Source organism: Pseudomonas sp. LF-5, from assembly GCF_037626295.1.
Lineage (GTDB): Bacteria > Pseudomonadota > Gammaproteobacteria > Pseudomonadales > Pseudomonadaceae > Aquipseudomonas > Aquipseudomonas monsensis.
Map to the genome: position 1 here is coordinate 1 of NZ_JARKMT010000006.1, position 342370 is coordinate 342370.

Annotated in this window: 261 protein-coding genes, 2 tRNA genes, 7 pseudogenes and 1 riboswitch; of the genes and pseudogenes, 119 read left to right on the forward strand and 151 right to left on the reverse strand. The window is 61.2% G+C overall.

Features of this window, described 5'->3' with window-relative positions:
* Nucleotides 1-369: 369 nt before the first annotated feature.
* Together PseuLF5_RS18140 and PseuLF5_RS18145 are read right to left on the reverse strand one after the other, a co-directional pair.
* Nucleotides 370-1863, reverse strand: coding sequence for a CoA-acylating methylmalonate-semialdehyde dehydrogenase (locus tag PseuLF5_RS18140; RefSeq protein ID WP_128614579.1), 1494 nt, complete (start codon nucleotides 1861-1863; stop codon nucleotides 370-372).
* Nucleotides 1864-2007: 144 nt separating this feature from the next.
* Complete coding sequence (locus PseuLF5_RS18145; protein WP_123471149.1) at nucleotides 2008-3357, reverse strand: aspartate aminotransferase family protein; 1350 nt, start codon at nucleotides 3355-3357, stop codon at nucleotides 2008-2010.
* A gap of 138 nt (nucleotides 3358-3495) precedes the next feature.
* On the opposite strand from PseuLF5_RS18145, the gene PseuLF5_RS18150 reads away from it, so the two are divergent.
* The 7 genes from PseuLF5_RS18150 to PseuLF5_RS18180 all read left to right on the forward strand — a co-directional run bounded on the left by PseuLF5_RS18150 (nucleotide 3496) and on the right by PseuLF5_RS18180 (nucleotide 11433).
* Nucleotides 3496-4416, forward strand: a complete 921-nt coding sequence (locus PseuLF5_RS18150) for a LysR family transcriptional regulator (protein WP_123471147.1) — start codon at nucleotides 3496-3498, stop codon at nucleotides 4414-4416.
* A gap of 164 nt (nucleotides 4417-4580) precedes the next feature.
* A complete protein-coding gene (locus PseuLF5_RS18155) occupies nucleotides 4581-5969 on the forward strand; it encodes a uracil-xanthine permease family protein (protein ID WP_340134219.1) in 1389 nt (462 codons plus the stop codon).
* Nucleotides 5970-6057: 88 nt separating this feature from the next.
* Nucleotides 6058-6708, forward strand: coding sequence for a TetR/AcrR family transcriptional regulator (locus PseuLF5_RS18160; protein ID WP_123471143.1), 651 nt, complete (start codon nucleotides 6058-6060; stop codon nucleotides 6706-6708).
* An 8-nt stretch (nucleotides 6709-6716) separates the two neighbouring features.
* Complete coding sequence (locus tag PseuLF5_RS18165; RefSeq protein WP_340134221.1) at nucleotides 6717-7298, forward strand: IMPACT family protein; 582 nt, start codon at nucleotides 6717-6719, stop codon at nucleotides 7296-7298.
* Between the two features lie 541 nt (nucleotides 7299-7839).
* A complete protein-coding gene (locus PseuLF5_RS18170) occupies nucleotides 7840-9387 on the forward strand; it encodes an ABC transporter ATP-binding protein (RefSeq protein ID WP_340134223.1) in 1548 nt (515 codons plus the stop codon).
* Nucleotides 9388-9400: 13 nt separating this feature from the next.
* Entirely contained in the window at nucleotides 9401-10507 is a 1107-nt protein-coding gene (locus PseuLF5_RS18175; RefSeq protein WP_340134225.1) for an ABC transporter permease, read from the forward strand.
* Entirely contained in the window at nucleotides 10507-11433 is a 927-nt protein-coding gene (locus PseuLF5_RS18180; protein ID WP_123471136.1) for an ABC transporter permease, read from the forward strand. Before PseuLF5_RS18175 ends, PseuLF5_RS18180 begins: the two co-directional genes overlap by 1 nt.
* Before the next feature lie 59 nt (nucleotides 11434-11492).
* Here the strand turns inward: PseuLF5_RS18180 and PseuLF5_RS18185 are convergent, their stop codons facing one another.
* Entirely contained in the window at nucleotides 11493-11939 is a 447-nt protein-coding gene (locus PseuLF5_RS18185) for a hypothetical protein (RefSeq protein WP_340134379.1), read from the reverse strand.
* A gap of 83 nt (nucleotides 11940-12022) precedes the next feature.
* Here PseuLF5_RS18185 and PseuLF5_RS18190 point away from each other — a divergent pair, with 83 nt between their 5' ends.
* The 3 genes from PseuLF5_RS18190 to PseuLF5_RS18200 all read left to right on the forward strand — a co-directional run bounded on the left by PseuLF5_RS18190 (nucleotide 12023) and on the right by PseuLF5_RS18200 (nucleotide 14709).
* Nucleotides 12023-12373: a MerR family transcriptional regulator gene (locus PseuLF5_RS18190; protein WP_186748581.1), complete on the forward strand. Its 351-nt coding sequence runs from the start codon at nucleotides 12023-12025 to the stop codon at nucleotides 12371-12373.
* A gap of 27 nt (nucleotides 12374-12400) precedes the next feature.
* Complete coding sequence (locus tag PseuLF5_RS18195) at nucleotides 12401-13096, forward strand: SDR family oxidoreductase (RefSeq protein ID WP_340134228.1); 696 nt, start codon at nucleotides 12401-12403, stop codon at nucleotides 13094-13096.
* Nucleotides 13097-13350: 254 nt separating this feature from the next.
* Entirely contained in the window at nucleotides 13351-14709 is a 1359-nt protein-coding gene (locus PseuLF5_RS18200) for an 8-oxoguanine deaminase (protein WP_003221377.1), read from the forward strand.
* A 125-nt stretch (nucleotides 14710-14834) separates the two neighbouring features.
* On the opposite strand, the gene PseuLF5_RS18205 is transcribed toward PseuLF5_RS18200, so the two are convergent.
* Entirely contained in the window at nucleotides 14835-15926 is a 1092-nt protein-coding gene (locus PseuLF5_RS18205) for a calcium:proton antiporter (RefSeq protein WP_340134230.1), read from the reverse strand.
* 285 nt (nucleotides 15927-16211) lie between these two features.
* Here PseuLF5_RS18205 and PseuLF5_RS18210 point away from each other — a divergent pair, with 285 nt between their 5' ends.
* The 3 genes from PseuLF5_RS18210 (at nucleotide 16212) to PseuLF5_RS18220 (ending at nucleotide 19427) form a co-directional block, all read left to right on the forward strand.
* Nucleotides 16212-17285 carry a BMP family ABC transporter substrate-binding protein gene (locus PseuLF5_RS18210; RefSeq protein WP_123471126.1) on the forward strand — a complete coding sequence of 358 codons (1074 nt, stop codon included), beginning with the start codon at nucleotides 16212-16214 and terminating at the stop codon, nucleotides 17283-17285.
* A gap of 142 nt (nucleotides 17286-17427) precedes the next feature.
* Nucleotides 17428-18393: a 2-oxoglutarate and iron-dependent oxygenase domain-containing protein gene (locus PseuLF5_RS18215; protein WP_340134232.1), complete on the forward strand. Its 966-nt coding sequence runs from the start codon at nucleotides 17428-17430 to the stop codon at nucleotides 18391-18393.
* An 80-nt stretch (nucleotides 18394-18473) separates the two neighbouring features.
* Nucleotides 18474-19427 carry an adenosine deaminase gene (locus PseuLF5_RS18220; RefSeq protein WP_123471122.1) on the forward strand — a complete coding sequence of 318 codons (954 nt, stop codon included), beginning with the start codon at nucleotides 18474-18476 and terminating at the stop codon, nucleotides 19425-19427.
* Between the two features lie 121 nt (nucleotides 19428-19548).
* Here PseuLF5_RS18220 and PseuLF5_RS18225 read toward each other — a convergent pair whose 3' ends face one another.
* From PseuLF5_RS18225 to PseuLF5_RS18235, 3 genes are all read right to left on the reverse strand, one after another.
* Nucleotides 19549-20931 (reverse strand): MFS transporter, encoded by a 1383-nt coding sequence (locus PseuLF5_RS18225; RefSeq protein ID WP_340134233.1) that lies wholly within the window; start codon nucleotides 20929-20931, stop codon nucleotides 19549-19551.
* A gap of 131 nt (nucleotides 20932-21062) precedes the next feature.
* Complete coding sequence (locus PseuLF5_RS18230; RefSeq protein ID WP_123471118.1) at nucleotides 21063-21794, reverse strand: ArsR/SmtB family transcription factor; 732 nt, start codon at nucleotides 21792-21794, stop codon at nucleotides 21063-21065.
* Nucleotides 21795-22111: 317 nt separating this feature from the next.
* A complete protein-coding gene (locus PseuLF5_RS18235; protein WP_123471116.1) occupies nucleotides 22112-23041 on the reverse strand; it encodes a LysR family transcriptional regulator in 930 nt (309 codons plus the stop codon).
* Nucleotides 23042-23158: 117 nt separating this feature from the next.
* Between PseuLF5_RS18235 and PseuLF5_RS18240 the strand changes: the two genes are divergently transcribed.
* A complete protein-coding gene (locus tag PseuLF5_RS18240; RefSeq protein WP_123471114.1) occupies nucleotides 23159-24172 on the forward strand; it encodes a zinc-binding alcohol dehydrogenase family protein in 1014 nt (337 codons plus the stop codon).
* A gap of 150 nt (nucleotides 24173-24322) precedes the next feature.
* Nucleotides 24323-24496 (forward strand): hypothetical protein, encoded by a 174-nt coding sequence (locus tag PseuLF5_RS18245; RefSeq protein ID WP_007914687.1) that lies wholly within the window; start codon nucleotides 24323-24325, stop codon nucleotides 24494-24496.
* Nucleotides 24497-24503: 7 nt separating this feature from the next.
* Here the strand turns inward: PseuLF5_RS18245 and PseuLF5_RS18250 are convergent, their stop codons facing one another.
* Together PseuLF5_RS18250 and PseuLF5_RS18255 are read right to left on the reverse strand one after the other, a co-directional pair.
* Nucleotides 24504-25706 (reverse strand): multidrug effflux MFS transporter, encoded by a 1203-nt coding sequence (locus tag PseuLF5_RS18250; protein WP_340134236.1) that lies wholly within the window; start codon nucleotides 25704-25706, stop codon nucleotides 24504-24506.
* Nucleotides 25707-25855: 149 nt separating this feature from the next.
* Nucleotides 25856-26053 carry a heavy-metal-associated domain-containing protein gene (locus tag PseuLF5_RS18255; RefSeq protein WP_123471110.1) on the reverse strand — a complete coding sequence of 66 codons (198 nt, stop codon included), beginning with the start codon at nucleotides 26051-26053 and terminating at the stop codon, nucleotides 25856-25858.
* Nucleotides 26054-26201: 148 nt separating this feature from the next.
* On the opposite strand from PseuLF5_RS18255, the gene PseuLF5_RS18260 reads away from it, so the two are divergent.
* The 3 genes from PseuLF5_RS18260 to cueR all read left to right on the forward strand — a co-directional run bounded on the left by PseuLF5_RS18260 (nucleotide 26202) and on the right by cueR (nucleotide 29516).
* Nucleotides 26202-26585 carry a hypothetical protein gene (locus PseuLF5_RS18260; RefSeq protein ID WP_123471108.1) on the forward strand — a complete coding sequence of 128 codons (384 nt, stop codon included), beginning with the start codon at nucleotides 26202-26204 and terminating at the stop codon, nucleotides 26583-26585.
* A 127-nt stretch (nucleotides 26586-26712) separates the two neighbouring features.
* On the forward strand, nucleotides 26713-29106 hold the full coding sequence (locus tag PseuLF5_RS18265; RefSeq protein WP_340134237.1) for a heavy metal translocating P-type ATPase: 2394 nt from the start codon (nucleotides 26713-26715) through the stop codon (nucleotides 29104-29106).
* The gene (gene cueR, locus PseuLF5_RS18270) at nucleotides 29103-29516 is read left to right on the forward strand and encodes a Cu(I)-responsive transcriptional regulator (RefSeq protein ID WP_025111722.1); all 414 of its coding nucleotides are present in this window, start codon (nucleotides 29103-29105) and stop codon (nucleotides 29514-29516) included. The genes PseuLF5_RS18265 and cueR overlap by 4 nt, the downstream gene beginning before the upstream one ends.
* Here cueR and PseuLF5_RS18275 read toward each other — a convergent pair.
* Nucleotides 29470-30684: an MFS transporter gene (locus tag PseuLF5_RS18275; protein WP_340134240.1), complete on the reverse strand. Its 1215-nt coding sequence runs from the start codon at nucleotides 30682-30684 to the stop codon at nucleotides 29470-29472. The genes cueR and PseuLF5_RS18275 overlap by 47 nt on opposite strands.
* Nucleotides 30685-31005: 321 nt before the next feature.
* A complete protein-coding gene (locus PseuLF5_RS18280) occupies nucleotides 31006-31902 on the reverse strand; it encodes a PA4780 family RIO1-like protein kinase (protein WP_336347908.1) in 897 nt (298 codons plus the stop codon).
* Nucleotides 31903-32427: 525 nt separating this feature from the next.
* On the opposite strand from PseuLF5_RS18280, the pseudogene PseuLF5_RS28235 reads away from it, so the two are divergent.
* Both PseuLF5_RS28235 and PseuLF5_RS28240 read left to right on the forward strand, forming a co-directional pair.
* Nucleotides 32428-33435: pseudogene (locus PseuLF5_RS28235) on the forward strand (cache domain-containing protein); the annotation flags it as partial.
* Between the two features lie 129 nt (nucleotides 33436-33564).
* Nucleotides 33565-34293 (forward strand): methyl-accepting chemotaxis protein, encoded by a 729-nt coding sequence (locus PseuLF5_RS28240; protein ID WP_445262422.1) that lies wholly within the window; start codon nucleotides 33565-33567, stop codon nucleotides 34291-34293.
* Nucleotides 34294-34511: 218 nt separating this feature from the next.
* Here PseuLF5_RS28240 and PseuLF5_RS18290 read toward each other — a convergent pair whose 3' ends face one another.
* On the reverse strand, nucleotides 34512-35789 hold the full coding sequence (locus PseuLF5_RS18290) for an acetyl-CoA C-acetyltransferase (protein WP_340134242.1): 1278 nt from the start codon (nucleotides 35787-35789) through the stop codon (nucleotides 34512-34514).
* A 239-nt stretch (nucleotides 35790-36028) separates the two neighbouring features.
* Between PseuLF5_RS18290 and PseuLF5_RS18295 the strand changes: the two genes are divergently transcribed.
* The 4 genes from PseuLF5_RS18295 (at nucleotide 36029) to PseuLF5_RS18310 (ending at nucleotide 41898) form a co-directional block, all read left to right on the forward strand.
* Nucleotides 36029-37381, forward strand: coding sequence for a 3-oxoacyl-ACP reductase (locus PseuLF5_RS18295; protein ID WP_340134243.1), 1353 nt, complete (start codon nucleotides 36029-36031; stop codon nucleotides 37379-37381).
* A gap of 2 nt (nucleotides 37382-37383) precedes the next feature.
* Complete coding sequence (locus PseuLF5_RS18300) at nucleotides 37384-38238, forward strand: MaoC family dehydratase (RefSeq protein WP_340134245.1); 855 nt, start codon at nucleotides 37384-37386, stop codon at nucleotides 38236-38238.
* A gap of 299 nt (nucleotides 38239-38537) precedes the next feature.
* A complete protein-coding gene (locus tag PseuLF5_RS18305; protein WP_340134246.1) occupies nucleotides 38538-40094 on the forward strand; it encodes a collagen-like triple helix repeat-containing protein in 1557 nt (518 codons plus the stop codon).
* A gap of 133 nt (nucleotides 40095-40227) precedes the next feature.
* Nucleotides 40228-41898, forward strand: coding sequence for a ShlB/FhaC/HecB family hemolysin secretion/activation protein (locus tag PseuLF5_RS18310; RefSeq protein WP_340134247.1), 1671 nt, complete (start codon nucleotides 40228-40230; stop codon nucleotides 41896-41898).
* A 107-nt stretch (nucleotides 41899-42005) separates the two neighbouring features.
* On the opposite strand, the gene PseuLF5_RS18315 is transcribed toward PseuLF5_RS18310, so the two are convergent.
* Genes PseuLF5_RS18315 through cpaB form a run of 8 tightly spaced genes read right to left on the reverse strand, consistent with a single transcriptional unit; the run spans nucleotide 42006 to nucleotide 49485 of the window.
* The gene (locus PseuLF5_RS18315) at nucleotides 42006-42287 is read right to left on the reverse strand and encodes a DUF3613 domain-containing protein (protein ID WP_222833734.1); all 282 of its coding nucleotides are present in this window, start codon (nucleotides 42285-42287) and stop codon (nucleotides 42006-42008) included.
* 11 nt (nucleotides 42288-42298) lie between these two features.
* Nucleotides 42299-42994 carry a hypothetical protein gene (locus PseuLF5_RS18320; RefSeq protein WP_340134249.1) on the reverse strand — a complete coding sequence of 232 codons (696 nt, stop codon included), beginning with the start codon at nucleotides 42992-42994 and terminating at the stop codon, nucleotides 42299-42301.
* 10 nt (nucleotides 42995-43004) lie between these two features.
* Complete coding sequence (locus PseuLF5_RS18325; RefSeq protein WP_123471086.1) at nucleotides 43005-43895, reverse strand: type II secretion system F family protein; 891 nt, start codon at nucleotides 43893-43895, stop codon at nucleotides 43005-43007.
* Nucleotides 43892-44776, reverse strand: coding sequence for a type II secretion system F family protein (locus PseuLF5_RS18330; protein WP_186747427.1), 885 nt, complete (start codon nucleotides 44774-44776; stop codon nucleotides 43892-43894). The genes PseuLF5_RS18325 and PseuLF5_RS18330 overlap by 4 nt, the downstream gene beginning before the upstream one ends.
* 10 nt (nucleotides 44777-44786) lie before the next feature.
* Nucleotides 44787-46058 carry a CpaF family protein gene (locus PseuLF5_RS18335; protein ID WP_340134251.1) on the reverse strand — a complete coding sequence of 424 codons (1272 nt, stop codon included), beginning with the start codon at nucleotides 46056-46058 and terminating at the stop codon, nucleotides 44787-44789.
* Nucleotides 46055-47245 carry a pilus assembly protein gene (locus PseuLF5_RS18340; RefSeq protein ID WP_123471080.1) on the reverse strand — a complete coding sequence of 397 codons (1191 nt, stop codon included), beginning with the start codon at nucleotides 47243-47245 and terminating at the stop codon, nucleotides 46055-46057. The genes PseuLF5_RS18335 and PseuLF5_RS18340 overlap by 4 nt, the downstream gene beginning before the upstream one ends.
* On the reverse strand, nucleotides 47242-48513 hold the full coding sequence (locus PseuLF5_RS18345; RefSeq protein ID WP_186747431.1) for a type II and III secretion system protein family protein: 1272 nt from the start codon (nucleotides 48511-48513) through the stop codon (nucleotides 47242-47244). Before PseuLF5_RS18345 ends, PseuLF5_RS18340 begins: the two co-directional genes overlap by 4 nt.
* Before the next feature lie 21 nt (nucleotides 48514-48534).
* Nucleotides 48535-49485 (reverse strand): Flp pilus assembly protein CpaB, encoded by a 951-nt coding sequence (cpaB, locus tag PseuLF5_RS18350; protein WP_340134253.1) that lies wholly within the window; start codon nucleotides 49483-49485, stop codon nucleotides 48535-48537.
* Nucleotides 49486-49822: 337 nt separating this feature from the next.
* On the opposite strand from cpaB, the gene PseuLF5_RS18355 reads away from it, so the two are divergent.
* Both PseuLF5_RS18355 and PseuLF5_RS18360 read left to right on the forward strand, forming a co-directional pair.
* Nucleotides 49823-50026, forward strand: coding sequence for a Flp family type IVb pilin (locus tag PseuLF5_RS18355; protein WP_123471076.1), 204 nt, complete (start codon nucleotides 49823-49825; stop codon nucleotides 50024-50026).
* A 59-nt stretch (nucleotides 50027-50085) separates the two neighbouring features.
* Complete coding sequence (locus PseuLF5_RS18360) at nucleotides 50086-50493, forward strand: response regulator (RefSeq protein WP_123471074.1); 408 nt, start codon at nucleotides 50086-50088, stop codon at nucleotides 50491-50493.
* 43 nt (nucleotides 50494-50536) lie between these two features.
* Here the strand turns inward: PseuLF5_RS18360 and PseuLF5_RS18365 are convergent, their stop codons facing one another.
* Both PseuLF5_RS18365 and PseuLF5_RS18370 read right to left on the reverse strand, forming a co-directional pair.
* Nucleotides 50537-51316, reverse strand: coding sequence for a response regulator transcription factor (locus PseuLF5_RS18365; protein ID WP_315985724.1), 780 nt, complete (start codon nucleotides 51314-51316; stop codon nucleotides 50537-50539).
* 126 nt (nucleotides 51317-51442) lie between these two features.
* Complete coding sequence (locus PseuLF5_RS18370) at nucleotides 51443-51913, reverse strand: prepilin peptidase (protein ID WP_340134254.1); 471 nt, start codon at nucleotides 51911-51913, stop codon at nucleotides 51443-51445.
* 75 nt (nucleotides 51914-51988) lie between these two features.
* On the opposite strand from PseuLF5_RS18370, the gene PseuLF5_RS18375 reads away from it, so the two are divergent.
* Nucleotides 51989-52429, forward strand: coding sequence for a TadE/TadG family type IV pilus assembly protein (locus tag PseuLF5_RS18375; protein ID WP_123471071.1), 441 nt, complete (start codon nucleotides 51989-51991; stop codon nucleotides 52427-52429).
* A complete protein-coding gene (locus tag PseuLF5_RS18380; RefSeq protein WP_340134256.1) occupies nucleotides 52426-55155 on the forward strand; it encodes a PAS domain-containing sensor histidine kinase in 2730 nt (909 codons plus the stop codon). The genes PseuLF5_RS18375 and PseuLF5_RS18380 overlap by 4 nt, the downstream gene beginning before the upstream one ends.
* Here the strand turns inward: PseuLF5_RS18380 and PseuLF5_RS18385 are convergent.
* From PseuLF5_RS18385 to PseuLF5_RS18405, 5 genes are all read right to left on the reverse strand, one after another.
* Nucleotides 55152-57140: a pilus assembly protein TadG-related protein gene (locus PseuLF5_RS18385; protein WP_340134257.1), complete on the reverse strand. Its 1989-nt coding sequence runs from the start codon at nucleotides 57138-57140 to the stop codon at nucleotides 55152-55154. The two genes, PseuLF5_RS18380 and PseuLF5_RS18385, sit on opposite strands and share 4 nt — an antisense overlap.
* A gap of 214 nt (nucleotides 57141-57354) precedes the next feature.
* On the reverse strand, nucleotides 57355-57912 hold the full coding sequence (locus tag PseuLF5_RS18390; RefSeq protein WP_123471066.1) for a DUF4136 domain-containing protein: 558 nt from the start codon (nucleotides 57910-57912) through the stop codon (nucleotides 57355-57357).
* Between the two features lie 51 nt (nucleotides 57913-57963).
* Entirely contained in the window at nucleotides 57964-58578 is a 615-nt protein-coding gene (locus PseuLF5_RS18395; RefSeq protein ID WP_123471065.1) for a DUF4136 domain-containing protein, read from the reverse strand.
* A gap of 12 nt (nucleotides 58579-58590) precedes the next feature.
* Nucleotides 58591-59340 (reverse strand): methyltransferase, encoded by a 750-nt coding sequence (locus tag PseuLF5_RS18400; protein WP_340134259.1) that lies wholly within the window; start codon nucleotides 59338-59340, stop codon nucleotides 58591-58593.
* Nucleotides 59340-59642 carry a MazG-like family protein gene (locus PseuLF5_RS18405; RefSeq protein ID WP_123471061.1) on the reverse strand — a complete coding sequence of 101 codons (303 nt, stop codon included), beginning with the start codon at nucleotides 59640-59642 and terminating at the stop codon, nucleotides 59340-59342. Before PseuLF5_RS18405 ends, PseuLF5_RS18400 begins: the two co-directional genes overlap by 1 nt.
* A gap of 165 nt (nucleotides 59643-59807) precedes the next feature.
* Here PseuLF5_RS18405 and PseuLF5_RS18410 point away from each other — a divergent pair, with 165 nt between their 5' ends.
* Both PseuLF5_RS18410 and PseuLF5_RS18415 read left to right on the forward strand, forming a co-directional pair.
* Complete coding sequence (locus tag PseuLF5_RS18410; RefSeq protein ID WP_115985475.1) at nucleotides 59808-60101, forward strand: hypothetical protein; 294 nt, start codon at nucleotides 59808-59810, stop codon at nucleotides 60099-60101.
* 817 nt (nucleotides 60102-60918) lie between these two features.
* Nucleotides 60919-62268, forward strand: coding sequence for an MATE family efflux transporter (locus PseuLF5_RS18415; RefSeq protein ID WP_340134261.1), 1350 nt, complete (start codon nucleotides 60919-60921; stop codon nucleotides 62266-62268).
* Here PseuLF5_RS18415 and PseuLF5_RS18420 read toward each other — a convergent pair.
* From PseuLF5_RS18420 to PseuLF5_RS18450, 7 genes are all read right to left on the reverse strand, one after another.
* Nucleotides 62262-63137, reverse strand: coding sequence for an alpha/beta hydrolase (locus PseuLF5_RS18420; protein ID WP_340134263.1), 876 nt, complete (start codon nucleotides 63135-63137; stop codon nucleotides 62262-62264). The genes PseuLF5_RS18415 and PseuLF5_RS18420 overlap by 7 nt on opposite strands.
* A gap of 12 nt (nucleotides 63138-63149) precedes the next feature.
* On the reverse strand, nucleotides 63150-63944 hold the full coding sequence (locus PseuLF5_RS18425) for a DUF4123 domain-containing protein (protein ID WP_340134265.1): 795 nt from the start codon (nucleotides 63942-63944) through the stop codon (nucleotides 63150-63152).
* Nucleotides 63941-65278: a type VI secretion system Vgr family protein gene (locus PseuLF5_RS18430; protein WP_340134266.1), complete on the reverse strand. Its 1338-nt coding sequence runs from the start codon at nucleotides 65276-65278 to the stop codon at nucleotides 63941-63943. The genes PseuLF5_RS18425 and PseuLF5_RS18430 overlap by 4 nt, the downstream gene beginning before the upstream one ends.
* A gap of 233 nt (nucleotides 65279-65511) precedes the next feature.
* A complete protein-coding gene (gene speA / locus PseuLF5_RS18435; protein WP_003221289.1) occupies nucleotides 65512-67425 on the reverse strand; it encodes an arginine decarboxylase in 1914 nt (637 codons plus the stop codon).
* 217 nt (nucleotides 67426-67642) lie between these two features.
* The gene (locus tag PseuLF5_RS18440; protein ID WP_041068080.1) at nucleotides 67643-68014 is read right to left on the reverse strand and encodes a translation initiation factor Sui1; all 372 of its coding nucleotides are present in this window, start codon (nucleotides 68012-68014) and stop codon (nucleotides 67643-67645) included.
* A 308-nt stretch (nucleotides 68015-68322) separates the two neighbouring features.
* Entirely contained in the window at nucleotides 68323-68856 is a 534-nt protein-coding gene (locus PseuLF5_RS18445) for an NUDIX hydrolase (protein WP_340134267.1), read from the reverse strand.
* Between the two features lie 3 nt (nucleotides 68857-68859).
* Nucleotides 68860-69927 (reverse strand): DUF2333 family protein, encoded by a 1068-nt coding sequence (locus PseuLF5_RS18450; protein WP_123471051.1) that lies wholly within the window; start codon nucleotides 69925-69927, stop codon nucleotides 68860-68862.
* A 435-nt stretch (nucleotides 69928-70362) separates the two neighbouring features.
* Here PseuLF5_RS18450 and gcbA point away from each other — a divergent pair, with 435 nt between their 5' ends.
* The 13 genes from gcbA (at nucleotide 70363) to PseuLF5_RS18515 (ending at nucleotide 87323) form a co-directional block, all read left to right on the forward strand.
* Complete coding sequence (gene gcbA / locus PseuLF5_RS18455; protein ID WP_123471050.1) at nucleotides 70363-72033, forward strand: diguanylate cyclase GcbA; 1671 nt, start codon at nucleotides 70363-70365, stop codon at nucleotides 72031-72033.
* A 953-nt stretch (nucleotides 72034-72986) separates the two neighbouring features.
* Entirely contained in the window at nucleotides 72987-74030 is a 1044-nt protein-coding gene (locus tag PseuLF5_RS28245; protein ID WP_429541752.1) for a methyl-accepting chemotaxis protein, read from the forward strand.
* 241 nt (nucleotides 74031-74271) lie between these two features.
* Nucleotides 74272-74724 carry a type II 3-dehydroquinate dehydratase gene (gene aroQ / locus PseuLF5_RS18465; RefSeq protein WP_123471047.1) on the forward strand — a complete coding sequence of 151 codons (453 nt, stop codon included), beginning with the start codon at nucleotides 74272-74274 and terminating at the stop codon, nucleotides 74722-74724.
* 48 nt (nucleotides 74725-74772) lie between these two features.
* A complete protein-coding gene (gene accB / locus PseuLF5_RS18470) occupies nucleotides 74773-75237 on the forward strand; it encodes an acetyl-CoA carboxylase biotin carboxyl carrier protein (RefSeq protein WP_103306135.1) in 465 nt (154 codons plus the stop codon).
* A gap of 17 nt (nucleotides 75238-75254) precedes the next feature.
* Nucleotides 75255-76613, forward strand: a complete 1359-nt coding sequence (gene accC / locus PseuLF5_RS18475) for an acetyl-CoA carboxylase biotin carboxylase subunit (protein ID WP_045122275.1) — start codon at nucleotides 75255-75257, stop codon at nucleotides 76611-76613.
* A gap of 195 nt (nucleotides 76614-76808) precedes the next feature.
* The gene (prmA, locus tag PseuLF5_RS18480; RefSeq protein WP_123471045.1) at nucleotides 76809-77687 is read left to right on the forward strand and encodes a 50S ribosomal protein L11 methyltransferase; all 879 of its coding nucleotides are present in this window, start codon (nucleotides 76809-76811) and stop codon (nucleotides 77685-77687) included.
* Between the two features lie 30 nt (nucleotides 77688-77717).
* On the forward strand, nucleotides 77718-79004 hold the full coding sequence (locus PseuLF5_RS18485; RefSeq protein ID WP_340134270.1) for a DUF3426 domain-containing protein: 1287 nt from the start codon (nucleotides 77718-77720) through the stop codon (nucleotides 79002-79004).
* A gap of 185 nt (nucleotides 79005-79189) precedes the next feature.
* On the forward strand, nucleotides 79190-80200 hold the full coding sequence (dusB, locus tag PseuLF5_RS18490) for a tRNA dihydrouridine synthase DusB (RefSeq protein ID WP_123471041.1): 1011 nt from the start codon (nucleotides 79190-79192) through the stop codon (nucleotides 80198-80200).
* Nucleotides 80197-80517, forward strand: coding sequence for a DNA-binding transcriptional regulator Fis (fis, locus tag PseuLF5_RS18495; RefSeq protein WP_002555375.1), 321 nt, complete (start codon nucleotides 80197-80199; stop codon nucleotides 80515-80517). The genes dusB and fis overlap by 4 nt, the downstream gene beginning before the upstream one ends.
* 82 nt (nucleotides 80518-80599) lie before the next feature.
* Nucleotides 80600-82207: a bifunctional phosphoribosylaminoimidazolecarboxamide formyltransferase/IMP cyclohydrolase gene (gene purH, locus PseuLF5_RS18500; protein ID WP_340134271.1), complete on the forward strand. Its 1608-nt coding sequence runs from the start codon at nucleotides 80600-80602 to the stop codon at nucleotides 82205-82207.
* A 190-nt stretch (nucleotides 82208-82397) separates the two neighbouring features.
* A complete protein-coding gene (purD, locus tag PseuLF5_RS18505; protein WP_123471037.1) occupies nucleotides 82398-83693 on the forward strand; it encodes a phosphoribosylamine--glycine ligase in 1296 nt (431 codons plus the stop codon).
* A 99-nt stretch (nucleotides 83694-83792) separates the two neighbouring features.
* Nucleotides 83793-86567 carry a hybrid sensor histidine kinase/response regulator gene (locus PseuLF5_RS18510; RefSeq protein ID WP_340134272.1) on the forward strand — a complete coding sequence of 925 codons (2775 nt, stop codon included), beginning with the start codon at nucleotides 83793-83795 and terminating at the stop codon, nucleotides 86565-86567.
* Nucleotides 86568-86726: 159 nt separating this feature from the next.
* The gene (locus tag PseuLF5_RS18515) at nucleotides 86727-87323 is read left to right on the forward strand and encodes a MarC family protein (protein ID WP_064117315.1); all 597 of its coding nucleotides are present in this window, start codon (nucleotides 86727-86729) and stop codon (nucleotides 87321-87323) included.
* A gap of 79 nt (nucleotides 87324-87402) precedes the next feature.
* Here PseuLF5_RS18515 and PseuLF5_RS18520 read toward each other — a convergent pair whose 3' ends face one another.
* The 6 genes from PseuLF5_RS18520 to cobG all read right to left on the reverse strand — a co-directional run bounded on the left by PseuLF5_RS18520 (nucleotide 87403) and on the right by cobG (nucleotide 106573).
* Nucleotides 87403-94470, reverse strand: coding sequence for a TcdA/TcdB pore-forming domain-containing protein (locus PseuLF5_RS18520; protein ID WP_340134273.1), 7068 nt, complete (start codon nucleotides 94468-94470; stop codon nucleotides 87403-87405).
* Nucleotides 94471-94735: 265 nt separating this feature from the next.
* Nucleotides 94736-101920 carry a TcdA/TcdB pore-forming domain-containing protein gene (locus PseuLF5_RS18525; RefSeq protein WP_340134274.1) on the reverse strand — a complete coding sequence of 2395 codons (7185 nt, stop codon included), beginning with the start codon at nucleotides 101918-101920 and terminating at the stop codon, nucleotides 94736-94738.
* 304 nt (nucleotides 101921-102224) lie between these two features.
* A complete protein-coding gene (gene cobJ, locus PseuLF5_RS18530; protein WP_322375054.1) occupies nucleotides 102225-103925 on the reverse strand; it encodes a precorrin-3B C(17)-methyltransferase in 1701 nt (566 codons plus the stop codon).
* Nucleotides 103925-104659 (reverse strand): precorrin-2 C(20)-methyltransferase, encoded by a 735-nt coding sequence (locus PseuLF5_RS18535; protein ID WP_371921307.1) that lies wholly within the window; start codon nucleotides 104657-104659, stop codon nucleotides 103925-103927. The genes cobJ and PseuLF5_RS18535 overlap by 1 nt, the downstream gene beginning before the upstream one ends.
* Complete coding sequence (locus tag PseuLF5_RS18540) at nucleotides 104656-105282, reverse strand: precorrin-8X methylmutase (RefSeq protein WP_115985456.1); 627 nt, start codon at nucleotides 105280-105282, stop codon at nucleotides 104656-104658. Before PseuLF5_RS18540 ends, PseuLF5_RS18535 begins: the two co-directional genes overlap by 4 nt.
* Nucleotides 105275-106573 (reverse strand): precorrin-3B synthase, encoded by a 1299-nt coding sequence (gene cobG, locus PseuLF5_RS18545; RefSeq protein WP_340134275.1) that lies wholly within the window; start codon nucleotides 106571-106573, stop codon nucleotides 105275-105277. Before cobG ends, PseuLF5_RS18540 begins: the two co-directional genes overlap by 8 nt.
* A 132-nt stretch (nucleotides 106574-106705) precedes the next feature.
* Between cobG and cbiE the strand changes: the two genes are divergently transcribed.
* The 10 genes and pseudogenes from cbiE to PseuLF5_RS18595 all read left to right on the forward strand — a co-directional run bounded on the left by cbiE (nucleotide 106706) and on the right by PseuLF5_RS18595 (nucleotide 115715).
* Nucleotides 106706-107917, forward strand: a complete 1212-nt coding sequence (cbiE, locus tag PseuLF5_RS18550) for a precorrin-6y C5,15-methyltransferase (decarboxylating) subunit CbiE (protein ID WP_340134276.1) — start codon at nucleotides 106706-106708, stop codon at nucleotides 107915-107917.
* Nucleotides 107910-109007, forward strand: coding sequence for a cobalt-precorrin-5B (C(1))-methyltransferase (locus PseuLF5_RS18555; RefSeq protein WP_186747482.1), 1098 nt, complete (start codon nucleotides 107910-107912; stop codon nucleotides 109005-109007). The genes cbiE and PseuLF5_RS18555 overlap by 8 nt, the downstream gene beginning before the upstream one ends.
* On the forward strand, nucleotides 109004-109732 hold the full coding sequence (locus tag PseuLF5_RS18560; RefSeq protein WP_340134277.1) for a cobalt-precorrin-6A reductase: 729 nt from the start codon (nucleotides 109004-109006) through the stop codon (nucleotides 109730-109732). Before PseuLF5_RS18555 ends, PseuLF5_RS18560 begins: the two co-directional genes overlap by 4 nt.
* A gap of 169 nt (nucleotides 109733-109901) precedes the next feature.
* Nucleotides 109902-110192 (forward strand): annotated as a pseudogene (locus tag PseuLF5_RS18565) (type II toxin-antitoxin system RelE/ParE family toxin); the annotation flags it as partial.
* A 3-nt stretch (nucleotides 110193-110195) separates the two neighbouring features.
* Nucleotides 110196-110486, forward strand: a complete 291-nt coding sequence (locus PseuLF5_RS18570; RefSeq protein ID WP_003221244.1) for an addiction module antidote protein — start codon at nucleotides 110196-110198, stop codon at nucleotides 110484-110486.
* A 98-nt stretch (nucleotides 110487-110584) separates the two neighbouring features.
* Nucleotides 110585-110983 (forward strand): DUF2946 domain-containing protein, encoded by a 399-nt coding sequence (locus PseuLF5_RS18575; RefSeq protein WP_340134278.1) that lies wholly within the window; start codon nucleotides 110585-110587, stop codon nucleotides 110981-110983.
* A gap of 48 nt (nucleotides 110984-111031) precedes the next feature.
* On the forward strand, nucleotides 111032-111508 hold the full coding sequence (locus PseuLF5_RS18580; protein WP_123471016.1) for a copper chaperone PCu(A)C: 477 nt from the start codon (nucleotides 111032-111034) through the stop codon (nucleotides 111506-111508).
* 21 nt (nucleotides 111509-111529) lie between these two features.
* Nucleotides 111530-111982: a DUF2946 domain-containing protein gene (locus PseuLF5_RS18585; protein ID WP_186747489.1), complete on the forward strand. Its 453-nt coding sequence runs from the start codon at nucleotides 111530-111532 to the stop codon at nucleotides 111980-111982.
* An 85-nt stretch (nucleotides 111983-112067) separates the two neighbouring features.
* On the forward strand, nucleotides 112068-114188 hold the full coding sequence (locus tag PseuLF5_RS18590; RefSeq protein ID WP_340134281.1) for a TonB-dependent copper receptor: 2121 nt from the start codon (nucleotides 112068-112070) through the stop codon (nucleotides 114186-114188).
* Between the two features lie 153 nt (nucleotides 114189-114341).
* Complete coding sequence (locus PseuLF5_RS18595; RefSeq protein ID WP_186747493.1) at nucleotides 114342-115715, forward strand: PepSY-associated TM helix domain-containing protein; 1374 nt, start codon at nucleotides 114342-114344, stop codon at nucleotides 115713-115715.
* A 54-nt stretch (nucleotides 115716-115769) separates the two neighbouring features.
* Here PseuLF5_RS18595 and PseuLF5_RS18600 read toward each other — a convergent pair whose 3' ends face one another.
* Complete coding sequence (locus PseuLF5_RS18600) at nucleotides 115770-120602, reverse strand: DUF4329 domain-containing protein (protein WP_340134283.1); 4833 nt, start codon at nucleotides 120600-120602, stop codon at nucleotides 115770-115772.
* Nucleotides 120603-120910: 308 nt separating this feature from the next.
* On the opposite strand from PseuLF5_RS18600, the gene urtA reads away from it, so the two are divergent.
* The 11 genes from urtA to ureC all read left to right on the forward strand — a co-directional run bounded on the left by urtA (nucleotide 120911) and on the right by ureC (nucleotide 131428).
* Nucleotides 120911-122176 (forward strand): urea ABC transporter substrate-binding protein, encoded by a 1266-nt coding sequence (urtA, locus tag PseuLF5_RS18605; protein WP_123471008.1) that lies wholly within the window; start codon nucleotides 120911-120913, stop codon nucleotides 122174-122176.
* Between the two features lie 220 nt (nucleotides 122177-122396).
* Entirely contained in the window at nucleotides 122397-123899 is a 1503-nt protein-coding gene (urtB, locus tag PseuLF5_RS18610) for an urea ABC transporter permease subunit UrtB (protein ID WP_123471006.1), read from the forward strand.
* Complete coding sequence (gene urtC, locus PseuLF5_RS18615; protein ID WP_123471004.1) at nucleotides 123899-124978, forward strand: urea ABC transporter permease subunit UrtC; 1080 nt, start codon at nucleotides 123899-123901, stop codon at nucleotides 124976-124978. Before urtB ends, urtC begins: the two co-directional genes overlap by 1 nt.
* Nucleotides 124975-125844: an urea ABC transporter ATP-binding protein UrtD gene (gene urtD, locus PseuLF5_RS18620; RefSeq protein ID WP_123471002.1), complete on the forward strand. Its 870-nt coding sequence runs from the start codon at nucleotides 124975-124977 to the stop codon at nucleotides 125842-125844. The genes urtC and urtD overlap by 4 nt, the downstream gene beginning before the upstream one ends.
* Nucleotides 125845-125983: 139 nt before the next feature.
* Nucleotides 125984-126682 carry an urea ABC transporter ATP-binding subunit UrtE gene (urtE, locus tag PseuLF5_RS18625; protein ID WP_123471001.1) on the forward strand — a complete coding sequence of 233 codons (699 nt, stop codon included), beginning with the start codon at nucleotides 125984-125986 and terminating at the stop codon, nucleotides 126680-126682.
* A 43-nt stretch (nucleotides 126683-126725) separates the two neighbouring features.
* Nucleotides 126726-127565: an urease accessory protein UreD gene (locus tag PseuLF5_RS18630; protein WP_267797334.1), complete on the forward strand. Its 840-nt coding sequence runs from the start codon at nucleotides 126726-126728 to the stop codon at nucleotides 127563-127565.
* A gap of 223 nt (nucleotides 127566-127788) precedes the next feature.
* Nucleotides 127789-128091: an urease subunit gamma gene (gene ureA / locus PseuLF5_RS18635; protein WP_003221215.1), complete on the forward strand. Its 303-nt coding sequence runs from the start codon at nucleotides 127789-127791 to the stop codon at nucleotides 128089-128091.
* Nucleotides 128092-128100: 9 nt separating this feature from the next.
* Complete coding sequence (locus tag PseuLF5_RS18640; RefSeq protein ID WP_123470997.1) at nucleotides 128101-128634, forward strand: GNAT family N-acetyltransferase; 534 nt, start codon at nucleotides 128101-128103, stop codon at nucleotides 128632-128634.
* Between the two features lie 5 nt (nucleotides 128635-128639).
* Nucleotides 128640-129176: a GNAT family N-acetyltransferase gene (locus PseuLF5_RS18645; protein WP_123470995.1), complete on the forward strand. Its 537-nt coding sequence runs from the start codon at nucleotides 128640-128642 to the stop codon at nucleotides 129174-129176.
* Nucleotides 129173-129478 (forward strand): urease subunit beta, encoded by a 306-nt coding sequence (locus PseuLF5_RS18650; protein WP_123470994.1) that lies wholly within the window; start codon nucleotides 129173-129175, stop codon nucleotides 129476-129478. The genes PseuLF5_RS18645 and PseuLF5_RS18650 overlap by 4 nt, the downstream gene beginning before the upstream one ends.
* A 249-nt stretch (nucleotides 129479-129727) precedes the next feature.
* Entirely contained in the window at nucleotides 129728-131428 is a 1701-nt protein-coding gene (ureC, locus tag PseuLF5_RS18655; protein WP_123470992.1) for an urease subunit alpha, read from the forward strand.
* A gap of 188 nt (nucleotides 131429-131616) precedes the next feature.
* Here the strand turns inward: ureC and PseuLF5_RS18660 are convergent, their stop codons facing one another.
* Together PseuLF5_RS18660 and PseuLF5_RS18665 are read right to left on the reverse strand one after the other, a co-directional pair.
* Entirely contained in the window at nucleotides 131617-131922 is a 306-nt protein-coding gene (locus PseuLF5_RS18660; protein WP_123470991.1) for a chaperone modulator CbpM, read from the reverse strand.
* A gap of 22 nt (nucleotides 131923-131944) precedes the next feature.
* A complete protein-coding gene (locus tag PseuLF5_RS18665) occupies nucleotides 131945-132895 on the reverse strand; it encodes a DnaJ C-terminal domain-containing protein (protein WP_123470989.1) in 951 nt (316 codons plus the stop codon).
* 292 nt (nucleotides 132896-133187) lie between these two features.
* Here PseuLF5_RS18665 and PseuLF5_RS18670 point away from each other — a divergent pair, with 292 nt between their 5' ends.
* Nucleotides 133188-134462 carry an Hsp70 family protein gene (locus PseuLF5_RS18670; protein ID WP_340134287.1) on the forward strand — a complete coding sequence of 425 codons (1275 nt, stop codon included), beginning with the start codon at nucleotides 133188-133190 and terminating at the stop codon, nucleotides 134460-134462.
* A 153-nt stretch (nucleotides 134463-134615) separates the two neighbouring features.
* Here PseuLF5_RS18670 and PseuLF5_RS18675 read toward each other — a convergent pair whose 3' ends face one another.
* From PseuLF5_RS18675 to PseuLF5_RS18685, 3 genes are all read right to left on the reverse strand, one after another.
* Entirely contained in the window at nucleotides 134616-135629 is a 1014-nt protein-coding gene (locus PseuLF5_RS18675) for an AI-2E family transporter (protein WP_222833766.1), read from the reverse strand.
* A 590-nt stretch (nucleotides 135630-136219) separates the two neighbouring features.
* Nucleotides 136220-136525, reverse strand: coding sequence for a PsiF family protein (locus PseuLF5_RS18680; protein ID WP_007950613.1), 306 nt, complete (start codon nucleotides 136523-136525; stop codon nucleotides 136220-136222).
* A 63-nt stretch (nucleotides 136526-136588) separates the two neighbouring features.
* Complete coding sequence (locus PseuLF5_RS18685) at nucleotides 136589-137383, reverse strand: AraC family transcriptional regulator (RefSeq protein WP_123470983.1); 795 nt, start codon at nucleotides 137381-137383, stop codon at nucleotides 136589-136591.
* Nucleotides 137384-137479: 96 nt separating this feature from the next.
* Between PseuLF5_RS18685 and PseuLF5_RS18690 the strand changes: the two genes are divergently transcribed.
* Nucleotides 137480-138367 (forward strand): DMT family transporter, encoded by an 888-nt coding sequence (locus PseuLF5_RS18690; RefSeq protein ID WP_340134289.1) that lies wholly within the window; start codon nucleotides 137480-137482, stop codon nucleotides 138365-138367.
* Between the two features lie 122 nt (nucleotides 138368-138489).
* Here the strand turns inward: PseuLF5_RS18690 and PseuLF5_RS18695 are convergent, their stop codons facing one another.
* From PseuLF5_RS18695 to PseuLF5_RS18705, 3 genes are all read right to left on the reverse strand, one after another.
* Nucleotides 138490-139368 (reverse strand): esterase/lipase family protein, encoded by an 879-nt coding sequence (locus PseuLF5_RS18695; RefSeq protein WP_123470979.1) that lies wholly within the window; start codon nucleotides 139366-139368, stop codon nucleotides 138490-138492.
* Between the two features lie 91 nt (nucleotides 139369-139459).
* Complete coding sequence (locus PseuLF5_RS18700) at nucleotides 139460-139765, reverse strand: DMT family transporter (RefSeq protein WP_123470977.1); 306 nt, start codon at nucleotides 139763-139765, stop codon at nucleotides 139460-139462.
* Nucleotides 139766-140404, reverse strand: coding sequence for an FMN-dependent NADH-azoreductase (locus tag PseuLF5_RS18705; RefSeq protein ID WP_128614212.1), 639 nt, complete (start codon nucleotides 140402-140404; stop codon nucleotides 139766-139768).
* A 109-nt stretch (nucleotides 140405-140513) separates the two neighbouring features.
* Here PseuLF5_RS18705 and PseuLF5_RS18710 point away from each other — a divergent pair, with 109 nt between their 5' ends.
* Both PseuLF5_RS18710 and PseuLF5_RS18715 read left to right on the forward strand, forming a co-directional pair.
* On the forward strand, nucleotides 140514-141473 hold the full coding sequence (locus PseuLF5_RS18710) for a LysR substrate-binding domain-containing protein (protein ID WP_225931056.1): 960 nt from the start codon (nucleotides 140514-140516) through the stop codon (nucleotides 141471-141473).
* A gap of 91 nt (nucleotides 141474-141564) precedes the next feature.
* Nucleotides 141565-142098: a ferritin-like domain-containing protein gene (locus PseuLF5_RS18715; protein ID WP_128615924.1), complete on the forward strand. Its 534-nt coding sequence runs from the start codon at nucleotides 141565-141567 to the stop codon at nucleotides 142096-142098.
* A 92-nt stretch (nucleotides 142099-142190) separates the two neighbouring features.
* On the opposite strand, the gene PseuLF5_RS18720 is transcribed toward PseuLF5_RS18715, so the two are convergent.
* On the reverse strand, nucleotides 142191-144266 hold the full coding sequence (locus tag PseuLF5_RS18720; protein WP_340134291.1) for an AsmA family protein: 2076 nt from the start codon (nucleotides 144264-144266) through the stop codon (nucleotides 142191-142193).
* Nucleotides 144267-144650: 384 nt separating this feature from the next.
* Between PseuLF5_RS18720 and PseuLF5_RS18725 the strand changes: the two genes are divergently transcribed.
* The 7 genes from PseuLF5_RS18725 (at nucleotide 144651) to PseuLF5_RS18755 (ending at nucleotide 149908) form a co-directional block, all read left to right on the forward strand.
* Entirely contained in the window at nucleotides 144651-145199 is a 549-nt protein-coding gene (locus tag PseuLF5_RS18725) for a hypothetical protein (protein WP_340134293.1), read from the forward strand.
* Between the two features lie 156 nt (nucleotides 145200-145355).
* Complete coding sequence (locus tag PseuLF5_RS18730) at nucleotides 145356-145988, forward strand: TetR family transcriptional regulator (protein WP_103520995.1); 633 nt, start codon at nucleotides 145356-145358, stop codon at nucleotides 145986-145988.
* A gap of 207 nt (nucleotides 145989-146195) precedes the next feature.
* Nucleotides 146196-146696: an urease accessory protein UreE gene (gene ureE / locus PseuLF5_RS18735; RefSeq protein ID WP_123470967.1), complete on the forward strand. Its 501-nt coding sequence runs from the start codon at nucleotides 146196-146198 to the stop codon at nucleotides 146694-146696.
* Nucleotides 146693-147367 (forward strand): urease accessory protein UreF, encoded by a 675-nt coding sequence (locus PseuLF5_RS18740; RefSeq protein WP_123470965.1) that lies wholly within the window; start codon nucleotides 146693-146695, stop codon nucleotides 147365-147367. The genes ureE and PseuLF5_RS18740 overlap by 4 nt, the downstream gene beginning before the upstream one ends.
* A 12-nt stretch (nucleotides 147368-147379) precedes the next feature.
* The gene (ureG, locus tag PseuLF5_RS18745; RefSeq protein WP_123470963.1) at nucleotides 147380-147994 is read left to right on the forward strand and encodes an urease accessory protein UreG; all 615 of its coding nucleotides are present in this window, start codon (nucleotides 147380-147382) and stop codon (nucleotides 147992-147994) included.
* A gap of 26 nt (nucleotides 147995-148020) precedes the next feature.
* Complete coding sequence (locus PseuLF5_RS18750) at nucleotides 148021-148593, forward strand: HupE/UreJ family protein (protein ID WP_123470961.1); 573 nt, start codon at nucleotides 148021-148023, stop codon at nucleotides 148591-148593.
* 181 nt (nucleotides 148594-148774) lie between these two features.
* A complete protein-coding gene (locus PseuLF5_RS18755; protein ID WP_340134296.1) occupies nucleotides 148775-149908 on the forward strand; it encodes an AGE family epimerase/isomerase in 1134 nt (377 codons plus the stop codon).
* A gap of 93 nt (nucleotides 149909-150001) precedes the next feature.
* Here PseuLF5_RS18755 and PseuLF5_RS18760 read toward each other — a convergent pair whose 3' ends face one another.
* From PseuLF5_RS18760 to amaB, 8 genes are all read right to left on the reverse strand, one after another.
* Nucleotides 150002-150766, reverse strand: a complete 765-nt coding sequence (locus tag PseuLF5_RS18760) for an SDR family oxidoreductase (RefSeq protein ID WP_123470958.1) — start codon at nucleotides 150764-150766, stop codon at nucleotides 150002-150004.
* Nucleotides 150767-151606: 840 nt separating this feature from the next.
* Nucleotides 151607-152323: an ABC transporter ATP-binding protein gene (locus tag PseuLF5_RS18765; protein WP_340134298.1), complete on the reverse strand. Its 717-nt coding sequence runs from the start codon at nucleotides 152321-152323 to the stop codon at nucleotides 151607-151609.
* Entirely contained in the window at nucleotides 152320-153192 is an 873-nt protein-coding gene (locus tag PseuLF5_RS18770; protein WP_128615917.1) for an ABC transporter ATP-binding protein, read from the reverse strand. Before PseuLF5_RS18770 ends, PseuLF5_RS18765 begins: the two co-directional genes overlap by 4 nt.
* Nucleotides 153189-154490 (reverse strand): high-affinity branched-chain amino acid ABC transporter permease LivM, encoded by a 1302-nt coding sequence (gene livM / locus PseuLF5_RS18775; protein WP_123470953.1) that lies wholly within the window; start codon nucleotides 154488-154490, stop codon nucleotides 153189-153191. The genes PseuLF5_RS18770 and livM overlap by 4 nt, the downstream gene beginning before the upstream one ends.
* A gap of 3 nt (nucleotides 154491-154493) precedes the next feature.
* A complete protein-coding gene (locus PseuLF5_RS18780) occupies nucleotides 154494-155408 on the reverse strand; it encodes an ABC transporter permease subunit (RefSeq protein WP_034151619.1) in 915 nt (304 codons plus the stop codon).
* A gap of 241 nt (nucleotides 155409-155649) precedes the next feature.
* A complete protein-coding gene (locus PseuLF5_RS18785; protein WP_123470951.1) occupies nucleotides 155650-156783 on the reverse strand; it encodes an ABC transporter substrate-binding protein in 1134 nt (377 codons plus the stop codon).
* Between the two features lie 368 nt (nucleotides 156784-157151).
* Entirely contained in the window at nucleotides 157152-158435 is a 1284-nt protein-coding gene (gene amaA / locus PseuLF5_RS18790; RefSeq protein ID WP_128615915.1) for an L-pipecolate oxidase, read from the reverse strand.
* Between the two features lie 90 nt (nucleotides 158436-158525).
* A complete protein-coding gene (amaB, locus tag PseuLF5_RS18795) occupies nucleotides 158526-160016 on the reverse strand; it encodes an L-piperidine-6-carboxylate dehydrogenase (protein WP_123470948.1) in 1491 nt (496 codons plus the stop codon).
* A 163-nt stretch (nucleotides 160017-160179) separates the two neighbouring features.
* Here amaB and PseuLF5_RS18800 point away from each other — a divergent pair, with 163 nt between their 5' ends.
* The 3 genes from PseuLF5_RS18800 (at nucleotide 160180) to nadE (ending at nucleotide 163303) form a co-directional block, all read left to right on the forward strand.
* On the forward strand, nucleotides 160180-161082 hold the full coding sequence (locus PseuLF5_RS18800; protein WP_123470947.1) for a LysR family transcriptional regulator: 903 nt from the start codon (nucleotides 160180-160182) through the stop codon (nucleotides 161080-161082).
* 165 nt (nucleotides 161083-161247) lie between these two features.
* Nucleotides 161248-162471: a nicotinate phosphoribosyltransferase gene (pncB, locus tag PseuLF5_RS18805; RefSeq protein WP_123470945.1), complete on the forward strand. Its 1224-nt coding sequence runs from the start codon at nucleotides 161248-161250 to the stop codon at nucleotides 162469-162471.
* Between the two features lie 4 nt (nucleotides 162472-162475).
* A complete protein-coding gene (nadE, locus tag PseuLF5_RS18810) occupies nucleotides 162476-163303 on the forward strand; it encodes an ammonia-dependent NAD(+) synthetase (RefSeq protein ID WP_123470944.1) in 828 nt (275 codons plus the stop codon).
* Nucleotides 163304-163501: 198 nt separating this feature from the next.
* Here nadE and azu read toward each other — a convergent pair whose 3' ends face one another.
* A complete protein-coding gene (gene azu / locus PseuLF5_RS18815) occupies nucleotides 163502-163948 on the reverse strand; it encodes an azurin (protein WP_123470942.1) in 447 nt (148 codons plus the stop codon).
* 339 nt (nucleotides 163949-164287) lie between these two features.
* Between azu and PseuLF5_RS18820 the strand changes: the two genes are divergently transcribed.
* A complete protein-coding gene (locus PseuLF5_RS18820; RefSeq protein WP_123470940.1) occupies nucleotides 164288-164875 on the forward strand; it encodes an LOG family protein in 588 nt (195 codons plus the stop codon).
* A 68-nt stretch (nucleotides 164876-164943) separates the two neighbouring features.
* A complete protein-coding gene (locus tag PseuLF5_RS18825) occupies nucleotides 164944-165129 on the forward strand; it encodes a hypothetical protein (RefSeq protein ID WP_123470938.1) in 186 nt (61 codons plus the stop codon).
* Nucleotides 165130-165310: 181 nt separating this feature from the next.
* Here PseuLF5_RS18825 and PseuLF5_RS18830 read toward each other — a convergent pair whose 3' ends face one another.
* From PseuLF5_RS18830 to PseuLF5_RS18845, 4 genes are all read right to left on the reverse strand, one after another.
* On the reverse strand, nucleotides 165311-166201 hold the full coding sequence (locus tag PseuLF5_RS18830; protein ID WP_128615696.1) for a transglutaminase family protein: 891 nt from the start codon (nucleotides 166199-166201) through the stop codon (nucleotides 165311-165313).
* Nucleotides 166201-168687: a circularly permuted type 2 ATP-grasp protein gene (locus PseuLF5_RS18835; protein ID WP_340134302.1), complete on the reverse strand. Its 2487-nt coding sequence runs from the start codon at nucleotides 168685-168687 to the stop codon at nucleotides 166201-166203. Before PseuLF5_RS18835 ends, PseuLF5_RS18830 begins: the two co-directional genes overlap by 1 nt.
* 88 nt (nucleotides 168688-168775) lie before the next feature.
* Nucleotides 168776-172051, reverse strand: coding sequence for a transglutaminase family protein (locus tag PseuLF5_RS18840; protein WP_340134303.1), 3276 nt, complete (start codon nucleotides 172049-172051; stop codon nucleotides 168776-168778).
* A gap of 610 nt (nucleotides 172052-172661) precedes the next feature.
* Nucleotides 172662-174974 (reverse strand): YgiQ family radical SAM protein, encoded by a 2313-nt coding sequence (locus PseuLF5_RS18845; RefSeq protein ID WP_186748303.1) that lies wholly within the window; start codon nucleotides 174972-174974, stop codon nucleotides 172662-172664.
* 208 nt (nucleotides 174975-175182) lie between these two features.
* Here PseuLF5_RS18845 and PseuLF5_RS18850 point away from each other — a divergent pair, with 208 nt between their 5' ends.
* The 3 genes from PseuLF5_RS18850 to PseuLF5_RS18860 all read left to right on the forward strand — a co-directional run bounded on the left by PseuLF5_RS18850 (nucleotide 175183) and on the right by PseuLF5_RS18860 (nucleotide 184179).
* The gene (locus PseuLF5_RS18850; RefSeq protein WP_340134304.1) at nucleotides 175183-177750 is read left to right on the forward strand and encodes a hypothetical protein; all 2568 of its coding nucleotides are present in this window, start codon (nucleotides 175183-175185) and stop codon (nucleotides 177748-177750) included.
* Nucleotides 177751-177783: 33 nt separating this feature from the next.
* Entirely contained in the window at nucleotides 177784-180357 is a 2574-nt protein-coding gene (locus PseuLF5_RS18855) for a hypothetical protein (RefSeq protein WP_340134306.1), read from the forward strand.
* A 90-nt stretch (nucleotides 180358-180447) separates the two neighbouring features.
* On the forward strand, nucleotides 180448-184179 hold the full coding sequence (locus PseuLF5_RS18860; RefSeq protein WP_340134307.1) for an NEL-type E3 ubiquitin ligase domain-containing protein: 3732 nt from the start codon (nucleotides 180448-180450) through the stop codon (nucleotides 184177-184179).
* A 40-nt stretch (nucleotides 184180-184219) separates the two neighbouring features.
* Here the strand turns inward: PseuLF5_RS18860 and dnaB are convergent, their stop codons facing one another.
* The 7 genes from dnaB to rnr form a co-directional block, all read right to left on the reverse strand.
* Nucleotides 184220-185617 (reverse strand): replicative DNA helicase, encoded by a 1398-nt coding sequence (gene dnaB / locus PseuLF5_RS18865; protein WP_053277211.1) that lies wholly within the window; start codon nucleotides 185615-185617, stop codon nucleotides 184220-184222.
* Nucleotides 185618-185738: 121 nt separating this feature from the next.
* Nucleotides 185739-186185, reverse strand: a complete 447-nt coding sequence (rplI, locus tag PseuLF5_RS18870) for a 50S ribosomal protein L9 (RefSeq protein WP_003221136.1) — start codon at nucleotides 186183-186185, stop codon at nucleotides 185739-185741.
* A 19-nt stretch (nucleotides 186186-186204) separates the two neighbouring features.
* Entirely contained in the window at nucleotides 186205-187098 is an 894-nt protein-coding gene (locus tag PseuLF5_RS18875; RefSeq protein WP_123470927.1) for a hypothetical protein, read from the reverse strand.
* A 36-nt stretch (nucleotides 187099-187134) separates the two neighbouring features.
* Nucleotides 187135-187365 carry a 30S ribosomal protein S18 gene (rpsR, locus tag PseuLF5_RS18880; protein WP_002551829.1) on the reverse strand — a complete coding sequence of 77 codons (231 nt, stop codon included), beginning with the start codon at nucleotides 187363-187365 and terminating at the stop codon, nucleotides 187135-187137.
* Nucleotides 187366-187393: 28 nt separating this feature from the next.
* On the reverse strand, nucleotides 187394-187816 hold the full coding sequence (rpsF, locus tag PseuLF5_RS18885) for a 30S ribosomal protein S6 (protein ID WP_123470926.1): 423 nt from the start codon (nucleotides 187814-187816) through the stop codon (nucleotides 187394-187396).
* A 239-nt stretch (nucleotides 187817-188055) separates the two neighbouring features.
* Nucleotides 188056-188826 (reverse strand): 23S rRNA (guanosine(2251)-2'-O)-methyltransferase RlmB, encoded by a 771-nt coding sequence (gene rlmB / locus PseuLF5_RS18890; RefSeq protein WP_128614582.1) that lies wholly within the window; start codon nucleotides 188824-188826, stop codon nucleotides 188056-188058.
* A complete protein-coding gene (rnr, locus tag PseuLF5_RS18895) occupies nucleotides 188823-191453 on the reverse strand; it encodes a ribonuclease R (protein ID WP_222833780.1) in 2631 nt (876 codons plus the stop codon). Before rnr ends, rlmB begins: the two co-directional genes overlap by 4 nt.
* 226 nt (nucleotides 191454-191679) lie before the next feature.
* On the opposite strand from rnr, the gene PseuLF5_RS18900 reads away from it, so the two are divergent.
* The 4 genes from PseuLF5_RS18900 (at nucleotide 191680) to PseuLF5_RS18915 (ending at nucleotide 194801) form a co-directional block, all read left to right on the forward strand.
* Nucleotides 191680-191766, forward strand: a tRNA-Leu gene (locus PseuLF5_RS18900).
* 180 nt (nucleotides 191767-191946) lie between these two features.
* Nucleotides 191947-192033 (forward strand) — tRNA-Leu (locus PseuLF5_RS18905).
* A gap of 192 nt (nucleotides 192034-192225) precedes the next feature.
* A complete protein-coding gene (locus tag PseuLF5_RS18910) occupies nucleotides 192226-193236 on the forward strand; it encodes an extracellular solute-binding protein (protein WP_340134308.1) in 1011 nt (336 codons plus the stop codon).
* Complete coding sequence (locus PseuLF5_RS18915; protein ID WP_340134309.1) at nucleotides 193236-194801, forward strand: ABC transporter permease; 1566 nt, start codon at nucleotides 193236-193238, stop codon at nucleotides 194799-194801. The genes PseuLF5_RS18910 and PseuLF5_RS18915 overlap by 1 nt, the downstream gene beginning before the upstream one ends.
* Nucleotides 194802-194892: 91 nt before the next feature.
* On the opposite strand, the gene PseuLF5_RS18920 is transcribed toward PseuLF5_RS18915, so the two are convergent.
* The 12 genes from PseuLF5_RS18920 to PseuLF5_RS18975 all read right to left on the reverse strand — a co-directional run bounded on the left by PseuLF5_RS18920 (nucleotide 194893) and on the right by PseuLF5_RS18975 (nucleotide 209889).
* Nucleotides 194893-196827: a methyl-accepting chemotaxis protein gene (locus PseuLF5_RS18920; protein ID WP_123471170.1), complete on the reverse strand. Its 1935-nt coding sequence runs from the start codon at nucleotides 196825-196827 to the stop codon at nucleotides 194893-194895.
* 140 nt (nucleotides 196828-196967) lie between these two features.
* On the reverse strand, nucleotides 196968-198257 hold the full coding sequence (locus PseuLF5_RS18925) for an adenylosuccinate synthase (RefSeq protein WP_123470917.1): 1290 nt from the start codon (nucleotides 198255-198257) through the stop codon (nucleotides 196968-196970).
* Between the two features lie 54 nt (nucleotides 198258-198311).
* On the reverse strand, nucleotides 198312-199499 hold the full coding sequence (locus PseuLF5_RS18930; protein ID WP_123470915.1) for an ATP phosphoribosyltransferase regulatory subunit: 1188 nt from the start codon (nucleotides 199497-199499) through the stop codon (nucleotides 198312-198314).
* 313 nt (nucleotides 199500-199812) lie between these two features.
* The gene (hflC, locus tag PseuLF5_RS18935) at nucleotides 199813-200682 is read right to left on the reverse strand and encodes a protease modulator HflC (RefSeq protein WP_123470914.1); all 870 of its coding nucleotides are present in this window, start codon (nucleotides 200680-200682) and stop codon (nucleotides 199813-199815) included.
* The gene (hflK, locus tag PseuLF5_RS18940; RefSeq protein ID WP_123470912.1) at nucleotides 200682-201857 is read right to left on the reverse strand and encodes an FtsH protease activity modulator HflK; all 1176 of its coding nucleotides are present in this window, start codon (nucleotides 201855-201857) and stop codon (nucleotides 200682-200684) included. Before hflK ends, hflC begins: the two co-directional genes overlap by 1 nt.
* 96 nt (nucleotides 201858-201953) lie before the next feature.
* On the reverse strand, nucleotides 201954-203255 hold the full coding sequence (gene hflX / locus PseuLF5_RS18945; protein WP_123470910.1) for a ribosome rescue GTPase HflX: 1302 nt from the start codon (nucleotides 203253-203255) through the stop codon (nucleotides 201954-201956).
* A 12-nt stretch (nucleotides 203256-203267) separates the two neighbouring features.
* Nucleotides 203268-203528: an RNA chaperone Hfq gene (gene hfq, locus PseuLF5_RS18950; RefSeq protein WP_007902656.1), complete on the reverse strand. Its 261-nt coding sequence runs from the start codon at nucleotides 203526-203528 to the stop codon at nucleotides 203268-203270.
* A 94-nt stretch (nucleotides 203529-203622) separates the two neighbouring features.
* Nucleotides 203623-204594, reverse strand: a complete 972-nt coding sequence (gene miaA / locus PseuLF5_RS18955; protein WP_186748569.1) for a tRNA (adenosine(37)-N6)-dimethylallyltransferase MiaA — start codon at nucleotides 204592-204594, stop codon at nucleotides 203623-203625.
* Entirely contained in the window at nucleotides 204594-206504 is a 1911-nt protein-coding gene (gene mutL, locus PseuLF5_RS18960; protein WP_123470906.1) for a DNA mismatch repair endonuclease MutL, read from the reverse strand. The genes miaA and mutL overlap by 1 nt, the downstream gene beginning before the upstream one ends.
* Complete coding sequence (locus tag PseuLF5_RS18965) at nucleotides 206501-207931, reverse strand: N-acetylmuramoyl-L-alanine amidase (RefSeq protein ID WP_123470904.1); 1431 nt, start codon at nucleotides 207929-207931, stop codon at nucleotides 206501-206503. The genes mutL and PseuLF5_RS18965 overlap by 4 nt, the downstream gene beginning before the upstream one ends.
* On the reverse strand, nucleotides 207932-208402 hold the full coding sequence (gene tsaE, locus PseuLF5_RS18970; RefSeq protein ID WP_007967425.1) for a tRNA (adenosine(37)-N6)-threonylcarbamoyltransferase complex ATPase subunit type 1 TsaE: 471 nt from the start codon (nucleotides 208400-208402) through the stop codon (nucleotides 207932-207934).
* Nucleotides 208390-209889, reverse strand: coding sequence for an NAD(P)H-hydrate dehydratase (locus PseuLF5_RS18975; protein ID WP_340134312.1), 1500 nt, complete (start codon nucleotides 209887-209889; stop codon nucleotides 208390-208392). Before PseuLF5_RS18975 ends, tsaE begins: the two co-directional genes overlap by 13 nt.
* A 63-nt stretch (nucleotides 209890-209952) precedes the next feature.
* Here PseuLF5_RS18975 and queG point away from each other — a divergent pair, with 63 nt between their 5' ends.
* Entirely contained in the window at nucleotides 209953-211017 is a 1065-nt protein-coding gene (queG, locus tag PseuLF5_RS18980; protein WP_123470900.1) for a tRNA epoxyqueuosine(34) reductase QueG, read from the forward strand.
* A gap of 102 nt (nucleotides 211018-211119) precedes the next feature.
* On the opposite strand, the gene PseuLF5_RS18985 is transcribed toward queG, so the two are convergent.
* Together PseuLF5_RS18985 and orn are read right to left on the reverse strand one after the other, a co-directional pair.
* Nucleotides 211120-211731: a trimeric intracellular cation channel family protein gene (locus PseuLF5_RS18985; protein ID WP_123470899.1), complete on the reverse strand. Its 612-nt coding sequence runs from the start codon at nucleotides 211729-211731 to the stop codon at nucleotides 211120-211122.
* 246 nt (nucleotides 211732-211977) lie between these two features.
* On the reverse strand, nucleotides 211978-212520 hold the full coding sequence (gene orn / locus PseuLF5_RS18990; RefSeq protein WP_003221098.1) for an oligoribonuclease: 543 nt from the start codon (nucleotides 212518-212520) through the stop codon (nucleotides 211978-211980).
* 107 nt (nucleotides 212521-212627) lie between these two features.
* On the opposite strand from orn, the gene rsgA reads away from it, so the two are divergent.
* The 4 genes from rsgA to PseuLF5_RS19010 all read left to right on the forward strand — a co-directional run bounded on the left by rsgA (nucleotide 212628) and on the right by PseuLF5_RS19010 (nucleotide 215732).
* Entirely contained in the window at nucleotides 212628-213659 is a 1032-nt protein-coding gene (gene rsgA, locus PseuLF5_RS18995) for a small ribosomal subunit biogenesis GTPase RsgA (RefSeq protein WP_123470897.1), read from the forward strand.
* Between the two features lie 212 nt (nucleotides 213660-213871).
* Nucleotides 213872-214279 carry a TIR domain-containing protein gene (locus PseuLF5_RS19000; RefSeq protein ID WP_340134313.1) on the forward strand — a complete coding sequence of 136 codons (408 nt, stop codon included), beginning with the start codon at nucleotides 213872-213874 and terminating at the stop codon, nucleotides 214277-214279.
* Between the two features lie 2 nt (nucleotides 214280-214281).
* Entirely contained in the window at nucleotides 214282-215241 is a 960-nt protein-coding gene (locus PseuLF5_RS19005) for a caspase family protein (RefSeq protein WP_322375030.1), read from the forward strand.
* Nucleotides 215241-215732 carry a toll/interleukin-1 receptor domain-containing protein gene (locus tag PseuLF5_RS19010; RefSeq protein WP_222833785.1) on the forward strand — a complete coding sequence of 164 codons (492 nt, stop codon included), beginning with the start codon at nucleotides 215241-215243 and terminating at the stop codon, nucleotides 215730-215732. The genes PseuLF5_RS19005 and PseuLF5_RS19010 overlap by 1 nt, the downstream gene beginning before the upstream one ends.
* A 55-nt stretch (nucleotides 215733-215787) precedes the next feature.
* Here PseuLF5_RS19010 and PseuLF5_RS19015 read toward each other — a convergent pair whose 3' ends face one another.
* The 3 genes from PseuLF5_RS19015 to motA all read right to left on the reverse strand — a co-directional run bounded on the left by PseuLF5_RS19015 (nucleotide 215788) and on the right by motA (nucleotide 218943).
* Nucleotides 215788-216921, reverse strand: a complete 1134-nt coding sequence (locus tag PseuLF5_RS19015; RefSeq protein WP_123470892.1) for a sterol desaturase family protein — start codon at nucleotides 216919-216921, stop codon at nucleotides 215788-215790.
* Nucleotides 216922-217011: 90 nt separating this feature from the next.
* Nucleotides 217012-218088 carry a flagellar motor protein MotB gene (gene motB, locus PseuLF5_RS19020; RefSeq protein WP_128616217.1) on the reverse strand — a complete coding sequence of 359 codons (1077 nt, stop codon included), beginning with the start codon at nucleotides 218086-218088 and terminating at the stop codon, nucleotides 217012-217014.
* Nucleotides 218089-218091: 3 nt separating this feature from the next.
* Nucleotides 218092-218943, reverse strand: coding sequence for a flagellar motor stator protein MotA (gene motA / locus PseuLF5_RS19025; RefSeq protein WP_123470887.1), 852 nt, complete (start codon nucleotides 218941-218943; stop codon nucleotides 218092-218094).
* Between the two features lie 166 nt (nucleotides 218944-219109).
* Between motA and PseuLF5_RS19030 the strand changes: the two genes are divergently transcribed.
* The 4 genes from PseuLF5_RS19030 (at nucleotide 219110) to PseuLF5_RS19045 (ending at nucleotide 224229) form a co-directional block, all read left to right on the forward strand.
* A complete protein-coding gene (locus tag PseuLF5_RS19030) occupies nucleotides 219110-220648 on the forward strand; it encodes an HDOD domain-containing protein (protein ID WP_222833787.1) in 1539 nt (512 codons plus the stop codon).
* 42 nt (nucleotides 220649-220690) lie between these two features.
* Nucleotides 220691-221515 carry a thiosulfate sulfurtransferase gene (gene rhdA, locus PseuLF5_RS19035; protein WP_222833788.1) on the forward strand — a complete coding sequence of 275 codons (825 nt, stop codon included), beginning with the start codon at nucleotides 220691-220693 and terminating at the stop codon, nucleotides 221513-221515.
* A 9-nt stretch (nucleotides 221516-221524) separates the two neighbouring features.
* Complete coding sequence (gene asd / locus PseuLF5_RS19040) at nucleotides 221525-222385, forward strand: archaetidylserine decarboxylase (protein WP_340134314.1); 861 nt, start codon at nucleotides 221525-221527, stop codon at nucleotides 222383-222385.
* Between the two features lie 92 nt (nucleotides 222386-222477).
* A complete protein-coding gene (locus PseuLF5_RS19045) occupies nucleotides 222478-224229 on the forward strand; it encodes a molecular chaperone (RefSeq protein ID WP_340134315.1) in 1752 nt (583 codons plus the stop codon).
* A gap of 60 nt (nucleotides 224230-224289) precedes the next feature.
* On the opposite strand, the gene serB is transcribed toward PseuLF5_RS19045, so the two are convergent.
* The gene (gene serB / locus PseuLF5_RS19050) at nucleotides 224290-225504 is read right to left on the reverse strand and encodes a phosphoserine phosphatase SerB (protein ID WP_123470877.1); all 1215 of its coding nucleotides are present in this window, start codon (nucleotides 225502-225504) and stop codon (nucleotides 224290-224292) included.
* 134 nt (nucleotides 225505-225638) lie between these two features.
* Here serB and PseuLF5_RS19055 point away from each other — a divergent pair, with 134 nt between their 5' ends.
* Nucleotides 225639-227147 (forward strand): AhpA/YtjB family protein, encoded by a 1509-nt coding sequence (locus PseuLF5_RS19055; protein WP_128616221.1) that lies wholly within the window; start codon nucleotides 225639-225641, stop codon nucleotides 227145-227147.
* Between the two features lie 915 nt (nucleotides 227148-228062).
* Here the strand turns inward: PseuLF5_RS19055 and PseuLF5_RS19060 are convergent.
* The 9 genes from PseuLF5_RS19060 to PseuLF5_RS19100 form a co-directional block, all read right to left on the reverse strand.
* Nucleotides 228063-228773, reverse strand: a complete 711-nt coding sequence (locus tag PseuLF5_RS19060; RefSeq protein ID WP_123470874.1) for a PqiC family protein — start codon at nucleotides 228771-228773, stop codon at nucleotides 228063-228065.
* Nucleotides 228774-228959: 186 nt separating this feature from the next.
* Nucleotides 228960-231224: a DNA topoisomerase IV subunit A gene (gene parC, locus PseuLF5_RS19065; protein ID WP_003221074.1), complete on the reverse strand. Its 2265-nt coding sequence runs from the start codon at nucleotides 231222-231224 to the stop codon at nucleotides 228960-228962.
* A 7-nt stretch (nucleotides 231225-231231) separates the two neighbouring features.
* Nucleotides 231232-231756 carry a retropepsin-like aspartic protease family protein gene (locus PseuLF5_RS19070; RefSeq protein WP_123470873.1) on the reverse strand — a complete coding sequence of 175 codons (525 nt, stop codon included), beginning with the start codon at nucleotides 231754-231756 and terminating at the stop codon, nucleotides 231232-231234.
* Nucleotides 231753-232742 (reverse strand): esterase-like activity of phytase family protein, encoded by a 990-nt coding sequence (locus PseuLF5_RS19075; protein ID WP_340134318.1) that lies wholly within the window; start codon nucleotides 232740-232742, stop codon nucleotides 231753-231755. The genes PseuLF5_RS19070 and PseuLF5_RS19075 overlap by 4 nt, the downstream gene beginning before the upstream one ends.
* A complete protein-coding gene (gene parE, locus PseuLF5_RS19080) occupies nucleotides 232742-234649 on the reverse strand; it encodes a DNA topoisomerase IV subunit B (RefSeq protein ID WP_003221068.1) in 1908 nt (635 codons plus the stop codon). The genes PseuLF5_RS19075 and parE overlap by 1 nt, the downstream gene beginning before the upstream one ends.
* 42 nt (nucleotides 234650-234691) lie before the next feature.
* Nucleotides 234692-235300, reverse strand: coding sequence for a YqiA/YcfP family alpha/beta fold hydrolase (locus PseuLF5_RS19085; protein WP_123470869.1), 609 nt, complete (start codon nucleotides 235298-235300; stop codon nucleotides 234692-234694).
* A 281-nt stretch (nucleotides 235301-235581) separates the two neighbouring features.
* On the reverse strand, nucleotides 235582-236397 hold the full coding sequence (gene cpdA, locus PseuLF5_RS19090) for a 3',5'-cyclic-AMP phosphodiesterase (RefSeq protein ID WP_340134319.1): 816 nt from the start codon (nucleotides 236395-236397) through the stop codon (nucleotides 235582-235584).
* A gap of 99 nt (nucleotides 236398-236496) precedes the next feature.
* The gene (locus tag PseuLF5_RS19095) at nucleotides 236497-236949 is read right to left on the reverse strand and encodes a DUF1249 domain-containing protein (protein WP_007967395.1); all 453 of its coding nucleotides are present in this window, start codon (nucleotides 236947-236949) and stop codon (nucleotides 236497-236499) included.
* Nucleotides 236940-237557, reverse strand: a complete 618-nt coding sequence (locus PseuLF5_RS19100) for an NUDIX domain-containing protein (RefSeq protein ID WP_128613697.1) — start codon at nucleotides 237555-237557, stop codon at nucleotides 236940-236942. The genes PseuLF5_RS19095 and PseuLF5_RS19100 overlap by 10 nt, the downstream gene beginning before the upstream one ends.
* A 228-nt stretch (nucleotides 237558-237785) precedes the next feature.
* Between PseuLF5_RS19100 and PseuLF5_RS19105 the strand changes: the two genes are divergently transcribed.
* Nucleotides 237786-238532 carry an RsiV family protein gene (locus tag PseuLF5_RS19105; RefSeq protein WP_123470864.1) on the forward strand — a complete coding sequence of 249 codons (747 nt, stop codon included), beginning with the start codon at nucleotides 237786-237788 and terminating at the stop codon, nucleotides 238530-238532.
* Here the strand turns inward: PseuLF5_RS19105 and cytX are convergent.
* A complete protein-coding gene (gene cytX / locus PseuLF5_RS19110; RefSeq protein WP_123470862.1) occupies nucleotides 238501-239793 on the reverse strand; it encodes a putative hydroxymethylpyrimidine transporter CytX in 1293 nt (430 codons plus the stop codon). The genes PseuLF5_RS19105 and cytX overlap by 32 nt on opposite strands.
* Nucleotides 239794-239960: 167 nt before the next feature.
* Nucleotides 239961-241850, reverse strand: coding sequence for a phosphomethylpyrimidine synthase ThiC (gene thiC / locus PseuLF5_RS19115; protein ID WP_095138094.1), 1890 nt, complete (start codon nucleotides 241848-241850; stop codon nucleotides 239961-239963).
* 146 nt (nucleotides 241851-241996) lie between these two features.
* Nucleotides 241997-242102: riboswitch (TPP riboswitch) on the reverse strand.
* Nucleotides 242103-242308: 206 nt separating this feature from the next.
* Between thiC and PseuLF5_RS19120 the strand changes: the two genes are divergently transcribed.
* On the forward strand, nucleotides 242309-243742 hold the full coding sequence (locus tag PseuLF5_RS19120) for a TolC family outer membrane protein (protein WP_123470860.1): 1434 nt from the start codon (nucleotides 242309-242311) through the stop codon (nucleotides 243740-243742).
* Nucleotides 243743-243780: 38 nt separating this feature from the next.
* Here the strand turns inward: PseuLF5_RS19120 and PseuLF5_RS19125 are convergent, their stop codons facing one another.
* The 8 genes from PseuLF5_RS19125 to PseuLF5_RS19160 form a co-directional block, all read right to left on the reverse strand.
* The gene (locus tag PseuLF5_RS19125) at nucleotides 243781-244737 is read right to left on the reverse strand and encodes a hypothetical protein (RefSeq protein WP_322375023.1); all 957 of its coding nucleotides are present in this window, start codon (nucleotides 244735-244737) and stop codon (nucleotides 243781-243783) included.
* 4 nt (nucleotides 244738-244741) lie between these two features.
* Nucleotides 244742-245659: a DUF6708 domain-containing protein gene (locus tag PseuLF5_RS19130; protein WP_340134324.1), complete on the reverse strand. Its 918-nt coding sequence runs from the start codon at nucleotides 245657-245659 to the stop codon at nucleotides 244742-244744.
* The gene (locus PseuLF5_RS19135; protein WP_340134325.1) at nucleotides 245656-246579 is read right to left on the reverse strand and encodes a DUF6708 domain-containing protein; all 924 of its coding nucleotides are present in this window, start codon (nucleotides 246577-246579) and stop codon (nucleotides 245656-245658) included. Before PseuLF5_RS19135 ends, PseuLF5_RS19130 begins: the two co-directional genes overlap by 4 nt.
* Entirely contained in the window at nucleotides 246576-249848 is a 3273-nt protein-coding gene (locus PseuLF5_RS19140) for a toxin VasX (RefSeq protein ID WP_340134326.1), read from the reverse strand. Before PseuLF5_RS19140 ends, PseuLF5_RS19135 begins: the two co-directional genes overlap by 4 nt.
* Entirely contained in the window at nucleotides 249845-250678 is an 834-nt protein-coding gene (locus PseuLF5_RS19145) for a DUF4123 domain-containing protein (RefSeq protein WP_340134327.1), read from the reverse strand. The genes PseuLF5_RS19140 and PseuLF5_RS19145 overlap by 4 nt, the downstream gene beginning before the upstream one ends.
* Complete coding sequence (locus PseuLF5_RS19150) at nucleotides 250675-252696, reverse strand: type VI secretion system Vgr family protein (protein ID WP_340134328.1); 2022 nt, start codon at nucleotides 252694-252696, stop codon at nucleotides 250675-250677. The genes PseuLF5_RS19145 and PseuLF5_RS19150 overlap by 4 nt, the downstream gene beginning before the upstream one ends.
* Before the next feature lie 204 nt (nucleotides 252697-252900).
* A complete protein-coding gene (gene waaA, locus PseuLF5_RS19155; RefSeq protein WP_123470847.1) occupies nucleotides 252901-254175 on the reverse strand; it encodes a lipid IV(A) 3-deoxy-D-manno-octulosonic acid transferase in 1275 nt (424 codons plus the stop codon).
* Between the two features lie 11 nt (nucleotides 254176-254186).
* Nucleotides 254187-255083 carry a LysR family transcriptional regulator gene (locus tag PseuLF5_RS19160; RefSeq protein ID WP_123470846.1) on the reverse strand — a complete coding sequence of 299 codons (897 nt, stop codon included), beginning with the start codon at nucleotides 255081-255083 and terminating at the stop codon, nucleotides 254187-254189.
* A 108-nt stretch (nucleotides 255084-255191) separates the two neighbouring features.
* Here PseuLF5_RS19160 and PseuLF5_RS19165 point away from each other — a divergent pair, with 108 nt between their 5' ends.
* The 4 genes from PseuLF5_RS19165 (at nucleotide 255192) to PseuLF5_RS19180 (ending at nucleotide 258646) form a co-directional block, all read left to right on the forward strand.
* Nucleotides 255192-255524 carry a DMT family transporter gene (locus tag PseuLF5_RS19165; protein ID WP_123470844.1) on the forward strand — a complete coding sequence of 111 codons (333 nt, stop codon included), beginning with the start codon at nucleotides 255192-255194 and terminating at the stop codon, nucleotides 255522-255524.
* Nucleotides 255525-255664: 140 nt separating this feature from the next.
* Nucleotides 255665-256840: an NAD(P)/FAD-dependent oxidoreductase gene (locus PseuLF5_RS19170; protein WP_322375017.1), complete on the forward strand. Its 1176-nt coding sequence runs from the start codon at nucleotides 255665-255667 to the stop codon at nucleotides 256838-256840.
* Complete coding sequence (locus PseuLF5_RS19175; RefSeq protein ID WP_340134329.1) at nucleotides 256837-257649, forward strand: aldo/keto reductase; 813 nt, start codon at nucleotides 256837-256839, stop codon at nucleotides 257647-257649. Before PseuLF5_RS19170 ends, PseuLF5_RS19175 begins: the two co-directional genes overlap by 4 nt.
* A gap of 31 nt (nucleotides 257650-257680) precedes the next feature.
* Nucleotides 257681-258646 carry a metal ABC transporter ATPase gene (locus PseuLF5_RS19180; RefSeq protein ID WP_123470839.1) on the forward strand — a complete coding sequence of 322 codons (966 nt, stop codon included), beginning with the start codon at nucleotides 257681-257683 and terminating at the stop codon, nucleotides 258644-258646.
* A gap of 3 nt (nucleotides 258647-258649) precedes the next feature.
* Here the strand turns inward: PseuLF5_RS19180 and PseuLF5_RS19185 are convergent, their stop codons facing one another.
* From PseuLF5_RS19185 to msbA, 7 genes are all read right to left on the reverse strand, one after another.
* Nucleotides 258650-259450: a hypothetical protein gene (locus PseuLF5_RS19185; RefSeq protein ID WP_123470837.1), complete on the reverse strand. Its 801-nt coding sequence runs from the start codon at nucleotides 259448-259450 to the stop codon at nucleotides 258650-258652.
* 51 nt (nucleotides 259451-259501) lie between these two features.
* Nucleotides 259502-260188, reverse strand: coding sequence for a hypothetical protein (locus tag PseuLF5_RS19190; protein WP_128616032.1), 687 nt, complete (start codon nucleotides 260186-260188; stop codon nucleotides 259502-259504).
* Nucleotides 260189-261163 carry a glycosyltransferase gene (locus PseuLF5_RS19195; protein WP_123470833.1) on the reverse strand — a complete coding sequence of 325 codons (975 nt, stop codon included), beginning with the start codon at nucleotides 261161-261163 and terminating at the stop codon, nucleotides 260189-260191.
* A 131-nt stretch (nucleotides 261164-261294) separates the two neighbouring features.
* Entirely contained in the window at nucleotides 261295-262716 is a 1422-nt protein-coding gene (hldE, locus tag PseuLF5_RS19200) for a bifunctional D-glycero-beta-D-manno-heptose-7-phosphate kinase/D-glycero-beta-D-manno-heptose 1-phosphate adenylyltransferase HldE (RefSeq protein ID WP_123471167.1), read from the reverse strand.
* Between the two features lie 64 nt (nucleotides 262717-262780).
* Nucleotides 262781-264181: a PIG-L deacetylase family protein gene (locus tag PseuLF5_RS19205; RefSeq protein ID WP_340134331.1), complete on the reverse strand. Its 1401-nt coding sequence runs from the start codon at nucleotides 264179-264181 to the stop codon at nucleotides 262781-262783.
* A gap of 4 nt (nucleotides 264182-264185) precedes the next feature.
* A complete protein-coding gene (locus PseuLF5_RS19210; RefSeq protein ID WP_336347846.1) occupies nucleotides 264186-265082 on the reverse strand; it encodes a GNAT family N-acetyltransferase in 897 nt (298 codons plus the stop codon).
* Nucleotides 265076-266896: a lipid A export permease/ATP-binding protein MsbA gene (msbA, locus tag PseuLF5_RS19215; protein WP_336347845.1), complete on the reverse strand. Its 1821-nt coding sequence runs from the start codon at nucleotides 266894-266896 to the stop codon at nucleotides 265076-265078. Before msbA ends, PseuLF5_RS19210 begins: the two co-directional genes overlap by 7 nt.
* Nucleotides 266897-267021: 125 nt before the next feature.
* Between msbA and PseuLF5_RS19220 the strand changes: the two genes are divergently transcribed.
* On the forward strand, nucleotides 267022-267675 hold the full coding sequence (locus tag PseuLF5_RS19220; RefSeq protein ID WP_123470826.1) for a toluene tolerance protein: 654 nt from the start codon (nucleotides 267022-267024) through the stop codon (nucleotides 267673-267675).
* Nucleotides 267676-267679: 4 nt separating this feature from the next.
* On the opposite strand, the gene PseuLF5_RS19225 is transcribed toward PseuLF5_RS19220, so the two are convergent.
* From PseuLF5_RS19225 to PseuLF5_RS19285, 13 genes are all read right to left on the reverse strand, one after another.
* Complete coding sequence (locus PseuLF5_RS19225) at nucleotides 267680-269119, reverse strand: hypothetical protein (protein WP_340134333.1); 1440 nt, start codon at nucleotides 269117-269119, stop codon at nucleotides 267680-267682.
* A gap of 77 nt (nucleotides 269120-269196) precedes the next feature.
* Nucleotides 269197-270105 (reverse strand): glycosyltransferase family 2 protein, encoded by a 909-nt coding sequence (locus PseuLF5_RS19230; protein WP_340134335.1) that lies wholly within the window; start codon nucleotides 270103-270105, stop codon nucleotides 269197-269199.
* Nucleotides 270098-271852, reverse strand: coding sequence for a carbamoyltransferase family protein (locus PseuLF5_RS19235; RefSeq protein ID WP_123470822.1), 1755 nt, complete (start codon nucleotides 271850-271852; stop codon nucleotides 270098-270100). Before PseuLF5_RS19235 ends, PseuLF5_RS19230 begins: the two co-directional genes overlap by 8 nt.
* 173 nt (nucleotides 271853-272025) lie before the next feature.
* The gene (locus tag PseuLF5_RS19240) at nucleotides 272026-272361 is read right to left on the reverse strand and encodes a YceK/YidQ family lipoprotein (RefSeq protein ID WP_123470820.1); all 336 of its coding nucleotides are present in this window, start codon (nucleotides 272359-272361) and stop codon (nucleotides 272026-272028) included.
* Nucleotides 272362-272502: 141 nt separating this feature from the next.
* Nucleotides 272503-273954 (reverse strand): lipopolysaccharide kinase InaA family protein, encoded by a 1452-nt coding sequence (locus tag PseuLF5_RS19245; protein WP_123470818.1) that lies wholly within the window; start codon nucleotides 273952-273954, stop codon nucleotides 272503-272505.
* Nucleotides 273954-274706: a lipopolysaccharide kinase InaA family protein gene (locus PseuLF5_RS19250; RefSeq protein WP_123470816.1), complete on the reverse strand. Its 753-nt coding sequence runs from the start codon at nucleotides 274704-274706 to the stop codon at nucleotides 273954-273956. The genes PseuLF5_RS19245 and PseuLF5_RS19250 overlap by 1 nt, the downstream gene beginning before the upstream one ends.
* Nucleotides 274703-275437, reverse strand: a complete 735-nt coding sequence (locus tag PseuLF5_RS19255) for a lipopolysaccharide kinase InaA family protein (RefSeq protein WP_123470815.1) — start codon at nucleotides 275435-275437, stop codon at nucleotides 274703-274705. Before PseuLF5_RS19255 ends, PseuLF5_RS19250 begins: the two co-directional genes overlap by 4 nt.
* Nucleotides 275437-276243, reverse strand: a complete 807-nt coding sequence (gene rfaP, locus PseuLF5_RS19260) for a lipopolysaccharide core heptose(I) kinase RfaP (protein WP_186746179.1) — start codon at nucleotides 276241-276243, stop codon at nucleotides 275437-275439. The genes PseuLF5_RS19255 and rfaP overlap by 1 nt, the downstream gene beginning before the upstream one ends.
* Complete coding sequence (locus tag PseuLF5_RS19265) at nucleotides 276244-277365, reverse strand: glycosyltransferase family 4 protein (protein ID WP_222833809.1); 1122 nt, start codon at nucleotides 277363-277365, stop codon at nucleotides 276244-276246. It lies immediately after the preceding gene.
* Nucleotides 277365-278426, reverse strand: coding sequence for a lipopolysaccharide heptosyltransferase I (gene waaC / locus PseuLF5_RS19270; RefSeq protein ID WP_123470809.1), 1062 nt, complete (start codon nucleotides 278424-278426; stop codon nucleotides 277365-277367). The genes PseuLF5_RS19265 and waaC overlap by 1 nt, the downstream gene beginning before the upstream one ends.
* 1 nt (nucleotide 278427) lies before the next feature.
* Nucleotides 278428-279462 carry a lipopolysaccharide heptosyltransferase II gene (gene waaF / locus PseuLF5_RS19275; RefSeq protein ID WP_340134338.1) on the reverse strand — a complete coding sequence of 345 codons (1035 nt, stop codon included), beginning with the start codon at nucleotides 279460-279462 and terminating at the stop codon, nucleotides 278428-278430.
* Nucleotides 279463-279769: 307 nt separating this feature from the next.
* On the reverse strand, nucleotides 279770-282709 hold the full coding sequence (gene glnE, locus PseuLF5_RS19280; protein WP_340134340.1) for a bifunctional [glutamate--ammonia ligase]-adenylyl-L-tyrosine phosphorylase/[glutamate--ammonia-ligase] adenylyltransferase: 2940 nt from the start codon (nucleotides 282707-282709) through the stop codon (nucleotides 279770-279772).
* Nucleotides 282706-282831 (reverse strand): hypothetical protein, encoded by a 126-nt coding sequence (locus PseuLF5_RS19285; RefSeq protein WP_256198919.1) that lies wholly within the window; start codon nucleotides 282829-282831, stop codon nucleotides 282706-282708. Before PseuLF5_RS19285 ends, glnE begins: the two co-directional genes overlap by 4 nt.
* A 262-nt stretch (nucleotides 282832-283093) precedes the next feature.
* Here PseuLF5_RS19285 and aceE point away from each other — a divergent pair, with 262 nt between their 5' ends.
* The 5 genes from aceE to msrA all read left to right on the forward strand — a co-directional run bounded on the left by aceE (nucleotide 283094) and on the right by msrA (nucleotide 293191).
* Nucleotides 283094-285739 (forward strand): pyruvate dehydrogenase (acetyl-transferring), homodimeric type, encoded by a 2646-nt coding sequence (gene aceE / locus PseuLF5_RS19290; protein WP_123470804.1) that lies wholly within the window; start codon nucleotides 283094-283096, stop codon nucleotides 285737-285739.
* Between the two features lie 11 nt (nucleotides 285740-285750).
* Nucleotides 285751-287694 (forward strand): dihydrolipoyllysine-residue acetyltransferase, encoded by a 1944-nt coding sequence (aceF, locus tag PseuLF5_RS19295; protein WP_336347840.1) that lies wholly within the window; start codon nucleotides 285751-285753, stop codon nucleotides 287692-287694.
* A gap of 277 nt (nucleotides 287695-287971) precedes the next feature.
* Complete coding sequence (locus PseuLF5_RS19300) at nucleotides 287972-289369, forward strand: alkaline phosphatase D family protein (protein WP_340134382.1); 1398 nt, start codon at nucleotides 287972-287974, stop codon at nucleotides 289367-289369.
* Nucleotides 289370-289623: 254 nt separating this feature from the next.
* Nucleotides 289624-292320, forward strand: coding sequence for a putative bifunctional diguanylate cyclase/phosphodiesterase (locus PseuLF5_RS19305; protein WP_123470799.1), 2697 nt, complete (start codon nucleotides 289624-289626; stop codon nucleotides 292318-292320).
* Between the two features lie 205 nt (nucleotides 292321-292525).
* The gene (msrA, locus tag PseuLF5_RS19310) at nucleotides 292526-293191 is read left to right on the forward strand and encodes a peptide-methionine (S)-S-oxide reductase MsrA (protein ID WP_123448336.1); all 666 of its coding nucleotides are present in this window, start codon (nucleotides 292526-292528) and stop codon (nucleotides 293189-293191) included.
* A gap of 125 nt (nucleotides 293192-293316) precedes the next feature.
* Here the strand turns inward: msrA and PseuLF5_RS19315 are convergent, their stop codons facing one another.
* The 5 genes from PseuLF5_RS19315 to putP all read right to left on the reverse strand — a co-directional run bounded on the left by PseuLF5_RS19315 (nucleotide 293317) and on the right by putP (nucleotide 299892).
* Nucleotides 293317-294156: a 23S rRNA (adenine(2030)-N(6))-methyltransferase RlmJ gene (locus PseuLF5_RS19315; RefSeq protein ID WP_007915674.1), complete on the reverse strand. Its 840-nt coding sequence runs from the start codon at nucleotides 294154-294156 to the stop codon at nucleotides 293317-293319.
* A gap of 528 nt (nucleotides 294157-294684) precedes the next feature.
* Nucleotides 294685-295002, reverse strand: coding sequence for a hypothetical protein (locus PseuLF5_RS19320; protein WP_340134343.1), 318 nt, complete (start codon nucleotides 295000-295002; stop codon nucleotides 294685-294687).
* A 334-nt stretch (nucleotides 295003-295336) separates the two neighbouring features.
* The gene (locus tag PseuLF5_RS19325; RefSeq protein WP_340134345.1) at nucleotides 295337-296050 is read right to left on the reverse strand and encodes a DUF4123 domain-containing protein; all 714 of its coding nucleotides are present in this window, start codon (nucleotides 296048-296050) and stop codon (nucleotides 295337-295339) included.
* Complete coding sequence (locus PseuLF5_RS19330; protein WP_340134347.1) at nucleotides 296040-298055, reverse strand: type VI secretion system Vgr family protein; 2016 nt, start codon at nucleotides 298053-298055, stop codon at nucleotides 296040-296042. Before PseuLF5_RS19330 ends, PseuLF5_RS19325 begins: the two co-directional genes overlap by 11 nt.
* A gap of 352 nt (nucleotides 298056-298407) precedes the next feature.
* Nucleotides 298408-299892, reverse strand: a complete 1485-nt coding sequence (putP, locus tag PseuLF5_RS19335; protein WP_340134349.1) for a sodium/proline symporter PutP — start codon at nucleotides 299890-299892, stop codon at nucleotides 298408-298410.
* A 458-nt stretch (nucleotides 299893-300350) separates the two neighbouring features.
* Between putP and putA the strand changes: the two genes are divergently transcribed.
* Both putA and PseuLF5_RS19345 read left to right on the forward strand, forming a co-directional pair.
* Nucleotides 300351-304304 (forward strand): trifunctional transcriptional regulator/proline dehydrogenase/L-glutamate gamma-semialdehyde dehydrogenase, encoded by a 3954-nt coding sequence (gene putA, locus PseuLF5_RS19340; protein ID WP_123470790.1) that lies wholly within the window; start codon nucleotides 300351-300353, stop codon nucleotides 304302-304304.
* A 260-nt stretch (nucleotides 304305-304564) separates the two neighbouring features.
* Nucleotides 304565-306367 (forward strand): acyl-CoA dehydrogenase, encoded by a 1803-nt coding sequence (locus PseuLF5_RS19345; RefSeq protein ID WP_340134352.1) that lies wholly within the window; start codon nucleotides 304565-304567, stop codon nucleotides 306365-306367.
* A gap of 592 nt (nucleotides 306368-306959) precedes the next feature.
* On the opposite strand, the gene PseuLF5_RS28250 is transcribed toward PseuLF5_RS19345, so the two are convergent.
* From PseuLF5_RS28250 to PseuLF5_RS19360, 4 genes and pseudogenes are all read right to left on the reverse strand, one after another.
* On the reverse strand, nucleotides 306960-307805 hold the full coding sequence (locus PseuLF5_RS28250) for a methyl-accepting chemotaxis protein (protein ID WP_411353407.1): 846 nt from the start codon (nucleotides 307803-307805) through the stop codon (nucleotides 306960-306962).
* A 21-nt stretch (nucleotides 307806-307826) separates the two neighbouring features.
* Nucleotides 307827-308897, reverse strand: a pseudogene (locus PseuLF5_RS28255) (HAMP domain-containing protein); the annotation flags it as partial.
* Between the two features lie 99 nt (nucleotides 308898-308996).
* Nucleotides 308997-309299: a cell division protein ZapA gene (locus PseuLF5_RS19355; protein ID WP_123470784.1), complete on the reverse strand. Its 303-nt coding sequence runs from the start codon at nucleotides 309297-309299 to the stop codon at nucleotides 308997-308999.
* Complete coding sequence (locus PseuLF5_RS19360; protein WP_123471165.1) at nucleotides 309296-309526, reverse strand: hypothetical protein; 231 nt, start codon at nucleotides 309524-309526, stop codon at nucleotides 309296-309298. The genes PseuLF5_RS19355 and PseuLF5_RS19360 overlap by 4 nt, the downstream gene beginning before the upstream one ends.
* A gap of 345 nt (nucleotides 309527-309871) precedes the next feature.
* On the opposite strand from PseuLF5_RS19360, the pseudogene PseuLF5_RS28260 reads away from it, so the two are divergent.
* From PseuLF5_RS28260 to selO, 5 genes and pseudogenes are all read left to right on the forward strand, one after another.
* Nucleotides 309872-310528: pseudogene (locus PseuLF5_RS28260) on the forward strand (MCP four helix bundle domain-containing protein); the annotation flags it as partial.
* A 303-nt stretch (nucleotides 310529-310831) separates the two neighbouring features.
* Nucleotides 310832-311431: pseudogene (locus tag PseuLF5_RS28265) on the forward strand (methyl-accepting chemotaxis protein); the annotation flags it as partial.
* A gap of 316 nt (nucleotides 311432-311747) precedes the next feature.
* On the forward strand, nucleotides 311748-313490 hold the full coding sequence (locus PseuLF5_RS19370) for a potassium/proton antiporter (RefSeq protein WP_123470781.1): 1743 nt from the start codon (nucleotides 311748-311750) through the stop codon (nucleotides 313488-313490).
* A 34-nt stretch (nucleotides 313491-313524) separates the two neighbouring features.
* On the forward strand, nucleotides 313525-316878 hold the full coding sequence (gene mscK / locus PseuLF5_RS19375) for a mechanosensitive channel MscK (RefSeq protein WP_340134357.1): 3354 nt from the start codon (nucleotides 313525-313527) through the stop codon (nucleotides 316876-316878).
* 48 nt (nucleotides 316879-316926) lie between these two features.
* Nucleotides 316927-318390: a protein adenylyltransferase SelO gene (gene selO, locus PseuLF5_RS19380; protein ID WP_340134359.1), complete on the forward strand. Its 1464-nt coding sequence runs from the start codon at nucleotides 316927-316929 to the stop codon at nucleotides 318388-318390.
* Between the two features lie 6 nt (nucleotides 318391-318396).
* On the opposite strand, the pseudogene PseuLF5_RS19385 reads toward selO, so the two are convergent.
* A pseudogene (locus PseuLF5_RS19385) lies at nucleotides 318397-318717 on the reverse strand (helix-turn-helix domain-containing protein); the annotation flags it as partial.
* A 126-nt stretch (nucleotides 318718-318843) separates the two neighbouring features.
* On the opposite strand from PseuLF5_RS19385, the gene trxC reads away from it, so the two are divergent.
* A complete protein-coding gene (gene trxC, locus PseuLF5_RS19390) occupies nucleotides 318844-319278 on the forward strand; it encodes a thioredoxin TrxC (protein WP_340134361.1) in 435 nt (144 codons plus the stop codon).
* 130 nt (nucleotides 319279-319408) lie between these two features.
* On the opposite strand, the gene PseuLF5_RS19395 is transcribed toward trxC, so the two are convergent.
* Nucleotides 319409-320179 carry a ParA family protein gene (locus PseuLF5_RS19395; protein WP_123470774.1) on the reverse strand — a complete coding sequence of 257 codons (771 nt, stop codon included), beginning with the start codon at nucleotides 320177-320179 and terminating at the stop codon, nucleotides 319409-319411.
* Nucleotides 320180-320455: 276 nt separating this feature from the next.
* Complete coding sequence (locus PseuLF5_RS19400) at nucleotides 320456-321358, reverse strand: LysR family transcriptional regulator (RefSeq protein ID WP_123470769.1); 903 nt, start codon at nucleotides 321356-321358, stop codon at nucleotides 320456-320458.
* Nucleotides 321359-321476: 118 nt separating this feature from the next.
* Here PseuLF5_RS19400 and PseuLF5_RS19405 point away from each other — a divergent pair, with 118 nt between their 5' ends.
* Entirely contained in the window at nucleotides 321477-322751 is a 1275-nt protein-coding gene (locus tag PseuLF5_RS19405) for an MFS transporter (protein WP_322375628.1), read from the forward strand.
* 177 nt (nucleotides 322752-322928) lie between these two features.
* Here the strand turns inward: PseuLF5_RS19405 and hemE are convergent, their stop codons facing one another.
* The 11 genes from hemE to PseuLF5_RS19460 form a co-directional block, all read right to left on the reverse strand.
* On the reverse strand, nucleotides 322929-323996 hold the full coding sequence (gene hemE, locus PseuLF5_RS19410) for a uroporphyrinogen decarboxylase (protein ID WP_083367241.1): 1068 nt from the start codon (nucleotides 323994-323996) through the stop codon (nucleotides 322929-322931).
* 249 nt (nucleotides 323997-324245) lie between these two features.
* Nucleotides 324246-325664 carry an FAD-dependent oxidoreductase gene (locus tag PseuLF5_RS19415; protein ID WP_007909438.1) on the reverse strand — a complete coding sequence of 473 codons (1419 nt, stop codon included), beginning with the start codon at nucleotides 325662-325664 and terminating at the stop codon, nucleotides 324246-324248.
* 33 nt (nucleotides 325665-325697) lie between these two features.
* Nucleotides 325698-330143, reverse strand: a complete 4446-nt coding sequence (gltB, locus tag PseuLF5_RS19420; RefSeq protein ID WP_222833823.1) for a glutamate synthase large subunit — start codon at nucleotides 330141-330143, stop codon at nucleotides 325698-325700.
* Between the two features lie 349 nt (nucleotides 330144-330492).
* The gene (locus PseuLF5_RS19425) at nucleotides 330493-332082 is read right to left on the reverse strand and encodes an AAA family ATPase (RefSeq protein WP_340134368.1); all 1590 of its coding nucleotides are present in this window, start codon (nucleotides 332080-332082) and stop codon (nucleotides 330493-330495) included.
* A 10-nt stretch (nucleotides 332083-332092) separates the two neighbouring features.
* Nucleotides 332093-333193, reverse strand: a complete 1101-nt coding sequence (gene aroB / locus PseuLF5_RS19430) for a 3-dehydroquinate synthase (RefSeq protein WP_123470762.1) — start codon at nucleotides 333191-333193, stop codon at nucleotides 332093-332095.
* Nucleotides 333194-333345: 152 nt separating this feature from the next.
* Nucleotides 333346-333864, reverse strand: coding sequence for a shikimate kinase AroK (aroK, locus tag PseuLF5_RS19435; RefSeq protein ID WP_045122260.1), 519 nt, complete (start codon nucleotides 333862-333864; stop codon nucleotides 333346-333348).
* Nucleotides 333865-333868: 4 nt separating this feature from the next.
* Nucleotides 333869-335950 (reverse strand): type IV pilus secretin PilQ, encoded by a 2082-nt coding sequence (gene pilQ / locus PseuLF5_RS19440; protein ID WP_222833824.1) that lies wholly within the window; start codon nucleotides 335948-335950, stop codon nucleotides 333869-333871.
* 13 nt (nucleotides 335951-335963) lie between these two features.
* Nucleotides 335964-336491 carry a pilus assembly protein PilP gene (locus tag PseuLF5_RS19445; RefSeq protein ID WP_123470758.1) on the reverse strand — a complete coding sequence of 176 codons (528 nt, stop codon included), beginning with the start codon at nucleotides 336489-336491 and terminating at the stop codon, nucleotides 335964-335966.
* Nucleotides 336488-337111, reverse strand: a complete 624-nt coding sequence (gene pilO / locus PseuLF5_RS19450; protein ID WP_340134372.1) for a type 4a pilus biogenesis protein PilO — start codon at nucleotides 337109-337111, stop codon at nucleotides 336488-336490. Before pilO ends, PseuLF5_RS19445 begins: the two co-directional genes overlap by 4 nt.
* Entirely contained in the window at nucleotides 337108-337674 is a 567-nt protein-coding gene (locus PseuLF5_RS19455) for a PilN domain-containing protein (protein WP_340134374.1), read from the reverse strand. The genes pilO and PseuLF5_RS19455 overlap by 4 nt, the downstream gene beginning before the upstream one ends.
* Entirely contained in the window at nucleotides 337674-338738 is a 1065-nt protein-coding gene (locus PseuLF5_RS19460; RefSeq protein WP_340134376.1) for a pilus assembly protein PilM, read from the reverse strand. The genes PseuLF5_RS19455 and PseuLF5_RS19460 overlap by 1 nt, the downstream gene beginning before the upstream one ends.
* Nucleotides 338739-338957: 219 nt before the next feature.
* Here PseuLF5_RS19460 and PseuLF5_RS19465 point away from each other — a divergent pair, with 219 nt between their 5' ends.
* Nucleotides 338958-341402 carry a penicillin-binding protein 1A gene (locus PseuLF5_RS19465; protein ID WP_429541753.1) on the forward strand — a complete coding sequence of 815 codons (2445 nt, stop codon included), beginning with the start codon at nucleotides 338958-338960 and terminating at the stop codon, nucleotides 341400-341402.
* A gap of 826 nt (nucleotides 341403-342228) precedes the next feature.
* Here PseuLF5_RS19465 and PseuLF5_RS28270 read toward each other — a convergent pair.
* Nucleotides 342229-342370 (reverse strand): annotated as a pseudogene (locus PseuLF5_RS28270) (IS481 family transposase); the annotation flags it as partial.

Here is a 342370-nt window from a genome sequence, read left to right on the forward strand (position 1 = left end):
ACAACTTCAACCACTTGCGCTTCCGATCTCTCGTTAGCGGGAGGCGAATTCTACAGCGTTACTCGCTGTTGTCAACACCTCTTTTTCTCCGCTTTCGACCGAGAAGATCGAACCGTTGAAAGCACCAGATCAACCGGCATTTCCAACTCCTTCCAGGCTTCGATGATCTGAAGCAAGCCGCTGTCGAAAACTGCGTAACTCATTGAATCTCAAGGAGTTTTCCGTTTCGACTGCGCCGGAAGTGGGGCGAATTATAGACTTCCAGAATTCGCCGTCAACCCCTATTTTCATAATTTTGTCATATCGGTCAAAAAAGCCCGAAAACACCAAGGCCGACCTTTAAAGGTCGGCCTTGGTCATCCCTTCCAGTTACAAGCTGGGGAACGCGAACTGTGAAGCTTCGTGGCTCGCACGCTGTGGCCAACGCTGGGTAATAGCCTTGCGACGCGTATAGAAGCGCACACCATCCGGACCATAAGCATGCAAGTCGCCGAACAGCGAACGCTTCCAGCCGCCAAAGCTGTGGTAAGCCACCGGCACCGGCAACGGTACGTTGACGCCGACCATGCCGACTTCGATTTCGTCGCAGAACAGACGCGCCGCTTCACCGTCACGGGTGAAAATGCAGGTGCCGTTACCGTATTCGTGATCGTTGATCAGTTGCATCGCCTCTTCCAGGCTGTTTACCCGAACGACGCACAGTACCGGACCGAAGATCTCTTCTTTATAGATGCGCATTTGCGGGGTGACGTTGTCGAACAGGCAGCCACCGAGGAAGAAGCCTTCCTCATGACCCGCCACGCTCAGACCACGACCGTCGACCACCAGGGTCGCGCCTGCGGCTACGCCGTCATCGACATAACCGCTGACTTTGTCGCGCGCCTGACCGGTGACCAGCGGGCCCATGTCCAGACCGCACGAAGTGCCGGCACCGATTTTAAGTGCCTTGATCTGTGGAACCAGTTTCGCCACCAGCGCATCGGCCACCTGGTCGCCCACACACACCGCTACCGAGATCGCCATGCAGCGCTCGCCGCAGGAACCATAGGCCGCGCCCATCAGTGCGCTGACGGCGTTGTCCAGATCGGCATCCGGCATCAGCACCGCGTGGTTCTTCGCGCCGCCGAGAGCCTGAACGCGCTTGCCGCGCTTGGTGCCTTCGGCATAGATGTACTCGGCAATCGGCGTCGAACCGACGAAGCTCAGCGCCTTGACTTCCGGCGCTTCGATCAACGCGTCAACGGCAGTCTTGTCACCATGCACCACGCTCATCACGCCTTTCGGCAGGCCGGCTTCCAGCAGCAGTTGAGCGATCAGCAGGGTCGAACTTGGATCGCGTTCGGATGGCTTGAGAATGAAGCAGTTGCCGCAGACGATCGCCAGCGGGTACATCCACAGTGGCACCATCGCCGGGAAGTTGAACGGGGTGATACCGGCAACAATGCCCAATGGCTGAAAGTCCGACCAGGCGTCGATGTTCGGGCCGACGTTGCGGCTGTACTCACCCTTGAGAATTTCCGGGGCGGCGCAGGCGAACTCGACGTTCTCGATACCGCGTTTCAATTCACCGGCAGCGTCTTCCAGGGTCTTGCCATGTTCCTCGCTGATCAATTGCGAGATGCGCGCTTCGTTCTGCTCCAGCAGTTGCTTGAAGCGGAACATCACCTGGGCGCGCTTGGCCGGTGGCGTGTTGCGCCACGCCGGGAACGCAGCCTTGGCGGCATCAATGGCTTTCTGGATGGTTGCCTGGCTGGCCAGTGGCAGCTTGTGGATCGCCTGACCGGTAGACGGGTTGAACACATCAACCGCGCGACCGTTCTCGGTCACCAGTTCGCCATTGATCAAATGCGGGATAACGCTCATCGGGGGACTCCTGAATTTTGTACGCTGGGCGCCCGCCAGGGAGCGCCTTCTATATATAGGTAGCTTTGGGTCGGAACCGAACTGCATCGGCGCGCTTCAGTGCACCTTCGCAAGCAAGCTCGGCTCCTACAGGTCATGCGTAAATCAGTCGAGCTTGTTCAGCACTTCGCCAACCGCGTCGAACAGACGATCGAGGTCTTGCGGCTTGCTGTTGAAGGTTGGGCCGAACTGCAGGGTGTCGCCGCCGAAGCGCACGTAGAACCCGGCTTTCCACAGGGCCATGCCGGCTTCGAACGGACGCACGATGGCGTCGCCATCACGATGGGCAATCTGGATCGCACCAGCCAGGCCATAGTTACGGATGTCGATGACGTTCTTCGAACCTTTCAGGCCGTGCAACGCGTTCTCGAAATGCGGTGCAACCTCGGCCACGCTCTGCACCAGGTTTTCCTTTTGCAGCAGATCGAGTGCCGCCAGGCCAGCGGCGCACGCCACCGGGTGCGCCGAGTAGGTGTAGCCGTGCGGGAATTCCACGGCGTATTCCGGGGTCGGCTGATTCATGAAGGTCTGGTAGATCTCGGAGCTGGCAATCACCGCGCCCATCGGGATCGCGCCGTTGGTGACCTGCTTGGCGATGCACATCAGGTCCGGGGTCACGCCAAAGCTTTCAGCGCCGAACATCGAACCGGTGCGGCCAAAACCGGTGATCACTTCGTCGAACACCAGCAGGATGTTGTGCTGATCGCAGATTTCGCGCAGACGCTTCAGATAACCCTGTGGCGGCACCAATACGCCAGCGGAACCGGCCATTGGCTCTACGAATACCGCCGCGATGTTCGAGGCGTCGTGCAGTTCGATCAACTTCAACAGTTCATCGGCCAGGGCGATACCGCCCTGCTCCGGCATGCCACGGGAGAACGCGTTGCTGGCCAGCAAGGTGTGGGGCAGGTGATCGACGTCCATCATCGCCTGACCGAACAGCTTGCGGTTGCCATTGACGCCGCCGAGGCTGGTGCCGGCGATGTTCACACCGTGGTAACCACGAGCACGGCCGATCATTTTGGTCTTGGTCGCCTGACCTTTCAGGCGCCAGTACGCACGGACCATTTTCACCGCGGTGTCGGCGCACTCGGAACCGGAGTCGGTGAAGAACACGTGGTTCAGATTGCCCGGGGTCAGGTCAGTGATTTTCTCGGCCAACTGGAACGACAGCGGATGGCCGTACTGGAAGCCCGGCGAGTAATCGAGAGTGCCCAGTTGTTTGGCGACAGCTTCCTGGATTTCCTTGCGGGTATGACCAGCACCGCAGGTCCACAGACCGGACAGCGAATCGTAGATCTTGCGGCCCTTGTCATCGAACAGCCAGCTGCCTTCGGCACCGACGATCAGACGCGGATCGCGCTGGAAGTTGCGGTTGGCGGTGTACGGCATCCAGTGCGCGTCCAGCTTCAGTTGGCTGGCCAGTGGCGACGGCGCGTTTTCAGGCATGTTCATCGGGCAAAACCTCGCAGGGCATAAGCGTCAGGGAGATAGAAAGCGTTGTTGCAGCTAAATTGCCACGGCGATAAAGTCGGTGAAATCCAACTTTTCTAACCTTCAGTTAGATCCCTGCTAAACAATGAGCGCAACTTTATGAGCAGCCGTCGCCCCGATCCACTGGCTCAGGTCAGTGACTTTGATATTCGCCTGCTACGGATTTTCCGCAGTGTGGTGGAGTGCGGCGGCTTTTCGGCAGCGGAAACCGTGCTCGGCATCGGCCGCTCGGCGATCAGCCAGCAGATGAGCGATCTGGAGCAGCGCCTCGGCCTGCGTCTATGCCAGCGCGGACGCGCCGGGTTCTCGCTGACCGAAGAAGGGCGTGAGGTTTATCAGTCGGCGCTGCAACTGTTAAGTGCACTGGAGAGTTTCCGCACCGAGGTCAATGGTCTGCATCAGCACCTGCGCGGCGAGTTGATCATCGGCCTGACCGACAACCTCGTCACCCTGCCCCACATGCGCATCACCCACGCTCTGGCGCAATTGAAAGAACGCGGGCCGGACGTGCAGATCCAGATCCGCATGATTGCCCCCAATGAAGTCGAACAAGGCGTGCTCGACGGCCGCCTGCATGTCGGCGTGGTACCCCAGGCCAGTGCGTTGTCGGGGCTGGAGTATCAGCCGTTGTACAGCGAGCGCTCGCTGCTGTACTGCGCGGTGGGTCATCCGTTGTTTTATGTCGATGACAAGCAACTGGAAGACCAGCGCCTTAATGACCAGGACGCGATTGCCCCGACGTTTCGTTTGCCGGCGGAGATTCAGGCGCATTACCAGGCGCTCAACTGCACCGCCAGTGCGTCTGACCGTGAGGGTATGGCGTTTCTGATTTTGACCGGGCGTTATATCGGTTATCTGCCGGATCATTACGCCAGCCTGTGGGTTCAACAAGGGCGCTTGCGTGCGCTGAAATCGACGACGCGGTTCTACGACCTGAGCCTCGCATCGGTCACGCGCAAGGGCAGGCGCCCTCATTTGGTGCTGGAAAGCTTTCTCGAGAGCCTGGCGGCAACGCGTTGAAAATATAAACCCAGGATCAACCGCTTCGGCCTCGAACAGCAAAATCAAAGGATCGCAGCCTTCGGCAACTCCTGCATTGGAAGGTGTACAACCATAAAGCTGAGCAAGTGGACAGGTTTTTGCAGTGGAGGGTGAACTCGATCCCTGAACAAGAAACCAAAACCATGCAGCCAGATTCTGAACCATCCAGCGAACTGATCTACGGCCTCGACGATCGCCCCACTCCCCTGGCCGCCATTCTTGCCGCGCTACAGCACGTACTCGCCAGTTTCGTCGGCATCATCACCCCGCCGCTGGTGATCGGCTCTGCGCTTGGCTTGACCGCGTATCTGCCTTACCTGATCAGCATGGCGCTGATGGTGTCCGGGGTCGGCACTTTTATTCAGGCGCGCCGCCCGTTCGGGATCGGCGCCGGGATGATCTGTTTGCAGGGCACCAGTTTTGCGTTTCTTGGCGCGGTGCTCTCTGCCGGGTTTCTGGTCAAGCAACGCGGCGGCAGCCCGGAAGACATTCTGGCGATGGTTTTCGGCGTGTGCTTTTTCGGCGCCGTGGTGCAGATCGTCCTCAGCCGTTTCATTGGCCAATTGCGCCGGGTCGTGACACCGCTGGTGACCGGGATTGTCATCACCCTGATCGGCATCAGCCTGATCAAGGTCGGCATCACAGACCTGGGCGGTGGTTTCAATGCACCTGACTTTGGTGCACCGGGCAATCTGGCACTGGGGGTGTTCGTGCTGCTGACGATCATCCTGCTCAACCGCTCGAACACGCCGTGGGTAAGACTCTCGGCGATCATCATCGGTTTGGTGCTGGGCAGTCTGGCCGCGTGGTTCAGTGGGAAACTGGTGCCGCAGCCATTGCCTGACTTGCCACTGGTCAGCCTTCCTACGCCATTCAAGTTCGGTTTCAGTTTCGACTGGACGGCTTTCCTGCCCGTCGCGCTGATTTATCTGATCAGCACCATCGAAACCGTCGGCGACCTCACAGCCAACTGCATGCTCGCCCGCCAGCCCATCAGCGGCCCTTCTTATATAAGCCGTTTGCGCGGCGGTGTATTGGGCGACGGCGTGAGTTGCTTGATCGCTGCCACCTTCAGTGCCTTCCCCAATACGACGTTCGCGCAGAACAACGGCGTGATCCAGTTGACCGGCGTGGCCAGCCGTTACGTCGGGCTGTACATCGGCGCGATTCTGTTCTGTCTCGGCCTGTTCCCCATGATCGGCGCGGTGCTGCAACAGATTCCGAAACCGGTGCTCGGCGGCGCAACACTGGTGATGTTCGGTGCGGTTGCGGCGGCCGGCGTGCGTATCCTCGCGCAGTCGCCGCTGGATCGACGCAGCATGTTGATTATTGCCACGTCGTTCGGGGTCGGCCTGGGCATCGCAGCGCAACCGAACCTGCTGCACTTGCTGCCAAAACTGGTACAGAACCTGTTCGACTCGGCGATCACCAGCGGTGGCCTGACGGCAATCAGCCTCTGCCTGTTGCTGCCAGAGTCCACATCGACGACCAGACAAGTGCCGGCGCCACTGAACAAGATCGAACAGGCGTAACGGTTTTATTGCATCAGGACTTGTCGGATCCCTGTGGGTGCGCTATCAACGCAACTGGTTGCACCCACAGACAAACCCGGAAGTGCCTATGACCTTTGAAGTCCCAGCCCACGGCGGCAAACCCGCCAGCCGCATTCGTCAGAAGAACGAAGAGACCATCCTCAAAGCCGCCGAAGACGAGTTCGCCCGTCACGGGTACAAAGGCACCAGCATGAACACCATTGCCCAGAATGCCGGGTTGCCCAAGGCGAACCTGCATTACTACTTCACCAACAAGTTGGGGTTGTACGTGGCGGTGCTGAGCAACATCATCGAGCTGTGGGACAGCACCTTCAACACCCTCACCGCCGAGGACGATCCGGCCGAAGCGCTGACTCGCTACATTCGCGCGAAGATGGAGTTCTCCCGTCGCCAGCCACAGGCTTCGCGGATTTTCGCGATGGAGGTGATCAGCGGCGGTGAATGCCTGAGCGAATATTTCAACCAGGATTACCGCGCCTGGTTCAACGGTCGGGCCGCCGTGTTTCAGGCGTGGATAGATGCAGGCAAAATGGACCCGGTCGATCCGGTGCACCTGATCTTCCTGCTGTGGGGCAGCACGCAGCATTACGCTGACTTCGCCACGCAGATCTGTCGGGTCAGCGGACGCAGCAAGCTGACCAAACAGGACATGGAAGACGCCGGCAACAACCTGATCCGCATCATTCTCAAAGGCTGCGGCCTCACTCCTTCTGTATAAGACGTTTTATGCCTTTCACCCTCAGCGGCTTGTGCGAGTACCGCGAAGAGATTCGCAAAAGCCGCTTTATCACCTTCGCCGCACCGATCAGCAGCCCTGCCGACGCGCAGGCGTTCTTCGAGCAACATAGCGACTTGAACGCTTCGCATAACTGCTGGGCGTGGAAGCTCGGCGACCAGTACCGCAGCAACGACGATGGCGAACCCGGTGGCACCGCCGGGCGGCCGATTCTGGCGGCGATCGAGGCGCAGGATTGCGATCAGGTCGCGGTGCTGGTGATCCGCTGGTACGGCGGCATTCAACTGGGCACTGGCGGATTGGCCCGAGCCTACGGCGGCGGCGCGAACAAGTGCCTGCAAAACGCGGAAAAAACCGAGTTGATCAGCCGCGTGCCGCTGCGCTGTGCCTGCGGCTTTGCCGAGTTGCCGCTGGTGAAGCTGCGGGTGGCGGATCTGGGCGGACTGGTGGTGGAAGAAAAGTTCACCGCCAATGGTGTTGAATTGCAGCTGGCGGTGGGTGAGGCGCAGATTCAGTTGCTGCAAACGCAGTTGGCGGATTTGAGTCGGGGGCGGATTCTGCTGCAGCGTTAACAGCACGGCTGCGATCTTTTGGGGCGACCCCGAAATGCCTTATTCCCCAGAGTTGCCCACATCCGCTGTGCACCCAACTGTGGATAACCTGAGCACATACCGCTGTAACCCTTCTGTCACGTGGCTTTGCGCGGTTTGTTCACTTTTCGTTCAATCCTCGCAATGAAACGGAAATTTCACGCAGAAACAATCAGTTAGCCGTGTTTATCGCCATTGGAAGAAAGCACCACCGTGCTTATGCCTCGGCGGGAAGCTTGCGCACAAATACTGTGGAGCAACCTGTGGATAACCCGTTCATGGCTGGCGCAGTCGCAGGTTCTGCATAGCTCCCACGCAATTGTTCGTTTTTTGATCAGTTGCCAGCGGGCAAAACTGGAGCCGGATCAACGGCTTTGCTCTGCATTGGTGCCAGGCAACCCTGCGATTTGCCGGCGAATGCTCTACCCAAGGTGCCTTAATGCAGCGGCACCGGCGGTTCCTGACTCAATGGCCAGGAAATTGCTTTATCCACAGGCACAACTCCAAGCCAGTCGAGCCTGTCATGCCTATCGCGCCTCCCCTCCCGCGCCTGCAACTGCGCCATATCAGCAAACGCTACCCCGGTTGTCTGGCCAACGACGCCCTTGATCTCACGATCGCCCCCGGAGAAATCCATGCGCTGCTCGGTGAAAACGGCGCCGGTAAGAGCACGTTGATGAAGATCATCTACGGCGTCACCCAGGCCGACGCCGGCGAGATGCACTGGCACGGTCAGCGCGTGACCGTGCGCAACCCGGCGCAAGCGCGGCAACTGGGGATCGGCATGGTGTTCCAGCATTTCTCGTTGTTCGAAACCCTCAGCGTGGCGCAAAACATTGCCCTGGCAATGGGCGCGAAGGCCGGCACGCCGAAACAGCTGGAGCCGAAGATCCGTGAAGTCTCACGGCGCTACGGCATGGCGCTGGAGCCGGAGCGACTTGTCCACAGCCTGTCGATCGGCGAGCGACAACGGGTGGAGATTGTGCGCTGCCTGATGCAAGACATTCGTCTGTTGATCCTCGACGAACCGACCTCGGTGCTGACACCGCAAGAAGCCGACGACCTGTTTGTCACTCTGCGCCGCCTTGCGGCCGAGGGCTGCAGCATTCTGTTTATCAGCCACAAACTCGCGGAAGTGCGCGCCTTGTGCCACAGCGCCACAGTGTTGCGCGGTGGCCGCGTGGCCGGGCATTGCGTACCGGCCGAATGCTCGGATCAACAGTTGGCGCAACTGATGGTGGGCGAGGCGGCAGCGTTGATCGGCGACTACCCGAAAGTCAGTGGCGGCGCGGCGTTTTTACAGGTGGCGGGCTTGAACTGGCACAACCCGGACCCGTTCGGCTGCTCACTCAGCGATATCGACGTGCAAGTGCGCAGCGGTGAAATTGTCGGCATCGCCGGGGTGGCGGGCAATGGGCAGGATGAACTGCTGGCCCTGCTCAGCGGTGAGCACACCCTGCCCCGCGCCGAGGCCGCGACGATTCGGTTTGGCGCACACGCGGTCGCCGATTTACGCCCGGATGCACGACGCAAACTCGGTCTGGCATTCGTCCCCGCCGACCGTCTCGGGCATGGCGCGGTGCCGGAACTGAATCTGGCGGACAACGCCCTGCTGACGGCGTTTCAACAAGGGCTGGTCAGCAACGGCTTGATCGCGCGCGGCAAAGTCGAAGCCCTTGCTCAGCAGATCATTCAGCGTTTCGGCGTGAAAACCCCGGATACACAAACCGCTGCGCGCAGCCTGTCCGGCGGTAATCTGCAGAAATTCATCATCGGCCGGGAAATCCTCCAGCAACCGAAGCTGCTGATTGCCGCGCACCCGACCTGGGGCGTGGATGTCGGCGCGGCCGCGACGATCCACCGTGCGCTGATCGCGTTGCGCGATGCCGGTGCGGCGATTCTGGTGATCTCCGAAGACCTCGACGAACTGTTCCAGATCAGCGACCGCCTCGGTGCATTGTGCGGGGGACGCCTGTCAGCCCTGCACAACACGGCGGACACTTTATTGAGCGATGTCGGCGGCTGGATGGCCGGCCAGTTCGACAATCCCCCTTCATCCGCCACGGCTTAACGGAGTTATTCACATGCTGCTTTCCCTCGAACCCCGTGGCCAGCAATCGCGCCTGATGCTGTGGTGCTCGCCGCTGTTGGCGGCGCTACTGACACTGGGCTGCGGTTCGCTGCTGTTTATGGCCCTCGGTCATGATCCGCTGCACACCTTGCACACCCTGTTGATTGCACCGATCAGCGACCTGTATGGCGTCTCCGAATTGCTGGTCAAGGCGTTGCCGATTCTGCTCTGCGCACTCGGGCTGGCCGTGGCTTATCAGGCGCGCATCTGGAACATCGGTGCCGAAGGTCAACTGTTGCTTGGCGCACTCGCCGGCAGTGCGTTGGCGGTAAACATCATCGACATGCAAAGCCGCTGGGCGCTGGTGCTGATCCTGCTCACCGGCACCCTCGCCGGTGCCGCGTGGGCCGGGCTGACGGCGTGGTTGCGCACGCGCTTCAACGCCAATGAAATCCTCACCAGCATCATGCTCAATTACATCGCGCTGAACCTGTTGCTGTTCTGTGTGCACGGGCCGCTGAAGGACCCGGCCGGGTTCAACTTTCCCGAGTCGGCGATGTTCGGTGACGCCAGTCGTCTGCCGTTGCTGATGGAGGATGGCCGTGTACATGCCGGGGTGTATTTCGCCCTGCTCGCGTTGGTCGCGGTGTGGGTGCTGTTGAAGAAAAGCTTTGTCGGCTTCCAGATCAAAGTGCTTGGGCTGGACAAGCGTGCAGCGGGGTTTGTCGGTTTTCGCGAGAAACGGCTGATCTGGCTGGCGCTGTTGATCAGCGGCGGTTTGGCCGGGCTGGCCGGAGTCTGCGAAGTGACCGGGCCGATCGGTCAACTGGTGCCACAGGTGTCGCCGGGGTATGGCTACGCGGCGATTACCGTGGCGTTTCTCGGGCGCCTGAATCCAATCGGCATTCTGTTCTCCAGCCTGCTGATGGCGCTGCTGTACATCGGTGGCGAAAATGCGCAGATGACCCTCAACCTGCCGCAAGCGATCACCCAGTTGTTCCAAGGCATGATGCTGTTTTTCCTGCTCGCCTGTGACGTGCTGATTCTCTATCGGCCACGCCTGAAACAGCGCTGGGCACGGCGCACCTCGACCACTGCCGTAACCGCCGGAGCGCTGTGATGGACATTGATCTGCTGAGCAATATTTTCTACGCCATGGTGCGTTGCGGCACCCCCCTGTTGTTGGTGGCGCTGGGTGAACTGATCTGCGAGAAGAGCGGCGTGCTCAACCTCGGCCAGGAAGGGATGATGCTGTTTGGCGCTGTCATCGGTTTTATCGTGGCGCTGAACAGCGGCAACCTGTGGTTGGGTGTGTTGCTGGCGATGCTCGCCGGCATGCTGTTGTCGTCGCTGTTTGCCCTGGTGGCGCTGGTGTTCAACGCCAATCAGGTAGCGACCGGCCTGGCCCTGACGATTTTTGGTGTGGGACTGTCGACGTTTGTTGGTGCCGCATGGGTCGGTAAACCACTGGCCGGCTTCGAGCCGTTGGCGATTCCGTACTTGAGTGAAATTCCGCTGATCGGGCGGATGCTGTTTGCCCAGGATCTGCTGGTGTACCTGTCGTTCGCCCTGTTTGCGCTGGTGGCCTGGGTGCTCATCAAGAGTCGTGTCGGGTTGATCATTCAGGCAGTCGGCGAAAACCCGGATGCCGCCAGTGCGATGGGGTTGCCAGTACTGACCGTGCGCACCCTGGCGGTGCTGTTCGGCGGGGCGATGGCCGGGTTGGCCGGGGCGTATCTGTCGCTGGCATACACGCCGATGTGGGCCGAGAACATGACCGCCGGGCGCGGCTGGATCGCCCTGGCACTGGTCGTGTTTGCCAGTTGGCGGGTGTGGCGCCTGTTGCTCGGGGCTTACCTGTTCGGCCTCGCCAGCATCCTGCACCTGGTGGCGCAGGGGCTGGGGCTGGCGATTCCGTCGAGTCTGCTGGCGATGCTGCCGTATGTGGCGACGATTGTAGTGTTGGTACTGTTGTCGCGCGATGCGGTGCGGACTCGGTTGTATGCGCCGGTATCACTGGGGCAGCCGTGGCAGGCGGGGCATTGATTAGTGTGTGGGCGGGCCTCTTCGCGAGCAGGCCCGCTCCCACATTTTCCGCGCCCGACTCAGGAATGTGAGGTGATACCCATCTCCTGTGGGAGCGAGCCTGCTCGCGAAGACTTACTCACAGGCAACACCTGAGCAATACCCCACGCCAGTTCAAGGACCAGAAAACCTACCACCAACGAACTGGCGCCGTGGGCAAAGGCATACGCCAGCCACGCGGCGAACAGAAATCGCGTCACCGCGTCATAGCGCCCATAAATCTGCCGCGGATCACGAATCCGCAGCACCGCCCACATGCACACCACCGAACCGAACAAATTAGCCATCAACCGATGCACAGGTTCGAACGGCGGCAGCTCGCCGGGCAGATCCAGCGCCTGACTCAGCGCCGTCAATAACCCATGCAACACAACAAAACTCCACGGTGTGACAAACGCCGCCGTCACGATCAAGTCATACCAGGCACTGCCGCGCACCAACTGCCGATACTGCGTTGAAGTCCACATCATCCTTGCTCCGAAAATTCAGGGAGCAACCACGCTAAAGCCTGGAGTATGCTCCAGGGTCAAACACTTTCGAGATCTGCAAGATGCGCATCGGTGAGTTAGCCCAGGCCTGCGATGTCAGTCGTGACACGTTGCGTTTTTACGAAGAGCGCGGATTGATCGCGGCACGACGCAGCGCCAACGGTTATCGCGACTATCCGCCGGAGATGGTGCAACTGGTGCTCTACATCAAAACGGCGCAGCGCCTGGGCTTTACCCTCGGCGAGATCGGCAGCAGCGTTGGCGCGTTGTGGCAATCGCCAAACCCCGATACTACTGTCACGCAACTGCTGCAAGACAAGCTCAAGTTGGTCGAAACCCGCATGGCCGAGCTCGGCGAGCTGCGCCACGAATTGCAGCATCGGCTCGGTCAACGCTGTCCATTGAACCCGTGATCTTTCAACTTTCAAGGAACGCCCATCATGTCCGCACTTAATCCTGCCAAGCACGCACTGATCATCGGCGCCTCCCGGGGCCTCGGCCTGGGCCTGGTGAAAACCCTGCTGGCCGACGGTTGGCAAGTCACCGCCACGGTTCGCAATCCTGCGAACGCCGAGGCGCTGAAAGCACTGGGCAACGTTCAGATCGAAAAGCTCGACATGGATGATCAGCAAGCCGTGATTGCCCTGAGCCAACAGCTCAAGGGCGAAACCTTCGACCTGCTGTTCGTCAACGCCGGGGTCAAGGGCCCGGAAGTGCAAACGCCCGGCGGCGCGACACTGGCCGAAGTCGGCCAGTTGTTCTTCACCAACGCGGTGGCGCCGATCAATCTGGCGCAACGCTTCGTCGGGCAGATCCGCGACGGCAGCGGTGTACTGGCGTTCATGAGTTCCGGTCTGGGCAGCGTCACCGTACCCGACGCGCCGGAACTGGCGCTGTACAAAGCGAGCAAGGCCGCGCTGAACTCGATGACCAACAGTTTCGTCACGCAATTGGGCGAGCAGAAACTCACGGTGCTGTCGCTGCACCCGGGCTGGGTGAAGACCGACATGGGCGGTGAAGGTGCCGACCTTGACGTGGACACCAGCACGCGTGGGCTGATTGATCAGGTGAATGCGTACACCGGCAAGGGTGGGCATCACTTCATCAACTACAAGGGTGAAACCATTCCCTGGTGAGCAAAGCAAATCCTGTGGGAGCCGGGCTTGCCCGCGATGACGGCGTGTCAGTCTCCGCATGAGGTGGCTGATCCGCCGCCATCGCTGGCAAGCCAGCTCCCACAGGGATGTGAGTTGTCCTGTCGGGTTGGGCTTGCCCGATGCCGCGATTTGTTTGAAACTGCGCGCCTCGTCCTTCGCGGCGACCCTGGATCAGCAGACAGGGCAACACTGAGCTGGCAACCCTGAACCCCACTTTCAGAGGAGCCGGCAACATGCCCGCGACCCGTACCTGGTTAAAAAATCCCCTCGCCATTTTCACGGCCAATGCGCTCGATGCCCGTGGCGGTCTGGTGCTGCAAGACGGCGTGATCGTCGAAGTGCTGGCAGCCGGTCAACAACCGTCCGCGCCGTGCAATGAAGTGTTCGATGCCCGCGAGCATGTGATCCTGCCGGGCCTGATCAACACCCACCATCATTTCTATCAAACCCTGACGCGCGCCTGGGCGCCGGTGGTCAATCAGCCGCTGTTCCCGTGGCTGAAAACCCTGTACCCGGTGTGGGCGCGGCTGACCCCGGAAAAACTCGCCCTCGCGACGAAAGTGGCGTTGGCCGAGCTGTTGCTGTCGGGTTGCACCACCGCCGCCGACCACCACTACCTGTTCCCGGACGGTCTGGAAAACGCCATCGACGTGCAAGTCGAAACCGTGCGTGAACTGGGCATGCGCGCCATGCTCACCCGTGGCTCGATGAGCCTCGGCGAGAAGGACGGCGGCCTGCCACCGCAGCAAACCGTGCAGGAAGGCCAGGTGATTCTCGACGACAGTCAGCGCCTGATTCACGAGTACCACGAGCGTGGCGACGGTGCGCAAATCCAGATCGCTCTGGCGCCGTGCTCGCCGTTCTCGGTAACCCCGGAAATCATGTCGGCCAGCGCCGAACTGGCGAACAAGCTCGACGTGCGCCTGCACACACACCTGGCGGAAACCCTCGACGAAGAAGACTTCTGCCTGCAGCGCTTCGGTCTGCGCACCGTGGATTATCTGGACAGCGTCGGCTGGCTCGGCCCGCGCACCTGGCTGGCCCACGGCATCCACTTCAACCCCGACGAAATCGCCCGCCTCGGCCAGGCCGGCACCGGCATCTGCCATTGCCCGAGCTCGAACATGCGCCTGGCGTCCGGCATCTGCCCGAGTATCGACTTGACCGATGCCGGTGCGCTGTTTGGTCTGGGCGTGGACGGCTCGGCCTCCAACGATGCGTCGAACATGATCCTCGAAGCGCGGCAGGCGCTGTACATCCAGCGTCTGCGCTACGGTGCGGAAAAAATCACCCCGGAACGCGTGCTGGGCTGGGCAACCAAAGGCTCGGCAAGCCTCTTGGGGCGTACCGACATTGGTGAACTGGCGGTGGGCAAGCAAGCGGATCTGGCATTGTTCAAGCTCGATGAGCTGCGTTTCTCCGGCAGCCATGATCCGATCTCGGCACTGTTGTTGTGCGGTGCGGACCGCGCAGATCGGGTGATGATCGGTGGCAAGTGGCGCGTGGTGGATGGTCAGGTCGAAGGGCTGGACCTCAAAGGCCTGATCGCTGATCACAGCCAGGCGGCTCGGCAGTTGATCGCCGGGACCTGATCCCAAGCGGGTTAAACCCTGCAGGGGTGAGCCTGCTCGCATTTGCGGTGTATGAGGTATGAATATCTCGACTGACACTCAGCTATCGCGAGCAGGCTCACTCCTGCAATTGTTTTGTGGTGGGTCTAGAGGCCCAGCAGCGACAACATGATAAACGTCGCAAACAACACAAAATGGGTCATGCCTTCGATGGCATTGGTCTCGCCGTCATTCAGGTTGATCGCGCTGACGATCAGCGTGATGAAGATCATCACCGTCTGCACCGGGGTCATCGCCATTTGAAATGGCTGGCCGGTGTATAGCGCCATCGCTTCCATCACCGGCACAGTCAGGATCACCGTCGACAGTGACGCCCCCATCGCAATGTTCACCACCGATTGCATGCGGTTGGCCAACGCCGCACGCAACGCAGTCAAAATCTCCGGCGCCGCCGAAATCGCCGCCACCAGAATCGCCGTGATCACCGGCGGTGCGCCTGTGCCTTCCAGGCCCAGATCGAGGGTCTTGGACATCACTTCGGCCAGCGCGCCGATCACCACCACCCCGAACACCAGAATGCCGATCGACCACGCCAGGCTCAGCGGTTTCTGCGCCTCCTCCACCGGCTCTTTCTTGCGGCGCTTGTCCGGGTAGCTGTAGCTGAAAAAGTAACTGTGCGGGCCCACCTGCATACGCAGGAACAACGCGTAAAGCACCACCATCGCGCCGATGGTGAACGCCGAATAAATCTTCCAGTTGGCCGCCGGAATAAACTCCGGCACCACCATCGAAACGCCCATGGCGGTGAGGATCATCACGCTGTAGCTGCGCGCCGAATCGTCGTTGTACGACTGCTCGCCGTGCTTGAGTCCGCCCATCAACGCGGCGAGGCCGAGGATGCCGTTGATGTCGAGCATCACCGCCGAATAGATCGTGTCGCGCACCAGTGTGGCCGACGCCTCGTTGCTCATCATGATCGCCAGAATCACCACTTCCACCAGCACTGCGGCGAGGGTCAGGATCATCGTGCCGTAGGGGTCGCCGACTTTTTCCGCGAGCAGTTCGGCATGATGGGCGACGCGCATCGAGGCGGCGACGATGAAGGCGATCAATACCAGGCCAGACATCAGCGCGACGATCTGGCCGCTGTGCAGCATCCAGTGTTCCAGCGGGTAGGCGATGCACGCGGCAATCACCGCCAGCAGCAGAAAGCTTTCTTGCTTGAGAATCGAGAGCATGGCGGGCCTTTTTGCCGAGAGGTTCGAATGAGCTACTGACTGCGGCGCGGCGCTAACGTTTCGTTACACCTTAGCGCACCAACTGATAGCGGTACTTTGGCAGGTGCACTTTTATTGGCCTTGCAGGCCCTGTCGCGAGCAGGCTCACGCCTACAGAGGAATGCGGTCCCCTGTAGGCGTGAGCCTGCTCGCGATGGCCTTCATACGGATTCGAGCCGTTTGTTGTCCTGTTGGTCAGCAATTTGCATTGCCCTCGACCACACACAACAAAAGGAGCTCCAATTCATGCAAATACGTCCGCTGCACAAACTGCTGTGCGCCGCCATCGGTCTGGGGATCAGCCTGAGCGCCAGCGCTGCCGATCCGCTGAAGGTCGGTTTCGTCTACATCGGCCCGATCGGCGACCACGGCTGGACGTATCAGCATGAACAGGGGCGCAAGGCCCTCGCCGAAAAACTCGGCGGACAAATCACCACCAATTACGTGGAAAACGTCGCCGAGGGGGCCGACGCCGAGCGGGTGATCCGCAACATGGCCAAGGACAACTACGACCTGATCTTCACCACCTCGTTCGGCTACATGAACCCGACGCTGAAAGTCGCCAAACAGTTTCCCAAGGTGACCTTCGAACACGCCACCGGCTACAAGCAGGACAAGAACCTCGGCACCTACCTCGCGCGTACTTATGAAGGCCGTTATGTCGGTGGCTTCCTCGCCGCGAAGATGACCAAGACCAAGAAGATCGGCTACGTCGCCTCGTTCCCGATTCCCGAAGTGATCCGCGACATCAACGCCATCCAGTTGGCCCTGAACAAATACAACCCCGGCACCGAAATCAAGGTGGTGTGGGTCAACTCGTGGTTCGACCCGGGCAAGGAAGCCGATGCCGCCAACGCGCTGATCGATCAGGGCGTGGACGTGGTGTTTCAGCACACCGACAGCCCGGCGCCGATCCAGGCCGCCGAGCGGCGCGGCGTATACGCCGTGGGCTACGCCTCGGACATGGCGCACTTCGGCCCGAAAGCGGTGCTGACCTCGATCGTCAACGACTGGGCGCCGCACTACATTCAGGCCACGCAAAGCGTGATCGACCACACGTGGAAGTCGCAGGATTACTGGGGTGGACTGAAGGAAGGCACGGTTGAACTGCCGATCAGCGATCTGGTGCCGGCCCCGGTGAAGGCCGAGGCCGAGCAGATCATCGCCGACATCAAGAGCGGTGCATTGCAGCCGTTCACCGGGCCGATCAAGGATCAGGCCGGCGTGGAGAAAATCCCGGCGGGCGTGAGTGCGACCAATGCCGAACTGGCGTCGATGAACTACTACGTTGAAGGGATGAAGGCCGAGATGCCGAAGTAACTTTTACTAACGACACGGACCCTGTGGGAGCTGGCTTGCCAGCGATGAGGCCATCACATTCGACATCATTGTTGCCTGTCAGACCGCTATCGCTGGCAAGCCAGCTCCCACATTTGAGCTTCAGCGTATTCAAGGATTGCGTATGGATCAGCTTCCGATCATCGACATCAGCCCGCTCTACTCCAACGACGAAAACGCCTGGCCCGCCGTGGCCGGGCATATCGACCAGGCCTGCCGCGAATGGGGCTTCTTCTACATCAAGGGCCATCCGATTTCCACGCAACGCATCGCTGCCCTGCTCGATCACGCGCAACGCTTTTTCGCACAACCGGCCGAAGAAAAACTCAGGATCGACATCACCCAGACCCGCCATCATCGCGGCTACGGCGCTATCGCCACCGAGCAGCTCGACCCGAACAAACCCAGCGACCTCAAAGAAACCTTCGACATGGGCCTGCACCTGCCGGCCGATCATCCAGACGTGCTCGCGGAAAAACCGCTGCGCGGGCCCAATCGCCATCCGGCGCAAGCAGGCTGGGAAGCCTTGATGGAGCAGCATTACCTCGACATGCAGGCGCTGGCGCAAACCCTGTTGCGGGCGATGACCATTGCGCTGGGCATCGAACGCGATTTCTTCGACTCGCGCTTCAATGAACCGGTCAGCGTGCTGCGCATGATCCACTACCCGCCGCGCCACACCGCCAGCAGCGCCGAGCAGCAAGGCGCCGGGGCACACACCGATTATGGCTGCATCACCCTGCTCTATCAGGACAGCGCCGGCGGCCTGCAGGTGAAAAACGTCAATGGCGACTGGATTGATGCGCCGCCCATCGAAGGCACCTTCGTGGTCAACCTCGGCGACATGATGGCGCGCTGGAGCAACGACCGTTATCGCTCGACACCGCACCGGGTGATCAGCCCGCTGGGGGTGGATCGCTACTCAATGCCGTTCTTCGCCGAGCCGCACCCGGACACCCGCATCGAATGCCTGCCCGGTTGCCAGGACTCACAACACCCGGCGAAATATCCGACCACCACCTGCGCCGAATTCCTGCTGTCGCGCTTTGCCGACACCTACGCCTATCGTCGCGAGCAGGAAGCGGTCTGATGGATCGCTTGGTCAGGTTTTGCCAATTGTTTCGGCGAGCATCTGTAGAATGCCGTCATTGCACCTGATGAGAAAAGCATATGTACGACTGGCTCAACGCCTTGCCCAAGGCTGAACTGCACCTGCACCTGGAAGGCTCGCTGGAGCCCGAGCTGCTGTTCGCCCTGGCCGAACGCAACAAGATCGCCCTGCCGTGGAGCGACGTCGAAACCCTGCGCAAGGCTTACGCCTTCAACAACCTGCAGGAATTCCTCGACCTGTATTACCAGGGCGCCGACGTGCTGCGCACCTCCCAGGATTTCTACGACCTGACTTGGGCCTACCTGTTGCGCTGCAAGGCGCAGAACGTGATTCACACCGAGCCGTTCTTCGACCCGCAGACCCACACCGACCGGGGCATCCCGTTCGAAGTGGTGCTCAACGGTATCGCCGCGGCGCTGAAGGATGGCGAGCAGCAACTGGGCATCACCAGCGGTTTGATCCTCAGTTTCCTGCGCCACCTGAGCGAAGACGAAGCACAGAAAACCCTCGATCAGGCGCTGCCGTTCCGTGACGCCTTCGTTGCCGTCGGCCTCGACAGTTCCGAGATGGGCCACCCGCCAAGCAAATTCCAGCGGGTGTTCGACCGTGCTCGCCACGAAGGTTTCCTGACCGTCGCCCACGCCGGTGAAGAAGGTCCGCCGGAGTACATCTGGGAAGCGATCGACCTGCTGAAAATCCAGCGCATCGACCATGGCGTGCGCGCCATCGAGGACGAGCGCCTGATGCAGCGGATCATCGACGAGCAGATCCCGCTGACCGTGTGCCCGCTGTCGAACACCAAGCTTTGCGTGTTCGATCATATGTCGCAGCACAACATCCTCGACATGCTCGAGCGTGGGGTGAAGGTCACGGTGAACTCCGATGACCCGGCGTACTTCGGCGGTTATGTCACCGAGAACTTCCATGCGTTGTACGAACACCTGGGCATGACCCAGGATCAGGCCAAGCGCCTGGCGCAAAACAGCCTGGATGCGCGTCTGGTAAAACCGTAAGCCTCAGCGCATAACCCTTTGCAGGAGTGAGCCTGCTCGCGATTGCGTCGTGTCAGTCGAAACATCTGTATCTGACACACCGCCATCGCGAGCAGGCTCACTCCGACAATTGGATTTGTGTTCAGCCTGCGACTTGGGTTTCAGTCAGCTCCTCCAGCGTCTTGCCCCGCGTCTCCATCCCGAACAGCCACACTACCCCCGCCGCGATCGCAAAACACAACGCCCCCAGCGCAAACACCCCGCCCTGCCCGGTTATCGGAAACACCAGCCCGGTCACCAACGGCCCGAGCAATGAGCCGACCCGGCCAATCGCCGAGGCAAACCCCGAACCGGTCGCCCGCGCCGAGGTTGGATATAACTCGGGCGTGTAGGTGTAGAGCACCGCCCACATGCCGAACAGGAAAAACTGCATCAGCAGCCCCGTACCGATCAGCAGTGCCACGTTGCCGCCGAACACCGCGCTCTGGCCATAGAAAAACGCCATCACCCCACCGCCGAGCAAGGTGACGATGCACACCGGTTTGCGCCCCCAGCGCTCGACCAGCCACGCCGCCATCAGAAACCCGGGAATCCCGCCGAGCGAGATCAGCACCGTGTAATACACCGACTGGGTCACGGCGAAACCCGACTGTTGCAGCAATGCACTGAGCCACGACGTCAGGCCGTAAAAACCCAACAGCGCGAAAAACCACAAGCTCCAGATCATCGTCGTGCGGCGGCGGTATTGCGCCGACCAGATTTGCTTGAGGGCCGAGAAAAAGCTGCCCGGTGGCGTCACCGTCCGCGGCAAACTCACCGGTTCGGGCAACGTGGTGACACCGAGCGATGCGCGCACGCGCTGTTCGATCGCGGCCAAGACCTTGTCTGCCGCCTCATGCCGCCCGGCCTGTTCCAGCCAGCGTGGCGATTCGGGGATAAAGAAACGGATCGCCAGGACAAACACCGCCGGCACCGCCAGCACCAGAAAGATGTCGCGCCAGCCAATCACTGGCAGCAGGAAATACGACAGCACCCCGGCCGCAACAAACCCCAACGGCCAGAAACCATCCATCAGGGCAATGTAGCGTCCGCGTCGTTGCGCCGGAATCAGCTCCGACAACATCGACTGAGCGATGGGAAACTCCATGCCCATGCCGATTCCCAACAGGATGCGGAACAGCGTGAGCATCTCGACGGTTTGCGCCGTCGAGCACAAGTAACTGGCGACGCCCCACAACACGATGCTCCACTGGAACACCGGCTTGCGGCCGAAACGGTCGGCGAGCAGGCCCGACAGCGACGCCCCCAGCACCATGCCGAAAAAACTCGAACTGGCGAGCAGGCCGGCTTGCGCGCTGCTCAGGCCGAATTCGCTTTTGATCGAGCCGAGCAGGAACGTCATCATCGCCAGGTCCATGGAGTCGAAGAAGAACGCCAAAGCAATAATGATGAAAATGATGCGGTGATACCCGCTCAGTGGCAGACGTTCCAGGCGTTCTGCCGCGCTAAAGCGTTGAGTGTCCATATCGTGCTCCCCCATCCGGAAATTCCCCGGATCGAGTGTGCGCGATGGTAATTCAGAGGTCGTACTGAATGCGACCTGCTCGCAGTCGTAGGCGACGCCGGGACGGCCTGACGTCGATCACGAATGCTCTATCACGCCATTTCCAGCTCGGTTTCCCGGGCAAACCGCTGCAATTCACGCTGGCCTGTGGCCGTCAATTGCAGGGCTCTGGAGTCATTGGGCAAGGTCAGCCATCCCGACTGCATGAACAACTGCAGCAGCGCCGCGCCGAGAGAGCCGCCCAGGTGTGGGCGTCGCTCGCTCCAGTCCGGACAGGCGCAGGCCACCTGCACATTGCGGTGTGCCAGTGCCTGGATGAAAACCCCGCGACCGGCCAGCTGTTTCGCGCCCTTGTGGGTGACCACTACGCGTTGCTCAAACTGTTCGATCCAGCCGACGTCGAGCAGTCGCTGATACAGGTCAGCGGCCAGCGTGCCGCCCAGGTGGTCATCGCAAAAGCGTGCGCGCAACAGCGAAGAAGGTGCCGCCTGGGATTTGGCCATCGGTGTGGTGCGTTTGAAAATCTCGGGAATGTCCCGTGGTGCGCTGGCGATGGTGGCGCTGGCCAGCGCTTCGATGGCGGCGCCGACCTCGGGTGCCGAGAGACGGAAAAAGCGTTTGCGACCACGGACTTCGACCTTCAACAGACCGCCAGTGGACAGACGCGCCAGATGCGCGCTCGCCGAGGATGGTGACAACCCTGCCAGCAACGCCAGCTCCTCGGATTGGCGGGCCGAGCCATCCATCAGCGCCCACATCATCGCGCTGCGCTTGGGATCGGCCAGCAGCGTGGCGATCTGGCTGATGCAAGGTGCATGTTCCATGTATTCACTCCCTGTGGAATCGTATCGTCTACTGCTCGGAGACATCTTGACCAGTAATGGGGCATCGGCCAAGGCGCGCGCATCACCCTGAACCGGGGCAAGGCAGGCCATTGGCTCAGCAGCCTGCGGCACTGATCTCGCCGCGGTGGCGCTGGCAGACATTAAACAGCGCCCGGTCGGCCGGACGGTGTCCGGGCCGGGGTTTGCGTACTGGCTTGAGGCGGACGCTAGTATAAGCGGGATGGGCGCCGCGTCCTGTAACGGGGCCTGCACGGGTGGTGATTGTTCCTGAGAGAAATTTCTCTATTTACCTGCGACTAATGATCAACTCTCGGGAAAGCGGGAAATTGACTACTCAAATCGGCGCATCGACTGGCGAGCATTTCCCTCAGCAGGTTCACCGGCTTACTCAATTGGGCGCGATGGGCGCACAACAAATTCAGCGGAGCGCGCTCGCACAACAACTCCGGCAACAGCACTTTGAGGCGCCCCGCCAGCACGTCGGCGCCCACGTCCAGCCAGGATTTGTAGGCAATGCCCGCCCCCGCCACGGCCCATAAGCGCACCACGTCCGCGTCATCGCTGAAGCGGTCGCCGCTGACCGTCAGGCCGACTTCACGTTTGCCGTCGTGGAAACTCCAATGGTCGTGGACGCGGCTGCCAAGCATGTACAACAGGCAATTGTGCTGGGCCAGTTGTTCGAGCTGGCGCGGTTCACCATACCGCGCCAGATAGGCCGGGGAGGCACAGAGCACGCGACGGTTATGCGCAGCGATGGGCAAGGCGATCAGGCTGGAATCTTCCGGTTCGCCATAACGCAAGGCGATGTCCACCGGCTGACGGAACAGGTCGGCGATGCGGTCCCCCAATAACAGGCGTACCGTCAGTTTCGGATGTGCGCGCTGGAAATCATCGAGCCAGGGCAGCAACAGATTGCGCCCGAAATCCGACGGCGCCGACAGCTGCAGAATCCCGCTGACCTGATCCTGCCCACTGGCCAGCAGACGCCGGCCCTCGTCGAGATTGCTCAGCGCCGCCCGGGCGTATTCGAGAAAGCCCTCGCCCTCGGCCGTCAGGCGCAGGCTGCGCGTCGAACGAGCCAGCAGGCGTGCGCCCAGCTGCTGTTCGATTCGCTTCAACGCCGCACTGGCGACCGCCGCCGACATGTCCATCACCCGCGCCGCCGCCGACAGACTGCCCAGATCCGCCGCGCGAACAAACAACTGCAAGTCATCGAAACGCAGCATCCTCAGCCCCGATTATCAAAAAAATATTGAAAGAGACTGCTGTTTTAGCCGGTTTTATCTTGCAGAGAAATAGCCAATCATCTGTCCCATCGTTGTCCCCACTTCTGGAGTCCACCCATGAAAGCCATTGCCTACTACGCCTCCCTGCCGATCAGCGACGAAAAAGCCCTGCAAGACATCGAACTGCCAGAACCGGTCGCCGGCCCGCGCGACGTGCTGGTGGAAGTCAAAGCCATTTCGGTCAACCCGGTCGATACCAAAGTGCGGCAGAACGTGGCCCCTGAAAACGGCGCGGCAAAAGTGCTCGGCTGGGACGTGGCCGGTGTGGTCAAGGCCGTCGGCAGCGAAGTGACGCTGTTCAAGGCCGGCGACAAGGTCTTTTATGCCGGCTCCATCGCCCGCGCCGGCGGCAACAGTGAACTGCACGTGGTCGATGAGCGGATCGTCGGCCATATGCCCAAGTCGCTGGGTTTTGCCGAAGCCGCGGCCCTGCCGCTGACGGCGATTACCGCGTGGGAATTGCTGTTCGAGCGCCTGCAGATTCGCGAAGGCAACACCGATGAAGGCCAGAGCCTGCTGATCGTCGGCGCAGCCGGTGGCGTCGGCTCGATCCTGACGCAACTGGCCAGTCAACTGACCGGGCTCAATGTAATCGGCACCGCTTCCCGTGCGCAGACCCGCGACTGGGTCAGCCAGTTGGGCGCCGATCTGGTGATCGATCACAGTCAGCCGCTGAGTGAAGAACTGAAGCGCGCCGGCATTGACAGCGTGACCCACGTCGCCAGCCTGACCCAGACCGATCAACACTTGGATCAACTGGTCGAAGCCCTGGCACCGCAGGGCAAGCTGGCACTGATCGACGATCCGAAATCCCTGGACGTGACCAAGCTCAAGCGCAAGAGCCTGTCGCTGCACTGGGAGTTCATGTACACCCGTTCGCTGTTCGAAACCGCCGACATGATCGAGCAGCACAATTTGCTCAATCGTGTGGCCGAGCTGATTGACGCCGGGACATTGAAGACAACCGTGGGCGAGCACTTCGGCACGATCAACGCGGCCAACCTGCGTCGGGCCCATGCGTTGCTGGAAAGTGGCAAGGCCAAGGGGAAAATTGTTTTAGAAAGTTTCTAAAGGCAAAGGATCGCAGCCCTCGGCAGCTCCTACGGGCTTCGAGGGCTTTTTGCCGTCAGTCTGACAGTTGACCCTTGTCACAATTGCGATCGTATTCAGGTCTACAATCGAAAACTCTGCGATACATCTTTTACGCAAGGGAGGTCAGCAATGAAGATCCTGATAAAAGAAGTGGCAAAGTCTCAATGGCAGGTTCGTCTGGACCAACACGCCGTCACTTTCCGCAGTGAAGCCGAAGCACTGGCCTTTACCCGCACCCTCGAAGCGCGACTCTGCGCGCCCCATCAGATTCCCGACCGCAGCCAACAGCGCGCTGCTGGCTGACGACTCTTCAGGCCTGCGCCTGGGCTTGTGCCAACGCTCGGGCATTCTGCAGACGCCGGGTGAGCATCGCGACGCTCACCACCAGCACGCCGCACAGGCTGATGACCATGGACATCGGCACGGCGGTGCCGTCGTGCAGCACGCCCACCAGCGCCGATGCCCCGGCGGCGACACTGAACTGCATGCAACCGAGCAACGCCGACGCGCTGCCGGCACGGCCGCCCTGCCCGTTCATCGCGCAAGCGGCAGCGTTGGGACTGATGCAGCCCAGGCTGGATACACAGATGAACAATGGAATCAGCAATGGCCACAAGGCCGCGGTATGCAAGGTGCTGACGGCCAGCAGCGTCAGCCCGGCCGCCAGATAAACCCAGACCGCGCGCGCCAGCAGGAACGCCGGGCCACGCTTGGCCAATAACCGCGCATTGACCTGTGCGACGAGAATGAAGCCCGCCGCGTTGGTACCGAACAGCCAGCCGAAATGCTCGGCCGGTACGCCATACAGCTTGATGAAGATGAATGGTGAACCGGCGATGTAGGCAAACATCCCGGCAATGGCGATACCGCCGGTCAGCGCATGGCCGAGGTAAACCGGATCCTTCAGCAGGCGCCCGTACTGGCTCAGGGCACCGGACAACGGTTGGCGCGGCATGTGCGCCGGCATACTTTCCGGCAGGCCAAGAGCGACCGCCAGTCCGGCCAGCGCACTGAACACCGTCAGTGCCAGGAAGATCGACTGCCAGCCCGTGGTGTTGACCAGCAGACCGCCAAGCATCGGCGCCAGAATCGGCGCCAGGCCCATCACCAGCATCAACTGCGAGAAGACTTTTGCCGAACCGACTGCGTCGCATTTGTCGCTGACCACCGCCCGGGCAATCACCATGCCTGCGCAACCGCCCAACGCCTGCACGAAACGCGCACCGATCAGCCAATCCAGATTCGGTGCATAAGCGCAGGCCAGCGAGGCGAGGGTGAACAGCGTCAGGCCCACGAGCAACGGAATCCGTCGGCCGAAGCGATCCGCCACCGGACCGTACGCCAGTTGACCGATCGACAACCCGGCGAAATACGCCGCCAGCGTCATCTGCACGTGTTTCTCGTCGGTGCCGAAGGCCAGCGCCATCGCGGGAAAGGCGGGCAAATAGAAGTCGATGGCCAAAGGACCGAAAGCGGTCAAGGCTCCGAGAATCAGAATGGTACGGAAGTTCATCAGGCACCCAGGTTGGCAAGTCGGCAGCCCGACAGTCTAGCCGCGCGTGGACGCCTTGAACATTCCGATAGCTCGCTAACAATTAAATAACCTGGAAGCCGGGCGCAAATCTGTGGCGAGGGAGCAAGCTCCCTCGCCACTGGGGTCAATCAGGCCAGTTTCACGGCGTAGCCTTCCTCGCTGATGACCTCGATCACCTGTTCGGCACTCAGCGAACTTTCCACGCCGACCTCTTTCGCCGCCAGATCGACCCGCACGCTGGCCGCCGGATCCTTGGCCTGCACCGCCCGGGTGATGGCGTTGACACAGTGACCGCAGGACATGCCTTGAACGTTGAACACTTGCATGCGATGACTCCTTTGAGTGAGGTTGCCGGCAGTCTCGAGCTTGCCACGATGGCAAGGTCAAGTTCTGAAAGAAACTGCCGGGCTGGCAATCGGCGCCGCGCTCGGCCAAGCTGCGTACATCAATGACTTCTATTCAGGAGATTCAGCCATGCGCTGGTCAGCTTACAGCCTGTTTGGCTTCCTCAGCCTTTTTGCCGCATTGCCCCAGGCCAACGCGACCGGCGAGGACTACGCCGTTCTGATCATCTCTCGCGAGCGCCTGGAAGTGCCGACCTCCTGCGAGATTGGCGTGTACATCCAGGATCAGTTTGCCGGGCGCTTGCTGCAGGAACAGTCCACCTCGTTCAACCTGCAACATGGCACGTTTTCCATCCGCCTGAAGCTGGAGCCGAGCCAGGTCCCGGGCTGCAAGCCGGGCATGCTGGCACCGCCGGCGCAGGAGATCACGCTCAAGGCCGGTGACGTGGTCAAGTACCGGATTGCAGCATCCGCCAAAGGCTTGTACCTGCGACCTGCCGCTCTCGAATACTGAGCAAAGGCAGACTGTGGGAGCAGGCTCGCTCCCACAGGTGTTTTGTGACGCGCCAGAGATTGGCGCTTGACCTTGCCCGCATGGCAAGGTTGATCCTTGTAGGCATCTACTACAGGGGGTACGACCGATGTCCGATTCCATCACTTTCGACCTGCCGATTGCCGGCATGACCTGCGCCAGTTGCGCCGGACGGGTCGAGCGGGCGTTGAGCAACGTCAGCGGCGCCAGTGCGGTCAGCGTCAACCTCGCCACCGAACAGGCCCGCGTGCAGGCACCCGGCGGCAGTCTGCCGGCGCTGATGGAGGCGGTGACGCGTGCCGGTTACAGCGTGCCGCAACAGACCCTCGAATTGAGCATCGACGGCATGACCTGCGCTTCCTGCGTCGGTCGCGTCGAGCGTGCCCTGAACAAAGTCCCGGGGGTGAAAAGCGTCAGCGTCAATCTGGCCAACGAACGCGCCCACCTCGAACTGCTCGGCAAAGTCGACGCGCAAACCCTGCTCGACGCGGTGAGCAAGGCCGGTTATTCGGCCAGCGTCTGGCAAGCCGAACACCCACAAACCGATGACCAACAGCCGCGTCTGCAACATGAGCGCTGGGCGCTGATCTGCGCAATCGCCCTCGCCTTGCCGCTGGTGCTGCCGATGGTGCTGCAACCGTTCGGCATTCACTGGATGCTCCCGGCCTGGGCGCAATTCGCCCTCGCCACCCCGGTGCAATTCATTTTCGGAGCACGGTTTTATGTCGCCGCGTGGAAAGCCGTGCGCGCCGGCGCTGGCAACATGGACTTGCTGGTCGCCCTTGGCACCAGCGCCGGCTATGGCTTGAGCCTGTACGAGTGGGCCACCGCCGCCGGGCGCATGCCACACCTGTATTTCGAAGCGTCAGCGGTGGTGATCGCCCTGGTGCTGCTCGGCAAATACCTCGAAAGCCGCGCCAAGCGCCAGACTGCCAGCGCCATCCGCGCCCTCGAAGCCTTGCGCCCGGAGCGGGCGACGCAAATGATCGACGGCCGCGAGCAAGACGTCGCCATCAGCGCACTGCGCCTGAACGATCAGGTTTTGGTCAAACCTGGCGAACGCTTCCCGGTGGACGGCGAGGTGCTGGAAGGTCAGAGCCACGCGGACGAAGCCTTGATCAGCGGCGAAAGCCTGCCCGTGCCGAAACAACCGGGGGACAAGGTCACCGGTGGCGCGATCAACGGGGAAGGCCGGCTGCTGGTACGCACCACCGCCCTCGGCGCGGAAAGCGTGCTGGCGCGGATCATCCGTCTGGTCGAAGACGCCCAGGCAGCCAAAGCGCCAATTCAGAAACTGGTGGATAAAGTCAGCCAGGTGTTCGTGCCGACGGTATTGGTACTGGCCCTGGCAACGTTGATCGGCTGGTGGCTGTACGGCGCGCCCATGGAAACCGCGTTGATCAACGCCGTCGCCGTGCTGGTGATCGCCTGTCCGTGTGCCCTCGGCCTCGCCACCCCGACAGCGATCATGGCCGGCACCGGTGTAGCGGCGCGGCACGGCATTCTGATCAAGGACGCCGAAGCGCTGGAGCGTGCCCATGAAGTCAGCAGTGTGGTGTTCGACAAGACCGGCACCCTGACTTCCGGCACGCCACGCATCGCCCATTTCAGTGCCGTCGACGGTGACGAAGACGCCCTGCTGCAAATGGCCGGCGCCCTGCAACGCGGCAGTGAACACCCACTGGCCAAAGCCGTGCTGGACGCGGCTGCCGAGCGTGATCTGAGCGTGCCCGATGTCAGCGACAGCCAATCTCTGACCGGGCGTGGCATCGCCGGCAACCTTGGCGGGCGGCGCCTGGCACTGGGCAACCGGCGCTTGCTGGAAGAAAGCGGGTTGAGCACCGGCAGCCTCGCCGAATCGGCCACGGCCTGGGAAGGCGAAGGCAGGACCTTGTCGTGGCTGATCGAACAAAGCCCCGAGCCGCGTGTGCTTGGTTTGTTCGCCTTCGGTGACACGCTCAAGCCCGGCGCACTGGAAGCGGTGCAACAACTGGCCGCTCGCGGTATCCACAGCCACTTGCTGACCGGCGACAACCGCGGCAGCGCTCGCGTGGTCGCCGAGGCGTTGGGCATTGCCAACGTTCACGCCGAAGTACTCCCGGCCGACAAAGCCGCCACGGTCGCCGAACTGAAAAAAACCGGCGTGGTGGCGATGGTCGGCGATGGCATCAACGACGCGCCGGCACTTGCCGCAGCCGACATCGGCATCGCCATGGGCGGCGGCACCGACGTGGCCATGCACGCCGCCGGCATTACCCTGATGCGCGGTGATCCACGACTGGTGCCGGCGGCGCTGGAGATCAGCCGCAAGACCTACGCGAAGATCCGCCAGAACCTGTTCTGGGCCTTCGTCTACAACCTGATCGGCATTCCGCTGGCGGCGTTCGGCTTCCTCAACCCGGTGCTGGCCGGCGCGGCGATGGCGCTGTCGAGCGTCAGCGTGGTGAGCAATGCGCTACTGTTGAAAACCTGGAAACCCAAGGATCTGGAGGAGCACCGATGAACATCGGCCAAGCGGCCCGGCACAGTGGTCTGAGCGCGAAAATGATCCGCTATTACGAGTCGATCGGCCTGCTCAAGGCGGCTCATCGCACCGACAGCGGTTATCGGGTCTACGGCGATGATGACCTGCACACCCTGGCATTCATCAAGCGTTCGCGGGACCTGGGGTTTTCCCTGGAGGAAGTCGGCAAGCTGCTGACCCTGTGGCAGGATCGCCAGCGCGCCAGTGCCGACGTGAAGGCTCTGGCGCGCCAGCACATCGACGAGTTGAATCAGAAGATCCGCGAACTCGGCGAATTGCGCGACACCCTGCAGGATCTGGTCGAGCACTGTAATGGCGACCATCGCCCCGATTGCCCGATCCTCAAGGAACTGGCGTCGGGCTGCTGCGCGCAACCCGCTCGCGCTTGAGTGCGAGGACTTTCACCGTCACCAACGTACCGAGCGGGATGCCGTGGAACAGCAGCACCACGGCACCCGGCGTCCACCAGCCATAGAACGGCGCGGCAATCAGCATGCCGACGCCGAACCCGGTCATTTGCAGCAAGGTCAGGAAGCTGAAGATCGGCAGGCGCAAATGCTCCGGTTCGCGTTGCAGGCGCGACATCAGGCCCACTTCGGAAACGCCGTCGCCCAACCCTGCCGGCAGGGAAAACAGCAAGAGACCATAGAGGTTGTGCTGCTGGAACATCAGGATGAAGCCGCAGGACATCAGCGCCACGCCGAAGAAAAACCGGCGTTCGAGGTGGCTGTTGTCCGAGCCCTTGAGGCGGCTGGCGATGCGCGCGCCCAGCAGTTTGCCGCTGGCCCATACCGCGAGCATCAGGCCCAGCGTGGTACTCGCCGACTCTGGCGTGAGCAGTTTGGAGATGATCGGAAAACCAACGTTGTGCGCGGCGCTGCCCAAGGTGTCGGCCATGGTCACGGCGAGCATCGCCGCAATCACCGGTGCGCTGCGCAGGCCCTGCTTGAGGACTGACCATTCGCCGCGTTCGCAGGTTGATTGTTCGCTGACGTCTGAAGCGGCGAAGCGCAATGGTGCAATCAACAGCGCCGCCAGCACATAGGTCAGTGCGTTGAGCGCGAATACCGTTTCAAAACCGAACGCTGCCACCAGCAAACCGGAGACCAGACTGCCGCCGACCATCGCTGCGGATGACGCCGAGGTGATCCAGGCATTGGTTTTCAGCAGCTGCGCCGGCTCGATCAGCCTCGGCAACTGGCTGTTGAGGCCGATGGCGAACATCGAGTTGCCAAAGCCCAGGCCAAAAGCGATCACCGGCAACAGCAACGCCTGCTGGCTCACCGGCAGGATCAACAACAGGCCAAGCAGCGCCGCGCGTAGCAGATCGGAGGCAATCAGCGGCACCCGACCATTCCAGCGGCGGTAGAAACGAGTACCGATCAGACTGGCAAAAATCCCCCCGCCTACACGGCTGGCGAGAAAGATCCCGACGCTCATGGCGCTGTTGCTCAGCAGGTAGACGTAAGTCGCCAGCGCAACCATGTTGAGGAAAGCGCCGAAGTCGGAGATCAGCCGGGCGGCGATGATCAGATGGGTGTTGCGGGGGGTGGTCACATTCAGTCCTTGAGTGTGGTCGGAGCGATGGACAGTAGACGTGAATTTGCAGGGATCCGAAAGAGGCCCCTGACCCTAACCCTCTCCCGGAGGGAGAGGGGACTGATTGGGGGATGCTTCAGAGCTGCGCCGACGTGAAAGTGCCTTGCCGAATCCACAATCGGCGGTGTTTCACTCAGATGTTTAACCCACTCCATAATCGACGAGGTCCTTCAGGTCGATGGATAACGCCAGACACCTCGGTCAGGGAGAGGGCTGGGGTGAGGGGCTTTTCTGAGTGGCACAAAAAACCCGGCCGAGGCCGGGTTTCTGGTCAAGCGATCACTGCATCCACGGGGGTGGCGGTGGCTCGTCGGACTTGCCTTTCGGCTCGTCGTCCGCTGCACGGATTGCCTGCTTGCGCTCCTCGTCGAGGCGCGCCGCTTCGATCTCGCGCAATACCCCGCCAACGTCGGCCAGGTCTTCCGGATCATCGAACTCACCGGTCAGCACACTGTTCGGGTGCAAGGTGCCAGCTTCGTACAACGCCCACATTTCCTTGGCGTACCTGGTCTTCTTCAACTCCGGGGCAAAGCGGCCGAAGTACGAAGCCATGTTGCCGACATCGCGTTCCAGCATGCTGAAGGCGTGGTTGTTACCGGCAGCGTCGACGGCTTGCGGCAGGTCGATGATCACCGGGCCGGTCGGCGTCAACAGCACGTTGAACTCCGAGAGGTCACCGTGCACCAGACCGGTACACAACATCAGCACGATCTGCGAAATCAGGAACGCGTGATATTCACGCGCCTGATCCGGCTCCAGCACCACGTCGTTCAGACGCGGCGCGGCATCGCCGAATTCGTCGGCCACCAGTTCCATCAACAGCACGCCGTCGAGGAAGTCGTAGGGTTTGGGCACCCGCACGCCGGCACCGGCCAGACGGAACAGCGCCGCCACTTCGGCGTTCTGCCAGGCATCTTCGGTCTCTTTGCGACCGAACTTGGAGCCCTTCGCCATCGCCCGAGCCTGTCGACTGTTGCGAACCTTGCGGCCTTCCTGATACTCGGCCGCCTGGCGGAAACTGCGTTTGTTCGCCTCCTTGTAGACCTTTGCGCAACGTAACTGATTGCCGCAGCGCACCACATAAACAGCTGCTTCTTTACCACTCATCAGTGGGCGCAGCACTTCGTCGACCAGACCGTCCTCGATCAGGGGTTCAATGCGTTTTGGAGTCTTCATCAGCTTTTATTGTGGGTCCTTTATTACCAAACACGCGAATGTCACTCGTTATACGGCAATCCTCGCATCACGGGGAGGGGTTGCCGACCTGTGAACCTTGAGAATGCACACACTGTGCCGGATTGAACGGCGCCAACGCTACGCGTACATGACCGTTGCGAATCATAGCCGAGCCCACCGAACTTGTAGGCGCCCGTGTTCAAGGGCATTTGCGACAGAATCTGACAGTTGCCTTCACACCCGTCGCAAGATTTTTCCGCAGTGCCCTCAATTTCCCCGTTTTGCAGCCGAAGTCCTCAATGACAGAGGGATTTGTCCGACAATCGTTCCACAAAAATCAGCGATGTCGCACTCAGGGAAACGGGTGATCCACACCGTTTTCGGCTGCCAATAAACCACAAGTCATCTGCACTGCGTGGGCCTACAAGAAAATCTGGAGCGCGGATGAACATCAAACAGAAATTGACGTGGGCGTTTGCAATCATCGCCTGCTTGCCAGTGGTGCTGGTCGCGACCCTGGTGGTGATGAACCTGCGCAGCGATGCCCGGGACAGTTTTGTCGACAGTAGCGGTCGCGAGATTCGTCAGGTCAGCAATGCCATGCAGCTGTTTTTTGATGGCATCAGCCAGAACGTCGATTACCTGGCGTCGCAACCGCTGATCAAAAACACCGACGACAGCCTCAAGACCTACATGAGCGCCAACGCCGAATCCATCCCCCAGGGTGAGATGGATAAAAAGGTCTTCGCGTTCCTGCAGGATCTGGGCAACGCTCACCCGGCGTACGCCTATGCCATCGTCGGCACCGCCGCCGGCGGCTACGTGTCGTGGCCGGATGATCCCAAACTCAACAACTACGACCCGCGTCAGCGGCCGTGGTACAAGGCTGCCCAGGCCAAACCGGGCAAACCGTTCCGGACCGCCGCTTACTACTGGGCGCAGGACGATGCGACCTACGTGAGCACCGTGCGCACCATCGACAACAAACTCGGCAGCAACGGCGGCGTGGTCAGCATCGACGTGACGCTCAAGCAGCTCACCGAGATCGTCAAGCAGATCAAGCTGGGCGAAACCGGCTACCTGATGCTCCTGGAAAACAGCGGCACGGTGCTGGTCGACCCGAAACAGCCGGAACACAATTTCAAGCCGCTGGACAGCCTCGGCGAAGGTTATGCGCAGCTGGCCAAGGCCGGCAAAGGCCTGGTCGAAGTCGAGCTTAACGGTGAGCGCTACATGGCCAACGTCTGGCCGTCGGAGCAATTGGGCTGGACCTTCGTCGGCCTGATCAAGCAGAGCGATGTGATGAGCTCGGCCACGCAACTGACCTGGCTGATCGCGATCATCGCCGCCGTACTGGCCGTGCTGTTCGCCGTGGTCGGGGCCAGTTTTGCCAGCCTGATCGTGCGTCCGATCCGCAGCGTCGCCAGTGGTCTGGAGGGCATCGCGCAGGGCGAAGGCGACCTGACCAAAAACCTCGACATTCGAGGCAACGACGAAACCGCGCAACTGGCCAACTGGTTCAATCAGTTCCTCACCGCGATCCGCAGCCTGATTCAGCACATCGGCGGCGCCGCCGGGAAAATCCTCGCGACCTCGCAGAGTTCGACCCGCGTCTCAAGCGACATGGCCGAAGCCGCCGGGCGTCAGCGTGAAGCCGTCGACATGGTCTCGACCGCGTTCCACGAAATGGTCGCCACCGCCAACGAAGTCGCACGCTCGTGCAGTCAAGCGGCGGACTCCGCCGACAGCGGCCAGCGTCAGGCTCGCCAAGGCCAGCAGCAGATTGATGCGGCGGTGCACAGCGTCGATCAACTGAGCCAGGAGCTGGAACAATCGGCGCAGTCGATGCAGCAACTGGAGCGCGACAGCAACGATATCCAGTCGATCCTCGGCACCATCCGCTCCATCGCCGAGCAGACCAACCTGCTGGCGCTCAACGCCGCCATCGAAGCGGCGCGCGCCGGTGAGCAGGGCCGCGGTTTTGCCGTGGTCGCCGATGAGGTGCGTGCGCTGGCCAAGCGCACGGCGGACTCGACGGCGGAAATCGACGGCTTGCTCGGCAATCTGGCCAAGCGCACCAGCGAGGTCACGCAACAGATGCACGCCAGCCTGCAAGTCTCGCAGGAGTCGGTGACGCGCATCGGCGAAGCGCGCGAGAGCTTCGGTCAGATCCGTGAGTCGGTCGACGTGATTCGTGACATGAACACGCAAATCGCCACCGCCGCCGAAGAGCAGCATCAGGTGGCTGAAGACATCAATCGGCACATCAGCCAGATTCATGGCGATGCGCAACTGGTGGCGGAACTGGCGAACTCGGCACAGCAGGATTCGCAGAGTCTGGCGGGGCTGTCGAATGAGCTGGACGGGTTGGTACGTCGTTTTCGTACCTGAACCTCGGTCAGCCCCCTCTCCCGGAGAGAGAGCGGGCTGACCGAGGTGTCTGGCGTTATACATCGACGTGAAATACCGCGTCGAATTTGGACTGGCAAAATTCTCCAGACGGAGTCGATTCTGGATTCAGCGTTGTTCTCTCACGTCAGCGTAGGTCTGCAATTTCCCGCGATCAGTCCCCTCTCCCTCTGGGAGAGGGCTAGGGTGAGGGGCCTTTTCTAGCGTTCGATAATGGCGGTGACGCCCTGCCCGCCCGCCGCGCAGATCGAAATCAGGCCGCGGCCCTTGCCCGCTGCGTCCAGCAACTTGGCCAGGTTGGCCACGATGCGCCCGCCGGTGGCGGCAAACGGATGCCCGGCCGCCAGCGAACTGCCCTTCACATTGAGCCGGCCGCGATTGATCGAGCCCAGCGGCGCGTCGAGGCCCAGACGGGTTGTGCAATATTCGGGATCTTCCCAGGCCTTCAGCGTGCACAGCACCTGCGCCGCGAACGCCTCATGAATTTCGTAATAGTCGAAGTCCTGCAAGGTCAGGCCATTGCGCGCCAGCAAACGCGGCACCGCGTACACCGGAGCCATCAGCAGACCTTCGGCGCCATTGACGAAATCCACCGCGGCCGCCTCACCGTCACGCAGATAAGCGAGGATCGGCAGCCCGCGCGCTTTCGCCCATTCCTCGCTGCCCAACAGCACCACTGAAGCGCCATCAGTCAGCGGCGTGGAGTTGCCCGCCGTCAACGTGCCCTTGGCGCTTTTCTCGAAGGCTGGCTTCAGCGTGGCGAGTTTTTCCAGGGTCAGGTCCGGGCGCAGATTGTTGTCGCGGGTCAGGCCGAGGAACGGCGTCATCAAATCGTTGTGCCAGCCCTCGCTGTAGGACGCAGCGAGTTTGTGATGGCTTTCGAGGGCCAGTTGATCCTGTTCTTCGCGCGGGATGTTCCAGGTCTGCGCCATCAACTCGCAGTGTTGGCCCATCGACAGCCCCGTACGCGGCTCGCCATTGCGCGGAAACTCCGGAATCAGGTGTTGCGGCCGCAGTTGCAGGAAGGTCTTCAGTTTGTCGCCGGTGGTCTTCGCGCGGTTGGCTTGCAAGAGGATTTTGCGCAGGCCTTCGCTGACGCTGATTGGCGCGTCCGAGGTGGTGTCGACGCCGCCGGCAATGCCGCAATCAATCTGGCCAAGGGCAATTTTATTGGCCACCAGCAATGCTGCTTCCAGGCCGGTGCCGCAGGCTTGCTGGATGTCATAGGCCGGTGTGGTCGGGGACAGGCGTGAGCCCAGCACGCATTCGCGGGTCAGGTTCATATCCCGTGACAATTTCAATACTGCGCCCGCCACCACTTCGCCAATGCGCTGGCCGTGCAGGTTGTAGCGTTCGATCAGGCCTTCCAGAGCGGCGGTGAGCATTGCCTGATTGCTGGCGGTGGCGTAAGGCCCGTTCGAGCGGGCAAAGGGAATACGGTTACCGCCGATGATCGCGACGCGGCGCAGCTGACTCATGAATAACTCCTTGTTGAATATCCGGGTTCATAGAGAACCCTGTGGGAGCTGGCTTGCCAGCGATGGGGCCGGCACATCCAACCTTTTCAGTGGCTGACACTCCGCTATCGCTGGCAAGCCAGCTCCCACAGGGTCGGTGGTCTACTCTGCTGTTCTAGCGTAGGCCTTATTGCGTGGATCGAACGATTGATTGCCGTGGGTAGTCCACACTTTGAACCCCAACTTTTGGAGAGCGTTCCATGTCTGACCGCTATATCGACTTCGCCAACTCGTCCATCGGCCACCGTTTGGTCGGGGCTTTGGGCCTGCCGTCGCCGGTGCGACTGGAACGCTGGCAGGCCGGGCGCCTGCGGCCGGTGGACGGTGCGCTGCTGCTCGGTGGCGGGCCGCTGGCAGAGCGGGTCAATGCCTTTGCCAACCGCCTGACCGATGCGATCTACAGCTACGGCACCGAACCTTCGATGGCCGCCGCGTGGATTCCCGGCCACGGCCCGAAACTCAAGGCCGTGGTGTTCGACGCCAGCGACCTGCAGCACACCGATCAGCTCAAGCAACTGCGCGAATTTTTCCAGCCGTTGATGAAGAACCTTGAGCACAGCGCCCATCTGGTGATTCTTGGCCGTGCGCCGGAAACCCTGCGCGATCCCTTTGCGGCCAGCGCGCAACGGGCGCTGGAAGGTTTCTCGCGCTCGCTGGCCAAGGAGCTGCGCAGCGGCGGCACCCTGCAACTGATTTATGTCGGCGAAGGCGCCGAAGATCAGCTGGAAGGCCCGCTGCGGTTTTTCCTCTCGCCGAAAAGTGCGTTTGTTTCCGGGCAAGTGATTCGGCTGACGGCATGCACTACGCCAGTGACCGACTGGACCCGCCCCCTGGCCAGGCGCAAGGCGCTGGTCACCGGTGCCGCGCGGGGCATTGGAGCGTCCATCGCCGAAACGCTGGCCCGTGATGGCGCCGAGGTGATTCTGCTCGACGTGCCGCCGGCGAAGACCGATCTGGACGCCCTTGCCGCTCGCCTCGGCGGCCGCGCGATTACCCTGGATATCTGCGCCGCCGACGCCGCCACGCAACTGATCGAACAACTGCCTGACGGCCTAGATATTCTGGTGCACAACGCCGGTATCACCCGCGACAAAACCCTGGCCAACATGACCCCGGAATTCTGGGATGCCGTGCTGGCGGTCAACCTCAACGCGCCGCAAGTGCTGACCCAGGCACTGCTCGACAGTGGCACGCTGCACGACAACGCGCGGGTGATTCTGCTGGCCTCGATCAGCGGCATTGCCGGTAACCGCGGGCAAACCAACTACGCCGCGAGCAAGGCCGGGTTGATCGGGCTGGCGCAGGCCTGGGCGCCCATGCTGCTGGAGCGCGGTATCAGCATCAACGCCGTCGCGCCCGGTTTTATCGAGACGCAGATGACTGCACACATTCCGTTCGGCCTGCGCGAGGCTGGCCGGCGCATGAGTTCGCTCGGTCAGGGCGGCTTGCCGCAAGACGTCGCCGAAGCCGTTGCATGGCTCGCGCAACCGGGCACCGGCGCATTCACCGGGCAGGCGCTGCGGGTCTGTGGACAAAGTGTTCTGGGGGCTTAGGCATGAGCATCGAATGGCATACGCTGGATCGCGAACCGAGTCTGCCCGGGCTGTACGCACGGGCGGCGACGCGACGCAAAATCACCGGCACGCAATTGCCTGACAGCGGTTTGCGCTGTTGGGTCGATGTCGATGGCCAACGCCTGGCGGCCTATCGCAAGGTCTGCGGATTTGTCGATGACGGTCTGCTGCCACCGACGTATCCGCACATCCTCGCCTTCGCCCTGCAGATGCAATTGCTCACCGCCAAAGCATTTCCGTTCCCACTGTTGGGGCTGATTCATCTGAGCAACCGCATTCGCGTGTTACGCCCAATGGGCGGGATCGCCCGGGCGCAGGTGAGCGTACGCGTGACCAATCTGCAAGCGCATCCCAAAGGTGCGACGTTCGATCTGCTGACCACCCTGGATGATCAGCTCGGGCCGTTGTGGGAAGCCGAAAGCCAGATGCTCTGTCGCGGCGTGAAGCTTGAGGGTGAGCCAGTCGAGCGTACCTGGGAACCATCACAGTCATTGGAGGACGTGGCGCGCTGGAAAGCCCCGGCCGATATCGGTCGGCAATACGCCAAAGTGTCCGGAGACTACAACCCGATTCACCTGAGCGCCGCCAGCGCCAAGCTGTTCGGTTTTCCAACGGCCATTGCCCATGGGTTGTGGAACAAGGCGCGGACACTCGCAACCCTGAGCGATCATTTGCCCAAGGCCAACCTCGAGATCGCCGTGCACTTTCGCAAACCGGTACGCCTGCCCAGTGAGGTGACGTTGCTGGCGAGCGCGGCAGGCTCGAGTGGTGAGCTGCGACTGACCGGTGCGCAAGACCTGGAACATATGGTCGGGCAGTGGCAACCCATTGCCTGAGCACTTGGGACATCGTTAATTGTGTGTATATAACTTAAGTTTTCGCCGTCCTTGCTCCTTCCGCCGAAAAAACCAGGGCCTTGATTATCAAGGCCTTTTTTTGTGCGGCTATATCCTGGGTATTAGTCCTTAGGCGCTGAACTTCACCTTATATATAAAGGCGTTAATACCAACTTGAGAATGGTGCGAAACCTGCCCCCGGACTGAGATTGAGCACAACGGGCGAAGGCATCACCGACAACAGATCGGCGAGCCATCGAAGACAACGAACGTTGTTACAGGTGCAAGGAATCTCAATCATGAAAACTCAAGGCATGTGGTGCAAATCGGCAATCGCTCTGGCATTGATTCTCTCCCTTGGCCTCACCGGCTGCAGCAGCGGTGGTGGCGGTCATAAAAGCAGTTCCGGCAGTTCTTCGGCGGACGGTACTGCTGGCACTGGCGGCACTTCGGGTACTGGTGGTACCGGTGGCAGCGGTGATACTGCGGGCACCGGCGGAACTGGCGGAACCGGTGGTACAGGTGGCACCGATCCGACCAATCCAACCAACCCGACAGATCCAACGGATCCTACCAATCCGACCAATCCAACCCCTACTCCCTTGGTGACCACCACGCTGGTGCAGGATGTCGGTAAGACCGTCGCGGGTGTCGGCGATGGCGTTGGCCAGATCGGCGACTCGCTGAGCACCGTACCTGTGGTCGGTGGCGTAGTGCAGAGTGCGGCCAACACCGCCGGCAATGTTGTCAGCACCTTGGGTGACGGAGTGGCCAATGGCATTGGCAAACTGGCCACCGACCCTAACGGCCTGACTACCACCGTTGCTTCGGTCGGCGGTGTAGTAACTGATGTCGGCAACGGCGTGTCCGACCTCAGCGCCAAGCTGTCCACTGCGACGGGCAGCGTGCCGGTAGTAGGCGGTGTGGTGACCAAAGTCGCGCCACTGCTCGACGGCGTCGGCGAGAAAGTCACCATGCTCGGCAATACCCTCGACACCACGCTGACCAGCGGACCGACCAGCCAACTGACGAACAAACTCGGCGGTAGTCTGGTGCCGGTGATTGCGATGGTTGAAAGCACCACTGACAAAGTTGGCGATGCGACCGGTCTGGGCTCCCCGCTCAAAGGCGTGGTTGCGCAAGTCGGCGGCGCGGTGAACACCCTGGGCGGCAAGGTCACCGATGCGGGTAACGGCAATGCCCTGACCAACACACTCGGCGGCGCGTTGAGCGATACCGGCACCACGGTCGGCAAGGCCGGTGGTCTGGTGTCCAACGGCACTGGTTCGGGTACTGGTGGAGTGGGTGGTGGTTTGGGCGGTGGCCTCGGCGGCACCGGTTTGCTGCAAACCGTTGGCGGCGCGGTGGTCAACGTCGGCGCAGGCCTGAATGCCGGTAATACCAATGGCGTGGTCAGCGCAGGCGGCGTGACCGCTGTCGGCCTGGGTAATACCGTTGCTTCGCTCAACACCGTGCTTGGCGGATCGGGCACCCCGATCACTGCGACAACCTCACCTCTGGCCACGGTTGGCGGAGCATTGGGTGCAGGTCTGAACCCGGTCACCAGTGGCGTCACCAACGTGACTCAGCAACTTGGCGCAGCGACCGGTGTCGGCTCACCCGTTGCAGGTCTCACTGGCCAGGTCGGCGGTGCGGTTAGCAGTATCGGCGGCAGCATTGCTGCGACCAACAACCCGGTCACCACTGCGGTCGGTGGTCTGGTCAGCAACGTCGGCGGCACCGTCGCTGCCGTCGGTGGACTGGTCAACGGCGGTACCAGCGGGGGTACCACCGGTGGCGGTCTGGGCGGTGTACTCGGCGGCCTGACCGGCACCCTGGGAGGCAACAAACGCTAAATTGCACCTGGCCGATTCGACGGCCTCACCTACAGCGCCTACGCTTGGTTGAGGGCGGAAGACTCCGACGAGTCTTCCGCTTTTTTCTTAGGAAAAAACAGCCCTGTGCTGCGACCTGACCACGGAGTGTCCTATGCGCGTAATGGCATCCCTGCTGTTCCTCAGTCTCAGTTCCGCCGCTTTCGCCGACACCCTGCCCAGTTTCCTCAACAGCAACGAAACCATCCGCAACCTGCCCGTACCGAACCTGCCCGCCGATGCCTATCGGCCGGCCGCCACCCCGGTGCTCGTGCCGGAACCCGGAGCGGCCACTGCGCAGCCGCTGATGCTGGAAACCCGAATCAACCTGAAAACGGTGCAGATTGAAGGCGGTACGATCTACCCGCTCAACGAGTTGGCCGAGATCTACAAACCCCTGATCGGTCACCCGACCAGCCTCGCCGATCTGATCGAAGCCACCCGCAACATCACCCGCCGCTATCAACAGGACGGCTATCTGCTGTCCTACGCGTTTTTGCCCCAACAGAAGTTCGACGACGGCGTGGCGCGGGTGGTGTTGGTTGAGGGTTATGTCCGGGATATCCAGATGCAGGGCGATGTCGGGCGGGTCAAAGGCCTGCTCGACGAACTGGCGGCGAAAATCCAGGCCGAACGGCCGCTGACCCGCAAGACTTTCGAGCGCTACACCACGCTGATGACCCGCATTCCCGGGGTGACGGTACAGGCCCGGGTGCCACCGCCGGGCACCACCGACGGCGCCACCACCCTGGTCGCCCAGGCCAGCCGCAAACCCTTCACCAGCACCCTGAGCACCACCGAAGACAATCGCAATGGCACCCAGGCATTGCTGGGTGTCAGCAGCAACTCACAGACGTCGATGGGTGAGCAACTGACCCTCAGCGGCCTGTTTCCGCCGGGGGACGATCACGAGCATTACTACCGCCTGGACTACAACCAGTTCCTCAACAGTGAAGGCACGCAGTTGAGCCTGTTTGCCTCGCGCTACCGAGCCGACCCGGGTACCAATCTGGTCACCAGCGACGGCTTCGAACTCAAGCCGCACAAGGAAGACGACCGTTACTCGATCGGTGTCAGCCACCCGTTCATCGCGGCGTCCAACGAACTGCTCAATGCCGGCGCGCGGCTGTATGCGGTCGATAGCAGCACCCGCTACAACGTGATCGGCTTCCCCCTGAGCATCGAGGAACGGACCGACGTCCGCGCCCTCGCTTTCGAAAGCGACTGGCGCAAGGCCGATGCCCGCCGGTTGCGGATTCTCAGTGGCGGTGTGTATCAGGGCTTCGACAGCATGGGCGCCCATAGCAACAACCCGGCGCTGGACCTGAACTTCCTGCGCCTGCGCCTTTCCGGCGTGCAGAGCGACAAATTCCTCGACAACTGGCAAGGCGTGCTCTCGGCGGCGGGGTACTGGAGCGATGACACCCTGCCCGACAGCGAGCGCGCAGTGTTTGGCGGGCAGAACTTCGGTCGGGGCTACCCGGACGACCAGGCCTCCGGCGACAAAGGCTGGGGCGCGGCGTACGAGGTCAACTACAGCTTCAATCGTGATGGCAGCTGGGTGCGCATCCTGCAGCCGTACGTGGTACTGGATCGCGCGAAAACCTGGTTCAACCAACTGGCGGTGCAGAGCAGCGACCTGTCATCGGCGGCCATCGGCCTGCGGTTTGGCGACGCCAAGTACTACAACATCGCGCTGGAGGCAGCGAAAGCGATGTCCGATGAAGCGCTGGACACCCACAACCGGCGAATGAGGTACAGCATCAGCTTCAGCTATCAGTTGTAGGGCAAGCCCTGCGAGTCTGACCGAGTGCCCTCGCTGGCAGGCCGGCTCCCACAGGGGGACTACATCCCCCAGTGAGGCCCGCCCGCTGGCGATCAACAACGCCCGGCCTAAGGTGTCCCGCCCCCAGATCCACTGTCGACCTTGCCACCCTGCTGCTGATCGTAGAACTGCGGAATATCGTGCTGGTAACTTTTCAACCAGCGCTGCATGGCCAGCTCGCGCTCGGTCGGGGTGACGGTTTGCAGGGTCGGCGAGGGCACCTTGTTGCGCGCCTGCAACTGCAACCAGCCTTCGGTTTCCTGTTGCTCGGCCGAAGCCGGGCCCGCGTCGATGGCATGACTGACCAGGGGCAAGGCCAGCAGACTGAAGCAGACAATCGCAGCTCTCATCACAGTTCTCCTTATTTGAGCATGGCCGTGACAGCGGCCGGGGCCGGGACTTTCGCCGGTACCTTGAGCTGTTCCGCGCGCCTCTGCGCTTCGCTGAATTGCTCGGGGCTCAGGCCGAGGCGACTGACCAGTTCACCGGCACGGTTCCATTCATCCTGATACAGCAACAGCGTGACCAGATTCAGCGCGGCCAGTTGATCGCTTTGCTTGAGCTCCATGGCCGTCAGGAATTCGAAGCGCGCGTCTTCAATGCGCAGTTGGTTGAGGTAGACCACGCCGAGGTCATTGCGGATTTTTTCGTCGGTCGGCGCCAACCGTGCGGCACGTTGCAGATGCGCTTGAGCCTGACCGTAATCGGCCTTGGCCGCCGCCAGTTGACCCAGACCGTGCTCGGCCTCGGCCGCCAGGCAACTGCCGAGCAGGCCCCGATAAAGCGGCTCGGCCTCACTGCGGCCGAGCAAGCGGTAAACCCGGGCCTTGCGCAGGCGCACGTCGGCGAGGTTGTCCGGCAGGCTCTGCAGGTTGGCGAGGCTGGCGTGCAGCTTGCCGTCCTTGACCATATCGTCGGCGAGGTTCAGCGACAGTTGTTGCTCGGAACTCAATTGGCCGCAGCTGGCGTTGCTGCTCAGCGCCGCCCAAGGGGTCTGGCCGGTATTGGCACAGCCCCCGAGCAACAGAAGACAGGTACCTGCAATCATTGCTTTCATTTCGATCCCTCTAGGCTCCCAGGGCCTTGGCCAGGGCGGTGAAGCCCGGACCGGCCAGGACGATCAATAACGCCGGGAAGAGAAACAGCATCATCACGACGGACATTTTGGCGGACATTTTCGAGATGTATTCCTGCAACCGGGTCAGGCGGCGGTCGTCGAGCAATTGCTTGAGTGACAGCAACGATTTCATCGCGCCGCCGCCCTGATGCAGCAATTGCTGGAGGATCACGCAGGTGTCAGTGAACTCGTCCACCGCCAGCAGTTGCGTGGCCTTGTTCAGTTCTTCACCCAGCTCAAGGCCCGAGTCGACCCGCGCCAGCACCAGGCGCAACTCTTGCGTCAAGACCGGCAGCAACGCCTGGGCCTCGTGGCTCAAGACCCGCAACGCCTGCTCCACGGCCATGCCCGACTCGAAAAGAATGCGCAGCAGCGGCAGGAACGTAGCGATCTCGCTCGCCAGGCGTTTCTGCCGACGCGCCACCGCCATTACCAGCAGGCGCTTGGGCAGCAGGTAGCCAACGCCGAGGGCGAACAATGGCGCGATCCATTGTTTCTCTACAGACGTAAAGAACACCCCTTGCAGCAACACCACCACCGCGAGCATCAACAGCGGCGCGCCGATCTGGCAGGCAGCGAACAGCGAGCGCTGGCGCGCACTGCGCCAGCCCAGGCGGCTGAGCAGGGTCTGGGTTTCATTGTCGAGCTTGACGCTGTGCTGGCCCACCCGGCTCTCGCCGAGCACTTGCAGCAGGTTGCCAAAACGGTTCTCGCGGCTCAGCTCGCCGTCGAGCCGGCGGCTGATCTGGCGGCTGCGCCGACGCTGCTCCAGCAGGTTGGCAATCAGCAGCACTGCGGCACCGAGCAAGCATAAAGCGCTGATCATCAGGGGCGTGGTCATAGGCTGCGCAACATCCGCCAGAGCAACAGACTGCCGATCACCTGCATGCCGAACGCCGAGGCGAGCATGCGCTGCCCGGACGGGTCGTGCCACATGGCAACCAGGTACACCGGATTGGACATCAGGAAATAACCGGCCATGGCGATCGGCAATAGTCCCAGCACCCACGCGGTCAGGCGGGTTTCGCCGGTCATCGCGCGCAACTGGCGCGAGGCCTGGTCACGTTCGCGGATCATCTTGATCAGGTTTTCCAGCAACTCGCTGGCGTTGCCGCCGTAGCGGTGATTGACCTTGAGGCCGAGGGCGAACAGACGAAACTCATCCTTCTCGTACAACTCGGCCAGATCCGCCACGGCGTCCGGCAGGCTCACGCCCAACTGCACATTGCGCTGAACCCGGCCCATGGCATTTTTCAGCGGATCTTCACTGGCTTCGATGCCGCCAAGCACGGCATCGGCCAGCGTGCGCCCGGACTTGAGACTGCGCACGGTGTGGTCGAGCAGTTGTGGCAGTTGTTCGATCATCCGCCGCAATCGACGCTGGTAACGCCAACTGACATACAGGCGCAAAACCACCGGCGGCAACGTCAGCAACACCAGCAAGCCAATCCATCCGGCGATGGCAAAGCCGATCAGTGTCGCAAACGCCCACAACAGCAGCCACACGCCGAGTCGATCCGTCGGACGCCCCAGACCCGCGCGTAGAAATGTCCGGTCCAGACCGGCCCAGCGCGGAACTTCGCCAGCCCGTTGCGGCTGCCCCTGACTCAGCCGGTCGAGCACGCGCTCCGCGCCACTCTGGCGCCAGCTGTTATAGAACAGGCGCAGCGACAGACCGAGCAACGCCAGGCAAATCACGATCAGCAACAGCGGTTTGAGCATGCCGTGCCCCTCAATGCGAAGGCGCCGGCTCGCGGCGCAATTTGTCACCGGCCGGGTTGACCGCTTCGCGCAGAAAGCCGAAACCGGTGCGACGGTCGAGGCGGAACAAGGTGTTGGTGACATAGATGTCGTCGCGCACGCCAACCACTTCCACCACTTCGCTGACGCAGCGGCGACCGTCAGGCATGCGGGTCAACTGAATGATCACGTCGAGGGCTGCGCAGATCATCTGGCGCAACGTACGTTCGGCGATGGAACGCCCGGTGAGCCCCACCAGTGTCTCCAGCCGGAGCAAGGCATCCTGGGCGTTGTTGGCGTGTACGGTGCTCATCGAGCCGTCATGGCCGGTGTTCATGGCGGTCAGCACATCGACCACTTCGACCCCGCGAATCTCGCCGAGGATGATCCGGTCCGGGCGCATCCGCAGGGCGTTGCGGATCAGGTCGCTGGGCTTGACCTCACCGTGGCCCTCGGCATTCGGTGGTCGGGTTTCCAGGCGCACGACGTGCGGGTGGCCCAGCTGCAATTCGGCGACGTCTTCGATGGTCACCAGCCGTTCATGGGGATTGATCAACTGGCTGAGAATATTCAGCAGCGTGGTTTTTCCGGTGCCGGTACCGCCGCTGATGAGGATATTGCAGCGTTTGCCGACGGCTTCCTCGATAAAGTCGAAAATCGCCTGATCGATGGTTTGCATCGCCATCAGGTCGGTGCTTTTGAGCATGTCCTTGCGAAACTTACGGATCGACAGGCAGGGGCCGTCGAGGGCAATCGGCGGGATGATGGCGTTGACCCGGCTGCCATCGGGCAGCCGCGCGTCGACCATCGGCGACGACTCGTCGAGGCGACGCCCGAGCGGGGCGAGGATGCGTTGCATCACCCGTTCGACGTGATGCGCATCAATAAACCGCAGATCGCTCAGGTGCAACACGCCGTCGCGTTCGATGAACACCCGGTGCGGGCCGTTGACCAGAATCTCGGTCACCGCACTGTCGCGCAGCAGCACTTCCAGCGGACCGAAACCGGTCAGCTCGTCGACGATTTCTTCAGCCAGCCGCTCCATTTCATAACGCGAAATCGCCAGGTGCAGCCGTGCGATGTAATCGGCCACCTTGTCGATGACAAACTGCGAAAGCACCTGCCGCGAACCTTCCAGCAGGTTTTTCCCGGACTCTTCGATAGCGTCGATGATGTAGCGGTGCAGCACCAGTTTCAGGCCGTCGTGATCGGTGTTGCCGGCGGCTTGGCGCTGCTGCCCGCCGAACAGTTGCTCGCCGTTCATGAGGTGCCTCGCAGGCGGTTGAGCCAGTTGACCTTGGGTTTGACCAGGCCTTCGGAACGTTTGGCCAGACGTTCGCCGAGGGTGCGCAGGCTTTGACTGAGGGCTTCGCGCGGCGCCAGCTCAAACAGGGTGACACCCTGGTTTTTTGCGTTCAGGCGCAGCTCCGGACTGCAAGCGAGCACGGCGATCACTTCCAGGCCAAAGGTCTTGCCGAGGGTGTCGGAGTCGGGCGCGACGTTGCGCAGATAACGGTCGACCAACAAGCGGCCGTGCTCGAGTTTCATGCCTTTTTCGCGCCACAGGTTGAGCACCGCGAGGTTGCGCCGACAATCGAGGACATTCTGGTCGGTGTACCACAACAGCTTGTCGCAATGGCTGACGAAGGTGCGCAGGGCTTCGCTGTCCGGCTGGCCGGTGAGGTTGACCACAATGTGCTGGAAGTGCTGCCGCAAGGCGCTGAGCAGCATGTACAGCTCAGCGGCACTGGTGCGCTCGAGCGGCTCGTCGCCACTGGCGTACGCGAGGATGCGCAGGCCAGCCTCGGCAGTGGTGAAGGCGCTGTCGATCAGGGTCGCGTCAAGGCGCCGCAAGTGGCGCAAGGCATCGCCGAAATGGAACGAGCTCTCCAGCCCCAGCAGCGCCAGACTGTCGCCACGCGGCAGGCCCAGATCGAGTAACAGGGTTTGCTGGCCGCTCTTCTGCACCACCAGCGCCATGTGGTTGGCGAGCAATGCGCCGTCGGCATTGCTTTGCACGCCGTACAGCACGGTCAGGCCGCCGAGCTGGGCATTCGGCGTCACCGCCGGCAGGCGTTTGCTCAGGCGTCGCACCAGCCCGGCGACCTCGCTGGAACGCGAGCCATAGGCGACGAAATCCCGCGCCCCGGCGCGCATCGCATTAAGCACCAGCTGATTGTCCATACCATCGCCAAGGGCAACGATGGCGAGCATCGGTTTGGCTTCCAGCACGCCTTCGATCAATGCACTCTGCGCCACCAGATGGTCGCGATCGAGACCGACGAAGACCAGGCTGGCGAAGGTCACATCGACCAGCGCCAGCAATTCATCAAGACTGCCGCCACCGGCACTGACCACTTGGCCCAGCGGCGCCAAAGCGCCCTGCAACCATTCAAGGTCGGTGTCGTTGCGGGTGATGGCGAGGAAGGTCTGGCTGAGGCTCTGGCTCATTGCGATAGCCCGCTGCGTTTGTCGAAGTTGCCGTTTTCCAGGAAGTACAGGCGATACCAGTTCGGATCGTAGTTGCGCAGTTTTTCCCCGGGCAGCGACGGTAATGGCGCATTCGCGGCCAGTGGCTGCACCAGGTGCGGGGTGACGATCATCAGCAGTTCGCGCTCCTGGCGGTTGACCGACGAGTTGCGGAAAAACGCACCGAGCACCGGGATGTCGCCCAGCCCGGGAAACTTGTTCACTTCCGAAGCGTTGTTGGTGCTGATCAGCCCGCTGATGACAAAACTCTCGCCATCGGCCAGCGAGATGCTGGTATCGGTGCGGCGAATAGTGAACGCCGGCACCTTGGTGCCGCCGATGGTCACGCCGTTGTTGTAGTCCAGCTCACTGACCTCCGGAGCGACCTTGAGGGCAATCCGGTCGCGACCGATCACGGTCGGGGTCAGTGTCAGGCGAATGCCGAATTCCTTGTACTCGATGGAGTAGCTGTTGCTGTTGGCACTGGGGACCGGGATCGGGATTTCGCCCCCCGCAAGGAAACTTGCACTCTGCCCGCTCAGCGCCACCAGGCTCGGCCGCGCCAGGGTATAAGCGAAGCCGCTGCCCTCCAGCGCGTTGACGATGCCAAGGAATTTACTGCTGCCGCCACCCCAGACAATGTTGAACATATCGTTGGCCAGCGGGATGCTCGGCACCGCGATGCGCGGATCGAGATTGCGCAACGGCACCACGCCCGGCGTGACCGAGGTGTTGGGCACTGTGCCCGGCGCGCCGAACAGGAAGTTGTTCGAGCCCTTGCCGAAAATCTGCGTGCCGGCTTCCTTCAGTTTGGTGCGACTGACTTCGACGAAGCGGATGTCGGTCTGCACTTGCGACGGCAGGGTCGGATCATCGCTGGCCGGCAATGCCACGGCGGTCATCGCTGCACTGGCCTTGCCCTGGACGAACACCATGCTTTGGCGCGGAGCGCTGGCGCAGGCGCTCCAGATCATCAGTGTGGTTGCACCGGGAGCGACGCCGGTCAGCAATACCCCTTGATCGCCGGTCACGCGCACGTCGGCGATTTTCGGGTCGCCCACCGCAACCCGGGTGATCGCCACCGGTGATTGCAGCGCCTGCTGCATGCCCTCGCCGACTTCCAGCGCCGCCGGCAACGGGGCCAGTGCCGCGCAATTGCCACTCGCGGCAGCGGCACTGCCGCTGGCGGCAACGCCCAGCAGCGGGGCCAATAGCAAGCCGATGAACAGGGGCGTAAAACGTCTGCGCATGTAAAGGCGTCCTTGCTCGATTCAGGGGGTGGGTTGTGCGGTTTCGGCACCGCGGATCACTTCCACGGATGCTTTGCGTGGGGCCGGTGCGCCAGCCACTGCCATGGGTTTGGGTGGCGCAGCCAGTGACAGCTGACTGAACTCCAGAAGTTCGCGACGCGGCGTGTCGAGTCGCGTCGCGACATCGTTTTCACCCTTCCAGTATTTCGCCAGTTGCTGTTCATCGGCACTGCGCACGGCCAGGCGCAGCACACCGGCGCCGGACGCCAGCATCAAGCGACTGAGTAACGGCTCCGGCACCGCCAGCACCACACTGCGCGCGGCCATGCGTTGCTGTTCCTGCTTGAGGCGTTCATCGTCGCTGCGTGCCGCACCGGTGGGCTGGCCGTCGTTGGTCAGGCCGGTCTGGCTGCCGACCACCAGCACCCGTACCGCCGGGATCACCAGCTGTGCCGAAGGTTGTGGATTCACTTCGTCCTTGCGCAGAAACAACAGCACGTCCACGTAATCGCCGGGCGCCAGTTGCCCGCCGACGTTGATCACTTCATCGACGGCCACGGCCAGTGCGCGCTCACCGGGACGAATCATCCGCGACAGTTGGCTGCCGGGTTCGAAGCTTTCTTCACTGAGCCAGCTGCCAGCGCTCAACGGCCGCCACGGCGTGCGCCCAATGACTTGATCGACGTTGCCCAGACTACCGGCCGGTGCGGTGCGCAGCTTCTCCACGGCCACGTCGGCGGCGGTGATTTTCACGAACGGAGCGATGTCGCGCAGCAGCACGACAACCGGTTGGCGGCTCGGGTCCTCCACCGCAGCAGGGGTGGCCGGCGCTGACGCGACAGCTGCGGTCGCGGGCGCCGCGACCGGTTCAGCAATGGCAGGTTGCCGGCTCAACGTGAGTCCCCAATACCCGGCGATGATGGCCCCCAGCAGGAACAATCCGGCCAGACCCAACGTGATGCGACTGTTCATGACGGCTCTCCCTTTCCCGCTGCGCGCTCTTCTTACTGCAATGACCCGTACTTCCAACGAGATAACTTCGCAATCAGGCAGCTATGAACAAGTAACTATTTCGCTATTTGACGGTAGCGCAGGAAGAACAAAACGCCATTACGAAGGCGGAAATATCCAACGAAAGTAGCGGGCGGATACGCCAAAAGTGGTTTTGCATGGTCTAACGGCGCCTTACTACTTTGGAGTTAATCCGTTCTTACAGTTGCTGGGGTGGAAAATGCCGACAATGCTGATGCTGGCACAGGGAAATCATGTTGCGAATGCGCAACACCTGGTGTGCTCAAGGAGAACTCTCATGTCGTATTCCCGGGTAGCCCGCAAAATCAAAGCTCAAATGGCGTTTTTCAAAAGGCTGGCCAAAGACACCGAAGGTGCATCAGCCATCGAATATGCATTGGTCGTGGGTCTGGTGGCGCTGGTGATTGCTGCCTTCGGTAACGGCATCGGCCTTCGCGTCACCGCGATCCTGACTTCGATCCAGACCGCGCTGGGCGGATAACTTGTCAATGCGCCCATTGGGTTCTACCGTCAGAACTCAGTCCATTGCAGGTGTCGCCCATGAACGCTTCCGTACCTTCTCGCCAGCAGTTGCTTCTCGTCGACGATGAAGAGGATGCACTGCTTGAGTTGGCGGAATTGCTGGAAGGCGAAGGCTTCATCTGTCATACCGCGACGTCGGTGAAGCTTGCGCTGCACCATCTGACCCGCCACCCCGATATCGCATTGGTGATCACCGATCTGCGCATGCCGGAAGAAAGCGGCATGTCGCTGATCAAGCGCCTGCGCGAGCACACGTCGCGCCAGCATCTGCCGGTGATCGTCACCTCGGGCCATGCGGACATGGAGGATGTCAGCGACATGCTGCGCCTGCAGGTCCTGGACCTGTTTCGCAAGCCGATCTATCACGTGCGCCTGCTGGAAACCCTGGACAACCTGTTTCCCAAGGTCAGGACCCATCTCGGTTGAGATCAAACGGTTTGACCCCGGCGAATGCCGGGGTCATCAGCGGTCAGTGCGCCGTCACTCGCAGGCGTGATCCCGAAGTGCCTGGCGACAACGCCAGGGCCAACTGGGTGCGGTTATGCATGTGGGTCAGGCGCAACACCTGCGAGACATACAGCTTGACCGTGTTCTCGGTAATCCCCAGCTCACAGGCAATCTGATAGTTGGTCTGGCCTTTGCCGACCAGCCGTGCGACGTCGAGCTGACGCGGTGACAACTGATTGAAGATCGCCGGGATTTCCACCTCGTGCTGCCCGTCCGCCGACGGCTCGGCGCTGCTCGGCACTGGTGCGCGGCGCACCTTGTCGAGGTCCTGATACAGGTCGTCGATCGACTCGGAGAGGTACTGCAGCTTCTCGTTCAGGTGACCCAATTGCAGGGTTTTCTGCCGTTCCTGCAGGGCGGCCTCCTGACGTTGCAAGCCCTCCAGCAACTCGTCCAGATCAATCGGCTTCTGGTAGTAATCGGCGATCCCGGCACGCAAGGCCTTGATCACGTCCTGCTTGTCGGCACGCCCGGTAAGCATGATGGCCTCGAACACCCGGTGTTTGCCCGACAGGCGTTGCAGTTCCTGCACCAGCTGGATGCCGTCCATGTCCGGCATGTGCAGATCGCACAACACCAGGCCGATGGCAGGGTTTTCGACAAATTGCTCGATGGCCTGCCGGCTCGATTGGCAAGGCACGCAACGGTAGCCACTGCTTTCGAGAAACTCGCAGAGCTCCTCGACGATCAGCGGCTGATCGTCGACCACCAGTACCTTCACAACAGACGTAAGCTTGTTCACTTGCAACTCCATGCCCGGGCCAAAAGGCTGACCGTTCCTGTACTCACAGCGTGTGGTTGTATAACCGTTGATTTGAAAGTAGACCCACTTTCCTACTATGTACATAGCAGTAGTGGCAGGTGGCGACTAATGGATCCAAACCAGCGTCAGAGCGCTTCCCGCGAGCACGAACGGTGCAAATGGCAGCTTTTTTGACTTTGATGGCGCCATGTATCGCAGACGTCGCCTAAGTCCTTGACTCATATGCAGCCAGAGTTTTGGCGCAAACAACAGCCAGAGCACACTGGCGAGTGCGGCGCCGATGAACGTACCGAGCAGCAGTTGACCGTCCGTCGCAAGGCCCAAGGCTGTCATTAGTTTCACATCGCCGGCACCCAACCGACGCCATCGGTAACCGGGCAACGTCAACGCCAGCGCGAGCACTGCGGCCCAGCCGCCCTGAACCGCTTCAGCCCCCAGCCAGGTGGTGCCGGTGCTCAGCAGATAGGCCATCGCCAAGGCACCCACACCCAGCGTGAGCGCATTGGCGATATGCCGCTGGCGGGCATCCTGCGCCGCGCACAGGGTCAGCCAGATCAGTAGGACAATGCTCTGCATGCGGTAAAAAACGTCCGTTTTGGCCGATTGATTCTATGCTGACATTACGTAGTGATTGTCAGGGTAGACGCACTCATGAAAACCAACCTCCCCCGCAAGCAAAAAGGCGCCGTGGCCATCGAGTTCGCCCTGGTGTTCGTGGTGTTCTTCGCGGTGTTTTATGGCCTGGTGAGTTACAGCTTGCCGCTGCTGCTGATGCAGTCGTTCAACGAGTCCACCGCCGAAACGGTGCGCCGCAGCGTGGCGCTGGACCCGGCTACCGCCAACTACCCCACCGCGCTGACCACCCTCGCCCGCACCGAACTGACCCGGCAACTGGGCTGGCTGCCCGGGGCTCTGAACTTCAATGCCGCCACCGACAGCAGCATCACCTATGTCGGCGGATTGCTGACGGTGAGCATCAATTACCCCACCTCCAAGTTGAATCAGGCGCTGCCGTTTCTGGTACTGCCGGGAATCGGTACGGTGCCACGTCTGCCGGCGACGTTACGCGCCTCCTCGAGCCTGCAGTTTTGAGTCCCGGGGACACCTTGTTCGGGCGCCTGCTCAATCGACCGCCGGGAACGCCCGAGGCTACGGATCTGCCGCTCGTGCCGGGCGTCGGCCTGCAGGTGTATCTGGACGGTGAGGGCCACGTCGAACACCTGGGCGGCCCCGTGCGCCATGCCCTGCTGCGGTTGACGGCGCGTTCGGTCACGCACCTGACAGACTACCTGCTGCCCCACAGCGGCCTGGTGGTAGAAGGTCGGCCGCAGGACTGGCAAGGGCAAACTCTCGATCTGGATTTTTTCAGCCAGACCGGGCCGCCCCTGCATTTACGCGGCTGGGTTCAGCCTCAGGGTGATGGCTGGTTGCTGCACTTGCTCGACATCGGTGACCTGCTCGGCGAGCGGCGTCAGGCGCGCAGTCGCGAACAATGCCAGTGGCTCGCGGGGCAGATCCGCGAGCAACTGCGCCTGTGCAGTTTCACGCGCCTGGTGCAGGTGCTGGGCGAACAATTGCAACGCGTCAGTCAGTACTTGCACATCCCGTGTCTGGCGCTGGCGGTACTCGATGATCAGGAACAAGGCTGGCAGATCCATCAGCACTACTGCGCGCCCGGGGCGCCGCAGCTGTGGAGCCCGGCGCAAGGACTGGGGACCGCGCTGGACAGTCTGAACAGTGCGGCCCCGCAAGCCCTGCAGGCCAGCGTGCAGCCGCGCCTGAGCAGCGTGTTTGGCCCCAATCCGGGCTTTGCGGTGCCCTACTGTGATGCTCAAGGAGTCGCGGCCTGGCTGCTTTGCGCCAACTATGACGCCGGGCAACAGGCGCCAGACCTTGGCGATCGTGACTGGCTGGCACTGGCCACCGCCATCGCCGCGCCACTGCTGGAAAGTTTGCGCGAGCACCGCCATCAGCAACAACTGGAACGCCTGGAAGCGCTTCAGGCACTGCTCGGCACCGGATGGTGGGAAGTGTTCGACAGCGCCGAAGTGCAACTGGCCAGGTCGCTGGCCGACAGCCTGGGCCTGCCGGCAACTCGCCTGTCGCTGCAGGACTGGTTCGCCCGGGTGCACCCCGCCGATCGCGATGAACTGCGCAGTCAGCTGCAAGCCTTGCAGGATGAGGGCACACCGCTGGAGTTATGCGTGCGCCTGCAACCCTGCGAACAGGCGCAATTGCTGTGGTATCGGGTGCAGGGCCAGGCGCTGGGCATCGGTGCCGGACGCCGGCTCGTGGGGTTCATGCTCGACATCAGCGACATCAAGAATCAGCAGCAACAGGCCGCCGCCGCCCATGCGCGGCTGGACAACCTGATCGCCAGCTCACCGGCGGTGATTTATGTGCAGCGCTATGTCGAAGGCGCGCTGCAACCGACATTTTTCAGCGCCAGTCTGCAACCGCTGCTGGGCTGGAGTCTGGCCGACTGCAGCGATGGCGCACTGGTCGAACACGTGCATCCTGACGACCGCGCGGAGTATTTCCAGCGCACGCGACAATTGCTGCGCGAGGGCACGGTGAGCACGCGCTATCGGGTCCTCGACCGGCAAGGCCATGCACACTGGTTGCTCGATGAAGCCAAGCTGCTGCGCGACGACCTCGGCTTGCCGGTGGAGGCCGTGGGCCTGTGGCTGGATATCACCGAGGCGACGCTTGCCGCCGAGCAGGTACGGGCGAGCGAAGAACGCTACCGGATTCTGGTCGAGGATTCGCCGGCGATGATCTGTCGCTACCGTCCGGACCTGACCCTGATCTTCGGCAATCGGCCCCTGGCGACGTATCTGGAGTGCGCGCCGGAGCAGTTGCCCGGGGTCAACCTCGGCAGCTGGATGTCGGACGAACAGCGCGCAGCGTTCACCCAGCGTCTGGCGCAACTGACCCCGCAGGTGCCGGTGAGCACAGCCGAAGTCAATCTGCGCCTGCCAGGGCGTGAACATGCGTGGTGGGTCTGGTCGGATCGCGGCGTGTTCGACGAGCAGGGGCGCCTGCTCGAAGTGCAAGCGGTGGGCCGCGACAACACCGAGGTCCGCCGCTCGCAACAGCAACTCACGCAGAGCGCGAAAATGGCCACCCTCGGCGAAATGGCCACCGGTCTGGCGCACGAAATCAATCAACCGCTCAACGTGATGCGCATGGCCATCGTCAACGTGCTCAAACGCTTGGGCAACGGCGATGTGCAGGTCGATTACCTGACCGACAAACTCAACCGCATCGACGCCCAGGTCCAGCGCGCCGCGCGGGTGGTCGATCACATGCGGGTATTCGGACGCCGCTCGGAAATCGAACAACATCCGTTCAACCCACTCGAGGCCATCGACGGCACCTTGTCGCTGCTCTCGGAGGGCTTGCGCGGCAAAGGCGTGGAACTGCGGCTCAAGGAGTCGGACTTGCAGGTGCAGGTGCGCGGTTATGTCGATCAACTGGAACAGGTGCTGATCAACCTGATGGTCAACGCCCGGGATGCGCTGCTGAGCAAGCGCGAAGCCGATCGCGACTTCCAGCCGTGGATCGCGGTGTCCGCCGAGAGCGACGAGCATGTGGTGCGATTGTGGGTGGAGGACAACGGCGGCGGCATCGACCAACGCCTGCTGGAGCGGATTTTCGAGCCTTTTTTCACCACCAAACCGGTGGGCGTCGGCACCGGCCTGGGGCTGTCGGTGAGCTACGGCATCGTCGAAAACATGGGCGGACGCCTGAGCGTGCGCAATGGCGATGAAGGCGCACGCTTCTGCATTGAACTGCCGCTTGCCGTGGTCGACTAGATCGCCAGCATCGGTTGTCCGGGCGGCTTGCAACTGAGGTTGGCGCCGACGTCAACCTTGTTCAGGGTGATGCCGAGGTTGGCGAGCAAGCCGTCAAGAATCGGATCGAGCACCGGACTGAGCAGGTTGTCGATCACCACCCCCAGCGTGTTGTTCACCCCCGCCAGCACATCGGCGGTGGTGGTGAGCAAACCGCCCAACAGGCTGGAGCCGGTCGGTTTGTATGCCTGCACCTGAACCCCGGCCAACGTGCCCCGAAGGCTGTCGACCACGCCCTGGGTAGCAAAACTGTAGTACTGCGGCGGGGTTTTGATTTCCGGTGGCTGATTGTAGATGTGCGTGCTTTGGGTGGCGGCCACCGAGGTATCGACCTTCACCCCCAGACCACCGCCGTAGAACGGTTTGCGACTGTTCGGGTCACAGGTCGCCGAGCCGAGCCCCAGCAGCGGAATGGTACAGGTGACGACGCCGACGTCGATCAGCGCCAGCGGCTGCACAGTGATGTCTGCCGAGGACGAAAAGGCATTGGCGGTGTCGATCCTGCCGACCTTGAGCTTGACCAGCGACGAGTTGGTCTGGGTGGTCAGGGTCTTGGTCGCATCGCTGACGCAGGTGTAATCGGTGACATGGCTGTCGGCGGCCGCCACATCCAGTGCGATGTCGATGGTCGAGGTCGGGAGGATTTTCAGGTCGGTCCGCTGGCAGGTGCCTCCCAGTGTGCAGAACAACGAGTTCAAGGTGCCGGCGATGTTCAGGTGCAACAGGTTGTTCAGGGTATCGGTCAGCCCGCCCACCAGCGGCGTGCTGACAATCGCATTGGCCAGGCCGGTGACGCCGGTCAGCAATGGCAGGTTCAACGAAATCACTGTGCGGACTTGCGCGGTTCGCACGTAGATCCGGTTGGCGCCCATCGGGTCGGCCTTGGCCAGCGCCGGGTTACCGAACGCCGACAGTTGCGGCGGCTCGATGACCTTGACCTTGACCGAACCATTGACCAGCCCCGGAATGTTCAGCGGCACGCTCGCCACCAACGCATTCTGACTGTTGGCCAGTTGCACGAAGGCTTCCACCAACTGGAACACTTGAAGATTGGCATTGAGCGCCGAAGACGTGGCGCCGGTCTGCAATTGCAGCAGTTGCCCGAGCACCACCGAGGTATTGCCGACCACCGCTCGCAGCCCGACCAGACCGTCGACGGCCACACTGGCCGTGTTGCCGCCCTGGGTCAGCACGTTGATGGCGGTGTCGATCAGTTGCGTCAGCTGGATGTTCTGGCCGAGCAGTTGCGTGTAATTGCCGGCTTGAACGTTGACGTCCAGTGCCAGCTGATTGAGGTAGCTCAGCACATTGATATTGGTGTTCACCAACCCCTGCCAGCCCGCCACACTCAGGTTGAGATTACCGCCGAGCATCTGCCCGATCAGTGCATTGAGGGCTGCCGATTTGCTGGCGTCGATGGTCAGCGCCGTGGTGCCGAGGGTCAGTTGTGCGATCGGTGGCAACACCGCATAAGTACCGACGGCGGTGGCCGTAAGGCGTGTGGTCGGGGACACCGAACCCGGTGTGAACAGGGCGTAGAGGGCGGCGGCGACGCTGGTTGGCACCACGCGGGTGGCAACCACGCTGATGGCTTGCTTTTGCGCAGCGTTCGCGGTGAACGTCCGCAGGTTGTTCGCTCCGGTCTGCACGGTGCCGCAGGTCACAGTCAGGGTTGTCTCCGAGCCCACCGTGAAGTCGTTGCGCGCAGCACTCGCGGTGGCGTAAGTGGCAGCCGTTGTGCCCGCCAGGCAATCGCCCTGGCGCGATACCGCTTCCAGGGCCGCCACATCCACCACGCGCTGCAGGCGACGCTGTTCCATGTACAAGCGGCCGCTGTCGACCACCAGCACCATGCACACCAGGGCCAGTCCGAGTGTCAGCGCGGCCATCAGACCGATCGCCCCGCGTTGCCGGGTGCGGCCTTTGAAACGAGAACGGGGCGACATGGCGCACTCCTTTGCCGGCCCACTGCCGGGCGCTGCCTCCATGGGTGCAATTGAGTGTAGTAGCCACTACTGGCAACGCGCCATTCCATACACCGCAAAACCCTGTAGGAGTACGCCTGCTCGCGACAACGGCGGCACATTCAACAACAAAGTGCCAGACAGACCGCCATCGCCAGCAGGCTCGCGCCTACAGGGGAGTTGTTTTTATGCCGTCTTAGCGCGGTGGATAGTTGGCGAGGATCCGCCCGACCGTTTCGCGAATCGCCTTGCTGCGCTCCTGCGGATTCGGCGAGCTGCTGAGCATTTGCTCGTCACTGCCACGCCAGACCAGTTTGCCGTCCTTGCCGTCGAGCAGATCAATCTGGATGGTCGCGACCTTATAAGTGATGTTGCGCGTTTCGTTGTACATCGGCGCGCCCCAGTAACCGTTCCACGGGCCACCCCAACCACCGCCGTAGTTGGTCGTCACTTGCTGCTGACGATCTTCGACGATCAGGTAGGCCTGCACATTCAAATCGCCCCTGGCACCCGCGGCGGCCGGACGCAAGCCACGTTGATCGAGCTGATCGGCAACCGACTGGCGGATACGCTGCTCGGTCAGGTCGCTCTTGATTCGCGGATCATCGGGACGATATTGCAGGGCGGGCTCTTTCCAGCCCCAGCTGCGGTAGGCAGCGAAATCGCGGCTGGCATCAAAATCATGGTTGACCTGGTTGGCGGCGCAGGCGCTGAGCAGCGCGGCCATGGCCAGTAAAGCGAGACGGCGGAACATGGCATTTCTCCGGTGGAAGACATGACCCTGCGAAAAAGGCTGACTTGAAGATTAGCTCGGTGGATACGTCGACATGGCTTTTTCCAACGCCTCGCGAATGGCATCGGTGCGCACGAGCTGGCTGCCCTGGTTGGCGGTTTCGGCACTGGCGCTCCACACCGGTTGACCGGTGCCGGCGTCGAACAGATTGACCTGCACCACCACGACCTGCTCCTGATACGTGCGCACAATCGGTACCGTGTTGTACATGCCGTAGCCGCGGCCATAACGATCGTAGCCGCCGTAGCCACTGCCGTAATAACCATAGTCGTCCTGCACCTGACGCAAACGGGTTTCCAGGCGCAGATTGGCGCTCACCAGCAGATCGGCCGGACGCTTGTCGTGCAACGGGCGCAAGCCGCGCTGATCCAGCGCATTGCTCACTGCTTCGGCCACTTGTGCCGAGTCAGCCCACGCCGTGCCCGGCGGCAGTTGGCCGTTGAGCCAGGCCCAACTGCGGTAGCGCCCGTAATCCCGTGGCGGTGCCGGGTACGCGCTGCGATCAAAGGTGTTGGCCGCTTGCGCTGGCGCGGGGGGCAAGGGCCGCGACTGCGCCACGTAAGGGTTGCTGCCCTGGCAGGCAGCCAATCCCAGACACATCAGCAATAATCCGGATTGAGCTTTCATGTCGCGCTCCGATCAGATCGGCCGGCAGATCCAGTGCAAGTAACGCCCAAGCCCGGCGAAGCTTGGGTGACGACGGTGGGCGAGCTCCATTTCCAGCAAGTCCACCAGTTCGGCGCGGGCCTGGAATTCCAAAGGCATGTAGTCGTGGAAAACCCGGATCCCGCTTTGCGTTTCGACCTGCCACAAGCCGGCGAGTTGCGTGGCCAGTTCCCGCGGATCCAGCGGCTGCTGAGGCGTCAGGCTCTGCTTTTCGCCGGCCAGGCTGTTCTTGCGCATTTTCTTGAAATGGCCTTTGAGCAGGTTGCGATAGATCAAGGCATCGCGGTTGTAGAACGCCAGCGACAACCAGCCGCCGGGCCTGGTCAGTTGATGCAGCACCGGCAGAATCGCATGGGGTTCGGCCAGCCATTCGAGTACGGCGTGGCAGATTACCAGATCATACGGTTCGGTGAGTTGACCGAGCAGTGCCTGCCACGGTGCCTGGATGAATGTCGCGGTCTGCCCGGCCTCGGCGAAACGCTGGCGGGCGCCTTCGAGCATCGGCTCGGCAGGTTCCGTGAAGGTCACGTCATGCCCGCGTTCGGCCAGCCACAATGACATGTGGCCGAGGCCGCCACCGATATCGAGCACCCGCAGCGGCCGATCCGGCAGCGCTTCAGCGAGGTCGGCCTGCAACACCGCGAGGCGAATCGCGCCTTTGGCGCCGCCGTAGATTTTCTCGGCGAACCGCGTCGCCAACTGATCGAAATGCCGGTCGCTCATCAGCTGAACCGCCGTTCGCTGTCGGCGAGCTTGGCGCGCACCACTTCGTTCATGTCCAGGCCCAGTTCACTGCACAGCAATAACAAATACAGGACGATATCGCCGACTTCCTGCCCGGCATGCGCCAGTGTGTCCGCCGGCAACTGGCGCGACTGGTCTTCGCTCAGCCACTGGAAAATCTCCACCAATTCGGACATCTCGACGCTGGCGGCCATGGCGAGGTTTTTCGGGCTGTGAAATGGTCGCCAGTCATTACGGTCGCGAATGGCGTGCAGGCGTTCGGTCAATTCAACAAGGTTCATCGGGCTCTCCTGAAGGCGTATAGCTTCGGGGGGATACGTCCCGAAGGCAAGCGGCGCGCTGCGCTTTTGGTGGGAGCGGGCTTTAGGCAAACCCTCTATAGTTGCAGGGAACTCGGCCACCTCCGCTGCGGCCCAAGGCTCAGCTCTTTTCATCAGGATGCACACATGCAGGTAGAAAGCTTTTTCGAATGGCTCGGCCAGGCACTCGGCTCGATCATCCGCTTCATCGTCGATGGGCTCAGCGGCTTGTTCAACATTCTGAGCAACGCCGGCGGCAATTTCGTCGATGGGCTGGCCAGGACGCTGGGCATGGACACCTCGATCATCAGCATCCTCGCGCTGATTGTCGGCTTGATGCTGTTGTGGTCAGCGATCCGTGCGTTCATGAATGCGTCGATCATTGCCGGGATCATCTGGTTGCTGCTGGGGTTGTGGTTACTGAGCTGGATTATCCATTAACGCCTTCAAAAGCCCCTCACCCTAACCCTCTCCCGGAGGGAGAGGGGACTGACCGGAGTGTTTTCGAGAAGTACACCGACTTGCAATACCGCGTCGAACTCCGGTTTTGAAAACGCCAGAGGTCGGCTCACTCTCCCACCGGGAGAGGGGACTGACCGGGGTGTTTTCAAGAAGTACACCGACTTGCAATGCCGCGTCGAACTGCGGTTCTGAAAACGCCAGAGATCGGCGCCCTCTCCGACCGGGAGAGAGGACTGACCGGAGTGTTTTCGAGAAGTACACCGACTTGCGATACCGCGTCGAACTCCGGTTTTGAAAACGCCAGAGATCGGCTCCCTCTCGCAACGGGAGAGGGGACTGACCGAAGTGTTTTCGAGAAGTACACCGACTTGCAATACCGCGTCGAACTCCGGTTTTGAAAACGCCAGAGATCGGCTCCCTCTCGCAGCGGGAGAGGGGACTGACCGAAGTGTTTTCGAGAAGTACACCGACTTGCAATGCCGCGTCGAACTCCGGTTTTGAAAACGCCAGAGATCGGCTCCCTCTCCCTCCGGGAGAGAGGACTGACCGGAGTGTTTTCGAGAAGTACACCGACTTGCGATACCGCGTCGAACTCCGGTTTTGAAAACGCCCTCACCCCAGCCCTCTCCGACCGGGAGAGAGGACTGACCGGAGTGTTTTCGAGAAATACACCGACTTGCAATGCCGCGTCGAACTCCGGTTTTGAAAACGCCAGAGGTCGACTCCCTCTCCCTCCGGGAGAGGGCTGGGGTGAGGGTCGCTTCTACCGCTACAATGCAGCTCCCAAGGAGCCCGCATGTCCAACCTGATTGCCGACTGGCGCGACCGCCCGACTCACCGCAAGGTCTGGGCGCTTGCCGCGCCGATGATTCTTTCCAATATTTCCGTGCCACTGGTGGCGCTGGTCGACAGCACTGTCATCGGTCACTTGCCCCATGCCCATCAATTGGGGGCGGTGGCGGTCGGCGCCAGCCTGTACACCTTTCTGGCCTGGGCCATGGGGTTTCTGCGCATGGGCACCACCGGGTTTGCCGCACAGGCTGCCGGGCGCAGCGATGGCGCGGCGTTGCGGCAGATTCTGTTGCAGGGCTTGTTGCTGGCGATGGGCCTGGCGCTGGTGCTCGGCACCCTCGGCGTGCCATTGAGCGAGGTCGCGTTGCACTTCATGCAGCCGTCGGCCGAACTCGATCAACTGACCCGCGACTTCTTTCACACCCGGTTGTTCGGCCTGCCGGCCGCGCTGGCCAGTTATGCGCTGGTCGGCTGGTTCCTCGGCACCCAGAACGCCCGCGCACCACTGGCGATTCTGCTGAGCACCAACCTGATCAACATCGCCCTCAACCTGTGGTTCGTCATTGGCCTGGAATGGGGCGTGGTCGGTTCGGCTCGGGCTTCGGTGATCGCCGAATGGAGCGGCGCCCTGCTCGGCCTGTGGTTGACCCGTGGCGCCTTGCGCGCCTATCCCGGGTACATCGCCTGGGCCGCGTTGAAGCTGTGGCACAGCTGGCGCCCGCTGCTGGCGGTCAATCGCGACATTTTCATCCGCAGCCTGGCCCTGCAATCGGTGTTTTTCATCATCACCGTGCAAGGCGCGCGGCTGGGCGATGCGACCGTCGCCGCCAATGCGCTGCTGCTCAACGGCCTGCTGCTGACCGCCCATGCGCTGGATGGTCTGGCCCATGCGGTCGAAGCCTTGTGCGGCCACGCCATCGGTGCTCGTGATCGCCTCGCGCTGCGCCGTTCGCTGGTGGTGGCCGGTGGCTGGTCACTGATCGCCAGCCTGGGGTTTGCCGCATTGTTTCTGTTGGCCGGGCACTTGTTCATCGAAATGCAGACCAACATCCAGAACGTACGCGACACGGCGTTCATCTACCTGCCGTATCTCGCCGTGCTGCCGTTGATTGCGGTCTGGAGCTACCTGCTCGACGGCCTGTTCATCGGCGCCACCCGCGCCCGGGAAATGCGCAACGGCATGCTGCTGACCATCGCCCTGCTGTTGCCGTTTGCCTGGGCGTTGCAAGGGCTGGGCAATCACGGGCTGTGGATCTCTTTCCTGCTGTTCATGGTCCTGCGCAGCCTGACCCTCGGTGGCATCGCCCTGTGGCTGCGACGTCACGACGGCTGGTTCAGCGGCGGTGTTCACTGAGCCGGCGTGTGCTTGACGAATGACACCACCTGGTCGAGCACCGGCGCCAGACGCCGAAGCGGTCGTGACAGGGTTGCCACCAGCGTCACATGACTGGGCCGCGAGTAGTACAGGTCCTGAACCGGCACGCCCGCCTCGCGCAGTTTGCGTGCCAGGCCTGCGGTGTTGCGCGTCGGGTTGACCAGAGTGTCCCGGGTCGCGGCGATCAGCAGCGCCGGGGGTTCGCCCCGCCTGACATGGTTGATCGGTTGCGATTGCGGCGGTGAGTCCGGCCAGAAAAACACCGGGCGCACGTCGGCATTCTTGATTGGCAGAAAATCATAAGGGCCGGCCAGGCCGATCCAGCCGCTGAGGTCTTTCGACGACATGCCCACCGCCCCCAGCAGGCTTGGGTCAAGCGCCAGCATCGCCGCGTTGTAGGCCCCGGAACTGTGGCCCATCAGGTACAGGCGCTGCGGGTTGCCGGAGAACGCGCGTATGTGTGCCCGGGTCCAGGCCACCGCCTGCGCCGAGTCCTCGAGAAACAGCGGATAACGCACTTGCGGGTACAGTCGATAATCCGCCAGCACCGCGACGATTCCCCGCGACGCCAGGGCCTCGCCGACAAAGGCGTAATCGCCGCGATCGCCGCTGTTCCAGCTGCCGCCGTAGAAAAACACCACCACCGGCGCCCCTTCCAGTGGCTGGCGTGGCATGTACACGTCGAGTTTCTGCCGTGGATCGGCGCCATAGGCAATGCCGGCGGTTCGGTGGAAGGTGTCGTTGGGGGTCAGCGCATTCAGCAGCCTGACCGGTGAACACCCTGTCAGCACCATCAGCAGGAGCCCGCCGAGGACTGTGCCGAACCACTGCCGCGAAGGATTTGCCATGGACGCCTTACCTCACGTTTGATCTTTCTGCCAGTACCGCCGCACGTGGTCGAGCCGCTCCTGCGCGGTCAGCGCGCGCGGAAAGTCTGGCAGTTCCGCCCGGGGATGCTGCAAGCGTAACCACAACCAGGCATCCAGCACCGTCCGCTCGCTGAAACCCAGGGCCAGACCTTGCTGAACATGGGAGGCCATGCACACGTAATCGGTTCCCATCGCTCGGCTCCAGCGCCAGATGTGCTGTTCCAGCAGGCACGTCTGCAACCGCTCGCGCTGACGATACGTGAGGCTTTGTTCGATCCCCAAGGGTTCGACCGGCCACTGCGGATTGCGCAATTGCTGCCAGCCTTGACTGCCGATCGCCCGATCGGGCCAGGTGCCGCCGAACCAGCGCAACCGGCGGATCGGCCCCAGCCAGCGACTCAGCTCGGCGGCATCGCAGGCGTCGAAGAAATAGCTCGCGGTCTGGCGGTTGTAATAGCCGAGCAAGGCCCGGTGATTGCGGCCGAACGAAACCGTCAGCATGCGCCGCAGGTGACTCAACAGCAGTTGCTCCGAGGCATCTGAGTCGAGCAGCAGCCCGCGCCAGGTAAACGGATCGTGGTGACACAACGCTGCCAACGCGCTTTGAGCCTGTAAGTCGACCAACACCGGGCCCACGTCGCTGACCGGTTGAAACTCGGTGCCCTCGAATAATTGCCAGCGGCGCACCGCGACGAAGCTCTGGCGCAATACCGCCAGGGCACGGGGCGCGTCGGGACCGTCGAGCAGCAACCACCGCGCAGGTGGCTCAAGCGCCGCGCCGCTCATGGTGCGCCGCTCTGGTCCAGCGAAGCGAGCAACCGACAGCTGCACACCGACGCCGGACAATGCTGGTAACTGCCACCACCGGGCACCAGACACAACAGCAACATCGGTTCCGCCGACTTCAGCCATTGCGCAAACCCGGCACTGGGCAGTTCGTCAGCAAAAACCGGCTCGTCTTCTTCGTTGTCGTCGGCAAGTGCCGGTTCCAGCAATACCCCGCTGATCACGGGTTGATCCGGGTCGCCCTCAAGAAAACTCACCACCACCTCGACACCTTCACGCAGGGTCGCCAGCGAGGTCGCGTTCAGCGACGGGGCGAGCGGCAGCCAGCAATGGCTCGCGGCGGCACCTTCGCCTTGATAGAGCCAGTCGAACTGCACCGCCACCGGTCGCGAATGATCCGGGCGCGGCTCGTCAACCGACACCACCCAGGCCCGTTGCAGACTGTGCATCGGCGGCCTGAGCCGGGCGGTAGCGGCAGGCGCCAGCATTTGCGCGACGCCCGCGATGCGATTGCTGTAGGGCGGTTCAGCGCCAGTATCGGCGCGATGTTCGATCCGGCTCAGCAGCCAGTGCCGGTTGCACTCGGCAAAGGGATGGCCGTGCAGCGACAGCCACTGCCCGCTGCGCAGGGCCGACAGATCCGATTGCCCCTCAGCCGTGCGCAACGCCGGGGCAGTCTCGCCGCCGGCTCGTGTGCCCGCCTGCAGTTGCCAGCGACGTACTGCCGGCGATTTGCCGAGGTGATCGAAGGACGCCGCGCCAGCTCCGGGCAATTGCCTGGGGTCATCGCCGAAGACCAGGCAATGCCCGTCACGCCCATGCTCGAAGTAGTAGTGGATGTGCGCCTGCGCGCACAGACGCTGGACAAATTGCAGATCAGACTCGCGGTACTGAGTGCAAAAGGCGCGTGGCGGATAGTCGCCATGCAGGTCAAACCGGCATTGTGCACCGACAATTCCATGCTCCTTGAGGACCTGCATCAAAATCTGCGGCACCGAACGGCCGCTGAAAATCCGCTGACTGAAACGCAGCGCCAGACAACTCAGCTTCGGCCCCAGCGAAACACGACATAACCGCAACCCCTCGCCGTGCTCGTACTGGACCACACGCAGCAACTGACCATTCAGGCCTGCGCGCAATGGGCCGAACTGCAGGAAGGCGCAGCGGTACAACAGACCGGCAAGGTCCAGGTGCGGGTCAGCGATCAACAGGTCGATGTCAAAGGCAAAGGGCTCGCTGATGCCCTCACTTCCGGTAAAGGCCAGAACTTCGAAGGGGTCGGACAGACCCGCTACATCGAGACGAAAGGACGGCTCGTTGACTGGATCGAACATAGGCGGATCTCTACAGGAGGGGCGGTCGGGGATTCTCGCCGAGAGCCATGGCCGAGTAGAGTGCCGAAGTTCAACTTAGGAAATGACCTACGCGAAAAGCAGACCAGATGACTTTGCTGGCTGAGGTAGCCAGGTTTTTCGCGCGGATTTGGAGAAATGTCCCACCGGATCATCTGAAGTTTCCGCTGTAAGCGGAAAAACTTCAGACAACCCGGTGAGCAGGCAACCTGGCCTCAGGAAGACAGGTAGGAGGAGCGGGTCAGGCCCAGGCGCAAGGCATCGAGGAACTGCGTGCGTTCGCTGGCACTGATGCGGGCACTGGCGCACTTGTCGCGGTAGTGAGTCATCAGTTCTTCCGGCGACAAGTGCACGTAACGCAGCATGTCTTCGATGGTGTCGTGGGTTTCGATACCGGCGTGGTACACGCTGCCATCGGCGTTCTGATAGATGTTCACCGAATCGGTGTCACCGAACAGGTTGTGCATGTCGCCGAGGATTTCCTGATAGGCGCCGACCAGGAACACGCCCAGCAGGTAATCTTCACCTTCATTCAAACCGTGCACCGGCAGGCTGGTCTCGATGCTCTGCTCGTCGACGTACTGGTTGATCTTGCCGTCGGAGTCGCACGTCAGGTCCTGCAGGACCGCACGACGCAGCGGCTCTTCATCCAGACGATGCAGCGGGATGATCGGCAGGACCTGGTCGATCGCCCAGGTGTCCGGCAGGCTCTGGAACACCGAGAAGTTGCAGATGTACTTGTCGGCCAGCTTGTCATTGAGTTCGTCGAGCACCTGACGGTGCGAACGCTGACGCGCCTTCAGCGAGTTGTGCAGACGGCGGCACACGGCGAAGTAGCATTGCTCGGCCAGGGCTTTTTCGGCCAGGGTCAGCTTGCCGTCGGCGTACTGCGACGCCACGTCGCTCATGTAGTGGGTGGCGCGCCAGTAGGTTTCGGTGACCATTTCGATGTCGGTCGGGCCGAGCAGGTCGACCAGCCACTGCACGGTTTCCGGCAGGTTTTCCTTGTTTTCGATCAGCGGGATTTCGTCGTTGTGTTTCTCGACGTCGGTCACCTGCACCACCAGCATCGCGTGGTGCGCGGTCAGCGAGCGGCCGCTTTCGGAGAAGATGTGCGGATGCGGCAGGCTCTGCGCGTCGCAGAATTCCTTGAGCATGCCGACCACGACACCGGCGTAGTCGTCCATGTCGTAGTTGATCGAACTGGCATTGCGCGAGTGGGTACCGTCGTAGTCGACCCCCAGACCGCCGCCGACGTCGATGTGATCGACCGGCAGGCCAAGGTTGCGCAACTCGCCGTAGTAACGGATCGCTTCCTTGAAACCGTGCTGGTAGTCAGCCAGGTTGGCGATCTGCGAGCCCATGTGGAAGTGCAGCAGGCGAATGCCCTGATCCAGGCCAGCCGCGCGGAAACGCTCAACCACCGACAGCAGTTGTGCTGCCGACAGACCGAACTTGGACTTCTCGCCACCGGTGTCTGCCCACTTCGACGAGGCCAGCGACGACAGGCGCACGCGCAGGCCGACCTGTGGCTTGACCTTCAGCGAAGCGGCTTCTTCGATCACCAGGCCGACTTCGGATTCTTTCTCGATCACGATGAACACGTTGTGGCCGAGCTTTTGGCCCATCAGCGCCAGACGGATGAACTCGCGGTCCTTGTAACCGTTGCAGACGATGGTGCCGCCCTTCGGCGCCAGTGCCAGCACCGCCAGCAGCTCTGGCTTGGAGCCGGCTTCCAGACCGATGGAAACGTTCTGGGTGGCGATGATGTTCTCGATTACCGCTTCTTGCTGGTTGACCTTGATCGGGTACAACGCGGTGTACTTGCTCTGGTACTCCAGGCGCTCGATGTTCGAGTCGAAGGCACCGGTCAACTGACGGACGCGGTCTTGCAGGATGTCGGGGAAACGAACCAGCAACGGCAAGGACAAACCGCTCTTGCGCAGTTGATCGACTTGTTCGAACAGGTCGATAGGCGAGCTGCTCGGGCCGTTCGGACGAACTTCGACGCGACCGGCGTCATTGATCGCGAAATACCCGGCCCCCCAATGGCGAATCCCGTAAACACTGCGGCTGTCCGCAACTGTCCATTGGCTGCCATCGTCTTTACGTGTGCGTCGTACGGACATCGAAGTCCCCTATAAAGAAGTCATAGTGCGTCGCCTGATCGCAGGCCGGCGCAGTCTAAAGAATGAAAATGACGATTCGTCAGCGCGGCGGTAGACCGCACTGACCGCGTGTAGTTTAGAAACCGGTATGAACAGGCTCTGTGAAAACCATGGAGACGACGCCGGCGCTGAACATTGCAGAACCGGATCAAGCCGCAGGTGGTTTTCACAGAGGCTGCTAGCCGCCGGACTTCTTCGCCTTGAAACCGTGCTTGATCAACTCGGCCAAGAGTAGCTCGACATGATCGCCCTGGATTTCGATGACCCCGTCCTTCAACGCCCCGCCGGTGCCACAACGTTTTTTCAACGTTGTCGCCAGCTCTTTGAGCGCGTCTTCGGCCAGTGGCACGCCGGTGATGGTGGTCACCGTCTTGCCGCCACGGCCCTTGCTCTCGCGACGCACGCGGGCAATGCCGTCCCCGGCCGGGATCACGGTTTGTTTGCAGATACAGGCGTCCACCGGCTTACTGCATTCCGGGCAATGACGACCTGCGTCGGTGGAAAATACCAGACCGCCCAGGGCGGCGAAGGATGCGGCTTTTTTGGCCACCGGCAATCCTCTTCGGAGGACAAAGACTGATCGCAACCTTGGGCAAGGTTATCGACCGCGAAGCCCCACTCAGGCAGGGGCAGCGCTACTGCATCGGTAAAACGCCAGATGTCGGAGCTGTCGAGTGAAACGAGGCTGCGATCTTTTGATTTCGACGCCAAAACAAAAAATCAAAAGATCGCAGCCTGCGGCAGCTCCTACAAAAAGCAATCGCGGTGCAGCTTGAAAAGGTCGCGCAGTGTAACGGCAAAATTCCCGATTGCTAAGTGCCAATCGGCGCCAATTTATGAGTTCTTTGCGACGTCGCTTTACTGCGCTTTCAAATAGCGTCGCAAAGCCGCCAGAGAGTCCGGGCAGTAAGGTTTCTGCTCGATTTCGCGCATCACCTGTTCGACCGGAATGAAGCGCGCTTCCAGCACTTCTTCCGGCTGAAGCTTCAGCGGGCCATCCCACACGGCGGAAAATGCCGAACACCAGAGACGGTTGTCGGTGTCCTCGAAGAAGAAATGGTCATGGGCGGTGAGTTCAACCCCGCTCACGCCCAGCTCCTCTTCCAGCTCGCGGGCCGCCGATTCGGCGTAGCTCTCGTCCGCCTGCACCATACCGCCCGCCGCCACGTCCCAGTAACCGGGATAGATGGCTTTGCTCAACGTGCGACGGTGCACGCAAAGGTCGCCGGCGGAATTGAACAACATGATGTAGGTGCCCCGGCCGATCAGCCCGCGCTCGCGCAAGTCGGCCCGCACCAGGGCGCCGAGCAGGTTGTCCTGTTCGTCGACCCAGGCGATCTGTTCGGCATCCGAGGCGGCGCGATGGGCCGCCTCTTTGGCGTTCTGACTCATGAATCAGCCCTGATTGAGCAATTGACGCAGGTCGATGACGGCAGCGTTGGCCCGGGAAATATAGTTGGCCATGACCAGCGAGTGGTTGGCCAGCACGCCGAAGCCGCTGCCATTGAGAATCATAGGACTCCAGACCGGTTCCTGCGAGGCTTCCAGCTCACGGATGATCTGGCGCACGCTGACCGTGGCGTTCTTCTTCGCCAGGACGTCGGCGAAGTCGACTTCGATCGCACGCAGCAGGTGCGACAGGGCCCAGGCCTGACCGCGCGCCTCGTAGAACACGTTGTCGATCTGCATCCACGGAGTCTCGACGACCTCCTCGTCAACCTGCGGCACTTCACCGATGGCCGGGACTTCGGTTTTCAGCGCAGTGTTGAGTTTGACCCGGCCGACGCTGGCCGACAGGCGTTGCGACAGCGACCCCAGGCGGGTGCCGACATCGCCGAGCCAGTTGTTCAGGTTGTCGGCGCGGGCATAGAACAGCGCGTTTTTCTGGGTTGGATCGGACAGGCGAGCCTGATAGCGGCTCAGGGAATTGATACCTTCCTGATACTCCGACTCACTCGACGGCAGGATCCAGCTCTTGTTGTCGAAGTTGAAACGCGGCTCGGCCTTGGCCAGATCGGCATCTTCAGCCGACTGCGACTGCGAACGGGCAAAGTCTTTGCGCAGGGCACGGGTCAGGTCGCGCACCTGCACCAGCACGCCATATTCCCAGCTCGGCGTGTTGTCCATCCACAGGCCCGGCGGGAAGCGGTCGTTGGAAATGTAGCCGCCCGGCTTGTTGAGCAAGGTGCCGGCAACGGTCTTCAGGGTTTCGACGGTGGTGTAGCCGATCACCATCTGCTTGCCTTCTTTCTCGGCCGCTACCTGAGCATTTTGCGCCACAGGAAACAGTGCCGGCTCCTGACTCCAGTACCAGCCCAGGCCAATGGTCACCAACAGATAAATGCCGACCAGAGTGGCCAGCGCACGGCTGAACAACAGCCCGCCGACGTAGCTGCGGGTGGCCGACTTGGGCTCGGCGGCACGTTCAGGCGCGCTGCCCGCGCGGTTTTTCCAGTCCAGCATGGCGATATCCTTTCAATTACTTGGGTTCAACAGTTCGACCACAACCATACAACAACGTGCCGGGGCCGGGCACCCGCGAGTATAGATAAGCCGCAAATTGCGTGAGCGGATGTCGCCTCTGTCAGATATAGGGGAATCCCTGAGGGCAGTTCCCCTACCCACACAGCCCAGGGCACTGAAAACACCGGCAAGGCACATTCATCGTGCGGCTGTGCGCCACCCGGAACCGCCGTCCGAATCGCCGCCAACCGCAGAGCAAGCGCCCTGCCGGCAGGGGCCTGAACGACGTGCAGGTCGAAAATAAAACCAATCGGTCAGAAACTGAATGGCGTCCCATTGCAGATTATTGACGTGCGACACGCGTCTAAGGGAAAAGAGGTGCTAGCATAGAGCCACCAGTCGATCTCAGCATGCAGCCTAACTAGTAGTCAGGATATGACCGAGCCAGAAGACCCCAGCCGTGAGCGTCTCAAGCACCACTTTGCCCAGCGGGTAATTCATCAGGCACGTCAGATTCTTGAGATATGGCAGCGCCTGCAACGCAGCGAATGGTCCACCGTCGACCTCGCCGAGCTGAGCGAGGCCAACCTGCGCCTGCTGCGTTTTGCCGAGCGTTTCGAGCAGCCTGAACATACCCAGCTCGCGCACCACATCAGCCAGTCGCTGGAAGCGGTGGATGCCAATCGCGGGCGCCTGAGCAGCGGCCTGATCACCGACCTCAATCGCCTGATGCAGCGTCTGTCGCGCACGGGCCTGCGCCACGGCGATCAACTCGACCAGACCTTTCTGCCGCCGCTGCGCAAACCGATCTACGTGATGCTGCAAGACCACGACCGCGCCGAGCGGCTGGCCAAGCAACTGGAGTTTTTCGGTCTGAGCGCGCAGGCGCTGGACAGTGTTGCGGCGTTTCGCTCTTCGATGGTCGAGCGTTTGCCAGCGGCAATTGTGATGGACGTGGACTTCAGCGGCGCCGGCGTCGGCCTGAAACTCGCCGCCGAAGCTCAGGTCGGTCTGGAGCAACCGCTGCCTTTATTGTTCTTCAGCCTGCACGAAACCGATACGCCGACCCGCCTTGCCGCCGTGCGCGCCGGTGGCCAGGAATTCCTCACTGGCACCCTCGAAGCGTCGAGCCTGCTGGAAAAGATCGAGGTGTTGACCTGCGTCGCCCAGTACGAACCTTATAAGGTGCTGATCATCGACGACTCGCGCGCTCAGGCCTTGCACACCGAGCGCCTGCTCAACAGTGCCGGGATCGTCACGCGCACCCTGATCGAACCGATTCAGGCGATGGCCGAACTGGCGGATTTTCAGCCGGATCTGATCATCCTCGACATGTACATGCCGGCCTGCACCGGCACCGAGCTGGCCAAAGTGATTCGTCACAACGATCGCTATGTCAGCGTGCCGATCATTTACCTGTCGGCCGAAGACGACCTGGACAAGCAACTCGACGCCATGAGCGAGGGCGGCGACGACTTCCTGACCAAACCGATCAAGCCGCGACACCTGATCACCACCGTGCGCAACCGCGCCGCCCGCGCCCGCAATCTGAAAGCACGGATGGTCCGCGACAGCCTCACCGGCCTGTACAACCACACGCATATTCTGCAGTTGCTCGAAGACTGCTCGTTCCGCGCCCGCCGCGAGAACAAGCCTTTGAGCTTTGCCATGCTCGACATTGACCACTTCAAACGGGTCAACGACAGCCACGGCCACCCGATGGGCGACCGGGTGATCAAAAGCCTGGCACTGTTCCTCAAGCAGCGGTTACGCAAGACCGACTTCATTGGCCGTTACGGCGGCGAAGAGTTCGCCATCGTAATGCCCGACACCGACATCGAAGCTGCGCACAAAGTGCTCGACGAAATCCGCCAGCGTTTTGCCGAAATCCACTACCCGGCCCAGCCGCAGGATTTGTGGTGCACCTTCAGCGCCGGTGTGGTGGAGATGAGTGATGACTCCGACAGCCTGATGATGGCCAGCCAGGCCGACGAGGCGCTGTACCGCGCCAAGGATGGCGGACGCAATCGGGTGCAGACCGCGCGGGAGTCAAAGCAAAGTGCCACTTTTTCATCGGAATCCACTGATTCGGTCATAACCCTGTAACAGAAACGCAATAAATTCAGGCGCTTACCATTCTGCCGTTGGTAGCCGTCATGCGCCTGAAGTTGCTCACCAATCTCAATACTCTGCTGCTGGTCGCCGTGTGCGTGGCCCTGGGTGCCACGTTGTGGTGGTCGCAAAAAGCCCTGGAGCGCCCGTATCTGTTGATGGAGCGCTACCTGGGGCTGTCGCAGCAATTTCAGAATGACGTGGCGCGCAACGTCGAGGATTACCTGGCCAGCGGTGATGCCCTGCGCCTGAGCAGCGCCAGTCAGGCCATCGAAGGTTTGCAGAAAGAACTCGGCGAACTGCCGCCGGCGCTGGCCGACACCTTGCGCCCGAGCCTGTCGAGCCTGGAAGAATTCAGCAAAACCGACCTGCTCGCCGCCGGCAAACTGGCCGGTGATCCGCAGGCCCTGCTGTTGCAGGCCGAGCGCGAGTTGAGCGCCAGCCTCGACCAGTTCAACACTTATGCCAACGGCAACGCGACTTATCTGACGCCCCTGCTGGCCGCGTCGCAGCACTTGGGCAAACTGTCACTGGCGCGGGACAAACTGGTCAGCAGCGGGCGCAGTGAGCTGGCCGCCGATGTCGAGCGTGAAGTCAGCAATATCCGCACCCAGGCCCAGGCCCTTGATGCCCTGCCCCTGCTGGGCGTGGTCGCCAAAAACGAATCCGGCAGCGATGACTTCGCCGCGATGATGGGTATCGAAAGCACAGAAAAAGCCGTCGCCGAAGACGCCGGCGTCGGCCTCAAACGCGAACTCAACAGCCTGCTCGGCCGCTATCCGGCGGAGCTTGCGCGCACCCGCGAGCAGATCCAGAAGCGCACCGACCTGAGCACCGCGACCCATCTGAAAATCGCCGCAGTACAGCAAGCCATTGCCGGGCTGGAGCCGGTGGTACGTGCTCAGCACGGGCATATCCAGGGCGAAGTGCGCCTGATGCAAGGCGTGATGATCGGTCTGATTCTGCTGATCGCGCTGTTGATCGACACGCTGCAGCGACGCCTTTCGCGCACCCTGACCAACCTCGCCCCGGCCCTGTCGACCTGGGCCGAAGGCGATTTCAGTCGCGACATTCGTCTGGGCAAGACCAACCGCGAACTGCACGACATCGAAGCGTCGCTCAATCGGCTGCGCGCCTATCTGGTGGACCTGGTCGGGACGATTCGCGGCAACGCCGAACAAGTCGCCGGCAGTAGCCGCACCCTCGCCGAACTGAGCAACGACTTGCACAGCGGCGCCGAGCATCAGGCCGGTGACACCGCGCTGATCCGCGACTCCCTCAGTGAGCTCGAAGCGACCATTCAACAAGTCGCTGGCGATGCACGCCAGGCTGCGGATGCCAGCCGCCATGCCGGGATTGCCGTCGAGCACGGCCAGACGGTTATCGGGCAAAGCCTGACCGGATTGCACGCGTTGGTAGGTGAAGTCCAGGGTAACGCGCAAATGATCGAGCACCTGGCCGAAGAGTCGGCAACCATCGGTGGTGTGCTGACGGTGATCCGCTCGATTGCCGACCAGACCAACCTGCTGGCGCTGAACGCGGCGATTGAAGCGGCCCGTGCCGGGGAAATGGGTCGCGGGTTTGCCGTGGTGGCCGAGGAGGTCCGTTCGCTGGCGCAGCGTACCGCCGGGGCAACAGCGGAAATTCAAACGCTGATCGCCGGCCTGCAAGCCGCCGCCCGGCAATCGGTCGAAGGTATGCGCGCGCAGGTCGAACACGCCGAGGCCACGGCCAATCAGGCGCAAGCGGCGGATGGTGCGCTGGATAAAATCGTCGGGGCGATCCAGACCATTTCCGACACCGCGATCCGCATCGCCGATGTCACCGCCCAGCAGAGCGGCGCGGTCAGCGAGATTCGCGATCACAGCGAGCGGATTCATCAGTTGGGTGGGGATAATCTGGTGCGTATCGGCCGCGGGCGTGAGCAGGGTGAGAATCTGTTGGTGTTGGGTGGGCAATTGCATACGGCCGTACAGGCGTTTCGCGTCTGACAAATTGCCTTCGCGAGCAAGCTCGCTCCCACATTGGAATGCATACCCCTGTGGGAGCGAGCTTGCTCGCGAAGGTGTCAGTCCAGACACCACAAGTGACCGGATCAAATCACTTGGTCACATATTTCGCGCAAACATCGGCCATCGTGCTGGCTATTGCATAGAACTGGACAGTCATAAAGTCTTTGCGGCATAGTCGCCGGGTTCTGACGACTGCTCATTCATAACAAGGACAACGCAGATGGCAACCTTACTGGTCCTGCACGGCCCCAACCTGAACCTGCTCGGCACCCGCGAACCCGGCACCTACGGTTCCACGACGCTGGCGCAGATCAATCAGGATCTGGAACGCCGCGCCCGTGAAGCCGGCCATCATCTGCAATATCTGCAAAGCAATGCCGAGTACGAATTGATCGACCGCATCCACGCCGCACGCGGCGAAGGCGTCGATTTCATTCTGATCAATCCAGCAGCTTTTACACATACAAGTGTTGCATTACGTGACGCGCTGCTGGGAGTGAGCATCCCATTCATCGAAGTGCATTTGTCCAACGTGCACAAACGCGAACCTTTCCGCCATCACTCTTACTTCTCCGATGTAGCGGTGGGAGTGATCTGCGGCCTTGGCGCCAGCGGTTACCGACTGGCCCTGGAGGCTGCGCTAGAACAGCTTGAAACACAGGCAACGGCTTGAACTACAAGCGTTAAACGCCCCTGACCGACCCTTGGGAGTTGATGATTCATGGATATCCGTAAAGTTAAGAAATTGATCGAATTGCTGGAAGAGTCCGGCATCGACGAGCTCGAGATCAAGGAAGGCGAAGAGTCCGTACGCATCAGCCGTCACAGCAAGACCCCGGCTCAGCAGTACTACGCGCCGGCTCCGATGCAAGCGCCGGCCGCTGCACCTGCCGCCGCTGCTGCTCCGGTTGCTGCCGCAGCCCCGGCTGCCGCTGCTGCGCCAGCGCTGAACGGCACTGTTGCCCGTTCGCCGATGGTCGGCACCTTCTATCGCAAATCTTCGCCAACCTCGCCGTCCTTCGTTGAAGTCGGCCAGACCGTGAAGAAAGGCGACACCCTGTGCATCGTCGAAGCCATGAAGATGATGAACCACATCGAAGCTGAAACCAGCGGTGTGATCGAATCCATCCTCGTCGAAGACGGCCAGCCGGTTGAGTACGACCAACCGCTGTTCACCATCGTTTGAACTGCGGAGAGCCTTTGATGACTGCGAAGTTGGAAAAAGTTCTGATCGCTAACCGCGGTGAGATCGCCCTGCGGATTCTGCGTGCCTGCAAAGAGATGGGCATCAAGACCGTCGCCGTTTACTCCAAGGCCGACAAAGAGCTGATGCACCTGGGTCTGGCAGACGAATCCGTCTGCATCGGCCCGGCGTCTGCCGCTCAGTCCTACCTGCACATCCCGGCCATCATCGCTGCTGCTGAAGTGACTGGCGCTACCGCCATTCACCCAGGCTACGGTTTCCTCGCGGAAAACGCCGATTTTGCCGAGCAGGTCGAGAACTCCGGCTTCGCCTTCATCGGCCCGAAAGCCGACACCATTCGCCTGATGGGCGACAAGGTATCGGCCAAGCACGCGATGATCGAAGCTGGCGTACCGACCGTTCCAGGTTCCGACGGCCCGCTGCCGGAAGACGAAGAAACGGCATTGCGCATCGGTCGTGAAGTCGGCTACCCGGTGATCATCAAGGCCGCTGGCGGCGGCGGTGGTCGCGGCATGCGCGTGGTGCACAAGGAAGAAGACCTGATCGCCTCGGCCAAACTGACCCGCTCCGAAGCTGGCGCGGCGTTCGGCAACCCGATGGTCTATCTGGAAAAATTCCTCACCAATCCACGTCACGTCGAAGTGCAGGTACTGTCCGACGGCCAGGGCCACGCCATCCATCTGGGCGACCGTGACTGCTCGCTGCAGCGTCGTCACCAGAAGGTTCTCGAAGAAGCGCCGGCACCGGGCATCGACGAGCAGGCGCGCCAGGAAGTACTGGCTCGTTGCGTCAAGGCGTGCATCGACATCGGTTACCGTGGCGCCGGCACCTTCGAGTTCCTCTACGAGAACGGTCGTTTCTACTTCATCGAAATGAACACCCGTGTTCAGGTGGAGCACCCGGTTTCGGAGATGGTCACCGGTATCGACATCGTCAAGGAGATGCTCAGCATCGCCGCTGGCAACAAGCTGTCGTTCACCCAGGATGACGTGGTTATCCGCGGTCACTCGCTGGAGTGCCGGATCAACGCTGAAGACCCGAAAACCTTCATGCCGAGCCCGGGCACGGTCAAGCATTTCCACGCCCCGGGTGGCAACGGCGTTCGCGTCGATTCGCACCTGTACAGTGGCTATGCCGTTCCGCCGAACTACGACTCGCTGATCGGCAAGCTGATCACTTACGGCGCCACCCGCGACGAAGCCATGGCACGCATGCGCAATGCCCTGGACGAAATCGTGGTTGACGGGATCAAGACCAACATCCCGCTGCACCGCGATCTGACCCGCGACGAAGGCTTCTGCAAAGGGGGCGTGAACATTCACTACCTCGAGCACAAGCTGGCTGGCGAGAAGCACTAAGCTTCAGCCCGCACCAGACAAAGCCGCCTTCGGGCGGCTTTGTTGTTTCTGCAGATTACATACCCCCCTGCAGGCTCACGCCGACAAGGGAATGGCGTTTCAAGTCTCTCCCACAAACGGCGCGCGCTCGCGTAAACTTGCGCGCTTCTCGCTGGCCGCTAGGCTGCAATCAATATTTTTTCAAAGGTGCCCGCCATGCCTTGGCTGCAAGTACGCCTCGCCATCAGCCCGGAACAAGCCGAAACCTACGAAGACGCTTTCCTTGAAGTGGGCGCCGTGTCGGTGACCTTCATGGACGCCGAAGATCAGCCGATCTTCGAGCCGGAACTCAACACCACCCCGCTGTGGGCGCACACGCACCTGCTGGCGCTGTTCGAAGGCGGCACCGAGCCTGAACCGGTACTGGCGCACCTGGAACTGCTGACCGGCAGCCCGCTGCCCGAGCACCACAGCGAAGTCATCGAAGATCAGGACTGGGAACGCAGCTGGATGGACGGTTTCCAGCCGATGCGTTTCGGCCAGCGCCTGTGGATCGTGCCGAGCTGGCACGCGGCGCCGGAACCTGACGCGGTCAATCTGCTATTGGACCCGGGCCTGGCGTTCGGCACGGGCACACACCCGACCACCGCGCTGTGCCTGGAATGGCTCGACGGCCAGGACCTGAAAGACTGCAACGTGCTCGACTTCGGTTGCGGTTCGGGAATTCTGGCGATTGCCGCCCTGCTGCTTGGCGCCAAAGAAGCCGTCGGCACCGACATCGACGTACAGGCGCTGGAAGCCTCGCGCGACAACGCCGGGCGCAACAATATTGCCGACGAACTGTTCCCGCTGTACCTGCCGCAAGACCTGCCGCAGGTCAAAGCCGATGTGCTGGTCGCCAACATTCTCGCCGGCCCGCTGGTTTCGCTGGCGCCGCAGCTGTCCGGGCTGGTCAAGTCCGGTGGACGTCTGGCGCTGTCGGGCATCCTCGCCGAACAAGGTGATGAAGTGGCCGCCGCTTATGCACAGGACTTTGATCTCGACCCGATCGCCAATCGCGATGGCTGGGTGCGCATCACCGGCCGTCGGCGCTAATATGTCCGCCTGCATAATCCGGATCGCCGCATGACCGACAGTTTCGTCACCCAATGCCCGCATTGCCAAACCAGCTTCCGTGTCAGCCATGCTCAATTGAGCGTGGCCCGCGGGGTGGTTCGCTGCGGCTCCTGCCTGCAAGTGTTCAACGCCGCCAAACAGCTGCTTGAGCAACACGCCGGCAAGGACGCGGTGACACCGGTCGCGCCCCCCTCGGGCGAACCGGCGCCGAGCCCGGCACCAACGCCTGCGGCAGAACCTCCGTCCGTCGCCGAAACACCCGCACCACGCGCCATCAGCCAAAAGCAATGGAGCGCCTCGGACCTGGACCTCGACAGCCTCGATCTGGACGAAGAACTCGCCCGCCTCGAGCAACGTGAAATCCAGCCGACCACGGAATTCGGTCGCCCGCGGGAAGACGCCTTGAGCGCCCGCCGTGACAACCACGAAACCGATGAACCGGTATGGCGCGACAGCCTGTTCAGCGCTCGCGACGACGAGCATTTGCCCGAACATGAGCCCGAGCTCGCTGCCGAACCCGAGATTGTCGAGCCAGAACCACTCAAGCCTGCGCGCACCGAACCTTCGCTGTCGCTGGAACCGGTGGACCTGGACGACGAACCGGCGATCCCGCAACTGCGCCTGCACGATCCGATTGATCCACATGCCCGCCGCGAACGTTTGTCCGCCAGCGACGACAGCGATGAGGACGATCTGCCAGCGGTCGAGCCTTTGCGCAAACAGCGTGAACGCGCCGAACCGGGCGTGCGCGCTGAAGTCCTGCAGGACCTGACCGACGATCCGCTACAACTGGACTGGCAAAAGCGCCGCTCGCCCTGGGGCCGACGCTTGCTCTGGCTGCTGTTGGTGCTGCTGGCGGCCGGCGGCCTTGCCGGCCAATACATTGCCTATCATTTCGATGAGCTGGCGCGGCAGGATCAGTACCGCCCCTGGTTTCAGCAGGTCTGCCCGCAGATTGGCTGCACGGTGCCATCCAAAGTCGACATCGCCAGAATCAAGAGCAGCAACCTGGTGGTGCGCAGCCACCCGGAGTTCAGCGGCGCACTGGTGGTCGATGCGATCATCTATAACCGGGCGACGTTCTCCCAGCCGTTTCCGCTGCTGGAGCTGCGCTTTGCCGACCTCAATGGCCATCTGATAGCCAGTCGTCGCTTCAAGCCCGGCGAATACCTCAGTGGCGATCTCGAAGGGCTGGCGGAAATGCCACCACAAACACCGATCCACATCGCGCTGGATATTCTCGACCCAGGCCCGAAAGCGGTGAATTACAGCCTGAGTTTTCACTCCCCGGAGTGAACCGCTTCACCGCTTCTGCATTGACGGCGGTTTTCTGACTGCGCCGCGGCCAACCAAACCGCTGGCGATAACAGAATAACTGTTCAGATTTTGTTCAATTCAGCCTTTATCCAGTCATCGAGAGCGGGTATCATGCCAACCCTTTTTCGAACTCTCATGATCCGGCCCCACTTCAGGGAAGTCCTATGTCGGCGGTACGCATCGGCCCATACACATTGCAGAACGGCTTGATTCTCGCCCCGATGGCGGGGGTCACCGACCAGCCCTTTCGTCAGCTGTGCAAGCGTTTGGGCGCAGGGCTTGTAGTCTCGGAAATGGTCACCAGTGACATGAGCCTGTGGAACACCCGCAAGTCGCGCATGCGCATGATCCACGAAGGCGATCCCGAGCCACGCTCGGTACAGATTGCCGGTGGCGACGCGCAGATGCTGGCGGAGGCGGCCCGGGCCAACGTCGAGCTGGGCGCACAGATTATTGATATCAACATGGGTTGCCCGGCAAAGAAGGTCTGCAACAAGGCCGCCGGCTCCGCGTTACTGAAAGATGAAGCACTGGTGACCGAGATCCTGCAGGCCGTGGTGGCTGCGGTCGATGTGCCGGTCACCCTGAAGATCCGCACCGGATGGGATCGCGACAACAAGAACGGCTTGACCGTGGCGAAGATCGCCGAGCAGGCCGGGATCACCGCGCTCGCAGTGCATGGCCGCACTCGCGCCGATCTGTATACCGGTGAAGCCGAGTACGACACGATTGCCGCGATCAAGCAGGCCGTGTCGATTCCGGTGTTTGCCAATGGCGACATCGTTTCGCCGGAAAAGGCCCGTTACGTGCTCGACGCGACCGGTGCCGATGGCCTGTTGATAGGCCGTGCCGCCCAGGGGCGGCCATGGATTTTTCGTGAGATCGACCACTTCCTGCGTACCGGCGAGAAATTGCCGGCACCGGAGCTGATCGAAGTGGAACGCATCCTGCTGGAGCATCTGGCCGCACTTCACGCCTTCTATGGGGATGTGATGGGCGTCCGTATTGCCCGCAAGCATGTGGGCTGGTATCTCGCAACCTTGCCGGGCGCCAAGGAGTTTCGCGCCCACTTCAATCGTTTGGATGGTACGGAAACACAATGCGCCAACGTTCGGGAGTTTTTCGCCGAGCGTTACAAGAGCCTGACAGGGGACGAAGAAGGGGTGGCCGCATGACGATGATGACCGAGACTTTAGTGAGTGGAACAACACCCGTGAGCGACAACGTGAATTTGAAACAGCACCTCAATACCCCGAGCGAAGAAGGCCAGACCCTTCGCGGGAGTGTCGAGAAGGCGCTGCACAATTATTTCGCCCACCTTGAGGGCGCGTCCGTCACGGATGTGTACAACCTGGTGCTCTCCGAAGTCGAGGCTCCCCTGCTCGAAAGCGTGATGAACTACGTCAAGGGCAACCAGACCAAGGCCAGTGAGCTGCTCGGACTCAACCGCGGCACGCTGCGCAAGAAACTCAAGCAGTACGATCTGCTGTAAGCATTCAATCAAACCAGAAAGGCGCCCGCGTAAAACCGGTCGCCTTTTTTGCTGACTTCCTTTGCTTTTGATGGAAATTGAGATGACCGACCAGACTACCCGCCTGCCGATCCGCCGCGCCTTGATCAGCGTTTCCGACAAGACCGGGATCCTCGAATTCGCCAGGGAGCTCGAAGCTCTGGGCGTCGAGATCCTCTCCACCGGCGGGACGTTCAAGCTGCTGCGCGACAACGGCGTTGCCGCAGTGGAAGTCGCGGATTACACCGGTTTCGCAGAGATGATGGACGGTCGGGTGAAAACCCTGCACCCGAAAATCCATGGCGGGATCCTCGGTCGTCGCGGGATCGACGACGCGATCATGAACGAGCACGGTATCAAGCCGATCGACCTGGTTGCCGTTAACCTCTACCCGTTCGAAGCCACCATCAACAAACCAGGCTGCGACCTGCCGACCGCGATCGAGAACATCGACATCGGCGGCCCGACCATGGTTCGTTCGGCAGCGAAAAACCATAAAGACGTGGCGATCGTGGTGAATGCCAGCGATTACGCCAACGTTCTGCAAAACCTCAAGGCCGGCGGCCTGACCTACGCGCAGCGTTTCGACCTGATGCTCAAGGCATTCGAACACACCGCCGCCTACGACGGCATGATCGCCAACTACATGGGCACCGTGAATCAGGCTGCCGACGTGCTGAGCACCGAAGGTCGCAGCGAATTCCCGCGCACCTTCAACAGCCAGTTCATCAAGGCTCAGGAAATGCGCTACGGCGAGAACCCGCACCAGAGCGCGGCGTTCTACGTGGAAGCCAAGCCGGCAGAAGTCGGTATTGCCACCGCGACCCAACTGCAGGGCAAAGAGCTGTCGTACAACAACGTGGCCGACACCGACGCCGCGCTGGAATGCGTGAAGAGCTTCGTCAAACCGGCCTGCGTGATCGTCAAGCACGCCAACCCGTGTGGCGTGGCCGTAAGCCCGGACGCCGAGGGCGGCATCCGTCAGGCCTACGAACTGGCCTACGCCACCGACACCGAATCAGCCTTCGGCGGCATCATCGCCTTCAACCGTGAGCTGGATGCCGAGACCGCCAAGGCCATCGTCGAGCGTCAGTTCGTGGAAGTGATCATCGCCCCAAGCGTGAGCGAAGAAGCCCGCGCCATCGTCGCCGCCAAAGCCAACGTGCGCCTGCTGGCCTGCGGCGAGTGGTCGGCTGACCGCGCTGCTGCCTGGGACTACAAGCGCGTTAACGGCGGTCTGCTGGTGCAGAGCCGTGACATCGGCATGATCAGCGCCGATGACCTGAAAGTCGTGACCAAACGCGCCCCGACCGAACAGGAAATCCACGACCTTATCTTCGCCTGGAAAGTCGCCAAGTACGTTAAGTCCAACGCCATCGTCTACGCCAAGAACCGTCAGACCATCGGCGTCGGCGCCGGCCAGATGAGCCGCGTCAACTCGGCACGTATCGCCGCGATCAAGGCTGAACACGCCGGTCTGCAAGTCGCCGGCTCGGTGATGGCATCGGACGCGTTCTTCCCGTTCCGCGACGGTCTGGACAACGCGGCCAAGGTCGGTATCACGGCGGTGATCCAGCCGGGCGGCTCGATGCGTGATGCTGAAGTGATTGCTGCGGCCGACGAAGCCGGCATCGCCATGGTGTTCACCGGCATGCGCCACTTCCGTCACTAACCAGTCGACGGCCGCACTGAAGCCGGCATCTGCTGCGTTGGAGCCGACCTCGATGATGCTCATTGCCAAAAGGCAACTCCGCTCACCGAGGTCGACTCCGCCTTGCATCTACCGACTTCATTGCGACCTCCTACAGCGTGAAGCGCTTTAGGCTCTAAAAACAGAATTAGCGTCATCCGAGGTTTTTGAAATGAATGTTTTGATCATTGGCAGCGGTGGCCGTGAACACGCCCTGGCCTGGAAAGTGGCTCAGGATCCGCGTGTGCAGAAGGTTTTTGTCGCGCCGGGCAACGCCGGTACCGCGATTGAAGCCAAGTGCGAAAACGTCGCCATCGACGTACTGGCCCTTGAGCAACTGGCCGACTTCGCCGAGAAAAACGTTTCCCTGACCATCGTTGGTCCGGAAGTGCCACTGGTGGCGGGTGTGGTCGATCTGTTCCGCTCCCGTGGCCTGGACTGCTTCGGTCCGACCGCCGGCGCTGCACAGCTGGAAGGTTCGAAAGCCTTCACCAAGGACTTCCTCGCCCGTCACAAGATCCCGACGGCCGACTACCAGAACTTCACCGAGATCGAGCCGGCCCTGGCCTATCTGCGGGAGAAAGGCGCACCGATCGTGATCAAGGCCGATGGCCTGGCCGCCGGTAAAGGCGTGATCGTTGCCATGACCCTGGCCGAAGCCGAAGACGCTGTGCGTGACATGCTCGCCGGCAACGCGTTCGGCGACGCCGGTTCCCGCGTAGTCATCGAAGAATTCCTCGACGGCGAAGAAGCCTCGTTCATCGTCATGGTCGACGGCAAGAACGTCCTGCCGATGGCCACCAGCCAGGACCACAAACGTGTCGGCGACGGCGACAGCGGCCCGAACACCGGCGGCATGGGTGCCTACTCCCCTGCACCGGTGGTCACCGCTGACGTGCACCAGCGCGTGATGGATCTGGTGATCTGGCCGACCGTGCGCGGCATGGCTGAGGAAGGCAACGTCTACACCGGTTTCCTGTATGCCGGTCTGATGATCGACAAGGCCGGCAATCCGAAGGTCATCGAGTTCAACTGCCGCTTCGGCGATCCGGAAACCCAACCGGTGATGCTGCGTCTGCAGTCGAGCCTGGTGCTGCTGGTCGAAGCCGCTCTGGCGCAAGCGCTGGACAAGGTTGAAGCACAGTGGGACCCACGTCCGAGCGTCGGCATCGTCCTGGCCGCTGGCGGCTACCCGGGCGACTACGCCAAGGGCGCAGCGATCAACGGTCTGGACACCGCCGCCAGCCTGGAAGGCAAAGTCTTCCATGCCGGCACCGCGCTGAAAGACGGCAACGTGGTCACCGCCGGTGGTCGCGTACTCTGCGCCACCGCCATGGGCGCCAGCGTGAGCGACGCCCAGCAGCAGGCCTACAAACTGGCGGCGGCGATCGACTGGGAAGGTTGCTTCTACCGCAAGGACATTGGCTACCGCGCCATTGCCCGTGAACGTGGCGAAACCCAAGAATAAGCTGCACATCACGCCCGGCGGGGAATGCCGTTCCTTGCCGGGCTGTTCCGCCGTCGCGCATCGTTATATTCTGGCATCAACCTACGAAGGGATTTCGCCGTGCGCTGGCTCAGGATTGCCATAAGTTTCACCGTCACGTTGCTGACCTTGCTCTGCATGCTCCCGGCCCAGGCCGCGCAAGGCAGTGGCTGGTCGGTATTGCTCGACGACCAGGGCAATCTGCAACTGAGCGACATTCGCTCGGCTCGCTACACCAATCAATTCAGCCCCATCGAACTGGACCGCCTCACGGCCGCCGAGCCCGATGGCGCACTGTGGCTGCGTTTCAAACTGGCGCCGGGCAAACACGAACAGGTGCTGCGCATCTTTGCCCCGGACCTGTCGCACCTCAATCTCTATGTGCTGGAAGGCGACCAGCTGATCGAGCAACGCGACACCGGCACCCGCCAGCCCCAGGCTGAACGGCCATTGCCGAGCAGCGACTTCATGCTGCCGCTGCCCCAGAGCAACAAGCCTCTCGATATCTACCTGCGGATGGTGTCCGACCACCAGTTACGCCCGCATATCACGCTGCAATCAGCCGTGATGAGCGCGGCCAACCATAACCAGACATTGATTTTCGGCCTGTTGTTCGGCTGCCTCGGCATGTTGTTGCTGCACAACCTGGTGCGCTACGCCTATTCCCGTTCGCGCAGCAGCCTGTGGCTGGCCATTTGCGAAGCTCTGCTGGCGCTCAGCCTGTTGTTGCTGCTCAACCTCGCCGGTCCCTGGTTGCCGAACTGGCATGCGATCCAGACCCCGGGCGCCTACCTCGCGCTGTTGCTGACCGCCCCGGCCGGGCTGATGTTCGCCTTGCGCTTCTTCGCCCCGCTCGGTCCGCACCCGCTGAACAAACTGCTGCTGGGCGACATTCTGTTCATCGTGACCTGCAGCCTGTTGCTGTTGTTCGTCAACACCCTGCCACTGAACATCATCACCTATGCGCTGGTGGCCCTGGCCGGCCTGAGCATGCTGTTCGTGGCGGTCTATCACTGGCAGAAGGGCTATCGTCCGGCGCGGCTGTTTGTCGCGGCAATGGTGGTGTTCAACATCGGCACGCTGATCATTCTGCCAGCGCTGCTCGGGTTGACCCTGGTTGCACCGCAAGGCTTGATCATGACGCTGATGGCGTTCATTTGCGTCAGCGGCCTGTTGATGAGCATTGCCTTGGGCGAGCGTCAGCGCAGCATCACCGAAAGCCGTTTCAGCATCAGCCGCGACCTCGCCGCGAGCAATGCCGAGATCAACGCCAAGGCCGAATTCCTCGCCAAGATCAGCCACGAAATCCGCACCCCGATGAACGGCGTACTGGGCATGACCGAGCTGCTGCTGGGCACCCCGCTGTCGGTCAAACAACGCGATTACGTGCAGACCATCCACAGCGCCGGCAACGAACTGCTGACGCTGATCAACGAGATTCTCGACATCTCCAAGCTCGAATCCGGGCAGATCGAACTGGACGACGTGCAGTTCGACCTCAACGCCCTGATCGACGATTGCCTGAGCATCTACCGCGCCAAGGCCGAACAGCAGAACGTCGAGCTGATCAGCTTCATTCAGCCGCAGGTGCCGCGCGTGATCAGCGGTGACCCGACCCGCTTGCGCCAGACACTGCTGAGCCTGCTGGAAAACGCCCTGAAGAAAACCGACGAAGGCGAAGTGCTGATCGTCGTCGCCCTCGACGAGCGCAGTGTCAAACCGCGCCTGCGCATCGCCGTGCAGGACAGCGGCCAGCCGATGGAGCCGGAGGAACGCGAAGCGCTGATGCACGCCGAACTGCACAGCAAGCATTTCCTCTCGGCCAACCGCCTGGGCGGCAACCTCGGACTGGTGATCGCGCGGCAACTGATCCGCCTGATGCACGGCGAATTCGGCATCAAGAGCGGCGCCAGTCAGGGCAGCACGTTGTGGCTGACCTTGCCGCTCGATCCAGATCGCCTCGAACACCCGACTTCCGATCTCGACAGCCCGTTGCAAGGCGCCCGCGTGCTGGTGGTCGACGACAACGACACCTGCCGCAAAGTGCTGGTGCAGCAATGCAGCGCCTGGGGCCTGAACGTCAGTGCCGTGCCGTCGGGCAAGGAAGCGCTGGCGCTGCTGCGGACCAAGGCGCACCTGCGCGACTATTTCGATGTGGTGCTGCTCGATCAGAACATGCCCGGCATGACCGGCATGCAACTGGCCGCGAAGATCAAGGAAGACCCGAGCCTGAACCACGACATCCTGCTGATCATGCTCACCGGCATCAGCAACGCGCCGAGCAAGATCATCGCGCGCAACTCCGGGATCAAGCGCATTCTCGCCAAACCGGTGGCCGGCTATACGCTCAAGACCACGCTCGCCGACGAGTTGAACCAGCGCAACAAGGGCCAGGTGGTGTTCCAGCCGCAAGTGGTGACGCCGTCTACGGCAGCCAAGGTGCCGAGCGATTTCCGCATCCTTGTCGCCGAAGACAACACCATCTCGACCAAAGTGATTCGCGGCATGCTCGGCAAACTCAACCTGCAACCGGACACCGCCAGCAACGGCGAAGAAGCCCTGCAGGCGATGAAAGCCCAACGTTACGATCTGGTGTTGATGGACTGCGAAATGCCGATTCTCGATGGTTTCTCCGCGACCCAGCAACTGCGCGCCTGGGAGGTCAGCAACCAGCGCATCCGCACACCGATCGTCGCGCTGACGGCGCACATCCTCGCCGAACACAAAGAACGCGCACGTCAGGCCGGCATGGATGGGCACATGTCCAAACCCGTCGAGTTATCGCAGTTGCGCGAGTTGATCGAGCATTGGGTTGCCCAGCGTGATCAGCAGAACCGAACGGCGTCGACCTTCTGAATCGCCCGTTGGCGGGATGCAATCGACGCTCGAGTTCACCCGGTGAGCTGGGCGAGACGGACACCACCGCGGCCTGTGCTGCCATGAGTTCTGTCACGCCTCAATCGCTGCTCGACTGATAGACTCCATCCCCACACTCTCCTGCCGCGAGCCGACACCATGCTCCATGTGCTGTTCAGCGTTTACCTGAAGATGCTGGTGCTCTACAGCCCGTTCTTCGTATTGTCCTGTTTCATCAGCCTGACCCGTGGTTATTCGCGCAAGGAACAACGGCGCCTGGCCTGGAAGGTGGCGTTGGCGACGCTGGTCTCCAGCGTGTTGCTGTATCTGTTCGGGCGGGTGATTTTCGATGTGTTCGGCATCACCGTGGATGCTTTTCGCATAGGTGCCGGCAGTGTGCTGTTCATTTCGGCATTGGGCATGGCCCAGGGAAAACCGGCGGTGCAGGCCGATAACGTGCAGCAGGACGTGACCATCGTGCCGCTGACCATTCCGTTGACGGTCGGCCCCGGCACCATCGGTGCTTTGTTGGTCATGGGCGTCAGCCAGCCACACTGGGACGACAAACTCACCGCGATCATGAGCATCGCACTGGCCAGCTTCACCGTGGGCGTGGTGCTCTACCTGTCGAACCGCATCGAGCGGATCCTCGGCGATCAGGGTTTGCAGATTGTCAGTCGGCTGATGGGCTTGTTTGTCTGTGCCTTGGCGGCACAGATTATCTTCACCGGTATAAAGGGTTATCTGGTGCCCTGACGGCCGGGATCGCGGATAACGGGTGCACAACAAAACGCCGCGAACGACAGGGTTCGCGGCGTTTTGCTGTCGGACGACCTTACGCGGCGATCGCCGGTACCGCCGTCAGATCCTGCAGCGTCATGCTTTTCGAACGCCCTTCACCAGCCTGCAAACGTTGCACCCACGTCGATACCGCATGGGAATGCTGGTGATTGAACGCGAGGAAAACCTCGCCGCGCAACGCCTCGTCAGCAGAACAGACATCACGCAAGATCAGGCAATGCTCACTGTCCGGATCAATGATCAGCAGATGTTCCCGGACGATTTCGAAGAGCAGTTTTTCCGGCGCATCGAACTCCCAGATCAACTTGCCAGGCACCGCTGGCACTTCACCCGACGCGTGCCGGCAATCAATGATCAGCGAATCAAGCCTGCGCCAGGCGGCCCGCGATAGCCTGCAGGTCACATGCCCCTGCCCCAGCCGCAGAACCATCAAAGAGACGTCATCGGGAATCAGCGGCAACAGATCATCCACACGGTCCTGCGCCTCTATGGTCACCACCTGAGCGTTGCGCTGGAAGTAGTTGAATCGCCCAAGGCCGTGCATGCCCGGATAGGTCTGCACCGTGCCCGCGGCAGGCTCGTGGAGCAATACCGTGGTTGCCCCCTCGCGGGATGGCTGATGCTGTGTACCGAGCAGAACAACATCCAAAGGCAGCGCTTTGCCGACAACGCGCACCAGCCTGGCACCCTGCACGTCATACCATTGCAGACTGTCCGGACCAGACTCGACGAAAACGAACTCTTCGTGATCGACGTCGTTCAACAAGGTTTGCAGGCGTTCGAGCAGCGGACCGCCCTGCGCAGTGACCCAATGTCGATTGACCCCACTGATGACTTCAGACTCCTGATAGCGAAGGTTCAGCAATACGCCTTCCACCGTAGTGCCCGCTAACCCCGAGCCGTCGACGCGCACCTCGGCAAATCGCCAGTCAGCCCATTCCGGCACAGGTGCAGGCAGAGCGTCGGCGTGCAACAACTGCGCACCTGCGCCAAAAGCCCGCTCAAGATTCTGCGGATCCATGAGTGGCTGGCTCCAGATCGCTCCGCTCGAGAGGTCAAACACCCAGCACGCCTGGTTATCGGGTGTGACGCCGAGCAAACGTACTTCCTTGTCGCGCCCCATATCGCACAGCAGCAAGCGGTTGTTCACAAACCAGGCCGACAGGTTGCCGTCACCGGCGACGTTGCGTAACCCGACAATCGCAAAACCGTTCGCCGCATAACGTTTGGCGATTGATTCCAGCGCCAGCCACCATTGCGCTCGATCCTGCAGCCATCGCTCATCGAGGCCAGCCAGCAGCACATCGCCTTGCGCGGTCAGATTGAAGAAACGCCCCTCGTCATCGAGTAGCAGATACCCCCCGTCAACAGCCACCACCTGCGTCAGTCCTGCCGGCTCGATCCAGCGTTTCGACCATTGCGCCTGGCCCTGCCTCACGGTTCGCTCCTGCCGGCAAAGCGTCTGGTCGATGCGGTTGTAGATGAAGAACACATCGGCGGTGTCCGTCATCGGCATCAGCATCAAGTCGCCGAGGTGCTTGATCGAGTCTTTCCAACCGCGGGCATGACGAGGCAGCGGCTGGGGATGAATCAGCAGTCGATCGGCGCTGCGGATCCAGACCATATCGCGCTTGCCCGGATCGAATGCCCAACACACGGAAACATAGGCCGCCGGTTGCCACTCCACCGTAGTCACACCATCTTTTTCGGGATGGGAACGGGCGATCAGGTAATTGCCCAGCACCGAGGGCCAATCGACCAGCGTATCGCTGGCAAACACGGTGGCTTGCAACTCGCGATGCTGACCGTAAGTCACCGAACCGAGCAATAACTGTCCGTCGTGGATCAGGTAAGCGAATTCACGCGGGGCATGGGCAGCGCTGACCGTTTGCACAAAATGAATCACGCCGTGGGCATCGACCTGGAATTTGTCGAGCAGACTGTCCCCCTCCAGCAATACACGGAAGCGATGTTTGATCAGTCCGCTGAGCGTATCGACCTGCCAGATGTCGTAGCTGTCCGCCACGTAAAAGTACGCATAACCGTTGACCACCAGCGCCAGCTGGGCCTCATCGGTTTCCCCGGCGCCTTCGTTGCGAATATAGAGAAAGCGCTCTTCGTGCGCGTCATACCACCCTGTGACGTACCGGGGTTGTTGCGGTGATTCGAACGGGATTGGCCACTGATGAATCGGCGTGTAGGGCAGCAGCAAACGATGCTCGTTGGCCAACATCTTGTAGTGCGTCAGCAACGCCTGCTCATCCAGCCCGGCAGGCGCACTCTGTTCGATGATCGCCAACTGACGCCTGACCTGATCAACCTGGAACAATTGCTGATCGGCTATACGCAAGCGCAGCGTATGTCGACCACGGCCGGACAGCTTCAGGTGCACATTGCCGATGTACAACTCGCCGAGTTCGACGCGGATATCCGTCACACGCGCCCATCCGGCCTCCAGCACCCAGCTGCATCGGGTGCCGCTCGGCGCTTGCAATTCGATGTCATAACCGCGGCTCAGCGCCAATGTGCATGAAGCGTCGGCTCCGCAAATACGGTAGGACACCTTGCCCTCCCAGATACTCGGCAGCGACGGCGCCACCAGGACCCGTTCGACGGCATCCAGCTGCACCTCGATGACAGTCTGGCGATAGTCGGCATACAACCGATGCAGGATGTATTCGCAAGGAAAGGAATAAAACGAAAAACGAAACAGCCAATTGCCGTTCTTGTTCTTTTTTTCCAGACGTCGCGCCGTATCGAAACCGCGGTCGTCGCGCAGGTTGCCAAATGGCAGGGCCTTGTATTCATAGCCATAGCAAGTCTGCGGTGTACATGGCAAGACGATGGTCTGTTTGGCTGGAGGGGTAAACACGATCTCGCCCGGCAGTTTTAACTGCTGACGGATATCAATCGCCCGGTCGTAGTCGAGGTCGTAGTCCGTCACGCCGATGTGATCACGCAAAGGGTAGAGTTTGGGACTGTCGAGGCGCAGTTTGCCATTGGCCAGATCAATGCTTTTGACCAGCAGCGCAGGCTGCACAGTCCAGGCGCCCAGGCGAGCGTCGAAGTGATAGCCGATCCCGCGATACGCATGTTCCATGTCCGCGAAGAAGTTACCGACGGCCTCCGCATCACGTGCAATGCCGGTAAAGCCCTGGGCGAGCGCAGCGAACCCGACCGCCAGACCGCCGAGGATGACCCCCGCGCCCCCGAGCACCGCCGCAGCGGTTGAGGCGCCGGCCAGCGCCGCTCCGATCCCCCCCGCCGTCAAGGCCAGGCTGGCTGAGTCAAAGGCCAGTTGGGTGCCGAACTGTGCCTTCTCGACCTCATCTTCGGCGGTCGCCAACTGGTAGACATCAAAACCAACGTTGGCCAGCCCCAGCACTGCGCCGACACCTTCATTGGCAGCGTGACCCAGCGCTTCGCTGACCACCGGCCCAACGGTGCGGGCAATGACCTTTTGCTCATTCAGCGCCGTGCGCACCAGGCGAATCAGCCCCACGACATCCACCACGTTGCCATGCACCAACTGTGCATAGTTGACGTAGCCATGCAGACGCACAGCCGTGGTCAGTGTGCGCGCCTCCCCTTCCCGTCCGCGCAATGTGTTCATCAAGGCCTGAAGAGTGAAGCCGGCGTTAAGGGTATGCACACTGCCGGCTTCGGTGGGATCCACCCCATGAGCGGTCCGCTGCGGTTTGCGCGCCAAGGTTGAGAACTGCCCGGACAACCAGGTTTTGATGCGCAACAGACGGTGATCCTCACTGAGCACCTCGACCACCTGCGCAGGATTTGACGGATTGATGAGACTCAGTCGGTATGAGCCTTCAGGCGTCACTTGCAGCGTTTCGAACAACGGCACCAAAGGCGTCGCCCCAGCGTGCAGTTTTTGCAAGGCCGCTGTGGCGGCGGCGATCTCCTGGCCCCACCAATGGCTGTCCAGTCCGAGCAGGCTCGCGCCCAGGTGGGCGTTTTCGATCAGCGATCGGCCGTGCGCGCTATTAAGACGCTGGCGAAGGCTGCCTTCCGGTTGTTCCGGCAACGGTTCATTACTCAACAATGTGCCCGCCGTTATCGCGCCGGACAATGGCCAGGATGAGATCCGCTCGGCGTGCAGCTCTGCCAGATTGAACTGTGGCCGCGTTTCGTCACCGTAAGCTGCGTAATAACCGGCCATCTTCTGACGCACGAAAAAATGCTCGAGCGCTTGCTGGAACTGGATGGCGTCGCTGAACCCGAACAGGCCAAAGTTGGGATCATAGAAGTGATAAGTGGTCACCCCTCCCGCCACGGTTTTAGCCGCGAGCATCGAATGGTTGTCCGAGTTGAGCATCAACATCCGGGGGCCGCTGCGACTCTCCAGAGCGGCGCTGATTTGCGTGAGGTCGGCATGGCCCAGCGGCGTACCGACGTCACTCAGTGCGATACCGCGCAGTTCCTCCACCGCGTGCTTGAAAGCGATCGAATCGTTCTTCCCTGGCTCGATCACCGCCAGAAAAAAGCGTTCGCGTAATCGCTGGAGGGCTGGGCTGCCCTCGGTAAGGGCCGCGCTCATCAGCAACGCCAATGGGTAACACCGCCCGCCAATGGCCTCGCCGCGACCACCGAGCAAGAAATCCTGAGGCACCGCTGCGAAACTGCCGAAGTCGAACGAACCGAGCAGGCGATCGGTTTGCTCGTTGATCTGCATGCGATGTTCAAGTGTGGCAACGTGTTGGATCTGCCCGACCTGCCGCCCCCACTGGCGCTGGGTGTGCGCATCCTTCAAGGCGCTTTTCTTCAGCGCCAGTGCCCCCACGGCGCTGGTTGGCAACAGGTCAGCCGCCAGACCGTTCAGGAACGCCCGATCCTGTCGCTGATACAGATGTCGCTCGATGACCGCGTAACGATTGGAAACCCCCAGATCACGAACCTGGTTGGCGAGGTTGTCCAGCTCCCCCGTGAGCGCCAGGAACGCCTGACCGTGCAGCGAATCGGCTCCAATCAGTGCGCCGAGGGCCAGTCGTTGCAACGGGGTAATCTCGTCAAGACTGAGCTCACCACGGCCCATCCCGACCAGCACTTCATCCAGCCCCAGCGTTTGCGTATTGGCGACACTGAGAAACGGCGGAGGCAGCGCACTGGCTGGCTGTTGCCTGATCAGTTGGCGTTCGGCGTAACTCAACGGCAATGGATGCTCAAAGTTGACAGGGCCATCATGACCAAGGCGCATCGCCCTGATAAACGGCTCGCCAAGGGTATCGACCAGGTGCTGCAAGACGTCCGTCAGCAATACGGTGCGGCCTTCGATTTTTGGCCATCCCTGTTCAAACACCAGGGTCGAGCCCTTGAGCAACTGCCCGATATCACCCGCATAACGGGTTTTATATTCGCCGCTACTCCAGCGCTGGCGCTCTGTCTTGAGCCATTGCTCAGGATCGGTTTCGTTGTCTTTCCAGGAGTGGTCCTGCTCCTCTTCGGTATCGCGATTGATTGTCCCAAGGGCAGAGATCGGCGTATCCGCACGAAACACCTGCGCATCCACAGGGGTAAAGTGAGTTCTTTCGTAATCGCCCATGCTGTCGCGCATGGCACCGGGTCCGGTCAGGTAGATGGTCAGTTCGCTTTGCAGGCGAATGCCGTCACTGAAGTGACAGGCTGCTGCACGGGCCAGATACGCTGCAAAAATTTCCTGCTCTGCGGGCAGTTCGCCCAGAGGGCCATAGAATTTCTCTAACGCCTCATTTGCCAGCTCTGACATACGCTCCCTGTCACTCAACGCAACTCTTCGCTGCACCGCTAAACGGGCCGTGGCATCAATCAAGTCATAGCTCAAGCGCAATCGCTTGATCAGCGATTGCAACATCGCTGCGCCGGGGTGAGCCATCAAAAATGCATTGCTCATCGACCCCCCTTCAGCAACAGCCCTCAGCGCAAAAGGTCGGACCAGCCGATCTGCCGGAGGCTGAAACACCTCACCCATGGCGGGATGGCTTTTGGCGAAGGTTTCGATTGTCGAACGGTGCTCGAGAGGGATCTGTTCCAGATAATGCGTATAGCGCTGACGCAGCGCCTGACGTCCGGGCATCCAGTGCGGATTGTGATCGAGCATCAGTTGCAAGACGCCGGCGCGGGCCGGCGGTTGAAGGCTGCCCATGTCAACACCGGCGAGATGCTTTCGCAGCGGTGGCAGGTTATCCACATCGGCGTAACTGCCACCTTCGCGGTACAGGACCTCGGCACGCACCACATCGGACGCCGCCGCCAGATTGCCGCGCAAACGGGTCTCGCGTTCGTAGATGTCTTGCAATTGCAGCGGTTCTTCGCCGACATCAAGATCGCGCAACTGCAGGTCGGCTCCCGCGAGTGCCTGCACGCTGTCACGATTGCGCTCCCTGAGCACTTGCAACGTTGCGCGGTCCTGGCCGTAGGCCTCGACCAACAACGCGATGCGTGCTTCATCAGCCGACTCGCCGCCTTCAACGGCAGCATTGATGTGGGCGTACATTTGCTGCTTCAAGACGATCGCGCGCTCTTCGTAGAGAGTGGCCAACGCACTTTCATCAATGACTTTTTCACCAACCTGTGCGAGCGCATCGGCCTTGGCCGCCTCGACAATCAGCTTGTTCGTCTGGTGGGCCAGCAGTGCATCACTGTCATACCAGAGATTGAGTGCATAACCTTGTCCGGCAAGCACCTGTCGCCAGACGTAGAGGTAATCGCGCTGTATGTCACCGACACCACCACCGAGCCAGACAAAGTGCAGCGTTTTCGCAACAGGCGTTGCCGCGGTTTTGAGCAGCGCAGCACTCGACTGAACACGGGACTCGAAGTGTTCGACCTGATGGTAGATATTCGTTAGCCGGTCATTCGTGACAGGCTGTTCCGTACCGCGCTTTACTCGCCCCGGCGCCAGCAGCAGGGCCAGGGTCTGACGCAGCAGGGCCAGCGGTTCAAGTATTCGTGCGGAGTTTTGGGGGTCGACACAAGCGCTGTAAAAACGCAGTACGGCATCACTCAGTTGGTTGTCGGCTTGCAGTTCAAGAGCCTTTTTAAGGTCGGCCAGTTCAAACAGACTGGCAAAATCGAACTCTTTATCCTCGGATGTTTTATTACTCTTCATAAACCGGGTCTCAACGAGATAATTGAGCCAACACGCTAACTACCATCAACTTCAGGCTCAAACCGGATTACATTCAAATATTATCGTGCGTCGCCAATTGCAAGCACCCATGTCAGCAGACACATGGACATTTATAGACCGTCTGTTACGCACAACCGACAACCCCAACAAACAATAACTATTGCCTGACAACCGATAACTTTAAAAACAAAAGAGCCGCCAATAATCTGTTGGCGGCCCTGCCATTTAAATTTTGATTTATAAATCAGATTATTTCTTTGATCACCGCGCCCAGCGTAACAATGGCTTCATCGCCCTGTGCCCGTGAGTAAGCCTGCAGCCACTGTTCAATGCTCAACGTGCACTGTTTGCCTTCAATGGTGACGGCCAGGGCCATGGGCATTGGCGACTCGCCATCCTGCGGATCGACGCCCCGCACTATCAAGCTGTGGGCATTGTCCGGGTCACTGAGTACCAGATGCCCGGCGACCCGGGACATCAGCAGATGTCCGGCTTCAGGTAAATCCAGAGTCAATAAGTCTGCTCGCGGCATCTCGAGCCCGGAGCTACGCCGTGGATTGACCACAATACAATCGAGGCGCTGCCAGACGGGTTCCGATAGCCGATAACGGGCGGCCTGCGCGCCGAAAGTCAGAATCAACTTGTCGACCCCATCAGGCAACATTGGCAGCCAATCCGTTACTTCGTCGTTCACTTCAAGCGACAACACGTCACCTTCACGATGGGCGTAACTGCCTGGCAGCCAGAGATCCTCCGCGGATCCGCGACTGAAGATCAACCCGTCCACCGGATCGAAAAGCATCGGCACCGTCTCGTTGAGGGTTCCCAGAAACTGCGGGGACTGCCCATCGGCTCGCCCCGCGATCTCGAAAACGCGATCCAGTGCCGGCACGTAATACTTGTAGCGATCCGGAACACTGCCCAAGGGCAAAAACGCGGCGTGGGGCTGCTCGTGCACCAGCGCTCTCAAGCGAGCCCGCAATGCCTCGGGTGATTCGCTATACACGTACGACCAGGCATTCTCGACACCGACGATGCGCGCGGGCTGATGATCGCGCAGTTGCAGATTCACCCCTTCGCGAGTGCGGCCCACCAAACCTTCGCCATCGGCCGACACCTGGCTGAATGTCCATTGCGGCCAGACTTTTTCCGCGTTTGGCAATAAGTCGGGATGCAGCAGCCGCTGACCGTCACCAAACACCTTGCGCAGTGCATCGAGCGGCATCAGCGGCTGGCGCAGGATTTGCCCTGCGGCAACGTCCAGCAGCCAAACGGCCTGCTCATCCGGAGTCCGCCCCAGCAAGGCGAACTCCTTGCGCTCGCTGCCACGGGCCAGCACAACCTTCTCCCCCATGCACCACACCGCCAGCAACGCATCGCCGGATGCACCGGTCAGGCCGAGGATCGGAAACGGTTCCGATTTATAGGCCTTGGCCAACGCCGGTAGGGCGCTCAGCCAATCAGGATTGCGTTGCAGCCAGTGCTGCCCCAAACCAAAGAACCTCAACACGTGCTCGTCGATTTCGGACTGCCAGTTATTGGCTTTGGCGCTCAAGTCGATCTCGAAAAGCCGGCCATCGGCGCGGGTGGCAATATAGCGATCCCCTGCCCGGGTGACCTCGACGATGTCCTTCGCGATGACCTGATTGAAGAAGTAATCGGTTCTGAGTTCGATGCCATGACTGAGCGTCTGAGTGTCTTTACTGTAAAAAATCAGCGCGGCTTCCGGATCCGTTACCTTGGGCATGAGCATGACCATGTCAGGCGCACTGCCGTGTTGCGCGCGAAAGTATCGCTCATGGCCGGTGGCAATCCAGGCGCGCTCCAGCAACACGTCAAAAGAGTAAGCGTGCGCGTGAACAAAGGGAGTGTATGACCAAATGCTGATCGCCGATGCCATGCCTGGCGTTCCGTCCGCGAAAGGGCGAGCCTTTTTCAGACGGTGCCGCAGAAAAGAGATTCTGCTTCCGTCTTCGGGCTTGAGGCTGGAGCCCTCAAGGCCGGGCGACCACATTTTGATATCCAGCAACGTCACATTCAGTCCGCTGATCTGGAACGTCAGTGTGGTCTCGACCTTGCTCGCGGATGCCTGCTCACGCAACTGCTGCGCGATATGCAGACTGCCGTCCGCCTGTTGGGTGAAACTCGTAATCCTGGTGCCCAGGTCAAGGCTGAGCAGACGATAGCGACGCACGACGGTGCCGGTCAGCGCATCAACCTGCCATATCGTCCCGTGATCGGGGTGATAGAACCACGCATGAGTGGCGGTCGCCGCGCCCAACACCAGGCCGCGATTGACCTCGACAGGCAGATTGCGGGCAAACAGCAAGCGCTCCTGCCGCGTGTCGTAATAAGCCGTAGTGAGCACCGGCGAGCGGGCTGGATTGTAGGGCACTTCGAATCCGTTCAGGGTCACATAGCCCTGCGCCAGACGCCTCTCGCCAGCGCGTTTGCGCAGATGAACCAGAACCTTTTGCAGGGTGTTTTGCCCGTCCTGCAGCGTGACCGAAACCAGGCGCAAACGGCGCGCCTGCCAGTCGACCTGGAACAGCTCGCCGTCAGCCAGTTCGATCAAGCCGTCGAAACCTATAACCAGCATACCGTCGACACTCAGTGTGCGAGCATCGTGGCCTGCCGATAAACGCTCGCCCGCCTGCGGTGGCGAAGCGTTGAACACAACGCGTTCGATATTGACCCATGGCGCACGGACCACCCATTTGGCACTGCCTTGAAACCTCACGGCGACCAATCCGGGGGTGAGTTGCATCTGGTATTGACCGGCGACAGCAACGATTTCGTAGTAGATTTTTGCGTGCCACTCTTTAGGCAGCTCTGGAACCACCAACTGACGAACCTGATCGTCGAGTCGCACGCTGATTTTCGTTGTTTTACAGAAGGGATGCAGCTTGTAGAGGATGTGCTTGAACGATGGCGTGCTGTGCAGATACACCTGACGGTTGCCTTGCCTGTCATATTCAAGCTTGTCTGCCACTGCGTTGCGCAACTGCGGATATCGGGTATGGATGCCGTTGTTCGAACGGTTGGCCCACACTGCTCCCAGCACCTTCGGCAGCGACGTCAATGCCCACCAGTTCGGCCCGCGTATCTCACTCGCGAGACGTGGCGTCACCCGCTCTCCAGGCAATGGCACATAGTCATAGCCCGAACCTCCCAACTGGTATTCGTAACCGAAGTAACAGATCGGTGTGCACGGCAACACCACGGTATGACGACCACCGGCATTGCCCAGCCTGATCACCTCAGGCAGCTCCAGTGCCTGACGAATGTCGACGGCCCGGTGCAGCTGTTTCGGGTCATCGTTGTACTGCGGCAACTCGAGCGCACCGCCCTTCCAGGGGTAAAACTTCTGGCTGTCGAATCGCGCTTCATCGGCTTTCAGGTCGAGGCGCGTGATGACCGCCTCGGGCGGGAACTGCAAGACCCCGTGTTCGAGTGTGTAGGCGCCGTGCTGGTAAGCATTGTAGATGGCGCGCAAATGGTTACCGACGGCGGTCGCCTTGTCGCTGATCTGTCCCAGGTTGCTGGCAATGGCCGATACACCGATCCCGACACCGAGCAGCGGCACAGACAGAATCGCCGCCGCAGCGCCGGCCGTTCCGCCCACAGTCAGCGCGACCACGTCCAGCCCCAGCGCGGCGATATCGAACGTCAGTTGCGCAGACAACCGCGAGCGCTGCTCATGATTCTCGGCCACCGTCAGCCCATAAACATCGAAGCCGATATTGACGATGGAAAAGCCGACACCGGCCGCCGTGGCGGTACGGCCCAGCAACCGTCCGGACAGCGACGACTGGCGCACGGCCAGCGCCTGCTCACTGGCCGCGACCTGACGCACCAGATTGATGATCTGCGCGGTATCGGTCAGCACGCCAAAACCCAACTGCGCATAGCTGACATAAACCTGCACTTGCAGCGCAATCGACAACGCCGGTATCTCGCCACCTGCCGCCTGATATTCGCGCAAGCGCATTTCGTTGATTAACGTCTGAATCACAAAAGCGAAACTCAACCGGCTGCCACCGTCGGCTTCGGCCGGAGCGCTCGCGCTGCCTGCAAAGGTCTTCACCAGACGTTGCAGGTGCTGTCTGACCCGGCTCAGACGCGCATCGCTGGTACTGACCGTGCGGCTGTTTTGCGGTTTTTTGACGTCCACCATCGTCACCGAAAAACCAGCCTCCGGGGTCGCCCGCACCGTCTCCAGCAATGGCAGATAGTTACCGCTCAGTTTGTGTTCATCGCGGATACGCCGGGTGGCTTCATCGAGTTCCTGCGCCCAGTAACGAGCGTCCATTTGCGCCAGGCTGGCTCCCACTCGGGCATTTTCGTTCAGGGAACGGGCACGGCCGAGCGCTTGTTTGGCCCAGACTGACGACGTTTGAGAAGCCGGGTCCTTTGTCTGTAAAAAACTGTCCACACGCAGGCTGGATGAAAGCTGCCGTTCGGCGATCGCGGCGGTGTCCAGCTCGATGACGTTGAAGTGCGCTGCGTCGACATCACCCAAACCGTAAAGCGTGGCCAATGCGTGCTGGCTGTCATTCAGGTAATGCTCCACGCCGAGTTTTAAATCGGCGTGTCCGGCAAAGGTATAGAGCGCAAAGTTAGGGTCATAAAAACGATAGAACGTTTGCTCGCCCACCTGCACGTTGGCGACCAGCAGCGCATGATTACCGGTGTCGAGCAGCAGGACGGTCGGCGCGGTTTTCGCCGCCAGCGTCTGCATCACGCTGTCGAGGCGCTGTAAGCCTCGAGACTCTCCAAAGGCCTTGCCGGACACGTCCTGAAGCTCACCCAATGCGTTCAACAACGCCTGCGACTCAACGTCCTGCGGATGTTGCGCAGCATGACCGACACGCGCGACCAGTGCACGTTCGGCCGGCTCACCGGCCGCCATGGCTGCGCCCATCAACAGCGCCAGCGGATAGCAGCGCCGCCCCGGGTCACCCGTGCCGAGCATCAACAGATCCTGGGGCACCTGCCTGCTGGAAAGCGCTCCGGCCTGGAAAAACCCTTCGCGCACCCGTGCGCTGCGCTTGAGGATCCGGGTGGTGTATTCACGCTGCGCGGTACGATGGATGTGTCCGATGCGCTCGCCCCATTGCTTCAGTGTCAGCGCGTCATTCATCGCCAGCACCTTGAGCACGCGCGACGTGTGCGTGCCGTTCGCCACGCCCCGCGCCAGTGCGGCCTCGAAGGCCGGCGACTGGCGCTCGACCAATACCTTTTCAATCGCGTTATAACGGGCGAACAAGCCTTCATCGGAGGTATCCCGGGCAATGCTCATGACGTTCTGCCAGGCGCCGGCGAACCCGCTGGCATCCAGGCTCGTCGCGCCAAACAGGCCACCGAGCATGACGCGCTGCAAAGGACTCAACTGCTCAGCCAACAGAGAGCCGTGGGCCACGTGCGAAAACAGTTCGTTGAGGTTGCTGGTGGGTTCAGCCCCCAGAGAAACGGGAATCTCACCTGCCGGTTGTGTGCGTATTTGCTCACGACTGTCGAAGTCGATGGAAAACGCTATCGGGAAGTTAATGTCACCACTCAACTTGTCTCTCATTGCGCGAGTGAACGGTTCACCGAGGTCATCAATCAGTTGCTGCAGTACCGAGGTCAACAGCACCGGTTTGCCTTCAATGACCGGCCAGCCTTGTTTGAAGGTCAGCGTATGCTGCCTGAGCAACCCGGCCAACTGACCCACGTAACGTGACTTGAGTTTGCCCGTGCGCCATTTCTCCTGCTCGTTCCTGAGCCATTCATGTTCATCGCCATTCACCGTCCAGCCGGAGATCCGTTCCTCTTCAGTGGAAACGTTATAGCCCTCGACCAGTTTCAGGCGACTACGGATCTCATTGATCTGATCGGGTTGCAGATGCTGTTCGATATACCGGGTAAGCCCTGCGGCAGCCGCCCCCGGTCCGGTAAGGGTGATGGTGCCTCGCGCATCGACGCGTATCCCGTCCTGATAATAGGTCCGGATGGCGTCAATCAATTTGGATGCTGAAAAATGAATCTTGGAATCAGGCAACTTGCCCAGCGCCTGCATTTCATTCACGACGTTTTGAATGACGTCCAGCAAACGCCCCTCATCGGCGAAGTCGATACCGGCGACGATTGATCGACGCTCGACTTCCTGCAGGCAGTCATAATTCAGGCGGATCATCTGCATGTAGGCCATGACCATGACACTGCCTGGATGGGCGATGAAGTGCGCATTCATTTCCCCGGTGACCGCACTTCCATGAGCCGTTCCCAAGCGCATGGCATCTTGCGGTGCCGCGTGCTCCTTCGGTGCAACGAAGATCTCATGGACACCCGGCTTACTGTGCGCGAACGCCGTCAGCGCCGCGTCGGCCGCAGTGGGAATTTCACCGGTTATCTCCAGGTAACGCAGTGGATCGCGCCCCGGCATCAAAGCCTCGTTGTGATCCAGTAGCAGTTTCAGAATCCCGAGTCGCTGGTTGCCGTTAAAGTCACTGATATCGACAGCGCCCAACTTCTCGGCCAGCGGCGGCAAGTAGTCCATGTCGCTGTAGCGACCACCCTCCAGGTACTCGGCCTGTAACCGCACGACATCGCTCGCTGCCGCGAAGTTGCCACGCATGGCAATTTCACGCTGGTAGACATCGTGTAAAAAGTGCCCGGCAAACTCTTGGCGAACGTCACGTAACTGCAAGTCCGTTGCGACCATTGCCCGATGCGTTTCCAGGCATTGCTGGCGAAAGTTTTCCAATGTCGCCCGATCCTTGCCGTAGGCGCGCACCATCAAGTCAATGCGCGCCTGGTCGGCGTTACCTCGCCACTGGGGTTGTTCCAGGAACGCGAACATCTGCTGTTTCAGCACCCGCGCGCGATCTTCGATCATTTGTGACAACACAGCGGGTTTGCTCAGCGTGTCGCCTCCCGCCTCCATCGCATCCACTCTGGCGGCGTCGAGAATCACCCGGTTCATTTCAAAGGCCAGCAACGCATCGCTGTCGTACCAGAGGTTGAACCGGTAACCCTGTGGTTCGAGGATCTGGCGCCAGATGTTCATGTAATCACGCTGGTTGACGCCGACTTCACTGCCACCGACCCAGACAAAGTGCATGATTTTCGGCACGGGCCGGCCTTCATCCTTGAGCAGGGTCAGCGTGTCCGCCATGCGCGCGATGGACTTGTTCAGTTGCGATCTGATCTGTTTGACGTCCCCTAACACGGGCGTTGTCTTACGCTTGATCAGTAACTCCAGCAATTCCTTGAAGAGCTTCACCGACAGCAGTCTTTCGTTGTGATCGGTTGTTTGAATAGCCCTGTTGTAATGCTCTGACAACGCCGTGTGTTCAGCGCTACCGGTAAACTCACCAAGTGTTTGTTGCATCTGCGAGTAATCTTCAGCGGAAATGAACTCGCGCAACTTATCGTTAGTTTCCATTATTACCTTCCTTGACTAAATAGAATTACCGGAAGGAAATCTATTCTGCAAAAACGGCATATTCAAACCTCAATAAGCTCAAACAATATCCAGCGAAACAACGAATAACACTTATCCCGCCCGCGCGAATGACCCGGCAATATATTTAACTTTCCATTTATCCTGCCACCGCACGCAAAAAGCCGCCAATCAATATGATTGGCGGCTTTTTCATTCAAACTAATTATTCAACTCAAAAGATTAACTGCATGTCACGCCAAGGGAAGTTACTTACAACTTGGCTCGGCCTTTACCGCCACTATTATCAACCAACAGGCTTTTCACCATACCAACGAGGCGTGTAAACCCATGTCTTTCCATCGGCGCGCGCGAACGTGCAAGTGGTCGAAGACCCGATCAGCACCATGGTGCGCATGTCCACTTGGTCCGGCGTCAATTCGCCCAGGGTCGTTGTGCGCAACGTCTGCCCCGGACGCCCGATATCGCGCCCCAGCACCACCGGGGTTTGCGGCACGCGATGGCGGGCGACGATCTCCAGTGCGCGTCCCAGCTGCCACGGGCGGGCACGCGAGATCGGATTATAGAAGGCCAGTGCCAGGTCCGCTTCTGCGGCCAGATCCAGACGCTTCTCGATGATCGACCACGGTTTGAGGTTGTCCGACAGCGACATCACGCAAAAGTCATGACCCAGCGGCGCGCCGGCCTGCGCGGCGGTTGCGAGAGACGCTGAAACACCCGGCAGGATTTCCAGATCGACGCTGTGCCAGGCCGGATCGTTCGATTCATGCAGCGCTTCGAGCACCGCCGCCGCCATGGCGAACACCCCCGGATCGCCGGACGACACGACGATCACCGAACGGCCGGCAGCGGCCAGGCGGAAGGCGTGGCGGGCACGTTGCATCTCTTCGCGGTTGTCGGTGCAGTGTTGCACCTGATCGTCGCGAAACGGGCCGGCCATGCGCACGTAGGTTTCATAACCGAGTACGTCGGTGGCGCGGGCCAATTCAGCCTTGACCGCCGGCACCATCAGTTCGGCAGCGCCGGGGCCGAGGCCGATCACCGCCAGACGCCCGCGCGGGCGACCGATGCTCGACACCTGCAACGGCTGCTCGGCAACCGCGATGGCCAAGCCGTTGGCGGTAACCACGGCAGTCCCGGGCACGGCGGCGCGCACAAGGGCTTCGATGTCCGGTTGCGCCGCTACAAAGCGTAGCGGCACACCCAGTTCGAGCGCCGCTTCACGCAGGTTCGCAGAGGCGATTTCGCTATCGGCTGCGACCAGACAGGCCAGCGATTGCAGCGCAACTTTCGCCTGCTGCAAGCTGGCGCGTACAGCATTTGCCACATCGTCAACGGCGGCGCTGACCGCCACCGCGACACTGCGTGGATAGATCAATAACTCATCCGCCCTCGCCGCGCGTACGCCGCTGCCAACATGAATGGCACGCTGCGCCTGCGGGTCTTGCGGCAACTGCGCCTGATCCAGCCACGGCGCCGCACCTTCGATGCGCACGCTGTGCCCGGCGAGCAAATCGGAGACGAAACGCTTGCCCGCCTCCAGATCAGCCAACGCGTAGCCACTGGGTGGATTGAGCAGGCAGGTACCAAACCGCAATTCGCCACTGGTGGTAATGGCCGCCGTCACCTGTAATCCGGCAGCAATGTCACGCGCCATGACGTTCACCCCGCCCAATCCGCCAAGCAGCGGCACGACGGCGCTGCCGTCTTCGGCCACCGCAAGCACGGCAGGTTCGGCGCCCTTTTCCAGCAGCAGCGGCGCCAGTGTGCGGATGACAATCCCGGCGGCGCACAAGGCAATGATCGGCGTGTCCTGTTGATACAACTCGCGCAGGGTCTCGCCGAACGCCTGATACACCAGGTCGGCGCCCTCGACACGGCCAGCCAGGCCATGGATCTGCGCTGCCGGATACACCTGCTGGATGCGCCGGGCGGTGGCCAGGCTGGCCTGACCGAGAATGACAATAGCGGGGGTGGATTGAGTCATCAGCCTTGCCACCGTTCGCCCGGCACAATGATCAGCGAGAAGTACGGCGAGGACATCGGCTCGACCTGATCCATCGGCACGATCTTCTGGTTCGCCATGGTCGCGCGTTCGACGTACAGCGCGCGCTCGGCCAGGCCCAGCTCTTCGAGCACCTGACGTACTTTGGGGAAGTTGCGCCCCAGCTTCATGATCACTGCCGCGTCGGCATCGGCCAGACGTCGCTTCAATTCTTCGTGAGGCAACACGCCGGAAAGCACCGACAGGCTTTGATTGCGATACACCAGCGGCGCACCCAGCACCGAGGCACCGCCGAGCATCGAGCACACACCCGGCACCACCTGCGCTTCGTAACGCGTGGCCAGCCGGTCATGCAGGTACATGTAGGAGCCGTAGAAGAACGGATCGCCCTCACAGATCACCGCCACATCACGGCCGGCATCCAGATGCGCCGCGACGGTTTCGGCAGCTTCATCGTAAAAATCGCTGATCACTTGTTCGTAGGACAATGGCGCCGGCAGCGCTTCGGTGGTCACCGGGTACACCAGCGGCAGCAGATTCTGCGCCGCTTGCAGGTGCGCTTCGATGATGCCGAATGCGTTGCCTTTTTTGCCTTTGGCCACGAAGTACGCCACCACCGGCGATTCGCGCAGCAGGCGCAGGGCCTTGACGGTAATCAGCTCCGGATCACCGGGGCCGACGCCCAAGCCAATCAAACGTCCTTTGGCCTGCATCATTCGATCTCCGTGGCGAGGGCATTGACGGCGGCGGCCGCCATGGCGCTGCCACCGAGGCGGCCCTGCATGATCACGAACGGTACGCCACGGCTGTCGGCGGCCAGTGCGGCTTTCGATTCGGCGGCGCCGACGAAGCCCACCGGGAAGCCGAGGATCAGCGCCGGTTTTGGTGCGCCGGCGTCGAGCATTTCCAGCAAATAGAACAGTGCGGTCGGTGCATTGCCGATCACCACCACACTGCCTTCCAGGTGCGGACGCCACAGTTCCAGCGCCGCAGCGGAACGGGTGTTGCCCAGCTCACGGGCCAGCTCCGGCACGCTGTCGTCGCGCAAGGTGCAGATCACTTCGTTGTTGGCCGGCAGGCGCGCGCGGGTCACGCCTTCGGAGACCATCCGCGCATCACAGAGGATCGGCGCACCGGCGGCCAGCGCATCACGCCCGGCCTTGCCGGCACCTTCGGAAAATTGCAGACCGTCGACGGCCTCGACCATGCCGCAGGCGTGGATCACCCGCACCGCGAGTTTTTCCAGATCGGCCGGGATGCGCGCCAGATTGGCCTCGCTGCGAATGATCGCGAAGGAGTTGCGATAGATCTCCTGACCGTCGCGGATGTAATCAAGCATCAAGGGGGCTCCGGGAGCGGGCGTCGAGCAGGGTCGCGGCCGCTTCAATAGTAAGGTTGCGTGCGTGCAGCGTGCCGAAACCCGGCAGCGTTGCATCGCGAAAATAGAGGTCGTAATGACCGGGGCTGACCGCCAGCAAGGTGGCCGGTGCACGGTGCGCGGCGGCGCAGGAGCGCGGACAGCCGGTGAGGTGCACATCCAGTGCTTGCGGCAACAACCTCGCCAGCCGCCGGGCATCCTGCTTGGTGTCGGCCAGTCCTTTGCCGCAGCCGTTGGAGCCGGTGCAGGCAATCAGGTGTGCCAGCGGCTCGCGGGATCGGGTCAGCAGGTTCAGTTGCTCAAACGCCGCCAGGACGGCAGCCGCGTCGGTTGCCTGCACATTCGGTAGCAGCAGACTTTGCCAAGGGGTGAAGCGCAGGCTGCCATCGCCAAACTGGCGGGCCAGGTGTGCGACACCGCGCAGCATCGCTGGATCGAGGCGCCCCAGCGGCGGAACGGCACCGATGTAAACCAGACCCGCGGTGTTTTGCGGATGAACGCCAATGTGCAGATTGTCCGCTGACAGGGGGCGCTGCCAATGGCGGATAGCGGTGATTGGCAGGCGTGATCTCAGTTGTTCGAGAAACGCCAGCAGCGGCAGTTCGTCGAGCAAATGGCGCATACGCGTCTGCTCGGGTCGGGCCAACTCAAGGAACAACTCCAGCACCGCCACCACCAAGGCATGGCCGTTTTCCAGCGACACGGCAGCGATCGCGGGATCCGTCGGACATCCGGCCAGACCGAACGCCAGCAACGTTTCACCGTCGCGTTCGAACGCCGACAACCACAGATCATGGGGATGTTCGAGCATCGCCAGCGCTTCGCCGCCGTCCAGTTGCACGGCGAACTTGGCGCTCAACGCATGGAAACGTGGATGGCTTTGCAGCGTGTCGAGAATCTGTCCGGCCAGTGCACGGGTGTCGAGACGCATCTGCCGGTCGATGCCGGCAGCTGGGCTGAGCATCAGGTTGCGCACATCGTCGCCGGCAGCAGTGTGTGGCCCGAGATCCGCAGCCAGCAGGGTGTCGATCAGTGCCGCGCTCTGCTGACCGATCCCGCGAATCTGCAGATTGGCGCGATTGGTCGCCTCGATCACCCCGCCGGCGAACTGTGCGCCAGCATCGGCCACTGCATCGGCCTGCTCAGCGCTGATCGCACCGCCATTGAGCTTGATCCGGCAGATGCCGCCGTCCAGCGCCTGGACAATGCGCAACAACCCCGGGCAGGCCGAGGGGCGTAAGGCGGTGGACATCGGGCGTTCGTTCAAGGGGCTGACCGGCTGCGTGGGAAAGGCGCTTCGCGGGCGAAGGCGCGGTATTATGCCTGCTTTGTCCGGCGGCATGAAAAGTCTGCCCGTCGGAACGGCGTGTTTAGAGGAATATAGATGTCACCCTGGCTGACGGTTGTGGGAATCGGTGAAGACGGCTTCAAGGGCCTGGGCAAAAATGCCCGGCGTGCCCTGATGGGCGCCTCGCGGATCGTCGGCGGCCAGCGGCAGCTGGATTTGCTCCCGGTGTGCATCCGCGCCGAGCGGCAGTTGTGGCCGAGCCCGTTCGCCCTCGCCCCGGTGCTGGAGCGGCGTGGGGAGGCGATCTGCGTGCTGGCCAGCGGTGACCCGATGTTTTATGGCGTCGGCGCCAGCCTCGCGCGGCAACTGCCGAGCGACGAGATGCTGATTCTGCCGGCGCCGTCCTCCTGCGCACTGGCCGCCGCGCGACTTGGCTGGCCATTGCAGGACGTGGTGACGCTGTCGCTGGTGGCCCGGCCGCTGGCGGCGCTGAATGCGCCGTTGTCCAGTGGCGTGCGGTTGTTGTTGCTGAGCAACGACGGGCAGAGCCCCGCGGCGGTCGCGCAGCTGTTGCGCGAGCGCGGTTTCGGCGCGAGCCGGATGTGGGTGCTGGAACATCTGGGCGGCGACGCCGAGCGGCGCATCGCGGGCAACGCCCATGACTGGGCCAACCCGCCGATTGCCGATCTGAACGTGATCGCCATCGAATGCCGCGCCGACGCACACGCCCCGCACCTGTCGCGGCTGGCCGGGCTGCCGGACTCGGCGTTTCAGCACGACGGTCAACTGACCAAACGCGATGTCCGGGCCATCACCCTCGCCCGCCTCGCGCCAATCCCCGGTGAACTGCTGTGGGACGTGGGCGGCGGGTGCGGCTCGATCGGCATCGAATGGATGCGCGCGCACCCGAGTTGCCGCGCCATCGCCATCGAGGCGGATGAGGGCCGGCAGACACTGATCGAACACAACCGCGATGCACTGGGCGTGCCCGGCCTGCAACTGATTCGCGGCAAGGCACCGCATGCCCTCGCCGGGCTGGAGCGTCCGGACGCCGTCTTCATCGGCGGTGGTGTGACCCGCGAAGGCGTGTTCGAGACTTGCTGGGAGCAGCTCAAACCCGGCGGGCGACTGGTCGCCAACGCGGTGACCCTGCAAAGCGAAATCACCCTGATGCACTGGCGGGAACGCCACGGCGGCGAGCTGACGCGCATTCACGTGGCCCAGGCGCAGCCGCTTGGCGAGTTCGACACCTGGCGCCAGGCGCTGCCGATCACGCTGCTCGACCTGGTCAAACCCCGCGATGCGTGACGAGACCGGCGAACAACCCGCCCCCCTGCGCAGCGGGCTGACCACCGGCAGCTGCGCCACCGCCACCAGTCTCGCGGCGGCACGCCTGCTGCTGGGCGGCGTCGCGGCAGATGCCGTGCAAATCGTCTTGCCCAAAGGCAAACAGGTGCAGATGCGTCTGGAGTTCTGCCGATTGACCGCCGACGGCGCCGAGGCCGGGACGATCAAGGATGCCGGCGATGATCCCGACGTGACCCACGGTGCGTTGCTCTATACGCAAGTGCGGCTGATGGCGGAACCGGGCATTCGCTTCAATGCCGGCCTGGGGGTCGGCACGGTGACCCGGCCAGGGCTGGTGCTGGCCGTGGGCGAACCGGCCATCAACCCGGTGCCGCGCAAGATGATCAGCGATCACCTGACCCTGCTCGCTGAAGAAACCGGTTATGCCGGCGGTTTCGAGGTCACGGTCAACGTCGAGGGCGGCGAAGCGCTGGCGCTGAAAACCATGAATCCGCGCCTGGGTATTCTCGGTGGCCTGTCGATTCTGGGTACCAGCGGCATCGTCCGGCCGTTCTCCTGCGCGGCGTACATCGCCTCGATCCACCAGGGCATCGACGTCGCCCGGACTAACGGCTATCTGCACATCGCCGCCTGCACCGGCAACGCCAGCGAAGACACCATGCGCCGGGTCTACGACCTGCCGGAAATCGCCCTAATCGAAATGGGCGACTTCGTCGGCGCAGTGCTCAAGCATCTGCGCAAAGTGCCTGTGGATAAACTCAGCCTGTGCGGCGGCTTCGGCAAGATCAGCAAACTGGCAGCGGGGCACATGGATCTGCACTCGCGGCATTCCAGTATCGACCTGCCGCAACTGGCGGAATGGGCGGCGGCGATTGGCGCCGATGAGGCGTTGCAGCAAGGCATTCGTGAGGCCAATACCAGTCAGCAAGCCTTGGCGATGGCCAGTGCGGCGGGGATTGCGCTCGGTGATGAGGTCTGCCGCCATGCGCTGAATTTCGCCCGCAGCGTGGTGCCGGCGCAGGTGCAGGTCGAGGTGTTTGCGATTGATCGTCAGGGCGGCATTGTCGGCCACGCCGGAGGTTTTGCATGAAGCGGATGCTGTTGCTCGGCGGCGTCACCGAAGCGCTGGCCATCGCCCGCACGCTGGGGCCAGAACACATTTACAGCCTGGCCGGCGTGGGCCGGGTGCCGACCGACCTGGCCTGCCAGGTGCGTGTCGGCGGCTACGGCGGCGCCGAAGGGCTGGCGCAGTTCATTCGCGCGGAAGGCATCGACCTGCTATTCGATGCCACCCACCCCTACGCCGCGCAAATCAGCCATAACGCCGCCCGCGCCGCGCAACGGGCCGGCATCCCCTGCTGGGCCCTGCGCCGCCCCGCGTGGCAGCCACAAGCGGGTGACGACTGGCGCGAGGTCAGCGACTGGGCCGAACTGACCGAAGCCCTCAAACCGTTCCGCCGCCCGTTGTTCACCCTCGGCCGCGAGCCACTGCAACACCTCGACGAAATCCCCAGCGAGCAGTTCTGGACCCTGCGCGCCCTCGACGTCTACCCCGGCAACGAACGCTGCGAAGTCATCGGCGCCCGTGGGCCGTTTCTGCTGGAAGACGAGCGTGCGCTGTTTGAGCGCCGGCAAATTGATGTGCTGATCAGCAAGAACAGCGGCAGCACCGCGACCGAGCCGAAGCTGGAAGTGGCGCGGGAGTTGGGAGTGCCGGTGCTGGTGTTGAAGCGGCCGGTGTTGCCGGGGGTTGATCGGGAGTTTCTGACGACGTCTGAAGTCCTTAATGCACTGCTCACGTCAGACTTTTCCTGATTTCAAATTTATCTGCGAATTAACCGGCTTGTTTTGAGGAAGCACCCGACTGGTCTTCGCTTCCCCTCGCCCAATACTTCGGTTCCTTTAATCCATACAGGCAGACAACCGCAGAAAAGCGGCTTGCCAGACTGTATCCCAAGGAATACAACCCTGACATGATCGACTTGAACGATCCCATGTATTTTCCGAATGGCTCGACTCGTTGAAAGACATCATCGGCAAAGGCCGAATCATCTCCAGACTTCGAGCAGCCGAACATGGCAACTTTGGCGATTACGGTTTTGTCGGTGACACCGTTTACGAAATGCGTGTTCACTACGGTCCTGGTTACAGGATGTCCTTCACTCGTCGAGACGACGTGATTTATCTGCTTTTGATCGGGGGCGATAAATCGACACAACGGCGTGATATCAAGCGCGCCGTACAAATGGCACATAGCATCGGTAATGAGGAGTAAGTCATGACCGAAAAATTCACCCGTTTCGACGCCGCCGAATACCTCAAAACTCCCGAGGATATGGCGGCGTATCTGGACGCTTGCTTTGATGATGATGAAGGCGATGGCGTACTCATCCGTGCAGCACTGAATGACATAGCCCGAGCTCAGGGCATGACACAGGTGGCACGTGATGCCGGCCTGGGTCGTGAAAGTCTCTATAAAGCGCTGAGCAGCACTGGTAACCCCGAATTCGCAACTATCATGAAGGTCATGAAGGCTTTGGGTTTGAGATTGCACGCCGTCGCGGTTTGATTGATCTGCGACACCAAACCGCACGACGCCTTTTTACTTATCGGCCCTGATCAGGCTAAATAGCCCGCGCCTGATCGCCCACCCAACGGATCTGTCCCATGAACCGACACCGGCTCGCATTTGCCTGGATCGCCTGCTTCGCAGTGCTGTTCAACATGCTCGCCATGCCGATGACCGGGGCGATGGCGCAGACGGCCAGTTCACCGGCCGAACAATTGCTGTGGAGCAGTTTCTGCACCGGCAGCGGGACGAAGATGGTGGCGATCGACATCGGCGCCACCGATCAGAAGGCCCCGAACAACGACACTCATTCGAACATGCAGCATTGCTGGTGCTGCTCGGGCTCGGCGCCATTGGTGGCGTTGCCGGGTCATACACCGCAGTTGTATTTCGCCCGCTACGAAAGCAATCGCAGCGTGGCGCCACCCTCGTTGCAAACACCGACACCGCGCCAGCAATGGCCGAGCCTCAACCCCCGCGCCTCGCCTCTGGTTTGATTTGTTCTCGCAATTGACCTGCGTATCAAATCGTTCTGGAGAACTGCCATGTTGAACAAACTCTTCGTCATCGCTGCGCTGTTGCTGCCTGCGTGCTTCGCCCATGCCCACGAATACAAGGCCGGCGAGCTGGAAATCGCTCACCCGTGGTCGCAGGAGCTGCCGCCCAATGCGCCGACCGTTGCCGCTTATTTTGTGATCAGCAATCCCGGCAAGACCGACGACCGCCTGCTCAGCGTCGATTCGCCGATCACTGACCAAGCGCAGCTGCATGAGCATGTAATGCAGGGCGATCTGATGAAAATGCAGCAGGTGCCCAACGTGGTGATCCCTGCCGGCGGCAAGGTGACGTTCGCGCCGATGGCCTATCACGTGATGCTGCTCAACCCCAAAGACCGCAGCCTGCTCAGCGATGGCAAACGCTTCCCGCTGACCCTGCATTTCGAGAAGGCCGGTAACGTGACCGTCGAGGTTGCCGTGCAGAAGAAGCCAGCGGAAACCAAGACGCACGATCACGCCCAGTAACCGATCCGGTTGACCACGCCCGTGCGCCCGCAACGCGCCGGGGCGTCCAGCAGGCATCGCCAGAGCCAGACTCTGACCCGCGGTAGCTGGATCGCCCTGTTCGCCATGATGATGATCTTCATCGGCCCGCTGATTTCTCAGTCGATGCCGATGGATCAACACGCCTCGACGTCCATGCCGATGAGCATGGACATGTCGATGAGCATGGACATGCCCGGCATGGATCACGGTGGTCAAGACGCGCAGCCCGGCGCCGAACATTGCCCGCCGCAATCCTCGCACCACGTTCTGTGGGAAAAATGCGGTTATTGCAGCCTGCTGTTCAATTGCCCGGCGCTGACCGGTGGTGGCAGTTTCACCACGTTCAGCATCGCCCACGTCAACACTTTCACCCCGCCCTCCCCGCGCCTGGGTCATGCCCGGCGAACCTTCTTCCCTGGCGCCCGCACCCGCGCCCCGCCCGTCGCCGCGTAAACACCGCACCTTTGATTGCACACGGTTGAAAAGACAGCTCCAGGCTGCCGTCCGTGTCGTTTACGACTGTTTGATGGAAATTGTCATGTCCAGGTTTTCCGCTGTTCCACGTTTGAGCGCAGCTCAGGCGTCCTTCGCGCTGAACGCATCGCGTATTCGTTTCTCGCACGCTACCGCCGTCCTTTGCGGCGTCCTGCTGTCCCCGCTGGTGCTGGCCGATGATCACGCCGGTCACAACGAAGAACTCAGTCCAACGGTGATCACCGCCCTCGCCCCGAGCTCGCCGCTGACCATCGTCACCAATCCCAAGGACCCGCGCCAACCGGTGCCGGCCAGTGATGGCGGTGATTACCTGAAAACCATTCCCGGTTTCGCCCTGGTGCGCAATGGCGGCACCAACGGTGATCCGGTGCTGCGCGGCATGTTCGGTTCGCGCCTGAACATTCTCACCAACGGCAGCATGATGCTCGGCGCCTGCCCGGGCCGGATGGACGCGCCTACCTCGTACATCTCGCCGGAAACCTACGACAAACTCACGGTGATCAAAGGCCCGCAAACCGTGCTGTACGGCCCCGGCGCATCGGCCGGCACCGTCCTTTTCGACCGTGAGCCGGAGAGTTTCGGTGAACTCGGTACGCGAGTGAATGCAAGCATCCTCGCCGGTTCCCACGGCCGCTTCGACAAAGTCGTCGACGCTGCGGCCGGGGGGCCGTTGGGTTACGTGCGGGTGATCGGCAATACCGCGCACTCCGATGACTACCGCGACGGCAACAACGACATCGTCGCCTCGCGCTACGACAAGTGGAACGGTGACATCGCCGTCGGCTGGACCCCGGACGCCGACACCCTGATCGAACTCACCGCCGGCAAGGGCGACGGCGAGGCGCGCTACGCCGGACGCGGCATGGACGGTTCGCAGTTCCTGCGCGAAAGCCTCGGCCTGCGCTTCGAAAAGTCCAACATCACGGATGTGCTGGAAAAACTCGAAGCGCAGGTCTACTACAACTACGCCGACCACGTGATGGACAACTACACCCTGCGCACGCCGTCCGGCACCGGGATGATGGCCGGGCCCATGGCGTCCAACGTCGACCGGCGCACCCTCGGCGCGCGGATCAAGGCGACCTGGCGCTGGGCCGACATCCAGTTGATCACCGGCCTCGACGCACAGACCAACGAACATCGCCAACGCAGCGCGATGGGCATCGACACCTACAAGGACCTGCCGTACACCAAGGACGCCGATTTCCATAACTACGGCGTGTTCAGCGAAATGACCTGGTACGCCGCCGACCGTGATCGCCTGATCACCGGCGTGCGGGTCGACCGCGCTTCGGCCAAGGATTATCGGCAGACCACCGGTTCCGGAATGATGAGCCGGCCGAACCCGACCGCCGACGACACGCGTGCCGACACCCTGCCCAGCGGATTTGTCCGTTACGAGCACGACCTGGCTGACAGCCCGACCACCCTCTACGCCGGTCTCGGCCACGCGCAACGTTTCCCGGATTACTGGGAACTGTTTTCACCGAAGTCCGGCCCGGCCGGTTCGGTGAATGCGTTCGACTCGATCAAACCGGAGAAAACCACCCAGCTCGACTTCGGCGTGAACTACAAAAATGCCGACCTTGAAGCCTGGGCTTCGGGCTACATCGGCGTGGTGCGCGACTACATCCTGTTCGACTACACGCCGACGATGATGGGCATGAGCAGCTCGCGCGCGGAGAACATCGACGCGCGAATCATGGGCGGCGAACTCGGTGCGGCGTACAAGCTCACCGATCACTGGAAAGCCGACGCGACCCTGGCCTACGCCTGGGGCAAAAACAGCAGCGATGGCAAAGCCCTGCCGCAAATGCCGCCGCTGGATGCGCGTTTCGGCCTCACCTACAGCGAAGACAACTGGAGCGCCGGGGCGCTGTGGCGGGTGGTCGCGGCGCAACACCGCATCGACCAGAACAAGGGCAACGTCGTCGGCAAGGACTACGACAAGAGCGGCGGCTTTGGCGTCTTCTCGCTCAACGGCGCCTATCGGATCAACAAAAACTGGAAGGTCAGCAGCGGCGTCGACAACCTGTTCGGCAAGGCTTACGCCGAACACCTGAACCTGGCGGGTAACGCCGGATTCGGCTACCCGGCCAACGACCCGCAAGCGATCAATGAACCGGGGCGTACGCTCTGGACCAAGGTCGACATGAGCTTCTAACAGTCAAATCCCACCCTGTGGGAGCGAGCTTGCTCGCGAAGGGAACGGCACATCCAACATAGATGCAGCCTGATACGACACCTTCGCGAGCAAGCTCGCTCCCACAAGGGTTGCAGAACAACTAAAAGATCCAAGCCAAGCGGAGCACACGTGATGAAACAGCCCAAACCGAATTTCTACAACCTGGCCTGGCGTTGGCATTTTTACGCCGGTCTGTTCGTCGCCCCGTTCATGGTGATGCTGGCCCTGACCGGCATCATCTATCTGTTCAAACCGCAACTCGATTCACTGATGTACAGCAGCCTGCTCAACGTCCCGGTCGGTCACCACAGCGTGCCCGCCGATGACTTGCTGCAACGGGTGAAAAGCGCCTATCCACAGGGCCAGATCACCCAGTACCTGCCGCCGGCCAACGCCGGACGCAGCGCGCAGTTCGTGGTCAAGAACGCTGAACACGAACTCAACGTATTCATCGACCCCTACCATGGCGACATCCTTGGCGAACAGGATGCCAAGCGGAATCTGCAAGCCATCGCCCGTGCCATTCACGGCGAGTTGATGATCGGCACGGTCGGTGATCGCCTGATCGAAATGGCCGCCGGTTGGGGCGTGGTGCTGGTGGTGTCGGGGGTATTCCTGTGGTGGCCGCGCGGTCAGGCAGCGGGCATTTTGTGGCCACGCCTGAACAGCCGCGGGCGCGTGTTGTGGCGTGACCTGCACGCGGTCACCGGTTTCTGGGGCGCGGCATTGCTGCTGGTGATGCTGCTCAGCGGCATGACCTGGACCGGGTTCTGGGGCAAGCAGTACGCCCAGGTCTGGAACGTGTTCCCCGCCGCCATGTGGAACAACGTGCCGACCTCCGACGTCGAGGCCGGCAGCCTCAACAACGCCGCGCGCCAGACGGTGCCGTGGGCGATGGAAAACACGCCGATGCCGATGTCCGGCGACCACGCCGAGCACATGGCCCACGGCGGCATGCAACACGGCCCCGCTGCGCCGGCCATCAGCCTGCAAGACGTGCAGAACATCGCGATTGAACGCAAGGTCGAGCCGGGCTACAGCATCACCCTGCCGAAGACCGCCACCGGGGTATTCACCATTGCCGTGTTCGCCGATGACCCGCGCAACGACGCCACCCTGCACGTCGATCAATACACCGGCAAGGTGCTGGCCGATGTGCGATTCGAACAGTACGGCGCGGTGGCCCGCGCCACGGAAATCGGCGTGATGCTCCACGAAGGCAAAATGTTCGGCACCTTCAACCAGATCGTCGTGCTGCTGATCTGCCTGATGATTCTGCTCAGTGCCGTCAGTGGCGTGGTGATCTGGTGGAAGCGCCGACCACAGGGCAAATTCGGCGTACCACCGCTGCGCCATGACTTGCCGAAATGGAAAACCGGCGTGGTGATCATGCTCGCGCTGGCGGTGGTGTTTCCGTTGGTGGGGGCTTCGCTGGTGGTGGTGTGGTTGCTGGACCGGTTTTTGCTGGCGCGACTCGGTCAGCAAACGGCAGATCTGCCCGGTTGACCCCTTGCACGCGGGTGACACCTGTCACCCGCGTCAAGCGGCCTTGATCGGCGCCTACAACTCATCCCTGCGGCGAACAATGCCCGGGCTGGGCGTTTGCTGACGGCCAATCGGCCAGGTGGCACCCTGTCGCCCGGTCTGGCGCCAGTAGTGGCCGGCGACCAGTACTGACAATTCGCCCAGCGCCCCAAGCCTGGAAATGAACTCGCCGGGGCTCAGCCGTGTGACCCATCGGCCCTTTTCATACGCCACCTGCCGGGTCGACAGCAACTTCCTCTCGGCGGCTGTATAGACCGGGATGTACTTGAGCAAAACGCCGTGGGGCGTTGAAAAGTAGTAGGTCTGGATCGCGAAACCCTGATCCTTGAGCTGATGGGTATGCGCCTGTAGCTGAGCCGGCGAGGCGAAGTTGGCCTGCACGTGCTCCGAATCGACACCAAGCGAGGTGTTCCCGGACAGGTGCAGTTGATGACTGGCAACCAGGGAAAAGCCCTCAGGGTATCGCGGGGCGGGGTCGCGCCAACCGGTCGACGGATCCGTGGAGGCGCGGAATATCCGTGCCAGCGGGCGGCTTTGACGCGCCGAAACGGCAACCGGTTCGAGCGGGACAAAGCGATTGCTCGTGCTGTGCGCCAGTATCGCCCCTTCGTACCCTCGGTCGATGACCGGTTCGCCGGTTCGACTGCCGGCATGGCGGGCGGCATCGTCAGCGTGATGGAACACCGGCCCCAACGCCGGCTCCGGATGGTTGCGCCATCTTTCATCGTCGGCAGTCTCGCCCTCGACAGGTTCTCTTTCCTCGCGAATCCAGCCCAGGCGCGACCAATACTCGCTGGTTTGCAGCACGTCGAGCTTGCCCGCCCGGGCCATTCGACGCACGTAATCGGCAAGCACGAACGTGCCTTTGGCCATGTCACGCTCATCGTTCGCCGCCTGCGCGGGCGAATCGAACGTGTTGGGGCGCAGTTCGATCTGCCCGTGCCTGTCGTAGAACTCACCGGGTTCGAAGGCATGCAGTTGCAATCTCAACAGTGCCCCGTCGGCGCAGGAAATGTAGATGGGTAAATAGCCCTGGGGCGTGTTGGCCCGTCGGCAGGCTTGCAAGACATCGGTCGGTGAAAGAAACACACTGCGCACGTCATTGTGCCGCGCGCCCAACGGCGGAAAGGATGCACGCAGATAAATAGCCTCCAGCCCATGACCGTAGTTTATCCGCCCCTGCTCGAAGACCCGGTCCAGCGCCAACCGCGAACCCTGCGCCGCAATCGGCAGGCTGGCAATGAACGCATTGCTCTCGGAGCGCAGGATAAAACCGAAGGTCAGCGTATCGCGGCTAACGACCGCCTCATGAACATACGTGGCGGCGGCATCGGCCTGAATGAACAATGGACTGCAGACCGGTGCATGGGTGGCTTTGTGGTAATCGGCAATGGGCAGCAAATCCGCAGCGAAGGGCACCCAGCGAGTGACATGACGGGGCGCGCCCCAAATATCGCTGCCGACCACCACGTGCAAATAGCCGGACTCGGCCAGCGAGCCGACCCATTTATCCATCTTCAATGCGCCGCTGCGGATGCGCTGCCTGACGGTCTCGGCATCAAGCGAAGGAGGTACATGGCCGGTGTCGGTCAGGGATTGTGACAGGTCGGCGAGCACGCGGTCCCAAAGGCCTGCCTGATAGCGAATCAACGAACCGTCGGGCGCGAACAGGTATTCGTCCCACGTCCCCGGCATCGTGCGGTTGAATGCCGAGTAGACGGTGTCGACCGACAGCATATTCAGGTAAAGCTGCTTGTCGGGTCCGGAAAAAATCACCGACAGTTCTCGCCGGACTCTCGAGCGGTAACGTGCAACGATGTAGCAGTCTGCCGGAGCCAGTCCGGCGTTGATACTTTCGTACGGGAACACCTCGGTGACATCGAAATTTTCCCGGGACACCTTGATCGGCAGCGTGGCAACGAACAGGCCTTCGGCGGTTTTCAGAATCACTCCGCCATAAGGACCGTCGGCGGAGGCCGGCACTTGCAGACGGGCATGTACCGCCGCATCGTCAGCACTCTGGAACACCGGGCCGAGCCAGCGACGCTCGAGGTTCGCGAAGGGTTTCCAGGCACTGCTTACCCGTCCGACCCGGTCCCAACACAGGCTCGTGCGCAGGACAGACAGTTCACCGCTGCCGGCAACCTCATGGACGAAGTCCACTGGCTGCCACTGACCTGATGCCAGGTCTTGCTTGATGGTTTCAAGTCTCCGGCTGGAGAGATCGTCATGGAACAGCTTGCTCGCGCTACTTCTTACGTACTTCAGCAGGGCACCGTCCTGAGTACTGATATACAACGCGGCGGGCAGACCAGAGGGGCGCACCGGACGACTGGGCGAGTAGTACATCGCCACCGTCAGGTTATCCGGTGAAATGAAATGCCGTGCCAGCCACGCGCTTGTCCCGCTGGCGAGACCGTTCACCTCATGGTGCACGTAAAAGTTGCCGTACAGACTGAAGCCGTCCGGGTAGAGGTAGCCGGGCTCTGAAAGCCCTATGCCAAACAACATCCCCAGTTGAAACAGATTGTCGCCACGGCCGTTGACGGGCACCCCTTCAGTGGCGACGTACTCCTCCCGTTCGCGATGCTTGAGGATAAATCCGAACAACGCTCGGGTTTCGTCCTGCAAATGCGCAGCACGCGCCGATTGATCCTGCGCCGCCTCATCCGCCGAAGGAAAAACCGCTCCGCAGGCGACCCTGTCAGGGCGTTTCCAGGCAAGCGTCGATGTCGACAGAAATTCGCCACGGGAGAAAATCGGCGATAGGTCCAATGGCCTGTTCGGATGCATGGCGGGGGGGGCCGGCAGTTGATCGGGCAGTGCAGGGTCCGGTGTGGTCGGCACGGATGTTCCTGCCAACGGCACCGCCATCATGGTCCAGTTTGCAGGTACATCACCGCGATATCCCCACAGGGGGTTGTCGAGCAGCACCGTCAACCGGCCGGCCGCTGCCTGCTGGCGGACAAAGTCCTGTGGTCGCAGTTCACCACTGGCAAGTTTCAACGCCAGCGAACCGGGATTTTCACGTGTCCCCAAACGGGCGGCAAGCTCTCGGCCACTGGCGCCCTCGGACAGTTCATACCTGAGCAGACTGTTCGCCGCCCCTGAGACATAAAGCGCAGTTTTGTCGAGCCACGCCTGCCGGACCTCATCGACATTCAACATCTGCAGGCTCAGGGCTGCTTCTTCGTGCGTCCACTTGAAACTGTCAATCACCACCGGTTCGAGCTGCGACAGCGCCCCGTGCGACACATATCGACCGCGCAGCACATGGTCATCGGGAAAAATGGTCTGCCCATGATGGTCCCGCGGATAAAGACCGCCCGAGGCAAGCGTCTCAATGTCACCCGCGAGGGGTTCGGTGACCACGAAGCGCTCGTCGGCGCGGCGCTGAAAGACGTAACCGACAAATGTACGATCACGCCGATTGCCGACTTGTTCGTGTGCATATCGAACGGCATCCTCGGCCGAGAGGAAGTCATCACTCAGACCTGGCCAGGGGAAATTCGCAAAGGGCTGCCATTGCAGATCTACGCGCCCCAGCCGCGGCCACAGCGCACTGCCTCGCAGAACGTCCAGCCGACCACTGATCACCAGGATCGACACGAACTCACGCGGTCGCAGTGTCCCGGCCAGCAACCTCGATTGCAGTCCCGGATCGGTGACGCTGCCATCGGCTTGCTCGATGCTCATTGCGGTTTCGACCGGATCGCCGCTGAAGGTGTACTTCAACATCGCGGCATCACGGGTCTGCAGGTACAACGCCAACGGCCTGTCGGGCGCCGCCAGATGCCGGGCGCGGCCACGACTTGCAATGGCCAGTGCCATTTCCTGCGGTGTGAAGAAGTTCTCGTACAGCCACGCCTGCGCAGGGGATGTGCGCACAGGATCCGGCCGGGAGGCGCAGTAAAAACCCTCGAGCGCATAGCCTGTGAGGAGTTTCAATTTCCCGTCACGGCCCACCGGAAAGATTTTCTGCGGGTCCCATGCGGACAGCCCGGCCGCACGCGCATGGGTCGCGACATACTCTTCGCCAGTGAGTTTTTTCAGTACCAGCCCGGCGGTCTGCGCACCTCTGGATTTCAACGCAGCGAGCACAGCCCGATCGGCGCTGACGCAAACGCGCGTCATCAGCGGCAACTCAGTCACCCTACCCGTGGAAAATCCCTGCCCGCGTTGCCAGTCAGGCGGTACGACGCCCACCGAGTACCCCCAGTCGGCATTCGACACAAGGACTTTCAGCTCACCGAGCATGGCCAGTTTATTGATGATGCTCAACGCGTCACGCGTCCATGGCTCACGGCCCGGCCGCGCGCCTGCTTCATGCCAACGGTAATACTCACGCTCCGCCTCTGAACCACTGGCAGTGTACTTGAGCAATGTCCCGTCAGGCCCGGACAGATAGGCGCTGCGAAACCAGGCCCGGCCGTCGACATCGCCCATAAAGTCGACGTCGGAAAAGAAATTGACGAACAACCGCAGCCCCATCTCATCCAGCTCTGGATAAGCCTCGCCAACCTCTGCGTGTAACGCGACATGGCTGTGGACGTTTGCGGCAAAGCGATAGCCTGCTGGCGGCTGGAGATCGCCGGAGGCATCGAAGTCGACGAGGACGCTCATATCGAAGGTGGTTGCGTCTCCGGGCACAGGTGAACTGGCGACGAACTTTCCATCCGGTCGCAGCAGAATCAAGCTGCCGTATTCCTTTTTCGCCTTTAGCGGAATCCTCGTATGTACCCAGTACGCAGCATCCTCTTGCGTGAGAAATCCCGGACTGAGTGGCGGCAGTCTGGTTCTGCCGGAGGGGGTTGCGGCGCGTTCGGTGCGTCCTGACACATCGTTCATGATAAAGATCCTGCTGAAAGAATTCGGGATGACTGGCGAACGAGTGTGTCGCCTCGCTGCCCGGACCATGCGATGCAGGGTTATCGTTTCTGTGTCCAATTCTGTAGCCGCCCACTCGCCCCAATCTGGCGCATACAAGCGCACCACGGCCTTCAGCGTGTCCGTTGCTGGTGCGCGAGCGGCGTCGCCCAACCGCTCTGCGACGGCATTTTCATGTTGGATCCCGACCGGGCACAGCCCTTGCAAACCTCCCTTCAGTCGTCCGCATCTGCCAACCAGAAAAATTAAATGTTCATGGAGATCGCACAATGAAGCGTCGCAGTTTGATCAAGGCTTTCACACTCTCGGCATCCATTGCCGCGATGGGCATGACCTGGACTGTCCAGGCCGCCGAGACCATCAAGGTCGGGATTCTGCATTCGTTGTCCGGCACCATGGCGATCTCCGAAACCTCACTCAAAGACATGGCGTTGATGACCATCGACGAGATCAACGCCAAGGGCGGCGTCAACGGCAAGATGCTCGAACCGGTGGTGGTCGACCCTGCATCCAACTGGCCACTGTTCGCCGAAAAGGGCCGGCAGTTGCTGACCCAGGACAAGGTCGCGGTGGTGTTCGGCTGCTGGACTTCGGTGTCACGTAAATCGGTGTTGCCGGTGTTTGAAGAGCTGAACGGCCTGCTGTTCTACCCGGTGCAATACGAAGGCGAAGAGATGTCGCCGAACGTCTTCTACACCGGCGCCGCGCCCAACCAGCAAGCGATCCCGGCGGTGGAATACCTGATGAGCGAAGAAGGCGGCAGCGCCAAGCGCTTCTTCCTGCTCGGCACCGACTACGTCTACCCGCGCACCACCAACAAGATCCTGCGCTCGTTCCTGCATTCCAAAGGCGTCGCCGACAAGGACATCGAAGAGGTCTACACCCCGTTCGGTCACAGCGACTATCAAACCATCGTCGCCAACATCAAGAAGTTCTCCGCTGGTGGCAAGACTGCGGTCATCTCCACCGTCAACGGCGACTCCAACGTGCCCTTCTACAAAGAACTGGCCAACCAGGGGCTGAAGGCCACCGACGTACCGGTGGTGGCGTTTTCGGTGGGTGAAGAAGAACTGCGCGGCATCGACACCAAGCCGCTGGTGGGCAACCTCGCGGCGTGGAACTACTTCGAGTCCGTCGAGAACCCGGTGAACAAGAAGTTCGTCGCGGACTGGAAGGCCTATGCGAAGAAACACAACCTGCCGGGCGCCGACAAAGCGGTGACCAACGACCCGATGGAAGCCACTTACGTCGGCATCCATATGTGGGCGCAGGCAGCGGAGAAAGCCAAGTCCACCGACGTCGACAAGGTCCGCGAAGCGCTGGCCGGCCAGACTTTCGCCGCGCCGTCGGGCTACACCCTGACCATGGACAAGACCAACCACCACCTGCACAAACCGGTGATGATCGGCGAGATCCAGAGCGACGGTCAGTTCAATGTGGTGTGGCAGACCGAAGGGCCGATCCGCGCGCAACCGTGGAGCCCGTTCATTCAGGGCAACGACAAGAAGCCGGATTATGCGGTGAAGAGCAACTGAGTCCGACTTGGGTTTTGAGGTGGGGCGGAGATCCTTTCCCCCTCACCCCAACCCTCTCCCCCAAGGGTCGAGGGGGAAAGGGAGCCGATCTTTATGCTTTTCAAAGCCTGAGTTCGGCTCGAATTTGCAGGTCACAGTACATCGTCCAGACACCTCGGTCAGTCCCCTCTCCCTCCGGGAGAGGGTTAGGGTGAGGGGGCGGTTGAACAGGACACCACTAATGCCCACTGCCATATACCGCTTGTTTCTGATCATCGCACTGCTGTTGCCGATGACTGCCTTTGCCGGCGACGCCGAAGACTTCGTCGCCGCCAACCCCGTGCAACAAGCCAAACTGCTGGAAGCCTGGGCCGCGCAGCCCGAGCCGGCGCGTGTCGAGCTGATCAATGCCCTGCAACAAGGCGAACTGACGATCGACGGCCAGCCAAAAACCCTGCGCCTGAACAACCGCCTGCGGGGTCTGATCGACACCGCGCTGGCCAGCCACCAATTGCTCGCCGCCGACGCCAAAATCCGTCTGGCCGCCGCGCAGCAATTGCAGAAAAGCGCGAAACCCGCACAGCTGAAATTCCTCGACCAGCAACTGGCTGGCGAAAAAGACCCCGGCGTGCACGATGCCCTGAGCCTGGCCCTGGCCAATCTGCAACTGGTGGATACCGACCCGGCAGTGCGTCTGGCCGCCGTGCGCCTGCTCGGGGAAACCGGCGACCCACTGGCCCGCACCCGCCTCGAAGGCTTGCTCGAACCCGGCGTCGAAAGCGATGGCGGTGTGCGCACGGCCGCCGAAACCAGCCTCGCCCAAGTCAAACGCAAACTGTTGATTGGCGAAGTGTTGGGGCAGGCGTTCAGCGGCATGTCCCTCGGCTCGATCCTGCTGCTCGCCGCGCTCGGTCTGGCGATCACCTTCGGCCTGCTCGGGGTGATCAATATGGCCCACGGCGAGATGCTGATGCTCGGCGCCTACTCGACCTACGTCGTGCAGTTGATGTTCCAGCGCTATGCCCCGCAAGCCATCGAGTTCTATCCGCTGATCGCGCTGCCGGTGGCGTTCTTTGTCACGGCGGCGATCGGCATGGCACTGGAACGCACGGTGATTCGTCACCTCTATGGCCGGCCGCTGGAAACCCTGCTAGCTACCTGGGGCATCAGCCTGATGCTGATCCAGTTGGTGCGCCTGCTGTTCGGCGCGCAGAACGTCGAAGTGGCAAACCCGGCGTGGCTGTCCGGCGGCATTCAAGTGCTGCCTAATCTGGTGCTGCCGTACAACCGCATCGTGATCATCGCCTTCGCCCTGTTCGTGGTGGTACTGACCTGGCTGCTGCTGAACAAAACCCGTCTGGGTCTCAACGTCCGCGCCGTCACCCAAAACCGCAACATGGCCGCCTGCTGCGGCGTGCCCACCGGGCGCGTGGACATGCTCGCCTTCGGCCTCGGCTCGGGCATCGCCGGCCTCGGTGGTGTGGCGCTGAGCCAGATCGGCAACGTCGGTCCGGACCTCGGCCAGAGCTACATCATCGACTCGTTCCTGGTGGTGGTGCTCGGCGGTGTCGGGCAACTGGCCGGCAGCGTGCTGGCCGCGTTCGGCCTGGGTATCGCCAACAAGATTCTTGAACCGCAGATCGGTGCGGTGCTCGGCAAAATCCTGATCCTCGCGCTGATCATTCTGTTTATCCAGAAACGTCCGCAAGGCCTCTTCGCACTGAAAGGACGGGTGATCGACTGATGAATCAGCCTCTGTTAGTCACGGCCACACAAAAGGCCGGACCGAAAGTCACGATGGCGGTCGGCGCGGTGATTCTCGCGCTGCTGATCGCCCTGCCGTTGCTGTCGTTGTTGGCGCCGGACAATGCGCTGCACGTCTCGGCCTACACGCTGACGCTGGTCGGCAAAATCCTCTGCTACGCCATCGTCGCCCTGGCGCTGGATCTGGTCTGGGGTTACGCCGGTTTGCTGTCGCTGGGCCATGGCCTGTTCTTCGCCCTCGGCGGTTACGCGATGGGCATGTACCTGATGCGTCAGGCGGCCGGCGATGGCTTGCCGGCGTTCATGACTTTTCTGTCGTGGACAGAACTACCGTGGTACTGGAGCGGCACCAGCAGCTTTGTCTGGTCGATGTGCCTGGTGGTGTTGGCACCGGGTCTGCTGGCGCTGGTGTTCGGTTTCTTTGCCTTCCGTTCGCGGATCAAGGGTGTGTATTTCTCGATCATGACCCAGGCCCTGACCTTCGCCGGCATGCTTCTGTTTTTCCGCAACGAGACCGGGTTTGGCGGCAACAACGGCTTCACCAACTTCCGCACGATCCTCGGTTTCGGCATCACCGAGCCAGGCACCCGCGCGGTGTTGTTTCTGGCCACGGTGCTGTTGCTGGTCGCCAGTCTGTTCATCGGCTGGCGCCTGGCGCAGAGCAAGTTCGGCCGAGTGCTGACCGCGCTGCGCGATGCAGAAAACCGCTTGATGTTCTGCGGCTACGACCCGCGCGGTTTCAAGCTGTTTGTCTGGGTGTTGAGCGCGGTGTTGTGCGGACTGGCCGGTGCGTTGTACGTGCCGCAGGTCGGCATCATCAACCCCAGCGAAATGTCGCCGACCAACTCGATTGAAGCGGCGGTGTGGGTGGCCCTCGGCGGCCGTGGCACGCTGATCGGCCCGCTGCTCGGCGCCGGCGTGGTCAACGGCATGAAGAGCTGGTTCACCGTGGCCTTCCCCGAATACTGGCTGTTCTTCCTCGGCGCGCTGTTCATCGTCGTGACGTTGTACCTGCCCAAAGGCGTGATCGGTCTGCTGAAGAAACGAGGTGAATCATGAGAGTGACAGCCACTGCCGAATTCATGCTGGAACCGGCGTTTTTTCCGGTGGAGCCGAACAAGGACGAGGGCACCAGCCGCGACTCGATCGGCCTCGGCCAACGCGTCGGCCCGGGCCTCGACACCCGGCACGGCACGATCCTGACCCTGGAAGACATCAGCGTCAGCTTCGACGGCTTCCGCGCCCTGAACAATCTCAACCTGTACATCGGCGTCGGTGAGCTGCGTTGCATCATCGGCCCCAACGGCGCGGGCAAGACCACGCTGATGGACGTGATCACCGGCAAGACCCGGCCCAGTCACGGCAAGGCCTGGTTCGGTGAAACCCTGGACCTGACGCAAATGAGCGAAGTGCAGATCGCCCAGGCTGGCATTGGCCGCAAGTTCCAGAAGCCGACGGTGTTCGAAGCCCTCAGCGTGTTTGAAAACCTCGAGCTGGCGCAGAAGACCGACAAGTCGGTGTGGGCCAGTTTGCGTGCGCGGTTGAGCGGCGAGCAGCGTGATCGCATCAGCGAAGTGCTGGAGACCATTCGCCTGACCACCTCGGTCAATCGCCCGGCGGGTTTGCTGTCCCACGGCCAGAAGCAGTTCCTGGAGATCGGCATGCTGCTGATGCAGGACCCGCAACTGCTGCTGCTCGACGAACCGGTGGCGGGCATGACCGACGCCGAAACCGAGTTCACCGCCGAGCTGTTCAAATCGCTGGCGGGCAAGCATTCGCTGATGGTGGTTGAACATGACATGGGCTTTGTCGGCTCGATTGCCGACCACGTCACCGTGTTGCACCAGGGCAGCGTGCTGGCTGAAGGCTCGCTTGAGCAGGTGCAGGAAAACGAGCGGGTGATCGAGGTCTATCTCGGCCGCTAAGGTTTGCGAATACAAAACCTGTGGGAGCTGGCTTGCCAGCGATCGCGGTGGATCAGTCGACATCATTGCTGAATATGCGGCCTCATCGCTGGCAAGCCAGCTCCCACAAGGTTCTGTGTGCAACAGAAGGAATTCGAACATGCTGCAAGTCGACAAGCTGCACCAGTACTACGGCGGTAGCCACATCCTCCGGGGCCTCAGTTTTGATGTGAAGGTCGGCGAAGTCACCTGCCTGCTCGGACGCAACGGCGTGGGCAAGACCACCCTGCTCAAATGCCTGATGGGCCTGTTGCCGGCCAAGGAAGGCGCGGTGAATTGGGAGGGCAAACCGATCACCACGTTCAAGCCGCATCAGCGCGTTCACGCCGGTATTGCTTACGTGCCGCAAGGTCGGGAAATCTTCGGACGGCTGACCGTGGAAGAAAACCTGTTGATGGGTTTGTCACGGTTTCCCGGCAGCGAAGCCAAAGAAGTGCCAAGTTTCATCTACGAACTGTTCCCGGTGCTGCTACAAATGAAGCAGCGTCGCGGCGGTGACTTGTCCGGCGGGCAGCAACAGCAACTGGCAATCGGTCGCGCACTGGCCAGCCGTCCGCGCTTGCTGATCCTCGACGAACCCACCGAAGGCATCCAGCCGTCAGTGATCAAGGAAATCGGCGCGGTGATCAAGACACTCGCAGCCCGTGGCGACATGGCGATTTTGCTGGTCGAGCAATTCTACGATTTCGCCGCCGAGCTGGCCGATCAGTACCTGGTGATGTCCCGGGGCGAGATCGTCCAGCAAGGTCGCGGTGAAAATATGGAGGCCGAGGGTGTACGCGGACTGGTCACGATCTAAGGCAACGTTCTAATCTGTAGCTTCCTAACGATAATCACACACCATGAATTCGACTGTTTCACCTGCCCTGTTTACCCCGAGCTGGCATGCCGAGCTGGAGCTGGCCTACGCCCGCTTCGGCGACTGCACGCGCCCGGTTCAGCGTCGGCACATCGGTCCGCTGCGGGTGCAAAAGCATCTGTACGCCGAAGGACCTGAAGTCTGCCAACACATCATCGTCCACCCGCCGGGCGGGATTGCCGGCGGCGACCGACTGGACATCAGCGCCCGCGTCGAAGCGCACGCCTGGGCGCAGATCACCAGCCCCGGCGCGGCGAAGTGGTATCGCGCGGGTGGGCCGGCTTATCAGAAGCTCGACTTGCAAGTCGCGGCCGGGGCGACGCTGGAATGGCTGCCGCAGGAAACCATCGTCTACAGCGCGGCGCAGGCTGAGCTGAGCACTTCGATTGAACTGGAAGGCGATGCCCGGCTGTTCTACTGGGATGTGGTGGCGCTGGGTCGCCCGGCCAGCGGCGAACGTTTCGACCGCGGGCACTTTCAGGCGCATCTGGATATTCGCCGTGATGGTCGATTGCTCTGGCACGAGCGCCAGCGCGTTGTTGGCGGTGACGGCTTGCTTGATTCACCGATCGGGCTGGACGGTAATCCGGTGTTTGCGACGTTGTTGGTCACCGGTGAGATTGAGGCTGAATTGCTTGAGCGCTGCCGCTCGCTGGGCCACGAAGTGCGAGGGGATCTTACGCAATTGCCGGGGCTGTTGGTGGCCCGTTGTCTGGCCAGTGAGGCATTGCTCGCCCGCGCCTGGCTCATCGACTTATGGCGTTTGCTGCGGCCGGTGCTTCTGGATCGCGAGGCGGTGTCACCGAGAATATGGAGCACCTGAAAGCCCCCCTCACCCCCCGCCCTCTCCCGGGGGGAGAGGGAGCCTGACCGAGTCGTTTGAAATGAATTTAACTGCCTGAACGAATACTGCTGACTGAACCGGCCATTGAAAACAACCGAGATCAGTCCCCTCTCCCTCGGGAGAGGGCTAGGGTGAGGGGCTGCTCCAACTGGCACCCCGCACCCACAAGAACCTCAAAAATCTGCCCTGATGGAACGACACAATGGACCTGACCCCACGCGAGAAAGACAAGCTGCTGATCTTCACCGCCGGCCTCGTCGCCGAGCGGCGACTGGCCCGCGGCGTGAAACTCAATTACCCGGAGGCCATGGCCTACATCTCCGCCGCGCTGCTCGAAGGCGCGCGTGATGGCCAGACCGTGGCCGAGCTGATGCACTACGGCACCACCCTGCTGAGCCGCGAGCAAGTGATGGAAGGCATCCCGGAAATGATCCCCGAGATCCAGGTCGAAGCGACGTTCCCCGATGGCACCAAACTGGTCACCGTCCACCAACCGATCGTCTGAGGCCGCGCCATGACTTACACGATTCGCGACGCCCTCCACGCCGACCTGCCGGCGATCCGTGACATCTACAACGATGCGGTGCTCAACACCACGGCGATCTGGAACGAGTCGGCGGTCGACCTCGGCAACCGTCAGGCCTGGTTCAGTGCGCGTCAGGCCCAGGCGTATCCGATTCTGGTGATCGTCGGCGGCGACAACGCAGTGCTCGGCTACGCTTCATTCGGTGACTGGCGGCCGTTCGACGGCTTTCGCCATACCGTCGAGCACTCGGTCTATGTGCGCAGCGATCAACGCGGCAATGGCCTTGGCCCGCAATTGATGGGCGCCCTGATCGAACGGGCAAGGGCCTGCGGCAAACATGTCATGGTCGCCGCCATCGAAAGTGGCAACGCCGCCTCCATTCGTCTCCATGAGCGCGCCGGTTTCAGCATCACCGGCCAGATGCCGCAGGTCGGCACCAAGTTCGGTCGCTGGCTCGACCTGACGTTCATGCAACTGACCCTCAACCCCGGCGCGGAGCCGCCTGACGCCAACAAGGAGTGATACCGATGAACGCTGCCCAACTGCGCCGCGTCAACGCTGAAAGTTTTGCGCACTATCGTCAGGGCCTGATCGACCTGCTGCTCGATGCGGTGGGCTATGGCGCCAGCGTCGGCTTCATGGCCGACCTCGATGCCGCCCAGGCCCGCGCCTATTTCGATGAGGTCCAGGACAACGTGAACAAGGGCAGCGTGTTGCTCTGGGTGGTGGTCAAGGACGAACAGGTGCAGGCCAGCGTGCAACTGAGCCTGTGCCAGAAGGCCAACGGTCTCAATCGCGCCGAAGTGCAGAAACTGCTGGTGCGCGAACACGCCCGCCGACGCGGCCTCGGCCAGCAATTGATGAGCGCGTTGGAACTCGAAGCGGCCAAGCACAAGCGCGGCATGCTCTACCTCGACACCGAGGCCGGTTCCCCCGCCGAAGATTTCTACAAGGCCCTGGGTTACAGCCGCGCCGGTGAAATTCCCGACTACGCCTGCGACCCGCACGGCACCTATCGCCCGACCGCCCTCTATTACAAGATCCTGCAAGGAGCCCGGCCATGATTCCCGGCCAGTACCAGATCCAGCCCGGCGACATCGAACTCAACGTCGGCCGCCGCACCCTCAGCCTGAAAGTCGCCAACAGTGGCGACCGGCCGATCCAGGTCGGTTCGCACTATCACTTTTTCGAGACCAACGACGCCCTGACCTTTGACCGCGCCGCCAGCCGTGGCATGCGCCTGAATATCCCGGCCGGCACCGCCGTGCGCTTCGAGCCGGGGCAAAGCCGCGAGGTGGAGCTGGTGGATTACGCCGGGCACCGGCGGGTGTTCGGGTTTGCCGGGCGGGTCATGGGTGATCTCTGACATCTTCGTGCTCCGCTACCCCTCACCCCAGCCCTCTCCCGAGGGAGAGGGAGCCGATCACCGATAGCTGACCCACCGTGAACAGTCGCCTCTGCGGAGCTGATCACCGATAGCCGGCCCACCGCGAACAGTCCCCTCTGCGGAGCTGATCGCCGATAGCCGCCCCACCGCGAACAGTCCCCTCTCCCTCTGGGAGAGGGCCAGGGTGAGGGGGCGATGGCTCACCACTATTTTCTTGAAGGACGCAGCATGAAGATTTCCCGTCAAGCCTACGCCGACATGTTCGGCCCCACCGTCGGCGACAAGGTGCGCCTGGCCGATACCGAGTTGTGGATCGAAGTCGAAAAGGACTTCACCACCTACGGCGAAGAAGTGAAATTCGGCGGCGGCAAAGTGATCCGCGACGGCCAGGGCCAGAGCCAGTTGCTCGCGGCCGAAGTGGTCGACACCTTGATCACCAACGCGCTGATCATCGACCACTGGGGCATCGTCAAGGCCGACGTCGGCCTCAAGGACGGGCGCATCGCCGCGATCGGCAAGGCCGGCAACCCGGACGTACAGCCCGACGTGACCATCGCCATCGGCGCCAGCACCGAAGTGATCGCCGGTGAAGGCATGATCCTCACCGCCGGCGGCATCGACACCCATATTCACTTCATCTGCCCGCAGCAGATCGAAGAAGCGCTGATGAGCGGCGTCACCACCATGATCGGCGGCGGCACCGGGCCTGCCACCGGCACCAACGCCACCACCTGCACCTCCGGCCCGTGGCACCTGGCGCGCATGCTCCAGGCCGCCGACGCGTTCCCGATGAACATCGGCCTCACCGGCAAGGGCAACGCCAGCCTGCCGGAGCCGTTGATCGAGCAGGTCAAGGCCGGTGCCATCGGCCTCAAGCTGCACGAAGACTGGGGCACCACCCCGGCGAGCATCGACAATTGCCTGAACGTCGCCGACCAGTACGACGTGCAGGTGGCGATCCACACCGACACCCTCAACGAATCCGGCTTCGTCGAAACCACCCTCGGCGCGTTCAAGGGCCGCACCATCCACACCTACCACACCGAGGGTGCCGGTGGCGGCCATGCGCCGGACATCATCAAGGCCTGCGGTTTCCCGAACGTGCTGCCGAGTTCCACCAACCCGACCCGGCCGTTCACCCGCAACACCATCGACGAACACCTCGACATGCTGATGGTCTGCCATCACCTGGACCCGAGCATCGCCGAAGACGTCGCATTTGCCGAAAGCCGCATCCGCCGCGAAACAATTGCCGCCGAAGACATCCTCCACGACCTCGGCGCGTTCTCGATGATCAGCTCCGACAGCCAGGCCATGGGCCGTGTCGGCGAAGTCATCACGCGCACCTGGCAGACCGCCGACAAGATGAAGAAGCAGCGCGGCCCGCTGCCGCAGGACGGCGCAGGCAACGACAACTTCCGCGCCAAGCGCTACATCGCCAAGTACACCATCAACCCGGCGATCACCCACGGCATCAGCCACGAAGTCGGCTCGGTGGAAGTCGGCAAATGGGCGGATCTGGTGCTCTGGCGCCCGGCATTTTTTGGCGTGAAACCGACGCTGATCCTCAAGGGCGGCGCGATTGCCGCCAGCCTGATGGGCGATGCCAACGCGTCGATCCCGACCCCGCAACCGGTGCACTACCGCCCGATGTTCGCCAGTTACGGCGGTTCGCTACATGCCACCAGCCTGACCTTTATCAGTCAGGCGGCGCAGGAAGCCGGGTTGCCTGAAGCGTTGGGATTGAAGAAGAAAATCGGCGTGGTCAAAGGCTGCCGTGACGTGCAGAAAACCGACCTGATCCACAACGATTATCTGCCGAACATTGATGTCGACCCGCAGACGTATCAGGTCAAGGCGGACGGTGTGTTGCTCTGGTGTGAACCGGCGGAAACGTTGCCGATGGCACAGCGGTACTTTTTGTTTTGAGCACAAAAAAGGCCCTTCGGGGCCTTTTTCAATGGTGAATCAGAATGACCGTGTAATCGTTCTTCGCTGGCAAGCCAGCTCTCACAGGTTCTGCGTCGAACTGAAATCCCTAACTCAACCCAAAACCCTGTGGGAGCTGGCTTGCCAGCGATGAGGCCAAATCAACCGACACAAAGTTTTCAGGCTATCTACTCAACCACCAACCGCCCCAAGCGCTGGCGCAACATGCGGTTCTCGGCGCGCAACTCGCGCACTTCTTCCAGCAGATCCAGCGCCAGGGCGACGCCTTCCCACTCCAGTTCCAGTTCGCGGCGCAATTTCGCCGCACGTTTGGCCAAGGCCAGTTCGTAATCGGTGAAGCGCCATTCCCGGGGCTGTGCACCCTGAGGTTCGAGGATGCCGTGTTCGACGATTTCGATCACGTAGGCATCCGACAAATCGGCCGCCTCACAGAATTCTGCCAAGTCCAGTTGAACGATCAGGGGGCTGCTCATGATGGGCTACTCCGTCGTCGAATCAGAAGTTCTCTCGCGGATTGAAGGCGGCTTTCTTCGCCAGTTCCTGCCACAGCGCCTTGACCTCATCGTCCGAGGCTTTCGGCATCACGGCTTTGAGCTGCACGAACAGATAACCGCGCTCGCCGGCCTTGTTTTTCAAACCATGACCCTTGGCGCGCATGCGCTGGCCGTTCTGGCTGCCCGCCGGCACCTTGAGGTTGATCTTGCCGGTCAGGGTCGGCACGGCCACTTCAGCGCCCAGCGCCAGTTCCCACGGCGCCAGCGGCAGGGTGATGATCAGGTTTTCGCCTTCGACATCGAATTTCGGGTGCGGCGCAAAGCGAATGGTCAGGTACAGATCGCCATTGGCCCCGCCACCGATCCCCGGTGCACCCTGGCCCTTGAGGCGGATGCGCTCGCCGTCGGTCACGCCCGCCGGGATCTTCACGTTCAGGCTCTTGCTGGTGTTGCTGACGTGCTGGCCGTTGGCGTTGTATTGCGGCACCTGGAAGGTGACCTTCTTCGACTCGTTCGCCAGCGTCTCCTCAAGGAAGATCGGCAGTTCCATTTCCACGTCTTGTCCCCGGCGCCCGGTACTGCGTTGTTGCCGACCTTCGCCGCCACCGAAACCGGGGCCGCGATTGCCGAAGATCGAACTGAAGAAGTCCGAGAAGTCGCCGGTGTCGCCACCGCCGCCGCCAAAGCCGCCACGGCTCTGCCAGCCCGGTGGGCCCTGGAACGGCTGACCGTGCTGGCCATAGCGGCGCAGCTCGTCGTATTCGGCGCGCTTGTCGGCGCTTTTCAGCGCTTCATAGGCTTCCGAGGCATCCTTGAACTTGGCCTCGGCGTCTTTTTCCTTGCTGACATCCGGGTGGTATTTGCGCGCCAGCTTGCGATAGGCCGCCTTGATCGCCTTGTCGTCCGCCGTCGGCTCCACGCCGAGTATCTTGTAATAGTCTTTGAAGTCCATCGAAGGAATCACCGTCCGTTATCGATTTCGCGCCGAGCCCAGCATGCGCTCATTCGCGCGTGCCGGGTTGACCGATCTCAAGTTTGTGACCGGGTGGCGCTGCAGAAGTTTATCGGCAGTGGGCGACGGTTCTTGTGACCGCCGGTGTGTCTGCCGGCCCATGCCAGCAAGTTTGGGGCAAAGTCTGGGCTTTCAAGGCAGTTTAGTCGTGAAATAGCAGATGACCGGCCTTCGAATCTGTCGCGCACTGACATACACTGCGCGGCCGTTTTTTAGACCGGAACCGAAAGACATGAAAGACGCCTCTCCAGCCCGTGCCTGCGGCATCGACTTCGGCACGTCCAACTCCACCGTCGGCTGGCTGCGCCCCGGCATGGACACGATGATCGCGCTGGAAGACGACAAGATCACCCTGCCGTCGGTGGTCTTCTTCAACATCGAGGAACGCCGCCCGGTGTACGGTCGCCTGGCGCTGCACGAGTACCTGGAAGGCTACGAAGGCCGGCTGATGCGCTCGCTCAAGAGTCTGCTGGGCTCCAAGCTGATCAAACACGACACCAGCGTCCTCGGCACCGCGATGCCGTTCAAGGACCTGCTCGGCCTGTTCATCGGCCAACTGAAGAGCCGCGCCGAAACCGCCGCCGGTCGGGAATTCGAGCAAGTGGTCCTCGGTCGCCCGGTGTTCTTCGTCGATGACGATCCGCTGGCCGACCAGGAAGCCGAAGACACCCTGGTCGAAGTGGCGCGCAAGCTCGGCTTCAAGGACGTGTCGTTTCAGTACGAACCGATCGCTGCGGCCTTCGACTACGAGTCGACCATCGAAAAAGAAGAGCTGGTGCTGATTGTCGACATCGGCGGTGGTACCTCGGACTTCTCGCTGGTGCGCCTGTCGCCCGAGCGTCGCGGCATGGACAACCGCCACGATGACATCCTCGCCACCGGCGGCGTGCACATCGGCGGTACCGATTTCGATAAACAGCTGAGCCTGCAAGGTTTGATGCCGCTGTTCGGCTACGGCAGCCGCATGAAGAGCGGCGCCTACATGCCGACCAGCCACCACATGAACCTGGCGACCTGGCACACCATCAACTCGGTCTACTCGCAGAAATCCACCCTGGCGCTGGGCAGCATGCGTTACGACATCGAAGACACCGGCGGCATCGACCGCCTGTTCAAGCTGATCGAACAGCGCGCCGGCCACTGGCTGGCGATGGAAGTCGAAGAAACCAAGATCCAGCTGACCCACACCGACAGCCGCCATGTGCCGCTGGACCGGATCGAGCCCGGCCTGAGCGTTGAGCTGAGCCGCGCCCTGTTCGAATCGTCCATCGACGCACTGCTTGAGCGCGTGCGCGGCAGCGTCACGCAGCTGTTGAACGATGCCAACGTGTCGGTGAGTCAGGTCGATACGGTGTTCTTCACCGGCGGTTCGAGCGGCATTCCGGCGCTGCGCAACAGTGTTTCGGCGATGTTGCCGAACGCACGGCATGTTGAAGGGAATATCTTCGGCAGCATTGGTAGCGGTCTGGCGATTGAGGCGATGAAGCGTTACGGCGCAATGGCCTGATCACAATCGCTGTGGCGAAGAGCATTTGTGGCGAGGGGATTTATCCCCGTTGGGTCGCGAAGCGGCCCCGACTTTTGAAAGCAGGGGCCTGCTGCGCAGGCCAGCGGGGATAAATCCCCTCGCCACAGATGCATTCGCTACAGATGCCTGGCCTTAGACCATCCCACCCAGCTTCAACTCACTCTTCAGGTACGCGTAATAAATCGGCCCCGCCACCACTCCCGGCAGGCCGAACGCGGCTTCGAACACCAGCATCGCCAGCAGCAACTCCCACGACTTGGCACTGATCTGCCCGCCGACGATGCGCGCGTTGAGGAAGTATTCGAGCTTGTGGATAAAGATCAGATAGCCCAGCGCCGCCACCGCCACCCAGATCGACAGCGACAGACCGACGATGGTGATCAGCGTGTTCGACATCAGGTTGCCGATCACCGGCAACAGGCCGAGCAGGAAGGTCAGGACGATCAGGGTCTTGGTCAGCGGCAGCTTGATGCCGAACATCGGCAGGATCGCCGCGAGGAAGATCCCGGTGAAGATCGTGTTGAGCAGGGAAATCTTGATCTGTGCGAAGACGATGTTGCGAAAGGCCTGGACCAGCAGGTGCAGGCGATCGAACAGGGCGGCGGCCAGCGGCTTGCGCTTGGTCACGTCCGGTATCCGCTGCAGAGCGATGATCGCGCCGAGGACCATGCCGATCAGCAGGGTGACAAACATGTGCGCCGCGTCCTTGCCCACCAATTGCAGCTCGGACAGATGCTTGCTCGCCCATTGACCGATGGCGACACGGAACTCGGCGGCGCTGGCAGGCAGGTAGGCATCGAGAAACGGCGGCAGTTGCCCGCGCGCACGATCGACCACGCCCATGAATTTATCGAGAGAAGCGCCCGGATTTTCTGCTTCGTGCAGCAGGAAACTGATAGCGCCGGCGAAGATCAGCGCCAGCACACTGACCACCAGCGTGCCCAGCAACGCCACCGCCAACCAGCGCGCGCGCCGGCCTTCGATCAGCCGTTGCAGTTGCGGGGTGAGCATGTTGACCAGCTCATAGACCAGCAGACCGGCCAACAGGCTGGGCAACAAACGCAGCGGCAGCACCAGCAGCAAACCGCCAAAAATAATGATGCAACTGACCCAGAACACAACATGACGCTCAGAAAACGTTGGCATACAGCCTCAAAACGAACGGCGTAAAAGGATTGGCAGTCTGCCAGCGATCCAGAGAGAGCACTAGGGATATGCGGTGCTTCAGGTCCCCTCACCCTAGCCCTCTCCCAAAGGGAGAGGAAACCGATTGGGGGATGCTCTGCGTATCCTGTGACCTGAAACAGCGACATGGAATCCAAAATCGACCGATTTTTTCAGGTCGACGAGTTTCTTGAGATTTGCCCTCACCCTAACCCTCTCCCTCCGGGAGAGGGAACCGATTGGGGATGCTCTGCATATCCAGTGACCTGAAACAGCGACATGGAATCCATAATCGACCGGTTTTTTCAGGTCAACAAGTCTCTTGAGATTTGCCCTCTCCCTCTCCCTCTCCCTCTCCCTCTCCCTCTCCCTCCGGGAGAGGGAACCGATTGGGGATGCTCTGCATATCCAGTGACCTGAAACAGCGACATGGAATCCATAATCGACCGGTTTCTTTCAAGTCGACGAGTTTCTTGAGACGCTGCGGTCAGTCCCCTCTCCCTCCGGGAGAGGGTTAGGGTGAGGGCAAATCTCAAGCGGACGCGTCGACCCTGACACGCCACAGAAGCGGGTTATTTTTTCTTCAAGCAGTCACTCATGAAGGTCTTGCGCGCATCACCGGTCAGGGCTTTGGTTTTCGCATCGGCGTTGCAGGTTTTCATTTTTTCCTGCTGCGGGGTCAGGGCCTTGGCATCGTTGGCCGCCGGCGCAGCCTTGAGGCAGGTGCTCATGAAAGTCTTACGCTCATCGCCCTTGAGGCTCTTGGCGGTCGCATCGGCATTGCAGGTGGTCATTTTGTTCTGCTGCGCGGTGGCGGCGAAACCCTGGGAGCACAGCAGCAGACCGATCATCAACAAAGGGACACGCAACATCTTCATGGAGTTTTCTCCTTGTCGCCGCACCGATGGATGCGGCCTCTGCTGAAGTGTAGCCAAATCTTGTTACACCTTCCCGCCTTCCAGGTGGCTTCGCCGATACTGCTCCGGCGTGCATCCGGCCTGACGGGCAAACATGGCGATGAAGGCCGAGCCACCGCTGTAACCCAGATCGAAGGCGATCTCCTGCACGCTCTTCGAACTTTCCAGCGCCTCGATCGCTGCCAGATAGCGCAGACGCTGACGCCATTCGCCGAAACTCATCCCCAGCTCACGCACGAACTGCCGGGCCAGCGTGCGCTCGCTGACGTGTACCTGCGCCGCCCAGTGCGCCAGCGGTTGGTTACTGCCCGGATCGGCCTGCAATGCATCGAGAATCGCCAGCAACCCGGGATTACTCGCATACGGCAGATAACATTCATGCACCGGCGCCTGTTGCAGTTGATCAACCAGCACCTGGGCCAGTCGCCGGTCGGCTTCGAGTTCGGGGATTTTCACATCGCGTGCGGCGAAGTCCTTGAGAATCGCCTTGAGGATGTCGCTGATTGCCAGCGTGCAGGCCCGTGCCGGCAGTTCGGCGCAGACCTTGGGGTCGAGGCACACCGCACGATAGTTGACTGGTTGGTGGCTGTAGAAACTGTGCTCGACCTGCGGCGGTACCCACACCGCGTACTGCGGCGGCGACATGAAGCGGTTGCCATCGACGTCCATGTGCAGCACGCCGTGCGCCGCGTACTCCAGCGTGCCCCACGGATGCCGGTGCGGCGCGGCGTATTCATGGGCGTTGAAGTCGGCGTAGCGGAAGTACACCGCTGACGGCAGTTCGCTGAAATCCAGCAGATCGATGTGTTTACTGTTCATGCTGTCCGGTTGCAGAGGCAGGTTGTCCGGTTCGCAGTATAGGGCTGCATCCAGACAGGGGATAATCACCGTTCATCAACGTTCTGGTTTTAACCCATGCAATACGCGTTTCCCCTGCTGGCGATTTTCATCTGGGCCGGCAACACCGTGATCAACAAACTGGCGGTCGGGGCGATCTTCCCGGCCGAGATCGGTTTCTACCGCTGGCTGCTTGCCGGCCTGCTGTTCACCCCGTTCATGCTCAAAGCGGTCATCGCGCACTGGCCGCAGATCCGCCCGAACCTGGGCAAGATCTTCATCCTTGGCGTGCTCGGCATGGCGGTGTATCAGAGCCTCGCCTACTTTGCCGCGACCCTGACCACGGCGACCAACATGGGCATCATCCTGTCGCTGATGCCGCTGATGTCGCTGACCATGGCGATCATCAGCCTCGGCCAGCGCCTGACCGCCGGCGCCTTGTTTGGCGCGGTGCTGTCGTTTGCCGGCGTATTGGTGGTGGTCTCGTCAGGCAGCCTTGGCGCCCTGCTGCAACACGGCGTGAACCTGGGTGACGCGATGATGCTGATCGCTACCCTCGCCTACGCGATCTACAGCACCTTGCTGAAAAAATGGCAGCTGCGCCTGCCGCCACTGGTGTTGTTGTACTTGCAGGTGCTGGTGGCGATCGTAGTGCTGTTTCCGCTGTACGCGATGTCGCCGAAAACCGGGCTGACCCTGCAGAACATTCCGTTGGTGCTGTATGCGTGCCTGCTGGCGTCGATGCTCGCGCCGCTGGCGTGGATGCAGGCCGTACAGCGTCTGGGGCCGAGCCGGACGACGTTGTTCTTCAACTTGCTGCCGCTGATCACTGCGCTGATTGCAGCGCTGGTCTTGAAGGAACAGCTGGCGATGTATCACCTGGTCGGTGGTCTGCTGACGTTGGGCGGGGTGATTCTTTCCGAGCGCTGGACCACGGTGTTGGGCCGCAAGGTCAGCGTTGCCTGACCCGACGCCATCGCTGGCAAGCCAGCTCCCACAGGGTCGGTGTCGCACACACATTTTTGTGAACGCCACGAAGCAGTGTGGGAGCTGGCTTGCCAGCGATGAACGATAACGCGGTGTGCCTGCTAGACCCCGGCAGCCTCAAGCCGCGCCGCATGCTCGACGAACAGCCGCACCGGATCCGCGCCCTTGCCCACCAGCCCCAGCGACTGGTTGACGATGTCGAAGTGATCCAGCGGATAGTCATCGCCAATCACCGTGCCCAGATGCGAGCTGTAGCGCCCGACCATCCCGTCACACTGCCCCGGTTCGCGCACGAAGGTTTTCGCGAACAAGCGGCAGCTGCGATTGGTGCCGTCGAACAGGTTGCCGCCGCGGTCGGTCTTGCCCGGCTGCAGCGTGCCCGACCACGAGTAATAGCGCACACCGTTGACCTCTTCCGGCCCGTGTCCGCCCCAGGTGTCAGGCAGGCCCTGTGGATAACGCTGATTGAACAGTGCCACGCCTTCGCTGGTCAGCGATTGGTGCGAAGCGTGGATATCCACCGGCAACTTCGGCCCGCGGTAACCGGTTTCCAGTAACGCCATCAGCCAGCCGACAACGCGCAACAACACCTCAAGGACGCGTCCTCTGGCGCTGTCCGCCGGATAGTGTTTTTGCAGATAGTCGGCCAGTTCCGAACCGTGATTGGGTCCGGCCACCGAGGTCACCGACGCGACCAGATCCGGACGTTTGGCCGCTGCATAGCGTGCGGTCAGCGAACCCTGGCTGTGGCCGAACAGGTTGACCCTGGCCGCGCCGGTCTCGCGCAGGATCTCGTCGATCCGCGCCAGCAATTGCTCGCCGCGCACTTCGGTGGAATTGAGCGGCGACACCTGCACCGCAATGACCGTCGCACCACCACGGCGCAAGGCCTTGATGATTCCGTACCAATACGGATAGAGCACCAGCCGGATAAACCCGAGCATGCCCGGCACCAGCACCAGTGGATAACGCGTCGACATGGGCAAACATCCTTGTGGTCGATGAGTGGATGCAAGGCGTGCAAAACGCCCGCCAAGCATCCTCCCTGATGATGACAACTCAACGACCAGCCTACTTCAGCCCCGCCACCCCCGCCACAATCAGACCTACCGAGAGCAGTTTGACCAGTGTCAGGCTTTCGCCGAGCAACGCGAACCCAAGGAACACCGTGCCCAGCGAGCCAATCGCCGTCCAGACCGGATAGGCAATGCTCACCGGCAATTCACGCATGGCCAGCGTGAGAAAGTAGATCCCGCCGATTGCCGCAATCACGGTGATCAACGACGGCCACAACCGGGTGAAGCCTTCGGCGTACTTCATGCCCATGGCGAAGGTGACTTCGAACCCGGCGGCGATCAGCAGGAACAGCCAGGCCATCTAGAACGCCCCGGCGAGGTCGAACAAGCGCTGCTCGGCCTCCGCCACCGACGCCGCGAAGGTGCGTTCAGCGGATTCTTCACCCTCGGCCGCGACTACGGTGACGTCGTTGATACCGATAAAACCCAGCGCCGTGCGCAGCCATGGATCGGCATGGTTCAACGCCTCCAGCTCACCGCCCGGGCCAAAACCGAAGCCGCCGCGACTGGTGACGATCAGTGCCTTCTTGCCTTGCAACAGTGGCGTGTAGTTGGCAACGCCGTTATCCAGCGTGTGATCGAACGTCAGCCCCAGCCGCACGATCTGATCGACCCAGGCCTTGAGGCCGCTGGGCACGCTGAAGTTGTACATCGGCGTGGAGATCAGCAGCAGATCATGCTCGAACAGCTCGCCGACCAGTTGATCGCTGAGCGCCAGATCGGCCTGCATCGACAACGGCCGTGCTTGCGGCTCCGGGTAGAACGCCGCCGCTACGAACGCCTCGTTGACCGCTGGAATCAAGGCCCGACCGACTTCGCGGCGAGTGACGCGAGCCTGTGGATGATGCGCCTGCCAAGCGCTGAGAAAACCTTCAGCCAGACGCCGCGAATGCGAACGGTCACCGCGCGGACTGGCATGGATCACAAGAATCTTGCTCATCTGTCTTTCCTCCGGACTAGAATCAAACGGCTTGTGGCGTGCAGCTTGAGGCGCACCGCCGCTGTCCTTCAAATGAGCAAAAATCAGTCGGGATGAATTCATTTCATCCGTGGAGTTTTCAATGTTCGCCTCGCTGCCGCTGACCGCCCTGCGCGCTTTCGAATCCGCTTCGCGCCTGTTGAGTTTCAAGGCTGCTGCCGAAGAGCTGTCGGTCACCCCCACAGCGATCTCTCATCAGATCCGCTCGCTGGAAGACTGGCTCGGCGTCGCCCTGTTCGAACGTCTGCCGCGTCAGGTACGCCTGACCGAAGGCGGCGAGCGCCTGTTTCGCAGCCTGCACGGTGCCTTGCTGGAAGTGGCGCAAAGTGTCGACACCCTGCGCCCGCAACGCAGCGGCAGCAGCCTGACGCTGTCGACCACGGCCGCGTTCGCCGCGCTGTGGCTGGTGCCGCGCCTGGGGCGGTTTTATGCGCAGCATCCGAACATCAACCTGCGCCTCGATACCCATTGCGAGGTGATCGATCTGCATCAGGACGCCAGCGTCGATCTGGTGTTGCGCTACAGCCTCGATGACTATCCGAACCTGTATGGGCAGTGCCTGTTCGACGAGTCGTTCGGCGTTTACGGCTCGCCCGAGCAAGTGGCGCTGGCCGCGCGGCGCACGCCGACGCTGATCAGCGTGCGTTGGCACAACTCGAAGCTGTATGCCCATGGCTGGGAAGCCTGGTGCGCGCAGTCCGGCGAGCACTGGCTGCAGCAGCATCCGGTGAGTCGTGAATACGACGAAGAGCATTACGCCCTGCAAGCGGCGATTGCCGGGCAAGGGTTGGTTCTGGCGAGCAATATTCTGGTGTCGGAGAGTGTCAGCAGCGGGCTGCTGGTGCCGTACAAAGGCGAGATTCAGGTCGATGGCGCCGGGTACAGCGCATTGTGCGTGCCGGGGCGCGAACGGCATCCACCGGTGCGGGCGTTTTTTACCTGGCTGCATGAGGAAGCGCTGTTGTCCGGGCTGACGCGCAGATCGCAACCGTCGGCAGCGTCTGTAGAGCAGGCGGCAAAAATCTCATAAAACTTTTTGCTTCGCGCAGGACTCACAACTGGGGTAGGCGAGCACGCCTGTAGAGCGTGGCGCCAATCGGATTAGCCTCCAGGAGATCGAAATGAGCGACGACCTGCATCTGTCAGATGTCCAAACCCTGCGCGACCGTGCGCGCCAACACGTCGAGAACGGCGCCGTCACCGAAAGCTACAGCGCCGACCGTGAAGAGGTACTGCGCTTGCTCAACGCATCGCTGGCCACCGAACTGGTCTGTGTATTGCGCTACAAACGCCACTACTTCATGGCCTCCGGGGTGAAAGCCAGCGTGGCCGCCGAAGAGTTTCTTGAGCATGCCACCCAGGAAGCCCAGCACGCCGACCGCCTGGCCGAACGCATCGTGCAACTGGGCGGCGAGCCTGAGTTCAACCCCGACCAGCTGTCGAAAATGTCCCACGCCCAATACGTGGCCGGCTCCACCCTGAAAGAAATGGTCTACGAGGATCTGGTGGCCGAGCGGATCGCCATCGACAGCTACCGCGAGATCATTCAGTACATCGGCGAGAAAGACCCGACCACCCGGCGCATCCTGGAAGACATCCTCGCGCAGGAAGAAGAACATGCCGATGACATGGCCGATATCCTGAAAGACCTCTAAACCCTATCGCGAGCAGGCTCACGCCTACAGGGGAACGCATTCCCAATGCAGGAGTAAGCCTGCTCGCGATGGCGTCGTTATATACGCTGAAGTTATTGGGTTGGTTTAACGGTGACAGGCGCCTTGCCTGCCTTCATCTGCTCCAGCAAAGGCGCACACTGATTAGGCTCGCCGCCGCTCGGTGCCACCAGGGCCAACAGCCCCGCCGCCGGCGCCGCAATCACACCCAGCGCCACCATACCCGCCCCACGCAGTATCAACGGCACGGCCTTGACCCCGGCATCCGGCTTGATGAACTTGCCGCGCACATACAAAGGTGAACGCAGGGAAATCAAACGCCAGCCCTTGGACTCCGGGGTCACCGTCAGATCGAGTTGCTCGGTGGCCATGTTGGCTGTGCCGTCGATATAGATGATCGCGTTCTCGGTATCGAAGACAAACAATCGCGTGGTCGCCAGACCCGTCTTGATGTCGAAGTCGGCCGCCGCGCAGTTGATCTTCACTTCCTTGTCGCCAAAGATCTTGCCGACCACATAGTTACCGACGTTCAGCCCCGCCAGTTCCATCAGTTCACGGCTGATTGCGCCGTCGTTGATCAGCATCTTCAGGTTGCCGTTCGCGCCGCCGAGCAACTTCGCCACCGAATTGCCGCGCCCGCTGATATCGGCATCACCGTTGAGCTCACCGAAACTGGTTTTCATCGGCTCGAAGGTGGGGAACAGTTCCTTGAGCTTGAACTTGCGCGCAGTCAGTTTCGCCCGACCCTCCAGCGGCTCGGTGCGGCCGTCGAGGCGGATTTGCGCATCGAGGTTGCCGCCAGCCACGCCGAAGCGCAGCGGTTCGAGGCTGAGTTCGCCGTCGTTGAGTTTCAAATGGGTATAGAGGTCGGTGAACGGCAGTTTCTCGCTGTGGACAATGCGTTTGCCGGTGAACTCGACATCGGCGTCCATCGCGCGCCAGCGATCGGTCTTGAACTCTTCCACCGGCAACACTTTATCGGCCGGCTGCTTGCTCTCGCCGCCCCGGGCCTTTTGCTTGGCGTTGGAGTCGGCGCCGATCAGCGGGGCTAGGTCGGCGAACAGCAATTGATTGGACAGCAACGCGCCGCTGAGTTTCGGCCGCGGCTGGCTGGCGACATAAGTCAGGTCGCCGTGGATATCACTGCTGCCGATCTTGCCGTTGAACTGCTCATAGGTGAACGTCGCCCCGGCCACGTCATGCAGTTTGGCGATCAAGTGACCGTCGGTGGAATAGGGTGGTGTGTCGGGCAGGGTCACGCCGGTCAGCGGATACAGGTTACCCAGGCTCGCGCCGGCCAGTTTCAGGCGCAGATCTAGAGCGCCGAGGTTAAGCGGGTCAGTCAGGGTGCCGGCCAGGTCGAGGCTGGTGTCGCCGATCTTTGCCTGCGCCTGCAGCGGGAACGGTTTGCGCGCGTCCTGCAAGGCCAGCAGCCCGCCGATCTTGCCTTGGCCGGTGAGGCTCTGGCCGTGGTACTGGCCTTTGACCTTCAACGCAAACGCATAATCCTGGGGCGCGCCGCCCTTGTCCTGGGCGGTCTTGGCCGCTTTGTCACCGACGATTTCGCTGAATGGAATCGGTTTGCCCAGCGGATCGATCAGCACATCGAGGCTGGTCTTGAGGGTCTGATCGTCGAGGGTCACATGGCCCTTGTCGAAACCGATGGCGCCGATGTCGACCACCCAGTTCGACGGCTCGGCATTCGGGTCCTTGGGATCGAACTTGAACACCCAGTTGCCGCGACCGTCCGCCAGCCGCTGCAACTCAGCGTTGGGCTCGGTCAGGTCGATACGCGGAATCACCACGCGCTGCGCGAGCAAGGCCAGCGGCGAGATACGCAACTCGACCCGCTTGAGGGTCACCATCTGCGGCTTTTTCGACCAGTCCGGATTACCCAGGCTCAGGTCTTCGGCCACCACGTGCGGCCACGGCACCCACGACCGCCAGCCGCCCTCATCGGGCTCGCGCTGCCAGATCACCGCGAGGTTGCCATTGATGGCGAACGGTCGGTGCAGTTCTTCCGAGACTTTGGCGTTGAGCGGCGGTTTGATCCGGTTCCAGTCGAAGAACACGATGATCAACACCAGCACAGCCAGTAGCAGCACGAGAATGGTGAGGGTCCAGCTGAAGATTTTTCCAGTGCGCGTCATGCACAAAGCTCCTGATCACGACCGCACGCAAAGACTGCGGCGTACGGCTGAAACGGCGGGCCAAAGCGGCCCTCATGAAATCTACGACTGGCAAACGGGCCGCAGGTTTAATCGAAAGGCCAATTACCGCGCAAAAAGCCGCGCGAAATCTGACCGATCAGTCGAGCAGCGTTACCGCGCCCGCACTTTTGCGAGGCGCGAGTGAGTCGAAAATACCCACTGCGGTGCAAAAGCGTCGCTCTGAAAGGCCCGTTCTAGAGCCTCCCGGCTGAACAATCAATTCTGTTGATTATTACCATTGCGTTTATGAACTTTTATATCGACTTATCGAGAGTAGCATTGCCTCCGTACCCACTTTATCGCCCTCCCAAGGAGCAACCCATCATGAAACGCCAATTACTGTTCAGCCTGACCCTGTCGATGCTAGCCAGCACTGCTTTCGCCCTGCCCGCTGCCGATCAGGCTACCCCGCAAGTGAAATCCAGCCACTCGGTGTTCAGCCAAACCGTAGCGGCTGATGGTTCGGACCGCACGCCACAAGGCCAGACGCTGGCTGAAAACGGTCGCAACCGCCTGGAAGAAAAAGGTCTGGTGCAAGACGGCTCCGATCGCACGCCACAAAGCCAGGCGCTGGCTGAAAACGGCCGCAATCGCCTGGAAGAGAAAGGTCTGGTTCAAGACGGTTCCGATCGCACCCCACAAGGTCAAACCCTGGCGTCTGACGGCAGCGACCGCACCCCACAAGGTCAGACCCTGGCTTCCGATGGCAGCGACCGCACCCCACAAGGTCAGACCCTGGCTGCCGATGGCAGCGACCGTACCCCACAAGGTCAGACCCTGGCTGAAGATGGCTTCGACAAAACCCCACTGGGCCAAGCCGTTGCCGAAGGCGGTGGTGACCGTGTGATCGAACGCAACAGTCAATTGAGCTAAGCCCGTGGTGGCCTGGAAAAAAAGCCCGATCAAGCGATTGGGCTTTTGACTTTTCAGTCCCGGTAAAATCCTGCCTGACCTGCCCCTGCGGTTCGACGCCGACAAAGTCGATTTGCTAGAGTGCGACGCTTGTCCTGCCGAAGAACACACCTTGCGATGCTGCCCCGCGCCGAACAGAAACAACAGACCCGCAACGCCCTGATGGACGCTGCCCGCCACCTGATGGAAAGCGGCCGAGGATTCGGCAGCCTGAGCCTGCGCGAGGTGACGAAGACCGCCGGCATTGTACCCACCGGTTTTTATCGGCACTTTGCCGATATGGACGAACTGGGTCTGGTGCTGGTCAGCGAAGTCGGCCAGACCTTCCGCGAAACCATCCGCCTGGTGCGGCACAACGAATTCGTCATGGGCGGCATCATTGATGCGTCGGTGCGGATCTTTCTCGATGTGGTCAGCGCCAATCGCTCGCAATTCCTGTTCCTCGCGCGCGAGCAGTACGGCGGCTCGCTGCCGGTGCGCCAGGCGATCGGGCGTTTGCGCGAAAACATCAGCGCCGACCTCGCCGCCGACCTGAGACTGATGCCCAAGCTGCAGCATCTGGATGCGGCCGGGTTGAGCGTGATCGCCGACCTGATCGTCAAATCGGTGTTCGCCACTTTGCCGGACATCATTGATCCCCCCGCCGAAGCCTTGCCGGAGCATCTGACGCCCCAGGCGAAGATCACCCAGCAACTGCGCTTCATCTTTATCGGGCTCAAGCACTGGCAAGGGCTGGGCAGTACCGAGTAACAACCTCTTCCTTACCGACACTCCTACAAAGGTGCAGCATCACGGCCTCCATTTGGTGCATGTAAAAACCTTCATGCACCAAAACACCCCAAAAACCCGCAACATCTTGAAACATCCACTACGCTCCGACAGGGATTTCCTACATCCCGTCCGATTGGCAAGGCCCTTGCTCTAGCCTGAGCATTGTCCATAGCTGGAAGTTTTCCGATGCTGGTGATTCACCGCAGAATCGAGTCTCAACCCGTCTGGGCCGCCGAGTTGCACCTGACCTTCGAAGCCCGGAGCAAAAGCCGTTTGCGCTGTTTCAGTGCCGAGGGTGAAGACGTCGGGTTGTTTTTGGAGCGCGGCCAGCCCCCGTTGTTTGATGGTGAGTGCCTGCAGGCCGAAGACGGCCGCATTGTCCGCGTCTGCGCTCGCCCCGAGCAATTGCTGCACGTCACCTGCGCCAATGCCTTTGAACTGACCCGCGCCGCATATCACCTGGGCAACCGCCATGTGGCGCTGCAGGTCGGCGATGGCTGGCTGCGCTTGCTCGACGACTATGTGCTCAAGGCCATGCTTGAACAGCTCGGTGCACAGGTCGAAGCGATCGAAGCGCCGTTCCAGCCAGAGCACGGCGCCTACGGTGGCGGCCATCACCATTCGCGGCACGGCGACGAAGATTTCAACTACGCGCCAAAACTCCATCAGTTCGGCGTACGCCTGTGAACCCGGCCTGGGCGCTGCTGCGCCTGGCCAGTCCGCAATTGCCGATTGGCGGCTACAGCTATTCGCAAGGCCTGGAAATGGCGGTGGAAAACGGTCGCGTCAACAACCCGGACAGCGCCCGGCGCTGGATCAGCGATCAGTTGCTGCTCAACCTCGCACGCTTCGAAGCGCCACTGCTGCTGGCCCACTGTGCGGCAGCGGCGGAGCAAAACTGGGATGAATTAAGGCAGCTGTGCGAATCCCACCGCGCCAGCCGCGAGACCCGCGAGTTGCATCTGGAGAGTCGGCAGATGGGCTACTCGTTGCAACAACTGCTCAGCGGCTTGCCGGAACTCGACACCCCCGCTCGCGAATTTCTTGATCAGTGTGCTGAACCGCATCTGGCTCTCGGCTGGGCACTGGCGGCGCGTGCCTGGGGCATCAGTGCGCAAGACGCCCTCGCCGCCTGGCTCTGGAGCTGGCTGGAAAACCAGCTCGCGGTGCTGATGAAAACCCTGCCGCTGGGCCAGCAAGCCGCCCAGCGCCTGACCAGCGAACTGCTGCCGCTGCTGCAACAGGCGCAGCAGGACGCCACCCGAATCCATCCCGAACACATCGGCAGCGCCGCGTTCGGTCTGTCCCTGGCGTGCATGGCCCATGAGCGCCAGTACAGCCGTCTGTTCCGTTCCTAGGAGAAACACCACATGAACGCACAACCTCTGCGAGTCGGCATCGGCGGCCCGGTCGGTTCCGGCAAAACCGCGTTGACCCTGGCCCTGTGCCTGGCTCTGCGCGAGCGCTATAACCTCGCGGTCGTCACCAACGATATCTATACCCGCGAAGACGCGGATTTTCTGGTGCGCAACGAAGCACTGGCACCGGAGCGGATCATCGGCGTGGAAACCGGTGGCTGTCCGCACACGGCGATCCGCGAAGACGCCTCGATCAACCTCGAAGCGGTCGACCAACTGAACCGGCGCTTTCCGGGGCTGGACCTGATTCTGGTGGAGTCCGGTGGCGACAACCTGTCGGCGACGTTCAGTCCGGAACTGTCCGACCTGACCATTTATGTGATCGACGTCTCGGCCGGCGACAAGCTGCCGCGCAAGGGTGGGCCCGGTATCTGCAAGTCGGACCTGCTGGTGATCAACAAGATCGACCTGGCGCCGCTGGTGGGCGCGTCGCTGGAGATGATGGACAGCGACACAAAACGCATGCGCAACGGCAAGCCGTTCGTGTTCAGTAACCAGAAAACCGGTCAGGGCCTGGAAGACATCATCGCCTTCATCGAACGCCAGGGCCTGCTGACCGCTGCCTGATCAATGACCAACAAGGAAGCTTATCCATGACACTTAAACGCATTCTGGGCGCTGTCGCGCTGCTGCTGACGCCGGCGCTGGCCTTCGCCCACCCGGGGCATGGCGACAGCGGTCTGGTCGCCGGCATCAGTCACCCGATTGGCGGCCTCGACCATTTGTTGGCGATGCTGGCTGTCGGTTTGTGGGCCGCGCAGCAGCAGGGCGCCGCGCGTTGGGCGCTGCCGTGCACCTTTGTCGGCACCATGCTGATCGGCGGCATGCTCGGCTTTGAAGGGCTGGAACTGCCGGCGCTGGAAAGCGGGATTGCCGCATCGGTGCTGGCGTTGGGTCTGGCCGTGGCATTGGCGGTGCGTCCGCCGTTGGTCATGGCAGTAGCGGCGACGGCGCTGTTTGCGTTGTTCCATGGCGTGGCGCATGGTCTGGAACTGCCAGACATGAGCAGTCCTTGGACGTATGCGGCGGGTTTCGTTGTGGCGACCGCCGCTTTGCATGCCGTCGGTTATGGCGTGGTTCGCGTGTTGCCGCAGGCAGCGGCGCCGCTGGTGCGGTTGGCGGGTGCGGCTTCGGCGGTGACTGGGGCCTGGTTGCTAGCAGGCTAGTTTTTATTGTCTGAACTGGCCTTTTCGCGAGCAAGCTCGCTCCCACATTGGATTTGTGGCGAACACAAAAACTGTGGGAGCGAGCTTGCTCGCGAAGGCGGCCGATCAGACGCCGCATCGCTGATGTCAGTCTCTCTGCTACCATGTCGCGCAATCGCCCCAGCCGTGACGACGTCCGCCCATGCCCCACGCTTCCCGTTCCGACCTCCTGCCTGAATTGACCGCCCTGTTCAGCGACGTGCACCAGCACTTCGTCAACGTCATCGTGCCGCTCTGGCAAGGTCCGGGCTGGAACGCCGACATGGCGCTGCCTTACGAAGCGCTGGACGCCGCACACCAACCGCTGCCACCGCAACGCTATCGGACGATGGCCTGCGCACGGCAGCTGTACCTGTTTTCCAGCCTGATCGGGGTTGTGGATAACGCCGAAGTCCGTGCGGCGGCGCTGTTTCGCTCGTTGCAACGGCACTTTCACGATGCCGAACACGGCGGCTGGTTCTACAGCATTGATCCACAGGGCCAACCGCTGGACCAACGCAAGGATCTCTACACCCACGCCTTCATCCTGTTCGCCTGCGCGCATTACTGGGAAAAATCCGGCGATCCGCTGGTCGAGTCGACGTTGAATGCGGCGCTGGAAATCATCGGCCGGCGCTTCGCCACCGGCGATGGTTTGTATGAAGCGTGTCTGAACCGCGACTGGATCACCCTCGAGACCGGCCCGTTGCAAAACCCGCTGATGCACCTGGCCGAAGCGTTCCTCGCCACCCTTGCCGTGCGCGAAGATGCCCAGACGCAGACAGCGTTGCTGGCGTTATGCACAGCCATGCACAAGCAGTTCGTCGATCCGCAATATGGCTTGTTGATGGAGAAGCCGCTCGGGGCTGTGGATAACTGGTATGAGCCGGGGCATCAGTTCGAATGGTATTTCCTGTTGGAGTCGTCGCCGCTGTTACGCGAATCGAAACTGCATTCGGCGCTGGACCGGACGTTTGCGTTTACCGAGCAATATGGCGTGGAACAGGCGACCGGTGCGGTGTGGGCGATGCTTGACCTGCAACAGGACGCACGGCCCAAGGATTCGACCCAGCGTATCTGGGCGCAGGCGGAATACCTGCGTGCCCTGACGTTGCGCCCGGACAGTGAAGCCGTGGTGCTGCGCCAGTTGCAGGCGCTGCAGCAGCGGTTCCTGCATGCCGGGGGCTGGCATGAGTGCCGGGATGAGCAGGGTGAGGTCAGCCGCAAGGACATGCCGTCGACCACGCCTTATCACCTGGCGACGTGCTACAGCGGTTTAGCCGAATACCTGCGCTAACAGATAAATCGCCATCACGAGCAGGCTCACGCCTACTGGGAAATACATTCCAACTGTAGGCGTGAGCCTGCTCGCCATGGCCGTTATGCGGTCTTAAACCTTGTTACGTTCGATGGCAAACCCGGCCCAGGTCTGGCTCACCGGCATCAGCTCGAGGCTGTTGATGTTGATGTGCGCCGGCGTGTTCATGACCCAGAAGATCGTCTCGGCGATGTCCTGCGGCTGGATCGGCTCGGCGCCAGCGTAGGTCGCGTTGTAGCGCTCCTGGTCACCGGCAAAACGCACCAGCGAGAACTCGCTTTCGCACAGGCCCGGCTCGATGTTGCTGACGCGCACGCCCGTGCCCTGCAGGTCGCAACGCAGGTTCAGCGAGAATTGTTTAACGAACGCCTTGGTCGCGCCATACACATGGCTGCCCGGGTACGGATAGTTGCCGGCGATGGAGCCGAGGTTGACGATACCGGCGCCACGGCCATGCGCGATCAGGCGTGGCAGCAGCAGACGTGTGGCGTACATCAGGCCTTTGACGTTGGTGTCGACCATGGTGTCCCAGTCATCCAGGTCGCACTTCGGCGCCGGGTCAACACCCAGCGCGAGGCCGGCGTTGTTGATCAGTCCGCGCAGCTTGGCGAACGATGGCGGCAGGTTGGCGATCGCCTCTTCCATCGCCTTGCGATCGCGTACATCGAGCACCAGGCCGTGGACTTCGGTCTGCGTGGACAACTCGGCGCACAGGGCGGTCAGGCGTTCTTCACGACGGCCGGTCAGCACCAGTTTCCAGCCGGCCTCGGCAAAACGGCGGGCACAGGCTTCACCAAAACCGGACGTCGCGCCGGTGATAAACAGGGTGTTGGACATCGTGTTCTCCTTGCTTCGGCCGCCGAGGCGGCCCTTGGAATAGAAAATCAGCAGGCAGCATGCCCGCCCGCGCATGCACGGGCAACACCCACAAGCTGTACAAAAAACAACCAAGCCTGCCAACACCATAGCCACCGTGGCCTGCAGCCATGTGCACGCATGTTATCCACAGTCCCTTCCACAGTTTCCGGGGGCAAGTGCAAACGCGCAAAGCCGCGCCACATAAGGCTTTGCGGGGGAAATAGAAAGTTTTTTGCTTGACCCTGAAGTGGCAGTTGTGCCGGACGTGGCATTTTGCACGACCGACCGGTCACACCAGTGATTGCGCGAGGCCAGCAATTACGGCCCTCAGCGCGGTCTTTCCAGAGTTTAATCACAGACTTATCCACAGGCTTGTTCACATGGAACAGCCTGATAGTCGACGCCCAGAAAAAGGTTGACAACGAAGGTGTCAGCTCCTGCAAAAAAGCCTGATCAAAAAACAGCCACCCCCTTGCAGGCCACGTTTTAAAAGGCTTGCAGCCAGATACACCCACCTTATTCACAGCCAGCTCCACAGCAAACGGGGACAAGTCAAAACTGTGGAAAAACAGCCATTTGCAGCGTCTATATGTCGCGCTTTGGCAGCAGGCGGAATTTGTTTTCCACAATTCGCGAATCCGGCGCAAATCAACTGAAGGAGTGAGCCTGCTCGCGATAGCGGTGTATCAGCCAGCGGTGATGGCGAATGGGAAACCGCGATCGCGAGCAGGCTCACCCCTACGGGGTTTTACGGTGGGTTTGAGAGATAAAAAAGCCCCGGGACTTGCGTCGCCGGGGCTGTGCATAACGAGGGAACAATCAGTGCCCGCCCAGATAAGCGTTACGCACCTCCTCATTCACCAGCAGTTCCTTGCCTGTGCCAGTCAGGCGAATCTCGCCGTTGACCATCACATAGGCCCGGTCCGACAGCTTCAACGCGTGATTGGCGTTCTGCTCGACCAGGAAGATGGTCATGCCGGTTTTCGCCAGTTCGCGCAGGGTGGCGAAGATCTGTTTCACCACAATCGGCGCCAGGCCCAGGCTCGGTTCGTCGAGCAGCAACAGCTTCGGCCGACTCATCAGCGCGCGGGCGATGGCGAGCATTTGCTGTTCGCCGCCGGACATGGTCATCGCCCGCTGCGTACGCCGTTCCTCGAGCCGCGGGAACAGTTCGAACATGCGCCGCATGTCTTCCTTGGCGTACTTGTCGCCAATCGGGATGGTGCCCATCAGCAGGTTCTCCTCGACGGTCATGTCGGGGAACACCCGCCGCCCTTCCGGCGACTGCGCGATGCCGTTGGAGGCGATGTAGTGCGAGGACTTGTGGGTAATGTCGACGCCTTGATAGAGGATCTGCCCGCCCGCCGCCCGTGGCTGGCCGAAGATCGACATCAGCAGCGTCGACTTGCCCGCGCCGTTGGAGCCGATGAGGCTGACGGTCTCGCCTTCGTTGATTTCAAGCGACACGCCTTTGAGGGCCTGGATCGGGCCGTAGAACACGTCCAGGTCCTTGAGTTGGAGGATCGGTTGGGTCATGCCACTTCCTCTTCATCGGCGCCGAGATAGGCGGCAATCACTTTCGGATCATTGCGAATCGCTTCAGGGCCACCTTCGGCGATGACCACGCCGTGGTCCAGCACCACGATGTGGTCGGAGATGCTCATGACCATGCCCATGTCGTGTTCGATCAGCACCACGGTCAGATCGTGCTCGTCGCGCAGCAGCCGGATCATCGCGCTCAGCGCTTCGGTTTCCTGAGGGTTGAGGCCGGCGGCCGGTTCGTCGAGGCAGATGATCTGCGGCCGCGTGCACATGGCCCGGGCAATCTCCAGACGGCGCTGTTGGCCATAGGACAGTTCACCGGCGAGACGGTTGGCGCAGTCCACCAGATCGACCACTTCCAGCCAGTAGAACGCGCAATCCAGCGCATCGCTTTCGGCCTTGCGGTAGCCCTTGGTGTTGAGGATACCGGCGAGCATGTTGCGGTTGACCCACATGTGCTGGGCCACCAGCAGGTTTTCCAGCACCGACATTTCCTTGAACAGGCGAATGTTCTGGAAGGTCCGCGCCAGTCCCGCACGGTTCACCAGATGCGTACCGCCGAACATCTTGTAGTACAGACGGCTGAGGAACGACTTCGGCGAAACGAAATCGGTCGGTTTGAACGACTCGCCCAGCAACTGGATGACGTTGGTCTGCTTGCCGCGCACGTTGAGTTCGATCTTGCCGCCGGAGGCCTTGTAGAACCCGGTCAGGCAGTTGAACACCGTGGTCTTGCCCGCACCGTTGGGGCCGATCAGGGCGAAGATCGAGTTGCGTTTGACCTTCAGGCTGACATCACTCAAGGCCTTGATGCCACCGAAATGCATCATCAGTTTTTCCACAGAGAGTACGACTTCACTCATGGCGCAGCCCTCTCATAGTGAATGGCACCTTTGCGTGGAGTGACCCCGGTACGGCTGATGCGGATCAGCCCTCGTGGTCGCCAGATCATCATTAACACCATCAGGATGCCGAACAGCAGCACGCGGTATTCAGCGAAGCCGCGCAGCAGTTCCGGAGCAACCGTGAGCACGAACGCCGCAATCACCACGCCGATGGTCGAGCCCATGCCGCCGAGCACGACGATGGCGAGGATCAGCGCTGATTCGAAGAAGGTGAACGAGGTCGGGTTGACGAAACCCTGGTAAGTGGCGAAGAACACACCAGCGAGGCCGGCCGTCGACGCACCGATGGTGAACGCCGAGAGCTTGACCAGCACGTGGTTGAGGCCCATCGAGCGGCAGGCGATTTCGTCTTCACGCAGGGCTTCCCAGGCGCGGCCCACCGGCATCTTCACCAGCCGATGCTTGATGTACAGCACGGCCAGTACCACCAAGAACAATACCGCGTAGATGAAGTAATACTTCACGTCCGGGTTGTAGGCGATGCCGAAGAACTCATGGAACGGCACCCCGCCATCCTTCGCCCGCTTGCCGAACTCCAGACCGAAGAACGTCGGCAACGGCGCCGGCATACCGTTCGGGCCGCCGGTCAGTGACAGCCAGTTGTTGAGGACCAGGCGAATGATTTCACCGAAGCCCAGCGTCACGATCGCCAGATAGTCGCCATGCAGGCGCAACACCGGGAAACCGAGGATGCAACCGGCCAGGCCGGCAGTGACCGCCGCCAGTGGCAGCACGGTCCAGAACCCCAGCCCGAGGTACTGGTAACCGAGTGCCAGACCGTAGGCGCCGATGGCGTAGAACGCCACGTAACCGAGGTCGAGCAGACCGGCCAGGCCGACCACGATGTTCAGCCCCAGCCCCAACAGCACGTAGATCAACCCGAGGATGACCACGCCCAGCAGGTACGAGTTGGAGACAAACGGCACAATGATCGCGAGCACAATCAGCAGCGGGATGATCCAGCGCAGACTGGATTTGTGGTCGGACGGCAATACATGCACGCCCGAACCGCTGCTCTCGAACCCGTCGAGAATCTTCAGGCCCTTGGGCGTTTGCAGAAACAGGCTGAGGGCAAAGCGGCCGAGCATGACGATGCCGATGATCCACGCCACACGGGTCGGCTCGAGGTTGAAGCTGTAGCCGTCGAGTACCACGCCGACAATCGGGCCGAACACGATCAGGGCAATCAGGCCGGCCAGAATCGCCTCAACCAGGCTTTTTTTGATATCAATGCTTTTTTGAGTGGTTGAAGACATCGCTTACACCTTCGACACAAGAGGACGGCCCAACAGGCCCTGCGGCCGGAAGACCAGAACAAGTACGAGCAGCGAGAAGCTGAACACGTCTTTGTAGTCGGAGTTGACCAGGCCGGAGAACAGCGACTCGGAGATGCCGAGAATGATCCCGCCGAGCATCGCGCCAGGCAGCGAACCAATACCGCCCAGCACCGCCGCGGTGAACGCCTTGATGCCGATAATGAAGCCGGCATAGAAGTCGAAAGTGCCGTAGTTCATGGTGATCAGCACGCCGGCCAGCGCCGCCATGGCTGCACCGATGATGAACACATAGGAAATGACCCGGTCGGTGTTGATGCCGAGGATCGACGCCATCTTGCGATCTTGCTGGGTCGCGCGGCACATGCGGCCGAGCTTGGTGTACTTGATCACGTAGGTCAGCAGACCCATGCCGACGAAGGCGGCCACCAGAATGAAGACTTTGGTGTAGGTCAGTTGCACGAAGCCAGTACCGACTTCAACTCGCCACGCACCGCTCAGCAGGGTCGGCACACCCTGTTGTTTGGCGCCTTGGGCGATCTGTGCATAGTTTTGCAGGATCAGGGAGATACCGATGGCGCTGATCAACGGTGCCAGTCGGGTGGAGTTGCGCAGGGGTTTGTAAGCGACTCGCTCGATGACCCAGCCATACACCGCCGTGATCACGATGGTGAAAATCAGCGTGCCGAGCATCAGCAGCGGGAAGGATTCAATACCGAAGTAAGCCAGCAGAGCCAGACTGATTGCCGCCAGGTAAGCGGAAATCATGTAAACCTCGCCGTGGGCGAAGTTGATCATGCCGATGATGCCGTAGACCATTGTGTAGCCGATGGCGATCAGGCCATAGACTGACCCGAGGGTCAGGCCGTTGACCAGTTGCTGCAGGAAAATACCATCCATAACGCAATCTCACGCAGTGAGAACCTGCACATCGGTGATGTGCGGTTCTTCTAGGAAAAATACAGATTTACGTCGGAGCAATGTCAGAGCGCGAACAGTTCGAACACCACTGGACCTTGTGGGAGCTGGCTTGCCAGCGATAGCGGTAGACCATTCAACACAGTTGTCGACTGTCAGGCCGTCATCGCGGGCAAGCCCGCTCCCACAGGGATTTGCGGAGTTCAAAGGGTCGCGTCAGCCCTTACTTCTGTTTTTCCAGCTGGTGATATTTGCCGTCCTTGTCCCACTGGTAAACCACGTAGTCGGAGACTTTCAGGTCGCCCTTGGAGTCCCAGGTTTTTTCGCCCATCACGGTTTTCACCGGGTTGGCCTTCAGCCACTTGGCAGCGGCTTCGCCGTCGTTTTTCTTCGCGCCGTTGAACGCGGCCGCCAGGGTTTGTACCGAAGCGTAGGCGTACAGGGTGTAGCCCTCAGGTTCGGTACCGGCCTTGCGGAAGGCGTCTACCACGGTCTTGCTGTCTGGCAGCAGGCGTGGGTCGGCGCCAAAGGTCATCAGCACGCCGTCGACGAATTGCGGGCCACCGGCAGTGGTCACCAGTTCGTCGGTCACAATGCCGTCATCGGACATGAACTTGACGTCTTTCAGGCCTTGCTCACGCAGTTGGCGAACCAGCGGACCGGCCTCCGGGTGCAGGCCGCCGAAGTAGACGACATCGGCGCCAGCGCCACGGATCTTGGTGACGATGGTGCTGAAGTCTTTTTCGCCACGGGTCAGGCCTTCGTACAACACGGGCGTCACGCCGCGTTTGACCAGTTGTGCCTTGGTGGCATCCGCCAGGCCTTGGCCGTAGGTGTCTTTGTCGTGCAGCACGACGACTTTCTTGCCCTTGAGCACGTCGACGATGTAGTCGCCGGCCACAATGCCTTGCTGGTCATCACGCCCGCACATACGGAACATCGCGCTGAGGCCACGCTCGGTGACTTGTGGGTTGGTCGAACCCGGGGTGATCGCGATGATCCCGGCTTCGTCGTAGATTTCCGACGCTGGAATGGTCGAAGAGGAGCAGAAGTGACCGACTACACCGGCGACTTTCTGGTTGGTGAGGTCCTTGGCGACCGTCACGGCCTGCTTCGGTTCGCAGGCGTCATCGCCCTTGACCAGAACGATTTTCTCCCCGTTGACGCCGCCCGCCGCGTTGACCGCGTCCGCCGCGGCCTGTGCACCCTTCATGTACTGCTCGCCAAATGCCGCGTTGGCGCCAGTCATTGGACCCGCTACACCGATTTTCACATCAGCTTGAGCAAACGCAGAAACACCCAGCGCAGTAGCGACTGCGAGGGCCAGAAAGCCTTTCTTGTAAAACGTCTGGGACATGAGGTGGTGCTCCAAGGTTTTTTTTAGTTGGCACTGCGACTTCACTTCACTGATTGCTCTGAGCAAGCGCCGTGCCATCGGTTTTTTATTCTTCAAAAAGTCGCTGCTTTCTTGTTATTTCGACTGTTTCGTTCCCATTTTCATTGGGCGTGCAACCGTCTAAACCGCGGAAGGTGAAACCTTTTAAAATCTCAGGCGCAACCCGCCTGCGCCATCATTGCAACCGCGGCACCAAACGACGTGCAACCAGCCTGTAACAGCCCGCGTCACCGAACTGCACACTGCTGGTGCGGGACTGCTACAACCCGCACCATTACAGGCTAGTCGCTGCATCGAAAAGCGCCGCTTCCGGCAACATATTTCAACACTCAGATAACGATGCGCAGGCACTGGCCCGCGTGATACAGCGAGAACCCGGCCTCGTACAGGCAACTGCGCAGGCCCACACCCGCCAGGGGCTGCATCGGTGCAAAAGGAATCGGCAAGGCTTGAGGATTGCCGTGACACAGGTAATCGGCGAACGCCTTGCCAACCACCGTGCCGGTGGTAACGCCACGCCCGTTGTAACCGGTGACGGCCACCAGTCCCGGTGCCGGTTCGAACAGGCGCATCAGGTGATCGGGGGTGAAGGCGATGCGCCCGGTCCAGGTGCATTCCCATTCCACCGGCTTCAGGTTAGGGAAGTAGTGTTGCTGCACACGATCGGCCCAGGCCTTGAGAAACCACGTGGGTTTCTGATTGCCGTTGCCGAGGCTGCCGAGCAACAACCGTCCGTCCTTGTCGCGGCGGATGCTGCTCAACACCTGCCGGGTATCCCACGAGCCCTGCCCGCCCGGAAGAATGGCCTGCGCGGCGTCTTCGGTCAGTGGCACCGAGGAGACCTGGTAGTAGTAGCCGGGGAAGAAGTTACGCTTGAGTTCAGTCCAGTCGCCTTCGGTGTAGGCGTTGGAGGCGATCACCACTTGCTCGGCGAGCACCGAACCCTGCCCGGTCTGCACCGACCATTGCGGGCCCTGGCGTTCGAGGCGGGTGACCGGCGAGTGATCGAACATCTGCCCGCCCAACCCTCTCACAGCGTTGGCCAGACCGGTGACATAGGCCATGGGGTTGAGCGTGCCGGCGCGGCGATCGAGCAATGCGGCGGCAATCTTTTGCGTACCAGTGGCCTGTTCACAGGCCTTGCCGGTGAGCAACTCGACCGGCGCACCACGACGCTTCCATTGCTCTTCGCGACTGCGCAGATCCGCCTCACCCTTGGCGTTGTGCGCCATGTGCAGAGTGCCTTCGCGGCGCAACTGGCAGTCGATGTTGTATTTATCCACCAGGCTGAACACCAGCGCCGGCGCCGCCCCGAGCATGCGGTTGAGCTGACTGCCGACCGCCTCGCCGAAACCGGCTTCGATCTCGTCCGGTGGAATCCACATGCCGGCATTGACCAGCCCGACGTTGCGCCCGGAACCGCCGTGCCCGGCGCGATGCGCTTCCAGCACGCAGACGCTTTTACCTTTTTCCAACAGATGCAGCGCCGCCGACAACCCGGTAAACCCGGCACCGATCACGCAGACATCGACCTTGACCTCGCCGCGCAGCGCGGTGTTATCCGGGCGTTGCGGCGTGAGTTTTTCCCACAGACATTCTTCGCGTAACGGCATTGCCAAGCTCCTGTCGGAGCAGCTGCAAGCTTTAAGCTACAAGCAGCAAGCCGATCTGCTTGTAGCTTGGGGCTTGAGGCTCGCTGCTGCTTAATCGAATGTAATGCCCTGCGCCAGCGGCAATTCCAGCGAATAGTTCACGGTGTTGGTCTGGCGGCGCATGTACGCGCGCCATGCGTCGGAGCCCGACTCACGACCGCCACCGGTTTCCTTCTCGCCACCAAACGCGCCGCCGATTTCCGCGCCGCTCGGGCCGATGTTGACGTTGGCGATGCCGCAGTCACTGCCGACCGCCGACATGAACCGCTCGGCCTCGCGCACGTCGGTGGTGAAAATGCACGACGACAGGCCTTGTGGCACCGCATTGTTCAGGCGCAGCGCTTCCTCGAAATCGCTGTAGCCGACCACGTAGAGGATCGGCGCAAAGGTTTCGCTGCAGACCACATCGCTCTGCTCCGGCATTTCAACGATGGCCGGCGACACGTAGTAGGCATTGGGGAATTGCTCTTCGAGCTGACGCTTGCCGCCGAATACCCGGCCACCCTCGCTCAGCGCCTGCTCCAGCGCATCCTGCATGTTTTCGAAGCTGTGCTTGTCGATCAGCGGGCCGATCAGATTGCCTTCCAGCGGATGACCGATGCGCACTTTCGAGTACGCAGCTTTAAGGCGAGTGACGATCTCTTCCTTGACCGACTCATGGGCGATCAACCGACGCAATGTGGTGCAGCGCTGGCCGGCAGTGCCGACCGCACTGAACAGAATCGCGCGTACCGCCATGTCGAGATCGGCGCTTGGGCCGAGGATCATCGCGTTGTTGCCGCCGAGCTCCAAAATGCTACGGGCAAAACGCGCGGCGACTTTCGGCGCCACTTCGCGGCCCATGCGGGTGCTGCCAGTGGCGCTGATCAGCGCGACACGCGGGTCATCGACCAGCGCTTCGCCGGCATCGCGGCCACCGATGATCACTTGGCACAAGTTGGCCGGGGCATCGGTGAAATTCTTCACCACACGATCAAACAGTGCCTGGCAGGCCAGTGCAGTCAGCGGGGTTTTCTCCGACGGTTTCCACACCACCGGGTTGCCGCAGACCAGCGCCAGCGTGGTGTTCCACGCCCACACCGCGACCGGGAAGTTGAACGCACTGATCACGCCGACCACGCCCAGTGGATGCCAGGTTTCACGCATGTGGTGGCCCGGGCGCTCGGAGGCGATGGTCAAGCCGTACAACTGACGGGACAGGCCGACGGCGAAGTCGCAGATGTCGATCATCTCCTGCACTTCACCCAAACCTTCCTGGGTGATCTTGCCCGCTTCCCACGACACCAGCTCGCCGAGATCGGCCTTGTATTCGCGCAACACTTCGCCGAACTGACGCACCAGTTCGCCGCGACGCGGAGCCGGAACCTTGCGCCATTGCTCGAACGCATGATCTGCGCGACTGATGTGCTGCTCGACTTCGGCCGGGCCTTCCCAGTTCACCGCAGCGATGCGGCTGCCGTCGATGGGCGAATGCACCGGCACCTTGCCGTTCTGGTACAGGGCCGGGTTCACACCGAGACGATCAAGCAATGCGGCAACCATGGGTCACTCCTCAAGCAAAAAACTGAATGTGTGCGGACGCTTTTTCGCGACCGGGCAGGCCTTTAGTTGTAGCGTCACAATGGCGAGGCAACAAACGACCTTTACGCGAGATATCATTCCGTTTATTCATGCTGCGCTGAGAAAGACAAGAAAAGGACCACCCATGCTGAATAAACGCCACCTGCCGTCGATCACCGCGTTGCAGTGCTTCGAGGCCGTGACCCGACACTTGAGTTTCACCCGGGCCGCCGAGGAGCTGAACCTGACCCAGAGCGCCGTCAGCAAACAGGTGGCGCAGCTTGAGGAGTTGTTGCAGCACTTGTTGTTCCGCCGCGTGCGTCGTCGCCTGCAGATGACCCCGGCCGGGGATTTGTACCTGGTGGAAGTCCGAAAAATCCTCACCCAGGTGGAAATGTCGACGCATTACCTGCGTTCCTACGGCGGCGAGACCGAAGTCCTGCGCGTGTCTACGCCTTCGACCTTCGGCGCCCGCTGGCTGGTGCCGCGCCTCAAAGGCTGGCGCCTGCGCCACCCGTCGATTCACCTCGATCTTTGCAACGAGCAGGAGGCGGATGATTTGCTGCAAGGGCGCAGCGATCTGGCGTTCTACTTCGGCCAGGGTTCACGCCCCGGCACCGAGTGCCTGAAGTTGTTTGGCGAGGAGCTGGTGCCGGTCTGTGCGCCGGGCAGCCTGCCGGACAAACCCTTCACTGACCCGACGCAACTGACCGACCTGGTGCTGCTGCAAAACGCCTCGCGCCCGCAGGCCTGGCACGACTGGTTCGACAGCCAGGGTTACCAGACCGAGCACAGCTACCACGGACCCCGCTTCGAAACCTTTTATATGTGCATCCGCGCCGCCCAGGTCGGTTGCGGTGTGGCGTTGTTGCCACGGTTTCTAGTGGAAGAGGAATTGGCCGACGGCAAACTGGTCATTCCCTGGCAGCATGCAATGCCCAGTTCCGACGCTTATTACCTGGCCTATCCGGAGCACGCGGCGGAGGTGCCGAAGGTGCGCGATTTTGTGAAGTGGATGCTCGAACAGATTGATAGCCCGGATGCCTGACTATCAATCGCCTGACACACCTCCAGTGGCGAGGGCGCTTGCTCCCGCTCGCCCCGGTTGACCTCACGCACAGCAGAAATCGCTGGCAATCCCTGCCGCTGATATGCGCCACTAGCACCATTGTTTGATACCGCGCAGGGCGCGGTGCACCTGGAGACCCCGTTTATGAGCGAGAGTGTGTTTGCCGATCGCATCGTGCAGAACCTGCTCGACACCGACTTCTACAAACTGACGATGATGCAGGCGGTGCTGCACAACTACCCCAACGTCGAAGTCGAATGGGAGTTCCGTTGCCGTAACGCCGAGGATCTGCGCCCGTATCTGGCCGAGATCCGTTTTCAAGTCGAGCGTCTGGCCGAATTGAGCCTGAGCGCCGACCAGTTGAGTTTTCTTGAGCGCATCAGCTTCATCAAACCGGATTTCCTGCGTTTTCTCGGGCTGTTCCGCTTCAACCTGCGCTACCTGCACACCGGCATCGAGAACGGCGAGCTGTTCATCCGCCTGCGCGGGCCGTGGTTGCATGTGATCCTCTACGAAGTGCCGTTGCTGGCCATCGTCAGCGAAGTGCGCAACCGCTATCGCTACCGCGACACGGTGCTCGAGCAGGCCCGCGAGCAGCTTTACCGCAAGTTCGACTGGCTCACCGCGAATGCCTCTGCCGATGAACTGGCGCAATTGCAGGTAGCCGATTTCGGTACCCGTCGACGCTTCTCGTACCGCGTGCAGGAAGAAGTGGTGAACGTGCTCAAGCACGATTTCCCCGGGCGCTTCGTCGGCACCAGCAACGTGCACCTGTCTCGCGAGCTGGACATGAAACCGTTGGGCACCATGGCCCACGAATGGATCATGGCCCACCAGCAACTCGGCCCGCGGCTGATCGACAGCCAGATCGCTGCGCTCGATTGCTGGGTCCGCGAGTACCGTGGCTTGCTGGGGATCGCCCTGACCGACTGCATCACCACCGATGCATTCCTCGGCGATTTCGACCTATTCTTCGCCAAGCTGTTTGACGGTTTGCGTCATGACTCCGGCGATCCCGTGGCCTGGGGTGAAAAATGCATCGCGCACTACCACAAGCTCGGCATCGACCCGATGAGCAAGACCCTGGTGTTCTCCGACAGCCTGACCCTGCCCAGGTCGCTGGAAATTTTCCGCGCCCTGCACGGCCGGATCAACGTGAGCTTCGGCATCGGCACCAACCTGACCTGTGACATTCCAGGTGTCGAACCGATGAGCATCGTGCTTAAAATGACCGCCTGCAACGGCCAGCCGGTGGCGAAGATCTCCGACGAGCCAGGCAAGACCCACTGTAAAGACCCGAATTTCGTCGCCTATTTGCGACACGTGTTCCAGGTTCCTGCCGATTCCAGTCTATCTAGCAAGGAGTGAATTCATGCAAGCCGTACAGCGTGAGATTGCTGAACAGCTCAAGGTGCAACCGCCGTTCGCTGACTACCAGGCCCTGCAGGCCGAAGTCGCCCGGCGCATTACCTTTATTCAGGATTGCCTGGTCTATTCCGGGCTCAAGACGCTGGTGCTGGGCATCAGCGGCGGTGTCGACTCGCTGACCGCCGGCCTCCTGGCCCAGCGTGCCATGCGTGAACTGCGCGAGCGCACTGGCGACGACAGCTACAAGTTCATCGCCGTGCGCCTGCCGTACGAAACCCAGTTCGACGAACACGACGCCCAGGCCTCGGTGGATTTCATCGCCCCGGACGAGCGCCACACCGTCAACATCGGACCGGCGGTGAAGTCGCTGGCCAGTGAAGTTGCGGCGTTCGAAGGCAAGCACGCGGTGTCGGTGGATTTTGTGCTCGGCAACACCAAGGCGCGGATGCGCATGGTCGCCCAGTACACCATCGCCGGCGCGGCCCACGGTCTGGTGATCGGCACCGACCACGCGGCGGAAGCCGTGATGGGTTTCTTCACCAAGTTCGGTGACGGCGCCTGCGACCTGGCCCCGCTCAGCGGCCTGGTGAAAAACCAGGTCCGGGCGATTGCCCGCAGCTTCGGTGCGCCGGAGTCGTTGGTCGAAAAAGTCCCTACGGCGGACCTTGAGGATCTGTCGCCGGGCAAACCGGACGAAGCCTCCCACGGTGTGACCTATGCCGAGATCGACGCCTTCCTGCATGGCGAGCCGGTGCGCCAGGAAGCGTTCGACATCATCGTCAACACGTACAACAAGACTCATCACAAGCGCGTCATGCCGTTCGCACCCTGATCGGTGATGGAATGAAAAAGCCCGCTGAGGCGTGATCCTCAGCGGGCTTTTCTTTGGCCAGAACATCGCTCGAGGCGGATGGCCTCTTCGCAGGCAAGCCCGCTCTCACAGGATTTCAGGTGTACACAAAAGTTGTGGCAGACATAGAACCTGTGGGGGCGGGCTTGCCCGCGATGAACGATGACACGGTGGCCCGCCTTACTTGACCGTAATGGTGCCTTTCATCATCGAGATGTGGCCCGGGAACGAGCAGAAGAAGCCGTATTTTTCAGCGGCATTCAGTTTCGACACGTCGAAAGTCAACGAGTCGGTTTCCTTGGCACCGATGATCTTGGTGTGAGCGATGACGCGCGCGTCGCCGTCTTTCAGGTAGTTCTTGTCGATGCCGGCAGCCAGGCCGTCAGTAGCAATCGGCTGCATGTCCGCTTCTTTGCTGATCACCAGGTTATGGCCCATGACGTTTTTCGGCAGGCTGCCGGAGTGGGTCAGTTCGACGGTGAACGTCTTGCAGCTCTTGTCGATCACGATTTCCTTGGTGTTGAAGGACATCTGATCGGTGGAGTCAACGGTGGTTTTGCACTCGGCAGCCATCAATTGGCTGCTGGCCAGCGCCAGCAGGGATACCGCAACAACTTTGGAAAACATGGTGAATCTCCAAGGCAGGGTTAACAAAACACGAATGATGGAAAGACTGCCTGAAATCTTCGCAAGTTCCTATGACTTGAGTCAAAAATTGTATACAACTTTCAGGCTATGACACTCATCGAAACAATCTACCGGCCAGATGCAACGGACGCCCCTATGATCGGCCCATCTACTGAGACGGAGTGCCTGTCATGTTCTTTAACGGTCTGTTGTGCAGTTTGCTTGCCGCCTATGCCTGCGGCGCCAGCGGTACTTTTGAATCGCCGGAGCGAGAAGTCTAGCCCTTGGATCAGGGCGTGCCAGCCGTTACCCTGTGACGGATTGACCCAGGAGGAAGGCATGTCTCTCACATCCGTTTGTGTATTTTGCGGTGCCAACGCCGGTACCGATCCGGCTTACACTGAAGCCGCCAAAGCCCTTGGCCGCGCGCTGGCCGAGCGCCAGTTGACCCTGGTCTACGGCGGTGGTGCCGTGGGCTTGATGGGGCTGGTCGCCGATGCCGCACTGGCCGCCGGTGGTGAAGTGATCGGGATCATTCCGCAGAGCCTGATGGACAAGGAAATCGGCCACAAAAGCCTGACACGCCTGGAAGTGGTCGACGGCATGCACGCGCGCAAGGCGCGCATGGCTGAACTCAGCGATGCATTCATCGCCCTGCCCGGCGGCCTCGGCACGCTGGAGGAGCTGTTCGAAGTCTGGACCTGGGGCCAGCTCGGCTACCACGGCAAGCCGCTGGGGCTGCTGGAAGTGAACGGTTTTTACAGCAGACTCACCGCTTTTCTTGACCATATCGTCGGCGAAGGCTTCGTTCGTGCGCCACACCGTGACATGCTGCAAGTGAGCGAATCGCCAGACACCTTGCTCGACGCCCTCGATCAGTGGAAGCCGACCGTCACGCCGAAGTGGGTCGACCAAAAACCCGGCTAACCGCCGGACACCGATACAGGGCAGAATACGCGCCGCTCAACCTCACCTTCGACCCCAGAGGATCGCCCATGGCCAAACCCAATTACTCCTTCGCCAAACGTCAACGAGACCTGGCAAAGGAACAGAAGAAAGAGGAAAAGCTTCAGCGCAAGAAACAAATGGCTGAAGAAGCGGCACTGAACCCTGACGGTGAAGTGGCGACTGATGACGATGATGATGTTGAAGCACCGAAAGATCAGGCGCCCGACGCCTGAGCTGATTGCTGATTCGCTCCCTGAGGGAGCGATCTGTGGCGAGGGGATTTATCCCCGATGGGTCGCGAAGCGGCCCCTGTGTCCGGCCTAATCGAATGAGTTGTCTGGACTGGGCGACTGCTTCGCAGCCGATCGGGGATAAATCCCCTCGCCACAAAAGCTCCTCACGCTCGAGTTGTCTTCAGTCCAGTGGCATCACGGTGACCCGCACTTCCGGGTCGTGGCTACCGCCCCCCAGAATCACCCCTCGCAACGGCGACACATCGGAAAAGTCCCGGCCCCAGGCCAGGGTGATGTGCTCCAGCGCCGGCTGCACATTGTTGGTCGGATCGAAATCCACCCAACCCAATACCGGACAGAACACTGACACCCAGGCGTGCGACGCATCGGCGCCGATCAGACGTGGCTGTCCCGGCGGTGGCTGGGTCAGCAGATAGCCGCTGATGTAACGCGCCGCCAGCCCTCGCGAGCGCACACAGGCGAGCATCAGGTGGGCGAAGTCCTGACACACGCCACGGCGGCGCTCCAGCACCTCCACCAGCGGCGTCGCCACCTGCGTGGCCTCGGCATCGAACGTGAACTCGCTAAAAATCTTCTGCATCAAGGCCTGCACGCCCAGCATCAAAGGCCGGCCCGGCGGGAAGCAGCTTTCGGAGAACTCGACGAAGCTGCGTTTCAGGTGCACGTAGGGTGACTGAAAGCGATAACGACAAGCCTCCAACATTGCGGCGGACAACGGCTGACTGCTGTAGGTCAGCGCATTGCACGTCTGCTCCCACGCCGGGGACAGATTGAAGTCCGCCGGCGGTCGCGCCAGCACTTCAACGGTGAGCCGTGCGTTGACCTGCAACTCGTCGTGCGGCCGCTCGAAGGCCAGACGGGTCAGCGGATTGCCGAAGACATCGAGTTCGTCACGCCGGGTTGTCGGCTCCGGACTGATCAGCAATTGCTGTTCGGTGCAGCGCTGCCATGTGCATTCACGGGGCCACAAGTGCGCCAATTGCTGCGCCAGCGACACCGGGCTGTCGTAGTGATAACAAGTGTCGTGGAAGATCTGGTAATTCGCGCTCATCAGACTGACACCGTCCGCTGGCTGACATCATCGACATGGGCAAAGTGGCGCAGGGCCAGGCGATCCGAGACTTGCCCGCTGGCCTCGGCGATGTCTTGCAGCAAGTCCGCCAGACCATCGAGTGCGGCGCGCACGCTGGATTCGCCGAACAGCGAATTCTCCAGACAACCCAGATCAAAGCGTGCCAGACGCTCGACCAGTTGCGACAGTCCGGCCTCGCGGGGCACGCCGAAATCATCGTTCAGGCGTTTCAGCGTGCGGGTCACCAGTTTCAACTGGAACAACACTGCATGCGGGTTCTGTTCGTCGAGCAGCAACAAGTCGAGCACCGGGATCAACTGCGCCACCGCCAGATAACGAGAACGGTAAGTGATGCTGCTGTTGCCCAGCTCCAGCAGCCACTCAAGCCCTGCCTGATCGAACGCGGCGCTCCCTCGCAGGAACGCCGCAAGGCTGCTGCTGAGAAACTGCAGGCGTTCGATGCGCCGACCGATCATCAAAAAGCGCCAGCCTTCGTCGCGGGTCATGTCGTCCAGGGCGAACCCGGACAGCGCCGCCAGCGACATCACCAGGCGGTTGAGAAAGTCCAGCAACTCGCCGAAGTCCGGCGCGTCGGTGTCCAGCTCCATGGCTTCACGCTGCAACTCCACCAAGGCCTGCCAGTTTTCCCGGGAGAGCTTGCCGCGCACCTGCGAGGCGGCCCACTGCAAGCGCTGCAGGTTGGAACGCAGGCTGAATGACCAGTCTTCACCGAGCAATGCGGCGAGCAGTCGCTCCGGCAATTCACCTTCGTCTGGCAACAACGTCAGCCGCTCGCCGAGATCGACCGCCGCTTGCAAGGCCTGCGGATCATCGCCATCGACATACCGCGCGAGCATGATGCGCAGCAATCGCGCACTGTCATCGCAACGCTCGCAATAGCGGCCGAACCAGAACAGGTTTTCCACCACCCGTGACGGCAGATATGGATCGCGGCGCACCAGATCATGCACACCGACATTGCGCTGGGTTTTCCATTGCTCACCACTCGGCGGGCGCTCGCCCAACACCCAGGTGTCCTTGCTCGCACCGCCGCGTTGCATCGACACCACTTCGGCATCGGCCTCGGCGGCCACCCGGATCAGGCCACCGGGCAGCACGCGGTAGCCGTCGCGACTGGCCACGGCGTACATGCGCATGCCGATGGCCCGCGGTTGCAACTGGCCGTCCTCGGCTTGCCAGATCGGCGCCTGTGACAGCTGCGCCAGCTCTTGCGCCACGTAGGCATAGGGCCGGGCCTGCATGCGCTCGGCGAGCGCCTGACGCTGTTGCTCACTCAGATCCCGGCCGAACACCGGGGCAAAACTTTGTGAGGGGAAGGCCGGTTTGATCAGCAGCTCCGGCAGTTTTTCCAGGGCCTGCGCCAGCACCGGCGCCTCGCCGCACCACCAGGTGGCGATGGACGGCAGGATCAGCTCTTCGCCAAACAGGTATTGATTGATCTTCGGCAGAAACCCGAGCAACCCCGGTGACTCCAGCACACCGCTGCCCAGGGCGTTGGCCACCAGCACCCGACCCTGCCGCACCGCTTCCAGCAAGCCGGGTACGCCGAGCGCCGAATCGGTACGCAACTCAAGCGGATCGCAGAAGTCATCGTCGAGCCGGCGCATGATCGCGTGGACCCGGCGCAAACCGCTGAGGGTTTTCAGGAACACCGTGGCATCGCGCACCGTCAGATCGCCGCCCTCAACCAGCGGATAACCGAGCTGGCGCGCCAGATAAAGGTGTTCGAAATAGCTTTCGTTGAAGCGTCCGGGCGTCAGCAGCACCACCAGCGGCGCGTCGTCGTCACAGGGCGCCTGCCGCGCGAGGGTTTCCTGCAGGGTACGGAAGAACCCGGCCAGGTGCTGCACCTTCAGATCGCGGTACAACTCGGGAAACGCCCGCGAGACGATGGTGCGGTTTTCCAGCGCATAACCGGCCCCCGACGGCGCCTGAGTGCGATCCGCCGTCACCCACCAGCGCCCGTCCGGCGTGCGCGCCAGATCCACGGCGTACAGATGCAGAAAGTTCTCTTCCGGCGGCGCAATGCCTTGGCAAGGCCAGAGGAAATTGTTGTGACCGAAGACCAGCTCCGCCGGCAACAGCCCTTCGCTGATCAACCGTTGCGGGCCGTACAGATCGGCCAGCACCGCATTGAGCAGGCGCGCCCGCTGGGCGATTCCGGCTGACAGGTGCTGCCACTCGTCAGCGGCGATCACGTGCGGCAACAGGTCCAGCTCCCACGGCCGATCAGCGCCCTTCGGGTCGGCGTAGACGTTATAGGTGACGCCGTTTTCCTGAATCTGCCGGGCCAGCAACGCCTGACGCTGCACCAGTTGCGCCGGGCTGCTGCGCTGTAAATGATCGAACAGCCGCTGCCAGTGCGGGCGCACTGCACCACTGCCATCGAGCAGTTCGTGATAAGTGCCCGCAGTGAGCGGGTAGCGGTCTAGCAGGTCAGGCATGGAAAGCTCGGCAGACAGCAAGGAACGGTCAGACTAACGCAGGCAGATGACGCCCGGATATACGAAAAATCCGCACGTCGCGCAGGAATTAGAAACGTCGCAAATCGAGCGTCATCGGCAGTTCGTCGGAAACGGTCGGATTCGGTATCGGAAGTTTCCCCGGCGTGTGGCCGATGCGGAAGAAACGCGCCATGCGCCGGCTCTCCGCCTCGTTGGCATTGACCGGCAGTGTCTCGTAGTTGCGCCCGCCCGGGTGCGCCACGTGGTACTGACAACCGCCCAGCGAACGTTGCATCCAGGTGTCGAGCAGGTCGAACACCAGCGGCGCGTGCACCGGAATCGTCGGCTGCAGGCAATTGGCCGGTTGCCAGGCCCGAAAGCGCACGCCGGCGACGAACTCGCCGATCCGCCCGGTCGGTTGCAGCGGCACCGGGATGCCGTTGCAGGTCAGCAGGTAACGCTGCGGCGGCAAGCCCTTGAGCCTGACCTGCAAACGCTCCAGCGACGAATCGACATAACGCACCGTGCCACCCGCCGTGCCCTCCTCGCCCAACACATGCCAAGGCTCCAGCGCCTGCCGCAGTTCCAGTTCGATGCCATTGACCGCGTAATCGCCCACCTTGGGAAAGCGGAATTCCAGATGCGCGGCGAACCATTCGGCGCGCAATGGATAACCGGCATTGTTGAGTTCGACGATGACGTCGGCGAAATCCTGCTCAATGAAATGCGGCAGCATGAAGCGGTCGTGCAGTTCAGTCCCCCAGCGCGCCAGTTTCGGCGGCGCATAGGGCTCGCGCCAGAATCGTGCAACCAGCGCCCGCAACAACAACTGCTGAGCCAGACTCATGCGCGCATGGGGCGGCATCTCGAAGGCGCGCAACTCCAACAGACCGAGGCGCCCGGTGGCACCGTCCGGGGAATACAGCTTATCAATGCAGAATTCGGCGCGATGGGTGTTGCCGGTGACGTCGATCAGCAAGTTGCGCAACAGCCGGTCGACCAGCCACGGCGCACACTCCTCGCCCGGCGCCGGCATTTGCGCGAAGGCGACTTCCAGTTCATACAACGCATCGTTACGCGCCTCGTCGACCCGTGGCGCCTGGGAGGTCGGCCCGATGAACAAGCCGGAAAACAGATACGACAGCGACGGGTGGTTGTGCCAATAACTGATCAGGCTGCGCAGCAGGTCCGGACGGCGCAGAAACGGCGAGTCCGCCGGTGTCGCGCCGCCGAGCACGAAATGGTTGCCCCCGCCAGTGCCGGTATGGCGGCCGTCGATCATGAATTTCTCGGTGGTCAGGCGGGTCTGGCGTGCCTGTTCATAAAGAAACTCGGTGCGTTCGACCAACTCTTCCCAGGTTGCCGACGGCTGCACGTTGACCTCGATCACGCCCGGATCCGGGGTGATGCGCAAGTTGCTCAGGCGCGGATCGCCTGGCGGTTCGTAGCCTTCCAGCAGCACCGGGCAACGCAGTTCTGCGGCCGTCGCCTCAATGGCCGCGACCAGCTCCAGATAGTCCTCGAGCCGCTCCAGCGGCGGCATGAACAGGTACAAACGCCCCTCGCGAGCTTCGGCGCAAAACGCGGTGCGGGTCAGCCAGTCGGCGGATTCGTCGATCTGCGGCACACGCTCGTCAACGCTCGCAGGTTCAGCGTGGCGGTTGAGCTGCGCGGTATCCGGCAACGCGGGAAAATCCTGATTCGGATCCTGAGGATGGATGAACGGATACTCGGCGGCTTTTACCCACGGCTGTGAACCGAGCGGCAGCCGATAGCCCAGCGGCGAATCCCCCGGGACCAGACGGCAATGTTCGTCACGCAGATACCAGCGCCCGCTCTGCCATTGATCGCCCTTGGCCGTGCGCGCCAGCGGCAGTACCTGGCCGATGACCTTGTCGAGACCCTGGCTGAAAACCTTGCGCAGCCGGGCGCGCTCCAGAGGTTCTTCCAGACGCGAATCCTCGGCGCTGACATTGCCCGGCAACGCCCCCTCGCGCCACAGGTAATAGAAATGGTCCTCGTAAGCCGGGAAGACAAAGCGCGCAGGCAATTTCAGACGCTCGGCGACGCTCGCCAGAAAGCGTCCGGCCAGCTCGCCGTCAGCGCCGTAATCTTGCTGCTCATCGGCGATCAGTGCGTCGTTGTGCCAGATCGGCACGCCATCACGGCGCCAATAACAATTGAGCGACCAGCGCGGCAGCTGCTCGCCCGGATACCATTTGCCCTGCCCGAAATGCACCAGCCCTTGCGGTGCGTAATGCTTGCGCAGGCGCTGGAACAGTTCGGCCGAAAGCCGACGCTTGTCCGCCCCCAGGGCGGCGGTGTTCCATTCGGCGCCGTCCGGGTCATCAATGGAGACGAACGTCGGTTCGCCGCCCATGGTCAGACGCACATCCCCTTCCAGCAGGTCGGCATCGATCTGGCGGCCCAGCGCCTGAATCGCCAGCCATTGCTCCTCGCTGTAGGGCTGGGTGACCCGTGGGGCTTCCCAGATCCGTTCCACCGACATTTCGTGGCTGAACTCACACTCGCACGGTTCGACCAAGCCACTGATCGGTGCCGCCGAGGACGGATCGGGACTGCAGGCCAGCGGGATATGCCCTTCGCCGGCGAACAGCCCGGAAGTGGCGTCGAGGCCGATCCAGCCGGCGCCCGGCAGATAGACTTCGCACCAGGCGTGCAGATCGGTGAAATCGACTTCGGTGCCGGACGGACCATCGAGGCTTTTCACATCGGCGGTCAGTTGAATCAGGTAACCGGAGACGAATCGCGCCGCGAGGCCAAGGTTACGCAGCAATTGCACCAGCAACCACGCCGAGTCGCGACACGAGCCAGAGGCGTGTTCGAGGGTGTGTTCCGGGGTTTGCACGCCCGGCTCCATGCGGATCAGGTAATTGATGTCCTCGCTCAGACGCTGGTTGAGCGCTACCAGAAAGTCCACGGCCGGCAACGGCGTGCGGTCGATGCCGTCCAGATAGGCTTTGAAGGTCGGCGTCAGCGGCAGGGTTTCGAGGTACGGCGCCAGCTCCTTGCGCTCATCGGCGGCATAGGTGAAGGGGATTTTCTCGGCGTAGGGCTCAAGGAAGAAGTCGAACGGGTTGAACACGGCCATCTCGGCCAGCAGATCGACTTCGATGCGCAACTCATCGGTTTTCTCGGGGAACACCAGACGCGCCAGGTAGTTGCCCTGGGGATCCTGCTGCCAGTTGATGAAATGCTGCTCGGGCGAGACTTTCAGTGCATATGAAAGAATCCGCGTGCGGCTGTGGGCAGCCGGGCGCAGGCGAACGATCTGCGGGCCGAGTTCGACAGCGCGGTCGTAGCGGTAATGCGTAACGTGATGCAATGCGACATGAATCGACACGGCGTGCCTCCTGCGAGCCCAAGCGTATTCGAAAGCGCGCAAGACTTATGCCATGCACAGGCTTGGGCGCTTTCCCGGAATGCTCAGGGCAGTACAGCACCAAAATCGGGCGATGCGGGGAAATGGTTTGGCCTCATTGCACGTAAATGTTGCGAAGAGCCCCTCACCCTAGCCCTCTCCCGGAGGGAGAGGGAACTGACCGAGTTGACCATTCGAGCTACACCGACCTGAAACTCCGAGCCGAACTGCGATTTTGAAAAGCACACAGATCGGCTCCCGTCCCTGGATCTTTCCCGGAGAGAGAGCGGACTGACCGAGTTGATCATGCGAGCTACACCGACCTGAAACTCCGAGCCGAACTGCGATTTTGAAAAGCACTCAGATCGGCTCCCGTCCCTGGCCTTTCTCGGAGGAAGAGGGTACGCCGGCGTGAAAGTCTTGAGTCGGACTCAGATCTTGAAAAGCATGAAGATCTGCTCCCTTCCCCCTCGCCCCCCATGGGGGAGAGGGTTGGGGTGAGGGGGATGGATCTTGCAGCCAACATAAATCCAATCCCGGAAACGCAAAACGCCAACCCGAAGGTTGGCGTTCTGTTCAGCTCAAGCGTTGCTTAGCGCGGGACGACCGGCTTGCGCGCCGGTTTCGGCCCTTTGCCCTTGGCCGCGTCCTTACGCTCCTTGGCCGCCTGCTGGTTGCGGGCGAATGCCGCCGCCTTGGCCTGCTCACGCTTGTCCCACGGATTACCACCATCACTGGCACGCGGCGGCAGGCCGTTGTGCTGGGTGAGGATCTTGGTGGTCTTCTCTTTGCCTTCCTTCGCCACTTTATGGCTGCCGGCCGGCGTCGAGTTCTTGCGACGTGCGCTCTGGTAGCTGTCGGTGGCCGGCTGGTGCATCGGAATCAATTGGTCCTTGCCCGAACCGATCAGATCAGCGCGGCCCATGCGGATCAGCGCTTCACGCAGCATCGGCCAGCCTTTCGGGTCGTGATAACGCAAGAACGCCTTGTGCAGACGACGCTGCTCTTCGCTCTTGACGATGGTCACGCCGTCGCTCTTGTAGGTGACCTTGCGCAGCGGGTTCTTGCCCGAGTGGTACATCGCGGTGGCGGTGGCCATCGGCGACGGGTAGAACGCCTGCACCTGGTCGGCACGGAAACCGTTGCCCTTGAGCCACAGCGCCAGGTTCATCATGTCTTCGTCGGTGGTGCCCGGGTGGGCGGCGATGAAGTACGGAATCAGGTACTGCTCTTTGCCCGCTTCCTTGGTGTACTTCTCGAACATGCGCTTGAACTTGTCATAGCTGCCGATGCCCGGTTTCATCATCTGGTTGAGCGGACCTTCCTCGGTGTGTTCCGGGGCGATCTTCAGGTAGCCGCCGACGTGGTGGGTCACCAGTTCCTTGACGTACTCCGGCGACTCGACCGCGAGGTCGTAACGCAGGCCGGAAGCGATCAGGATCTTCTTCACGCCCGGCAAGGCACGGGCGCTGCGGTACAGCTGAATCAGCGACGAGTGGTCGGTGTTCAGGTTCGGGCAGATGCCCGGGAACACGCAGGACGGCTTGCGGCACGCGGATTCGATTTCCGGCGTTTTACAGGCGATGCGGTACATGTTTGCGGTCGGGCCGCCGAGGTCGGAAATGACCCCGGTGAAGCCTGGCACCTTGTCGCGGATCTCTTCGATTTCGCGAATGATCGACTCTTCGGAACGGTTCTGGATGATCCGGCCTTCGTGCTCGGTGATCGAGCAGAAGGTGCAGCCGCCGAAGCAGCCACGCATGATGTTCACCGAGAAACGGATCATGTCGTAGGCCGGGATCTTTTCCTTGCCGTACGCCGGGTGCGGAACCCGGGCGTAAGGCATGCCGAACACGTAGTCCATTTCTTCAGTGGTCATCGGAATCGGCGGCGGGTTGAACCAGACGTCGATCTCGCCATGCTTCTGCACCAGCGCACGGGCGTTGCCCGGGTTGGTTTCCAGGTGCAGCACGCGGTTGGCGTGGGCGTACAGCACCGGGTCGTTACGCACCTTTTCCATCGACGGCAGGCGGATCACGGTCTTGTCGCGGGTCATCTTCGGGCTGGCCAGGATCTGCACGACCTTGGCTTCCTCGGGATCATCCACCGGGCCTTTTTCTTGCTCGATGGCGCAGGCCTGGGTGTCCTGGGTGTTCACGTACGGGTTGATGATCTTGTCGATCTTGCCCGGACGGTCGATGCGCGTGGAGTCGACTTCGTACCAGCCTTGCGGCGTGTCACGACGGATGAACGCGGTGCCACGCACGTCGGTGATGTCTTCGATCTTGTGACCGTAGGACAGACGCTGGGCCACTTCGACAATGGCGCGCTCGGCGTTGCCGTACAGCAGAATGTCGGCGCTGGCGTCGATCAGGATCGAGTTACGCACACGGTCCTGCCAGTAGTCATAGTGCGCGATGCGGCGCAGCGAGGCTTCGATGCCGCCGAGCACGATCGGTACGTGCTTGTAGGCCTCTTTGCAGCGCTGGCTGTAAACCAGGCTCGCGCGATCCGGACGCTTGCCGGCCATGCCGCCCGGCGTATAGGCATCGTCGGAACGGATTTTCTTGTCCGCGGTGTAGCGGTTGATCATCGAGTCCATGTTGCCGGCCGCCACCCCGAAGAACAGGTTGGGCTCGCCAAGCTTCATGAAGTCGTCTTTGGACTGCCAGTTCGGCTGCGCAATGATCCCGACGCGGAAGCCCTGGGACTCCAGCAGCCGGCCGATGATCGCCATGCCGAACGACGGGTGATCGACGTAGGCATCACCGGTAACAATGATGATGTCGCACGAATCCCAGCCAAGCTGATCCATCTCCTCCCTGCTCATTGGCAGGAATGGCGCTGGTCCGAAACATTCGGCCCAATATTTTGGATAGTCAAATAACGGCTTGGCTGCTTGCATGTCGACGACCGGTGTTGAGATGAAAAATCGCGGGCGCGGAATATAGCACAAATTTTGACCAATTCCGACGGCAATGGTCGGTTTCTCTTTGAGCCGATACCTTGCCGGTCTCGCCCCCCCTGCGGCGCCAAAACCGGCCACACAACCTGACTCCCCATCGGCCAGCCATTATCGGCAGCCGATGTGACAACCCTTCAAGGATGAAGAAATGTCACCGAAACCACCCATCAGGGGCACGGCAATTGTCGATGTCCATCCACGTCCCGGCGCTGTCGTCAGCGGGCAAGCGCCGCGCACGCGAGTATCCAGCGCCGGTGCGCGCCCCCCTGCCCGGTATACGCCGGACAGCCCTGATCTGGATGCCATCCACCGCGTGCCTGCGGTCACAATCACGGCGGCGTCCTCCACGCCAGTCAGTCACCGTCCTGAGATGCGATCGCTGGAAGATTACTGGCAGAGCGCCGATATCCGCTTGCCGCCTGCCGATGACCAGGGATTACGGACGTTCAAGGGGCGCGACTACGTCGACCTGCCAGACGACCGCGTCGCGCTGGTGAAGAAGGATCCGGACACGGGACTCTACCGGGCCCGCCTGCCCAGTGAGCTCAGCCCCTCCGGCCCCGTGTTGATACGCGATGCACAGAGCCGGCTGTGGCATCCGCTCGATGACGCCAGACCGGCCACTTTTCTCCTGTCTGACGCACGCCTCGAAGCCTTTCGTACGGCGCTCGATTTCAGCGGTATCGAGCCCGGGTCGGATCGTCTGTACCGATTCAACGGCAAGCTGTATGCAGTCATCGCAGAACACGCGTATCAGGTGCTGCATGATCTGGACGCGTCCTCACCGAGGTCGACGGTCATGCGCATCGTTCATCCCGCAGATCCCGTGGCCCGGGACCACGGCAATATTTACATCGGGACACGCCCGGGGCGCTCGGAGCCGATTGTTTTCGATGCGCGGCATGGCTGGGTCGCCGCCCAGGTGGGCGGTACCAGCGGGATGCGCAGACGGGGGCAAACGTCCGCCGCCAGCCATTCAGCCGATCTGGCCTTGGAGCTGCGGTTGATGGATCTGGAATTAGAGCAGGCGATCACCATGACCGATCAGTTGGGATACCGATGGCTGGCAGCCAAAGACAAGCAGAACGAGCGAAACATCCTGGTGCAACTGGAAGACCAGCACCGACGAGAACTGGGAATACTGGAAAAAACCGTCAGTCTGCACCTCGAACACAAGGAGGCCGTCGTCGCCATCAAGGGCCGTGAGGCCTACAAAAACAAACTGATCACGCTGCGCAAGGGACAGATCCTGTCCTGCAACCAGTTGATGATCGCCAACGATTCACGCAAGTTGCTCGACGGCCCGATCTTCGGCGGCCCCGACACCGAATACCGCGCAGTCGCCACACATCTGGCGGACAAGCTGGTAGTCATGAAACAGCGTGAGCATTTTGCCGAGGAACTGTTGCACAAGTGGCGCCTGTCCGAGGAGGAGTTGAAGGCGGCGGCGTACGACCCGATAGAAATTCATGAAATCGTCGCCTTCTGGGTCTATGCCGAAAGTCGCACGCTGCCCGATGCCGCAACCTCCCTGGCCAGCCATGACTTCAATGCCAAGTACCTGGCGTATTCGTTCGGCCAGGTAACGTTCTCCTACCGGGCACTCAAGGGCATGCCGGAAGAAACCCGCGTTGCGGTGCTGAGCAGCCTGTTCGATCAATGCACGGCCATTCGCGCCGCGTTCGAACACATGCCGTTGCCGCCCGGCGCCGAGCCTGCCCGTTCACACGCAAAGATCGTCGAGGCGGTCCAGGCTTTCGAAACCACACTTGAAGAAAGCCTGAACCGTTATCACCGGCAATTGCTGAAAACGTCGATGCTGCCGGCGCACGAACAGCCCATCGACTTCGACTTCATCCCGCCGCAGGATCGCAGCGCACCGCCCGCCAGCCTCCGACGGGTTTTCCGCGCCAGGCACCACGGGGTCGACAAGATCAAGGTCGGGCACCCGCGCCGCTCCGAGACCGGCGTGGAAGTGATTGATGTCATGAGCCCCGTGGACGCCGTTCAGGTCATGCACACCTACGCACTGCAAGAGGGCCAGTGGCGCCCGATCGTGCCTCTGCAGGCCACGCCTCTGCCAGCGCTCAGGGCACAGGCCGGGCAGCAACTGCAACGCACCCAATCCTGGCTCGACCAGGCCTGGCAGGATGAACGGGAAAAACGCAATGCCACCAATATTGTCGAGTTTCTCGGCAGCAAGGCGGACGCTTGCGATCACCTCGCCAGACAGATCGATACCGCCCCCGATCGCACCGACGCCGACACCGTCACCTTCGTCCAGCGTCTGCAGCAGGACAGCCTCCGCCTGCGTAGCGAAGGCGAACACATCCGGATTCGCCTGTACAAAGACAAGGCGTTTCTCAGCGCCGACCGACTGGCCTACTTGATCGCCAAGGAACAGATCAGCGTGGTGCAGACCCAGCCACGCACGGTCTCCGGCAAGGGCTCGGATAAACACTTTCTCGACGTTTATTCGCTCAACGACAGAAGCACCGGCGCCCCCCTCTGGCACGCGCACTTTCACTACGACCGCATGAACAGCCCCAAGCAGGGCTTCACCGCACGCGGCGGCCACCTCAAGACCCTCGAGCAGAGCCGCCAGGGCATTAGCTCGCAACGCAGGGACGCCCGAAGCGGACACGAGCATGCCCCCATCTGGCGCGAAAGCATTGATGGCAAAACCGCACAGAAAATATTCGAACTGGCGACATGAGCCACTCACAGCACACTTTTCAAGGATGAAACCATGGTGATCAAACCACCCACCCGCCTCAATGTAGCGGTCGACGTTCACCCTCCGGCCCGGCCTCCGAGTACGCCCACCCCTTCACACCACATCGACGCAGGCCGGGTCAATTCGACACGCCGCACAGTGCCATCGCGGTCCGAGACGGGCGACATCAATGCGGACGCGATAATGCCCACGCGGGCGCCTTCGGTGACGCTCAACGAGTCGCCCCTCAGGAGCCAGCCGACAACACCGCAGTCGATCGAGGGTTACAGCATGCCGGCCATCCCCGCGCTGCCGGACGCCAACAGCGATGGCTTCAGGGTGCACAGGGGACGGCGCTACGTCGATCTGGCCAACAGCCGCGTCACGCTGGTTGCGAGAGATCCGGACACGGGACTGCTCAGAGCCCGACTGCCCAGCGAGCTGATCGCTTCCGGCCCGCTGCTTCTGCGCGATCCCGTCAGCCGGCTCTGGCACCCGCACACGCCACTCGACGCGGACAGCTTGCCGCTGACCGATACGCGTCTGGCTGCCTTTCGCACGGACCTGGACTTCAGGACTGCCGCCGCCGATGTCGACGGCCTGTTCAGTCACGCAGGCAAACGCTACTTGGTCATTCGTGGCCATGCTTATCAGGCATTGCAGGATCTCGATGCCTCCACGCCCGAACGGGCGGTCTGGCGCATCGTCAAACCGGCTGACCCCGTGGCCATCGACACCGCCAATACCTATAACGCCAGTCGCGCCGGGGCAACCCTGGCAGTCACCCGAAACGAGCGAAACGAATGGCTGGCAATCAACACCGGCCTCAAGGGCGGCATGCCACGCCATCCGGCGTTCAAACCGATACGGGACGAACTGATGCAGCGCTACCAGCCCATTCATAACGCGCACAAGGCCATTGAAAGGTCATCGCAACAATACGATGCCCTGCATGAGCAGGTGCGGCTGCAACCCGAAGGCAGTACCGAAAGAACCGAGGCCCTGATCAAGCTTGAAGTGCACATGCTCAAACTCCTCAAAATGCAGGCGGACTTCGTGCAGTCGCTGATCGATAACAGGGAATGGCTCAAGCATTTGAAAGCCAGCGGGCAATATAAGCGGGAATTGCGAACGTTCCAGAAGGAACGGGTGGAGAACCTGAACCGGCTCATGGTGATCATGGACATGCGAGTCAAACCTCTCGCCTTGGCCGTGTCCGTAAGCACTTACCGGAGAGTCATTACCCATCTGAACAAGAAGCTCAAGCTGCTCGAAGACCGTCAGGCCTTGATGGAACACATCAAGAAATCCGACCCCAGTTCAGTGTCTGACCTGGATGAATTGAACAACAAGCTCCCCGGCGTCGATCAGATCAAATTCAACCAGTTGACGCTTTACCTGCGCCTGCTGACGGATGACTCTCCGAATCCGCCCAGTCCGGGCATGGAATCGTTACGGGCGATCGACCTGTTCACCGAAAGTCTGAAGAGCATTCCCGAGCACCAGCAACCGTTGGCGTTGTTATTGGCCGTCGATCAGCTAAAGAACGAGAAAGGCCGATTCGCAGCGTTAATGACGCTGGAGAGTCCGGAAAAGGTCGGCTACATCAAAGAAATCATTACGCTGATCGAGCAATACGAAAGCAAAATCGAAAGTCGCCTGACCACTATCTATGACAGGTTCGAGCGCAACACCGAGCTTCCGCATCTCGATCAGGAGATCGATTTCGACTTTGTTCCGCCGCAGTCGAATACCTCGCCAGCCGTTCCGGCGCCGCCCAGGAAAATGTTCCGTACCCGCCAACACGGCACTTACAAGGTACTGGTGGGAGAAACGGAAATCGCTGCCGATGGTAATGTCACGCTCAAGGTGCCCGACCCGTTCCGCCCCGACAGCCCGCCGCAGCGCTACGAAAAACACCAGGGCGAATGGTTGCCGGTACGCCCGCACATTGTCGACACACCACGGCCCGAACGCCTCAGCGAAGCCCGTCGCCTGCTGGCCGGCGTCGCCGGACACTTGGCCGAAGCAAAATCCAGGGAAGCCAGAAAAACCAACCCGACGGATATTCTCGAGTATCTGGGCGCGGAGGCCGATCGCCTCAACGATCAGGCAAGATTGCTGGAAAACCATCAACAGGCCGTCGATGACAGCGAAACTGCCGGGCTGGTCGCACGCTTGCGCAGCGCTGGCGACTCACTGACCGAAGAAGGACAAAACGTTCTGGTGCGCATGTACAAAAACAGAGCCGTGCTGGATGTCATGCGCCTGAATTATCTGCTCGACCATGGCGAACTCGATGTGGTCCGTAAGGTGTCTCGCAAACCGATGGGCAAAGGCACGAAAAAAACATTTCTCGACGTTTACTCGATCAATGATCGCTCTGACGCCATGCCGTTATGGGAAGCCCATTTCCACTACGAGGCCCACGACAGCCATGCGCTGAATTTCACTGTCAAGGGCGGGCATCTGAAAACCCTTGAGCAGGCCGGACGCGGCACGTTGTCCCAGCGCAGGGATGAACAGGCCGGTTTACCGCATGTGGCCATCTGGCGTGAAACCTTCGATGGCAAAACCGCACAAAAAATATTCAACCTGGCGGCTTAAGACCGCCGGACAAACCTCAAGGCAATGACGCCGAATGCCTCACGGCTCCCGTTCGCGAGGGTCGAGGGGCAACCCTGCAAGGATGAAAATATGAAGATTCGCCCCCCCGTCAGAGGCACCACCACTGTCGACATCCATTCCCCTGCGACCTCCCCCGCACTGGCCCCCTCGTCGTCGCTCGACAGACCGGGCCGGATCGATGTCTGGGCGCCAACCACGACGCTGGCGCGGTACCACCCCGAGCCTGGTAGAGCACGACCCGACGTCAATCCCGATGCGATTGCGCCAGCCCCTCCATTGACCGTTCATGAGCTGCCGACGGCTGCAACCCTGCCTTCGCCCCGTGCGCAAACAGCCATCGAGTCCTACTGGATCGCCACTGGCGCACGCTTGCCGGAGGCTGACGCACAAGGTTTTCGTACACTCAAGGGACGCCCATATGTCGATGTGCCGGACGGCGGCACCGTGCAGATCGGCATCGATCCGTTGACCGGTCTGTACCGCGCCAGACTGCACAGCGAACTGACCCCTTCCGGCCCGGTGCTGGTGCGTGATGTCGACAGCGCGCTCTGGCATCCGCGCCCGGACCTTGAGTCGATCATCTTCACACTGTCCGAAACCCGCCTTGAAGCCTTCCGGACAACGCTGGACTTCGCCTACGTCGAAGTCGATGGCGACGGCCTGATCCGTCACGAGGGCAAACTCTACGTGGTGATCCACGAACGCACCTATCAGGTCTTGCATGATCAGGAGGCGTCGTCGCCCCACGCGGCGGTGATGCGCATCATCCGGACGCAGGATCCGGTGGCCCGTGACCCGGACAACGTGTATGTCGCCACTCGTCCCGGCCGATCGGAAGCCATCGTGTTCGATCCCCGGGATGGCTGGGTGGGCGTCAACGTCGCGGGAACGGGCGGAATGCGCCGTGGCGAACCGGAACGGCCGGTGCGCCAAAGTCTGGCCGAGCGCTTGGCCGCTTTCGTCAATCGCCCGAAAAGGCTGGAGCCTCGCGTGCGCAAACTGTTCCCCTCCTTTGACGATCAACAGGTTGCGACCTGGCTCCAGTCGTTTGGCGACACCGCCAGCGCCGCGCTGACTCGCAAGGAAGCTGAATACAAAACCCTGAAAAAGGATTTGCTTGCCTGGATCGAAAGCGGCGCGCAGACCTCCTCAGCTTCAGAGGTCAAGGCGAAGCTGATCGCCGATGAGATCAAACGCTGCTGGCGTCACGAGACCGCGGCGCGGCTGATATTGTCCGCCGAAGGCATATCCCTGCCGGTACTGAGCGCGGATTTCCGTCACGTGCGCGTGTTAACGCTTTCGGGCGTCAACGGGTCGGCTGCCGCCGAGACTTTTCTGTCCGGTTTTTCCGACCTGCACAGCTTGTCCATCAAGCATTCCAGCCTTGAAAAACTACCGGCTCCGGTGGCGGACATGCGCAAGCTGACACGGCTGGACTTGAGCTCGAACCACATAGAACTGGATCAGCAAGGCGCTGCAAGGCTGGCCGGCCTGAACCAGTTGATTGCGCTCGACCTTTCCCATAATCCTTTGAACAACACACCGGACTTCAGTGGCATGTCCGGATTGAATTCGCTGGATCTCAGTCACACCGGAATCACTCACTGGCCGACAGGCCTGGAGGAGATGAGCGCATTGACAGACCTGAATCTGAGCCACAACGCGCTTCGGGAAGTGCCACAGGCCTTCATTAATCCGGCCGCAGAACGCCTGGCGTCAGTGGCGCGTATCAACTCGGTCACACACCTGGCGGGTAACGACTTCCCTCCGGGCTACTGGAGAGAATTCGACAGTTACTGGCGGCGACTGAACAGAGAACATCCCGAGCTGATCAAGACGACGCACCCGACAGCCTTTGATACCGAAGATTCAGGGGTTCAGCGCTATCGGCGCTTGTATCCGGGCAAAAGCATCAAGGCCTGTCGGGACTTCATCTGGAGCCTTGAACAGGACGCCGCAGGCATCCGGCTCAATAACCTCGAACAGGAGTTCAGCATGCTGAAAGGCCAGCTCGATGCCTGGGTGTTTTCCGGCGGTGGCATCCGTCAGCGCTATATTCGGGCGAATCAATTGCAGATCAACGCGCAAAACCGTAACGACCGGACCGAGGCGAGCAATCGGATACTCGCTTGCTGGCGGCGTGAAACACCGCAGAAACTGGCCAACGACCAAACGCCGATCGGCCTCGAGCTGGACCTCAGCGGTCTGAACCTGCCCAGCCTGCCGGACATTGATGTGGACTTCAGTCATGTCGGTTCGCTGAAACTGAGCAACATGAGCCTGAGCACGTCGCCCGAAGGTTTTCTGACCCGTTTTCGCCATGTGCGCTGGCTGGACCTTTCGCGCAATCAACTGCGTGAACTACCGCCCGCCGTTGGCGAAATGCACGGTCTGACCCGTCTGTTTTTGCAGGACAACCAGATTGCCCTGACCGCCGAGAGCGCCCAGGTTCTGGCTGGACGCAGCACACTGCGCGCCCTGTGGCTGAACGACAACCCTCATTTGGCTATCACCCCGGACTTCAGCCAGATCCTCGATATGCGTTCGCTCAATCTGGCGAACACTGGCATCGATGCATTCCCCACGGGACTTGTCGACCAGCCCTTGCTCGACACCGTCAATCTGCGTCACAACCGGATCACGGAGATTCACGACGCGGTCATCGCACCACCGGACGAGCGCCTGGCGCACACCGCACGGGTCAACAACGTCACCGACATTGGCAGAAATCCGTTATCCGCGGAAACCCTTACACGCCTCAACCGTTACAACGAACGCCTGATAGAAGCCGAGACACCGTTGACCGGCCGCAACAATCTGATCGACTCCGCCCGCGGACGGGGCCCGGCCGTCGTTCGGGCCATGGCTGACGACCCGATGGCACGCTGGACCGCCGGCCTGTCCGCCGACGAGGTGTCCGCCAGGAGAACTCAATGGCAGACCCTGCGTGATCAGCAAGGTTCGGACGGTTTGTTCGATACCCTTGAACGCTTGCTGCAAGATCCCGCCGGCCACCAGGCACTGCAGCAAAGGGTCTGGAAGGTGATTGATAGCATCACCGAAAACAGTCCGGAGTCCGAACGCTTGCGCAGGGAGCTTTTCTCTCGGGCGGGCGAAGCGACCTGCTGTGACCGGGCGGCCTTCACATTTGCCAATCTTGAAGTGCGGACAATGATGTACAACGCGCGGACCCAGGCCCGTGACCAGGCACAAGGCCCGGAGCTGTCAGCGCTTTCCAAAGCGTTGTTCCGCCTGCACGAGGTGGACAAAATCGCATCGGCGGACATCGCACGGCGTGAAGCGGCCATCAGCGAAACGCGAGGAACCCAGGCAGGCGCGGCCCATGTACAGGAGGAGGTCGAAATCCGGCTCGCCTACCGCCACGGCCTGAAAGATCGCCTGCAACTGCCGGGACAACCCGAGCGGATGGGCTTTGCACAGTTGGCCAACGTGTCAAAGGCCCAATTGGATGCCGCCTACGAAAAAGTCATTGCGCTGGATAATTCTCCAGAAGAATTTCAGGCGTTGATCTCGCGGGAGTTCTGGCAGGAGTTCGTCACACACAAGTACCGGTCGCAGTTCGAATCCCAGCGTCAGCCATTCCAGGATCGTCAGTCGACGCTCGACGACGCACATAACGCGAAGACACTGGCGTTTGCCGACTATGACGAGCAGTCAAGGGCACTGCAGGCTTCACTGGCAATCGAGGAAGCGGCGCTGGTCGAGACGCTGACCCGGCAAGAGCTGAGTGAGCAGGCTGCCCGCAGCACGGACGAACAGACAACCCGCGAAGCTGAATGACACTGAGAGAGACCGTTGGCCGAATGAGGTCGGCCGACGGTCACTCGTCGTCGTCGAAGTTGTAACTGCCCGGCGCGAGGTTTTCGAAACGCGTGTACTTACCGATGAACGCCAGACGGATGAAGCCGATCGGGCCGTTACGCTGCTTGCCGATGATGATTTCGGCAATGCCCTTGTGTTCGGTTTCCGGGTGATACACCTCGTCCCGGTACACGAACATGATCACGTCGGCGTCCTGCTCGATCGCTCCGGATTCCCGCAAGTCGGAGTTCACCGGGCGCTTGTTCGGGCGTTGCTCCAGGGAACGGTTGAGCTGTGACAGGGCAACCACCGGGCAATTGAACTCCTTGGCCAGGGCTTTGAGGGAACGCGAGATCTCGGAAATCTCGTTGGTCCGGTTGTCACCGCTGGAGCCGGGAATCTGCATCAGTTGCAGGTAGTCGATCATGATCAGGCCGATATCGCCGTGCTCACGCACCAGACGCCGGGTGCGCGCACGCATTTCCGACGGACTGATGCCCGCGGTGTCGTCGATGAACAGCTTGCGATCGTTGAGCAGATTGACTGCCGAGGTCAGGCGTGGCCAGTCGTCGTCTTCCAGCTGGCCGGAACGAACCTTGGTCTGGTCGATACGACCCAGCGACGACAGCATACGCATGATCAGCGATTCACCTGGCATCTCGAGGGAGTACACCAGCACGGCCTTCTCGCTGCGCAACACCGCGTTTTCCACCAGGTTCATCGCAAAGGTGGTTTTACCCATCGACGGACGGCCCGCGACGATGATCAAGTCGGCCGGTTGCAGGCCACTGGTCTTCTCGTCGAGGTCGGTGTAACCGGTGGACAGGCCGGTGATGGCGTTGTCGGTGTTGAACAGGGTGTCGATGCGGTCGATGGCCTTGGTCAACAGTTCGTTGACGCCCACCGGGCCGCCGGTCTTCGGCCGCGCTTCGGCGATCTGGAAGATCTGCCGTTCGGCCTCGTCGAGGATCTCTTCGGCGGTGCGACCTTCGGGGTTGAAGGCGCTGTCGGCGATTTCGGTGCTGATGCCGATCAACTGGCGCAACGTCGCCCGCTGGCGAACGATCTGCGCATAGGCCTTGATGTTGGCGACGGACGGCGTATTTTTCGCCAGCTCGCCGAGGTAACCGAGGCCACCGACCTGCGAAGTCTGCCCTTCCTTGTCCAGTTGCTCGGACAGGGTCACGACGTCGATCGGCATGTTCTGATCGGCCAGTTTGGCGATCGCACGGAAGATCAGACGGTGGTCATGCCGATAGAAATCGCCGTCGGAGACTTGATCGAGCACGCGTTCCCAGGCGTTGTTGTCCAGCATCAGACCACCGAGCACAGCCTGTTCGGCCTCGATGGAATGCGGCGGCACCTTCAGGGCAGCGGTTTGCAGATCGTATTGCTCGGGAGCGGAGATATCGTTCATGGCCACTTGTGTTTGTTTGGAAAAACAGGGAATTCAGAAAGACAAAGGGCACGACCTGTAAACAGGATCGTGCCCGATGTTAACCGTCTGACGGACAAGCCGCCAGCCGATCAGGTGTTGCTTAAGCTGCTACCACGACAACGCGTACGGTGGCTTCAACTTCGGCGTGCAGGTGCACAGCCACGTCGAATTCACCCACGTTGCGGATGGTGCCGTTCGGCAGACGAACTTCGCTCTTCTGCACTTCAACGCCGGAGGCGGTCAGTGCGTCAGCGATGTCGTGAGTACCGATCGAACCGAACAGCTTGCCTTCGTCGCCAGCGGTGGCAGTGATGGTCACTTCCAGCTCGGCCAGTTGGGCAGCACGGCTTTCAGCCGATGCTTTACGGTCTGCGGCGGCTTTTTCCAGCTCAGCGCGACGCTCTTCGAACGCAGCCAGGTTGGCAGCGGTCGCAGCGGTAGCTTTGCCGAAAGGCAGCAGGTAGTTACGGCCGTAACCGGCCTTAACGTTTACTTTGTCGCCCAGGTTGCCCAGGTTGGCGATTTTTTCCAGAAGGATCAGTTGCATGTGGAAATCCTCTTAACTTTTAACCTTCACCGTTCGCGCTGTCGGTGTCTTTCGACACGTGACGACCGCGAAAATCAATCAGGCTGTCGACAATGGCCAGAACCACGAGCAACGGATAGATCAGCTGCATGAACAACAGCAGCGTGACGTACAACCCCACCAGCCAGAAACCGGCCAGTCGCTTCTGCCCGACCAGCCCGTGAATCAGGGCGAGTCCGGCGAACACCAGCGGTACACTGCACAACGGCGTCAACATGGCCATCTGTGCACCGAGATTCGGGCCCAGAAGCATCAACGCCAGCAGCAACATCGCCGGCCCCAGCGGGATCCGGATGGCGCGAAACTCGCGACCAAAACCACCCGGGTTGTACAACAACGCCTGCCAATGCCGCCCGACAATCAGGCTCAGCACGCTGACGATCTGCAACAGTGCCGCAATCAGTCCGGTCAGCACGGGTGCAATCAGGGACGCGAAATGCGCTTGCTCATCGACCGACAATTGCTTGTAGGTTTCACCGAGAAGCGCCGGCATGACCTTTATCAAGGCCTGCGCGAGCATCTCGATCTGGGCCGCAAACGCCGCCCCGAGCACCACTGAAAACACCACGCCAATCGCTACGCTGACCAGCAGCGTACGAACCCAGGACTCACTTGCGCGCAAAACCAACGCAAGTCCCGAAGACCCCAGCAGCACCAGAAGTGCCCGTGGGTCATCGGCATACAGCCACCAGATCAACGCCGGCAGCAGCCCCAGAGACAGAACACCCAGGGCGTCCGTCAGTCCGCGCCGCAGCAGCACAAGGCTCCCTGCGGCAGCACCCAACCAATACAACAACGGCAATGTTGCACATCCGGCCACCACGAGAGTGGCCTGCATACGGCCTCGCATGATGAACTCAGCTAAGGCACGCATGCATTCAATCCTTTGCTACTTGTCGACTGCCCGGTCTCAGCGGCCGTGGCTGTCGGTGTAGGCCAGCAGGGCCAGGAAGCGGGCGCGCTTGATAGCGGTGGCCAGCTGACGCTGATAACGAGCTTTGGTACCGGTGATGCGGCTTGGAACGATTTTGCCGGTCTCGGATACGTAGGCTTTCAGAGTGTTGAGATCTTTGTAATCGATCTCTTTCACGTCTTCAGCGGTGAAGCGGCAGAATTTACGACGACGGAAGAAACGTGCCATTTGATAGGCTCCTTAAAAGGTCCGTGGATTACTCGTCAGCGTTATCGCTGTTGTCGCTGTCATCACTATCAGCGCTATCAACGCCTTCGTGCTCAGGACGGTCGCGACGCTCACGGCGCTCACTGCGGTTTTCTTCAGCCTTGAGCATCTCGGACTGGCCAGTAACGGCTTCGTCGCGACGGATGACCAGGTTACGGATCACTGCATCGTTGTAGCGGAAGTTGTCTTCCAGCTCGGCCAGAGCCTTGCCAGTGCACTCAACGTTCAGCATCACGTAGTGAGCCTTGTGAACATTGTTGATTGCGTAGGCCAGTTGACGACGGCCCCAGTCTTCCAGACGGTGGATTTTGCCGCCGTCTTCTTCGATCAGCTTGGTGTAACGCTCAACCATGCCGCCGACTTGCTCGCTCTGGTCAGGGTGGACCAGAAAGATGATTTCGTAATGACGCATGAATGCTCCTTACGGGTTGTAGCCTGCCGCTCAAAAACGGTCAGACAAGGAGTGAATGACACTTATGGACTTGCTGGCGCGGGGCACATCGGTGCCTGCCGTCACAGCAAGGGGCGCAATTGTAGAGAAGGGACTGCAGAGGTGCAAGGCAATTGGTGAATATTTGAACAGCAGCTGTAAGCATCGAGCCTCAAGCTGCAAGCGGGTCCGCTTTTAGCTTGAGGCTTGCAGCTAAATGCTTAAGGCTTGCGCGAAGCGGCAGCCTTGGCCTTGGCGCCGCGTTGACGCTGCGCTTCGAACAGGCACACACCGGTTGCCACGGACACATTGAGGCTGCTGACGCTGCCGGCCATCGGCAGGTTCACCAGATAGTCGCAGTGCTCGCGCGTCAGGCGGCGCATGCCTTTGCCTTCGGCGCCCATGATCAGAATGGTCGGGCCGGTCAGGTCCTGGTCATAAATGCTGACCTCGGCCTCACCTGCCGTGCCAACCACCCACAGACCGCGCTGCTGAAGCTTTTCCAGGGTGCGAGCGAGATTGGTTACTGCCACCAGCGGAATCACTTCCGCCGCGCCGCAGGCGACTTTGCGCACCACGGGCGTCAGGGTCGCCGACTTGTCTTTCGGCACGATCACCGCCAGCGCACCGGCGGCATCCGCCGAACGCAGGCAGGCGCCGAGGTTGTGCGGATCGGTCACGCCGTCGAGCACCAGCAACAGTGGCGCGCCTTCGGTGCGATCAAGCAGCTCATCGAGCATCGCCTCGCCCCAGACCTGGCTCGGACTGACGTCCGCCACCACGCCCTGGTGCACGCCCTCAACCCAGGCATCCATTTCGCGACGCTCGGCCTGACCGACCTGAACGCGGTTTTCATTGGCCAGCTCGATCAGGGTCTGCACCCGCGGATCGTTGCGGCTTTCGGCCAGCCAGATCTGCTTGACGCGTTTCGGATGGTGACGCAACAACGCTTCTACCGCGTGAACGCCGTAGATTTTTTCCAACTGACTCATGACTTCGCCTTCGGTTTACGTGCCCCGCCACTTTTGGCTGGAGCAGAACCCGCTTTCGGCGGGCCTTTACGGTGTTTGCTCGGTTTGGCTGGCTTGCCGCCGGTCGCCTTGTCAGGCGCCGACCGTCCGGTCTTTCCCCCGGACGCCGCTTTACCACCGTTTTTGGCATCGGAAAGCAGCGCTTTCTTCATTTCACGGCTTTTGCGCAACTCGGCGTTTTTCGCCACGGCGTCGCTCGGGCGATAGGCTTCTGCGGCTTTTTCCTTGGCAGGACGACGGCTGGCAGTTTTAGCCGGGGCCTTTTCTTCCGAAACCTTGGCCGCTGGAGCTGCAGTTTCAGCACCACGTTTTTTGCGACCGATCGGCGCGCTGATGGTTTTTTCGGCCATCTCGAAGTCGATCTTGCGCTCGTCGAGGTCGACGCGCATGACACGCACTTCAACGGTATCGCCGAGACGGAAGCTACGACCGGTGCGCTCGCCCGCCAGGCGGTGATGCACAGGATCGAAATGGTAGTAGTCACCCGGCAGCGCGGTGACGTGCACCAGGCCTTCGACGTAAATATCGGTCAGCTCGACGAACAGGCCAAAACCGGTCACGGCGGTGATCACGCCCGGGAACGATTCGCCCACGCGATCCTTCATGAACTCGCACTTGAGCCAGTTCACTACGTCGCGGGTCGCTTCGTCGGCACGGCGCTCGCTCATCGAGCACTGCTCGCCGAGTTGCTCCAGCGCCGCCTCGTCGTAAGGATAGATCCGCGCTTTCGGGATGGTCATCGCGCCGGCACGACGAACGTGCGGGGTGTCCTGCTTGGAATGGATCACGCTGCGGATGGCGCGGTGCGTGAGCAAGTCCGGGTAACGACGAATCGGCGAGGTGAAGTGGGTATAGGCTTCGTAGTTCAGGCCGAAGTGACCTTCGTTCTGGGCGCTGTACACCGCCTGGCTCAGGGAGCGCAGCATCACGGTCTGGATCAGATGGAAGTCCGGACGGTCCTTGATGCTCGCCAACAGGGCCTGATAATCCTTCGGCGACGGGCCATCCTTGCCTTTGTGCAGGGACAGACCGAGCTCGCCGAGGAAGGCGCGCAGTTTTTCCAGACGCTCCGGTGGCGGGCCGTCGTGGACGCGATACAGCGCAGGAATTTCGTGCTTCTTGAGGAACTCGGCAGTGGCCACGTTGGCCGCCAGCATGCACTCCTCGATCAGCTTGTGCGCATCGTTGCGGGTGGTCGGACGGATTTCGGCAATCTTGCGCTCGGAACCGAAGATGATCCGGGTTTCCTGGGTTTCGAAATCGATCGCGCCACGCACGTGACGAGCCGCCAGCAGCACTTTGTACAGCGCATAAAGCTGCTTGAGGTGCGGCACGACGTCGGTGTATTCGCCACGAAGCTTGCGGGCTTCGGTGGCTTTCGGGGTTTCCAGCATCGCGCTGACCTTGTTGTAGGTCAGACGCGCGTGGGAGTGAATCACCGCTTCATAGAAGCAGTAGTCGGTCATTTCGCCGGACTTGGAGATGGTCATCTCGCAAACCATGGCCAGACGATCGACGTGCGGGTTCAGCGAGCACAGGCCGTTGGACAGCTGCTCAGGGAGCATCGGCACCACACGTTCAGGGAAGTACACCGAGTTGCCGCGCACCTGGGCTTCGTTGTCCAGCGCCGAACCGATCTTCACGTAGCTGGAAACGTCGGCAATCGCCACGTACAACTTCCAGCCACCGGAGAACAGGCGCAGCTTGCCCGGTTTGGCTTCGCAATAAACAGCATCGTCGAAGTCGCGGGCGTCTTCGCCGTCAATGGTGACGAACGGCAGATGGCGCAGGTCGACGCGCTTCTCTTTGTCTTTTTCTTCGACTTCCGGCTTGAGCTTGGCCGCTTCTTTGAGAACGGCTTCAGGCCAGACGTGCGGGATGTCGTAAGTGCGCAGAGCGACATCGATTTCCATGCCCGGCGCCATGTAGTTGCCGACCACTTCAACCACGTCGCCTTGCGGCTGGAAGCGCGGCGTCGGCCAGTGGGTGATTTTCACCTCGACGAACTGACCGATCTGCGCGTTGGCGTTGCGGCCCGGAGTGACCAGCACTTCCTGCTGGATCTTCGGGTTGTCCGCGACGACGAAGCCGATACCGCCTTCTTCAAAGTAGCGACCGACGATGGTTTCGTGAGCACGCGAGACCACTTCGACGATCACGCCTTCGCGGCGACCACGACGGTCGAGACCGGAAACACGTGCCAGCGCACGGTCGCCATCGAATACCAGACGCATTTGCGCCGGGCTCATGAACAGGTCGTCGCTGCCGTCGTCCGGCACCAGGAAGCCGAAACCGTCACGGTGACCGCTGATGCGGCCGAGGATCAGGTCGAGCTTGTCGACCGGCGCGTAAGTGCCACGGCGGGTGTAGATCAGTTGAGCATCGCGCTCCATGGCGCGCAGACGGCGGCGCAGGGCTTCGATCTGGTCTTCTGTGGTCAGACCAAACTCTTCGACCAGTTGCTCACGGGCAGCAGGCGAACCCCGATCGGCGAGATGCGCCAGGATCAGTTCGCGGCTAGGAATAGGGTTTTCATATTTTTCCGCTTCACGAGCGGCCTCGGGATCGAGGGACTGCCAATCGGCCATTAGAGAGTTTTCACCTTGTCTATATGCGGGTTAGTTTGGCATAGGCGCCATGAAACGGGAAATTTCCGACTATATAAGGCCCTTATGAGGGTCTGTATCGTCGCTTGAAAGCCGTTTTGAACACCGCCGGTAAAAAAAATCATATTTTTTGCTGACAGGGGTTTACAGTTAAAAAGGCGCTCCGTATAGTGCGCGCCATCGACGACGCACAAGCGTTAACGATACTGCCCAGATGGTGAAATTGGTAGACACGCCAGCTTCAGGTGCTGGTGACCTTACGGTCGTGGAAGTTCGAGTCTTCTTCTGGGCACCAATTTCGAGTTTGAGACTAGATCAGTTTCAAAGCTCACACAAAACCCGCGAAAGCGGGTTTTTTGCATTCTAAGCCCGGGTTTTCTTAAAACTGATTTATTAAAATTAAATCAGGGGTTTACAGATCAAAACGCGCTCCGTATAGTGCGCCACATCAACAGCGGCAACGCTAGCGATGATTGCCCAGATGGTGAAATTGGTAGACACGCCAGCTTCAGGTGCTGGTGACCTTACGGTCGTGGAAGTTCGAGTCTTCTTCTGGGCACCAATTCAAATTCAAGGTTACGGCCTTGAGTTTCCCAAAAACCCGCGAAAGCGGGTTTTTGCGTTTCTGGCTTCCCGAAACCCCATCACCATCGCACCTATCAAAACGCCAGCCTCACCGCAAGGCGCACTTGAGAAACAATATCGTTTATCATTGTTGCAAGTTTTTGCAATGCGACAGTGAGGAACCCTGCGAATGACGTTTCGAAATACCCTGCGCCGAGGCTTGACCTTCACCCTGCTCGGCCTGGCACTCGCCTCTCCCCTCACCCAGGCTGCCGATACGGTTTCCCTGACTCTTTACAACGGCCAGCACAAGGAAGTCGGCGACGCGATCGCCAAGGCCTTTGAAGCCAAGACCGGCATTCACGTCAACGTGCGCAAAGGCAGCAGCAACCAGCTCGCCAGCCAGATCATCGAGGAAGGCGACCGCTCCCCCGCCGACGTCATTTACACCGAAGAATCCCCACCGCTGAACAACCTTGGCGAACAGGGTCTGCTGGCCAAGGCCGATGACGCGACCCTGGCCGTACTGCCGGAAAAATACGTCGCGGCTAACGGCACCTGGATTGGCGTGACGGCACGGGTTCGCGTGGTCGCTTTCAACCCGAAACTGGTCGACGAAAAAGACCTGCCAAAATCAGTCCTGGATTTCGCCAATCCACAGTGGCAAGGCAAAGTCGGCTTCGTGCCAACCAGCGGCGCGTTTCAGGAACAAGCCGTGGCCATCATCAAGATGCATGGTCGTGACGCCGCCGAAGAATGGCTGACCGGCCTGCGCGCTTTCGGCAAGACCTACAGCAACAACATGGTCGCGCTCAAAGCCGTGGAAAACGGCGAAGTCGCCACCGTGCTGGTGAACAACTACTACTGGTTCGCCCTGCAACGGGAAAAAGGCAAGCTGGACTCGAAGCTGCATTACTTCAGCGGTGGTGACGTCGGCGGCCTGATCACCGTGTCCAGCGCTGCCGTGCTGAAATCCAGCAAACATCCAAAAGAAGCTCAACAATTTCTTGCCTACATGGCCAGCGAAGAAGGTCAGCGCGTGATCACCCAGACCACCGCCGAATACCCGCTGCACAAAGGCATGGAATCGGATCGTGGGCTCAAGCCGTTCAGCGAGCTGGAAGCGCCGAACGTGACCCCGGCCGATCTGGGCAATGCCGAAGAAGCGCTGGAACTGGAACGCGAAGTTGGCTTGAACTGATGGTCGCATCGTTATCCGCCCCCGCCGCGCGCGGGGGTTACGTACCCCGGCGCAAGCGACCGTCGATCTGGCTGGTGCTGCCGGTATTGCTGCTGGTGGTGATGAGCGTATTGCCATTGGCCTACGTCGGACTCAAGGCCTGGCAAGCGGGCTGGGCCGAGGCGCTGCACCTGTTGTGGCGCCCTTACGTGTTCGGCCTGCTGTGCAATACCTTGGCGCTGATGGTCGGTGTGACCATCACCTGCGCCGTGATTGGCCTATCGCTGGCCTGGCTGCTGGAGCGCAGCAATTTGCCGGGGCGGCGTCTGTGGGGCGTGATTCTATGTCTGCCGTTCGCGGTACCGGCGTTTGTCAGCAGCTTCACCTGGGTGTCGCTGAGCGCGCAGTTCGAAGGCCTCGGCGGTGCAATTCTGGTGATGAGTCTGTCGAAATACCCGCTGATTTTTCTGCCGGTCGCAGCGACCTTGCGCAATCTCGATCCCTCCCTTGAGGAATCCGCCCGCACCCTGGGACAGAACCGCTGGGGTGTGTTTTTCCGCGTTACCCTGCCGCTGCTGTGGCCGTCGCTGCTGGCGGGCTCGCTGCTGATTGCCCTGCACATGCTGGTTGAATTCGGCGCGCTGTCGATCATCGGCCTGCAAACATTCACCACAGCGATCTATCAGCAGTTCGAGCTGGAGTTCAGCAACGCCAATGCCGCGATGCTGTCGGCGGTGTTGCTGGCGCTGTGCCTGGTGCTGTTGTGGCTGGAACTGCGCGTGCGCGGCAAGGGTCGGCATGTGCGCACCGGCCAGGGTGCTGCGCGTCAGGCCGAGCAAGTGCGGTTGGGGCCTTGGGCGGTTGCCGGTCAGTTGTATTGCCTGTTGCTGGCGATTGTCGGCAGCGGGATTCCGCTAGGCATGCTCGCGTACTGGCTGGCGGTGGGCTCATCGGCAGCCTTCCCGGTCGGGGCGATCACCGAGGCCCTGCTGTCTTCGCTGGCCTTGTCGCTCGGCGGCGCCGGGCTGTGCCTGCTGCTGGCGGTGCCGGTCGGGTTGCTGGTGGTGCGTTACAAGGGCCGACTGGCGATCTGGGCCGAGCGCCTGCCGTATCTGCTCCACGCCTTGCCGGGCCTGGTGATCGCGCTGACGCTGGTGTATTTCGCCCTGCATTACGTGCCGGTGCTGTATCAGACGTCGGCGCTGTTGCTGATTGCCTATGCATTGTTGTTTTTGCCGCTGGCGCAGGCGCCGATTCGTACGGCACTGAATAAGGCTGCACCGCAGCTGGAAGAGGCCGCGCGCACCTTGGGGGCGTCGTCGTTCACAGCGTTTTGCCGGGTGACATTGCCGATCATTTTCCCGGCATTGGGCGCGGCGTTTGCGCTGGTGTTTCTCGATGCGATGAAGGAACTGACCGCGACGCTGTTGCTGAGCCCGACCGGGCTCAACACACTGGCGACGGAAGTCTGGGCGCATACCGCGAATGTCGAGTTTGCGGCGGCGGCGCCTTATGCGGCGCTGTTGATTTTGGTGTCGGGGCTGCCGGTGTATCTGCTGACGACGCGGATGTATCTGAGCCGCTGAAATAGCTATCGCGAGCAGGCTCACTCCTACATCGGAATGCGCTTCCTCTGTAGGAACGAGCCTGCTCGCGATGAGGCCAAACCAGACAGCATCAAGCCCTGAACTGCCCCAGACTAGCCTTGAGCTGCGCTGCCAACCCATCCAGCACCTTGCCACTGGCCGTGGTCTCCACTACCGCTTGCGCCGCTTTCTCGGCCTGCGCATGAATCGTCTCGACTCGCCCACGTACAGCCTGAGCACCCTGCGCCTGATGCGCGGCTGCTTGTGTCGCGAGGCCAATCGCCGCATGCACCTGCTCGACCGAGGCCTGCACCGACTGTTGCAGCCGCGCACTGTCGCGCAACACCAGCAAACCTTCGCTGGCCTGACGCCCGGCCTGACCGATAGCCTCTACCGCCTCACGTGCGCCCTGCTGCAAGGCGACGATGTGCGCCTGAATGTCGCCGGTAGAGCTTTGCGTCTTGCTCGCCAACGCACGCACTTCGTCCGCCACCACGGCAAAACCACGACCGGTTTCACCGGCCCGCGCCGCCTCAATGGCCGCGTTGAGCGCCAACAGGTTGGTCTGCTCGGCGATGCCGTGAATCACCGTCAGCACCACTTCAATCTGTTCACTTTGTTGCGCCAGGCGCTCGATGACTTTCGCCCCGGTATCGACCTGCCCGGCCAGCGCTTCGATCAAACTGCCGACCTTGGCCGAGGTGCGAGTGTTTTCGTCAGTGGCCTGACGAATATCCACCACCTGCTTCAACGCCGCTTGCATCGCCTGACTTTCCGATTGCGCCTCATCGGCCATTTGCGACAGCGCGCGCAAGCTCTCGGCCACTTCGTCACGCTGCATCCCGGCCGCCGCATCGGCACCGGCATTGCGCAGGGTCATGGCACCGATCTCGACGCCGGTACGCTGGGCCACGTCGCCCGCCTCACGCACGATCGGTTGCAACTTATCCACAAAGCGATTGACCGCCGACGCCATGTCGCCGATTTCGTCCTTGCTGTTGATCTGCACGCGCTTGGTCAGGTCGCCCTCGCCCGCCGCCAGATCGTCCATCGCTGCGTTGAGCATCTTCAGGCGATTGACCACCCGATGCCCCAACACCACGGCCAGCAGCAGCAACACTGCGCAACCGACCAGCGCCAGGCCCAGGCCGATCCGCCAGCGCAGAGTCGCCGCAGCGTCCTGCACGGTACTGGTGGTATTGGCTTTCATCTCGGCGGCGGTGGACTGCGCCGATTGCAGGCGCCCGCGCATCGCGCTGGCGCTATCGGCAGCGGCCCCCTTGAGGCTGTCGCCGACCAGTTGATCACTGCTGGCGATCAACGCCGAGAAACGTTTATCGAGCGCCGCCAGATCGGTTTCCACCGACGCGGTCGAGACACCCATCAGCACTTTGCCGATTTCCACGCCGTTGGGGTTGATCGAGGCTTCGAGGTAGTAGACCGACGGATCGTTTTTCGCCGCATCCAGCACTTTATCCAGCGCACGCTCGCCCTGCCCCTTTTCCAGCAGGGCCTTGTTGATCGGGTTTTCGCGATTGAGATAACGGGTCAAGTGCTGGCCGGTGGCGTCGTCGTAGACCACAAACAACACATTGGGATTGCGCTGGGCACGCCGGGCGAACTCGGACAGGGTCGGCACGTCGCTGTCCCACATGGCGCGGGGTGCGACCGAGGCGAGCAATTGCGCCATGTCATTGGCCGAATCTTTCAGATCCTTTTCCAGCGTCGCACGCAGTTGCGCCTGCTCTTCTTTCAGGCGCGAAGACAGGCCGGCAGTCAGACGCTGACGGGTACTGGCGGACAAGGCATCGAGGCTCGACGTGACTTCGCGCCCGGCCTGCTCCAGCTCACCGGAGAGTTTCTGGCTATCAGTCCCCAGGCGCACACCCAGATCGGCTTCCAGCGCCGTGACGGTGCTCCGCGTCAGGGCAACGGCCACCAACACTTGCACCAAAAGGGCGATACCAAGGGTAACGAACACGGGGCGCAACAAACGGCTTTGTAACAGTGAGAGAACGGCCGACACTGTGAATACCTCTACTTCTGACGCCATTAATTTGATGGCACTCTTGTAGACAGATTCACAGCAAAGGTCATGCCGTCCAACAGGCATAAACGACAAAGGCCCCGATGAAGGGGCCTTTGTGGTTTTACATCAACGACTTATCAAGCAAACGGATGACGCAGAACGATGGTTTCGTTGCGGTCCGGGCCCGTCGAAATAATGTCGATCGGCGCGCCGATCAACTGTTCAACGCGTTTGATGTAGGCACGAGCGTTAGCCGGCAGCTCTTCCAGGGTCTTGGCACCCACGGTCGATTCGGTCCAGCCCGGCACTTCTTCGTACACAGGCTGCAGGCCCACGTAGCTGTCAGCGTCGGTCGGTGCAACGGCGTTGCCTTGTGCATCTTTGTAGCCGGTGCAGATGTTGATGGTTTCCAGACCATCGAGTACGTCCAGCTTGGTCAGGCAGATGCCCGAGATGCTGTTCACATCAATAGCGCGACGCAGGATAACGGCGTCGAACCAGCCGCAACGACGGGCACGGCCGGTGGTAGCGCCGAACTCGTGACCTTGTTTGGCCAGGTGTGCACCCACTTCGTCAAACAACTCAGTCGGGAACGGGCCCGAACCTACGCGAGTGGTGTAAGCCTTGGTGATGCCCAGGATGTAATCGAGGAACATCGGACCAACGCCCGAACCGGTCGCCACGCCACCGGCGGTGGTGTTGGAACTGGTCACGTACGGATAGGTACCGTGGTCGATGTCGAGCAACGAACCCTGGGCGCCTTCGAACATGATGTCTTTGCCGGCGCGACGCAGGTCGTGCAGCTCGGCCGTGACGTCCAGCATCAGCGGCTTGAGCAGTTCAGCGTATTCCTTGCACTCGGCCAGCGTCTTTTCAAACTCAATGGCCGGCTCTTTGTAGTAACCGACCAGCATGAAGTTGTGGTAATCCACCAGCTCACGCAGTTTGTCTTCGAAGCGCGGCATGTTCAGCAGGTCGCCAACGCGCAGGCCACGACGTGCAACCTTGTCTTCGTATGCCGGGCCGATGCCGCGACCGGTGGTACCGATCTTCAGCTCGCCACGGGCCTTTTCACGAGCCTGGTCCAGCGCTACGTGGAAGGACAGGATCAGCGGGCAGGACGGGCTGATACGCAGGCGCTCGCGCACCGGTACGCCTTTCTCTTCCAGCTTGGTGATTTCTCGCAGCAGAGCGTCAGGCGCAACCACCACGCCGTTGCCGATCAGGCACTGCACGCCTTCGCGCAGCACGCCCGACGGGATCAGGTGCAAGACGGTTTTTTCGCCGTCGATCACCAGGGTGTGGCCAGCGTTGTGGCCACCTTGGTAGCGCACTACGGCGGCAGCATGTTCGGTCAGCAGATCAACGATCTTGCCTTTGCCCTCATCACCCCATTGGGTGCCCAGGACTACGACATTCTTACCCATAACACTTGTCCTCATTCGCGCAAACTTGGTGCCGGCGTTGGCCGGCAGGAAAACTCAAGAAGCCAGTGGCGATACTTGCCAAAGCCCGTTCTGCTGAATCAATTGCCGGTCGCAGTCCGCATCACGGGCGGCGGCCAAAGGTTGTCCAGGCAAGGCCTGAACGACACGCTGACCCTCACTGCGCAACTGGCAAACCTGCTGCCAGAGTGCCGCATCCGTACTGTCAGGCATCCAGATACCGCCAGACGGTAGCTCGATCTCAGCACGCCCCAGGGTCACCAGGGTTTTCAAATCGGTAGAGAAGCCGGTTGCCGGGCGGGCACGACCGAAGTCGGCGCCGATGTCGTCGTAACGACCGCCCTGGGCGATGGACTGGCCAACGCCCGGCACGAACACCGCGAACACCACACCCGTGTGGTAGTGGTAGCCGCGCAGCTCGCCCAGGTCGAAATACAGCGGCAGCTGCGGGAAACGCGCCGACAGACGCTCGGCGATCGCCAGCAAGTCTTCCAGTGCGGCCAGCACCGGCGCCGGCGCATTGGCCAGACGCTCGCGGGCAGCGCTGAGCACTTCACGACCGCCACACAGATCGACCAGCGCGCGCAGCATGCCGGACAGGTCGGCCGGCAAGCCTTCGGTCAAGGTAATGACCTCGTCGATGGCCTTGCGTTGCAGCGCATCGAACAACTGCTGCTCGACTTCACCGGACAGACCGGCGGCGCGCGCCAGACCACGGTAGATGCCGACATGACCGAGGTCCATGTGCACATCCGGCACATCGGCCAGTTGCAGCATGGCCAGCATCAGGCTGATCACTTCAACGTCACTGCTCGGGCTGGCATCACCGTACAACTCGGCGCCCAGCTGGATCGGGCTGCGCGAGGACGACAGTGCACGCGGCTGGGCATGCAGTACGCTGCCGGCGTAGCACAGGCGGCTCGGGCCTTCGCGCCGCAGAGTGTGCGCATCAATGCGCGCCACTTGCGGCGTGATGTCGGCACGGAACCCCATCTGCCGGCCCGATTGCGGGTCGATGACCTTGAAGGTACGCAGATCCAGGTCCTGGCCCGCGCCGGTCAGCAGGGATTCCAGGTACTCGATATGGGGAGTCACGACAAACTCGTAACCCCAGCTCTGGAACAGATCCAACACCTGACGACGCGCGACTTCAATGCGCGCCGCTTCCGGTGGCAGTACTTCTTCGATGCCATCTGGCAGCAGCCAGCGGTCTACCGTTGCCATTACGCCATTCCCCTTTGATCCGGGCGGCCAGCCCGAGGGCGAGCCTTGAGTGAAGCAGAAAATGACCGGCGCGTTGAAAACGCACGCGCATGAACGACGCGGCGAAAGGCCTGTTACCGGCTTCGCCCATCACTTTCCTCGAAAAACGCTCGGGCCATTCAACCCGGCACCTGCAACAAAAAACAGCAATCAAACGTGCAGACGCAAAAAAGCCGGGAATTTCCCGGCTGCCGCATCATACACACGTTTTCCCAAAGGATCACCCCGCCCGAGGTTTTAGCCGCCGGGCGGAGTGATTCAGGTCAACGTCGTATCAAGGCTTGGCCTTTTCCAGGTAACGGAAAAAGTCGCTGCTTGGGTCGAGGACCAGTACGTCGGACTTGTTCGCGAAGCTTTCACGGTAGGCGCGCAGGCTACGGTAGAAACCATAGAATTCCTGATCCTGACCGTAGGCCTTGGAGTAGATCGCAGCGGCCTGGGCATCGCCGTCACCGCGAATCTCTTCGGATTCACGATAGGCTTCCGCCAGCAGCACGCGGCGTTGACGATCGGCGTCGGCACGGATGCCTTCGGCCAGCTCGTTACCCTTGGCGCGGTGCTCGCGAGCTTCACGCTCACGCTCGGTGCTCATACGCTCGAACACACTGCGGTTCACTTCTTTCGGCAGGTCGATGGCCTTGACCCGGACATCGACAACTTCGATCCCCAGCTCCTTTTCCGCCATCCTGTTCAGCGACGCAGTGATGTCAGCCATCAGCGCATCACGCTCACCCGACACCACTTCGTGCAGGGTGCGCTTACCGAACTGGTCACGCAGACCGGATTCCAGACGACGGGACAGACGCTCGTCGGCGATCTGCTTCAGACCGGAAGTCGCGGTGTAGAAGCGCTCGGCATCTTTCACGCGCCACTTGGCATAGGCATCGACCATCACGGCTTTCTTTTCCAGGGTCAGGAAGCGCTGCGTCGGTGCATCCAGCGTCATCAGGCGTGCGTCGAATTTACGCACCTGGTTAACGTAAGGCACTTTCACATGCAGGCCCGGCTGAACATCAGCCTGAACCACACGGCCGAACTGCAGCAGCACCGCACGCTCGGTCTGAGCGACGATGTAGAAGCAATTCCAGCCCACCAGGACTACAACGACGCCAACAATAAGGGCGATCAGCGATTTATTGCTCATCAGCGGGTCTCCCTTGTGCGCGACTGCGGCAGGTCAGTGACATGCGGCGTGACGTCCGTGTTGCTGCTGGCGGCGGCCGAACCGGTGACCGGTGCATTGCTGCCCGAACTGTTCTGAATCATTTTGTCCAACGGCAGGTAAAGCAGGTTGCTCTGGCCGTTCTTGTTGCCGGTCACGAGTACCTTGCTGGTGTTGCTGAAGACTTCCTGCATGGTGTCCAGATACAGACGCTCACGGGTGACTTCAGGGGCCTTGCGATACTCGGCGACCAGTTTGGTGAAGCGATCAGCCTCACCCTTGGCGCGCGAGACCGTTTCGTCGCGGTAACCGTTGGCATTCTCGATGATACGCTGGGCCTGACCACGGGCTTCCGGCACCACGCCGTTGGCATAGGTTTCAGCCTGGTTACGCGAACGCTGCTCGTCTTCACGGGCACGGATCACGTCGTCGAAGGCTTCCTGCACTTCACGCGGTGCCGCTGCGCTCTGTACGTTGACCTGAGTAACGGTGATACCGGTGCGATAGGTATCGAGGAAGCGTTGCAGACGCTCCTTGATTTCGCTGGCCATCAATTCACGACCTTCGGTCAGCACCTGGTCCATGGCGGTGGAACCCACCACGTGGCGCAGGGCACTGTCAGTCGCATGCTGGAGGCTGATTTCCGGCTGATCGACGTTCAGCACGAAATCCTGCAGGTTGCTGATCTTGTACTGCACGGTCAGCGGCACTTCGACGATGTTCTCGTCTTCGGTCAGCATCTGGCCCTGCTTGGTGTACGCACGCTCACGCGTGACGTTTTCCATGTACTTCTTGTCGATCGGCGGGAAGTAAATGTTCAGGCCCGGGCCGACGGTCTCGTAGTACTTGCCGAAGCGCAGCACCACGGCTTGCTCCTGCTCGTCCACCACATAGACCGCGCTGTACAGCCAGACAGCCGCCAGCACCACGAGGCCGATGCCGAGCAGACCGCCGAAGCCGCCACCGCTCCTGCCCGAACCACCGCCGTCATCACCACCGCGTTTCTTACCACCACCGAACAACCCGTTCAGGCTTTCCTGCAGCTTTCGGAAGGCCTCGTCGAGATCCGGTGGCCCCTTGCGGTCGCCGTTATTGCGGCGCTTGCCACCCCAAGGATCCTGATTATTCGAGTTGCCACCCGGCTCATTCCAAGCCATAGCGCTCTCCATCTGATAAAGCAAAGACGCACCCACGGCGCGCCAACCAATGCTACAGAATGCCTGCCGTTGCGGCACAACCGCTTTGTCAGGCTTTTATTGCAAAGTGTGTTGCTCGATGAATTCCATCGGCTGCAATCCTTCGCGGCTTACCAGTCGATTCAGCTCGACCCGGGGCAAACGAACGGCCAGCAAACTGATGCCTTCTTCGTCGTGTTCTTCTTTCTGCACCGCACCGATCTCGAAAAACTGCGCACGCAGTCGAGCGAATCGTTGCGGCAAACGCAAGGTACCCACGAACAAATCACTGCCCAGCAACTCGGCGATGGCTTGCTCGAGCAGCTCCAGACCCGTGCCATCACGGGCCGACAGCCAGACCCGTTGCGGCTTGCCATCGGCATCGCGCTGGATTTGTGGCTCAACGCCTTCAAGCAAATCGAGTTTGTTGTATACCTCGAGGATCGGCAAGTCCTGGGCCCCAATCTCGCCCAGCACCACCATCACCTGCTCGATCTGCAACATGCGATCCGGTTCGGCGGCATCAATCACGTGCAACAGCAGGTCGGAGTTGCTCGACTCTTCGAGCGTAGACCGAAATGCCTCGACCAGCTTGTGCGGCAAGTGACGGATGAAACCTACAGTGTCGGCCAGAACGATCGGCCCAAGGTCGTCCAGTTCCAGACGGCGCAAGGTCGGGTCCAGTGTGGCAAACAACTGGTCAGCCGCGTACACCTCGGACTTGGTCACGTTATTGAACAGCGTGGACTTGCCGGCGTTGGTGTAGCCCACCAGGGACACAGTGGGAATATCCGCACGGGACCGGCCGCGTCGCGATTGCTCACGCTGGCTGCGGACTTTCTCCAGACGGCCCTTGATCTGGCGCAGGCGCACCCGCAGCAGACGGCGGTCGGTTTCCAGCTGGGTTTCACCCGGGCCGCGCATGCCGATACCGCCACCCTGACGCTCAAGGTGAGTCCAGCCGCGAACCAGTCGGGTACTCATGTGGTCAAGCTGGGCCAGTTCGACCTGGAGCTTGCCTTCATGGGTCCGGGCGCGCTGGGCGAAAATATCGAGAATCAGACCGGTACGGTCAATCACGCGACACTCGAAAACACGTTCGAGGTTACGTTCCTGACTGGGCGTGAGGATGTGATTGAAAATCACCAGATCGGCCTTCTCGGCATGGACCAGGTCTCGCAACTCCTCGACCTTGCCACTGCCAATCAGGTATTTGGCGGTTGGCCGATGACGCGGTACGTTAAAAAACGCAACGGTCTCGGCGCCCGCCGAATTAGCCAGTTCCTGAAACTCCTGCGGATCTTCGCGCGCCTCAGGGTCCTGTCCATCCAAGTGAACGAGAATGACTCGCTCACCACCACCGTGGCGCTCAAAGAACAAAGGAGACTCCTATCAGGCGTTACCTGGCTCAGCGTCACCTGCTTCGGATTCGGTTGCGCTAGGCAGACGAATTGGACGAACCGGCACTACTGTCGAGATAGCGTGTTTGTAAACCATCTGGCTCACGGTGTTTTTCAGCAGGATCACGAACTGGTCGAACGACTCGATCGTGCCTTGCAGCTTGATACCGTTGACCAGGTAGATGGAAACCCCAACTTTCTCTTTACGTAAAGTATTCAAGTAAGGGTCTTGTAGCGAATGCCCTTTTGACATGTGCCGCACTCCTTTAAGGATTCAATAATAAAAATAGGTAATTCAGATGGCTTTGGCCGCCACACCCCCAAGGATAGACGGCAATTGCAAGGACTCAGCTCAATATGGAGATGGTCCCGAGGTATTTCAAGGCGCGTGGCAGATTGTCGCAATCAAGACTGTCCAGCCAGTGTAAATCTTCCCAGCTGCGCAGCCAGGTGAACTGGCGTTTGGCCAATTGGCGCGTGGCGATGATGCCGCGCTCCTGCATTTCGGCCAACGTCAGCTTGCCATCCAGGTAATCCCAGACTTGGCGGTAACCTACTGCACGTATAGACGGCAACCCTGAATGCAGGTCACTTCTTTTACGCAGGGCTACGACCTCGTCGATGAATCCCTGTTCCAACATATTTGTGAATCTTTGTTTAATGCGCTCGTGCAATACCTGACGGTTTGCCGGAGCAATCGCCAAGTTCGCGACAGTATAGGGCAATTGTTGCAGTCCCGAAGCGGCGGCTTCAGTACTTTGCGCAGATTGTTGCTGACGCAGGGCAGTCATGCTCTGACCGCTGACCCGATAAACTTCCAGTGCCCGACTCAAGCGCTGCGGATCGTTCGGATGAATCCGCGCTGCCGAGACCGGGTCGATGACCGCCAACTGATCGTGCAGGGCCTGCCAGCCAAGGCGTGCAGCCTCTTCCTCGATCTGCGCACGAACCCCGGGATCGGCCGCCGGCATGTCCGCCAGACCTTCGACCAAAGCCTTGTAATAGAGCATCGTGCCGCCCACCAGCAGCGGAATTTTCCCCCGTGCGGTGATCTCGGCCATGGCTTGCAGGGCATCGCGACGAAAATCGGCAGCGGAATAGGCTTCACTCGGATCGAGAATGTCGATCAAGCGATGGGGAAATTCGGCCAGCAGCTCTTTCGACGGCTTGGCGGTGCCGATGTCCATGCCACGATAGACCAGCGCCGAATCGACACTGATCAGCTCGCACGGCAGCACCTTGGTCAGTTCGATGGCCAGGTCGGTCTTGCCCGCAGCGGTCGGGCCCATCAGGAAAATTGCTGGAGGGAGCTGGCTCATCAACGACCGCGCAGGAACAGTTTGTCCAGATCGTCCAGGCCCAGTTGGGTCCAAGTCGGTCGGCCATGGTTGCATTGACCGCTGCGCTCGGTGTTTTCCATGTCGCGCAGCAGGCCGTTCATTTCCGGCAAGGCCAGACGCCGGTTGGCGCGGATCGCGCCGTGGCAGGCCATGGTGCCGAGCAGTTCGTTGAGGTGCGCCTGAATCCGGTCGCTGGTGCCGTACTCCATCAAATCCGACAGCACGTCGCCGACCAGGCGGTTGGCTTCAGCCTGTTTGAGCAACGCGGGGATCTGGCGGATGGCCAATGTTTCCGGGCCAAGACGCTGTAGCTCGAAACCGAGGCGCTGGAACCACGCGGCGTGCTCTTCAGCGCAATCGGCCTCACGCTGACTCACCGCCAGCGATTCCGGCACCAGCAACGGCTGGCCGCTGAGGCCTTCGCTGGCCATGGCAATTTTCAGGCGTTCGTACATGATCCGCTCGTGGGCGGCGTGCATGTCCACCAGCACCAGACCCTGGGCGTTCTCGGACAGGATGTAGATGCCTTTGAGCTGCGCCAGCGCGTAACCCAGTGGCGGAATGTCCTCCTGACCGGCCGGCAGCGCGTTGGCATTGGCCTCGGGCAGCGGCGCGAAAAACTCACGGTACGCGGCTTGAGCCTCGGCGGCTGGCGGCACCGCCGATTGCGGCCGCGGCGTGTACTGATACTGATAAGCGCCGCCAGCACTGGCGCCAGACGAGGTATTGAACGCCGGTTGCGCCTGTGGCTGCTCGAGCAGCGCATTGGCCGCCAGACGCATTTCACCCTGCGGACCGAACTCGCCAGCCTCGATACCGGTTGGCCGCACGACAGCGGTCGTCACGGAACCGGCCAACTGATCCTCGGGGCGCACATCGCCCAGTGCGCGGTGCAGTGTGCCGTAAAGGAAGTCATGCACCATGCGCCCGTCACGGAAGCGCACTTCGTGCTTGGTCGGGTGGACGTTGACGTCGACCGCGGCCGGATCGACCTCGAAAAACAGCGCGAAGGTCGGATGACGGCCGTTGAACAGCACGTCGCGATAGGCCTGGCGCACCGCGTGGGCCACCAGCTTGTCGCGTACCGCGCGGCCATTCACAAAGAAATACTGCAAATCCGCCTGGCTGCGGTTGAACGTCGGCAAACCGACCCAGCCCCACAAGTGCAGGCCATTGCGTTCAATTTCGATCGGCAAGGCCTGCTCAAGGAAGCCCGAACCGCAGATCGCCGCCACGCGCCGGGCGCGGGCCGCATCATCGTGAGCCTCGTGCAGACTGAGGATGGTCTTGCCGTTGTGGCGCAGGTGGAAGGCCACGTCGAAACGCGCCAGCGCCAGACGCTTGATCACTTCTTGCAGGTGATCGAATTCGGTTTTTTCGGTCTTGAGGAATTTGCGCCGCGCCGGGGTGTTGAAGAACAGATCGCGCACCTCCACCGACGTACCGACCGGATGTGCCGCGGGCTGAACACGAGGCGCCATGTCGCGACCCTCGGTCTCGACCTGCCACGCCTGGTCGGCATCGCGGGTGCGCGAGGTCAGGGTCAGGCGCGCCACAGAGCTGATCGACGCCAGGGCTTCACCGCGGAACCCCAGGCTCATCACCTGCTCGAGGTCTTCGAGGTTGCGGATCTTACTGGTGGCGTGACGGGCCAGCGCCAGCGGCAGGTCATCGGCAGAAATGCCGCTGCCGTCGTCGCGCACCCGCAGCAGCTTGACGCCACCCTGCTCGACGTCGACGTCGATGCGTTTGGCACCGGAATCGAGGCTGTTTTCCAGCAGTTCCTTGATCACCGAGGCCGGGCGCTCGACCACCTCACCGGCGGCGATCTGGTTCGCCAGCCGTGGGCTGAGCAGTTCGATGCGGGCAGTGTTCAGCACCTGGCTCATTCTTTGGACGCCAGTTCGGTGCCAGGAATGGTCAGGTGCTGACCGACTTTCAGCTCATCGCTGCTGAGGTTGTTGGCGCTGCGCAGGGTCGCGGGCGACACCTGGTAACGCACCGCAATCATCGCCAGCGTCTCGCCCGGACTCACGCGGTGATCGCGCGGACCTTGGGCGATCTTGCCGGAGTCACGCAGCCAGGCAATGTAAGTGCCCGGTGGCGGGTTTTGCTGGAAGAACTGGCGTACACCGCTGCTGATCGAACGGGCCAGCGCCTGCTGGTGGCTCGATGCCGAGAGTTTGTTCGCTTCGTTGGCGTTGGAGATGAAGCCGGTTTCGACCAGGATCGACGGGATGTCCGGCGACTTCAGCACCATGAACCCGGCCTGTTCCACACGCTGCTTGTGCAGCGGCGTCACCCGGCCGATGTTGGTCAGGACTTTCTGACCGACGTTGAGACTGGAAGTCAGCGACGCGGTCATCGACAGGTCGAGCAGCACACCGGCGAGCATGCGGTCCTTGTCGTCGAGGCTGACGTTGCCGGCGCCGCCGATCAGGTCGGAACGGTTTTCGCTGTCGGCCAGCCAGCGGGCGGTCTCCGACGTGGCACCGCGATCGGACAAGGCAAACACCGACGCACCGAAGGCGGCCGCCGACGGCGCGGCGTCAGCGTGGATCGAGACGAACAGGTCAGCACCCTTCTTGCGCGCGATTTCAGTACGGCCACGCAGCGGGATAAAGTAGTCGCCAGTACGGGTCAATTCGGCGCGGAAGCCTTTCATGCCGTTGACCTGACGTTGCAGTTCGCGAGCGATCTGCAGCACCACGTCTTTCTCACGCTGGCCGCGCGAGCCGGACGCGCCCGGGTCTTCGCCGCCGTGGCCGGCGTCGATCACTACGATGATGTCGCGTTTGCCGGCCGGCGCTGGCGGTAACTTGATGGCGGGTTCCGCAGGCGTGACCGGCACCGCAGGCACCGTCGCCACTTGCGGCGCTGGCGCAGGCGGCGGAGCGGCATCGGCCGGGTTGTCGAACAGGTCGACCACCAGACGGTTGCCGTATTGCGCATTCGGCGCCAGCGAGAAGCTTTTCGGGGTGACGGCTTTTTTCAGGTCGATGACCACCCGCAGGTCGGTCGGCGTGCGCTGGGCCGAGCGCATCGCAGTGATCGGTGTATTCGCAGTTGAGACTTTCAACGGCGCGCCGAGGGTGGCGCCGTTAATGTCGATCACCAGCCGGTCCGGTGCGGTCAGGGTAAAGACGCTGTGCTGCACCGGGCCGCTGAGGTCGAAGACCAGCCGCGTGTTGTCCGGCGCCCGCCACAGGCGCACGCTGTTGACCTTTGTCTCGGCCACAGCGTTGACGGTTACTGCCATCAACATCAGTCCAGCGGCAGCCACCAACGCGCGAAAGCGCATACCTAACCCCATCATTTAATTGGATTCCAATGCCAAAGCGGCACACCAGGCCTCGCCACGCGAGCCTTGGGATAAAATTTTCAGCGAACGCCCGCTGTCTTGCGGGCTAATGGTAATGGTCAGGTCAGGCTTTGGCAAAAAGCCTGCACCTTTATCGGGCCACTCGATCAGGCACAGCGCATCGTCTTCGAAATAGTCGCGGATGCCGAGAAACTCCAGCTCCTCCGGATCGACCAGGCGATACAGGTCGAAGTGGAAGGCACGGACGTCGCCGATCTCGTAGGGTTCGACCAGGGTAAAGGTCGGACTTTTCACCGCCCCGACATGCCCCAGGCCACGAATGATGCCCCGCGACAGGGTGGTTTTGCCCATGCCCAGATTGCCTTCGAGAAAAATCAGGCCGTGGCCCTGGGTCACGCGGGCGATCCGTGCGCCAAAGTCGCTCATGGCCTGTTCATCGGCCAGGTACAGGGTTACTTCAGACACGGTGCATGCTCCTCCAACAACTGACGAATGGCTGGAATCAAATCACTGGCCGCCAGCCCACGGCCCAATTTTCCTTGCTGCATGCCGGCATTGGCGTGCAGCCAGACGGCCAGGCACGCCGCATCGAAGCCGTCCATCCCTTGCGCCAGCAGCGCACCAGTCAACCCCGCGAGCACATCGCCGAGGCCGGCGGTGGCCATGGCCGGATGGCCCTGATGACACAGCGCCAGACGCCCGTCGGGATGGGCGATCAAACTGCCGGCGCCTTTGAGGACGACGACGGCTGAGTATTTCTTGCTCAGCGTCCGCGCCGCCGCCAGACGATCGGCCTGCACATCGGCGGTACTGATCCCCAACAAACGCGCGGCCTCACCCGGATGCGGGGTGATCACGCACTCCTTGGGCAGACGGACAAATCCGCCGGCGAGCAGATTCAATGCATCGGCGTCCCATACTTGCGGCAACGGCGCATTCGCTGCGGCCGACAACAACGCCCGCCCCCAACTCGCCTGCCCCAGCCCCGGCCCGACCACCAGCACCGAAACTTTCTCGAGCAAGCCCATCAACTGATTGGCCGATGAAGCGCCCAAAGCCATGGCCTCTGGCACACGGGTCAGCGCCGCCGGGACATGCTCCGGGCGCGTCGCCAGCGAGACCATGCCTGCGCCACTGCGCAAGGCGGTTTCGGTACTGAGCAGGATCGCCCCGCCAAAGCCATGATCACCACCGATCAGCAACACATGACCGAAGCGACCCTTGTGGGAGGTTGGGGCGCGTGCCGGCAACCGCGGCAGATTAGCCGCGTTGAGCCGGCAAGCCGCGACCGGAATGTCACGGTAGATCTCAGGTGTAGCCTGCAGACCGCTGAACACCAGCTCGCCGACACAATCTGCCGCGTCACCGGTGAACAAACCCGGCTTCAGACCAATGAACGTCACTGTAAGGTCAGCACGCACCGCAAGACCCAGCTCTCGCCCGTTATCGGCACACAACCCGGAAGGAATATCGACCGCCACCACTGGCAGGCCGCAGGCGTTGATCGCGGCAATCGCGGCGGCATAGGGTTCACGCACCTCGCCACTCAAACCGGTACCGAGCAGCGCATCGAGGACCACGCCGCGCAACTCGGCCTGGGCACTCCAGCCCTGCACCGCAACACCTTCGGCCAGTGCCTCGGCATGGGCCAGCGCTGCGTCGCCTTGCAACCGCTGCGGCTCACCGACCGCCAGCACCCGGACCGCCCAACCGGCACGCTGCGCCAGCACGGCCAGTAAATAGCCGTCGCCAGCATTGTTGCCACGCCCGGCCAGCACGGTCAGTTCTGTGGCTGAGGGCCAGCGCCGCACCAGTGCACGCCAGCACGCATACGCAGCGCGCTGCATCAATTCGAAGCCCGGCGTGCCGGCAGCGATCAGCCGCGCGTCGAGCTCGCGCACCTGGGCGGCGGCGTACAGCGCGTCGGGTAATTCATCTTTCGTGTGCGGCATGCGTCTTCGGGCTCCGATGTCTGGCAGAATTATACGCACCTCAGCTCCGGTTTCTCTCGCCTCATGTCCGCCATCCCCACAGATCTGCCCGCCCTCGCCCAATCGATCAAGGATTGGGGCCGCGAGCTGGGCTTCCAGCAAGTCGGCATCAGCGGCCTGGACCTCGCCGAGCATGAGCAGCACCTGCAACGCTGGCTGGCAGCCGGCTACCACGGCGAAATGGATTACATGGGGGCACATGGCAGTAAACGCTCGCACCCCGAGGAACTCGTCCCGGGCACTTTGCGCGTGGTTTCGCTGCGCATGGACTACCTGCCCGGCGACACGCAAATGGCGCAAATGCTGGCGCAACCGGAGAAAGCTTACGTGTCGCGCTATGCCTTGGGCCGCGATTACCACAAATTGATCCGTAAACGCGTGCAACAATTGGCCGACAAGATCCAGTCCGAGATCGGCCCGTTCGGTTTCCGCGCGTTTGTCGACAGTGCACCGGTATTGGAAAAAGCCATCGCCGAGCAGGCCGGACTGGGCTGGATCGGCAAAAACACGCTGGTATTGAACCGTAAGGCTGGCAGTTACTTTTTCTTGAGCGAACTGTTCGTCGACCTGCCGCTGCCGGTGGACGAACCCCACAGCACCGAACATTGCGGTCGCTGCACGGCGTGCCTGGACATCTGCCCGACCAACGCTTTCGTCGGCCCCTATGTGCTGGACGCCCGGCGCTGCATCTCTTACCTGACCATCGAACTGAAAAACGCCATCCCCGAAGACCTGCGCCCGCTGATCGGCAACCGCGTGTTCGGCTGCGACGACTGCCAGATCGTCTGCCCGTGGAATCGTTTCGCCCGGCCGTCCGGGGAAAGCGACTTCAAGCCACGGCACAATCTGGACAACGCCGAACTGGCCGAGCTGTTTCTGTGGGACGAGGACAAATTCCTCAGCAGCACCGAAGGCTCGCCGCTGCGCCGCGCCGGTTACGAGCGCTGGTTGCGTAATCTGGCCGTGGGCCTGGGCAATGCGCCGTCGAGCATTCCGGTGCTGGAAGCCTTGAAGGCGCGCCGCGACTACCCATCCGATCTAGTCCGCGAACACGTCGAGTGGGCACTGAAACAGCACGGCCTCGCGTAATCACACAATGTTGGAGCGGCCGAAGGCTGCGATCTTGTGACTTTGATTTTTACCAGACAAGAGCAAAAGCTCGCAGCCTGCGGCAGCTCCTTGGGAATCGCGTCAGGGCTGATCGTTATAAACGAACTTGGGCATTTCCCAGTGGAAACGGATCGCCAGCAGTCGTAGCAGGAAACCGCCGAACAAGGTAATCAGGATCGCCTGCTCGCCCGGCACGTTCAGGTACAGACAGAGCATGTAGCACCACGCCGCCGCGAACGAGACGCTGGCGTACAGCTCGCGACGGAAGATCAGTGGGATGTCGTTGCAGAAGATGTCGCGCAGGATGCCGCCGAAGACCCCGGTGATCACGCCGCTGACCGAAGCCACCAGCATGCCGTGGCCCATTTCCAGAGCGGTCATGCAGCCGATCAGGGTGAACGCCACCAGGCCCACCGCATCGAGCACCAGGAACAACGAACGCAGATGACGCATCCAGCGGGCGGTGAACACGGTGAGCATCGCTGCCGCCGAGGTCAACACCAGGTACTCCGGGTGTTTGACCCAGGTCAGCGGGTAGTGCCCGAGCAGCACGTCGCGCACCGAGCCGCCACCCAGCGCCGTGACACAGGCGATCAGCACCACACCGAACCAGTCCATGCCGCGCCGTCCGGCAGACAGCGCGCCAGTCATGGCTTCAGCAGTAATGGCAATCAGATAGAGCATCAGCAACATGGCGGCGGTCCAGGCAGGAAGGCGCGCAGTCTAGCCATTTCGGTGCCGCACCAGAAGGGGGCGATGCCATTCCAGATTACTCGGTGAACGCGATACCTGTGGCGAGGGGATTTATCCCCGTTCGGCTGCGCAGCAGTCGCAAAACCTGCACACGCGGTCTCTCCGTTTTAATGCACGGGGATCGCTTCGCAATCCAACGGGGATAAATCCCCTCGCCACAAAAGCCATCACCCACCGAATCCGAAGTCAGAACTTGATGAAGTGCTTGCGGTAGTGCTGCAGCTCGGCAATCGACTCGCGGATGTCGTCCAGCGCCAAGTGGGTGCTGCCCTTCTTGAAACTGTCGCGGACATCCGGCGCCCAGCGTGCGGCCAGCTCTTTGAGCGTGGAGACATCGAGGTTGCGGTAGTGGAAGTAGCTTTCCAGCGCTTTCATGTGGGTATAAAGGAAGCGCCGGTCCTGGCAGATGCTGTTGCCGCAGATCGGCGACTTGCCCTTCGGCACCCACTTCTCCAGGAACGCGATGGTTTCGGCCTCGGCTTCGGCCATGCTGATGCGGCTGTCGCGCACCCGCTGGGTCAGGCCGGAGTTGCCGTGGGTGCGGGTGTTCCACTCGTCCATGCGGGCGAGCACTTCGTCGCTGTGGTGAATGGCGATCACCGGGCCTTCGGCCAGGGTATTGAGGTCACTGTCGGTGACGATGGTGGCCATTTCGATAATGACGTCGTTTTCCGGATCCAGACCGGTCATTTCCAGGTCGATCCAGATCAGGTTCTGCGGGTTTTGCATATTCGGGCTCCTAGGCAATGCTGCGCAGTTTAGCCTAGGCCAGTGCCCGGGCGTGCTAAACTCGCGGCCGTTTTACCTAATCGCTGCATTCTTCAGACGGAACACCCATGGCCAAACGCCAACTCAATCGTCGTCAAAACTGGCGCATCGAAAAGATTCAGGGCGAGCGCGCCGCCCGCGCCGCCAAACGCGAGTCCTCGGCGGTCGAAGCCCTCGAGGGCGGCGACCTCGGCCCTGAGCAACACGGCCTGGTGATCGCCCACTTCGGTGTGCAGGTCGAGGTCGAGGCCGTAGACGGCGAGCTGGCCGGCCAGGTATTCCGTTGCCACCTGCGCGCCAACCTGCCGGCACTGGTGACCGGCGATCGCGTGGTCTGGCGTGCCGGCAACCAGGGCATCGGGGTGATTGTCGCGCAACTGCCGCGCACCACCGAACTGTGCCGTCCGGACAGCCGTGGCCAGCTCAAGCCGGTAGCCGCGAACGTCGACATGATTGTCATCGTCTTCGCGCCGCTGCCCGAGCCGCATGCCAACCTGATCGACCGCTATCTGGTCGCAGCCGAACATGCCGGCATCCGCCCGTTGCTGCTGCTGAACAAATTCGACCTGATCGACGAGCAGAACGCCCCGGCACTCAACGCCCTGCTGGCGGTGTACCGCACGCTGGGTTATCCGGTGCTGGAAGTCTCGGCGCATCACGGCAACGGCATGGAACAGCTGCAACAGCAGCTCGACGGCCGCATCAGCGTGTTCGTCGGCCAGTCCGGTGTCGGCAAGTCGTCGCTGGTCAACAGCCTGCTGCCGGAAGTCGAAACCCGCGTCGGGCCGTTGTCCGAGCTGTCCGGCCAGGGCACGCATACGACAACCACCGCGCGCCTGTTCCACTTCCCCGGTGGCGGTGAGCTGATCGACTCCCCGGGCATCCGTGAATTCGGCCTGGGCCACGTCAGCCGCGCCGACGTCGAAGCCGGCTTCATCGAGTTCAACGACCTGCTCGGCACTTGCCGCTTCCGCGACTGCAAGCATGACCGTGAACCGGGTTGCGCACTGCTCAAGGCCCTGGAAGATGGCCGCGTGCAGCAGCAGCGGATGAACAGCTACCGCTCGATCATCGCCAGCCTGCCGGAAAACGGCTACTAAACACCTGCACCGGCAGCACCTCGCCCGAGGGCTGCCGGATGTCGGACCGCGCCTGACAAATCCCCGATTTCGTTAAACGTCAGACTTTTCCGACAGGCTCGCGCGCGCCTGCTTGCAGGACATTTCTCTTTCACCGCCCAACCCTTGTAGGCAAGCTCCAGATGCCTAGATTGGGGTCCTCCTTCGCACCTTTGCGACCTTCGAGGAACCCCATGCAGACCTATCACCTGTTCATCAGCCATTCGTGGAACTACGCCCACGCTCACGACAATCTGATACGCCTGCTCGGCGCCAAGCCGGATTTCAGTTTCAAGAATTTTTCCGTGCCGCCACATAACCCGATCATGGGCGCGCAGACCGACAAGCAGCTCGAAGAAGCCATCGAAAACAAGATTCGCCCTTGCTCGGCGGTGCTGATCATGGCCGGGATGTATTCGACCTATAGCAAGTGGATCAACAAGGAAATCGAGATCGCCAAACGCATGGGCAAGGTGATCATCGCGATCAAGCCATTCGGCGCCGAGCGCATTTCCACCGTGGTGCGTGAAGCGGCGCACGCCGAATGCGCGTGGAACACCAACAGCATCGTCAGTGCGATTCGCCTGCACACGGCGGTGTAACCATGCGCAAGGGACTGTTTATCGGCATCAACCACTACGCCCATGTCGCTCCTTTGAGCGGTTGTAACAACGACGCAATGGCCATGGCTTCGGTACTGGAGCGCCACGCCAACGGGCGCCCGAACTTCAGCAGCAAAGTGCTGACCTCCTCTGAGGAGAACCTGACGCTCAAACACATGAAACAGCAGATCCAGAGCCTGTTCTCAGGCGACTGTGACGTGGCACTGCTGTACTTCGCCGGTCATGGGCAGTTCGACACCAGCATCGACGAAGGGCTACTGATTCCTCAGGACTACCAGCCTGGCGGAGACGGTATCCGCATCAGCGACATTCTGCTGTGGGCTGATCAAGCGTCGCAGATCAAAAACAAAATCATCATTCTCGATTGCTGCCAGGCCGGAGCAGCAGGTGCCATGCGCAATTTACGCGGCGGCAGCAGTGTGATCGGCGAAGGCATGACCATTCTCACCGCCTGCAAAAAAGAACAGTCCGCCCTCGAAAGTCGCGGCCACGGTGTGTTTACGGATCTGTTGCTGCAAGCGCTGCATGGTGGCGCCGCCAACGTGCTCGGCAAGGTCACCCCCGGTAGCGTCTATTCGTTTGTCGACAATGCGCTGGGAGCCTGGGAACAGCGCCCGGTGTTCAAGACCAATGTCTCGCAGTTTGTGCCGCTACGCGAGGTCGCGCCGCTGATTGCCGAAGAAACCCTACGCAAACTCAAGGACTGGTTCCCCGAGCCGAGTTTCGTCTTCAGGCTCGACCCCAGCTACGAGCCCACCGAAGCGCTGTTCGACCCCGAGCACGGCGACATCTTCAAGCAACTGCAAATGTGCAATCGCCACAGCCTGATAGAACCGGTGGGCGCCGAACACATGTATTACGCGGCCATCAACTCCACCGGCTGCCGCCTCACCGCCCTCGGTGCCTACTACCGCGAACTCGCCCTAAAAGGACACTTCTGATGCCCGTATTCATCAGTTACCGCCACATGGATCGTCCACAGGCCATGGCCATCAATAGCCAATTGATGCAGGCCAACATCAAGACCTACCTCGACGTGCTCGACCCGGAATCGCAGACCACCGACGACATCACCGGGGTCATCACGCGCAACATCACCGAATGCACGCACCTACTGGCAGTGGTGTCAGAGAAAACCGCATTGTCGTGGTGGGTGCCGTTCGAAATCGGCGAGGCGACGATCAGCAATCGGCGGATCTGCTCATTCAAGACCGGCCCCACGCAATTGCCGGCTTATCTGGATAAGTGGCCGAAGCTGAGCACACCGGCCGATGTGGATTTCTTCATCGACGCTTATCGCAGCGAAGGAACAATCAAGCGCTCGATGACGCTCGACTCGGTGACCGGCAATCAATCGACACGCAGCGCCAACAAGACCAATGCCGAGATGTTCCATGAGGGATTGAAGAACCGTATCCGGCGCGGCTTCTAACCCCACCAGACACAAAAAAGCCCCGAACATTCGGGGCTTTTGCTGTCCACCTGGCCTACTTCGGCTCAGGCTTGCGAAACGCATACAGATGCTGACGCACGATCCCGCCCGGCAGCTCCTTGCCAAATACGCCATAACGCACCGGCCACTCTTTCGGCGGCAGCTTGAACGTGCCGAACAGCATGTCCACCAACGGCGTGTGGATCGCGTAGTTCTTGTAGATGTAGTCCTTGTGCCGGGCATGGTGCCAATGGTGATAACGCGGCAGGACGATCAGGTAGTTCAGCCAGCCACCATTGATTCGCACGTTGGCGTGGGCAAGTACCGCTTGAACACCGACCAGAATCACGTAGGCATTCAACGCCTGAGGCGCGAACCCCAGCAGCATCAGCGGCACCAGTACGCCGGTGCGGGTCAGCAGGATTTCGATGAAGTGCACGCGCGAACCGGCAAGCCAGTCCATGTGGGTGCTGGAGTGATGCACCGCGTGGATACGCCACAGAAATGGCACCACATGGTAGAGACGATGCAGCCAATACTGGCCGAGATCCGCCACCAGCACCGCGAGCAGGAACTGCACCACCAGTGGCAGGCTCTGGACGCTGGCCTGCAACCCCGGCGACACCGCCCAACCGGCGATGTAACCCGACGAGGCGGTGATGAAAATCAGGATGAACTGCACCAGCATGTGGCTGACGAAAAAATAGGTCAGGTCGGTGCGCCAGTGCGGGCGCAGGATGTTTTGCTCGGGGTCCTTGGAATAGAGCTTTTCCAAAGGAATGAAGACGATCGCCGACACCAGCAGCGCCAGCACGAACCAGTCCAGACCCAGCGAGTAAGGGGTCTGCCCGATTTCACTGACTTGCACGTTGGTGCCGCCGAGGAACACCGCCAGCCCCGATGCGACCAGCCCGGTAATCCCCAGGCGCTTGCGCTTGTTGAGCAGGATGTTCAGGGTGCCGAGGCTGAACGACAGCACCAGCCCGAGCAACAGCGTGGTGCGTGCGAACTGCTCGTCATAGACCTTGCGCAGTTCGGCGGTGGTCAGCCATTCAGGAAACAGGAAACAGAGCACCGCCAGCAGGCTCAACAACCCGAGGGTGGCTGAAATATAGCCACTGACCCGCCCCTCACCAAATTTGAAGGGTGCGTTGCCGTGCCGTTGAAAATAGGCTTTGAGTCTTTCCATAACTGATCTTCCGTGATTGCGATAACTGCGACTGCTCATTGCGACGCAGGCAGAAACCAAAAAGCCACGGTGGCCGTGGCTTTTTGTCGGTTACTGCTTCGGCGCGACAGCCGGTGCAGTGGCCGGTGGCGCAGCGGGTGCCGGCGGCGCAGTTCCCGGCGCGGCCGGTTTCGGCGCGGCGTCGTCGAACAGGTTGAGCCGTTCGCGCAGTTCGTGCGCCGGCACCGGTTGCTGATCCGCCGGCAGCGCGTTCGGATCGACCGGTGTCGCCGGAGCGTTACCGTTCTGGCTGTCATCCGCCGGCTTGGCCGGATCGGCACCTTGCGCCCCTTCGATGGCTGCCTGAGCCTTCTTGGTCAGGACCACAATGTCGATGCGACGGTTGACCGGGTTGAACGGGTTTTCCTTGTCGAACAATGCCGACGAGGCATAACCCACCACCCGCGCCACCTGCGACTCCGGATAACTACCGGCAACCAAGGCACGCCGGGCGGCGTTGGCGCGGTTGGCCGAGAGCTCCCAGTTACCGAAATCGCCGGTGCCGGTGTACGGCTTGGCGTCGGTGTGGCCGCTGATGCTGATCTTGTTCGGCACCGCTTTGATGGTGTCGGCCATGGCCAGCAGGATGTCTTCGAAGTACGGTTTCAGACGCGCCGAGCCCGAGTCGAACATCGGCCGGTTTTCGGCGTCCATGATCTGGATGCGCAAGCCGTTCGGGGTGATCTCGAACAGGATCTGATCCTTGAACTTCTGCAGTTGCGGGTTCTCGTCGACCTTGTTCTGCAGCTCTTGCAGCAACAGCTCCAGGCGTTCTTTCTCGACCTGCTCGGCCATGCCTTCGACCTGCTCGGTGTCGACCGTGACCTTGTCCGGTTGCGGCTGCGACTTCACTTCGGGGTTGAGGGTGTTTTCCGGCGCGAGAGTCGGTGTGCCGCCCAGATCAATGATGTATGGCGTGCCGCTTTCGGAGAAGCCGACCGGGTCCTTGAAGTAACCGGCGATGGCGATCTTCTGTTCCGGTGTGGCGGTGGACAGCAGCCACAACACCAGGAAGAACGCCATCATCGCCGTGGCGAAGTCGGCGAAGGCGATTTTCCACGCCCCGCCGTGATGCCCGCCGGCGATGCGCTTGACGCGCTTGATGATTATCGGCTGGTTATTTTCCATGACTTAACGACCGCGAACGGCTTGTTCCAGCTCGGCAAAGCTTGGACGGTGGGCCGGGTACAGCACCTTGCGACCAAACTCGACCGCCAGCGATGGCGGCATGCCGGAAGCGGAGGCCACCAGCGAGGCTTTGATCGCTTCATAGACGTTCAGCTCTTCCTTGGCATCGTGAGCCAGGGAGTGCGCCAACGGACCGAAGAAACCGTAGGCCGCGAGAATACCGAAGAAGGTACCGACCAGTGCCGCACCCACGTGCAGACCGATGGATTTCTGATCGCCTTCACCCAGCGAAGCCATGGTCACCACGATACCCAGTACCGCCGCGACGATACCGAAACCCGGCATGGCGTCGGCGATGCCGTTCACCGCATGGGACGGGTGCTCGAGGTCTTCCTTGAGGCTGTAGAGTTCCATGTCGAACAGGCCTTCCAGCTCATGCGGAGCCATGTTGCCGGAGGACATGATGCGCAGGTAATCGCAGATGAATGCGGTCATGCGCTCGTCTTTGAGCACCGCCGGGTACTTGGCGAAGATCGGGCTCGCGGCGGCATCTTCGATGTCGCCCTCGATGGCCATCATGCCTTCGCGGCGGCTCTTGTTGAGGATCTCGTAGATCAGGCCCAGCACTTCCAGATAGAACGTGTGGCTGAAACGCGAACTGAACATGCTCAGGGATTTCTTGAGCACGTGCATCGTCATGTAACTGGGGTTGGCCTGCAGGAATGCACCGAGGGCCGCACCACCGATGATCATCACCTCGAAGGGCTGGATCAGGGCGGCAATTTTGCCGTGGGAGAGCACGTATCCGCCGAGCACGCTCGCGAATACGACGATGATGCCGATAATTTTAGCCATAGGTAGAAAGTACTTATTTAAGTCGGGTTCAAGGTCATATTCGGAAGTTAAAAAATCTCTTCTTCTACTTATCGGCAAAACTGCGCCAGACTATAGCCAGTTCAGGCGAAAAGCCAATTTAGCCCATGCCGGGCGCGTCTACAGTCAGTGAAGATCTCGTCCAGACATGGCTAATGAAACGAACGTCCCACACGCAAAACCGACCACCCTCGAGGGCTGGGTAAAGTTGCTCGATGGCGTGCTCCTGCCCGTGCCGCAAGAGGCTCACGACAAAGTGTGCCGCGCGATCCGTGACAACCGCAGCTCGCTACGCGACATCGCCGAGCTGATGCAGGACAGCCCGGCGCTGGCCTTGAGCATCATCCGTGAGGCGAATCGTCACACCCACGGCACCATGTCCGCACCGGCGGAAAACCTCGAGGTGGCGATCAACCGTCTGGGTCTGGCGCGCACCGAAGAACTGCTGGCGCGCCTGCCGGCCCAACCGCAGATGCAGATCCCCAAGGCCCTGCGCCAACTGCAAATGATCAGCCAGCACGCCACGCAACAGGCCAATGGTTTTTTCGCCAGCCGCCTGGCGCGACTGTGGCAGGACATCCATTGGGGCAGCCTGTTGTTTCTCTCGCCGTTATGGCCACTGGCACTGACGTTTCCCGAGTTGCTCGAAGAATGGGAATTGCGGGTGATCCACAAGGGCGAATCGGCTCCGGTGGTCGAGAAGCAACTGTTTGGCGTGCGCCTGCTGAAGATCGCCGAGGCGCTGGTGCAAGTCTGGCACCTGCCGATCTGGGTGCAGCAAGGCTATAAATTGCTGCTCAGCGAACAGCGCGAACTGGTCAAAGTGCTGCGCATCGCCCGCGACAGCGAACACCCGTTGCGCCAGCAGAATCGCCTGGATGACGATCCGACCCTGCGTCGCTGGCTCAATCAGCCGGCCAACACCGTGCTGCTGGCCAACGGTCTGGCGTTATCGGCGCAACAGGCCTGGGACAGTCCGCACAGTGAGCGCTGGCAGTACCTGACCAGCCTGTATCTGCAAATCTCGATGGATGAAGTGCAACAGCAATTGCACCAACAAGCCGCCAACAGCGCACGCCACCATGCAATGCCGGACCTGTGGCACCCGGCGGTGTCGCTGTTGTGGCCGTGGGGCACGCACCGTTTGCCGGCGGGCATGCTGCCTGCCGCCGCGCCGTCCGCTGAAGACCTGAGCCAGTGGCGCCGGCAATGTGCCGAATTGCTCGCCGAACCGAGCCGCTTCACCAATGCCATGAGCCTGACAGTCGCTGCCCGCGATGCTCTGGTCGCCAGCGGCATGCGCCGGGTGATGATCCTGATGGCCGATCGCACGCAGTCCAATCTGCGCGTGCACCAGACTTTCGGTTTGCCGAAAGACGCCGCCGCGCTGAATTTCGTTGTCAGCCAGAGCAAGGTGTTGCAGCGCCTGCTGGCGCAGCAGGCACAGGTGCGGATCAACCCCGAGAACAATGCACAATTTTCCGCGTTGTTGCCGCCGGGCCTGCGCTCGCTGTTTCGCGGCGAACATTTGTTCCTGCGCTCACTGGTCAACAATGGCCGGGTGATCATGATCGTCGTGGCCGACCAGGGCGGCGGGCCGTTCGCCGACATCACCGTGCAGGCGTTCGGCAAAACCGCGCAGTGCATCGAAAAAGCCCTGCACAGCTTTAGCAGCCGTGGCCGATGAGGCTGCGCTACAATCCCCCCCTTTGTGCTCTGGAGACCTCACATGTCTGACTTCTCTGGCTTGCCGCTCGTCATCGAGCCGAGCGACCTGCTCCCGCGTCTCGATTCCCCTGAACTGATTCTGGTGGATCTGACCAGCCCTGCCCGCTATGCCGAAGGCCACCTTCCCGGCGCACGTTTTGTCGACCCGAAACGCACCCAGCTCGGTCAGCCGCCAGCACCGGGATTGCTGCCGGCCAAGGCCGACCTGGAGGCGCTGTTCGGTGAACTGGGCCATCGCAAGGACGCGGTCTACGTGGTCTATGACGACGAGGGCGGCGGCTGGGCCGGGCGTTTCATCTGGCTGCTCGACGTGATTGGTCACGACAACTACCACTACGTCGACGGCGGCTTGCCGGCGTGGCTGGAAGCCGGCATGCCGATGTCGATCCAGATACCTCCCGCCGTCGGCGGCCCGGTGGCGCTGACCCTGCACGAAGAACCGACCGCCACTCGCGAATACCTGCAAAGCCGACTCGGCGCCGCCGATCTGGCGATCTGGGATGCGCGCGGGCCGCTGGAGTATTCCGGTGAGAAGGTGCTGGCGGCCAAGGGTGGACACATTCCGGGCGCGGTCAACTTCGAATGGACCGCCGGCATGGACAAGGCACGCCAGTTGCGCATTCGCACGGACATGCCGCAGATCCTCGAAGACCTCGGGATCACCAAGGACAAAGAAATCATTACCCACTGCCAGACCCATCACCGGTCGGGCTTCACATATCTGGTGGCCAAGTCCCTCGGTTATCCGCGGGTCAAGGGCTACGCCGGTTCCTGGGGCGAATGGGGCAACCACCCTGACACGCCTGTCGAGATTCAAGGTTTTTAAGGACAACTAATGAAAGAGCGCCTGTTTATCCTCAGCCAGTACCTGCTGCCTCATCACCTGCTGTCGCGCCTGGCCGGCTGCGTTGCCGAGTGCCGCGTGCGCTGGTTCAAGAATGCCTTCACCCAGTGGTTCGCCAAGCGTTATCAGGTGGACATGTCGCAAGCACTGGTCGAAGACCTGACCGCTTACGAGCACTTCAACGCGTTCTTCACCCGTGCACTGAAAGACGGCGCACGTCCGCTGGACGAAACCCCGGGCGCGATCCTCAGCCCGGCCGACGGTGCGGTCAGCCAGCTCGGCCCGATCGAACACGGTCGGGTATTCCAGGCCAAGGGCCACAGCTTCAGCGTGCTGGAACTGCTCGGCGGTGATACGGCCAATGCTGCTCCGTTCATGGGCGGCGATTTCGCCACCATCTACCTGTCGCCGAAGGACTACCACCGCGTGCACATGCCGCTGGCCGGCACCCTGCGCGAGATGGTCTACATCCCGGGCCGGATCTTCTCGGTCAACCAGACCACCGCGGAAAACGTTCCGGAGCTGTTCGCCCGCAACGAGCGTGTGTCGTGCATCTTCGACACCGAGCGCGGGCCAATGGCCGTGGTGCTGGTCGGCGCGATGATCGTCGCTTCGATCGAAACCGTGTGGGCCGGTCTGGTCACCCCGCCGAAGCGCGAGCTGAAAACCTTCCGCTACGACGAAGCCGCCCGCGCACCGATCCATCTGGAAAAAGGCGCCGAACTGGGCCGCTTCAAGCTGGGTTCGACCGCGATCGTGCTGTTCGGGCCGGATCAAGTGAAATGGGCTGAAGAACTGGTCGCCGGTTCGCCAGTACAAATGGGCCAGGCTCTGGCACTGCCAACGGCCTGATATCTCCGCGCTCTCCCTGTAGGAGCTACCGAAGGCTCTTACAGGGTTTGCCGTCGCGACAGACCCCGATTTTTACTGCTATGGTTTTTGGCATGAGCCAGACCATCGCCCCGCCGCCACTTCGCGCCCCTGCCCCGACGCAATCGCGCCGGTCGTTTTGCGAAGCCTCCCCGCGCGACTTCAAGCACTGGATCGCCGGCCTGCCCAAGGCCAACATCGGCGAAACCGCCCGCCAGTTGTATCAAGGCCTGGGCGAACTCAATCAGTTGCTCACCCCCAGCGACAATCGCCTGCAACTGCTGGAGTTGCTGCGCCCCGAGGTGTATTTCGTCTGCCAGCATCTGGAGCGGCAGTTTCTGCATCAGGCGATCATGCTCGACGAGCGTTCGCGCAAGATCAACAACCTGTGTCAGGCGCTGCAAAGTCATCTGGCGATTGGCTACAAACAGATCGTGCTGCGCATCACCCCGAAATACAGCAAGGATCGCGCGACTCTGCTCAGCACTGCCCTGCAACGGGCGGCACATGCGCTCAAGGGGCAACTGGTACGCGCCACGCAGCTGTACAGTCCGGCACCGGAGCAGTTGTGGTTCGAGTTGCATCAGCTCTATCGCAGCGCCTGTGAACTGCAGCTTCAGCACAAGCGCGTGCATGACGACCTCGCCAGCCTGACGCCCGAGCTGAGCCTTGAACAGACCTACATCGCCGCGTTGTTGCTGGGCAGTGCGCGTTGCAATCAGTTGCGGCAGAACCAGATCGCCCGCCTGGCCGAGGTGCTGGAGCCGTGGAGCGCGTTGCTCAAACTGCATCCCGGGCGTCCGGACGATGGCCTGTTTGCGATCAGTGCAGAACTCGATGTCGGGCCGCGTTATCGCAGTATGTTTCGCCGCGAACAACAGGCCGGACTGCTCGGCTTCGATCCGCAGCCGCTGGTGAATGCCGTCGAGGCGCACCTGCTGCGGCAGGACACATCGCCGCCGTTGCAAGTGCCCAACGGCATGAGCCAGGACACCCTGCAACACTTGCATGCCACGTGGGGACAGGCCGCCGAACGCAGTTTTCAGCGCAGCGTTGGCCAGGGCAACCTGACCGTGTGCGTCGGCATGAGCGCCCTGCATTTCTACCTCGGTGGCGAACGCACATTCAGCGAATTGCTCAAGCATCCCGGCGCTCGCGCAGCCAATTTCAGCAGTGCCGTGGCCAAGGGTGAAAAAGACAGCTGGAGTCAGGCGTTCGACGCCGCGCCGCTGGGCAACGAGCAGTTTCTGCCTTATGAAGAAATCCAGTACGACCATCTGCCCGAGGACGAAAGCACCACCGACAGCACACCGCATTACCCGACCTACACGTTGCCGGTGATCAACCATAGCCCCGGCGGCTACTGCCTGGCCTGGCCTGATGAGGTGCCTGCCGAGCTGCAGGCTGGAGAAATGCTCGGGATTCAGGACAGCACGAGCCAGGGCTGGAGCATTGCCGTGATTCGCTGGATTCGTCAGGTACGGGGTAGCGGGACGCAGATGGGCATTGAACTGGTGGCTCCGCATGCGCAGCCATGCGGTTTGCAACTGGTGCGCTCGCGGGACGATCACAGCCATTACTTGCGCGGGTTACTGCTGCCGGAGATCAGCGCAATCGACTTGCCGGCCACCTTGCTGGCACCGCGTCTGCCGTTTCAGGAAGGCAATAAAGTACTCATCAACACTCAGGGCGAAGAGCACCGCGCCGGACTGGATCGGCGGCTGGCGAGTACACACAGCTTCAATCAGTTTGCCTATCGCTCGCTCGAGGCCGCGCAGAATGGCGGGAGCGAGGAGGATTTCGACTCCTTGTGGAAGTCGCTTTGAAGCCTTAAAGAAACCGTGGCGAGGGCGCTTGCGCCCTCGCCACAGAGATCTGCTTCAAGCTTAAAGCTGGCCGTCGCGGTCGCGGAAGCCGAGCAGATACAGCACACCATCCAGCCCCAGTGTCGAGATCGCCTGCTTGGCCGACTGCTTGACCAGCGGCTTGGCCCGGAACGCCACGCCCAGCCCGGCAATCGCCAGCATCGGCAGGTCATTCGCGCCATCGCCAACTGCGATGGTCTGCTCCAGACGCAAACCTTCCTTGTGCGCCAGTTCCTTCAGCAGATCGGCCTTGCGCTGGGCGTCGACAATCGGCTCGATCGCCACGCCGGTGCACTTGCCGTCGACCACTTCCAGTTCGTTGGCGAACACGTAGTCAATGCCGAGCTTGGCCTGCAACTGCTTGGCGAAGTAGGTGAAGCCGCCGGACAGGATCGCCGTCTTGTAACCCAGACGCTTGAGTTCGGCGAACAGGGTTTCGGCGCCTTCGGTCAGGCGCAACGAGGCGCCGATCGAATCCAATACGCTGACATCCAGCCCTTTGAGCAGCGCCAGACGCTCCTTGAAGCTGGCACGAAAATCCAGCTCACCGGCCATCGCGCGCTCGGTGATGGCCGACACTTGCTCGCCGACACCGGCCGCCTTGGCCAGTTCGTCGATGACTTCGGCTTCGATCAGCGTGGAGTCCATGTCGAACACCGCCAGGCGCCGGTTGCGGCGGAACAACGAATCTTCCTGGAAGGCGATGTCGACGTTCAGCGCCTGCGCGACGCTGAGGAATTCGGCGCGCAGGGCCTGCGGATCCGCCGCCTCGCCACGCACGGAGAACTCGATGCAGCCCTTGCCCTTGTCCGCCGGCGTATCCAGCGGCATGCGACCCGACAGACGGTCGATATGGTCGATGTTCAGGCCATATTTGGCGGTGATCGAGCTGACCGCCTGCAATTGGCCGGCGGTGACTTTGCGGGTCAACAGGGTAACGATGTGGCGTTTCTTGCCCTGATTGCCCACCCACTGCTGGTAATCCTCTTCGGACACCGGGGTGAAGCGCACCTGCTGGTCGAGCTCGTAGCCCTTGAACAGGATGTCCTTGAGCACGGCCTTGCCTTGCTCGGAATCGGGAATTTCAACCAGGATGCCGAACGACAGGGTGTCGTGGATCACCGCCTGACCGATGTCGAGAATGTTCACACCACCTTGTGCCAGAACGCCGGTAATGGCCGCAGTCAGACCCGGACGGTCGACTCCCGTGATGTTAATCAGGACGATTTCGCGCAACGCGCACCCCCGCAACTGGAAAAAAACCGCATTCTACCCACTTTCAGTGACCATCGGGCACCGCGAGCGCTTTGCCGGTCTAGGGCCTGTCGCTATACTGCGCGTCAACTTCACGGACAAAAGAGCCGAGCTCAGTGAACCGGCCCACGCCAGTTAAAACCGATAACTTCTTCCTGCTGATCTTCCGTGCACTGCGCCACCGCCGTGTACCGATTGCATTGCGCATTGCCAGCCATAACGTGATCCTGGTCGCTCTGGCCCTGGTGATCTATGCCGGGGTGATGGGCTTGCAGTTCAAGCAGGCCATGCACGAGCAGGCCGATGCACTGGGCGAAAGCCTGACCACGCAGACCGCCACCTCCGCCACGGAGCTGTTGGTGTCCAACGACATCCTCAGCCTCAATGTGCTGCTCAACAACCTGACCAAGAACAAACTGGTGGCGCACGCGGCCATCTATAGCGTGGACAACCGCATCCTCGCCGAATCCGGTCAGCGCCCCAAGCACAGCCTGTTGGGCGAAGCCGAAGGCATGTACGAGAGCAAGATCACCTTCCAGGACGTGACCGCCGGGCAACTGCGCATCAGCCTGGACATGGATCAGTTCCAGCAGCCGATGACCATCAGCCTGCAGAGCATGGGCATTCTCAGTGCGATTTTGCTGGCGCTGTCGCTGGCCTTGAGCCTGCGCATGGGCCGCTACCTGTCCACGCCGCTGCTGCAATTGCGCGTATGGTTGCGCCATATCGACGAATTCACGCCGGGCACCGAGCGCCAGGACGAAATCGGTGATCTGGCCCGTCAACTGCACGCCAACTTTGCTCCGGAGCCGGCGCCGAAACCCGAGCCGGAACCCGAGTTCGAAGAAGAGGACGAACCGGAATTCGAAGTGCGCAACCTGCGCGATCCGAGCTTCGACGAAACCCGTCCGCTGGCCGCACAGAAGCCGGCGCCGCGCCACGTGGTCAGCACCGTTGAAGACGATGATGACGACGACGCCTTTGCCGATCTGCGCGACGAGTCGCTGGATGCCGCCCCGCAACCGGCTGTGCGCAAGGCCACACCCAACGTGCCACAGCACAGCGCCGTACTGGCCGTGCAACTCGGCTCGCAAGAACAACTGCGCCGCCTGCCGCGCGCGCGCCTGGAAGAGCTGCTGGAGCGTTATCGCGACTGCCTCGACCAGGCCGCCTCGTTGTATCAGGGTGAAATCGAAACCCTCAACGACGGCAGCACGCTGATGCTGTTCCACAGCGAAGACAGCGGCGACGATTACCTGACCAACGCGATCTGCTGCGGCGAGCTGCTGCGGGCGCTGGGCCATCAGTTGCAGATCGAAGTCGCCGACAGCGGCATCACCCTGCAATTGCAGCTGGGTCTGACCCTGGGTGACGAGTTGTTCGGTCTGAGCCAGATCGACCTGCTGCTGACCGACTCTGCACAGGATGCCTTGGCCTTGTCGCAACACAGCCGCAATCTGCTGCTGGTCGAGCGCAAGATCAGTGACGATGCACTGATCCGCCAGCGTGCGCGGATCCGCCCGATTGCCAGCCCTGAAGGCGCTTGCTGCGTGGAGCGCTTGATGGAGCCTTATCCGTCGATGCTCGAGCGACAACTGGCGCGGATGCATGAACGTCGGGCGTAAGCCTTAGGCCAGAGGTACGAAAGCCCGCAGACACGCGAATGTCTGCGGGCTTTTTTGTTGCCTGCACTTTGCCCCTCACCCTAGCCCTCTCCCGCTGGGAGAGGGAACCGATCCGGGAATATTGAAGACCTGCAGCGACGTGAACGCCCCGCTGTGAATTCATAATCGCCAGGCTCTTTCAGGTCGATGCATAACCTCACACCAGCCCTCTCCCTCGGGGAGATGGAACCGATTCGGGAATATTGAAGACCTGCAGCGACTTGAACGCCCAGCTGTGAATCCATAATCGCCAAGCTCTTTCAGGTCGATGCATAACCTCACCCCAGCCCTCTCCCTCCGGGAATATTGAAGACCTGCAGCGACGTGAACGCCCAGCTGTGAATCCATAATCGCCAAGCGCTTTCAGGTCGATGCATAGCACCAGACACCTCGGTCAGTCCCCTCTCCCTCCGGGAGAGGGAACCGATCCGGGAATATTGAAGACCTGCAGCGACTTGAACGCCCAGTTGTGAATTCATAATCACCAAGCGCTTTCAGGTCGATGCATAACCTCACCCCAGCCCTCTCCCTCGGGGAGATGGAACCGATTCGGGAATATTGAAGACCTGTAGCGACGTGAACGCCCAGCTGTGAATCCATAATCGCCAGGCTCTTTCAGGTCGATGCATAACCTCACCCCAGCCCTCTCCCTCTCCCTCTCCCTCCGGGAATATTGAAGACCTGCAGCGACGTGAACGCCCAGCTGTGAATCCATAATCGCCAGGCTCTTTCAGGTCGATGCATAGCACCAGACACCTCGGTCAGTCCCCTCTCCCTCCGGGAGAGGGTTAGGGTGAGGGGCTTGTGATCTCCCCCACCAAACCCCAGACACAACAAAGCCCGCACAAGGCGGGCTCTGTTTTGACTCGATCCGACTTAGAAGCGGAACACTTCCATATCGGTGCGAATCGGCGAAGCCATCGGAATCTTTGGCTGCTTCTCGGCTTCCGCTGCCGGCGCGGCCGGTTTGGGGGCCGCTTTACGCGGTGCTTCAGCCACCGGCGGCTGATTGGCCAACGGTTTGAGCGCCACCGACAACTGCTCGGCCAGACGCTGCAGCAGAATGCCTTGCGCCTGAACCTGCGAAGCCGTGGTGCCGGCATGCAGCTCCTGCAGGTGGACGATGCGGTTATCGCGCACCTGACCACGACGGTCGATCAAGCGCCATTGCGCATCGAGGATCGCCGGTTGTTTCTCCCCCGAGTCCAGACGCGTGATGGTCAGCAACACCTGCACATCCGGGGTAAAACCCAGGGTCGCCGGCGCCAGCACCACACGCTGGCTGTCCAGATGGCCAGCCACCTGACGCATCAGCAACTGATCGATATCCGACGAAAGGCTGCCCGCCCAGCGACCGTCGGTCGCCGCTTGCAGACTACCGTCCGGTTGACGTTGCAGCAGGGTTTCACGTTGCAGGTAATCAGCAATGACTACCGGACCCAACAAAACCGCCATGCCTGCGCTTTGCGCAGGCTGAGCCGGACTTCCGCTGTCCAGCTGATACAGCGACACCGGCTGGTGAACGCTGCAACCCGCCAGGCCCAAAACGCCGGCGAGCAGGAAAATAAGGGGGCGCAGAGCAGTCATCATCCCGTCCAGGTGGCCGCCACAAGGCTGACCACAGTGAAAATACTCAATAAATATGAAGAACGCTCGGCCACGCCGGCGTTTGGAAAGGCCATATCATCCGTGAATATGCGTTCCGACTCCAGCGCCAAAGCGTCGATCTACGCGTTAAATCGTAGATCGACGCCTCTAGGTGGGCGTTTTCGCCTAATTGAGGTTTTCGACGAGCAGCGCATCCACCCTCTGGAAGCCCCTTGGCAGCTTGTTGCCACGACGGCCACGTTCACCCTTGTAGTGTTCGAGGTCGTCGGCCTTCAGCGACAGGGTCCGTTTTCCGGCCTGCAGCACCAACGTGGCGCCTTCCGGCAGTACGGCGATGTCCGTGACATATTCTTCGCGACTGGCCACACGCTCACCGGAAATACCGATGATCTTGTTGCCCTTGCCCTTCCCTAATTGTGGCAGATCGCTGATTTTGAAGATCAGCAGGCGACCTTCGGTCGTGACCGAGGCCAGCCAGTTCTGCTCACGATCGGCCACTGGCCGCGGCGCGATGACTTTGGCGTTGTTCGGCAGACTCAACAGGGCCTTACCGGCCTTGTTCTTGGCTTGCAGGTCCTCGCCTTTGACCACGAAGCCGTAACCGGCATCGGACGCGATCACATACAGCGCATCGTCTTCCGGCATCAGCACGCACTCGAACGTGGCGCCGGGCGGCGGCGTCAGACGGCCGGTCAACGGCTCGCCCTGGCCCCGGGCCGACGGCAAGGTGTGCGCGGCGACCGAATAGCTGCGGCCGGTGGAGTCGATAAACACGGCAAACTGGTTGGAGCGCCCCGCCGCCGAGGTCTTGAAGCCGTCACCGGCCTTGTACGACAGGCCAGTGGCGTCGATGTCGTGTCCTTTGGCCGAACGGATCCAGCCTTTTTCCGACAACACGACAGTCACTTTTTCGTTCGGCAACAGGTCGTGTTCGGTCAGCGCCTTGGCTTCTGCACGTTCGACGATGGGTGAACGACGATCATCGCCATAGGTTTCAGCGTCTTTCAGCAGCTCGGTGCGCACCAGCTTCTTCAGCTTGGCTTCGCTGCCCAGCAGCGCTTGCAGCTTGGCTTGTTCCTTGAGCAGTTCGTCCTGCTCGTCGCGCAGCTTCATCTCTTCCAGTCGCGCCAACTGACGCAGACGGGTGTCGAGGATGTAGTCGGCCTGAATCTCGCTGAGGGCGAAACGTTCGATCAGCTTGGCTTTCGGGTGCTCCTCGGTGCGGATGATGTGGATCACTTCATCCAGGTTGAGGTAAGCGATCAGCAAGCCGTCCAACAGGTGCAGGCGACGCTCGACCTTGTCGAGGCGGAATTGCAGGCGGCGACGCACGGTCAGCACGCGGAACTCCAGCCATTCGACCAGCAACGCACGGAGGTTTTTCAGCTGTGGCTTGCCGTCCAGACCGATGATGTTGACGTTGACCCGGTAGGTCGACTCCAGCTCGGTGCTGGCGAACAGGTGCTGCATCAGCGCTTCGTGATCGACGCGGCTGTTGACCGGAATGATCACGATGCGGCACGGGTTTTCGTGGTCGGATTCGTCACGCAGGTCAGCGATCTGCGGCGCTTTCGACGGCTTGGCCTGCATCAGCGCGGCGATCTGCTCCAGCACCTTGGCGCCAGACACCTGGTGCGGCAACGCGGTGACGATGATGTCGCCGTCCTCGACGTGGTACACGGCGCGCATGCGCACCGAGCCCTTGCCGGTTTCGTACATTTTCAGCAGGTCGGCGCGCGGGGTGATGATTTCCGCTTCGGTCGGGTAGTCCGGGCCCTGAATGTGTTCGCAGAGCTGTTCGACCGTGGCTTTCGGCTCATCGAGCAGGCGCACGCAGGCAGTGGCGACTTCGCGCAGGTTGTGCGGTGGCACGTCGGTGGCCATGCCCACGGCGATACCGGTGGTGCCGTTGAGCAGGATGTTCGGCAAACGTGCCGGCAACACCAGCGGCTCCTGCAGAGTGCCGTCGAAGTTCGGGCCCCAGTCGGCGGTGCCCTGGCCCAGCTCGCTGAGCAGCACTTCGGAATAGCGCGACAGACGGGCTTCGGTGTAACGCATGGCGGCGAAGGACTTCGGATCGTCCGGCGCACCCCAGTTGCCCTGACCGTCGACCAGTGTGTAGCGATAGCTGAACGGCTGGGCCATCAGCACCATCGCTTCGTAGCACGCCGAGTCGCCGTGCGGGTGGAACTTGCCGAGCACGTCACCGACGGTACGCGCCGATTTCTTGTGCTTGGAATCGGCATCCAGCCCCAGTTCGCTCATGGCGTAGACGATACGCCGCTGTACCGGTTTCAGGCCGTCGCCGATATGCGGCAAAGCACGGTCCATGATCACGTACATGGAGTAGTTGAGGTAGGCATTTTCGGTGAAGTCAGCCAGCGAGCGGCGTTCTACACCGTCCAGGCTGAGATCAAGGGAGTCGCTCATGCGGGCCTCATCGGTTCGTTGTCTGGCGCAGCAGCATGGTGCCACCGCGCTGGGTAAATTCAAGTTTGTTCAGGGCGCTCATGCCGAGCAGCACCTGATCGCCATGCAGCCCCGGCGCCACCAGTGCGCGGACGTCCCGCAGCACGATGTCGCCCAGTTGCAGGCGGTCGATTTTGGTCCGGTAGCCCTGGCTCAGGCCGTTGGCCGTGCTCAGGGTTACACCGAAACCCTCTTCCAGTTTCAACCGTTTGGCCAGATCCGCCGGGATCGCCACATCGGTGGCGCCGGTGTCGAGCATGAACTCCACCGGCTCACCGTTGATCTGGCCGCTGGCGACAAAATGCCCTTGGGCGTTGCCGGCCAGCTTCACTTCGATCACGCCGTCATGCTGCTCGGACGTGATCACCACGTTCGGATTCTGCTGGCGCTGCTCCCACTGGCCAAAAAACCGCGTCGCCAGAAACAACGCCGCGCACCAGGCCAGAATCATCAATACCCGGCCGGCGCGCTTGCCCGGCGGTTGCTGGCTCACGGCTTGGCGCTCCAGCCACCTTCAGGCGCAGCGAAGCGCCAGACGATCGGGCGTTTCTCGCCATCGGCGCGGACACCGTCGTTGTTGTCCAGGCCAATCCACGCGCCGTCGGCGTCCACCACCAAGGCTTCCGCCAGACCGTAGGCCTGGGAATAAAGCCGTTGTGGCTGCAAGGCCTCTTCAGCAAACGACCAGCAGCGTTCGACCTTGGCCGTCACCGCATCGCGCCGACAGACCCTGAACGCATTGCGCTCAAGGGTGAACAGCTTGCCGTTGAACAGCGACAAGTCGGCGAAATCACGGCTGACGGCGCGAGCCTTGGGAAACTGCGGTGGCTGCATCTCCACCCCGGCTTCGCTGAGCAAAACGCAGCCGCCGTGGCAATCCCAGACCGTTTGCTGACGCTTGATCTTCAGCAGGCCACGCCGTTCACGCTCGGCCGCCAGCCACATTTCATCGCCCGCCGGGTTGATCGCCAGGCCTTCGAACAACGCATTGAAGTGCAGCAACATGCCGCTGGCCCGGGCTTCCTTGACCAGCATCGGCGAGATTTTCAGCCACGATGCCGTCCCCTCGGGCGACACCTGCAGCACCGCCGCATGGGCTTCGCTGACGATGTAGCGGTTACCGGCGCTGTCGCAGGTGATCCCTTCGAAATCGAGGTCGCCGCCACGGATGAACGACGCCGCCCAGGTGCGCGAACTCAATCCCCACGGCAAGCCGCTGTCGGGTACTTTCGGCACGTCGAGGGGCACGGTTTCGGCCTGCCAGACCTGATCGCCCGTGTTCAGGCGATAGATCTGCTCGTCGTCACGGTCGGACACCGTCCACAAATCCTTGCCGCACACCGCCAACCCCGAGAGGTTGCCGCCGCGCATGCCGTCGACCGGATGCTCGGCCAGCAGCTTCAACTCGGGCACCGGCTCGGCCGCCACCGTCATCGAGCCCAGCAGCAACGCACATGCCAGGGCGACGCCGAAGCGCATCAGGCCAGCACCTCGGCGAGGTTGCCCTTGGATTCGAGCCAGGTCTTGCGGTCACCGGCGCGTTTCTTCGCCAGCAGCATGTCCATCATTTCCGAGGTCTCGGCGAAATCATCGCCCAGCGTCAGTTGCACCAGTCGCCGGGTGTTCGGGTCCATGGTGGTTTCACGCAGCTGCGGCGGGTTCATTTCGCCCAGACCCTTGAATCGGGTGACCTGTGGCTTGCCGCGTTTCTTTTCGGCCACCAGACGGTCGAGAATCCCGTCGCGCTCGGCTTCGTCGAGGGCGTAGTAGATCTCTTTGCCGAGGTCGATGCGGTACAGCGGCGGCATCGCCACGTAGACGTGACCGGCATCCACCAGCGGGCGGAAATGCTGGACGAACAAGGCGCACAGCAGCGTGGCGATGTGCAGACCGTCGGAGTCGGCGTCGGCGAGGATGCAGATCTTGCCGTAGCGCAGTTGGCTCATGTCTGCGGCGCCGGGATCGACACCGATGGCCACGGCGATGTTGTGCACTTCCTGGCTGGCCAGCACTTCGCTGCCATCGACTTCCCAGGTGTTGAGGATCTTGCCGCGCAACGGCAGGATCGCCTGGAATTCCTTGTCCCGCGCTTGCTTGGCAGAACCGCCGGCGGAATCACCCTCGACCAGGAACAGCTCGGAACGCATTGGGTCCTGCCCGGCGCAATCGGCCAGTTTGCCCGGCAGCGCCGGCCCCTGGGTAACACGCTTGCGCTCGACCTTCTTGCTGGCCTTGAGGCGGCGACCGGCGTTGTTGATCGCCAGTTCGGCCAGGGCCAGACCGGTTTCCGGGTTGGCGTTGAGCCACAGGCTGAAGGCGTCCTTGACCACTCCGGAGACGAACGCCGCCGCTTCACGGGACGACAGGCGCTCTTTGGTCTGGCCGGAGAATTGCGGCTCCTGCATCTTCATCGACAGCACGAAAGCGATGCGTTCCCAGACGTCTTCCGGCGCCAGCTTCACGCCACGCGGCAGCAGGCTGCGGAATTCGCAGAACTCGCGCATCGCGTCGAGCAAGCCCTGACGCAGACCGTTGACGTGGGTACCGCCCTGCGCCGTCGGGATCAGGTTGACGTAGCTTTCCTGCACCGCGTCGCCACCCTCCGGCAACCACAGCAGCGCCCAATCGACCGCTTCTTTATTACCGGCCAGGCTGCCGCAGAACGGCTCGTCCGGCAGGCGTTCGAATTCGCTGACCGCGTCCACCAGGTAGGAGCGCAGGCCGTCCTCGTAATGCCATTCGACTTTCTCGCCAGTGCCTTTGTCTTCGAAGCTGACCAGCAGCCCCGGACATAGCACAGCCTTGGCCTTGAGCACGTGCTTGAGGCGGCTGATGGAGAATTTCGGTGAATCGAAGTATTTCGGGTCCGGCGCGAAGTACACGCTGGTGCCGGTATTGCGCTTGCCGACGGTGCCGACGATTTCCAGTTCGGTGGCTTTGAAGCCATCGGCGAAGGTCATCTGGTACTCGTTGCCGTCACGCTTGACGCGCACCCGGACTTCGGTCGACAAGGCGTTGACCACGGAAATACCCACCCCGTGCAGACCGCCGGAGAACTGGTAGTTCTTGTTGGAAAACTTGCCGCCCGCATGGAGTTTGGTGAGGATCAGCTCAACGCCCGACACGCCCTCTTCCGGGTGAATGTCGACCGGCATGCCACGGCCGTCGTCGCTGACTTCCAGCGAGTGATCGGCGTGCAGGATCACCTGCACCGATTTGGCGTGGCCGGCCAGGGCTTCGTCGACGCTGTTGTCGATGACTTCCTGGGCAAGGTGGTTCGGCCGACTGGTGTCGGTGTACATGCCGGGGCGTTTGCGCACCGGGTCGAGGCCCGAGAGGACTTCGATGGCGTCGGCGTTATAAGAGCTAGCGCTGGGAGTGGCCATAGGGTCTCGTCGTCAGTGATTCAATGAAAAAGGGGCAAGACTTCACAGTGCGGTGAAATCAATTGCCTGATACAAATCGGCGCCAATGCCGGCAAAACTCAGCAACGCCGGCAATTGCCCGGCAAACCCCTGGAAACTATGGTCGCCGCCGGCCTGAATCCGCAGGGCACAGGCCCGGTAATACTGCTGGGCGAGGCGATAATCCAGTGTTTCATCACCGGTCTGCAACCACACCTGATAACGCTGCGCATCCTGTGGTGCCGGCACTTCCAGCTCGGCCAGGGCCGTCACATGGTCGTGGGTCAGTTCCCAGGTCTCATCGGTATACAGGTTTTTCTGCGTGCCCAGGTACCCGTCAAACATCCGGTGCGGACTGACGGCCGGGTTGACCAGCAGGGCTTTCAAGCCGTGGCGCTCGGCCAGGTGAGTCGCATAGTAGCCGCCGAGTGAGCTTCCCACCAGCAACGGGCGACCCAGTTCGGCAATCGCCTGCTCCAACTGACCGATGGCTTCACGCGGGTGGTGATGCAGGGCCGGGACACGCAACTTGTCGCTCAAACCCAGCTGCTCCATGACCGCGACCAGCTGACAGGCCTTTTTCGAGGCCGGGGCGCTGTTGAAACCGTGGATATAGAGGATCGAACCGGACATTTGAGCTCCCTGAGTGTCGGTTTGGGTTTGCGGAGTTTACAGGGAGAGAAGAGCGGATTGGGGGGTGGTTTCGAGAAATTGCTCGCGCAGCAGGGGCGGCCCTCACCCTAGCCCTCTCCCAAAGGGAGAGGGGACTGATTGGGGGATATTTCGGAAGTACGCCGACCTGAAAGAGCTTCACCGAATCCACAATCGACACAATCTTTCAGGTCGATGCATAACGCCAGACACCTCGGTCAGCACCCTCTCCCTCTAGGAGAGGTGAGGGGCTTTTGATCTGATCAGTAACCGTCGGAGCCGTAATCGACGGTGAAGGAAAAACCGGTCACACGTTCAATACCAGTTTCCAGGCGCCCATCCGGCAACAACCGCAACCAGCGATACCCCGGCGCCTGCTCACCGACCTTGAAGTCATCACTCCCCGGCTCGAACTGAATGCAGGTCGAAGGCGAGGCCAACAGGCGCACGCCGTTGCGTTCGCGGTCGATTTCCTGGTGCACATGCCCCCACAGCACCGCGCGAGCCTGTGGAAAACGATCCAGCACCTCGAAAAACGCCTCTGGATTGCGCAAACCGATCGGCGCCATCCACGCACAACCGATCGCCACCGGATGATGGTGCAGGCACACCAGATGATGGCGCTCGGGCGCTTCGCTCAGCGAACGGGCCAGCAGTTGCAACTGGTCGTCCTGCAAATACCCCGGCACCGAACCCGGCACCGCCGAATCGAGCAGCGTCACCCGCCAGTTACCGATATCGACTACCGATTCCAGCAACGCGCTCTGCACGGCAGCCTCGGCCATGATCATCGGTTCGTCGTGATTGCCGGGGATCCACCGCGCCGGGGCAGCGATCTGCGCGCTCATCTGGCGAAACTGCTGGTATGACTCCACTGTGCCGTCCTGGGAGATATCGCCGGTGGCCAGAATCAGGTCGATCTGCGGCTGCTGCCCCAGCACCAATTCGATGACCTTTTGCAGGCTTTGACGGGTGTTCATGCCCAGCAGCGTGCTATCCGCTTCAGCGAATAAATGGCTGTCGGACAACTGCACCAGCAACGCCGCATCGGCGGTGGTCAACGTGGATACGCTCGGCAAGGCGCTCTCCCAGGGCAAAAGCACGGAATCGGTCAGGTGCCGCAATTATGCTGGGGGATGAGCGAAAGGGGAAACCGACGAACCGGACGCAGTTCACAACTAGCGAACGACTTCGTACTCGTGCCCCAGGGCCAGACAATGGCTCAGCCATTCCCCCAGGAACAGATTGAGCTGGGCCTTTTCATCCGGCTGATGCATCGCGGCGTTCGGGTAAGGATAGATGCCGCGAAAGCGTCGTGCATGTTCGGCGCTGATCACTTCGGCCATGCGCGCGTCGTGATAGACCTGAACCTCCAGTTGCGGCACCGGCAACCACGGCAGGCTGTGTTCCTGACGCACCTGCAACGTGGTGGTGTACGGACAGGTCTGCAGCACTTCGAGGGCCAGTACGCCGAGCATCTGCTCGCCCTGGGTCACGGCAATGCGCCGTGCCTCGGGGTCATTGCGCATGTCCGGCACCAGTCGCATCAGGCGCGCGTAGTTGGCCTCGCAGGCAGCTTGCAGCCCCGCCAGGTCAACCCGATAACGATCGCGCAGCTTGTTTACGACCATAGCCCCCTCACTTCGGCGCGGTTGAGCGCCAGCCACTGCAAGGCGATGATGCTCGCCGCATTGGCAATGCGTCCGTCACGGACAGCCTGCAAGGCATCTTCAAAGGCCCAGACCGTGACGCGGATATCTTCTGCCTCTTCCTCCAGCCCATGCAGGCCGCCTACGCCTTCGGTGCTGCAACGCCCCAGAAACAAGTACACGAATTCGTTGCTGCCACCCGGCGACGGGAAATATTGGGTCATCGGCCACAGGGCCTTGATGTCCAGTCCAGCTTCCTCCTGCGCCTCGCGGTGAGCAACCTCTTCCGGCACTTCTGCCTTGTCGATCAGACCGGCGACCAGTTCCACCAGCCACGGGTTGTCGGTCTTGCCCAGGGCGCCGACGCGAAACTGCTCGATCAGCACCACTTCGTCGCGCTGCGGATCGTAAGGCAGCAGGCATACCGCGTCGTGACGCACGAAGACCTCACGGTCGATCTCGCGACTCATGCCGCCAGCGAACAATTCATGGCGCAGGTGCAAACGGTCGAGCTTGTAGAAACCCTGGTAGCAGCGCTCGCGCTTTACGACATCAACGGTGGCCGGGGTGGCGTTGGCAAAATCAGTCATGAACATCCTCTTTACTGCAAATCCGATACGAGGTTCCTTGTTGTCACTGGCAACCCCGACTTCGCGCCATCCTAACGCGCTCGTGATGATTGATGCAGCCCCTTTACCGTCAGCGGGATGGACGGTGGCGGCGAAACCCACTCTAATTAGCTTAGTGGCGAACTGACTGCTTCGGCGAGAGTCGAAGCGGATAACTTTTTGCCTTCCCCTGTTTCAGAAAGGACGCCCATGTCGCTTTTCAAAATTGCCTCTGTGGCCGCCATCGCCCTGACCCTGGGCGCCTGCGCCAACCTGTTCCAGCCCAACTACCGCACGCCGCTGGAAACCACCCGCGACGCATCGGAAACCCTGAAACCCGGTTGCTCCAACCCGGACTGCCCGCTGGTGAACATCGACACCCTGCACTTCCCGGCCGAGCCTGCCCTGGACGGCATTATCGAAAAACGCCTGCTGCAAATGACCCGCACCGAGGCGAATGAACCGGTAGCGCCAACGCTGGCGGCCTATCGCGAGCAGTTCCTGCGCACCGCTGGCCCGCGCAACAGCAGCTATTTGCAGGCCAAGGTACGCGAGCAGCATGACGGCTTGGTGATCATCGAGCTGTCGAGCTACCTCGACACCGGCGGCGCCCATGGCACCCCGGGTCGCGGTTTCATCAACTATTCGCGCCAGCAGCATAAAGTGCTGAACCTGTCGGACATGTTGCTGCCGGGTCAGGAAGAGGCGTTCTGGAAGGCCGCGCAAGTGGCGCACAACAGCTGGCTGATCAGCACCAAGCTCGATCAGGAAGCCGAGTTCGTGAAGAACTGGCCGTTCGTGAAAACCCCGAATGTGGCGCTGACCTACGGTGGCGTGATCCTCAAGTACGACGTGAGCACCCTCGCGCCTTACGCGCTGGGCCACGTCGAACTGAAGATTCCTTACCCGCGTCTGAACGGCATCGTCAAACCCGAGCTGTTTCCGGGCCGTAACTGAAGGCTCGACCGAGCACCAGTTGCAACAGCCCTGCCAGCACCAGTGCCGGCAGGGTCGCGCCGACGTCCGGATACAAGTTCGCCAGCAAGTGGTAGGTGCTGATCCCGCCCAGCCACGCCAACAGCGCCGGCCAGCGCAATGCAGCTGACGCGACCTGAGCACTGCGCTTGCGCAGGATGAAGTGATCCACCAGCACCACGCCGAACAGCGGCGCGAACACCGAGCCGATCAGCAACAGGAAATTCTGGTACTGCGCCAATGGCGCCAGCAGCGCGATCAGCGTGCAAAGCACGCCGATGGCCAAGGCCAGATGCTCGACCTTCAAGCGCAGCAGAATCCCGCTCGATACCGCCGCCGAGTGAATATCGGCAAACGCGTTTTCCGATTCGTCGAGCAGAATCAGCAACAGCGGAATCCCCAGGCCGGCACCGGCCAAAGCCAGCAGCAACGCATTGACTTCACCGCTCGGCGCGAACGCCAGGGTGTAGGCCACGCCGAGGCTCATCAGCCAGAAATTGCCGATGAAGAAACCGATGGCCGTGCCACCGAAGACGTTCTTCGCACGCTTGCCGAACCGCGAATAGTCAGCGATCAGCGGCAGCCACGACAGCGGCATCGCAATGGCAATGTCAAAGCCCACGGCGAACGGCATCGAACCGTCCCCGGCACGCGCCCAGAGTGCCGCCAGATCGGCCTTGGCAAACAGGTTCCAGGTCAGCCAGATGCACGCGGCGAGGATCAGCCAGATGCCCCACTTGCGCAGGATCTTGCGCACGAAGGTCAGCGGCCCGCTGACCGCGAGCAAGGTGGCCAGCGCACCGAAGCACAAGGTCCAGAGCATCGGACTGGCCCACAGCGAACCTTCGCTGAACGCCCGGGTGCCGAGCAGGCTGGCGGCGTCGCGCATGACGATGATTTCGAACGAGCCCCAACCAATCAGCTGCAGCAGGTTAAGCAGCGCCGGCAGGCTCGCGCCTTTACTGCCGAGGCTGAGTTTCAGCGCGGCCATCGACGACAGGCCGGTGTCGCTGCCGATCACACCGACGGCAGCCAGCAGCAGGACGCCGACCAGAGTGCCGAGGAAAATTGCCAGCAGTGAACCCGACAAGCCCAGACCGGGCGCGAGCAAGGCACCGGTCTGCAACACCATCAGGCCGATGCCGAGGGAAAACCACAGGGAAAACAGATCGCGACCGCCGAACACACGCTTGTCAGCGGGCACGGCGAGGTCGGGGGAATAAGTGCTGGGTTGAATGCTCAAGGGTGTTATCTCAGAGGGACATTTGTTGTTTTTTTGATCGCCATCGCGGGCAAGCCCGCTCCCACAGGATCCTTGTTGAACACACATTTTGTGAGCAACGCAAAACACTGTGGGAGCGGGCTTGCCCGCGATGACGGCGGCGCGAACGCCGCCGGACTCAGGTCAGATCAAACCTTCTTGTACAGCTGACTGCCTTCCTTCTTGAACCGCTCGGCCTGCTCCGCCAGGCCTTGGGCGACGTCCACGTCGACCGCGTCGATCCGCTGGTTGGCCGCGTATTCGCGGACTTCCTGAGTGATCTTCATCGAGCAGAATTTCGGCCCGCACATCGAGCAGAAGTGCGCGACCTTGGCCGAATCCTTCGGCAGGGTTTCATCGTGATACGAACGGGCGGTGTCCGGATCGAGGCCGAGGTTGAACTGGTCTTCCCAACGGAATTCGAACCGCGCCTTGCTCAGGGCGTTGTCGCGAATCTGTGCGCCCGGGTGGCCCTTGGCAAGGTCGGCGGCATGTGCGGCGATCTTGTAGGTGATGATCCCGGTTTTCACGTCATCCTTGTTCGGCAAGCCGAGGTGCTCCTTCGGCGTCACGTAGCAGAGCATGGCGCAACCGAACCAGCCGATCATCGCCGCCCCGATACCCGAGGTGATGTGGTCGTAGCCCGGCGCGATGTCGGTGGTCAGCGGGCCGAGGGTGTAGAACGGCGCCTCGTCGCAGCACTCGAGCTGCTTGTCCATGTTCTCTTTGATCAACTGCATCGGCACGTGCCCCGGGCCTTCGATCATGCACTGCACGTCGTGCTTCCAGGCAATCTTGGTCAGCTCGCCGAGGGTTTCCAATTCGCCGAATTGCGCTTCGTCGTTGGCGTCGGCAATCGAGCCCGGACGCAGGCCGTCGCCCAGCGAGAAGCTGACGTCGTAGGCCTTCATGATTTCGCAGATTTCGTCGAAGTGGGTGTAGAGGAAGTTCTCTTTGTGGTGCGCCAGGCACCACTTGGCCATGATCGAACCGCCACGGGAAACGATGCCGGTCACGCGCTTGGCGGTCAGCGGCACGTAGCGCAGCAACACGCCGGCGTGGATGGTGAAATAGTCGACGCCCTGCTCGGCCTGCTCGATCAGCGTGTCGCGGAACAGCTCCCAGGTCAGGTCTTCAGCAACGCCATTGACCTTCTCCAGCGCCTGGTAGATCGGCACGGTACCGATCGGCACTGGCGAGTTGCGGATGATCCACTCGCGGGTTTCGTGAATGTGTTTGCCGGTGGACAAGTCCATCACGGTGTCCGAACCCCAGCGAATGCCCCAGGTCAGTTTCGCCACTTCTTCTTCGATGGACGAACCCAAAGCGCTGTTGCCGATGTTGCCGTTGATCTTCACCAGGAAGTTACGGCCGATGATCATCGGTTCCAGTTCGACGTGGTTGATGTTGGCCGGAATGATCGCGCGGCCACGGGCGATTTCTTCGCGAACGAATTCAGCGGTGATTTCTTTCGGGATGCTCGCACCGAAGCTGTGGCCGGCGTGTTGCTGGTTCAACAGGCCAGCGGCGCGGGCCTCTTGCAGCTTCATGTTTTCGCGGATGGCGACGTATTCCATCTCGGCGGTGATGATGCCTTTGCGCGCGTAGTGCATCTGGCTGACGTTGGCCCCGGCCTTGGCGCGGCGCGGGTTGTTGACGTGGGCGAAACGCAGCTTGGTCAGTTCCGGGTCGGCGAGGCGTTCCTGGCCGAAGTTGGAACTCAGGCCTGGCAGACGCTCGGTGTCGCCACGGTCGTCGATCCACGCCGAACGCACGTCACCCAGGCCTTTGCGCACGTCGATCACTACGTTCGGATCGGTGTACGGGCCCGAGGTGTCATACACGGTGACCGGCGCGTTGATTTCGCCGCCGAAGTCGGTCGGCGTCACATCGAGGGTGATTTCGCGCATCGGCACGCGGATGTCCGGGCGCGAGCCCTGAACGTAGACTTTTTGCGAACGGGTGAACGGCTGAACCGACTGCTCATCGACCTTGGCCGAGTCACTCAGGTTGATCGCGTTTTTTGCTTTTGTAGTCATCACGGGCTCTCCAGACAGCATCCAGGCAATGGATTGTCGGAGCAGAACCTGAAAGGCACGGACGCACCAGGACCGGTGCTGTGCATCGTCGTCGAGCGTTCGATTGTCGAACAATATCCCGGACGAAGCACAAGAGGACTCGCCGGGTGACGAGAAATCTTGTTCCCTACGCAGGCGCTAACCTGATCAGGTTCAACGGGATCCGAAATTATTCGATCTCAGCCTCATAGCAAGGCACCCCGACAAGAACCCGGCCAGTCTAGACACAACCGACAAAGAACGCCAACACCGCAGCAAACACCATGATGAATGGCGCAATTACCGGGACTTGCAGGATTGTTGCCGCACGATTGCACAACTACACTCGCTTTGCCCTGTGCGCCTTGACGCTGCGGGAGCTGCGCCTTAGCCTTGGCGCGCACATTATTTTCGTAATATTTCTTGCTAGGGATCGCCTCATGCTGCGCAAACTTTCACTGGCTCTTGCCGTGTCTTGTGCGTCCAACGCAATGGCCTGGGCAGCAGAAGCGCCCTTGTCGACCAAGACCGATCTGGTCAGCGTCTATCAGGAAGCCGTCGACAACAACGCCGATCTGGCCGCTGCCCGCGCCCAGTACGGCGCGCAGAAAGAAGTGGTGCCACAGGCTCGCGCCGGGTTGCTGCCCAACCTGTCCGGCGGCGCCGAAGTCGCCGACGTGCGCACCTCGATCGACCAGCCTTCGGCCAATGCCACTCGCAGCGCGCATTCCTATCAGGCGACGCTGGCTCAGCCATTGTTCCGCGCCGACCGCTGGTTCCAGTACCAGGCGGCCAAGGACGTCAACGAGCAGGCCGCGCTGCAACTGTCGGCCACCGAGCAGAACCTGATCCTGCAATCGGCCGAAAGCTATTTCAACGTGCTGCGCAGTCAGGACAATCTGGCCTCGACCAAGGCTGAAGAAGCCGCGTTCAAGCGTCAGCTCGACCAGTCCAACGAACGCTTCGATGTGGGCCTGTCGGACAAGACCGACGTGCTGCAATCGCAAGCCAGTTACGACACCGCGCGCGCCAACCGCATCGTTGCCCAGCGTCAGGTCGACGATGCCTTCGAAGCACTGATCACCTTGACCAACCGTCAGTACAACTCGATTCAGGGCATCGTCCATACACTACCGATCCTGCCGCCGGCGCCGAACGACGCCAAGGCCTGGGTCGACACCGCCGCCAAACAGAACCTCAATCTGCTGGCGAGCAACTTTGCGGTCAGTTCCGCCGAACAGACCCTCAAGCAGCGCAAGGCCGGCCACTTGCCGACCCTCGACGCCGTGGCCAAATACGAGAAAGGTGACAACGACGCCCTCGGCTTCGCCAACCCGAACGCCTTCGGCACCCCCTACGGTGGCAACGTCGATCAGCGCACGCTGGCCTTGCAACTGAACATCCCGATCTACAGTGGCGGACTGACCAGCTCGCAAGTGCGCCAGTCCTATGCGCAACTGGATCAGAGCGAGCAGCAGCGTGAAGCCCTGCGCCGGCAGGTCGTCGAAAACACCCGCAACCTGCACCGCGCGGTCAATACCGATGTCGAGCAGGTGCAGGCGCGCCGCCAGTCGATCATCTCCAACCAGAGCGCCGTGGAAGCCACGGAAATCGGCTATCAGGTGGGTACACGCAACATCGTCGATGTGCTCGATGCCCAGCGTCAGCTGTACACCTCAGTGCGCAACTACAACAACACCCGCTACGACTACATCCTCGACAACCTGCGCCTCAAGCAGGCGGCGGGGACGTTGAACCCGGGTGACCTGCAGGACCTGACGCGCTATCTCAAAGCCGACTACAACCCGGACAAGGACTTCTTGCCGCCGGATCTGGCCAAGGCCGCCGAGGCACAGCTCAAGGCCCGGCCTTAATCCAGAAACCCGCAGAAATGCGGGTTTTCGTTGCCTGATCATTGTCGCCAGACAAATCCGCCCTTGCGCCGCCCTTGCGGATAGATGGACCGCTGCGCCTTGTCCAGATGACCACCTTGGCGCACGAAACTGACCGCTTCATTGTTTCGCCGACTACGCATCCAGGTGATCCATCCCAGTAGCTCAGCGTGCCCCAACGCTTCGATCAATAACAAAAACTGTCGCCGCCAGCGTGTACTGGCCCCCATGCCCAGCCCGGAACTGCGCTTGAGATCCGGGATGCTTTGACCATTCATCACCCCTTTCACGAAGTCTAGCCAGAGGTCAGGCCGGATCATCCCTTCCAATGGCGTTCCAGACAGAATGGAAAAGCAGGTCACACAGGGATCACATTTGAACTTGGGACGAATCCCTGTGATTCGATAGGTTCGATCGCCTTTACACTTGGGGCATATCGCGTGCCGGGCATTGAGCATCGTGTCGATCCAGGCCATGACCGCTTGCTGCTGCGCAGCAATATGCTCGGGGGCTTGCAGGTTTTCCCGGTAATGTCGCGTCGTCCACCACTGATACAACTCAGGGCACTCTTCGGCCATCACCTCGCGGGTTGCTTTGCCCCAACTGAAATAGACCTTATGGTTCATTCCCAGACGAGGCGCTATCTGGACACTGGACCAGCCGGCCAACAAGTAAAGCGCAAACGTGGACCACAGCTCCATACGGCGCAGATTGGCGAACGGCGTATCGCTCAGACTGTTGCAGCCTTTCTGACATGAGCCGCAGTAGTAGTACGGTAGCCGACGGGCCGGATGAGTCTGGCAGGTCAGATTGGTGTTGCTACACCATGGGCAAAACTTCACTCGCCGATACGGCAATTCGTGCAGATAGCGGATCAACCGATTGGCGTCGGGCCGCAGGTGCGTCGGGAGACGGACCTCGTAGTCCGGCAAATCGCCTTGTCCGGGGATGGGCAGATCGGGCAGTCGAGACGTCATTGGCTCAGCACCGACTCATCAGCAAGGCTTGCTCGGCTAGCTCAGCTTCGCGCTGAGCGATGGCAGCTTCCAGCTCTGGGGAACGTTTGGCCCAGTCATCCGCAGGGAGTGGTTTTGACCATTCGATGATGTCGGGATGGGGCAATTCCGGTGGGTGGGAAAGCTTCCAGTCCTGCAGCTTTTCCGCCAGATAGGTGCCCAGAAGCGTTATGCAGAAAACTCCCCACAGTACGCTCAACACTTCCCCTTTGCGCAAGTCGACAAGGAGCGATCCGATTTGGGTTTCTTCGTAAGGCGCGATACCCACCCGACTGTCGGGGACAGCCTCAGGTCCGATTTCCATGTAACTGCGTATGCACTCCCACAATGCCATCGCGGTAGTGCCGCCGCCGCAGTTGAAGCCTAGGGAAAAGTGTCTGTTGTCTTCCGTGGCGTGCGGGTCTGGATTTTCGAAACCGATGACCAGCAGACCCATTGCGGCTTTACCAGCCTGACTGACGGATGACTGCTGAGTGGCGGCAGCTGTCACGGTTTCCCACGGGACGATCCAGTATTCACCGTTGTCGCGGGGCACGCAGACTTCGCGGCGTTGGCGGTTGAAGCGTATGGGTAAAGGGACTTCGCGGAAGAGGCCTTGGATCAACCAAAAAATGGGGAGTGCCATGATGCACGCCCCCAAGATCAAAGCATCCGGATCTTTGAAGATGTATGCCAACCCCAAAAACAACACCACTCCGGGCCACATCACCATCACCGCCGAGCCGATGCTGTAGTTACCAATGTCGAGAAACACATCGTTTTTGCGCCAAATGATGTTGAGCACATCAGAGGGCTTTTCACCCGTAGGAATGGGCAACGGCGCCAAGTAATCATTGCGCGAAAACATCCCTTTTTTCGTAGTGCCTGCCGGTGGCGTACTCATGCCTGTGCCTCAACTCGTCCGGCCAACTCGGCTTCGCGTTTGGCAATGGCCTCTTCCAACTCGGCGGAACGTTTGGCCCAATCATCCGCAGGGAGTGGTTTTGACCATTCGATGATGTCGGGATAAGGCAGATCGGGTGGCGGGTACAGCTTCCTCCTTTGCAGATAAGTCGCGAGAGGTGCATTGAAGATAAACACACCAAATACGCCTTCCCACAGTAGAGTCAAAAACCAACCGCGTTCGCTGGCTTTATCTCTCATGTAGTCGATGTAGTAACGGAGGTTGGCGCCGGAATTAAGCGCTACCGCATCCGGGGCTGCGTCAGGCCCGATCTCCATGTAACTGCGCATGCACTCCCACAACGCCATCGCCGTGGTGCCACCGCCACAGTTGAAGCCCAGCGAAAAATGCTTGTTGTCTTCCGTGGCTTGCGGGTCCGGGTTTTCGAAACCGATGACCAGCAGACCCATTGCGGCTTTACCGGCCTGACTGACGGATGACTGCTGGGTGGCGGCGGCTGTTACCGTTTCCCACGGGACAATCCAGTATTCACCGTTGTCGCGGGGCACGCAGACTTCGCGGCGTTGGCGGTTGAAGCGTATGGGTAAAGGGACTTCGCGAAAGAGGCCTTGAATCACAAATATTGAAGGGATACCAATGATCAATAACGCCGCAATCCAGATCAACCCGGGGGCTGGAGTGATAACCCCCATAAACACAAATACCATTAGTGACGGCCACAGCACCATTACTGCCGATCCAATGCTGTAGTTACCAATATCAAGAAAAACCTCGTTCTTGCGCCAGATGATGTTGAGCACATCAGAAGACTTCCTACCGGTGGGAATAGGTAATGGCGCGAGATAGTCATTGCGCGAAAACATCTTTTTTTCAGTTGTGCCTGCCAGTGGCGTACTCATCGCTTGTCCTTCGGCTGCAGGTAAATGGCTCCGGGGTGATCCTCACCGAGCGGGTATTTCGGGACACGGTCAAGTTCAGGCGTTGGGTCGGCTCGCAGCGCTATGACACCCGTTGAATTGTTCAGGGTAAAAGCCAAACCTCGCTCCCCGCCGATAAAACTACGAGCACCGAGTATCCCGGTCAGAGGCGTGCGATAACGCAACCTTAGCGACAACGTGCCAGGTGGTGTGCGCAGTAAGTCTTTTACCTCTTTGAAAGGGCCGCTTATGCGCAGCCCCTGTCCTTCCTCGATCGGTATCCACTGACAGAGGGTGCCCGGCAACCAATAGGGCGTCATATCGCGCCACGGACGGGGAGGTTTGAAATTGCCGGTCCGACTGTTTTTGATCAAATATCGGTTTTCGAGAGTATCCACCGGGTCACCGACCATGCTCAGTTCCAGGTAGACACTGCCTGGCTCGGCGCCCGGCAAGTCGATGGTCAGAGAATTAATGGCACTGACGAAAGCCAGGCCGGAACGGCCATTATCAGGCGCCGGATCAGAACTGCTTTGCATGGTGACCCGAGGCGTATAGAGGATGAGGTACAAACGGTCGAGTTCGTCCTGTTGGGCTTTGGGCGCAATAGGCTCCAAATCGTTAGCTCGGGCCTTAGACCAACAGCAGTTGTTCAGGAAGTTTTGCAGCGGCGTTTTCTCGAAAATCCAGGCAGTCAGATACAGCACGCCAAGGCCCAGAATGATCCAGTTCAACGGCCCCATGTAGAGCGTGTAGCGCAAGATAGCGACTTCCGCAGTTATTGAGCCTGCCAAGGCGCGGGCGGTGTACCCAAACCCTAATATCGCTTGAGCGCCGAAGGCCGCTACCTGTCCCCCTACCGTTATTTGGCGCATCTGCAGCCACGGATCGATTTGGTTTTGGGCGCTTTCCAATCGTGATTGCAGGGACTGAAATTCGTTTATCGCTGCACCGGTCGAGAGTGCACCAACCACCCCACCAAACAACGTAAGCGCGGGCGCAGCAGAACCAAATAAGTAAAACCGATCCTTCCCCAACCCCATCCGCACCTGACTATCAACAACCGCCACCAACGCCGCCGCCCCATACAAACTCGCCGATACGGTCTCATTCACCCGCCGGGCCTCCATCCCCGCCAGCACCCCGGCCTCGCGCAAATAGTTCTGCACATTCACCACGTTCAGCAACAACGCGGCCAGCGGCACCACTCCCCCGCTGTTGACCACCACCGGCGAATTCACAATCCGTTCCACCCGCCCAACGCCAATGGCTTTCCCCGTCTTGCTCACCCATTCATCCAACGCCTCGGCCCGTTGCCCCAACAATTTCCACGCCGGTCGCACGCCCTCGGTCACGAATTGTAAACGGCTCTCAGCGCCCAACCTCGCGGCAATAAAAATGCTCATCCAGGACGCGCTGAAGCCCTTGTCACCCTTGAGCAGCAGCAACGCCGCGCCCAGCCGATTGACCAGCACGCTCCATTGGCTGCCGGCATCCCGAGCCATGCTTGCGATGTGATCAAGCACTGCCACGCTCAACGGCGCCAAGGCCTGATGGGTGGCGCTGAGGTTGTCGGCGGACAGTGCGGCCATCAACTCGCCGAGGCGCGAGGCGTTGTTGACCGCCGCCTCGAGCGACGGCGTCCAGGCGTGGAACAACTGCCGGAGTGCGCCACCGTCGGCGGTGCGCACGTAGTCGGCGTATTGCTCGGCGCCCTGGGCGCGGATGCATTGCGCGGTCAGGCAACCGGTGGCGAGTTCGGTCAGCCACTGGCGAGTTTCAAGGTCGTCGTAATCGACAAACCAGGTACCGCTGGCGGAGCGTTTCAGGTATACGCCACGGTCGGCGAACAGTGCGGTGTGGCGTTGTTCGAGTTGTTGATAATGCGCAGCGGCGGTGTCAGTGAACCAGGTGTTCATGGCGTCGAGGTCGATGTACTCGCCGACCTTGGCGCTGAACGCATGGCTGTTGAGGTTGGCGTGTTTTTGCGCGCGATATTCACGGACAACGGCCTCTGCCTCGTAGTACAGGTCCGCCGGTATAAACGCCCGCACCGGGCCGACAATCGCCGCGATCCGCGCATCACGAGCCGCAGCTTCGACCTGAGTCGGCCGACCGCCGTACTGACGGGCGCGGGTTTCAGCCCTGAGTTCTTCATCCAGCCGATCCTGGGTATCAAGCATGATCTGGCCCTGCTCGGCCGTGAGGCGGATGTCGTGCGCCTTGTAGCGGTAACTGATATTGCCCGCCAGTTCGGCGCCATCTTCAGTGATCAAACTGCGCACAAACCCGCCGATGCTCAGGCGCAGATTGTTCTCGCCGAGCCATTTTTCGTGGCCGGTTTCCAGCCATTCCTGTTCGTGGTTGATGTCGCGCAACACGCCCAGATCGTCGTCCAGGCAGGCAAAGACAGCGAACAGCCCCCCGGTGTGTGCCTGGGCGTTTTCCAGCCAGTCGCGCGTGCCCTGCCCGTCCCATGGCTCGGCGCTCCATTCGCCCGGTGGCTCGTCACTGGCGTCGGGATATTGATCGAGAACTTTGTGACGCTCACGAATACGATGCCTGGCGTCTGTGTAGGCCTTGATGTTGGTCGGGGTCGGGTTCTCTAACAGCGTCGCGCCGAGTGCGTCGGTGTCCTCGGCGTTTTTTTGCTGATCGGCTTTCATCGACCGGGCGTAGCTGTCAGGGATGAGTTCGGCCATGACCTCGTCGGCCTTCTGCAGCGGTGGGCAGTGCGGGGCCTGTAATTCGTCGGCCACTGTGCGCAGGGCAATGTGGCGCATATGCTGGCTGCGTTTGGCGCTGCTGTCGCTCAGCGACTGGCAGTGCTCGGCGTTTAACGGGAACTCGCTGTAAAGCATCCAGGCGTCGTGGATTTTTTGCAGCGCCAGGCCCGTCAATGTCGCATCGAGTACCGGAGTGGCCGCCGCGTCCAACGCCTGTTCCTGCAACAGCCCCTGTGGCGAAACAGCAAAACGCTTGAGCGGCCCCTGATGCTGCCAGAGGTACACAAACCCTGCCCGCAAACGACGTGCCGCCATCGGCCAACTCTCGGGCGCGATAGCGGGAACGCAACAAACGTGCTCAGATTTTTCGTGCGCCAGCGCGTAGCGAACCGGTACGACAAACAGTTCGGGCTGACTGGCAGGGCATGGATGCACCAGGCCGTTGATGTCCACGTGGGGCTGGGCTTTGGCCGCGCGTTCGGCCTGAGCGGCCTCATCGACCATGGCCAGTTTTTCGGCGCTCATCGCGTGAAGTCCTTGTCGTTCAGTAACTGGTGCGTCAATGCACGGCTGAGGCTGTCCAAGCGCTGGCGCGGCAGGAGTCCGGGTTCGGCCAGTAACTGCCTGTATGCAGCGTGCTCCGGGCCATCGGGGAAGTCAGCGCCCAACACCACACAGAAACGCACCCAGAGAAAGACTTCATCGACGGCACTGAAGCCGCTACGTGCAGCACTGGCCTGACAGTCCATGGCCCACTGCTGCAAAGCAGTCGAAGCCAGTGAACCAAGGGATTTGGGGAAGTGACATTGACCGTATTCGATCAATTGCCGGGCGAAACACTTGCGTTTGGCAGTGTTCAGTTGATCGAGTTGTTCCGCTGTCAGCAGCAACCACGGCTTATCCGCATACGGGATCGCAAGTTGCTCGGTTTGCTGATGGATTTGTGACTCTGGCAGACGGATTAGCCGTACCGGCCCCATCAACCGATCCCGTTCGGGCGCGGGCAAGTCCATCAGCCACAACGCGGTGATACGGGGGTCGTAGAACCGAAAGAAAACCGTCGCCGCCCCCTCGACTCGGGCATGGATCAAGCTGCGCAAATGCTCCTGCACCTGACTCTCATCGGCCGCCGACTCCAGCCAGATGCCCGCCGTTGCGCTCCACTCCTGCGAAAAAACCTTTGCCAGCGGGCTATCGGGCACGACGCCGATCAGCACGGGGCCGACACTTTCCAAATGACTGTAGGCGGTGCGCTGATAAAGCGAGTGAACCGTCGCGCCGCCCGTCACTTCAAACAGACGATCCGAAAGGTTTTCGATCTGGACTCGATCCAGCAACAGGTAAGCCCGATTCATGCGTTCACCTGCGCCAGTTTTTCGCACACGGCGCAGACTGAAGCGGCTTGCTCTGCGGCCTGAGCCAGCGCGGCTATTTGCGGGGTGATGGACAGCGCGATCAGCACCTGTGAATCGTCGGGCACTGCCGCCAACGCGGTCTGCGGCGCGACACCTGTCATCGGCGCGCCCCCCTCGACGATGGCCACACTGCTGAAGATCCCGCCCGCATTGATCACGAGGTGATGGCCGCCAGCAGTCAGCGTCAGGCTTGTGCCGGCATCAATCACCACCTGACTGGCCGTAACCCGCGCATGCGGGCCGGCCTGAATCACCAGCGTGCCTTGCGCCGTGGTGCTGCTGTTGCCGCTGATGCTGAGCAGGTCGTCGCGGCCGATCACCGTGTTGCGCGTACCGTCGGTGGTGTGGCGCTCGTCAGCCTTGATCAGGCTGGTGCTGTGGTTGTCCACCTGCTCGAAACGGTCGCGGCGGATTTGGTTGTGGCTGTCGTTGAGGATCAGTTGTTCGAAATCACGTTCGGCGCGCAGGTAGATTTTTTCCTGGCCGGCGCGGTCTTCGATCATCAGTTCGTTGTAACCGCCGGTGTGCGGTGAACTGTGGCTGCGCAGTACGGTTCGGGTCTTCTGCTCGGGCAAGGTGCAGGGCGCAGACTTGACCTTGTTGGGCACGCAACCGGTGATCAGCGGTTTGTCCGGATTACCTTCGAGAAAGGTCACCACCACTTCCATACCGATGCGTGGAATCGTCACCGAACCGAAGCCTTCCCCGGCCCAACTCGACGACACCCGAATCCAGCAACTGCTGCGCTCGCTGTTGAGTTCGGCGCGGTCCCAGTTGAATTCGCACCTCACTCGGCCATATTCGTCGCAATAGATTTCTTCACCGGGAGGCCCCGTGACCCGTGCGGTCTGGCAGACCAGCGGACGGCGCGGTGTCGGCAGCGGCGCACGAAACACCACCTCGGCAGGAATCACGCTGAAGGTGTTGCGATAACCCTGAGTGAAACCGTCGGTGTCTTTCGTGTCGCTGGTAATCGCTTCCTCAAGCACCTGAGGCTGTCGCCCAGTGTGAGATACGCTGAGCAACAGCCACAGATCATTGCAGCTTTTGCGCGGGTGTTCGGTCAGTTCGAACAGATGGCCGCAGCGCAGATTTGCCTGATCGCTTTGACCCTGGCCCAATTCATAGTCGCTGCGATGGCGCTCCAGCGCCTGCCGGGCCCATTGCTTGCCGGACTTTTCGTTCTCGATCAACAGCGGATAGCGGTAATCCTCCAGCGTCGGGGTGAACTCGGCGGTGAAGCGGCTTTCGATCAGCAGGCTCGGCCGTTTGAGGTCATAGTCGCGGCGAGTAACGGTGCTGGTGCGTGTGCTTTTGCGCACGCTGAAACGGCTGACCACCGGATGCTCCGCAACCATCCCGCTATCTTGCTGATACGGCGTGGCGCCGAGGGTGGGCAGAAACACCTGATCGTCGGTGAACACCAGCAAATGGCCGTCCGCCGAGTGCTGGTGATGCCAGGCGATGCCGTCTTCGGCGCACAGGCGCTGGATGAATTCCAGATCGGATTCGCCGTACTGAGTGCAGTAATCACGCGGCGGGTTCGCCGTGACATGAAAGGTAAAGGCATCACCCTGAATGCCATGTCCCTTGAGTACCTGCGCGATGATCTGCGGCACCGTGCGCTGCTGGAAAATCCGCTGATCGTGGCTGAACTGCAAGTAATGCAGCGCCGGCACCAGCGTCAGGTGATAACGGGTCAGGCGCTTGCCGGCCTCACCGACCAGGACGTCTTCGATACGCCCATGAATACCTTCACCGTTGTGGCCAAACTGCAAAAACGCAGGCTGGCTGAGCAGGCGCTCCAGATCGAAATCCGGGTGCTCGCTAACCAGTTCGATGTGGAAGGTATAGAGGGTGCTGATCGCTTCGGTGCCATTGAATGCCAGCACCTGAAAGTCGTGACGGATAGCAGGAATCTGCAACGCAAAATGCGCGGCATTGGCCGACCGGAACATACGCTTATCCTTAAGCAAAGAGGAAAAGAGCGCGATGTCCAAACCGTCCTTGGTTCGTGCTCGCGAAAACTGGCCAGCACGCTAACAAGACGAAAAAAAGATAGATGTAGGGGGATTCCCCAAAGCCTGAAGGACACTTCCTCAAAGCCAACGATGGACCTGAGGCGAGGGAGCTTGCTCCCTCGCCTCAGGTTTGGTTTTTCCTCAGCGAATCAGTCTGCCCAGCCCGTCCAGCAAGCGCTGCAACGCCCCCTGATTGCGGCGCATCACCGCCAGCCCGGCCTCGGCCATGCGCTGGGCATCGCGCGGCAATTCGAACAGGCGCTGCACTTCAACCGCCAGCCCTTCGGCATCATCCACTTCCGCCAGCGCGCCGGCTTCGCGCAACTGCGCGGCGATGTCGAGGAAATTGAACAGGTGCGGGCCGCTGAGCACCGGTTTGGCCAGGGCCGCCGGCTCCAGCAGGTTATGCCCGCCGTTCGGCACCAGGCTGCCGCCGACGAAAGCGCTGTCGGCCAACGCATAGAGAAACAGCAACTCACCCATGGTGTCACCGAGCAGCACCGAGGTGTGTGCCTCGACGTTGGCACCGGTCGAGCGGCGCACCGTGGCAAAGCCTTCACGCTGGCACAGCTCGAACACCGAGTTGAAACGCTCGGGATGGCGCGGCACCAGAATCAGCAGCGCATTCGGGTAGTTCGTCAGCAGACGACGATGGGCGTCGAGCACCACTGCGTCCTCACCCTCGTGGGTACTGGCGGCGATCCACACCGGGCGCTCCAGCGCCTGCCATTGGCCGCGCAGTGCGTTGGCGCGTTGCAGCAGTTGCGGGTCGATGGTCAGGTCGAACTTGATCGAACCGGTGACCTCGACTGTCTCCGGCCGTGCCCCCAGATCACGAAAGCGTTGGGCTTCGGCTTCGGTCTGTACCGCGAAAAAACTCATTTCCGCCAGCATCGGCGCGGTCAGTTTGCTGAAGCGTCCATAACCCCGGGCCGAACGTTCGGACAGTCGGCCGTTGGCCAGCGCCACCGGTATCGCGCGTTTGGCGCACTGATGAATGTGGTTGGGCCACAGTTCGGTTTCCATGATCACCGCCAGTTTCGGCTGTGCCCGATCAAGAAAGCGCGCCGCCGCACACGGCACGTCGTAAGGCAGGTAGCAATGCTGAATGCGCGGCTCGTCGCCGAACAAGGCATGAATCCGTTCCGAACCGGTCGGGGTCATGCAGGTCACGGTAATCGGCAGCTGTGGATAACGTTGCAGCAAGGCGCGAATCATTGGCGCGGCGGCAATGCTTTCGCCCACCGACACGGCGTGCACCCAGATCCCGCCGGGCTGCAGTGACGGCATCCCGTAAGAGAAGCGCTCGCCAATCCGCTTGGCATACGCCGGGGCCTTGCGCGAGCGCAGCCACAGCCGAATCGCCACCAATGGCAGCCCCAGGTAAAACAGCGCGGTGTAGAGAGTTCTATTCATGGCGGCGGAGTTTATCGACTTTTATCGCCGATCGCCCGCAAGTGCACGGCAAAACGTTCAGCCAGCCAGCGCGCCGCCGGCCCCAGCGGTTCATCGCGGCGCCAGACCAGTTCCACCACCAGTGCTGGCGGTGTCCATTCGCTGTCCAGTTCGACCATCAGGCCCTGATAGGCGGAATACTGCACCACATGCCGTGGCAGCCAGGCCCAACCGAGATCGCGCACCAGCCATTCGGCCATCACGTAGAAACTGTCAGCGCGCCACACCTGCGGGCTGGCCGGCTCATTGCCGGGGTAGACACTGGTTTGCGTCGACATCAGCAATTGCCGGTGCTGCGCCAACTGCTGACAGGTCACGTAGGACTGCGCCGCCAGCGGATGGTTGATGCCGCACACGGTGACCATTTCCACACTGCCGAGCACCCGGCGCTCCAGCGCCTCGGGAATTTCATCGTGGTAAAACAACAGACCGAGATCGGCCCGGCGCTCCACCAGTTTGCGCGCGACTTCGCCCTGGGCGGCGCTGGTCAACTGCACCTCCAGACTCGGAAACTGCTCGGCCAGCGCGCCGAAACTTTCCACCAGCGCCTGATAGGGCATCGCTTCGTCCTGCGCCACGCGCAACTGTGCTTCCTGGCCACGCAGCATCGCCATTGCCCGGCCGTTGAGACGCTCGCACTGACGCAAGACTTCCCGCGCCTCTTCCAGCAGTGCCTCGCCGGCTTCGGTGAGCGAGGGCTGGCGACCGCTGCTACGCTCGAACAGGCTGACGCCCAGATCATCCTCAAGCATCGCAATCGCGCTGCTGATCGCCGATTGCGCCTTGCGCTGCCGGCGCGCAACGGCAGAAAACGAACGCTGTTCGGCGACGTCGACAAACACTCGGAGCTGATCAAGATTCCACTGCATACCGCCTCACCAACCCATCTTCAAAACAGATAGGTAATGACTTTACCCCATCTGACGAATCACTAGAATGCCGCCCTGAAAGCAACGTTTCATTTGAGGGTTTGAACCATGAACGCCTACGTCTATCTGACCATTGCCATTTGCGCCGAAGTGATCGCCACCGTGTCGATGAAAGCGGTCAAAGGCATCAGCACACCACTGCCGCTGATTCTGGTGATCGTCGGTTATGGCATCGCCTTCTGGATGCTGACCCTGGTGGTACGCTCCGTACCGGTGGGTGTGGCCTACGCCGTCTGGGCGGGCATGGGGATCGTGCTGGTCAGCATCGCGGCGCTGTTCATTTATGGGCAGAAGCTGGACGTGCCGGCGATGCTGGGGATGGCATTGATTGTCCTCGGAGTGGTGGTCATCCAGCTGTTCTCCAAGACCGCCGGGCATTGACCTGCACTGCACACCTCCCCTGTGGGGCGGGCCTGCTCGCTCCCACATTGCTTTTGCGCCACGGCTGTTGATCATCGACAAATCCCCCTCTTTCCCGAGTCTGTATACTGCGCCCTCGTCTTGAACACTGAGGTCGTTGCATGCCATCCGTTATTTCCACCGACGTTCTGATTGTCGGCGCTGGTGTCGCCGGCCTCTGGCTGAACGCGCGTCTGCGCCGTCAGGGGTTTTCGACCGTGCTGGTGGAAAGCGCCAGCCTCGGCGGCGGGCAGACAGTGAAGTCGCAGGGCATCATCCACGGCGGCGCCAAGTACGCGTTGCACGGTGCACTGACCGGCGCCTCCGAAGCCATCGCCGACATGCCGCGCCGCTGGCGTGAAGCCCTCGCCGGCCATGGCGAGCTGGACCTGTCCGGCGTGCGCCTGCTGTCCGAGGCTCATTACCTGTGGTCACCCGGCACCCTGGCCGGCAACCTCACCAGTTTCTTCGCCAGCAAGGCCGTGCGTGGCCGGGTCGATCAGGTCAAGGGCGAGCAATTGCCGCCGGCCCTGCAAGACAAGCGCTTCAAGGGCAAGGTCTACCGCCTCGCCGAACTGGTGGTGGATGTGCCGAGCCTGATTGCGCGCCTGGCCGATCTGGCCGGTGACGGCCTGCTCGCCGGGCAAACCATCGAGCCGCTGCTGGAGGCGGGAGTGCTGGTCGGTCTGAAGGTCGACGGTCGCGAAATCCGCGCCCAGCGCATCGTCCTCAGCGCTGGCGCCGGTACCGCGCAACTGCTTGAGGCCCTGGGCCTGAGCCAGCCGGCCATGCAGCGCCGGCCGCTGCACATGATCATCGCCAAAGGCCCGGGGCTGAAACCGCTCTATGCCCATTGCCTGGGCGGCGGCACCAAGCCGCGCATCACCGTGACCACCCACCCGGCCGCTGACGGTCAGTGGGTCTGGTACATGGGCGGTGACATCGCCGAAAGCGAAGGTGTCGCCCGCGAGCCCGCCGAGCAGATCGCCACCGCGCAAAAGGAAATCGCGCAATTGCTACCGTGGATCGACCTTGGCACCACGCAATGGGCGACGCTGCGGGTCGACCGTGCCGAGCCGCTGCAAACCGGCCTGACACGCCCGGATAACGCGTTCCTCGCCGACGAGGGCCGTTTGCTGGTGGGCTGGCCGACGAAACTGGCACTGGCACCGGACTTTGCCGACCGCGTGATCGCCTCCTTGCAGCGCGACGGCATCCAGCCACATGCCACCGAACCCCTGCCGGCACTGCCGAAACCACCGATGGGCATTGCTGCCTGGGAGCAACTGCTGCCATGAGTATCGCGACTCTGCATGATCTCCATCGCCCATTGGGCAGCACCGGCCTGATGGTTTCGCCGCTGGGCCTGGGCACGGTGAAACTGGGCCGCGACCAAGGCGTGAAATACCCCAACGGGTTCCAGATTCCCGATGACGAGGCTGCGCGCATGCTGCTCAGGCAGGCACGCGAGCTGGGCATCAACCTGATCGACACCGCGCCGGCTTATGGCCGCAGCGAAGAGCGCCTCGGCCCGCTGCTGCGTGGCCAGCGCGAGGACTGGGTGATCGTCAGCAAGGTCGGCGAGGAGTTTGCCGACGGCCTGTCGCGCCACGACTTCAGCGCGGCGCACACGCGAAGGTCAGTGGAACGTAGCCTGCAACGTCTGGAAACGGATTCTATCGACCTGGTCCTGGTGCACTCTGACGGCAATGACATGGCCATCCTCGAACACGAAGAGGTCTACGCCACGCTGGCGGCGCTCAAGGCCGAGGGCAAGATTCGCGGCTTCGGCTTCTCCGGCAAAACCGTCGAAGGCGGGCTCAAGGCGCTGGAGCAAGGGGACTGCGCGATGGTCACCTACAATCTGAACGAACAGAACGAGAAGGCAGTCATTGACTATGCTGCTGCCCACGGCAAAGCCATTCTGGTGAAGAAAGCCCTGGCCAGCGGCCACGTGTGCCTGAGCCCGGGAGTGGATCCGGTGCGTGCCAGCTTCGAGTTGCTGTTTGCGAAGCCTGGCGTGGCCAGTGCTATTGTCGGAACGATCAATCCGCTGCACCTCGCCCATAACGTTGCGACCGTTGCCCGGGTCCTTCGTGGTCACTGACGCCGCTTCGCGGCCTTAAGCAGGAGCCGATATGCCGCGCACGCTCATCAGAAAGAACCCGAGCAACTTCAAGACCCTGCCCCTGTTCGTCGAAGCCACGCCCGACGGCTTGGCCTATCAGAGCGTCGGCATGCCGCTGAACTTCGCCCAGACGTTGCAGCGACGCAAACCGGTGAGTGTCGCCGACACCGAACGCTTCTCGCTGGAGCTGGCCAATCTCGGGGTCTCGGTGCGCCTGACCCTGCACTGGCAGAATCGCGACTACTGGGTGCTGGTGCGCCAGCGGCGGCAGGATCGCGGCGACGTGGTACTGAAACTGATTTCCGGTTATGTGCCGGCTCACGAACTGAACATTCCGCTGCACACGGCCATTCAGGAAATCGCTGAAGAGTGCCTGCTGGAGACGCCGGAAGGCTGGCTCGGCGGGCGCTTCAACGACACCTGGCTGCCGGCGCCCTACGCCTCGGCCCTGCACTATCGCGAGGCGTTGCCGTTTCGCCTGACCCCGTTGTCCGGATCGGCGCGGCCGATACGTTGCGCCAATCTGCAATTGGTCGAACGGCCGCGGGCTTATGTACATCTGCCGACGGCATCGCTGCAATTGATCTACGACCTGCGCCTGGACGTGCCCAAGGAAGCCAAATCCCTGAGTCTGTTTCATGTCGATGAACGTCTGGAGGGCGATCAACTGGTCGCGCGGCTGGACCGCAAACGCCCGGATCTGTACCTGATGCCGCTCAAGGATGGCGCGCCGCTGGCCGAGCTCTACACCCTCAAGCGCGACAAACTCGTGCCGGCCGGCACGCGTGGCCTGTATCTGGCCGAAAGCTTCGCCACGCAGACCGGCTGGGTCGTGCGCGAAGAGCGAATTCGCTGGAAGGACTGGCTGGTGCAACAGGGCCTGCAACCGGCGAAAGCCCCGCGTCAGGGCCTCAAGCAGTTGAGCATCAAGGCGCTGCGGCTGGTCGGCTTGGGCAAAAAGCGCGCGAGCAAATAGCCGCTAGCGCCGGCGATCCATCCAGGTGCGCAGCGTGGCGAAGAAGTGGAAATAGCGGTTTTCGCGCTTGCCCATGCCGCGCTTGGGCGAGAACGATTCTTCGGCAAACGCCCCGGTAATCCGTACACGCGAGGCCTGGGTCGGCAACGTGCAGACCTTGGCACCCGCCTCTAGCAGCGCGTACTTGAGCAGACGCTCGGAATGCAGCTTGCGCCCCGTCGCCTTGCAGAAATCGAAAATGCGCTCGATGCGCTTGCCATAGGCGACATAGGTATCACGCCCGCAAATGGCAAAGCGATCGTTCAGCCCGCCCCACCACTGCCAGTCCGGAATGTAGGCGTTGTGGCGTCGCGCCTGCGCATGGTTGAACACATAACCGGGCAGCGCGTTGTGGAAGAAATTGTCCGGTCGCACGAACACGACGAAATCCGGGTTGAACGGTTCGATCATGCCGGTGACGGTGTGCAGCGAGTTGAGCTGATAGATCAGGTTGCGCAGCGACGCATAGTCATCGCCCCAGGTATCGCCCTGAGCCTTGACCTGTTCGAAATCCCAGCGCTCCAGTACGCCCTCGGTCGAGGTCAGCCCGCCGGACATCGACTCGAAGGGTTGGTAGTTGTCCGCCGCCAGTTCGCCTTTTTCGCCAGAACGGGTGTTCTGCACTTCATCGATTTTATACAGGTGATAAAAGCACTTTACGTCGCTGCCCGCAGGCAACTGCGCCAGCACGTTCTGTTCGATGGAGGGGAAACAGATCGACGAATTTCTCGGAATCCCGAAAAACGCCACGGCAATTTTCAACACTCAACAGCACCTTTTGAAAGTAGTTCGGGCCTGCCGGCAATGCGGCACCGCTTATCGCTGGCGAAACAGCTTTTGCCACCAGCGGCGGGGTTGCAGTGGCACCACGATGATGTCCGATTTCTGCAGCCAGTCGCGCTCGTAATCCCAGGCGTGACCGCCCCACAATTTTCCCGCCTCGTTGGAAAACCCCAGGGTCAGGAGCTGATAGGTGTAACCGGCGTGACCGCGCAACCAGTCAAACAGCACCAGCGTATTGAAGCCGGTGGAGGGCCCGACGTAGCGCTTGCCCCCTGGCCGGTCGACCGGGTAATTCCACAGCGGCGGCAACGGGATGCGGTCCCAATACATGGCCACCCGTGGCAACGGGCACATCGGTGCAGCGCAGCCGACGAGCATGGTGAAACAGCGTTCGCCCGCCCGCTCGATCAGCCGCTGCACGTCGGGGCCGTAAGGCAGACCAAAAAAGTAGGCGTCCGGCGCGTTGTAGCCATGCACGAAGACATTCACGCTTTGCGCGTTGAGCAGCGGTGCCTTGATGCAGGTATTGAAGCTGACGACGATGTCATCGGCGCCGATGTCCAGCGCCTGAAAATCCGCCGCGGTGATGGCCGGGTTGTTGGCGATCAGCACCACCCGCGCCGCACGGCTCAGGCACGTGCGCAGCGCTTCGGGCAAGGCTTGCAGAACCGATTGGTCACCACCCGGCAGCGCATCCAGCGCCATGTGCTCGTCCATCATTCAGACCGGCACCTTCATGCCGTAGCGCAACTTCACCCAGAACCGGGTGAACGCCGAAGGCGGCTGCCATGGGCGCATTTCGCGCTGGATTTCGGTGGCGAGGGCCTGTCCGACTCGGGCGAAGGAATAGCGACTTTCGGCAAACGCCTGGCCATTGCGGGCAATACCTTCGGCCAGCTCGGGGTTGTCCTGCAGCAGTTTGATCTTCTCCACCGCCTCGTCTTCGCTGCGATAGAACACCGTGTTGTGCATGTCCTCGAAGCCCAGCAACTGATCCTCTTCGCCCTGACTCCACGCCAGCAACACGCACCCACAGGCCATGGCTTCGAAGTTCTTGATCATGAACTCGTTCATGCCGATGTCGGCGCTGACGAAGATCTTGATGCGGTTGAGCGTCTCCAGGTATTCCGCGCCCGACTGGGTGCGGGTGACCAGCATGCCGGTGCGCTTGGAGAGCGACTCCAGCAGTGCCTTGCGCTGGGCGTACTCGGTGCTTTTCAGGCTGCCGAGAAAACCGAGCGGAATGTCGCGCACCGCACCGGTGTTGCGCAGCATCTGCTCGTCATAACCTTTGGAAACGAACACCGTGTCGATGCCTTCGGCCAGCATCTTGCGGGCAACGACGGCACCGGACACCAGCGCCCGGCAACTTGGCAAACGGCGATAAAGACGCGAATACACGCCGCGATACTTACTCGCCGGCATGTAGTTCTGATAGGCGTCGTGCTCGAGGAAGATCAGCCCGGGGATGCATTTGAGCACCTGCAGTTGCGTGGCCAGACGCTTGACCCGGGAGAAAATCACCACGCGGTCGAAGGTCTGGTAATCCACCGAAGCCAGAAACGAGCCCAGATTCAACTGCTGCTGCTTGCTCAAACGATAGATCAAACACTCATCACAATTCTGCTGCACGATGTCGTAGAGCCGGTCGAGAATGACCCGCTGTTCGTCCATCACCAAGAGCATGACTTTCATAAATTAATTGACCACGCGGCGCAGGCAGGCAAGCGCATCGGATTCATGGCAGCCTGCATCAACGGAAACGATGAGATCCCCAAGGCAAAATCCGTTCACACGCCGTACACATCGGTAAGAATTCATCGGGATCAACGACTGCGAATCTTCTCGACAATCGCAGTTGTCGAGCTGTTTTCCACCAGTCCAAGCACTTTCACCGTGCCACCATACGCGGTCACGATATCAGCACCGACTACCTGATCAATCCCGTAGTCGCCACCCTTGACCAGCACATCCGGCTTGACTTCACGCAGCAAGTTTTCCGGAGTGCCTTCGGGGAAACTGATCACCCAGTCCACTGCCCCGAGGCCTGCCAGTACGGCCATGCGCCGGTCGACACTGTTGATCGGGCGGCCCGGCCCTTTCAGGCGGCTGACCGAGGCGTCGTCGTTGACCGCGACAATCAGCCGATCGCCCTGGGCTCGCGCCTGTTCCAGATAGGTCACATGCCCGGCATGCAGGATGTCGAAACAGCCGTTGGTGAAGACAATCCGTTCGTTATGCGCCCGGGCGTCGGCCACGGCCAGCACCAATTGCTCGAGGCCCAGAACACCACGCTCGGAGCCTTCTTCACGCTGAATGGCGCGACGCAGTTCCGGCGCACTGATGGCAGCCGTACCGAGTTTGCCCACCACAATGCCGGCGGCCAGATTGGCCAGCGCGACGGCGTGGGGCAACTCTTCACCGGCGGCGATTGCGGCGGCCAGGGTAGAAATGACCGTGTCACCGGCACCGGTGACATCGAACACTTCGCGGGCACGGGCCGGCAGGTGCAAGGCCGGGTGATCCGGACGCAGCAGGGTCATGCCGTGTTCGCCACGGGTCACCAGCAGCGCACCGAGTTCGAGGTCGTGCATCAGCGCCGCGCCCTTGCTCACCAGTTCGTGCTCATCGGCACAACCGCCGACGATGGTCTCGAACTCGCTGAGGTTTGGCGTGAGCAGGCTGGCCCCGCGGTAGATGGTGAAGTCCTTGCCCTTCGGGTCGGCCAGCACCGGTATGTTTTTCGCTCGGGCCGCCTGGATCAGGGCCTGATGGTTTTTCAGCGCACCTTTGCCGTAGTCGGAAAGGACCAGCACCTTGATGCCTTCGAGCAGGTCGTCGACCTGTGTGCCGAGCGCCAGAGCGTCGGTGGCGAACGGCTCTTCGAAGTCGATACGCAGCAATTGCTGGTGCCGGCTCATGACCCGCAGCTTGACGATGGTTGGCTGATGCGCAATGCGCTGAAACAGGGCGCGTACGCCCGCTCCCTTGAGACTGTTGCTCAGGCTGTCGGCGGCTTCGTCGTCACCGGTCACACCGACCAGGGACGCCGGCGCACCCAGCGCGGCAATGTTCAAGGCAACGTTCGCGGCACCGCCCGGACGATCTTCGATCTGCTCGACCTTGACCACCGGCACCGGCGCCTCAGGGGAAATCCGTGAGGTTCCGCCATGCCAGTAACGGTCGAGCATGACATCGCCGACTACCAAGACCGGGGCTTGATCGAAACGCGGCATGGACAACTTCATGGAGCAACCCACATACAAAATGAACAGGGGCGCGATATTAACACAGGGGAAAGCGCCGTCCGCCTCAATCTGAAAGGTCGCGAACCCAGAACAATTCGTGGCGCCGGACGGCCTTGCGGAAAAATTCGTTACTGCCCGTGACAGGCCAGCGCCGCCCCGCCAGTCCCTGCTGGATCCAGCGTCGCAACTGCCGCTTGAACACTTGCCCGCCCTGCAGGTCGTGCTCCATGGCCAGCGCCATGGCCTTGTCCAGTTGTACATCCGCAGGCACCAGCGGACTCCACAAGCGATCGGCCGGCAGCGGCTCGATCGCCGGCGGCAAGGCAATCCCCGCGCCGGCCGGGCCCATTGGCCAGCGGTCGTTGTCGTGCAGGTGGTTGGCGTACATCAGCAGGGTCGTCGGTTTCCACTGGCTCAGGCCAACCGCCTCAAGCAGCGCCTGGGTCGATGCCACGTGATCGCTGTGCGGATCCAGCTCGGGATGCGGCGTCACAAGCACTTCAGGGCGGTAATGCTCGAGCAGCGCCGCCAGGTCAGCGACCAGATTGCGCCAGGTCGGCTGACCATCGACGTCGGCTGGCAGGCACAGTGGATTGTGTCGACGGACGCTGCGCACGTCGCTGTCCTGCGACTCCCGGGAACCGAACGCCTTCGTCGGCTCCTTGGCCATCTGCGGCAATTGCAGGCAGTAATAGCCCAACTGCACGCAACGCCCGGCAGGCACGCCGCCCCACAGCGGGATCGTCAGGCTGTCCCAACTGCGCAAGCGCCCCTTCAACCGCGCAGCCTGGGCCAGATCCAGCCCCAGACGCTGGAGGTTCTCAGCCTCGATCTCGCCCTGAGTCAGGGTGACGATGCTGACGTCTTCGCAGCGGCTGTAGAGGCCGAATGCGGCCAGCTCGGCATCATCGGCATGAGGGGCCACGACCATCACCCGCTGGCGGGCATAGTCTGGATTGGTCATCACCCACAGGGTGCCTGTGGCAGCCACCGCGCAATAGCGTCCGCGCAATGCCAGCGTGCCCTGGGTCAGCGCAGTGGCCTGCCCGGACAGATTAAGGAATCGCCGCCCGTTGACGCCTCGTTCGAACGCCTGACAGTCATCGCCGATCTCAACGCAGGGATCGAGCCAGCGGCCCAGCCAATGAGCCTTTACGTGCAGCTCGAGAACAAGCGTCTCACCCGCTGCCAACGGCTCGCTCAGGCGTACCGTGCCGCCCTCCACGCTGACCGACTGACGGGCCGTGTGCGCAGGAAAGTCATAGTGATAGTCGTCTGAGGGCCGGTAGAACAAGTGATCGGCGAACCAGGCCTCGTGGGCCACCCAGGCCAGCACGAGCAGCACCGGTACCAGCCACCAGCCGGCCAGGAAGCCGATCAGCAGCAACGCCAGCAGAAAGACCACGAGAAACAGACGCTTGCTGCGTCGATGGGCCTTGAGAAGCTGTTGCTTGCGAGCGCTCATGAATTCAGACCTTGTAGACCGGCACCGTATGGCACCAGCGATCCTTGTACTCACGGTCGGCACGACCGAATGAATAACGCAACGGTTTGCCCAGCGCCTGCGCATCCGCCCAGGCCTGCTGGGTATTGACGAAACTCAGTACGCTGCCGGGGCTGAACTCGCGGCTCTGCGGGTCGACGCCGCCGTTGATGTATTCCAGCGACACCCATTGCGGCGCTTCGACGCGGTAGAGCACCTGAATGGCTACCGGCGCCGAATCGAGCATCGCCACAGAACCGGTCATGAATTCACGCAGCAGGGTAAAGACTTCCGCCAGCCCGGCCTTGCCCGGCACTTCGAAGCCCCAACGGCGCTGAAACAGATCGCCATACGCCACAGCCTGTTCCTGCGGCGTGAAGTCGGACATCGGAACCAGCGACCCGCCCGCCTCTTCCAGCAGGCGCTGTTCGCGACGCTGGTTGTAACGGAATTTCTTCGAATACTCTTCCGGCAACCGGGCCAGGGCCAACCCTTCGGGCTGGACCTTCAGGGTGCTGATCTGCCCGGCATTCAGTTGGGAAACATAGGCCATGCGCTGGCGCACCGGCACGACGACATCCGGCGCGATGGGCAGGATGATTTCCGCATTGCCCATATCCAGCAAACCACGCTTGCCCTCGCGCTTGAGCACTTCCTTGGACAGCGCGACATGGCGGCCCCAGCAGGGAATGGCAGCGACCACGTCACCGTCGACAATCCAGCCCAGGTAACGCAACTCGATGCCAACGAACGTCGACAACCGCTCGACGACCTCGGGATGCGTCGCAACGCTGCCGCCGAAACGCTGCCAGGCGCGGGCGTAGGCATCCCGATCGATTTGCGTCCAGCCACGTTCACGAAAGCTGCGAAACACCGTCAGCATACGTCGGTCGCGTGGGCCGGTTGTGGCTCGTCACCCTCTTCGAACTCTTTGGCGTGCAGGCGCGAGTAGTAACCGTTCTGCTCCAGCAGTTGCGCGTGAGTGCCGCGTTCGACGATCCGGCCTTCATCCATGACCAGAATCAGGTCGGCTTTCTCGATGGTGCTCAAACGGTGCGCGATCACCAGCGTCGTGCGGTTCTGCACCACATGATCCAGCGCGGCCTGAATATGCCGCTCCGACTCGGTGTCGAGGGCCGAGGTGGCCTCATCGAGAATCAGCAACGGCGCATCCTTGAGCAACGCCCGGGCAATGGCAATGCGCTGACGCTGGCCACCGGAAAGCAGCACGCCGTTCTCGCCGACCATGGTTTCGTAACCTTGCGGCATCTTGGCGATGAACTCGTCGGCGTATGCCTCGGAGGCCGCGCGTTTGACATCGTCGAACGGTGCTCCGGCCAGATCGCCGTAAGCGATGTTGTTGGTCACCGTATCGTTGAACAGCGTGACCGCCTGGGTCACCAGCGCGATCTGCCGACGCAGGCTGCGCAAGGTGAAGTCCTGCACTTCTACGCCATCGAGCAGGATCTGCCCGTGTTCATGCTGATAAAAACGCGGAATCAGCCCGGCCAGGGTCGATTTGCCGCTGCCTGATCGACCCACCAGTGCAACCATCTGCCCAGGCTCCACGACAAAACTGATGTCGTTGAGCACCTGCTTGTCGGTGTCCGGGTACTGGAAGCTGAGATTGCGCACTTCCAGGCGACCCTCAAGGCGATCGCGCTCGACGGTGCCCTGATCCACCTCTGCCGGCTCATCCAGCTGCTCGAAAATACTCTCGGCACCGGCCACGCCTTTCTGGATGGTCGAGCTGACTTCGGAGAGCTGACGAATAGGCTTTGGCAACAGACCGGCCATGGTGATGTAAGCCACCAGATCGCCTGGCGATGCATCGCCGCGAAGGTAAAGCACAAGGAACATGACCACGGCCATGGCGCTGTAGGTCACCAGCTGCAGCATTGGCGTATACACCGCGCCGGTCTTGGTCATCGTCAGTTGCTTGTCGGTATTGCTTTGGCTGGCATCGCGAAACCGGGTCTTTTCGTAGAGTTCGCCGCCGAAACTGCGCACGACGCGATAACCGTGAATCGTCTCGGACGCAACGTGCGTCACGTTGCCCATCGAAACCTGGATCTTTTTGCTCTGCTTGCGAAATTTACGGCTGGTGCTATTCACCATGATGCCGATCACCGGCAGGATAGCCACCATCACCAGAGTCAGTTTCCAGTTCATCCACAACAGAGTGCAGAACAGGAAAATAACGGTCATGCCTTCACGGATGACCACCTTGATCGCATCGGTCGCCGCACCCGTCACCATGGTGACGTTGAAGGTGATGCGGGAAATCAGATGGCCGGAGTTGTTCTTGTCGAAGAACCGGTTGGGCAGTTCCAGCAACTTGTTGAACAGCACCACCCGCAGGTCATGGACCAGGCCCAGGGAGACCCGGGCCAGGAAGAAGTTGCCCAGGTACGAGCCCACGCCCTGCAACAGGGCAATGAACACGATCATCAATGGCACGGTTTCGAGCAACTGCAACTTGCCCAGGTAAGGGTTGCCCGGAAACAGGCTGGCTTCAGGATTGGCCAGGCCGTCGACAAAGTACTTGAGGATGTAAGCGAGCATCGGTTGGGTCGATGCGAAGATCAGAAACCCGACGATGCTGAGAAGGAAGAGACCGGCGTAAGGCCGCACGTAAGCCAAAAGGCGGAAATAGATCGCCAGCGTTGACTGGGCTTTCGGTTCAGGACTGCTCATGGTGATCCGCACAATTCAGTGAGGCGCCGATGATATCACAGGCCTTTTTCCCTCGATAAACATGACTGCGAGCCAGCCCTTGGGCAACTCGGTTAAGATACCCCGCTAATGATGGGGAGCCTGATATGCAATCGATTGATCACAGCACTTACGAGGCACTGCGCAAAGGTGCACACGTACTGGAAGCCGACGGTTCCGGCGACAAGGTGCTCAGATTGGCCGATGGACGCATGCTCAAGCTGTTCCGGCGCAAGCGACTGCTCAGTTCGGCGCTTTTCTATCCCTATGCCCAGCGTTTTGCCGACAATACCCGCGCACTTGAACAGCGCGGCATCCTCTGCCCCACCGTCATTGCGGTCTATCGCATCCCGAGCATCGAACGCGACGGCGTGTATTACAGCCCGCTGGCCGGCAACACCGTGCGCCAGTTACAAGGCACCCGCGAGGAGGCTGACGCACTGAGGTTCAAGCTGGGCGGCTATTTCGCGCAACTGCACGAGAGAGGGGTGTATTTTCGATCGTTGCACTTCGGCAACGTGGTGCTCACGCCCGATAACCAATTGGGCCTGATCGATATCGCCGACCTGCGCTGCCAGAAACGCGCACTGAGCGACAGCAAACGCCTACGCAACTTCGCCCACCTGCTGCGCTATAAGGAAGACCGCCAGTGGTTACTCGGCGAGGACGCCGGCGACACCTTTATCGAAGGCTACCGCCAGGCCTTGCCGAGCAACCGGCAGGCGCCACTGATCTCGCGCCTGCGTCCACTGCTCGCCTGAGCCTCTAAGGCCCGATCACCAACACCGTTGCACCCTTGCGATTGGCGAAATGTTCGATGACGCGCAATTTGTGGGCGACCAGCCATTCCTTCAGCCACGGCTCATCGCCCTTCGCGTCAATCAGAAAATACCGGTAGTCGCCGGCATGAACAGCCGACATCGCTTCCTCACGGGTCAGAACCGGCAGCGCATAGCCGCGACCGGCGTAATAACTGATCCGGCCGTCCTCGAAGTACGTCGGCGCGTCACGCTCGACATGGGCGGCCATCCAGCGACCCGCCTCGATGTAATGCGTCTTGCCGGCCCCGGTGGAAATGACGTTCGACAACATCACCAGCAACGCCACGGCGATCAGCCACTTGCTCCAACGGGGAAACTCGCGAACGAACGCCGCCAGCCCCATCGCCAGCACGGGTACAAACAGCAGGTTCAGAAAACTCATGTAGCGCGTATTCATGAACTGCAGCTTGAGGAAAAACAGCACCAGCACGACCAGATACAGCAAGGCCGTCCAGGCAAAAGGCTGATAGTCACGCCAGTAGTCACCGAGAACACCCCAATTGCGGCGCAGGATGAACGGCACGGCAAATGGCCCCATCAACTTCACGAACGTGATGGTCATGGTCGCCAGGATGCCGAAAAAAATGATCCGGCCGGCTTCATCCTGGGAGTATTTGGTGATCATCGAATTGGCGAACTGATCGCAGAGCATCTGAAACGAAGCCAACACGCTGTGGGGCGCGATCATGTCCAGATAGAGCATCACCCGTGCGGACATCAGCACGCCCGACACCAGCACCAGCACCATGCCGATAACCGGCAACACCGAGAACTGCACGAAGCGCATGCGCCGGGTCGAAGACCAGAGATTGGGTAACTGCCACAGCGCCAATGCGGGTATCAGCAACATCGCCTCAAGCCTGAACAGGGCCGCCGCGAACACCGCCAGATGGATCAGTGCGGCACGCAACCAGCCACCCCGATCTTGCCAACGCAAAGCGAGCCAAAGGGCCAGTGTGCAGAAAAACCAGAAACCGCATTCGCGGATGATGTCGTTTCGAAAGCTGTTGACTGCCGGCATCGCCAGCACCACCAGGCAAGCCCAGCGAGTGGCATGCGCAGAACGCTGACGAACGCAATCCACCATCAAGGCGCTGGTGCCGGCAAAAAATACACCGCACCAAAGGTAGGCGCTCAGCTCCAGAGGCAAATGCAGGACGAGATGGGTGCCGGCCAACAGAAAGGAAAACCAGGGCCAGTCAAACGTTGCCCAGGCCACCTGGGGGCCATGCTCACTGACTTGTTGCGCAATATCGAGGTACAGCGCCGCATCACGCGCGACTGTCGCCGTGCCCATGACCGCAATCAGCGATAACAGCACACTGCCACAAAATGCCAGCCATACCGGGTATTCGTCGATGATCCGTGAGACTTGAACGCCCACTTTACTGCCCGTACCTTTCACCCAGCCACCTCACCGACACGCTTGAACAGGGTACGCGCACGTCATCGCGAACCGTTTTACCGAAACAACAACCTCAACGCCTTGCGCGTGTATGACCAGCGCGAGAAGGTGCGCCAGTCCGCACGCAACGCCTGAAAGTAGAACGCTCTGGCGAGTTTGTATTCGCCATGGGAATAGCAGTCGCGAAACAACGAAAGACAACGCTGCGCCAGAAACGCCTGTCGCAGGTCGTGCATCTGCGCCGGCATACGCCGGGCCGAGAACACTTCACTGACAACCTGCTCCGTGCCTGCAGCAAGACTCTGGCGCAAATCATGGCGCATGCTGTCGGCGTGCTTGTAGATAAGTGCCAGAGGCTGATTCAGAACAGTGCAGGGATAACGCGCCAACACCTGGGCAAACACCGGCAGATCTTCAACGTTGCGCAGATGCTCAGGATAAGTGCCCGGCACGAACACACCGCGATGCATGGCACAGGCACCGTTGGAAATTGATATGGTCTTGTCCAGCAGATACCCCTGCAGGCATTGACGTGGTGTCAGCGGCAATGGCTTGGCGCTTTGCAGGCTACGCCTGCCGTCCGCGAATACCGACCAGTGCGCGCCGATGACCATCATGCTTTGGGGGTTGTGGGCAATATGCTGCGAAAGTGCCGCGAGCGCACCGGGCGCCATTTCGTCATCGGAGTCGAGAAAAACCAGATACCGCCCGGTCGTCTCTTCAAGCCCCCGATTACGCACGGAAGACAACCCGCCATTGCTTTTGCGCACCGCACGAAAACGCCCACTGTGTTCGCGCAGAAGCGCTTCCACCACTGCAGGCGTCTCGTCCGTCGAGCCATCGTCGATGACTAAAAGATCCGCCGCCGCTTCATCCAGTTGCGCCAACACCGACTCCACTGCCCGGGGCAGGGTTCGCGCATAGTTGTAAGCCGGAATAACGACGCTGATCAGTGTTTCAGTCAAGACCGTATCCTTTCGCACCCTCTTTTACGACCAGAATATCTTCCATGATCAGGTATTGCAGGTCGGAACCGAAAAACATGTTCAACGCGTCAGTCGGCGAACAGATCATCGGCTCGCCACGACGGTTGAGGGAGGTGTTCAGCGACACACCGTTACCCGTCAGGTTCTCCAGAGCCTTCATCATGTCGTAATAGCGCGGGTTGTATTCGCGCTTGAGTACCTGAGCACGGGAAGTGCCGTCTTCGTGGACGACTTCCGGCACGCGGGTCTTCCACTCTTCAGCCACTTCGAAGGTGAAGGTCATGAACGGCGCCGGGTGATCGATCTTGATCATCTGTGGCGCAACGGTGTCGAGCATCGACGGGCAGAAAGGCCTCCAGCGCTCGCGGAACTTGATCTGGTGGTTGATGCGGTCAGCCACACCGGCCACGCTCGGGCAACCGATGATCGAACGGCCACCCAGTGCACGCGGACCAAACTCCATGCGCCCCTGGAACCACGCCACCGGGTTGCCATCGACCATGATCCTGGCGATTTCTTCCGGCATGTTGTCGAGCTTGCGCCAGGTCGGCTTGTTCTCGTGACGGGCGCACGCGGCGATCACGTCTTCGTTGCTGTACGACGGGCCGAGGTAGACGTGCTCCATCTTCTCGACCGGTACGCCACGGGCGTGGGACACATAGGCCGCTGCGCCAACCGCGGTGCCGGCATCGCCGGACGCCGGCTGCACGAACAGCTCCTTGATGTCATCGCGGGCGATGATTTTCTGGTTCAGCTTGACGTTCAGCGCACAACCACCGGCGAAGGCCAGCTTGCCGGTTTCCTTGAGCACGTCGCCCAGGTAGTAGTCGATCATCTGCAACGCCAGTTTCTCGAACAGCGCTTGCATGCTCGCGGCGTAGTGGATGTAAGGCTCGTCGGCGATGTCGCCTTCGCGTTTCGGACCCAGCCACTCGATCAGCTTCGGCGAGAAGTAGAAGCCTTTGCCCTTCTCTTTGTAGCGACGCAGGCCGATCACGTTGGCGTAGTCGGTGTTGATCACCAGTTCGCCGTTCTCGAACGAGGCCAGACGCGAGAAGTCATATTTGCTGGCGTCGCCGTACGGCGCCATGCCCATGACCTTGAACTCGCCGTCGAGCATCTCGAAACCGAGGAACTCGGTGATCGCGCCATAGAGGCCGCCGAGGGAGTCCGGATCAAAGAATTCCTTGATCTTGTGGATCTTGCCGTTTTCGCCGTAACCGAAGAAGGTCGTGGCGTACTCGCCCTTGCCGTCGATGCCGAGGATCGCGGTTTTCTCTTTGAAACCCGAGCAGTGGTAGGCGCTGGAGGCGTGGGCCAGGTGATGCTCGACCGGCTCGATCTTGATCTTCTTCGGATCAAAACCCAGTTGTTCAAGGCACCAGACGATCTTGTTGCGATAGCGCTTGTAGCGACGGTTGCCCATCAGGATCGCATCGAGGGCGCGATCCGGGGCATACCAGTAACGCTTGGCATAGTGCCAGCGGGCCTTGCCGAACAGGCTGATCGGGGCGAACGGAATTGCAACCACATCGACATCGGACGGCTTGATGCCGGCCTGCTCAAGACAGAACTTCGCCGATTCGTAGGGCATGCGGTTTTTTGCATGCTTATCGCGTACGAAGCGCTCTTCTTCAGCCGCCGCCACCAGCTTGCCATCAATGTACAAGGCCGCTGATGGGTCATGGCTAAGGGCGCCGGACAGGCCAAGAATCGTCAATGCCACAGGGTCTAGCCTCTTAAGTCTGCGTTCGGGCGCCGGGCGCCCTGAAAAATTGATGTGTCCCCGCACCGGGCGAGAGACAGCTAAAGGGCGGGATTATAGCGTAAACATGTCGGGAATTACCCTGTACGAATCGCGCCCGAACCGAATGAATCAGATAATTCCTGCTCAATGTCTTAATAACCACCCTTGCGCCAATAAATACCGAGGTTGCCATCGGTGACCTGACGATAAACCGTATAAGGCAGCGATATCGTATCGACCACGCCCGAAAGGGGCAGATCCAGCAAGACAAACGGCACAAGAAAACCGCTCGGGTCCGGCGGCGCATTCAGTACGCAAAAGTCGAAAGCCAGACCACTGTAAATGCGCGGTATGGATTGGCAGTAGGTTTTTTGCTTGCGCAGATCTCGAGCGGCATCGGCATCGTCCTGCAATACGGTCAGGGCACTCCCACAACCGGCTAGAGCCCATGAAAAAACACTCAACGACATTGTCTGTTTTATGGTCAAGGTTCGCCCTCCGAAATGGACAGGCAAACTACCATCGGCGCTGAACCGTACCCAGTTCATGGTTTCTGCAGATACTGTAGGACATGTCGCTAAATCTCGTCCTCAATCGCCGAAACCTCTGAGTGAGAGCTTCCCGGGCTTTCACCCGGCGCCAGATACATCCTTGGGCAGGCGCTGATCAATCACCTGATACAACGCACTGCTCTCGGGCCAGTTACGCATGAAGCGCGCCCGGTCGCGGGCATAAGCCGGCGCAAAACTGCTGACTGATCCATGCTGGCACATCGAATCCAGGTCGATCAGCGCCCAGCGATCGTCCTGCCAGAACAGGTTATGACCTTTGAAATCACCGTGACTGATGCGTTCGGCAATCAATTGTGCGAACAACAGATCGAGCGCCAGCAGCTCCGGCTCGGGCGCCTCGCCACTGTCCACGTAAGGGGCAAAACGCGCGATGATGTCTGGCCCGGACAGGAACTCGGTCACCAGATAGGCTCGACTGCGCAGCCACAAAAAGCGTTTCTCCAGCACCGCCAGCGGGGTCGGCGTGGCGATACCGAGAAACGCCAGGCGATTGCCTTCGCGCCACGAATGCCAGGCACGGCTCGGGCGCCAGAAACGCTTGAGCCAATGGGCGAATCCCTTGATGTTGTAGCGCTTGATCACCAGCGTGCGCGCACCCACCTTAACCTCGCCAACGCTCGCCGCGCCGCCGGTTTTATAGAGGTGACCGCGACTGAGCAACGCATCGGCCTGCTCCAGCACCGGGATCATCGCAGCTTCTTCTTCACGACGGATCGCCCGCAGACCAAAAGCCCCACGCCGGACACTGAACAGCGTGCACTCGCGACCAACCTTGATCAGGTAATCCTTCAGACGCCAGCGACGCACCTTGTCGATCTGCTTCTGCAAGGCTTCCAGCGGCAACGCGTGCTCGCTGTTGCTCAGCAGGTAATACACCAGCAGTTCTTCGGTAAACGGCTCAAGGCTCTTGGGCAACTGGGCGAAAAACACGCCGAGATTTTCCAGGACTTTCTGTCGCGACAACGGCTCGCCGGCGGTTTCTGCACGAATGCCGGCACCGTCGATCAAATACAACTGGCCGCCATGACGCAGCAGGTTGTCCAGATGCAAGTCTTCCTGCCAGAGGCCTTTGCCGTGCAGTTGGCCAATGGCAGCCAGCGCTTCGGCCAGGACTGCCGATTGTTCATCAGCCAGAACCGGTAGCGCCTCGACTTTCGCCCAGGCCTCGCCGAGACTTTCGGCGCCTTCAAGGTAGTCGAACAGCAGCCAGCCACCTTCGCCATCGCGCAGGCCATCGGCCAGCAGCAATGGGGTGGTCATACCCTGTGCGGCCAGCAGGCGCACCCCTTCGAGCTCGCGCTGAAAATGCCGCGATGCCTTGCTGCCGACCAACAATTTGGCCAGCACCGGACGCCCGCGCCACACACCGGCGCCGACATAGCGTTGTCCCGGCAACACTCGCAGCAGGCTCAGCAACTGCAGATCCGCCGTGCCGGCAGCATCGGCCAGCGTCACCGTCAGCGGCAGTTGCGGGGTCCGACCGACAGCGGCCAGCGCGGACAATTGCATCAGCGCGTCTCCTTGTGACTGCGACGAGCGGTCAGCCGCTCGAGCCAACGGTCGAGCAACGGGCTGTCGCTCGGCTGATCGAGATAAGCGGCCAGCAACTCACGCAACTGCGCCTCGTCCCACTCCGGCGCACGGCGTTGCAACGGTTCCAGATCCCGGATCCGGTCACGCATGCCGAACAGCAGCGGACGGGTCTTCTCCAGGTCGATGAGTTGCGCCTGATAGCCGTCCCCGGTGGCCTGCAGAAAGATGTGTTTGGGGTAGAAACAGCCATGCACCTGACGCACGCCATGCAGATGGCGGGCAAGCAGGCCACAGGCCTTGAGGATCGCCGAGTGTTGCGCCTCACTGAGTTGCGACCAGCGCTGCAGCAGCGATTCCAGGTCGCTCCAGCCATCCAGTGCGCGGGTCATCAGGACCGCACGGACTTCGCCACCCACTTTGCGCTCACCGAAAAACACCGCTTGCAGCGCCGGGATGCCGAGCTTCTGGTAGCGTCGGATATTGCGAAACTCGCGAGTAAAACTGGGCTCGCCGAAAGGCGCATGCAACGTGCGGGTCAGGTAATTGCTCTGGCGCTTGAGGTAATAACCGCGCCCCTCCAGATCCAGACGAAAAACACTGCTCCAGCCACCCCGCCCGGTGTTCGGTTCGTCGACGGCCTCCAGTTGCTTGGCCCACAGCGCGTCAAAAGTGCCGAGGCCATGGCGTTCAAGCAACGCACGGTCCTCTTCGGCCAGAAAATCGGTCATTCGCGTCCCTCGAAAAATCTCACCACGTGCCGAATCCGTTTCTTGTCGGCGTCATTGAGCCGATCGCACTGGCGGTATTGCATATAGAAGCGCAGGCGTTGGGTATTGGACAGGTGGTATTTGGCGAGCTTGTCGAGACAAGCCAGATCCTTGGTGATCCGGTACTTGAGCCAGAAGCCGCGCCAGAACTCGCCATTGGGGCAATCAATCAGAAAAATCCGCGCCTGGTCATCGACCAGCAGGTTGCGCCATTTCAGATCGTTATGGGTAAAACGGTGATCATGCATCGTCCGGGTGTAACCCGCCAGTTGCCGGCTGACGCCATCGACCCAGGCAGGATCCTTGAGTTTCGGATCCTTGCGCTCGGCCAGGGCCGAGAGGTCTTCGGTTTTCGGCAGTTCGCGGGTGATCAGCGCGCCACGGTCGTACGCCGCACCACGTCGCTCCAGCCCCCAGGCCACCACTTCAGCGGTAGGAATACCCCATTTGGCGAAGCGCTTGAGGTTCTGCCACTCCATCTTCACGCGTGGCTTGCCGAGGTATCGGCGCAAGCCTTTACCGGCGCCGACGTAACGCTTGACGTAATAATTGACGCCGCTGCGCTGTACGCGAATGACTTCCGACAGCGGATCGCGGGTCAGGCGTTCGCCTTGCAGAGCGAACACGGCCTCGAGGCTGCCGAAGTCGCTGGCCAGCTCGCCGTACTGCGGCTCAAGATTCCAGCCCGCCATCAGAGCGCATCCCCGTAACGCTGTTTGCGCGCGTAGAGCTTGTTGGCCTTGCCTTCCAGCCAGTTCAGCAACGGCGCTTCTTCGGCCAGGATCCGGCGTAGCGGTTGCTGGAAATAGCCCTTGAGAAAACGCAACTTGTCGCGGCGGGTCAGGCCGATGTCCAGAGCGGAGAAGTACAGCGCTGCCAGATCCTTGTTGCGCCAGCGTTGGGTGATCTTTGCACGGGTCTGGGCGCGGTGCAGGTCGATCACCGAGAGTTTGAAATCGTCCGGCGTCACCGGTTTGTCGGTGTGCAGCAGGAAATGGCAGATGTAGCAGTCGCGGTGATTGACCCCGGCGCGGTGCATCATGCCGGTCATGCGAGCAACTTCAGCGATCAGCGCGCGCTTGAGTTTTGGCTCGGGCGGCTGCTTGACCCAGTCGATGCTGTAGTCTTCGAGGCTGATGGTCGGCGCCAGTTCTTCGGTGACGATGAACGAGTGCTGATCGGCCGGGTTGCTGCCCTTCTCGCCGTACGCGACAGCGGTCATGGTCGGCACGCCGACTTCCTGCAAGCGCTGGATGGCTTGCCACTCCTGACCCGCGCCGAGCACCGGCAGCTTGGCGGTCAGCAAGTTCTTGAAGATTTCGCCCCAGCCAATACCCCGGTGAATCTTGACGAAAAATCCGTTGCCATCGACTTCCGTGCGTAGCGTGCGCCGAGCTTCCAGCTCGCGGTATACCTCGCCCTGCAAGCCCTCGACTTCGGCGAACGGATCGCGCCCGGCCCAGAGGGACTTGAAGGGTTCAGCCAGCATCAACTTCATTTAAGCGTGCTCCGCCAGAATCACATCGGCCGCGTGCTGCGGCATGCTGTAGAGGTCGGCCGTCTCGGCGAAGGCCAGACCATTGCGGCTCCAGGCCGCGCGTGCAGAGGCATCAGTCAACATTCGGCTCAGGTACTCGGTCAACTGCGCCTGATCGAACGGTTCGTCCAGCACCAGCCCGGCGTCCGCCTCGGCGATGTAATGCGCGTAACCGCAAACCGCGCTGACCAGCACCGGCAAACCGGCCACCAGCGCTTCGAGCAGCACCGTACCGGTGTTTTCGTTGTACGCCGGGTGGATCAACAGGTCGGCGCCCAGCAGGAAACGCGGGATATCGCTGCGACCCTTGAGGAAGGTCACGTTGTCGCCCAGGCCCAAAGTTGCACTCTGCATCTGGAACAATTTGGGGTCATCCTGGCCGATTACAAACAACCGGGTGCGTTTCTTCAGTTCGGCAGGCAACGCCGCCAGCGCTTTCAGACTGCGATCGACGCCCTTGGTCTTGAACCCGGAACCGATCTGCACCAGCAGCAACTCGTCATCCTTGAGGTTGAATTCGGCACGGAAACCGGCGCGAATCTCATCGGCATCCGCCGGGCGCCGACGATCCTGGGCAATGCCCGGCGGCAGCAGGTGGAAGCGCTCGAGCGGGGTGTCGTAATGCTTGATGAACAGCGGCTGCTGCACTTCGGAAATCATCAGCACTTCGGTTTTCGCGTCTTTGGCGAACACTGCGCGCTCGTATTCGGCGAAGTGGCGATAGCGGCCCCAGCGGCGGTACAGCGAGTGGCGCAGGTTCTGCGCCTTGTCTTCGAAGCAGCCGTCGGCGGCGTAATAGACGTCCAGCCCCGGCATCTTGTTGAAGCCGATCAACCGGTCCACCGGACGTTTCGCCAGGTCAACTTCCATCCACGCCGTGAGCTTCTCGTTGCGCCGATGATTGAACAACGCCTTGACCGGCGCCACCAGCACTTCGAAACCCGGCGGCACGTCGCCTTCCCAGATCAACGTGTAGACGCGGATCTGATGGCCGCGCTTCTGGCATTCGAGGGCGATGCGCATGAAGTCACGCTGCAAGCCACCGAACGGAAAATATTTGTACAGGACGAATGCCAATTGCATCAGCGCAGCTCCTCAGCCATCAACAACGTGCTCAGTCGGCTGGCGACACGCTCGGGGTTCAGACGCGTGAAGCACAAAGGCTGTTCACGCTTCAGGTCAAACTGACGGGCATCCTGCGCGGTCGGTTGGTAAGTACATTTCTTTTGCAGGCACGGTGCGCACGGGAAGTCGCTGGCCAGGTGAATCTGCAACTTGCCGTAGGCACCGGTCAGGCCCGGGTTGGTCGGACCGAAGAGCGAGATGGTCGGGACGTCCAGCGCGGCGGCCAAATGGCCAAGGCCGGTGTCCACCGCGACACACGCCTGCGCACCGGCCAACACTTTGCCAACGCCGGCCAGATTGAGTTTCGGCAGCACTTCAGCGTGCTTGAAGCCAGCGGCGATGCGTTCGGCGCGGGCCTTTTCCTGCGGGTTGCCCCACGGCAGTTTGACGCCAACGCCGAGATAGCCAACGCGCTCGGTCAGCTCGCGCCAATAGGCTTCCGGCCAGTGTTTGGTGTCCCACGTGGTGCCGTGGAGGAACACCACAAAGGCGTTTTTGCGCGGCAATTCGACCAGACGTTCGACGTTCAAACCGTAATCGCCCAAGCCTTTAGGCAGGTCGTAGCCCAGCGCGATGGCGAACAGTTGGCGCACGCGCTCGACGGCGTGCTGACCACGGGCCACGGCCAGTTTACGGTCGTAGAAACGCGAAGCCATCGGCTCTCGCGCCGAACCTTTGTCGAGACCGGCCACCGGCGCTTTGACGTAACGGGTCAGCCAGGCACTTTTCAGCAGACCCTGAGCATCAATCACCAAGTCGTACTTCTGAGCACGCACGCTTTGCTTGAAGCGTTTCCACTCGCCACTGGCGAGGGTCTTCCAGAGGTTTTTGCGCCAGCGGCGGATCGCCACCGGAATCACCTTGCCAACGGCCGGGTGCCAGGTCGGGATCTCGGCAAAGCCTTCTTCCACCACCCAGTCGAACTTGATCCCGGGGATCGCCCGGGCGGCATCGGTCAGCGCCGGCAACGCGTGGATCACGTCGCCCAGCGATGAAGTCTTGATCAGCAATACCCGCAACTTAATGAACCTCGACCACGGAGCCCTGCAACCTCTGCAAGGCATCGTTGACCGCGTCCGGCATCAGCTGGCGCAGGCAGTTGTAATGGCCGAACCGGCAGGTGCGGTCGAAACACGGACTGCACTCCAGGCCCAGACGGACGATTTCGACATGTTCGGCCAGCGGTGGCGTGAAGCCTGGCGAGGTCGAGCCGTAGACCGCCACCAGCGGACGGTTCAGCGCCGCCGCGACGTGCATCAGGCCGGAGTCGTTGGACACCACCGAGTCGGCGCAGGACAGCAGATCAATCGCCTCGGCCAGCGAAGTACCACCACTGAGGTTGACCGACTCTTCGCGCAGGCCGGGAATCAGCCGCGCGCGGATGTCTTCGCCCACCGCATGATCGTTTTTCGAACCGAACAGCCACACCTGCCAGCCTTCACGAATGCGCGCTTCGGCGACCTTGGCGTAGTGCTCGGACGGCCAGCGCTTGGACTCGCCGAACTCGGCGCCAGGGCACAGGGCCAGCACCGGGCGGTCGAGGGTCAGGCCGAATTTGGCCAGGGCCGCTTCGCGGGTCACCGGGTCGATTTGCAGGCTCGGGCGCGGATACGGTTTCGGCAGTTCAGCGTTCGGTTCATAGGCCAGGGCCATGAACCGCTCGATCATCAGCGGATAACGCGCCTTGTCGAGAGTGCGCACATCGTTGAGCAGGCCATAGCGAAACTCGCCGCGCCAGCCGGTGCGTTGTTTGATCCCGGCGAAGAACGGCACCAGTGCCGACTTCAGCGAGTTGGGCAACAGAATCGCCTGATCGTACTGGCCGGCCAGGGATTTGCCGATGCGCCGGCGCGTCGCCAATTCCAGCGCACCGTGGCCGAGCGGGAAGCTCAAGGCTTTGCGCACTTCGGGCATGCGCTCAAGGATAGGCCGGCTCCACTCGGGGGCCAGCACGTCGATTTGGCATTGCGGGTGGCACTGCTTGAGACACTGAAACAGTGTCTGCGCCATCACCATGTCACCGACCCAACTGGGCCCAACGATCAGAATATTCATGTGGTTTCCATAAACGAACCGGGGAGGCATTTACGCCTCCCCGCCTCGATAATCACTGAGGGAGCGGCACTGCTTGCGATGGGTCATTACCTTCAACATGACTGTCGACTGTCACTCCACTATCGCGAGCAGGCTCGCTCCCACATGGTTTGTTCGTCCTGCTTCAGATCTACAGACACTGTAGATCCACTGTGGGAGCGAGCTTGCTCGCGAAGGGGCCATCACATCCGACATCGGTGTCGTCTGACACTCCGTCTTCGCGAGCAAGCTCGCCCCCACAGGGTATTGGGTGCTACACAAACCGGTTTCAGCTTAGCCCCAACTCTTTCCAGATCCGCAAAACCTGCCGGCGCTCGTCGGCAAACTGGTCTCCCGCAATCACTCCGGCGTCCTTCTGCAAGGCCTGCCGGTGGGCGGCGGAGCGGTAGGCCTTATAGGCCTCGCGCAACAGGCTGGCATCTTCGGCAGGCATCAGCCCTTCGTGTTCCAGCTCTTCCAGAATGCGGATGTTATCGGTCCAGCGCAGCAATGGCGGGTGGTTGTGCGACCACGCCAAGGCCGCGTATTGCACCATAAATTCAATATCGACGATACCTCCGGCGTCCTGCTTGAGGTCGAACGGCGCCGTGGCTTCGAAGGCATTGGCGGCAGTACCGGCCGCGGTGCCCTTGCTGCCGAGGTTGTCACGCATCTTCGCGCGCATCTCGCTGACTTCCTGTTGCAACTTCGCCAGATCCCGCGCCTTGCCCAAGACCTGCGCCCGGACTTTCTCGAACGCCTGGCCGACATCCTGACTGCCCACCAGCACCCGCGCGCGCACCAGGGCCTGATGCTCCCAGGTCCAGGCTTCATTTTCCTGATAGCGCTCGAACGCACCCAGCGAACTGACCAGCAACCCCGAGGCACCGGATGGCCGCAGGCGCATGTCCACCTCATAGAGCTGACCGGAGTTGGTCTGCGCCGTCAGCAGGTGAATGATCCGCTGGCCCAGCCGGGTAAAGAACTGCGCGCCATCAATCGGCTTCGGCCCGTCGGTTTCCGCCTGCGGATCGCCGTCATGGATAAACACCAGGTCAAGGTCCGAACCATGCCCCAGTTCCAGCCCGCCGACTTTCCCGTAACCGACAATGATGAAGCCGGGATCGCACAAAGTGCCGTCGGTGCGCAGCGGCGTGCCGTACTTGGCCACGGTCTGGCGCCAGGCCAGCGCCAGCACTTGCTCGAGAATCGCTTCGGCCAGCCAGGTCAGGTAATCGCTGACTTTCATCAGCGGCAGACTGCCGGCGATTTCCGAGGCGGCGACGCGCAAGCGATGCGCGAGCTTGAAGTGACGCAGGGCTTCCATCTGCTGCTCGAGGTCGTCCTCGGGAATCCGCGTCAGGCGCTCGCGCAACTCGGTAGCCAGCTCTGGCGCCAACGGTGGCTTGAACAGCCGGCCTTCGTTGAGCAACTCATCGAGCAGCAGCGGGAAACGGGTGATCTGCTCAGCAATCCACGGGCTGGCCGCGCACAGCGTCAGCAAGCGTCGCAGGGCTCCGGGGTTTTCCGTCAGCAACACTAAATAAGCCGAGCGCCGGGCGACCGCTTCAACCAGCGGCAGTACACGCTCGAGCACCAGATCCGGATTGTCGTGCTCCACCGCCTGCGCAAGCAGACGCGGAATAAAGGCATCGAGCCGCTCACGGCCCAGACGCTGCATCGCCCGCAACTGCGGGCTGCTGCGCAAACTGGCGAGGGCTTTGAGGGCCTTGGTCGCATCAGCGAAACCGCCCTCCTCCAACTGCCGGCACGCCGCCTCTTCGTCCTGCGCCTCTTCCCACAGTGGCAGCCACTCGCCGCCCACCACCACCTCACAGCTGGCGCCTTCTTCCTCATCGGGGTCGGCAATCACTTGCGCGAAATGCCAGGCCACGCGACCGCGCCAGAACATCAGCTTTTCGTGGAACGCCTCCCAGTCGGCAAATCCGAGCATGAACGCAATGCGTGCCTGATCCTGAGCGCCGTCCGGCAGCATCTGGGTCTGGCGGTCGGCAATCGCCTGAATCGCATGTTCGGTGTAGCGCAGGAATTCGTAGCCTTCGCGCAATTCGCTGATCACCGCCGGCGGCAGATAACCCTGCCCTTCCAGTGTGCTCAATACTTTTAATAGCGGACGCTGTTGCAGGCTCAGATCACGCCCGCCGTGAATCAGCTGGAAGGCCTGGGCGATGAACTCGACTTCGCGGATACCGCCGGAGCCGAGCTTGATATTGTCGGCCATGCCCTTGCGCCGCACTTCCTGCTGGATCAACTGCTTCATGGTGCGCAGCGCTTCGATCGCCGAGAAGTCCAGATAACGCCGGTAAACGAACGGCCGCAGCATGTCGAGCAACTGCGCACCCGCCACCTGATCGCCGGCCACCACCCGCGCCTTGATCATCGCGTAGCGTTCCCAGTCGCGCCCCTGATCCTGGTAATACTGCTCCAACGCATTAAAGCTCAGCACCAGCGCGCCGGACGAACCGTAGGGGCGCAGGCGCATGTCGACGCGGAACACGAAACCGTCGACGGTCATCGGGTCCAACGCCTTGATCAGGCGCTGGCCGAGACGAATGAAGAACTCCTGATTATCCAGCGCGCGTTTCACCCCGACGGTTTCGCCGCCCTCGGGGTAGGCGAAGATCAGGTCGATGTCGGAAGACAGGTTGAGCTCGACCGCACCGAGCTTGCCCATGCCGAGGATGACCATTTGCTGCGGCAACCCGCTGCGCCGGCCGGTGGGCGTGCCGAACTGCTGGCAATGGCGGCTGTACAGCCATTGATAGGCCTGGTCGATGGTGGCGTCGGCCATGTCCGAAAGGTCGCGACAGGTCTGCACCAGATCGGCCTGACGATTGAGGTCACGCCAGATAATCCGCACCTGATGGCGCGCGCGCTGGCGACGCAGCACACGACCGAGTTCGTCTTCGCTCTGCGCTTCGCTCACGGCGGCGGCAATCTGTGCACAGAGTTCACCCGGCGCGAAAGGCCGATCGAGCTCGCCGGACTGCACCAGCGACAACAACATCAAAGGGTCACGAACGCTCTGTTCAATGACAAAATCGCTGGCGGCACTGACGCGGGCGAATTGCGCCCAGCGCTCCGGCGTCCAATTGGCGAAGCCGTGATCGTCTTCGAGTGAGGCGACGGCCGTACGGAACGACTGCTCGGATCGAGTGACCAACGGCAGGAGAATGGCGGGCAGTTCTGCAAGCACGGGCAGGGTCATGGTCTATCCTTGATCGGCGTGTAAATGGCCGCTTGTAGTGTTTGATGAAAACCCGCTACGCGAAGGACTGTCGAACAAAAGTTAGAAATAGCTGAAATTTCTTCTTCTTTAGCATCCAGCATCAAAGTTTCACCTTTTACGGATGGTAATCGACCAACCTTAACGATTATTCTCACAACGCAGTCGGAGGCCACAAGCCTTTCATCTGTAGTTTTACTACTCGTCTATACATCCGAAAGGCTGAAATGCTCAAAGATTTGTAGTAAAACTACACGCCGCCGGAACAACCTGTCGGCAATCCAAGAATTTTAAATCGTCTGCCCACAAGGCCAGTCGCAAACTCAGGCAACCGATTCTGGAAGCCTTTCCGCCCTGGAGCAAGCCATGCAAGACCTCGATCCCGTCGAAACCCAGGAATGGCTGGACGCCCTGGAATCGGTTCTCGACAAAGAAGGCGAAGACCGTGCTCACTATCTGATGACCCGTATGGGTGAACTCGCGACCCGCAGCGGCTCGCAGCTCCCTTACGCCATCACCACGCCTTACCGCAACACGATCCCCGTGACCCACGAAGCACGCATGCCTGGCGACCTGTTCATGGAACGCCGCATTCGCTCGCTGGTACGCTGGAACGCGATGGCCATGGTAATGCGTACGAACCTGAAAGATTCTGACCTGGGTGGTCACATCTCCAGCTTCGCCTCCAGTGCGACTCTGTATGACATCGGCTTCAACTACTTCTTCCAGGCCCCGACCGACGAACACGGCGGCGACCTGATCTACTTCCAGGGCCACACCTCGCCAGGCGTTTACGCCCGCGCATTCATGGAAGGCCGCATCACCGAAGACCAGATGAACAACTTCCGCCAGGAAGTCGACGGTCAGGGCCTGTCGTCCTACCCGCACCCTTGGCTGATGCCTGACTTCTGGCAGTTCCCGACCGTATCCATGGGTCTGGGTCCGATCCAGGCGATCTACCAGGCACGCTTCATGAAGTACCTGGAACACCGTGGCTTCATCCAGCCGGGCAAACAGAAAGTCTGGTGCTTCCTGGGCGACGGCGAGTGCGACGAGCCGGAATCCCTGGGCGCGATCTCCCTGGCCGGCCGCGAGAAGCTGGACAACCTGATCTTCGTCATCAACTGCAACCTGCAGCGCCTCGACGGCCCGGTTCGCGGCAACGGCAAGATCATCCAGGAACTCGAAGGCGTGTTCCGCGGTGCTCAGTGGAACGTGACCAAAGTCATCTGGGGCCGTTTCTGGGACCCACTGCTGGCCAAAGACGTCGACGGCATCCTGCAGCGTCGCATGGACGAAGTCATCGACGGCGAGTACCAGAACTACAAAGCCAAAGACGGCGCGTTCGTTCGCGAGCACTTCTTCAACACGCCTGAACTGAAGGCGATGGTTGCCGATCTGTCCGACGACGAGATCTGGAAGCTCAACCGTGGTGGTCACGACCCGTACAAGGTCTACGCGGCGTACCACGAAGCGGTCAACCACAAAGAACAACCGACCGTCATCCTGGCCAAGACTATCAAGGGTTATGGCACCGGTGCCGGCGAAGCGAAGAACACCGCGCACAACACCAAGAAAGTCGATGTCGACAGCCTGAAGTTGTTCCGCGATCGTTTCGACATCCCGGTCAAGGACGAAGAGCTGGAGAACCTGCCGTTCTTCAAGCCAGAGCCAAACAGCGCCGAAGCCCGCTACCTCAGCGAGCGCCGTGCTGCACTGGGCGGTTTCGTTCCGCAGCGCCGCGCTCAGAGCTTCAGCGTACCGACGCCGGACCTGGATACTCTGAAAGCCATCCTCGATGGTTCTGGCGACCGTGAAATTTCCACCACCATGGCCTTCGTGCGGATCCTCGCGCAACTGGTCAAGGACAAGGAAATCGGCCCGCGCATCGTTCCGATCATCCCGGACGAAGCCCGTACCTTCGGTATGGAAGGCATGTTCCGTCAACTGGGCATCTACTCCTCCGTCGGCCAGCTCTACGAGCCAGTCGATAAAGACCAGGTGATGTTCTACAAGGAAGACCAGAAAGGTCAGATCCTTGAAGAAGGCATCAACGAAGCAGGCGCCATGAGCTCGTTCATCGCCGCCGGTACTTCGTACTCCAGCCACAACCAGCCGATGCTGCCGTTCTACATCTTCTACTCGATGTTCGGCTTCCAGCGTATCGGTGACCTGGCCTGGGCCGCTGGCGACAGCCGCACCCGTGGCTTCCTGATCGGCGGCACCGCCGGCCGTACCACCCTGAACGGTGAAGGTCTGCAACACGAAGACGGTCACAGCCACCTGCTGGCCGCGACCATCCCGAACTGCCGCACCTACGATCCAACCTACGGCTACGAGCTGGCGGTGATCATTCAGGACGGCATGAAGAAGATGACCGAAGAACAACAGGACATCTTCTACTACATCACCGTGATGAACGAGTCGTACCAGCAGCCAGCCATGCCGGCCGGTGCCGAAGAAGGCATCAAGAAAGGCATGTACCTGCTCGAAGAAGACACCCGCGACGCGGCGCACCACGTTCAGCTGATGGGCTCCGGCACCATCCTGCGTGAAGTCCGTGAAGCGGCGAAGATTCTGCGTGAAGAGTTCAACGTCGGCGCCGACGTGTGGAGCGTCACCAGCTTCAACGAACTGCGTCGCGACGGCCTGGCCGTGGAGCGCAGCAACCGCCTGAAGCCTGGCCAGAAGCCTAAGCAGAGCTACGTCGAAGAATGCCTGAGCGGCCGTAAAGGTCCGGTCATCGCATCGACCGACTACATGAAGCTGTTCGCCGAGCAGATCCGTCAGTGGGTACCGTCCAAGGAATTCAAAGTCCTGGGCACCGACGGTTTCGGCCGCAGCGACAGCCGCAAGAAACTGCGTCATTTCTTCGAAGTCGACCGTCATTTCGTGGTGTTGGCAGCCCTGGAAGCACTGGCTGACCGTGGTGATATCGAACCTAAAGTCGTGGCCGAGGCCATCGTCAAGTTCGGCATCGACCCGGAAAAACGCAACCCACTGGACTGCTGAGGAGACATTTTGTGAGCGAACTCATTCGCGTACCTGACATCGGCAGCGGTGAAGGTGAAGTAATTGAACTGTTTGTGAAGGTCGGCGACCGCATCGAAGCCGACCAGAGCATCCTGACCCTGGAATCGGACAAGGCCAGCATGGAAGTGCCAGCCCCGAAAGCCGGCGTCATCAAAAGCCTGAAAGTGAAGCTGGGCGACCGTCTGAAAGAAGGCGACGAACTGCTGGAGCTGGAAGTCGAGGGCGCCGCGCAAGCGGCCCCTGCTCCTGCTGCGGCACCGGCTGCCAAAGCTGAAGCCAAACCAGCCGCCGCTCCTGCTGCCGCTGCACCAGCCGCTGCCCCTGCTGCCGCTTCGGTTCAGCAAGTGCACGTGCCGGACATCGGTTCGTCGGGCAAGGCGCAGATCATCGAGATTCAGGTCAAGGTCGGCGACACCGTCGAAGCTGATCAATCGTTGATCACCCTGGAATCCGACAAGGCGAGCATGGAAATCCCGTCGCCTGCCGCTGGCGTGGTCAAGGCCATCAGCGTCAAGCTCAACGACGAAGTCGGCACCGGCGACCTGATTCTGGATCTGGAAGTGGCGGGTGCTGCGGCCCCTGCTGCGGCCGCTCCGGCTCAAGCTGCTGCGCCAGCCGCTGCCGCTGCGCCTGCTCCTGCAGCAGCCCCGGCTGCGCCAGTGGCCGACAGCGTTCAGGACATCCACGTTCCGGACATCGGTTCGGCCGGCAAGGCCAAGATCATCGAAGTGCTGGTCAAGGCTGGCGACAGCGTTGAAGCCGACCAGTCGCTGATCACCCTGGAATCCGACAAGGCGAGCATGGAAATTCCATCGCCTGCCGCTGGCGTGGTGGAAAGCGTTTCCATCAAGCTGGACGACGAAGTCGGTACCGGCGACCTGATCCTCAAGCTGAAAGTCAAAGGCGCGGCGCCTGCTGCCGCTGCTGCTCCGAGCGCTCCAGCACCAGCCGCTGCTGCTCCGGCTGCCGCTGCACCTGCTGCTGCCGCTCCGGTTGCTGCTCCAGCCAAGCCAGGCGCGAAAGTTCACGCCGGCCCGGCCGTGCGTCAACTGGCCCGTGAGTTCGGCGTCGAGCTGAGCGCCGTTGGCGCCAGCGGTCCGCACGGTCGCATCCTCAAGGAAGACGTGCAGGTTTACGTCAAGGCGATGATGCAGAAGGCCAAGGAAGCGCCGGCTGCTGGCGGTGCCACCGGTGGCGCGGGCATCCCGCCGATTCCGGTCGTGGACTTCAGCCGCTTCGGCGAAATCGAAGAAGTGCCGATGACCCGCCTGATGCAGGTCGGCGCTGCCAACCTGCACCGCAGCTGGCTGAACGTGCCACACGTGACGCAATTCGACTCGGCGGACATCACCGAGCTGGAAGCCTTCCGCGTGGCGCAGAAAGCCGTTGCCGAGAAGGCCGGCGTCAAGCTGACCATCCTGCCGCTGCTGCTCAAGACCTGTGCGCACCTGCTCAAGGAACTGCCGGACTTCAACAGTTCGCTGGCGCCAAGCGGCAAGGCGATCATTCGCAAGAAGTACGTCAACATCGGCTTCGCGGTCGACACCCCGGATGGCCTGCTGGTACCGGTCATCAAGAATGTCGACCAGAAGAGCCTGCTGCAACTCGCTGCAGAAGCCGCTTCGCTGGCTGAAAAAGCCCGCACCAAGAAGCTGTCTTCGGACGAGATGCAGGGCGCCTGCTTCACCATTTCCAGCCTCGGCCACATTGGCGGCACCGGCTTCACGCCGATCGTCAACGCGCCGGAAGTGGCGATCCTCGGTGTTTCCAAGGCCACCATCCAGCCAGTCTGGGACGGCAAAGCCTTCCAGCCGAAACTGATGCTGCCACTGTCGCTGTCCTACGATCACCGCGTGATCAATGGCGCTGCCGCTGCACGCTTCACCCAGCGTCTGGGCAGCCTGCTGGGCGACATCCGCACCATCCTGCTGTAACCGAACAGGCCCTCCGGCAACGGAGGGCCTGTTGCGTCACCCTTTCGAGCGCCACACGCTCGTACCTCAACCCCGTCAGTTTGACGGGGCTTTTTTTTGCCTGGTGAAAACCACCCTCAAGATTTTTCCCACGAGTTGTACTGATATCAGCTACGACCCGAGTCCACTTCGCGCCGATATTTTTATGCGCCAGATAACTAATCTTGGCACTGCAAAGCCAACTAACGCGTTTTGCCTTATTTATTCTTATCAAGCATTTATTCGAATGGACTCATTCATGTTCAAACCCACTATCGGCCCAATCATTGGCCACGTCACAACTAACCATGCGCGCATCTTTATTCGCGGCGAGCATCAAAACAATGCAACCGTATTTGCGGCAGTTCGTTATCGCGCTGTCGATTCCCAACAATGGTCAAGCGTGACTTTCGCCAGACTAAGCGAATTACGTGACATGTCAGAAGTACTGACACTCAACAACTTGAATGCGGATACCGAGTACGAATACCAGGCCATGTGGTTCAGCCCGATGAATCCGGTACACACCGTCGACAGCGTGGCGGAGTTGCCCCTGCAATGGCCACGTGAGAGCTATCGCTTCCGCACGCGCTCCGCCCAGGCCTTGCAGCCCAGAGCCTACATCATCGGCTCCTGCCGCTACTTGCGCATGACCGCCGGCATCGCTTCGCTGCCGCAGTTGGGCGACCGGATCTTTGCGTCCATCAACCAGTTGATCGAAGGTGCGCAACCGCCGGTCAGTGCCACACTCATGACCGGAGACCAGATCTATGTCGATGATCTGAACCTGATCGCCCCCGACCGGGAATATAAAGACATCCTTCTCAAGTACCGCGCCGCATTCTCGCAACCGCATATACAACGGCTGATGTCTGGAACGTCGACTTACATGATGCTCGACGACCATGAAATCGAAGATAACTGGCCGGCGAACGCCGGAAAGTCCGACCATGAGTTATACCGCAACGCCATGGCTGCCTATGAGTTGTATCAAGCCAGTCACAGCCCGGCACATTCACTGACAACTAACGGTGAAGTTGACCGCTCGAAACTTGATCATTACTGGTATCAATTCCGTGACGGCGATATTGAATGGTTCGTGACCGACAGCCGCACTCGCCGCAACTTGTCGGCCGATAATCGCCGTATCCTGGATGAGGCGCAGGAACAGGCGTTGCTCACGTGGCTGGTCAACAGCCCGGCACGGGTCAAGTTCGTGGTCACCAGCGTGATGTTCTACCCGGATCGCAAACGGCATGGCGACGATGCCTGGAAAGCCTTCCCGGAACAGCGGCTGCGGCTGCTGGAAACCATCCGCACCCAGCGCATCAGAAATGTCGTGTTTGTTTCCGGCGATGTGCATGGATCGCTGACTGCACGCCTGAGCCACAGCGAAGACGCTGACTTCGAAGTGCACACCATCGTTTCCTCGCCACTGTGCAACAGCAAGCTGCTGCCCTATGCCAAAGCCTCCACCTTCATCCTCGATCAGCCGCTGGTGCGCACGGCAGCGGGCGATTATCGGCATGAGCTGACCAGTACGGTGGTCAGCGAGGACAACTTCGCCCATGTCGTGGTGGAGACTGATCATATTTTGATCAATTACCATGATCGGGATGGCAAGAAGCTGCAATCCGTCAGGATCAAACTGCGTTGAAATCGAAAAAGATCGCCGCCTGCGGCAGCGCCTACCTGGGTAGGCGTCCCCTGTAGGCGCTGCTGCAGGCGGCGATCCTTTGCTCTTTTACAAGAGGCGCTGGAGAAATGCCCCGCGCGGCCGACACATTCTTATAGCACTTGGCCTTCATCTCTCTTGTCAGTCAGTGCCGCAATGATGCAACCTTGCCGCAGGCAACAGTTAAGAGGGCGAGAGCCCGGCGCGTTCAGCATATTTCCAAGCGAGTTCCCTTCATGAAGAGCCAACCCGATGCCGCCAGCCGTATGGCGGCCGAGGTAGTGACGCAGTTGCCTGTGCCCTCGCGGCTCGGCATGCTGCGTTTCGAGCGCTTGAATGAAGCCAGTTGGGCGATGCTGTTTCTCGACCCCAACTGCGAGCGCCAGTTCGGTCAACCGGCCGTTGAACTGTGCGCACTGGTCGGCTCGCCGTACGCCAGCCTGATGGAACCCGAAGCGCGCTATCAGTTGCATGACACCATCCAGCAGCAGCTCGGCACCAGCCCGCACTATCTGGTGCGCTACACCCTGCACACCGCCGCCGGCACGCTGAGCGTCCTGGAATTGGGTGAAGCCTATAAACAACACAATCGGCACCTGCTGCGCGGCTATCTGCTGGCGGTCGACGATGTGTTCGACGAAGCGTCGTCACTGCCCTCGGTCGACCTCGAAACCCAGAACTCTCGCCTGCAGATCGCCCTGGAACTGAACCAGCGCGCCCAGCAGGAGCAACTGCAGCACCTCGAACGCGTGCGCGCCCAGCAAGACCTGATTCTGCTGCTCGCCCGCCAGCGCTACAGTTCGCACAATTCGTTGCAGGAAGCCGCCGAGCTGATCACCCGCTGCGCCTGCGACATCTACGAGATCGACTGCGCCAGCCTGTGGAACCTCGAAGGCCAGCAACTGGTGCCGATTTCGGCCTACCACCGCGCGACCCAAGAATACATTCTCCCGGATGTGATCGACATCAGCAGCTTCCCCGACTACATGGAAGCGCTGCACAGCAGCCGCGCCATCGACGCCCATAACGCGATGCGTGATCCGCGCACCCGCGAGATGGCCGAAGCCCTGCGCCCGCGCGACGTCAACGCCATGCTCGACGCGAGCATCCGCGTCGATGGCCAGGTGGTTGGCGTGCTGTGCCTGGAACAGACCGGCGTCACCCGCGCCTGGCAGTCCGACGAAATTGCGTTTGCCGGTGAGCTGGCCGACCAGTTCGCCCAGGTCATCAACAACCACAACCGCCGCACCGCCACCAGCGCCCTGCACCTGTTCCAGCGTGCCGTGGAGCAAAGCGCCAACGCCTTTCTGCTGGTCAACTGCGACGGTGTGGTCGAGTACGTCAACCCCAGCTTCACCGCGATCACCCAGTACACCACCGAGGAAGTCCATGGCCAGCGCCTGTCGGAGCTGCCGGCTCTGGAAAACCTCAGCGAACTGCTGTTCGACGCGCCCTCGGCGCTGGCCAAGAGCAACAGCTGGCAGGGCGAATTCAAGAGCCGCCGGAAAAACCTCGAACCCTACTGGGGGCAGCTGTCGATCTCCAAGGTCTACGGCGACAACCGCGAACTGACCCATTACATCGGCATCTACGAAGACATCACCCAGACCAAACTGGCGCAGCAGCGCATCGAACGTCTGGCCTACACCGACAACCTGACCAACCTCGGCAACCGTCCGGCGTTTATCCGCAACCTCGATGAACGCTTCGCCCGCGACAGCGATACGCCGATCAGCCTGTTGCTGGTGGACATCGACAACTTCAAGCGGATCAACGACAGCCTCGGTCACCAGACCGGCGACAAACTGTTGATCAGCCTCGCCCGGCGCCTGCGCAACAGCCTGAGCCCGAGCGGCAGCCTCGCCCGGTTCGCCAGTAACGAATTCGCCGTACTGCTCGACAACACCGATCTTGAGGCCGGCCAACAAATCGCCAGCCAGTTGCTGATGACCCTCGACAAACCGATGTTCGTCGACAACCAGTTGATCAGCGTCACCGGCTCGGTCGGCCTGGCCTGTGCGCCGCTGCACGGACGCGACCCGCAAACCCTGATGCGCAACGCCGGGCTGGCCCTGCACAAGGCCAAGGCCAACGGCAAACATCAGGTACAGGTTTTCACCGAAGCACTGAACGCAGAGGCCAGTTACAAGCTGTTCGTCGAAAACAACCTGCGCCGCGCCCTGACCCAGAACGAGCTGGACGTGTTCTACCAGCCCAAGCTGTGCCTGCGCAGCGGTCGCCTGCTGGGGATGGAAGCGCTGCTGCGCTGGAATCACCCGGAGCGCGGCATGATCCGCCCGGACCAGTTCATCAGCGTCGCCGAAGAGACCGGCTTGATCATTCCGATCGGCAAGTGGATCGCCCGTCAGGCCTGCCGCATGAGCAAGGCGCTGACCGCCGCGGGCATGGGCAATCTGCAAGTGGCGATCAACCTGTCACCGAAACAGTTCTCCGATCCGGATCTGGTCGCCTCGATCGCCAACATCCTCAAGGAAGAAGCGCTGCCGGCCAACCTGCTGGAGCTGGAGCTGACCGAAGGCCTGCTGCTGGAAGCCACCGAAGACACGCACTTGCAGCTCGACCAGCTCAAGCGCCTGGGCCTGACCCTGGCCATGGACGACTTCGGCACCGGTTATTCGTCGCTCAGCTACCTGAAGAAATTCCCGATCGACATCATCAAGATTGATCGCAGCTTCATCCACGAAATCCCGGACAACCAGGACGACATGGAAATCACCTCGGCGGTGATCGCCATGGCCCACAACCTGAAGCTCAAGGTCGTGGCCGAAGGCATCGAGACTGCCGAGCAACTGGCGTTCCTGCGCCGTCATCGCTGCGACGTCGGCCAGGGCTACCTCTTCGACCGGCCGATCCCGGGCAACGAGTTGATCCACGCCCTCAAACGCTACCCGCGCGGCCCGCTCTGCCTTTAATCCTCTACATTTCCCTGTAGGCCTTCGCCTGCTCGCGATAGCGGTGGGTCAATCAACTATTTGTCACTGAAATACCGCTATCGCGAGCAGGCGAAGGCCTACAGTGGGGCGAGTACCCGCACATTTTGGGTAGTGATTAACCGGGCATCATTGGGCACACTGGCGGTCTGACTTTTTACATCCAACCTGACTGAGAGGAACGATCATGGTTCTGCGCTCGGAAATTCTGGTGAACAAGAACGTGCTACCGACCAAAGAACAAGCGTTACCCGGCCGCGAAACCGCGATGACCCTGCCTGAAAAACACTTCGTCTTCGAAGAAACCCCGCTGCTTGGCCCGTTTTTCCAGGACGTCGACTTCGCGATTTTCGGCCTGGGTTGCTTCTGGGGCGCCGAGCGCCGCTTCTGGCAGCGTGAAGGCGTGGTCAGCACGGTCGTGGGTTATGCCGGCGGTTTCACGCCGAACCCGACCTACGAAGAAGTCTGCTCGGGCCTGACCGGCCACGCCGAAGTGGTGCTGGTGGTGTATGACAAGGCCAAAGTCAGCTACGAAGAGCTGCTGGCAATGTTCTGGGAGCTGCATAACCCGACGCAGGGCATGCGTCAGGGCAACGACATCGGCACCCAGTACCGCTCGGTGATCTACGCGACCTCGCCTGAGCATCTGGATGCGGCGCTGAAGAGCAAAGCGGTGTATCAGGCGGAATTGTCGAAGGCCGGTCTGGGCGAGATCAGCACCGAGATCGAACAGGCGCCAACCGTGTACTTCGCCGAGGCGTATCACCAGCAGTATCTGGCGAAAAACCCTGAGGGTTACTGCGGGATTGGCGGCACCGGCGTGTGCATGCCACCGAGCCTCGCGGGGAACTGAACCCTGAAAGCATCGCGGGCAAGCCCGCTCCCACAGAGTGATGCGCGATTGTGAATTCGGCGCTAAACCTGTGGGAGCGGGCTTGCCCGCGAAGGCGTCCGATCAGACACCATCAAACCAACTGATCAACTCTCGGCAATCAACCAATCCATCTGCCACCCACCCTGGGTCTGCCCCAGCTTCTTCGACAGCCACGGCAGCAACTCACGCAATTCTTCCTCCAGCCCCCACGGCGGATTGGCAATCGCCATGCCCGAACCGTTCAGGCTGTTCGGCGTATCCAGCGGATGCACCAGCAGTTCCACGCGCAGCAACTTCGGCGCACCGGTACCGGCCAGATCCTGATAGAACCGACGCAACGCACGCTGATCCTTCACCGGATACCAGATCGCCGCCACCGTCTGGCGCATGCGACCAATCGCCTCTTTCAACGACGCCGCGCAGCGCTGCATTTCATCGAGCTGCTCGAACGGCGGGTCAATCAACATCACCGCACGCTTTTCCTGCACCGGCAACATCGCCCGCGCCACATGCCAGCCCTCGCCGAGGTGAACCTTGACCCGGCGATCACCGGCCATGTTGTCCTTGAGCAGCACGCCGTCTTCCGGGTGCTTCTCGTTGAGCATCACCCGATCCTGCGGCCGGGTCAGGCGCCGCGCCAGCTCCGGCGAACCCGGGTAGTAGCGCAACTGGCCATCCGGGTTCATCTCGTGCAGCACCTTCATGTAGTCGGCGGTCAGCGCCGGCAGGTCCGGCTGATCCCACAACCGCGCAATGCCTTCCAGGTATTCGCCGGTGCGATTGGCCTGATCGCCCTGCAAGTCATACAGACCGATGCCGGCGTGCGTGTCGAGATAGGCAAACGGCTGCTCCTTGCGCGACATCAGGGCGATGAGGCGGGTCAAGGTCAGGTGTTTGAACACATCGGCGTGATTGCCGGCATGGAAGGCGTGACGATAATTCATGGCTGCTCCTGCGAAGGGCGCAAAGTTTACCTTTTACCGGGCGGCAAGTCAGGGGTTCGCAGCCGAGTGGACAAAAGCCTTTCCCTCACCCTAACCCTCTCCCGGAGGGAGAGGGGACTGACCGTGGTGATCTTGCGAGTTACATCGACCTGAAAGATCAGCGTGATCTCAGGCTTGGCCAAGCGAAGATCAGCGCGGAAGTCGCTAGTCGACGCACATCACCCAGACAACTCGGTCAGTCCCCCGAAGCTTGGCCAAGCGAAGTTCACCGCTGAAGTCGCAAGCCGGCGTACATCACCCAGACGACTCGGTCAGTCACCCGAAGCTCGGCCAAACGAAGTTCACCGCTGAAGTCGCAAGTCGGCGTACATCACCCAGACAACTCGGTCAGTCCCCCGAAAGAACGCCACCCTCCAGGCTTGGCCAAGCGAAGTTCACCGCTGAAGTCGCTAGTCGGCGTACATCACCCAGACGACTCGGTCAGTCCCCTCTCCCTCTGGGAGAGGGTTAGGGTGAGGGGCTTTGCTTTTATGGCGCGGCGCGCAGGCGCTTGCCGATGACATCGAGCACATCGCAGCCGTCGCGCAAGGGGATTACGCAGAGCTGGGCGAAGTCGCTGAGGATGACGGAGTCGCATTCGACCGAGCCGCGCATGCACATGTTTTCCAGCACCTGGATCACGGCGCGCAGACGATGGTTGGCGGCGTCCATAAGGATGTCGAGAGGCACGTGGGTGTCGATGAACAGGGTGGGCATGTCGCTGCAATTGCCGGTGAGGGCCATGAAGCGGTTGTCGGGATGGGGAGTGATTTTTTCGTAGGGTGGATCGGGCTTAAGCATAGTCATATCAGTTGTACCTCAATAGGTTTAGAGAGGCTGCCAAATGACCTTCCTACAGGTTTGGGTGGCAGCCATACGCGGGAGTAGGAAACTGAGGAACCCACCAAACTCAGCTACGCCGAAGCGTTCCCGCGCACAGCCGCCGCAAAGATATCTGGGGCACGAATTAAGTGCCGCAATCAAACGACAGCGCTGATGCGCGGTGAATTTCTCAGGGTTCCTACACCCGTCACCACTCTCGCAGTGACAACGAAAAGACTATCCCTGCAACCCACCGCCCACCAGTTCATGAAAACCGCCGCAACTCGAAGGAATCGTCCGAGACCTTCGCCCCGAAAACTCACTCCGACTCTGCCAGCAAAAACGCCAGCAACGCCGATTGCGACGATTCTTCCGACATTGAAACCTGAAAAAACCACCTGATCTTGCAACGTAAAACCGCCTCTGGAAAGGCCTCGAAAAGTGTCGGATGTTCTTCACTCAACCACTGCAACGCATTGGCCGTTCGAACGTCATTGCCCTGCTGTGCCAGCACCGACTCCGGCACCTGCCACCACGGCAATGTCCGCCCCGCCACTTGCGCCCTGCCGCCGATTTCCAGCGCCTGCCCATTGATCAAACACCGCCCGATCAACGGGAACAGCTGCGCCGCATCCACTTCATTGGCCAGCAGAATCGGCAACAGAAACCGCCCGTCCCAGAAACGGAAAAACACCGTTTTGCCACTCGGCATCAGCACTTGGGTCAGGCTGCGAAAGTGCGCCACCACCTCCTCAAGACTCGCCGAAGAAACCGCCAACCATCCCCAATCCCGCGACTCGGTGGTGGCGACCCAATGCAGAAACTCACTGTCGGCGGCGACAATTCCCACGTAAGGCATCACCGCATCCCACTCGGCATAGATCGTCTCGGCCCAGATCGGACTCGCCGCTTCTGGCCAAGCCTTGAGCGGCTTCGCCTCGCTGGCACTGCTGAACACCGCGAACAATTGCTCGGATGCGCTCAACGGTTCACGCGCCAGCCAATCGGCAGGCAAGAGGAAATCAGGCTGCACAGAGACCGTCCTTGCAACGCTCACACTCTTCGCAGAATGGCGCATCACCTTTAAAACTCATGATTTGTGCGGCAGTGAGCATGGCTGCCGGCGCGGCGGCCAGTTTCTCCGGCAAACCCGGCGCCACCGGTGCGGCACTCATCGCCGCCATCGGTGCGCCGCCCACGACAATCGGCACGCTGCTGAAAATGCCGCCGGGGCCGATGTTGATCCATTGCCCGCCGGCCTGAATCGTCGCGCTGGCACCACCGTCGATCACCACTTGCTGACCGGCGCTGACGTGGAACTGCTGGCTGGCACTGGTCGCCTGATTGGCCACCTTGATATGGCGGCTGCCGGTGACGCTCAAATGATCGTCCTGCTTCACTTCGGTCTGGCGCTGGCCGTGGGTGATGCGCTGCTCATCCGCCTTCAACTCATGGCGGGCGGTGCCGGTGACGACAATGCTGCGCTGGTTATCGACCTGCACCTGTTGATCATTCAACACATGCTGCGTCCAATTGCGCTGGGCGCGCAGGTAGATCTCCTCGGCGCCTTTTTTATCTTCAATGCGCAGTTCGTTGTAGCCACCGCCACCGGGGGTGCTCTGGCTGCGGAAAACACTGCGGGTCTTGTCCGCCGGCAGATCCAGCGGCACCGGCGTCGCGGCGTTTGGCAGGCAGCCCACGACCAAGGGCTTGTCGGCATCGGCATCAATGAAGCCGACCAGCACTTCCATGCCGACGCGCGGAATCAGCACGCTGCCGTAACGATCATGGGCCCAACCGGTGGCGACGCGCAGCCAGCAACTGGAATGCTCGTTCAATTCACCGTCGCGATCCCAGGCCAGTTGCACCTTGACCCGACCGTACTCGTCGCAGTGGATTTCCGTGTCTTTCGGCCCCGTGACAACGGCGGGTTGATAACCGAGCATCCGGGGTTTTTCCGGGCCAAGCGCCGGGCGGAAGAACACATCCCACGGCGTAGCGAGAAAGGTATTACGGTAGCCCTGGAAGGATTCGCCATCGCTGGTTACCGATTCCTCCAGCACTTGCGGCTGTCGCCCACGGTGCTGGATCGCGGTCAGCAGCCAAAGGTCATTCCAGCTCTGACGTGGGTGCTCGCTGAGGTGCAGGAAATGTCCGCAAACCAGTGCGGATTCATCACTGATGCCCTCGGCCTGACGGTAGTCGGCGACATGCCTTTCAAGCGCCCGCTGGGCCAGGTGTTTGCCGGTTTCACGATTATCGAATTGCCCGGGAAAGTGGTAGTCCTCGAGCACCGGGCGTTGCTCGCCGTCGATGCGACTCTCCAGCTGCAGGCGCGGCTTTTCGAAGTTGTAGTCACGCCGGGTGACCACGCTGGTACGGGTTTCCACACGCACATTGAAGCGCTTGATCGCCGGCGCCCCGGCAGACATGCCGCTACCGGGCAGATAAAGCGTTGACTCGGCCAATCGCGGGAATACGGTTTGATCGTCGCCGAACACCAACAGATGTCCGTCGAGGCTGTGCTGAAAGTGGTAATGAATGCCGACCTCGGCACACAGCCGCTGAATGAACGCCAGATCGCTTTCGGCGTACTGCACGCAATATTCACGCACCGGGTAATCGCTGCCGAGTCGAAACTCGAAAGCATCGCGCAGGATCGCGTGATCCTTGAGGATTTGCGTCACGATCTGCGGCACGCTCTGGTGCTGGAATACCCGCTGATTGATGCGATGCCCGAGGTACGTCAGACGCGGCACAAGGCTCAAGTGATAGCGCGTCAGACGTTTCCCGGAGTCGCCCTGCCCGACCTGATAAATCTGACCGTGGACACCGGCACCCTGAGCATCAAAACTCAGAAATGCCTGACAGTGCAGCAGGCTTTCGAGGTCCAGATCCGGCCGCTCGCTGACCAGTTCCAGTTCGAAGCGATAGGGTTGGCTGATGGCTTCCTTGCCCGTGAACTCAAGGACTTTGAGGTCATGTTGGGCACCTTCGAGGGTCAACGTGAAACGCGGTTGATTGGCAGGCGCGAACATCCGATGTCTCTCTGCAGAATGAAGGGCGGGCGATTCTGCATGAGGGGCAAGGGGTGATGAATGGGTGACCGGAAAATCAGATTTGCCCTACTTTCATTGATGAAAAGCCCTGCAAAAAGCGGCGCCTTCAACTACAGACAAACCCCCGAAACCCACCATAAAACCCTGTGGGAGCTGGCTTGCCAGCGATAGCGATGTGTCAGTTACTGAATGTTCTGAATGTGCCGCCCTCATCGCTGGCAAGCCAGCTCCCACAGGTTTCTTCAGCGTTGGCAAAAAATCACAGGCAATAAAAAACGGCCCGTCTCCTGTAGGAAACGGGCCGTTTTCCGGTGAGCCGAAGCTCAGCGCATCACTTGTTCAGGTGGAAATCTTTTTCCGCCGCTTCAAAGCGCTGCACCATGCCAGTGGTCGGCGAACCGAGCTTGCTGACGATGTAGATAGCCAGGCTGGCGAAGATGAAGCCCGGGATGATTTCGTACAGACCCAGCAGTTCGAAATGCTTCCAGACCACCACGGTGATCGCGCCGACCAGGATACCGGCCAGTGCGCCGTCGCGGGTCATGCCTTTCCAGACCACCGAGATCAGTACAACCGGACCGAACGCAGCACCGAAACCGGCCCAGGCGTAGGACACCAGGCCCAGCACGCGGTTTTCCGGGTTGGCGGCCAGGGCGATCGCGATCAGTGCAACCAACAGCACCATGGCGCGGCCGACCCAGACCAGTTCAACCTGGGAGGCGGATTTACGCAGGAAGGTTTTGTAGAAGTCTTCGGTCAGGGCGCTGGAGCACACCAGCAACTGGCAGCTCAGCGTGCTCATCACCGCGGCGAGAATTGCCGACAGCAGGACACCCGCCACCCATGGATTGAAGAGAATTTTCGCCAGCTCGATGAACACGCGCTCGTGGTTCTCGGTCACGGGACCGGCCACTTCCGGGTGTGCCGAGAAGTACGCGATACCAAAGAAGCCCACCGCCACGGTGCCGCCCAGGCACAGGATCATCCAGGTCATGGAGATGCGACGGGCGTTGGCAATCGATTTCACCGAATCCGCCGCCATGAAACGCGCCAGGATGTGCGGCTGACCGAAGTAGCCCAGACCCCAGCCCATCAGCGAGATGATGCCGATGAAACTGGTGCCCTTGAGCATGTCGAAGTTGCTTGGATCCTGAGCTTCAATGGCCAGAAACGTAGTGTCGACGCCGCCGGTAGCCAGCAGGACGATGATCGGCGTCAGCAGCAGGGCGAAAATCATCAGCGTGGCTTGTACGGTGTCAGTCCAGCTCACCGCGAGGAAACCGCCGATAAAGGTGTAAGCAATCGTCGCCGCAGCACCGGCCCACAGCGCCGTCTCGTAGGACATGCCGAAGGTGCTTTCGAACAGACGGGCGCCAGCCACGATGCCGGAAGCGCAGTAGATGGTGAAGAACACCAGAATCACGATCGCCGAGATGATCCGCAGCAGGCCGCTTTTGTCTTCAAAACGGCTGGCGAAGTAGTCTGGCAGAGTCAGGGCATCGCCGTTGTGCTCGGTCTGCACGCGCAGACGGCCGGCAACGAACAGCCAGTTCAGGTAGGCACCGATGACCAGACCGATGGCGATCCAGCTTTCGGAAAGACCGGACATGTAAATGGCGCCCGGCAGGCCCATCAACAACCAGCCGCTCATGTCGGAAGCACCGGCAGACAGAGCCGTCACGACGCTGCCCAGGCTACGACCGCCAAGAATGTAGTCAGAAAGGTTGTTGGTGGAGCGATAGGCCATCAGGCCGATCAGCACCATTGCTGCGATGTAGATCACGAACGTGATCAGGGTTGGATTGCTTACGCTCATTGAGTTACGCCCTGGCTTTGTTTTTATGTAGCGGCGGTGGTGAACCGCTCGCAAACGACGACGTTTGGCAGACGATCCGGGATCCCGCGCATTTAGGACTGATGTTTCCCCAGGAAAGCCATCAGCCGGTACACCGGGTTATTCCCGGTTGCACCTAGGGCGCGAATGCTATGCAACAAATCAAATAAGGTGCAACCAGTTTCGAGCGAATAAGTTGCACCTAGTCGGATTTATCGACAATCACCGCGTTTTTGCTCCCTTTTGTGGCAGTCATCACCGTTGGCTAGAAGCAAAAGCACCAAGCAGGAGCAGCACTTTCGTACCAGAAAATAATTCCTGACGAGCTGCCTATTATTCCGACAAAAAAAGGGTTGCACCCGGTTGCACCTCTTTCAGCGCGCGGCTAATCTTGCGGCCAGCTGATGCCACGCAACTGTGGCAACCATGAGGATAAAAATATGGCTACCACCACCCTTGGGGTCAAACTCGATGACCCGACCCGCGAACGCCTGAAGGCGGCCGCAACCTCGATTGATCGCACGCCGCACTGGCTGATCAAGCAGGCAATTTTCAATTACCTGGAAAAACTCGAGGGTGGTGCAACCCTGACCGAGCTGAACGGTTTGACCGCCAAGGACGCCGACGACGCCGGTGAAGTCCACACCGATCATGCCCACCAGTGCTTCCTCGAATTCGCCGAAAGCATCCTGCCGCAATCGGTACTCCGTGCTTCGATCACCGCTGCTTACCGTCGCCCTGAGCCGGAAGTGGTGCCGATGCTGATCGAGCAGGCGCGCCTGCCGGCACCGATGGCCGAAGCCACCAACAAACTTGCCGCGACCATCGCGGAAAAACTGCGTAACCAGAAAAGTGCCGGCGGTCGTGCAGGCATTGTTCAGGGCCTGCTGCAGGAGTTTTCCCTGTCGTCCCAGGAAGGCGTCGCCCTGATGTGCCTGGCTGAAGCGCTGCTGCGTATTCCGGACAAAGGCACTCGCGACGCACTGATCCGCGACAAGATCAGCACCGGCAACTGGCATCCGCATTTGGGCAACAGCCCGTCGCTGTTCGTCAACGCGGCAACCTGGGGTCTGCTGCTGACCGGCAAGCTTGTGTCCACCCATAACGAAGCCGGCCTGACCTCGTCGCTGAGCCGCATCATCGGCAAGAGCGGCGAGCCGATGATCCGCAAGGGCGTGGACATGGCCATGCGCCTGATGGGCGAGCAGTTCGTCACCGGCGAAACCATCGCCGAAGCGCTGGCCAACGCGAGCAAGTTCGAAGCCAAGGGTTTCCGTTATTCCTACGACATGCTCGGTGAAGCGGCCCTGACCGAACACGACGCACAGAAGTACCTGGCGTCGTACGAACAAGCCATTCACTCGATCGGCAAAGCCTCCCACGGTCGTGGGATTTATGAAGGTCCGGGCATTTCCATCAAGCTCTCGGCCCTGCACCCGCGTTACAGCCGTGCGCAGTACGAGCGCGTAATGGACGAGCTGTACCCGCGCCTGCTGTCGCTGACCCTGCTGGCCAAGCAATACGACATCGGCCTGAACATCGACGCCGAAGAAGCCGACCGTCTTGAACTGTCGCTGGATCTGCTCGAGCGTCTGTGCTTCGAGCCGCAACTGACCGGCTGGAACGGCATCGGTTTCGTCATCCAGGCGTACCAGAAACGTTGCCCGTACGTGATCGACTACGTGATCGACCTGGCCCGCCGCAGCCGTCATCGCCTGATGATCCGCCTGGTGAAAGGCGCGTACTGGGACAGCGAAATCAAACGCGCCCAGGTCGAAGGCCTGGAAGGCTATCCGGTCTACACCCGCAAGGTGTACACCGACGTTTCCTACATCGCTTGCGCACGCAAACTGCTGTCGGTGCCGGAAGTCATCTACCCGCAGTTCGCTACGCACAACGCCCACACCCTGTCGGCCATTTACCACATTGCCGGCCAGAACTATTACCCGGGCCAGTACGAATTCCAGTGCCTGCACGGCATGGGCGAACCGCTTTACGAGCAGGTTGTCGGCAAAGTTTCCGAAGGCAAGTTGAACCGTCCGTGCCGCGTGTACGCACCGGTCGGCACCCACGAAACCCTGCTGGCGTACCTCGTGCGTCGCCTGCTGGAAAACGGCGCGAACACCTCGTTCGTCAACCGCATTGCCGACCAGTCGATTTCGATTCAGGAACTGGTGGCCGATCCGGTGGCGCAGATCGAGCAGATGGCGACCGTGGAAGGTGGTTTCGGCCTGCCGCACCCGCGCATTCCGCTGCCGCGTGACCTGTACGGCGCCGAGCGCGCCAACTCCGCCGGCATCGACATGGCCAACGAACACCGTCTGGCCTCGCTGTCCTGCGCCCTGCTCGCCACCGCGCACAACAACTGGAAAGCCGCGCCGATGCTCGGTTGCGCCTCCAGCAACGAAGCGCCGGCACCGGTGCTGAACCCGGCGGATCACCGCGATGTGGTCGGACACGTGCAGGAAGCCACCGTCGAAGACGTCGACAACGCCATTCAATGTGCCCTGAATGCTGCGCCGATCTGGCAGGCCACGCCGCCCGCCGAACGGGCGGCAATTCTGGAACGTGCCGCTGACTTGATGGAAGGCGAAATCCAGCCACTGATGGGCCTGCTGGCCCGTGAAGCCGGCAAGACGTTCGCCAACGCCATCGCCGAAGTCCGTGAAGCGGTCGACTTCCTGCGTTATTACGCAGTGCAGGCACGCAACGATTTCAGCAACGACGCCCACCGCCCGTTGGGTCCGGTGGTGTGCATCAGCCCGTGGAACTTCCCGCTGGCGATCTTCAGCGGTCAGGTCGCTGCCGCGCTGGCTGCCGGTAACCCGGTACTGGCCAAACCGGCCGAACAAACCCCGCTGGTGGCTGCTCAGGCTGTGCGCCTGATGCTTGAGGCCGGCATCCCGGAAGGCGTACTGCAACTGTTGCCGGGTCGCGGTGAAACCGTCGGTGCCGGTCTGGTCGGTGACGAGCGCGTCAAAGGCGTGATGTTCACCGGTTCCACCGAAGTCGCGCGTCTGCTGCAACGCAACATTGCCGGTCGCCTCGACAACCAGGGCCGTCCGATTCCACTGATCGCCGAAACCGGCGGCCAGAACGCGATGATCGTCGACTCCTCGGCACTGACCGAACAGGTTGTGATCGACGTGGTGTCTTCGGCCTTCGACAGTGCTGGCCAGCGTTGCTCGGCCCTGCGTGTACTGTGCCTGCAGGAAGATTCCGCGGACCGTGTCATCGAAATGCTCAAAGGCGCGATGGCTGAAAGCCGTCTCGGCAACCCGGAGCGTCTGTCCGTGGATATCGGCCCGGTGATCGACGCCGAAGCCAAGGCTGGCATCGACAAGCACATCCAGGGCATGCGCGATAAAGGTCGCAACGTGTACCAGGTGGCAATTGCCGACAGCGAAGAAGTCAAACGCGGCACCTTCGTCATGCCGACCCTGATCGAGCTGGAAAGCTTCGACGAACTGCAACGCGAGATCTTCGGTCCGGTGCTGCACGTGGTGCGCTACAAGCGTAAAGAGATCGATCAACTGATCGGCCAGATCAACGCTTCCGGTTATGGCCTGACGCTGGGCGTGCACACGCGCATCGACGAGACCATCGCCAAGGTGATCGACAACGTCAACGCCGGTAACGTCTACGTCAACCGCAACATCGTCGGTGCCGTGGTCGGCGTGCAGCCGTTCGGCGGCGAAGGCCTGTCGGGTACTGGTCCGAAAGCCGGTGGCCCGCTGTACCTGTACCGCCTGCTGTCGACGCGTCCTGCCGACGCGATCGAACAATCCTTCGCTCGCGGTGATGCGGTCGTCGCCCCGGACGTGCGTCTGCGCGATGCCATGAGCAAGCCGCTGAACGCTCTGAAAGCCTGGGCCGAAAGCAACCAGTACGCCGACCTGAGCACCCTGTGCGTGCAGTACGCCGCCCAGTCGCAAAGCGGTATCACCCGCGTGCTGGCCGGCCCGACCGGCGAGAAGAACAGCTACGCGATCCTGCCGCGTGAGCACGTGCTCTGTCTGGCAGAAGTCGAAGGTGATCTGCTGACCCAACTGGCGGCGGTACTGGCGGTAGGTGGTTCGGCGGTATGGCCGGAGTCCGACATCAGCAAGGCCTTGTTCGCACGCCTGCCGAAGGATGTTCAGGCGCGGATCAAGCTGGTTTCCGACTGGAACAAGGACGAGGTGGTGTTTGATGCAGTTCTGCATCATGGCCATTCCGACCAGTTGCGCGGCGTTTGCCAGCAAATTGCCAAGCGGGCCGGTGCGATTGTGGGCGTTCAGGGCTTGTCCCAGGGCGAGACCAACATTGCCCTGGAGCGTCTGGTGATCGAGCGTGCGTTGAGTGTTAACACCGCTGCGGCGGGTGGTAACGCGAGCTTGATGACCATCGGTTAACACCCGATAAACCGGGCACCTGCATGGGTGTCCGGCATAGCAACAGTCCCTGTGGGAGCGAGCTTGCTCGCGAAAGCGGTTTGCCAGTCAACATGAACGTTGAATGTGCCGGCCTCTTCGCGAGCAAGCTCGCTCCCACAGTGTTTTGTGGTGTTTGTTAAGTCGGCGCGCGGCTCCAACATCACGCTTATCAATCATCCTGTTCAGTCTTTATCAGCACGCCTAGACTCGGCCCAAACCCCAATCTCAGGTAGGCCGCCATGTCCGAGACGCTGCTCAGTTCCCGCAATCTGGCTTTCGAGCTGTATGAAGTCCTCGATGCCGAGGGCCTGACCCGGCGTGAGCGGTTTGCCGAGCACAACCGCGAGACCTTCGACGCCGCCATCGGCACCGCGCGCAGCATCGCCGAGAAATTTTTCGCACCGCACAACCGCAAGGGCGACGAAAACGAGCCGCGCTACGAGAACGGCCAGGCGATTCTGATTCCGGAAGTCAAACCGGCGGTGGATGCCTTCCTCGAAGCCGGTTTCCTCAACGCCGCACGCAGCTTCGACGCCGGCGGCATGCAGTTACCTACGCTGCTTTCCCAAGCCTGCTTCGCGCATTTCCAGTCGGCCAACGCCGCGTCGACGTCGTATCCGTTCCTGACCATGGGCGCGGCCAATCTGATCGAAAGCTTCGGCACCGACGAGCAGAAACAGCGCTTTCTGCAACCGATGATCGACGGCCGCTTCTTCGGCACCATGGCGCTGACCGAACCCCACGCAGGCTCATCGCTGTCGGATATTCGTACCCGCGCCGAGCCGGCGTCCGACGGCACTTATCGCCTGAAGGGCAACAAGATCTTCATTTCCGGCGGCGATCACCCGCTGTCGGAGAACATCGTGCACATGGTGCTGGCGAAATTGCCGGACGCGCCGCCGGGGGTGAAAGGCATATCGCTGTTCATCGTGCCGAAGTTTCTGGTCAACGATGACGGCAGCCTCGGTCAGCGTAATGACGTGCTGCTGGCCGGGCTGTTTCACAAGATGGGTTGGCGCGGCACTACTTCGACCGCGCTGAACTTCGGCGATAACGGTGAGTGTGTCGGTTATCTGGTGGGCAAAGCGCATCACGGTTTGAGCTATATGTTCCAGATGATGAACGAAGCGCGGATTGGCGTCGGCATGGGCGCAGTGATGCTCGGTTACGCCGGTTACCTGTACTCGCTGGAGTACGCCCGCGAGCGCCCGCAAGGCCGGGTGCCGGACAGCAAGGACCCGACCACCGCGCCAGTGGCGATCATTCAGCATGCGGATGTCAGACGCATGCTGCTGACACAGAAATCCTACGTCGAAGGCGCCTTTGACCTCGGTCTGTACGCGGCGCGGCTGTTCGATGACACCACCACACTGGAAAGCGAAGCCGAGCGCAAACAGGCCCATGAGCTGCTGGACCTGCTGACGCCAATCGTCAAATCCTGGCCGTCGGAGTTCTGCCTCAAGGCCAACGAACTGGCGATCCAGATCCTTGGCGGCCACGGCTACACCCGTGAATACCCGGTGGAGCAGTATTACCGCGACAACCGCTTGAACCCGATTCACGAAGGCACCCACGGCATTCAGTCGCTGGACTTGCTCGGGCGCAAACTGGCGCAGAACGGTGGCGCGGGGCTCAAACAATTGATCCGGTTGATCGCCGACACTTCCGAGCGCGCCACCGCGTACGAATCGTTAACCGCATTGCGTGAGCCGCTGGAGAAACTGGTCGCGCGCCTGCAAGGGGTGACCATCGGTTTGCTGACTGATCTGGCGCAAGGCAAGGTCAACAGCAGCCTGGCCAATTCGGCGCTGTACCTGAAGGTGTTCGGGCATACGGTGATCGGCTGGCGCTGGCTGGAGCAGGCGATTCGCGCCGAGGAAGGCCTGGCCAAGGGCAATGCAACGGATGCCGACTTCTATAAGGGCAAGTTGCAGGCGGCGCGGTATTTCCTGACGTGGGAAGTGCCGGGTTGCCACCATGAACTGACGTTGCTGGAGGCGCGGGATGAGACGTGTCTGGCGATGCAGGATGCGTGGTTCTGAAAGCCAACCCTCACCCCAGCCCTCTCCCGGAGGGAGATAGGGCCGACCGAGGTGTCTGGCGCTATACGTCGACCTGAAAAGTCCAGTCGATTATGGATTCATCGCAACATTTCCAGGTCGGCGTATTTCTCAAGCATCCCAAATTCAGTCCCCTATCCCGGAGGTAGATAGGGCCGACCGAGGTGTCTGGCGCTATACATCGACCTGAAAAATCCAGTCGATTATGGATTCGGTGTAGCCCTTTCAGGTCGGCGTACTTCTCAAGCATCCCGCATTCAGTCCCCTCTCCCGGAGGAAGAGGGGTCGAACGAGGTGTCTGGCGCTATACATCGACCTGAAAAATCCAGTCGATTATGGATTCATCACAGCATTTTCAGGTCGGTGTCTTTCTCAAGCATCCCAAATTCGTCCCCTCTCCCGGAGGGAGAGGGGGCCGACCGAGGTGTCTGGCGCTATACATCGACCTGAAAAATCCAGTCGATTATGGATTCGGTGTAGCCCTTTCAGGTCGGCGTATTTCTCAAGTATCCCGCATTCAGTCCCCTCTCCCCCCGGGAGAGGGCTAGGGTGAGGGGCTTTTCAAGCTCAGCACTCAACTCAGCTTGAACCCACCCATCTGCCGCGCCAGATCATCCGCCAGTTTCTGCAGCATCTGACAATCCTCGCGACAGGCCCGAACCTCCCCCGCCGTGGCCCGCGCCAGATCAGAAATCCCCTGCACATTGCGGTTGATCTCCTCCGTCACCGCCGACTGCTCTTCCGTCGCCGTCGCCACTTGATGGTTCATGTCGCTGATGCGCTCAACCTGCCCGGTAATCGCGGTCAACGACGCGCCGGTACGCTGGCTCGACTCAACCCCGGTGCCGGTTGCAGCTTGCCCGGTGCGCATCGACGACACGGCATTTTCCGCGCCTTGCTTGAGGCTGCCGATCATCTGCTGAATCTCGTCCGTGGACGCTTGAGTGCGTCGCGCCAAGGTGCGCACTTCATCAGCGACAACCGCAAAGCCACGGCCCATATCCCCGGCCCGCGCCGCTTCGATGGCGGCATTGAGTGCCAGCAGGTTGGTCTGCTCGGACACCCCGCGAATCACCGCCAGCACCGAGTCGATAGACGCCACTTGCTGCGCCAGCTCCCCTACCGCACCGGCGGCCACGCCAATCTCATCGGACATGCTTTCGATATGGCGGATCGAGCCGCCGACTACTTCCCGCGCCTGCAGGGCTTCATCCCGTGCGGTTTGCGAGGCCAGCGCGGCGTTGCCGGCGTTCTGCGCGATCTCCTGCACGGTCAGGCCCATTTCATGAACGGCGGTGGCGACCATGTCGGTCATCTCCTGCTGACGACCAGAGCGCTCGGCGGTGTTATCCACAACCTTGGCCACTTGGCCGACAGCCGTGCGCAAACGCTCACTGGTGGCCAACACTTCGCCAATCATTGCGCGCTGGCTGTCGAGGAATCGGTTGAAGCCCCGAGCCAGATCGCCCAACTCGTCGGCGCGACTGGAATCTAACCGGTGGGTCAAATCTCCACCACCGCTACCGATTGCTACCAGCGCGGCTGTTACTTGGCGAATCGGTCGCACCAAACCTTGCGCCAACCACACCACCAAAGCGAGGCATACCAGTGCCACCGCCAGACCGATGCCGCCGCTCATCCACATGGCTTTGCGCGCCTCGGCATAGATCTGCGATTGCGGCACTTCGGCCACCAGGGTCCAGCCCAGATCACGCAGAGGCAGGCTGAAGGCGAGGAAGTCTTCGCCGTCTCTTTGGAAGCCGCTGCTCACGGCAGCTTTTTGCCCCATGACGGCTTGTGCCGCCGAAGCACCGATCTGCTCCGAGAGGGTGCGCTTGCCACTGAACTGCGCTTCAGGATGCACCTGGATCAAACCGTCGGAACGCACGAGATAGACCTTGCCGCGCTCACCAAAGCTGAAATTGTGGATCAGCTCCGACAGCTCTTTCATGCTCAAACCAAGCCCGGCCACGCCGACCACTTTGCCGGCCTGCTCGACCTTCAAGTCGATGAACAGCGCCAATTCTCCGGTGGCGCCATCGTTGTCGATATTCAGGGTGCGCGGCTGATGGCTGTCGAGGAAGGAATAGAACCAGGCATCGGCCGGTTTGGCGCGACTGAGGGTGCGGTCCAGGCCTTTTTCGGTGATGTAGTGATTGGATTCGGTGCCGATGATCAGCGCGGTGAAAGCCTTGTGTTCGGCGCGGATGCCTTCCAGATACTGCGCGAAGGCCGCCGTTTTGCCGCTGTCTTCACCCGAGGCCAGCCAGTCGCGGACCATCGTGTTGCTGGCGATGTCTTTGGCGGCGGTCAGCGGCTGGACGAGGATGCGCTCAATATCGTTGCGCGTCGCTTCGATGCTCGACGGCAGCGCTTGTTCGACCAGATAGCTCTGGGCGAGGCGGTTGACCACCAGGGTATAAATGCCAACCACGATCAGGATACTGACCAGCAGGGCGGTGCCCATGCTGAGAATCAGCTGCCATTGAATACTGCGTCGCCACAACTGCATGGAGCACCCCCAAAGAATAAGTGGCCGAAACAATGCAACAGCCGTGCCGATTGTATACAACCATATCGACAATCTATTCTTTGGTTGTGCGCAACTCCATCAGCCCTGATTGATGGTCTTGGCGATGGTTTCGACCGTGGCGCTGACTTGCTCTTGGTAACGGTCGAGTTCTTCCTGGTGCTGCTTCTTCATTTCGATCTGCTGCGAGCACAGATTCATCGCCGCCAGCACCAGCAAGCGGTCACCGATCAGCGTCGGGTATTTGCGCTTGGTGTCGTCCAGCGCAGCCTTGAGCATCATGGCCGCGTCCAGCAGGGTCTGTTCTTCCCCGGCCGGTGCCTTGATCGAGTAGTCCTCCCCGAGAATGGAGATGACCTTTACCCCTGCTGTGCCGTAATTCATGCGCTGACAGGACCTGCGTTGACGCGATCAACCAGGGCCTGGATGCGCGCTGCGGTGGCGCCGTGTTTCTCTTCCTGCTCCATCAGGTTCAGTTGCAGGCTTTCGTTTTCATCCTTGGCCTGAGCCAGTTCCGCAGACAGGGTCTGGTTGGTTTCCAGCAGAGTCTGGTTCTGTTGCACCAGGTCGCTGACGAGCTGTTCCAATTGGCTGAGGGATGCTTCCAACATTTTGATCTTCCAGGCGTTTTTCAAAGGGCGCGTACGATAAAGAAAAGTCATCACGGATGCCAGGGTTAAACCGGCGCAAGGCCTTGATTTTCCTGGCGGCCGACCGTTCTCGCGAGTTTAAAAGACTGTGATCTGCCGATCTGGTTCCTGCACTTCGTCGCTCAACCCCCTATGCGACAAATACGCGCAGCGCCTCAAGACTTTAGTCGTATGACCGATAAGTCATCCATACAGCCGTCTCAGCCCGCATGGATGCGGCCCTCCTCTGGTATCCGCCCCATGTCCCTTCGCAATATGAATATCGCCCCACGGGCGTTCACCGGCTTCGCCCTGATCGGCGGCCTGATGCTGATTCTGGGTGTGTTCGCCTTGAACCAGATGAGCAAAATACGCGCAGCGGGCCAAGAAATTGCCACTGCCAGCGTGCCGTCCATCAAGGCCCTCGACGAGTTCACTCAACTGACCCTGCGCCTGCGGGTGCTGTCCTACCGGTTGCTGATCAACCGCGAACCGGACGTGCAGCAAAAAACCATCGAGCTGTTCGAGTTGCGCAACAAGCAGATCGCCGACGCCCAGCGCGCCTACGAACCGTTGATCAATGGCCCGCAAGAGCGTGCGGCCTACGATCAGTACGTGCAGCTTCTGGCCCAGTACCGCCAACTCGAAGAGCGGATGAAAAGCCTGTCGCGCAACAATCAGGTCGATGAACTGCGGCAGATGCTCAACGCGGATTTGCTGAGTAACTCGGAAGCGGTGAACACCGCACTGGCGCGCCTGCTGGAGATCAACACCCAGCAAATCGCCGAAACTGATCAAGGCGCAGCCGATCAGTACGCGATATCGTTCAACCTGGTCGTGACCCTGTTGCTGATCGCCACCGGCCTGACCTTCCTGTTCGCCTGGTTGCTGACCGTCAGCATCACCAAGCCGATTGCCAAGGCACTCGACGCAGCGGAAACCATCGCCGAAGGCAACCTGACCCAGCCGATCCACGTTGACGGCAACGACGAAGCCGGCCGCTTGCTGGCGGCGATGGCCAAGATGCAATCGAAGCTGCGCGACACCCTGCAGCGGATTTCCGGCTCGGCCACGCAACTGGCGTCCGCTGCCGAAGAGCTGAACAGCGTCACCGACGAAAGCGCCCGTGGCCTGACCCAGCAGAACAACGAAATCGAACAGGCCGCCACGGCGGTCAACGAAATGACCAGCGCCGTTGAAGAAGTCGCACGCAACGCGGTCAGCACGTCGGAAGCGTCGAAAAACGCCACCACGTCCGCCGGCGACGGTCGCGACCTGGTGCAGGAAACCGTCAGCGCCATCGAACGCATGAGCGCCGATGTGCAGAGCACGGCGACCCTGATCGGTGATCTGGCCAACGAATCCCGTGACATCGGCAAGGTCCTGGACGTTATTCGTGGCTTGGCCGACCAGACCAACCTGTTGGCACTGAACGCTGCCATTGAAGCGGCACGCGCCGGTGAAGCCGGCCGTGGTTTTGCGGTAGTCGCCGATGAGGTGCGTGCTCTGGCCCATCGCACCCAACAGTCGACCAGCGAAATCGAGCGGATGATCGGCAGCATTCAGAGCGGCACCGAACACGCGGTGGACTCGATGCGCAACAGCACCGAACGCGCCGAGTCGACACTGAACATCGCCCGGGGCGCCGGGATGTCGCTGGACACCATCAACACCGCAATCGTCGAGATCAACGAGCGCAACCTGGTGATCGCCAGCGCCGCCGAAGAGCAGGCACAAGTGGCCCGCGAGGTGGATCGCAACCTGGTGAACATCCGCGACCTGTCGGTGCAATCGGCCACCGGCGCGAATCAGACCAGTGCGGCGAGCAACGAGCTGTCGCGTCTGGCGCTGGATTTGAACAACATGGTTGGGCGGTTCAGCCTCTGATTCACTCGATCAAAAGCAAAAGCACCCTCACCCCAGCCCTCTCCCAGAGGGAGAGGGAGCAGATCTGTGTGCTTTTCAAACCTGAGTTCGACTCAGAATTTTCAGGTCGATGGACCTCGCCCAGACACTTCGATCAGTCCCCTCTCCCCCCGGGAGAGGGCTAGGGTGAGGGCAGCCATCGCCAGCCGAACCCAAACCTCGAATCCCCCAGCGTAAAAAGCTTTTTGACAGCATCACATTTCAACAGGTTAGAATCGCTGGCACGCAGACTGCATGGTCAGTTTGTGCCCGTCTTTACGCTTCTGGAGTACTGCCTTTGAATGCGACGACCATCAACAGCCTGTTCTTGATCGGCGCGTTGCTGGTAGGTGCAAGCATTCTTGTCAGTTCCCTGTCTTCGCGTCTCGGCATTCCGATTCTGGTCATCATTCTTGCGGTCGGCATGGCCGCCGGGGTCGATGGCGGCGGGATCATTTTCGATAACTACCCGACCGCCTATCTGGTCGGCAACCTCGCCCTGGCAGTGATCCTGCTCGACGGTGGTTTGCGCACCCGGGTTTCAAGTTTCCGTGTGGCCTTGTGGCCGGCGCTGTCGCTGGCCACGGTCGGGGTATTGATCACCACCGGGCTGACCGGCATGGCGGCGGCGTGGCTGTTCGACCTCAATCTGATTCAAGGCCTGCTGATCGGCGCCATCGTCGGCTCCACGGACGCCGCAGCGGTGTTCTCGCTGCTCGGCGGCAAGGGACTCAACGAACGGGTGACCGCGAGCCTGGAAATCGAGTCCGGCAGCAACGACCCGATGGCGGTGTTCCTCACCGTGACCCTGATCGACATGCTCGCCAGCGGCCAGACCGGCCTGCACTGGAGCCTGTTGACCCACCTGATCCGCGAGTTCGGCATCGGTGGCGTGATCGGCCTCGGTGGCGGCTGGCTGATGTTGCAACTGGTCAACCGGATCAACCTCGCCACCGGCCTGTACCCGATTCTGGTGATCGCTGGCGGTCTGGTGGTGTTCGCACTGACCAACGCCCTGCATGGCAGCGGCTTCCTCGCTGTTTATCTGTGTGGCCTGGTGATCGGCAACCGCCCGGTGCGCAGCCGTCACGGCATTCTGCACATGCTCGACGGCATGGCGTGGCTGGCGCAGATCGGCATGTTCCTCGTGCTGGGGCTGCTGGTCACGCCGCATGATTTACTGCCGATCGCCCTGCCGGCGCTGGGTCTGGCGCTGTGGATGATTCTGTTCGCCCGGCCGCTGTCGGTGGTCGTCGGCCTGCTGCCGTTCAAGGCGTTCCACGGCCGCGAGAAAGCCTTTATTTCCTGGGTCGGCCTGCGCGGCGCGGTGCCGATCATTCTCGCGGTGTTCCCGTTGATGGCCGGGCTGCCGAACGCGCAGTTGTACTTCAACCTCGCGTTTTTCATCGTGCTGGTGTCGCTGCTGGTGCAGGGCACGAGCCTGCCGTGGGTGGCCAAGCTGTTGAAGGTGACGGTACCGCCGGAGCCGGCGCCGATCTCGCGTTCCGCACTGGAGGTGCACATCACCAGCGAGTGGGAGCTGTTCGTTTACAAGCTCGGCGCCGAGAAATGGTGCATCGGTTCGCCCCTGCGTGAACTGAAAATGCCCGAAGGCACACGTATCGCCGCCCTGTTTCGTGGCCAGCAACTGCTCCATCCGTCGGGTAGCACGGTGCTGGAAGTCGATGATTTGTTGTGTGTTATCGGCCATGAACACAACTTGCCGGCCCTCGGCAAACTGTTCAGCCAGGCACCGCAACGCGGTCTGGACCTGCGCTTCTTCGGCGACTTTGTACTCGAAGGAGACGCCCAGCTTAAAGCGGTTGCAGCGCTTTACGGGTTGCCGGCCGACGGCATCGATCCGGACATGACCCTCGGTGCGTTCATTGCCCACAAGGTTGGTGGTGCACCAATCGTCGGCGACCAGGTGGAGTGGAACAACACTCACTGGACGGTCGCGGTCATGGACGGGAACAAGATCGGCAAAGTGGGCGTCAGATTCCCCGAAGGAAGTCGCCCGGGTCCCGGTCTCTTCCTCTAAACTGCGTCCACTCTCACTTGCTTGACCGGTCTCTATGCCTACCCTGCGCTCTTTCTTTTTCGCGGCCCTGCTGGGCCTGAGTCTTTCCGTCGGGCCGCTGTATGCCGCCGAACCGCCGTCCAGCGAAGCCGTGCAGGCCAACCTGGACAAGCTCGCCGACAGCAAACTGCCGGACGCCGATAAAAAGACCCTGCAAACCGTCCTGCAGAACACGCTCAATCAGCTGAACAACCAGCATGACTATGAACAGAAGCTGATCGACCTCAAACAGCAACTGGCAAGCGCGCCGAAGCAGACCGTCGAGAACACCCGCGAATTGACGCGCCTCAAGGCCTCCGCCGTGGTGCCGGTGGCGCAGCGTTTTCCCAAGGAATCGATCCAGCAGCTGGAACAGATCCTCACCGATCGTTCGACCCAGCAGAGCGATCTGCAAAAAGCCCTGGCCGACGCCAACAGCCTGATCATCACCGCGCAGACCCGCCCGGAGCGCGCCCAGGCGGAAATTTCCGCCAGCCAGACGCGCATCCAGCAGATCAACAACATCCTCAAGTCCGGCAAGGACGCGGGCAAAACCGTCAGCGCCGAGCAACGCGATCAGTTGAACGCCGAACTGGCCGCCCTCAACGCGCTGATCCCGCTGCGTCGTCAGGAACTGGCCGGCAACAGCCAGTTGCAGGATCTGGGCAACAGCCAGCATGACCTGCTCTCGGAGAAATCCGACCGCCTCGACCGCGAGATTCAGGAACTGCAAACCCTGATCAACCAGAAGCGTCTGGCGCAGTCCCAGGAGACCGTTACCCAGCAGTCGATCGAAGCGCAGAAAGCCGGCGGCAGCAGCCTGCTCGCCAGCGAAAGCACGGCCAACCTCAAGCTCTCCGACTACCTGCTGAAAAGCACCGACCGTCTCAACGAAGTCACCCAGCAGAACCTGCAAACCAAACAGCAACTCGACAGCCTGACCCAGAGCGACTCGGCCCTGGATGAACAGATCAACGTGCTCAAGGGCAGTCTGCTGCTGTCGAAGATTCTCTATAAACAGAAGCAGGCCCTGCCGCGCCTCAAGGTCGATCGTGACCTGGCCGACCAGATCGCCGACATTCGCCTGTATCAGTTCGAAGTCAGCCAGCAGCGTGAACTGCTGAGCAACCCGGCGACCTACGTCGACAACCTGCTCTCCACCCAGCCGCCGGAGCAAGTCACCCCGCAACTGCGCAAGAGCCTGCTGGACCTGGCCAACACCCGCGCCGACCTGCTGGAACGGCTGAACCGCGAACTGAGCGCGGTGCTCAACGAATCAATCACCCTGCAACTCAACCAGAAGCAACTGCTGAGCACCGCCCAAAGCCTGCGCGCAACCCTCGATGAGCAGATGTTCTGGATTCCCAGCAACAAGCCGCTGGACGTGGAATGGATGCGCGGCGTGCCGGAGCGGCTCAAACGCCAGATCGACACCCTGCCGCTGGCCTCGAGCCTGAGCGAGCTGACCGACGGCCTGACCCAGCGTCCGCTGCTGTTCCTGCCGCTGGCATTGCTGATCGGCGCGCTGCTGTGGCGGCGCAAGGCGCTGTATGCGCGGTTGAACAAGGTTCACCAGGACATCGGTCACTTCAAGCGTGACAGCCAGTGGCACACTCCGCAGGCGATCCTGATCAATATTCTGCTGGCGATGCCGGTCGCCCTTGGCCTGGCCCTGTGCGGACTGGCCCTGCAGATCGACGCCCGCGGACAAAACGCCAACATGGGCGCGGCGCTGCTGCAAATGGGTCAGGCATGGCTGGTGTTCTACACCGCCTACCGGATTCTCTCGCCAGGTGGCGTGGCAGAGTTGCACTTCCGCTGGGAAAAGCCCCAGGTCGAATTCCTCCAGGGCTGGATCCGTCGCCTCGGACTGGTGGTCATGGCGCTGGTGACCGTAGTCGCCGTGGCCGAACTGCAACCGGCCGCACTGGCTGACGACGTCCTCGGCATGCCGGTGGTGCTGACCTGCTACGCCCTGATGGCCTGGCTGCTCAGCCGTCTGCTGATCAGCAGTCCGGCCCACGAAAATACTTCGTTGTTCCGCAAGGCCGTGGGCGTGATGTTCACCTTGCTGCCGATCGCCCTGTTCGTCGCGGTGTGCTTCGGCTACTACTACACCGCGCTGAAACTCAGCGACCGCTTGATCAACACCCTGTACCTGCTGATGTTCTGGCTGGTGATCGAAGCCACCTTCGTCCGGGGTCTGGCGGTTGCCGCCCGACGTCTGGCCTACCAGCGCGCCCTGGCCAAACGTCAGGCGGCAAAAGAGGCCGGCGACGGCGAAGCCGTGATCGAAGAACCGACACTGGACATCGAGAAGGTCAACGAACAGTCCCTGCGCCTGATCCGTCTGGCCCTGCTCGGCGGCTTCATCGCGGCGCTGTACTGGGTCTGGTCGGACCTGATTTCGGTGTTCTCGTACCTCGACAACATCACCCTCTACGAATACACCAGCGGCACCGGCGCCAACATGAGCATGGTGCCGATCAGCATCGGCGACATGCTCGGCGCACTGATCATCATCGGCATCACCTTCGCCCTCGCGCGCAACCTGCCGGGCCTGCTGGAAGTGTTCGTGCTGTCGAAACTCAATCTGGCCCAGGGCAGTGCCTACGCGACCACGACGTTGCTGTCGTATGTGATCGCTGGCGTCGGTTTCGTCTCGACCCTGTCGACCCTCGGCGTGAGCTGGGACAAGTTGCAATGGCTGGTGGCGGCGTTGTCGGTCGGCCTCGGTTTCGGCATGCAGGAGATCTTCGCCAACTTTATCTCCGGCATCATGATCCTGTTCGAACGCCCGGTGCGGATCGGTGACACCATCACCATCGGCAACCTGTCGGGCACGGTCAGCAAGATCCGCATCCGCGCCACGACCATCACCGACTTCGACCGCAAGGACATCATTGTCCCGAACAAGACGTTCATCACCGGGCAACTGATCAACTGGTCGCTGACCGACACCATCACCCGCGTCACCCTGAAACTGGGCGTCGACTACGGCTCCGACCTGGATCTGGTCAAGGAACTGCTGCTCAAGGCTGCCCGGGAAAACCCGCGTGTGCTCAAGGAGCCCGAGCCGCACGTGTACTTCCTCAACTTCGGCGAAAGCACTCTCGATCACGAGTTGCGCATGCACGTGCGTGACCTGGGCGACCGCAACCCGGTGCTTGATGAGGTCAACCGCTTCATCAACCGCGAGTTCAAGAAGCAGCACATCAACATCTCGTTCCGCCAGATGGAGGTTTATCTGAAGAACCTTCACGGTCAGGAATACAAGATGGTGCCGATCGAGCCAGAAACGAAAACCATCGTGCCCATCGCCGACGATCAGAAACCGTTGCAAGAGCCGCCGCCGGCCAAACTCGACTAACCGGCCTATTCCCAGCAGAATGCTCGGACATTCTGCTGGAGCCGGCCCTTGAAAGCCCTCGACGAACTGACCTTCGACAATCGCTTCGCCCGCCTGGGCGACGCGTTCTCCGCCCACGTGCTGCCCGAGCCGATCGACAATCCGCGTCTGGTCGTCGCCAGCCCGGCGGCCCTCGCCTTGCTGGATCTCGACCCGGCGAGCGCCGAAACCGAGGAATTCGCCGAACTGTTTGGCGGCCACAAGTTGTGGGCCGATGCCGAGCCGCGGGCGATGGTCTATTCCGGGCATCAGTTCGGCGGCTACACACCGCAACTGGGTGACGGTCGTGGCTTGTTGCTCGGCGAGGTCTACAACAGCGCTGGTGAGCACTGGGACTTGCACCTGAAGGGCGCCGGACAGACGCCGTTTTCACGCATGGGTGACGGTCGCGCCGTTCTGCGTTCATCAATCCGCGAGTTCCTCGCCTCCGAAGCGCTGCACGCGCTGAACATCCCGTCTTCGCGGGCCGCCTGCGTGATCGGTTCCGACACCCCGGTGTGGCGCGAGAAGCAGGAACGTGCGGCGATGGTCCTGCGTCTGGCACCGAGCCATGTGCGCTTCGGCCACTTCGAATATTTCTACTACACCAAGCGTCCCGAGCAGCAGAAGCAACTCGGCGAGCACGTGTTGGCGATGCACTTCCCCGAGTGCCTGGAACAACCGGAGCCGTATCTGGCGATGTTCCGCGAGATCGTCGAGCGCAATGCCGCACTGATCGCCAAGTGGCAGGCCTACGGCTTCTGCCACGGCGTGATGAACACCGACAACATGTCGATCCTCGGCATTACCTTCGACTTCGGCCCGTTCGCGTTCCTCGATGATTTCGACGCCCACTTCATCTGCAACCATTCCGATGATCAGGGCCGCTACTCGTTCAGCAATCAGGTGCCGGTCGGCCAATGGAACCTCAGCGCGCTGGCCCAGGCGTTGACGCCGTTCATCAGCGTCGAAGCCCTGCGCGAAACCCTCGGCCTGTACTTGCCCTTGTTCCAGGCGCATTACCTTGACCTGATGCGCCGCCGCCTCGGCTTTACCACAGCGGAAGAGGACGACCAACAGTTGCTGGAGAACCTGCTGCAACTGATGCAGAACAGCGGCGTCGATTACACGCTGTTCTTCCGCCGTCTCGGTGAAGAACCCGCCGAACAGGCCGTCGCCCGTTTGCGCGACGATTTCGTCGACATCAAGGGCTTTGACGCCTGGGGCGAACGCTACGTCGCCCGGGTCGCCCGCGACGGTGACACCGATCAGGCCCAGCGCCGCACGCGAATGCATGCGGTCAATCCGCTGTACATCCTGCGCAATTATCTGGCGCAAAAAGCTATTGCTGCGGCGGAGCAAGGCGATTACTCAGAAGTGCGCCGGCTGCATGCGGTGCTGAGCAAACCGTTTGAACAGCAGCCGGGGATGGAGGGTTATGCCGAGCGGCCGCCGGAGTGGGGCAAGCATCTGGAGATCAGTTGTTCGTCTTGAGGCGGTCTAGATAAACACGTCTACAGGCACCTTGAAGTGGTCCGCCAACCAGCGGACCTGCCGCAGGTTCAACTTGCACTTGCCGTTCAGAATTTCTGAAACGACAGATTGAGTACCAACACCCGGCAGGTCGCTCTGGGTCAGTCCATGTTCGCGCATCATGTAGCCGAGGACCTCTTCGCCACTTGCCTCGGCCATGGGGTGATGTGTGCGATCCCATTCCGCAATCCAGTCACTGATGATCTCCACCAGACTCGTGAGTGGATGCGACTCGTCATCGCCGGTTATTTCGAAGATCTCGTCGACTGCATATCGCAAGTTGCGATAATGCAGGACGGACCAATGGCCACGCCGGTACGTCTTAGCCCAGGTCTTACGTTGAAAGCCGCATGATTGAAAATGTGAACAAACGCCTCCAACTAGGTGTTATCAGCTCACTTGCGGAATGCCCTCATGACCAACCCAATCCTCATCCCCTGCCCCTCCTGCAACGGCCTCAACCGCATCCCGGCCGAGCGCCTCGCGGACCAGCCAAAATGCGGGCGCTGCAAATCCGCCGTACTGCTGAGCAAGCCGTTCGAACTCAAGCAAGGCGACTACGCCAGCCAGATCAAGGGTGATCTGCCGCTGCTGGTGGACGTGTGGGCGGACTGGTGCGGGCCGTGCAAGTCGTTTGCACCGGTGTTCGAGCAGGCGGCGGCGCAGTTGGCGGGCAAGTGCCGGTTGGCCAAGCTGGACAGTGAGGCTAATCAGCAACTGTCGGCGCAGTTGGGGATTCGTTCGATTCCGAGCCTGATTCTGTTCAGGAACGGCCGGGAAGTAGCGCGGCAGAGCGGCGCGTTTCCATTGCCGCAGTTGATGGCGTGGCTGCATAGCCAAGGCATCTGACACACCGTAAACCAAATTGTAGGAGTGAGCCTGCTCGCGATGGGGTTCTGTCAGTCCACTCAAGTGTTGGCTGAAAGGACCCCATCGCGAGCAGGCTCACTCCTACAGGGGATCTGCGTAGCCCAAGAGATCAGTGGTCTTCGAGCAAGTTGTGCAGCTCAACGAACTGCTGCGTCAGTTTGTGTTTCGGGTCGAGGTGAATCAGCGGCATGCTGGCCTGGTGCGATTCGCGCATGCGTACCGAACTGCTCAGATACACCGGCAACACCGGCAAACCTTCGGCAATCAACTCATCGAGAATCTGTTGCGGCAGGCTCGCCCGGGCCTGGAATTGGTTGACGACGATGCCTTCGACCTCCAGGCCTTCATTGTGGTCGTCTTTCAGCTCTTCGATTTCCGCGATCAGCCCGTACAGCGCCTGACGCGAGAAGCTGTCGCAATCGAAGGGGATCAGCACGCGATCCGCAGCAATCAGCGCCGATACCGCGTAGAAGTTCAGCGCCGGTGGCGTATCAAGGTAGATCCGGTCGTAATCCTCGGACAATTCATCCAGCAACTTACGCAGCTTGTTGATCTTGTGCTTCGCCTCAAGCTTGGGCTGCAGGTCGGCCAGTTCAGCGGTGGCGGTGATGATATGCAGATTATCGAACGGGGTTTCGTAGATATCGGCCTGATTCTTTTTCGAAAACGGCCCCGATGACAGCGTCTGCTTGAAAAAATCGGCAATGCCCATCGGGATGTCGTCGCCGGTGAGCCCTGTCAGATATTGAGTGGAGTTGGCCTGGGCATCGAGATCCACCAACAGCGTGCGATAACCCTCGCTGGCGCTGACCGCCGCCAGATTGCAGGCAATGCTGGATTTGCCCACGCCACCTTTCTGATTGAACACCACGCGCCGCATGACAAAACCTCCGTGTATCAAAGAATGACCGAGTGTAGATGCCTGCGCCCTCGCTTCGCTACCTTCACCGACACGGACTACAGCGCCTGGTGACAATATCCGCGTGCAGACGGGGCAAAAGCGGCCTTTGATCGCCGAGATGCCTGACAGACAAGAGGCTGATCAACTGGAAAATGGACCCCTTGACGCCGCTTAGCACGTCCTTGAGCAAGGCTCTCATCCGCCACGGCTCCAACTGCATGGGAGCGGGCTTGCTCGCCAAGCGGCCAGCCGCCATTACCCAATTGAAGGCTCAACCTTGCGCGTGAGCAGGTCGACAAACGCCTTGGCCATCGGCGATTTCTGGTCCTTGCGCTGCACCAGCCACACCGCCGACACCGCCTCCGGATCCAGCAGCGGTCGATAGACCACGCCTTCAATGCGCATCCGCTGATAGGACGCCGGCAACACCGAAACCCCCAGCCCCGCTGCAACCAGACCGATGATGGTCATCGCCTCTCCGGCCTCCTGGGCGAAGTGCGGGCTGAATCCGGCATCACGCGCCAGACTCAGCAGTTGCGCATACAGCCCGCTGCCGTAGCTGCGCGGAAAGAACACGAACGGCTCCAGCGCCAGCGCCGAAAGGAAAAGCCCTTCCTCGCTGCCCTGCGCCAGCGGATGTTTGGAACCAAGCACCGCCACCAGCGGCTCACGCATCAGCTCCACCACGCTCAGCGAATCCGGCAGGCCCAGCGGACGCATGATGCCGACCTCGATCGACTCATCCACCAGCCCTTCGGCGACTTGCGTGCTGCTCATCTCACGAAGGTTAAGGTGCACCGCCGGAAAACGCTGGCGAAAGGCAAAGATCGCCTGGGGAATCGTCGAGTTGAACGGCGCCGATGAGGTAAAGCCGATCTTCAATTCGCCCAGCTCCCCCAATTGCGCACGTCTTGCGACATCCGCCGCTTTGTCGACCTGCGCCAGCACCAGCCGCGCTTCCTCCAGAAACAATCTGCCGGCTTCGCTCAGTTCGACCCGACGATTGGTCCGCTCGAACAACCGCGCACCGACCTCTTGCTCCAGCGCCTGAATCTGCTGGCTCAGCGGTGGCTGGGAAATACCCAGCACCTGTGCCGCGCGGCCGAAATGCAGCTCTTCGGCAACGGCGATGAAGTAGCGCAGGTGACGCAATTCCATGAACACCTCATTAGGTCGTTAAAGCTATCAAACAGGTCGAACAATATATTGGATAGAAACATTAGCCAGCTATATGATTTTTTCATTGCCTGCCTGGCCGTGCACCCCGAGGTCTGATGTGAAAACTGCTGTCGCGCCCCTTGCCCACGAAATCCCGCCTGCTGCGGCGGACGATGTCGTCGCCGAACTGCAAGAGATCTACATCGAAAAAGGCACGCCGATGTTCATGCGCACGGTACTGGCGCTGTTCAGCGGCGGGTTCGCGACCTTTGCCCTGCTCTACTGCGTGCAGCCGATGATGCCGCTGCTGTCCCACGAGTACGGAATCAACGCGGCGCAAAGCAGCCTGATTCTCTCGGTGGCGACCGGCATGCTCGCCATCGGCCTGCTGATCACCGGACCGATCTCTGATCGGGTCGGGCGCAAACCGGTGATGGTGACTGCGCTGTTCGCAGCGGCGCTGTGCACCATGGCCAGTGCAATGATGCCGAGTTGGGAAGGTGTGCTGATCATGCGCGCGCTGATCGGGCTGTCGCTCAGCGGACTGGCAGCGGTGGCGATGACTTATTTGAGTGAAGAGATCCATCCGCAACACATAGGCCTGGCGATGGGTTTGTACATCGGCGGCAACGCGATTGGCGGGATGAGCGGGCGGTTGATCACCGGGGTGTTGATCGACTTCGTCAGCTGGCACACGGCGATGCTGGTGATCGGCGGTCTGGCGATGATCGCGGCGGCGGTGTTCTGGAAGATCCTCCCCGAGTCGCGCAACTTCCGCTCGCGCTCGCTGCACCCGCGCAGTTTGCTCGACGGCTTCACCATGCATTTTCGCGATGCCGGTCTGCCGCTGCTGTTTCTTGAAGCATTCGTGCTGATGGGCGCGTTCGTCACGCTGTTCAACTACATTGGCTATCGCTTGCTGGCCGCGCCGTACAACCTAGATCAGGTGTTCGTTGGATTGTTGTCGGTGGTGTATCTGTCAGGGATCTACAGCTCGGCGAAGATTGGTTCGCTGGCGGACAAACTGGGGCGACGCAAGGTGCTGTGGGCGACCATTGCGCTGATGTTTGCCGGCCTTGCGTTGACGATGTTTACGCCGCTGTTGCTGGTGATTGTCGGCATGTTGATTTTCACTTTTGGCTTCTTTGGAGCGCACTCGGTGGCCAGCAGCTGGATCGGCCGACGCGCGACCAAGGCCAAGGGGCAGGCGTCGTCGTTGTATCTGTTCAGTTATTACGCGGGGTCGAGTATTGCCGGCACGGCAGGCGGGGTGTTCTGGCATTTGGGTGGCTGGAACGGGATTGGTCTGTTTATAGGCTCACTGTTGCTGATCGCGCTACTGGTGGCGTTGAAGCTGGCGAAGTTGCCGCCGCTCGGCGGTGTAAAAGCCTGACACAAAACCCAATGTGGGAGCGAGCTTGCTCGCGAAGGCGTTGTGTCAGTTGATGCAAAAGTTGCTGATCCACCGCTTTCGCGAGCAAGCTCGCTCCCACATTTCATCTGTGTCCGACGTTGAATCGTGGAAACAAAAACGCCCGGCATTGGCCGGGCGTTTTTTATGGTGTGGCGATCACTCGTGATACTGCGCCGACAGCTCGTGCACCGCGCGCAGGAAGGCACCGGCGTGCTCCGGATCAACCTCAGGCGTGATGCCATGACCAAGGTTGAACACGTGGCCGCTGCCCTTGCCATAGCTGGCCAAGATGCGCCCGACTTCGGTGCGGATCGCTTCCGGTTTGGCGTACAGCACGGTCGGGTCCATGTTGCCTTGCAGCGCGACCTTGTCACCGACGCGGGCGCGGGCGTTGCCGATGTCGCAGGTCCAGTCCAGGCCCAGGGCGTCGGCACCGGCCTCGGCAATACTTTCCAGCCACAGGCCGCCGTTCTTGGTGAAGAGGATCACCGGCACCTTGCGACCGTCGTGTTCACGGATCAGGCCGCTGACGATTTTCTTCATGTAGGCCAGCGAAAACTCTTGATACGCCGCCGCCGACAGATTACCGCCCCAGGTGTCGAAGATCTGCACCGCTTGCGCGCCGGCCATGATCTGGCCGTTGAGGTACGAGGTCACCGACTGCGCCAGCTTATCCAGCAGCAGGTGCATGGCTTGCGGGTTGTCGTAGAGCATCGCTTTGGTCTTGCGGAAGTCTTTCGACGAGCCGCCTTCAACCATGTACGTCGCCAGGGTCCACGGGCTGCCGGAGAAACCGATCAGCGGCACGCGCCCGTTCAGCTCACGACGGATGGTGCTGACCGCGTCCATCACGTAGCCGAGGTCCTTGTGCGGATCAGGGATCGGTAGCGCTTCGATGTCCGCCAGGGTGCTGACGACTTTCTTGAAACGCGGCCCTTCACCAGTCTCGAAGTACAGGCCCTGGCCCATCGCATCGGGAATGGTGAGGATGTCGGAAAACAGGATCGCCGCGTCCAGTTGCGGATAGCGGTCGAGCGGTTGCAGGGTGACTTCGCAGGCGAATTCCGGATTCATGCACAGGCTCATGAAGTCACCGGCGTGGGCACGGCTGGCGCGGTATTCCGGCAGGTAGCGGCCGGCCTGGCGCATCATCCACACCGGGGTGACGTCAACGGGTTGCTTGAGCAGGGCGCGGAGGAAACGGTCGTTCTTCAGGGCAGTCATGTCGGCATCCGGAAAAAAAGTGCGGGCATTTTCTCAGAGCGCGACGCAAAAGGCACGGATGCAGGTCAGCCTTTTGTCTATCGGGTCAATTTATCGTTAAAAATTCAGGTCTTCGCAACACTACAAAACACTGTGGGAGCTGGCTTGCCAGCGATGCAGGCACCTCGGTTTGTCAGGTAAACCGAGGTGATGCTATCGCTGGCAAGCCAGCTCCCACAGGTATTGCATTTGCAGTCAGCCGGACGGGGTTTAGACGCCCAGGTAATCGAGGATCCCTTCGGCGGCATTGCGGCCTTCGAAGATTGCCGTCACCACCAGGTCGGAACCGCGCACCATGTCGCCACCGGCAAAGATTTTCGGATTGCTGGTCTGGTGCTTGTACTGACCTTGCTCAGGCGCCACAACGCGGCCCTGGCTGTCGGTCTGGATCTCGAACTGCTCGAACCACGGCGCCGGGCTAGGGCGGAAGCCGAAAGCGATAACCACGGCGTCCGCCGGGATGATCTCTTCGGAACCCGGGATCGGCTCGGGGCTGCGGCGGCCACGGGCGTCCGGTTCGCCGAGACGGGTCTCGACCACCTTCACGCCTTCGACCTTGTCTTCGCCAACGATGGCGATCGGCTGGCGGTTGTAGAGGAACTTCACGCCTTCTTCCTTGGCGTTCTTCACCTCTTTGCGCGAGCCGGGCATGTTCGCTTCGTCACGACGATAGGCGCAGGTCACCGACTTGGCACCCTGACGGATCGACGTGCGGTTGCAGTCCATCGCCGTGTCACCACCGCCGAGAACCACGACCTTCTTGCCTTTCATGTCGACGAAATCTTCCGGCGACTTTTCAAAGCCCAGGTTGCGGTTGACGTTGGCGATCAGGAAGTCCAGTGCGTCATAGACGCCCGGCAGGTCCTCACCGGCAAAACCGCCCTTCATGTAGGTGTAGGTGCCCATGCCCATGAATACCGCATCGTATTCGGCGAGCAGTTGTTCCATGGTCACGTCTTTACCGACTTCGGTGTTCAGGCGGAACTCGATGCCCATGCCAGTGAAGACTTCGCGACGATTGCTCAGCACGGTCTTCTCCAGCTTGAACTCGGGGATGCCGAAGGTCAGCAGACCGCCGATTTCCGGGTTCTTGTCGAACACCACCGGGGTCACGCCGCCACGCACCAGCACGTCGGCACAACCGAGGCCCGCCGGGCCGGCACCGATGATCGCGACACGCTTGCCGGTCGGTTTGACCTTGGACATGTCCGGACGCCAGCCCATGGCGAACGCGGTGTCGGTGATGTACTTCTCGACCGAACCGATGGTCACCGCGCCGAAGCCGTCGTTGAGGGTGCAGGCACCCTCGCACAGACGATCCTGCGGGCACACCCGGCCGCAGACTTCCGGCAGGGTGTTGGTCTGGTGCGACAGCTCGGCAGCCTGCAGGATGTTGCCCTCGGCGACCAGCTTCAGCCAGTTGGGAATGAAGTTGTGCACCGGGCACTTCCATTCGCAATACGGGTTGCCGCAACCCAGGCAGCGGTGGGCCTGATCGGCCGACTGCTGGGGTTTGAACGGTTCGTAGATTTCGACGAACTCTTTCTTGCGTTGACGCAACAGTTTCTTCTTCGGATCTTTGCGCCCGACATCGATGAACTGGAAGTCGTTATTCAGACGTTCAGCCATTGTTAAAACCTCATCAAACTCTTCAGGCGCATATCACTGCGGGTTGGCACGAGTGCTGGAAAGCAACGATTTCAGATTGGCAGCCTTCGGCTTGACCAGCCAGAAACGGCGCAAGTAGTCATCGAGGTTTTCGGCGAGTTCACGACCCCACTCGCTGTCGGTTTCGGTGACGTACTCGTTCAGCACGTTTTGCAGGTGGCTGCGATAGGCTTCCATCGCCTCGCCGCTGATCCGCTGGATTTCCACCAGTTCGTGGTTGACCCGGTCAACGAAGGTGTTGTCCTGGTCGAGCACGTAGGCGAAACCACCGGTCATGCCAGAGCCGAAGTTGTAACCGGTCTTGCCCAGAACGCAGACAAAACCACCGGTCATGTACTCGCAGCAGTGATCGCCAGTGCCTTCCACAACCGTGTGGGCACCGGAGTTACGCACGGCAAAACGCTCGCCTGCGGTGCCGGCGGCGAACAGCTTGCCGCCCGTGGCGCCGTACAGGCAGGTGTTGCCGATGATGGCGCTTTCCTGAGTCTTATAAACGCTGCCCTTCGGCGGCACGATGGTCAGCTTGCCACCGGTCATGCCTTTGCCGACGTAGTCGTTGGCATCGCCTTCGAGGTACATGTTCAGACCGCCGGCGTTCCACACGCCGAAGCTCTGCCCGGCAGTGCCCTTGAAGCGGAAGGTGATTGGCGCTTTCGCCATGCCCTGGTTGCCGTGCTTGCGGGCGATTTCGCCGGAGATCCGTGCGCCGATCGAACGGTCGCAGTTGCAGATATCCAGGTCGAACTCGGCACCACTGAGGTCGTTGATTGCCGACGAGGCCATCTCGACCATTTTCTCGGCCAGCAGGCCCTGGTCGAACGGCGGGTTGCGTTCAACGCCGCAGAACTGCGGTTTGTCCGCCGGGATGTGATCGCTGCCCAGCAGCGGGGTCAGATCCAGGTGATGTTGCTTGGCGGTCTGGCCTTCGAGGATTTCCAGCAGATCGGTACGACCGATCAGTTCTTCGAGGGAGCGTACGCCGAGCTTGGCCAGCCACTCACGGGTTTCTTCGGCGACGTAGGTGAAGAAATTCACCACCATGTCGACGGTACCGATGTAGTGATCCTTGCGCAGCTTTTCGTTCTGCGTCGCGACGCCGGTGGCGCAGTTGTTCAGGTGGCAGATGCGCAGGTATTTGCAGCCCAGGGCGATCATCGGCGCAGTACCGAAGCCGAAGCTTTCGGCGCCGAGGATGGCAGCCTTGATCACGTCGAGGCCGGTTTTCAGGCCGCCGTCGGTCTGCACCCGGACTTTGCCGCGCAGGTCGTTGCCGCGCAGAGTCTGGTGGGTTTCAGCCAGACCGAGTTCCCACGGAGCGCCAGCGTATTTGATCGAGGTCAGCGGCGAAGCGCCGGTGCCACCGTCGTAGCCGGAGATAGTGATCAGGTCCGCGTAGGCCTTGGCCACACCGGCGGCGATGGTGCCGACGCCCGCTTCAGCCACGAGTTTCACCGAAACCAGTGCCTTCGGGTTGACCTGTTTCAGGTCAAAGATCAGCTGCGACAAGTCTTCGATCGAATAGATGTCGTGGTGCGGCGGTGGCGAAATCAGGGTCACGCCCGGCACTGCGTAACGCAGCTTGGCGATCAGCCCGTTCACTTTGCCGCCCGGCAGTTGCCCGCCCTCGCCCGGTTTGGCGCCTTGGGCGACCTTGATCTGCAGCACTTCAGCGTTGACCAGGTATTCCGGGGTCACGCCGAAACGGCCCGTCGCGACCTGCTTGATTTTCGAGCTCTTGATTGTGCCGTAGCGCGCCGGATCTTCGCCGCCTTCGCCGGAGTTGGAACGCGCGCCGAGGCGGTTCATGGCCTCGGCCAGCGCTTCGTGCGCTTCCGGCGACAGAGCGCCCAGCGAGATACCGGCGGAGTCAAAGCGCTTGAGCACCGATTCCAGCGGTTCGATTTCACTGATGTCCAGCGGTGTGTCGAGGGTCTTGACCTTGAACAGGTCACGGATCATCGACACCGGACGGTTGTCCACCAGCGAGGTGTATTCCTTGAACTTGGCGTAGTCGCCCTGCTGCACAGCGGCTTGCAGGGTGTTGACCACATCCGGGTTGTAGGCGTGATATTCACCACCGTGAACGAACTTCAGCAGACCGCCCTGCTGGATCGGCTTGCGCGGACTCCAGGCTTCGGTGGCCAGTGCTTTCTGTTCGGCTTCGATGTCGACGAAACGCGCACCCTTGATGCGGCTCGGCACGCCACGGAAGCTCAGCTCGCAGACTTCTTCGGACAGGCCGATGGCCTCGAACAGCTGCGCACCACGGTACGAAGCGATGGTCGAGATGCCCATCTTCGACAGGATCTTCAGCAGGCCTTTGGTGATGCCTTTACGGTAGTTCTTGAACACCTCGTAGAGGTCGCCCAGCACTTCACCGGTACGGATCAGGTCACCCAGCACTTCGTAGGCGAGGAACGGATACACCGCCGAGGCGCCGAAGCCGATCAGCACCGCAAAGTGATGCGGGTCACGGGCGGTGGCGGTTTCAACGAGGATGTTGGAATCGCAGCGCAGGCCTTTTTCGGTCAGGCGGTGGTGCACCGCGCCGGTGGCCAGCGAGGCGTGGATCGGCAGCTTGCCCGGCGCGATATGACGGTCGCTCAGAACGATCTGGGTACGACCGGCACGCACGGCTTCTTCGGCCTGATCGGCGACGTTGCGGATCGCCGCTTCGAGGCCGACGCTTTCCTCGTAGTTGAGGTCGATGATCTGCCGCTCGAAACCCGGACGGTCGAGGTTCATCAGCGAGCGCCACTTGGCCGGCGAGATCACTGGCGAGCTGAGGATCACGCGCGAGGCGTGTTCCGGCGATTCCTGGAAAATGTTGCGCTCGGCACCGAGGCAGATTTCCAGCGACATCACAATCGCTTCCCGCAGCGGGTCGATCGGCGGGTTGGTGACCTGCGCGAACTGCTGGCGGAAGTAGTCGTACGGCGTGCGCACACGTTGCGACAGCACGGCCATCGGCGTGTCGTCGCCCATCGAGCCCACGGCTTCGTAGCCTTGTTCGCCGAGCGGACGCAGGACCTGATCGCGCTCCTCGAACGTGACCTGATACATCTTCATGTATTGCTTGAGCTGATCGACGTCGTAGAACGCCGAACCGTGGTCGTTGTCTTCCATGGTTGCCTGAATACGCAGGGCATTCTTGCGCAGCCATTGCTTGTACGGATGACGGGACTTCAGACGGTTGTCGATCGCATCGGTGTCGAGGATCTGCCCGGTTTCGGTGTCCACGGCGAAGATCTGGCCAGGGCCGACACGACCTTTGGCAATCACGTCTTCCGGCTTGTAGTCCCACACGCCGATTTCCGAGGCGAGGGTGATGAAACCGTTCTGGGTGGTGACCCAGCGCGCCGGACGCAGACCGTTACGGTCGAGCAGGCACACCGCGTAGCGACCGTCGGTCATGACCACGCCGGCCGGGCCGTCCCACGGCTCCATGTGCATCGAGTTGTACTCGTAGAACGCACGCAGGTCCGGGTCCATGGTTTCAACGTTCTGCCACGCCGGCGGAATGATCATCCGCACGCCACGGAACAGGTCGATGCCACCGGTGACCATCAGTTCGAGCATGTTGTCCATGCTCGAGGAGTCGGAACCGACACGGTTGACCAGCGGGCCGAGCTCTTCCAGATCCATCAGATCGTTGGTGAACTTGGTCCGACGGGCCTGGGCCCAGTTGCGGTTACCGGTAATGGTGTTGATCTCGCCGTTGTGGGCGAGGAAGCGGAATGGCTGAGCCAGCGGCCATTTCGGCAGGGTGTTGGTGGAGAAGCGCTGGTGGAACACGCAGATTGCGGTTTGCAGGCGCTCGTCACTCAGGTCTGGATAAAACGCGGCCAGGTCGGCCGGCATCATCAGGCCTTTATAGATGATGGTCTTGTGCGAAAAACTGCAGATGTAGTGGTCGGTGTCGGCGGCGTTGGCCACCGACGAACGACGACGGGCACTGAACAGTTTGACCGCCATGTCCTGATCGCTCAGGCCTTCGCCGCCGATGTACACCTGCTCGATCTGTGGCAGACGCTCAAGGGCCAGGCGGCCGAGGACGCTGGTGTCGATTGGCACTTTGCGCCAGCCGATCAGTTGCAGGCCTTCAGCGAGGATCTCGCGATTCATGTTCTCGCGAGCGGCTTCGGCCTTGACCGGATCCTGGTTGAAGAAAACCATGCCCACCGCGTATTGCTTGGGCAACTCGACACTGAAGGCTTCCTGGGCAATGGCTCGCAGGAACGCATCAGGTTTTTGAATCAGCAGACCGCAACCGTCACCGGTCTTGCCGTCGGCATTAATCCCACCGCGGTGGGTCATGCAGGTCAGGGCCTCGATGGCCGTTTGCAAAAGGGTATGACTGGGTTCGCCCTGCATATGGGCTATCAGGCCGAAACCGCAGTTATCCTTGAATTCATCTGGTTGGTACAGACCTGCTTTCATAGACACTTTCTCACCAGGCTGCCTCTTTTCGAGGCAAATTTCTTTTCAATTCAACCACTTGCATCCTGCGCCGAACGTACGCCGGCTTAGCGGGGGCAAAAGGGTGGTCATTGTACACAGCGACACAGAGGCTCACAAATTTGACGACGAAATGTCGCAAATTCATGTCGCATTTGTGAAAGGTTTAAAGCGATCTGCTGTGCTAGTCAAAACTTTTTTAATTTTGACCGCAACGACTCAAAGACTACTGTGACGCAGACACCACAAGGCACGCGACCTGGAAGGAAGCGCGCACTCGTAGAAATTTTGAGGTGCTTGGAGAGGCGGCCTGGGTAAGGCCGCCGAATCTTCAGCGAGTTGTTGCCAGTTCCTGTTGGACGCTGGCGACAGTGCGAGGCCAAGGTTTACCAGCCTGAACCTTCGCTGGCAAGGCCTTGATGGCAGAAACGGCTGCATCACGATTGGCGAAGTTGCCGTAGGTGATCACGTAGAGAGGCTTGCCGTTGAGAACTTTCTTGAAATAACGGTACTCCCCGCCCTGCTCCTTGACGAAGTTTTGCGCGGCCGCTTCAGAGCTGGTGCCGAGGATCTGCACCACGTAGTTGCTGGTCGGCTGACCGGCGTACCAACTGCCACCGGCTGCTTTGGCCACGGTAACCGGCTTCTCGGCCGGTTTGGCGGCCGCTACAGGCTTGGCCGGCGCAGGAGCCGGTTTCGCCGCTGGCGCTGCCGGAGCAGGCTTCGCGGTGGCGACCTGAGTCGGCGCCGGAGCAGGCTTGGCCGCCGGGACAGGCACCGGCGTTGGCGCAGGACCTGCCGGAACGCCCGCAGGCGGTGCGGAAGTGGTGACGGTCGGCGGCGTTGCGCTGGAGCCTTCGACCGGCACGCCGTCGTCACCTTCAGTGATGCCACCCGCGGCTTCAGCCAACGGACCACGCATCACCGGTTGCGAGTTGCCGACCAGCGGCAACGGCATCGGCTGCGTATTGCCGGCGAACTCGACGTTCGGCGCGCCGCCATTGGCACCCTGCCCCAATGGCAACTGTGCCTGTTCATTGGCAGGAGCGCCGGTGGTTGGCGCCTTGTTGCGACCCGGCATCAGCCAGGCAGCGGCGACCGCGACCACAACGACGGCGGAAATCGCCAATACGTGTTTCTTCGGCATGTTGAACCCCATACTTGGACGCTTGACCGCAGAGCGGCTGGCAATCATGACTTCGATCAGAGCATCGCGAGCGACCTGGTTGATGTTGCCCGGCCAACCCTCGGCACTTTCGTGAATATCAGAGATCTGAACTGCGGTGAAAAGTTCGACACCCCGGCCGGCACCTTCCAGCCGTTGGTCGAGATACTCGCGAGTCTCTTCTTCGGTGTACGGCTGCAACTCGATGACGTGGAAACGCTCTTCTTCAAGTTGCAAGGCCTCGAGTTGCGCGATCAGCGACGACTCGCCGAACAGGAACACGTGCGGGCGACCTTCCGGAGCCCCGGCACCCAGCGCCATCAGGGCTTCAAGGGCGGATTCGTCGAGCTGCTCGGCGTCATCCACCAGCAAGTAGACTTCCTGGCCGGTCAGTGCGAGCTGAACCACTTGCGCCAGAATCGCGCCGACGTCGGCTTGTGCCACGTCCAGCGCCTGAGCCACCTGACGCAACAGGCCAGCGGCATCACCGGCGCCACGGGCGGAAACGACCACGCTTTGCACCGATTGCTTGTTGGTGCTGGCGACCAGCGCCTGGCGCAGCAATGTCTTGCCGCTGCCTTGCGGCCCCGTGACCACCAGCAGCAACTGGCTGTAACGGGCCAGATGATGCAGCTGCCCGAGCACCGGCTTGCGCTGGGCCGGGAAGAATTTGAAGCCCGGCACCCGTGGCGCGAACGGGTCGTGACTTAACTGGAAATGGCCGAGAAACGCCTCGTCGGCATGCAAACTAGTCATCGGAATCTTATTAACCTTTAAGCTGAGCCAGGGCGCGGTAGTCCGCTCCCAGCGTGGCCTGTAAAACCTCTTTCGGATAATCGGCGGTCACTACCGCTTCGCCCATCCGGCGCAGCAGCACCAGGCGCAGACGACCGTCGATCACTTTTTTGTCGATTGCCATGTGTTCGAGAAAATCGGCTTCGGTCATTTCTTCCGGCGGAATCACCGGCAGACCGGCCCGCTGGAACAGACGGATGCCGCGATCACGCTCCTGCTCGCTGATCCAGCCCAGGCGCGCCGACATCTCCAGCGCCATCACGGTGCCAGCCGCGACCGCTTCCCCATGCAACCAGACACCATAGCCCATGTGGGTCTCGATGGCGTGGCCGAAGGTATGACCGAGGTTGAGCGTGGCGCGCACGCCGGTTTCCTTCTCATCGGCGCCGACCACCGCAGCCTTGGCTGCGCACGAGCGCTCGATCGCATAAGTCAGGGCTTTCTGGTCCAGCGCGCGGAGGGCGTCGACGTTGTCTTCGAGCCAGGTCAGGAACGGCTCGTCGCAGATCAGGCCGTACTTGATGACTTCCGCCAGCCCGGCCGACAGCTCACGCGCCGGCAGGGTTTTCAGGGACGCGGTATCGATCAGCACCACGTTCGGCTGATAGAACGCGCCGACCATGTTCTTGCCCAGCGGATGGTTGATCCCGGTCTTGCCGCCCACCGACGAATCGACCTGGGACAGCAAAGTGGTCGGGATCTGGATGAAATCGACACCGCGCTGGTAACAGGCCGCAGCGAAACCGGCCATGTCACCGATAACACCGCCGCCGAGGGCAATCACTGTGGTGCGGCGGTCATGACGAGCGGTCAGCAGACCGTCGAAGATCAGTTGCAGGGTTTCCCAGTTCTTGAAGGCTTCGCCGTCGGGCAACACCACCGAAATCACCGAGAACTGCGCCAGGCTGCGGGTCAGACGTTCGAGATAGAGCGGGGCAACGGTTTCGTTGGAGATGATTGCCACTTGCCGCCCGTGGATATGCGGAGCCAGCAGCTCGGGCTGATCCAACAAACCTTCGCCAATATGAATCGGGTAGCTGCGCTCGCCTAGATCGACCTTGAGTGTCTGCATGTGTCCCCACAGTGAAGATGGAAGCAGGCGTCCTGCCCTGAATTATTGGTTGTCTGCGGCCTATAGCGGGTATGACGCCGCTCGCACGCCATCCGCCACAACCTCGGCGGGCTGTGACAGGACGCCGAGGATAGCGCATTTCGGGCGATGCTTTAACGGGGTGGAAGCTGCGCGAGGCGATCAAGAATGTCGAGCACCACCATGCGTGGTGGCCGTTCGTCGGTTTCCACCACCAGATCGGCGATTTCCCGATAAAGCGGATCACGGATCGCGAGGAGGTCACGCAGGGTTTTCGCCGGATCGGCGGTGCGCAGCAACGGCCGATTGCGATCACGCGAGGTGCGGCCCACTTGCTGTTCGACGGAGGCATGCAGATACACCACTCGCCCACCCTCATGCAGGGCCTTGCGATTGGCATCACGCATCACCGCGCCGCCGCCGGTGGCCAGCACCACGCCGTCGAACGCGCACAGCTCGGCGATCATCGCCTGCTCACGGTCACGAAAGCCGGGCTCGCCTTCCTTGTCGAAGATCCACGGGATATTGGCGCCCGTGCGCAGTTCAATTTCCTTGTCGGAATCTTTGAACGGCAGGCGCAGCTCTTTGGCCAGCAACCGGCCGATGGTGCTTTTGCCAGCGCCCATCGGTCCTACAAGAATCAAATTTCGCACAGAATCAACGACTCACAGCAATCGCCTGGTTATTCATGATACGCGGAGTGAGAAATACCAGCAGCTCGGATTTTTTCTCCGAAACCACATCACGCCGGAAAAGGCGGCCAAGATACGGCACATCGCCAAGAAATGGCACCTTATCTACAACCTTGCTTTGAGTATTTGAGAAAACGCCCCCAATCACGATGGTTTCGCCGTCATTCACCAGTACTTTGGCGTTGACCTCGTTTTTCTTGATCGGCGGTACATCCTGCACTTTGTTCAGGTAGTCCGGTTCGTCCTTGGTGACCTTCACTTCCATGATGATGCGGTTGTCGGGCGTGATCTGCGGCGTCACCTCCAGCGACAGCGAAGCCTCCTTGAACGACACCGACGTCGCCCCGCTGGAGCTGGCTTCCTGGTATGGAATCTCGGTGCCCTTGAGGATCTTCGCGGTTTCTTTGTCGGAGGTGACCACCTTCGGCTGGGAGACAATTTCGCCGTTGCCGGTTTTTTCCATCGCTGTCAGCTCAAGATCGAGCAATACATTGTCGGTGATGAATGCGATGCCGATCCCGGACGTGTTGCCGACCGTGCCCATGTCGACGAACGGCGAGTTGGTGCTGGTGCTGCCCGGCGTGCCAATGGTGGTGGAGTTGCCGTTACTGACCCCGGACGTGTTCCAGTTGCCCTTGTTCTGGATCGAACCGCCCCAGCGCACGCCCAGGCTCTTGTCGTAATCGACGTTGGCCTCGACGATCCGCGCCTCGATCATCACCTGGCGTACCGGGATATCCAGCTGCGCCACAATCCGCCGCAGTTCGTCGAGGCGATCCTGGGTCTGGTAGGCAATGATGTTGTTGGTACGCTCATCGACCGTGATCGAGCCACGCTCATCGACTTTCGCTTCGGCGCTGGTCACCGACTGGAACAGTTTGGCGATGTCGGCCGCCTTGGCGTAATTCACTTGCAGCAGTTCGCGGCGCAACGGCGCCAGTTCGGCGATCTGCTTCTGCGACTCCAGTTCCTGGCGCTCACGGGCGGCGATTTCATCGGCGGGTGCCACCAGCAGCACATTGCCGATCTTGCGTTTATCCAGCCCCTTGGTTTTCAGCACCAGATCCAGCGCCTGATCCCACGGCACGTTCTGCAGGCGCAAGGTGATACCGCCCTGCACTGTGTCGCTGGCGACCAGATTGAGGTTGGTGAAGTCGGCGATCAATTGCAGTACCGAGCGCACGTCGATGTCCTGGAAGTTCAACGAGAGCTTTTCGCCGACGTAGCTGTTGCGGTCGGCATTACGCTTTTGCAGATCGTCGACCGTCATCGGGCGGACGCTGACGGTCAGTTTGTTGTCGGTCTGGAAAGTCGAATACTCGTAAGTGCCGCCGGGTTCGACAGTGACCACCGTGCGATCACCGCTCACCCCGGCATTGACGAACTGCACCGGCGTGGCGAAATCCTTGACGTCGAGCCGTACTCGCAGTTTCTCCGGCAACTGAGTACGGGCGAAGCTGAGGATGATCTTGCCGTCATGCTCCTGGATATCCGGGGCAATGGTCGGGTCGGACAGGTCGATGACCACATTGCCCTCGCCCGCCGTACCGCGCTGGAAATCGACACCGCGAATCGCTCGGCTTTTCGCCACGAAAGCCTTGGCCGGAGCAGCAGCGACGGTCGTCGCACGGGGTACGGCGGCTGCGGGACGGGGGGCCGCAACCGGCGCGCCCTGGCCGACCACCACGTACAGAGTATTGCCCTCCACTCGCGTGTTATAGGGCGCCAACTGCGTGAGGCTGACGATCAGCCGCGTCCGGTCCTTGGCCTCGACCACCGTGGCAGTGCGCGCATTGCCACTGCCCAGATCGAAATTTTTGCTCGCCAACTGACTGGCGACACCGGGCAAATCCACAGCGATGCGCGCCGGCGACTCGGTGGTGTAGCCCTTGGGCTGCGGTGGCGGGCCGTCGAACGACAACTTCAGTTCGACGCGGTCGCCCGGCAATGCCGCCACGTCCAGCGCCTTCAGGTTAGCAGCGAGTACCATCGGCGACATCAGCGCTATCCATAGCGAAAAACCGAGGGTGGAGAAAATCCTGTTCATTGTTCGACTTCCACTATGAGTGCTCTTTCAAAGGAATGGTGCGTGGTCGTTCCAGCCAGGCGCCCTGACCGTCGGGAACGATTTCGACCACATCGACCTGGGTCGCGCTGATGGCCACGATGCGGCCGTCGTTGCGCCCCAGGTAATCGCCGACCTTCAACCGATGCACACCGCCCGCCCCGCGCAACAGCGCAAAAGAGCCAGAGGCATTGGCAATGGTGCCGACCATCTCGAACTGCTCGATGTTGAAACCTTCGAGGTATTGCTTGACCCGATTGGGGTCGGGTTTGACGTTGCGCGAACCCTGCTTCTGTCCCGCCAGGTCAACCCGCACCTGACGGGAAAACGGACTGCGCAGATTGGCAGCGCTGTAGGTGAATGTGGGGTAAGACCGGAATGTCGGCGTTGGTTCAATCTTGCCCGGCGGACGCAGGCGCACTTCATTCATGTAGGCGTCGAGGTCGCTGAAGTCACTGCTGCCCCCGCAACCGCTCAAGGCCAGCAGCGCCACCGGCAAGACCAGATTACGAATCGGGGTCATTTCTGCAGCCCCTTGTCGTTATAGCGGTAGGTCTTGGCGAGGATGCTCATGCGCAGTTTCGGCCCGCCTTCGGGGCTGGCCGGCGCCAGTTCGAAATCATGCAAGGTGACAATCCGCGGCAGGCCGGCCACGCCGCTGACGAAGGTCGCCAGGTCGTGATAGGCGCCCGTCACGGTGATCTGGATCGGCAACTCGATGTAGAACGGTTGCGTCACCTCCGGCAGCAGTTTGATCTCTTCGAATTCCAGCCCGCTGCCCAGCCCGGTACGGGTGATGTCCTCCAGCAAACCGGGGACTTCAGTGTCACTGGGCAATTGCCGCAACAGCACGCCGAAGGAGTTCTCCATCTCCTTCATTTGCTGGGTGTACAACTCCAGGTTTGCCGACAGGCGCGCCTTGCTGGCGAACTGGTCTTTGAGCGTGGTCTCCTCCTCGCGCCTGGCTTCGAGTTGGCTCTGCATGTCGCTGATGAAAAAGTTATAACCAAGCGCCAGTACCAGCACCATCAACAGCACCCCGGTGATGGCTTTCACGGCCCCAGGCCAGGAACCGATGTTGCTCGTGTCCAAGTCGTTGAAGTCGATATTGTGCAGGCTGTCCAGCCATTCGGACGGCTTCATTGGTCGTCCTCCAGACTTTTCGGCTGGGTCTGACGAACAGTCAGTTCAAAGGTATTGGACTGTTCTACCTGATCGGCGGAGGTGGCTTTGACTTCATTCAGGCTCGGTGCGTCGAACCAGTCGGACGCATCCAGATTGCGCATCAGCTCGGACACCCGGTTGTTCGACTCCGCCGCGCCGCTGATGGAGAGGGTCTTGCCGACCCTTTTCACCTTGGTGAAATACACGCCGTCGGGCAGTGTGCGCGCCAACTGATCGAAGATCCGCCCGCTGACCTGCCGGTTGCCCTGCAGATCCTGGATGATGCGCATGCGCTCGACCAGTTGCTGGCGATGGGCCTTGAGTTCACTGATCTGTTTGATCCGTTCGTCGACGACGGCGATCTGTTTGCCGATGTAGTCGTTGCGCGCGATTTGCCGGTCGATTGCCGCGCTGATGACCTGATCGGCGATAAACACGGCACCGATCGAGCCGACCACCACGCCGGTCAGTGCCAGCAGGAAGCGTTTGCGCCGCTCTTCGCGGCGCTCCTCGCGCCAGGGTAGAAGGTTGATCCGCGCCATCAGTCGAAACTCCGCAGCGCGAGCCCGCAGGCAATCATCAGAGCCGGCGCATCGCTGGCCAGGGCCCCGGCGTTGACCTTGCTGCTCAGGGCCATGTCGAAAAACGGGTTGGCGACCTGGGTCGGGGTGTTCAGGCGCTGCTCGATCAAACGATCCAGACCCGGCACCGACGCCGTGCCGCCGGCCAATAAAATGTGATCGACCGCGTTGTACTGGCCGGAAGCGAAAAAGAACTGCAACGAGCGCGACACCTGCTGTACCAGTGCCTCGCGAAACGGCTGCAAGACCTCGCCGACATAATCGTCGGGCAGTCCGCCCTGCTTTTTCGCCAACCCGGCCTGTTCGACCGTCAGCCCGTAACGCCGCTGGATTTCCTCGGTCAGTTGCCGTCCGCCGAACAATTGCTCGCGGGTGTAGATTATCTTGCCGTTGTGCAGGACGCTGAGGGTGGTCATGGTCGCGCCGATGTCGACCACCGCCACGGTCAGACGCTCCTGGGACACCGCCAGTTGCGTGGCAAGCAGGCCGAACGAGCGCTCCAGCGCGTAGGCCTCGACATCCACCACGCGCGCCGTCAGCCCGGCGAGGGCCAGCGCCGCCTCGCGAACTTCGACGTTTTCCTTGCGACAGGCGGCGAGCAGCACGCTGACGCGCTCGGGATTGCGCGGGGACACGCCCTGGACTTCGAAGTCGATGGCCACCTCGTCCAGCGGGTAGGGAATGTATTGATCGGCCTCGATCTTGAGCTGGTTTTCCAGTTCGTCGTCGGACAGTCCGGCATCCATTTCGATGATCTTGGTGATCACCGCTGAACCGGCCACGGCCACGGCCACGCTCTTGAGCCCGGTGCGCGCCTTGACCAGCACCCGGCTCAGGGCGTGCCCGACGCCTTCGAGTTCGGCGATGTTTTTCTCGACTACGGCATTCGCTGGCAACGGCTCCACCGCGTACGCTTCGACCCGGTAGCGATCACCCTGACGGCTCAGTTCCAGCAACTTGACCGAAGTGGAGCTGATGTCGATCCCCAGTAACGTATTGGCCTTTTTATTGAAGAGTCCCAGCACTACCAATTCCCTATGACTTTCCGTGAGTTACGGACTCTGTAATACGCTTTGCGTTCCTTCACCCCGTCTTGACAGAAGCGCAAATGACGCCCCCAGCAGAAAAGTGCTTATAATGCCCAGCGTTTTTTTCTGCTTTTTACTGCCAGCGCGGTCCGTTCCGTGTGTAGCCGGAACCCCGTCGCCAAATTCATTCTTTGCCCTGGATGTCCAAACGCCTTGATTCGTCTGCTGAAATTTTTCGGTTGGTCCATCGTCGCCGTTTTCTGCGGACTGCTTTTAGGTCTCAGCGGCGCGTTTCTTTACCTTAGTCCGGGTTTGCCGTCTGTGGAGGCGCTGAGAAGCATTCAGTTGCAGATTCCACTGCGGGTTTACAGCAGCGACAACAAGTTGATCGCAGAATTTGGCGAAATGCGCCGGACTCCGATCCGTTTCGCCGACATTCCCCCCAATTTCATTAATGCGTTACTAAGTGCTGAAGACGACAATTTCGCCAACCACTATGGCGTCGACCCGAGCAGCCTGATGCGCGCCGCGACCCAACTGGTCAAAAGCGGACACATTCAGTCCGGCGGCAGCACCATCACCATGCAGGTGGCAAAGAACTTCTTCCTGACCAGCGAGCGCAGCTTCTCGCGCAAAACCACCGAAATCCTGCTGGCCCTGCAAATCGAACGGCAGTTGACCAAGGACGAGATCCTTGAGCTGTACGTGAACAAAATCTATCTGGGCAACCGCGCCTACGGCATCGAGGCCGCAGCGCAGGTGTATTACGGCAAGTCGATCCGCGACGTCAGCCTGGCGCAGATGGCGATGATCGCCGGCCTGCCGAAAGCCCCGTCGCGCTTCAACCCGCTGGCCAACCCGGCGCGCAGTAAGGAACGTCGCGACTGGATCCTCGGGCGCATGTACAAGCTCGGCAAGATTTCCGAGGCTGACTACACCGCCGCGATCAACGAACCGCTGAACGCCAGCTATCACGTGCCGACCCCGGAAGTGAATGCACCGTATATCGCTGAAATGGCCCGTGCCGAGATGGTCGGCCGTTATGGCAGCGACGCTTACACCGAAGGTTTCCGCGTCACCACCACGGTGCCAAGCAATCTGCAGGAAATGGCCAACACCGCGCTGCACGAAGGTTTGATGACCTACGACCAGCGTCACGGCTACCGTGGCCCCGAATCGCGTCTGCCGGGCAAGACCCGCGAAGCCTGGGCCAGCGAGCTGACCAAGCAGCGCACCATCAGCAGCCTCGAACCGGCCATCGTCACCCAGGTCGAGAAAAATGGCCTGCAAGTGCTGACCCGTACCGGCGAAGAACACGTCGCCTGGGACACCATGAAGTGGGCGCGGCCGTTCCTCAATACCAACAGCATGGGCGCCGCCCCGCGCCAGCCGTCGGATGTGGCACAGATCGGTGATCTGGTTCGCGTACAGCGCCAGAAGGACAATTCGCTGAAGTTCAGCCAGATCCCGCAGGCGCAAGGCGCCCTGGTGTCGCTGGACCCGCAGAACGGCGCGATCCGCTCGCTGGTCGGCGGCTTTGCATTCGAACAGAGCAACTACAACCGCGCCCTGCAGGCCAAGCGTCAGCCGGGTTCGAGCTTCAAGCCGTTCGTCTACAGTGCCGCGCTGGACAGTGGCTACACCGCTGCCACGCTGGTCAACGACGCTCCGATCGTGTTCGTCGACGAGTACCTGGACAAGGTCTGGCGGCCAAAGAACGACACCAACACCTTCCTCGGCCCGATCCGCCTGCGCGAAGCGCTGTACAAGTCACGTAACCTGGTGTCGATCCGCCTGCTGCAGGCGATGGGCGTGGGCAAGACCATCGACTACATCACCCGCTTCGGTTTCAACAAGCAGGACCTGCCGCCGAACCTCTCGCTGGCGCTGGGTACCGCGACGCTGACGCCGATGGAAATCGCGACCGGCTGGAGCACTTTCGCCAACGGCGGCTTCAAGATCACCCCGTACATCATCGACAAGATTGAAAGTCGCAACGGCGACACGCTGTTCGCCGCCAATCCGCCGACCGTGCCGCAGGGTGTGTCGGCCACAGATGGCTTTGCCGCGCCGGCGTCTCAGCCGATCACCGTCAATGCGGCACCGGCGCCGGGTGAAGTCCCGAGCGCGGCCGCAGCACCACAAGCGCCGGCAGTGGCTGAGCGGATCGTCGATGGTCGCACCACGTACATTCTCAACAGCATGCTGCAGGACGTGATCAAGCTCGGCACCGGTCGCCGCGCGCTGGCCATGGGTCGCAGCGATATCGCCGGCAAAACCGGTACCACCAACGAATCGAAAGATGCCTGGTTCTCCGGTTACAATGCCGATTACGTGACCACGGTGTGGACCGGTTTCGACCAGCCGGAAAGCCTCGGTCGCCGCGAGTTCGGCGGCACCGTGGCGCTGCCGATCTGGATGAACTACATGTCGGCTGCGCTCAAGGACAAGCCGCCACACGTGCAGCCCGAGCCGGAAGGCATCCTCAGCCTGCGGGTGGATCCGGTCAGCGGTCGTGCGGCGACACCGAGCACGCCGGGCGCTTACTTCGAGCTGTTCAAGTCGGAAGACACGCCGCCCTCGGTGAATGAACTGGGCAACGGCACCGTACCGGGCAGCCCGCTGCCGGCGGATGAACAGGCGCCGATCGATTTGTTCTGATCCACCGTCACTAAAAAGCCCCGCCTTCGTGAGAAGCGCGGGGCTTTTTATTACCTGAAGATCAAAGGCCCCTCACCCTAGCCCTCTCCCGGAGGGAGAGGGGACTGACCGAGTTGCCTGGGGCCATACACCGACCTGAAAGTGTGGTGTCGATTATGGATTCGGCACAGCACTTTCAGGTCGGCGCAACTCCCGAGCATCCGCCAATCATTCCTCTCTCCCTCCCGGAGGGAGAGGGGACTGACCGAGTTGTCTGGGGTCATACACCGACCTGAAAGTGTGGTGTCGATTATGGATTCAGCACAGCACTTTCAGGTCGGCGCTACTCCCGAGCATCCCCCAATCAGTCCCCTCTCCCTCCCGGAGGAAGAGGGGACTGACCGAGTTGTCTGGGGTCATACACCGACCTGAAAGTGTGGTGCCGATTATGGATTCAGCACAGCGCTTTCAGGTCGGCGCTACTCCCGAGCATCCGCCAATCATTCCTCTCTCCCTCCCGGAGGAAGAGGGGACTGACCGAGTTGTCTGGGGTCATGCACCGACCTGAAAGTGTGGTGTCGACTATGGATTCGGCACAGCGCTTTCAGGTCGGCGCTACTCCCGAGCATCCGCCAATCATTCCTCTCTCCCTCCCGGAGGAAGAGGGGACTGACCGAGTTGCCTGGGGCCATACACCGACCTGAAAGTGTGGTGTCGATTATGGATTCGGCACAGCACTTTCAGGTCGGCGCAACTCTGGAGCATCCCCCAATCAGTCCCCTCTCCCTCTGGGAGTGTATGTACCGGAGACATGGTGGACACATGTTCGGAGACATGGTGGACGGTTTTAGATCTTCTTACCTGCCGTAACGATCTGCAAGTTCAAGTCGATTCGGGCGATGCGATGTCTACTCCAGTAGACATCGTGGATGCCGTCCTCCGTCGTTTCCCGGATAGCTACTGACTTCCCGTAAAAAGCTTTCCCGACT

Excerpts from the sequence above, each read along its gene's own strand:
- urtE (WP_123471001.1), top strand. The coding sequence starts at position 125,984 with ATGCTGCAAGTCGACAAGCTGCACCAGTACTACGGCGGTAGCCACATC.
- rfaP (WP_186746179.1), bottom strand. The coding sequence starts at position 276,243 with ATGAAGTTGATGCTGGCTGAACCCTTCAAGTCCCTCTGGGCCGGGCGC.
- ureG (WP_123470963.1), top strand. The coding sequence starts at position 147,380 with ATGAACGCACAACCTCTGCGAGTCGGCATCGGCGGCCCGGTCGGTTCC.
- PseuLF5_RS18315 (WP_222833734.1), bottom strand. The coding sequence starts at position 42,287 with ATGAGAGCTGCGATTGTCTGCTTCAGTCTGCTGGCCTTGCCCCTGGTC.
- PseuLF5_RS19445 (WP_123470758.1), bottom strand. The coding sequence starts at position 336,491 with ATGACCCCGATTCGTAATCTGGTCTTGCCGGTGGCGCTGCTGGCCTTG.
- dnaB (WP_053277211.1), bottom strand. The coding sequence starts at position 185,617 with ATGAACGATATCTCCGCTCCCGAGCAATACGATCTGCAAACCGCTGCC.
- PseuLF5_RS18310 (WP_340134247.1), top strand. The coding sequence starts at position 40,228 with ATGCGCGTAATGGCATCCCTGCTGTTCCTCAGTCTCAGTTCCGCCGCT.
- PseuLF5_RS18875 (WP_123470927.1), bottom strand. The coding sequence starts at position 187,098 with ATGCGTGCCTTAGCTGAGTTCATCATGCGAGGCCGTATGCAGGCCACT.
- PseuLF5_RS18765 (WP_340134298.1), bottom strand. The coding sequence starts at position 152,323 with ATGACCCAACCGATCCTCCAACTCAAGGACCTGGACGTGTTCTACGGC.
- motB (WP_128616217.1), bottom strand. The coding sequence starts at position 218,088 with ATGGAAAATAACCAGCCGATAATCATCAAGCGCGTCAAGCGCATCGCC.
- trxC (WP_340134361.1), top strand. The coding sequence starts at position 318,844 with ATGACCAACCCAATCCTCATCCCCTGCCCCTCCTGCAACGGCCTCAAC.
- PseuLF5_RS18390 (WP_123471066.1), bottom strand. The coding sequence starts at position 57,912 with ATGTTCCGCCGTCTCGCTTTACTGGCCATGGCCGCGCTGCTCAGCGCC.
- rhdA (WP_222833788.1), top strand. The coding sequence starts at position 220,691 with ATGTCTGACTTCTCTGGCTTGCCGCTCGTCATCGAGCCGAGCGACCTG.
- rpsF (WP_123470926.1), bottom strand. The coding sequence starts at position 187,816 with ATGCGTCATTACGAAATCATCTTTCTGGTCCACCCTGACCAGAGCGAG.
- PseuLF5_RS18690 (WP_340134289.1), top strand. The coding sequence starts at position 137,480 with ATGCAATACGCGTTTCCCCTGCTGGCGATTTTCATCTGGGCCGGCAAC.
- PseuLF5_RS18560 (WP_340134277.1), top strand. The coding sequence starts at position 109,004 with ATGAAGCGGATGCTGTTGCTCGGCGGCGTCACCGAAGCGCTGGCCATC.
- PseuLF5_RS19395 (WP_123470774.1), bottom strand. The coding sequence starts at position 320,179 with ATGCGGCGCGTGGTGTTCAATCAGAAAGGTGGCGTGGGCAAATCCAGC.
- mscK (WP_340134357.1), top strand. The coding sequence starts at position 313,525 with ATGCCTACCCTGCGCTCTTTCTTTTTCGCGGCCCTGCTGGGCCTGAGT.
- PseuLF5_RS18520 (WP_340134273.1), bottom strand. The coding sequence starts at position 94,470 with ATGAAGAGTAATAAAACATCCGAGGATAAAGAGTTCGATTTTGCCAGT.
- PseuLF5_RS19010 (WP_222833785.1), top strand. The coding sequence starts at position 215,241 with ATGCCCGTATTCATCAGTTACCGCCACATGGATCGTCCACAGGCCATG.
- PseuLF5_RS19120 (WP_123470860.1), top strand. The coding sequence starts at position 242,309 with ATGCTGCGCAAACTTTCACTGGCTCTTGCCGTGTCTTGTGCGTCCAAC.
- PseuLF5_RS18720 (WP_340134291.1), bottom strand. The coding sequence starts at position 144,266 with ATGACGCGCACTGGAAAAATCTTCAGCTGGACCCTCACCATTCTCGTG.
- queG (WP_123470900.1), top strand. The coding sequence starts at position 209,953 with ATGTCCGCCATCCCCACAGATCTGCCCGCCCTCGCCCAATCGATCAAG.
- putP (WP_340134349.1), bottom strand. The coding sequence starts at position 299,892 with ATGAGCGTAAGCAATCCAACCCTGATCACGTTCGTGATCTACATCGCA.
- PseuLF5_RS18205 (WP_340134230.1), bottom strand. The coding sequence starts at position 15,926 with ATGCTCTCGATTCTCAAGCAAGAAAGCTTTCTGCTGCTGGCGGTGATT.
- PseuLF5_RS18145 (WP_123471149.1), bottom strand. The coding sequence starts at position 3,357 with ATGAACATGCCTGAAAACGCGCCGTCGCCACTGGCCAGCCAACTGAAG.
- livM (WP_123470953.1), bottom strand. The coding sequence starts at position 154,490 with ATGTCTTCAACCACTCAAAAAAGCATTGATATCAAAAAAAGCCTGGTT.
- amaB (WP_123470948.1), bottom strand. The coding sequence starts at position 160,016 with ATGGTTGCCGCATTGCTTGATCGTCTCGGTGTGAACCCGGCCCTGTAC.
- PseuLF5_RS18685 (WP_123470983.1), bottom strand. The coding sequence starts at position 137,383 with ATGAACAGTAAACACATCGATCTGCTGGATTTCAGCGAACTGCCGTCA.
- cobG (WP_340134275.1), bottom strand. The coding sequence starts at position 106,573 with ATGTCCACCGCCTTACGCCCCTCGGCCTGCCCGGGGTTGTTGCGCATT.
- speA (WP_003221289.1), bottom strand. The coding sequence starts at position 67,425 with ATGTCCGTACGACGCACACGTAAAGACGATGGCAGCCAATGGACAGTT.
- hemE (WP_083367241.1), bottom strand. The coding sequence starts at position 323,996 with ATGACTGCCCTGAAGAACGACCGTTTCCTCCGCGCCCTGCTCAAGCAA.
- amaA (WP_128615915.1), bottom strand. The coding sequence starts at position 158,435 with ATGCCGTTACGCGAAGAATGTCTGTGGGAAAAACTCACGCCGCAACGC.
- pilO (WP_340134372.1), bottom strand. The coding sequence starts at position 337,111 with ATGAAGCCGTCCGAATGGCTGGACAGCCTGCACAATATCGACTTCAAC.
- PseuLF5_RS19060 (WP_123470874.1), bottom strand. The coding sequence starts at position 228,773 with ATGACTGCTCTGCGCCCCCTTATTTTCCTGCTCGCCGGCGTTTTGGGC.
- PseuLF5_RS18730 (WP_103520995.1), top strand. The coding sequence starts at position 145,356 with ATGCTGCCCCGCGCCGAACAGAAACAACAGACCCGCAACGCCCTGATG.
- PseuLF5_RS18485 (WP_340134270.1), top strand. The coding sequence starts at position 77,718 with ATGACCGACAGTTTCGTCACCCAATGCCCGCATTGCCAAACCAGCTTC.
- aroB (WP_123470762.1), bottom strand. The coding sequence starts at position 333,193 with ATGCAGACACTCAAGGTCGATCTAGGCGAGCGCAGCTACCCGATTCAT.
- PseuLF5_RS18175 (WP_340134225.1), top strand. The coding sequence starts at position 9,401 with ATGCTGCTTTCCCTCGAACCCCGTGGCCAGCAATCGCGCCTGATGCTG.
- PseuLF5_RS18575 (WP_340134278.1), top strand. The coding sequence starts at position 110,585 with ATGAACCGACACCGGCTCGCATTTGCCTGGATCGCCTGCTTCGCAGTG.
- PseuLF5_RS18385 (WP_340134257.1), bottom strand. The coding sequence starts at position 57,140 with ATGTCGCCCCGTTCTCGTTTCAAAGGCCGCACCCGGCAACGCGGGGCG.
- PseuLF5_RS19455 (WP_340134374.1), bottom strand. The coding sequence starts at position 337,674 with ATGGCGCGGATCAACCTTCTACCCTGGCGCGAGGAGCGCCGCGAAGAG.
- azu (WP_123470942.1), bottom strand. The coding sequence starts at position 163,948 with ATGTTTTCCAAAGTTGTTGCGGTATCCCTGCTGGCGCTGGCCAGCAGC.
- PseuLF5_RS19095 (WP_007967395.1), bottom strand. The coding sequence starts at position 236,949 with ATGGTCGTAAACAAGCTGCGCGATCGTTATCGGGTTGACCTGGCGGGG.
- parC (WP_003221074.1), bottom strand. The coding sequence starts at position 231,224 with ATGAGCGACTCCCTTGATCTCAGCCTGGACGGTGTAGAACGCCGCTCG.
- PseuLF5_RS18630 (WP_267797334.1), top strand. The coding sequence starts at position 126,726 with ATGAATTCGACTGTTTCACCTGCCCTGTTTACCCCGAGCTGGCATGCC.
- gcbA (WP_123471050.1), top strand. The coding sequence starts at position 70,363 with ATGACCGAGCCAGAAGACCCCAGCCGTGAGCGTCTCAAGCACCACTTT.
- PseuLF5_RS18230 (WP_123471118.1), bottom strand. The coding sequence starts at position 21,794 with ATGGAACATGCACCTTGCATCAGCCAGATCGCCACGCTGCTGGCCGAT.
- PseuLF5_RS18820 (WP_123470940.1), top strand. The coding sequence starts at position 164,288 with ATGTCTCTCACATCCGTTTGTGTATTTTGCGGTGCCAACGCCGGTACC.
- PseuLF5_RS19345 (WP_340134352.1), top strand. The coding sequence starts at position 304,565 with ATGTCCGAGACGCTGCTCAGTTCCCGCAATCTGGCTTTCGAGCTGTAT.
- PseuLF5_RS18410 (WP_115985475.1), top strand. The coding sequence starts at position 59,808 with ATGCAGGTAGAAAGCTTTTTCGAATGGCTCGGCCAGGCACTCGGCTCG.
- PseuLF5_RS19190 (WP_128616032.1), bottom strand. The coding sequence starts at position 260,188 with ATGATGGACGAGCACATGGCGCTGGATGCGCTGCCGGGTGGTGACCAA.
- cueR (WP_025111722.1), top strand. The coding sequence starts at position 29,103 with ATGAACATCGGCCAAGCGGCCCGGCACAGTGGTCTGAGCGCGAAAATG.
- PseuLF5_RS18650 (WP_123470994.1), top strand. The coding sequence starts at position 129,173 with ATGATTCCCGGCCAGTACCAGATCCAGCCCGGCGACATCGAACTCAAC.
- PseuLF5_RS18645 (WP_123470995.1), top strand. The coding sequence starts at position 128,640 with ATGAACGCTGCCCAACTGCGCCGCGTCAACGCTGAAAGTTTTGCGCAC.
- PseuLF5_RS18975 (WP_340134312.1), bottom strand. The coding sequence starts at position 209,889 with ATGCCGCACACGAAAGATGAATTACCCGACGCGCTGTACGCCGCCGCC.
- gltB (WP_222833823.1), bottom strand. The coding sequence starts at position 330,143 with ATGAAAGCAGGTCTGTACCAACCAGATGAATTCAAGGATAACTGCGGT.
- PseuLF5_RS19130 (WP_340134324.1), bottom strand. The coding sequence starts at position 245,659 with ATGAGTACGCCACCGGCAGGCACTACGAAAAAAGGGATGTTTTCGCGC.
- PseuLF5_RS18405 (WP_123471061.1), bottom strand. The coding sequence starts at position 59,642 with ATGAACCTTGTTGAATTGACCGAACGCCTGCACGCCATTCGCGACCGT.
- PseuLF5_RS18515 (WP_064117315.1), top strand. The coding sequence starts at position 86,727 with ATGCTCCATGTGCTGTTCAGCGTTTACCTGAAGATGCTGGTGCTCTAC.
- PseuLF5_RS18240 (WP_123471114.1), top strand. The coding sequence starts at position 23,159 with ATGAAAGCCATTGCCTACTACGCCTCCCTGCCGATCAGCGACGAAAAA.
- ureE (WP_123470967.1), top strand. The coding sequence starts at position 146,196 with ATGCTGGTGATTCACCGCAGAATCGAGTCTCAACCCGTCTGGGCCGCC.
- rnr (WP_222833780.1), bottom strand. The coding sequence starts at position 191,453 with ATGGCCGATTGGCAGTCCCTCGATCCCGAGGCCGCTCGTGAAGCGGAA.
- PseuLF5_RS18595 (WP_186747493.1), top strand. The coding sequence starts at position 114,342 with ATGAAACAGCCCAAACCGAATTTCTACAACCTGGCCTGGCGTTGGCAT.
- orn (WP_003221098.1), bottom strand. The coding sequence starts at position 212,520 with ATGCAAAACCCGCAGAACCTGATCTGGATCGACCTGGAAATGACCGGT.
- PseuLF5_RS18525 (WP_340134274.1), bottom strand. The coding sequence starts at position 101,920 with ATGGAAACTAACGATAAGTTGCGCGAGTTCATTTCCGCTGAAGATTAC.
- PseuLF5_RS18915 (WP_340134309.1), top strand. The coding sequence starts at position 193,236 with ATGGTCGCATCGTTATCCGCCCCCGCCGCGCGCGGGGGTTACGTACCC.
- PseuLF5_RS19180 (WP_123470839.1), top strand. The coding sequence starts at position 257,681 with ATGCCGCGCACGCTCATCAGAAAGAACCCGAGCAACTTCAAGACCCTG.
- PseuLF5_RS19075 (WP_340134318.1), bottom strand. The coding sequence starts at position 232,742 with ATGCGCTTCGGCGTCGCCCTGGCATGTGCGTTGCTGCTGGGCTCGATG.
- PseuLF5_RS18860 (WP_340134307.1), top strand. The coding sequence starts at position 180,448 with ATGAAGATTCGCCCCCCCGTCAGAGGCACCACCACTGTCGACATCCAT.
- thiC (WP_095138094.1), bottom strand. The coding sequence starts at position 241,850 with ATGACTACAAAAGCAAAAAACGCGATCAACCTGAGTGACTCGGCCAAG.
- PseuLF5_RS19330 (WP_340134347.1), bottom strand. The coding sequence starts at position 298,055 with ATGTTCGCGCCTGCCAATCAACCGCGTTTCACGTTGACCCTCGAAGGT.
- PseuLF5_RS18180 (WP_123471136.1), top strand. The coding sequence starts at position 10,507 with ATGGACATTGATCTGCTGAGCAATATTTTCTACGCCATGGTGCGTTGC.
- PseuLF5_RS19360 (WP_123471165.1), bottom strand. The coding sequence starts at position 309,526 with ATGTTGGAAGCATCCCTCAGCCAATTGGAACAGCTCGTCAGCGACCTG.
- PseuLF5_RS18155 (WP_340134219.1), top strand. The coding sequence starts at position 4,581 with ATGCAGCCAGATTCTGAACCATCCAGCGAACTGATCTACGGCCTCGAC.
- PseuLF5_RS18370 (WP_340134254.1), bottom strand. The coding sequence starts at position 51,913 with ATGCAGAGCATTGTCCTACTGATCTGGCTGACCCTGTGCGCGGCGCAG.
- PseuLF5_RS18425 (WP_340134265.1), bottom strand. The coding sequence starts at position 63,944 with ATGAGCGGCGCGGCGCTTGAGCCACCTGCGCGGTGGTTGCTGCTCGAC.
- PseuLF5_RS18360 (WP_123471074.1), top strand. The coding sequence starts at position 50,086 with ATGAACGCTTCCGTACCTTCTCGCCAGCAGTTGCTTCTCGTCGACGAT.
- PseuLF5_RS19265 (WP_222833809.1), bottom strand. The coding sequence starts at position 277,365 with ATGCAATTGGCATTCGTCCTGTACAAATATTTTCCGTTCGGTGGCTTG.
- PseuLF5_RS18830 (WP_128615696.1), bottom strand. The coding sequence starts at position 166,201 with ATGAGCGCGAATTACCAGATCTTCCACGACACTTGTTATCACTACGAC.
- PseuLF5_RS18580 (WP_123471016.1), top strand. The coding sequence starts at position 111,032 with ATGTTGAACAAACTCTTCGTCATCGCTGCGCTGTTGCTGCCTGCGTGC.
- PseuLF5_RS18930 (WP_123470915.1), bottom strand. The coding sequence starts at position 199,499 with ATGGCAACGGTAGACCGCTGGCTGCTGCCAGATGGCATCGAAGAAGTA.
- hflK (WP_123470912.1), bottom strand. The coding sequence starts at position 201,857 with ATGGCTTGGAATGAGCCGGGTGGCAACTCGAATAATCAGGATCCTTGG.
- PseuLF5_RS18670 (WP_340134287.1), top strand. The coding sequence starts at position 133,188 with ATGAAAGACGCCTCTCCAGCCCGTGCCTGCGGCATCGACTTCGGCACG.
- PseuLF5_RS18160 (WP_123471143.1), top strand. The coding sequence starts at position 6,058 with ATGACCTTTGAAGTCCCAGCCCACGGCGGCAAACCCGCCAGCCGCATT.
- PseuLF5_RS19320 (WP_340134343.1), bottom strand. The coding sequence starts at position 295,002 with ATGACTATGCTTAAGCCCGATCCACCCTACGAAAAAATCACTCCCCAT.
- PseuLF5_RS18680 (WP_007950613.1), bottom strand. The coding sequence starts at position 136,525 with ATGAAGATGTTGCGTGTCCCTTTGTTGATGATCGGTCTGCTGCTGTGC.
- PseuLF5_RS18295 (WP_340134243.1), top strand. The coding sequence starts at position 36,029 with ATGTCTGACCGCTATATCGACTTCGCCAACTCGTCCATCGGCCACCGT.
- PseuLF5_RS19245 (WP_123470818.1), bottom strand. The coding sequence starts at position 273,954 with ATGCAATTGTCCGCGCTGGCCGCTGTCGGTCGGACCCCGCAACTGCCG.
- waaA (WP_123470847.1), bottom strand. The coding sequence starts at position 254,175 with ATGAATAGAACTCTCTACACCGCGCTGTTTTACCTGGGGCTGCCATTG.
- PseuLF5_RS18235 (WP_123471116.1), bottom strand. The coding sequence starts at position 23,041 with ATGCTGCGTTTCGATGACTTGCAGTTGTTTGTTCGCGCGGCGGATCTG.
- prmA (WP_123471045.1), top strand. The coding sequence starts at position 76,809 with ATGCCTTGGCTGCAAGTACGCCTCGCCATCAGCCCGGAACAAGCCGAA.
- parE (WP_003221068.1), bottom strand. The coding sequence starts at position 234,649 with ATGGCCACTCCCAGCGCTAGCTCTTATAACGCCGACGCCATCGAAGTC.
- nadE (WP_123470944.1), top strand. The coding sequence starts at position 162,476 with ATGCAAGCCGTACAGCGTGAGATTGCTGAACAGCTCAAGGTGCAACCG.
- PseuLF5_RS18245 (WP_007914687.1), top strand. The coding sequence starts at position 24,323 with ATGAAGATCCTGATAAAAGAAGTGGCAAAGTCTCAATGGCAGGTTCGT.
- PseuLF5_RS18395 (WP_123471065.1), bottom strand. The coding sequence starts at position 58,578 with ATGAAAGCTCAATCCGGATTATTGCTGATGTGTCTGGGATTGGCTGCC.
- PseuLF5_RS18780 (WP_034151619.1), bottom strand. The coding sequence starts at position 155,408 with ATGGATGGTATTTTCCTGCAGCAACTGGTCAACGGCCTGACCCTCGGG.
- PseuLF5_RS18665 (WP_123470989.1), bottom strand. The coding sequence starts at position 132,895 with ATGGACTTCAAAGACTATTACAAGATACTCGGCGTGGAGCCGACGGCG.
- PseuLF5_RS19255 (WP_123470815.1), bottom strand. The coding sequence starts at position 275,437 with ATGGCGGGCTGGAATCTTGAGCCGCAGTACGGCGAGCTGGCCAGCGAC.
- urtC (WP_123471004.1), top strand. The coding sequence starts at position 123,899 with ATGAATCAGCCTCTGTTAGTCACGGCCACACAAAAGGCCGGACCGAAA.
- PseuLF5_RS18200 (WP_003221377.1), top strand. The coding sequence starts at position 13,351 with ATGCCCGCGACCCGTACCTGGTTAAAAAATCCCCTCGCCATTTTCACG.
- PseuLF5_RS18910 (WP_340134308.1), top strand. The coding sequence starts at position 192,226 with ATGACGTTTCGAAATACCCTGCGCCGAGGCTTGACCTTCACCCTGCTC.
- asd (WP_340134314.1), top strand. The coding sequence starts at position 221,525 with ATGAAAGAGCGCCTGTTTATCCTCAGCCAGTACCTGCTGCCTCATCAC.
- PseuLF5_RS18210 (WP_123471126.1), top strand. The coding sequence starts at position 16,212 with ATGCAAATACGTCCGCTGCACAAACTGCTGTGCGCCGCCATCGGTCTG.
- PseuLF5_RS18330 (WP_186747427.1), bottom strand. The coding sequence starts at position 44,776 with ATGCTCAAACCGCTGTTGCTGATCGTGATTTGCCTGGCGTTGCTCGGT.
- PseuLF5_RS19170 (WP_322375017.1), top strand. The coding sequence starts at position 255,665 with ATGCCATCCGTTATTTCCACCGACGTTCTGATTGTCGGCGCTGGTGTC.
- rplI (WP_003221136.1), bottom strand. The coding sequence starts at position 186,185 with ATGCAACTGATCCTTCTGGAAAAAATCGCCAACCTGGGCAACCTGGGC.
- PseuLF5_RS18540 (WP_115985456.1), bottom strand. The coding sequence starts at position 105,282 with ATGCTTGATTACATCCGCGACGGTCAGGAGATCTATCGCAACTCCTTC.
- PseuLF5_RS19305 (WP_123470799.1), top strand. The coding sequence starts at position 289,624 with ATGAAGAGCCAACCCGATGCCGCCAGCCGTATGGCGGCCGAGGTAGTG.
- msrA (WP_123448336.1), top strand. The coding sequence starts at position 292,526 with ATGGTTCTGCGCTCGGAAATTCTGGTGAACAAGAACGTGCTACCGACC.
- rsgA (WP_123470897.1), top strand. The coding sequence starts at position 212,628 with ATGGCCAAACGCCAACTCAATCGTCGTCAAAACTGGCGCATCGAAAAG.
- PseuLF5_RS18280 (WP_336347908.1), bottom strand. The coding sequence starts at position 31,902 with ATGAAGACTCCAAAACGCATTGAACCCCTGATCGAGGACGGTCTGGTC.
- cpaB (WP_340134253.1), bottom strand. The coding sequence starts at position 49,485 with ATGAACAGTCGCATCACGTTGGGTCTGGCCGGATTGTTCCTGCTGGGG.
- PseuLF5_RS18345 (WP_186747431.1), bottom strand. The coding sequence starts at position 48,513 with ATGCGCAGACGTTTTACGCCCCTGTTCATCGGCTTGCTATTGGCCCCG.
- PseuLF5_RS28240 (WP_445262422.1), top strand. The coding sequence starts at position 33,565 with ATGGTCTCGACCGCGTTCCACGAAATGGTCGCCACCGCCAACGAAGTC.
- cobJ (WP_322375054.1), bottom strand. The coding sequence starts at position 103,925 with ATGACTCAATCCACCCCCGCTATTGTCATTCTCGGTCAGGCCAGCCTG.
- PseuLF5_RS19005 (WP_322375030.1), top strand. The coding sequence starts at position 214,282 with ATGCGCAAGGGACTGTTTATCGGCATCAACCACTACGCCCATGTCGCT.
- PseuLF5_RS18260 (WP_123471108.1), top strand. The coding sequence starts at position 26,202 with ATGCGCTGGTCAGCTTACAGCCTGTTTGGCTTCCTCAGCCTTTTTGCC.
- aceE (WP_123470804.1), top strand. The coding sequence starts at position 283,094 with ATGCAAGACCTCGATCCCGTCGAAACCCAGGAATGGCTGGACGCCCTG.
- glnE (WP_340134340.1), bottom strand. The coding sequence starts at position 282,709 with ATGACCCTGCCCGTGCTTGCAGAACTGCCCGCCATTCTCCTGCCGTTG.
- hflC (WP_123470914.1), bottom strand. The coding sequence starts at position 200,682 with ATGAGCAATAAATCGCTGATCGCCCTTATTGTTGGCGTCGTTGTAGTC.
- accC (WP_045122275.1), top strand. The coding sequence starts at position 75,255 with ATGACTGCGAAGTTGGAAAAAGTTCTGATCGCTAACCGCGGTGAGATC.
- rpsR (WP_002551829.1), bottom strand. The coding sequence starts at position 187,365 with ATGGCACGTTTCTTCCGTCGTCGTAAATTCTGCCGCTTCACCGCTGAA.
- PseuLF5_RS19400 (WP_123470769.1), bottom strand. The coding sequence starts at position 321,358 with ATGGAATTGCGTCACCTGCGCTACTTCATCGCCGTTGCCGAAGAGCTG.
- urtB (WP_123471006.1), top strand. The coding sequence starts at position 122,397 with ATGCCCACTGCCATATACCGCTTGTTTCTGATCATCGCACTGCTGTTG.
- PseuLF5_RS19415 (WP_007909438.1), bottom strand. The coding sequence starts at position 325,664 with ATGGCTGAACGTCTGAATAACGACTTCCAGTTCATCGATGTCGGGCGC.
- PseuLF5_RS18190 (WP_186748581.1), top strand. The coding sequence starts at position 12,023 with ATGCGCATCGGTGAGTTAGCCCAGGCCTGCGATGTCAGTCGTGACACG.
- PseuLF5_RS18415 (WP_340134261.1), top strand. The coding sequence starts at position 60,919 with ATGTCCAACCTGATTGCCGACTGGCGCGACCGCCCGACTCACCGCAAG.
- PseuLF5_RS18800 (WP_123470947.1), top strand. The coding sequence starts at position 160,180 with ATGCTGAATAAACGCCACCTGCCGTCGATCACCGCGTTGCAGTGCTTC.
- PseuLF5_RS18305 (WP_340134246.1), top strand. The coding sequence starts at position 38,538 with ATGAAAACTCAAGGCATGTGGTGCAAATCGGCAATCGCTCTGGCATTG.
- PseuLF5_RS18570 (WP_003221244.1), top strand. The coding sequence starts at position 110,196 with ATGACCGAAAAATTCACCCGTTTCGACGCCGCCGAATACCTCAAAACT.
- PseuLF5_RS18825 (WP_123470938.1), top strand. The coding sequence starts at position 164,944 with ATGGCCAAACCCAATTACTCCTTCGCCAAACGTCAACGAGACCTGGCA.
- rlmB (WP_128614582.1), bottom strand. The coding sequence starts at position 188,826 with ATGAGTCAGTTGGAAAAAATCTACGGCGTTCACGCGGTAGAAGCGTTG.
- PseuLF5_RS18705 (WP_128614212.1), bottom strand. The coding sequence starts at position 140,404 with ATGAGCAAGATTCTTGTGATCCATGCCAGTCCGCGCGGTGACCGTTCG.
- PseuLF5_RS18265 (WP_340134237.1), top strand. The coding sequence starts at position 26,713 with ATGTCCGATTCCATCACTTTCGACCTGCCGATTGCCGGCATGACCTGC.
- PseuLF5_RS18985 (WP_123470899.1), bottom strand. The coding sequence starts at position 211,731 with ATGTTGCTGATGCTCTATCTGATTGCCATTACTGCTGAAGCCATGACT.
- PseuLF5_RS19285 (WP_256198919.1), bottom strand. The coding sequence starts at position 282,831 with ATGCTGGATGCTAAAGAAGAAGAAATTTCAGCTATTTCTAACTTTTGT.
- pilQ (WP_222833824.1), bottom strand. The coding sequence starts at position 335,950 with ATGAACAGGATTTTCTCCACCCTCGGTTTTTCGCTATGGATAGCGCTG.
- PseuLF5_RS19165 (WP_123470844.1), top strand. The coding sequence starts at position 255,192 with ATGAACGCCTACGTCTATCTGACCATTGCCATTTGCGCCGAAGTGATC.
- PseuLF5_RS18220 (WP_123471122.1), top strand. The coding sequence starts at position 18,474 with ATGTACGACTGGCTCAACGCCTTGCCCAAGGCTGAACTGCACCTGCAC.
- PseuLF5_RS18225 (WP_340134233.1), bottom strand. The coding sequence starts at position 20,931 with ATGGACACTCAACGCTTTAGCGCGGCAGAACGCCTGGAACGTCTGCCA.
- ureC (WP_123470992.1), top strand. The coding sequence starts at position 129,728 with ATGAAGATTTCCCGTCAAGCCTACGCCGACATGTTCGGCCCCACCGTC.
- PseuLF5_RS18430 (WP_340134266.1), bottom strand. The coding sequence starts at position 65,278 with ATGTTCGATCCAGTCAACGAGCCGTCCTTTCGTCTCGATGTAGCGGGT.
- waaF (WP_340134338.1), bottom strand. The coding sequence starts at position 279,462 with ATGAATATTCTGATCGTTGGGCCCAGTTGGGTCGGTGACATGGTGATG.
- miaA (WP_186748569.1), bottom strand. The coding sequence starts at position 204,594 with ATGAGCCAGCTCCCTCCAGCAATTTTCCTGATGGGCCCGACCGCTGCG.
- PseuLF5_RS18300 (WP_340134245.1), top strand. The coding sequence starts at position 37,384 with ATGAGCATCGAATGGCATACGCTGGATCGCGAACCGAGTCTGCCCGGG.
- PseuLF5_RS18855 (WP_340134306.1), top strand. The coding sequence starts at position 177,784 with ATGGTGATCAAACCACCCACCCGCCTCAATGTAGCGGTCGACGTTCAC.
- PseuLF5_RS19195 (WP_123470833.1), bottom strand. The coding sequence starts at position 261,163 with ATGAAAGTCATGCTCTTGGTGATGGACGAACAGCGGGTCATTCTCGAC.
- urtD (WP_123471002.1), top strand. The coding sequence starts at position 124,975 with ATGAGAGTGACAGCCACTGCCGAATTCATGCTGGAACCGGCGTTTTTT.
- PseuLF5_RS19140 (WP_340134326.1), bottom strand. The coding sequence starts at position 249,848 with ATGAGCGCCGAAAAACTGGCCATGGTCGATGAGGCCGCTCAGGCCGAA.
- PseuLF5_RS18255 (WP_123471110.1), bottom strand. The coding sequence starts at position 26,053 with ATGCAAGTGTTCAACGTTCAAGGCATGTCCTGCGGTCACTGTGTCAAC.
- PseuLF5_RS19210 (WP_336347846.1), bottom strand. The coding sequence starts at position 265,082 with ATGCTGACGGTGTTTCGCAGCTTTCGTGAACGTGGCTGGACGCAAATC.
- PseuLF5_RS19220 (WP_123470826.1), top strand. The coding sequence starts at position 267,022 with ATGCAATCGATTGATCACAGCACTTACGAGGCACTGCGCAAAGGTGCA.
- PseuLF5_RS19250 (WP_123470816.1), bottom strand. The coding sequence starts at position 274,706 with ATGACCGATTTTCTGGCCGAAGAGGACCGTGCGTTGCTTGAACGCCAT.
- PseuLF5_RS18845 (WP_186748303.1), bottom strand. The coding sequence starts at position 174,974 with ATGCAAGCAGCCAAGCCGTTATTTGACTATCCAAAATATTGGGCCGAA.
- PseuLF5_RS18335 (WP_340134251.1), bottom strand. The coding sequence starts at position 46,058 with ATGAACGGCGAGCAACTGTTCGGCGGGCAGCAGCGCCAAGCCGCCGGC.
- PseuLF5_RS18660 (WP_123470991.1), bottom strand. The coding sequence starts at position 131,922 with ATGAGCAGCCCCCTGATCGTTCAACTGGACTTGGCAGAATTCTGTGAG.
- PseuLF5_RS19085 (WP_123470869.1), bottom strand. The coding sequence starts at position 235,300 with ATGTCCGGTTCGATCCTCTATATCCACGGTTTCAACAGCGCCCCGGCC.
- PseuLF5_RS18535 (WP_371921307.1), bottom strand. The coding sequence starts at position 104,659 with ATGATGCAGGCCAAAGGACGTTTGATTGGCTTGGGCGTCGGCCCCGGT.
- hldE (WP_123471167.1), bottom strand. The coding sequence starts at position 262,716 with ATGAAGTTGTCCATGCCGCGTTTCGATCAAGCCCCGGTCTTGGTAGTC.
- PseuLF5_RS18770 (WP_128615917.1), bottom strand. The coding sequence starts at position 153,192 with ATGAGTGAAGTCGTACTCTCTGTGGAAAAACTGATGATGCATTTCGGT.
- PseuLF5_RS18755 (WP_340134296.1), top strand. The coding sequence starts at position 148,775 with ATGCCCCACGCTTCCCGTTCCGACCTCCTGCCTGAATTGACCGCCCTG.
- PseuLF5_RS18250 (WP_340134236.1), bottom strand. The coding sequence starts at position 25,706 with ATGAACTTCCGTACCATTCTGATTCTCGGAGCCTTGACCGCTTTCGGT.
- PseuLF5_RS19015 (WP_123470892.1), bottom strand. The coding sequence starts at position 216,921 with ATGGAAAGACTCAAAGCCTATTTTCAACGGCACGGCAACGCACCCTTC.
- PseuLF5_RS18450 (WP_123471051.1), bottom strand. The coding sequence starts at position 69,927 with ATGCTGGACTGGAAAAACCGCGCGGGCAGCGCGCCTGAACGTGCCGCC.
- PseuLF5_RS18725 (WP_340134293.1), top strand. The coding sequence starts at position 144,651 with ATGAAACGCCAATTACTGTTCAGCCTGACCCTGTCGATGCTAGCCAGC.
- purH (WP_340134271.1), top strand. The coding sequence starts at position 80,600 with ATGACCGACCAGACTACCCGCCTGCCGATCCGCCGCGCCTTGATCAGC.
- PseuLF5_RS18715 (WP_128615924.1), top strand. The coding sequence starts at position 141,565 with ATGAGCGACGACCTGCATCTGTCAGATGTCCAAACCCTGCGCGACCGT.
- mutL (WP_123470906.1), bottom strand. The coding sequence starts at position 206,504 with ATGAGCCAGGTGCTGAACACTGCCCGCATCGAACTGCTCAGCCCACGG.
- PseuLF5_RS19160 (WP_123470846.1), bottom strand. The coding sequence starts at position 255,083 with ATGCAGTGGAATCTTGATCAGCTCCGAGTGTTTGTCGACGTCGCCGAA.
- PseuLF5_RS18400 (WP_340134259.1), bottom strand. The coding sequence starts at position 59,340 with ATGAGCGACCGGCATTTCGATCAGTTGGCGACGCGGTTCGCCGAGAAA.
- PseuLF5_RS18600 (WP_340134283.1), bottom strand. The coding sequence starts at position 120,602 with ATGAACGATGTGTCAGGACGCACCGAACGCGCCGCAACCCCCTCCGGC.
- PseuLF5_RS19175 (WP_340134329.1), top strand. The coding sequence starts at position 256,837 with ATGAGTATCGCGACTCTGCATGATCTCCATCGCCCATTGGGCAGCACC.
- msbA (WP_336347845.1), bottom strand. The coding sequence starts at position 266,896 with ATGAGCAGTCCTGAACCGAAAGCCCAGTCAACGCTGGCGATCTATTTC.
- PseuLF5_RS18150 (WP_123471147.1), top strand. The coding sequence starts at position 3,496 with ATGAGCAGCCGTCGCCCCGATCCACTGGCTCAGGTCAGTGACTTTGAT.
- PseuLF5_RS18925 (WP_123470917.1), bottom strand. The coding sequence starts at position 198,257 with ATGGGTAAGAATGTCGTAGTCCTGGGCACCCAATGGGGTGATGAGGGC.
- PseuLF5_RS18340 (WP_123471080.1), bottom strand. The coding sequence starts at position 47,245 with ATGAGCCAGAGCCTCAGCCAGACCTTCCTCGCCATCACCCGCAACGAC.
- PseuLF5_RS18140 (WP_128614579.1), bottom strand. The coding sequence starts at position 1,863 with ATGAGCGTTATCCCGCATTTGATCAATGGCGAACTGGTGACCGAGAAC.
- PseuLF5_RS18675 (WP_222833766.1), bottom strand. The coding sequence starts at position 135,629 with ATGCCAACGTTTTCTGAGCGTCATGTTGTGTTCTGGGTCAGTTGCATC.
- PseuLF5_RS18445 (WP_340134267.1), bottom strand. The coding sequence starts at position 68,856 with ATGAGTCAGAACGCCAAAGAGGCGGCCCATCGCGCCGCCTCGGATGCC.
- PseuLF5_RS18590 (WP_340134281.1), top strand. The coding sequence starts at position 112,068 with ATGTCCAGGTTTTCCGCTGTTCCACGTTTGAGCGCAGCTCAGGCGTCC.
- PseuLF5_RS18185 (WP_340134379.1), bottom strand. The coding sequence starts at position 11,939 with ATGTGGACTTCAACGCAGTATCGGCAGTTGGTGCGCGGCAGTGCCTGG.
- purD (WP_123471037.1), top strand. The coding sequence starts at position 82,398 with ATGAATGTTTTGATCATTGGCAGCGGTGGCCGTGAACACGCCCTGGCC.
- PseuLF5_RS19425 (WP_340134368.1), bottom strand. The coding sequence starts at position 332,082 with ATGACTAGTTTGCATGCCGACGAGGCGTTTCTCGGCCATTTCCAGTTA.
- urtA (WP_123471008.1), top strand. The coding sequence starts at position 120,911 with ATGAAGCGTCGCAGTTTGATCAAGGCTTTCACACTCTCGGCATCCATT.
- PseuLF5_RS19145 (WP_340134327.1), bottom strand. The coding sequence starts at position 250,678 with ATGAATCGGGCTTACCTGTTGCTGGATCGAGTCCAGATCGAAAACCTT.
- PseuLF5_RS19315 (WP_007915674.1), bottom strand. The coding sequence starts at position 294,156 with ATGAATTATCGTCACGCCTTCCATGCCGGCAATCACGCCGATGTGTTC.
- hfq (WP_007902656.1), bottom strand. The coding sequence starts at position 203,528 with ATGTCAAAAGGGCATTCGCTACAAGACCCTTACTTGAATACTTTACGT.
- PseuLF5_RS19105 (WP_123470864.1), top strand. The coding sequence starts at position 237,786 with ATGTCGCTTTTCAAAATTGCCTCTGTGGCCGCCATCGCCCTGACCCTG.
- aroQ (WP_123471047.1), top strand. The coding sequence starts at position 74,272 with ATGGCAACCTTACTGGTCCTGCACGGCCCCAACCTGAACCTGCTCGGC.
- PseuLF5_RS18355 (WP_123471076.1), top strand. The coding sequence starts at position 49,823 with ATGTCGTATTCCCGGGTAGCCCGCAAAATCAAAGCTCAAATGGCGTTT.
- PseuLF5_RS18695 (WP_123470979.1), bottom strand. The coding sequence starts at position 139,368 with ATGTCGACGCGTTATCCACTGGTGCTGGTGCCGGGCATGCTCGGGTTT.
- PseuLF5_RS18420 (WP_340134263.1), bottom strand. The coding sequence starts at position 63,137 with ATGGCAAATCCTTCGCGGCAGTGGTTCGGCACAGTCCTCGGCGGGCTC.
- PseuLF5_RS19205 (WP_340134331.1), bottom strand. The coding sequence starts at position 264,181 with ATGAGCGCTCGCAAGCAACAGCTTCTCAAGGCCCATCGACGCAGCAAG.
- putA (WP_123470790.1), top strand. The coding sequence starts at position 300,351 with ATGGCTACCACCACCCTTGGGGTCAAACTCGATGACCCGACCCGCGAA.
- PseuLF5_RS28250 (WP_411353407.1), bottom strand. The coding sequence starts at position 307,805 with ATGATTGGCGAAGTGTTGGCCACCAGTGAGCGTTTGCGCACGGCTGTC.
- PseuLF5_RS18835 (WP_340134302.1), bottom strand. The coding sequence starts at position 168,687 with ATGCCTGACCTGCTAGACCGCTACCCGCTCACTGCGGGCACTTATCAC.
- PseuLF5_RS28245 (WP_429541752.1), top strand. The coding sequence starts at position 72,987 with ATGATCGGTCTGATTCTGCTGATCGCGCTGTTGATCGACACGCTGCAG.
- PseuLF5_RS18785 (WP_123470951.1), bottom strand. The coding sequence starts at position 156,783 with ATGTCCCAGACGTTTTACAAGAAAGGCTTTCTGGCCCTCGCAGTCGCT.
- PseuLF5_RS18640 (WP_123470997.1), top strand. The coding sequence starts at position 128,101 with ATGACTTACACGATTCGCGACGCCCTCCACGCCGACCTGCCGGCGATC.
- accB (WP_103306135.1), top strand. The coding sequence starts at position 74,773 with ATGGATATCCGTAAAGTTAAGAAATTGATCGAATTGCTGGAAGAGTCC.
- PseuLF5_RS18325 (WP_123471086.1), bottom strand. The coding sequence starts at position 43,895 with ATGACCACGCCCCTGATGATCAGCGCTTTATGCTTGCTCGGTGCCGCA.
- PseuLF5_RS18320 (WP_340134249.1), bottom strand. The coding sequence starts at position 42,994 with ATGAAAGCAATGATTGCAGGTACCTGTCTTCTGTTGCTCGGGGGCTGT.
- PseuLF5_RS19045 (WP_340134315.1), top strand. The coding sequence starts at position 222,478 with ATGAGCCAGACCATCGCCCCGCCGCCACTTCGCGCCCCTGCCCCGACG.
- PseuLF5_RS18375 (WP_123471071.1), top strand. The coding sequence starts at position 51,989 with ATGAAAACCAACCTCCCCCGCAAGCAAAAAGGCGCCGTGGCCATCGAG.
- dusB (WP_123471041.1), top strand. The coding sequence starts at position 79,190 with ATGTCGGCGGTACGCATCGGCCCATACACATTGCAGAACGGCTTGATT.
- PseuLF5_RS18850 (WP_340134304.1), top strand. The coding sequence starts at position 175,183 with ATGTCACCGAAACCACCCATCAGGGGCACGGCAATTGTCGATGTCCAT.
- PseuLF5_RS19135 (WP_340134325.1), bottom strand. The coding sequence starts at position 246,579 with ATGAGTACGCCACTGGCAGGCACAACTGAAAAAAAGATGTTTTCGCGC.
- PseuLF5_RS19355 (WP_123470784.1), bottom strand. The coding sequence starts at position 309,299 with ATGAATTACGGCACAGCAGGGGTAAAGGTCATCTCCATTCTCGGGGAG.
- PseuLF5_RS18195 (WP_340134228.1), top strand. The coding sequence starts at position 12,401 with ATGTCCGCACTTAATCCTGCCAAGCACGCACTGATCATCGGCGCCTCC.
- PseuLF5_RS18555 (WP_186747482.1), top strand. The coding sequence starts at position 107,910 with ATGCGTGACGAGACCGGCGAACAACCCGCCCCCCTGCGCAGCGGGCTG.
- PseuLF5_RS18750 (WP_123470961.1), top strand. The coding sequence starts at position 148,021 with ATGACACTTAAACGCATTCTGGGCGCTGTCGCGCTGCTGCTGACGCCG.
- cbiE (WP_340134276.1), top strand. The coding sequence starts at position 106,706 with ATGTCACCCTGGCTGACGGTTGTGGGAATCGGTGAAGACGGCTTCAAG.
- PseuLF5_RS18165 (WP_340134221.1), top strand. The coding sequence starts at position 6,717 with ATGCCTTTCACCCTCAGCGGCTTGTGCGAGTACCGCGAAGAGATTCGC.
- PseuLF5_RS18965 (WP_123470904.1), bottom strand. The coding sequence starts at position 207,931 with ATGATGGGGTTAGGTATGCGCTTTCGCGCGTTGGTGGCTGCCGCTGGA.
- PseuLF5_RS18215 (WP_340134232.1), top strand. The coding sequence starts at position 17,428 with ATGGATCAGCTTCCGATCATCGACATCAGCCCGCTCTACTCCAACGAC.
- pncB (WP_123470945.1), top strand. The coding sequence starts at position 161,248 with ATGAGCGAGAGTGTGTTTGCCGATCGCATCGTGCAGAACCTGCTCGAC.
- PseuLF5_RS18760 (WP_123470958.1), bottom strand. The coding sequence starts at position 150,766 with ATGTCCAACACCCTGTTTATCACCGGCGCGACGTCCGGTTTTGGTGAA.
- PseuLF5_RS19030 (WP_222833787.1), top strand. The coding sequence starts at position 219,110 with ATGGCTAATGAAACGAACGTCCCACACGCAAAACCGACCACCCTCGAG.
- fis (WP_002555375.1), top strand. The coding sequence starts at position 80,197 with ATGACGATGATGACCGAGACTTTAGTGAGTGGAACAACACCCGTGAGC.
- PseuLF5_RS18290 (WP_340134242.1), bottom strand. The coding sequence starts at position 35,789 with ATGAGTCAGCTGCGCCGCGTCGCGATCATCGGCGGTAACCGTATTCCC.
- motA (WP_123470887.1), bottom strand. The coding sequence starts at position 218,943 with ATGGCTAAAATTATCGGCATCATCGTCGTATTCGCGAGCGTGCTCGGC.
- PseuLF5_RS19000 (WP_340134313.1), top strand. The coding sequence starts at position 213,872 with ATGCAGACCTATCACCTGTTCATCAGCCATTCGTGGAACTACGCCCAC.
- PseuLF5_RS18700 (WP_123470977.1), bottom strand. The coding sequence starts at position 139,765 with ATGGCCTGGCTGTTCCTGCTGATCGCCGCCGGGTTCGAAGTCACCTTC.
- PseuLF5_RS18170 (WP_340134223.1), top strand. The coding sequence starts at position 7,840 with ATGCCTATCGCGCCTCCCCTCCCGCGCCTGCAACTGCGCCATATCAGC.
- PseuLF5_RS19100 (WP_128613697.1), bottom strand. The coding sequence starts at position 237,557 with ATGACTGATTTTGCCAACGCCACCCCGGCCACCGTTGATGTCGTAAAG.
- PseuLF5_RS19150 (WP_340134328.1), bottom strand. The coding sequence starts at position 252,696 with ATGTTCCGGTCGGCCAATGCCGCGCATTTTGCGTTGCAGATTCCTGCT.
- PseuLF5_RS19125 (WP_322375023.1), bottom strand. The coding sequence starts at position 244,737 with ATGACGTCTCGACTGCCCGATCTGCCCATCCCCGGACAAGGCGATTTG.
- ureA (WP_003221215.1), top strand. The coding sequence starts at position 127,789 with ATGGACCTGACCCCACGCGAGAAAGACAAGCTGCTGATCTTCACCGCC.
- PseuLF5_RS19300 (WP_340134382.1), top strand. The coding sequence starts at position 287,972 with ATGTTCAAACCCACTATCGGCCCAATCATTGGCCACGTCACAACTAAC.